The following is a 456,360-nucleotide window of genomic DNA, read 5'->3' as shown; positions in this document are numbered from 1 at the left end:
AACACGGTCTGCACGTCGGTGTATTTGAGGCCGGCGTCTTCCAGCGCACGCACCAGCAGGTAGTGCACGTTGGAGCCTTTATTGAGCACGACTTTCTTGCCCTTGAGCTCGGCCACGGACTTGATCGGAGAATCCTTGGGCACCAGGATCGCCTCGCTGGTGGGCGCGGGTGGCTCGTAGGCGACGTAGAGCAGGTCGGCACCGGCCGCCTGGGCGAAGACCGGCGGCGTTTCGCCGGTCACGCCAAAGTCGATGGAGCCGACGTTCAGGCCTTCGAGCAATTGCGGGCCGCCAGGAAATTCGGTCCATTGCACGTTCACGCCCTGCGCGGCCAGGCGTTCTTCCAGGGTGCCCTTGGCCTTGAGCAGCACCAGCGTGCCGTACTTCTGATAACCGATACGCAAGGTCTCGGCCGCTTGAGCTTGAACAATGGCGCCAAAGGACACAGCCGCAGCAAACAGTGCGACCAGACCACGACGCAAGATGACAGTGCGCATGGCGCTCTCTCCAAAAATGCGATGAGGGTTTTGGCTGCACCTGCTTGGCCGTTGGCGGCTGAGTAAGGTGAGGGTTTTTCCAGGTTTCGGGGTAAGGCTTAAATGCTCCAGCGAGCAGTCAATAAACGGTCATTCAACACATTCGGGTCCAGCGGTTGCGGGCGGCGGGCCATGGCGCTGTAGAGCGTTTCCAATGCCTCGTGCAAACGCTGCTCGAGCACCGGGACCAGCTGCGCCTGGACGCTGCCTTCGCCATAGGCGATCTGGCTGTCTTCGGCAAAAATACCGTAGAGCAATTCCTGGGCTTTCAGCGCCGACAGAACCGGCTTCAAGGCGTAGTCCACCGCCAGCATGTGGGCGATGCTGCCACCGGTCGCCATCGGCAACACGATCTTGTGGGCCAGGGCGCGTTCGGGCAGCAGGTCGAGCACGGTCTTCAGTGCGCCGGAAAACGAAGCCTTGTACACCGGCGTGGCGATCACCAGGCCGTCGGCGTTCGCCACCTGTTGCAGCAGGTCGACGACCTTGGGGCTGTCGAAGCGCGCGTGCAACAGGTCTTCAGCCGGAAAGTCGCGTATCTGGTAACTCACCACTTCTACGCCTTTGTCTTGCAACCACTGACGGGTTTTTTCCAGCAGCACCCCGGAGCGGGAACGCTGACTGGGACTGCCTCCAAGTGTTACGACCAACATGCAGGAATTCCTTGAGCGGGTGTCGGCGGTTCGCTGTGTGGCGATGGCGCCAAGATGGAACAGACCATATCAGCAGATTTATATATCTATAAATCTTATTTTTTCATTTGGTTATTCTTTAAATGCATATAAGTTCTGTGAATCATCGGGCGAAAAAAAAGGCCGTCAAAACGGCCTGAAAACCCCTGCTTTGTGAGAATTGAAATGCGGTCAAACCTGTGGGAGCGGGCTTGCTCGCGAATGCGTTGGGTCAGTCACAACTGTATCGACTGGCCCACCGCATTCGCGAACAAGCCCGCTCCCACAGGGGTTCTGTGTTAACGGTTGGGTTGTGGGGTGAGGCGCAGGTACGGCTTCACGGCGCGATACCCCTTCGGAAAGCGTCGCTTGATCTCGTCCTCATCCTTGAGCGACGGCACGATCACCACTTCATCGCCGTCCTGCCAGTTGGCGGGGGTGGCGACCTTGTGGTTGTCGGTCAGCTGCAACGAATCGATCACCCGCAGGATCTCGTGGAAGTTGCGGCCCGTGCTGGCCGGATAGGTGATGGTCAGGCGGATCTTCTTGTTCGGGTCGATCACGAACAGGGAGCGTACGGTGAGGGTGTCACTGGCGTTCGGGTGGATCAGGTCGTACAGGTCGGACACCTTGCGGTCGGCATCCGCCAGGATCGGGAAGTTGACCACCGTATGCTGGGTTTCATTGATGTCTTCGATCCACTTGTGGTGCGAGTCCACCGGGTCGACTGACAGCGCGATGGCCTTGACGCCACGCTTGGCGAACTCGTCCTTGAGCTTGGCGGTGAAGCCAAGCTCGGTGGTGCACACCGGGGTGAAGTCTGCCGGGTGGGAAAACAACACACCCCAGCTATCGCCCAGCCATTCGTGGAAACGAATCTTGCCGGCGCTGGAATCCTGTTCGAAGTCGGGGGCGATATCGCCCAGTCTTAGGCTCATGGTGTGGCTCCTGATGAGTGCTTATGGAGCCCACTGTGCATGCAACGGGGATTATTTAAAAAGAATAAATATCGATTTATCTAGACGATAAACGAATATTAAAGATCTGTTCATTGGACGCAGGCAAAGGCGCGGCGCACCATCGGTTTCAAGGTTTGAGAAGGCCTTGAGACGCTGTACACAGAGGGGTTCGGGAAGGGCTTACGGGGGTTTAGCCCGACTTGAAGGCAAGACACCTTGCCCGGTGTTGCACCGGGCAAGGTTTTATACAGTTACAACCGCATCACGCTACTAGAACAGTGGCAGCGAGTAGCTGACGATCAGACGGTTTTCGTCCTGATTGCGCTGGCCAGCAATGTCGTTGCGCCACACTGCGTTTTTCCAAGCAACACCAACGTTCTTCAGTGGACCTTCTGGTACGACGTAGGCAACGGTGATGTCACGCTCCCACTCGTTCGCGCCATTGGAGTTCACAGTCCGTTGTGGTGTGGTAGCACCGACGGCACCGCGGGTATCGACGTTGTCGCCACGCAGGTAAACGACGCCAGCGGTCAGGCCGGGTACGCCAATCTTGGCGAAGTCGTAGGCGTAGCGAGCCTGCCAGGTACGTTCACCAGCACGGGCAAACTTGGAGATCTGCGAGTCAGTGGTCAGGTAAGCCGACGCCCCATCGCCCTGGTTCAAGAACGGGAAGTCACTGTCGCCATTGCTGACCTGGTAACCACCACCGAAAGTGTGACCTGCCACCGAATACAGGAACAGGCCGCTGTACAGGTTGTTGTCGACTTTACCTTTGGTGATGTTGTTACCCGCGGCGTTAGTGCCGTAGTCACCGCTGGTGAAGTAGTTGGCATCGTTACTGTTGTTACCATCAGAGCGGCTGTTGAAGTAACGCAAGTCGGTTTTCAACACGCCAGGACCGATGGCCCAGTTGTGCAGCAGGCCCAGGAAGTGTTGCTTGTAGAACTGATCCAGATTGCCGTAGTAATACTGGGCAGTCAGGTCTTTGGTGATTTTGTAGTCACCGCCAGCATAGTAGAACTTGTTGCTGTCGCGACCAGAGGCAGTACGCCCGTTGGCACCCGCGATGGACAGGTTTTCAACGTTGCTGGAGTTACGACCCTTGGCCTTTTCGATCTGACCGGCAACCAGCGTCAGGTCCTTGATGTCGCCCGAAGTGATCTGGCCACCTTGGAAAGTCTGCGGTAGGAGACGGCCGTCGTTGGTCACGATAACGGGCAACTTAGGTTGCAACGTGCCCAATTTCAGTTCGGTCTGGGAAATCTTGGCTTTGGCGGTCAGGCCCAGGCTGGAGTAGTTATCAACAGCTTCGCCGTTGGATTTGCTCGGGAAAACCGTGCCACCGTAAGAACCGTAGTTGGTAGCAGTCTTGCCGCTAGCGCCGTTGGTGCCGCCGCCCGAATCCAGACGCACGCCCAGCAGGCCGATAGCGTCAATACCGAAGCCCACAGTACCTTGGGTGTAACCCGAGATGAAACGCAGGTCGAAGGCTTGGCCCCATTCTTCTTGCTTGTTCTGCGCGCCGGCCGCTTTGGTAGCGTCGTCACGGTTATCCGTGTTGATGTAGAAGTTACGCAGCCCCAGTGTCGCCTTGCTATCTTCGATAAAACCGGCAGCGCCTGCTTGCTGGGCGATTGCGCCCAAAGCTACAGCCAAAGCCAAGGTGGACTTATTCATGTACCGCTCCTCTCGTTTCTAATTTTTGTATTTCTTTGGTCTCGGGTCTGACGCCCTCGATCCACAGATGCGCGATTAGCACCGGATAGTGACTACCAAGTCAATCGTAACCTTGTGTGTCTACTACCTTCGTCTAACCCCAGTTGATTTGGTCCCTGCAGGGTAATGAGTTTTTCATACACCCAAAAAGAATTGTTTATTTCTTTTTCATACCCTTTAGGAATAAGGATTTTTATGACGCAAGTCCGTCAGCCTAGACGAACCACGCCAAAAGCTAATTCCTAAAAGGTATTTTTTATTTTTTGAGTCGCCCAGTGTGGCGGTGCTGCGTACATCACCCAAGGTCCGGAAGGCGACGCATCATCGCGAAACACATATCCTCCCGTCAATTTGTTACAGTTTTTATGTCACTAATAGTTTCTTTTGGTGTCAAAGCCGCCCAGTTCAACAGCAGCAGGCCGAATCCTCTCCCGCCCTGCCCATCGTATCGGCCTGGATCAATAGTTCTGAAGCATGGGTGGGAAGCCTTGGGCCGAAAATCGCGGAATAAATGCGACTCCCTGTGGGAGCTGGCTTGCCTGCGATGCAGACGCCTCGGTTTTTCAGTTCGACCGAGATGACGCTATCGCCGGCAAGCCAGCTCCCACACAGGCCAGGCCTGGGCCCTTAGAGGGCCTTTTCGAAAATCTTCGAATTACGCTGGTAGTTGTACAGCGACGCCCGCGCCGATGGCAGACGATCCACACTGCTCGGCTCGAACCCACGCTCACGGAACCAGTGGGCGGTGCGGGTGGTGAGCACGAACAAGGTCTTCAAACCCTGCGCCCGGGCACGGGTCTGGATACGTTCGAGCAACACATCACCACGAGCGCCGTGCCGGTACTCCGGGTTCACCGCCAGGCACGCCAGCTCACCCGCGTCCGAATCCGCGATCTGATACAGCGCCGCACACGCGATGATCATGCCTTCGCGCTCCACCACGCTGAATTGCTCGATCTCACGCTCCAACACTTCCCGTGAGCGGCGCACCAGGATGCCCTGCTCTTCCAGCGGGCTGATCAGGTCGAGCAAGCCGCCCACGTCCTCGATCGCCGCTTCGCGCACCAGTTCGAATTGTTCCTGGGCCACCAGCGTGCCGCCGCCGTCACGGGTAAACAGCTCGGTGAGCAAGGCGCCGTCTTCGGCGTAGCTCACGATATGACTGCGCCCTACTCCACCCCGGCAAGCCTGCGCGGCGGCGTCGAGCAATTCGGCCTGATAGTTGCTGCCCAAGCGTTGCAGGTGTGCCGGTACTTGTTGCGGACGCAGTTCGCGCACCAGGCGCCCGTTTTCGTCGATCAGGCCAAGATCAGCGCCGAACAGCAGCAATTTGTCGGCGCCCAGGTCGATGGCGGCGCGCGTGGCGACGTCTTCGCAGGCCAGGTTGAAGATCTCACCCGTGGGCGAGTAGCCCAGCGGTGACAGCAAAACGATGGAACGCTCATCCAGCAGACGGTTGATGCCCTTACGGTCTACCCGGCGCACTTCGCCGGTGTGGTGGTAGTCCACGCCGTCCAATACACCGATGGGCCGTGCGGTCACGAAGTTGCCGCTGGTCACGCGCAGGCGCGAACCCTGCATCGGCGACGAGGCCATGTCCATCGACAGGCGCGCCTCAATGGCGATACGCAGGTGGCCGACCGCGTCGATCACACACTCCAGCGTCGCCGCATCGGTGATGCGCATGCCTTCGTGGTAAGTCGGAGTGAGGCCGCGCGCCTCGAGGCGCACTTCGATTTGCGGGCGCGAACCGTGCACCAGTACAAGCCGCACGCCGAGGCTGTGGAGCAGCACCAGGTCGTGGACGATGTTGCCGAAGTTGGGGTGTTCCACACCGTCGCCAGGCAGCATGACGACAAAGGTGCAGTCGCGATGGGCGTTGATGTAAGGGGACGCGTGACGAAGCCAATTAACGTAGTCGGGCATAGAACCTGGGCCTGTAATAAAAAGCAGCCGAAAAAGGATGAATCGTGAAAGCGCACGGCGGGCTGATGGTTATCGTCGGAACAGGCTTGGCGACACGCTCACTCTCCTTTTATGTACGAACAGGCAGGGGTTAATTTATGCGGGTTTCAGGCAGTAATGTTCGATCAGTTCACGCAATAGACGCACTGTAGGCGTCAAGCGTGACATTTCGAGGTACTCGCCCGGCTGGTGCGCACAGGCGATGTCGCCAGGGCCGAGTACCAGGGTTTCACACCCAAGGCGCTGAAGATAAGGCGCTTCGGTGCCGAACGCTACTGCTTCGGCACGATGGCCGGACAAACGTTCCGCCACCCGCACCAGCTCGGCATCTTCCGCCTGCTCGAACGGCGGCACTTCGGGGAACAACGGCGCGTAATCAATCTTGACCTGATGACGCTCGGCCAAGGGCACGAGCTTCTGCCGGATGGCCGCGCGCAACACCTCGGGGTCCATGCCCGGCAGGGGGCGCAGGTCGAACTCGAGGGAGCACTGGCCACAGATGCGGTTGGGATTGTCACCGCCATGGATGCAGCCGAAATTCAGGGTCGGCTGCGGCACGCTGAATTGCGGGTTGCGGTACTCGCGCTGCCAGGCCAGACGCAGGCCGCGCAGTTCGCCGATGGCGTCGTGCATGGCTTCGAGGGCGCTGTGACCCAGGCGCGGGTCCGACGAATGGCCACTCTGGCCAAGGATGTCGATGCGCTCCATCATCACGCCTTTGTGCAGGCGAATCGGCTTGAGTCCGGTCGGCTCGCCAATCACGGCAGCGCGGCCCAGCGGGCGCCCAGCGTCGGCCAACGCGCGGGCGCCGGCCATGGAGCTTTCTTCATCGCAGGTCGCGAGAATCAGCAGCGGCTGCTTGAATGGCTGGTCCAGCAGCGGCAGCACGGCTTCAATGACCAATGCGAAAAAACCCTTCATGTCACAGCTGCCCAGTCCTACCCAGCGGCCGTCGACTTCCGTCAGCTTGAGCGGGTCGGTTTTCCACAGCGCGGCGTCGTAAGGGACCGTATCGCTATGACCGGCCAGCACCAACCCACCGGGCCCACTGCCGAAACTGGCGAGCAGGTTGAACTTGCCGGGGCTGACCTGCTGGATGTCGATGGCGAACCCCAGGTCCCCCAACCAACCGGCGAGCAAGTCGATGACGGGGCGGTTGCTCTGGTCGAGAGACGCTTGGGTGCAACTGACCGACGGCGCGGCAATCAGTGCGGCGAACTGCTCTTGCATAGACGGTAACGGCATGCGCGGTCTCCCAGGTTCCCGGATGAGGCCCACTATAGAACCATCTGCACACCACAATAAACCGTTGCGGCGCGTTGCAGGGTTCAGTCCTGTACACTGCACGACCTTGGCAGCCACACTTTTCCCCGGCTGCGCTCCCGATCCTGGATTTTCCGGCCATGCATAAAGAAACCGAAATAAAGCTGCGCGTCAGCCGCGAAACACTCGCCGCGCTGCGTGAGCACCCGCTACTGAAAAAACGCAACAAAAGTGGCTGGGAACGCCGTGAGTTGATGAACCAGTATTTCGACACTCCCGAGCGTGACCTGGCCCAGGCCAAAGTCGCCCTGCGCCTGCGCAAGGACGGTGACGATATCATCCAGACCCTCAAGACTCGTGGCCAGAGCGTCGCCGGTTTGTCAGAACGCAACGAATACAACTGGGACCTGCCCAAAGCCAAGCTCGACGTGAAGAAACTCGACGGCGAATGCTGGCCCGAGCAACTGGCCGAGCTGGACAAAAAGACCCTCAAGCCGATCTTCACCACCGACTTCGTGCGTGAACGCGCCGAAATCGCCTGGGGCCGTGGCAAGGCCAAGGTGGTGATCGAAGCCGCCCTGGACCTGGGCCACGTGGTGGTCGGCAAGCAGAAAGAAGAAATCTGCGAGCTGGAACTGGAACTGCGCGAAGGCGAGCCGGCTGCCCTGCTGGAACTGGCCGCCGAACTGGCCGCGACCCTGGCCCTGATGCCTTGCGATATCAGCAAGGCCGAGCGCGGCTATCGCCTGTATGACGCCGACAGCTACTCGCTGAGCCTGCCGGCGCCGCAGATCCATGCCGAGATGCCGCTGGACGATGCCTTCGCTGCGATCATGTGGCACCTGCTGGGCAGCAGCCAGCGCCTGGCCGAGCAATACCGTTTCAATGGCCACTGGCGTCTGCTGCAAGACTGGGTCGACACCCTCGGCGAACTGCGCGCCCTGATCGGCAGCCTCGGCCAGGCGGCACCGCGACAGTCCACCAGCGAACTGCGCAGCGCCCTCGATGCTCTGCTCGAAGACTGGCGCCCACTGGTACAAGCCGGTGACGATGACGAAGACATTCGCAAAGCCGCGCCGGAACAGTTCGTCGAAGAACTGGACGACGTGCGCTGGGGCCTGTTCTCACTGACCGCGTCGCGCTGGCTGCTGGCACGTACCTGGACCGCCGAGCGCACTGTGCGCGGCAACCGACAGGGCGCCGCACAAATCACCAATTGGCTGCCGCGCCTGCTGGCCGACGATGCTGTCGCCCTGCAACTGCCGCGCTACCAGCAACAGCCCGAAGATCTGGCCGAGCAACTGCCGCGCATCGAACGCATCCAGGCATGGCTGCATCATGCGCGTCAGGTGGTCGACATTCCGGAACTGGACCGCCTCTACGGCGAGCTGAACAAGTTGGCGCTCCTGGCCAACCAGCCGATCACCGATGAGGCGCTGGATGCGCGGATGCACCAGGCGATTGCGGTGTATCAGAACCGTGCCTGGAAGACCCTGCTGCGTCTGTAATCCAAAGGGCACTTCGATCAAAGTGTGGGAGCGGGCTTGCTCGCGAAAGTGTCGTGTCAGTCGGGACATCTGTGACGGATAGACCGCTTTCGCGAGCAAGGCCACTCCCACAAGGCCCGCGCAATACTGGCAAACAGTGGTGGCAATCGTTCGGTAAAAACCTGCAATACACGCTGGGAGGAGGATATTCAGGGGTTGGCTAGTCTGGGATTTACGCCCACTGCCACCCAGGAACACCTTAAATGCCCGCTGATCAACGCTTGAAACTGCATCAACTGCTACCGGCCCTGGTCGACGGGAAACTCATCACCCCCGAACTCGCGCAGCGCTTGTCGGCGCTGCCGGCCAGCAATACCCAGCACCCCCTGGAACGCATCGCCGCCCTTGGGCCCGACCTGGAAACCCTGACCGAATGGCTTGCCCGGCATGCCGGGCAACCCTACCTGCGTATCGACCCATTGAAGATCGACGTCGCGACGGTGGTGCCGTTGATGTCCCACGCATTCGCCCAACGCCATGCCATTCTGGCGGTGGCGGTGGATGCGCAGACCGTCACCGTCGCCAGCGCCCAGCCCCACATCACCTGTTGGGAGGCCGGGTTGGCGCAGGTGCTCAAGCGTTCGATCAAGCGCGTGGTCGCCAACCCCCAGGACATAACACGCTGTATCGGCGAGTTTTACCGACTGGCCAAATCCGTCAGCGGTGCCGATCAAAAGGTCGCGACGCCTGGCAATGTCGAGTTGCTCAACCTCGGCGCCAGCGACCAGGAGCCGGATGCCAACGACGCGCATATCGTCAATATCGTCGACTGGCTGTTGCAATACGCCTTCGCCCAGCGCGCCAGTGACATCCACATTGAGCCGTGCCGAGAGCAGGGCCGTGTGCGCTTTCGCATCGATGGACTGCTGCATGACGTCTATCAGTTTCCACCTCAGGTCACGATGGCTGTAGTCAGCCGCCTGAAAAGCCTGGGCCGCATGAATGTCGCGGAGAAACGCAGGCCCCAGGATGGCCGGGTCAAGACCAAAAGCCCGGCAGGGGTGGAAGTCGAGCTGCGCCTTTGCACCCTGCCCACCGCATTTGGCGAAAAACTGGTGATGCGGATTTTCGATCCACAGGTGCTGCTCAAGGGCTTTGACCAACTGGGCCTGTCCGTTGATGACCAACACCGCTGGCACGCCATGACGGGCCAGGCCAACGGCATCATCCTGGTCACCGGCCCGACCGGCTCCGGCAAGACCAGCACGCTCTACACCACGCTCAGGCAACTGGCGACCCGGGAGGTCAACCTGTGCACCGTGGAAGACCCGATCGAGATGGTCGAGCCGGCATTCAACCAGATGCAGGTGCAGCACAATATCGACCTGACCTTTGCCAGCGGCATCCGCGCCCTGCTGCGCCAGGATCCGGACATCATCATGATCGGCGAGATCCGCGACCAGGAGACCGCCGAAATGGCGATCCAGGCCGCATTGACCGGGCACCTGGTGCTGTCGACCCTGCACACCAACGATGCCCCCAGCGCCATCAGCCGCCTGCAGGAGCTGGGCATTGCTCATTATTTGATCAAGGCCACGTTACTGGGCGTCATGGCGCAACGGTTGGTGCGGGTGCTGTGCCCGCACTGCAAGCGCGCACGGGGTGAGGCCCACGAGGCTGTCGGGTGCGTTGAATGTCGAAACAGTGGTTATCGGGGACGAGCCGGCGTTTACGAAATCATGGTATTGAACGAAGCACTCAAAGCGCTGATCACGCCCGGCGCCGACGTGCAGGCCCTGCGCCAGGCCGCGGTGGCCCAAGGCATGTGCAGCCTGCGCATGGCCGGCCTGCAAAAAGTCGAAGCGGGGCTGACCACGGTGGCGGAAGTGCTGCGGGTGACCCCTGGGGATTCAGTAACAAATCCTTTGTTTGTTACACGGTGAAAACGTTCTTATCGGTGGCAACGCCGTTACAATCGGCCGAACGTCGTTTTACTGACATCTCCAGATAGGGAATCGCTATGCAGATCGGAACCGTACTGCTTCTTTTCGTGGGTTTGGCTATCGCCATTCTCTTCATGGGTTTCAAGGTCGTCCCACAGGGTTACCAGTGGACGGTCGAGCGCTTCGGTCGCTACACCAACACCCTCAAGCCTGGCCTGAACATCATCATTCCGGTCATGGACCGCATCGGTCGCAAGATCAACGTGATGGAAAGCGTACTGGATATCCCGCCCCAGGAAGTCATCACCGCGGACAACGCCACCGTGCAGATCGACGCCGTGTGCTTCTTCCAGGTGGTCAATACCGCCCAGGCCGCCTACGAGGTCAACAACCTCGAGCACGCCATCCGCAACTTGCTGCAAACCAATATCCGTACCGTGCTCGGCTCCATGGAACTGGATGCCATGCTCAGCCAACGCGACGGTATCAACGAAAAGCTGCTGAGGACCGTGGACGAAGCCACCGCGCCTTGGGGCATCAAGATCACCCGTATCGAAATCAAGGACATCAGCCCGCCCGCCGACCTGATGGCCGCCATGTCCGGCCAGATGAAAGCCGAGCGGATCAAGCGTGCCCAGATCCTGGAGGCCGAAGGCCTGCGGGCGTCGGCGATCCTGACCGCTGAAGGCAAGAAGCAAGCACAGATTCTCGAGGCCGAAGGTGGGCGCCAAGCGGCGTTCCTGGAGTCTGAAGCCCGCGAGCGCCAGGCTGAAGCCGAGGCTCGAGCAACCCAAGTCGTTTCCGAAGCGATCGCCACCGGTAACGTGCAGGCCATCAACTACTTCGTCGCGCAAAAATACATCGACGCCCTGGGCAAGCTGGCATCGGCCAACAACAGCAAGGTCATCCTGATGCCGCTGGAGGCCAGCCAGGTGATCGGTGCGGTCGGCGGTATCGGCGAGATCGTCAAGGCTACGTTCGACAACAAGAAAGGCTGAGGCCAGCGCCATGTGGGATTTCCTGCAGCATCTGTCGTTTTGGGATTGGCTCGCGCTGGGCACGGTACTGCTGATACTGGAAGTGTTCGGTGCCGGTGGCTACCTGCTGTGGATGGGTATCGCAGCGGCGGCCGTGGGCGTGATCAAGTTTCTGGTACCGCCCCTGGGGCTGGAGTGGCAATTGCTGCTGTTTGCCGTGTTGTCGATTGTCACCGCGGTGTATTGGTGGAAGCGCCAGCGCAGCAGCGCCAAGGCCAGCGACCAGCCGGGGCTGAACGAGCGTGGCTCGGAGCTCATCGGCCGAACCTTCGTGGTGCATCAGGCGATAGTGGACGGTAGGGGCAAGGTAAAGGTCGGCGATGGTGTGTGGATGGTGACCGGCCCGGACAGCCCTGTGGGCACTCAAGTGCGGGTGGTTAGCCAGGAAGGCGTGGTGTTAAAGGTTGAAACTGTTTAGTCAGTGATGGAACTCGCCTAGGCTATCTACAATCATAAAGTACAGATAACCCACCCGGAGTCACCCATCATGCGTCTCAAATATGCTGTCGCAACCCTCGCTGTGCTTTCCCTCCCTGTCGGCTCAGCCATGGCCGACAGTTTCTGGCGCAATGTCATCTCGTCAGGCGCCACCACCGGCTCGACGTACCTGACCTTCAAGGACCACAAGCTGGTGGTCGCCGCACAAGACGACGCCGGCAGCTTTGTCGCCAGCGACGGCGGCATCCGTGGCCCATACCTTGAAGCTGCCATGCAGAAAGTCCGCGCCGACAATCCTGGGCTGCAGGCCACGGACATGGAACTGGCCAACGCCATCCTCGCAAAAAATTCCGTTACCGAGTGAATCCACCGCTCTGAAAAATGCCGCTGCTGAAGCGGCATTTTTTATGCTCGGTTTTTACCCGCAACGTGACAATTCATTTACGCATGACAGGCTATATTCAGCCAAGCCGTGCAACCATGCCGGTACTGATACCTGCCAATTCATCGCTTATCTGAAACGGATGCCTTCATCGTCATGAGCCAACAGCCCTTCCTGCCGTTTTCCAAGCCCACCATTGATGAAACCACCATTTCGGCGGTCGGCGATGTATTGCGTTCGGGCTGGATTACCAGCGGGCCAAAAGTGCAGGCTTTCGAGGCTCAGTTGTCGGAGTATTTTGGCGGCCGGCCGGTGCGTACGTTCAACTCGGGCACCTGCACCATGGAGATTGCCTTGCGCATAGCCGGTATCGGGCCGGGCGATGAAGTGATCACCACCCCGATCTCCTGGGTTGCCACAGCCAATGTGATTCTGGAAGTCGGCGCCACACCGGTGTTTGCCGATATCGACCCTGTGACCCGCAATATCGACCTGGGCCAGGTGGAGGCGGCAATTACCCCGCGCACCAAGGCAATCATCCCGGTGTACCTGGCCGGCCTGCCATTGGATATGCCTATGCTCTACGCACTGGCGAACAAGTACAACCTGCGCATTATCGAGGACGCCGCCCAGGCGCTGGGTTCGAGCTGGGATGGCGAGCGAATTGGCGCCACCGGGGATTTTGTGTCGTTCAGTTTCCAGGCCAACAAGAACATCACCTCTTCCGAAGGCGGTTGCCTGGTATTGAACAACGCCGAAGAAGCACGACTGGCAGAAAAGTACCGTCTGCAGGGCGTTACCCGCAACGGCTTCGACGGCCTGGACGTGGATGTGCTGGGCGGCAAGTTCAACATGACCGATATCGCGGCAGCCATCGGCCTGGGGCAGTTTGCCCATATCGACAAGATCACTGCTCACCGCCAACACCTGGCGCAGCACTACTTCAAGTGCTTTGGCAGTGACTTTGAAGAAAAGTACGGCGCGCAACTCCCACCAGCCGACTTCGAAAACAGCAACTGGCACCTGTTCCAACTGGTGCTGCCGGAGCGTCAGGACGGTCTGCCGGCGCGCGCCACCTTCATGGAGCAGATGCAGGCCCACGGCGTCGGCATTGGCTATCACTATCCGCCGATTCACCTGCTGAGCCTGTATCGGGCGCAGGGGTTCAAGGAGGGTATGTTTCCAATAGCGGAACAGGTTGGACGCTTGATCGTGTCGTTGCCGATGTTTACGGCAATGACAGAGGCGGATGTCGAACGGGCGGTTGCGGCAGTAAAAGCGGTACTGAAAGCGAACTAGGCACTCACAGCTTATACAATCCCATGTGGGAGCGGGCTTGCTCGCTCCCACATGGGGGCATGCGTTTACTCGCCGATGGCGGCTTTGTAGCCGGCGGCATCCAGCAGTTTGTCCAGGTCAGCCGGGTTGCTTGGCTTGAGCTTGAAGATCCATGCGCCGTACGGGTCGGAGTTCAGCAGCTCAGGGCTACCGCTCAGTTCCTCGTTGACGGCAATCACTTCACCTGCAACCGGGGCGTAGATATCCGAAGCCGCTTTCACCGACTCAACCACCCCAGCCTGGCCTTCAGCTTCGAACATGGCGCCGACTTCGGCCAACTCAACAAAAACCACATCACCCAACGCTTCCTGAGCATGGTCGGAAATCCCGACGGTCACGCTGCCGTCAGCTTCCAGGCGAGCCCATTCGTGGCTTTCGGCAAAACGCAGTTCGGCCGGGATATTGCTCATAGTCTGTGTCCTCAAGAAGTAATGCCAGCGGCCTTCGGCCTGCCGGGAATAGGTTAGATCAAGGTTTTTCCATGGCGCACGAAGGTCGGTTTGACCACTCGAACCGGGTACCACTTGCCGCGGATTTCCACTTCGGCCCGATCGGCGGTCGCCGTCGGTACACGCGCCAGGGCAATGGATTTGCTCAGCGTAGGAGAGAAACTACCACTGGTGATCTCCCCTTCGCCAATATTGGCGATACGAACCACTTGGTGAGCGCGTAAAACCCCGCGTTCTTCCAGCACCAGCCCGACCAGTTTGAATTGCACACCCGCCGTTTTTTCCGCTTCCAGCGCAGCGCGCCCAGTGAAATCACGTTCGGCAGGCTCCCAGGCGATGCTCCAGGCCATGTTCGACGCCAAGGGCGAAACCTCCTGGTGGATATCCTGGCCGTACAGGTTCATACCCGCTTCCAGGCGCAAGGTATCGCGGGCGCCGAGGCCGATGGGGGAAATACCGGCGCCCACCAGGTCGTTGAAAAACCCCGGCGCCTGGTCGGCCGGCAAGACAATCTCCAGGCCATCTTCGCCGGTGTAACCCGTGCGCGCGATAAACCAATCGCCATCGGCCTGGCCTTCGAAGGGTTTGAGCTGATGAATCAGCGTGCCTCGGGACTGGGTGACCAGCTCGGCGATCTTCTGCCGGGCATGGGGACCTTGAATGGCCAACATGGCCAACTCGGACCGTTCCTGCAGTTGCACCTGGTAGGTGCCCAATTGCGCATGCATCCAGGCCATGTCCTGGTCGCGGGTGGCGGCATTGACCACCAGGCGATAAGCGGCCTCGGTGCGGTAGACGATCATGTCGTCCACTACGCCGCCCTTCTCATTGAGCATTGCGCTGTACAGCGCACGGCCGCAGTCTTGCAGGCGCTCGACATCATTGGCCAGCAGGCGCTGTAGCCATTCCTTGGCCTGGGGGCCGGTGACATCGATCACGGTCATATGGGATACATCAAATACCCCGCAGTCGCGTCGCACCTGATGGTGCTCTTCAACTTGCGAGCCGTAGTGCAGAGGCATATCCCAACCGCCAAAATCGACCATTTTCGCGCCGAGGGCGAGATGCAGGTCATACAGAGGCGTACGCTGTCCCATGGGTTTCTCCTTCCGGGCGTGGCGAAGGTGCGCAGCATGCCGTTCGTGCCAAACGCCTGAATAACAAGGCCCGCAGCTACGCCCAGCGACTCGATCCGAACGACGGACCGCACCGAATGCCGCGCATTGTAGCCGCAAGCCGTAGGACTGGCACCTAACCGATTGGCCTGGCGGAGCGTCGGATCAGCCCGACCACCGGCAACAGGCCCACCAACACCAGGGTCAACGCCGGCAAAGAAGCCCGTGCCCACTCGCCTTCGCTGGTCATTTCAAAGATCCGCACCGCCAGCGTGTCCCACCCGAACGGGCGCATCAGCAAGGTGGCCGGCATTTCCTTGAGCACATCGACAAACACCAGCAGTGCTGCGCTCAAGGTCCCAGGCAGCAGCAACGGCAGATACACTTTGCAAAACAGTCGCGGACCGCTCACGCCCAGACTGCGCGCAGCTTCCGGCAAGGACGGACGAATGCGCGCCAGGCTGTTTTCCAATGGCCCATAGGCCACCGCCAGGAAACGCACCAGGTACGCCAGCACCAACGCCGACAGGCTGCCCAGCAGCAAGGGCTTGCCGGCACCGCCGAGCCAGCCGGACAGCGGCACGACCAGTTCACGGTCCAGGTAGCTGAAGGCCAGCATGATTGACACGGCGAGCACCGAGCCCGGCAAGGCGTAACCCACGTTAGCCAGGCTGATGCCGGAGCGGATCGCGCGCGTCGGCGCCAGGCGGTTGGCGAAGGCCAGTACCAGCGCGACGCTGACGGTGATCAAGGCTGAGATGCCGCCGAGGTACAGGGTGTGGATGATCAGGCCGCAATAACGCTCATCCAGATCGAAGCGGCCGCGCTGCCAGAACCAGGCAACCAGTTGCAGCACCGGAATGACGAAGGCACAGGCGAATACCAACCCACACCAACTGCTGGCCGCTGCCGCCTTGAACCCGCGCAGGTGGTACAGCGCTGTGCCACGCGGCCGCTCGTTGCTCGGTCGGCTGGCGCCCCGGGCGCGTCGCTCGCCATACAACACCAGCATCACCACCAGCAGCAGCAAGCTGGCCAACTGGGCTGCGCTGGACAGACTGAAGAAGCCGTACCAGGTCTTGTAAATGGCGGTGGTAAAGGTATCGAAGTTGAACACCGAGACCGCACCGAAATCCGCCAAGGTCTCCATCAATGCCAAGGCCACCCCGGCACCAATCGCCGGCCGCGCCATGGGCAGGGCCACGTGCCAGAACGCCCGCCATGGCGATTGTCCCAGTACCCGTGCCGCTTCCATCAAGCCTTTGCCCTGGGCCAGGAACGCCGTGCGCGCCAATAGATAAACGTAGGGATAGAACACCAGCACCAACACGATGATCACGCCGCTGGTGGAACGCACCCGGGGCAGCCTCAAGCCGGTGCCGAACCATTCACGCAACAAGGTCTGTACGGGCCCTGCGAAGTCCAGCAGGCCGACAAACACAAACGCCAGCACGTAGGCTGGAATCGCGAACGGCAACATCAACGCCCAGTCCAGCCAGCGCCGGCCGGGAAATTCGCAGAGGCTGGTCAGCCAGGCCAGGCTGACGCCCAATAAGGTCACACCGGCACCGACGCCCAACATCAGGGTCAGGGTATTGCCCAGCAGGCGCGGCATCTGGGTTTCCCACAGGTGGAACCAGATTTGCGCGTCGATGGTTTGCCAGGACAGCAACAGCACGCTCAGCGGCAGCAGCACCAAGGCAGCGACGGTGAAGACCGGCAGGTACCAGCGGCGTTGGGCGGGGTGGGCCAAGGAAAAGCTCTCAGAAAAATAAGGATTTTGAAGCCGTCGCTACCCAGTGTGGGAGCTGGCCTGCCTGCGATACAGACACCTCGGTGTATCAGTGATACCCAGGTGATGCTATCGCAGGCAAGCCAGCTCCCACATTTGATGTGCTGTGCTGTTGAGACCGAGCTTAGTTCCAGCCCGCACGATCCATCAAGCGAATCGCCTCAGCCTGGCGCTTGCCCGCCACTTCCACCGGCAAGGTGTCCGCCACGAACTTGCCCCAGGTCGCCACTTCGGCCGAGGGCGCTACCGCCGGGTTGGCCGGGAATTCCTGGTTCACATCGGCAAAGATCTTCTGTGCCTCAGGCGTGGTCATCCATTCCACCAGCGCCTTGGCCGCCTCCGGATGCGGCGCATGCTTGGTCAGGCCGATACCCGACAGGTTCACGTGCACGCCACGGTCGCCCTGGTTCGGCCAGAACAGCTTCACCGCCAGGTCCGGCTTCTGCTTGTGCAGGCGCCCGTAGTAGTAGGTGTTGACGATGCCCACGTCGCACTGCCCGGCATTGATGGCTTCAAGCACGGCCACGTCATCGGAGAACACGTCGGTGGACAGGTTGTTGACCCAACCCTTGACGATTTCTTCGGTCCTGGCAGCGCCATGAGTTTCGATCAGGGTGGCGGTCAGCGACTGGTTGTAGACTTTTTTCGCCGTGCGCAGGCACAGGCGGCCTTCCCACTGCTTGTCGGCCAGGGCTTCGTAAGTCGTGAGGTCGCCCGGCTTTACCCGGTCGGTGGAATAGGCGATGGTCCGCGCGCGCAGGCTCAAGCCGGTCCAGGCATGCTTTGAGGAGCGATATTGCAGGGGGATGTTCTTGTCGATGACTGCGGAGGTGAACGGCTGCAGGATGCCCATTTGCTCCGCCTGCCAGAGGTTGCCGGCGTCAACCGTGAGCAGCAGGTCGGCGGTGGCGTTTTCGCCCTCGGCCTTGATGCGCTGCATCAGCGGGGCTTCCTTGTCGGTAATGAACTTCACCTGCACGCCAGTCTTTTGGGTGTAAGCGTCGAATACCGGCTTGATCAGTTCGTCGATGCGTGAGGAGTAGACCACCACTTCGTCGGCGGCCTGCACGGTGGTGCTGCCGATCAGGGTAAGTGCCAGGGCAGTCAGGAGGCGCTTGGGTGCCAACATGGGTGCGGTCTCTCATTTGCAAAGTGAGCGCAAATGATAGGGACTCACATTTGGTAACGCTTGCTGGAGGCGTTACCAGATGTTGCATAGCCGGCATTTACGTTGCGGCTTGTGGCCTCATCGCGGCATAGGTATCTACACAACTTTCAAAGGCCCGCTCGCCACAGAAGCCCCTGTTCACTGGGTTTCAGCGTCGAGCCAAAGTTGTGTAGATACCTATGCTCATCGCGGGCAAGCCCGGCTCCCACAGGGGATCAGGTTTCAAAGTCAGGGCTTGGCGAGTTCCGGGAGGTCGCCGGTAAGGCCCAGCGCCTGACGCACAAACGCCGCCTTGGCTTCGGGCATCTGGTCGACCAGCTTCAGGCCTGCATTGCGCAACCAGCGCAGCGGCAATGGGTCGGCCTGGAACAGCCGCTCGAAACCTTCCATCGCCGCCATCAGCGCCAGGTTGTGCGGCATGCGTCGGCGCTCGTAGCGGCTCAGCACTTTCACATCCGCCAGGCGCTCACCGCGCTCGGTCGCGGCCAGCAGCACTTCGGCCAGCACCGCAGCATCGAGGAACCCCAGATTCACGCCCTGCCCCGCCAAGGGATGGATAACGTGAGCCGCGTCGCCGATCAACGCCAGGCCTTCGGCCACGTAGCGTTTGGCGTGACGCTGGCGCAACGGTACACAGACGCGTGGGTCGGCGCTCAGCACCGTACCGAGCCGCCCTTCGAAGGCGCGCTCCAGTTCACGGCAGAAGTTTTCGTCCTCCAGCGCCATCAGGCGTTCGGACTCGGCGGGGGTGGTCGACCAGACAATCGAGCACCAATCTTCCTGCCCGTCCCGCACCAGCGGCAAAAAGGCCAGCGGGCCGGTGTCGGTAAAACGTTGCCATGCCGTGCGCTGGTGCGGCTGGCTGCTGCGTACGCTGGTGACAATGGCGTTATGCAGGTAATCCCATTCGCGGGTCGCGGTGCCGGTCAGGCGGCGCACGGCGGAGTTGGCGCCATCGGCAGCCACTACCAGCGGTGCACGTAACTTGCGGCCATCGGCCAGGGTCAGCAGCCATTCATCGCCGGAACGGCGCATCTGCTCCAGGCGTGCGTTGGCCAGAAGCCCCAGATCGCAATCGTGCAAGCGCTCAAGCAGGGCGTCCTGAACCACGCGATTCTCGACGATATGCCCCAGCACTTCAGCATGCACGCTGGCCGCCGAAAAGTGGATCTGCCCAGTGCCGCTGCCGTCCCACACCTGCATCTGGCCGTAGGGGCTGGCGCGGCGCGCCACGATGCCGTCCCACACGCCCAGGCGTTCGAGAATGCGCTGGCTGGCGGCCGACAAGGCGCTAACCCGTGGTTCAAAGGCGCCATCGCGGTCGTACGGCGCGACACTCAGCGGGCTGCCGTCGAGCAGCAGCACCTGCAGGCCGCTGCCCTGCAACGCCAGCGCCAAGGCGCTTCCGACCATTCCGGCCCCGACAATCAGCACATCTGCGCGCATGTCCATGCTTTTAAGCCTGTCTCACTGGCGGCTTGCGCCGCACGTAAAGGGTTTTGTCGACCCGCGCCACCAAGGTGCCGGAGCCGTCATGGATCTGGACCTCAAGATGAGGCAAATATTTGTCGCCCCCTTCGGTCTGCCGACGCACCTCATCGAGCAAGGCCTCGTCGATGGAAAATTCGGCGAACACCGGGCCCTTGCCCGGCGAGATGAAGTCGATACTCGCCGCCTTGTCCCACACGATGTAGTCGCGGCCCAGGTTCTCCATCAGCATCAGCATGTAGAACGGGTCGACCATTGAATACAGGCTGCCACCGAACTGCGTGCCGACATAATTGCGGTTGTACCAGCCCAGGCCCATACGCACCTTGACGTGGCGAAAGTCGGCGCTCATGTGCTGCACGCTGACCCCCGCGCCCAGGTACGGCGGGTACAGGGTCATGACCCAACGCAACAACCGCGCCTTGCCCAGGCGCTCGATCAGCCACTTACGCATCGGGACGCGTGCCCAGGCCCATGGCCTGACGAGCGAACCAGCGTTTGGCCGGCGGCAGCAGGTCCAGGCCCAGCAGGCCCATGTTGCGGCCCATCGCGACCAACGGTTGCGCACTGCCGAACAGGCGCGTGACCTGGTCGGAAAACCCCACGGTCAGTTTTTGATCCATGCGCTGGCGCTCCCGATAGGCCTGCAAGGTCGCCAGGTCGCCGGGCACCGTCGGCCCGGCCAACAAGGCTTCGGCCAAGGCATTCGCATCGCGCAGGGACAAATTGAAGCCCTGCCCGGCAATCGGGTGCAGGCTATGGGCCGCGTTGCCCAGGATCGCCAGGTGCGAGCGCACTTGCTCCTCGGCTTCCACCAAGGTCAGCGGATACAAGTGACGGGCGCCGACTTGCTTCAGGGTGCCGAGGCGGTAACCGAACACGTCCTGCAATTCCTTCAAGAAGCTACGTTCATCCAGGTTGGCCAGGCGCTGGGCGTCCATGCCGATGCGCGTCCACACCAGCGCGCAGCGGTTGTCCGGCAGCGGCAGCAGCGCCATCGGGCCCTCTTCGGTGAAACGCTCGAACGCTTCGCCGTTATGGGCTTCGCTCGGGGTGATGTTGGCGATCAACGCGCTCTGGTTATAGGGGCGGGTCTTCACGCCGATGCCCAGTTGTTCGCGCAGGCCGGAGCGGCCGCCGTCGGCCAGCACCGCGAGGTCGCAGTCCAGCACGGTTTCATCGTTGAGCGTGAGGCGGTAGCCATCCGGCAGCGGCTCCATGCGCGTGACTTCCGCCGGGCAGCGCCAACTGACCACATCCCTGTCCAGGCCTTGCCACAGGCATTGGCCCAGCCAGGCGTTTTCCACTACATAACCGAGGGCCGGCACGCCCTCTTCCAGGGCAGACAGACGCGCGGTGGAGAAACGTCCACGGTCGGACACGTGGATTTGCTTGATCGGCTCGGCGCGGCGGGAAATATCCTGCCACAGGCCCAGGCGCTGATAGATCTGCCGGGCACCAAAGGACAGCGCCGAAGAACGCGCATCGTAGCTCGGCTGGTAGCTGTCGCCCGGTGCAAAGGGTTCGATCAGCATGATTTTCCAGCCCCGCGCCTTCGCCCCGGCCTGCAACGCCAGCGCCAGGCTGGCGCCCACCAGGCCGCCACCGATGATCGCCAGGTTGACCCGGCTCATCGGGCAGCCGCCATCAGTGCTTCGATCTCGGCGACGGTCTTGGGCACGCCGCCGGTCAGGATTTCACAGCCTTGCTTGGTCACCACCACGTCGTCCTCGATGCGTACGCCAATGCCACGCCATTTCTTTGCCACGTTCAGGTTGTCCGGCGAGATGTAGATCCCCGGCTCCACGGTCAATGCCATGCCGACTTCCAGCACACGCCATTCACCGCCCACTTTGTAGTCGCCCACATCATGCACGTCCATGCCCAGCCAGTGACCGGCGCGGTGCATATAGAAGGTTTTATAGGCTTCGCTGGCGACCAGCTCATCAACGTCACCTTGCAGCAGACCAAGTCTCACCAACCCGGCGGTGATGACTTGCACGGTCGCTTCATGGGCCTGGTTCCAGTGCTTGCCGGGGCCGATCTGGGCGAAGGCGGCTTCCTGGGAAGCCAGCACGATTTCATAGATCGCCTTCTGTTCGGGCGAAAATTTGCCATTCACCGGCCAGGTGCGAGTGATGTCGCTGGCGTAACAGTCGATTTCGCAACCGGCGTCGATCAGCACCAGGTCACCGTCCTTGAGCAGCGCGTCATTGCGCTGGTAATGCAGGATGCAGCTGTTGCGCCCGGCGGCGACGATGGAGCCATAGGCCGGCATTTTAGCGCCGCCTTTACGGAACTCGTAATCCAGCTCGGCTTCCAGGCTGAATTCGTGCAAACCGGCGCGGCTGGCCTGCATCGCGCGTACATGGGCGGCGCAGGAGATCCGCGCGGCCTCGCGCATCACCTTCAGTTCCGCCGCTGATTTATACAGGCGCATGTCGTGGAGCAGATGATCCAGGGCAACGAATTCGTTGGGCGGCTGCGCGCCCAGGTGCGCTTTGGAGCGGATCACATTGATCCACTCCATCAGGTGCCGGTCGAATTCCGCGTTGCTGCCCATGGCCGAATACACCCGGTCGCGGCCTTCGATCAGGCCGGGCAGGATGTCGTCGATATCGGTGATGGGAAAGGCATCATCCGCGCCAAAGTCACGCACTGCGCCTTCGGTGCCGGCGCGCAGGCCGTCCCACAATTCGCGCTCGGCATTGCGCTCGCGACAGAACAGCACGTACTCGCCGTGCTGGCGACCGGGCATCAGCACGATCACCGCCGAGGGCTCGGGGAAACCGCTCAGGTACTGGAAATCGCTGTCCTGGCGGTACACATGCTCGACATCACGGTTGCGGATCGCCACGGCGGCGGCCGGCAGGATCGCGATGCTGTTGGGTTCCATCTGCGCCATCAGCGCCTTGCGGCGCCGCGTGTATTCCGCTCTGGGGATATGGATCATGGGCAGACGGGCTTCCTTTTTCAGTGCAGCGACGGCTTGGGCGCAGCAGGTTCAGCGGACTTGCGGGTCTCGGTGAACAGCAGCAACGGCGCGACGCGCAGGTATTCCATCACTTCCATGTAGTCGCCTTCGCCGTCTTCGGATTCTTCCAGGGCATCCTGCACCTGAGAGATGGCGGCCAAGTCCTGCAACACTTCCTTGGCGTCGGTGCTCAGTTCCAGGCCGCCGGCGTTGACGCCAAAACCGTGGAGGAAGCCTTGGCACCATTGGCCCAGGGCCGCGGCACGCTCGGTGAGCGGGGCGTCGTCGGTGGGCAGCAGCAGGACCACGGTGACGTCATCACCTGTGAGCTCGCCTTTGACCATTTCCTGCAGGCCGATCAGCGCATTACGCACGTTTTCGGTGGGTTCGGTCTCCAGCAGCTCGGCCACGTCGGCCAGCCAATTGTCGGCATCAAAGCCAACGCCGGTGCAGCTGCGGCCCAGCAACACGCCGTGCAGTTCGGCAGGCGAGCAAGGGTGGCCGCTGGTGCTCAGCAGTTTGGAAAAAGCGTCGTACGGGGAGTTCTGAATAGGCATGGTGAGCTAGGCGCCAGACGGCGCAATGTCTAGAATGGAGCGCTGTATCCTAGCACCGGCAGACGTACCAAGACTATCAAGGGCGTCAGATCGTTTATCCTGCAGTTGCCATTCATCAGACAAATCCAGTGGAACCCAATGGAAGACACCGACCTGCAAGCGCTGATGGCCAGACTCGAATTGCTAATTACCCGGGTCGAGCAACTAAAGAGTCAAAACGGACTCCTATTAGCTCAGGAAAAGACCTGGCGCGAGGAACGCGCTCACCTCATTGAAAAAAACGAAATCGCCCGGCGTAAGGTCGAATCGATGATTTCGCGCCTGAAGGCCCTGGAGCAAGACTCATGAGTTCAAGCAATAGCGTCACCGTGCAGATCCTCGATAAAGAGTATTCGATCATCTGCCCCCAGGAAGAGCGCAGCAACCTGGTGAGCGCCGCCCGCTACCTGGATGGCAAGATGCGTGAAATCCGCAGCAGCGGCAAAGTAATCGGCGCCGACCGCATCGCCGTGATGGCCGCACTGAATATTACCCACGACCTGCTGCATAAGCAGGAACGCCCTGACGTGCAGGCCAGCGGCTCGACACGCGAGCAAGTGCGTGACCTGCTCGAGCGGGTTGATCTGGTGCTTTCCAGCGATTCGGACACACCCAAGGGCTGATTGCCGCGACTGTTTAAGGTATACTCGCCTCACTCCCTGGCGTGCTTGCCAGTCGGCGATGTCCCGGAGCCGATTCGCACTACCCTGGAAGTTGCACGTTGGGCTGGTGTGCATGTCCGCTAGACGGAAAGCCTTAAAGCCTACTGCTTCTTCCACCTTGAACTTTCGGGTTCAAGGGCTAAGTCGACAGCGGTTCTGTCGGGGAGCCTGAATTCCCAAACTCAATGCCAGTCCTCGGACTGGCATTGTTTTATGAGCCAAAACCATGACCGAACCTGCGCCGCTCTCCCGTCCGCAACTTCGACGCATGTTGCGCAACGCCCGCCGCGCCCTCACGCCGAGCGAGCAACGCAAGGCCGCCCAAGGCCTGTATCGGCAACTGGCACAGCACCCGCTGTTTCGCCGGGCCAAACATATTTCCTTGTATCTGCCGACGGACGGTGAAATCGATCCGCGCCTGCTGCTGCGCGCCGCCCAGCGTCGTGGCAAGGCCACCTACCTGCCGGTACTCAGCGCCTGGCCACGGACCAAGATGGTGTTCCAACGCGTAAGGCCTGGGGAAAAGCTGCTGCCCAACCGCTTTCGCATCCTGGAGCCTCGGGTGAATATCAGCCGCCAACGCAAGGTGTGGGCGCTGGATCTGGTGCTGCTGCCGTTGGTGGGGTTCGACGATGCCGGTGGACGGCTGGGCATGGGCGGCGGGTTTTACGATCGCAGCCTGGCTTACCTGGCGCGCCGCCGCAGCTGGCGCAAGCCGACGCTGCTGGGCCTGGCCCATGAATGTCAGAAGGTCGAACGATTGGTACAGGCAAGTTGGGATGTGCCGCTGGCTGGCACCGTCACGGATAAGCAGTGGTATGTCGCAGAAACGCCACTGGAATCAGCGGCGCCTTGAAGCCGTGTCAGCGCTTGAATTGCTGTTGCACGGGTGACAGTTCTACAGGCGCATCGGCCTTGTTGGACCACAAGCTTTGCGCATACCCGGTGGTCACGACGCCCAGACCAAACAAAATAACCAAAATCCATAGTAAATCCGGTTTACGTTGCATCGATTGCCCCCCTTCAGGCACCTCGTACACGATGACAACAACGTTCCAATGTAGTCCGTTGCAGCTGCGTCAAGCTTTAAAAGCGGGCATTCTGCGGTAACGTGAACCAACACGCAAACCTTGGCGCCAACCGACTGTCGGTTTGTCATCATATTGCCCGACAACTTGCCCACTGCCTTTTTCAGGAGCCCGAAAATGGCCTACTGGCTGATGAAATCCGAGCCCGACGAGCTCTCGATCAACGACCTTGAAAAGCTCGGCGAAGCCCGCTGGGACGGAGTGCGCAATTATCAGGCGCGCAACTTTCTACGGGCCATGGCGGTGGGGGACGAATTTTTCTTCTACCATTCCAGCTGCCCCGAGCCAGGTATTGCCGGCATCGGCAAAATCATCGAGGCGGCCTATCCGGATCCCACCGCCCTTGAACCGGACAGCCATTACTTCGACGCCAAGGCCACATCGGAAAAGAACCCGTGGAGTGCGATCAACGTCGCGCACGTGCAGACCTTCCCAAAGGTGCTGGGCCTGGGTTACCTGAAGCAGCAAACTGCACTCGCCGAGATGCCTCTGGTGCAAAAAGGCAGCCGGCTATCGGTTATGCCTATCACCGCCGAACAATGGGCCGCGGTGATGGCGTTGCGCTGAATCGCTATTGAATGATCAGGTTGTTGAACAGCAGGTCTTCCACCACCGGCTTGCCAGTCTCATCATTCATCACTTGCTGGGTCTGCTTCAGGGCTTCCTGACGCAGTTTCTCTTTGCCTTCCACAGTGCTCATCGCGTCGCTGGTCTGTTGGGTGAACAGCGCCACCAGTTGGTTGCGGATCAACGCGTCGTTGGCCTTGACCGCGGCGGCCGCTTCGGTGCCGGTCACACGCAGGGCGATGTCGGCCTTGAACACCTTGAGTTTTGCCGTGCCATCGAGGCCGTAGTTACCCACGAACGGCGGGCTCAGGCTGATATAGCTGACCTTCGGCGCCTCGCCTTCTTTGGCTTCTTCGGCCTGGGCCGCCATCGGCAAGGTCAGGGCCAGCATCAACAGGATCCACGCTTTCACAGTTCATTCCTCACATTCGGTTGCCAGGTAGCATAACGCTAGCAAGGCTGAGTACAAGCTTATGGCGACTTATCAGGCCTGGGCATGCTCGTTGACCCACGAGCGGACCCTCCTACACTTATCGGCCACGACGCCAAAAGGAATAGTCCGATGAAAGCTGTGCTGTGCAAAGCCTTCGGCCCCGCCGAAACCCTGGTGCTGGAAGAGATCGCGAGCCCTACGATCAAGAAGAACGAAATCCTGCTGGACGTGCATGCCGCCGGCGTCAACTTCCCGGACACCTTGATTATCGAGGGCAAGTACCAGTTTAAGCCGCCCTTTCCGTTTTCACCGGGTGGCGAAGCGGCAGGCGTGGTCAGTGAAGTAGGGGAGAAGGTCAGCCACCTGAAAGCCGGTGACCGGGTCATGGCACTGACCGGTTGGGGCAGCTTTGCCGAGCAAGTGGCGGTGCCGGGCTACAACGTGCTGCCGATCCCGCCGAGCATGGACTTCAATACCGCAGCCGCATTCAGCATGACCTACGGCACGTCCATGCACGCGCTGAAACAGCGGGCCAACCTTCAACCCGGCGAAACCCTGCTGGTACTCGGCGCCTCCGGTGGCGTGGGCCTGGCCGCGGTGGAAATCGGCAAAGCCATGGGCGCGCGAGTGATTGCCGCCGCCAGCAGCGCCGACAAACTCGCCGTGGCCAAAGCCGCCGGCGCGGATGAGCTGATCAACTACAGCGAAGCCAGCCTGAAAGACGAGATCAAGCGCCTCACCGACGGCAACGGCGCCGATGTGATCTACGATCCGGTGGGCGGCGACCTGTTTGACCAGGCCGTGCGCGCCATCGCCTGGAACGGCCGCCTGCTGGTGGTGGGGTTTGCCAGCGGGCGCATTCCCGAACTGCCGGTGAACCTGGCGCTGCTCAAGGGCGCGGCGGTGGTTGGGGTGTTCTGGGGATCGTTTGCCCAGCGTCAGCCGCAGGACAATGCGGCGAATTTTCAGCAGTTGTTTGGCTGGTATGCCGACGGCAAGCTCAAGCCGCTGGTGTCGCAGGTGTATCCGCTGGAGCAGGCGGCCCTGGCGATCAATGACCTGGGACAGCGCAAGGCTGTCGGTAAGGTGGTCGTCCAGATCCGCTGACTTGAAATGCAATCACCTGTGGGAGCGGGCTTGCTCGCGAAAGCGGTGGATCAGTTACCTATGTATTGGCTGACACTCCGCATTCGCGAGCAAGCCCGCTCCCACATTTGGATCTCCAGCATCCTGAGAAACTTAATAACGACCAACACCTATCTATCCGCGACATGTTCATTAAAGAACATGCAATTGCGCTCATTTCCTGTGTTTGCAGATAAGAGGCGATGCTATTTTCGGTAACGAAACTGTAACATTCGCATCCGCAGTCAAAACAAGAAATCTGGAGCTCTTGAATGTTTGCTTTCTTTCGTCCTGCCGCCCACCAGGCGCCCCTGCCTGAAGAAAAAATAGACAGCACCTACAGACGCCTGCGCTGGCAGATCTTCGCGGGTATCTTCTTCGGTTACGCCGGATACTACCTGCTGCGCAAGAACTTCTCCCTGGCCATGCCCTACCTGATCGACGAAGGGTACACCCGCGGCGAACTGGGCCTGGCGATGTCGGCCATCGCGATTGCCTACGGCCTGTCCAAGTTCCTCATGGGCCTGGTATCCGACCGCTCCAACCCACGCTACTTCCTGCCCTTCGGCCTGCTGGTGTCCGCCGGGGTGATGTTCATTTTCGGTTTCGCACCTTGGGCGACGTCCAGCGTGACCATGATGTTCATTTTGCTGTTTATCAACGGCTGGGCCCAAGGCATGGGCTGGCCGCCGAGCGGGCGAACCATGGTGCACTGGTGGTCGCAGAAAGAACGCGGCGGCGTGGTGTCGGTGTGGAACGTGGCGCACAACGTCGGCGGCGGCCTGATCGGCCCGCTGTTCCTGCTGGGCATGGCCTGGTTCAACGACTGGCATGCCGCGTTCTACGTGCCGGCCACGGTGGCGCTGGCAGTGGCGGCGTTTGCCTTCATCACAATGCGCGACACCCCGCAATCGGTCGGCCTGCCGCCGATCGAAAAGTACAAGAACGATTACCCGGAAGGCTACGACGCCAGCCACGAAGACGAATTCAGCGCCAAGGAAATCTTCGTCAAATACGTGCTGTGCAACAAAATGCTGTGGTACATCGCTTTCGCCAACGTGTTCGTCTACCTGCTGCGCTACGGCGTGCTGGACTGGGCACCGACCTACTTGAAAGAAGCCAAGCACTTCACGGTCGACAAGTCGTCCTGGGCTTACTTCTTTTATGAATGGGCAGGTATCCCGGGCACGCTGCTATGCGGCTGGATGTCGGACAAGATCTTCCGTGGCAACCGTGGCCTGACCGGCATCGTGTTCATGGCGCTGGTGACCGTGGCGACGCTGGTGTACTGGCTCAACCCGCCGGGCAACCCGATGGTCGACATGATCGCGCTGGTTTCCATCGGCTTCCTGATCTACGGCCCGGTGATGCTGATCGGCCTGCAAGCGCTGGAGCTGGCGCCGAAGAAAGCCGCCGGCACTGCCGCGGGGTTCACCGGCTTGTTTGGTTACCTGGGCGGCTCTGTGGCAGCCAGTGCGGCCATGGGCTACACAGTGGACCATTTCGGCTGGGACGGCGGCTTTGTGCTGCTGATTGGTGCATGCGTACTGGCAATCGCTTTCCTGATCCCAACGCTGTGGCACACCAACAGCGTCAGCTCGGCGCGTTAACCCCTGCGCAACCCTTTGCACAACGCTTGAGCCGCGCCTCCAGGTTTTTATCTGGCATGGCGTGGCTACGCAGGGCGTTGACGGTCTGCTCGACATAATCGCGGGTAGTACCGTAACGCCCGCAAGCACTTTGCAACACATGATTGAGCACTATATCGGGTAAGTTACCGGCGTAGCTGGGCAAGTGCCGCTCTAATACAAACCCCAACGCCTGCACCGTAGTGCCATCTTCCAGACGGCAACTGAGCCAGTGCGGCCGGTAGGACGGATACGGCATCTCGCGCTGCCACAATGCGTAGAGCGACGCTTCCAACTGGTCTTCAGGCAAACGATAGGCAAACCCACTACACGAGCCGCCGCGATCCAGGCCGAAGACCAGACCCGGAATTTCCGGCGTGCCCCGATGCTCATGGGACCACAGGTAAAGCCCCCGGTGATAGCCATGAACCCGCGCCCGCACCCGCTCGGTTGACGAACATTCGGGGCGCCAGATCAGTGAACCATACGCAAATAGCCAGACCGGCCCACCCTTATGCCGAGCCATGGTAGCTTGCATCGAGCTCATCAATTGTTCGTGCGTGAGTTGCGGCCCCAGATCGAGGCGCGGAGGGTAAGCCAATTGCAGAAGATCGGTTTCAATGGCGGTCATGGCGAAAAGCGGTACGCCTCCTGTGTTACCCGTGTAAGCAAACTTTATCGTAGTCAAACCAGCAGCAATAAGCTGGCCATTTCAGATATAGCTTAAGGACATTTGGCTGAGTGGCTAAATACCGTAAGCGAATAAGGGCGGATATAAGCCAGGCGCAGATCCCAATGTGGGAGCGGCGGTGCGACGATTCGACTTGCTCGCGAAAGCGGTGGGTCAGTCAGTATATCTGGTACTGATACACCGCTTTCGCGAGCAAGCCCGCTCCCACAGTTTGATCGGCGTAGACCCGTTATTTATGCGGTCGAGTCAGGGCCTGGGGGCGTAGGCGAACACATCCGCACGCATCTGGTGCGCATCCATGCCGGCGTCGACCAGGGCGTCCAGGGTGCCGTAGATCATTGCCGGCGAACCGCTGGCATAGACATGCACCGACTTGAGGTCGGCGATGTCTTCGCACACCGCTTCATGCAGCAACCCGCAGCGCCCTTCCCAGCCGCACACATCGCTGACGACTTTGTGCAGGAACAGGTTGGGCAATTGCAGCCACTGGTCCCAGTGTTCGATCTGGTAGAAATCATCCGGGCGACGCACGCCCCAGTACAGGTGCACCGGGTGCTTGAAGCCGCTGGCGCGGCAATGCTCGATCAGGCTGTGCATCTGCGCCATGCCCGTACCGGCGGCGATCAACACCAACGGCCCATCCGGCAACTCGGCCAGGTGGGTGTCGCCGAACGGCAGCTCGACACGGGCCATCCGGTTGCGTTGCAGTTGCTCCAGCAAAGTGCGCGCACTGTCTTCACGCACCAGCACGTGTAGCTCCAACTCGCGCCCGGCGTGAGGCGCCGACGCCAGGGAGAATGCCGATTTCTCGCCATTCTCCCGTTCTATCATCAGGTATTGCCCGGCGTGGTACCGCACCGCTTTACCGGCCGGAGCGAGCAGGCGCACGCGCCACACATCACCGCCGACTTCCACGCATTCACTCAATTGGCACGACAACTTGCGCAACGGCAATTCTCCCGGCGCCAGCACGCCATCCCACAACACAATGCAGTCTTCCAGCGGCTCGGCGATACAGGTGTAGAACTCGCCATGATCACGCACTTCGCCGCCTTGCCGCACCCGCCCCTCCACCAGCAGCGCGGCGCATACGTGGCACACGCCATTGCGACAGGCCTGGGGGCATTCGTAGCCCAGGCGACGCGCGCCCTCGAGGATTCGCTCGCCGGGGACCAGCTCCAGCACGGCGCCGGAAGGTTGCAGGGTTACACGCATCAATCTATTCCCAATTCTTTCCAGATCGCATCGACACGGGCGGTGACGGCTTCATCCTTGACGATCACCCGGCCCCATTCACGGGTGGTTTCACCCGGCCATTTGTGGGTGGCGTCCAGGCCCATCTTCGAACCCAGGCCCGACACCGGCGAGGCGAAGTCGAGGTAGTCGATTGGTGTGTTGTCGATCATCACCGTGTCGCGCTTGGGGTCCATGCGCGTGGTGATGGCCCAGATCACGTCGTTCCAGTCGCGGGCATTGATGTCATCGTCGGTGACAATAACGAACTTGGTGTACATGAACTGTCGCAAAAACGACCACACGCCGAGCATTACCCGCTTGGCATGGCCTGGGTACGACTTCTTCATGGTGACGATGGCCATGCGGTACGAGCAGCCTTCCGGCGGCAGGTAGAAGTCGGTGATCTCCGGGAATTGCTTCTGCAGGATCGGCACGAATACTTCGTTGAGCGCCACGCCCAGGATCGCCGGCTCATCTGGCGGACGACCGGTGTAGGTGCTGTGATAAATCGGCTTGATCCGGTGGGTGATGCGCTCGACGGTAAACACCGGGAAGCTGTCGACTTCGTTGTAGTAACCGGTATGGTCGCCGTACGGGCCTTCATCAGCCATTTCGCCGGGATGAATCACCCCTTCCAGGATGATCTCGGCGGTGGCCGGCACCTGCAGATCGTTGCCACGGCACTTCACCAGCTCGGTGCGGTTACCGCGCAGCAGACCGGCGAAGGCGTATTCGGACAAGCTGTCCGGCACTGGCGTGACAGCGCCGAGGATGGTGGCCGGGTCGGCGCCCAGGGCCACGGAAACCGGAAACGGTTTGCCAGGGTGTTTTTCGCACCACTCACGGTAGTCCAAAGCGCCACCACGGTGGCTCAGCCAACGCATGATCACCTTGTTGCGGCCGATCACTTGCTGGCGGTAGATACCGAGGTTCTGGCGGTCCTTGTTCGGACCCTTGGTGACCGTCAGGCCCCAGGTGATCAGAGGGCCGACGTCGCCGGGCCAACAGGTCTGCACCGGCAGCATGGCCAGGTCGACGTCATCGCCTTCGATGACCACTTCCTGGCACACCGCGTCCTTGACCACTTTGGGGGCCATGGCAATGATCTTGCGGAAGATCGGCAGCTTCGACCAGGCATCCTTGAGCCCCTTGGGCGGCTCGGGTTCCTTGAGGAAGGCCAGCAGCTTGCCGATCTCGCGCAGCTCGCTGACCGACTCGGCGCCCATGCCAAAGGCGACCCGATCGGGAGTGCCGAACAGGTTACCGAGCACCGGGATGTCATAGCCGGTCGGGTTTTCGAACAGCAGCGCCGGCCCCTTGTTGCGCAGGGTGCGGTCGCAAATCTCAGTCATTTCCAGCACCGGCGAGATCGGCATCTGGATACGTTTCAACTCTCCGCGCTGCTCAAGTTGCTGCACGAAATCCCGAAGATCCTTGAATTTCATTAACCATGCCACCCGTAAAATAGACGTACATCCTACCTGCTATGACCGCGGCTGGCAGCCTGTCGCGGTGCATTTGGAGACATAGGGCGCTTAAAAAACCGACGCGAAAAAAAATGGCGCCCCTGAGGGCGCCATTCTTTTGGACCTGAAACGTCGTATTACTTACGTTTCATCGACAAGAAGAACTCGTCGTTGGTCTTGGTGGTTTTCAGCTTGTCGATCAGGAACTCGATGGCAGCGACTTCATCCATCGGGTGCAGCAGCTTGCGCAGGATCCACATGCGCTGCAGTTCGTCGTCGGCGGTCAGCAACTCTTCGCGGCGGGTGCCGGAACGGTTGATGTTGATCGCCGGGAAGACGCGTTTTTCCGCGATTCGACGGTCCAGGGGCAGTTCCATGTTGCCGGTACCCTTGAACTCCTCGTAGATCACTTCGTCCATCTTCGAGCCGGTTTCAACCAGCGCGGTGGCGATGATGGTCAGCGAGCCGCCTTCTTCGATGTTACGCGCGGCGCCGAAGAAACGCTTCGGCTTCTCCAGGGCGTGGGCATCGACACCACCGGTCAATACCTTGCCGGAGCTCGGGATCACGGTGTTGTAGGCACGCGCCAGACGGGTGATGGAGTCGAGCAGGATCACCACGTCCTTCTTGTGTTCGACCAGGCGCTTGGCCTTCTCGATCACCATTTCGGCAACCTGCACGTGGCGGGTTGGCGGCTCATCGAACGTCGAGGCAACCACTTCACCGCGCACGGTGCGCTGCATTTCGGTCACTTCTTCCGGACGCTCGTCGATCAGCAGCACGATCAGGTGAACTTCAGGATTGTTACGCGCGATGTTGGCTGCAATGTTCTGCAGCATGATCGTTTTACCGGCTTTCGGCGGTGCGACGATCAGGCCACGCTGGCCCTTGCCGATCGGAGCGCACAGGTCGATCACACGACCGGTCAAGTCTTCGGTGGAACCGTTGCCGGCTTCCATCTTCATGCGCACGGTCGGGAACAGCGGCGTCAGGTTCTCGAAGAGAATCTTGTTTTTCGCGTTCTCGGGACGATCGAAGTTGATCGTGTCGACCTTGAGCAGGGCGAAATAACGCTCGCCTTCCTTCGGTGGACGGATCTTGCCAACGATAGTGTCACCGGTGCGCAAGTTGAAGCGACGGATCTGGCTCGGCGAGACATAGATATCGTCTGGGCCGGCAAGATAGGAGGCGTCTGCGGAGCGGAGAAAGCCGAAGCCGTCCTGGAGAATCTCCAGCACGCCATCACCGGAGATTTCCTCGCCGCTTTTCGCGTGCTTCTTGAGCAGGGAGAAAATCACGTCCTGCTTGCGCGAACGGGCCATATTTTCTATGCCCATTTCTTCGGCCAGCTGGAGCAGGTCGGTAATCGGCTTTTGCTTGAGTTCAGTCAGATTCATATAGGAATGACGTAATCATTTATGGAGGGGGGAAATTAAGCTTTTGGCTTAATGAGGCCGCGCCGCAGAGAAGGCGACAGGATCGCGTACTATCGAAAAGGAATGCGTCGGCGACGGCTTGCAGGGGGCAATGGAGAAACCAGTGCGGGGCCGAATGTACCACCTGAGTTTCGGAGCGTCTAGCCCTGTGTAACGAAAAAGCCCCGCGATTTGCGGGGCCTTTTTCACGACACTTAGATGTTGGCGTCGAGGAAAGCTTGCAACTGAGACTTCGACAGCGCGCCCACTTTAGTGGCTTCGACGTTGCCGTTCTTGAACAGCATCAGTGTAGGAATACCACGCACGCCGTGTTTGGCAGGGGTTTCCTGGTTGTCGTCGATGTTCAGCTTGGCAATGGTCAGCTTGCCTTCGTAGGTGGTTGCAATGTCGTCCAGGACTGGAGCGATCATTTTGCAAGGGCCGCACCATTCAGCCCAGTAGTCAACCAGCACCGGGCCTTGAGCCTTGAGTACTTCGGCCTCAAAGGTCGCGTCGGTGACGTGCTTGATAAGATCGTTGCTCATGGATGTCTCCGGATTGTAAGCAAAAAAAACGTGACCCATCATAGCCGCCCTTCCCCCGTTCAGGAAGCCGCCTCTGATTGAGTCTTGCTATGGTGGTGCATGAGTCAGGGTATGGCCCGACTCAGGGCGACACGGGAGTCACAAACGCGATACCCGTACGCAATGCTGCATTACGTACATGTTCCTGCATGGTTTTCTGCGCCGTCGCACTCGCGCGCCGGGCCAGGGCGCGCAGGATTCTGCGATGCTCCTGCCAGGTTTCCATGGCCCGCTCCGGCCGGATGAACGGTAGTTTCTGGCTCTCCAGGAACACCTCGGCACTCGCGCTCAGGATACTGACCATCGCCTGGTTACCGCTGGCCAGGAGGATGCGCTGGTGGAATTCGAAGTCCAGCCGCGCCGCCGCTTCGAAGTCGCCGGCCTTGAGCATTTTGCGCATGGCCTCGACGTTATCTTCCAGGCGGTCCAGCTCATCGATGCTCAGCGTCACCGCCGCCAACCCCGCCGCAAACCCCTCGAGGGCATAACGCAACTGGAAGATATCCAGCGGCGTGGCCTGCGCCGCGAAGGGCCAGACAAACCCCGGCGATTCCTCGGCGGCCTGCACGAACACGCCCTTGCCCGGCTGCACACTGACCACGCCCAGCGCACTCAGGGACGACAACGCTTCGCGCAACGACGCACGGCTCACGCCTAACTGCACCGCCAGATCGCGCTGGGACGGCAACGCATCGCCCGGCCCGAAACCTTGCTGCTTGATCAGTTTACGGATGGCCTGCAAGGCCGCTTCCGGTACGGCTTGGGCGATGGAATTCATAAAAAACTCAAGATTGCAGTCAACTGAACGGCTAGTTGTAAAGCTATTCTCGGCCGGCGGCAAGCCACGCCCCAAAGGGGCTCGCGCGGTTTTCAGGGTGCTCGAAAAGGGTGCGAAAAGAATCGCTACTGTTCAGACCAGTAAGACCACCACGACCCATTAAATGCCTGGCCTGCAGACGTTCCCAGGAGTGATGGCATGGGCTGTGCAATCACGCATGCACCCATTCAGAAAATTCTTTCGCCCTTTTCGGAGAGTTGCCATGACCAAGCGCTACAGCGCCCTGCTCACAGCCTTGTTTGCCAGCCTGATGCTGAGCCAGGCACCCGCCCAGGCCAACGGTCTGGACGACATCGCCGCGCGTGGCACCCTCAAGGTCGCCGTGCCTCAGGACTTTCCGCCGTTCGGCTCGGTCGGCCCGGACATGAAGCCGCGCGGCCTGGACATCGACACCGCCAAGCTGCTGGCCGACCAGCTCAAGGTCAAGTTGGAACTGACCCCGGTCAACAGCACCAACCGCATCCCATTCCTCACCACCGGCAAGGTCGACCTGGTGATCTCCAGCCTGGGCAAGAACCCCGAGCGGGAAAAGGTCATCGACTTCTCCAAGGCGTATGCGCCGTTCTACCTGGCCGTGTTCGGTCCGCCTGACGTGGCCATCGCCACCCTCGACGACCTCAAGGGCAAGACCATCAGCGTGACCCGTGGCGCGATCGAAGACATCGAACTGACCGCCGTGGCGCCCAAGGAAGCCACGATCAAACGCTTCGAAGACAACAACTCGACCATCGCCGCCTACCTGGCCGGCCAGGTCGACCTGATCGCCAGCGGCAACGTGGTGATGGTGGCGATCAGCGAGCGCAACCCCAAACGCGTGCCGGCGCTGAAAGTGAAGCTCAAGGACTCGCCGGTGTACGTGGGCGTGAACAAGAACGAGCCGGCACTGCTGGAAAAGGTCAACAGCATTCTGGTCGCGGCCAAGGCCGACGGCAGTCTGGAAAAGAACGCTATGCAATGGCTCAAAGAGCCGCTGCCCGCAGACCTCTGAAGCGACGGAGCCTGACTCATGGCGTATCAATTTGACTTTGTGCCGGTGCTGGCCAATACCGACCTGCTGTTGCGCGGCGCGCTGTTCACCCTTGAGCTGACGGCCATCGGCGCCATCCTCGGCGTGGCGCTGGGTACCGTCGGCGCCGTGGTGCGGGCGTGGAAAATCCAGCCGTTCGCCTGGTTCTTCGGGGTGTATGTCGAGTTGATCCGCAACACGCCGTTCCTGGTGCAGTTGTTTTTCATCTTTTTCGGCCTGCCGTCCCTGGGGCTGAAGATCACCGAGTGGCAGGCCGCCGTACTGGCGATGGTGATCAACCTGGGTGCCTACTCCACCGAGATCATCCGCGCCGGCATCCAGGCTATCCCCAAAGGGCAACTGGAAGCCGCCGCCGCGCTGGCGATGACCCGCTTCGAAGCGTTCCGTCACGTGGTGCTGCTGCCGGCACTGGGCAAGGTATGGCCGGCGCTGAGCAGCCAGATCATCATCGTGATGCTCGGTTCGGCGGTGTGTTCGCAGATCGCCACCGAAGAGCTGAGCTTTGCCGCCAACTTCATTCAGTCGCGCAACTTCCGCGCATTCGAGACCTATGCCCTGACCACCCTGGTGTACCTGTGCATGGCGCTGATGATTCGCCAATTGCTCAATTGGATCGGTCGACGGTTTGTGATGAGGAACAGCTGATGAGTGATTTCTCGTTCTGGGACATCGTGCGCAACCTGCTCACGGGCCTGCAATGGACGCTGTTGCTGTCGCTGGTGGCGTTTGTCGGCGGGGGCCTGATCGGTTTGCTGGTGATGGTCCTGCGCATCAGCAGCAAGGCCCTCCCACGCAACGTTGCGCGTACCTATATCGAACTGTTCCAAGGTACGCCGCTGCTGATGCAGCTGTTCCTGGTGTTCTTCGGCGTTGCCCTGCTGGGTGTGGATATCTCGCCGTGGCTGGCAGCGGCGATCGCCCTGACCCTGTTTACCAGCGCCTACCTCGCCGAAATCTGGCGCGGCTGCGTGGACTCCATCGCCCACGGGCAATGGGAAGCCTCCGCCAGCCTGGCGCTGAACCCCCTTGAGCAACTGCGCTACGTGATCCTGCCCCAGGCCCTGCGAATAGCCGTGGCGCCGACCGTGGGGTTCTCGGTGCAGGTGGTCAAAGGCACCGCCGTGACCTCGATCATCGGCTTCACCGAACTGACCAAGACCGGCGGCATGCTCGCCAACGCGACGTTCGAGCCCTTCATGGTCTACGGCCTGGTGGCGCTTGGTTACTTTTTGCTCTGCTACCCCTTGTCCCTCAGTGCGCGCTACTTGGAAAGGAGACTGCATGCCTCTGCTTAGAATTTCCGCCCTGCATAAGTATTACGGCGATCACCACGTACTCAAGGGCATCGACCTGACGGTTGAAGAAGGCCAGGTGGTGGCGATCATCGGCCGCAGCGGCTCGGGCAAATCCACGTTGCTGCGGACCCTCAACGGCCTGGAATCCATCAACGACGGCGTGATCGAAGTTGATGGCGAGTACCTCGACGCCGCCCGCGCCGACCTGCGCAGCCTGCGACAGAAAGTCGGCATGGTGTTCCAGCAATTCAACCTGTTCCCCCATTTGACCGTGGGTGAAAACGTCATGCTCGCGCCGCAGGTAGTACAGAAAGTGCCCAAGGCCAAGGCCGCCCAATTGGCCAGGCAAATGCTGGAACGCGTCGGGCTGGGGGAAAAGTTCGACGCCTTTCCCGATCGCTTGTCCGGCGGCCAGCAGCAACGTGTGGCGATTGCTCGGGCCCTGGCGATGTCACCGAAGGTGCTGCTGTGCGATGAAATCACCTCCGCCCTCGACCCGGAACTGGTCAATGAGGTGCTCAGCGTGGTGCGCCAACTGGCCAAGGACGGCATGACCCTGATCATGGTGACCCACGAAATGCGCTTTGCCCGGGAAGTCGGCGATAAACTGGTGTTCATGCACCAGGGCAAGGTGCATGAAGTGGGCGACCCGAAACGCCTGTTCGCGCACCCGCAAACCGCCGAACTGGCCAATTTCATTGGTTCTACGGAACAGCCGGACTGACCAGCTCAAACCGGCCGCGCCCTTCCAGCAACGTCTCCCGGCGCACCGCAAGGGCGTCGGCCGGCAGTTGAACGTCGATCTCCACCTGGGCTGTCAACCGAAGGCCCGTGACGGGAACACCGGCTACGCTCGCATACAACGCACGACCGGGGAGCAGCCGCCCGCCGGCAGCTTCGTCGGGCTGCCAGGTGACCGGCCGACCATCGACCTGAGCCTGCTTCAGGCTCAAGGTGAAACGCCCTAGCCGCCCAAACTGAAAGTCTTGCGCATCGGCCGCTGCACCGCTGAAGCGCAGCACCATCGCGGCGGGGTTTGCGCAAAGCACACTCAAGTGCAGCGTACGCTGCGTATCGAGTCGCACGGCATCCCTTCCGGCTGACGCTTGCGCGGGGCGAATCACCCCGTAGTCGACCCTCGGCTCGCTCAGGGTCATCCGGCAGTCATCGGCACGCGCCTGGCTTGCCATGAGGGCAACCCACACCAGGCACAGGCCGCAGACAAGCGGGCCGCTCATCCGCTCAGCGAGCATGGCATACCACCGGCGCAGTTTCGTAAAATTGGTCATCGTCAGGCTCTTGTTCAGGGTTGATGTGCAGCAGGCAGGACGCCGAGTCCGGCAAGGAAACCCTCAGGGTTTGCTGCCCATCGATGTTGCTGAGAAAAATCATGCCTTCGCCCACCACGCTCGTCACAAAGTTGTTGTCCTGGCCAAACACCGCGGCCCCTTGAGGCAAGGGACGGCCCTGTTCGTCCTGGGCTTCAAGCAACAGACGACGAACCTTCAGCACATCAAAGTTGAGGATATTGACTGAACCACGGCCAGCCGCGAGCACCTTGGTGCCGTTCTTCAGATCGACGCGTTTGGGCAATGACTGGGTCTGTACCTGCAAATGGTTATTGCCGTAGGCCTGCAGCCCGGGAATGACCGCCTGGCCACTGAAGTCGGTCCATACCGGCCCTTGGGGCGTCGAAACCTTCGCCCCGCTGATATCGCCAACCGAGACGATGCCGAAGGTGTCCTGCACCGCGTACGGCGAGAATGTCACCCCATGCTCATGGGCCACGATGCCGCCTTGCAACTGACCGGAATAGTGGGTGTTCGAGGAATCACGGCTGACGCCCAGGCTGACGCGGGTATACAGCGGCAACAGGTCTACGCGGCCGCGCACGCGCTGCTCCCGCTCGTTCACGTCTCGATCAACGCCGACTTCATAGTCCACATAGTCGTTGACCCGCTCGCTGAGGGCGGTACCCGCGTCCAGGCGATCGCCTCGGCGGCTGACGTAGGCGCTCACGCGGCGATCACCGCCCAGGGGCAGGGTGACCTGCAGCCTGAGGGAGGTGTCCTCGTCCAGCCTTTCGTCGCGGCGCCCTCCCGCTGTCCGGTCCAGGCGTCGAGGCCTGGACCCACCGACCTGTGCGTCCGCGATCAACGCCACGTCAACGCCATTGAACGATTTGTTCCATGACGCAAAGAGGTGATCGGTGGATCGCCCGTCAAATTGCGAGCTACGGGTGAAACTGAGGGAAAAGCCCCCCATGAACGGATCCGCCCAGTTCAGCCCCGCCGTGTACTGGCGCTTGAAACGCGCATCGAGGTCGTGTCCCCGTGAGGCCTGGCCTGCGTCCAGCACTTCCCGATAGCCTTTATTCTGAGTCGAGGCGCTCAGGTTCATGTCGAGGTTGGCAAACAGGGGGCTGCCCAGCGACAGCGTGCTGCGCGCGCCGCCAACCCCGTCGATCCCATCACGGGACAGGTTATGGCGTAAGTCCGCTGTAACCTGATGAAAAAACACGCTGCTCAGGGTACCGCCTGCCGATTGATACTCGTCAGTACCGAGCAGCCCGAAACCCACCGATGAGCGCTGTCCCAGGCCCCAGGTTCCGCTGCCCATGGCGACCACGGGCGAGTCCGGCTCCCGGCTGTCGGTGGACGTCTCGCGCACCTTACCGAAAGAAAAGTAGTAGCCCGGCGTTACGGGAACCCCGCCGCGAAAAGACGCAGCGGGCACAACGAAACTGCGCTTTGCACCTTGCACATCAATCACGCTCACATCCAGGTCGCTGGTGCTGTTGAGCAACGGTAGACCGGTCAGCCTGAATGGCCCTTCGGGTACCAGCGTGGAATGGATCAACGCGCCCGACTGGCGCACTTCGACCCGTGACTGGCTTTGGGCCAGGCCTTCAACCACGACCTCACTGTTGCCCGCTCCCCCGCGTTGCTGGCCATCCGGGAAGAACTGCAAGCCGGTCAGTTGAACACCGCCAAATATCGGGTTGTTGCTGGAAATCTGCCCCGCCTGGAAGGTCGACTGCAACGCCGCAATATCACGCTGGGCGTAGGCATCCACCTGCTCGGTCCGCGCCCTGCCATTGTCGGAAACATAAAACTGACGGCTGCGGACAATCCAGTTACCCAGGTTGAACCCTGCCTCGGTATAAGCCGATACAAAGCGACTCGGCCCATTTCGCGAGTGGGTGTCGTAACCCAACACGGTGTAATTGAAGATAGCCGCCGCGCCGCCCTGGGAAAAATTCCCGGCCTCCCACTCCGGCGCCCGCAGCGACTGGGTTGGCACCACCAGGGTCACCTCATCACTGCTGGGACGCAGGCGCACCATGGTCGCCGGGTATTGCCCAACGAAATCATGGCAGGTCTGGTCGGGGTTGATGCCTTCGCGCAGCACCCTGGACGGCGTCACCAGACCGGCCTTGGCCAGCAATGCCGGGGTGAAGCACAGCTGGCCCTGGTAATCGAAACGTGCATCAACCAACCCCAGCGGGGTGCCATTGACGCGTAGCCCGACCACGTGCACGCCTTCGCGAAAGCGTGCCGCGCTGCGAAAGTACTCGGACACCTGGGGATCAATGCCAAGCGATGTCAACGCGGCCAGGTCAAAGCCTTCTCCCAGGCCCACAGCCGCGCTGGAACCTGGCAAGCCACACAGCGTCGCCAGGCCCAGCAGGACCTTGGAGCGCGCCTGCAAGCCGTTACTGGCCGCGCGTTTGGCGGCGCGACTTGGATGCCTGATCTTTTTCATAGGTCAGTCAATCCGCGCCAGCCACAACAGGGGCGCGGTAGCTTTCCACCGTGAACCCATAGACCGTGGCCGGTTGGAACTCCACCGCAACCACGCCTTCCATTGAGCCCGCCGACGCGACTGTCAGCACTTCACCCGGCAGGATGTAAGTGCGCGGCAACGTTCCCGCCTGTGCCTGCGGATGCAGTTGCACTTCCAGCGACATGCGCACGACGTAGGCGCTGTCGTTGCGAACCCTTAATTGCCCCCCTTCACGCTTCCATGTCAGCAATTGCCAGGGCGCATCGTGCCTGGGTAGCCCCTTTGGATGCAGGATCAATGGCAGGTTCTGCCGCAGGGTGATACCAATGGTCGCACCGCCGGGCGTGCGCGCCTGGGGGATGCCTTCAAATGAGACCCGCTTGAGGCGCTGGGTCTTGAGCGGGGCCTTCACCGTACTGATGAAACGCACAAGTTGGGTGTCGCCCGCTTCGACCCGGGTAATAGGCGGCGTGACGATCAATAAAGGTTCCGGGTCCTCCGGTATGCTTTCTATGACCGAATGAAGCAATGCCGGCCCAGGGTCGGTATTTTTAATATTAAGCGTTGCCTCGCCATCTTCTTCATTCAGAATCACAACTGTTGTTTCAGGCTGCATTCCGTCGGCTACTGCGATACCACATAAGCAAAAACCCAAACTTATCAATCGCAGCAACGACATCACTCTTGTTGATAGACCATTCACCGAGTTTACCCACAGCTATAAAGCCAACAATTAACAAACGCCCACGTAAAACAACCGACACTTAACAGAGACATGGAGCTGCCTTTGCATTAATGTCGGCTGTTGATGACGCATTTAGATGTAAGTCAATTCCAGCGTGGCGCGACCATCCAACGTTACATCGCGGGTCAGGTCCAGGTCCTGAGTGCGGTTGATAACGGCTTTCACTTCAAGCGTGCCATTGAGTTGGGTGATGGACGCGGGTACCAGGCTGGTTCCGTTGCGCCACGAATACTGACTAGGCTTTTGAGCGACCTTGCCGTCACTGGACTGCCAGGAACCGGTGGTTCCCACACGCATGAGCGGGCTGAGGCTCCCGGTGGATGAGCGTAGATCCTTGAGGGTGACCGAGTAGCCGCCAGTACGTTTGCCGCTGACAAGGCCCAGGCCGTAGTTCTGCGCTTCGGTGAATCCGGTACCGAGAATTCCCGGAACCTTGCTGCCCGATTGCAGATCAGTCAGCGCCAGGCCGAACTTCGCTGGCGTTTGGCCGCAACTGACGGCCAGGCTCACGGATTTCGGCGCGAGAGGATTGAACTGCATTGCAGACAAACTACCGGAGGGAATGACCTGGTAATCGACGATGCCGCCACCGGCGAGGCTCAGGTTGCAAGCCAGCGGCTTGATAGTCCCGCGGACTATAAGCTCGGCGGCCGTTGTTGCATGAGCACCGATACTCGCTACCAGACAAAGAGTACCTATTGTCAAACCAAGCATATTTTTCTTCATGTTTAACCTGTCATCTGGAATGGGAGGTGTTTTTACGATGGCCGGGCTTCCATCACCCAGCAATTATTCTTCCTTGTAATAATCGACCATAAATAAATAACACCACGGCAAATTGCCGAGTGACAGTCTGTCGCTTTGGTACCTCATTAAAAAATCAGAGAACACGATAGGAATTGTGGGAGCCGTAAAAATTATTAGTGAGCCAAGCCTACTCATTGGGTAGGCCCAAGTACGAAACTAATAAGTTATTACCCGCGTCCTTGTAGGCAAAGTCACAAGCGGCATAATTACAGTAAGAGGTTAATAGCTCCTACAATTCCAAAACCTCATTCGCAGAAAGTTTGGAACGCCCCCTTACATTTCCCACAAGAATTGCTCACAGACACCCATGGGCAAATTACCCAAGCAGTACGCGTTGGCACCACAGGTCGATCGTGGCACGATGGCTGGGTTATCGACCGAGACCCCCTTACCATGCCGCAATCCCAAGCCAAGAATCTGTCCCTGATCGCCGCCATCGACCTGGGCTCCAACAGCTTTCACATGGTCGTGGCCAAAGCCCAGAACGGCGAAATCCGCATCCTTGAGCGGCTCGGCGAAAAAGTACAACTGGCCGCCGGCATCGACGACGAGCGCAAACTCAACGAAGAGTCCATGCAGCGCGGCCTCGATTGCCTCAAGCGGTTTGCCCAGTTGATCAACGGCATGCCCCTGGGCGCCGTGCGAATCGTCGGCACCAACGCGTTGCGTGAAGCCCGTAACCGTGGCGAATTCATTCGCCGCGCCGAGGAGATCCTTGGGCACCCGGTAGAAGTCATCTCCGGCCGTGAAGAAGCGCGGCTGATCTACCTCGGCGTGTCCCATACCCTGGCCGATACCCCCGGCAAGCGCCTGGTCGCCGACATCGGCGGCGGCAGTACCGAATTCATCATTGGCCAGCGCTTCGAACCGCTGCTGCGCGAAAGCCTGCAGATGGGTTGCGTCAGCTACACCCAACGCTATTTCAAGGATGGCAAGATCACCCCGGCGCGCTACGCCCAGGCCTACACGGCAGCGCGGCTGGAGATCATGAGCATCGAGCACGCCCTGCACCGCCTAACCTGGGATGAAGCCATCGGCTCGTCCGGCACCATCCGTGCCATCGGCCTGGCCCTGAAAGCCGGCGGCCACGGCACCGGCGAGGTGAATGCCGAAGGCTTGGCGTGGCTCAAGCGCAAGCTGTTCAAGCTGGGGGATGCCGAGAAAATCGACTTCGACGGCATCAAACCCGACCGTCGCACCATCTTCCCGGCCGGCCTGGCGATTCTCGAAGCGATTTTCGACGCCCTCGAACTGCAACGCATGGACCACTGTGACGGCGCGCTACGCGAAGGCGTGCTCTACGACCTGCTGGGCCGTCATCATCACGAAGACGTGCGTGAGCGCACGCTGACCTCGCTGATGGAGCGCTATCACGTCGACCAGGAACAAGCCGCTCGCGTGGAGCGCAAAGCCCTGCACGCCTTCGACCAGGTAGCCGAGGACTGGGACCTGCAAGATGGCGTATGGCGCGAACTGCTGGGTTGGGCCGCCAAGGTGCATGAAGTGGGCCTGGATATCGCCCACTATCATTACCATAAGCACGGCGCGTACCTGATCGAGCACTCGGACCTGGCCGGTTTCTCTCGGGAAGACCAGCAAATGCTCGCCCTGCTGGTGCGCGGCCATCGCCGTAATATTCCCAAGGACAAATTCGCGGAATTCGGCGACGACGGCATCAAGCTGATTCGCCTGTGCGTGCTGCTGCGCTTTGCAATCCTGTTCCACCATATCCGTGGCACCCAGGAAATGCCTCAGGTGGCCTTGCGTGCCGCTGGTGACAGCCTGGACGTGGTGTTCCCCAACGGGTGGCTGGATGAGAACCAACTGACCCAGGCGGACTTTGCCCAGGAAGCGGAATGGCTGACGCGGGTGGGGTTCAGCCTGAACCTGCATTAAAGAACACCGCAAAACAAATGTGGGAGCGGGCTTGTGTGGGAGCTGGCTTGCCTGCGATAGCATCACCGAGGTGTGACTGACACACCGAGGTGCCTGCATCGCGGGCAAGCCCGACTCCCACACAAGCCAGCTCCCACATTGGGTTATGCAGGGTTTTAATTGACCGTCAGAATCGGGCTGCCCAATTTCTCCAACAACGTCGCCTGCGCACTGCGCGGGTTCTGGTTGCCGGTCGGCGTGTTGCGAATATAGCGGCCGTCCGATTGCAGGCTCCAGCTGTGGGTGTTGTCGGTGAGGTAGCTTTCCAGCTCCTTCTTGACCCGCATGATCAGCTTCTTGCCTTCTACCGGGAAACACGTCTCGACGCGCTTATCGAGGTTGCGCTCCATCCAGTCGGCACTGGAGAGGAACATCTGCTCCTCGCCGCCGTTGAGGAAGTAGAACACCCGCGTGTGCTCCAGGAAGCGACCGATGATCGAACGCACATGAATGTTGTGCGACACCCCGACAATGCCCGGACGCAGGCAGCACATGCCACGCACTACCAGGTCGATACGCACGCCGGACTGGCTGGCCTTGTACAGTGCGCGGATGATCTTCGGATCGGTCAGCGAGTTGAACTTGGCGATGATGTGCGCCGGTTTGCCTTCAAGGGCAAACTGGGTCTCGCGGGCAATCATGTCGAGCATGCCCTTCTTGAGCGTGAATGGCGCGTGCAGCAGCTTCTTCATGCGCAAGGTCTTGCCCATGCCGATCAACTGGCTGAACAACTTGCCGACGTCTTCGCACAGCGCGTCGTCGGAGGTCAGCAGGCTGTAGTCGGTGTAGAGCTTGGCGTTGCCGGCGTGGTAGTTGCCGGTGCCCAAGTGCGCGTAACGCACGATCTCACCGGCTTCGCGGCGCAGGATCAGCATCATCTTGGCGTGGGTCTTGAAGCCGACCACGCCGTAGATCACCACCGCACCGGCCGCTTGCAGGCGGCTGGCCAGTTGCAGGTTGGACTCTTCGTCGAACCGCGCACGCAATTCGATCACCGCGGTGACTTCCTTGCCGTTACGCGCGGCGTCCACCAATGCATCGACGATTTCCGAGTTGGCGCCGGAACGGTAAAGGGTCTGGCGCACGGCCAATACGTGCGGGTCCTTGGCGGCCTGGCGCAGCAAGTCGACCACCGGGGTGAAGGACTCGAACGGGTGCAGCAGCAGGATGTCCTGCTTGCTCACCACACTGAAAATGTTCTCGCTGTTTTGCAGCAGTTTCGGGATCTGCGGGGTGAACGGCATGTATTGCAGCTCCGGGTGGCTATCCAGGCCGGTGATGCTGAACAGGCGCGTCAGGTTCACCGGACCGTTGACCTGATACAGCTCGGATTCGGCCAGGTTGAACTGCTTGAGCAGGTAGTCCGACAAGTGTTTAGGGCAGGTGTCGGCGACCTCCAGACGCACCGCATCACCGTAGCGCCGTGAGAACAGCTCGCCGCGCAGGGCACGGGCCAAGTCTTCGACGTCTTCGGAATCCAGCGCCAGGTCAGCGTTACGAGTCAGGCGGAACTGGTAGCAGCCTTTTACCTTCATGCCCTGGAACAGGTCATCGGCGTGCGCGTGGATCATCGACGACAGGAATACATAGTTATCGCCAGCGCCCCCTACCTCTTCCGGTACCTTGATGATCCGTGGCAACAGGCGCGGCGCCGGGATGATCGCCAGGCCCGAATCGCGACCAAAGGCGTCGATACCTTCCAGCTCGACGATAAAGTTGAGACTCTTGTTCACCAGTAACGGAAATGGGTGCGTCGGGTCGAGGCCGATCGGGGTGATGATCGGGGAAATCTCGTCACGGAAATAGCGACGCACCCAGGTTTTGATCTTGGTGGTCCAGTGGCGGCGACGGATGAAGCGGACCTGATGTTTCTCAAGTTCCGGCAACAGGATGTCGTTGAGGATCGCGTATTGGCGGTCCACATGGCCGTGCACCAACTCGCTGATGCGCGCCAGGGCCTGGTGCGGCTGCAGGCCGTCGGCGCCGGCTTGTTCGCGGGCGAAGGTGATTTGCTTCTTGAGGCCGGCGACGCGGATCTCGAAGAACTCGTCCAGGTTGCTGGAGAAGATCAGCAGGAATTTCAGCCGCTCCAGCAACGGATAGGACTCATCCAGCGCCTGCTCGAGCACGCGGATGTTGAATTGCAGTTGTGACAGCTCGCGGTGGATGTACAGGCTGCTGTCATCCAGGTTGGTCACGGTGACCACCGGGGCCGGCACGGGCGGCTCGACCACCACGGCAGGCGCGGCGGGCTCATGCTCCGGCGGCGTCTCGGTGGCTTGTTCAACCACCGGGTGAGCGTCTTTTACGGCAACGTCTGTGAGTCCTTCGGTATTCATGGAATATTCCTGTGAGGGCTAGTGTTGCTCTCTAAGCAATTGGGCGGCGCGGGCGGCGAAATAGGTCAGGATGCCATCAGCCCCGGCGCGTTTAAAGGCTGTCAGGGATTCAAGGATCACCCCTTCACTCAGCCATCCGTTCTGTATTGCAGCCATGTGCATCGCGTATTCGCCGCTGACCTGATACACAAAGGTCGGCACCTTGAATTCATCTTTGACCCGATAAAGGATGTCCAGGTACGGCATCCCCGGCTTGACCATGACCATGTCGGCGCCTTCGGCCAGGTCGGCCGCCACTTCGTGCAGGGCTTCATGGCTGTTGGCCGGGTCCATCTGGTACGAAGCCTTGTCGGCCTTGCCCAGGTTGAGGGCCGAGCCCACCGCATCGCGGAACGGGCCGTAATACGCGCTGGCGTACTTGGCCGAATAGGCCATGATCCGCACATTGACGTGGCCGGCCACCTCCAGGGCCTCGCGGATCGCCTGGATGCGGCCGTCCATCATGTCCGAAGGTGCAACCACCTGAGCGCCGGCCTCCGCGTGGGACAGGGCTTGCTTGACCAACGCATCGACGGTGATGTCGTTTTGAACATAGCCGCCCTCGTCCAGAATGCCATCCTGGCCGTGGGTGGTGAAGGGGTCCAACGCCACGTCGGTGATCACCCCAAGCTCGGGGAAACGCTCGCGCAGCGCACGCGTAGCACGCTGGGCGATCCCTTCAGGGTTCCAGGCCTGCGCAGCGTCCAGGGACTTGAGTTCAGGCGGCGTGACCGGAAACAGCGCCAATGCCGGAATCCCCAATTCAACCCAACCGGCTGCTTCTTCAAGCAGCAGATCAATGCTCAAGCGCTCCACACCCGGCATCGAAGCCACCGCTTCCCGACGGTTCTCACCGTCCAGCACAAAGACCGGCAGGATCAGATCGTTCACCGTCAGTACATTTTCACGTACCAGGCGGCGAGAAAAATCATCACGACGGTTGCGACGCAGGCGGGTGGCGGGGAACAGCCGGTTGGCAGGGGTAAAGCTCACGACAGACTCCTGAGCCCGGGCATACGGGCGAGCGTTGCAGTTATAAGCGGCCATTATGACGAAGGTATGACAGTTGTGCTTAAGGATGCGACCTGTAGTCGCATTCGCCTTCTACGTAGGAATTGTTCACTTCGTGACACATCTCGATACTTTCATGAATCTTCGTGAAGGCGTAGGCTGCGCGTTCATTTCGCCAGCACCCAGACCATGCTTCAACAATTTCTGCATGACTTCGGCTACTTTGCCCTCTTCCTGGGCACCTTCTTTGAAGGCGAGACCATACTGGTCCTCGCAGGCTTCCTGGCGTTCCGTGGATACATGGATATCAACCTGGTGGTGGTCGTAGCCTTTTTCGGCAGCTACGCCGGCGATCAGCTTTGGTATTACATGGGCCGCAAGCACGGCCGCAAGCTGTTGGCGCGCAAGCCGCGCTGGCAGTTGATGGGCGACAAGGCGCTGGAGCACATCCGCAAGCATCCGGATATCTGGGTGCTGAGCTTCCGCTTCGTCTATGGGCTGCGCACGGTCATGCCGGTGGCGATTGGTCTTTCCGGTTACCCACCGTTGCGCTACCTGATTCTTAACGGTATTGGTGCCGCAATCTGGGCGGCGGCGTTGGGCGCAGCGGCCTATCACTTTGGCGCGGTGCTGGAGGGCATGCTGGGTAGCGTGAAGAAATATGAGCTATGGGTATTGGGCGCGTTGCTGCTGCTGGGCCTTGGCCTCTGGTTGCGCCGTCGCTTCAAAAACGCTCGTATCGCTCGCCAGGCCTGTGCTGATGAAAAGGCCCGGCTTGCCGCCGAGCCCGCGCGGATCGAAGCACCCAAGACGCCAGTCGAGTAAATCGGCCACTGCAGCAGTAGAGGCCGATCACGCTGAGCAGACTGCAAGCCAGCAAGCCTGGCCAGCCCAGGACCATCGCTGCCGTGGGCAGACCTTCGCCAACATTCATCAAATAACTGCCAAAGCCCACATAGGCCGCGAACAGCAAGGCGATGTAGACCTGTGCCGAAAATCACCGGCTCGCTGTCGTCCCCCTCCTGGTAGGTGCCTGACCACCGGCCCCAAAGAATGAACACCCCGCCGTAGTTGCGATCCATGTAGAGGTTGATGGGATCGCGCTCGCCGCCCCAGCGGTCGGCAAGCGGTTCCACCATGATCAAGGCGATGACCGCGTAAGGTACAAAGTCCAGGGTCTGGTCCGGTCTATTTTTGTTACATCAAGAGTAGGTGCAGTGACGCGAGTTCCCATTGGCAACAGATGACAAATTAGTAGACATTTAACGCCAAGACTCCAGGAGAAATGCCCATGAGCAAAAAGATTGCAGTGATCCTTTCCGGCTGTGGCGTGTACGACGGCGCAGAGATCCACGAAAGCGTGATCACCCTGCTGCGCCTGGACCAGCGCGGCGCTCAGGTTCAATGCTTTGCCCCGGACATCGCGCAACTGCACGTGATCAACCACCTCACCGGCGAAGAAATGCCCGAGTCGCGCAATGTCCTGGTGGAGTCGGCACGGATCGCCCGAGGCGCGGTGCAGGACATCGCTGAGGCCGACGTCACGCAATTCGATGCGCTGATCGTGCCAGGCGGTTTCGGCGCGGCCAAGAACCTGTCGAACTTTGCCGTGGAGGGCGCCGGCTGCAGCGTCAACCCACAGGTTCTGGCGCTGGCCGAGGCCTTTGCCGAAGCGGGCAAGCCCGTGGGGCTGATTTGTATCTCACCGGCCCTGGCGGCGAAGATCTATGGCCCGGGCGTGACCTGCACCATCGGCAACTGTGCAGACACCGCGGCCGCGCTGGACAAGATGGGCGCGACCCATCAGGAATGCACGGTGGAAGATATCGTCGAAGACAAGGCACGCAAACTTGTGAGCACACCGGCCTACATGCTCGGCAAGAACATCAGCGAGGTCGCCTCGGGGATCAACAAGCTGGTGGACCGGGTGTTGGAGCTGACCCACGAGAACGACTGATAGTGATGAACGGGCTTGTTGTGGCGAGCGGGCTTGTCGAATCGTCGCACCGCCCGCGCTGGGTGGCGAAGCCGCCCCCGTTCAGGCCTGGCGTATCAATCGAGTGAGGATGCGGTCCAACGCGTTGGCAAACGCCTGCTTGTCCTTCTCACCATGGGGCGGTGGCCCGCCGCCCATCTGGCCTTGCTCACGCAGGTCAGTAAACAGGTTACGCACCGCCAGCCGTTCACTCATGTTCGCCGGGCTGAACTCCTTGCCGCGCGGGTCAAGCGCCGTGACGCCCTTTTTCACCAATCGGTCGGCCAGCGGCACATCGCTGCAGATCACCAATTCACCGGGCACTGCGTGCTCCACCAGGTAATCATCGGCCGCATCCGGGCCGCTCGGTACCACGATCAGCTTCACACATGAAAAACTCGGCTTGATCTGGCTTTGCCCGGCCACCAGCACCACCTCGAACTGGCGCTTGAGGGCAAACTTCACCACTTGGTCCTTGGCCGCCCGAGGGCAGGCGTCTGCATCGATCCACACGCGCATTTTCAGCTCTCCATAAGCCCGCTCCCACACGCTCAGGCAACAGCGCGGCGCTTCTCGGCCAACCGACTGCGGCCATACAGGATCACAATCGCCAGGATCGCCACCGCTTGCGCACTCAAGGAGTACGCATCGGCGTGGATGCCCAGCCAGTCGAAGTCGAAGAAGGCCACCGGCCGCGTGCCGAAGATGCCCGCTTCCTGCAACGCCTTCACGCCATGCCCGGCAAATACCACTGACAGCGCACACAGCAGTGCCGCGTTGATCCCGAAAAACAGCGCCAACGGCAGCTTCGCCGAACCGCGCAGGATCACCCATGCCAGGCCCACCAGCAGCACCAGCGCCGTGGCGCCACCCGCCAGTACCGCGTTGTGCCCGGCCGGGCCGGCTTGCAGCCACAGGGTTTCGTAGAACAGGATCACCTCGAACAGCTCGCGATAGACCGAGAAGAACGCCAGCATCGCAAAGCCGAAACGCCCGCCGCCGCCCACCAGGCTGCTCTTGATGTAATCCTGCCAGGCGGCTGCGTGGCGTCGGTCGTGCATCCATACGCCAAGCCACAGCACCATCACGCTGGCGAACAGTGCCGTGCAGCCTTCAAGCAACTCACGCTGGGCGCCGCTTACGTCAATCACATACGCGGCCAACGCCCAGGTCGCCAGGCCGGCCAACAGCGCCAGGCCCCACCCCACGTTGACGCTGCGTACCGCCGATTGCTGGCCGGTGTTGCGCAGGAACGCGAGGATCGCGGCCAGCACCAGAATCGCTTCCAGGCCTTCACGCAGCAGGATCAACAACCCGGAGATGTAGCTCAACGACCAGCTCAGGCCGTCGCTGCCCAGCAAGCCGGCGGACTCGCTGAGCTTGCCCTTGGCCACGGCCAGGCGTTGCTGCACCTGGTCGACCGGCAAACCGTCCTGCAACGACTGTCGATAAGCCATCAGCGCCTTCTCGGTGTCCTTGCGCACGTTGGCATCGACGTTATCCAGGGAGCTTTCCACCAGTTCGAAGCCTTCCAGGTACGCAGCCACCGACAGGTCGTAGGCCTGTTCGTGATCACCCTTCTGGAACGCGGCCAGGCTCTTGTCCAGTGTGGTGGCGGTGTAGTCGAGCAACTGCGCCGGGCCACGCTTGACCTGCGGCGGTTGCGCGCGCTGGGCGCGGAACGTCGCCGCGGCAGCCGGGCCATTTGCGGTCAGCACTTCATCAGGCGTCTGGCGGGCCAGCTCGGCCAGATTGAACGGCTGCTCGCTGTGGGCGGCGGCCGGGTCGGCGGTGAAGCTGGCGATGTAGGTGGCCAGGTCCCAGCGTTGGCGGTCGTCGAGCTGGTCGGCGAAGGACGGCATATCGGTGCCTTCGACGCCCAGGCCAAGGGTGTTGTAGATCGCGTAGAGGCTCAGGCGGTCCAGGCGCCCGGCGTCGCGCAGGTTGGCGGGTGCTGGCGTCATGCCAATGCTGGCCGGGCCGTCACCCGCGCCCGATGCGCCGTGGCAAACCGAGCAATGCTGGACGTAGAGCGGTGCGCCGCGCGTTGGATCAGGCGTGATCGCCGGGGCCTGGCTAACCTCATAGGCCACTGCCAGTTGGGCACCCAGTTGACGGGCTTGGCGAGCGACCGCCGCGCCGTCCTGATGCGCAGTTACAGCTGCTGACAGTTCATCGACGCCTTTGGTCAAGGCCGCGCGTTCCGGGCGCTGTGGCAATTCTGCCACCAGCCCCTGCAACACCCCGAGAAACTCCAGCTGTTCGCGGTATTCGGATTCGTCGATAACCTTGCCCGCCTCCACCGTCTGTGGATAGTCAGCGCCAATGTAATCCAGCAGATGCAAGGCTTGTTGGGCGCCCTCGGCAGTCGCGGCGAACAGGTTGAAGCTGCACGACATCAACGCCGGCAGCAGCAGCCCGGCGAGAAAACGGAAAGGGGCGGTCATGAACGAATCTCAAATGGAAATACGAAGTAACACATTGTCAAACCTTAAGGGGTTTGACTCAAGGCGTAAGTGATTTGGGGCGGGCACTTTCAGGAGTGGGAGGGTGGCATCTTTGTCAATTCATGCTGCAAAAAGCCATTGTTTTGCCATTAATGTTGCCCATAATGCCGCGCCCTGTTAGTGCAAAAGGGAATTTGGTTCCTCGTTTTTATGAGGAATTACCGATGTTTGATACGTTCAGGGAAGAAGTCTGCATGGCATTTCGCGCCTTACCTTCGCTTGCGCTTGTGGCGGTTACGTTCTTATCCGGCTGTTCGATGTTTCGCAGCTATGACACCGAACTGCAGGCGACCAACCAGCAATTGGCCACCGGCAATGTCGACGCCGCACTGACGCTACTGGAAAAGAACAACACCGGCGACGACAAGGACTTGCTCTATTTCTTCGAAAAGGGCGAGTTGCTGCGTGCCAAGGGCGATTTGACCGGCAGCCAGACCGCCTGGCGCAGCGCTGACCTGCAAGTCTACAGGTGGGAAGAGTCGGTCAAGTTCGACAGCGCTAAATACCTGGCCCAGTTCGGCAGCTTCCTGACCAATGACAAAGTGCGCCGCTACGAAGGCTATGACTACGAAAAGGTCATGCTGACCACGCAGATGGCCCTCAACCTGCTCGCCCTGAACGACTTCGACGGCGCGCGCACCGAAATCAAGAAGACCCACGAACGCGAGGCCGTGATCGCCGACCTGCGGGACAAGGAATACCTCAAGCGCGAAGATGAAGCCCAGCGCGAAGGCGTGACCACCCAGTTGAAAGACCTGCGCGGCTACCCGGTGCAAGCCCTGGACGCGCCGGAAGTGGTCGGCCTGAAAAACAGCTACCAGAGTGCGTTCAGCCATTACCTGGCCGGTTTCGTCTACGAAGCCCTGGGCGAAAAAGACCTGGCGGCACCCGGCTACCGCAAGGCCGCCGAGTTGCGCCCCAACACCCCGTTGCTGGAACAGGCCCTGCTGAACCTGGACAAATCCAAGGTCGGTGCCGACGAAACCGACGTGCTGATCGTGGTGCAGAGCGGCCTGGCTCCAGCCCGCGACTCGATTCGCCTGCCGCTGCCGATCCCGATCAACGGCAACCTGGTAATTACCCCGTTGTCGTTCCCGGTGATCAAGGCCGATACCTCTACCGCGACCTTTGCCCAGATCGGTGTCGACGGCCAGCAACAGAACCTCACCGCACTCAACAGCACCACGGCCATGTCCCGTCGTGCTCTACGCGATGACATGCCGGGCATCATCCTGCGCACGACCGTGCGTGCGGTGACCCGTGGCGTGGCGCAGAACAACCTGAACAAGACCAACCCCATGGCGGGCCTGGTGCTGGGTATCGCATCGGCCGTCACCGAAGGCGCCGACACCCGCACCTGGCGCACCCTGCCGGACATGACCCAGGTGACCCGCCTGCGCCTCAAGCACGGCGAGCATAAAGTCAGCCTGCCCAACGCCCTGGGCGGCACGCTGGTGACGGTCAAGGCTGACCAGCGTTACCAGGTCATCACCCTGCGTGTGGTCGGCAACCAGGTATTCGCCGGTGGCCTGGCCGCCCATGTGGTGCCGAGCACCGCGACCCAGGCCATCGCCCTCAAACAACCTTAAGGAGCATGCTATGCGTCATTTCATCCTCGGCGCCCTGGCGCTGGTCCTGCTTGCCGGCTGCGCCACTCCGCCGCCACCGGAGCCCGGCAGCGCCGCGAGCAAAATCGTGGTGATGGGCAAGTTCAAGGGCATCGCCGTCGGTGCCATCCGCGTTGCGCGCGAGAACGGTTTTCTGACCGCCAAAGTGCAGTTGAGCAATATCACCAGCAGCAACCAGATGATGTATTACCGCTTTGCGTGGCTGGGTGCCGACGGCTTTCCGGTGGGCGACGAAGAAACCTGGAAAGTGCTGAACCTGTACGCCAACCAGGCGACCTTCCTGCCGGCGATTGCCAATCTGCCGCAGGCAGCCGACTTCCGTCTTGAAGTGAAAACCCCTTGAACCGTCCCCCCTTATTGCTGCTGAGAGAATTCCCCATGTTTGCACGCTTCACGATCCTTGCCGCCGTGGTCGTCCTGGCCAGCGGCTGCGCCAATACCTCCCCGGTCCTGGGTGGCAAGAACATCAGCTACGGCGATACCAAGGCTGTGGAACTGGTTACCAACGAGTTCGGCTCCACCGACCTGCAAATGATCGCCGAAAGCATGACCCGCTCCCTGGCCCAGTCCGGCATCCTGCAAGGCCGCCCGGTGGTGCAGGTGTATGACGTGAAGAACAAGACCAGCGAGTACATCGATACCCGCGAGATCACTACATCGATCAAGACCCAGCTTATGAAAACGGGTACCGCACGCTTCGCCAGTGATAACACCGACATGCAGAGCCAGGTCGACCAACTCAAGTTGCAGAACCAGAGCGGGCTCTACAAGAAGTCCACCGTCAGCAAGACCGGCAACATGGTCGCCGCCAAGTACCGCCTGGAAGGCTCCATCAGTTCCATCGTCAAGCGCAGCTCGGACTACAAGGACGTGTTCTACAAATTCAGCCTGCAGTTGATCGACGTCGAAAGTGGCCTGGCGGAATGGATGGATGAAAAAGAAATCCGCAAGACCACGGAGCGCTGAACAATGCGTGCATGGATCGGCATGATCGGCCTGCTGTGCGCCTTCGGCGCCTCGGCCGCCCCGAAGATAGCGGTGACCGACCTGGCCTACGAGACACGGGTCGAGGAATACATCCACCAGGTTTCGGCCAACAATAACTTCCAGGCAAGCGGCTACCACGCCAGCGGCGCGTCGACCTACAGCGAGTACGAAAGCCGTAACAGCTACATCGAACAGACCGAGCTGCGTAAATTCAGCGGTGATATCAAGGGCGAGATCCTCAAGTCCCGCCAGTTCCAGCTGGTGCAAGGCACGCCCTATACCGCCGATGCCAAAGGTGATGTCTACGACGTCATCAAGCGCATCAAGGCCGGCAACTTCAAGGGGGCGGACTATGTGCTGTTCGGCACGCTGTCAGACATCGACTTTACCCAGGACATCAACGCCCTGGACCACACCAACAGCTACTCGGCGGTGCTGGGCCTGACGTTGGTGGCGGATTTCAGCCTGATCAATACGCGCACCTACGAGATCACTTCGGCGTTTACCGCCATGGGTGAAGGCCAGGACACCAAGCTGGTGAACAGCCGTGACGTGCGCGTGAGCCTGGACCGGCCGCGTGTGGTGAAGGAGGTGTCGAAAGCCCTGGGTGAGGATGTGGCGCGGCAATTGGCGGAGCAGTTGGGCGGCGGGTATCAAGACCCGGGGCAACCGTCGTTGCGCAATAACCTGCCAAGGGATGAAGCGCCGAAAATCTTGCGCTGAACCACTATTGCACAAGCACCACAAACAAGTGTGGGAGCTGGCAAGCCAGCTCCCACACTTTGATGCGGTTTTGTCAGTTATGCCGTTGCACGATGCAAGCTGGCAAGAAACCCCGCCGCCCCCACGAACAAACCGGCAAACGTGCGGTTCATGCGTTTCTGCTGCTTAGGCGTACGCAGCAGGCGCAACACCTTCGACGCCAGCCCCGTATACCCCGCCATCACTACCATATCGACGCTGATCATCGTCGCACCGATGATCAGGTACTGGCTCAGCAACGGCGCCTGCGGGTTCACGAACTGCGGCAACACCGCCAGCATGAACACCAGCGCCTTGGGGTTGCTGGCGTTGACCAAAAATCCCCGGAACATCATGGCGATCGGCTTGCCGATCGGGCGCACGGCAGCGTCGTCGGTCATGTCCATGGGCAAGGCGCGCCACTGCTTGATGGCCAGGTACACCAGGTACGCCACGCCAAACCATTTGATCGCATAGAAGGCGGTGGAGGACGTCGCCAGGATTGCACCCAAGCCGAAAGCAACGACGGCAATCTGCATCGCCAGGCCCAGCTGCAGGCCAATGGCGTTCCAGTAACCGCGCAGGAAACCGTATTGCAGGCCGCTGGACATCGAGGCGATGGCGCCGGCGCCGGGGGAAAGGGAGATGATCCAACTGGCCAGGAAAAAGGCCAGCCACGTGTCGAGTGCCATTACACACCTCAATCGGGAGTTTGCTGTTGTGCCTTAAGCTAACTCCGCCGACCAAAGACTGGCTATAGATTTTTACAAGATGTGAATACTAGCGGTCACCCGGAAACACGTGGGTGCCCGGCCAACGTCGTACCGAGCGCTGAAAGAACAGGCTGTTGGGTACTTGCACCATCGCACTGTCGGTGCCGGCCTCCGCCACTTCGACTAGCGTGGTGTAGAGCAGGTTGATCGCCACAACCCGCCCCTTCACCCCCGGTTTATCGACAGTATCCACCAGCTCGACAATGTCACCGAGGCGAAACGGCCCGACCGTAAAGATCAGGATCGCGCACAACAGATTCGACAGCACCGACCACATGGCGAAAAACGCCACAGCGGCGACCGCCACGAACCCGGACAATGCCGTCCACAACACCGTCGCGGAAACGCCCAGCCGGCCCAAGACGAAGATCAGCGCACTGCCCATGATCAACCAACGCAGACCACCGCGCAGCGGCATCAACAGCTGCGGAGGGAACGGATAGCGCTCACCCAGGCGAGTCAGGCCTTTGCCGACAAAACGCTGGGCGATGTAACCGGCCAGCAGGATCAATAGAATTTGCACGCCGATCCATACGGGTTCGACCCACTGCGCCGGTAACGCCAACTGCAACGCTTCCATCAAGACAGCGCCTCCAGCTCCGCTTGCAAGGATTCGAGCAGTTCGAGGGCTTCCATCCAGGTTTCCTCCAATTGCCCCTCACGCACCTTGAGCTTGGCTTGCTCAGCCAGCAAGTCGCGCAACTCGTCCTTACGGGCGGCTTCGTAGACGGCGCTGTCGCTCAGGCTGGCTTCGATCTTGGCCAGGCGCTCATGCACCTTGCCCAGCTCGGCTTCCAATTTGTCCGCTTCACGCTTGTGCGGCGCCAACTGCTGACGCAGTGCAGCGGCGGCTTGACGCTGGGCTTTCTTGTCGGTTTTGTCCGGGTTGACCGGGGTGTTGCTGACCGGCGCGTTGCGCAGGCGGTAGTCAGTCAGCCAACGCGCGTAGTCATCCAGGTCGCCGTCGAACTCTTCGACTTTGCCGTCCGCCACCAGCAGGAAATTATCGGTGGTGCTCTTGAGCAAGTGACGATCATGAGACACCACCAGCACCGCACCACTGAACTCCTGCAGGGCCATGGTCAGTGCCAGGCGCATTTCCAGGTCCAGGTGGTTGGTCGGTTCATCGAGCAGCAGCAGGTTCGGGCGGTCCCAGGCGATCAACGCCAACGCCAGGCGGGCTTTTTCGCCGCCGGAAAAATTCAGCACCGGCTCGTCGATACGCGCGCCACGGAAGTCGAAACCACCAAGAAAATCGCGCAGGGGCTGTTCGCGCTCGGTCGGTGCCAGGCGCTGCAGGTGCAGCAACGGGCTGGCCTTGGCGTCGAGCGAGTCCAACTGATGCTGGGCGAAGTAGCCCACCACCAGGTTCTCGCCGCGCGTCAGCCGGCCGGCCAACGGTTGCAGCTCACCCGACAGGTTCTTGATCAGCGTCGATTTGCCCGCGCCGTTAGGCCCGAGCAAACCGATGCGCGCGCCCGGCGTGAGCTGCAGCTTCACTTTTTCGAGGATGGTTTTATCGCCATAACCCAGGCGTGCGTCAGAAAGATCCAGCAATGGGCTGGAGATTTTCACCGATTCGCGAAACACAAAGTCGAACGGCGAATCGACGTGGGCCGCCGAGAGCTCTTCCATGCGCTCCAGGGCCTTGATTCGGCTCTGGGCCTGACGGGCCTTGGTGGCCTGGGCCTTGAACCGGGCAATGTAGCTTTCCATGTGCGCACGCTGCGCCTGTTGCTTCTCAAACGCTTGCTGCTGCTGGGCCAGGCGCTCGGCACGGGCACGTTCGAACGCGGTGTAGCCGCCCCGGTAGAGGGTGATTTTCTTCTGTTCGACGTGGGCGATGTTGTCGACCACGGCGTCGAGGAAGTCCCGGTCGTGGGAAATCAGCAGCAAGGTACCCTGGTAGTTCTTGAGGAAGTCCTCCAGCCACAGGATCGCATCGAGGTCCAAGTGGTTGGTTGGTTCGTCGAGCAGCAGCAGGTCCGACGGGCACATCAGCGCCTGGGCCAGGTTCAGGCGCATGCGCCAGCCACCGGAGAAGTCGGCGACCGGGCGATCCATCTGTTCGTTGGTAAAGCCAAGACCGGCCAGCATCTTGCGGGCGCGGGCATCGGCGGTGTAGCCGTCGGCGCTGTCGAGTTCCGAATGCAGGCGCGCCTGTGCGGCGCCGTCCTGGGCTTTCTCGGCTTCGGCCAGGTCGTGTTGCACCTGGCGCAGGCGCAGGTCGCCATCGAGCACATAGTCGATCGCAATGCGGTCCAGGGTGTCGATCTCCTGGCGCATATGGGCGATGCGCCAGTCGGCCGGCAGCAGGCAGTCCCCGGAGTCCGGGGTCAGCTCACCCAGCAACAGGGCGAACAACGTAGATTTGCCGGCGCCATTGGCACCGATCAGGCCGGCTTTGTGACCGGCGTGCAGGGTCAGCTCGGCATCTTCAAGAAGACGTTGCGGGCCACGCTGTAATGTTAGGCTTTGAAGTCGAATCATAATGGCGGCGGAGTCTACCAGCTTCGTTGCTCGCTGGCTTGGGTGTGAATATGTGCGCTGACCTGTGGAGTTTTTCCCTCTCGACTTACGCCCGCCCGGGCGTCGAAGCGGCGTGCCTGCGTTTGCAGGAGCAAGGCGCGGATGTGTGCCTGTTGCTCTGTGGCGCGTGGCTGGAGCAACGCGCTGTTGCTGTGACCGCCGAGCGCCTAAAGGCGCTGAAACAGATCGCCGAACCTTGGCAAGCGCAGGTAATCGAGCCATTACGACAGGTGCGCAGGCAGTGGCGCGAAACGGCGCAGCACGATGAAAATCTGGCGGGGTTACGCGAGCGGGTCAAGGCCCTGGAACTGGATGCCGAACGACAACTGCTGACACGCCTGGAAGCACTGGCGCACTTATGGCCGACGGGTGATGCAATGGCTCAACAACGGTGGCTGGAAGGACTGGCGGCTGAGGATGCCGCCAACCTTGACCACGACGCGCTGCAAGCGCTGCGCGTCGCGGCCACCAGCGCTTAGGAAGCGCTGGTTGGGGTGGCGCTTGGCGCTGCCGGTGCAGGCGTGCTGCTGGCCGGTGTAGTTGGAGCGGTGGACGCTACCGGAGCGACAGCAGGCGTCGGCTTGGCTGCGGCTGGTTTGGCGGTTGGCTTCGCAGCAGCAGGTTTGGCAACTGGCTTGGCGGCCGATTTCGCGGCAGCAGGTTTGGCAGCAGGTTTGGCAACTGGCTTAGCGGCTGGTTTCGCGGCAGGAGTTTTAGCGGCTGGCTTGGCAGCCGGTTTCGCAGCGGCGGTTTTGGCAGCTGGCTTGGCGGCCGGTTTCGCAGCAGCGGTTTTGGCAACTGGCTTGGCGGCCGGTTTCGCGGCAACAGTTTTAGCCGCTGGCTTGGCGGCCGGTTTCGCGGCAGCAGTTTTAGCCGCTGGCTTGATGGCTGGTTTCGCGGCAGCAGTTTTAGCAACTGACTTGGCGGCCGGTTTCGCAGCAGCGGTTTTGGCAACTGGCTTGGCGGCCGGTTTCGCAGCAGCGGTTTTGGCAACTGGCTTGGCGGCCGGTTTCGCAGCAGCGGTTTTAACCGCTGGCTTCGCAGCCAGTTTCGCGGCAGGGGATTTAGCGACTGGCTTGGCAACAGGTTTTGCGGCCGCTTTGGCAGGCGCCTTCGTTGCAACAACCTTGGCAGGTGTACGAGCACCCAGTGCCTTAGCGACGGCTTCCTTCACACGGCCAATGCCCTGGGCCAATTTCAGGCTTTCCTGGGCATCTTTCTTGAGTTGGGAAATGTAGGCGCGGGTTTCGGCCTGGCGATCCTTGAGGGCGTCCAGCAGGTCCTCAAGTTCTTTGACAGCGTCCTTGGCTTTGGCTTGAGCCTTGGCCTTGCCGGCAGTGGCGGCGTCTTGCAGTTTGGTGCGGGATTTGTGCAGCTTTTCTTGCGCTTTACCGCGTTGTTTTTCCAGCTTGGCGAGCAGTTTTTCTGCATCGGCCAAGGCTTGGGAACAAGCGCTTTCCAGATGTTCGAGCAGGCTGCCCGAAAGTTGTTGGAGTAAGTGCAACGGGGTATTAACAGGCTTCTGTTTGGCCGACATGGTTTACCTCCTGGCTGACGTGGGTGCGGCTCATACTAGCCCTCTGCTCTTACCGCCGCTAGGGCATGTTGACAGTATCGTTTGGCTTGCGTTGCAGCCGGCGAAAATTCTTATGGATATAACGAAAATACGCGGCACTTTTTAGCCTTTCACACTGGCATAATCCGTCCCACTTTCGGCGGGAGCAAACCCATGTCGCGTTACGTTTTCCTTGTACTTGGCTTGGCGATTTCGGTAGCCAATGCAAGTGATGGATCGCCTGCAAAAAACGTTGATCAGAACCAGCACGACCTCGCCTACAGCCTGGGTGCCAGCCTCGGTGAACGCCTGCGCCAGGAAGTGCCCGACTTGCAGATCCAGGCCTTGATCGACGGCCTCAAGCAAGCCTATCAGGGCAAACCGCTGGCCTTGGACAATGCACGCATCGAGCAGATTCTTGCCCAGCATGAAGCACGAAACGAAGCCGACACACAGGTCCCCCAAAGCGAAAAAGCGCTGGCGGCCGAACAACTGTTCCTGAGCAAGGAAAAAGCCGCGAAGGGCGTACGCGAACTGGCGGATGGGATTCTGCTCACCGAACTCACTCCCGGCACCGGTGAAAAACCGAAGGCCAGCGACCAGGTTCAAGTGAAATATGTGGGTCGGCTGCCCGATGGGACGGTATTTGACCAGAGCACGCAGCCCCAATGGTTTCGTCTGGACAGCGTGATCAGCGGTTGGAGCAGTGCGCTGCAACAGATGCCGGTCGGTGCAAAATGGCGCCTGGTGATTCCATCGGCCCAGGCTTATGGCACCGACGGTGCCGGCGAGTTGATCCCGCCCTACACACCGTTGATATTCGAGATCGAACTGCTCGGCATCCGCCACTGACCATAAAAAACGGCGCGCCATGCGCACCGTTTTTTTGTAACGCTAGCGAAGATCAAGCCTGGGCCGCGGACTCTTCCTTGTGAGCGTTGTGCAGCACTTCGATCAAGCAGTCTTCCAGTTCGAAACGCTCGTGCAGCAATGCACCCAACTCTTTGAATTTTTCTGCAACACATTTCCCGGCATCACACAGGTCGGTGAATGCCAACAGCTTCTCGGTGATAACGTCGATACGCGGGTAAATCTTCTCAGCCAATTCCAAGCCACGCTGATCGTCGAAGGCTTGTGCCTCTTTGGTCAGTTGCTCGTAGACGCCAAAATGACCGGCGGACACGTAGTCAACCAATACGCCGCAGAAATCCTGTAACGACTCACGATTCTCAGCCAGTGCCTCTGGCTTGGCGCCGAGAGCATCAAAGGCCCGAACCAGTTCGTGACGCGCCTTCAGCCAGCTATCGATCAGCTTGTGCACCCCACCCCAGCGTTCCTGAGCATTCTGACAACTTTCCAGCATGATGATCTCTCTTCCCTATAGGGGCGCTGCCGCCTGGTGCCCGCGCAACACTTCAAGGTAAAGCCGCAGCCGGACAAGGCCGCATCTGACAAATGGTTTCAATAACGCATGCGGGCCAGATTATGCCCGCATGCCTATGGCTTCAAGGTACGCAGGACATAAAGTTCATACAAGCGTTTAATCCTGTCCAGCAAACGGCGTACGGGGTTCACTGCCTCGCCGGGCGCGAAAGCTGGCGCAGAAACAGCGGTGAAAACTGCATCACGCCCACTACCACCATCCCGACGAAGAACAACAGGCTCCACTCGGGAAGGCTCAGGTCAAAAAGCGTCCAGTTGGTTTCCACGCAATCGACAGTGCCTTTGACGGTCAACTGCAGGGCCTGCCAGAACGACAGATTTTCAATCATGTAATTCAGGCTGGGCCAGCAATCGGCGGCCTGGTCCGGCGCGGCATTTTGTAGCAACACCTGGCGCACGGCTGTCAGGGCGCCGAGCAATGCGAAGCCGATGCTCGCCAACCCGTATAAGTGCAAAGCCCAACGCTTGGGATCATGGAGAGCGGCAACCAGATTGATCAAGGTGAAAGCGGCCAGGAACCCCCGCTGCATCTGGCAAAGGAAACACGGCCGCAACGAGACGCCGAACTCGAGGTAAAAGGACGCGCCCAATGTCAGCGCACCCGCCAGGAACGCAAGGAAAAACAAGGAGCGTGAAGGGGCCAAAGACATGCTTTATCCGCATAGCGAAAGATAGGTCGCTACGGTAGAGGAAAGGCCTGACCCCTTTCAATACGTGCCAGAGCAGACAATTCCGCGAGAAGGTACGGACTTTGCGCCAGAGGATGGAAGACCTTGGAAAACTGAGCGTCGGACTTTGCCTACAATCGCTCAACTCCCGGCTTTGAGGGACTAATGCGGGGTCGGCTGCCAGATATATCTGAACCGACCCTCGCCAACTTGCCTACATCAGGCTCGAGCCGGTACAGGCAACGGCGACGCCAGCAGTCGGTTATCCAACAATCCCAGGCCTTCCTGGAACAACTGGTTACTGCGTTCGGTGTCACCCAGCTGGGCCAACAAACGCGCCAGCTCGGCACAGGCCTCGGGATTGCGTTGTACGTGAAGGCTGCTTTCCAGGTAATCGCGCGCCTTGCCCCACAGGCTGTTTTGCAGGCACAGGCGGCCCAGCGTCAGCAGCAGGCTGGCATCACTTGGATGGTCCTTGAGCCAGCCTTCGGCAAACTTCAATTGCCGGGCCGGGTCACTGCCGCGCAACAGGCCGTACAGCCGGATCAGGTGGCTGTCGTAGCCGCGCTTGATGGCGCCACGCAGCGCTTCCTCGGCCTTCGCATCGGCACCCAGTTGGCGCAATTGCTCGGCGTACGCCAGAACCAGTTGCGGCTCCTGGCGCTGGGCGGAAGTCAGTTGTTGCCAGGCCCGCTCAAGGGACTGCAAACCGGCCTCACCCTCCACTTCGCGCCGGGCCGCCAGCCCCAGGTTCTCACCCCAGGCGCGGCGCTCGAGCTCGGCCAATTCACTGGCCGGCAGCACTTTATCCTTGCGCAGTTCGGGCAACAGGCGGATCACCGAAGACCAATCGCCCCGCTGCTGATGCAGGCGCTGCAATTGACGCAAGAGCTGGGCGTTATGGGGGTGACGTTCGTGCATCGCCTGCAGCGTGGTCAACGCGCCGTCCGTGTCGCCACGGTCCAGTTGCAGCTGCGCATGGCTCAAGGCAACCGCGAGCTCCGCCTGAGGCTGACGCTCAAGGGCGCGCTCCAGCAAACTGTCGGACTCTTCGTAACGCCCCTGTTCATTTGCGGCACGGGCCGCGCCGAGGTAGTACAGCAAAGGCTGACGCTCGGCTTCGGCGGCGCGGTGCAGGTGACGTTCAGCGCTGGCCCAACGGCCCTCGGCGAGGTCCATCTGGCCTTGCTCGATGGCGATCTGCACGCGGCGGCTGCGGTTGCGCCGCGACCACGGGTTGACCACGCCACCGGAGGTGGTGACCAGGCTCAACAGCACGCGGAGCAGGTAGATCGCCAAAGCGATGGCGACCACCGCCACCAAGGTCGCCCACAGGCTCGACTCGTAATGCAGCACATGAGGGTAGGTAATCAGCACGTAGCCGGTGTGTTTCGAAATGCCCACCGCCAGCGCCAGCGCGATGGCAATCGCCAGCACCAGGATCACATAGAAACGTTTCATCGGCTCTACTCCTGCTTCGCCGACGGAGCCGCCGGCGTCGCTGCCGCCTTGGCTTCGTCGGCAGACAGATGACGACGCTCAAGGTAGGCCTGCACGGCAGCCAGGCTCGCGGCCAGGTCCGGCGTCACCACCGACACCGCCTTGGGCTCAAGCTCGGCAATACGCGCCAGCATCGCCTTGCTTTGCGGGTTGTCCTGGTTGAAGTTGTCCTGCAACACGCTGCGCGCCTCGCCGAGTGAGCGGCTATACACCGCCGACTCGCCATTGAGCGCCGCCCATTGCGCTTGCTCCAGGGCCAGGCTCAAGGCCAGGCGAACCTGGTTCAGACCCTGGCCGGCCAGCAGAGGGCGAATGTTGTCGTCCGGGTTGAAGTCAATGCGGAAGTATCGGGAAATCTGCTCCCACCACTGACTCCAACGGCTGTCCGTGTCGGTGGTCGAGCGCCCCTGGGAAGCGGGCTCGGTCAGTTGATATTCCGGGGCAATGGCTGCCAGTTGCACAACCTGATCGCGCAAGGCCGCCAACTGCAAGTACAGCCCGGTGCGGTCAGGCTGCTCGGTACTGCGCAGCGCGACGAGGCTCTTGGCCAATTGCTCGCGGGCAGCGTAGGCGCCCGGATCGCTCTGTTCGCGAAGAATCTCGTCGGCCCCCTGGACCAGCGCCTGGGCGCTGTTGATATCTTGCAAGGCCGACAGGCGCAGGCTTGCCAGGCGAATCAGGTGTTCGGCCTCGGCCAGACGCCAGTCCTTGCGGCTGGAACCCAGCACGGTTTCCAGGCGCTGACTCAGGCGCTGCTGGTCACCCTGCAACTGGGCCACCAGGCGGCGACGATCCTCCAGCTCATCCGCAGCGGGCAATTGCGCCAGCCGCGCAGCCAATTGTTGCTGGCTTTGCTTGAGGGACTGGGATTGCTCATCGAGGGTCTGCACCTGACCCAACTGCTGCTGGCTGCTGGCTTGCAGGGCGCGGACCTGCCAGATCCCCCAACCGCCGGCGGCAACGCCGGCAGCGCCCAGCAGCAGCGCGACGATTGCCAGGCCATTGCCACGGCGCGGCGCGGGGGCCGGTGCAACCTGCGCATCAAGTGCGGGTTGAGCTTCATCTTTAGGCAAGGCTGTTTCGCTCACGTATCCGTCCTTTGCGTATCAGAGAGTGGGAACGGTATAGCTCCGTATCGCCACTAACAAAGCCGCGGCACTCGCACCGCGACAATCCACAACTTTTTCTGCGCCGGCGGCCCGCGCCATCTCCTGGACTCGCGGGCTCGGCACGAACAACGGCAGCTGTGCCACCTGTGGCCAATCGGCTCCGGCCAGGGCTCGCAAGTGTAAGAAACCTTGCCCACTGCTGACCACCAGGCCGTTCAAGCGTTCCAACTGGATGCGTCGCATCAGTACCCCGGCGTCGTAGGCCGGCAGGAACCGACGATACAGCTCCAGGTAGTCGACACTAGCACCTCTCTCGCGCAAACGCTCCGCCAGCAGCTCGCGGCCGCCCTCACCGCGCAGGATCAGCACCCGGGGATCGGCGCATGCGATAGCCTCGCGCAGTGCAGGCAATTGAAGCAAGGCCTCGCTGTCGTCGCCAGTAGGAGGATACTTAACATCCAGGCCGTGCTCGCCCAGTACTTGCGCGGTGGCGGCGCCCACGCTGAACCATTGCAGTGACGGCCATGCTCGGTCCAGCTGTTGCACGGCCAGGCGCGCAGCGGGCTTGCTGACGACAATAACCGCACAGTAGCGACCCAGGTCATGAAAGACCGCCTGCTGTTGAGCGGTAACGGGTAGTGGCTCGATATCCAGCAACGGCAAGCTGCTGCTGAAGATGCCGGCTTCAGACAACGACGCTGCCAGGGCCGTCGATTCCTCGGCAGGGCGCGTCAGCAGCACACGCCATTGGGTCACTGCGGGCCGGCCTCGCCGTAGACTTTTTGCAGAATGGCCCCGGCGCCCTTCTCCAGCAGCGCTTCAGCCACCTGCACGCCCAGCGCCGTGGCGTCACGCTGCGGGCCACGCACCTCGGCAGTCAACAGCGTGCCGCCGTCGGGATCGCCCACCAGGCCGCGCAGCCACAGGCTTTCACCTTCGAGCACGGCGTAGCAGGCGATCGGCACCTGACAACCACCATTAAGGTGCTTGTTCAGGGCACGCTCGGCTGTGACGCGCACTTCGGTGTCGTGATGATCCAGCGGTTTGAGCAGGCCATGGATTTCGCTGTCGGCGGTACGGCACTCGATGCCAACGGCGCCCTGGCCACCGGCTGGCAAGCTGTCCTCGACGCTGATGGCCGAGGTGATACGGTCTTCGAAACCCAGGCGGATCAGGCCGGCCGCCGCAAGAATGATCGCGTCATATTCACCGGCGTCCAGCTTTGCCAGGCGGGTGTTAACGTTGCCGCGCAGGAAGCGGATCTGCAGGTCCGGACGGCGGGTCAGCAACTGCGCCTGACGGCGCAGGCTGGACGTGCCGACGATGCTGCCCAGAGGCAACTCATCGAGGGACGCGTACGTGTTGGAAACGAACGCATCACGCGGGTCTTCGCGCTCGCAGATGCAAAACAGGCCCAGGCCTTCGGGGAAGTCCATGGGCACGTCCTTCATCGAATGCACGGCGATGTCGGCGGCGTTTTCCAGCAGCGCGGTTTCCAGTTCCTTGACGAACAAACCCTTGCCGCCGATCTTCGACAGTGGCGAGTCGAGCAGCTTATCGCCGCGACTGACCATGGGTACCAGGGACACCTTGAGGCCAGGATGCGCCAGCTCCAGGCGTGCTTTGACGTATTCGGCCTGCCACAAGGCCAGGGCGCTTTTACGGGTGGCGATGCGGATTTCGCGAGAGGACATGGAACAATCCGTACTGAATAGATACGGCAGATAATAACAGCTCAGGCAAATACGCTTTGATTTGAATCAGCAAGTGCGAGGCCTCCCTGGCCGCGTCGCACCGGGATAAGGAATGCAGGCCTCTGCACAGCCCTCAGGCTAAAGCTGCTGCATCATCTTGCGCACACCGGCGACATGCCGCCGGCTGACGATCAACGCGTCGCCGTTAAGGCCTTTCAGAAACAACTGAAAGTGCCCCAGAGGCGTGCGCTGCAGGCGCTCGATTCGCTCGCGGGCTACCAACGCATTGCGATGGATACGCACAAAGCGATCGCCGAATTCATCCTCAAGCGCCTTGAGCGGCTCATCGAGCAGCACTTCACCGCCTTGGTGGCGCAGGGTCACATATTTATGATCAGCGATAAAATAGACCACCTCGCCCAGAGGGATCAGCTCAATGCCTTTGCGTGTGCGCGCGCTGATATGGCTGCGCGGCCCGTTGCCGCTTTGAGCCGCAGGCTGGGTCAGCGCGGCGAGCTGGACGCGGGTTGGGCGCTCGGCTTTTTTCAAGGCCTTGAGCAAAGCATCACCGGCCACCGGCTTGGTGAGGAAGCTGACACCGCTGGCTTCCAGCGTCGGCGCGGGAAACTCGTCGCTCGCGGCACAAAACACCACGGCCGGAGGCGACTCTCGCTCGCTCAGTCGGGCAGCAACCTGGAGGCCATCAAGGCCAGGCATACGGATATCGAGCAACACCACATCCGGCTTGAGGCTGTCGATCAGCGTCAACGCCTCTTCGCCCGTGGTGGCGCTTGGCTCCAGTACGGTATAACCCTCGATTTCACTGACTGAACGACTCAGTCGCTCGCGGGCTTGGGGTTCGTCATCAACGATCAGGACATTCATATAGCGCTGGATTCCTGCGTGAGTCTCGCACAAGGATAGCGTAGACAGGTGCGGTGACTTGCGTCACAGCGATCCACGCTAAGACTAGCGCGAGCGGCAAAAAGTGCCCTGGGAGTGGCACCCATATTTACCCGGACCTGTTCAATAGCGCCCAAGACCAGGTGCCCGCGGGCATCGTCGTAGGGTTTGTTGATACACAATCCGAATCCCCCCTTTTCAATGGATAGTCTGGGCTCTGACCGCGTCACCCGGCTTTGGTGCATTCACGTACGGTCAGTCCAACTGTAGACGCTCATCGAGACGACATTGCTCAATCGATAAATATGGTTTCAAAAGCACCTGCGCCCAGTCTCGTCCTGGACGCGGTCGGCGGCAAGGCACTTAGCCATCCTTTGCGCAAATAAAATGCCGACAACCCACAGCACCGCCTCAACAGGCAACCCTGTTATTATCGCCGGCACACTTTCCTGTCTCTTATTAAGCAGATCACGAGCGAATCCATGAGCACCGACAAGACCAACCAGTCCTGGGGCGGCCGCTTCAGTGAACCCGTCGACGCCTTCGTCGCCCGCTTCACCGCCTCCGTCACCTTCGACCAGCGCCTGTACCGCCACGACATCATGGGCTCCATCGCCCACGCGACGATGCTGGCCAAGGTCGGCGTGTTGACCGACGCCGAGCGTGACAGCATCATCGACGGCCTGACCACTATCCGTGGCGAGATCGAAGCCGGCACCTTCGACTGGCGCGTCGACCTGGAAGACGTGCACATGAACATCGAAGCCCGCCTCACCGACCGCATCGGTGTGACCGGCAAGAAACTGCACACCGGCCGTAGCCGTAACGACCAGGTGGCCACCGATATCCGCCTGTGGCTGCGTGACGAAATCGACCTGATCCTGGCCGAAATCACTCGCCTGCAAAAAGGCCTGCTGGAACAGGCCGAGCGTGAGTCGGACACCATCATGCCTGGCTTCACTCACCTGCAGACCGCGCAGCCTGTGACGTTCGGCCACCATCTGCTGGCCTGGTTCGAAATGCTCAGCCGCGACTACGAGCGCCTGCTGGACTGCCGCAAGCGCGCCAACCGCATGCCGCTGGGCAGCGCCGCGCTGGCCGGCACCACCTACCCGATCGACCGCGAATACACTGCGCAACTGTTGGGCTTTGACGCCGTCGGGGGCAACTCTCTGGACGGTGTGTCGGACCGTGACTTCGCCATCGAATTCTGCGCCGCCGCCAGTATCGCGATGATGCACCTGTCGCGCTTCTCGGAGGAATTGGTGCTGTGGACCAGCGCGCAGTTCCAGTTCATCGACTTGCCGGACCGTTTCTGCACGGGCAGCTCGATCATGCCGCAAAAGAAAAACCCCGACGTGCCTGAACTGGTACGTGGCAAGAGCGGCCGTGTATTCGGCGCGCTGATGGGTCTGCTGACCTTGATGAAAGGCCAGCCGCTGGCCTACAACAAGGACAACCAGGAAGACAAGGAGCCGCTGTTCGACGCCGCCGACACCCTGCGCGACTCGCTGCGTGCGTTTGCCGACATGATCCCGGCGATCAAACCCAAACACGCGATCATGCGTGAAGCGGCGCTGCGTGGGTTCTCTACCGCGACAGATCTGGCGGACTATCTCGTGCGCCGTGGCCTGCCGTTCCGCGACTGCCACGAAATCGTCGGTCATGCCGTGAAGTATGGCGTGGACACCGGCAAGGACCTGGCGGAGATGAGCCTGGAAGAACTGCGCAGGTTCAGCGACCAGATCGAGCAAGATGTGTTTGCGGTGTTAACGCTGGAAGGTTCGGTGAACGCCCGTAACCATATTGGCGGCACTGCGCCGGCGCAGGTGAAGGCTGCCGTGGTGCGTGGCCAAGCGCTGCTCGCCAGCCGCTAAAAGCTTCGCGAGCAAGCCCGCTCCCACATTTGGAATGCATTTTAAAATGTGGGAGCGGGCTTGCTCGCGAAGGCGTCATCACAGACACCCAAATCCTATTTCCTGGCGGCAATCTTCGCCATAAAACCCGGCATCGCCGCCAGCCTGTCCGCTTCCACCTTCTGCGCATTGGGCATCTCATTCAGACGCTCAAGCAACGCCTTGGCCTTTGGCAACTCATCCAGCAGATCCAGCCCAAACAGCTTCTCGCCCACCCCCAGGGCCAGGTTCAGGCTGTACATGAAATACAGATCGGCAAGGGTGAAGCTGTCCCCCGCCACGTAAGGCGCGAACGTGCCGTGCCTTCCCAGCGAACCGATCCCCAGCAGTAACTCCGCCCTGGATTTCTCCTTGATCGCCTCCGGCACCGTCATGCCAAAAAACGCTTCGGCGAAGCACGCACGCGCAGGCAATTCGATGTACAGCTCGATCTCCCTGCACAACGCCAACACCTGAGCACGCTCGAACGGCTCGGCGGGCAGCAGCGCGGGCCCTTGCTGGGTCTGCTCGATATACTCGAGGATCACACTGGTTTCGTTGATGAATCCCTGCTCGACGCCCAGCACCGGCACCTTGCCACGCGGGCTTACAGCCAGCGCTTCGGGCGTTTGCCCGGCATAAAAAGGCACTTCTTCGAACGGCAGTCCTTTCTCCAGCAGCGCCAGTTTCACCATGTTGTAGTAGTTACTGACCGAAAATCCGTAGAGCTTGAGCATCGCAAAGCCTCCAGGCCGTGTGCGGGGTTGGCTGCAAGCGTTATAGATGCCCTGGCGCGTCCTGACCAGCAGCATCACCTGCCTGAATGGCGGTAGACTGATGCCCTTTTCCTTGAGGAGCCTGTCATGAGCGAGCCTACCGATATCGACAACGACGAAGAAGAATTCACCGAAAGCACGCTGGTCCAGGCCATCGAGAACCAGATCGAAAGCGACAACCCGCCGGCGGCCAAGGCCACGTTCAACAAGCTGACGCTGGTGGGCTACGAGCGCGAAGAGATATTGAACCTGATGGCCCACGTGCTGGCCTTCGAGATCGACGCGATGCTGGAAGACGACCGGGCGTTTGATACCCAATGGTATGAAACCGCGCTGCGAGCACTGCCGGAGCTGCCGCCCGAAAAGGAATAATCCAGCCGCGCTGCAACACGCTGGACAGTTCGGCAAAGTGCGTTCACCTTATGGCCTGCTAGCCTCTAATAAATTTTAGAAAGTCTGGAGTCCTTATGTCGTATACCCCTGAGTTGGTTGCCGAACTGGAAATCCTTGTACTCTTCCCCTTGGACAGCACCAAGGAAGGTCTGAAAGTCCACCAGACCGCCGCGCCCACTGCTATCGCCGCTGCCAAACGCCTCCACGCGAAAGGATTGATCGACCAGCCGGACGGAGGCTACCTGACCAGCCTTGGCCGGGACGCTGCAGAGCAAGCCCAAACCTTGCTGACTATCTTGACCACCGCCTCGACCAAAGAAGCCGCCTGACACCTGATACGCCCATGGAGTCCGCCCTGTGCGGATTCCGAGGGCTTTGCCGTGCAGCAGCGAAAATTCTGACGTCTAAATCCATTTCCCGCTAAAACTCCTACGCTACTGGCTGTAAACTCCTACACGGCCGCCCACGTCGGGCCCTGCGAGCCACCGAGTTCGACATGACCCGCACCCATGAAATCCGCCCCGACCTGGACGAAGGCATCGACCGCAAGGTGCTGGCCCAATTGCGCGCGCGTTTCATGGCTCTCAACGAAGGGCGCATGGCCCGGGCGATCGAAGGGCTGACGCCGCGCCAGCAAAGCGTGCTGACCCTGCTGCCGCTGTTCTTCCACGTCAACCATCCATTGCTGCCCGGTTATGTGTCGGGCAGTACACCAGCCGGCCTGTCGAATTTCGAACCCGACACCCAGGCCCTGGCCGAAGCCCAGCGCCTGACCCGCTCGTTCTCCTACAAGCCACGCCGCGGCAATCCGCCAACGCCCATCCACGGCCTGTTCTTGATGGGCAGCCTTGGCACATTGGCCCAGGCCGACCAGAGCGATATGGACGTCTGGGTCTGCCACGCCGCCGACCTGAGCGAGAATGAACTGGCCGAGCTGCGCAAGAAATGCCAGTTGCTGGAAGCCTGGGCGCTGAGCATGGGCGCCGAGGCGCACTTCTTCCTCATCGAACCGACACGCTTCGTGCTCGGCGAGCGCGACACCCAACTCAGTTCGGATGACTGCGGAACCACCCAGCATTACCTGCTGCTGGACGAGTTCTACCGCACCGCCATCTGGCTGGCCGGGCGTACGCCGATCTGGTGGCTGGTGCCCGTGTATGAGGAAACCCGCTATGCCGAGTTCACCCACACGCTGATCAGCAAGCGCTTTATCCGCGCCGATGAAACCCTCGACCTTGGTCATCTGGCGCACATTCCCCCCGGCGAATTCATCGGCGCCGGGCTGTGGCAACTGTTCAAAGGCATCGAGTCGCCCTACAAGTCGGTGCTCAAACTGCTGCTGACCGAGGTCTACGCCAGCGAACACCCGCATGTGCAGTGCCTGAGCCTGCGCTTCAAGCGGGCGGTGTTTGCCAACCAGATGGACCTGGACGAGCTGGACCCGTACATCGTGGTGTACCGCCGCATCGAGGAGTACCTCAAGGCCCGCAACGAGCCCGAACGCCTGGAGCTGGTGCGTCGTGCGCTGTACCTGAAGGTCAACCGCAAGCTCAGCGCCGGCCAGCGCACCACCAGTTGGCAACGGCTGTTACTGGAGCGCCTGGCCCATGAGTGGGGCTGGGACCAGCGTCAGCTAGCGCTGCTGGACAGTCGCAGCCAATGGAAAGTGCGCCAGGTCGCCTCGGAGCGCCGGGCGCTGGTCAATGAGCTCAATTACAGCTACCGCTTCCTGACCCAGTTCGCGCGCACCGAGCAAACCGTCAGCCTGATCAACAAGCGCGACCTCAACGTGCTGGGCCGGCGCCTGTACGCCGCCTTCGAACGCAAGGCCGGCAAAGTCGAGTTCATCAACCCCGGCATCGCCCCGGATTTGGCCGAAGACACCCTGACGCTGGTTCAGTCGCCCAATCGCAAGGAGCCGGGCCAGCACCACTGGGGCCTGTACAACGGCAACCTCACCGCCCTGGAATGGGAACATTTTGCGCCGATCAAGCGCAGCCGCGACCTGCTGGAAATGCTCACCTGGTGCCATCGCAACGGCGTGATCGACAGCAGCACCCGCCTGGCGCTGCATCCGGGCACCAGCGACATGACCGAATTCGAGCTGTTCAACCTGCTGGGCAGCCTGCAACAGACCGTCGCCCTGCCCTTGGCCAGCGTTGATGAGGAGCGCCTGCTGCGTTCGGCGGTGCCCGAAGCGGTATTGCTGCTGATCAATGTCGGCGTCGACCCGCTCAAGCATCACCGCGACCTGAATATCCTGATGACCACCGAGCGCACGGACTCGCTGAGTTATGCCGGCGTGCGCGACAACCTTGTACTCACGTTGGACCAAGTCACGCTCAACAGTTGGAACGAGGTGATGGTCAACCGCTATGACGGCCCCCACGCCTTGCTCGACTGCCTGCGCGATTACCTCAACCAGTTGCCGCCGGATCACTTGCCACGGCTGCGGGTGCGCTGTTTCTGTCACAACCGTGCGCAGTTCATCGCGCAGCGCGTGGAAGAAATCTTCGACACAGCGCAGAACCTGCTACTGGGTCAGTCCAACCATCGCTACCTGTTGCAGGTGCAACAGCACTATCACGTGATGGAATTGATGCCGGGCCAGGCCACCCATGTGTCGCTGCCGACCCAGGATGCACTGATCGCCTACCTCAGCGAAGAACTGGCCAGCTACAGCCCATTGCACCTGGATGCCATGGCCCTGGAAGATCACGATCTGGCGTTGCTGCTGCCGATGGGCTTGGCCGATTGCGTGCAGGTGTTCTATCGGGTCAACGAAGGTTTCGCCGAGTTGTATGTGTTGGATGAATTCAACGCGCTCTGGCAGCAACGTGTGCCATTCCATGATGAACAGAGCCTGTTGGCGCCTCTGCAGCGCTTTCTGCAATCGATCATCTATCGCCGGGAGGCGCTGTCGCCGCTGGACTCGCAGCAACCGCTAGGCGCAGTGCAAACCCTGTTTTACCAGCTATTGCCGTCGGGCAGTGGCCGCGCTCGCAGCATCGAACCGCGCCCGGTGCCGATGAACCCGGCGAACAGACCGTTTTATGACGTGCAGGCGATTATCGGCAAGGCAGCGCCTGGCCAGGTGGGCATTACCCTGTATTGCGATCAGCGCGAATTTTCCGAACTGGAATTTGCCGACCAACTGTTTGCAGTGGTCGCCCGGGAAATCGTCGGGCAACGCCGGGAAACCGAACGTTACCGCTGCTACATCACCGACCTGGACCTGTCCGGGCTGATCGGTGATGTACAGAGCCCGAGCAACCTGTACCTGCGTTACAAGGCCGAACTGGAGCTGTCGCTGAACGAGGCGTTGAGCCAGTTATAGAGGGAAAGCGCCGCCATCCTTAGGCTGGCCTTCGACGCTGAGCAGTTCCAGCTTGAGGGTCTTGCCGCCGGGTGCTGGCCAGTCGATGTGCTGGCCCACTTGCAGGCCGAGCAGCGCACTGCCCACCGGCGCCAGAATCGAAATCTTGCCTTCGTCGGCGTTGGCGTCCTTGGGGTAAACCAGGGTCAGGTGGTAATCCTTGCCGCTGCCTTGCTCACGGCAATGCACGCTGGAGTTCATGGTCACGACACTTGCAGGCACTTCATCGTGGCCAACCACTTCTTCGGCGCGGTCGAGTTCGTGTTGCAACGCTTCGACGCCGGGAAACTCGTCGCCCAGGCGGTCGATCAGTTGCTCCAGACGCTGCACGTCAAGACGGGTGAGGATGATGGACGGTGCGGTGGTCATGATTCAGGCAGACTCCTTTTTTCTGCACAAAAAAGCAAAACCCCGCCAGGAAAAGGCGGGGTTCTCACGGGCCTCGATGAGTTGAGGCGTATCCGGACACTACCACAGCGTCACAAATAAACAAGACGACCTCAGGCGTGGGCCCGGCGCTGCTGGGCCTGGGCACAGATCACGCGGCGCCGCTCATCGTCGGCAGAGCGCCATTCGCGGATATCTTCCACATGGCGGAAGCAGCCGAGACAGACTTTCTGCTCATCCAGGCGACACAAACTGATACAAGGTGACGGCACCGCCGGGCTTACGTTACTGAACAGCGGCTTGGGCGGGCGTACGGGTGCAGGCTGGGTCACGGTCAAATCTCGTCGAAGTCCAGCTCTTCGCCGGTATATTCCTGAACCAGGCGCGCAAGCATCTCGCCCAGCAGCTCTTCACTCTTGTCGCACTGCCATTTGCCGCTTTCTTCGTCGTAATCGAAGTGCACGCCACCGGAGCGCGCCGCCAGCCACAGCTGACGCAATGGCTCCTGGCGACTGAAGATCAGTTGCTGGCCACTTTCGAACTTGACGGTCAGCACGCCGGCCGAGCTTTCCAGGTCCACGTCCAGGCCGCTGTCGTCGAAAATATCTTCCAGCGCCTGCTGGGTCGCATCCACCAGGTCGTGAAAACGGGCTTCGGTCAAACTCATTAGTGGCAACCTCAAAAGTGTCTGGTTTTGCTCAAGCGCCGCACGATACGGACGAGCCCCGCCGATTGCAAAGGATACCGATTTCAACACGATTGACGGTGTGAAATATCCTCAAGCAGCGTAGCCCGCTTCTCGGCTATCTCGGCAAACCCCCGCCGGACGGGTATTCCAGCGCATAGGCAAGCTGCCGGGTGGTCGGTATACTCGGGCGCAATTAATGCATATTCAAGGATTTCGCCATGAAGCGCCTGATCTCTTCCCTTGCTGCGCTCGTCGCGGTCGCTTGCCTCGTTAGTGCCTGTGGTCAAAAAGGCCCGTTGTACCTGCCCGATGACAGCAAAGACCCGAATGAGCAGGCGCAATCGTCGCAAAAGCCGTCAAAAGCGCATAAGCACGATACCTACGAATAAGGGAACTCCATGGACGCTTTTAACTACCGGGACGGCGAGCTGTTCGCGGAAGGCGTGGCGTTGTCCGCGATTGCCGAGCGCTTCGGCACCCCGACCTATGTGTATTCCCGTGCACATATCGAAGCCCAATACCGTTCCTTCACCGACCCATTGGAAGGCGTGCCGCACCTGGTGTGCTACGCGGTCAAGGCCAACTCCAACCTGGGTGTACTGAATGTACTGGCGCGCCTGGGCGCCGGTTTCGACATCGTGTCCCGTGGCGAGCTGGAACGTGTACTGGCTGCCGGCGGCAAGGCTGACAAGATCGTTTTCTCCGGCGTCGGCAAGAGCCGCGATGACATGCGCCGCGCCCTTGAAGTGGGCGTGCATTGCTTCAACGTCGAGTCCACCGACGAGCTGGAGCGCTTGCAGGTCGTGGCCGCCGAGATGGGCGTTCGCGCGCCGATCTCGCTGCGCGTCAACCCGGACGTCGATGCTGGCACCCACCCATACATTTCCACAGGCCTTAAAGAAAACAAGTTCGGCATTGCCATTGCCGACGCCGAAGACGTGTACATCCGTGCCGCGCAGTTGCCGAACCTTGAAGTACTGGGCGTCGACTGCCATATCGGCTCGCAACTGACCAGCCTGCCGCCCTTCCTCGATGCGCTCGACCGCCTGCTGGCGCTGACCGACCGCCTCGGCGAGTGTGGCATCTACCTGCAGCACATCGACCTGGGTGGCGGTGTGGGTGTGCAGTATCGCGACGAAGAACCGCCGCTGATCGCCGATTACATCCGGGCCGTGCGCGAGCGTACCGAGGGCCGTGGCCTGGCGCTGATGTTCGAGCCGGGTCGCTATATCGTCGCCAACGCCGGCGTACTGCTGACCCAGGTCGAGTACCTCAAGCACACCGAATACAAGGATTTCGCCATCGTCGATGCGGCGATGAACGACCTGATTCGCCCGGCGCTGTACCAGGCCTGGATGAACGTCACCGCCGTGACGCCTCGCGACAGCGAAGCGCGCGTCTATGACATCGTCGGCCCGATCTGCGAGACCGGCGACTTCCTGGCCAAGGAGCGTCAGTTGGCCCTGGAAGAAGGTGACCTGCTGGCCGTGCATTCGGCCGGTGCCTATGGGTTTGTCATGAGTTCCAACTACAACACCCGCGGACGTGCCGCGGAGGTGCTGGTGGACGGTGATCAAGCGATTGAAGTGCGTCGCCGCGAGACGGTAGCCGAGTTGTATGCTGGCGAAAGCCTGCTGCCGGAGTAAGCCATGCTGCTGCGTTTTACCAAGATGCACGGGCTGGGCAATGATTTCATGGTCCTCGACCTGGTCAGCCAGCACGCGCACATCCTGCCCAAACACGCTAAACAGTGGGGCGACCGTCATACCGGCATCGGTTTCGACCAATTGCTGCTGGTGGAAGCACCGACCAACCCGGAGGTGGATTTCCGTTACCGGATCTTCAACTCCGACGGCTCCGAAGTGGAACAGTGCGGCAACGGTGCGCGCTGCTTCGCACGCTTTGTGCTGGACAAGCGCCTGACCGCCAAACGGCAGATTCGCGTCGAGACCAAGGGCGGCGTGATCGAACTGGACATCCGCAGTGACGGCCAGATCAGCGTCAACATGGGCGCGCCACGCCTGGTGCCGGCGGACATTCCGTTCCAGGCGCCCGAGCAGGCCCTCAGTTATTCGCTGGAAGTGGACGGCAACACCTTGGATATCGCCGCAGTGTCCATGGGCAACCCTCATGCGGTGTTGCGGGTCCATGACATCAACAATGCGCCCGTGCATGAACTGGGGCCGAAGATCGAACACCACCCGCGCTTCCCCGCGCGGGTCAATGTGGGCTTCCTGCAGGTGATCGACCGTTCCCGCGCGCAATTGCGCGTGTGGGAACGCGGCGCCGGCGAAACCCAGGCCTGCGGTACCGGTGCCTGCGCCGCTGCAGTGGCCGCGATCAGCCAGGGATGGATGGATTCGCCGCTGCTGATCGACCTGCCCGGCGGACGCTTGTCCATCGAATGGGCAGGCCCTGGCCACCCGGTAATGATGACCGGGCCGGCCTCGCGCGTATACGAAGGACAGGTCCGTCTATGAGTGAGTCAAGCCAATGACCGATAAGCCTCAAGTACCCGCACACGCCAACCCGAGCGATAGCCTGGAGGCCGCTGCCGTCGCGGCGTACCTTGAGGCTAATCCGGACTTCTTCGTCGAACACGAAGAGTTGCTGGCGGCCCTGCGCATTCCGCACCAGCGCGGCGACACCGTGTCGCTGGTGGAGCGGCAGATGAAGATCCTGCGCGAGCGCAATATCGAGATGCGCCACAAGCTCTCGCACCTGATGGATGTCGCCCGCGACAACGACCGCCTGTTCGACAAGACGCGCCGACTGATCCTGACCCTGATGGACGCCAGCAGCCTGGAAGAGACGGTCATCGCCGTGGAAGACAGCCTGCGTCAGGATTTCCAGGTGCCCTTTGTCAGCCTGATCCTGTTCAGCGACAACCCGATGCCGGTGGGTCGCTGGGTCAGCGGCAGCGACGCGCAGACTGCCATCGGTGGTTTGCTGTCCGAGGGCAAGACCATCAGCGGCACTTTGCGCGAGCATGAACTGGACTTCCTGTTTGGCGCCGAGCAGCGCCAGCAGATCGGCTCAACCGCCGTGGTCGCCCTCAGCCATCAGGGCCTGCATGGCGTGCTGGCCATCGCCAGCCGCGATCCCGCGCACTACAAGAGCTCGGTGGGCACATTGTTCCTGACCTACATCGCCGAAGTACTCGGCCGCGTATTGCCGCGCTTCACCACTGCCCTGCGCGCGGTGCGCTAATGATGGAACGGCAACTGGACGCTTACTGCGCTCACCTGCGCAACGAGCGCCAGGTGTCGCCCCATACCCTGGAAGCCTACCGCCGGGACTTGAACAAGGTCATGGCGTTCTGCGAGAAACATCAGATCAACAGCTGGAAGGCCCTGGATATCCAGAGCCTGCGCAGCCTGGTCGCGCGCCTGCACCAGGCCGGCCAGTCTTCGCGCAGCCTGTCGCGCCTGCTCTCGGCGGTACGTGGGCTCTATCATTACCTGAACCGTGAAGGCTTGTGCGATCACGACCCGGCCAATGGCCTGTCGCCGCCCAAGGGCGAGCGGCGCCTGCCCAAGACCCTGGATACCGACCGCGCTCTGCAATTGCTGGATGGCGCCGTCGAGGATGACTTCCTGGCCCATCGTGACCAGGCGATTCTGGAACTGTTCTATTCTTCGGGCCTGCGCCTGTCGGAGCTGACCGGCCTGAACCTGGACCAACTGGACCTGGCGGACGGCCTGGTGCAAGTGCTCGGCAAAGGCAGCAAGACCCGCGTCCTGCCGGTTGGCCGCAAGGCGCAGGAGGCCTTGCAGCGCTGGCTACCGCTGCGATTGCTGACCAACCCGGCGGATGACGCGGTATTTGTCAGCCAGCAAGGCCGGCGCCTGGGGCCACGGGCGATTCAGATGCGCGTCAAGGCGGCCGGCGAGCGCGAATTGGGGCAAAACCTGCACCCGCACATGCTGCGACATTCGTTTGCCAGCCATTTGCTGGAGTCGTCCCAGGACTTGCGCGCGGTGCAGGAGTTGCTGGGCCACTCCGACATCAAGACCACACAGATCTACACCCACCTGGATTTCCAACACCTGGCAACGGTGTACGACAGTGCCCATCCACGGGCCAAACGCATCAAGGGCGGCGACTCATGAGTATCAAGCTGATCACCTTCGACCTGGACGACACACTCTGGGACAACGTACCCGTCATCATCAGCGCCGAAGCGTCGATGCGCGAATGGCTGGCAGTCCACGCTACCAAGGTGGGCGACCTGCCTCTGGAACATTTCGCCAGCTTGCGTCAGCAGGTGCTGGAGCGTCATCCCGAGCTGAAGCACCGCATCAGCCTGCTGCGTCACCGGGTGTTGATGCATGCGTTTGAAGAGGCCGGTTATCCACAGCCTGAAGCCACGCAAATGGCGGATGTGTGCTACGAAGCGTTCATTCATGCGCGGCATCAACTCACTGTATTTCCTGAAGCCGAGCCGATGTTGAAGGCCCTGCGCCAGCACTTTTTGCTGGGGGTGATCACCAATGGCAATGCCGATGTGCAGCGCGTGGGCCTGGCGGACTATTTCCACTTTGCCCTGCGTGCCGAAGATATCGGCATCGCCAAGCCGGATGCGCGATTGTTTCAGGAGGCATTGCAACGCGGCGGGGTGGACGCCGGTGCCGCGGTGCATGTGGGGGACCATCCCGGGGATGACATTGCCGGGGCGCAGCAGGCCGGGCTGCGGGCGGTGTGGTTCAACCCGACGGGCAAGGCGTGGGGAGGGGATAAAGACCCAGATGCGCAGATTCGTAGCCTCACTGAGTTGCCGCCATTACTGAGTAGCTGGAATCAACGCTGACCCCCTGTGGGGGCTGGCTTGCCTGCGATTACGGATTATCCGCTAGCCCTGTGTTGTCTGGGCCACCGCTATCGCAGGCAAGCCAGCTCCCACAGGAATTGTGGCAGGCGTGGAGTTTTGCACCAGGCATGAAAAAGCCCGCAGCGACGGCGGGCCTTTTCGGCAAGCGGGAGGCAAACCTTAAATAGGTCGGCTGCCGTACTTGTTGTCCGGTTTCTTCGGTGGATCCGCAACCACATTGGGCTCGACTTCGACCACTTTGCCGCCTTTGGCGAGGAATTCTTCCATCGCACGGGCCAGGGCATCGCGCTCTTTGTTCTTGGCCTCAACGCTGGGCAGTTCGTCTACCGAAACAGCAGCCTTGGCCTTGCCTTTGGCTTTGGGAGCCGCATCATCGCCAACACTGTCATCAAGGTCTTCAGCAACGTCATCAGCCGCCACTTCAAGACTTTCTTCAGTATCCTCTTCGTCACCTTCAAGGTCGTCGTTTTCCAGATCATCGTCGCTCATGTTCTACCTCATGACTTGCGAAAAGCAGATTAGTTATAGCCCAGCTTCACCCTCTGTCGAGGCTGCCGGAAAAAAATCAACATCCACAGGATTCCCAGTGGCTTATGCCCCATCACCGTGCAAGGTGGCGAGGACTTTACGGGCACCGCCATGATCGCGGTGCTCGCCCAGATAAACACCTTGCCAGGTCCCCATCGCCAAGCGGCCGGCCTTGACCGGCAAACTCAGCTGGCAGCCCAGGAGACTGGCCTTGAAGTGCGCCGGCAGATCATCCGGACCTTCGTCGTTGTGTTCGAACCCTGCACGCCCTTGCGGCACCAGCGAGTTGAAAAAACGCTCGAAGTCACGGCGAACCGCCGGGTCGGCGTTCTCGTTGATCGTCAACGAGGCCGAGGTGTGCTGCAGCCATAGATGCAACAGACCCACGCGACACGCCTTTAATTCAGGCAGGCCGGCCAGCAACTCATCGGTCACCAGGTGAAAGCCCCGAGGCTTGGCCCGCAGGGTAATCAGGGTCTGTTGCCACATACAGTTCTCCGCCCATCGGCGCGCATTCTAGCGCGCTCTGGGAAAAAACAAAGTGCCGAATACGCCTACATGCCTGTAAGACATTCGCACCCTTGAAAGTGCCGTATGCATCCCATCACAAATGCGGCGCAAAACCGGCACGGATTGTTATGACTGACAAACGCCAGGCAAAAAAATGCCCGGCAAGCCGGGCATTTTTTTTCGCGTACTTACAAGTTGTAGCCGCGTTCGTTGTGTTGCGCCAGGTCGAGGCCGACAGCCTCTTCCTCTTCGGTTACCCGCAGACCCATGACCATGTCCAGCACCTTGAGGATGACGTAGGTCACGATCGCCGTGTAGATCACGGTGAAGCCCACGCCCTTGCACTGGATCCAGACCTGTGCAGCGACATCTGTCACGGTGCCGAAGCCGCCCAATGCAGGCGCTGCGAACACACCAGTGAGAATCGCACCGACGATACCGCCGATACCGTGCACACCGAATGCATCCAGGGAGTCGTCGTAGCCCAGCTTGCGCTTGAGGCTGGTCGCGCAGAAGAAGCAGATCACACCGGCGACCAAACCGATCACCAGGGCGCCCATCGGGCCCACGGTGCCAGCGGCTGGGGTAACGGCAACCAGTCCGGCCACCACGCCCGAGGCGATACCCAGTGCGCTTGGTTTGCCGTGGGTGATCCACTCGGCGAACATCCAGCCCAGCGCTGCGGCAGCGGTGGCAATCTGGGTGACGAGCATCGCCATGCCGGCAGTGCCGTTGGCCGCGGCGGCGGATCCGGCGTTGAAGCCGAACCAGCCGATCCACAACATAGCCGCACCGATCAGGGTGTAACCGAGGTTGTGCGGCGCCATTGGGGTGGTCGGGAAGCCTTTACGCTTGCCAAGCACGATGCACGCCACCAGACCGGCCACACCAGCGTTGATGTGCACCACGGTGCCGCCAGCGAAATCCAGCACGCCCCAGTCCCACAGCAGGCCGCCATTACCGCTCCACACCATGTGCGCAATAGGCGCATAAACCAGGGTGAACCAGATAGCCATGAAGATCAGCATCGCGGAGAACTTCATGCGTTCGGCGAACGCACCGACAATGAGTGCCGGAGTGATGATGGCGAAGGTCATCTGGAAGGTGATGAACACCGCTTCCGGGAACAGCGCCGCAGGCCCGGTGATGCTGGCCGGGGTAACGCCCGCCAGGAACGCCTTGCCCATGCCGCCGAAAAAGGAATTGAAGTTGACCACACCCTGTTCCATACCGGTGGTATCGAACGCGATGCTGTAGCCGTAGACAACCCACAGGATGCTGATCAAGCCAGTGATGGCAAAACATTGCATCATCACCGACAGAATATTCTTGGAGCGAACCATGCCGCCGTAGAACAGCGCCAGGCCGGGGATGGTCATGAACAGCACCAAAGCGGTGGCGGTCAGCATCCACGCGGTGTCGCCGGAATTGAGGACTGGAGCAGCCACTTCGTCTGCCGCCATGGCCAGGCTTGGCATTACGATGGACAACAGGGCTCCGAGCCCTGCGAATTTACGCAGAGTCATATTGTTTTCTCCTGGGGCGTTGGGGTTTGGCGGCTTAGATTGCGTCGGTATCGGTTTCGCCGGTACGGATGCGAATAGCCTGTTCCAGATTGACCACGAAGATCTTGCCGTCACCAATCTTGCCGGTGTTGGCGGCCTTGGTTATCGCCTCGATAACCCGGTCAAGATCCTTGTCGTCAATGGCGACATCAATCTTCACCTTCGGCAGGAAATCGACCACGTATTCCGCGCCGCGGTACAGCTCGGTATGACCCTTCTGCCGACCGAAGCCCTTGACCTCAGTAACGGTAATGCCCTGCACGCCGATCTCGGACAACGACTCGCGTACATCGTCCAACTTGAACGGCTTGATGATGGCAGTGACTAGCTTCATGAAAACTCTCTCCCGAATTGGTGGACTTGCCCCAGGAAAACAAACCCGTCTCAAGTCTAAGCGCAGTGCCTGGCTTTGTAACGCATCGTCGCCTCGGCATTTGCCTTTGCGACGCCAGCGAACCACTGGTGACGAAACCTGTACCCCCTGATCCATCGGCGCACTGCATTCGTCACAGCGACTGCATCAGTGCATGGGTCATGATCGTCTAAGCAGAAACCTTGCCAGCTCCGTAAAAATCACTGAAATCAGTCCTTTGCCCACTTATGCCCACCCTCGGGGCGTTCCGGCGGCGCTAATGCGCACAAAAACAGTGCGACGGCGCCCGGCACCCTGCGCGAAAACCGTGCGCTCGCCACCGTGAAAAGACTATAGACGCTGCGTGATACACTGCTCGCCAACAGTTATTCCGGAATATTTCCCATGCTCGCGCCCAAAGACCTCCTCGACGCCCTGAGCGGCCACGCCTCTCGCTTGTTCAGCGGTGAAACCCAATTGCCTCGCAATGAAATCGAAAGCCAGTTCAAGGCGCTGCTGCAAAGCGGCTTCAGCAAACTCGACCTGGTGAGCCGCGAAGAGTTTGATAGCCAGATGGTGGTGCTTGCGCGCACCCGTGCACGGTTGGAGAGCCTGGAGGCGAAAGTGGCCGAACTGGAAGCCAGGCTCACACCCACTATTACTGAATAATCGCGTTCAATGTGGGAGCTGGCTTGCCTGCTCCCACACGGGCCCTGCGCACCCTCACGGATACGTTCTGTAAAACCTCCCCCGCCGCGCTTTCCCCCACCTCGTCTACCCTTGAAAAACCGCAGGAAGCGGCCTCCCCTTTCAAGGAACGAGCATGTCCCTCGCCATCGTCCACAGCCGCGCCCAGATCGGCGTCGAAGCCCCCGCCGTCACCGTCGAAGTGCACATGGCCAATGGTTTGCCATCCCTGACACTCGTGGGCCTGCCGGAAACGGCGGTCAAGGAAAGCAAGGACCGCGTGCGCAGCGCCATCCTCAACTCGGCCCTGCAATACCCGGCCCGCCGCATCACGCTCAACCTCGCGCCCGCCGACCTGCCCAAGGACGGCGGGCGTTTTGATTTGGCGATTGCCCTCGGGATCCTGGCGGCCAGCGTCCAGGTGCCGGCGTTGATGCTTGATGATGTGGAATGCCTGGGTGAGTTGGCGCTGTCCGGCGAGGTGCGGGCGGTCAAGGGTGTGTTGCCTGCCGCGCTGGCGGCGCGCAAGGCCGGGCGCACCGTGATAGTGCCTCGGGCGAATGCCGAGGAAGCGTGCCTGGCGTCGGGGTTGAAGGTGATTGCCGTGGATCACTTGCTGCAGGTCGTGGCACACCTCAACGGGCATTTACCGATTGAGCCCTACAAGTCCGATGGCTTGCTGTACCTGAATAAACCTTACCCGGATCTGAATGAGGTTCAGGGCCAACTGGCGGCCGAGCGCGCATTACTGATCGCCGCGGCGGGGGCGCATAACCTGTTGTTCAGCGGGCCGCCCGGCACCGGCAAGACCTTGCTCGCCAGCCGGCTGCCCGGCCTGCTGCCACCGTTGAGTGAGCAGGAAGCCCTGGAAGTCGCCGCGATACAGTCAGTGGTCAGTCTTGCGCCGCTGAGCCATTGGCCGCACCGGCCGTTTCGCCAGCCACACCACTCGGCATCAGGGCCGGCGCTGGTGGGCGGTGGATCAAAGCCGCAACCGGGGGAAATTACCCTGGCCCATCACGGCGTACTGTTCCTGGATGAATTGCCGGAGTTTGATCGCAAGGTGTTGGAAGTGCTGCGCGAGCCTTTGGAATCGGGGCATATCGTGATTTCCCGCGCCCGTGATCGCGTGAGCTTTCCGGCACGCTTCCAACTGGTGGCCGCCATGAACCCCTGCCCTTGCGGCTACCTGGGCGAACCCAGCGGGCGTTGTCGCTGCACACCGGAGCAGATTCAGCGCTATCGCAACAAACTGTCCGGACCGTTGATGGATCGTATCGACCTGCATCTGACCGTCGCACGGGAAGCCACTGCGTTGAATCCAGCCCAACAGGCTGGCGATAACACGGCAAAGGCGGCGGCAGAGGTGGCCAAGGCCCGGGAACGCCAGGAACGACGCCAGGGTTGTGCGAATGCCTTCCTTGATCTGCCCGGGCTGCGCAAGCACTGCAAGCTGGCAAAGGTGGATGAAGGCTGGCTCGAGACCGCCTGCGAGCGACTGACGTTGTCGTTGCGCGCGGCTCATCGCCTGCTCAAGGTGGCGCGTACCCTGGCGGATCTGGATCAGGTGGATGCCATCACCCGAGACCATCTCAAGGAGGCTTTGCAATACCGCCCGGCGGCGATCACTTGAGATATAGGCGGAACGATTTGTGTGGGAGCTGGCTTGCCTGCGATAGCATCACCTCGGTGTGTCTGACGAACCGAGGCGCCTGCATCGCGGGCAAGCCCGGCTCCCACATAAATCCACACACAGCTGATCTGCGGTGTCTCCTGGGTCAGGCTTCAGCGGAAGCGGTCTACTTCATGCCGCAATCCCGCCGCCAGCGTTTCAAGCTCCTTGGCCGTAATCGCCAGGTTCGACACCACCTCACGCTGTTCGCTGTTGGCCAGCGCAATGCTCTGCAGATTGCTGCTGAGCAAGGTCGCGGTACTGCTCTGTTCCTGGGTGGCGGTGGTGATCGCAGCGAATTGCTCACCGGCCGAGCGGCTTTGCTCGTCGATGCGCGCCAGCGCCGAAGCGACATCGGCATTGCGCGACAGGCCTTCCTGCATCAGCGCGTTACCCTGCTCCATGGTGCTGATGGCGTTGCCGGTTTCCTGCTGGATACTCTGGATCATCCCGGAAATTTCATCAGTGGCCTGGCGTGTGCGCGAGGCCAGGTTGCGCACTTCGTCAGCGACCACGGCAAAACCACGCCCCTGCTCACCCGCCCGCGCGGCTTCGATGGCCGCATTGAGCGCCAGCAGGTTGGTCTGTTCGGCAATCGACGTGATCACCCCGACGATGCCGCCGATTTCCTGGGAGCGTTGGCCCAGGGTATTGATCACCGCAGCGGTGCTGTTCAGGGCGGCGGCGATGTGTTCCAGGGACGACGAGGCCTCTTGCATCGAGTTACGCCCGATGCGGGTTTGCTGGGCGTTCTCCTGAGCCAGACGCTCGGTGGCGCCCATGTTGTCGGCGATGTTCAGCGAGGTGGCGCTGAACTCTTCCACCGCGCCGGCCATGCTGGTGATTTCGCCGGACTGCTGCTCCATGCCCTCATAGGCGCCGCCGGACAAGCCGGACAACGCCTGGGCGCGGCTGTTGACCTGTTCGGCCGCCGTGCGAATGTGCGAGACCATGGTCGACAACGCTTCACCCATCTGGTTGAAACTGCGCGCCAGTTGGCCGATTTCGTCATGGCTGGACACGTTCAGGCGTGCGCTCAAGTCACCCGCGCCCAAGGCTTCGGCCTGGCGCACCAGATCGCTCAGCGGTGCCAGCTTGCTGCGCAGCAGCCACACCGTGGCGCCGACCGCCAGCAGCATCGCCAGCACGCTGCCGACCACCAGGCGAAGGCCGACATCCCAGGTCACCGAACGAATCTCGGCCTTGGGCATGCTGGCTACCACGGCCCAGGGCCCGCCTTCGAAAGGGACCGAGACGCTATAAAAGTCTTCGCTTTTGTCGGCCCAGAAGCGGCCCACACTCGGGGTCTTGGCCAAGTCCAGCATCACTGGGACCGCCTGGTCAGGCGTTTGCACGCCGGCGGGCGGCACCAGCCAGCGTTTTTGTTCATCCAGCAACGCGAGAGAACCGGTCTGGCCGATCCTGAAACGCTTGAGGTTTTCGAACTGCGTGTTCTGGGCGTCGGTGTAGTCGAAGCCGATGAACAGCACCGCAATCACTTTGCCGCTGGCGTCGCGCACCGGGCTGTATTGAGTCATGTAGGAGCGGTCGAACAACACTGCGCGACCGATGTAGGTCTGCCCGCTGGAAACACGCGGATACGCCGGCCCATTGCGATCGAGCACCGTGCCGATGGCGCGATTGCCATCCTGCTTGGTCAGTGAGGTGCTGACGCGAATGAAGTCGTCGCCGCTGCGCACGAATACCGTGGCCACGCCGCCGGACATCTGCTTGAACTCGTCGACCTTATCGAAGTTGTTATTCAGGACCTCGCTGCCCAAGTACAGGCTCGGCGTCTGTACACCGGCGACCGCGACTTGCTGGTCCGCCCGCACGCTCAAACCGGCGCTGAAGCGCTTCTCAAACAGCCCTGTCAGACGCTCGGTGCTCTCACGCAGCGTACTGTGGAACGTATTGAGCTGGTCAGCGAGCAGCCGCGCCTCGCTGGCCAAGTGTTCCTCACGGGTAGCGAGGTTGGCGGCGTCCAGCGAACGCAGGGCAAAAACGGTGCTGCCACCAATGGCGACAGCCAGGATCACGGCGAGCGCGATACCTAATTGAGAGGCGATCCGAGCGCGAGGTTGAGACATGACAGCTCCTGGCCGAGGCCAGGATCATCCTGATCTCATCGCTACTCGGCAAAATATCTAATGGGGAATCGTTGGTGCACGACTGTTCCAACACACCTTCTTCGGCGGGCAGAGACAATACTTGAGCGCGTCACAGGGATATCTCGCAAACGATTGCATCACGGTATTGCCCGCAGCTGATTGAGGCGTTCCACCTGGGGCAAATCCATGGCGTTGACTTCCGCCTGAAGAAACTCCGCCAGCCGCCGCAAACGCTCGCCACCGGGGCGGGTTTTCGGCCAGACCAGGTAGTAGCTTTCGCCACTGGCCACGGCGGTTGGCCATGGCAGGCTGAGCCGGCCCTGGGCCACGTCTTCGGCCACCATCAGCAAATCACCCATGGACACGCCGTAGCCTCGGGCGGCGGCGATCATGCCGAGCTCAAGGGTATCGAATACCTGGCCACCCTTGAGCGACACCTGAGACGACAGCCCCATGCGCTCCAGCCAATTGCGCCAATCGCGACGGTCGGGCGTGGGGTGCAGCAATTCGGCAGTGGCCAGGCGGGCCGCGTCCCAGGGGCCATCCTCCAACAGGTTCGGCGCGCCCACGGGAATCAGCAATTCCGGGAACAGATAACAAGCCTCCCAGTCCGCCGGAAAATGCCCGAAGCTCAACAGCACCGCACAATCGAAGGGCTCCTGGTTGAAGTCCACTTCGTCAATGCTCATCCAGGCACTGGTCAATTGCACCTCATTGCCCGGCTGCAAGGCCCGGAAGCGACTGAGCCGCGCCAATAGCCAGCGCATGGTCAAGGTCGACGGCGCCTTCATGCGCAGGATGTCATCTCCTGCGTTCAGAGTATGGCAGGCGCGCTCCAGTGCGGCGAAGCCTTCGCGCACGCCCGGCAACAACAGGCGCGCCGCTTCAGTGAGCTGCAAGGTCCGACCACTGCGCTGGAACAGGCGGCAAGCGAAGTGCTCCTCCAGCGTGCGGACATGTCGGCTCACTGCACTTTGCGTAATGGACAGCTCCTCGGCCGCGCGGGTAAAGGAGTTGTGCCGAGAAGCGGCTTCGAAGGCACGCAAGGCATAAAGCGGAGGAAGACGACGCGACATATGGAAACCTCCCACAGGACAATGCCGCACACTAGCATGAGTTTAAGTCATGTGAACGATCGCATTTATCCCTTTGTGCAATGGGCTGAGAGCGCCGAGAATCAACCCTTTCTCCAACTCCACGACTTTAGAGTGTGATGATCATGCAGCATCCGGCACGTACCGAACTCTGGGCAATCCTGCGGCTGTCAGGGCCGTTGATTGCCTCACAGTTGGCGCACATGCTGATGGTGCTGACCGACACTCTGATGATGGCCCGACTGAGCCCCGAAGCCTTGGCCGGTGGCGGCCTGGGCGCGGCGAGCTATTCGTTCGTGTCGATTTTCTGCATTGGTGTGATTGCCGCCGTGGGTACGCTGGTGGCCATTCGTCACGGTGCGGGTGATATCGAAGGCGCCACTCGCCTGACCCAGGCCGGGCTGTGGCTGGCTTGGCTGATGGCCTTGGCGGCGGGCCTGCTGCTGTGGAACCTCGAACCGCTGCTGCTGATGTTTGGCCAGACCGAAACCAACGTCCACTCGGCAGGGCAGTTCCTGACGATATTGCCGTTCGCCCTGCCCGGCTACCTGAGCTTTATGGCCCTGCGCGGCTTCACCAGTGCCATCGGCAAGGCGACCCCCGTGATGGTGATCAGCCTCGGTGGCACGGTGCTCAACTACCTGCTTAACCACGCACTGATCGAAGGCATGTTCGGCCTGCCCAAACTTGGCCTGATGGGCATCGGCCTGGTCACCGCCATTGTCGCCAACGGCATGGCGCTGGCGCTGATGTGGTACATCCGCAGCAACCGCAGCTACGCGGCTTACCCACTGAGCGCCGGTTTGTCGCGCCTCAACACCCTGTACCTGCGCGAGCTGTGGCGCCTGGGCCTGCCGATTGGCGGCACCTACGCGGTGGAAGTCGGCCTGTTTGCCTTTGCGGCGCTGTGCATGGGCACCATGGGCAGTACGCAGTTGGCGGCGCATCAGGTCGCACTGCAGATTGTTTCGGTGGCCTTCATGGTGCCGGCGGGGATGTCCTACGCGGTAACCATGCGCATCGGCCAGCATTACGGTGCAGGGCAACTGCTGCGTGCGCGCATGGCAGGGCGCGTCGGCATCGGCTTTGGTGCAGCGGTGATGTTGGGATTTGCCGCCGTGCTGTGGCTCTATTCCGACCCGTTGATCGGACTGCTCATCGACCACAACAACCCGGCGTTCCATGACGTAATCGTCCTGGCCATCAGCCTGCTCGCCGTTGCCGCCTGGTTCGAACTGTTCGACGGCGTGCAAACCATCGCCATGGGTTGTATTCGCGGGCTCAAGGACGCCAAGACCACCTTCCTGATCGGCGCGGGTTGCTATTGGCTGATCGGCGCGCCGTCGGCCTGGCTGATGGCCTTCACCCTGGGCTGGGGGCCGACCGGCGTGTGGTGGGGGTTAGCCCTGGGCTTGGCGTGCGCGGCGGTCAGCCTGACCTGGGCGTTCGAGGCGAAGATGAAGCGGATGATTCGGCGCGAGCCCGAAACCTACAGCACCTTACAGGCTGCCCAGCCGGATTGAAGGATGCAAGCGGTCAGTGTGGGAGCTGGCTTGCAACTTAGCCCAGCAGCGCCTGCTGGCCCTTCGCGAACGTCAGGTAATCGACCAACTCCGGCAACGGCAGTGGCTTGCTGATCAAATAACCTTGGGCCTGGTCACACCCGAACAACCTCAACAACGCAAGCTGCTCTGGGGTTTCCACACCCTCGGCCACCACTTCCAGATTGAGGTTGTGGGCCAGGTTGATCATGGCGTGCACCAACTTGCGGTTCTCTTCGCGCTCTTCCATGCCGCCGACAAAGCTCTTGTCGATCTTCAACAAGGCAATCGGCAGGCTGTTGAGGTGCACGAACGACGAGAAACCGGTGCCGAAATCATCCAGGGAAAACCGCACACCGAGACGGCCGAGGGCGTCCATGGTCTGCTTGACCAGGTCGCTGCGGCGCATCACGGCGGTTTCGGTGAGCTCGAACTCGAGCCATTGCGCCTCCACGCCACGCTCGGCAATCAGCCGGCTGAGGGTCGAGAGCAACTGACTGTCCTGAAACTGTCGGAACGACAGGTTGACCGCCATGTGCAAAGGCGGCAGGCCACGTTCGCGCAGGTCCTGCATGTCTCGAAGGGCGCGGGAAATGACCCAGTAGCCCAAAGGGACGATCAGGCCGCTTTGCTCGGCCAAGGGCACGAATTCGCTCGGCGGCAACAGGCCACGCTCGCCATGGCGCCAGCGCACCAAGGCTTCCAGGCCGACGATATGCCCGTCGTCCAGGTCCAGCCGTGGCTGGTAATGCAGCTCCAGCTCGTCACGACGCAAGGCACGGCGCAGCTCGCTTTCCAGGTCGGCGAGGCTGCGCGCGTTGCGGTTGATACGTTCGTTGAAGATATGAAAGGTGCAGCCCTGTGTGCTTTTGGCTTGTTGCATGGCGATATGGGCGTGCCACATCAACGGGTCGGCGCCAGCACGGGCGCGGGCATGCGCCACGCCCAGGCTGCAACCGATCAGCAGGCTTTCGCCATCCACCCAATATGCTTCGGCCATGACTTCGGTGATGCGCTCGGCCATCCACTCGGCACGCTGGGGCGCACGACGGGTGTCGATCAACAGGGCGAACTCGTCGCTGCCCAGGCGCGCCAATTGGTCCCCGGCTTCGAGCTGGCTCTTGAGCCGCGAGACCACTTGCAGGATCAACCGGTCGCCAGCCTGGTGGCCAAGGGCGTCGTTGGCATGCCGGAAGTTGTCGAGGTCCAGGTGACCCAGGGCCAGGCCGCGGCCTTCGTTCTCGGCCAGGCGCGCGGTCAGCAGGGTCTGGAAGCCCTGGCGATTGGCGATGCCGGTGAGCGGGTCCTGCTCGGCCAGGCGCTGCAGGGTGTTTTCCAGCAGCCCGCGCTCGCGCACGTGGCGCAGGCAGCGGCGCAGCGTATCGGCGTTCAATCCATCACGGATCAGCCAATCGCTGACGCCAAGGGGGGCTACCAGCGGTTCCTGCTCGAGCAGCAACACGCACGGCAAGCTGCACCGGCCAGGGCCGGGTTGCAGGCTGGGCGTGGTCAATAGCACGGCGCTGTGGTCGTCATCGAACAGACGACTCACGGACGCCCAGTTTGGCGCGCTGATCAGCACAGCCCCATCGCCCATCGGCGCCAGGCACTCGCGCAACAACGCTGCCCACGCTGGCTCATCGGCCAGCAGCAGCAAACGCAAGGGTTCGACAGGCGTAGACAAGCTAGCTCCCTAGACTCTGCAAGATTTCGTTGGCGGCGGGCATTATGACCTGCGCCCCGATAATCACCAATGATAGGGCTTACCAAACACGCGGACTGTAAAGATTAGTCTCACATAACCCCCACATCCTGCGGCAAAGTAGCAAAACCGGCAAATTTAGATCGAGTGGTACGTCACACTGTCGTTCTGACAGGGCAGAATCCTGCCAGCCTGTTAAAATGCCCGCCCTTTTGAATAACGACTCCCTGAACTGCGTATGTCCCGACTCAACCCCCGGCAGCAAGAAGCCGTGAACTACGTCGGCGGCCCTCTATTGGTGCTCGCCGGTGCAGGCTCCGGCAAGACCAGCGTGATCACCCGCAAGATCGCGCACCTGATCCAGAACTGCGGCATCCGCGCCCAGTACATCGTCGCCATGACCTTTACCAACAAGGCGGCGCGCGAGATGAAAGAGCGTGTCGGCACCCTGCTCAAGGGTGGCGAAGGCCGTGGCCTCACCGTGTGCACGTTCCACAACCTGGGCCTGAACATTATCCGCAAGGAGCATGCGCGGCTGGGCTACAAGCCGGGCTTCTCGATCTTCGACGAGACCGACGTCAAGGCCCTGATGACCGACATCATGCAGAAGGAATACGCGGGCGACGACGGCGTCGACGAGATCAAGAACATGATCGGCGCCTGGAAAAACGACCTGATCCTGCCCGCCCAGGCCCTGGAAAATGCACGTAACCCCAAGGAACAAACCGCCGCCATCGTCTACACCCACTACCAGCGCACGCTTAAAGCGTTCAACGCAGTGGATTTCGATGACCTGATCCTGCAGCCGGTCAAGCTGTTCCAGGAACACGCCGACATCCTTGAAAAATGGCAGAACAAGGTGCGCTACCTGCTGGTGGACGAATACCAGGACACCAACGCCAGCCAGTATCTGCTGGTGAAGCTGCTGATCGGCACGCGCAATCAGTTCACCGTGGTGGGCGATGACGACCAGTCGATCTATGCCTGGCGCGGCGCGCGCCCGGAAAACCTGATGCTGCTCAAGGTCGACTACCCGTCCTTGAAAGTAGTGATGCTGGAGCAGAACTACCGCTCCACCAGCCGCATCCTGCGTTGCGCCAACGTGCTCATTTCCAATAACCCCCACGAATTCGAAAAACAACTGTGGAGCGAGATGGGCCACGGCGATGAGATCCGTGTGATCCGCTGCCGCAACGAAGACGCCGAAGCCGAGCGCGTGGCCTTGGAAATCCTCAGCCTGCACCTGCGCACCGACCGGCCCTACAGCGATTTCGCCATCCTGTACCGAGGCAACTACCAGGCCAAGTTGATCGAGTTGAAACTGCAGCACCATCAGATTCCCTATCGCTTGTCAGGCGGCAACAGCTTTTTCGGACGCCAGGAAGTCAAGGACCTGATGGCCTACTTCCGCCTGATCGTGAATCCGGACGACGACAACGCCTTCCTGCGCGTGATCAACGTGCCCCGTCGGGAGATTGGCTCCACGACCTTGGAAAAGCTTGGTAACTACGCCACCGAACGCAAGATCTCGATGTATGCCGCCACCGACGAAATCGGCCTGGGCGAACACCTGGACACGCGTTTCACCGATCGCCTGTCGCGCTTCAAGCGCTTCATGGACAAAGTGCGCGAGCAATGCGCCGGTGAAGACCCGATCAGCGCCCTGCGCAGCATGGTCATGGACATAGACTACGAGAACTGGCTGCGCACCAACAGCTCCAGCGACAAGGCCGCGGACTACCGCATGGGCAACGTCTGGTTCCTGATCGAGGCCTTGAAGAACACCCTGGAAAAAGACGAAGACGGTGAAATGACCGTCGAAGACGCCATCGGCAAGCTGGTGCTGCGCGACATGCTCGAGCGCCAGCAAGAAGAGGAAGACGGCGCCGAGGGCGTGCAGATGATGACCTTGCATGCCTCCAAGGGCCTGGAATTTCCCTACGTGTTCATCATGGGCATGGAAGAGGAAATTCTCCCGCACCGCTCCAGCATCGAGGCCGACACCATTGAAGAAGAACGGCGCCTGGCCTACGTGGGTATTACCCGCGCGCGTCAGACCCTGGCCTTCACCTTTGCCGCCAAGCGCAAGCAATACGGCGAAATCATCGACTGTGCCCCCAGCCGCTTCCTCGATGAGCTGCCGCCGGACGACCTCGCCTGGGAAGGCAATGACGACACGCCCACCGAGGTGAAGGCCGTTCGCGGCAACACCGCCCTGGCGGATATACGCGCCATGTTAAAACGCTAGAATCGACTACTTTTTAATCTACTTTCGGCGCACACCCGCCATTAGAGGAAGCTTTCCGTGGAAGCACTGCATAAGAAAATTCGTGAAGAAGGCATCGTGCTTTCCGATCAGGTTCTCAAGGTCGACGCCTTTCTGAACCACCAGATCGATCCGGCGCTGATGAAGCTGATCGGCGACGAATTCGCCGCGCGGTTCAAGGATTCGGGCATCACCAAGATCGTCACCATCGAGGCCTCGGGCATTGCACCGGCGATTATGACGGGCCTGAACCTTGGCGTGCCGGTGATCTTCGCGCGCAAGCAGCAATCCCTGACCCTGACGGAAAACCTGCTGTCGGCGACGGTGTATTCCTTCACCAAGAAGGTCGAAAGCACCGTGGCGATTTCCCCGCGCCACCTGGCCAGCAGCGACCGCGTGTTGGTAATTGATGACTTTCTGGCCAACGGCAAGGCGTCCCAGGCGTTGATTTCGATCATCAAGCAGGCGGGCGCAACGGTCGCGGGCTTGGGGATCGTGATCGAGAAGTCGTTCCAGGGTGGCCGCGCGGAGCTGGATGCGCAGGGTTATCGGGTCGAGTCACTGGCGCGGGTTAAATCGCTGGCGGGTGGCGTCGTCACCTTTATCGAGTAATCGCGACCTCGCACGTATCTGATGCGAACACGGTTAAAAATGTGGGAGCGGGCTTGCTCGCGAATGCGGTGGATCACTCGATGCATATTTTGACTGCCACACCGCATTCGCGAGCAAGCCCGCTCCCACATTTAGTCTTATGTTTGCTATTAGTGCGCGGTGGCCTGTAAGCCCGCCAGCAATAGGCGCTGATACAGGTCCTCTTTAAGCCCCTGCGGCTTATCCAATTGCATCCGCTTCAAATGCCCAGGAAACGCCTCCGGCTCTGGCGCATCCAACGCCGCCTTGCCCAGCTCCAGAATTTCCGTCAGCTTGAACTTGCTTTTGAGCCAGTTCAGCGCGCGCAACAGGTCCCGCTCCTCATCCGTGAAATCACTGCCCAGCGGATACTCCGTAAACAACCGACGATGGCGCGCTTGAATTGCCTGTAGCCGTTCGGGCGTGTTGTCGGCAAAGCGCGGATCCAGTTGAAAATCCTTGGGCAACTTGCCGGCCTTTTGCGCCTGCTCGATCAAATCATCCTGGAAGCGTGAGTCGGTGATGTTGAGCAACGCCTCGATCACCTTGGCATCCGTCTGCCCACGCAGATCGGCGATGCCGTACTCGGTGATGACAATATCGCGCAGGTGCCGAGGAATCGTGCAGTGACCATAATCCCAAACGATATTGGAACTGACCTCCCCCGCCGACTCGCGCCAGCTGCGCAGGATCAGGATCGACCGCGCGCCTTCCAGCGCATGGCCCTGGGCAACGAAGTTGTACTGCCCGCCCACCCCACTGAGCACTCGACCATCTTCCAGCTGGTCAGCCACGCCCGCGCCGAGCAGCGTCACCATGATCGCGCTGTTGATAAACCGCGCATCCAGGCGTTGCAGGCGCTTGAGCTCTTCCTGGCCGTAGAGCTCGTTGATGTAGCTGATGCGGGTCATGTTGAATTCGAGACGCTTGGCGTGGGTCATTTCCTGCAGGCGCTGGTAAAAACTGCGCGGGCCGAGAAAGAAACCGCCGTGGATCGAAATGCCGTCGGGCTGTGCCGCGTCGTCGAGGGTGCCGGCGTTGGCCTGCGCCTGGGTCGCCACGTCGGGGTAGACTTTGCGGCGGATAATTCCCGCGTCCGCCAGCACCAGCAGGCCGTTGACGAACATCTCGCTGCAACCGTAAAGGCCGCGGGCAAAGGGATCGACCCCACCTTCACGGCTGATCAGCGGCGCCCATTGGTACACGTCGAGGTCGGTGAGCAGCAATCGATAGGCTTCGTTGTCGGCCTGGCGCGCCAATAGCGCGGCGGTCAGCGCATCGCCCATGGAGCCAATGCCGATCTGCAAGGTGCCGCCGTCACGCACCAGGGTGCTGGCATGCAGGCCGATAAAGTGGTCCTGGAAGCCCACCGGCATGTTCGGCGTGGAGAACAGCGTGGTGCTGTCTTTTTCGTCGATCAGGTAGTCGAAGGCATCCATGCCCAATTCGGCATCACCCGGCATATAGGGCAATTCGGTGTGAACCTGGCCCACGATCAGGATGGTTTCCCCGGCATCACGTCGCTTGGCAATCATCGGCAACAGATCCAGCGAAATATCCGGGTTACAGCTGAGGCTCAGACGATCAGGGTGTTCCGGGCTGCTCGCCACCAATTGCGCCACCAGGTTCAGGCCTGCGGCATTGATGTCGCGGGCAGCGTGGCTGTAGTTGCTGCTGACGTAATCCTGCTGGGCCGACTCGCTGTGGAGCAGGCTACCGGGCTGCATGAAGAACTGCTGCACGTGGATGTTTTTCGGGAGACGGTCTTTGTGCAGGTCGGCGAGGAAATCCAGTTCGGGATAATCGCCAAACACCCGCTCGATAAAGGGCTCGAGAAAGCGTTTCTGCAAGCCGTCGCCCAGTGTGGGTCGGCCCAGGCTCAACGCGGTATAGATCGTCAACGACCGCTCCGGCAACTTGGCGACACGGCGGTACAGCGCGTTGGCAAACAGGTTGGGCTTGCCCAGGCCAAGCGGCATGCCCATGTGGATATGCGCCGGCAAGCGCGCCAGTACGTCGTCAACTGCTTGCTCGATTGAACACAACTGCACCATCCGACCCTCCTGAACATTCCATGATTGGGGCTTGGACAGAGCGTGGCGGGTCTTTGCTGCAAAGAACAGCCTGGAAACACAAATTAAGCCCACAAAAAAGCCGCTGATCAGCGGCTTTTTTACGAAGATCGGTTTATTTCAGACCCGACATCTTCTGGATTGCACCCTTGAGTTCTTCATCCGAGCAATCCGCACACGTGCCCTTGGGCGGCATGGCGTTGATACCCGTGATGGCCTTGGCCAGAATGCCGTCGAGGCCGCCCTGGTGGTCGGCGCGCTCTTTCCAGGCCGCGGTATCGCCGATTTTCGGGGCGTTCAGCAGGCCAGTGCCATGGCAGGCGTTGCAGTGCTTGGCGATCACTTCGTCCGGGGTCTTGGCCCCCCCGCCACCGCCCGCCGCAACCGCGACTTCCATCCCCTTGCATTCCTGGCCTTGTACGCAAACCTGGCCCACAGGCTCCAGGCGCTTGGCAATGTCATCATTGGTCGCAGCTTGAGCGCTGACAGCCCATAGGGCCAGTACGGTTGCTGGTGCAGCCAGCATTTTCATAATTAGGTTCACGCGTTCACCCTCATGGTGGCTATTCACGCCTGCGGCCACGGTTTCGCAGGCGGCGAAAGTATAACGGTTAGCCCGCCAGGCCGAAACAACCCTATTAAATAAAGGGAGATTCCGTCTCGCGGATACTGCACGGGGGTCTCTGCAACGCTGGCAGGACGCCTCTTTTGTTAAAAGTTCGCGGGGGTGGCTGCGCTGATTAGTCGCGCCGGCACGTCGAACGGATTGCGAAAACGATGGGGCTTGGTACTTTCAAAGTAGTAGCTATCGCCCGCTTCGAGCACAAAAGTTTCGAGACCGACCACCAACTCCAGACGGCCCTCCACCAGAATCCCGGTTTCCTCGCCTTCATGGGTGAGCATTTCTTCGCCCGTATCGGCGCCCGGCGGGTAGATTTCGTTGAGAAATGCGATCGCCCGGCTAGGGTGCGCCCGGCCGACCAATTTCATCGTCACGGCGCCGTCGGAGATATCGATCAGCTCATTGGCTTTATAGACGATCTGCGTCGGTATTTCCTGGAGGATCTCCTCGGAAAAGAACTCGACCATCGACATGGGGATGCCGCCCAGCACCTTGCGCAAGGAGCTGATCGAGGGGCTGACGCTGTTTTTTTCGATCATCGAAATGGTGCTGTTGGTGACACCCGCGCGCTTGGCGAGCTCGCGCTGGGAAAGACCCTTCAGTTTACGGATGGATTGCAGTCGTTCGCCGACGTCCAATGCAGGTGCCTCCTAGGATTCAGGCTTTGTTGTAATTGAGCGTTATCATGGCGACAGCGTTCAGTATTTACAACACTTGGGCCTAAATCCTGGGCAGCGGCGTTCGTGCCTGGCGCTCAAGCGCCGCAATAGAGCCTTGGCACGCGGCGCAGGTTGCAGAACAACTGGTAGGGAATGGTATCGGCGGCGACCGCGACGTCACTGGCGAGGATATGTTTGCCCCACAGCTCCACCGTGGAACCGAGCCCGGCCTGCGGCACGTCGGTCAGGTCGATGCACAGCATGTCCATGGACACGCGCCCCAGCAACTGACTGCGTTGCCCGGCCACCATCACCGGCGTGCCCGTCGGTGCGTGGCGCGGGTAGCCGTCGGCATAACCCATGGCCACCACGCCGATGCGCATCGGTTTTGGCGTGATGAATTTGGCACCGTAACCCACCGGCTCGCCGGACGGCAGTTCTCGTACGCAGATAACCTTGGATTCCAGGGTCATCACCGGTTGCAGACGCGAAGCCACCGCCTGCTCTTCGCCAAACGGCGTGGCGCCGTAGAGCATGATGCCGGGGCGCACCCAATCACTGGAAACCTTCGGCCAACCCATCACCGACGGCGAATTGCGCAGGCTGACCTCGGCCGACAAGCCCTGGCGCGCCGCCTCAAACACCGCCACCTGTTGATCACTGCGTACGCAGTCGAGCTCATCGGCGCGGGCAAAATGGCTCATCAACACGATCTTGGCCACTTTTCCGCTGGCCAGCAGGCGCTGGTAAGCCTCGTGGTAGTCCTTGGGGTGCAGGCCAACGCGGTGCATGCCCGAGTCGAGCTTGAGCCAGACAGTCAGCGGTTTGCCCAGCCTGGCCTGTTCGATGGCCTCCAGTTGCCACAACGAATGCACCACGCACCACAAGTCATGCTCGATGATCAGCGGCAGCTCGTCAGCTTCGAAAAAACCTTCCAACAGCAACACCGGCGCACGAATGCCAGCGGCGCGCAGCTCCAGGGCTTCCTCGATGCAGGCCACGGCAAACCCATCGGCCTCGGCCTCCAGCGCCTGGGCCACGCGCACGGCACCATGGCCGTAGGCATCGGCCTTGATCACCGCAAGGGCTTTGGCCCCGGTGACTTCGCGAGCCAGTTGGTAGTTGTGGCGCAGGGCCTTAAGGTCGATGAGGGCACGGGCTGGACGCATGGCGGCGGGCTTCTAGGCGGCAGAGTGAAAAGAACCGGCACCGACAAATTGCGTCAGCGCCGGGAGAGGGATCGTTGTTAAGGCATGGCCGCCACGACGGACAGCTCCACCAGGATTTGCGGTTCGCACAGCTTGGCTTCAACGGTGGCGCGAGCCGGAGCGACGCCTTTGGGCAGCCACTCGTCCCACACTCGGTTCATGCCCGCAAAATCGGCATCGATGTCTTTGAGGTAGATCGTCACCGACAGCAGCTTGGTCTTGTCGGTACCGGCCAGGTCCAGCAGACGCTCGATGTTGGCCAGGGTCTCCCGGGTCTGCTGTTCAATCCCGGCATTCATGTCGTCGCCGACCTGCCCGGCCAGGTACACGGTACCGCTGTGGACAACGATCTGGCTCATGCGCTCATTGGTGAGCTGGCGCTGGATTGACATGTTTTGCGGACTCCTGGTGGTTGCCATAACGGGAAATATCGAGGCCTGCGGCGCTGATCTGCGGCGTCTTTTTCGCCATCAGGTCGGCCAGCAAGCGACCGGAACCACAGGCCATGGTCCAGCCGAGGGTGCCATGACCGGTGTTCAGGAACAGGTTCTTGAACGGGGTAGCTCCGACAATTGGCGTGCCGTCGGGTGTGGTCGGGCGCAGGCCGGTCCAGAACGAAGCTTGGGTCAAATCGCCGCCCTGAGGATAAAGGTCGTTGACGATCATCTCCAGGGTTTCGCGTCGGCGCGGGTTGAGCGACAGGTCAAAACCGGCTATTTCAGCCATGCCGCCGACGCGGATGCGGTTGTCGAAACGGGTGATCGCAACCTTGTAGGTCTCGTCCAGGATGGTGGAAGTCGGTGCCATCGCCGGGTTGGTGATCGGCACGGTCAGCGAATAACCCTTGAGCGGGTAGACCGGCGCCTTGATCCCCAGCGGCTTGAGCAATTTCGGCGAATAACTGCCGAGGGCCAGCACGTAGCGGTCGGCGGTTTCCAGCTTGCCGTCGATCCACACGCCGTTGATGCGGTCGCCGGCGTAATCGAGGCGCTGGATATCCTGCTCGAAACGAAATTCCACACCCAATTGCTTGCACATGTCGGCCAGGCGGGTCGTGAACATCTGGCAGTCGCCCGTCTGGTCGTTCGGCAGGCGCAGGGCACCGGCGAGGATGTCCGTGACATTGGCCAGGGCCGGCTCGACGCGGGCGATGCCGGCGCGGTCGAGCAGTTCGAACGGCACGCCGGACTCCTTCAACACCGCAATGTCTTTGGCCGCGCCATCGAGCTGGGCCTGTGTGCGGAACAGTTGGGTAGTCCCAAGGCTGCGGCCTTCGTAGGCAATGCCGGTATCGGCGCGCAGTTCGTCGAGGCAATCGCGACTGTACTCGGACAGACGCACCATGCGCTCCTTGTTCACCGCGTAACGGCTGGCGGTGCAGTTGCGCAGCATCTGCGCCATCCACAGGTATTGATCGATATCGGCGGTGGCCTTGATGGCCAGCGGTGCGTGGCGCTGCAACAGCCATTTGATGGCCTTGAGCGGCACACCCGGAGCGGCCCATGGCGACGCATACCCTGGGGACACCTGGCCGGCGTTGGCGAAACTGGTTTCCATGGCCGCGGCGGGCTGCCGGTCGACCACGACCACGTCAAAGCCGGACCGCGCCAAATAGTAGGCACTGGTCACACCAATGACGCCGCTACCCAAGACCAGAACGCGCATTTTATATCCTCATCGCGGGCAAGGCCGCTGACGTGTGTTATTCGAGCAATGATGAGCGCAGTGTAAAAAACTATAGCCAGTGCAATTCACTATATAAGTGCCTATATTTGGCGACAATTCTCGGCAAAAACCCTTTTCACAGAGGCGTATCCCCTATGCGTACCAACACCCAGACCAAGCGGGAGCTGGACAAGATCGATCGCAATATTCTGCGCATCCTGCAAACCGATGGGCGTATTTCGTTCACGGAGCTGGGAGAAAAGGTTGGGCTGTCGACCACGCCGTGCACCGAGCGGGTGCGCCGACTTGAGCGCGAGGGGATCATCATGGGCTACAACGCACGGCTCAATCCGCAGCATTTAAAGGGCAGTTTGCTGGTATTTGTCGAGATCAGCCTCGATTACAAGTCCGGCGACACCTTTGAGGAATTCCGCCGCGCCGTGTTGAAGCTGCCCCATGTGCTGGAGTGCCACTTGGTGTCGGGGGACTTTGATTACCTGGTAAAAGCGCGAATTTCCGAGATGGCGTCTTATCGCAAACTGCTCGGCGATATCCTGCTCAAACTGCCCCATGTGCGGGAGTCCAAGAGCTATATCGTGATGGAAGAGGTGAAGGAGAGCCTGAACCTGCCGATCCCTGACTGACCCACTGACACAACACGGTCAATGTGGGAGCGGGCTTGCCTGCGATAGCGGTGGATCAGTCAGCACCTGTTTACCTGACATACCGCTATCGCAGGCAAGCCAGCTCCCACATTTTTAACCGCATGCATCCTTCAGACCAGCACTTGCCGCGTGCTCGCCATGTACTCATGAATCTGTTTTTCCACCCGCGGATGAATCAGCTCAACCGGCCCCCGCCCATTGGGACACGGCAAGCTCTTGGTGGTGCCGAACAGCCGGCAGATCAGCGGCCTTTCGTCGTACACCGTGCAGCCATTGGGCCCCAGGTGCACGCAGTTCAGCTCATCCATGGCGGCATCCTGCTCGGCGGCGGTCTTACGGGGCAGGCGTGACATCTCCTCGGGCGAGGTGGTCACCGGCCCGCAGCAATCGTGACAACCGGGGACGCATTCGAACGACGGTATCTGCCGACGCAGCGCACTGATTTTCTGACTGTTGCAACTCATCAAAACCCATACCGAACGGCGAATAAGCGTGGATTCTGCCGCAAAATGAGCTGCGCAGACAGCTTCGTCCGACCGTTGTATCCTGCGTCAAATTTTCCAAACAGGCATGCCCCATGACCGCCAGCGCCCAGCACACCGCGTCTTACTACGCCGCAAGCAGCCTGCCGCAGCCCGACTACCCGGCCCTTAAGGGCGAAGTGACGGCCGACGTTTGCGTGGTCGGTGGGGGGTTTTCCGGGCTCAACACGGCATTGGAGCTGGCCGAACGCGGTTTCAGCGTGGTGTTGCTCGAAGCGCGCAAGATCGCCTGGGGCGCCAGCGGACGGAATGGCGGCCAGTTGATTCGCGGTGTCGGCCATGGCCTGGACCAGTTCGCCAATGCGATCGGCACCGACGGCGTACGCCAGATGAAGCTGATGGGCCTGGAAGCCGTGGAGATTGTGCGTGAGCGCGTCGAGCGCTTTCGCATCCCCTGCGACCTGACCTGGGGTTACTGCGACCTCGCCAACAAACCGCGTGACCTGCAGGGTTTGGCCGAAGACGCTGAAGAACTGCGCAGCCTGGGTTACCGGCATGCAGTACGCCTGCTGCAAGCCAGCGAAATGGGCAGCGTGATCGGTTCCGAGCGTTATGTAGGCGGCATGATCGATATGGGCTCCGGCCACTTGCACCCGCTGAACCTGGCCCTGGGTGAAGCCGCCGCGGCGCAGCAATTGGGCGTGAAGCTGTTCGAACAGTCCCAAGTCACGCGCATCGACTACGGTGCTGAAGTCAACGTGCACACCGCCCGGGGCAACGTGCGCGCCAAGACCCTGGTGCTGGCCTGCAATGCCTACCTCAATGGCCTCAACCCTCACCTGAGCGGCAAAGTGTTGCCAGCCGGCAGCTACATCATCGCCACCGAGCCATTGAGCGAAGCCCAGGCTACCAGCCTGTTGCCGCAGAACATGGCGGTGTGCGACCAGCGTGTCACGGTGGACTACTTCCGGCTGTCCGCCGACCGCCGTCTGCTGTTCGGCGGTGCTTGCCACTATTCCGGCCGTGATCCCCAGGACATCGGCGCCTATATGCGTCCAAAAATGCTGCGCGTGTTCCCGCAATTGGCCGAGGTGAAGATCGATTTCCAATGGGGCGGCATGATCGGCATCGGGGCGAACCGCCTACCGCAGATTGGCCGGTTGGCCGACCAACCCAACGTGTATTACGCCCAGGCCTACGCTGGCCACGGCCTCAACGCCACCCATCTGGCGGGCAAGTTGTTGGCCGAAGCGATCAGCGGCCAGCAACAGGGTCGCTTTGACCTGTTCGCCCAAGTGCCGCACATGACCTTCCCCGGCGGCAAGCACCTGCGCTCGCCGCTGCTGGCCTTGGGAATGCTCTGGCACCGCCTCAAAGAGCTGGTGTAAGTCAGCTGCGCCAGAAGGGCTTCAAACCTTCCTGGCGTGCCTGTTCGGCGCTCAGCCCGACGTCGCGAAGTTGCTCGCGGCTCAGGTGTAGCAACGCCTTGCGCGTGTGACGACGCTGCCAGAACAGACGCCAGCCGCTGTTATGGCGCGGCGCCGTCGCCTGTTCCTGTCCAGCCTCCAGCTCTTGGCTGTGTAACGCCAGCCGCACATCGCTCATTCCGTTCATGTTTCTTGCCCCTCATTTGCTGTGTTGCCATGAGAGACCAGCATGGGCGCGCGGCAAAAACCATTACAGATTCAACCAAACTTTATTAAATCCATACAGACGCTGCCTATGAGCGGCTGAATCGTGTATTTTGCGCTTATCTGTACTGGTGCTCCGGGAGCAACCGCCATGACCCTCTATGTAAACCTCGCCGAATTACTGGGCACGCGTATCGAACAGGGCTTCTACCGCCCCGGTGATCGCCTGCCTTCTGTACGGGCCTTGAGCGTGGAGCACGGGGTCAGCCTGAGCACCGTGCAGCAGGCCTACCGTTTGCTGGAAGACAATGGATTGGCGATGCCCAAGCCGAAATCCGGCTACTTCGTACCGGTCGGTCGCGAGCTGCCCGCGCTGCCCGAGGTTGGCCGCCCGGCTCAAAGGCCGGTGGAGATTTCCCAGTGGGACCAGGTGCTGGAGTTGATCCGCGCGGTCCCGCGCAAAGATGTCATACAGCTGGGTCGCGGCATGCCGGATGTATTGTCGCCCACCCTCAAGCCCCTGCTGCGCAGCCTGGCGCGGGTGAGTCGCCGCCAGGACTTGCCCGGTCTGTATTACGACAACATCCTCGGCTGTATGGAATTGCGCGAGCAAATTGCGCGACTGTCATTGGATTCCGGCTGCCAGCTCACAGCCGAGGACATTGTGATCACCACCGGTTGCCATGAGGCGCTGTCGGCCAGCATTCACGCTATCTGTGAACCTGGCGATATCGTCGCGGTGGACTCACCGAGCTTCCACGGCGCGATGCAGACCCTCAAGGGCCTGGGCATGAAAGCCCTGGAAATTCCCACCGACCCGATCACCGGCATCAGCCTTGAAGCCCTGGAATTGGCCCTGGAGCAGTGGCCGATCAAAATCATCCAGCTGACGCCCAACTGCAACAACCCGCTGGGCTACATCATGCCGGAGGCGCGCAAACGTGCGTTGCTGACCCTGGCCCAGCGCTTTGACGTGGCGATTATCGAAGACGATGTATACGGCGAACTGGCTTACAGCTACCCACGCCCACGCACCATCAAGTCCTTCGACGAAGACGGCCGTGTCTTGCTGTGCAGTTCCTTCTCGAAAACCCTGGCGCCGGGCTTGCGCATCGGGTGGGTCGCGCCCGGCCGATACCTGGAACGGGTGCTGCACATGAAGTACATCAGCACCGGCTGCACCGCCACGCAGCCACAAATCGCGATCGCCGAATTTCTCAAGGGTGGGCATTTTGAGCCCCATTTGCGCCGGATGCGCAGCCAATACCAACGCAACCGCGACCTGATGCTCGATTGGGTCAGCCGTTATTTCCCTGCGGGCACCCGCGCCAGCCGCCCCCAGGGCAGCTTCATGCTGTGGATAGAACTGGCCGAAGGCTTCGACACCCTCAAGCTCAACCGGATGCTGGTGGAGCAAGGCGTACAGATCGCGGTGGGTAGCATCTTTTCTGCATCGGGCAAATACCGCAACTGCCTGCGCATGAACTACGCTGCCAAGCCAACCGCTCAAATCGAAGAAGCCGTGCGCAAGGTCGGTGCAGCCGCGAGCAAATTGATGGCCGAAGCGGTCGACTGACCTTTCCTGGGAAATAGCCGTCATATACCGACAACCGCCCTGATCTGGAAGCAACTCCCTTGATGATTCAACGGCTATTTCCGTTTTTCCTGTTGGGAGCCCTGGCCCTGGGCGGCTGCGCCACAGTGCACGCACCGCGAATCCCCAGCGACGCCCTGCCCGCCGTGCAGTCGTCGTTCGGCCGCTCGATCCAGGCCCAGGCCGCGCCGTACCAGGGCCGTTCGGGCTTCCGCCTGTTGCCCAACAGCAGCGAGGCGTTCATGGCCCGCGCCGAGTTGATCCGCAACGCCCAGACCAGCCTCGATCTGCAGTATTACATCGTGCATGACGGTATCAGCACCCGCATGCTGGTGGACGAACTGCTCAAGGCTGCCGATCGTGGCGTGCGCGTGCGCATCCTGTTGGACGACACCACCAGCGACGGCCTCGACCAGGTCATCGCCACCCTCGCCACCCATCCCAGCATCGAGATCCGCCTGTTCAACCCTTTGCACCTGGGCCGCAGCACCGGCGTGACGCGGGCCATGGGCCGCCTGTTCAACCTGTCGCTGCAACATCGGCGCATGCACAACAAGCTGTGGCTGGCGGACAACAGCGTGGCCATCGTCGGCGGACGCAACCTGGGGGACGAATATTTCGATGCCGAGCCCAACCTGAACTTCACTGATATCGACATGCTCAGCGTGGGGCCAGTGGCCGAGCAACTGGGACACAGTTTCGACCAGTACTGGAACAGTGCGCTGAGCAAGCCGATTGATGACTTCGTCTCCATTACGCCGTCCAGAGGCGACCTGGCCGCTGCGCGCGTGCGCCTGGAAGCCTCCCTGGCCGAGTCGCGCCAGCAGAACCACGCGCTGTACAACCGCTTGCGCACCTACCAGACCCAACCGCGCATGGACACCTGGCGCCGTGAGCTGATCTGGGCCTGGAACCAGGCGCTGTGGGACGCACCGAGCAAAGTGCTGGCCAAGGCCGACCCGGACCCTCGGTTGTTGCTCACCACGCAACTGGCGCCGGAACTGGACGGGGTCACGCATGAGTTGGTGATGATCTCGGCGTATTTCGTGCCGGGGCAACCGGGGCTGGTTTACCTGACCGGGCGCGCCGATGCCGGCGTGTCGGTCAGCCTGCTGACCAACTCCCTGGAAGCCACTGACGTACCGGCCGTGCACGGTGGTTATGCGCCCTGTCGCAAGGCACTGCTGGAACACGGGGTAAAACTCTACGAATTGCGCCGCCAGCCCGGTGACCCCAGCGCAGGTAGCGGGCCGCACCTGTTTCGACGCGGCTCGTTTCGTGGCTCGGATTCCAGCCTGCACAGCAAGGCGATGATCTTCGATCGCACGAAGTCGTTTATCGGGTCGTTCAACTTCGATCCACGTTCAGTGCTGTGGAACACCGAAGTCGGCGTGCTGGTGGACAGTCCCGAGTTGGCGGAACACGTGCGCAACCTGGCGCTGCAAGGCATGGCGCCGGCGTTGAGCTATGAAGCGAAATTGCAGGATGGGCAAGTGGTGTGGGTGACCGAAGATAACGGCCAATTGCATACCCTGACCGATGAGCCAGGCAGTTGGTGGCGCAGGTTTAATGCCTGGTTCGCTACCTCTGTCGGGCTGGAACGCATGCTCTAAAGCCAAAAGAGGTCACTGTGGGAGCCGGGCTTGCCCGCGATAGCGCAGTGTCAGGCAACGATGAGCTGGCTGAGCCACCGCTATCGCAGGCAAGCCAGCTCCCACATTGTGGCCGCATTTCAAGTTGAGACTGGCTGTGTTGCGCCAAATGCCCCCTGACGCAACAACAGCAGCACCAACCCCAACGCACCGGCCGCCATCAGCAGCGCCAGCGCATGCCCGTTGATCCACTGGCTGCCGGCACCGGCCACCAGCGGGCCGATCAGGCACCCGATCCCCCACAACTGCGCAATGTGGGCATTGGCGCGCACCAGCGCATCGTCGCGGTAACGCTCGCCAATCAGGATCAGCGACAGGGTGAACAGCCCGCCGGCGCTGGCGCCGAACACCACCCATACCGGCCAGATCAGCGGTGTATGCATCAACAACGGAACGGCCAGGCTCGACGCCAGCAACAGCAGCGCGCAACTCAGGAACAGCGTGCGCCGTGACAGGTAGTCGGCCAGCGCGCCAATCGGCAGCTGCAACAGCGCATCGCCGACCACCACGGTGCTGACCATCGCCAAGGCGACCTCGGCGGTGAAGCCTTGTTGCAGGCAATACACCGGCAGCAACGTCAGGATCATCGCTTCGAACGCAGCGAACAAAGCCACCGCCCAGGCGATGGCCGGCAGGCTCAGGCAGAAGCGCCACAGGTCGGCGAAGGTTACGCTGAAGGACTCGGCGGTCGGCGCGCCGGAACGGCCCAGCAGCAGCAGGGGCGCCACCATCAACAGGCCGACGCCGACCCAGAACCCGTAGTCATGGTCGGTGCCGATCAGTCCCAGCAGCAAGGGGCCCGACAGTTGGCTCAGGGCATAACTGCAGCCATACAGCGCCACCAGCCGGCCGCGCCACTGCTCCACCACCAACTGGTTGATCCAGCTTTCGCCGAGGATAAACACGATGGTCAGGATCACCCCGATCATCAGCCGCAACACCAGCCACACCGGGTAGTTGGGCAGGATGGCCAGCAAGCCGATGGACACCGCGCCGGCCCACAGGCACAGGCGCATAAGGTTGGCGGTGCCGAGCCATGACGCCATGCGACTGGACACCTTCGCGCCGAGCAGTACACCAAAGGCCGGCATCGCCGCCATCACCCCGATGGCGAAACTGCCGTAGCCCCAGCTTTCAAGGCGCAGCGACACCAGCGGCATGCTGACGCCCAGGGCCAGGCCAACGCTGAGTACCGAGGCCAGCACGGCGAAATAAGTCGCCCAACGCATTCCACGCTCCTGTGGATAATTAACCGGTTCACACTAAACAGTGTGGGAGCTGGCTTGCCTGCGATAGCATCACCCAGGTGTAACTGATACACCGAGGCATCTGCATCGCGGGCAAGCCCAGCTCCCACACAAGCCCGCTCCCACATTTTTGAACTGGCGGTGCTGCTTACAGCTTGATCCAGGTCGCCTTGAGTTCGGTGTACTTGTCGAACGCATGCAGCGACTTGTCGCGACCGTTACCCGACTGCTTGAAGCCACCAAACGGCGCGGTCATGTCGCCACCATCGTACTGGTTGACCCACACACTGCCGGCACGCAGCGCCTTGGCGGTGAGGTGCGCCTTGGAGATATCGGCGGTCCACACCGCTGCGGCCAGGCCGTAGACCGTGTCGTTGGCGATCTTGACCGCCTCCTCGGCACTGTCGAAGGTGATCACCGACAGGACCGGGCCAAAAATCTCTTCCTGGGCGATTTTCATCGCGTTGGTCACACCGTCGAAAATCGTCGGTTCCACATAGGTGCCACCGGTTTCTTCCAGGGTGCGCTTGCCACCGGCAACCAACTTGGCGCCATCGGCATGCCCGGCTTCGATGTACGAGAGCACGGTATTCATCTGCTGGGTGTCCACCAGCGCGCCCACGTTGGTGGCCGGATCCAGCGGGTTGCCGGGTTTCCAGCCCTTGAGGGCCTCGATCACCAGCGGCAGGAAGGTGTCCTTGATGGAGCGTTCCACCAGCAGGCGCGAACCGGCGGTGCAGACTTCGCCCTGGTTGAAGGCGATGGCACCGGCGGCGGATTCGGCGGCGGCTTGCAGGTCCGGCGCATCGGCAAACACGATGTTCGGGCTCTTGCCACCCGCTTCCAGCCACACGCGCTTCATGTTCGACTCGCCGGAGCGGATCAACAGTTGCTTGGCGATCTTGGTGGAACCGGTGAACACCAGGGTATCGACGTCCATGTGCAGCGCCAGCGCATTGCCCACGGTGTGACCGTAGCCCGGCAGCACGTTGAACACGCCTTTGGGAATACCGGCTTCAACCGCCAGGGCCGCGATGCGGATGGCCGTCAGCGGGGATTTCTCGGACGGCTTAAGGATCACCGAGTTACCGGTCGACAACGCAGGCCCCAGTTTCCAGCAGGCCATCATCAGCGGGAAGTTCCACGGCACGATAGCGCCGACAACACCAACCGGCTCGCGCGTCACTAGACCAAGCTGGTCATGCGGGGTCGCGGCGACTTCGTCGTAGATCTTGTCGATGGCCTCGCCGCTCCAGCTCAGGGCATTCGCCGCGCCGGGTACGTCGATGTTCAGGGAGTCACTGATCGGCTTGCCCATGTCCAGGGTTTCGAGCAGCGCCAGCTCTTCGGCATTGGCCTTGAGCAACGCGGCGAAACGGAGCATGGCGGATTTGCGCTTGGCCGGCGCCAGGCGCGACCAGACGCCGGAATTGAAGGTGGCGCGGGCGTTTTCCACGGCGCGCTGGGCGTCGTCGGCGTCACAGCTGGCAACAGTGGCCAGCAGGCGGCCATCGACCGGGCTGATGCATTCGAAAGTGTCACCGGAAACGGCGGCGGTGTACTCGCCATTGATGTAGGCGCGGCCTTCGATCTTCAGGTCCTTGGCGCGTTGTTCCCAGTCGGCACGGGTCAGGGTGGTCATGCGAGTGTCCTCCTCTTATTGAATGCGAGGGCCAGGCGATGTGCCCCGGCAGCCTCAAAGAATGCTTTGCCCCGCCAGCCAGTTGTTGGGCTCAAGGCAGCTGCCACCCTAAACCAGCGGCTGGGGATGTTTCAATATATTTGACACAGCGTCGGCAAACGCCCTTGCGGTGTGCATTTTAATAAACATAGACTTTGAGCTCTCCAACCGCAGGCCAGACGGGACACGCACATGAGCATCCAGGATATCGTCGACTTCAGCCAAGCCAATACCGCCCCCGAACGCTACCGCCCTGATGTCGAAAAAATCCTCAAGGGCGACCCCGAGCAGACCGTCTACAACCACTACAACAGTCCGTGCGGCCAGATGAATGCCGGCGTCTGGGAAGGCGAGGTTGGGCAATGGACGGTCAATTACACCGAGCATGAGTACTGCGAGATTGTGCAAGGCGTGTCCGTGCTGCGCGACGCCGATGGCAATGCCAAGACCTTGCGCGCCGGCGACCGCTTCGTGATCCCCGCCGGCTTCAGCGGCACCTGGGAAGTGCTGGAGCCCTGCCGCAAGATCTACGTAGTGTTCGAACAGAAAGGCTGAGGTTACAGCGGGACGCAGAGCGTCCGGGGCGGGGGTCACCGTGCAGAGCGTGGGAACAATCAGACAAAAAAAAGCCCGGATCGTGAGAACCGGGCTTTTTTTCACAAGGAAGAAAATCAATTACTTGATTTTGCCTTCTTTGTAGATCACGTGCTTGCGAACGCGCGGGTCGAACATTTTCTTTTCGAGCTTGTCCGGGGTAGTACGCTTGTTCTTGTCGGTAGTGTAGAAATGACCAGTACCGGCGCTAGAGATCATTCGAATCAATTCACGCATGATAGAGCTCCTTAGATCTTGCCAGCAGCACGAATTTCGGCCAGCACGACAGTGATGCCACGCTTGTCGATAATACGCATGCCTTTGGCAGATACACGCAGGCGAACAAAACGTTTCTCTTCTTCAACCCAGAAGCGGTGATGCTGCAGGTTCGGCAGGAAACGACGACGGGTTTTGTTATTTGCGTGGGAAATGTTATTCCCAGTCACCGGACCCTTACCGGTAACTTGACAGACTCTCGACATGCCTCAGCCCTCTAAAACCACATGCCCAACCCGGCATGGGTTGGCCGCTTAATCTCTCAGTCATTTGGCGCCAGGCGCCGCGTTTCTTTAGGGTCTTACCGGCTACACCTACAAGCGAAGGAACCGGGCCCCTAGAAAAGAGCGCTGCTTTATACCAGAAAGACCTTGATGCAACAACAGCCGGTGTCTTTTTACCGGCGCAAATTCATGCAAAACAAACCTGAACCGTTGCCAGGAGGGGCCGCTGCCCCAGTCGACCGCTCGTCGCACAGAATGATTTTCAGCGCCTGCCTGCACGATTAAGTGCTCGACGAAACGCGCTGAAGCGCCATCAAAACAGCATTTGAGGCAAAAGCACAGGCAAAAATGGACTAGTCATTTAGCAATCAGACCACTACGGTAGGACTTTTCCAGACTGCACTCGCAGATGGGCCTTCGATCTGCAAAGGAAACCGAATATGCGCCTCGCTGCCCTACCGCTCTTGCTTGCCCCTCTATTTATCGCTCCGGCGGCCTTTGCGGCCACCAACCTGAGCGTTTGCACCGAGGCCAGCCCGGAAGGGTTCGATGTGGTGCAATACAACTCGCTGACCACCACCAACGCCTCCGCCGATGTGCTGATGAACCGCCTGGTGGACTATGACGCAGCCAGCGGCAAGCTGGTGCCAAGCCTGGCCGACAGCTGGGAAGTCTCGCCGGATGGCCTGACCTATACCTTCAAGCTGCACGCGGATGTGAAATTCCACCGCACCGAATACTTCACACCAAGCCGTACCCTGAGCGCCGAAGACGTGCGCTTCAGCTTCGAGCGCATGCTCGACCCCGCCAACCCGTGGCACAAAATCGCCCAGAGCGGTTTCCCTCACGCCCAGTCCCTGCAGCTGCCAACGCTGGTCAAGAAAATCGACGCGCTCGACCCGCTGACGGTGCGCTTCACCCTGGACCACGCCGACTCTACCTTCCTCGCGGCCCTGAGCATGGGCTTTGCCTCGATCTATCCGGCGGAATATGCCGATAAGCTGCTCAAGGCCGGCACGCCGGAGAAGCTCAACAGCCAGCCGATCGGCACCGGGCCGTTCATTTTCAGCCGTTTCCAGAAAGATGCCGTGGTGCGCTACAAGGCCAACCCGGACTATTTCGCCGGCAAACCGGCTGTGGATAACTTGATCTTCGCCATCACCCCGGATGCCAACGTTCGCCTGCAGAAGTTGCACCGCAACGAATGCCAGATCGCCCTGTCGCCCAAGCCGCTGGATGTGAGCGCCGCCGAAAAGGACCCTGCGCTCAAGGTGGAAAAAACCGCCGCGTTCATGACGGCCTTCGTGGCCATCAACAGTCAGCATCCGCCCCTGGACAAACCCGAAGTGCGCCAGGCGATCAACCTGGCCTTCGACAAAGGCAGCTATCTCAAGGCCGTATTCGAAGGAACCGCCGAAGCGGCCAACGGACCGTTCCCGCCCAACACCTGGAGCTACGCCAAAGACCTGCCGGGGTACCCACAGGACCTCGCCAAGGCCAAGGCACTGCTTGACCGTGCCGGGTTCAAGGACGGATTCAAGACCACTATCTGGACCCGTCCCACCGGCAGCCTGCTGAACCCCAACCCGAACCTGGGCGCACAACTGCTGCAGGCTGACCTGGCCAAAGTCGGCATCCAGGCCGAAATCCGCGTGATCGAATGGGGCGAGCTGATCCGCCGCGCCAAGGCCGGCGAACACGACCTGCTGTTCATGGGCTGGGCCGGCGATAACGGCGACCCGGATAACTTCCTCACCCCGCAATTCTCGTGCGCGGCGCTGAAGTCCGGCACCAACTTTGCCCGTTACTGCGACCCGGCCCTGGACAAGCTGATCAGCGCCGGCAAGACCACCAGTGAGCAAGGGGTGCGCAGCAAGCTGTATCAACAGGCCCAGGCACAGATCCAGCAACAGGCGCTGTGGCTGCCGTTGGCGCACCCAACGGCGTTTGCCCTGGCGCGCAAGAGTGTCCAGGGCTATCAGGTGAGCCCGTTCGGGCGCCAGGACTTTTCGAACGTCAGCGTCAAGCCCTGAGCACCAGGCCCGCCCTCGGGGCGGGCCTACATCCAGCCATATTCCGCCATCGACAACGGGTCTCCATCCCCGACAATGATGTGATCCAGCACCCGTACATCCACCACTTCCAGGGCCTTCTGCAGCACCTTGGTCAATTTTCGATCAGCTGCACTGGGCTCGGCGCTGCCGGAAGGATGGTTGTGGCACAGGATCAACGCCGCCGCGTTATACGCCAGGGCACGCTTGACCACCTGCCGAGGGTAGACCACGGCAGCGTCGATGGTGCCTTGGGACAACGCCTCGAAACCCAGCACCCGATGCTTTGAATCAAGAAACAGGCAACCGAAGATCTCGTGGGGCTCATGGCGCAGCAGTGCCTTTAGGTAATCGCGCACGGCCACCGGGCTTTCCAACACCGAATCGGTGCGCAGGCGTTCGGCCATATGGCGTCGGGACATTTCCAGCACCGCCTGCAACTGGGCAAACTTCGCCGGCCCCAGCCCCAATTGCTGGCTGAACAGCGTCTGGCTGGCCTCCAGCAGCGGGCGTAAACCGCCAAATTGCGCCAACAGGTGACGTGCCAGGTCCACCGCGCTCCTGCCAGAAACCCCCTGTGCGCAGGAAAATCGCCAGCAATTCGGCATCCGATAGACTTGCCGCTCCCCACTCCAAAAGTTTCTCTCGCGGCCGCTCTGCCACCGGCCAATCGCGAATACTCATCCTGACTCCCTCTCCCTATGCGCCACGTGCAGCGCTGTTGCCTCACGGACGCTGTGTTATCGTAGGCCCTCTTTTTTGCATGTGATTTCCCCTGGGGAGGGGGCATCGCAGGCGTCACTGAACCGGCATCACTGAACTGGAAAGGCAAACCAATGCAGCGTCTGTATCGGAAACGCATCGTTCTCGGCGTTGGCGGCGGCATTGCCGCCTACAAGAGCGCAGAGCTGGTCCGCAGGCTCCTCGACCACGGCGCCGAGGTGCGCGTGGTCATGACTCGCGGCGGCAGTGAGTTCATCACGCCACTGACCATGCAGGCCTTGTCCGGGCATCCGGTTCACCTGGACCTGCTGGACCCGGCAGCCGAAGCCGCCATGGGCCATATCGAACTGGCCAAATGGGCCGACCTGGTGCTGATCGCCCCGGCCACCGCCGACCTGATCGCGCGCCTGGCCCAAGGCATCGCCGACGACCTGCTGACCACCCTGGTACTCGCCACCGACGCCACCGTCGCCATTGCCCCGGCCATGAACCAGGCCATGTGGCGCGATCCGGCCACCCAGGCCAACACGCAACTGCTGCAAAGTCGCGGCCTGAAGGTGTTCGGCCCGGCATCCGGCAGCCAGGCCTGCGGCGATGTCGGCATGGGCCGCATGCTCGAAGCCACCGACCTGGCGCTGTGCGCCGCCGAATGCTTCCAGCACCTGGCCCTGACCGGCAAGCACGTGTTGATCACGGCGGGCCCGACCCAGGAGAACATCGACCCGGTGCGCTACATCACCAACCATAGCTCAGGGAAAATGGGCTTTGCGCTGGCCGAAGCGGCGGTCGAGGCAGGCGCACGCGTGACCCTGATCACCGGCCCGGTGCATTTGCCGACCCCGGACCGGGTCACGCGAATCGACGTAGTCAGCGCCCGCGACATGCTGGCGGCCTGTGAGGCGGCCATTCCGTGCGACCTGTTTATCGCCTCGGCAGCGGTTGCGGATTACCGACCTGAAGTTGTCGCCCCGCACAAACTCAAGAAAGACCCTACAAGCGGTGACGGCCTGCTCCTGCAAATGGTGCGCAACCCGGACATCCTGGCCACCATCGCCACGCGTCCGGACCGTCCGTTCAGTGTCGGTTTCGCTGCCGAGACCGAGCATTTGCTGGACTACGCGGCACGCAAATTGAAAGACAAAAACCTCGACCTGATCGTTGCCAATGATGTCGCCAACCCAAGCATCGGCTTCAACAGCGAGGAAAACGCCTGCAGCGTGATCGACCGCGAGCTGCACGCCACCCTTTTCGCCCAGACCAGCAAAGGCAAGATTGCTCGCCAACTGATCTCTTTTATCGCCCAACGGCTGAACCAGGTTTAATTTCCATGCACGATTTGCAAGCCAAGATTCTCGACCCCCGCATCGGTACCGAATTCCCGCTGCCCGCCTACGCCACTCCAGGCTCCGCCGGCCTCGACCTGCGCGCCATGCTCAAGGCAGACACTGTCCTTGAACCGGGCCAGACCCTGCTGATTCCGACTGGCCTGTCTATCTACGTGGGCGACCCTGGCCTCGCGGCGCTGATTTTGCCGCGCTCCGGCCTGGGCCATAAGCACGGCATCGTGCTGGGCAACCTGGTGGGCCTGATCGACTCGGACTACCAGGGCGAGCTGATGGTGTCGTGTTGGAACCGTGGCCAGACCGCGTTCAACATCGCCGTGGGTGAACGCATCGCCCAGTTGGTGCTGGTGCCGGTGGTGCAGGCGCGCTTCGAACTGGTGCAGGAATTCGATGAAACCCAACGCGGCACCGGCGGTTTCGGGCATTCCGGCAGCCACTGACTAAGCTGAGTCAGGCCGGACGACGTAGCCCGGCCTTACGCCACCTCCGGGCGTTTCAGGACGAAGAATGCATGGATTTTATCAGTGATATTTCCGTTAAAGATCAAAGCATTACGCAGTCATCAAGAAGGAGCCCGTGCTCCGATGGCATTTTTGCACCACGAACTCTCTGCCGAAAACACCGTCATACCCTTCAGTTTGAGCCTGCCGGTCAGTCATTAAGGCCAGCCTTGCCCCCTTCAGATGGAGTTTCCCCCCGCGATGAGTACCGCAGCCCGAGTAGCCCCGACATTCCCCGACAGCATTTTTCGCGCCTATGACATTCGTGGCGTGGTGCCCAAGTCGCTGACCGCCGAAACCGCCTACTGGATTGGCCGCGCCATTGGCTCCCAGAGCCTGGCCCAGGGCGAGCCCAACGTCTCGGTCGGCCGTGACGGTCGCCTGTCCGGCCCCGAGCTGGTGGAACAACTGATCCAGGGCCTGGCCGACAGCGGCTGCCACGTCAGCGACGTGGGCCTGGTACCGACGCCGGCGCTGTACTACGCCGCCAACGTACTGGCCGGCAAATCCGGGGTGATGCTCACCGGCAGCCATAACCCGTCGGACTACAACGGTTTCAAGATCGTCATCGCGGGCGACACCCTGGCCAATGAACAGATCCAGGCCCTGCACACGCGCCTCAAAACCAACGACCTGACCAGCGGCCAGGGCACCGTCACCAAAGTCGACATCCTGCAGCGCTACTCTGACGAAATCACCCGCGACGTCAAACTCGCGCGCCGCCTCAAAGTGGTGGTGGATTGCGGCAACGGCGCGGCCGGCGTGATCGCCCCGCAGTTGCTTGAGGCCCTGAACTGCGAAGTGATCCCATTGTTCTGCGACGTCGACGGCAATTTCCCCAACCACCACCCGGACCCGGGCAAGCCCGAGAACCTGGTGGACCTGATCGCCAAGGTCAAGGAAACCGGGGCTGACGTCGGCCTGGCTTTCGACGGCGATGGCGACCGCGTAGGCGTAGTGACCGAGACCGGCGAGATCGTGTTCCCGGACCGCCTGCTGATGCTGTTCGCCCGCGACGTGGTAGCGCGCAACCCCAACGCCGAAATCATCTTCGACGTGAAATGCACCCGCCGCCTGACGCCGCTGATCAAGGAGTATGGCGGTCGTCCGCTGATGTGGAAGACCGGTCACTCGTTGATCAAAAAGAAAATGAAGGAAACCGGCGCCCTGTTGGCCGGCGAAATGAGCGGCCACGTGTTCTTCAAGGAGCGCTGGTTCGGCTTTGATGACGGTATTTACAGCGCGGCGCGCCTGCTGGAGATCCTCAGCAAGGAAAAATCGACGTGCGAGGAGCTGTTCCAGACCTTCCCGAACGATATTTCCACGCCAGAGATCAATATCCATGTGACCGAAGAGAGCAAATTCAGCATCATTGACGCACTGCACGATGCGCAATGGGGCGAAGGCGCCGAGCTGACTTCCATTGATGGTGTGCGAGTCGATTACGCCAAAGGCTGGGGCCTGGTTCGCGCGTCCAACACCACGCCGGTGCTGGTCCTGCGTTTCGAGGCGGATACCGAGGCTGAGTTGCAGCGCATCAAGGACGTGTTCCACGCCCAGTTGAAACGTGTTGCCCCTGATCTCCAATTACCGTTCTGATTTTCTACCGGAGCCCTGAATGACCCTCGAACGCGAAGCCGCTGCCAACACCGCCAAGGTCCTGTCCGAAGCGTTGCCTTACATTCGACGCTACGTCGGCAAGACGCTGGTGATCAAGTACGGCGGCAATGCCATGGAAAGCGAGGAGCTGAAAACCGGCTTCGCACGCGACATCGTGATGATGAAAGCCGTGGGCATCAACCCGGTCGTCGTGCATGGCGGCGGCCCGCAAATCGGCGACTTGCTCAAGCGCTTGTCGATCGAGAGTCATTTCATCGATGGCATGCGCGTCACCGACGCGCAGACCATGGACGTGGTGGAGATGGTCCTCGGCGGCCAGGTCAACAAGGACATCGTCAACCTGATCAACCGCCACGGCGGCAGCGCCATAGGCCTGACCGGTAAAGACGCAGAGCTGATCCGCGCGAAAAAAATGACCGTGACCCGCCAGACGCCGGAGATGACACAACCGGAAATCATCGACATCGGCCAAGTAGGTGAAGTTATCGGCATCAACACTGACCTGCTGAACCTGCTGGTCAAGGGCGACTTCATCCCGGTGATCGCGCCGATCGGCGTGGGCGCGAACGGCGAGTCCTACAACATCAACGCCGACCTGGTGGCGGGCAAAGTGGCCGAGGCACTGAAGGCTGAAAAGCTGATGCTGCTGACCAATATCGCCGGCCTGATGGACAAAGAAGGCAAGGTACTGACGGGCTTGACCACCCAACAGGTGGACGATCTGATCGCCGACGGCACCATCTACGGCGGCATGCTGCCAAAGATCCGTTGCGCGCTCGAAGCGGTGCAAGGCGGCGTCGGCAGCTCGCTGATCATCGACGGCCGGGTACCGAACGCGGTACTGCTGGAAATCTTCACGGATACCGGCATGGGCACGCTGATCAGTAACCGCAAGCGTCCTTAACCGCTGCAAAAAAAAAGCCCCGCTCAATCTGATTGAGCGGGGCTTTTTTTGCGTACGCGGTCCAAGTGTGGGAGCTGGCTTGCCGGCGATGGCGGCGGCACATCACACAATATGTCGCCTGCCAAACCGCTATCGCAGGCAAGCCAGCTCCCACAAGGAATCAGCGTCAGACGCCGAATTGCTCGCGGTACGCACGCACCGCCGGGAGATGCTGCTTGAGCTGTGGATCGTCTTCCAGGAACTGCAGCACCTGGTTCAGCGAGACAATGCTCACCACCGGAATGCCGAAATCGCGCTCCACTTCCTGGATGGCCGACAACTCACCGTTGCCGCGCTCCTGGCGGTTCAGGGCGATCAGCACGCCGGCGGCCTTGGCACCGTCCTGGGAGGCGATGATCTGCATCACTTCGCGGATGGCGGTGCCGGCGGTGATCACGTCGTCGATGATCAGTACGTCGCCAGTGAGCGGCGCGCCCACCAGGCTACCGCCTTCGCCATGGGCCTTGGCTTCCTTGCGGTTGAAGCACCACGGCAGGTCCTTGCCGTGATGCTCGGCCAGGGCCACCGCGGTGGCGGCGGCAAGGGGAATGCCCTTGTAGGCCGGGCCGAACAAAACATCGAAGGAAATACCGCTTTCAACAATGGCGGCCGCGTAGAAACGACCCAGCTGAGCCAGGGCCGAACCCGAGTTGAACAAACCCGCATTGAAGAAGTACGGGCTGGTGCGCCCGGACTTGAGGGTGAACTCACCGAAGCGCAAAACCCCGCGATCGATGGCGAAACGAATGAAATCGCGTTGATACGCCTGCATGAAAAAAGCCTCAGATACCACGGATTTAGCTAATTAGGTGGACGGCGTGTATCATACACGCACGCGATTTTTGGGGCCATTTATGCGGATCATCAGTGTGAACGTTAATGGTATTCAGGCTGCAGTCGAGCGTGGTTTGCTCAGTTGGCTGCAAGCCCAGAATGCCGACGTCATCTGCCTGCAGGATACCCGCGCCTCCGCCTTTGAACTGGACGACCCAGCCTTCCAACTGGATGGCTACTTCCTTTATGCCTGCGATGCCGAAGTACCCGCCCAAGGTGGCGTGGCTTTGTATTCGCGGTTGCAACCCAAGGCGGTCATCAGCGGCCTCGGCTTCGAGACAGCCGACCGCTACGGGCGCTACCTGCAAGCCGATTTCGACAAGGTCAGCATCGCGACCTTGCTGCTTCCTTCGGGGCAGAACGGCGATGAAGACTTGAACCAGAAGTTCAAGCTAATGGACGATTTCGCCCGTTACTTGGATAAACAGCGACGCAAACGTCGCGAGTACATTTATTGTGGCTCGCTGTACGTGGCGCAACAGAAGCTGGATATCAAGAACTGGCGCGACAGCCAGCAATCCCCGGGTTTCCTGGCGCCTGAACGGGCCTGGATGGACGAGATTGTCGGCAACATGGGTTATGTGGATGCCCTGCGCGAAGTCAGCCGCGAAGGCGACCAGTACAGCTGGTGGCCGGACAACGAACAGGCGGAGATGCTCAACCTGGGCTGGCGTTTCGACTACCAGTTGCTGACCCCCGGTCTGCGCCGGTTCGTTCGCAGCGCACGCCTGCCGCGCCAGCCGCGCTTCTCGCAGCACGCGCCGCTGATCGTGGACTACGACTGGACACTGACCATCTGAGGTCTTTTTCCAGGCACAAAAAAAAACCGACATCGCTGTCGGTTTTTTTGTGGATGCTCATTACTTGATCACACGCCAGGTCAACGGATAGCGATAGGTGATCCCCTTGTTGGCCTTGATGCTGCCAATGATGGTCAGCACCACCGTGGCGATCGCCAGGGCAAACATCAGGAAAAACCCGACCACCGCAAACGCCAGCACGATGCAAACGATCCAGGCGATGGCCACGGTGATCTGGAAATTCACCGCCTCCTTGCCCTGATCATCAATGAACGCATCCTTTTCCTTCTTCATCTGCCACAGGATCAACGGCCCTACGACGCTGCCGAAGGGAAATACAAAGCCGAGGAACGCCGCGAGATGGCACAACATCGCCCCCTGGCGCACTTCGTAGGAAGGCGTAGGCACCGGCATCTGATTGTCATTCATGGCGTTTCTCCTTGGGTCGGGCTCAGTCAGCCAGAGCGGCGTTCTGCAGTGCGAAAATTTCGGTCATGCCCTTCTGGGCCAGGGCGAGCATGGCGTTCAGCTCGGCCGGCTGGAACGGCGCGCCTTCGGCGGTGCCCTGCACTTCGATGAAGCCACCGGTGCTGGTCATGACCACGTTCAGGTCGGTCTCGGCGGCCGAGTCTTCCAGATAGTCCAGGTCCAGCACGGGCTCGCCCTGGTACATGCCCACCGAGACGGCGGCGATCATTTGCTTGAGCGGGTCACCGCCCTTGAGGCCACCGCGTTTCTTGATCACCTTGAGCGCGTCAACCAGGGCCACCATGGCACCTGTGATGGACGCGGTGCGGGTGCCGCCATCGGCCTGGATCACGTCGCAGTCGACATACAGGGTTACGTCGCCCAGCTTGGACATGTCCAGCGCCGCGCGCAGGGAGCGACCGATCAGCCGCTGGATTTCCAGGGTGCGGCCGCCTTGCTTGCCACGACTGGCTTCACGCTGGTTACGCTCGCCGGTGGCGCGCGGCAGCATGCCGTACTCGGCGGTCAGCCAACCCTGGCCCTGGCCTTTGAGGAAGCGCGGTACGCCGTTTTCGACGCTGACGGTGCAGATCACCTTGGTATCGCCAAACTCGACCAGTACAGACCCCTCGGCGTGTTTGGTGTAGTTGCGGGTGATGCGGATCGAGCGGAGCTGATCGGCAGCGCGACCACTTGGACGTTTCATAGGGAGACACCTGTACTGAGGACGAAAAACTGCCGAGCATTATAGAGCCGCGGACCGATTCGGGGCACTGCTAAAAAATTCGGTTACGAATGCTCGCGTTTGGGCGTGCTCGCCCCACTGCGCTACAATCGCGCGCCTTCTTAACCATCAGCCCGAGATTAACGGGACTGCAACGCGAGGTACCTCCATGGTGCACAGCATGACCGCCTTCGCCCGCGTCGAAAAAGCCGACGTACAAGGCACCCTGAGCTGGGAGTTGCGCTCGGTCAACAGCCGCTACCTGGAGCCGCATCTGCGCCTGCCGGAGTCGTTCCGCGACCTTGAAGGCGCCGTGCGTGAAGCGCTGCGCCAGGGCATCTCCCGGGGCAAACTGGAATGCACCCTGCGCTTTACCGAAGAAACCACCGGCAAGCCGCTGCAAGTTGATCGCGACCGTGCGGCGCAACTGGTCGCCGCCGCCGAGACCATCGCCGGCCTGATCAAACAGCCTGCCGCGCTCAACCCGTTGGAAGTGCTGGCCTGGCCTGGCGTGCTGGTGGCCGACGCCACCGACCCGCAGGCCCTCAACGCGCAAGCCCTCGCCTTGTTCAACCAGGGCTTGAAGGAACTCAAGGCCGGCCGCGAGCGCGAAGGCGCCGAACTGGCGCGCCTGATCAGCGAGCGCCTGACCTCCATTGAAGAAGACGTGGTCACCCTGCGCGAGCTGGTGCCACAGATGCTCGCCACTCAGCGCCAGAAGGTGCTCGACCGCTTCACCGACATGAAAGCCGACCTCGACCCCACGCGCCTGGAACAGGAAATGGTGTTGCTGGCGCAGAAGAGCGACGTGGCCGAAGAGCTCGACCGCCTGAGCACGCACATCCTTGAAGTGCGCCGCGTGCTCAAGTCGGGCGGTGCCGCCGGTCGGCGCCTGGACTTCCTGATGCAGGAACTCAACCGCGAAGCCAATACACTCGGCTCCAAAGCGTTCGATCCGCGCAGCACCACGGCGGCGGTCAACCTCAAAGTGTTGATCGAACAGATGCGCGAACAAGTACAGAATATTGAGTAAGGCAACCTCCATGACCCATAGCACCGGCACCCTTTACATCATTTCCGCCCCTTCGGGCGCGGGCAAGAGCAGCCTGGTCAAGGCCCTCACCGACGCTGACGAGCAGATCCGCATCTCGGTCTCCCACACCACCCGCGCCATGCGCCCGGGTGAGGTGGACGGCGTGCACTACCACTTCGTCGAGCGCACCGAGTTCGTCAAGATGATCGAGCACGGTGACTTCCTCGAACGCGCCGAAGTGTTCGGCAACCTTTATGGGACGTCGCAAAGCCACCTGCAGCAGACCCTGGATGAAGGCCACGACCTGATCCTGGAAATCGACTGGCAGGGCGCCGAGCAAGTGCGCCAATTAATGCCCAAGGCGCGCTCGATCTTCATCCTGCCGCCCTCCCTGGAAGCCTTGCACCAGCGCCTGACCAACCGTGGCCAGGACAGTGACGAGATCATCGAAGGCCGTATGCGCGAAGCCGTCAGCGAAATGAGCCACTACGTCGACTACGACTACCTGATCATCAATGACGACTTTGCCCACGCATTGGATGATTTGAAGGCGATTTTCCGCGCCAACCAGCTTCAGCAGAAGCGCCAGCAGCAGCGTTTCGGCAAATTATTGGCCGAACTGCTCGGCTGATTGGCTCTTCCCAAAACCGCTGCAAGCGCTTTACATTGGCACTTGCAGCGCTTTTGCCAGGGCCCGCGCAAAATCAGCGCTTCCCTTAACGCTGGTGTTTTTTTAAACTGCTCAGTCCGCTCGCCCAACCGGGCAGCGCGCATCTTGCATTCGCTCCGAGGAATACCATGGCCCGCGTAACCGTTGAAGACTGCCTAGAACACGTGGATAACCGCTTTGAGCTGGTCATGCTCTCTACCAAGCGTGCCCGTCAACTGGCCACTGGCGGCAAAGAGCCCCTGGTCCAGTGGGAAAACGACAAGCCTACCGTTGTGGCCCTGCGTGAAATCGCCGAAGGCCTGATGAGCTACGAGTTCATCGCCAACGCTGAAATCGTTGAAGACGAACCGCTGTTTGCAGCGTTCGAGGACGAGTCCAACGAGGCCGTCTAAGCCTATGCCTGGTCGACGTAGCACGGCGCGGGGTCACAGCCAACGGCAGGAGTTCATCCTTTGCCGAGCATAGACGCCCTCGCCGATCGCTTATCGGCCTACCTCGGCCCAGACCAGGTCAACCTGGTCCGCCGAGCGTATTTCTACGCCGAACAAGCCCACGACGGCCAACGCCGCCGCAGTGGCGAGGCGTATGTCACCCATCCTCTTGCGGTGGCAAACATTCTTGCCGACATGCACATGGACCATCAGAGCCTGATGGCCGCGATGTTGCATGACGTGATCGAAGACACCGGCATAGCCAAGGAAGCGCTCAGCGCGCAATTTGGCGAAACCGTGGCCGAGCTGGTCGACGGGGTCAGCAAACTGACCCAGATGAATTTCGAGACCAAGGCCGAGGCCCAGGCGGAAAACTTCCAGAAAATGGCCATGGCCATGGCCCGCGATATTCGCGTGATCCTGGTCAAGCTCGCCGACCGGCTGCACAACATGCGCACGCTGGAAGTGCTCTCCGGCGAAAAGCGCCGGCGCATCGCCAAGGAAACCCTGGAAATCTACGCGCCCATCGCCAACCGGCTGGGCATGCACGCCATTCGCATCGAATTCGAAGACCTCGGTTTCAAGGCCATGCACCCGATGCGTTCGGCGCGCATCTACCAGGCGGTCAAGCGCGCCAGGGGCAATCGCAAGGAAATCGTCAACAAGATCGAAGAGTCGTTGAGCCATTGCCTGGCGATCGACGAGATCGAGGGCGAAGTCAGCGGCCGGCAGAAGCACATCTACGGCATCTACAAGAAGATGCGCGGCAAGCGTCGGGCCTTCAACGAAATCATGGACGTGTACGCCTTCCGGATCATCGTCGACAAGGTCGACACCTGCTACCGCGTGCTCGGCGCTGTACATAATTTGTACAAACCCTTGCCTGGGCGCTTCAAGGATTACATCGCCATTCCCAAGGCCAACGGCTATCAGTCGCTGCATACCACGCTGTTCGGTATGCATGGCGTGCCGATCGAGATCCAGATCCGCACCCAGGAAATGGAAGAGATGGCCAACAATGGCATCGCCGCCCATTGGCTGTACAAATCCAGCGGCGACGAGCAGCCCAAGGGCACCCATGCCCGCGCCCGCCAGTGGGTCAAGGGCGTACTGGAAATGCAGCAACGTGCGGGTAACTCCCTCGAATTCATCGAAAGCGTAAAGATCGACCTGTTCCCGGACGAGGTCTACGTATTCACGCCCAAGGGCCGGATCATGGAGCTGCCCAAGGGCTCCACGGCCGTCGACTTTGCCTACGCGGTGCATACCGACGTGGGCAACAGCTGCATTGCCTGTCGGATCAATCGTCGTCTCGCGCCGCTGTCCGAACCGCTGCAGAGCGGCTCCACGGTCGAGATCGTCAGCGCTCCGGGCGCGCGCCCCAACCCGGCCTGGCTTAACTTCGTGGTCACCGGCAAGGCGCGCACGCACATCCGTCACGCCCTGAAATTGCAGCGCCGTTCCGAGTCCATCAGCCTCGGCGAACGCTTGCTCAATAAAGTGCTCAATGGTTTCGACAGCGCCCTGGACAAGGTTCCCACGGAGCGCGTGCAGGCGATGCTCCACGAGTATCGCCAGGAAACCATCGAAGATCTGCTGGAAGACATCGGCCTGGGCAACCGCATGGCCTACGTGGTCGCCCGCCGCCTGTTGGGCGAAGGCGAACAGTTGCCAAGCCCGGAAGGTCCCCTGGCGATTCGCGGTACCGAGGGCCTGGTACTCAGCTACGCCAAATGTTGCACGCCAATCCCGGGCGACCCGATTGTCGGCCACCTGTCCGCCGGCAAGGGCATGGTCGTGCACCTGGACAACTGCCGCAACATCACCGAAATCCGTCACAACCCGGAAAAATGCATCCAGCTTTCATGGGCCAAGGATGTCACCGGCGAATTCAACGTCGAGCTGCGGGTGGAGCTCGAGCACCAGCGCGGCCTGATCGCCCTGCTCGCCAGCAGCGTCAACGCGGCCGACGGCAATATCGAGAAAATCAGCATGGACGAGCGCGATGGTCGCATCAGCGTGGTCCAACTGGTAGTCAGTGTGCACGACCGCGTGCACCTGGCCCGCGTGATCAAGAAGCTACGCGCCTTGACCGGTGTGATCCGCATCACCCGCATGCGGGCATAGCCCTTCAAATACGTCGTCACCTCTTACAAGGAGTCATAAATGACCAAGACCGTTATCACCAGCGACAAAGCCCCGGCCGCCATCGGCACTTACTCCCAGGCGATCAAGGCGGGCAACACCGTCTACATGTCCGGCCAGATCCCGCTGGACCCAAAGACCATGGAACTGGTTGAAGGCTTTGAAGCACAGACCGTCCAGGTCTTCGAAAACCTCAAGTCGGTTGCCGAGGCCGCCGGCGGTTCGTTCAAAGACATCGTCAAGCTGAACATCTTCCTCACCGACCTGAGCCACTTCGCCAAGGTCAACGAGATCATGGGCAAGTACTTCGAACAGCCGTACCCGGCCCGCGCCGCCATCGGCGTTGCTGCCCTGCCAAAGGGCGCACAGGTTGAAATGGACGCGATTCTGGTCATCGAGTAAAACACCCGGCGCAGCCCCCCATAGGCTGCGCCGAATTCGTTTTAAAAGGATTTCATGATGCGCAAAGCGCTTGTAGCCTCATCCATGCTCGCCCTGTTGCTCGGCGGCTGCGCCAGCAACCCTGCCGACCTGGATGTGAGCGGCACCTGGATCAACCAGGTCGCCATCGATGCGGCAGCCAAGGGCGGCCCTTTGCGCGAAGCCCTGCAGAGCTATGGCCCAAACCTTGAGTGGGAGGTCAATACCAAGGCCTCGCAGGCGCGCTACTACAACGGTTTTGAAGTAGCGGAAGGCAAGTTGCTGGGTGAAAAATCCGGCGCCTGGAGCGTGGATTTCTATGGCAGCTCCGCCACCGAACTCAAGCGCAAAGGCAGACAACTGCTGCAGGTGGCCAACGACAACGAGCCTGAGCAGCTGTTTGCCCGTTCCAAAGACCCGGCCCCGGAAGGCGCGCCATTGGGTGCCAACTTCGAGCGGGCGCTGTATGCGGCTTACATGGGCGGCGACTGGAAGATCACCGACGGCTTTGGTAACGGCGCCATCGTGCAGTTCCAGGCCGACGGCAAAGTAGTCGGCCTGCCCAGGGTTGATCGGTATTCCTTATGCCTGGCGGGCGATTGCGCCTCCATGAGCGGCGGCTATGACAGTATCTGGCTGCAGCTGAATGGCCAGGGCAACCCTTGGATTTTTACACGCAAGGGCAAGCAGCTGGAGATCTTCCAGGCGATCAATACGGCGCAGACGGATGAGGTGCCTCAGTTCACCCCAGGCCCGCGCCAATGGCTGCTTGAAAAGCAATAACCCGCCAAACACAAATCCAAATGTGGGAGCGGGCTTGCTCGCGAATGCGGAGTGTCAGTCACAAGATATATTGACTGATCCACCGCATTCGCGAGCAAGCCCGCTCCCACAGTCTTAACCGCGTTTCAGCCTTTGAGAATAGCGGCATATCCTTCGCGGTAAGTCGGATAGGTCGGTGTCCAGCCCAACGCCTTGATGCGCGCATTGCTGCACTGTTTACTGCCGGCACGCCGCACACTGGCGTCCTCGGACCACTGCGTCACGCCCAGGTACTCACGCAACCACGCCACCACTTCAGCCAGCGGCGCGGGCGCATCGTCGACGCCGATGTAGACCTTGTCCAGCGAACCGCCCTTTTCCACATGCCGCAGCAAAAATGCCAGCAAACCCGCCGCGTCATCCGCATGAATCCGGTTGCCATATAGAGGTGGATCGATCGCTACACGGTAGCCTTGGCGCACTTGAGTCAGCAGCCATTCGCGGCCCGGCCCATAAATACCGGTCAGGCGCACGATGCTGGCCGGGATGCCGCTAGTGAGCGCCACTTGCTCGGCCTCCAGCATCACCTGCCCGGAATAACCCTTCGCCTGAGTCGGCGACGTCTCGTCGACCCATTCGCCATTCTGCTGCCCGTAGACGCTGCTGCTTGACACAAACAACAAGTGTTTCGGCTCCTGGCCATAGTCGCCCAGCCATTCCAGCACATGTTTCAACCCTTGAACGTAAGCCGCGCGATAGCCGGCCTCGTCGTGGTCTGTCGCAGCGGCGCAGTACACCAGGTAATCCACCCCGCCGATGGGCCAGGTGTCGGGGCAATCCTTGCTGAACAGGTCGCCGGCAATCCCGATCACCCCGTCGGGCAGCCGTGAAGTATCACGCCGCAGGCCATGAACCTCCCATCCAGAGATGAGCAATTGGCTGGCCAGCCGACTACCCACATCGCCACAACCGGCAATCACAACAGAAGGCGCTGACATCACAAAACTCCGTTCTCAAAGGCGCAGATTAGCCGCCAAGACGGATCAGCGGCCAGTAAAAAGCGAAATAAAGTAACACTGCCACTTTAGTTAACAAGAATTACTTGCAATAATAACCGCCCATTTGTCCTCGACCCCCAGGGTCTGGAAGGACGATCACTCATTTTTTTACTCAGGTCCGGCCAGCATGACACGTATGACAAACCCCGCTTCGCCAACCAAGCTTCACAGCCCATCCCGCGCCTGGCGCGCGATTGCTGCGCTGCTGTTCAGCGTTTTGCTGGCACCGACCGCCGCCTTCGCGGATGCCACGGCACCCGCCGCTCCGGCTGCCGCCGAGCAGAACGCAACCACACCTGCCGCGCCCGCCGCCGCTCCGGCCACCACCGCACCGGCTGCGCCTGCCGCCGCCGATGACACCGGCGTAGTGCTGGAAGAAGACAACACACTGGGCATGGCCCATGACCTGTCGCCATGGGGCATGTATCAGAACGCTGACGTGGTGGTAAAAGCCGTCATGATCGGCCTGGCTATCGCCTCGATCATTACCTGGACCATCTGGATCGCCAAGGGCTTCGAGCTGCTGGGCGCCAAGCGTCGCCTGCGTAGCGAAATCGTCCACCTGAAAAAAGCCAGCACCCTCAAGGAAGCCAGCGAAAGCGCGACCAAGAAAGGCACCCTGGCCAACACCCTGGTGCACGACGCGCTGGAAGAAATGCGCCTGTCCGCCAACGCCCGCGAAAAAGAAGGCATCAAGGAACGTGTTGCTTTCCGTCTGGAGCGCCTGGTGGCGGCCTGCGGCCGTAATATGAGCAGCGGCACCGGCGTGCTGGCGACCATTGGTTCCACCGCGCCGTTCGTCGGCCTGTTCGGTACCGTATGGGGCATCATGAACAGCTTCATCGGCATCGCCAAAACCCAGACCACCAACCTCGCCGTCGTTGCCCCAGGCATCGCCGAAGCCCTGCTGGCGACAGCCCTGGGCCTGGTTGCCGCGATTCCAGCGGTGGTGATCTACAACGTCTTCGCCCGTTCGATCGCCGGCTACAAGGCCCAGGTATCGGACGCGTCGGCGGAAGTCCTGCTGCTGGTCAGCCGCGACCTCGATCACCTGCCTACCGAGCGCAGCTCGCAACCGCACATGGTGAAAGTGGGGTAATCGGCCATGGGCCTGCATTTGAATCAAGGCGACGACGAACTCGTCGAGAACCACGAAATCAACGTCACGCCGTTTATCGACGTGATGCTGGTGCTGCTGATCATCTTCATGGTGGCGGCGCCGCTGGCAACCGTGGACATCAAGGTCGACCTGCCCGCGTCCAGCGCCAAGCCGGCGCCGCGGCCGGAGAAACCGATCTTCCTCAGCGTCAAGGCGGACCAACGCCTGTTCCTGGGCGAAGAGGAAGTCAAGGCTGAAACCCTGGGCCCGGTGCTGGACGCCAAGACCCAAGGTAAGAAAGACACGACGATCTTCTTCCAGGCCGACAAGGGCGTGGACTACGGCGACCTTATGAGCGTGATGGATGCCCTGCGGGCAGCCGGCTACCTCAAGGTAGGCCTGGTCGGACTTGAGACGGCAGCCAAGAAATGATCACGACGCGCCACAAACTGACGCGTTATGGCACGAGCCTCGCCGTCGTACTGGGCGTGCATGCCGTCGCGATCGCTATCGCGCTTCACTGGTCGGCGCCGCGCACGGTGCAGTTGCCACCGGCTGCCATGGTCATCGACCTGGCACCGATGCCAGCACCACCGCCGCCGGCACCGCCCAAGGTCGTGACGCCGCCGCAACCGCCTGCACCGGTGGAAGAGCTGCCCTTGCCGAAACTGGCCGAGGCGCCCAAGCCGACTATCCAGGTGCCCAAGCCCGTCAAGCCCAAGCCCAAACCGCAGCCGCCCAAGCCTGTGGAGAAAAAGATCGAGCCGCCCAAGGAGAAACCATCCGAGGACCCGCCGAGCGAAACACCACCGACCCAGGCGCCCGCTGAAAAATCGGCCCAGCCCGCTCCTGGCCCGTCACCGCAGCAGATCGCCGCCAAGGCGTCCTGGGAAGGCACGCTGCTGGCGCACTTGCAGAAGTACAAGAAGTACCCGCCAGGTGCCCAGGCCCGTGGCAAGGAAGGGTTGAACCGCCTGAAGTTCGTGGTCGACGCAGACGGCAACGTGCTGTCCTACGAGTTGGTGGGCCGCTCCGGCAACGCCGACCTGGACCGCGCCACACTGGACATGATCCGTCGTGCCCAGCCGCTGCCCAAGCCTCCGGCCGACATGCTCAAAGGCGGCAGCATCGAGATCGTTGCACCGTTCGTGTACAACATCGAGAAGCGTCGCCGCTAACCACTGTGGGAGCTGGCTTGCCTGCGATAGCATCACCTCGAACTGCCTGATACACCGAGGTGTCTGCATCGCAGGCAAGCCAGCTCCCACAACATCGCTTCAGTAAAATCCCCGGAATTCCCCGCTCAATCCCCACCCAACTTCTGATAACGTGCGTCTATCGATTGCAGCCGGTATGCTTGGCCCGCAACCTCATGGACGCCCGCTATGACTCTTACAGAATTACGCTACATCGTTACCCTCGCCCAAGAGCAGCACTTCGGCCACGCGGCCGAGCGTTGCCACGTCAGCCAGCCGACGCTGTCGGTGGGCGTGAAGAAACTTGAAGACGAACTCGGTGTGCTGATTTTCGAGCGCAGCAAGAGCGCCGTGCGCCTGACCCCGGTGGGCGAAGGCATCGTGGCCCAGGCCCAAAAGGTGCTGGAGCAAGCGCAGAGCATTCGCGAACTGGCCCAGGCCGGCAAGAACCAACTGACCGCACCGCTGAAGGTCGGCGCCATCTACACCGTCGGGCCGTATCTGTTCCCGCACTTGATCCCGCAGCTGCACCGCGTCGCGCCGCAGATGCCGCTGTATATCGAAGAAAACTTCACCCACGTGCTGCGCGACAAACTGCGCAACGGCGAGTTGGACGCGATCATCATCGCTCTGCCGTTCAATGAGGCGGACGTACTGACCCTGCCACTCTATGACGAGCCATTCTACGTATTGATGCCCGCTTCCCACCCCTGGACGCAAAAAGCCACCATCGACGCCGGCCTGCTCAACGACAAGAGCCTGCTGCTGCTCGGCGAAGGCCACTGCTTCCGTGACCAGGTTCTGGAAGCCTGCCCGACCCTGACCAAGGGCAACGACGGCGCCAAGCACACCACCGTGGAGTCCAGTTCCCTGGAAACCATTCGTCACATGGTCGCGTCCGGCCTGGGCATTTCGATCCTGCCGTTGTCGGCAGTGGACAGCCATCACTACGCCCCTGGCGTGATCGAAGTACGGCCACTGACGCCACCGGTGCCATTCCGCACCGTGGCAATCGCCTGGCGCGCCAGCTTCCCACGACCCAAAGCGATTGAAATCCTTGCCGACTCGATCCGACTCTGCTCGGTGGCCAAGCCGACTGCTGCGAGCTGAGCCACGGTATGACTGAGCTGTCGCAGGTGTCGGTGACGGCACTCAAGGGTGTCGGTGAAGCCATGGCCGAGAAACTGGCCAAGGTCGGCCTGGAGAACCTCCAGGACGTGTTGTTCCACCTGCCCCTGCGCTACCAGGACCGGACCCGCGTGGTGCCTATCGGCCAGTTGCGCCCAGGGCAGGACGCGGTGGTCGAAGGCACCGTCAGCGGTGCCGATGTGGTGATGGGCAAGCGCCGCAGCCTGGTGGTGCGTCTGCAGGACGGCACCGGCGGCCTGAGCCTGCGCTTCTATCACTTCAGCAACGCGCAAAAGGAAGGCCTCAAGCGTGGCACTCGCGTGCGCTGCTACGGCGAAGCACGGCCCGGCGCATCAGGCCTGGAGATCTATCACCCGGAATACCGCGCCATTACCGGCGACGAGCCGCCACCGGTCGACACCACGCTCACACCCATCTACCCGCTCACCGAAGGCCTGACCCAGCAACGCCTGCGCCAACTGTGCATGCAGACCCTGGCCCTGCTCGGCCCGAAAAGCCTGCCCGACTGGCTGCCCCTGGAGCTGGCCCGTGACTATCAATTGGCGCCGCTGGACGATGCGATTCGTTACCTGCACCACCCACCGGCCGACGCCGATGTCGACGAACTGGCACTTGGTCATCATTGGGCCCAGCACCGCCTGGCCTTTGAAGAACTGCTGACCCACCAACTGTCCCAGCAACGCCTGCGCGAGAGCATGCGCTCCCTGCGTGCGCCGGCGATGCCCAAGGCCACGCGTTTGCCCGCGCAATACCTGGCCAACCTCGGCTTTGCGCCCACCGGCGCCCAGCAGCGCGTCGGCAATGAAATCGCCTACGACCTCAGCCAGAACGAACCGATGCTGCGGCTGATCCAGGGTGACGTCGGCGCAGGCAAGACCGTGGTCGCCGCCCTCGCCGCCCTGCAGGCCCTGGAAGCCGGTTACCAGGTGGCGCTGATGGCGCCCACCGAAATCCTTGCCGAGCAGCACTTCATCACCTTCAAACGTTGGCTCGAACCGCTGGGCCTGGAGGTCGCGTGGCTGGCCGGCAAACTCAAGGGCAAGGTGCGCGCCGCGGCACTGGAACAGATCGCCGGCGGTGCGCCGATGGTGGTGGGCACCCACGCGCTGTTCCAGGATGAAGTGCAGTTCAAGAACCTCGCCCTGGTGATCATCGACGAACAGCACCGCTTCGGCGTGCAACAGCGCCTGGCCCTGCGCCAGAAAGGCGTGGGCGGGCGCATGAACCCGCATCAACTGATCATGACCGCCACACCAATCCCACGCACCCTGGCGATGAGTGCTTACGCCGACCTCGACACCTCGATTCTCGACGAACTACCGCCGGGCCGTACGCCGGTCAATACCGTGCTGGTCACCGACACCCGGCGTGTCGAGGTGATCGAGCGCGTGCGCGGCGCCTGCGCCGAAGGCCGCCAGGCGTACTGGGTGTGCACACTGATCGAGGAGTCCGAAGAACTGACCTGCCAGGCGGCCGAAACCACCTTTGAAGACCTCACCAGCGCCCTCGGTGAGCTCAAGGTCGGGCTGATCCACGGCCGCATGAAACCTGCGGAAAAGGCGGTCGTCATGGCAGAGTTCAAGGCAGGCAACTTGCAATTGCTGGTGGCCACCACCGTGATCGAGGTGGGGGTGGACGTGCCCAACGCCAGCCTGATGATCATCGAGAACCCCGAGCGCCTGGGCCTGGCGCAGTTGCACCAGTTGCGCGGTCGTGTCGGCCGGGGCAGCGCGGCCAGCCATTGCGTGCTGCTCTACCACCCGCCGCTGTCACAGATCGGCCGTCAGCGCCTGGGCATCATGCGTGAAACCAACGACGGTTTTGTCATCGCCGAAAAAGACCTCGAGCTGCGCGGCCCCGGCGAAATGCTCGGCACTCGCCAGACCGGCCTGCTGCAATTCAAGGTGGCCGACCTGATGCGCGACGCTGATTTGCTCCCCGCCGTGCGCGATGCGGCGCAAGCGTTGATGGAGCGCTGGCCGGAACATGTCAGCCCGTTGCTGGATCGCTGGCTCAGGCACGGGCAGCAATACGGTCAAGTGTAAGGTGCGACGCACTTAACCGACCTACAGGTGTGTCAAGCTGGTTATACTTCGACGACTGTACGAAATTGGATCAGGCCATGTCAGAAGTTGCCCTCGCCACAGCCCCACTGACCGCCCCGCCGGTCATTCGGGCTCTGCTCGCAAAACTCGCCGTCCCCTACGCGGAAGTCGCCGATCTACCGGGCCTGAATCCTGCACGAAAGGTCCAGGCCGTTTTGCTGGAAGACGCGGTGGGTGCGCTGATGGTGCTATTTCCGCAGAGCCAGTTGCTCGACCTCAACCGCCTCACCGAGCTCACCGGGCGACGCCTCACGGCCGTGTCGCCGGATCGCGTCAGGCGCATGTTGGACAAGCATGACCTGAGCCTGCTGCCAGGCCTGCCGCCCCTCACCAGTTCGCCGTGCCTGTACGAAGGCAGCCTGCTCGACGAGCCGAGCCTGCTGGTGCACTCGGGCGAAGCCGGGTTACTGCTGGACATCCCCAGCGACGCCTTCAAGACCATGCTCACCAAGGCCAGCGCCGCGCATTTTGGCGAGCCGCTGAGCAACATTCGTCCCAACCTCGACCGTCCGAACGATGACCGCGAGGAAATCACCCAGGCGATGCAGGCGTTCACCGCGCGCCGTATCCAGCAGCGCCTGGAAGCGACGATCGAGATCCCACCGCTGGCGGATACCGCGCAAAAGATCATCAAGCTGCGTGTCGACCCCAACGCCACCATTGATGACATCACCAGCGTGGTGGAAACCGACCCCGCGTTGGCCGCGCAGGTCGTGAGCTGGGCGGCGTCACCGTACTACGCCTCGCCGGGCAAGATCCGCTCCGTGGAAGACGCGATCGTGCGCGTGCTGGGTTTTGACCTGGTGATCAACCTGGCGCTGGGCCTGGCCTTGGGTAAGACCCTGAGCCTGCCCAAGGACCACCCGCACCAGGCCACGCCGTACTGGCACCAATCCATCTACACCGCCGCCGTGATCGAAGGCCTGACCCGCGCCATGCCCCGCGCGCAGCGCCCGGAAGCCGGCCTGACCTACCTGGCCGGCCTGCTGCACAACTTCGGTTATCTGCTGCTGGCCCACGTGTTCCCGCCGCACTTCTCGCTGATCTGCCGGCACCTGGAAGTCAACCCGCACCTGTGCCACAGCTACGTCGAGCAACACTTGCTGGGCATCAGCCGCGAACAGATCGGCGCCTGGCTGATGCGCTACTGGGACATGCCGGACGAACTGTCCACCGCCCTGCGCTTCCAGCACGACCCGACGTACGACGGCCAATATGCCGAGTACCCGAACCTGGTGTGCCTGGCCGTGCGCCTGTTGCGCAGCCGCGGCATCGGCTCGGGGCCGGATGAAGCAATTCCGGATGCGCTGCTGGAGCGGTTGGGGTTGAGCCGTGACAAGGCTGAAGAAGTGGTTGGCAAGGTGTTGGATGCAGAGGTGTTGTTGCGGGAGCTGGCTTCGCAGTTCAGTCAGGGCTGAATCCGTCGCCTGTCAGACCGCTATCGCAGGCAAGCCAGCTCCCACAATTGACCGCATTCCAAAGTGGGAACACCGTCACCTGTGGGAGCTGGCTTGCCTGCGATGAATTCAACTCGGTCTGACTGAAGCCCTACTTCTTTTTCTTCGGCCTCAAATACTTGGTCAACCCCTGGAACCAGATCACCAGCGCCGGGTTGCCCTTGATCTGGATCGATTTGTCCTGAATTCCCGTCATGAACGCCAATTGCTTGTTCTTCGCCTGCATCGTGGCGAAGCCATAGGCGGCATCCTTGAAGGCAATAGCAAACGCCGGCGCAGGGTGGACACCCGAGCGGCTGGTGATGCGCTGGTCTTTGACGATGAAGTGGCGTGCAACCTTGCCGTCGAGGGTCTGCAGCTGGAAGGCCAGGTCTTTGTCACCCAGTTGCTGCTGGAAGGCAGGATTGGTGCGGCTGGCTTTGCCCATCATCAGGCCCAGCACCCACAGCAGAAGACGAAATTTCATGCACACGGCCTCGGTGTAATTATTGAGTGGCCGCAGCAGTTTAATGATTTTCAAAAAGAACGCCACCGATCTTGCGCATTAGCGGAAGATCGGCTGGCGTTTGACGCTTATAGCAGCATGTTACTTAAACGTTAGGGCACGGCACTGGCGCCCAGTCGGCCAGGTTTGGATTGGTGCAGTTGAGTTTGAGCTGCGAATCACCCGCGCTGGCAACCTGTTTGCTTTCAGCTTGCTTGGCCTGCACGGTCTGGAGGCTCTTCTCGGTGGTCACTGCTTCTTGTGGCACCACTGGCAATTCTTTCTTTTTCGCCGGTTTGACGATTTTCTTGCCTTTGGCCGGCGGAGTCACCGGTGTGGTGTCGGCGGTGGCGACGGTGACGACATCGGCACGTTGCACGCCGACTTGCTGCAGGTCTTTCTCATAGGCCTGGGTGTAGTTGTTGAGGTCTTCGGCGGCTTTGCCGTTGACCGCGACGATCAGGTCATTGGACTCTTTCAGGCCCGACACAATTTCCGCCAGGCGCTTGCGGCCTTCGCTGTCGTTGACAGTCTTGGCTTTGCGGTCGGCCACCAGCTTGGTGAACGCACTCTGATAGCACTGCTGCGACGCCTTGGCGTAAGCGGTGCTGCGGTCGATGTCGGAGGCGCTTTTGTTCACGTCAGCGGCATAGGAAGCAATGCGCTGGTTGTCGTCGGCGATCTGCTTCTGACGCTCGGTGTAGTAACCCGCTGCGCCGCCTGCGAGGGCGCCGCCAGCGGCACCGATGGCCGCGTTACGGCCACGCTTTTCTTTGTCGCCGGTCAACGCACCGAGCAGTGCACCGCCCGCCGCGCCGATGGCCGCGCCGGTCACGACCGACTGGGTCATGTTCGAATCGGTCGCACGCAAGTGCTGCACCGGCTCGTAGCAGTTGGGGTAGTACTCGACCTTGGTGCTCGACGCGACCTTGGAGGCCGGCGACGTGGCGCAACCGGTCAGCACAGTGCTGAAACCGGCCGCGATCAGCAGCAAGTGACGCTTGGAAACCGCCTTACGGGAAAAAAGCATAGGTGTGTTCTCGTTTAAGTTTGACTTGCCCAGCACGGCCCACCGCCGTCTGAGTCCCTTCCAAGCTCGCCATACAGCCAGCGATCATCGCTGACCGCTCGCTGCGAGCAATTCCTTCAAGATCGTTGCCGGGTCGGCCCGCTGTTGCTTGCGGTAGTCGCCGACATGGCGAACGAACAGTGTTGCGCGCGTTACCAGGCTCTTGCCGAGCACAGGCTTGCGATCCAACTCTTCCTTGATCCGTTGAAACTGCGCCTGGATCACCGCATCGGTGTAGCGCGTGCCGGTGGCCAGGTTGTCGATATAGATCGCCACCGCGCCGTCGAGGGCGCTGCGGCCATTGGCAAGGGCTATGTCAAACAGCTTCGCGCTGGGCTCATCCTTGGCGTCGATGGCCTGCTGTCGGCTCTTTTGCAGGTTGGCCAGGCGGATGTTGTAGTTGGCGATGGTCTCCGCCACCAGGGCGGCCGACTGAATCAGGTTGCCCGCCGCTTCCTCGCGTTGCTGGGCGATCAGCGAGACGTTGCGCTTGAGCTCTTCGTTGACCAGCCCCAACTCGGCTTGCAGCTTGGGGTCGACGCTGGCGGCGATGATGCTGTCCAGGCGCTTGGTCGGGTCCTGGGCGTCATCGATGGCATCGGTCAGTGACGCCAGACGGCCTTCTTTCTGCCACTGGGCGAACAGTTCCTTGTAACGCGAACGCGGCGCCGACAGCGCGCCAATCGCCACGCGAAAACCGGTGGTCTCGTTGCTTTGCTCGGTGCCATCGGCGGCAAACAACGGGTACTCACGACGCATGCCGGTGAACAACGTGCCCTCGCCTTCCAGGTAATTGCCGCCCTTGACCACAAAGCCGCCATAGGTGCCCTGGCGACGCCCGGCGTGCACCAGTTGGAACGACTCCTGGACCATTTCCGCCGCGTTGCCGATCACATCGAACAGGCCGATCGGGTTGGGCAATTTGGTGCCGATGGGCATCAGGCGCGCGGCCTGGCCGGTGCCGCCGGCGACCTGATTGAACACGGCGTAATCGCCGAGCGGGCCGTCGCTTTCGCTGCCTTCGACGCGGCGCGGGAACAGCCGCCCTTCCAGGTCCTGACGGCTCACGGCCTGGCCACCGCGTGCGGCGAATTCCCATTCCACTTCGGTAGGCAGGCGCACGAAACCCAGGCCGCCGTCTTCGGCCGACGAACCGCGCCCACTCACCGGCAACAGCTCGCGGTGGTATTTCATCAACCAGGCGCTGTACACCGCCGAGAAGCGCTCAGCCTCAAAGCGCGACAGCTTCACCTTGGGCAAGCGCCCAGCCATGCCGGTGGGTGCATCGCACGCCGGCGCCGGTTCGCCACTGGCCAGGGACTGCGCCTGGGACATGACTTGGGCATATTGGCGCGCAGTCACTTCGTACTTGCCGATGAAATACAGCATCGGCTTGAGCGGGGTCTTGGCATCGGTCTTCGGCATCAAGGGCGCGATGACTTTATTCCAGTCCTTGGGCAAGTCCTTGAGGGTGAACTGGCCGTTGATAAAGTCGCGGCGGTAACCGGAAATAAACGACTGCTGGTAGCCCGCCTCACCTTCGGCAAACGGGTAGCCGAGGCTGATCTCGCGGTCGTCCAGCGTGCCCTGGGCCAATACGTAGGCATAGCGGAACACCATATTGCCTTCGCACGGCAGCGGCAGGCTCACGTCATCCGGCAACGGCCTGGGGTTGTCGAGCTTGTCGCTCGCTTCATCGGCCCAGGCCATCGAAGCCAAGGTCAGCGCCACACAGGCGCCCAGTAACTTATACATCTCTGATTCCTTCAGAAGCCTGGATACGCGCCACTCGCCAACCGCCACAGGCCGCCGCCACGGCGCTGACGCCGAGGACTGCAACCAGGGCCAGGCCGTAATGATGCGCCAGCAGGCGGCTGGCGTGTTCGCCCGGCACCTGCACGAATAATTTATTCAAGCTCGCCTCGGCCAGGCCATACAGCCCGGCGCTGAGCACGGCGGCAAAGCCTGCGCTATAGAGCGCCTGCAACACCACAAACAATAACAGCCCACCGGTGGAAACCCCCAACAGGCGCAACACCGACAATTCCCGCCGCTTGCGCGCCACCGCAGCCAGCGCGCCAGCAAAGATAGCCGCGAATGCCCCCGCCAACGCCAGCCCACAGATTACCCAAAACACAATCGACAGATTGCGGCTCAACGACTGCACCTGCGCAATAGTCTGCGCCTGGGTCGACACCAGCAGATTCTGCCCGGCGAAAAACACGCGCAGCGGCTCCACGTCGGTGAGGCTGCGGGCATACAGGCGAAACGCCGGATACACACGCTGCTCGCTCACACCCACCTCATCGCCGGCCCACCCCAATGTCGGCACTGCACGGCCATCGCGGTAATCTTCAACGGCTTCCAGCAGGCGCAAGTCGGCAAACAAACCGTCACGGGCAAAGGCTTCCAACGGCAAGATCGCCAGCACCTGCACGCGCGTGCGCTGGGCCTCCACGCGCCCCGCCACTTGCCGCGCAAAGCTGCTTTGCAGCCAATCCCCAGGCCGCGCCGCCAGCTTCTCGGCGGCGGTGTGGCTCAACACAATCTGATCCAGGCCCTTTGGCACCGGTAGGCCGGCGAGCAATGGGTCGCCGGTCGCAGTCGGCAGCATTTCCAGGGCCAACGTGCCCACCTGCGCCGTCGCCGCAATCTGCCGCGTACGCGGTATGGCGAACGCCACATCGGCGCGCTGGCCGAGTTGCTCGATAAAACCGCTGCTGAATCGACCACCGCCCAGCGGAATAATTTCACGGGTGGCGGGATCGGTCTGCAAACGTTCGGTCAAACTGCTAACCAGTCCAAACTTCAGGCCGAATAACACCAGCAACGGCGCGATAACGGCGACCAGCGCCAATACCGAACAGGCGGACAGCCAGGCATCGTTGCGATAGTCCTGCCAGGCCAGCGACGCCACCAGACCGATGCGCATCAGCACGCCTCCCCGAGGGTGGCGGTGACGCCGCCGTCGGTGTCGCGACGGCAACTGATGCGCCGAACCTGCAAGCCACTGGCGCGGGCTAGCGGCTCGTCATGGGTAGCGATCACACAGGCGGCACGGTGTTCGCGGGCCTGGGCGAGCAAGGCGTGCATCACGCGCTCGGCGTTCAAGGGGTCGAGTGACGCCGTCGGTTCGTCCGCCAGCACCAGTTGCGGCGCATGGGCCAACGCACGGGCACAGCTGACCCGCTGGCGTTGGCCCACGGAAAGCGCAGCCGGTTTCTTGGCCAACTGATCGCTGATCTCCAATTGCTCGGCCAGGCGCGCCACGCTGCCGTCGTCCTTCAAGCCCAGCAGTTGCCGGGACAGCGCGATATTGCCGCGCACATCGAGAAAGCCCAGCAAGCCACCGGTTTGCAGCACATAGCCCAAATGCTCGCTGCGCAGCGCGGCCAAGTTGGATTGCTTATCCGCCCGCCACAACCCGGCGATGTCCTGCCGGTTGAATTCAAATTGCCCGACCTGATCCGGCGCCAATACCAGCGCCAACAAGTCCAGCAAGGTGCTCTTGCCACAGCCGCTCGGCCCGACAATCGCCACTTGCTCACCCGCACGCAGCGCCAGCGCCGGGATCACCAGGCTGTAGCGCTGGCTACCGACGCCCCGGCTCTTGTGCACCGCGCTCAGGTTCAACATCACGGCAGCGTCGACAACGGCACGCGGTACAACGCATCGCCCGGTTCGGCGTCGCCGAAACGGACCCAGTTGGCCAGGTCGTTATGGAAGGTTTCATACAGGCGGATTTTCGAATCCAGCTCGTCGATGAAGTCTTCCTGCTCGGCCACGCTCAACGACAACCACAGGTCCTGGGTCATGTTCAACGACTTGCTGCGGTACGGCAGGCCTTCCAGGTATTCGCCAAGAATGCCGCCGTCGGCCAGGTTACCGCCCTTGCGCAAGGCCTGCGGATCGCGGCTCATGTAGGCCGAAGCGCTGGCGATTTCCTGGAAGAAATCCTTGGGTGACGTCTGGGTCTTGCGCGCGGCATCGACGATCAGCTTCAGCGACTGCTGCAGGTCGTTGAGCTGCAATTTGGTCAGCATCACGCACACCTGGAACGCCGGCAGCGCCGGGTTGGTCAGGTCGCGGTCGGCGGTCCAGGCGCTGACCAGTTGCGGTGCCTGGCTCGCGCTTTTGCGACCGAGGAAATCCATGTGCATGGCATAGCCGACCGCCGCGGATTTATCCGCAAGGCTAGGCGCGCTGTTCAGCAACGGCACCGGTTGCGGCGTATTGCTGCGCACCTGGTGCACGAGGTTGGCGAACACCGTGCCGATCTCATCCACGCGCTCCCCCAACTTGCGCACGTCGCCACCGGGCACCGGCGTGTAGAGGTCGCCGATCTGCGGGTTGGTGTCGGCGGTGAGGATACGGTACTGGCTCTCGGCGCCGGCATGGGTTTTCTTGCCGGCGTCGGTGCGCAGATGCAGGGCGTAGATTTTGATCTGCTTGCCCAGCGCAGCCTGGCGCACTTCGGCTTCGTTCATTTGGGTCGTGGCAAACGGGTCGTTCTTGCGCAGTGCACCGGCATCGGTGACCAGCAGGATGATGCGCCCGCCGTAACCGGACCAATCCATGCCGTTCACCGCTTGCATCACCCCGGCGAACGCATCTTCGTTGAACGAATGGCTCGACACGCTGGACGCCTTGACCTGGCGCGCCATGTCGAGGAAGCGTTGCGGATCGCGGCCCTGGTCGAGGGTGATCAAGGTCTTGGCCACGTACTCCAGGCCTGGGGTCTTCTTGATGCTGTTGCGAAAACCCACCATGCCGAAACTGACGCTGTCCAACTCGCCGCGCTCGCCGATGCGGGTTTGCAGTTCGTGCACCACGTCGCGGATCTGGTCGATGTAGGGCTGCATCGACACGGTGGTATCGACCACCAAAACGACGGCAGTGCGAAACGCGTCGGCGTTCGCATTGATCACTGGCGTGGACGGTTTGGCGGCGCTGCTGCCGGGATCGATGGAGGCCACATTGAGCAACTGCACCGGCTGGCCGTTCTCGTCGAAGCTCTCTTTGGAGTCGAAGATCGGCAGCAGGTAGAACTGGTTCTGCGGCACCGCGCTGGCGGTCGGCTCCAGGGCGAGAATCTGATTATTGTCTTCGCTGTTCTTCTGCGCCTTGGCCAATGCACCTTTGGCCGCCGCAGGATCGGCCAGCAGTTTTTCCACTTCGCTGGATTGGCGCAGGAACATCACCGGCGCCCGGCCCGAGCGTTCGGTGAACGTCAATACCAGGCTCTGCTTCCAGTCGCTGACCTGAGCCGCCGGCAGCCAACCATCGCTGCGCCCGTCGGTGGCAGCACCGACACGCACCCACGGGCTGCCGTTGACGTCTTTGCGCTGGTAAACGTAGAGCACCGAGAACGCCGGCAGGGTTTTGCCGGCGGCGCTGCCCGCTTCACTCGAGAGCTTCGCCCCCGGTTTGCTGAGGACGCGTTGAAACAGGGTCTTCTTGCCCGCCATCAACAACGGGCGCTGACCGCCGTCGACTTCAGCGACCGCAGGCGGTGGTGGCGGTGGTGGCGTCACTTTCGGCAGCACCGCAGCGGGCGGCTTGGCAGGCTCATCGCCGGCGCTCAACCACCAATAACTGGCGCCACCAATGGCCAACGCCACCGCCACTGCAACGGCGGCCAACGCCAACATCGGCCCACGGCGCTGCTCGGACACCGCAGGGTGCTGCGTCGGTGTCACCACCGGCTGGCGCGCCGCCTGGGGTTTGTCGGTGGGGATCTCGATGGACTCCGGGGTAATGCCGGCCAGATCAAACGTCATCGGGGTTGGCAGCGGCCGCACCAGGGTGGCCTCCGGCGACTCCCCCGGCAGGTTATCCAGAGCCCGCAGCAACGCCGCCGCATCCGGGAAACGCTCCGCCGGGTCCTTGGCCAGCAACTTGCGCAGCACCTCCTGGTAGCGGCCGTGGTGCACCGGCAATTCCGGCAACGGCTCAGTCAGGTGCGCGAGCGCCGTCGAAAGCGCATCGGTGCCACGGTAAGGCAGCTCGCCGACCAGAATCTCGTAGAGCACCACGCCCAGCGCATACAGGTCCGCGCGGCCATCGATCTCCTGGCCCCGCGCCTGTTCCGGGCTCATATAGCTCGGCGTGCCCACGGCGAACCCGGCCTGGGTGAATTGGGTGCGGTCATCCAGTGACTTGGCGATGCCGAAGTCCGACAACACCGCCGTGCCATCGGCGCGGAACAGAATGTTCGCCGGTTTCACATCGCGGTGCACCAGGCCTTGGGCATGGGCATAGCCCAGCGCCGAGGCAATCTGGCGGATCAGCGTCACACCCTGTTCCGGCGTCAGGCCGGCGGCAATGCGCTCCTTGAGCGTGCCGTTGGGCAGGTATTCCATGGCCATGTAATACAGCTCACCGACGTTGCCGATGTCATGGATGGTCACGGTGTGCGGGTGCGACAGGCGCGCCAGGGTCTTGCCCTCACGCAGGAAACGCTCGCAAAAGGTCGGGTCGGCCGCCAGCGCCGCCGCCATCACTTTCAACGCCACCTTGCGTTCCAGCGAACGCTGGGTCGCCAAGTAGACGCTGGCCATGGCGCCTTCGCCGATCTCGCCTTCGATGTCATAACCAGGGATGACGATGTTCATGACGATACCTTCACGACGATGGCGGTGATGTTATCCGGCGCGCCCCGGTTGAGCCCCAGGTGCACCAGGCTGCGCACGATTTCATCCGGCGCATCATGGCTGAGGACTTCGCGAATTTCATGGTCTTCGACGGTCTTGTTCAGACCATCGCTGCACAGCAGGTAACTGTCACCGGGGGCGATCAACAGGTCGAGCACCGCTACCTCAAGCTGGGCTTCCACCCCCACGGCGCGGGTGACGATATTGGCGCGCGGATGGCTGCGGGCGTCGGCCTCGCTGAGCAGGCCGCTGTCTTGCAAGTCCTGCACATAACTGTGATCGCGCGAAAGACTCTCCAACACCCCGTCGCGCAGGCGGTACAGGCGACTGTCGCCGGCCCACAGGCACACGCCGCGCAAGCCCCGGGCGGCAAGCAGCACCACGGTGCTGCCCATCATGCTCACGCCACGGTTGGCGGTTTCTTCGCGCACGGCGGCGTTGATGCGGATCAGGTCGTTGCGCAACGCTGCCGAGTATTCCTCCAAAGAACGCCCCAGCGGCACACTGCGCAGGCTGTCGACGATCAGGCTGCTGACGTAATCGCCCGCGGCGTGCCCGCCCATGCCGTCTGCCACCACCCACAGGCGATTCTCCGGCAGGTCCAGGCAAGCATCTTCGTTGACCTGGCGCACCATGCCCACATGGCTTTTGCTCGCGGATTTGTACGTCGCGCCCATCTACACCACACCTTCTTGTCCGAGCAAAAACTGCGCAAAATCGCCAGCGGCAGGCAGGCCCTGACACCGCAATAAACCGGGGGAAATACGCTGCGAACCACGGCCCCACCACAAGCTCGCACCCTCGCAGGCCTGCTCCGCCAGCGCGGCCAGGCGCTGATGCGGCTCGGTAGCGGCCATGCGTTGCAGGCCGGCGAAGCGGCTGTCCACCGCACGCGGTTCAGTGGCTGGCAGGCCCAAGTTATCGAGGCCTTCATTGAACTGTTCGAAGGTCGCGCCTGCATCCAGGGTGCTGAGCAGCAACGCTTCGGCCTGTTCGAACCACGTGTCGGGCCCGCCCACCAAGGATGCCGGGTTGGTGTCGTGATCGAGCAAAGCCACCACCGCCAGCGGAAAATACCGTCCGACGCGGTCGATGCTCGGCATCACCACGCCCGCCGCCGCGTCCGGCCCGCACACGCCCGGCGCCAGCACAAAGCGCCACAACGGGCTGACCAGGTACACGTCGAGCCACTCGCCGCCGAGGCTGTTCTGGCTGGCGAGCAGCCCCGCCGCCAGCCAGCTGTCCCACGGGCCGACAAAACTCCGGGGCAAGGCACGGCTGACGAAATCCCCACGACTGGCCAACTTGCCGTAGAAACCCAGCGCCGTCATAGCCGCTCCGGCAGGCTGAAGCCACTGAGCACGCGGCTCTTGAACGGGTTGAAGGCGCTGTTGGCGCGCAGCTCGTAGGCGATGCTCGCACCGTCGACGCGCAGGCGCAGGTTGAAGCGGTCCGGCGAATTGCCGGCGGTGAGATCAGATTGCTCCAGCAGGCGGAACCAGGCCCACGGCCCGTCCAGGGTCACGCCGGAGCGGCCGCTGGCCGAGGGCGGCATGATCGAAATGCGCACCACGCCAATGCTGCCGGGGTTCGGCCACTGCATCGCCACCGGGCGACTCGGGCCGTGGTCGTAGCTCAACTGCTGGCCGTCCAGGTCCAGCAGGAACTGGGTGATGGTTGGGTCCATCGACACGGGCTTGAGTTCGAAACGCACGATGGGCTGGGTGCCCCCCGACCTGAAGAACGCGTCACGAATCGTCGCGGCACGCTGGAAGGTTTGCAGCACACCCGGTGCAATCCCCAGCTTCTGCGCCGCGCCCGGCTGCCAGCGCCAGGTCTGCGCCGAAGTATCCACGTAGGGTTGCAGGTATTTGCGGAAGTAGTTATCCATCACCCCGCCCACGCCGAAGAACTGACCGAAGTCATCCAGGGTGGCGTCACGCGCACTGCCCGGCGACATCGGGTAACGCCCGGCCAGGGACTGGCGATACACGTTGACCACTTCGCTGACCCAGGCTGCGTTCAGCTGGTTGCGTACCCCGCCCATCATGCTGTTGGTGGTGGAATTGACCACCGACTTGACCATGCCCTGCACCAGCGGCGGCTGGCGTTCGGCATTCAGGCTGACCCGCGTCGCGGCAGCCGCCGCCTGGTTCTTCGCCTCGCCCAGCAAGGCATCGCCGCTGGCACCGACCATGGCGCTGACCTGCACATACAGCGCGTTCATGTCCGTGAGCAGGCCGTCGATGGCTGCCGGTTCGCCTTCGTTTTTGCTGACAATGCTGTTGAGTTCGGCAAAGTGTGCCGTCACCGGGTCATCCATGGCGGCAGGTGCATTGGCGCTCGGTTGTTCCTGGCCGAGCAGGCTGCCGAGGCGCTCCTTGAGCTTGTCGACGCCGCCTTCCACCGGCACGCCTTTGGCGACCAATTGGCGTTCTTCAGCTTGCAGATCGGTTTCCTTTGCCACGGCCACCAGCAGTTTTTTCAGCGGGGACGTGGGGCCGGAAATCACCCGCAGCACATCGGCCGCCTGGGCCACGCTGGTGATCGGCACAAAGTCGATGTCCGCCAGCAAGGCGTCCCACTGGCGCTGGTAATCCTGGAAATACAGGCGGCGCACATCGGCGGCCAGGCTGGCTACGTTCTGCTGGTCGGCCTGCTCCTGGCCGAGCACCCATTGCTCTTCAGCGAGGGTGCCGGTCTGGTTCAAGCTGCTCAACAGGAATGCCTGGCGATAGCCCTTGGCGGTGAAGAACCCACTCAGCGGCTCGCCCAATGGCTTGCCGCTCTTGCGGCTGAACACCAGTGCCGCATCACGGCCGGCGGCTTCGTTGATGCGAAAGTCTGGAATGCCTTCGGGCAGTTTCTGGCGTTTGACCCGGTCGTAGACGCGTTGCGCCACCGGCAGCTGTTGCAGTTGGCGGCGCAGGTCGTCGATCAGGCGCGGGTCGAGGCGCGCACTCGGCGGATGGCGCTCAAACAGGGCCTGCAAGTGCCCGGCCAACGCCTGGCGCTGATCGGCCGGCAGGTCGCGCGGCAGGTTGCGGTCCCAGTCCAGGGCGATCCAGGCCTTGATGAAGTCCGGGTCATAATGCTCGGTGTCGGCGAGCATCAAGTAGGCCTTGAGGCCTTCGTAGAGGAAGTCGGAATTGCCGCCGCCGTGCAGTTGTTCTTCGATGCGCGTCACCAGGCGGGGCGCGAACACGGCAATCAACAGCTTGCGGTAGACACTGGCGGACTCGGCTTCAAGCATGTCGCCCTGATACAGGCCGAGGCCTTCGGACCAGCTTGGCGAGTCGCCCGCCAGGTTCTTCACCGCGTTGAGCAATGGCAGCACCGCAAGCACTTCACGCTGCGCCGGGCTCAGGTTCTGCACGGCCTGGCCCAGCGGCGCGACCTTCTGGTCGACTTGCGCGATATACGCCTGGTTAGCGCGATAACTCACCCACCACAGGCCGCTGACCACCACGACCAATGCCACGGTGGCGGCCAGCACCCCACGCGCAATCCATTTGCGGCGCCGTTCGACCTTGGGGTTCACCCCCACCAAGCCGCGTTCGGCAAACGCCACGGCGGTGAACAGCTTTTCGATGAAGTAGCTGCGCCCGGTGCCGCTCTGGCGCGCCAGGTGCTGGCGGTCCAGGTTCATGCTCTGGGCCATCGCGCCGATCAGACGGTCGATCGGGCTGCCTTCCTGGGTGCCGCTGGTGAAGTACACACCGCGCAGCAACACGCGCTCTTCAAAGGCATTGGGCTTGAACACGCCTTCGAGGAAGCTTTGCAGGCAATCCTTCAATGCCCCGAACTGTTGCGGGAAGCCGTAGATCAGGTCGCGCCGCGCCGGGTCGCGTTCCTGTTGCAGGCGTTCCACCAGGCGTTCGTTGAGGCGCTGCTCCAGGCCGGCGAATTCGCTTTGCAGGTGCGCCAACGGGCTGTCGCTGTTTTTGCCGTCATCCAGGGCAAAGGTCATGCCCCAGACCTGGGCGCGGTCTTCCTTGCTCAGGTTGTCGAAGAACTCCATGAAGCCCGGCACCAGGTCAAGCTTGGTCAGCATCAGGTAGATCGGGAAGCGCACGCCCAGGTGGGTGTACAGCTCCTGGATGCGCAGGCGGATCGCCGCGGCGTGGGCGGCGCGCTCGGCGTCGGTGCCGAGCAGCAAGTCCGAGAGGCTGATGGCAATGAATGCACCGTCGATGGGCCGTCGCGAGCGCTGCTTTTTCAGCAGGTCGAGAAAGCCCAGCCACGCGGCTTTATCCACCGTGGAGTTGCTGTCCTGGGTGGTGTAGCGGCCTGCCGTGTCGAGCAATACGGCTTGGTCGGTGAACCACCAGTCGCAGTTGCGCGTACCGCCAACGCCACGCACGGCACCTGCGCCCAATTGCGCGGCCAGCGGGAAATGCAGCCCCGAATTGACCAGCGCCGTGGTCTTGCCCGAGCCCGGTGGGCCGATGATTACGTACCACGGCAGCTCATAAAGGTTGCGGCGCTCATCGCCACCGAGCTTGGCCTTTTTCAGCAGCGCCAGAGCCTCGTCCATACGCTGGCGCAGCGTGGTGAGTTCTTCGGCCGTGGCGACGCTGTTCGGGTCTGCCGGGGTTTCGGCGGCCAGGCTGCGCATCACTTCGGCGGCCTGACGCTGCGCCTGGACGATGCGGAACACGCGGTAGGCGATCCACAGCGCAAACACCAGGGCGATCAGCGCCCAGCGGCGTCCTTCCGGCACCAGCACATCCAGCAATGGCCCGACAAACCAGATGATCAGGCTCAGGGCAATCAGGCCCAGCACGGGAATCACCCAGCGAATCATGAAACTGAACAACGCCTTCACTCGACGCCCTCCGCCAATACGGTGATTTCAACCCGACGATTGCGGGCACGGCCTTCGGCTGTTGCGTTGGTCGCCAATGGCTCGGTGTCGCTGCGGCCCTCGGCACTGAAGCGATCGGCCTGGCCGGTCTTGGCCGCCAGAATGTCCAGCACCGACTTGGCCCGTGCTTCGGACAAGGCCCAGTTGGACGGAAAGCGCAGCGTGGCAATCGGGCGGTTGTCGCTGTGCCCGGTGACGCGCACCTGGCCCTTGACCTTGCGTATGGCGTCGGCGATGCGCAGCATCAGTGGCTGATAATCGTCGACGATGCTGGCGCTGGCGGAGGCGAACAGTTCATCGCCACGAATGGTCACCACCGAGCGGTCGACCTTATCTTCCACGGCGACGCGGCCGGCCTTGATTTCTTCAGCGAGGAAGCCCGCCAGGCGCGGCCGCTCGATGACTTTGGGCTGCGCCACTGGACGGTCGATGGCCTGCACCGGGATTTCGCCCAGCGCATGGATATTCTTGAATACCGGCTCGGCATCCGCCGCCAGCAACAGGCGCAAGACAAACAGCAACGCCAACAGCAGCGCCAGGCCAATGGCCACAGCGATCCAGGGCGGCATGAACTGCGCCAGGCGATCGCGCGCCACGGTCACGCCGCGCCAGTGCGGCGACAGTTCGCGCTCGTGTTCGCCACGGGCGCTGCGAATGGCCGCGGCGGTGCGTTCGCGCAGGGCCTCCAGCTGGCTGCGACCGTCGTTCATCACGCGATAGCGGCCTTCGAAACCCAGGCACATGCACAGGTACAACAGCTCCAGCAGGTAGAGGCGTTCGCGCGGGCTTTGCAGGCAGTGCTCAAGCAGCTGGAAGACCTTTTCGCCGCCCCAGGCTTCGTTGTGCACGGTGATCAGCAAGCTTTGTTTACCCCAGTCACTGGTGCTGCCCCAGGGCGTGCTCAACACCGCTTCATCCAGCGCGGTGCACAGCGCGTAGCGCGCCAGCAGCACTTCGTTGCGGGCGATGCCGGCGGCTTCGGCGCGCTCTTCGAACTGGCGCAGGTAGGCCAGCAACTGCGCACGCAGGCTGGCCGGCGCCGGATGGGCGATGGTGTTGCGCAGGCGCGTCAGCAAGGCAAGCAGCGGGCCGGCGGCGCTTTCCAGCGGGTTCAGGCCGTGGCTCTTGCCGGTGAGCATCGGCGCGGCCGGCATCGCCAAAGGCGCAGGCTCGGCACGCGCAGGTTCCGGCGCCCGGCCACCCGGACGCGGCATGAACTGGGTGCGGTCATCGTCGTTGGGGTGCATCGCGGATTATCCTCGGATCGCCCAGAAGGCCAGGTTCAAGCCCGGGAACTGCCCGGCGATGTGGAAAGCGAAACCGCCGGAATTGCTCAGCTGTTGCCAGTGCTCGCTACCGCGATCGAGCTCGTAATAGGTCGAGCCCGCGTGGTACGGCAGCTGGCGTGGCGCCACCGGCAACGGCAACAGGCTGATGCCCGGCAGTTGCAGGTTGACCAGGTCGCGGATGTGTTCCACCGAGCCGACTTTGCTCTGCTGGCCGAAACGCGCGCGCAGGGTTTCGCCGGGCACATCGGCACGCACCACCAGAATGAAACTGGCGCTGTCGAGCAAGGTTTTGTCGGCCAGCATGGCCACGTGGACGCCGTAGGCTTTCTCGACAATCGGGATCGGCGTGGCCTTGCTGTCGATCAGCATCGACAGCGCTTCACGCAGCGCGGCCATCACTGGAGCAAAACTCAGGGCCAGGTCGTCATGCTGGTACTGCGGGTATTCCTGGGGGCGGCGGCCCGAGGTCGAAAAGGTCGAGAACTCGCCGGCCAGGCTGACCAGTTCGCTGTAGAAGCGCTCGGGGTGCAACGGGCTCAGTTGGCTCAAATGCTGGACCAGCGGTTGCGCACGGTTGACCAGCTGCAGCAGCATGAAATCGGCAATCTCCGACGCACCACCGGCGCCCGACGCAACCACGCGGCCGGCCAGGGCTTCGCCGCGCTGGTGCAGCAGGCCGAGCAATTCACTGCGAAACGCGGTCAGCGGCTTGCTCGCGGCCACGTCGAGTACGGGCGCAATGTAAGTGTCGTCGAGCACCAGCGCGCGGTCGGCGCGTTTTTCCTTGATGCGCACCAGACCCACGGCGGCGTAGTCGCTGATGCCATCCTGGGCGGTCAGCAAGCGCAGGGCACGTGAACCGACGGCCACCGGCGCGCGGTTTTCGAACGGTGCATTGTCATCACGCACTTCGCGTACCTGGCTCACGTAACGCGCGGCTTCCAGGGCTTCGCCTTCCTCCACGGTATCGCGGGCGCCGGCGCGCTTGAGCGGCAGGGCCAGGTACACCAGGCCGTCGCGCAGGTTGTCGTCGATATTCAGCGGGCTCGGCGCCAGGTCATCCTGGGGAATATTGAACGGCGTGCCGTCGGGTAACAGGCCGCGTGCCGAGACGATTGCCAGCTTGCCCTGGGCCAGCAGGCCCTGGTCGATCAGCAACTCGGAAAACCCCCAGGCGCCTGCGCACAGCGGACGGCTACGGGCGTCGATCAGGTTTTCCAGGTAACGGTCATGCTGCTGGAAGTGCTGCGTTCCGATGAACATGCCTTCCGACCAGACCACGCGATTGTTCCAGGACATGGGAGCTCCGATTGCTTCTTATTGGGCAGGGCTGGATGGGGAGGCCACGATGTCGGCGCGCACGGCACGCACATCGAGGCTGATCTGGTATTCGGTGTATTGGCGCGCGGGCACGTTGATGACCGTGCGCCATTGCGCGCGGTCCAACTCTCGATAACCCACCAACAGCCCGATCTGGCGCGTGGACGGGTCGAGGTCGCGCTGGACGCTCAGTTGCGCGCCGGGCTGCACCACCACTTCGTCCTGGTCCAGCAGGTCCAGGCCCAGGGTCGATTGCGCGCGGTCCGCCAGGGCGAAGTAATCGGAACGGGCGAACGTGGCGGCGTTTTTCAGCTCGAAAATGCGCACCCGCACCGGCGCGGCCTGGCCATCGGCACCGGGGTTGAGCCCGCTGATCGCGTGAAAATGCAGCTCGACGGCGGCCGTGTCTGCTTCTGCTTGCGCAGCCGCTTCGGGTTTGGCGGCGTCTTTGGCACACGCCGTCAGCAGAAGCAGTGTGGCAACTGCGAGTAAAAACCTGGGAATCATCCTGCGTCCTCAATGACGTACTTGGCTATCCGTCAATCCATGGGTTGCGGCGCGTTTACCGACGCTGTCGGGCGCTGTGTTCTTCGTAGGCCCGGCTGAATTCACGGCCGAACAGGTCTTGGAAATCTTCCTGGGCCTCACGGGAAATATTGCTGTAGAGCTCGGTGAACTGCTGCCAGTACTGGGCCTGGCGCGAGCCGTTGAAGAGGCTCGACAGCCCGCCGGGCTTGCCCATGCGCTCTTCCAGTTGCGCCGGCTCGAAGCGGCTGAGCAGGTGCTTGATCGCCGCCTCCACGCCGGCCATCACAGCCAATTGGTGCGCGCGCAGGTCGTTGAAACTGTCGCGCACGGCGAGGTCCGGCGCCATAAACGCCTGGTTGCCGTGACGTAGTAACAGCAGTAACGCTTCGTCGGCATTCGGGGCGAATTTCAACGGATTGTTTTCCGCGGGCTGGATCATCGTCTGCTGCATGCGGAACTCGCCCTTGAGGCTGGCGCGGGCACGCAACACGTCGATCAGGCCTTCGACCATCAAGCGGTAGCTGCGGCCGATGCTCTCCATCTGGGCCTCAGCCTGAGCCTTGTCCAGGCGCAGTTGGTCGAGGCCGGCGCCGCGCAGGAAGGCTTGCAGCAGGTCGGGTTGCTGGCTGTCCGCCACGGGGAGCACGGGCTCGACCACGGGTGGCGGCTGGATGACCGGCGCAGGCGGTGGTGATGGTGCGCTGACCACCGGAGCAGGCGCGTCGCCAAACAGGTCCCAATCCTCGGGAATCACCACGCCTGACGCCACAGGCGCCTGTTCCACCGGCACGCTGAGCGGCGTTGGCGGGCGGAAATCGTGTTGTTCGCTGGGCACGTGGTCCGCCACGGTGGGTGGCGGCACGGTGGTGGGGCTGAGGAAATCAAACAGATCCGGCAGCGTGTCCATCGAGGACGCACCCTGGAACTGCGGCGCTATCACCGGCACAGGCGTGGGCGGGCTCACCACGGCGCCCATCAGCGCTTCAAAGCTATTGGGTGATTCGCCGGCAAACGACTGGCTTGCAACAGCCTGTACGTTGAAATCGATACGCGCCTGGATCTCGTAATCGCCGATACGGATCAGCTCGCCATCCTGCAACGGCTCGCTGTTGCCCCGACGCATACGAACACCGGCTTTTACCAACTCCACACCATTAGTACTGTTATCGGTCAGGTAATAACGGCCGTCTTTGTATTGAATAACGCAATGTTGCGAGGAGACCAGGCGCTCTGGGTCTGGCAGTACCCAATCATTATCCGAGCTGCGGCCGATAGCCATCGAGCCCTGATTGATGGACTTTTCGGAGCACTGCCCAGGGGTAATCTTGTGATAACTAGTGATAGTCAAACACAGCGACATCTTGCCTCCTTGCTGATACTTCGCGCGCGGTCGATTCCCGGGACAGCGCTTCCCGGGATATCCCCATCCGGTCGAGCAGTCGACCGTCCAAACCTGCCAATGTCAGCATGATCGCTGATCTTAACTGGCCTCTATGACAAAAATCCTGCCCCGGTGCGTCGTTCGACCCGCCAGTCGCACAGGTTGTTAAGCACCGCACATCTGTCACACAGGGCGAATAGCTTACCTTGACAAGGCATAAGTACTACACCAAAAATGCACAACTTCTTGCATTCCAATGATGGCACATTAGTGGCGCCTTGTTTATATGACCAAGAAAACATGCAAAGTTCCTCACGCAACTAATGCATGAACCGCCCGCCATTTAACGGGCCGATAGGGAGATCGATTTCAGTGGATGTGCCGTTGCTGCTCACCGCCGTTTCCGCGACTTCGCCCTGTGGCGAAGACATGGAATATGACGCGCAATTTCTGCAATTGGAACGTGATGCCAAGGGCCAGCCCGAGCGCAGCATGGGCGATTCGATCCTGCCCGCCGAACCGCCGGAATGGCGCAGCATCCAGCAGCAAAGCCTGGACTTGCTGGCGCGCAGCAAAGACTTGCGCATCACCCATTTCCTGCTGCAAAGCTCCCTCGCACTCCAAGGCGTGGCCGGCCTGGCCGAAGTCCTCACGCTGATCAACGCGTTGCTGCGCGACTACTGGGCCGACCTGCACCCGCGCCTGGACGCCGACGACGATAACGACCCCACCGTGCGCATCAACGCGCTCACAGGCATGACCTGCGACACCAACGTTCGCCTGCTGCGCGAGAGCATCCTCACGCGCTCGCGCACCTTCGGTCCCGTGAGCCTGCGCGCGGCGCTCAATGCCAGTGGCCTGCTGAGCTTCCCCGATGAGCAACTCGGCGCCCAGCAACTCAACGCCGCATTCCTCGACAGCGACCCCGAGCACCTGCAAGCCACCCGCGACGCCTTGAGTGCAGCGCGTGCGGCGTGCGAAGCCATCGAGCAACAAGTCAATGAGCAGGTCGGTTCCGCCCAGGGCGTGGACCTCACGGCCTTGAAGCAACCGCTCAAGCAGGCGTTGCAGATACTCAATCAAGCGGTGCCGGGCAGCGACAGCAGCAGTGAATCCGAGGCGGTCAGTGACGACCATGCCCCCTCGGTCGATTTCGCCCCCGCCCCCGCCGCACCACGCCCGGCCGGTGATATCGCCAGCCGCGATGACGTGTTGCGCAGCCTCGACAAGATCCTTGCGTACTACACCCGGCACGAGCCCTCGAGCCCGCTGCCGGTGCTGTTGAACCGGGCGAAAAATCTGGTGCACGCCGACTTCGCGGCCATCGTGCGCAATCTGATTCCCGATGGCATGTCCCAATTTGAAAACCTGCGCGGCCCGGACGGCGAGTAAACCGCCCGACTGTGCAGTAACAACACCGTCGCTAAGCGACCAGGAGCAGCAACGTGGCGAAGCAAAGTTCTCAGAAATTCATCGCGCGCAACCGCGCGCCTCGAGTGCAGATCGAGTACGACGTCGAGCTTTACGGCGCCGAGAAAAAGGTCCAGCTGCCCTTCGTGATGGGTGTGATGGCCGACCTCGCCGGCAAGCCTGCCGAGCCGTTGGCGCCGGTGGCCGACCGCAAGTTCCTTGAAGTGGACGTCGACAACTTCGACTCGCGCCTCAAGGCCATGCAGCCGCGCGTGGCGTTCCACGTACCCAACGAGCTGACCGGCGAAGGCAACCTGAGCCTGGACATCACCTTCGAAAGCATGGACGACTTCAGCCCGGCCGCCGTGGCCCGCAAGGTCGACTCGCTGAACCAGTTGCTCGAAGCCCGTACCCAGTTGGCCAACCTGCTGACCTACATGGACGGCAAGACCGGCGCTGAAGAAATCATCATGAAGGCGATCAAGGACCCGGCACTGCTTCAGGCACTTGCCAGCGCGCCCAAGCCTGCAGGGGATCAGTAATCATGACCGACAATACCGTTCGCGAAGGCGCGCTGAACCTGGGCGCTACCGAAGAAACCAGCGAGTTCGCATCCTTGCTGATGCAAGAATTCAAACCCAAGACCGAGCGTGCCCGCGAAGCCGTGGAAACCGCTGTGCGCACCCTGGCCGAACAGGCCCTGGCACAGACCGACCTGGTGTCCAATGACGCGATCAAGTCGATCGAATCGATCATCGCCGCCATTGACGCCAAGCTGACCGCCCAGGTCAACCAGATCATCCATCACCCGGATTTCCAGCAATTGGAAAGCGCCTGGCGTGGCCTGCACTACCTGGTCAACAACACCGAGAGCGATGAGCAACTCAAGATCCGCGTGCTCAACATCGCCAAGCCGGAACTGCACAAGACCCTGAAGAAATTCAAGGGCACCGCGTGGGACCAGAGCCCGATCTTCAAGAAGATGTACGAAGAAGAATACGGCCAGTTCGGCGGCGAACCCTACGGCTGCCTGGTAGGCGACTACTACTTCGATCAGTCGCCACCCGACGTGGAACTGCTGGGGGAGCTGTCGAAAGTCTGCGCCGCCATGCACTCGCCGTTCATCGCCGCGGCCTCGCCGACCGTGATGGGCATGGGCTCGTGGCAGGAACTGTCGAACCCGCGCGACCTGACCAAGATCTTCACCACCCCGGAATACGCCGGCTGGCGCTCGCTGCGTGAATCGGAAGACGCGCGCTACATCGGCCTGACCATGCCGCGCTTCCTGGCGCGCCTGCCGTACGGCGCCAAGACTGACCCGGTGGAAGCCTTCGCCTTCGAAGAAAACACCGACGGCGCCGACAGCTCCAAGTACACCTGGGCCAACGCCGCGTACGCGATGGCGGTGAACATCAACCGCTCGTTCAAGCACTACGGCTGGTGCTCGCGCATCCGTGGCATCGAGTCCGGCGGCGAAGTGGAAAACCTGCCGGCGCACACGTTCCCTACCGATGACGGTGGCGTGGACATGAAGTGCCCGACCGAAATCGCCATCAGCGACCGCCGTGAAGCGGAACTGGCGAAGAACGGTTTCATGCCGCTGCTGCACAAGAAAAACACCGACTTTGCCGCGTTCATTGGCGCGCAGTCGTTGCAGAAGCCGGCCGAATACGACGACCCGGACGCCACCGCCAACGCCAACCTGGCCGCGCGCCTGCCGTACCTGTTCGCCACGTGCCGTTTCGCGCACTACTTGAAGTGCATCGTGCGCGACAAGATCGGTTCCTTCAAAGAGAAGGACGAGATGCAGCGCTGGTTGCAGGACTGGATCCTCAACTACGTCGACGGTGACCCTGCGCACTCCACCGAGACCACCAAGGCCCAGCACCCATTGGCGGCTGCCGAGGTGATCGTGGAAGAAGTGGAAGGCAACCCGGGTTACTACAACTCCAAGTTCTACCTGCGCCCGCACTACCAGCTTGAAGGGCTGACGGTGTCGCTGCGCCTGGTATCGAAGTTGCCTTCGGCGAAAAGCGCATAAATAATTTTTGAACCGGCTCGCTCGTTCCCACGCTCCGCGTGGGAATGCCGCCCGGGACGCTCCGCGTCCCAATGACGCAGAGCGTCACAGGATGCGTTACCACGCAGAGCGTGGGAACGATCACCAAATCAAGTGGCCCGTGCCACACAGGGAGAAATCATGGCTGTTGATATTTTCATCAAGATCGGCGACATCAAGGGCGAGTCCATGGACAAGGCCCACAAGGACGAAATCGACGTACTGAGCTGGAGCTGGGGCATGGCCCAGTCCGGCAACATGCACGTCGGCGGTGGCGGTGGCGCGGGCAAGGTGAATATCCAGGACCTGTCGCTGACCAAGTACGTCGACAAGGCTTCGCCCAACCTGATGATGCACTGCGCCAGCGGCAAGCACATCGACAAGGTCAAGCTCACCGTGCGCAAGGCCGGTGGCGAAAGCCAGGTCGAGTACATGGTGATCAACCTGGAAGAAGTGCTGGTCACGTCCCTGAGCACCGGCGGTTCGGGCGGCGAAGATCGCCTGACCGAGAACGTCACCCTGAACTTTGCCCAAGTGATGGTCGACTACCAGCCGCAAAAGGCCGACGGCACCAAAGACGGCGGCCCGATCAAGTTTGGCTGGAACATCCGTTCCAACACCAAGCGCTGATAACTCTGGTGGCCGTGGCTGCGCGCCACGGCCCCAGGGATTCTGTTCCTCTCGCAACCCGTCCGTGGAGCTGCTTTGGTGGTAACTGAAATCGCTTCCCGCGACCGTCTGCAACCGTCCCTGCTGGACCGGTTGACCGACGACGACCCAACCAATCCCAAGGAAAGCGCCGACAAACGCGTGCTGTCCCTGACCCAATTGAAAGCCTCGGTCCTGCGCGACCTGGCGTGGCTGCTCAACACCACGTCATTGCTCGATGCCGATGCGACGTTGCACACTCCGGCCGGCACCTCGGTGGTCAATTACGGCCTGCCGGCGCTGGCGGGCAACAGCGTTTCCAGCGTGGATATCAAGGCGCTTGAAGCCCTGATCTACCAGGCTATCGCCACCTTCGAACCGCGCATTCTGCGCCATACCCTGCGGGTCAAGGCCCGTGTCGGCCAAGGCGAGATGAACCACAACGCCCTGAGTTTCGAGATTGAAGGCGACCTGTGGGCGCAGCCGGTGCCGTTGCGCCTGTTGCTGCAAACCGACCTGGACCTGGAGTCCGGCCACGTACGCGTGGTGAATGCCGACCAGCGGAGGCGCCCATGAACCCGCGCCTGCTGGAGCTGTACAACCAGGAACTGCACCATGTGCGCGAAAGCGCCGCCGAGTTCGCCAAGGAATACCCGAAGATCGCCAGTCGGCTGACCCTGTCCGGCATGGACTGCGCCGACCCCTACGTCGAACGTTTGCTTGAGGGCTTCGCCTACCTTACGGCCCGCGTGCAGCTCAAGCTCGACGCCGAGTACCCGACCTTTACCCATAACCTGCTGGAAATCGCCTACCCGCACTACCTGGCGCCCACCCCGTCGATGACGGTGGTGCAGTTGCAGACCGATCCGGACGAAGGCTCGCTGAGCAGCGGCTTTCCCCTGCCCCGCGACACGGTATTGCGTGCTGCATTGGGCCGCGAAACCCAGACCTGCTGCGAGTACCGTACCGCGCACCCGGTGACGTTGTGGCCGCTGCAGGTCAGCAATGCCGAGTACTTCGGCAACCCCGCCGCCGTGCTCGGGCGCCTGGCCGCCAGCGAGCCGAAAGCCAAGGCCGGCCTGCGCCTGACCCTGCGCACCGGCGCCGAACTGCCGTTCAACAGCCTCGACCTGGACAACCTGCCGCTGTACCTCAGCGGCGCGGACGAACAACCGTTTCGCCTCTACGAACAATTGCTGGGCAATGCCTGCGCGGTGTTCGCGCGCAAGCCCGGCGGTGATTGGATCGAGCGCCTGTCGCCGGACGCGCTGCGCTCGCGCGGTTTCGACGACGCGGATGCGGCCATGCCGGTAGTCGCGCGGGCGTTCCAGGGCTATCGCCTGTTGCAGGAATACTTCGCCCTGCCCCACCGCTTCCTGTTCGTCGAGTTCGCCGAGCTGAGCCGCGCGGTCAAACGCTGCGACGGCCAGGAGCTGGAGCTGATCGTGCTGTTCGACCGCCACGAGCCAAGCCTGGAAGGCAGTGTTGGCGCGGCGCAGTTCCTGCCGTTCTGCACCCCGGCGATCAACCTGTTCCCCAAGCGCGTGGACCGTATCCATTTGTCCGACCGGGTCAACGAACACCATGTGATCGCCGACCGCACGCGGCCGATGGATTTCGAGATCCACTCCCTGACCGGCCTCACCGGCCACGGCACCGGGCCCGAGCAGCCGTTTTTGCCGTTCTACGCGGTGCGCGATCCGTCGCGCTACGGTCGCGACCGTGCCTATTACACGGTGCGCCGCGAACCGCGTGTGCTGTCCAGCGACCAGCGCCGCAACGGGCCGCGCTCGACGTATGTGGGCAGCGAGACCTTTGTCAGCCTGGTGGACAGCGCGCAAGCGCCGTACCGCCATGACCTGCGCCAGCTCGGCGTGACCGCGCTGTGCACCAACCGCGACTTGCCGTTGTTCATGACCGTGGGCAATGGCAAGACCGACTTCACCCTGGCCGACAGCGCCCCGGTATTGGCCGTGCGCTGTGTGGCAGGCCCAAGCCGCCCGCGCCCCAGCCATGCCCATGATGCAAAGGCTTGGCGCCTGATCAGCCAGCTCTCGCTCAATTACCTGTCCTTGAGCGAACAGGGCCAGGGCGCCGGGGCCTTGCGCGAACTGCTGCGCCTGTACGGCGACAGCAACGACGCCGCCCTGCAACTGCAGATCGAAGGCCTGCGTGAAGTCAGCAGCAAAGCCGTGACCCGGCGCCTGCCGATGCCTGGCCCGATCGTGTTTGGGCGCGGCCTGGAGATCACCCTGGAATTCGATGAAAACGCGTTTCGCGGCACCGGCGTGTTCCTGCTCGGTGCCGTACTGGAACGCTTCCTGGCACGCTACGTGTCGATCAACAGTTTTACCGAGACGGTGATCCGTACCACCGAACGCGGCGAGATCAAGCGATGGAAAGCCAAGCCCGGACGTCGTCCGACCCTGTGAGTACCCTGGATGCGATGCACCAGGCGCCCTGGGAATACGATTTCTTCCAGGCGCTGCGGCGTATCGAATGCGAAGCGCCGCAACTGCCGCGCCTGGGCCATTCCCTGCGCCTGGCGGATGACCCGCTGCGCCTGGGCCAGCAGGCCGATTGCACCTTCGCGCCGGCCACCCTGGCCTCGGTCGCCCCCGGCGGCGACGGCAAGCCGGCGCGGCTGGAACAATTCTTTTTCGGCCTCGGCGGCCCCAACGGCCCGCTGCCGCTGCATATCACCGAGTACGTGCGCGAGCGTCAGCGCAACCATGCCGACAGCACCAGCAAACAGTTTCTGGACGTGTTCCATCATCGCCTGCTCAGCCTGTTCTACCGGGCCTGGGCCGAAGCGCGGCCGACGGTCAGCCATGACCGCCCGGATGATGATTACTGGTCCGCACGCCTCGCCGCCTTGAGTGGCCGCGGGATGCCGAGCCTGCTCAACCAGGGGCTCATCCCGGACACGGCGAAGCTGCATTACAGCGGCCACCTGTCGGCGCAAACCCGCTACCCGGACGGTTTGAAGGCCATTCTCAGCGAATACTTCGGCCTGCCGGTGGAGATCGAAGAGTACGTCGGCCAATGGCTGGAGCTGCCCGAACGCAGCCGCGTCGGCGTGAGCGCCAACCGCCTGGGCATGGACTTTTGCCTGGGCAGCTTCGTGTGGGACCGCCAGCACAAATTCCGCATCCGCCTGGGCCCGCTCACGCTGGATGACTACATGGGCATGCTGCCCGGCCGCCAGCCGTTCAACGAGCTGGTCGCGTGGGTGGCCGAGTACCTGGGCCATGAATTGGACTGGGACCTGAACCTGGTACTGCAACAACCCGAAGTTCCGGCGCTGCAGCTCAACGGCCAGTTCCGCCTGGGCTTCAACACCTGGCTCGGCCAACCTGCGCATGACGCCAACGACCTAATCCTGGCCCGGCACTACGCCGATCAAGCCACTACCTCAAGGAATCCAGAGCATGGGTGAAATCAGTCGCGCCGCACTGTTCGGCAAACTCAACAGCGTGGCCTACAAGGCCATCGAAGCCGCCACCGTGTTCTGCAAACTGCGGGGCAACCCCTATGTGGAACTGGCTCACTGGTTCCACCAGTTGCTGCAACTGCAGGACTCGGACTTGCACCGCCTGATCCGCCAGTTCAACCTGGAGCCGGCGCGCCTGGCCCGCGATTTGACCGAAGCCCTGGACCGCCTGCCACGCGGTTCGACCTCGATCACCGACCTGTCCTCCCACGTAGAAGAGGCGGTGGAGCGCGGCTGGGTGTACGGCAGCCTGATGTTTGGCGAAAGCCAGGTGCGCACCGGTTACCTGGTGCTCGGTATCCTCAAGACGCCGAGCCTGCGCCATGCGCTGCTGGGCTTGTCTTCAGAGTTCGACAAGATCAAGGCCGAGGCCCTGAGCGAGCGGTTTGACGAATATGTCGGCGACTCGCCGGAAAACGCCCTGAGCGCCAGCGATGGCTTCAATGCCGGGGCGGTGCCGGGTGAAGCCAGTGGTGCGATGGCGCCGAGTGCGATGGGCAAGCAGGAGGCGCTCAAGCGTTTTACCGTCGACCTGACCGAGCAAGCCCGCAGCGGCAAGCTCGACCCGATCGTGGGCCGTGACGAAGAGATCCGCCAACTGGTGGATATCCTTATGCGTCGTCGCCAGAACAACCCGATCCTCACCGGTGAAGCCGGCGTGGGCAAGACCGCCGTGGTCGAAGGTTTTGCCTTGCGCATCGTCGCCGGTGACGTGCCGCCCGCGCTCAAAGACGTGGAATTGCGCAGCCTTGACGTAGGCCTGCTGCAAGCCGGCGCCAGCATGAAGGGCGAGTTCGAACAACGCCTGCGCCAGGTGATCGAAGACGTGCAGGCCTCGCCCAAGCCGATCATCCTGTTTATCGACGAAGCCCACACCCTGGTGGGTGCCGGCGGTGCCGCCGGCACAGGCGATGCGGCCAACCTGCTCAAACCCGCCCTCGCCCGTGGCACCTTGCGCACCGTGGCCGCCACCACCTGGGCCGAGTACAAGAAGCATATCGAAAAAGACCCGGCGCTGACGCGTCGCTTCCAGGTGGTGCAGGTTGCCGAGCCATCGGAAGACAAGGCGCTGCTGATGATGCGCGGCGTGGCCTCGACCATGGAAAAACACCACCAGGTGCAGATTCTCGACGAAGCCCTGGAAGCCTCGGTGAAGCTGTCCCACCGCTACATTCCGGCGCGCCAGTTGCCGGACAAATCCGTGAGCCTGCTGGACACCGCCTGCGCCCGCGTCGCCATCAGCCTGCACGCGGTGCCGGCGGAAGTGGACGACAGCCGCCGTCGTATCGAAGCACTGGAAACTGAGCTGCAGATCATCGCCCGCGAACATGCCATCGGCATTGCGATTGGCGCGCGTCAAACCAACAGCGAAGCGTTGCTGACGGCCGAGCGTGAGCGTCTGGCCACGTTGGAAAGCCGTTGGGCCGAAGAAAAAGCCCTGGTGGATGAGCTGCTCGCCACCCGTGCGACCTTGCGTGAAAAAGCCGGCGTGGTGGACAGCGGCAGCGATGCATTGCGCACGCAACTGGTCGACCTGCAACAACGCCTCACCGCGCTCCAGGGCGAAACGCCGCTGATCCTGCCCACCGTGGATTACCAGGCCGTGGCCTCAGTGGTCGCCGACTGGACCGGCATTCCGGTCGGCCGCATGGCGCGCAATGAGCTGGAAACCGTACTCAACCTCGACCAGCACCTGAAAAAACGCATCATCGGCCAGGACCATGCCTTGCAGATGATCGCCAAGCGCATCCAGACCTCCCGCGCCGGCCTCGACAACCCAAGCAAGCCGATTGGCGTGTTCATGCTGGCCGGCACCTCCGGCGTGGGCAAGACCGAAACGGCCCTGGCCCTGGCCGAAGCCATGTATGGCGGCGAGCAGAACGTCATCACCATCAACATGAGCGAGTTCCAGGAAGCCCATACCGTGTCCACCCTCAAGGGCGCGCCACCGGGTTATATCGGCTACGGCGAAGGCGGCGTGCTGACCGAGGCGGTGCGGCGTAAACCCTACAGCGTGGTGCTGCTGGACGAGGTGGAAAAAGCTCACCCGGACGTGCATGAAATCTTCTTCCAGGTATTCGACAAAGGCGTGATGGAAGACGGCGAAGGCCGGGTGATCGACTTCAAGAACACCCTGATCCTGCTCACTACCAACGCCGGTACCGAGCTGATTTCCCAGGTCTGCAAAGACCCGGCGAACATCCCGGAGCCGGAAGAAATCGCCAAGGCCCTGCGCCAGCCGCTGCTGGAGATCTTCCCGCCGGCACTGCTCGGCCGCCTGGTGACCATTCCGTACTACCCGCTGAGCGACGAGATGCTCAAGGCGATCACCCGCCTGCAACTGAACCGCATCAAGAAGCGCGTGGAGAATACCCACAAGGTGGCCTTCGACTACGACGACGCGGTGGTCGAACTGATCGTTTCGCGTTGCACCGAAACCGAAAGCGGCGGGCGCATGATCGACACCATCCTCACCAACAGCCTGCTGCCGGACATGAGCCGTGAATTCCTCACACGCATGCTTGAAGGCAAGGCGCTGGCGGGGGTGCGGATCAGCAGCCGGGATAATGAATTGCACTACCAGTTCAACGATTGACCTGACGCAATGCGGTTCAAATGTAGGAGCGGGCTTGTGTGGGAGCTGGCTTGCCTGCGATAGCATCACCTCGGTGAACCTGACGCCCCGAGGTGCCTGCATCGCGGGCAAGCCCGGCTCCCACACAGTCTTGCTCCTGCATTTGGATTCGGTTCCTCCAGTTATTACGCAATTTACGGGTTAACCGATGCTTTTTAACCAAGCCTCACGCCTGGCCAAAATCACCAGCCCCCTCGGGCCGGATGTGCTGCTGCTCAATGAAATGGGCGGCGGTGAAGAGCTCGGCCGGCTGTTCAGCTACGAGCTGCAACTGACGTCCCTGGACGCCAACATCGACCTCAACCAGTTGCTCGGCAAGCCCATGAGCGTGGACCTGCAACTGGCGGACGGCGGTGAACGGCACTTCCACGGCATCGTCGCGCGCTGCAGCCAGAACATCGACCAGGGCCAGTTCGCCAGTTACCAGGTGACGCTGCGCCCATGGTTGTGGCTGCTGAGCCGCACCTCGGACTGCCGGATTTTCCAGAACCTGAGCATCCCGCAGATCATCAAGCAGGTGTTCCGCGACCTGGGCTTTTCCGACTTCGAAGACGCGCTGAGCCGCCCGTACCGCGAGTGGGAATATTGCGTGCAGTATCGCGAGACCAGCTTCGATTTCGTCAGCCGGCTGATGGAACAGGAAGGCATCTACTACTTCTTCCGCCATGAGCAGGACCGCCATGTGCTGGTACTGGCCGACGCCTACGGCGCCCACGCCACCGTGCCGGGCTACGCGTCGATCCCGTATTACCCCAAGGACGAGCAGCAGCGCGAACGCGACCACATGCACAACTGGCACCTGGCGCAGGAAGTGCAGCCGGGCTCGCTGGAGCTCAACGACTACGACTTCCAGCGCCCCAGCGCCAGCATCGACGTGCGTTCGGCCATGCCGCGCCCGCACACCGCCGGCGACTACCCGCTGTACGACTACCCCGGCACCTACGTGCAAAGCGAGGACGGCGAACACTACGCGCGAACCCGCATTGAAGCCCTGCAAACCCTGCACGAACAGATCGAGTTCGCCGGTAATGCGCGCGGACTGGGATCGGGCCACCTGTTCAGCCTGACCGGCTTCAGTCGCCAGGACCAGAACCGCGAGTACCTGATTGTTGGCTGCCGCTACTACATCATCCAGGAAAGCCTGGAAACCGGCGGCGGCTCGGGTTCGGCGCAGTTCGAAAGCAGCCTCACCTGCATCGACGCTCAGCAAAGCTTCCGCCCGCTGCCCAGCACGCACCGGCCTATCGTCAAAGGCCCGCAGACGGCGCTGGTGGTCGGCCCCAAAGGCGAAGAAATCTGGACCGACCAGTACGGCCGCGTAAAAGTGCACTTCTACTGGGACCGCCACGATCAATCCAACGAGAACAGTTCGTGCTGGATCCGCGTGTCGCAATCCTGGGCCGGCAAGAACTGGGGCTCGATGCAGATCCCACGGATCGGCCAGGAAGTGATTGTAAGCTTTCTTGAGGGTGACCCCGACCGGCCGATCATCACCGGCCGGGTCTACAACGCCGAGCAGACGGTGCCTTACGACCTGCCGGAAAACGCGACCCAGAGCGGCATGAAGAGCCGCTCGAGCAAGGGCGGCACGCCGGCCAACTTCAATGAAATCCGCATGGAGGACAAGAAGGGGTTGGAGCAGTTGTATATCCACGCCGAGCGCAATCAGGACATCGTGGTGGAGGTGGATGAAAGCCACTCTGTCGGGCATGACCGTAACAAAAGCATCGGCCACAACGAGACGGTGACCATTGGCAATAACCGCCTGCGCATCGTCAAGCAGGAAGACATTCTTTCGGTGGGCCAGCGCAAGACCGACAGCATCAGCCAGAGCTACGTGATCGAAGTGGGCGAGAACCTGCGCCTGGTCTGCGGTGAAAGCGTGCTGGAGCTGAACGCCAGCGGTCAGATCAACCTCACCGGCGTGCAGATCAGTTTCTATGCCAGCGGCGACGCCGAGTTCAATACCGGCGGCGTACTGCACCTGAACAACGGTGGCGGCGCTGGCGCCACCCCTGATGGCCAGGGCGTGAAAGCCAGTATCGACGCCAATATCAAAGCTGCGTTCCCCACGCCTAAAAGCTCCTGACGAGACCTGTTTGCCATGACGTATCGAATCAACGAATTCCAGTTTCAATTGCCTGCCAGCGAGCTGCAGGACGCGACGATCAACATCCTCAAGTTCCCCGAACTGGGCACGTCCCTGATCGTCAGCCGCAGCCTGCTCGCCGAGGGTGAAACCCTGCACAGCAATTTCAATGACCAGCTCCAGCGTCTGGAAAAACAGGTGCAGGAGTTGCGTTATCAACCGGGCGTGAATGTGCGTTTGGGCGCGGCGCAGGAAGTCGAAGGCATCGAGTTACGCAGCCAGTTCAACAAGGGCAATGACAAGGTGTTCCAGTACCAGCTGGCGTTGGTAATACCGGGTACGCGCAAGATGCTTGCCCTGAGTTACGTGAAGGCGGACAAGCTGGGGGATGCCGAGGCGGCGCACTGGGCGCTGATCAAGCAGTCTTTGTCGTTCGACGCGCCACAGTGATGAGCACCTGCGATGTCTGACGCGCTCTGGGCGGCACGCCTGGGCGACGGGTTATCTCATACTAGCGTCATGGCCGATATCCTCGGCGGTGTGCTGGAGGTCGCAGCCAATGTGGCGATTACCGCGCTTGCAACCGCGGCGGTCGTGGCTGCCACCGGCATAACGGTCGCCACCGGTGGGCTTGGCGCGTGCGTGCTGGGCGCCGTGGTCGGGGTGATTGTTGGTGTGGCCATGAGCAAGACCGGGGCTGATAAAGGCTTGAGCGCCATGTGCGAGGGTATCGGGAATGCGCTGTTTCCCCCCTCGGTAATGGCGACGATCACCAGCGGGTCCACGAACACCCTGATCAATTCAACGCCGGCCGCGCGAGCGGCCGGTGCCGTGCCGTCGCATGCTGCCCCCTCGGGCACCGAAGCCGAAGAGCCCGAGGCGGAACCCAGCGAAGAGCCCACCTACCTGGATATGGCCAAAGGGTTCTTCTCGCAGATGTGGCGCCCCACCGTTGCCACGCCAGCGCCCGGCGCCGTTCCCAAGCCGCTGGACCTGGTGGTGTGCACGAAGCACCCGCCGATGCCGCCGCAGTTTCTGGCCGAAGGTTCGGAAAAAGTCACGGTCAACGGCCAGCCCGCCGTACGTAGCGGCGACCGTAGCACGTGCGACGCAACCGTCGTGTCCTCGGGGCTGATCTCGCCAAACGTCACCATCGGCGGTGGCTCAGTGGTGGTGCGAGAAATTCGCAGCGGGAAAACACCCGGCGTGGGGCTGGCTGTCACCGCCCTGATGATGCTCAAGGGAGGCAAGGGAAAGTTCCTCAGCAACCTGCCTTGCATGCTGCTGGCGGGTGTCAATTCTTTCGTGGTCAGCCAGGCGATGGGCGCCTTGGCCAACGCGACTATGGGCTCATCCAACCCGGTGCATGCCAGTACCGGCGCCAAGGTTCTCGGTGGCCCTGAAGAATTGGATTTTGCCCTGCCCGGTATCATGCCGATCGACTGGCAGCGCTTCTACAACAGTCGGGACGAGCGACGCGATGGCCTGTTCGGTGCGGGCTGGAGCGTATCCTACGAGGTCAGCGTAGAACTGCTGCCGCACCCCGAGGGCGGTGAGCAGCTGCGCTATATCGACGAGCAGGGACGGCGTATCGACATGGGGTCTGTCCCCTTGGGTGGCGCGGTATTCAGTGCCGGCGAAGGTCTCAGTGTCAGACGCCACCTGAGCGGCCAATTGTTGATCGAAAGTGCCGACGGCCTGTATCGGTTGTTCGAGCCCACGCCACAGGATGCCTCGCTGCTTCGCCTGAGCCAGCTGGGTGACCGCAACGACAACCGTATTTACCTGGACTATGACGACAGCGGCCGGTTGCAACATTTGCGGGACAGCTTTGACTTGGTAAAGGTCGAGCTGACCTATGACGTCACCTGGCAGCGCCGCGTCAGCCGAATTGATCGGCTGTACCCCGACGAGCAGCGCGAAGTGCTGATGCACTACAGCTATGACAGCCAAGGTGACCTGGCGTCCGTGTGCCAATCCGACGGGCAGGTCAAGCGCCGGTTCGCCTGTGACGGCGGGCGGCGCATGGTCGAGCACCAATTACCCACAGGTTTGCGATGCTTTTACCAGTGGGCCCTGGTAGATGATCGGGAATGGCGCGTGGTGCGGCATTGGACCGACGCGGGCGACACCTACCAGTACCACTATGAGCTGGACGCCGGCATTACGCGCATTACCGACGGCCTGGGACGAGTGAGCACTCGCCGCTGGGATCGGCAGCACCAGATCCTCGAAGCCACCGATGTGCTGGGACGTACCTGGGCGTTCGAGTGGAATGATGAAAACCAACTGCTGGCTGCCACAGATCCCAATGGCGGCCAATACCACTTCAGCTATGACGAAGCCGGCAATCTGAGCGAAACGCTTGATCCATTGGGGCGCAGCGAATCGACCCTATGGCTGGAACATTGGGCACTGCCGCTGGCGGAAACCGATGCCGCTGGTAACACCTGGCGATACCGCTATGACTCGCGTGGCAATTGCATCAGCGAAACCAACCCGGCCGGACACATCACGGCCTATCGTCATGATGCACACGGTCAGGTCGTGGCGATTATTGACGCCAGTGGCAAACGCAAGACCCTGCGCTGGACACCGCTGGGCCAGTTGAGCGAACACACCGACTGCTCAGGCCTTAGCACTCGCCTGAGCTACTGCAAGCGCGGCCTGCTGCTGGCCAGCACCGACGCGCTCGGTGAGCGCACCGTTTTCAGCTACGACGATCAGGGCAGGATTATCCGCAAGCAACTGCCCGACGGGCGCAGCGAAGAGTACCAACGCGACGCCAGCGGCCAGGTGATTGGCTACAGCGACCCTACAGGCCACACCACCTGCTTCCAGCACACACTCAGCGGCCACTTGCGCCTGCGCATCGATGCCCACGGCCGCCGCGTGGAGTTGAACCATGATGCCTATGGCCGCCTGCAAAGCCTGATCAACGAGAACGGCGAGCGCTATCGATTCGACTGGGACGCGGCCGACCGGTTAACCCAGGAATACCGCCTGGACGGCAGCCTCAAACGCTACGCTTACGATTCGTTGGACAACGTTACCCAGGTGCAGACGTCCGCAGCGCCCGGCACCGAGGCTACCCTTGTTCATGCCCTGGAGCGGGATGCCGCAGGCCGATTGATCGCCAAGAACACGCTGGATGGACGAACCGAATACCGCTACGACGCACTGGATCAAGTCACGGCCATCACTTTCACCGCGCATGATGGTGAACAGCAAACCCTGGGCTTTGGTTACGATGCCCTTGGCCAGTTGATTTTTGAACAGAGTGCAAGCGGCCGCCTGGAGCATCGCTACGACGAATTGGGCAACCTGCTCCAGACCCGGCTTCCAGACGGGCGTTGGCTGAACCGGCTGCGATACGGCAGCGGCCATCTGCACCAGGTCAATCTGGATGGGCGGGTCGTCAGTGATTTCGAACGTGACCGGTTGCACCGAGAAGTCCTGCGCACCCAGGGACGTGTCAGCACCCGCAGTGAATATGACCGCAGCGGTCGCCTGCGCGCCCGCGAGCGTCGCCAGCAGGACCAATCGATGCTGGTACCGACAACGCAGACGCGTTTCGGCTATGACGCCAGCGACCAGTTGGTCGAGCGCGTTGACAGTCTGCCTGAGGCGGCACAGCGCCAACTGCTGCACTACGATGCCACCGGACGCATCCTTGCCAGCCAGGACAGCGTCCAAGGGCAACGTGAATCCTTCGCCTACGACCCTGCCGCCAATCTGGTGGACGGACCGGGGTACGTGGCGGGCAACCTTGTACGAACCTACCAGGACAAGCGCTACCGCTACGATGGTTTTGGCCGGATGGTCGAAAAACGCAGCACTCGGCGTGGCCTCCAGCAGTTCCACTATGACGCCGAACAGCGACTGGCCGAGGTGCGCAACGACGATGGCTCTGTCATCAGGATGGCCTACGACCCTCTGGGTCGGCGCATCGCCAAAACCACCTACGACTCAAAGGGCCACCAACAGAGCCAGACGCGCTTTACCTGGGATGCAATGCAGTTGTTGCAAGAGCACCAGGGTGAACGAACCAGCCTTTACATCTATTCCGATGAGGGCTACGAGCCTCTGGCTCGAGTGGACGGCATTGGCGATCAGCAAAAGATCCGCTACTACCACAACGACCTTAATGGCTTGCCCGAGCAACTGTCGGAAAGCGATGGCCATACGGTATGGAACGCGCGTTACGAGGTCTGGGGCAATACCGTCGAGGAGGTTCGCGAGCCCTACTACATTGAAGAGCAGAACCTGCGTTTTCAAGGGCAGTATCTGGACCGGGAGACCGGGCTGCACTACAACACCCTGCGCTTCTACGACCCGGACATCGGTCGCTTCACCACGCCCGACCCTATAGGCTTGGCCGGTGGCTTGAACCTCTATCAGTACGCGCCCAACCCGCTGAGCTGGATTGACCCGCTGGGCCTGATGAAATGCTCGAGCCCGCCCAAGGGCCGCAAAGTCAACCGCACGGTGTACCGGTTCGAGGAACCGGGCCGTATCGGCACGACCTGGCAGGCGCACAAGTGGAATGTGGACTCCCGGCACCGCTACACAGCCAAGGGACTGGGCGGCGTGTATGGCGCCAACTCGCGAAAGACCGCACTGGGCGAAGTCAGCCATTGGGGTGTCGACTTGTCCACGCGAGTGCTGGTCAGTAAAAAGGTGCAGTTAAACAATGTGCTGGACTTGACCCGCGCCGACGTGCGCAAACAATTAGGCGTCTCACTCAAAAGCATTACCGGAAACAAATACACCGAAACTCATCAGATCGGCAAATGGGCAAAAACCAATGGTTATGATGGGATTCTTGCCCCCTCCGCGCGAAACCCGACCGGCAGCAACTTAATATCATTTGCAGGATTCTGAGCATGCCACTTGAAGATGAATACCCCGGTGATGCCGATTGGCAAAGTACAGTAAAGCTATATAAAGAAGACTACCTTGACGAAGACGCCCGTACCCTGGCGCAGGCATTGGGTGGTGATCTGGACTTGGCCGTCGTGCTGCGTGGCAAGCGCGGCCTCAAGGAAGGGCTTTGGTGGATTGAACGCAAAGTGCCTGCACTCGACAACGTGCGTCCTATCGACTGTCTTGAGGACCCACGTTTGATCAGGCGCCTGAGAACCGCTTTGATGAGCATGCCGTAAATACACCAGTATGGCTGACTGCCTGATAATCGAACGTCTCAAGGGAATGCTATGACGTTGAGCAGAACGCGTGTCTGACGCACTTTGGGCTGCCCGCATGGGCGATGCGCTCTCCCACACGTCGATGATGGCCGACATCCTCGGCGGTGTGCTGGAGGTGGCGGCCAATATCGCGATCACGGCGGTGGCGACCGCTGCCGTGGTCGCGGCCACCGGCATTACCGTTGCCACCGGCGGGCTCGGCTGCTTCCTGCTGGGCGCGGTGGTGGGCACGATTGTCGGCCTGGCCATGAGCAAGACCGGGGCCGACAAAGGCCTGACGAAGTTATGCGATGCCTTTAGCAATGCTCTTTTTCCGCCCACGGTACAGGCCAATATCCTCACCGGTTCCACCGACACCCTGACCAACAACCTCCCCGCCGCCCGCGCCGCCGGGGCGATCAGCTCCCATATCGCGCCGGCCGGTACCGAGCTGGAAGAGCCTGCACCGGCGCCCGAAGCCAGCTATTTGGACATGGCCGAGAGTTTCTTCTCGCAGATGTGGCGTCCGACCATTGCGACACCGGCGCCCGGTGCCGTGCCCAAGCCGCTGGACCTGGTGGTGTGCATGAAACACCCGCCGATGCCGCCGCAGTTTCTGGCCGAAGGCTCGGACAAGGTCACGATCAACGGCCAGCCGGCGGTGCGCAGCGGTGATCGCAGCACCTGTGATGCAACCGTGGTGGCGTCCGGGTTGATTTCATCCAACGTGACCATCGGCGGCGGCTCTGTGGTGGTGCGTGAGATTCGCAGCGGCAAGACGCCGGGCGTCGGACTGGCAGTGACGGCGCTGTTGATGCTCAAGGGCGGCAAGGGCAAGTTCTTCAGCAAGTTGCCGTGCATGCTGATCGGCGGCGCCACTTCGATGGCCGTCAGCAGTGCGATGGGGGCGATGGCCAACGCGGCAATGGGCTCGTCGAACCCTGTGCATGCAGCGACGGGCGCAAAGGTACTGGGCGATGTCGATGAGCTGGACTTCGTGTTGCCCGGCATCTTGCCGATTGACTGGCAACGTTTCTATAACAGCCGTGACGATCGCACCGGCAGTCTGTTTGGCGCGGGCTGGAGCGTGCCGTATGAGGTCTGCGTCGAAGTCCGACCTCATCCCGACGGTGGCGAGACGCTGGTATACACCGACGAGCAGGGGCGCCCTATCGACATGGGCTCGATTCCCTTGGGCGGCGCGGTGTTCAGCGCCGGTGAAGGGCTCGCCGTGCGGCGGCACCTCAATGGGCAGTTGCTGATTGAGAGCGATGACGGGCTGTACCGTTTGTTCGAACCCTCGCCGAGCGATGCATCGTTGTTACGCCTGGTGCAACTCGGTGACCGCAACGACAACCGCATCTTTATTGACTATGACGAGGCCGGACGCCTGGTACGGCTGAGAGATACCTTCGACCTGGTGCAGGTTGAGCTGATTCGCGACCGCGAACAGGTGGTCCAGATCGAGCGCCTGTATCCCGATCAGCGCCGCGAAGTACTCGTCAGTTATGGCTACGACGCCGCCGGCAGCCTGGCGCAGGTACGCGATGCCACAGGCCAGGTGCAGCGGCGCTTCAGCTACGACAGCGGTCGGCGCATGGTGGAACATCAGTTGCCGACCGGGTTGCGATGTTTCTATGAGTGGGCCTTGGTTGAAGGCCTGGAATGGAGGGTTGTCCGGCACTGGACCGATGAGGGGGACACTTACCAGTTCGACTACGACTTGAGCGCAAGCCTCACCCGCATTACCGACGGTTTGCAACGCGTCAGCACGCGGCACTGGAACACGCAGCACCAGATCATTCGCTACAGCGACAACCTCGGCCAGACCTGGCTGTTCGAATGGAACGATGAGCGCCAATTGCTCAGCGCCACCGACCCGCAGGGTGGGCGTTACGAATACAGCTACGACGAATCCGGCAACCTGATCGGCGAAACCGACCCACTGGGCCGCAGCGATTCGACCTTGTGGCTGGAGCATTGGGCGTTGCCACTGGTGGAAACCGATGCCGCCGATAACAGTTGGCAATATCGCTACGACCCACGTGGCAACTGCATCGCCGAAACCGATCCACTGGGCTATGTCACTCGCTACCGTTATGACGCCCACGGCCAGGTCGTGGAAATCATCGATGCCACCGGTAAAAGCAAAAAGCTGCGCTGGAACCCATTCGGGCAACTGGTCGAGCATATCGACTGCTCGGGTTACCCGACGCGCTTCAGCTACGACGAACGCGGCTATCTGCAAGTCATCACCGATGCGCTGGGTGAGCGCACGCAATTCAGCTACGACGCCCAGGGGCGCTTGCTAAGCACTCAATTGCCGGATGGCCGTATCGAGCAGTACCAGCGCGACATCAGCGGTCAACTGCTGGGGTATACCGACCCGGCCGGGCACACCACGCTCTACCAGCACAACCGTCGCGGCCAGGTCAGCCAGCGCACCGACGCCCATGGCCGGCAGGTGCAGTTCGGCTACGACAGCTACGGGCGCCTGCAAGCACTGATCAACGAGAACGGTGAGCGCTATCGGTTTGCCTGGGATGCCGCCGACCGCCTGGCCGAGCAGCAGGACCTGGACGGCAGCGCCAAGCGTTACGACTACGACCTGTTGGACAACATCACTACGGTGACCGCCATTGCGGCGCCTTTCGGCAATGGCCTGGCGGTAGTCCCCGAGGCACCGCCCGCCCCCATCGTTCATCGGCTGGAGCGCGATGCCGTCGGCCGGCTGGTTGCGAAAATCACCGACGATGGCCGCACCGAGTACAGCTACGATGCCGTGGACCAGCTCACGGCGGTGACTTTCACCGATCTGCAAGGCAATACCCAGGCCCTGGGCTTCGCCTACGACGCTCTCGGCCAGTTGCTTGGCGAGCAGAGTGCGGCTGGCACGCTGCAACACCACTACGACGAACTCGGCAACCTGATCCAGACCCAACTGCCCGACGGCCGCTGGCTCAACCGCCTGTACTACGGCAGCGGCCACCTGCACCAGATCAACCTCGACGGCCAGGTCATCAGCGACTTCGAACGCGACCGCCTGCACCGCGAAGTGCTGCGCACCCAAGGCCAGCTCAGCACCCGCAGCGAATACGACCGCAGCGGCCGCCTGCGCTCGCGCCAACGCCGCCTTGCCAGTCAACCATCGTTGATGCCCGCAGCAGCGCAAAAACAGTTCGAATACGACCCCGCCGACAACCTGATCGGCAAACTCGACCAGCAACCCGCCGCGCAGCACCGCCAATTGCTGCACTACGATGCCACCGGCCGCATCATCGCCAGCCAGGACAGCCTGCACGGCCAGCGCGAAACCTTCGCCTACGACGCCGCCGCCAATTTGCTCGACAGCCCACAGGCGGGTGCCGGGTTGGTGGTGCATAACAAGCTGCTGACATATGAGGACAAGCGTTATCGCTATGACGCGTTTGGACGGATGATTGAAAAGCGCAGCGCCAAGCGGGGTGTGCAGCGGTTTGCGTATGACGCTGAAAGCCGGTTGGTTGAAGTGCGCAATGACAACGGCAGCGTGGTCAGAATGGCGTATGACCCGCTGGGGCGCCGGATTGAAAAAACCGAGCATGGCAGCAATGGGTATCCGCTGGGGGAAACGCGATTTACCTGGGATGGTTTGCGGTTGGTGCAGGAGCATAAACATAGCCAGACCAGTCTTTATGTTTACGAAGATGAAGGCTACGAACCTCTGGCGCGGGTCGATGGCACTGGGCCGCTGCAAAAAATTCGCTATTACCACAATGACCTGAACGGCCTGCCGGAACAGCTCACCGAGGACGACGGCTACAGCGTCTGGCAGGCGACCTACCGGGTGTGGGGCAATACGCTGGAGGAAGTGCGCGAGCCTTATTACATTGAAGAGCAGAACCTGCGGTTCCAGGGGCAGTATCTGGATCGGGAGACGGGGCTGCATTTCAACACGTTCAGGTTTTATGATCCGGATGTGGGGCGGTTTATAACGCCAGATCCAATTGGTCTTGCAGGCGGCTTCAATATCTATCAATACGCTGCAAATCCCGTCTCATGGATTGACCCATGGGGCCTGGCGCCTGAACTGTATTATCTATTGGCGACTAAGGACGGTTTCTATGACGAAATGGAATGGGGCAAGCGTAATCCAGTTGGCAAAGTCTATCTGAAGGAAGGGGAGGTCTGGAAAGTCGGCGAGACGATTCATCCTAAAAGGCGATACACCCTCAAATGGCTTAAATCGAAGAACCTTGAGTACAAGAAGGTTATGGCCGCGCCTACCAAGACTAATATGCAGCTTTGGGAAAAGCTGAAGATAGGTAAATACTTTAAACGCCGAGGTAAGTTGCCCCCAGGTAACAAGTGCAGACACTAGGAGAACAGAACATGTTGATCGGTATCACGTCAGACTCGCCAGGCTGGAGCAAGGTCAGTGAAATCAGCAAGGAGCTACGGGACCTTGGTACTTTGGTAGAAGAGAAATATCCTTCTCTTGATTGGGAGTTGGTGGTTTGCCTGCGATGCTTGCCGAAGGATCTGCAAAGAAAAACATTTTGCCGTTACTACGCCAAAGACAAAATGTTCGGTCTGGATATTGCCATGGACGAGGAAGATTTCGTCCCACATAAAAAAGACAAGGCCGCTCAGCGCAAATTAATCGGTGCGGCGTTTATTACCTTTTTTGTTGAAAGCATTAAGAAGTACGAGAAAAAGCTGCCTAATCTTCAGCCGGTTTCAGCAGAATTGATCGCGGATGTACAGCAGTGGTGTGCCGAAAACGGGTGGACCGCCTGAAGGCAAACGATTGTGCCAGGATCACCTGAATATTAAATTCACAAAAATGGGCACCCAACCCAGTCGGCGTGCCCATTTCTTCACCACCCCGCCCCCTACGAGACGGTACGCCATCACGCGTTAACAGTATCTTTCAGCGATTTACCCGGCTTGAACGCAACGGTATTACTGGCCTTGATTTTCACCGGCTCACCGGTCTGGGGGTTTTTGCCGGTGCGGGCGCCGCGGTGGCGCTGCAGGAAGGTGCCGAAGCCTACGAGGGTGACGCTGTCCTTGCGGTGCAGGGCGCCGGTGATTTCTTCGAGAACGGCGTTGAGTACGCGGTTGGCCTGCTCTTTGGTGAGATCCGCTTTTTCAGCGATGGCGGCTGCGAGTTCTGGTTTACGCATAAGTGAAGCCTCTTTGACGGTTTTTTGTTGTTATGTCCGTGCCGCTCTCTGACGGAGCGGCGCCCAAAGCGCCGCAGGCTCTACTCTGCGGCAGACGGGAGTGAGGATGGCATGCCGCCGAACGCCGCGCCAGCCTCGCGGCGGCCTTTCTAGGGGGAAAAATGTGCTTATTGCGACAGAACGGCCAGTATTTACGCCAACAACGGCGGAAGTTCCTTATTAAGCGCCAGTTTTTCCATCACAGCGCTGCCGGTCAATGCATAACCCAGCAAGCGGCCGCTGCTGTCGCGGCACAGGGCTTTAATGTCGGCGCCCTCGCCCTCAACGCTCCAAACCCCTTCGGTGCCGCGTGGCGGGGGTGAAACCACTAGCGGGCACACCGGCGTCTTGACGGTCACCGGCATGGGGCCGTAGCTGACGGCGGTGGCGTTGCCGGCCAGGGTCTGGGCCAGGGCGCGGGCGCAGGTCATCAGGGGCATGACGTACAGCAGGTTCAAGCCGTCGACCTCGGCACAGTCGCCCAAGGCGTAGATGTTGGCGTGGGAGGTCTTGAGGTGGCGGTCCACCATGATCCCGCGATTGGTCTGCAGGCCGGCGGCGGCGGCCAGGTCGACACGCGGGCGCAGGCCGATGGCAGAGACCACCAGGTCGCAAGGGATCACTTCACCATCCGACAGATGGGCTTCCAGGCCCTGCGCCGTGCGCTGCAGGCGATTGAGCACCGGGCCCAGGTGGAAGCGCACGCCGAGGCCTTCCAATCCGGCCTGCACCGCTGCGGCCGCCGCTGGGTGCAGCAGGGTTGGCATGACTTGCTCGCACGGCGCCACCAGGTCGATCTCGTAGCCGCCAAGGATCAGGTCGTTGGCAAATTCACAGCCGATCAACCCGGCACCGAGCACCAGCACACGGCGCTTGCCGGCGGCAGCTGCACGAAAGCGCGCGTAGTCTTCAAGGTCGTTGATCGGAAAAATCAGTTCAGCCGCATCGCCTTCAACCGGTACACGCACGGTTTCCGCGCCCCAGGCCAGGATCAGGTCGCGGTAGGCCACGGCTTCTTCGCCGATCCACAGGCGTTTGTGGCCGGGGTCGATGCCGCTGACACGGGTGTGGGTACGCACTTGGGCCTTGAGTTGCTCGGCCATGGCGCCAGGTTCGGCCATGCTCAGGCCATCGGCTTCCTTGTTCTTGCCGAAACCGGTGGAGAGCATGGGCTTGGAGTAGGAGCGCCCGTCATCCGCGGTGATCAGCAGCAATGGGGTCTCGCTGTCGAGCTTGCGAAACTCCCGGGCCACGTTGTAGCCGGCCAGTCCTGTGCCGATGATCACGACAGGTGCGTTCATTCCTTTCTCCTTGTAGTACGTCGTCTGAAAACCGAAAATCAGCCGATTTCGATCATTTCGAAATCCATTTTGCCCACGCCGCAGTCAGGGCACAGCCAGTCTTCCGGGACATCTTGCCACAGGGTGCCCGGTGCGATTCCATCATCCGGCCAGCCGTCTTTTTCGTCATAGATCAGGCCGCAGACTACACATTGCCACTTCTTCATTACTTGCTTCCTCAGGTTTCCAGGCGTCTTGGCCGACGGTCGATAGACCCGCGTTGCCGTACGGCTCAGGGCGTTTTGTACTGATCAGGGCCGGCAGATGCAAGCACGATCAACGCAAACAGCCGGTTCGGCCCGGCAAAAAACCGGAACGCCATGGTAAGCTCGACGCCTCTTTTGCTGCCAATACTGACCCGCCGTGCCGCACTCAATCGTCCTTCCCGATGCTTGCCAATGGCTGCCCCAGAGCCTTTTGACCCCTGCACCTGCGCCCTTGACCCTCAACTGGCTGTTCAACGAAGACTCGCTGACGCGACGGCTGACGTGGCTGTCCAGCGATGGCTTCAGCGTAACGCCTTTGTTCGAGGGTTGGCAGCCGTTGCGCGATGATGAATGCGCCGCCCTGGCCTTGGCGCCGGCCAGTATCGGTTGGGTGCGCGAGGTGTACTTGCGTGGGCACGGCCAGCCCTGGGTGTTCGCCCGCAGTGTGGCGGCGCGCAGTGCCTTGCAGGGCGACGGCTTGCACATGGATGAATTGGGCAGCCGCTCGCTGGGCGAGTTGCTGTTCTGCGACCAGGCGTTCACCCGCCAAGCCATCGAGGTGTGCCATTACCCGCGGCAATGGTTGCCCCCGGCCGATCAGGTCGACGACCTGTGGGCCCGCCGCTCACGTTTCGATCGCGGCCCCCTGAGCGTGCTGGTTGCGGAGATCTTTTTGCCAAGCTTTTGGCATGCGCTGCACGCCCACCCGGAGAACTGCTGATGTACCAGCGTCTGCTCAAATCCCTGAACCGCCTGAACCCCAGGGCCTGGGATTTCATTCAATTGACCCGCATGGACAAGCCCATCGGCATCTACCTGCTGCTGTGGCCGACGTTGTGGGCGCTGTGGATCGCGGGCAAAGGTTCGCCATCCTTGATCAATATCGCGGTGTTCGTGCTGGGCGTGGTGCTGACCCGCGCCGGTGGGTGCGTGATCAATGACTGGGCCGATCGCAAGGTCGACGGCCATGTGAAGCGTACCGAACAGCGTCCGTTGGTGAGCGGCAAGATCAGTTCGAAAGAGGCGCTGGTGTTTTTTGCGGTGCTGATGGGGATCAGTTTCCTGCTGGTGCTGCTGACCAACGCCACCACCATCCTCCTCTCCCTCGGCGGCCTGGCGCTGGCGGCGAGCTATCCGTTCATGAAGCGCTACACCTATTACCCGCAGGTGGTGCTGGGGGCGGCGTTTTCGTGGGGCATGCCGATGGCATTCACCGCCGAGACCGGCAGCCTGCCCGCAGCCGCATGGCTGTTGTATATCGCCAACCTGCTGTGGACGGTGGGCTACGACACGTATTACGCGATGACTGACCGTGACGATGATTTGAAGATTGGGGTGAAATCCACCGCCATTCTGTTTGGCGATGCCGATCGGGTGATCATTCTCACCCTGCAAGGCCTGGCGCTGGTGTGCCTGTTAATGGCTGGTGCGCGGTTCGAGCTGGGGGGTTGGTTCCACTTGGGGTTACTGGCGGCGGCTGGCTGCTTTGCCTGGGAGTTCTGGTACACCCGGGACAGGGACCGCATGAAGTGCTTCAAGGCGTTTTTACACAACCATTGGGCCGGGTTGGCGATTTTTGTGGGGATTGTGGTGGATTACGCGGTGCGCTAGGCACCTTTTTTTGTAGCGGTTGGGCCGACGTATTCGCGAGCAAGCCCGCTCCCACACTCGAACGCATTCCAAAGCTGGAACTTGGTCGAATGTGGGAGCGGGCTTGCTCGCGAAGGTCTCAACGCCGCCGCTGAATCAAGGCTTGATCACATGCCACGCGCCACCCTTGCCATCACCGCTCTTGTCACCGGCCTTTTTGTCATCCTTGTAGGTGTAGACCGGCTTACCGTCATAGGCCCATTGGCTGGTCTGGTCATCGCGGGTGATGACCGTCCACTTGCCCGTCGACGTGTCGGTGGACTCAGCCTTCAGTGGCGGCCAGTTGGTCGCGCACTGGTCCTTGCACACTGACTTGCCATCGGCGTCCTTGTCGAAGGTGTAGAGGGTCATGCCCTTGTGGTCCACCAGCATCCCGTCTTTAGTCATCGCCGGCTCCGCCGCGAACGCCAGGCCTGGCAGCGTCAACGCCGCCATTACCAGCAGGGCTTTCCAGGAAATCGTGCTGTAAGTCATCGGAACCTTCCTATTGTGGTTGTCAGGATTCGGACCCCTAGCGTAGTCCAGAGAGGCGCAGAATGCTCTAGCGACTAAATTACTGTCACACGACTGCAATAATTCCGTTATCTAATGCGGCGCAAGACAGTTAAATGACAAGAGGATTCAGGCAATGGTTGGCAGGAGCATTCTGATTGTTGACGACGAAGCGCCCATCCGCGAGATGATCGCCGTTGCGTTGGAAATGGCCGGCTATGACTGCCTGGAGGCGGAGAACTCCCAGCAGGCCCATGCCATCATTGTCGACCGCAAGCCGGACCTGATCCTGCTGGACTGGATGCTGCCCGGCACCTCCGGCATCGAGCTGGCCCGCCGCCTCAAGCGTGACGAGCTGACCGGAGATATTCCGATCATCATGCTCACCGCCAAGGGCGAAGAGGACAACAAGATCCAGGGCCTGGAAGTCGGCGCCGACGACTACATCACCAAACCCTTTTCCCCAAGGGAACTGGTCGCTCGTCTGAAGGCTGTACTGCGCCGCGCCGGTCCGACCGATGGCGAAGCACCCATCGAAGTCGGCGGCCTGCTGCTGGACCCGATCAGCCACCGCGTGACCATCGACGGCACACCCGCCGAGATGGGCCCTACCGAATATCGCTTGCTGCAATTTTTCATGACCCACCAGGAACGCGCCTACACCCGTGGCCAGCTGCTCGACCAAGTGTGGGGCGGCAACGTGTACGTGGAAGAACGTACCGTGGACGTGCATATCCGCCGCCTGCGCAAAGCCTTGGGCGAGGCCTATGAGAATCTGGTACAAACCGTGCGCGGCACCGGTTATCGGTTTTCCACCAAAGGCTGAGCCAGCCGATTTGTGCACGTAAGCGCCTGACTTAACAGCTGACAAGGACGCATGTTCAAGTGAATCAAAACTGGCACGGCACCCTGATCCGCCACATGCTTTTGCTGATCACCGGCTGCCTGTTGGTGGGCCTGGTCAGCGGTTATTACGGCTGGAGCCTGGCGGTCGGCATTGGCTTGTACCTGGGTTGGACCCTCAAGCAATTGCTGCGGCTGCATGAATGGCTGCGCCAGCACAAACCCGACGAAGCGCCGCCCGATGGCTATGGCCTGTGGGGCGAAGTGTTCGACAGCATCTACCACCTGCAACGCCGCGACCAACGGGTGCGCGGGCGCCTGCAAGCGGTGATCGACCGGGTGCAGGAATCCACCGCCGCGCTCAAGGACGCGGTGATCATGCTCGACAGCGACGGCAACCTGGAATGGTGGAACCGCGCCGCCGAGACCCTGCTGGGCCTCAAGACGCCCCAGGACAGCGGCCAGCCGGTGACCAACCTGGTGCGCCACCCGCGCTTCAAGGAGTACTTCGAGCAGGATAACTACGAAGAAGCCTTGGAAATCCCCTCGCCCACCAATGACCGCGTACGCATCCAGTTGTACCTGACGCGCTACGGCAACAACGAACACTTAATGCTGGTGCGCGACGTCACCCGCATCCACCAGCTGGAACAGATGCGTAAAGACTTCGTCGCCAATGTCTCCCATGAACTGCGCACACCACTGACGGTGATCTGCGGTTACCTGGAAACGCTGCTGGATAACGTCGACGAGATCAACCCGCGCTGGAGCCGTGCCCTGCAGCAGATGCAGCAACAAGGTTCACGCATGCAAACGCTGCTTAACGACCTGCTGCTGTTGGCCAAGCTGGAAGCGACCGATTACCCGTCGGACAACCATCCCGTGGCCGTGCAGAGCCTGCTGCAGACCATCAAGAACGATGCCCTGGCCTTGTCCGGCCAGCGCGAGCAGCAGATCAGCCTGGAAGCCGACCCGGCCGTACTGCTCAAAGGCAGCGAAGGTGAGTTGCGCAGTGCGTTTTCCAACCTGGTGTTCAACGCCGTGAAATACACCCAGGACAAAGGCAATATCCGCATCCGCTGGTGGGCCGACGAACAGGGCGCACACTTGAGCGTGCAGGATTCCGGCATCGGCATCGATGCCAAGCACCTGCCACGCCTGACCGAACGGTTCTACCGCGTAGATTCCAGCCGCAACTCCAACACCGGCGGCACCGGGCTGGGCCTTGCGATCGTCAAGCATGTGCTGTTGCGCCACCGTGCACGCCTGGAAATCAGCAGCGTGCTGGGGCATGGCAGTACGTTTACCTGCCATTTTCCGCCAGCCCAGATGACGCGTTTTCGGGTAACCGAGAGCGATAAATAACCCGAGCACAACACGAATCCAATGTGGGAGCGGGCTTGCTCGCGAAGGCGGTGGATCAGCCAACACATGCATAGCTGACCCACCGCATTCGCGAGCAAGCCCGCTCCCACATTAGCTCTACTGCATTTCGAAGACCGTATTCCACGCCCCGCCCGGCAGCAGACACTAGGCAAGCGCCCCGTCAGCCGCTACATTGGCCGACTTGCGCCTGCCTTCCAGGCCCACCCGTCCCCTTTATTGAACACACGGAACCTGCAAAACCCCATCATGGACCCTTCCCCTGGTATCACCCTCGCTACGCTCTTCGCCGACTTTGGCATGATCCTTTTTGCATTGGTCCTGGTACTGCTCAACGGTTTCTTCGTTGCGGCGGAATTTGCCATGGTCAAACTGCGCTCGACTCGGGTCGAGGCCATCGCCCACACCAATGGCTGGCGCGGGCAGATCCTGCGGACCGTACACAGCCAGCTCGACGCCTACCTGTCGGCCTGCCAGCTGGGTATCACCCTGGCCTCCCTGGGCCTGGGCTGGGTCGGTGAACCGGCGTTTGCGCATATCCTCGAGCCGCTGCTGGGCGCGATGGGCGTTGAATCGCCCGAAGTGATCAAGGGCGTGTCGTTCTTTGCCGCCTTCTTCGTGATTTCCTACCTGCACATCGTGGTCGGTGAGCTGGCGCCCAAATCCTGGGCCATTCGCAAGCCCGAGCTGCTGTCGCTGTGGACGGCGGTGCCGCTGTACCTGTTCTACTGGGCCATGTACCCGGCGATCTACCTGCTCAATGCCAGCGCCAACGCTATCCTGCGCATCGCCGGCCAAGGCGAGCCTGGCCCGCATCACGAGCACCATTACAGCCGCGAAGAGCTCAAGCTGATCCTGCACTCCAGCCGTGGCCAGGACCCCAGCGACCAAGGCATGCGCGTACTGGCCTCCGCCGTGGAAATGGGCGAGCTGGAAGTGGTGGACTGGGCCAATTCGCGGGAAGATCTGGTCACCCTGGACTTCAATGCTCCGCTCAAGGAAATCCTCGCACTGTTCCGCCGCCACAAATTCAGCCGTTACCCGGTGTACGACGCGGTGCGCAATGAATTCGTGGGCCTGTTGCACATCAAGGACCTGCTGCTGGAGCTGGCGGCCCTGGACCACATTCCCGAGTCGTTCAACCTGGCCGAATTGACCCGCCCGCTGGAACGCGTGTCGCGGCATATGCCGTTGTCGCAGTTGCTGGAACAGTTCCGCAAAGGCGGCGCGCACTTCGCCCTGGTGGAAGAAGCCGACGGCAAGATCATCGGCTACCTCACCATGGAAGACGTGCTGGAAGTGCTGGTCGGTGATATCCAGGACGAACACCGCAAGGCCGAGCGCGGCATCCTGGCCTATCAGCCGGGCAAGCTGCTGGTGCGCGGCGATACGCCGCTGTTCAAGGTTGAACGCCTGTTGGGTGTCGACCTGGACCACATCGAAGCCGAAACCCTGGCCGGGCTGATCTACGACACCCTCAAGCGGGTGCCGGAAGAGGAAGAAGTGCTGGAAGTGGAAGGCTTGCGCATCATCATCAAGAAGATGAAAGGGCCGAAGATCGTGCTGGCCAAGGTCCTGCTGCTGGACTGACCGTTAATTGCCCAATGCAAAATTGGGCAATGTGCCGACCGGCTGGTTGAACTCGTAAGGGATCGACACCAGCCCGGCCTCGGTGCTCTGCTGCACCACAAAGTGCAGGTGCGGCCCGCTGCTGTTGCCGGTATTGCCCGACAACGCCAGTGGGCTTCCCATCGCCACGCGCTGCCCTGCCCGGACGCTCACCGAGCCTTGCTTGAGGTGCAGGTACACGCCCTCGGTGCCGTCATTGTGACGCACCCTGACGAAATTCCCCGACGCATCACTGCCCCGCCCGGCCTGTGCGTTTTCGGTCCTGACCACCACACCGCTGCGTGCCGCAATGATCGGCGTGCCTTCGGGCATGGCAATGTCCATGGCGTAGCGGCTCTTGGCGTCGGTATGGCTGAAGCTGCCGTTGGGGCCTTGGGTCAGGCGGAACGGGCCGCCACGCCAAGGCAAGGGATAACGGTAGGCTTGCTGTGGATAACGGCGTTCAGGCACCAGGCGCACCGCAGGCTTCACCCGCTCGGCACGGCGCTCCGGGATCACAAACGCCTGGGCACCGGGGGTTTGCCGGTCGCTGAAAAACACCACGCCATTGGCATCGGTGGATTTGTAGAGGGTCATGGCCTGGGTCGACGTGGCGACCGTGGCCAGCCCGCAGCACAGCAAAAAGCGCATGAGCATGGCGTGAACCTGCCGGGACGACTGAGCGGCAGGTTAGCAAGGGATCATGACAACTTTGTATAGAGCGCTGATATCAACTGTGGGAGCTGGCTTGCCTGCGATGACAGGGTGTTACGCACAGATCATGTATCTGGTACACCGCTATCGCGGCATAGGTATCTACACAACTTTGTAGTGAGCGGGCTTGTCCCGCGCTGGGTGGCGAAGCCGCCCCAATAAAGACGCCGTCGAGTCCCAGATAAATCCAAGTCGCCTGGTCTGGGGCCGCTTCGCAGCCCAGCGCGGGACAAGCCCGCTCACTACAGATGCTCGCACGCCCTCAAAAAAGATGTGTAGATACCTATGGCTATGGCGGGCAAGCCCGCAGGGGTTAGTGGTTACTCCAGAATCAAGCACCCGGCACAAAATGCTTCTGCGCGGTGCCGCGTGCGATCAGGCGGGAGATGTAGTCGAGCTTCTGTGCGTCCTGGTCGATAAACCGGAAGGTCAGTTGCAGCCAGTCGCTGTCGGGCTTGGGTTCGAAGGCGACGATGGCGTGCAGGTAGCCGTTGAGACGGGCCACTTCGGCGTTGTCGCCTTGCTCCAGGTCGAGTACGGCGCTTTCCAGCACCTGGGGCAGGATCTCGCCACGACGCACCACCAGCAGCGCTTCCTTGATGCTCAGCGCTTTGATCACGCATTGCTGGGTGCCGCTGGACAGGCGCAGTTGGCCTTGGCCCCGACCGCCGGCCGGGGACGCAGCGGCAGGCGCCTGAAGCGAAGGGCTATTGAGCAGGCCTCGACTCGGCGCGGGAGCCGCCGCCACAGGCGCCGACTTGACCGCTTCGGGCTTGCCGCCGGTCAGAGCGCTCAGGGAATCGTTGCCGAAAGCCGAGTTCATTTTGGTCGGTGCGCTGGCAACCAGCGCGTCGAGGCGGCCGATCTTGTGCAGGGCCTGCTTGACCTTGCTCAACAACTGTTCGTTGGTGAACGGCTTGCTGACGTAACCGGAAACGCCGGCCTGGATGGCCTGGACCACGTTTTCCTTGTCGCCACGGCTGGTCACCATCACGAAAGGCATGGCTTTGAGGTGCGGCTGCTCGCGGCACCAGGTCAGCAGTTCAAGGCCCGACATCTCCGGCATTTCCCAGTCGCACAACACCAGGTCGAAGGTCTCGCGCATCAGGATGGCCTGGGCCTTTTTGCCGTTTACCGCATCTTCAAGCTTGATCCCCGGGAAGTAGTTGCGCAGGCACTTCTTCACCAGATCGCGGATAAACGAGGCGTCATCCACCACCAATACACTGACTTTACTCATCAACCCTTCATCCTATTAACACTTCGGCACGCAACACGCCTGACTGATGGCATTTTGCCAAAACTCGGTAGTCACAGCAGAACTTATTGTCCCTGCCGTGCAAAAAAATTCATCGCCGCAAACGAAAACGCCCGACCAAAGGCCGGGCGTTAATTTCTCGGGCAACCTTACTTATCGTCAGTTTCGCCCGGAACATTAGGTATTTGATCGACTGAACCCTCAACTTCGGCCTTCATGCGCTTGAGGCCCATGTGCCGTACGTCGGTTCCGCGTACCAGGTAGATTACCAGCTCCGAGATATTGCGCGCATGGTCGCCGATACGCTCCAACGAGCGCAGCACCCAGATAATGCTCAAGACCCGCGAGATAGAGCGCGGGTCTTCCATCATGTAGGTAGCCAGCTCACGCAGGGCAGTCTTGTATTCGCGGTCGATGACTTTGTCGTACTGGGCCACCGACAGCGCGAGTTCAGCGTCAAAGCGCGCAAATGCGTCGAGGGCGTCGCGCACCATGTTGCGCACCTGGTCGCCGATATGCCGCACTTCCACGTAGCCGCGCGGCGCTTCGCCCTCTTCGCACAGCTGGATGGCGCGGCGAGCGATCTTGGTCGCTTCGTCGCCGATGCGCTCCAGATCGATCACCGACTTGGAGATGCTGATGATCAAACGCAGGTCGGACGCCGCCGGTTGGCGACGGGCAAGAATGCGCAGGCATTCTTCGTCGATGTTGCGTTCCATCTGGTTGATCTGGTCGTCGATCTCGCGCACCTGCTGGGCCAGCCCCGAGTCGGCCTCGATCAGCGCAGTCACCGCGTCATTGACTTGCTTTTCCACCAGACCGCCCATTGCCAGGAGGTGGCTGCGCACTTCCTCAAGCTCGGCGTTGAACTGCGCGGAGATGTGGTGGGTAAGGCCTTCTTTGCTAATCATGTTGGCGTCCTTGGAGCGTCCGGTAGGGTGCGGAGAACCGCAGCGTCAATGCAATCAGAACCACGGCGTCCTAGCCGTAGCGACCGGTGATGTAGTCTTCGGTCTGCTTCTTCGCCGGATTGGTGAACAGGGTATCGGTGTCGCCGAACTCCACCAGCTTGCCCATGTACATGAACGCGGTGTAGTCGGAAACCCGCGCCGCCTGCTGCATGTTGTGGGTCACGATGACGATGGTGAACTTGGACTTGAGTTCGTAGATCAGCTCTTCGACTTTCAGCGTCGAAATCGGGTCGAGTGCCGAGCAGGGTTCATCGAGCAGCAACACTTCCGGTTCCACCGCGATGGTGCGCGCGATGACCAGGCGCTGCTGCTGGCCGCCGGACAGGCCGAGCGCCGATTCGTGCAGGCGGTCCTTGACCTCGTCCCACAGCGCCGCGCCTTTCAAGGCCCACTCGACGGCTTCATCCAGGATGCGCTTTTTGTTGATGCCCTGAATGCGCAGGCCGTAGACCACGTTTTCGTAGATGGTCTTGGGAAACGGGTTGGGTTTCTGGAACACCATGCCCACGCGGCGACGCAGCTCGGCCACGTCCTCGCCCTTGCGGTAGATGTTGGTGCCGTAGAGGTTGATGGCACCGTCCACGCGGCAACCGTCAACCAGGTCGTTCATGCGGTTGAAGGTGCGCAGCAGCGTGGACTTGCCGCAGCCGGACGGGCCGATGAAGGCCGTCACGCGCTGCTTGGGGATGTTCATGCTGACGTCGAACAGCGCCTGCTTGTCGCCGTAATAGAGGCTCAGGCCCGGCACTTCGATGGCCACGGTTTCCTGGGCCAGGCTCAGGCTCTGCTTGTCGCGACCCAGGGCAGACATGTTGATGCCGTGGGGTTGGTTTTCGTGTTGCATGGGATGCTCCCTGTGCTACCAATTCGTTGTGTGGGAGCGGGCTTGCTCGCGAAGGCGTCGTTTCAGTCGCCAGGTGTGTTGAATGACACACCGCATTCGCGAGCAAGCCCGCTCCCACATTGAGTCCGCGCTCACTTCAATTAACTGTCCAGCGCCTTGTACTTCTCGCGCAGGTGGTTACGTATCCACACCGCCGACAGGTTGAGCGTGGCAATCACCATCACCAGCAGCAGCGCAGTGGCGTACACCAGTGGCCGTGCGGCTTCGACGTTGGGGCTCTGGAAACCCACGTCATAAATATGGAAGCCCAGGTGCATGATCTTCTGGTCCAGGTGCAGGTACGGGTAGTTGCCGTCCAGCGGCAGCGACGGCGCCAACTTCACCACGCCTACCAGCATCAGCGGCGCCACTTCGCCGGCGGCGCGGGCCACGGCGAGGATCATGCCGGTCATCATCGCCGGGCTGGCCATCGGCAACACGATCTTCCACAGCGTTTCCGCCTTGGTCGCGCCCAGAGCCAGGGAGCCTTCGCGCACGGTACGCGGAATCCGCGCCAGGCCTTCTTCGGTGGCCACGATCACCACCGGCACCGCCAGCAGCGCCAGGGTCAGCGAGGCCCACAGCAGGCCCGGCGTACCAAAGGTCGGGGCCGGCAGGGCTTCGGCGAAGAACAGGCGGTCGACCGAGCCACCCAATACATACACGAAGAAACCCAGGCCGAACACGCCGTAGACGATGGCCGGTACGCCGGCCAGGTTGTTCACGGCGATGCGGATGATGCGGGTCAGGGTGTTCTGCTTGGCGTACTCACGCAGGTACACGGCCGCCAGCACGCCGAACGGGGTTACGATCATCGCCATGATCAGGGTCATCATCACGGTGCCGAAGATGGCCGGGAAAATCCCGCCTTCGGTGTTGGCTTCCCGTGGGTCATCGCTGAGGAATTCCCAGACCTTGCTGAAGTAGAAGCCGATCTTGGTCATCGTGCCCATGGCGTTCGGCTGGTAGGCGTGCACCACTTTGCCAATGCCGATTTCCACTTCCTTGCCGTTGCCGTCGCGGGCGGTCAGCGCGTCGCGGTTGAACTGGGCGTGCAGGTCGGCCAGGCGCGCTTCGATATCCTGGTAGCGGGCGTTCAATTCGGCGCGGTCAGCGTCCATGTCGGCCTGGGCGGTGGCGTCAAGCTTGCCCTCCAGCTCCAGTTTGCGACCGTGCAGGCGGATGCGTTCGAGCCCGGCGTTGATCGCGCCGATATCGGACTTTTCAAGGGTCTTGAGCTGGGCGGCCAGCGCGTTCACACGCTCGACACGGGCTTGCAGCTCGGGCCATGCGGCTTCGCCTTCGGCGATGACCTTGCCATCCTGCTTGACGTTGACCAGCGTGCCGTAGAAGTTGCCCCACTCACGCCGCTCGATGGTCATCAGGCTTTTCGGCGTGGCCTGGTCCTTCAACCACTCGCCGACGATCCAGGTGAAGTCGTTGCCGTTCAGGTCACGGTTGCCGACCTTGATCAGCTCACGGGTCATGAATTCCGGGCCCGCGTCGGGTACCGGCAAACCGGCGCTTTTCAGGCGCTCGCGCGGCACTTCTTCCTTCTGCACCACTTCGCCGATGACGATATGGTTGGCCTGGCCCGGTACGTTGTAGTTGGCCTGGATCAGGTCGGCCGGCCAGAAGTGGCCCAGACCGCGCACCGCAATCACCGCCAGCAAACCAATGGTCATGATGACCGCGATGGACACCGCGCCACCGCTGATCCAGACGCCGGGGGCGCCGCTCTTGAACCATCCATTCAGGGAGTTCTGTTTCACAGACTTCTACCTTTCTTAAAGCGACGAGTATTTCTTGCGCAGACGCTGACGGATCAGCTCGGCGAGGGTGTTCATGATGAAGGTGAACAACAGCAGCACCAGCGCCGAGAGGAACAGCACGCGGTAATGACTGCCGCCGACTTCCGACTCGGGCATTTCCACCGCAACGTTGGCCGCGAGTGTGCGCAGGCCTTCGAAGAGGTTCATCTCCATTACCGGGGTGTTGCCGGTGGCCATCAGCACGATCATGGTCTCGCCGACAGCGCGGCCCATGCCGATCATCAGCGCCGAGAAGATGCCCGGGCTGGCGGTCAGGATCACCACGCGAGTCATGGTCTGCCAGGGCGTGGCACCCAGGGCCAGGGAGCCCAGGGTCAGGCCGCGCGGCACGCTGAATACGGCGTCTTCGGCAATGGAGTAAATGTTCGGGATCACCGCAAACCCCATGGCCAGACCGACCACCAGGGCGTTGCGCTGGTCGTAGGTAATGCCAAGGTCGTGGGAAATCCACATGCGCATGTCGCCGCCGAAGAACCAGGTCTCCAGGTAGGGGCTCATGTACAGCGAGAGCCAACCGACAAACAGGATCACCGGGATCAGGATCGCGCTTTCCCAGCCATCGGGAACCCGCAGGCGGATTGACTCAGGCAGGCGGCTGAAGACAAAACCGGCCACCAGAATGCCAATCGGCAACAACATCAACAGGCTGAAAATCCCCGGTAAATGCCCTTCCACATACGGCGCCAGGAACAGGCCGGCGAAGAAGCCGAGGATCACGGTCGGCATGGCTTCCATCAGTTCGATCACCGGCTTGACCTTGCGGCGCAGGCTGGGGGCCATGAAGTAGGCGGTATAGATTGCAGCGGCAACCGCCAATGGCGCGGCCAGCAGCATGGCGTAGAACGCGGCCTTCAAGGTACCGAAGGTCAGCGGGGCCAGGCTCATCTTGGGTTCGAAATCGGTGTTGGCCGCGGTCGACTGCCAGACGTATTTAGGCTCGTCGTAGTTTTCGTACCAGACCTTGCTCCACAACGCGCTCCAGGAGACCTCCGGGTGCGGGTTGTCCAGCAGCAACGGTTGCAGTTTGCCACCGGCCTCCACGATGACGCGGTTCGCGCGCGGCGACAGGCCGAACACGCCTTGGCCGTCGACGACCGGGTCGACCAGCAGGGTGCGGTGCGCGGTGCTGTGGAACACACCGAACTGGCCGGAAGCGTCGAGGGCGGTAAAGCCCTTGCGGCGCTCTTCGGCGGCAATTTCGATGATCGGCGTGGTGCCCATCTGGAACGTGCGGATCTGCTTGAAACGCTGCTCCCCATCCGGGTCGCGGGCCATGAACCATTGGGCCAGGCCGCCTTTGGAGTTGCCGATGATCAGCGAAATACCGCCCACCAGCTGGGTGCTGGCAGTGATTTCAGCGTTGGCATCGTCCAGCAGTTTGTAGCGACCGTTGAGGCTTTTGTCGCGCAGGCTGAAGACGTCGGCAAGGGCGCGGCCGTTGATCACGTACAGCCATTGCTGGCGTGGGTCGATGAAGATCGCCTTCACCGGTTCGGTCATTTGCGGCAGCTCGATACGCTTCTGCTCGCTGGTGACTTCGCCGGTCATCATGTTTTCTTCGCGGCTCAGGGACAGCACGTTCAAATACGAACCCGCCGAACCTGCGATCACCAGCGTGGTATCCGTGGCGTTGAGCGCTACATGTTCCAGCGGGCGACCCGCGTCATCCAGGACGATCGGGGTTTCGCCGTAAGGGTATTCGATCGCCGGGCTGATGGTCTTCTTGCCGTCGGGGTAAGACACCTTATAGGTGTGGCGGAACACCATGGACTGGCCATTGGACAATCCAAGGATCACCAGCGGGCTGCCGGGCTGGTCTTCACCGATGGACGCGACGCTGGTCCCGGCCGGAAGCGGCAGGTCGACGCGTTTGAGCTCGGCGCCAGTCTCCAGATTAAAGAACAGCGCCTGGCCCTTGTCGGAAACCCGCATGGCGACCTGGTTCTGTTCTTCGAGGGAAATCATCAGCGGCTTGCCGGCGTTCTGGATCCAGGCGGGGGTCAGTGCGTCTTCCTTGGTCAATGAAGCACCCTGGAACAAGGGCGCGACGACATAGGCCAGAAAAAAGAAAATCAAGGTAATGGCGCCGAGAACGGCGAGACCGCCGACCAGCACGTACCAACGGGTCAGGCGATCCTTGAGCGCGCGAATGCGGCGCTTGCGTTGCAGCTCAGGCGTATTGAAATCAATGCGCTTGGGGGGAGAAGTCGTCGTCATGGTGGAGTTGGCCAGATCATTCATGCGCACACCCTAGCGGTCCTGTATGACAGAAAGATGACAATGCGGTGACGCACCAAATCCGCCGCGAAGCAAGGCTGGCAGCGGACAAAAAAGATGGGATTAAGCCGGGCCTTTGTGGGGCCCGGTCTTACATCGGGTATTACAGGCTTAGTTGCCTTCTTTCAGACCCAAGTCAGCCAGGGCCTTGGCGGCGACTTTGGCGGGCAGCGGGATGTAGCCGTCTTTGACTACAACTTCCTGGCCCTGTTTGGACAGCACCAGCTTCACGAACTCGGCTTCCAGCGGGGCCAGAGGCTTGTTCGGCGCTTTGTTGACGTAAACGTAGAGGAAGCGCGACAGCGGGTATTTGCCGTTCAGGGCGTTTTCTTCACTGTCTTCAATGTAGTCAGTGCTGCCTTTCTTGGCCAGGGCCACGGTTTTCACGCTGGCGGTCTTGTAACCGATGCCCGAGTAACCGATGCCGTTCAGCGACGAGCTGATCGACTGCACGACCGAAGCCGAGCCGGGTTGTTCGTTCACGTTTGGCTTGTAGTCACCTTTGCACAGGGCCTCTTCCTTGAAGTAGCCGTAGGTGCCGGACACCGAGTTACGACCAAACAACTGCACCGGCTTGTTGGCCAGGTCGCCGGTCACACCCAGGTCGCCCCAGGTTTTCACGTCGGTCTTGGCGCCGCACAGACGCGTCGACGAGAAGATTGCGTCGACCTGCTCCATGGTCAGGTGCTGGATGGGGTTGTCCTTGTGTACAAATACAGCCAGGGCATCCACGGCAACCGGGATGGCGGTTGGCTTGTAGCCGTACTTCTGCTCGAAGGCCGCCAGTTCGGTGTCCTTCATCTTGCGGCTCATCGGGCCCAGGTTGGAGGTGCCTTCGGTCAGCGCAGGAGGCGCGGTCGCCGAGCCGGCCGCTTGGATCTGAATGTTGACGTTCGGGTATTCCTTCTTGTAACCCTCGGCCCACAGGGTCATCAGGTTTGCCAGGGTATCGGAACCGACGCTGGACAAGTTGCCCGACACACCAGTGGTCTTGACGTAAGCCGGGATCGCCGGGTCAACGCCAGCAGCCACCGCGTTGGCGGTCGCGACGCCAGCAGCGACAAACGTCATTGCCGCCATCAAACGTTTCAGTTTCATGCCTTGCTCCTAGCAGATAGGGATAATTGGATCGGGCCAAGTATCGGCAGGCCGTGTGACTACTCTATGTATGGAATGTGACAGTTGGATGAAAGGCCAGCATTGGAAGGGATCTTACCTTGGCATCGAAATAGTCTGAGTGGGCTACCCGCAACGTCGCCTGGAATTTTCCGACAAGTCTTTAGGGTTGTGGCTCGGAAGCGGGAACACTAACTTACTCCGGCGTCCAGGCACGCAACGCATGCGGCTCATCTTAGGTTGACAAATAAAACACTATGGACAAACTTGTCAACCTAAGGAGAACTCCCATGATCAATGACCGAATTCGCCGCGCAAGATTATTGCGCGGCATGTCCCTAGAAGCGCTGGCACAGCGTCTGGGCGACATAAGCAAGCAGGGCCTTAGCAAATATGAAAAAGGATCGAGCGTCCCGAACTCCCAGCGCCTCCTGCAATTGGCCAGGGCCTTGGAAGTAAACCCAGAATATTTTTTTCGCCCTGAAGCCTTGCCCCTCGCCCCGCTGGAGTTTCGCAAACTGGCCAAAATGCCTCATTACCGTCAAGTACAGGTCGAGGAACAGGTCCGAGAGCATTTGGAACGCTACATTGCCCTTGAGGAATGCTTCGAGCCGTTGGATATTCAGACTGCTAGAACTCCAATGCACTTATTGCCGGCTTCCTGCGCTGCAGATGCCGAGCGAGCCGCAGAGCAACTGCGGGAGTATTGGGGCATGGGAGGCAACCCAATCGCACACCTGACCGAACAACTGGAGGAACATGGCATCAAGGTAGTGATGCTTGATGGCCCGGATGATTTCGACGGTGCTTGCGTAGCTACCCGTGACGGCGAACATGTACTGATCGCCTTGAATGCCCAGCGTCCAGGTGAACGCATTCGTTTCACTGCCGCTCACGAGTTGGGACATTGGGTGATGCAACTTCCCGAAGACATGTCTGAGCGTGACAAGGAAAACTGCTGTCACCGTTTCGCTGGAGCGTTTCTTTATCCAGCCAAGGCCGTTATCCGCGACTTCGGCAGCCGACCGCGCTCTAGAATTCATACCCAGGAACTGCTCATTGCCAAACGTCAGTACGGGCTATCAATGCACGCTGCGCTACGCCGCCTCAAAGATCTTAGCCTGGTAGGCGACACCGGCTACAAATTACTCACCATTCAATTCAGCACTAATGGCTGGCGTAAGGCTGAGCCCGAACCCCTACCCTGCAAACCGCCAGCACGTTTCGAGTCTTTAGTGTTCTGGGCGTTGGCGGAGGAATTGATCACTAGATCCCGGGCCGCGGAATTACTGCGAAGACCCTTGAAGGCACTGGAGAGTGAATGAGCCTGATCTATATCAGCGACACGAATATCTGGATCGACTTCAGAAATGCCGGACTGCTGGAACAGATGTTCAGATTGCCTTTCACCCTTTGCTGTACAGATTTTGTTCTCTATGAACTGGCCGACTTCCCCCACGACGAATTACTATCCCAAGGATTGTTGGTCGAGTCGTTTGATGACGCGGGAGTACAAAAACTACTCAAACTGAAAAGGGAGCATGGCAACAGTTCAATGGCCGACGTGTCCTGCTATTTATTGGCCCATACAACCGGCAGGCCATTGCTTACGGGAGATGGAAAATTACGCCGACAAGCACAGAAGGACGGCCTCCAAGTAAGAGGGGCCCTCTGGCTGCTGGACCTTATGGTTGAACACCACACGATCACATCATCGGTCGCCGCGCAGGCCCTGGAGAATATGCTTTGGCATGGTGCCCGATTACCAGGCCCCGAATGCTCAACAAGGCTCTCGCAATGGCGAGAGCCTAATTGAACCTCAACGCCCTCGCTTCCACAGATACCCACCCACCACCATTCCCATCACACACAGGGCGGCGACGTAGTAGGACGGGCCCATCGGGCTTTCCTTCATCAGCAGCGATACCGCCAGCGGCGTCAGCCCGCCGAACACGGCGTAGGCCACGTTGTAGGAGAACGACAAGCCACTGAAACGCACCACGGGCGGGAACGCTTTGACCATCACGTAGGGCACTACCCCGATGACGCCTACAAACAAGCCGGTCAGGGCGTATAGCGGGAACAGCCAGTCCGGGTGGGCCATCAGGCTGTGATACAGCGTCCAGGAAGTTGCCAGCAACAGCGCACAACCGCAGATGAGCACACGGCCGGCACCGAAGCGGTCAGCCAAAGCGCCGGAGGCGATGCAGCCCAGGCTCAAGGTGACGATGGCCAGGCTGTTGGCCTGCAGCGCAACGGTCGGGCTGAAGTGGTAAATGGTCTGCAGTACGGTCGGGGTCATCAGGATGACCACCACCACGCCGGCCGACAGCAGCCAGGTCAGCAGCATCGACAAGACGATGGCGCCACGGTGGTCGCGCAGTACGGCGCGCAAGGGCAACTCGGCGGCCAGGGCCTTGCGCTGCTGCATCTCGGCGAAGATCGGCGTTTCGTGCAGCCAGCGGCGCAGGTACACCGACAGCAGGCCGAACACGCCGCCGAGCAGGAACGGGATGCGCCAGGCGTAATCCGACACCTGCTCCGGGCTATACAGCGTGTTGATCGCGGTGGCCACCAGCGAACCCAGCAGGATGCCGGCGGTGAGACCGCTGGTCAGTGTGCCGCAGGCGTAGCCGATATGGCGTGGTGGCACGTGTTCAGAGACAAATACCCAGGCACCCGGCACCTCACCGCCAATCGCCGCGCCCTGGATGATGCGCATCAGCAGCAGCAGGACCGGCGCCCACAGGCCGATTTGTGCGTAGGTTGGCAGCAGGCCCATGATCAGGGTCGGCACGGCCATCATGAAGATGCTCAGGGTGAACATTTTCTTGCGGCCCAGCAGGTCACCGAAGTGCGCCATGATGATGCCGCCCAGGGGGCGCGCCAGGTAGCCTGCGGCGAAGATGCCGAAGGTCTGCATCATGCGCAGCCACTCGGGCATGTCGACCGGGAAAAAGAGTTTCCCGACCACGGTGGCAAAAAACACGAAAATGATGAAATCATAAAACTCCAGCGCCCCGCCCAAGGCAGACAGCGACAGGGTTTTGTAGTCGTTGCGGGTCAGCGGGCGCGAAGGTTGCGCACTGCTTGCGGGCACGGAGGACATGGCAAGGCTTCTCTTATTAGTCAGGACGGCAAGCCCGAGGTGTTGGCCGGGCCGGATCGGGTTCGGCAAGATAGCAAATCGCCCGGAAAAGCACATCAGAAGCACAGTTGCGGCAAAAAGCCCCCGTACAGCGGCTAATTGCCGACCAAATGAGCGCCTAGAGGTCGTCGTGGCGACAGGGTCTCGATATACTCGGCCCTTGCAAGCGCAAGACCCGCTGTCTTGAGGGGCTGCTGTGCCAAAACGTCGTTGGGCGCCATCCAGCCGATTTGGCAGAGTTTCCCCTTAGTACGCCTTACGAGAAACGCATCACGCGGTGTATGTTGGTGCTGAAACGTTTTTTTCGAAGACGGCTATCCACTTGAAATACCCATGAAGCGTTACGGGTCAGAGGCCCTCGGCATGATCGAACTCGAACAAGAAGATCCTATCCCGCAAGGCGATCTCGCCTTGCAAATCACCGCGCTGCCGCGTGAAACCAACGGTTTTGGCGATATTTTCGGCGGCTGGCTGGTCGCGCAAATGGACCTGGCCGGTACCGCCATGGCCAGCAAGGTTGCAGGTGGGCGCGTGGCCACCGTGGCTATTGATCGCATGGCATTCCTGGTGCCGGTCGCCGTGGGCGCGCAGCTCTCCTTTTATACCCAGGCCCTGGAAATCGGCCGCAGCTCGATCCAGATGATGGTCGAAGTGTGGAGCGACGACCCGCTGTCCAGCGAATGGCGCAAGGTCACCGAGGCGGTGTTCGTGTTCGTCGCCATCGACGGCAGCGGGCGCACCCGCTCGGTTCCGTCGCGCGCGCGTTAAACATCGCCGGGTTTTGATGGTCAATTGCCCCATTGCCCGCCATTGAAGAGTGTCGCTATGCCTACGCCTTACGTTGAAAGCCTGAAAATCGACGAGCTGGACTGCTGGCGCATCCGCCACAACGGCGCCGAACTGAGGGTGGCCCAGCAGGGCGCGCACATCTTCAGTTACCAGCGCGACAGCGAGCAGCCGCTGATCTGGCCGAACCCGGCAGCGGTATTCAAGAAAGGCAAAGGCATTCGTACCGGCGTGCCACTGTGCTGGCCTTGGTTTGGCGTTTTTGACCGCAACCCGCAAAGCGTCAAGTCGATGCGCCAGAGCGATCAGCCGGCCGGCGCTCATGGCTTTGCGCGCACGGCACTTTGGGAGTTGGCAGCAACCGAATTTGAAGGCGAAGCATTGCGCGTCGATCTGGTGTTGCCGGTGCCTGCAGGCGGTTTTCCGGGCTGGCCCCATCTGGTGAGCCTGAAACTTAGTCTGTTGCTGGACGACCAGCTGCATATCCGGCTGACCAGCCATAACCATGGCACTGACACTGTCACCTTCAGTCAGGCGCTGCACACCTACTTCGCCGTGAGCGATGTGCGCAACGTGCAGGTCGAAGGCCTGGACGGGGCGACGTATATCGATACGGCTGATGGCTGGACGCAGAAGCAGCAGTCCGGCCTGCTGCACTTCACCGCCGAGACTGACCGCATTTACCTCGACACCCCAGCCCAGCTGACTATTGTCGATAAAGATTGGCGACGCCGAATTCAGCTCACCGCCGAGGGTTCGAAGTCGACCGTGATCTGGAATCCCTGGACTGAACGTGCCAAGGCGCTTGACGACATGGCCGATGAGGGCTGGCGGGGCATGCTGTGCATCGAGACGGCGAATGTGCTGGATGATGCGGTAAGCCTGGCGCCCGGCGAAAGCCACACCCTGGGCGTGAGCATCAGCGCTATTGCCCTGTAGACGCCGATCAAAATGTGGGAGCTGGCTTGTCGGACCGCGGCACCGCTGCGATACAGGCGACTCGGTGCGTCAGTTGCACCGAGGTGATGCTATCGCAGGCAAGCCAGCTCCCACATTGGCCGGTGTTGCAGCTTAGAGATCAGATTCCTTTACGACCCTCACCTTCCCCGCATCCAACGCATAGGCTGCATCGGCCAAATCGTTATTCACCTTCTCGACCTTGAGCGTGCCAGTGACCCACAACGGCGTGTAGATATCATCGAGCTTCAACCCCTTGGGATAACGCACCAGCACCAACTGGTTCGGCGGCGGGGGCGGCACGTGGATACATGCACCCGGATAGGGCACTAGGAAGAACAGCGTGCTGCGTCCCTTGGCGTCGGTTTCCAACGGCACCGGATAGCCGCCGATGCGGATGTCCTTGCCGTTCATGGCCGCCACGGTCTTGGTGGAATACATCACCGCCGGCAAGCCCTTGCTCTGCTTCAAGCCACCTTTATCGGTAAAGGTGCCCTGGGCTTCGGGGGAATTGTGGTCGATCTCGGGCATGGCTTCGAGGGCTTTTTGATCCGACAGCGGCATCAGGTCGAGCCAGTCGGTTTCCGGCAATTCGCCGGCGTGCGCCAGGCCAGGGCCCAGCAAGAGGAGAGTCAACAGAAGACGGCGCATGAAGAAACTCGGCAAGTACGGGTGCCGAACATTCTAGTCCTCTGCGCCTGCGCAGCGCAGAGGACTTTGTCGGTTGATTATTTTCTTTTGATCAGGCCGTAGATCACCAGCAGCACGATCGCGCCCACCAAGGCACCGAGGAAGCCCGCGCCTTGGCCCGCCTGGTAGATACCCAGCGCCTGACCACCGTAGGTCGCGGCCAGGGAGCCGGCGATACCCAGCAGGATGGTCATGATCCAGCCCATGCTGTCGTCGCCTGGCTTGAGGAAACGCGCGAGCAGACCGACGATCAAGCCGATGAAGATGGTTCCGATGATACCCATGGCATTTCCCTCTGATTGAAGTGAACTATGCCAAAGCCTAGTCAGGCTTTGGCATCCTGCAATCAGAGGATAACAGGCGCCGAATGGTTCCCGCCGTTTCCGGGCTTATTGCTCGGCGAGCAAAGCCTCGACCTTGAGGATCTGTGCCTGCAGGGTCGCACGGTCCTTGCATCGCAGGTTGGCGTGGCCAACCTTGCGCCCGGCCTTGAAGGCCTTGCCGTAGTGATGCAGATGGCAGTCCTCGATCGCGACTACCCGCTCAACCGGCGGCACCGAGCCGATGAAGTTGAGCATGGCGCTCTCGCCGATCTTGGCCGTGGAACCCAGCGGCAGGCCGGCGACGGCGCGCAGGTGATTCTCGAACTGGCTGCATTCGGCGCCTTCGGTGGTCCAGTGCCCGGAGTTGTGCACGCGCGGGGCGATTTCATTGGCCTTGAGGCCGCCGTCGACTTCGAAGAACTCGAATGCCATCACACCGACATAATCCAGCTGCTTGAGCACGCGGCTGGAATAGTCTTGCGCCAGCGCCTGCAGCGGATGATCGCTGCTGGCCACGGACAGCTTGAGAATGCCGTTGACGTGGGTGTTGTGCACCAACGGGTAAAAACGGATCTCGCCATCACGGGCGCGCACGGCGATCAATGACACCTCGCCGGTGAACGTCACGAAGCCTTCCAGCAGGCAGGGCACGCTGCCCAGCTCGGCAAAGGTGCCGGCCACATCCGCTTCGCTGCGCAGGACTTTCTGGCCCTTGCCGTCATAACCCAGGGTGCGGGTCTTGAGCACGGCCGGCAGGCCGATGCTGGCGACGGCGGCGTCCAGGTCCGCCTGGGACTGGATGTCGGCGAAGGCCGGGGTCGGAATGCCCAGGTCCTTGAACATGCTTTTTTCGAACCAGCGGTCGCGGGCGATGCGCAGGGCTTCGGCGCTCGGGTACACCGGCACGAACTGCGATAGGAAGGCCACGGTTTCGGCCGGGACGCTTTCGAACTCGAAGGTCACCAGGTCGACTTCGTCGGCCAGCTGGCGTAGGTGGTCCAGGTCGCTGTAGTCGGCACGCAAGTGTTCACCCAGGGCTGCCGCACAGGCGTCCGGCGCCGGGTCGAGGAAAGCGAAGTTCATCCCCAGCGGGGTACCCGCCAGAGCCAGCATGCGGCCCAATTGGCCGCCACCGATCACACCGATTTTCATCAATCAATAACCTCAGGCGATACGTGGGTCTGGATTGTCCAGCACGCTGTCTGTCTGCTCGGCACGGAATTTCTTCAGCACCGCGTGGAACTGCGGATGCTTGGCGCCCAGGATGCTGGCGGACAGCAGGGCTGCGTTGATCGCGCCGGCCTTGCCGATCGCGAGCGTCGCCACCGGAATACCGGCCGGCATCTGCACGATGGACAACAGCGAGTCAACGCCCGAGAGCATGGCCGACTGCACCGGCACGCCGAGCACCGGCAGGTGAGTCTTGGCCGCACACATGCCCGGCAGGTGCGCTGCACCGCCGGCACCGGCGATGATCACCTCGATGCCACGGGATTCTGCTTCATCGGCATACTGGAACAGCAAATCCGGGGTGCGGTGGGCGGAAACCACCTTCACTTCATACGGAATGCCGAGTTTTTCCAGCATATCGGCGGTGTGGCTAAGGGTGGACCAATCGGACTTGGAGCCCATGATCACGCCAACCAATGCACTCATCGTCGTGCCTCTTCTCTCTGGGCGCCCGCAGGCGCGTCAAAAAACAACAAGCCACGCGGGAAATCCAGCGTGGCTTGTTGTACGAATTTTGGCCGATTGGACCGGCCGAAGGCCACGCAGTATACCGTAATAATCCAGATAAACAGCACCTGGGATGACCATCTGTCTTGCCGGCCAAAGCGGCGGTTTTATTGACTTAAAAGTCAGTTCCAGACACTGAAAATCCTGTGGAAGCGGGCTTGCTCGCGAATGCGGTGTAACAATCACAAATGAGTTGACTGACACACCGCTTTCGCGAGCAAGCCCGCTCCCACATTTTGATCTTCATCGTTTTCAAGTGCCTTGCGCCGCGCCACCTTCCAGCTTGCGCCACAACAGCCGCACATTCGCCTTGCGCACCAACGCACAGCGATACAGGCGGATCTCCAACGGCACATGCCATTGCGGCCCACCGCACACCACCAGCTCGCCACGGGCCAATTCGGCCCGCACGCTCAACTGCGGCACCCAGGCGATGCCCAGCCCTTCCAAAGCCATGCTCTTGAGGCTGTCGGCCATGGCGGTTTCATACACGGTGGTAAAGCGCAGTGCACGTTGGCGCAGCAACAGGTTCACCGAGCGGCCCAGGAACGCACCCGCGCTATAAGCCAGCAGCGGCACACTGCCCTCGCCTTCCAGGTCGAACAGCGGCTTGCCATCGGCATCGGCCGCGCACACCGGGAGCATTTCGGTGTTACCCAAGTGCAGCGACGGGAAGATCTCGGCGTCCATTTGCATGGCCGCATCCGGGTCGTAGAACGCCAGCATCAGGTCGCAGCCGCCTTCACGCAAGGCGTGCACGGCGTCACCCACGTTAGTGGCGACCAGCCGCGTGGCGATGTTCAAACCTTCGTTGCGCAGTTGCGCGATCCAACGGGGGAAGAAGCCCAGCGCCAGGGAGTGGGCGGCCGCCACTTGCATGACCTCGCCCTGCCCGCCTTCCAGATGATGCAAATGGCGCAGCACTTCACCGAGCTGTTCGACCACGGTGCGTGCAGTGACCAGGAACAATTGCCCCGCTGCGGTCAACTCCACCGGTGTACGCGAGCGGTTGACCAACGTCAGGCCCAACGCGGCTTCGAGGCTGCGGATGCGTCGGCTGAACGCCGGCTGGGTGACAAAACGCCGCTCCGCCGCCTGGGAAAAGCTGCGCGTGGCCGCCAGGGCGCTGAAGTCTTCCAGCCATTTGCTCTCAAGGTTCATCACATCCTCCCAAGGGTACGCACCATTTTGGCACGCACGCCCGCCATCATAGCTGGGTCACACCTGCATTATGCCGTTTGTGCATAGGCCAGTGTTTAACAGCATTGGCCCAAAAACTCCCATACGCCTAGCATTCGCAGCGTTCCGGCCAGTTCCGGGTCCTTATCGAGATGATTTCCGTCATGTCCTCCGCTGCATCTTTCCGCACAGAAAAAGACCTGCTTGGCGTACTCGAAGTACCTGCCCAAGCGTATTACGGCATCCAGACCCTGCGAGCGGTGAATAACTTTCGCCTCTCGGGCGTTCCGATTTCGCATTACCCGAAATTGGTGGTCGGCCTGGCCATGGTCAAGCAAGCGGCGGCTGACGCCAACCGCGAGTTGGGCCAGCTCAGCGAAGCCAAGCACGCTGCCATCAGCGAAGCCTGTGCCCGCCTGATCCGCGGCGATTTCCACGAAGAGTTCGTGGTGGACATGATTCAAGGCGGCGCCGGCACTTCAACCAACATGAATGCCAACGAAGTCATCGCCAACATCGCGCTGGAGGCCATGGGCCACCAGAAGGGCGAATACCAGTACCTGCACCCCAACAACGACGTGAACATGGCGCAGTCGACCAACGACGCCTATCCGACCGCGATCCGCCTGGGTCTGCTGCTGGGCCATGACGCGCTGCTGGCCAGCCTCGACAGCCTGATCCAGGCCTTCGCCGCCAAGGGCGTCGAGTTCGGCCATGTGCTGAAAATGGGCCGCACCCAATTGCAGGATGCCGTGCCGATGACCCTCGGCCAGGAATTCCGCGCCTTCGCCACCACCCTGAGCGAAGACCTGGCACGCCTCAAAACCCTGGCGCCGGAGCTGCTCACCGAAGTAAACCTGGGCGGCACCGCCATCGGCACCGGCATCAACGCCGACCCGCGTTACCAGGCCCTGGCCGTACAACGCCTGGCCACCATCAGCGGCCAGCCGCTGGTACCGGCGGCCGACCTGATCGAAGCCACCTCCGACATGGGCGCCTTCGTGCTGTTCTCCGGCATGCTCAAGCGTACCGCGGTGAAACTGTCGAAGATCTGCAACGACCTGCGCCTGCTGTCCAGCGGCCCACGCACCGGAATCAACGAGATCAACCTGCCGGCGCGTCAGCCAGGCAGCTCGATCATGCCCGGCAAGGTCAACCCGGTGATTCCGGAAGCCGTCAACCAGGTAGCGTTCCAGGTCATCGGTAACGACCTGGCCCTGACCATGGCAGCCGAAGGCGGCCAACTGCAGTTGAACGTGATGGAGCCGCTGATCGCCTTCAAGATCTTCGACTCGATCCGCCTGCTGCAACGCGCCATGGACATGCTGCGCGAACACTGCATCGTAGGCATCACCGCCAACGAAGCGCGCTGCCGTGAGCTGGTGGAACACTCCATCGGCCTGGTGACCGCCCTGAACCCGTACATCGGCTATGAAAACGCCACCCGCATCGCGCGGATCGCCCTTGAAAGCGGCCGCGGCGTGCTGGAACTGGTGCGCGAAGAAGGCTTGCTCGACGACGCCATGCTCGACGACATCCTGCGCCCCGAAAATATGATTGCCCCACGTTTGGTCCCGTTGAAGGCCTAAGCGTTTGTTGCACCGCTCACCAGGCTGAGGGACTAGACACCTCTCAACCTTTTGAGGGCCTGAAGGCTCGTTCTTCAGGCCCTTTTTTTTAACTTGGAAACACGCTCGACCGAACATCGCAGAAACCCTGTGGGAGCCGGGCTTGCCCGCGATGGCGGTGGGTCAGCGACAGCATTGTTGCCTGTCACACCGCCATCGCGGGCAAGCCCGGCTCCCACAGTCAACGGGTGTAGCCATAGGATTTTGGTGAAACCTTTAATCAGCCCGGGCAGACGGATGACGTTCGCCTAGGTATAGTGCCGCCCCTCTTCGCGTGCGCGGCCGTCGGTAACGAGGCCCGGGATACAACGCGAAACCGCATGAATAACAACCCGCAAAAGGATTGGGGTCGAACTGTCGTGCACTGCCTGGTGCGATGCGACGGAGCCGAACCCGCCTGCGTTTGCCATTAGAAAAATCAGCGAGGAACACTCCATGCTCGAAGTCATCAACGACTTCCTCTCAGGGAAAGTACTGATCGTGCTCATTGTCGGGCTCGGCGGTTATTTCACGATTCGCTCGCGTTTCGTTCAATTGCGTCACTTTTTCCACATGTTTTCGGTGTTCCGCGACAGCCTCAAAAGCAGCGCCGGCCAGCTCAGTTCATTCCAGGCGCTGATGCTCAGCCTGGCCGGCCGCGTCGGTGCCGGCAACATTGCCGGTGTCGGCATCGCCGTGACCCTGGGTGGCCCGGGCGCCGTGTTCTGGATGTGGGTCACCGCATTGGTGGGCATGTCGTCGAGCTTTATCGAATGTTCCCTCGGCCAGCTCTACAAACGCACCGACGTGGAAGGCACCTACCGTGGCGGCCCGGCCTATTACATCCAGCACGGTTTGCACAAGCGCTGGCTGGGTATGGTCATGGCATTCCTGCTGCTGGTGACCTTCGGCTTTGCCTTCAACGGCCTGCAAGCCCACGCCGTGACCCACTCGCTGAACAACGCCTTTGGCCTGGACACCACCTACACGGGCCTTGCGCTGGCGGTGCTGCTGGGCCTGGTGTTTATCGGCGGGATCAAGCGCATCGCCTCGATCGCCGACCTGCTGGTGCCGGTCAAGACCCTGGTCTATATCGCCGTGACCCTGTACGTGATCGTGCTGCAATTCGACCACGTACCGGCCATGCTCGCGACCATCGTCAAGAGCGCGTTCGGCCTCGATCAGGCCTTCGGTGGCCTGGTAGGCAGCGCGATCATCATGGGTGTGAAGCGCGGCGTGTTCGCCAACGAAGCCGGACTGGGCAGCGCGCCGAACGTGGCGGCCGTGGCGTCGGTGGAACACCCGATCGCCCAAGGCGTGGTGCAGGCGTTCAGCGTGTTCCTCGACACCTTCGTGATCTGCACCTGCACCGCGTTGCTGATTCTGCTTTCCGGTTTCTACACGCCGGGTTTTGAAGGCGACGGCATTGCCCTGACCCAGAACTCGCTGGCCGCCGTGGTCGGTGACTGGGGCCGCATGTTCATCTCGGTGGCCCTGGCGTTGTTCGTGTTCACCTCGATCATGTACAACTACTACTTGGGCGAGAGCAACCTGCGCTTTTTGGTCGGCAACAACCGCAAGGTGCTGATGGGCTACCGCGCATTGGTGCTGGTGCTGATATTTTGGGGTTCGATCGAGAACCTGAGCACTGTGTTCGCCTTCGCCGACATCACCATGACCCTGTTGGCGTTCGTCAACCTGTTCGCCCTGGCGTTCCTGTTCAAGATCGCCATGCGCATCCTGAATGACTACGACAACCAGCGTGCGGCGGGCATCAAGACCCCGGTGTTCGACTCCAGCCAGTTCCCTGACCTGGACCTGGACCGCACGGCCTGGCCGGCCAATCCGGTGAAACCGGACGCCGCTGCAACCGCTGAGCTGAGCCCTCAAGTGCAACGCTAAGCGTAGTGAGATGACACGCCGCACGACCTTGGGCATGCTCGGGGCCGTGCGGCGTTTTTCGTTCAGGAGATTCTTCGATGCAATCAGCCAACAACGTCATGGTGCTCTACACCGGCGGCACCATCGGCATGCAGGCCAGCGCCAACGGCCTGGCCCCCGCGTCCGGCTTCGAGGCGCGCATGCGCGAACAGCTGGCCGACCAGCCAGTGCCAGCGTGGCGCTTCCAGGAGATGGCCCCGCTGATCGACAGCGCCAACATGACTCCGGCCTATTGGCAGCGCCTGCACGCGGCGGTGATCGATGCGGTGGACCAAGGCTGCGACGGCGTGCTGATTCTGCACGGCACCGACACCCTGGCCTACAGCGCGGCGGCCATGAGTTTCCAACTGCTGGGCCTGCCGGCGCCGGTGGTGTTCACAGGTTCCATGTTGCCGGCCGGCGTACCCGACAGCGATGCCTGGGAAAACGTCAGCGGTGCGCTGACCGCGCTGGGTGAAGGCCTGGTATCGGGCGTGCAGCTGTACTTCCACGGCGCGCTGATGGCGCCGACCCGCTGCGCGAAGATCCGCAGTTTCGGTCGCCACCCGTTTGCGGCGTTGCAGCGCAATGGCGGCGTGAACCAGGCCGACCTGATCCCGGCGGCCCTGCACTACCGTCAACCCAAGGGCCTGGCGAATGTCGGCGTGCTACCCCTGGTACCCGGCTTCGATGCCGGGCTGCTGAACGCATTGCTCGACAATGGCCTCCAGGCGCTGATCCTCGAATGTTTTGGCAGCGGCACCGGGCCGAGCGACAACCCCGCGTTTCTCGCCAGCTTGCAAAGGGCGCAGGCGCTGGGCGTGGTGGTGGTCGCCATTACTCAATGCCATGAAGGCGGCGTTGAGCTGGACATCTACGAAGCCGGCAGCCGCTTGCGTGGCGTCGGCGTGTTGTCCGGCGGCGGCATGACCCGTGAAGCTGCGTTCGGCAAACTCCACGCACTGCTCGGCGCCGGGCTCGACGCCGATGAAGTTCGCCGCCTGGTCGAACTGGACCTGTGCGGCGAGCTGCGCTGACGCCTAAATAAGCACCGCCCAGGGGGCGACGCGCTTTCTAGGATGGCAACACCCGGACGCTCCGGGTCGTTGCCATTTTTTATGCCCGTCAGGATTGCTCATGCCCTCGCCTCACACCCCTCATCGCGCCACCCTTACTTCGGCCCTCATCACTCAACTGTCCACCGGACCGGCTTTTCGCGAAGTCGCGGCGGTGTTGCTGCGCGAACAGTTGCAGGAGCGCTACCCGCTGCTGGATATCGACCCCAATATCGCCATGGTCGGCACGCCCACCTGGGAAATCGTCGATGACCAGGTGGTGGCCCGCCCGCCGAGCTATCAGGCGCTCACCGATATTTTGGCAGTGCAGGCCGTACTGGCGGTGCCCGCGCTGTACATCGAGGGCGAGCACTTCCTCACGCAACTGCCCATCGCAGAACCGCCAGTGCACCTGCAGGTGAGCATTCTCGACATCGCCGGGATGCTCAACACCCTGGCCCCGGTGATGCTGCGCGGTTACCAGCAAACCCAACTCAATTACTGGAACCAGCTCGACGGCGACAGCGGCCCACGTTGGCAGGCGCTGTCCAGCGTGCTGCGCGACTACTGGAACGTGCAGAGCGTCGACGGCTGGACCGCCGAAGACTGCCGCATGGCCCGCCAGTTATACCAGGCGCCCGACGTGTTCGACCGCCAGGCCGCCGACCCCTACGCCACGCGCGCCTACTTGGTCGACATCGACCGTATCGACGCCGCCGAGCACGCGCATCACCTCAACGAGCATTTGATAAGCGTGCTGATCGGCAACCAGGCCGGGCACCCGGTGATCCTGATTCACTCGTTGCTGTTGGGCTACAAGAAGTACGCTAGACTCGAAGCACTGGGCAACGACTTGCCGTTGCTGGTAGACACGGCCATCCCGCACCGGAAGGTGCAATGGCGGCTGGTGGAGCCCGAGGGGGATTTCTTCGATCAGTTGGCCTGCACCATGATAAGCCTGCAGATTGACGCCATCGGCTCCATGGACTTTTCCGACCTGCGCGGCGGCAATAACCACGCCGCCCTGGCGATGCCACCGAACGGCCAGGCCAAGGGCGACGGTCCCGACCTTCAATGGCTTCGCCAGGCCCTGCCGAAATGGCTGAGCTCGGCCAGCGACTCGGACCTGAGCGCCTACTCAAGGCATCTTAAGGACCTGGCGGCACTGCACAGCCAGAACCAGAACATCAGCTACGACGATGGCATCGAGCCAATCGAGCAATTTGCCATAACCCGCCTCAACGCCGAAATGCTCAAGGATCACCCCCAAGCCTCGCCGCGCGTCTTTGATGGCCTTGAGATCCAGATCCAGAGCCCAGTGGTATGGGGCGCCTTCGCGGTGCCGGGGCAGATCGACACCCAAGTCTTCAGCCTGCCGGCGCTGGCCCTGCAAAACCTGATTGCGTTGCCCGTAGGCATCGAATCCCTACGCCAGAGAACCGCCCAGGCGCTGCCGGACTGGCTCACCATTGATTATCTGAAAAGCCTGATTACCCGTGCCGACATCGGTGCGGCGTACCCGGCGCTGATCCGAGAAAAACTATTGGATAACCCGCAGGAATCCGCACGCCGCCAGCAGCTGTATTGCCAGCATTTGCGCATCCAATTGCCGCTGATGGCCTTGCAATACAAGCTCCGCGGCCAGGCCGGGGTAGATGAGCGCGGCTACCGCTATGTGATCGCCGCCTTGCAGGAAGAACCCTCCGACCGCCAGGTAGACGGCCAGGCCGTTGTCATTCGCCCACTGGCCTTTGTGCCCACGCGCCGCCCGGACGCCACGCCGGATGAGGTCGAGAACATGTTCATCATTGGCCCACAGGCCATGAACGCCGGACCGTGCCTGCTCTACCGGCCGTTGCTGGACCAGCCGCTGACCCAATACCCGTCCCCCGCCAATGCGCTCTATGCCATCGCACAATCGAACAGCCTGCGCGATTCGGTGCTGGCCTGGCTGCCCGACAGCGCCCGCAGCGACTACGAACGCTACGTGTTCCCTGGCCCATTACCGTCGCCCTGGATCGCAGTGGATTTCCTGGTGGACCCGGCCAAGCTGATCGTCTTGAGCGGGCCGCTTAAACTGGGCGGCACGGTGTTGGAGGACGTGCCCGCCGATCTGTACAAGGCCAACGCCAACGCGTTGGTGACCCTGGCCGATCGCCAATCGGTATCGAATGCCGAGGCGCGCTGGGCCACGTTCAAGCGGGCCGGCTGGCTGATTTTCAACGCGGCGCTGCCGTTCCTTGGGCGCACGGTGGGCATTGCGGCGTGGATCTGGCAAATCATGGACGACCTGCAACAAATCGCCGATGCCGAGCAACACCCCGACCAACAGTCGCCCCAGGCGGCACTCGCCGACCTGCTCTTGAACTTGGGAATGGCCATCGCGCTGCACAGTGTGGCCCGCAACGCGCCGCGCCGTCAGCTGAGCGAAGAGCCTGCGCAAAAACCCGCGCCGCGCCCACCTGCGCCGGCCAAGCCGGTGGTCAGCAAAGTCGCCGACATCACCAGCGCGGCACTGTCCTCAGACCATGGCCAGCCGCTGCACACTCTTGGTGCCGTCAGCCGCACACCGGTACGCCTGTCGGTAGTGCTGAACCGTTTCAAAGTCGACAAACCCGCTGCACTCAGCGAGGCCATTGCCAGCGAAGGCCCCCATCAATATCTCTACCGCAGCGGCGAGCGTTATTACGCCCCGGTGGACGAGCGCTGGTTTCAGGTACAGGTGGATGACAACGATGCGGTGATGATCGTAGACGCCACCACGCCGGAACGCACAGGGCCGCTGCTGATTCACAACCGTGAGGGCCAGTGGTTCATCGACACGCGCTTGCGCCTGCGCGGCGGCGGCCCCAAGTTCCTGGCAAAAAAGGCTCGCGACCTCGCGCAGCAGCGCGCCGAGCAATTGCGCAAAGAACTCAGCGAGTTCGAACGTGCGAAGAAAACCGCCCAACAGCAATTGCTGCAGGCGCAGCACGCCGCCGCTGGCCCATCCACCTCGGCCCAGGCCACCTATTTGCAGACACTGCGCGAGCAATGCGCGGACTATGAAGGCGCCCTGGAAAAGCTCAAGGAACTGAGCGTGCATGCACCCACCCCGGACTACCCGCAAAAGGCCCTCGCCTACCTCAAGGCCCAGACCGAACTGACCAAAGCCGGCATCCAGCAAACCCTGGTCGAATTCACGCCGCTGCTGCGCGCAGGTCTGGAGCAGATCGAGCGCCAGGAGCAGTCGCCGCGCCAGCGTGACATCGAGAATTCGCGCAAATTGAATACGCTGAACAAGGAAATGATCCAGCACCTGACCTACATGCAAACGCGCTTCGATGAATTGCGCAAACTGGCCAACGACGGCGCGCGTCTGATCCGCACCACCCAGGGCGCGTTGCCCGCCTACAGCAGCGAGGACCTAAAGGCCTTGCAGGTCGCCGTGGCACGCAATCTGTGCCTGCCGCAAAGCACACTCGCCACCCAGCCCGGCGCGTGGACCGCTATCGACCAAATCGTGACCACAGGAGAAATCGCCATCCAGTGTCTGCGTGACACCTTGCGCGATCAGAACGAGTCGCGCCTGGACGAACGCATCGACACCTTGAGCAGCCTGGTGGAACAGTTTCAGCTGCTGGATGAACGCTTGCAGGACTTCCCTGCGGAGTTTTCCGAACAGGCCATCGACAGTCAGCTCCAGGAACTGCGCGACCATCTCAAGACCTTCCGCCATCGTGCCGCCGCCCAGTTGGGCCTGCTCAGCGCCGAGCGCGACATTTTAAAAAGACGCCCCACGCCGCCGCCCACACCGCCGAGTCCGGCACGCAAATTCATCAAGACCCGCTACAACGGGCAATTGGTCGGTGAGCCGCGTCTGGAGGATCTGTCAACGCAAACCTGGCTGGTGGAGATTCGTTCGCCGCTCACCCACCAGGTGCTCGCCACCTTCCACGAAAAGCCCAAAGGAATTTGGGTGGAGCGCGTCAGGATCCCGACGCCGAGCACCACGCCGATCGACCTGCAAGCGCGCATCGCCGACGGCCAGGCCTTGCTCGACGAGTTGCCGGCCTTTCTGGAACGCGCCTCGACCCGCGCCGAGCGGCCGGAGCGCACGCCCTTCGGGATTGAGCTGCTCTACCATCAGCATGCCAGCCGACTGGAAAGGGCCGTCGCCGCCATCGAGAGCGCGCTGACCAAGAGCAACGTCTCCGACACGCCCGCGGCGAGCGAGGTTCGCACGGCGTTGAGCCAGGCCGTTACCGACCTCTACCAGCGCGCCAACCAGTACGTGTCGACCGCGCTCAAACAGCATCCGCCGACCGTAGCTGGCGTGGAGTGGCTGAAAAACCACGACGCAATCACGATCGAGAAAACGATCAACCGGCGCCGCCTGAAAAGCGCTACTCCCGATTATCTGGACGAGTACACCCTCAGCGACCACCAGACCCAGGAAGTACTCTGGTACGCGCATTTCCACTACAGCACGGATTGGACGCCGGCCAAGGCGTACCTCTCGGCACGCTTGAAAACCCCGGCAGAACGCAGCTTGGGTGCAGCGGCCGATGCGCCCAAAGGGTTGACCACCGCGCAGCAAGTCGCGTTTTACCGCAGTGAGATCAGCCTCAGACAAGCCCAGGCGTTGTTTTTCGAAAAATCCAAGACTCGATCAGGGACCTGATCAGGGACCTGATCAGCATTGCCAAGCCTGGCGCAACCGCGCCAGCGCTGCGCCAATATCAACTTCAGGCACGGCGGCGAAACCCAGCACCAGCCCGGCGCGCTGATCCATCGGTGTGGTTGAATGCGTCAGCCAGTAACTACTCAAGCCGTTGATCTCTACATCCGCCGCGTAGGCCTGTGCAAGCAACTGCCGTTCGCGGGCCAGGCTGTTCACACGTACGGTCAAATGCAGCCCGGCCGTGACATTGGGCAATTCGCCCACCTCTTCCAGCCCGCGTGGCCAACCGGCCAGCAGCGCATTGCGCCGACTCAAGGCGGCACGGCGCATGCGGCGGATGTGCCGCTGGAAATGTCCGCTGGCCATGAACTCGGCCATCACCGCCTGGGTACTTACCTCGGAGTGACGCATGTCGACCGCGCGACGCCGGGCGAAGGCGCCCACCAGACCCGGAGGCAGCACCAGGTAGCCCAGGCGCAATGCTGGAAACGCCACCTTGCCGAAGGTGCCGACGTAGAGCACTCGCCCGTTGCGATCCAGCGCAGCCAGCGGCGACAGAGGCGCGCCACTGTAGCGGTACTCTCCGTCGTAATCGTCCTCGATGACCCAACCCTGCGTGCGCTCGGCCCAGGCCAGCAATTCCAGGCGCCGCGCCAGGCTCATCACTACGCCCAACGGGTATTGATGCGAAGGCGTAACGTAGGCCACACGGCAATCCTGCAGGCTATTGAGCACGTGGCAATCAAGGCCCCCGGCGTCCACCGGCACACCGTGCAATCGCCCGCCCGCCAGCGCGAACGCATGGCCTGCGGCGCGGTAGCCGGGATTTTCCACAGCCACGCCCTGGCCGGGCTCTACGAGCAGCTGTGCACAAAGGCTGATGGCCTGCTGCGCGCCGCTGGTGATCACAATTTGCTCAGCCGAACACTGCATGCCGCGCGAGCTGCGCAGGTAGGCGGCGATCATGCCGCGCAAGCGATCATCTCCCGCCGGGTCGCCGTAACAGAGTTTCGCCAAGTCAGGTTTACGCCAGAAAGCCCCACTGAGCTTGGCCCATACCTCAAACGGGAAGAGATCGAACGCCGGTACACCGACTCGAAACGCCCGTGGTGGCCCGTTCGGCGGTGCAGGCAGATGGTTAGTTTCCAGGCGGCCCAAGGCCGGGCTGTGGATAACTTCGTCTGGCGATTTGACCGGTAAATCCGACCAATTTGTGGATAAGGCTGGGGATAAGCCTGTTGAAAACCCTGTGGATACTTTTGTGGATAGTTTTTTTGCGTCGGGTAGCTTGGCTACGTAAGTGCCATCGCCCACCCGGCTTTCGATAAACCCTTCGGCGTACAGCTGATCGTAGGCGCGCACGACGCTGTTGCGCGAGATCGACAGGGTCACCGCCAAATCGCGGCTGGCGGGCAAGCGCGTGCCGCTCACCAGCCGCCCATCCAGCACGCGCTGGCGTAGGGCGTGATACAGCTGGCGCGTCAGGCCCTGACGGCGATCCAGCTCAATACCGGCGGGGTTGAAGGAGAGTGGCGGCGACACGGGCGGCATATTGGACCTATCAAATGGGTGCCAGATGGCTCTTACAACAGGCCATTAGCCTGCCTAGGATGCAGGTATTCGCCAAGGACTATTTCCATGTACACACCCCGCGCTTTCGCCCTCGATGATTTGCCCCAATTGCAGCAACTGATCCAGCACACTCGCCTGGCGCAATTGGTCACCCTCGGCGAGCAAGGCTTGCAAGCGAGCCATTTACCGTTGCTGCTCAATCCCGATGAAGGCCCTAACGGCACCCTTTACGGGCATTTGGCCAAGGCCAATCCGCAATGGAGGGACCTGCAAAACGGCAGCGAGGCCTTGGTGATCTTTGCCGGGGCCGACGCTTACATCAGCCCGGCGTTCTACCCGGCCAAGGCCGAGCACGGCAAGGTAGTGCCGACGTGGAATTACATCGCCGTGCACGCCTACGGCAAAGCCGAGGTGTTCAGCGACGCGCAGCGGTTGCTCGGCGTGGTCACCGCGCTCACCGACCGCCATGAAGGCAGCCGCGCGCAGCCCTGGAAAGTCAGCGACGCCCCGGCGGACTACATTGAAGGCATGCTCAAGGCCATCGTCGGCTTCGCCCTGCCGATCGAGCGCCTGCTCGGCAAACGCAAACTCAGCCAGAACCGCAGCCCGGCCGATATCGCCGGCGTGCGCGAAGGCCTGGCCGCCAGCACCGATGCGCGCGACCAGGCCGTCGCGCGTCTTATTCCTCCAGGAGCGTCAGCATGAGCCAGATCGAGATCCGCCCAGTCACCGCCACCGACCATGCCGCCTGGTTGCCGCTGTGGCAGGCGTACCTGAAGTTCTACAACACCGAGCTGCCGGACGCCGTGAGCCAAAGCACCTGGCAGCGCCTGATCGATGCCAGTGAGCCAACCCATTCGGCGCTGGCCTGGCAGGACGGCAAGGCGGTGGGCATGGTCAATTTCATCTACCACCGCTCCAATTGGAGCATCGAGAACTCCTGTTACCTGCAGGATCTGTTGGTGGATGCGGCCCAGCGCGGCACGGGCGTTGGGCGAAAATTGATCGAATTCGTCTACACCACCGCCAAGGCCGATGGGTGCTGCAAAGTGCACTGGCTGACCCACGAAACCAACGCCACCGCGATTCAACTCTACGAGCGCATCGCCGAACGCCCAGGTCTCATCCAATTTCGCAAAGGTCTTTAAGGAGCGCAGCATGCCCACTTCCCCCGCCAACTGGAAAGGCGCGCCGGCGCCAACCGTTGAACTGCTTGAAGGGCGTTTTATCCGCCTGGAAAAACTCGACCCCGCGCGCCACGCCGATGGCTTGTGGCAAGCCCTCGAAGGCCCCGGCGCCGATCCCAAGCTGTGGGACTACTTGCCTTACGGACCCTTTACCGAGCGCGCCGCGTTCGACGCGTGGCTGAACAACCACGCCACCCATAGCGACCCGTACTTCTTCAGCGTGATCGACCGCGCCAGCGGCGACGTGCAAGGCATCCTCAGCCTGATGTCCATCGTCCCGGCCCAGGGCCGTATCGAGATCGGCCACGTTACCTTCGGCGCGCCCATGCAGCGCTCGCCCAAAAGCACCGAGGCGGTCTACCTGCTGGCCAGGTATGCGTTCGACCAGGGCTATCGTCGGCTGGAGTGGAAGTGCAACAACGGCAACGCCCGTTCCCGGTATGCGGCCGAGCGGCTGGGGTTTAGTTTTGAGGGGGTTTTCCGCCAGCACATGGTGGTGAAGGGGCAGAACCGGGATACGGCGTGGTATTCGATCATCGACGGCGAATGGCAAGCGATTGAAGCGGGATTCAAACAGTGGCTGTCGGAGTCGAACCAGACAGCGTCGGGCCAGTTGAAGACCTTGGCAGAGTGCCGGGCCTGACCCTCTAAAACACCACAAATCTTCTGTGGGAGCTGGCTTGCCTGCTCCCACATTTAGATAGGTGTGGTTCAACTACCTCAGTTTCTGGGCCAACACCGCAATATGCTCCGGCCCGATCCCACAGCATCCACCCAGGTGGCTGGCGCCGCGAGCCTGCCAGTCCGCTGCCCAATGCAAGTAACCCGGCGGGTCCAGATCTTCACGCAAGGGGTCCAGGCCATCGTTAGCCGTGGCTTCCTCAGGCTGCGGCGGAAAGGCGTTGGCGTAGGCGCCCACGTCAATCTGTACGCCCAAGCGCTCGAACGTCTGGCGCGCGGCATCAATGGCATCACCGATCACTTCCGGCTGGCTGCAGTTAAACAGCAGTACTTGTACACCCAACTGGGCCGCCGCTTCGGCCGCATCCGCAACCGGTTCGCCGGAGCGCAGGCGAGGCACCTCGTCGGTGTCTTCGTCCTTGAGGGTAAACGACAGCCAGAACGGCTTGCCGTCCTGTGGTAAACCGGCGTGAATCGCACGCGCTTCGGCAATCGAACTCTGAGTTTCGGCCAGCCACAGGTCGACAAACGGCGCGAGACCTTGCACCAAGGGGGTCAACAATTCGCTGACGCGCTGTGGCTCGAACAGATCGGGGCGATACGAACCGAACAGCGGCGGCAGTGAGCCCGCCACACGCACCGCCTTGCCGGATGCGTCCACCGCCCGTCGCGCCAGCTCGCCGGCCAGCGCCGCCAATGCCTGGCCTTCTGCAGCGAAGCGTTCTTCGCCGATATGGAAAGGCACCACCGCGTAGCTATTGCTGGTGATGACATTGGCACCGCTGTCGATATACGCCGCATGCACCGCTTCCACCGCTTGCGGCGCTTCGCTCAAGGCCAACGCCGACCATTCCGGCTGCCGAAACGGCGCACCACGGCGTTGCAGTTCACGGCCCATGCCGCCGTCGAGAATCACTGTTGCTGTGGCCATATGCTTTTTACTCATAAGCTTATGAAAATAACTCACTATGAGAGTCGTTCTTATAACTATTTAATACGTTGAATTCTGTTTATAACAACTCTTTTTTCAAAGGTGTCTCCTCGTGAAACTTAAACCGCTGCTGGCCCTGGGCCTGACGATCCTGGCTGCTTCGACACAAGCCTTCGGCGGTGCCACGCTGGACCGGGTCGAGAAAAACAAAGAACTGATCGGCGTGCTGATGGAAAGCTACCCGCCGTTCTCGTTTCTCAACGACCAGAACCAGCTCGACGGTTTCGATGTGGATGTGGCCAAGGCCGTGGCGCAGAAACTGGGTGTGAAGCTGCGCCTGGAAACCCCTTCCTGGGACGTGATCGCGGCCGGCCGCTGGAGCGGCCGCTATGACATCTGCATCTGCTCCATGACCCCGAGCAAGGCCCGCGCCGAAGTGTTCGATTTCCCGGTGGAGTACTACGCCTCGCCGGCGGTGATCGTGGTCAACGCCAAGGATGACAGCATCCACGGCGCCAAGGACCTGAGCGGCAAGAAAGTCGGCCTCACCAGCGCCTCCAGCTATGAGAGCTACCTGAACAAGAACCTGGTGATCGAAGGCGCAGAAGACACGCAGTTGCAGTACCCCTTCGAGCAAGTGCAGATCGCCCCCTACGACACCGACAACGTGGCCTTCCAGGATCTCGGCCTGGGCGCCGGGGTGCGCCTGGATGCAATCCTCACCAACCTGGTCACCGCCCAACCGCGCCTCACGCAGGACAAGCGCTTCAAGCTGGCTGGCGAGCCGCTGTATTCGGAACCCAATTCGGTGGCCATCGAAAAAGGCGACCCGCAGTGGGACAGCAAGGTGCGTGCAGTCTTCGCCGAGTTGAAACAGGACGGCACCCTGAGCAAGCTGTCGCAAAAATGGATCGGCGCCGACATCAGCCAATGACTGCGTTCCCCACACCGCCCAAACCGCCGGTCAGTGAGTCGCGATGGCAGCGGCTCTTCGGTTTCCGGACCCGGCTCTACCTGACCTGGGCCGCACTGTTCTGCCTGTTCGCCAGCTTCTTCCTGAGCTTTGACCTGAAGTTCTCGATCATTCTGGACAAGCTGCCCAACCTGATGGGCCTGCACCTGGCACCCAACGGTTTCCTGCAAGGTGCGGCGCTGACGCTGTTTTTGTGCCTGTGTTCGATCGGGATTTCTTCGGTGCTGGGGTTTGTCACGGCACTGGGACGCCTGTCGAAAAGCGCGGTAGCGTTCGGGATCGCGAGTTTCTACGCGTCATTCTTTCGCGGCACGCCGCTGCTGATCCAGATCCTGCTGATCTACCTCGGCCTGCCCCAACTGGGCCTGGTGCCTGGCGCCATCGTCGCCGGGATCATCGCGCTCTCGCTGAACTACGGCGCCTACTTGAGCGAAATCTTCCGCGCCGGCATCCTCGGCGTCGCCCACGGTCAGCGCGAAGCCGCACTTGCCTTGGGCATGCGCGACAGCGCGATCTTCTGGCACGTGACCCTGCCCCAGGCAATGCGCACCATTATCCCGCCGGCCACCAACCAGTTCATCTCGATGCTCAAGGATTCGTCGCTGATCTCGGTGATGGGTGTCTGGGAAGTGATGTTCCTGGCCCAGTCCTATGGCCGTTCCAGCTACCGCTATATCGAAATGCTGACCACGGCGGCGATTATCTACTGGGTGTTGTCGCTGGGCCTGGAGCTGATCCAGGCTCGGATGGAGCGCCATTATGGCAAGGGGTACGTGCGTCGCGGCTGAAGCTCAGCGCCACTGCCGACGCAGCTTGACCACGCCCATTTGCATGCCGAACGGTTTGAACACGGCATTCAACGACTTGAGGGTCTGATTGCCTTCACCGTGTTCGATATGCACCAGGGTTCGCACGGAGATTTTGCACATCCTGGCAAACTGGCTTTGATGCAGACCGGTGACTTCGGTGCGCAGGCGACGCACGGCTTCGCCGATTTCCAGCGTACCGTCAGCCAATGCAGCCTGGATGCTGTCGATCAGCTGGGTGCGCTCTTCAATGGTCAGGCTCATGTCAGTCCCCATTCTTGCAGGCGCTGCGGCAAGTTCTTCAAGGCTATACCGGGATGGTTCATTGTCACGGCCGGCAGGCCATTGGCGCTCAGGATGTCGGGCAAGGCGCACAGTTGCTGCGCGGCGTCCCTGAGGTCATCAAACAGCTTATGAGGGTCGGCCAGGTCAGCCAGCAGGTGACACACACCCAGCCAGTCCACCTCCCCCGCCCGCTCCAGCTCTCTCGGCCATTTGGTGGTGCGCGTGACCCCTTCGTCGTCCATCACCATGGGCGCCAGGTCATAGATAGGGGCGAGCCGCAAGGTATCAGCCTGGCGAATGATCGAGGTGTTGCGACCGTGGTTGTCCGAGTTGCCCAGAATCTTGTTCAACAGGTCACGCTTGAGGTACTCCGCCACCAGGGCCGGCACGTCATGGGATTGTCCGGCGACCTTCCATAAATCAACCAGCAGCTCGACAACCTCACGATGCGCCATGGCGCTTCCAGGCACAGTCACGCCAGCCACTGAGTAGATGGATTCCACTGCATGGCGCTCAACGCCCTGGTTGCCAACGTGCCTATCGAAACGCTGCATCCACAGACTGGGCTTGCTGGCCTCTTCCAAGGCCAGTCCCTGCGTCGCTACCGTGTCGATACCCAGGGCCTGCAAGGCTTTGTAGTAGTGGTATTCGCTACGCAGAATATCCTGGTCAAGTTGCGTGCCTTTGTTTCGCGCAAACTTTACGAACCAGTGCTGCCGGGCTTGCGCGTCTTCCAGCACGGCATCCGGGAACAGTAGGCCGTCCTGATTTTCTGTCAGCAACAACTTCGGCGCTTCCCCGCCGGCCCCAGTGGCGCCACCAATGGCCGCGCCCTGTTCGTAGGCATACTCCAGGAACCGATGGTCCCGCTGGATAACTTCCTGCCGCGCAAAGCCCATGGGTGACCGACTGTCCAATGCGGCAACCGACTCTTTGATCCGCATATGACCGACAGGCGCAGGCGTGCTGCGCATCAGTAGAAACAGCTCTGCACTGATGTCGTCCGGTTTGGCCTGGCCTATATGTGCCATGAGAAAACGCCTGGCGGCCCCCGCTGGCGCAATGTCATGGAGAAAAGCCGGGGCACCTTGTGTCCGGCCGCCTTCCCATTGCAAAGGAAGCCGTGCACTCACAGCCTTTGCGAAGGGCGTGGCGAAATCGTCGAGATGCTCCACCAGATAGCGTTGGTCGTAGCCAAAACTGCAGCGACTCTCGAAGCCCTGCTGTGGAGCGTCGAACGTCAGCAGCATCGCGTCCTGCCATTCCCCTTCGGTATAGATCTGCACAGTCAGTTTGAGCACGTGTCACACCTGCAATTTAATGCGCATATATCGTCAAAACTACGCGTAGAACTGCAATATAGTGCAATCAGATAGGTTTAGCACGGCGTATATCTGCATTAAAATGCATATACAAGGCTTTCGTCGATAATTATACGCAATAGAATGCATATGCCGCTTATCGCCTCCTGATAGGAGACAACTCCTGCAAATCGGAAGTCTACGGCCTGACAGTTATCCCCGCCCCGCCTCGCTAAATTCCCGCCCTCATCCACAAGAGGTCGGGAATTCATGCCCATTACCCCCCGTAGAATCGTATTTGCCATCGGCCTTTTAGCCGCCGCCAACCTTCAACATGCTCAAGCGCGTGGCGATATCGAGTACATGCCGTACTGGTATCAACCCTACGACGCACCGGCTTTTGAGTGGTTCGATAGCCCCGAATTCGATAGCGCCGACGCTGAAGAGGCGCCCATCAACGGCTATGTCGCCAGGCAAGCCACCACCCACAACGGCCGGCAGGTGGCGAAAGTGCTGGAGCCCGCGCTGACTCGCCTGTTGCAGTCGGGCAAGTTGAGCGCGGAACAGATCAAGGCCCTGGAAAAATTCAACGCCGAACTCGCGCAAAAACCGGGCGCGTTCGGTGCGGCCCTTGAGCAACTGTCCGGCAGCCAGAACGCGAGCCTGGCGGCGGCTACCCAGAGCACCACCCAGCAGCTGAGCAGCCGAGTGCTCTCGACCCTGCGTGAACTGCCCACCGACACCGACGGCCACTTCTGGGTAAAAAACCTCGGCAGCGAAGGCGGCCTCGACAGACAGCGCGGTACTGCCGGCCTGGATACGGCCAACCAGGGCATGCTATTGGGTGCCGACTGGGCAGTTGATCACGCCTGGCGAGTCGGTGTGCTGGGTGCAAAATCCAGCAGCCGCCTGGATGCGCAACGCTTCAGCGCCGACCTGGACAGCTGGCACCTGGGCGGCTACGCCGTGCGTCAGGACGGCCCGCTGGCCTTGCGCCTGGGGGCGATCTACAGCAGCCATGCCGGCCAGAATCAACGCAAGGTCGACATCCTCGGTTACAAGGATGCGCTCAAGGGCCGCTACGACGCCAACAGCCAGACTGTGTTCGGCGAGGCGGGTTACCAACTGGGCGATGCCGACATCAGCATCGAACCCTTTGCCGGGCTTGGCTACCAACGCTACAGCCGTGACAGCTTCAGGGAACAAGGCGGGCCTGCCGCGCTGAACGTCGATGCGCAAACCCAGCAAAACCTGAGCAGCACCGTTGGCCTGCGCCTGGCCAAACCGTTTCGGTTCGACAACCAGATGACCCTCACGCCGCACCTGAGCACAAGCTGGAAACACCTGTACGGCAACGTCGACAGCCAGGTGCGCCAGTCCTTTCGCCAGGGCGGTATCGAGGGGTTCACCATCCAGGGCGCGTCCCTCGATCGCAACAGCCTCAACCTGCAGGCCGGGCTGGATCTGGCGCTCTCGGCAAACCACACCCTCGGCCTGGCCTACAGCGCTGAAAAAGGCACCCACAGCAGCAACCAAGGCCTGATAGCCCAGTGGCGGATGGGTTTCTGACCCAATTGCAGGCGAAAAAAAAGGGGAGCACCTGCTCCCCCGAGGATTAAACGGTAGTGTCGAAGGCTGTATCAGCCTTCGATTTCAATCAGGATTTCGCCAGGGTTCACACGGTCGCCCTTGGCCACATGAACAGCGGTCACCTTGCCGGCAATGGCTGCCTGTACTTCGGTTTCCATCTTCATGGCTTCGGTAATCAGTACGGCCTGGCCGGCCTTGACCACGTCACCTTCCTTGACCAGCACGTCGACGATATTGCCCGGCATTGCCGTGCTGACGTGACCCGGCTCGGTGGCCTGCTTGCGCTTGCTGCTGCCGCCGCTGACAAACTCGTTGAGCGGCTCGAAAACCACTTCTTCCGGCATGCCATCGATGGACAGGTAGAAGTGGCGCTTGCCTTCGGCTTTCACGCCGACGCCGGTGATGTCCACGCGGTAGCTTTCGCCGTGCACATCAATGACGAACTCGGTCGGCACGCCTTCGCCACCGGCGCGCGCAACGCCGCCGGCTTCTGGAATCGGCAGCAGCACTTCCGGCGCGAGGGTGCCGGCGTCGCGTTCTTCGAGGAACTTGCGGCCGATGTCCGGGAACATGGCGTAGGTCAACACGTCTTCTTCGGACTTGGCCAACGCGCCGATTTCACCGCGCAGCTTGGTCATTTCCGGCTTGAGCAGGTCGGCCGGGCGCACGTCGATAACCTCTTCGCTGCCGATGGCCTGGCGACGCAACTTCTCGTTCACGGTGCCCGGCGCCTTGCCGTAGCCGCCTTGCAGGTAGAGTTTCACTTCGTTGGTGATGGTTTTGTAGCGCTCACCGGCCAGGACGTTGAAGAACGCCTGGGTACCGACGATCTGCGACGTCGGCGTCACCAGCGGCGGGAAGCCAAGGTCTTCGCGCACACGCGGGATCTCGGCCAGCACTTCGCTCATGCGGTTGAGCGCGCCCTGCTCTTTCAACTGGTTGGCCAGGTTGGAAATCATCCCGCCCGGCACCTGGTTGACCTGCACGCGGGTGTCGACGGCGGTGAATTCGCTCTCGAACTGGTGATACTTCTTACGCACCGCGTAGAAGTACAGACCGATCTCCTGCAGCAGTTCAAGGCTGAGACCTGTGTCGAACTCGCTGCCTTTAAGAGCGGCAACCATCGACTCGGTACCCGGGTGGCTGGTGCCCCAGGCGAAGCTGGAGATGGCGGTGTCGATGTGATCGGCACCGTTTTCGATGGCCTTGAGTTGGCACATCGCGGCCAGGCCAGCGGTGTCGTGGGAGTGGATAAAAATCGGCAGGTTCTGCTCGGCTTTCAGTGCCTTGACCAGTTCGCCGGTGGCGTAGGGGGTCAACAGGCCGGCCATGTCCTTGATTGCGATCGAGTCGCAGCCCATGGACTCCAGCTGCTTGGCCTGGGCCACAAACGCTTCGACGGTGTGCACCGGGCTGGTGGTGTAGGCAATGGTGCCCTGGGCATGTTTGCCCGCAGCTTTCACCGCTTCGATGGCCACACGCAAGTTACGCACATCGTTCATGGCGTCGAAGATGCGGAACACGTCGATGCCATTCACGGCGGCCTTGGCCACGAAGGCTTTTACGACATCATCGCTGTAATGGCGGTAGCCCAGCAGGTTCTGGCCGCGCAGCAACATTTGCAGGCGCGTGTTGGGCAACGCGGCGCGCAGTTGGCGCAGGCGCTCCCATGGGTCTTCTTTCAAAAAACGTACGCAGGCGTCGAAGGTCGCGCCGCCCCAGACTTCCAGGGACCAGTAGCCGACTTTGTCGAGCTTGTCGCAGATCGGCAGCATGTCGTCGGTGCGCATGCGGGTCGCCAGCAGCGATTGGTGAGCGTCGCGCAGGATGGTGTCGGTTACGAAAATCTTCTTGGACATTGGTGTATTCCTCACAGGCCTGCGTGGGCGGCGATGGCGGCGGCGATAGCCAGGGCCAGCTCTTCGGGTTTGCGCTTGATCGAGTAGTTGGTCAGCTCAGGATGGCTTTCCACAAAGCTGGTATTGAACTGGCCGCTGCGGAATTCCGGGTTGCGCAGGATTTCCTGGTAATAGGCGGCAGTGGTCTTCACGCCTTGCAGGCGCATGTCGTCCAGGGCACGCAGGCCGCGGTCCATGGCTTCTTCCCAGGTCAACGCCCACACCACCAGTTTCAGGCACATGGAGTCGTAGAACGGCGGGATGGTGTAGCCGGTATAGATCGCCGTGTCGGTACGCACGCCGGGGCCGCCGGGCGCGTAGTAACGGGTGATCTTGCCGAAACTGGGCAGGAAGTTGTTCTTCGGGTCTTCGGCGTTGATACGGAACTGCAACGCGAAACCACGGTGCTGGATGTCTTCCTGCTTCACCGACAGCGGCAGGCCCGAAGCGATGCGGATCTGCTCGCGGACAATGTCAATCCCGGTGATTTCTTCAGTGATGGTGTGTTCCACCTGCACGCGGGTGTTCATCTCCATGAAGTACACCTCGCCCTCGGCGAGCAGGAACTCCACGGTGCCGGCGTTCTCGTAGCCCACGGCCTTGGCGGCGCGTACCGACAGGTCGCCGATGTAGGCGCGCTGTTCAGGGGTCAGCTGCGGGCTGGGGGCGATTTCGATGAGCTTCTGGTTGCGGCGCTGGATCGAGCAATCGCGCTCGAACAGGTGCACCACGTTGCCAAAGCTGTCACCGAGGATCTGCGCCTCGATGTGCTTGGGATTGACGATGCATTTTTCCAGGAACACCTCCGCCGAACCGAAGGCCTTGGTGGCTTCGGAAATCACCCGAGGGAAGGCTTGTTCAAGTTCTTCACGGCTGTTGCAACGGCGGATACCGCGACCGCCACCGCCGGAAGTGGCCTTGAGCATCACCGGGTAACCTATGCGGTCGCCTTCGGTCAGGGCTTCGGCGATGTCGGCGACGTTGCCTTCGGTGCCTGGCGTGACCGGTACACCGGCCTTGATCATGCTGCGGCGCGCTTCGGTCTTGTCGCCCATGCGGCGGATCACTTCAGCGGACGGGCCGATGAACTTGATCCCGCGTTCGGCGCAGATGTCCGCCAGTTCCGCGTTTTCCGACAGGAAGCCGTAGCCGGGGTGCAGCGCATCACAACCGGTTTCCACGGCCAGGTTCACCAGCTTGCGCGGGTTCAGGTAGCCGGCCAGCGGCTCGGCACCAATGCTGTGGGCTTCGTCGGCACGCTTGACGTGCAACGCGTGGCGGTCGGCGTCGGAATAGACCGCGACCGAGCGAATGCCCATCTCGGCGCAGGCACGCACGATTCGTACGGCAATTTCACCACGGTTGGCGATCAGGATCTTTTTTATCACTTGGAAATTCCCTTGAGCCGATTGCTGCGTTCTTCGACCCGCTGGAGCCGGGTCGGCGCGTGACCAAATGTTTCATGACAGTCCCGAGACACACACTAAGCCCGCAGGAGGATTAACAAAAATCAATAATTATTGGGTTGCGCATAAGTAAAGACTTATAGTTGGCCGAGCGGCCCGCAGCGAAAGGATAAGATTATGCGTAAGTCATTGATGCGACTGACATTGCGTCAGCTGCAGATTTTCCATGAGGTGTGCGATCTACGCTCTTACAGCCGCGCCGCCGAGGAAATGTCCCTCACGCAACCGGCCGTCAGCCTGCAAATCCGTCAGCTTGAAGAGCTGATCGGCCAGCCGCTGTTCGATTATGTCGGTAAAAAGCTCTACATGACCGAGGCCGCCGAGGCCCTGCAGCGGGCCAGTCGGGATATTTTCGGGCGCCTGGAAAACCTCGACATGCAGCTTTCGGACATGCAGGGCTCGCTGCAAGGCCAATTGAAACTGGCGATTGAATCCAGCGCCAAGTACTTCGTGCCGCACCTGTTTGCCGCCTTCAAGCGCCAGCATCCTGAAGTGCAGTTGCACCTCACCGTGGTGAACCGCGCCCAGGTGATACGCCGCCTTTCGGACAACCGGGACGACCTGGTGATCATGTCCATGGTGCCCCAGGACATGGGGCTGGAATTCCTGCCGTTCCTCAACAACCCGATTGTCGCTGTCGCGCCACCCGACCACCCCTTGAGCCTGCTGGGCCCACTGCGCCTGCAGGATCTGGAGCCTTACACGCTGCTCGCGCGCGAACCGGGTTCCGGTACGCGGCTGGCGTGCGAGGAGTATTTCAAGGAGAAACGCGTGCACTTCACCCAGACGGTGGAAGTGGCCTCGGCCGAGGCGCAGCGTGAATGCGTCTGCGCAGGGCTGGGTGTGGCCCTGTTGACGCGGCATGCGGTGAACATGGAATTGGCCACCGGCGGGCTCAAGGAGCTGCCGGTGGAAGAGCTGCCGCTGTACCGCAGTTGGTGCCTGGTGCAGGCCAAGGCAAAGCGCCTGTCACCAGTGGCCCATGCGTTCCTGGGCTTTATTCGCAGCGAACGGGTGCAGATCAGCGCCCTGGCTGAGCGCTTCGCTGGGCAGCCGCGGGTGCCTGCCAGTGCAGTTCCGGGTAGTCACTGATGCTCTGGAGCAGTTGGCGCTCCTCGCAACGGTCTTCGATTGCGCGACGGAACGCCATGCGGCGTTGGTCTTCCTGCTGACGACGGGTCTTTACGGTGCTGTTGCTGTCTTCGTAGGGCCGGGCCATTTGGAGTCTCCCAATGCGAGTGCGGGGAGTTCAGGATGGTCCTGGGGGATGACGGTTTGGCGGCGTGGGGGTTACAGGATGATGAATCTTGAGAAATTGACACACATCCATGTGGGAGCTGGCTTGCCTGCTCCCACAACTTGACCGGGTGTGGCGTTGAATCAATCGTCCAGGGCTTTGACGGACTTGGGCGACAACCGCAGGCTGCGCAAGCTGCGTTTGACGCTCTTGAGGTGGTTGACCAGGCTCGGCCCGCGCGCCATGGCCACGCCCATCGCCAGCACGTCGATGACCACCAGGTGCGCAATACGCGAGGTCAGCGGCGTGTAGATCTCGGTGTCTTCGTGTACGTCGATCGCCAGGTTGACGGTGGACAGTTCCGCTAACGGCGTCTGGCTCGGGCACAGGGTGATCAACGAAGCGCCGCTCTCACGCACCAGGTTGGCGGTGATCAGCAGGTCTTTGGAGCGTCCCGACTGCGAAATACAAATGGCGACGTCGGTGGGCTTCAAGGTCACCGCCGACATGGCCTGCATGTGCGGGTCGCTGTAGGCCGCCGCGGTGAGCAGCAGGCGGAAAAACTTGTGCTGGGCATCGGCGGCAACGGCACCGGAGGCACCAAAGCCGTAGAACTCGACTCGCTGGGCCTGGGACATGGCCGTCACGGCCTTTTGCAATTCCACCGGGTCGAGCTTCTCGCGCACTTCCATCAGGGTGTGCAGGGTGGTGTCGAAGATTTTCAGGCTGTAGTCGGCGACGGAGTCGTCTTCGTGAATCGCGAATTGCCCGAAGCTGGCACCGGCGGCCAGGCTTTGGGCCAGCTTGAGCTTCAAGTCCTGGAACCCGGAGCAACCGATGGCGCGGCAAAAGCGCACGATGGTCGGCTCGCTGATGCCCACGCTATGGGCCAGGTCGGCCATGGAACTGTGCATCACAGCCGCAGGGTCAAGCAGCACATGGTCGGCAACCTTGAGTTCCGATTTGCGTAACAGGTGGCGCGACTGGGCGATATGTTGCAACAGGTTCAAAGGGCAGGACTCTTTGTTATGGGCAGGGCCGAGGATGTAGCAAGCTTGTAGTTATACTACAAGAATTGCCGTTTTGCCCGTCCGGCGCGTCACTAATCGCCCTTTTCCCCCTTTGTCTCTGCGGGCGGCGCACATGTAGCCACAGGGGCGGTGTCGCCATCACTAAGGAAAATCTGCATTTTCCCGTAACAAATCTGCCAGCGCCTGGGCCTCTATCGGCCGGCTGATCAAATAGCCCTGCACTTCGTCGCAGCGCTCTGCACGCAGGAAGTCCAATTGCTGCTGGTCCTCCACCCCTTCAGCCACCACCTTGAGCGCCAAGCCGTGGGCCATGGCGATGATGGCCCGGGTGATGGCGGCATCTTCACGGCCTTGGCCAAGCCCGCGAATGAAGGTTTGGTCGATCTTCACATAGTCCACGGGAATGCGCTTGAGGTAGCTGAGGGACGAATAACCGGTGCCAAAATCGTCGATGGCCAGCTTAACGCCCAAGTCGCGAAGTTGCTGGAAGGTGGCGATGAGGTGCTCGACACTATCGAGCAACTGGCTTTCGGTCAGCTCCAGCTCCAGGTATTGCGGGTCCAGACCCGTTTCTTCGAGCACCTGACGCACCAGGCTGACCAACTTGCCCTGGCGCAACTGATGCACCGAGAGGTTCACCGACACCCGGATCGGCGCCAACCCCTGGCGCTGCCATTCACAGGCTTGCCGGCAGGCCTCGCGCAGCACGAATTCGCCCAGCGGCACGATCAGGCCGGTCTCTTCGGCCAGGCCGATAAAGTCCCCCGGCGGCACCATGCCCCACTGTGGATGCTCCCAGCGGATCAAGGCTTCAGCAGCGTTCAGCCTGCCGGTGGCCAGGCACAGTTTGGGTTGGTAGAACACCGTGAGCTGGCGCTCATCAATGGCCTTGCGCAGGTGGTTCTCCAGCTGCAAGCGCTCCAGCGTGCTGGCTTGCAGACTGTCGGTGTAGAACTGGAAATTGTTGCCGCCCAGGTGTTTGGCGTGCTGCATGGCCATGTTCGATTGGCTGACCAGCGCAGAAATTTCCCGCGCATTATCCGGCAACAGGCTGACGCCCATCGATGCACTGACCACCAGCTCATGTCCTTCAACCGTGACAGGCACCCGCAGTTTGGCCAACAACCGCGTCGCCACCCGCGCCAGGCTCGACAGGTTGCCGTAGGCGTCGAACAGCACGGCGAATTCGTCGCCGGACAGGCGCGCAATGGTGTCGGCCTCGGGCAGGGCATTGATCAAGCGCCGCGCCATTTTCTGCAGCAACTGGTCGGCAACCTCGTGGCCCAGGCTGTCATTGAGCAGCTTGAAGCGGTCCAGGTTGATATGCAGCAACGCCAGGCTGCGCCCGCCCTGACGTACACGCTGGTGGGCCTCGCGCAGCCGTTCGCGGAACAACGAGCGGTTGGCCAGGCCGGTCAGCTCATCATAGTGGGTGAGGTAGCGCATGCGCTCTTCGGATTCGCGCCGCGCCGAGAGATCGGCGAAGAAGCCAACGATATGGCTGACTTTCCCGCGGATATCGCGCACCACATTCAGTTGCAGCCACTGCGGGTAGAGCTCGCCGTTCTTGCGCGTCTCCACCAGCTCGCCCTGCCAGGTGCCGTGGCTGAGCAATGCCTGGCGGATCACCGGAAAGTGGCGGCGGGCATCACGGCTGCTGGGCAGCTCCACCACGTTGCGACCGAGCATGTCGTCGATTTCAAAGCCGGTGACGCGGCTGAAAGCCTGGTTGACCGCGATCAATTTGTAGCCCGGATCCAGGATTACAATGCCTTCGCTGGCCGCTTCAAATACGGTCGACGCCAGACGCTGTTGTTCCTCCAGGGCCTTGCCGGCACTGATGTCTCGACGAGTGCCGAGCATACGCGTGACCCGGCCGCTGGGCCCGCGCTCCACGGCGCGGCCCCGGTCTTCGATCCACACCCAGTGCCCATCGCCATGGCGCACGCGGTATTCGACCTGATAGTCCTCGCTACGACCCTTCAAGTGTTCCACCAAGGCGCGCTTGAGCAATGGCAGGTCGTCGGGGTGCAGGCGCGGCTTGAGGTGGCCGAGCATCGCCGTGACGTACTCCGGTTCAAGGCCAAACAACTCCTTGAGCTGGGTGTGATGGACTTCGTCAGTTTGCAGGTTCCAGTCCCACAGCCCCAACTCACTGGCCTGCAGCGCCATGGCCAGGCGCGCTTCGCTTTTATTCAGCGCCAGGCTGGCGGCGTCCAGCTCCTGGCTGCGCTGCGCCACGCGATCCTGCAGGCCGATCTGGGCTTCGCGCAGTTCCTGTTCGACCTGGCGGCGCTGCTCGACTTCGCGCACCAGTTCCTGGTTGAGCTGCTCGCTGCGCTGCTGTGCCTGCTGGAGATGCTCGATCAATGCCTGGTTCTGGAAGCGGCGCAACAGGCCACGCTGGATCAGGCGATTGACCTGCCACGCTACCAGGCTCAAAGACGCGAGCAGGATCAGGCCTAATACGCCCCAGCCGCGCTGCTGCGGGTCGCCGCTCCAGAACAGGTAAATGATGGCCGGCACCAGACAGGGCACGGCGAACGACAGGAACGCCGGCAGGCTCACGGCATAGGCCACGCTGGCCGACAGCGTCGCCGCGCCAATCAGGCCGAACACCCAGGCCTGTTGCATGAAGCTGTCCACCGGCACCAGGGCAATGGCAGCGGCGGCCAGGGTCAAGCCGCTGACCGCCGAGCCGAGCATGAACATGCGTCGCCACACCGGCTGGGCCTGGCGGCTGGGCATGGCCGAATCAAACGCCGCCACCTGGATCACGCGCATCGCCACCAGGGCCAGCAGCCAGACCAGCCAGATGCTGTCCAGCAGGTATTGCTTGGGGTCCCAGAGCAGCCAGGCGCACACCAGGCCATTGACCAGCATCAATAGGGTCGGCAGCAGCGAGCCCTGATACAACAGGCGCGTACGCTCGACCGCCATCTCGGTGGCGTAGTGTTTGCGAAGAACCTGCGCGGGCGCCGTCGAGTGGCCGAGCAGATCGGTGCTGAGGGTCATAGGCAGTATTCTTATAATGGTGAGCCCGAAACGTCGACGGAGCATACACAAGCAAACGCTTGGGCCAAACTGCTCCACGTCATAAAAACTGCGCGGGCATGGCCCGCAAACTCCGGGGCCAGACGGCTTGAGCGAGACACGGCGGGGGCCGCGACCCTTGACCGACCAGTCATCACCCCGGATGTTTTGTGGCGACCACCCGGCATTGGTATTTGCCCCACTCCCCCGGGGGCCATAGAATGCGTCGATGCGCGATGATCTCTCCCTTTTGCTGAACTCCCTCAACGATGCCCAACGCCAGGCCGTAGCGGCCCCCGTTGGCCGTCAGTTGGTCCTGGCCGGTGCTGGCTCCGGTAAAACCCGAGTGCTGGTGCACCGTATCGCCTGGTTGATCCAGGTCGAAAACGCCTCCCCGCATTCCATCCTGTCGGTGACCTTCACCAACAAGGCCGCCGCCGAGATGCGCCACCGCATCGAGCAGTTGATGGGCATCAGCCCGGCCGGCATGTGGGTAGGCACCTTTCACGGCCTGGCGCACCGCCTGTTGCGCGCGCACTGGCAAGAAGCGGGCCTGGCCCAGACCTTCCAGATCCTCGACAGCGATGACCAGCAACGCCTGGTCAAGCGGGTGATCCGCGAGCTGGGCCTGGACGAGCAACGTTGGCCGGCGCGCCAGGCGCAATGGTTTATCAACGGTCAGAAAGACGAAGGCCTGCGCCCTCAGCATATCCAGGCCAGCGGCGACCTGTTCCTGGCCACCATGCGCAGCATTTATGAAGCCTACGAGGCCGCCTGCGCGCGCGCCGGGGTCATCGACTTCTCCGAACTGCTGCTGCGCGCCCTGGACCTGTGGCGCGACAACCCGGGCTTGCTGGCCCATTACCAGAAGCGCTTCCGGCACATCCTGGTGGACGAGTTCCAGGACACCAACGCCGTGCAGTACGCCTGGTTGCGCCTGCTGGCCAAGGGCGGCGACAGCCTGATGGTGGTGGGCGACGACGACCAGTCTATCTACGGCTGGCGTGGCGCGAAAATCGAGAACATCTACCAGTATTCCGAAGACTTCCCGGACGCGGTCACCATCCGTCTCGAGCAGAACTACCGCTCCACCGCCGGAATCCTCAAGGCCGCCAACGCCCTGATCGCCAACAACACCGGGCGCCTGGGTAAAGAATTGTGGACCGACGGCGGCGAAGGCGAAGCGATCAACCTGTACGCGGCGTTCAACGAGCACGATGAAGCGCGCTACGTGGTGGAAACCATCGAAAGCGCGCTGAAGACCGGTTTGGCGCGCAGCGACATTGCGATTCTGTACCGTTCCAACGCCCAGTCGCGGGTATTGGAAGAAGCCTTGTTGCGCGAGCGCATCCCCTACCGCATCTATGGCGGCCAGCGCTTCTTCGAGCGCGCGGAAATCAAGAACGCCATGGCCTACCTGCGCTTGCTGGAAGGCCGCGGCAACGATGCGGCGCTGGAGCGAGTGATCAACATCCCGGCCCGTGGCATCGGCGAAAAAACCGTCGAAGCTATCCGCGACCACGCGCGCCACGCCCATGTGTCGATGTGGGAAGCCATGCGCTTGCTGATCGCCAATAAAGGCCTGACCGGCCGGGCGGCGGGTGCGCTGGGTGTGTTTGTCGAGCTGATCGAAAACCTGTCGGCCAAGTGCGCCGAAATGCCCCTGCACCTGATGACCCAGACCGTGATCGAACAGTCCGGGCTGATCGCCTACCACGAAGCGGAAAAAGGCGAGAAAGGCCAGGCCCGGGTAGAAAACCTTGAGGAATTGGTGAGCGCCGCCCGTGCGTTCGAAAACGCCGAGAACGAAGAGGACCTCACACCACTCGCCGCCTTCCTTGGCCATGCTTCGCTGGAGGCCGGGGACGCCCAGGCTGACGAACATGAAGACAGCGTCCAACTGATGACCTTGCACAGCGCCAAGGGCCTGGAATTCCCGTACGTGTTCCTGGTGGGCATGGAAGAGGGCTTGTTCCCCCACAAGATGAGCCTGGAAGAGCCCGGCCGTCTTGAGGAAGAGCGCCGCCTGGCCTACGTGGGCATCACACGGGCGATGCAGAACCTGGTGATGACCTACGCTGAAACCCGACGCCTGTACGGCAGCGAGACCTACAACAAGGTGTCGCGCTTCGTACGGGAGGTGCCGAAGGGCCTGATCCAGGAAGTGCGCCTGTCCAACAGCGTCAGCCGCCCATTCGGCGGTGGCCAGCAGCAGAACTCCAGCAATATGTTCGCCGGCTCTGAAATTCCAGAAACCCAATTCAGCCTTGGCCAACAGGTCAGGCATTCGGTGTTCGGCGAAGGCGTGATCCTCAACTTCGAAGGCGCCGGCGCCCAGGCGCGGGTGCAGGTGAATTTCTCAGAAGGCAGCAAGTGGCTGATGATGGGTTACGCGAAGCTCGAAGCGATCTGAGCTGATTGCTTGTGGCGAGGAAACCTCGCGTTACATGAAGGTTGTTGGCCCGCCCTTGTTTTTAACGAGTGCGGGCCAATATGTGTAATAAGTCCTACAGACCACTCTGAATCGGTCCTACGCAAAAGCCCGAAACATTATGTCGCTAGCCACTGTCTCTACACCTGTGCAACATGGCGCGCGTGCAATCCACAAATGGGAATTCCCTTTATGAAACGTTTTCTTAGCATCGCCATGGCGTTGTGCATCGGCCTGACGATGAGCATCGACGCCAACGCCAAACGCTTCGGTGGCGGCAAAAGTTCAGGTGCGGCACCGACTCACCAGACCAGCCAAATGGCTCCATCCGCCGGTGCCGGCGGCGCTGCCGCTACCGCAGGCGCAGCCGGTGCTGCCGGCGCCGCTGCCAAGGCCGGCGGTGCTTCGCGCTGGCTGGGCCCTCTGGCCGGTATCGCAGCCGGCGGCCTGCTCGCGTCCATGTTCATGGGCGGCGGCTTCCAGGGCATGCAGATCTTCGACATCCTGATCCTGGCGGTCATCGCCTTCGTCATCTTCCGCTTTATCGCCGCCCGTCGCCGCAAGCAGCAGGAGCACCTGGCTCCGGCCGGCGCGCCGATGCAGCGTGAAGTGTACGAGCAGAAACCAGCCATGGGCTCGATCTTCGGTGGTTCGGCGGCACCAGCTGCCGCCCGTCCGGTGATCAACGCGCCGGCCTGGTTCAACGAAGAGCGTTTCGTCGAAGCGGCCCGCAGCCACTTCCAGTCCCTGCAGCAGCACTGGGACGCCAACGAAATGGACAAGATCGCCGAGTTCGTGACCCCGCAACTGCTGGAGTTCCTCAAGCGCGAACGCGCCGATCTGGGCGACGCTTTCCAGTCGACCTACATCGACGACCTGCGCGTACAACTGGAAGGTGTGGATGATCGCGCCGACAAGACCATCGCCACCCTGACCTTCAGCGGTGTGTCGAAAACCTCGCGTTTCGACCAGGGCGAAGTGTTCAGCGAAAGCTGGAACATGGAACGTCCACAAGGCGAGAACCAGCCTTGGCTGGTCGCTGGTATTCGCCAGAACGGCTGATTCCTGCGCGCCTGAGCAAGCAGTTACAAAAAACCCCGGACCTGTCCGGGGTTTTCTATTTCACGGTTGCACTTATAGCGAGCTACTGTATAAAACGCCCCTATAAACCGCGCCATCAGCAAGAGGATCCCGGCCGTGGAAGAAATCATCGAACAACTGCGTGAAGCCAACGAACCGGTCCCGGTTCCGCTGGAGCTGCCTGACGAAGACCAACTGGTGGAAATCGAGGAACAACTGTTCATCGACATTCCGTTTGTCTTCCGTGAATTCCTGCTGACCGTCAGCGACGTGGTGTACGGCAGCCTGGAGCCGGTGACCGTCACCGACCCGCAATCCCACACCTACCTGCCCGACGTGGCCGCCAACGCCTGGGATGCCGGTGTTGATCGCAGCATGATCCCGATCTGCCAGGACGGCGACGACTACTATTGCGTCGAGGAAGACGGCACCGTGGTGCTGTGGTCCGGCGAAGAAGAGCTCGTCACCGAAGAAACCTGGGAATCGGTGTGGCACTGGGCGCGGGACGTCTGGCTCGAAAGCTGATCGCGCAGGCTGTAGTGAGCGAGCTTGCTCGCGCTGGGCTGCAACGCAGCCCCGCCCGTCAGTGCTCCGGCGTATCCTTGTGGTTATCCAGTGTCTCCAGCAAGGCGACCTGCATCCGCGTATGCACGCGGATGAACCACCGCCAGAGCACGGCCGCCACCGCCGCCGCGACCACTGCGACCAGCACCAGCAACTTGTTGGTCGGCAGAATGCTGGCCGACAAGGCTGCCAATAGCACGAAGATCAACAGCAGCGAGAGAATCGGGATCAGCTCGGAAATGACTCGACGCACACGCTGGGTGTGCCGCCCGGCCATTTCCGGTTTCACGCTCATCTCCGCCAGCAGCATCGACAGCGCCTTGAGCTTGCGGTACGCCGCGATCAAAAACGGCAGCGAAACCAACAGCGCCCCGCCCCAGATCAACGCCTTCTGCCAGCTCGGGTCGCTGATCCAGCCTTCCAGATACCCGCCAATGCGTGCCGCAAAATAACTACCGGCAAAGAAGATCGCCACCACCAGCGCCAGGTTCACCCCCACTTGCAGGATGATTTTGCGGATCATCGACGCCAGCATCGCGCCTTCGCCCTGGGGCTGAATGCTGCGCAGCCACTCGCCATACATGCCGAACACCCGGCTCATGCGCTTGGGCATGACCGCCGCGATCTTCAATGACAGCGGGTCCGCGCCACGAATCAGGTAGGGCGTGAGTAAGGTGGTAATCGCCGAGACCGCCACCGCGACGGGATAAAGAAAATCGCTGGTCACCTGCAACGTCATCCCCAACGCCGCGATGATGAAGGAAAACTCACCAATCTGTGACAGCCCCATGCCCACGCGCAGTGAGGTACGGCCATCATTGCCGGCGATGAAAGCGCCAAGGCCGCAGGACAGCATTTTGCCCAGCACCACGGCCACGGTGATCACTGCAATCGGCCAGGCATATTGCAGCAGGATCTGCGGGTCGATCATCAAGCCAATCGCCACAAAGAAGATGGCGCTGAACATGTCGCGCACCGGCTCGATCAAGCGCTCGATCTTAATCAACTGACGGGATTCGGCCATGATCGCGCCGATCAGGAACGCGCCCAGCACCATGCTGTATTCCAGCTTGACCACCAGCAGGCAGAAGCCGAAACACAGGCCCAGTACGGTGATCAGCAGCATTTCGTTACTTTCGAACTTGGCCACGTAGGCCAGTAGACGCGGCACCAGCAAAATGCCGATGACCAACGCAACGATCATGAACAGCGAAAGCTTGCCGACCGTGGAAAACACCTCGCCGGAACTGACCGTGCCGCTCACCGCAATGCTCGACAGCAAGGCAATGATGCCGATACCGAGGATGTCTTCCACGATCAGCACGCCAAAAATAAGCTGGGCGAAGCGCTGGTTTTTCATCTTCAGGTCATTGAGCGCCTTGACGATGATGGTGGTGGAGGAAATCGCCAGGATCGCGCCGAGAAACAGCGAGTCCATGGTGTTCCAGTCGAACCACTGGCCGATCTCGTAACCGATCCAGATCATCAGGATGATTTCCAGGAAGGCCGCGATAAACGCCGTGGCGCCCACCTTGAACAGCTTGCGCAGGCTGAACTCCAGGCCCAGGCAGAACATCAGGAAGATCACCCCCAGCTCAGCGAGGGTCTTGATGGTGTCTTCGTCGTGGATCAGGCCGAACGGCGGGGTGTGGGGGCCGATGATAAAGCCGGCGACGATATAGCCCAGCACGACCGGCTGCTTCAACCGGTGAAACAGGACAGTGACAACCCCTGCCACCAGCATGATCACGGCCAAGTCCTGGATAAAGCTGATGGCGTGCATGGCTAGGGGCTCCTTGAGGGTACCGGCGCTTTTCCCACTTCCGCCCGCGCCGTTGAAATATCGCTAAGTGCGGAAGGAAAAGTCTGCCTAAATCGTAAGAAATGGTCTGAGATGGGCTTTTGAAGGTTAACACCGCGACTTCCGACAGAAAGCCGGTGCAATATATGGAAACAGATCGGTAGAAGCGTGACGGCAAGCTGCCCGGCGGCGTCCCGTTAGGGATGGCGCTGCAAAGATTCCAGCACCCACAGAGGTGCCTCCCCAACCAATGCCTACAACCCGTGAGTGTGCTATGGAACCCGGAAACGCCCAGCTGTCGATGACGGTATTGATGACCCCAGATATGGCCAACTTCTCAGGCAACGTACATGGCGGCACGCTGCTCAAGTACCTCGACGAAGTGGCCTACGCCTGCGCGAGCCGTTATGCCGGCCGCTATGTCGTCACGCTGTCGGTGGACCAGGTGATTTTCCGCGAGCCGATCCATGTCGGCGAACTGGTGACGTTCCTCGCGTCGGTCAACTACACCGGCAACACCTCGATGGAGGTGGGCATCAAGGTGGTGACCGAGAACATCCGCGAGCGCTCGGTGCGCCATACCAACAGCTGCTTCTTCACCATGGTGGCGGTGGACGACCAGCGCAAACCGGCCCCCGTTCCGCCGCTGCAACCGCACAACAGCGAAGACAAGCGCCGCTTCGTGCAGGCCCAGCAGCGCCGGCAGATCCGCCAGGAGCTGGAAAAGCGCTATCAGGAGATCAAGGCAGACGCGCTGTAAATTCCAGGCTGTAAACCCAATCAAAATGTGGGAGCGGGCTTGTGTGGGAGCCGGGCTTGCCCGCGATGCAGGCACCTCGGTACGTCAGTTACACCGAAGTGATGCTATCGCAGGCAAGCCAGCTCCCACACAAGCCCGCTCCCACATTTTTGATCTGTGTCGTTACAAACCGATCGGCGTGGCTTCAAACCGCACACGAGGATGGGCGATACGGTCCTGGGCGCGCACCAGTTCCAGCTCGTAACTGGCGCAGGCCTGGGTTTCCAGCAGCACTTCATGCACCGCCGCGGCGGTGAACTCAAAGGCCGCCAGCAGGCTATCACCCAAGAGTACGCGTGCCAGGAACAGGCCTGACGTCAGGTCGCCCACGCCCACCGGCTGACGCGCAAATGCCAGCAGCGGGCGGCGCAGGTGCCAGCTGCCTTCGGCTGTCACCAGCAGCATCTCGAAACCGTCCGGCAGCTTGCCGGGGTAATCCAGATGTTTAACCAGCACGGCCTTAGGCCCACGCGCCAGCAACGCCTTGGCCATGGCCAGGCAGTCGAACAGCGATTGCGGCTTGCGCCCGGCAAAACTGTCCAGTTCCAATTGGTTAGGGCACAGGAAATCAGCCATGGCCGCGGCTTCATCCAGCAGGAAATCGCTGACGTCCTGAGGCACGATGCAGCCTTTTTCCGGATGGCCCATCACCGGGTCGCACAGGTAAAGCGCCCTGGGGTTGATGGCCTTGATGCGCGCCACTCCGGTCAAAATGGCCCGGCCCTGGGCCGCACTGCCCAGGTAGCCGGAGAGCACGGCGTCGCAGTTACCCAGCTCGCCGATTGCGGCAATGCCTTCCACCAGCGCCGGAATTTGCTGTGGCGCCAACACTTCGCCTGCCCATTGACCATACTGGGTGTGGTTGGAGAACTGCACCGTGTTCAACGGCCAGACGTTCACCCCGACCCGCTGCATGGGGAACACGGCGGCGCTGTTTCCGGCGTGGCCAAAAACCACATGAGACTGGATCGCAAGCAGATGAGGTGTGCGTTTCATGCAGGAGATTTCCGTAAAGCCGTTGAAATTCTGGCCGCGCAGTATGCGACTAAACGCAGCCTGTACGACAGACCGGCGACACAGTTAAGCTGCTCTCACTTTGTTGGAGTCTTTTCGCATGCTGACCCTGGGAAACATGTTCGTGTTGATGCTGCTGGCGACCGGCGCCGCGTGGGTATGGCACAACCACGGCCTGCGCGAGCGGGCGCTGGAGCGGGTCAAGCAGCACTGCGCCAAGCTCGACATCGAACTGCTGGACGGCGCGGTGGCGCTCAAGCGCATCGGCTTTGTGAAGGACGCCAATGGTCGGCGGCGCCTGGCGCGCATCTACAACTTCGAATTCACCGTGACCGGCGAAACCCGACATCCGGGGACCATTACCCAGTTCGGCGCCCACAGTGCGCAGATCGAACTGGCGCCCTACCCGTTCGAGATCAAGACGCCGCTGCCCAGCGCCGACGTGATCGAGCTGAGCCAGTGGCGCCAGGACCACGGCTCCAAGAAACGTCAGTAACGGCAGGCCGCCAGCGCGGCCTGCAAGGCGCCCACGTCCTGTGGGGTGCTGAAGATCAATTCGATGCGTGAATCGCGGCGCCAGTCGCTGGGCTGCCAGGTGGGCACGTCGTTATCCACAGCGTTGGCGCTGATCCAGCCTTCGACGCTGTGGATAATCAGTTTGGCGCGGCGCCACTCGAGGCTTGCCAGCCAGTGACGCAGGCGTCGAGTATCGAACTGCTGGCTCGGGTGCCAGCGCCAGCCGATACTCCAGCCGTCTTCCTGAGCCTGGCTCAAGCAAATAGGCCGCGACGGATCGCTCCAGATCGCCGGCATTTGCGCGAGCCCGTTGGGCACAACGAAGTTATCCACAGCCGTGCATGCCTGTGCGTTCAAGCCAGGCAACTGCTGCAGCGGCAACTGCGCCCGGCGAGTCCAGTAAAGCGGACAATCGGGTAATTGCCGCTCGATGGCCTGGCGCTGTGCCGCATCCAGCGCTTCATCCTTGTTCAATACCAATAGACCCGCACTTGCCAGCGCTTGCTGTTGGGCTTGCGGTAAAGGTTTGCCGGCTGCCAGGGCTTGCGCATCCAGCACCATCACGCAAGGTTGCACGGCCAGCACTGTCTGCCACGGTGCTTCCCGCAACTGCCTGAGCAGCTGTGCCGGATGGCCCAGCCCCGACGGTTCGATAAACAACCGGTCGGGCTTGGCCTTACGCAACAGCCGCCCAAGTCCCACCTGGAACGGTGCGCCATTCACACAGCACAGGCAGCCGCCAGCGACTTCACCCAGGGCAATGCCGTCGTCATCTTGCGTGAGCAAGGCGGCGTCCAGGCCGATCAGCCCGAACTCGTTGATCAGCACGGCCCAGCGCTCGTTTGCCGGACGCTGGGCGAGCAGGTGCTTGATGAGGCTGGTCTTGCCGGCGCCCAAGGGGCCGGCGATCACGTGGGTGGGAATGTTCTGCAGCATGGGGAGCATCATTCAGGCCGTGTAGAGCGTTTGATCCTACGCGGTTATGCGAGCCAATCCAGTGTCAGGATCAAGCGGCGTTCAGCCGCCTTGAGGGCTGGCGAGCGGTGAATCAGACCGTGGCCTTCGTTGCCATGCCATTTGGTGCCCTTGAGCAGGGCGACTTCGCCGCACTGGATCTGCTCGATACGGTCGGTGGGCTCGGCGTCCGGCTGACCGAGCGTGCGACGGTCCATGACGCCTTCGCGCAACCATTGGCTGCCAATTCCGGCATAGGTGGTGATCAACCGCACCGGCACGTGGTCGACGTGAAAACGCGGGCACATGGCCTTATCCAGCAGCCGCAGGCGCACGCCAATACGCTTGGCGCCCAGCAAGCAGGCAAACGCGCTGATCAGCCACGACACATCGGCGATAAACCCCTCGTATCCTTCAAGATCGCGACAATGACGCGCCAAACCTTGCAAGTCGGGCACTGCGTCTTCGCGGTCAAGTTCGATGACCATTGAATCGGCCAACGGCTCATTGAGCGCCACCAGCAAGGCGCCAAACTCCGCGATATGCAGTGGTAATTGGCGCTGCCACAACGCCAGGTTGACGCCGTCTTCGAGGATATCGGACAGCGCCAGCGGAGTTTCCCCACGCGTCTGGCGAATCACGGGGCGCAGGGCAATCACCGGGGCCAGCATCAGGCTGCCTCTTCAAACCAAGGACCAAAGGGATCGGCCAGCAGGCGCCAGCCTTCGACGCCCAGGGCCATTTCTTCATCGTTGAGCAGGCAGGCGTCCAGCTCGGCACGCATCTGCGTGAAGTCGATGTTTTGCCCGATAAACACCAGTTCCTGGCGGCAGTCGCCGGTGCTCAATTGCCAGTTGCCCATGATCGCTGCGACGCTTTCCTCGTCCTGGGGCCACTGGCTTTTCGGTACAAAGCGCCACCAGCGCCCGGCAAACCCATGGCGCATCAAGCCACCGGCCTGGGACCAACTGCCCGCGTCCTGGTGCTTGCTGGCCAGCCAGAAAAAGCCCTTGGAGCGCAGCAGTTTGCCGTTGACCCAAGGCCGGTCGATAAAATCGAAAAAACGCTGGGGATGAAAGGGACGCCGAGCACGGTAAGCGGTGGAAGCAATGCCGTATTCCTCGGTTTCCGGCACATGTTCGCCGCGCAATTCCTGCAACCAGCCTGGGGCCTGGGCGGCGCGTTCGAAGTCGAAGCGCCCGGTGTTGAGGATCTTGTCCAGCGGCACTTCGCCCATGACCATCGGGATGATCTGTGCCTGGGCATTCAGGCGCTCAAGGATCGCGGTCAGCTCTTCGCGTTCGCGGCTGCTGATCAGGTCGATCTTGCTGATGAGGATCACATCGGCGAATTCGATCTGCTCGATCAGCAGGTCGGTGATGGAGCGTTCGTCTTCTTCGCCGAGGGTTTCGCCGCGTGAGGCCAGGCTCTCCGCAGCCTGGTAGTCGAGCAGGAAGTTCATGCCGTCGACCACGGTGACCATAGTGTCCAGGCGCGCGATATCGGCCAGGCTTTGGTCGTTTTCATCACGAAAGGTGAACGTTTCGGCCACGGGCAAGGGTTCGGAAATGCCGGTGGACTCGATCAGCAGGTAATCGAACCGGCCTTCCTTGGCGAGCTTTGCGACTTCTTCCAGCAAGTCTTCGCGCAAGGTGCAGCAGATGCAGCCGTTGCTCATCTCCACCAGCTTTTCTTCGGCGCGGTTGAGGGTGACGTCGCGCTGGACTTCGCCGCCGTCGATGTTGATTTCGCTCATGTCGTTGACGATCACCGCCACCCGCAGGTTTTCGCGGTTGCGCAGGATGTAGTTGAGCAGCGTGCTTTTACCGGCGCCGAGAAAGCCGGATAACACAGTAACGGGGAGACGGTTGGGCATCAGGTCATTCTCATCAGGTCGCCGGTCGGGCCAGGCTGTGCATTTATGCTATAGTATAACAATACAAATTAGCCAACCCTCTTGTTCGTCATGACAAAGGGCGCAATGCTTGCGAACCCTCCCGGCGTTGAGTAACCCCATGAAATACCTGGTGTGCGCCCTACTTCTATTGGCAACCGCAGGCACTGCCTGCGCCCAGGCACCCAGCCTGCTGGCCAAGTGCACACGCAGCGCCAACCTGCTGGCCTGCGTTGATCCGTTGGGTAATGCCTACAGCGTGGCGACGGTTGGCAGCACCACGTACTTGCGCGGATACGAGGTGATCGGCAAACGCTACTGGGCTCAAACCAACAGCCGCTACGGACAACTGACGTTCTTTACCGGGCTGGCGTCGGATGGTGAGGCGTGGGTCGGCTACACACGGCGCGTGGGCTGGACCACCCTCAACCGGTTTTCCAGTTCGGGTGGCGCCAGCGCCAAATTCACTTGCAGCCGCGTGACCGGCTGTTAGACCTGAGCGTTCTTCTGTTCCTGCACCCACGCCAGGTAGCTGTTCATCGGTGGGTTCTTCTGGAAATACTTTTTCAGGCCTTCGAACAGGCCGTCGGCAACCGCCTGTTGATGACGCGCGGTAACCAGGCGTGCGCTGTCTCGTGCATTGGAGATAAACCCGGTTTCCACCAGGATCGATGGCACATCGGGTGACTTGAGCACCGCAAAACCTGCCTGTTCCACGCGTTTCTGATGCAGGCTGGTGATGCCTTCGAGGCTGCCGAGGATCGAGCTGCCCAGCTGCAGGCTGGAGGCGATGGTGGCGTTCATCGACATGTCCAGAATGACGCCCGCCAGCATCGGGTCCTTGTCCTTCAGATTGAGCAGGCTGGTAGCGCCAAGCAAATCCGCGCCGTTTTCCCGCTGCGCCATGAACCGCGCGGTGGCGGACGTTGCACCGCCTTCGGACAAGGCATACACCGAAGCGCCAGAGGCGGTGATGCGCGGTGCGGCATCCGCATGCACCGAGATAAACATATCGGCGTTGTGCTTGTGCGCAATTTCTACCCGCTTGCGCAGGGGGACGAAGAAGTCATCGTTGCGCACCAATTTCACGTCAAAGCCCTTCTCGCGCTTCAAGCGTTTGGCCAACAGTTGTGCAATGGACAGCACCACGTCTTTTTCGCGCTGGCCCTTGGAGCCGACGGCACCTGGGTCCTTGCCGCCGTGACCAGGATCGACCACCACAATAATGTCGCGCTTGGGGTGCGCCTTATCCACCCACGGCGCAGGTTGGGCGGCAATCTGACGAGGCGCCTGGGTGGCGCTGGTCAGGTCGAGCACCAGGCGGTGGCCCTGGTCATCCTGGGGTGGCAATAGAAAGCTGTTGAGCTGCATCGGCGCGGCCAGGTCCAGCACGATGCGCGTATCGCCTTTGCCGAAATGCCCCGAACGGATCGAAGTGATGCCACTGTTCGTCAACGTCAGCTGCGAGAAATCACCACTGAGCCCGGCGCCACTCAGGTCGATGATCAGGCGCTCCGGCGCGCTCAGGGTAAAGGTCTTGTATTGCACCGGCCCGCTGAGGTCGAACACCAATCGCAGCTTGTCGTCCGAGCGCCACAGGCGAGCGTTGCGAATCTGCGTGGCCGACGCCGCGAAAGGCAAGGTGAATAGAGGGCTGGCCAGGAGCAGGTTAAGAAGCTGACGTCTGTGCATGACAAATACCGCAAGTGAAGGAGCTTCCCTACTCGACATGACTGAAAAAAGGCTGGAGCAGAATATTCATCGTCGACCGTATTGTTATACTATAACATGTCTAATTATTGCCAACGATGGACCTGCCTATGAATGCGCTGACTCTGCCGGATATCGCCGCGCAGGCTTCACGCCAAGCCTTGCCACTGGATTGGGTTGGCATGTGCGGCATCGCCCTGCCGATACTGATTGACGGCCAGCGCCTGGCTGCCACCGCCGATGCCGGCGTGAGCCTGGACGATGGCACCGCCCGTGGCATTCATATGTCACGCCTGTACCTGGCGCTGGAGATGCTCGACCAACAGCCGCTTACGCCTGCACTTCTGCGTAATGTACTGCAGCGTTTTCTCGACAGTCATGAAGGTTTATCTAATAACGCGTACCTGCGGATTCACACCGACCTGCTGCTCAAACGTGCGGCGCTGGTAAGCCCGTTGGCCGGCTGGAAAAGCTACCCGGTGAGCGTCGAAGCGCGCCTGGAAAACCAGATGTTCCACGTGGAACTAAAAATTGACGTTGCCTACTCTTCAACCTGCCCCTGCTCCGCTGCCCTCGCCAGGCAATTGATTCAACAGCAATTTATCGATGATTTCGCCAACACGCCGTTGCAGCATGAAGAGGTGTTGACCTGGCTCGGCAGCGCTGGCGGCATCGTCGCCACGCCCCACAGCCAGCGCAGCAGCGCGCAGCTGCATATCCAATTGCAAGGCGAGCTCCTGCCGCTTACAGAATTGATCGATAACGTCGAAGCCGCCCTTGGCACCGCCGTTCAAACCGCCGTAAAACGCGCGGACGAACAAGCCTTCGCCCTGGCCAACGGTCAGAACCTGATGTTCTGCGAAGACGCCGCCCGCCGTCTCAACCTCGCCTTGAAACGCTCGGATGCCATCAAAGCCTTCCACCTGAAAGTGATCCACGCCGAAAGCCTGCACGCGCACGATGCCGTGGCTGAAAGCCGCTGGACGAGAAACCCCGCATGATCACCTGCACCGCTTTGCGCTGGGGCGCCCCCGGCCAACCGCTGACACCCCCGATTGATCTCAAGCTGGAAAAAGGCAGCCTCACCGGCGTTATCGGCGCCAACGGCACGGGCAAAAGTAGCCTGCTCAAGGTCATCGCCGGCCTGCAAAAACCCCTGGCCGGCCATGTCAGCGTTGATGTTCCACGGCGGGGCGGCCTGTCGTTCCTGCCGCAGCAGCAACATTTGGACCGCCAATTCCCCATCAGCCTGCAAGAGCTGGTTGCCGCCGGTTTCTGGGGCATTCAACTCAGCCCGCAGCAACGCACCCAGCGACTTGAAGCAGTGCTGGAAGACTGGTGCCTCGTCGGTCTGGAACAGCGCCCATTGATGGCGTTGTCCGGTGGCCAATTGCAACGCGCCCTGCTCGCCCGCATGAGCCTGGCCGAAACGCCGGTGCTGCTGCTCGACGAGCCTCACGCCGCCCTCGACGAAGAAGGCCAGGCGCTGTGTTGGCAACACATTCACGCCTGGCATGCGCAGGGCCGTACAGTGGTCGTTGTCTGCCATGACCTCGCATCCGTGCGCCACCACACGCAGCACGTGGTACAGATCAAAAGCACCGGTTGCATATTCGGCCCGAGCAAAGCGCTGATCCGCCCGCAACCTCAGATGCAGGTAGCTTGATGCACTTCGCCGCCCAACTGTGGATGCCCTTCCTCGACTTCGTCTTCATGCGCCGCGCGTTGATCGGCGGCCTGGTACTCGCCTGCAGCACCGCGCCGCTGGGGGTGTTTCTGATCCTGCGGCGCATGAGCCTGATCGGTGACGCCGTGGCCCACGGCATCCTGCCCGGCGCCGCCCTCGGGTTCTGGTTCGCCGGCCTGAGCCTGCCCGCCCTGACCCTAGGAGGCCTCGGCGCCGGTTTGAGCATGGCCGGCCTGTCGGCCTGGATCACCCGCCGCACCGGGCTGCGCGAAGACGCCAGCCTGGCGGCCATTTACCCCATCTCCCTCGCCGCCGGCGTGCTGATCCTCGGCATCGCCGGCAAACGCCTGGACCTGCTGCATCTATTGTTCGGCTCTGCCCTGGCCGTGGACGAAGCCACCCTCACCGGCATGCTCTGGGTGTGTGGGTTCAGCCTGATCGTCATGGCCGCGATCTACAAACCGCTGCTGCTGGACACACTCGACCCCCTGTTCCTGCGAACCGTCAGCCGACTCGGCCCGTTGGCCCATGGGCTGTTCCTGACGCTGGTGGTGCTGAACCTGGTGATCGGCTTCCAAGCGATCGGCGCCTTGATGGTGGTGGGGTTGATGATGCTGCCGGCCATCGCTTCACGTTTCTGGAGCCGGCGCCTGCCGGTGTTGATCGCGGTATCGGCGGTGCTGGGATGCCTGTCGGTGTGGCTGGGTTTGTTGCTGTCGTTCTATTACTCGTTGCCCAGCGGCCCGGCCATCGTGCTGGTGGCTGGCGCCGGGTATCTGCTGTCCGTGGTCTTCGGTCCGGTGCATGGCTTGCTGCGCCGCCCGCCCTTGCTTACATCCCAATGAGGTGTTTCCCGATGCGCGCTCTACTCGTACTGTTCAGTCTCGTCCTGTCGTTATCGACGGCTCAGGCCGCAGACAAGCTCCAGGTGGTCACCAGCTTCAGTATTCTTGATGACATCACTCACCAGATCGGCGGCGATCACATCCAGATCAGCAACATGGTCGGGCCCGATGCCGACGCCCACACCTACGAGCCAACGCCGGACGACGCCAAAGCCCTGCTCAAAGCCAACGTCATCATCAAGAACGGCCTGGGTTTCGAGCCTTGGCTGGACCGCCTGGTGGCCAGCACCGAAACCAAAGCCACCGTGGTCACCGCCAGCAAAGGCGTGATCTCCCACACAATGGATGAAGACGGCGAGACCATTCCCGACCCGCACGCCTGGCATAACCTGGCCAACGCGCAAATCTATGTGAACAACATCACCAAGGCGTTGATCGCGGCCGACCCGGCCAACACCGCCGACTACCAGCACAACAGCCAGACCTACCTGAAACAGATCTACCGCCTGCTCGCCGAAGCCAAGGCCAAGTTCGCTGCATTGCCACCCGGCAATCGCCGCATCGTCACCTCCCATGACGCTTTTGGTTACTTGGGCCAGGCCTATGGCATCGAGTTTCTTGCCCCCCAAGGCCTGTCCACCGAACGTGAGCCGTCCGCCGCCGAAGTGGCCGAGCTGATCACGCAGATCCGCAAAGACAAAGTCAAAGCCGTATTCATGGAAAACATCAAGGACTCGCGCCTGCTCAAGCAGATCGCTGACGAAAGCGGCGCACAGATCGGCGGCACGCTCTATTCGGACGCCCTCGCCGCAGAAGGCCCGGCCAGCACTTTCACCGGCTTGTTCGAATACAACCTCAATACCTTGTGCGCAGCGTTGGCCAAGCCATGATCCGCAAGAACCCCTCCGGCGATCTGCCGGTGATTGCCGAATCGGCCTACGTCGACAAGACTGCGATCATCTGCGGCAAAGTGATCATCGGCGAGAACGTGTTTGTCGGCCCCTATGCGGTGATCCGCGCCGACGAAGTCAATGCCAGCGGCGCCATGGACCCGATCACCATCGGCGCCAACTCCAACATCCAGGACGGCGTGGTCATCCACTCCAAGTCCGGCGCGGCGGTGACGATCGGAGAGTTCACCTCCATCGCCCATCGTTCCATTGTCCACGGGCCGTGCAGCGTCGGCGACCGCGTGTTCATTGGCTTCAACAGCGTGCTGTTCAACTGCGTAGTGGGCGACGGCTGTGTAGTGCGCCATAACTCGGTGGTCGACGGGCGCGACTTGCCCGCCGCGTTCTATGTGCCCTCCACCACCCGCATCGGGCCCAACACCGACCTGTCGCAATTCCCGCCCGTGAGCGTCAGCGCCTCGGAGTTTTCTGAAGACGTGGCACGCACCAACGTCGATCTGGTACGCGGCTACAAAGCCCTGCAAAACGAGTTCTGAACCATGAGCCGCCTGCTGGTCCGCAACGCCCGCCTGGTAAATGAAGGCCAGGAATTCGACGCCGATGTACTGATCGCCAACGGTCGCATCGAGAAGATCTCCGGCAGCATCGAAGGCTGCGCTGCGCCCGTCGCCATCGACGCCCAGGGCCAATGGCTGCTGCCGGGCATGATCGACGACCAGGTGCACTTTCGCGACCCTGGCGCGCCGGACAAAGGCAGTTTCTACAGCGAGTCGCGCGCGGCGGTGGCCGGTGGCATCACCAGTTTCATGGACATGCCCAACACCCAGCCGGCCACCCTGACCCTGGAAGCCCTGGCCGATAAAAAACGCCGCGCCGCCCTGCATTCGGTGGCCAACTATGGTTTTCACTTCGGCGTGAGCAACGACAACCTCGACACCGTCGCCGCGCTCGACCCGCGAGAGGTGGCCGGGGTCAAAGTGTTCATGGGCGCCTCGACCGGCAACATGCTGGTGGACGACCCACGTATCCTGGAGCGTCTGTTCGCGCAAGTCCCAACCATTCTGCTGGCCCACTGCGAACACACGCCTAGCATCCAGGCCAACGAACTGCGCCTGCGCGAGCGCTTCGGCGAGCACATTCCCGCCGTGGCACACCCACTGATCCGCGATGCCGAGGCGTGCTATCGCTCGTCGTCCCTCGCGGTGGAATTGGCCAAGCGCCATGGCACACGTCTGCACGTGCTGCACCTCACCAGCGCGCGAGAATTGAGCCTGTTCGAGGACAAGCCACTGGCGCAAAAACGCATCAGCGCGGAAGTCTGCGTGCATCACTTGCTGTTCGATGACCGCGACTACCACCGTCTCGGCCACCAGATCAAATGCAACCCGGCGATCAAGACCCGCGCCGACCGCGACGCGCTGCGCCTGGCCTTGCTGGGTGATCGCCTGGATGTGATTGGCACGGACCATGCGCCGCATACCTGGGCGCAAAAACAGAAGGGGTATCGTGAGGCGCCCTCGGGCTTGCCCCTGGTGCAACACGCCCTGCCGGCGCTGCTGGAATTAGTCGCCGACGGGCTGCTGCCGTTGACCACCCTGGTGGCGAAAACCAGTCACCGTGTGGCCGACCTGTTCGCCATCCCGGATCGGGGTTATCTACGCGAAGGTTATTGGGCCGACCTGGTGTTGGTCAAAGCAGAGCCCGCAGGCAAACCGGTCAGCAGCCAACCGATCCTCGCCCGCTGCGGCTGGACGCCTTTCGCTGAGCGCAGCTTTCGCCATAGCGTCAGCACCACGCTGGTCTCCGGCCACCTGGCTTGGCACAACGGCCAGGTGGTCGACAGTTGCCAGGGCCTGCCCCTGCATTTCCTGCGTTAAGCGCGCGGCTTGACCGTACCGCAATCGTTGCCCAGCCATTGGGCGTGGGTGTCCAGGCTGCCCTTCTGCTGGATGCCGGTGGCATTGAAGGTGCCGTTGACGGTGGTGGTGAATTCCTTTTGGCTCTGGAAGGTAGCGACGCCGGTGCCCTGGGCTTTCGGGCAACTGAAGCGGAATTTCCACTGGTTGCCGGTCTTGTCGGTCACTTCCTGTTTGCAGCCCGATTGCGGGTCGGTCAGGGGGATCGAGTCCGAGGCGACCTGCGCCGGGGTGAGGCACACCTGCACGCCTTTACCGGCCATGGTGATGCCTTGTTTTTCCAGCATGGCGCGCTGTTCGGGGGTCATCTGTTGCTTGAGCTGACCGAGGATCAGCGACAGGTCCGGCAGGTCCTGGTTATCGACTTTCATATTGCTGGTGGTCAATTCCCACAAACCCGGCGCCAGCATCTGCGCCTGCGCCGCCACCGGCAGCGACAAACCAATAACCATGGCTAAAGACAGCAGACGAGCATTCATCGGGTAACTCCTGGGTAATTGTTGGGCGTTAGACGCTGCAAAGGCGCCAGTGTTGCACGGCAAATAAAATAGCGACATTCCTCACCAGACATGGTCTGTTAGGCACTGGATTGCCCGGAGTACCGTCGTCCATGGATTTCTTTGGTCCGCACCTGCTCGCCTACTTTATCGCCACGCTGCACTTTCTGGGGACCCTTGCCGCGATACACGCAGTGCTGACCGTCAGGACCGCCCAAGGCTCGATCGCCTGGGCCTTGTCACTGATGTTCATGCCTTACCTCACCCTGATCCCCTACCTGATCTTCGGCCGCAGCACGTTCGACGCCTACATCCAGGCGCGTCGCCAGGCCAATCAGGAGATGCACAAGGCGATCACCGCATTGAACTGGCGCCCGTGGGTCGAGGAAGCGCTCGCCGCGCGAAACTCCAACGCCTACGCCTCCCTGCGTGCCATGCCCAAACTGGGCCGCATGCCGTGCCTGGCGAATAATCAAGTGCGCCTGTTGATCAACGGCGAGGCCACCTTCAGCGCGATCTTCGGCGCCATTCGCAGCGCCAGGACCGCCGTACTCTTCCAGTTTTTTATCATTCATGACGACGAGCTCGGCCGGCAACTGCACGCCCTGCTGAAGGAAAAAGCTGCGCAAGGCGTCGCCATCTACGTGCTGTACGACCGCATTGGCAGCCACACCCTGCCCCATCGCTACGTGCAGTCGCTCCGTGAAGCCGGCGTGCATATCAAGGCATTTGCCACCCGCAGCGGCTGGCTCAATCGCTTCCAGGTCAACTTCCGCAACCACCGCAAGATCGTGGTGGTGGACGGCATCACCGGGTTTGTCGGCGGGCATAACGTCGGCGATGAATACCTGGGCAAAAAGCCGCCACTGGCGCCGTGGCGCGATACCCACGTGCAGGTCGTAGGTCCTGTGGTGGCGTGCTTGCAGGAGTCATTTGCCGAAGACTGGTTCTGGGCCGCGCGCGAGTTGCCGCCGCTGATCCTGCCGGACGCCTACCCCGAAGACGGCGTGCTCTGCCAGTTGCTTGCCAGCGGCCCGGCCGACCCGTATGAAACGTGCTCGCTGTTTTTCGTCGAAGCCATCCATGCGGCGACTGAACGCGTATGGATCACCAGCCCGTATTTCATCCCTGACGAAGCCGTATTCGCCGCCCTGCGCCTGGCGGTCCTGCGCGGTGTCGACGTGCGCCTGCTGCTGCCGTCGCGCCCGGATCACCGCGTCGTCTACGCCGCCTCCAGCCTGTACGCCATCGAAGCGGTGCGGGCTGGCGTGCGGGTGTTCCGCTATACGCCGGGCTTTCTGCATCAGAAGGTGGTGCTGGTGGACAGCGAAATCAGCGCCATCGGCAGCGCGAACATGGACAACCGTTCGTTCCGGCTGAATTTCGAAGTGATGTTGTTGACGGTCGATGTCGCCTTCGCCAAAGAGGTGGAGCAGATGCTGCTGGACGACTTCGCGCACGCCCATGAAGTCAGCCATAAAGAAAGCCGCGAAACCCGCCGCCTTCAGCAACTGGGCATGCGTGTGGCGCGGCTTATTTCACCCATTTTATAAAGCCTGTGGCCAGGCCGAAATGCTGTATCAAATGACCAGTCGGCGTGACACTGGCCGCTGCCGGTCTAGAATCAATCTGTAACCAAGCAAACAGGGCTGACCATGCAGAACCCACCTTTGACGATCCCGGTAGAATTGGGCGCGCCCACCTACAAGATCGACCTGCTCTATGCCGTCCTTTACGACGCCAAACCTTTCGAGGACGCCGTTTTACTTTTATACGATAACGGCGTTTACAAAATCCTCTCCCCCGGTGAAAACCACTACGGTGTCTATGTCATCAAGGGCTCAATCGAGGGCAGCCGATGGGAAATGACCTTCATCTCAATCCCGCACGAAGACTGGTACGACAATGTCGCGCTGCACACTCTCAGCTTTGAAAAAGCCGCGCTGACGTTCGGGCAGCAAGCCTATTTACCGTCTGACCCGAACATACCCAAACAGCACGGCACCTTCCAGATACATGCCAATACCATTGTCGACCCACGTGAAACCACTTGGGACGACCTTCCTCACCCGCGATAAATATCGTCACGGGTCCACGGCAGTTCATGGCTGCCATCGGCATGGGGTTTCACCGCCAGAATCTGGTGCAGGTTGATCCAGCCACGCGCAAACGCATAGGCGCACCCGGCCAGGTACAGCCGCCATATCCGCAACGCTTGCTCAGGCACCATCTTCGCGGCCGTTTCCAGATTGTCTTCCAGGCGCTCGCTCCAATGGTCCAGGGTGCGTGCGTAGTGCAGGCGCAGGCTTTCAACGTCGACCACTTCCAGCCCGACTTCGCTGATTTCGGCCGTCATCATCGCCAGGTGCGGCAGTTCGCCATTGGGGAACACATAACGCTCGATGAATTCACCGGCGCCACGACCTACAGGGCGGCCGTCGGTGTGCTTGGCGGTAATGCCATGGTTCATCACCAGGCCGCCTTCGCGCACCGCGCCGAACAGGGTCTGGCAGTACTGCGCCAGGTTGGCGTGGCCGACGTGCTCGAACATGCCCACGCTGACCACTTTGTCGAAACGACCATCTTGCGGCAGGTCGCGGTAGTCGAGTAACTGCAGGTCCACTTGGTCATCCAGGCCTTCGGCCTTGACCCGTTCCCGGGCCAATGCCAATTGTTCCTTGCTCAAGGTGATGCCGAACACCTTCACCCCGAATTCCCGCGCGGCAAAACGCGCCAACCCACCCCAGCCACAGCCGACGTCGAGCAAATACTCGCCCGGCTGCAACCGCAACTTGCGGCACAAATGGCGAAATTTGTCTTGTTGGGCCTGGTCGATGGATTCGCTGCCGGTTTCGAAATAACCGCAGGAGTACGCCATGTCCTGGTCCAGCCACAGCTGGTAGAACTCGTTGGACAGGTCGTAGTGATAGGAAATGGCCGCTGCGTCGGTGGCCTTGTCGTGGAGCGAGCGTACCGGGCGGCTGCCCTCGTCGTCTTCGACCAAGGCGTGACTCAATTCATCACATACGCGGATCACTTCGGAGATAGAGCCTTCCAGCTCCAGCTTGCCCTCGACGAAGGCTTCGCCCAGTGAGTCGAGCGTTGGATGGGTCAGCCTGGTCACGACCGTGGGGTCCTTCACCACGATGGTCACACTGGGCTCGGGGCCCAGGTTGAATTCATGGCCGTCCCAGAGTCGAAGACGCAGTGGTAGCTGAAGATTCTGTAAGGCCGGTGGAAGTTGCGCGAGCATGAGTAGTCCCCCCCTTGTTTCAGACGTCTGAATGAGGGTAGACCATCCGCAGACAAAGTAGGAGGCTATCGATTTGATAGCCCTCTTCTATGCAGCTCGGCGCTCGAGCAGGCCTTCCTGAATCCACTGTTTCAGCCACGTAACCGCTTGCAATGGCGCACCCTCTGGGTAAGTGACTGCCAACTCGGCGCACAGTTCGGCAAAGTTCCAGCCGGTGGTCGCCATCCCCGCCAGAGCGCTGGCCTCGGCGGGTTCCAGGCTGCGGTAATGGCATACACGCTGATAGCGCCATACCAGGCAAGTCTGCGCCGAGTCCAAGGCCTGGCTCCCAGGAAATTCAAACTCGTCCTTGCTGGCACGCCAGAGCGCAACGCTATTGAAATCGCAGCGCACCCGTTGCACCGACGGCGCCAGGCTCACCTGCAACACCGGCCAAGCTTGGGGAGGCAACGAGGTCATGTCGTTGAGCGTCAGTAGTTCGCCCGGCAGCGCATCAAACGCCAGGGTAAATGCCCACTCCAACCGCGCCAGTTCCGCCAGCGGCGCACTTTGCTCCGCCACCAGGTGCTCGAGAATAAATGTGGGAAAACGCTCGCCCAGCCAGCGCAGGCTGTAATGGGCCGATGGGTAACGGCGTACATAGGCCGCGGTCAGCGCCGCGAATTCATCGTCGCCCAGCCAGTAAAGAACCGCACTGAAGTCATGCCGCAAAACTTCCTGCAGCCGCGAGAGATAAGCGTTGTGGTAAATCGCCAGGCCCGTGTCCACATCCAGCGTCGGGCCGCCCAGCAGGGTGGCGGCGAAGCCACTGTTGGCGGTCGACGTTTCGGCTAACAGCTGTTGTTCAAAGGCCAACTGCCAATCGGTCAGGCGCATAGCTGTCCCCTGGCCAGGGCCGTCGCGCCCAACTGGCGGGCTTTGCCCAACTCGGCAAGCAGGTCCTCGAAAGGCGGGAAATGGTCGTCCCGCTCCAGCAGCGTCGACACAGGCCCCAGGTGCTCAAGCGTCTGTTGATAGAGCGCCCACACCGGATCACAGACAGGATGGTCATGGGTATCGACCACGTAGTCGCCATAGTCCATATGCCCCGCCAGATGCAGCTGGCGGATGCTCCCAGGCGGCAGGTTGCGGATAAAGGTCCAGGCGTCGAAGCCATGGTTGCGCGAGCTCACATACACATTGTTGACGTCCAGCAACAACTGGCACCCCGACAAATGAGCCAAGGCATTGAGGAATTCCCACTCGGTAAATTCGTCCGCCCTGGAGCGCACATAACTGGAGACGTTTTCCAACACCAGTGGGCGTTGCAACACGTCCTGCACTTGGCGCACGCGGGCGGCCACGTGGTACAGGCTTTCTTCGGTGTACGGCAGTGGCAGCAAGTCATGCAACTGGTGGGCACTGCCGCGGCTCCAGCACAGGTGATCCGAAATCCACGCGGGCTGGATACGCTCGGCAAGCTGCTTGATGTGCTTGAGGTACTCGGTATCGAGGGCGTGGGGGCCGCCGATGGACAGGGACACGCCATGCATCACCAGGGGATAACGTTCGGCAATCGCATCCAGGTAGTACAAGGCTTTGCCGCCCTGGACCAGATAATTCTCGGAGATCACTTCGAACCAATCCACCGGCGGTGATTGCTCAAGAATCTGCTCGTAATATTCGTTGCGTAAACCCAGGCCGTAACCCAGGAAGGGAAGAGACGTGGCCATCAAGGACTCCTGGAAAAGTGTCCGCAGCGGCTTGGAGACCCGCTGCGGTGCACCCGGTTTTGCGATTACTCGCCGACTTTGCCGCCGGCAGCGTCGCAGGCCGCCTTGGTCATGGCCTTGAAACCATGGCCCTTGCAGACTGCCTGGCCCTTGCAGGCGTTTTCAGCGGTCTTGCAGTCGTTCATGCCTTTGCAGGAAGTCACACCGTAGCAATGAACGGTAGCGTCGGCGGCCTGTGCCTGGGTGGCGACACCGGCAAACATCGTGGCGGCAGCGATAGCCAGGGCAGCACCGGAAACAGCATTCTTGATGTTCATTGTGTAGTCCTCATCAATCAGTAGGTAGGTCGGCCCGAACGGATTGCTCAGTCTCGACACACCACTAGAGTGAGGTGCACTGCGGGCGTTACAGCCCTCTCCAAAAAATTGGAAAATCAGTCTTCAAGCTTCAACAGCGGCTCCTGGAAGCGCAGCAAACGCCCGGCATTAGCCAGTACCAGCAAGGTACTGAGGTTATGCAACACCGCCGCAATCATCGCGCCTGCCGCCCCGAGCCAGCCAAACGCGGCAAACACGACGATGGCCAAGGTCCAACCCAGGCCGATGATCACGTTGACCTGCAACGTCTGCCGGCACTGGCGGCTCAAGCGCACGCACGTGCCCAGGCGCCGCAGGTCGCTGCCGATCAGCACCACATCCGCCGAAGCCAGGGCAATATCCGCCCCACCCGCGCCCATGGCCACCCCGACCACGCCGGCCTTGAGCGCCAGGGAATCGTTGATGCCGTCGCCCACCACCATCGGGCGGAAGCCGTTGCCGATCTCACCCAGGACGCGGTTGAGCTTGTCCTCCGGCAATGCCTGGGCTTGGACGTCGCTGATGCCCACTTCCAGCGCGAGGCTGTCGGCCACACTTTGACGGTCGCCGGTCAGCAGCAGTTGGCGACCCAGGCCCAGGTCGCGCAGCTCTTGCAAGGCTTGGCGGGCTTCCGGCTTGACGCTATCGGCCAGCAGCAGCCAGGCCAGGAATTGCCCGTTCAGCGCCAGCCCGGCGATGGGGCCATCGTGAATCGGTACGGTTGTCGTGACGATACCCAGTTGCTCGAATAGCTCCGGCCGGCCCAACGCCGCTTCGCCCTGATCGGTTTGCGCCACCACCCCAAGGCCCTGGCGCTCGCGGATATCGGTCAGCGCCAGCCTGTGTTCCTGCGTCGCCAGCACCGCCAGTGCCCGGCTAACCGGATGGCTGCTGGCCGAGCCCAGGCTGGCCGCGAGGTTCAAGACGCTTTGCCGATCCGGCACAGTGGTGTCGATGGATTGCAGACGCAAGGTGCCAAAGGTCAGGGTGCCGGTCTTGTCGACCACCAAGGAGGTCAGGTCAGCCAGCTCCTCCAGAAACGCCGAGCTGCGAATCAAAATGCCGTGCCGCGCCGCCACCGCGATACCGGCAATCGCCGTGGCCGGCGCCGACAACACCAACGCGCACGGACACGCCGCCACCAGCACGGCAAGCATCGCCTGGGCGTCATTGGTCACAAACCAAGTGACCGCCGCCAGCAACAACACCAGCACCATATAACTGCCGGCATAGCGTTCCAGCAGCCGTGTGATCGGCGGTTTGGAGCGCTCGGCGTTCTGCATCAGCGCAATGACTTTGCCCAGGGTGGATTCATTGCCGGTGCGGGTCACCTCAAGACGCAACACGCCGTCGAGGTTGATCGCGCCGCCAAACACTTGCACGCCGACGCTGGCTTCCAACGGCACCGACTCACCGGTGATCGGCGCCGTATCCAGGCTCGCCTGGCCCGACAGCACCACGCCATCGGCCGGCACTCGGTCACCCGCGCGCACTTCCACCACATCGCCCGTATTCAGCGTGGCGTTATCCACTTCCACGATGCCGCCGTCCGCCTGCACCAACCGCGCATGGCTGCGGGTCAGCTTGCCCAGGGCATGGATCGCCTCCTGGGAGCCGATCACGCTGCGCTCTTCCAGCACGTGGCCGAAGATCATGATGATCGGCAACAACGCCGCCGTCAGCAGATCGCCGGTGGCCCAGGCGCCGAGCATGGCCAGGGCGATGAGTTGGTCGGTGATGCCATGCAAGCTGGGGAACCGCAGGCTGTACCAGGCCGAACGCATCACCGGCACGGCCACCAGCAGGGACGCCACGCCTAGCAGCAATTGGCTGACACCGCTCTGGTCCGGCGCCTGCCAGCGCCACACCAGGCCCAGTACCAGCAAGCCCAAGGCCAGCATGGCCAAGGTCAATTGCCGCGCGGCGCTGCGCTGCTCGGCAGAGGTCAGCATGGGTGCGCTCATTGTTCGGCTCCCTGGATGATCAAGCGGGCGTCGTCTTTCGGATCGACCGTGGTCACGTAACCGGCCTGGCCGAGAATCTTCGGCAGGCGCTCGCGGTACAGGCGCAGCAGCAGACCTGGGTCTTTCACCTGGGCCAGGCTGGCGACGGTCGCGGTTTGTGCCTGGGCATTGGCCAGGCGTTCGCTGGCCTGGGCGTGCGCCACTTGCACCAGGCGATCGGCCTGTTGGGCCGCATTCTGGGTGAGCTTTTCAGCGTCGGTACGCGCGTTGGCCACCGCCTTATCGGCTTGCTGGCTGGCGGTGAGGACCGCGTTGAAGGCATTCACCGCCGGGCCCGGCAGGCTCGATTGCACGTCGACGCGGGTGACGGCGATGCCCAACCCCAGGCCCATGGACGCCAGTTCCGCGAGGCGTTTATTGATGCCTTGCACCAAGTCACCGCGCAGCCGCTCACGGCGTTCGGCGGCGCCGTTGTCGGTGCCGATCAGTTCGGGGCGCGCCACCAGGATCGTGTCCAAGTCGCGCGCCGCCGTCAGCGCCACGGCGCTGCGCGTCACCAAGCGGTCCAGGGCCGGCAGTACATGCGCGCCCTGCAACACAAAGGCGTAAGGCTCGGTGACTTTGTAGAACACCCGCACATCCAGCTGCACCACGCCGGCATCGCCGGTCAGCAGGTAACCGGAACCGGCCAGCGCATCACTCAACGGCGTGGCGAAGCTGGCCACGCGGTCGGCCTGGATCGCCGCGTCGGAGCGCAGCAGGGTCTCCACCCGACGCTCAATCACCCGGTCGGCAGCCGGCAATAGCACCACCTGTTCGAACGGCTGCGGCCAGGCCAGCAACAACCCGGCATTCTGGATACGGTCGAGGGCGCCGAAGTGCAACACCACGGCGCGGTTCTGCGGGTCGATCTGGCGCACATTGGAAAACGCCCAGGCCAACGCCGCCAGCACCGTCACCGCGTACAGCGTCATGAATGTCAGGCGCCCGGCCTGGATCCACGGGCTGTCCGGGCTGTCACGCTCGGTCATGGCTGGACATCCTTCGGCCCATCCACCAATGCACGGAACGGTGCGGCGTCGGTGCGCAGAATGATTTTTGTACCGGGTGTAACCACTGTGCCCAGGGTGTCCAGGGACCGCAGCAGGTTATACAGCTGCGGATTACCGGCGTAGGCCCGGCCATAAATCTGCGCCGCTTCAACCCGCGATTGCGCTTCTATATCGGCGGCTTTTACCGTGGCATCGGCTTGTACGATGCGCGCATCACGCTCGGCGGCGGAACGGATCTGCGCCGCCTCGCGCTTGCCCACGGCGGTGCGTTCGGTGGCGATGGTTTCCCGTTCGGCGCGCATGCGGTCGACCGTGGCGGTGAGCGTCACCGACGGCAGGGTCAGCCGTTCGATCCCCACCTGGGCCACGCGCACGCCATAGGTAGTGAGCAATTGTTGATCAATCTGCTGGCGCAGTTGCGCTTCAAAATCGGCAATGCGCACCTGGCTGGCGTCGGTATTGATCAGGCTCGACAGGTCGAAGCTGGCCGCCGTGGTTTCCAGCGCCGAACCGACAAAGGTGCGAATCTGCCGCGCCGCTTCATCCGGCTGGTTCTGCACCGCGCGCATGAAGCGCTGCACATTGTCGGCATCGCCCTGCACCTGCCACGCCACATAGGCCTGCACGATAATCCGCAGGCCATCGCGGGTGCCCACATCCTGCAAGCCGCTGGACGTGGTGCGCAGGCGCAGGTCCACCGGAATCGCCGCTTCGAACGGCGCCGGCCAGCGCCAGCCCAGGCCCGGCTCCAGCAGCACGCGCGACGGGTTGCCGAAGCGGGTAATCACGGTGGCCTCGCCGGAGCGCACCTGCACCAGGCTGGCGGCGGCTACCGCGAACAGCACCAGCAACAACGCCCAGGCCATGCGCCGCCAGGGAAACGGGCCCGCCGCCTGCTCATCGCCGTGATGATGGTGGTGGTGGTGGCCGTGATGATGATCGTGGGAATGAGCGCTCAACAGACAGACTCCTTATTGAACGGCTTTACGCGGCACCGAAGGGTCGGCCGGTAAGGTAAAAGAACGCAGATCGATCGTCGGCGCGCCATCGGCGCCCAGGCGGTGATCCAGAATAAGCAGCTTGGCGTGGGCCAGGCCCTGGCTGAGTTGGCCGAGGTAGTGTTCGAGCACGAACGCCTGGCCGGCCGTGGCGTAGGCCTTTTGTTCGGCGGCAAAACGCAGGCCGGCAGCTTGGGCGCCCGCGTTCACTTCACGCGCGGTGGCCTGGGCCTGGTCGCGGGCGGTGCTGGCCAGCAGCAAGGCCTGGTTGGTTTGCTCGCTGGCGGCGCCGCGCTCGCGGGAGATCAGGGCCTGGGCGCCAATTTGCGCGGCCTGTACACCGTGATACGCATTGGCGGCGCCGGCCGGAGGGTGGATCGCCTCAACTACCGTGGCGAGGATTTCCACGCCGCTGTCGAGTTTTTGCAGGTCCGCCTGCACAGCGCGGCCGATTTCGTCGGCCAGAAGGGTGCGTTGCTCGCCGAGCAATTCGTCGAGGGTACGCGAGGCAAAGTCATGCACCAGGATGCGGCTGGCGGTGCTGCGAATCAGCTTCGGCACATCCGCGCTGTTATAGGTGGCAGCGAGCGCGGCCTGGTCGGTAAGGCCGATGCGGTAGACAAAACGCACATCCATATTCACGATCTGGAAGCTCTGCTTGTCACCGCTGCTGCTGGCGATCACTTGGGATTTGTCATTGACATGGCTGGCGTCCCATAACCGATTGGCAATCAGCGGGGCCGGCCCTTCGGCGGGCGCCAGTTCTGGCGTGGCGGCTTCGCTGACGCTGGTGGCCAGCTCGTGCACCACACCGTTTTCAACGCTGATCACGCGACCCAACGGCCAGGGCAACCCGGCATGCAAGCCAGGGCCGAAGACTTGCACCGGTTTACCGAAGCGCTCGTAAATCCCACGGCCTTGCAGGTGCACTTCGTGCACGCCAGTGAGTGCCCAGCCTACCGCCAGGACTACAAGCAGCACCGGGAAAAACGCCCTGCGCATGTAGGTAAACGCCCAGATCTGGCGCAGGTCAATGCCGAAGCGGTTGTGCAGCTCATGCTGCAACGCGAGCAGGGGTTGCGGCGGCCAGCGCAGCAAACCGGCGATGAAACTGTGCGCCATCAAGCGCGGTTCGAGACGGGGCTGACGTGGGCTGAACAGTGACAGTACCGCCCTTAACAGAAACTCCAGCGCGACCAGCGCCGGCAGCAGGCCGATCAACACCGCCAACCGCACCGGCCAGACGGACTCAGCCCCGGCAAACAGCAGGCAAACAGCACTGATCAGCAGGCAGATAATCGCTACCCGGCTCAGTTGCGCCAGCTGCGAGGCTTCAGGCCACTGCGCGACGGTTTCCTGGGCCAGCCGACGTTCAAACACCAACAGGCCAAACGCCAAGGCCAACGCCAGCGCCGCACCGATGCTTGCTGATTGCCCGACCGGGGCTGCGGGCAGCGCCAGGTTCCAGAATTCAATAACGCTGACCAGCGCCAGCAGCGACCAGCCGGCGAGCCAGAACACCGGCGCACCGATCTGCCTGCCAAGACGCTGCACAATGCGCGCGTACCGGGCCGTTTCTTCAAGGGGCACCTCAACCGTCGGCGGCTCCAACGCCTGGGCACGCCAATCGGCCACCCACCACGCCGATTGCAACCCGGCCACCAGCAGCAGCAACGCCGAGACACAGTTGATCAACACCACCGGCCAGATCGACAGCGGCGCAAACAGCGCGACAAACAGTGCCAGTACCCAACCGGCGACGGCCAAACCCGTCAGGCCTATACCGGCCTGACGCAGACGACGGGCATGGAACACACCCTGTTGAAAACGCGGGAGGCCTTCCACCGAAGCGCCGTCAGCTTCCAGATCAACTTGCATCCACTCAACGTCCGCTCGTACATAATTCGTTACGATATAACACGGGGCGTGAAATTTTTGTTCGTTAATACCGCTTTCGAAATACAACCCTAATCCCCTGTGGGAGCGGGCTTGCTCGCGAAAGCGGTGGGTCAGTCACCTCTGTGCCCACTGACAGACCGCATTCGCGAGCAAGCCCGCTCCCACAGGAGTACATCATTGAACTTCAGACCGTGACTAAACCCCCATAAACACACGCCATCACTGGTACAGACCACGATTAATCGGCACACTCCAGACACTTTTTTTTGCGGGTCCACGGACAAGGATGCGTTACCCCTCATGATTTCGATCTACCAGCTCAAGCCGCGCTTTCAAAACCTGCTGCGCCCGCTCGTGCAGCGCCTCTACGACAACGGCATCACCGCCAACCAGATCACCGTGCTGGCCGGCGTGGTTTCGCTGCTGGTCGGCCTGCTGATTGCCAGCTTTGCCCAACATCTGTGGCTGTTTGCGCTGATCCCGCTGTGGATGATCCTGCGCATGGCCCTCAACGCCATCGACGGCATGCTTGCCCGGGAATTTGGCCAGCAGTCGCGCCTGGGCGCCTACCTCAACGAGCTGTGCGACGTGATCGCCGACAGCGCGCTGATCCTGCCCTTTGCGCTGATCCCCGGCATGAGCCTGGCGCCGGTGCTGCTGGTGGCGCTGCTGGCGGTGTTCAGCGAATACGCTGGCGTGCTGGGGCCGATGGTGGGCGCGTCGCGCCGCTATGACGGGCCGATGGGCAAGAGTGATCGGGCGTTTGTATTGGGCGTTTTGGCCACCGGCGTGGCGTTGGGCTGGCTCGGCGCGGGGTGGGTCAACGCGGTGATGTGGCTGGTTGCCGCCCTGCTCGCCTACACCCTGGTCAATCGCGTACGCCAAGGCCTCAAAGAACAACCCGAAACTTCCCCTTCTGCATAAGGATTTTGCGATGCGCGCACAGCAAGAGCACACCTTCAGTACCCATGATGGCGTTGAGCTTTTCTACCGGCACTGGCCGGCCACCGCGCCCGCGGATGGCCAGGTGCGCAAGGCAATTGTGTTGTTCCATCGCGGCCATGAGCATTCGGGGCGTATCGCCCATCTGGTGGATGAACTGAACCTGCCGCAATTCGACTTCTTCGCCTGGGATGCACGCGGCCATGGCCAGTCCCCAGGCGAGCGCGGTGACAGCCCGAGCTTCGCCACCAGCGCCCGCGATGTACAGACCTTCTGTAATCACATCGGCGCCACGTATGGCATCGAGGAAGAGAACCTCGCCGTCATAGCCCAAAGCGTCGGCGCAGTGATTGCCGCGACCTGGGTGCATGATTACGCGCCCAGGATCCGCGCGCTGGTGCTCGCTTCCCCGGCGTTCAAGGTGAAGCTCTACGTACCCTTCGCCCGGCCGGGGCTGGCGTTGATGCGCAAGTTGCGCGGCAATTTTTTCGTCAACAGTTACGTCAAGGCCAAGTTCCTCAGCCACGACCCGGAACGCGTGGCGTCCTACGACACTGACCCGCTGATCACCAAGGCTATTTCGGTGAATGTGCTGCTCGGTCTGTACGAAGCCGCCGACCGAGTGGTCGCCGACGCCCAGGCGATCCAGGTGCCGACTCAACTGCTGGTCTCCGGCTCCGACTTCGTGGTGCACCGCAAACCCCAGCAGCAGTTTTTCGACCGCCTGGGCAGCCTGAAAAAAGAGCTGCATGTCCTCCCCGGTTTTTTCCATGACACCCTGGGCGAACGCGACCGCGCCACCGCCGTGAACAGCGCCAGGCGTTTTATCCTGCAGAACTTCGAATACCCGCTGGACCGCGCCTCGCTGCTCGATGCCGACAAATTGGGCGCCACCTGCGCCGAATCCGAAGCCCTCGCCGCGCCGCTGCCGCGCAACTCCCTGCGTGACCTGTACTGGCGCATGACCCGCGCCAGCATGGGCCTGGGCAAGAACCTGTCGGAAGGCGTAAAGCTGGGCTTCGACACCGGCTTCGACTCCGGCAGCACCCTGGACTACGTGTACCGCAACCAACCCACCGGCAAGGGCGGGCTGGGCCGGATGATCGATACCAACTACCTCAACTCCATCGGCTGGCGCGGCATTCGCCAGCGCAAGCTGAACGTCGAGGAACTGCTGCGCCTGGCCATGGCCAAGTTGCGCGACGATGATCGCCCCGTGCGCATTGTGGATATCGCTGCCGGCCATGGCCGCTACATCCTCGAAGCCCTGCAGGGAGTGTCGCCCCTGCCGGAATCGATCCTGCTGCGCGACTACAGCGACATCAACGTGCGCGACGGTGGCGCGTTGATCCGCGAGAAGGGCCTGGAGGACATCGCGCAGTTCGTCAAAGGTGATGCGTTCGACCGCCTGGATCTGGCGGCGCTGGAGCCCAAGCCGACCCTGGCGGTGGTGTCCGGGTTGTATGAATTGTTTGCCGATAACGCCATGGTCGGCGGCTCGCTGGCCGGCCTGGCCGAAGCGGTGGAACCCGGCGGTTACCTGGTCTACACCGGCCAACCGTGGCACCCGCAACTGGAACTGATCGCCCGCGCGTTGACCAGCCACCGCCAGGGCCAGGCTTGGGTGATGCGCCGGCGCAGCCAGGCGGAAATGGACCAACTGGTCGAGGCCGCGGGCTTTCGCAAGATCACGCAGCGTGTGGATGAGTGGGGCATCTTTACGGTATCCCTGGCGCAGAAGATCTGAGCATGCGCGAACCCGGTTTATTCAAACCCGCGTTGCTGTGGCTGCTGCTGTTGGCGCCGCTGTTTTTCAGCACCTACGGCTTTGCGACCTGGGTCACCAGCCAGCGCAGTGACGTCGGTACGCTGGTGTTCGGCTGGGAAACCCATATGCCGTTCTGGGCCTGGACCATCGTGCCCTACTGGACCATCGACCTGCTCTACGGGTTCTCCCTGCTGCTGCCCACTACTCGGCATGAGTTGAAACAACACGCGTTGCGCCTGCTGAGTGCGCAGCTGATTGCGGTGAGCTGCTTCCTGATCTGGCCGCTGCGCTTTACCTTCGAGCGCCCGGAGCTCGACGGCGTGTTCGGCTGGCTGTTCGCGGTGCTGGCCGGGTTCGACAAGCCGTTCAACCAGGCGCCCTCGCTGCATATCGCACTGCTGGTGATCCTGTGGGTCATGTATCAGCGGCATGCCCAGGGTGTATGGCGTTGGCTGGTGCATGGCTGGTTCGCATTGATCGGTATTTCGGTGCTGACCACTTATCAACATCACTTTATCGACTTACCCACAGGTGCGCTCGCGGGTTGGCTGTGCGTGTGGCTGTGGCCGGTGGAGCATCCGAGCCCGCTGTTGAAGGCCCGATTTACACGGGATCCCAAGCGTTGGCGGTTGGGCCTGCGCTACGGCCTGGGCGCGTTGGTGTTGGCGATCCTTGCCTTTGCCGTAGGCGGTAGTGGGTTATGGCTACTGTGGCCAGCGGTTTCCCTGGGCTTGGTCATGGCGAATTATCTGCTGCTGGGGGCCGCGGGTTTTCAGAAGCGTGCCGATGGTCGGCTGACACCTGCTGCGCGCTGGCTGTATGCGCCCTATCTGGCGGCCGCGTGGGTTAATTCTCGCCTGTGGACACGCAAGCATCCACAGCCCGACCTGACTGTGGATAACGTCTGGCTTGGGCGCATTCCTACGCCAAGCGAGCAGCAACCCTTCAAGGCCGTCCTCGATTTGTGCGCCGAATTGCCGATTAATCCACAGGGCTGCGCCTATCAATCCATCCCGGTGCTGGACTTGATCGCCCCTACGCCCGCCGAATGCCTGCAAGCCGCACAAGCCATCGAGCGCCTGCGCTGTAATGGCCCGCTGTTGGTGTGCTGTGCCCTCGGCTACTCGCGTAGCGCCACCGCCGTCGCCGCCTGGCTGCTGCATACCGCACGCGCCGCGACGATAGAGGATGCGCTGGCTATCATTCGTACAGCGCGGGCCAATGTGGTCCTGCACCCCGCACACCGTGAAGCATTGGAGGGTTTGCCCCATGCCCGCTGATATGGAACTTCAGGTCGTGGCCAGCCTGCTGCGCCGTGGTCGTTCGCTGGATCAGTTATCCACAGGCCTGACGCTGGTGGGTGTTTTGTTCGGCCTGGCCCAACTGCTGATGGCCAGCATTGCGCCGATCTGCCTGCTACTCAGCCTGTGGATGATTATCCTCGGGCTGTTGCAAAAGTACTGGGCGCTACGCGTGGCTTTCGATGCCGACCTGTTCGCCTTGCTGGCCCGCGATATCGACCGCACGGCGGACCTTGACCAGGCCTTGCAAACCCTTGGCCTGCAATCGCCCAAGCGTGCCGGCCGGCCTTGGACGGAGCGCCGTCGCGGTGCCCTTAAATTGCTGCGCAAACAAGCCTGGCTGCTGGGCGCGCAAGCGCTGCTGACCCTGGGTGTCATTCTCGCCAGCCCTTGGCTGCCTTTCGCCGGATAAGGAACCCCCATGTTCGAACCCGTGGTCGCCACGCTGATTACCTCCATGGCCCGCACCGTCACTGGCGCGCGCAGCCTGTGGCTGGGTTGCGCGCCAGTGCCGGTGCAACGCATCTACTTCGCCAACCACAGCAGCCACGGCGACTTTGTCCTGTTGTGGGCCTCCTTGCCGCAGAACCTGCGCAAATTCACGCGCCCGGTAGCCGGCAGCGACTACTGGAACAAAAGCGCTTTGCGTCGCTACATCATCAACCGGGTGTTTAACGGCGTATTGATTGACCGTGAACGCAAGGACCCTGTGGATAACCCGTTGCAGCCCATGCTCAACGCGCTGGAAGGCGGCGACTCGCTGATCATCTTCCCCGAAGGTACGCGCAACCTGGAGGACGGCCTGCTGCCGTTCAAAAGCGGCCTGTACCACTTGGCGAAAAGTTACCCACAGGCCGAACTGGTCCCGGTGTGGATCGCCAACCTCAACCGGGTCATGCCAAAAGGCCGCGTGCTGCCGCTGCCACTGTTGTGCACCACCAGCTTCGGCGCGCCGTTGCAATTGGAAGAAGGCGAAGACAAGGCTGCCTTTCTCGCCCGTACCCGCGACGCCCTGCTCGCCCTCGCCCCGGAGCATTCCTGACATGGATAGCCAAACCTTGATGCTGTTCGGCGGTATCGGCGCGATCCTGGTGCTCGCCTCGCTGATTGGCCTGATTCTCAAGTTGCGCACACGCGGCACCCAAAACGCGGTGATCGACAACCTCAACGCGCGCATCAATGCCTGGTGGGTGATGGTGGTGGTGATCGGCATCGCCTTCTGGCTGGGCACCGGCGCGGTGATCCTGTTGTTCTACGCGGTGTCGTTCTACGCCCTGCGCGAATTCCTCACCCTCACGCCCACCCGCCGCAGCGACTACCCGGCGCTGGTCGCCGCGTTCTACCTGGCGCTGCCGCTGCAATACCTGCTGATTTACTCGGACTGGTACGGGTTGTTCTCGATCTTCATCCCGGTGTACGTGTTCCTGCTGCTGCCGATCCTTGCCTCCCTGGGCGGCGACAGCACGCACTTCCTGGAACGCGCCTCGAAGGTCCAATGGGGCCTGATGATCGCCGTGTTCTGCGTGTCCTTCGTCCCGGCGTTGCTGACGTTGGACATTCCCGGCTACGAAGGTCGCAACCTGCTGCTGATTGCCTACCTGGTGATCGTGGTGCAACTGTCCGACGTGCTGCAGTACGTGTGCGGCAAGCTGTTCGGCAAGCATAAGATCGCGCCCAACCTGTCGCCGTCCAAGACGGTGGAAGGGTTTGTCGGCGGGATTCTGCTCTCTTCCCTGATCGGCGCCGCGCTGTGGTGGACCACGCCGTTCAACCCGTGGCAGTCATTCTTGATTGCGCTGCTGATCAACCTGCTCGGGTTTGCCGGCGGGATTGTGATGTCGGCGATCAAGCGCGACCGGGGTGTAAAGGATTGGGGGCATATGATCGAAGGTCACGGCGGCATGCTGGACCGGTTGGATTCGGTGTGTTTTGCAGCGCCGATTTTCTTTCATCTGGTGCGGTACTGGTGGACCTGAATTTTTAAAGCTAACAAATTGAATTGATTTATAAGCCTATCGGCTAACGAGAACGTATATTCTGTTAGCTTATAGGCTTATTTATTATATTTTTTGTATGCCTATAGGCTAATATCAATTTCAATATTGATAGCCTATAAGCTTACAAAGGTCTTTTATCATGGGTACTTCCAATCTCTACAAGCTGCGCCTTTCTCAAATAGAACGCGCTATCGAACCTTTCAATGCCGTTAAAGGTGCCCCCGTTCCGCCAGGCGGTTGGCTGCGGTCTATCAGAGAATCGCTAGGTCGCTCATTAAGAGCTCAGGCCGAAATTGCAGGCGTTTCTTCAGTGACCTTGACCAAATCCGAACGCTCCGAGGCCGAAGATCGGATATCGCTAGCACAGCTGAGAAAGCTGGCGGCAGCACTGGACTGTGAACTCGTCTACGGCCTGGTCCCCAAAAAGCCTCTGCATGAAGTCATACAAGACCGCGCCGAACTCATGGCCAAGCAAGAAATCCTAGGCGTCGCACATTCCATGAGCCTCGAAGATCAACGGCCTTCTGACGCATTCATTGAGCTTCAGATTGATGAGCGCCGCAAAGAATTGCTCGACGGTTCGTGGAAACGCCTATGGCAATAGAACTGGAACTTAAACCCGGCCAAACCCCTCTCGACCCTGACGAAGTCGCTGGCCTGAAACCGAGACACATCGCCACCCAAGGCGAATTGGATGAGTGGGAGGCGCAAAACATCCTCAAAGCCTCACGCTGGATAGCCCGGCAGAGAAAGCTGGATGTGCTGAACGATCATTTCTGCCGTGAGCTGCACACGAAAATGTTCGACGACACATGGAAATGGGCCGGCACGTTTCGCAAATCAGATAAGAATATCGGCTGTGACTGGACGCAGATTGCCGTCAACTTGCGTCAGTTACTCGACAACATGGCTTATTGGCTGGAGCACAACATCTTCCCGCCAGAAGAGGTTGCGGTGCGCTTTCATCATCGACTTGTTTGGCTACACGCCTTCCCAAATGGCAACGGCAGACATGCTCGCCTCATGACTGATTGCCTGCTGAGGCAATGTGGTCTTGCGTCCTTCTCCTGGGGGCGCGGTAACCTGGTGACCGCGACCGAAGTTCGCCAACGCTACATCCAGGCGCTTCGCGCTGCTGATGCCAATGATTACGCTCTGCTGTTGGCATTCGTGCGTAGTTGAATCGCCGCTTGGGGATGACGGGCAAATTCCGAAACTACGTCTCCTACGCCCCGCGTCCCTTTCCTTCGCAGGACATTTCCGAGAGAATCCCAGCCGCTTGTGCCCCGCCCGTTCGATGGCTAGTCTGCGTTCGTCACTGCCAATTCAGTGACCGGGTTTAGCAGCTCGAACGTTCAACATTGGGCGCACAAGCGCCATCTCAAGCATGGCGTTTTTTTATGCCAAGGCTTTATGGTGGCTGTGCGCAGGGCACTTTCGGGTGCGCCGGGTTCCCAATGTTCCGGCCTGCTAACCTGCGTACAGCTGCCACCCATTGTTTAGCAGCGATGGTTGTCGGCTCCAATTACCTACATTGGAGTTACCGCAATGAGCAAAGTAAAACCCAACCCGCCCCACCACTTTTTCACCACCCATCCCGATCTCAGCCTCGAAGATGCCCTCGCCTACGCCTCGGACCTGCTCCACTGTGCCGAAGGGTTAAGCGATTCGCCCAAAGCCGCCGGCTACCTGATGGAAATGGCCAAAGTCATGGTGGATCGTTCACTGGAGTGCATGAGTCCAACGTAACCTTGTAGTGAGCGGGCTTGTCCCGCGCTGGGTGGCGAAGCCGCCCCAAACCAGTCGACCCGGTCGTACCTGGCGCACCGCAGCGGTCCGATTGGGGCGGCTTCGCCACCCAGCGCGGGACAAGCCCGCTCACTACAAGCGTTCTATCCGGGCAAATGCCCCAGCGGCAAAGACCCTGGAGGTTTAACCGTCTGGATCGCGAAGTTGCTGCGGATGTCCCTCACCCCCGGCAGCTTCAACAAGCTGCCGGTGACAAACCGCTCATACCCGCGCAAATCCGGCACCACCACTTGCAGTAGAAAGTCCGATTCCCCCGACACTAAAAACGCCGAGATCACCTCCGGCAGCGCCGTGACCGCCTCACGAAAGGCGTTAGCCTCGGTGTCGTTATGCCGTTCCACCTTCACGCCGACAAACACCATCATCCCCAGGCCCACTTCATCGCGGTCGAGGGTGGCCTGGTAGCCGCGAATCACGCCGGCCTCTTCCAGCAGACGCACGCGTCGCAGGCAGGGCGAAGCGGACAGCCCGATCTCGTCGGCCAGTTGCACATTGCTCAAGCGCCCATCGCGTTGCAGGGCTTCGAGAATCTTGCGGTCAAACGCATCAAGTTTGAAATTTGGCATAAGTGAATGGCCGTTAACCTGATCAGTAGCAGATAGTGCCAAGACTAGACGCTTTTTTGGCTGACTATGCAAGCACCTGCCCCGCCCTTCGACCCTAGAATTGGCCGACATACAAGGGGGTGAAACATGGCACAACTCTGGTTATTTCTGGCGGCTCTTGCAGTGGCGTTTCTATTGCCCGGGCCGGACATGATTCTGTTACTGCAAACCGGCGCCCGCCAGGGCAAGGCCTTGGCACTGACCACGGCGATTGGCCTGGGGATCGCTCGGGCGTGCCATGTGGCGCTGGCGGGCATGGGGCTGGCGACCTTGTTCAAGGTGGCGCCCTGGACCTTTGACGCAGTGCGTCTGGGCGGCGCGGCCTATCTGTTGTGGCTGGGAGTGCAATGTTTGCGAAGCACTATGTTGCCAGCTCTCGATACGGCAAACGCCACGGTGACAACCCATGCGTGGCGTGCCGCACTGCAACGCGGTCTGCTGACAAACCTGCTCAACCCCAAGGCCCTGTTGTTCTGCTCGGTCCTGCTGCCACAGTTCGTCAACCCGCAGGCTGGGCCAGTGGCGGCGCAATTCGCATTGCTGGGCGCGCTCCTGGTTGCGGTCGGTTTCGTCTTCGACTGTTGCTACGCCCTGGCCGGCGCGCGCATCGGCCAATGGCTGGCACGCAATCGCTCGGCACAGCGTGTACAGCAGTGGTTATTCGGCAGTCTTCTGATCGGTTTTGCGGTGCGCCTCACTTTTGTACAAAACACCTAGCGGTACGGCGTATTGCCGTCATCTTTTGGAGCAAAGACGCGTGTAAGATACGCCGCACTTAGCCAGGGATGCCCACCATGTTCGATTCTTTCAAAGCCCTCAGCCGCCGTATTGCCGGCGCGTTATCCAGTGTGGTGGGTGCCGTCCTTGGCCAATGGCATCCGCCGTTCTGGCTACGTGCGATCGGCCGTGGGCTGGGCAACCTTGGCGACAAGGCTCGCGCTTACCCGCGTCAGACCGGTGCGGGGGTGTTGGGCCTGATCTTGCTCGCCGCCGCCGGGTTCTACGGCTGGCACTGGTATTCCAACCTGCCGCAGCCGCATACCGCGAGCTACTCGCTGCACAAACCGAACCTCACCGATTACACCCAGCAAACCCCGGTTGTGGATAACTTGCAGGTGCGGTTCGGCGAATCCGTGGCTCCGCTGACGGCCATCGGCAAGCCGGTTACCGAGGGCATTACGCTCAAACCGAGCGTCGCCGGCACCTGGCGCTGGTCCGACGACCGTACCTTGCAGTTCACACCTGAAAAAGACTGGCCCATCGACGCTCATTTCACTCTCGACCTCGCCAAGCGCGACCTGCTGGCGGACGGCGTGCTGCTGGACCAATACAGCACGCAGTTTTCCACCCAACCATTCCGCGCCACCCTGGCGCAAAACGAGCTGTACCAAGACCCGTCCAACCCGACGCTGAAACAGCTGGTGGCAACCTTCCGTTTTACCCACCCAGTGGATGAAGACAATCTGCGCAAACGGGTAGCGGTCACCTTGGGCAAAGGCCTGGCCTACCGCGACGCCCAATTGCCCAACCGCCCGGAAATCACCTTCGACGAGAAAAAACTCAACGCCTACGTGCGCTCCGCCGCCCTGGCTACGCCACTGGAAAGCACGCCTGTGAGCGCCAAGCTCGACGAAGGCATCAAGGCGCGCGACGGCGGCAACGCCACTAACGCGCCGCTGGTGGCGGAAGTGACCGTACCTGGCCGCTATCGCCTGACCTTTACCGCGGCCGAAGTGAGCTTTGTGGACAACGAGCGCGGCGAGCCGGAGCCGGTGCTGATGTTCAGCAGCTCCAGCGCCGTGGCCGATGACACCATCGCCGGTAAGGTTCAGGCCTGGCTGTTGCCGGAAAAAGCCCAGGACGACACGCGCCCCTACAGCAGCAACGACATCGACGACGCCCTGCTCGCCCGCAGCACCAAGCTCAACCTGGCCCATGTGCCCAGCGTCGAACCGCTGAACACCCTGCACGCTTTCAAATTCAAGGCTCCGGCCGGCCGCGCCGTGTATGTGCGTGTGCCCGCCAACCTGGAAGCCATCGGCGGTTATCTGGCGAAGAATCCTACAGCGTCGCTGATCAGCATGCCTGCGTACCCGCGCACGTTGCAGTTCCTGTCCGACGGCGCCTTGCTCAGCCTCACCGGGGAAAAACGCCTGGGCTTCATGGCCCGAGGCGTACCCGGCGCCCACGTGGAAATCGCGCGCCTGTTGCCTAACCAGTTGCAACATCTGGTGGACCAGAGCAGCGGCAGCTTTGCCCGGCCGAACTTCGGCAACGAATACTTCGATCGCATGGTCGAGCGCCAGTCGTTGGACATTGCGCTGTCCTCCAATGACCCGGCGAAAACCGTCTATGACAATGTCGACCTCAGCCACTACCTGACCGCCAACGGCGGCCGTCGCGGCATCTTCGTGCTCAAGCTCAGCCCGCAGGATGAACCCGCCGAGCGCACGTTCGAATACGAGCGCACCAGTACCAGCGACCTGCGTTTTATCGTGGTGACCGACCTTGGCATCATCGCCAAACGCTCCAGTGATGGCAGCCATGACGTGTATGTGCAGTCCATCGGCAATGGATCGCCGGTGTCCGATGCGCAAGTCGACATCATCGGCCGCAACGGTTTGCCCGTCGCCAGTGGCCACACCGATGGCGAAGGCCACGCGCATTTCGCCAAGCTGGATGAATTGCGCCGTGAGAAAACGCCGCTGATGTATGTAGTCACTCGCGGCAATGACCAGTCCTTCCTGCCCATCGCCCGTCAGTCGCAGCAGCTGGATTTGTCGCGTTTCGACGTCGGTGGCCTGGAGGAGGACGGTGCGATTGATCGCCTCAGCGCTTACCTGTTTACCGACCGCGGGCTGTACCGGCCCGGCGAAACCGCGCACCTGGGCATGATCGTGCGTAGCGGCAACTGGAAAGGCGCGCTGCAAGGCCTGCCGGTGGAACTGCAAATCACCGACCCGCGGGGCCTGGAAGTGATTCGCCAGCCGTTGAAACTGTCCGCCAGCGGGTTTGAAACCTTTGACTTCCCCAGCAGCGAAGTCGCCCCCGCCGGGGACTACACCGCGACCTTGCAGTTGATTGGCCAGAAGCAGACCCGCACCGACTTGGGCAGCGTGAGCTTCAAGGTCCGCGACTTCGAACCGGACCGCATGAAAGTCAGCCTGAGCCTGCACGACACGCCCGTGCAAGGCTGGATACCACCGGACCAGGTCGTGGCCAAAGTCACCGCCATGCACCTGTTCGGCGCTCCGGCGTCGGGCCGCCGCGTGACCGCTAAAATGTCCCTGAGCCCAACGCTCGCGGCGTTTGACCGTTATCCCGATTACCGCTTCCGCCTTAACGATTCCCTGGAAGACGCCAGCACCGAAGACCTTGCCGAAACCAACGTGGACGACAATGGTCAGGCCGTGCTCGACCTCAACCTGCAACGCTTCGCCAACAGCACGTATCGCCTGCAGGTGATGACCCAAGTTTTCGAGGCCGAAGGCGGGCGCAATGTGGCAGCGCAAAGTGCGTTGCTGGTGTCGTCCGCGCCTTACCTGGTCGGTGTGAAAAGTCAGGATTCGCTGTCGTACGTCGCCAAGGACGCGCCACGCCAGGTGCAATGGCTGGCCGTCGCGCCAGACCTTACGCCGCTCGCGGTGGACGGCCTGACCAGCGAAGTGGTGGAACACCGCTACGTGTCGGTATTGGTCAAGCAATCCAATGGCACCTACAAGTACGAGTCGCGCATCAAGAACATCAGCCAGCCGGCGTCACCGTTGGTGATGACCAAGGAAGGCGCCAAGCAGACCCTGAACACTGGCACGCCGGGGGATTTCACCCTGCAACTGAAGGACGCCAACGGTAACCTGCTCAACCAGATCGACTACAGCGTGGCCGGCCGAGGTAACACGTCGCGCTCCCTGGAACGCAACGCCGAGCTCCAACTGCGCCTGGATAAACGCAGCTACGCCACCGGTGATGAGATCGCTATCAGCATCCGCGCCCCCTATACCGGTGCTGGCTTGATCACCATCGAGCGCGACAAGGTGTATACCCAGCAGTGGTTCAAGGCCGACAGCACCAACAGCGTGCAACACATCCGTGTTCCTGCCGGGCTTGAAGGCAATGCCTACGTCAACGTGCAGTTTGTGCGCGATATGGGCTCGTCCGAGGTGTACATGAGCCCGCTGTCCTACGGCGTGGTGCCGTTCAGCATCAACCTGGATGCGCGGCGCATGGCGCTGAAGGTCGAGGGGCCGGCGAAAATCGAGCCTGGGCAAATGCTCGACATCAAGGTCATCGCCGACCGCCCGGGCCGCGCCGTGGTGTATGCGGTAGATGAAGGCATCCTGCAGGTGGCGCGCTACCAGACGCCAGACCCGCTGGGCTTTTTCTTCCAGAAGCGTGCGCTGGAGGTCGGCACCAGCCAGATCCTTGACTTGATCCTGCCGGAGTTCAGCCGCCTGCTCAGTGGCGCAGCACCCGGTGGCGATACGGACGGCCCCCTGGCCAATCACCTGAATCCGTTCAAACGTAAGCATCAACCTCCGGTGGCCTGGTGGTCCGGGCTGGTGGATTTGCCGGCTGGCGAAACCGTGCTGCATTACCAGGTTCCGGACAGCTTCAACGGCAAGCTGCATCTGTTTGCAGTAGCGGTGGACAGCGACAGCGTCGGAGTCAGCGAAGCCGATACCGAGGTGCGCGGGCCGATCGTGATCACGCCTAACGTACCGGCCTTTGTGGCGCCTGGGGACGTGTTCAATGTCAGCGCCGGGGTGTTCAGCAACCTCGACGCAGCGGCAGACGTGAAGTTTGAATTGCAGACCAGCGATGGCCTCAAGGTGCAGGGCGACAAGGGCAGTACCCTGTCGCTGCAACCGCGCAAAGAGGGCACCGCCGAGTTCAAGATCAAGGTCGGCGAAACCCTCGGTTCGGCGGACCTGCGGTTTGTCGCGGTGCTGCCCAACGGCAAACGTATCCAGGTGGCGGAAACCACCTCGATCCGCCCTCTGAGCGAACACCGCGTGGCCTTGAGCCTGGGCCGCTTCGACAGCGCCAGCAAAGAGCTCAAGCCCACCCGCGAGCTGTTCAGCCAGCTGCGCGACGTTCAACTGGGCGTAGCGGCCTCGCCGCTGGTGTGGGCCAACGGCCTCAAGCATTACCTGGATGACTACGGCTACGCCTGCACCGAGCAGTTGGTGTCCAAAGCCATGCCGGCCTTGATCTGGGGCGGCAACGCACCTGAAGCCGAACAGGCCTTCGGCAGCGCCGTGCGCATGCTGCGCCAACGCCAGAACCAGGCCGGCGGCTTTGGATTGTGGGCGGCCAACCCGGACGTGGCGCCGTACGCCAGCCTGTACGCGACCGACTTCCTGATCGAGGCCAAGGAGCGTGGGCTGCCGGTGCCGGAAGACCTGCTGGTGCGCTCCAATGCCTATCTGACAGACCTGGCCAACGGTCCTAGCGAAGGCCTGTCGGAATTGCGCAACCGTGCCTACGCCAGTTACCTGCTGAGCCGTCAGGGGATTCTGGTGAGCGGCGCGTTGAGCGATATCCGCGAGCGCTACGAGCGCTACTTCAAGGACACCTGGCAGAACGACCTGGGCGCTGCCTACCTCGCGGCCAGCTACAAATTGCTCAAACAAGATCGCCAGGCCGATACGCTGTTCCGCAAAATCCCATGGCGCGCCCTTTTGGATAAGTGGGACAGCGACGGGCTGTACTACGACCCGCTGGTCCATGATGCCGAACACCTGCATCTGCTGGCGCGCCACTTCCCCGAACTGCTGGACGACGTGCCCGCCGCGCTGCTGGATAAACTCGGCAAGCGCCTCAACGAGCAGCGTTACAACTCGTTGTCAGCCGCCCTGCTGCTGCGCGCTCTGGACAGTTATGGCCAGCGTGCGCAAAGCGACATGACCCTCAAGGCGACCGCCTGGCTGGGTGACAAGCAGCAGCAATTACTGGAGATGGCCGGTCAGCCGCCGCGCGCTGCCGTACCAGGCACCACGCAAAAGCTGGTGATGGAAAAATCCGACGGCCCGGCCGCGTTCTACATGCTCAGCGAAGCCGGTTTCGACAAGGGCGCCAAGCTCAAACCGATCAACAATGGCCTGGAAATCATCCACGAATACCTCGACCTCAAAGGCGAGCCGGTAAAAAAAGTGGCTGTGGGTGACGAGTTCCTGGTGCGCCTGCGACTGCGTGCCACCGACCGCGACCAGGTGCAGCAAGTGGCCGTGGTCGACCTGCTGCCGGGCGGCGTCGAGCCTGTGTATAACTTGCCGCCGGAGCCGGAAGCCGCCAGCAGCGAGGAAAGCGAGGGCGAAGAGTCGGAGTATGTGGAAGAAGACAGCCAGGAAGAACAGGCCTGGCAAGCGCCGATCGGCGAAACCGAGCTGAGCGACTGGCAGCCGGACTACGTGGACGTACGTGATGATCGGGTGGTGTTATACGGCACCGCGCTGCGTGATGCAGGCACGTTCGTCTACCGCGTACGGGCTACCAATGCGGGGACCTTCAATACGCCACCGGCCTACGCCGAAGGCATGTACGAAACCACCCTGCAAGGGCGCGGCAAAGTAGGCCAGCTTGAAATTACCAAGCCTTAAACGCCTCACGCCGCTGTTCGCAGCGGCAGCGATACTGGTGGGGCTGAGGCTTTGGCCTCATGCCCCGCTGGAACAGGCGGTGACCTCGTCGCGTGTAGTGTTGGCCGACGACGGCTCGCTGCTACGCATGACATTGGCGGCTGACGGCCAATATCGCCTCTGGTTGCCACTTGAGCGTATGTCGCCATCACTGGTCGAAGCCTTGCTGCTCAAGGAAGATCGCAATTTCTACTGGCACCCGGGCATCAATCCTCCGGCGTTGCTGCGCGCGGCGATGGCCACCTACAGCGGTGGCTTGCGCCAGGGCGGCTCGACCTTGAGCATGCAATTGGCGCGGCGCTTGTGGGATTTGAACACCCGCCAGGTGCCGGGCAAGTTGCAGCAGATGGCCTTGGCGCTGTGGCTGGAGGCGCGCTACAGCAAACACGACATCCTTGAGGCGTACCTGAACCTGGCGCCCATGGGCGGCAATATCGAAGGTGCCGAGGCAGCCAGCCGCATTTATTTCGGCAAATCGGCGGCGCAGGTGTCGTTGTCCGAGTCACTGGCGTTGGCGGTGATTCCGCAACAGCCGGGACGGCGTGCGCGCTTCGGGCCGTCGCTGCAAAATGCGCGGCTGCGATTGATGGCTGACTGGCGCGAAACTTATCCACAGGACCCGCGTAATGACAGTTTGCTGGATTTGCCCCTGGAAGCGCGAAACCGCCAGCAGATCCCATTCCTGGCGCCGCACCTGAGCGAGCAGTTGCTGGCCTCTCAACCTGGCAACGAGTTAAACAGCACACTTAACCTGCCGCTGCAGCAATTGCTTGAACGCTTGATCACCGGTTTCATCGCCGAGCGGCGCAGCACGGGCGTGGAAAACGCCACGGCGATCCTGGTGGACAGCCGAGACCAGAGCGTCAAAGCGCTGGTGGGTTCGGCGGACTACTTATCCACAAGCATTCACGGTCAGGTCAATGGCGTGCTGTCGAGGCGCTCGCCAGGATCAACGCTCAAGCCCTTCCTGTACGGGCTCGCGCTGGACCAAGGGGTGATCCACCCCATGAGTATCCTCAAGGATTTGCCGAGTAACTTCGGCTACTTCCAGCCGGAAAATTTCGACGGCAGTTTTGTCGGGCCGCTGACCGCGCGTGATGCGTTGATCCGTAGCCGCAACATCCCGGCGGTATGGCTGGCCAGCCAACTCAAATCGCCTTCCTTGTATGGGCTGCTGCAACGCGCCGGCATCAAAGGCCTGCGCGATGAAAGCCACTATGGCCTGGCCTTGGCCCTCGGTGGCGGCGAGATGACTCCGGAAGAACTGGCGCGGCTGTATGTGATGCTCGCCGGCGACGGGCATCTGCGACCCTTGCGCTATTTGCAGGAACAGCCCCAGGCCACCGGTGCGCAACTGTTGACGCCCCAGGCCGCCTTCATGGTGCGCGACATGCTGCGCCGCAACCCACGACCGGATGGCCTGCCTGGCCGTCACTGGCGCACCGCCTGGAAAACTGGCACCTCCTGGGGTTTCCACGATGCCTGGAGCGCCGGCCTGGTCGGACCGTACGTGCTGGTGGTGTGGGTGGGCAATTTCGATGGTCGGCCAAACCCGGCATTTATCGGCGCCAAGACCGCCGCGCCGCTGTTCTTCCGCATCGCCGACGCCCTGCCCCTGGCCTTGCCCAATGTGGTGATCAAGCCGGATAAACCACCCGCCGGTCTGGTGCGCATCGACGTCTGCGCCGCCTCCGGCGAGTTGCCCAACCGCTGGTGCCCGCAAACCCGCAAGACCTGGTACATCCCAGGCGTTTCGCCGATTCGCGTGTCCAACCTGCACCGCCCGGTGCTGATCGACACCCGCACCGGCAAGGCCGCGTGCCCGCCGTTCGATCCACAGTACACCCGCGAAGAAGTCTTCGAGTTCTGGCCCAGCGACGTGCAACGCCTGTACCGCGCCGCCGGCCTGCCACGACGCACGCCGCCCAACGTGACGAAAAATTGCCAGCCCAACCGCATCAGCGACCAAAGCGAAGCGCCGCAGATCCGCTCGCCGCTGACCCAGGTGAGCTACCAACTGCGTCTGTCCCAGCCACAGGAAAGCATCCCGCTGAATGCCAACGCCGCCAGCGATGCGACGACACTGTACTGGTTTGCCGATCAAACCTTGATCGGCCAGGGATCACCGCAAAGCACGCTGAACTGGCGGCCGGGGAAGTCGGGGGAGTACCGGTTGCGGGTCAGTGATGATCAGGGGCGTAGTGCGAGTCGGGGGTTGAAGGTGGAGTTTGTGCCGTGAATATCAGGCGGCAATCTCAACATAGCTGGATTCCCCACCTCCGGATGCACCCAACGTCCAACCCCATACAAAGCTGAGCGTGATTCGTCCGGCTTGATCAAGGCCTACCACGCCTCGCGACCAGCCTGCGAGCAGCTCACCGCCTTGCGTCAGGCATTGAAAAAGCAGCTCGATATTATCGGGACCCGTCACACGACCGACTTGCGTACCCAGGCGAATCCGACCGCCTTGGTAGGTACTGGTGATGGCATCGCCATCGACCTGGTAATGAAACACCGTGTCCACACCGGAGAGGCCTTGAGTATTGTTTGCGACCGCAAACCGACGGTCGTTCAATCTTTCGCTGATCTGGAAGGAGGGAGATTGCATTGGGGCGCTTCCTTGCGTTGAACCGTTCCTGGAGACCCGGCGTGATCCCACGGAATAAAGTCTGTCGGATCGAGCCCAGCAATTACGGGAGTTAGCCGATGGGTTTATCACAAATAAAGTCTGTCGCAACACCATTTTTATGAGGTGTTGTCGTTCGACCTACTAAATAAAGTCTGTCGGAAGCATGCAAGCTATTGATTTAAGATAGTTTTTATATCTAAAACAGCAAATTCGCCGAGCGCAAGCACAATGGAGCTCCGACGATCGAGAATCCCTCGTGGCGTCGGGTGTCCGATGGAGCACTCCTTCCGAAAGCAACGCACCTTTTATAGCGCACCGCCAACACGGTCCGGGTGAACACATTTCAGGTCATATGAGAGGTACGCCAAGGCTGGGTTAGGAACGTTCCAGTTACTTCCGCTGATGGGACAGATGCGATCATCTACTGGAGAGGAATCACATCGAATGTTGATCACCCTCAATTCCGTAATCGAACAGCAGTCATCTTAGCCCTTTGCTGCTCCCTGACCACAGCCTGCTGATCTATTCGAGTCTGGATTTGGGTGTAGAGCTGAGCCCGCTCGTTGTCGCGGTCGGCTACCGTAACCACCAGCGAATACTGTTCCTTTTCTACGGCAGTGGGATTCCAGTCACGATCCTGCCTGACTACGACCACAAACCACTTTTCACCAGGTTTTCCTTGTTTAAACGTCCAGCGAGAAGACTGAACAGTACCGTGGTTTCTCATCACCGCGACTGCTTCACTGGTTCGAGCTACCGCTTCCGACAGTGTTCCAAGTGCCTTTTTGGTTTCAACATCCGCAACATCTGCTGCTGTCCTGCGAATGTCCTCCATGACTTGCCCAGCATGCTCCGAAATCATCCCCGGATACTTGCTAAACAGCGTGCCATAGGACTGCAACGTCACCAGTATGAGCCAGAGCGAATCGTTGTCTCGAATGTTGAGCGCGTTTTTAACACGATACATCGCCTCGATTTCCTTCTCTGACGGTTGCCGACCTAGCAACTTGGCGAACCACTCAAGCGATTCATTTTCGTGCGTAACTGATTCAGTGAGCTCTGCGCTTTGCAAAAATCGTCGAACGCACCCAACGCGTTCCTCCCACTTTCTTTATCTTCAATGCACATCCACAGGGCTTTGAGCTTGCGTTTGGCGAATTGGCTCATGACGCTTCACCTGCGGAGATGCGCGCCTTTATGGCGGGCCACACGGGTGAGGCTTGCAGTTCGCGGATCTGCCGCAGGTGATCAGGCTCGGGCACCAGGTGCTGCCAGCGCTGCTGTTCCAGCGCCATTTGATCTTCGCCGCGCAGCTCGTCCTCGATGACGGCGCCGTGTCCGGTACCAGAACCCATCGGATGAGGTGTACTGATACAGCGGCAGCAGCGGCACTTGGTGCGTGCACCACAAGTGCACAGCACGGCCAGGCCAATGCCCTGCCGTTGCTGTGCAGGATCGATTTCGAGCATGTTGATGTACAGGCGATAGTCTAAAGGATTGATACCGTAATCGACGTGGCCCACGCGCTGGCCACCGACCTCGATGTCATCCAGGTAGTCGGTACCGGGAAACACAAAGCTGCCCCGGCCCTGCACTGGTGCAATAAAATCAAGAAATTTAGGTAGTCAAACTTGAAAGTAGAAAAAAAAAGGCTACGATGATTTATGAATTAATAAAGATTTAATTTCAGGGATTGAAGGAAAATAATATATGAAAAACTTAGAACCAAGTAAAGCTATAAGCCTTAACTCATCATCCATGAAAGTATACGTAGTAAACTGTGGATATTCAGCCAGATTATTCTTGGACAGTCATGTAGACGATTATAACGACAGAATTGCTGAAGCAGATGAAGGTGCGTCAGATGATGAACGATATGCTTGGACGATTACAGAAATAGAAACTGACTCAAATGGACGGAAAATCTATTCTTTGCAAAACAGCTCTTATTCGAAGGGCTTCCTATTCAAAGGGTCACCCAAAGATGGCGACGATTACAAAGTGTATGGTCATAACACAGACTCAATAGACTCTTCAAAAGGTAATAGATACAAATTTTATATGGACGAAGTTGGTCAAAACCCTGTCAGATACTCCATTAAATCTATTGACGGGTATACATTGTTTGCGGGAGTTCATAAAGATGGATACAGTGATCATCAAGTATATGCGCGCTCAGGTCATCAGTCTGATGATCGTTTCAAATGGTATATATTTCCAGTTTGAAAGATTTTTCTGCAAACAAAATAAGCAGGTGCAGGATTAATTAGGTTTTCAATATGCCCTCATGTGTCGATATATAAAGGTTACGAAGGGTGGCAAAATGAATAAGCCAATAGATAGCAATAGCAAAACAATTACAGACGAAAAAAGTGACATAGCTTTCATGGATCCGATAGTCGTTAAACTATTCAACTTGACTACGTGTACTTTATTTTTTGCTAGCGAAGATCTCACTAATGATACTGGGCGTTTTAAGCCTTTTCCTCCTGGACGAATAGAAATAAATACCGTTAATGGCCCGGGTGTGAGTTGGGCGTTAATGCAAGATGATGGAATGGATTATGGTGCCGACGCTGTCATTCGCTACGTTGTTGAGGATGGAAACTGGGGGGGCACGAATGTCAAGGACGACACAGTGAGTTCTATTTGTATCACTATGCGACAGTGGTCAACCCTTGGAGATGTAATTGTTATTAAAATAAACAATAATACGGATGGCGTTATGTATGCTGCACAGCTTACCAAAAAATCTGATCTCGAATATCACATTGATATAACCGAAAATGATGAGCAAGATGACGATGACGACTGAGTAACTTTTTGTTTATATAATGGTTTAGGGATTGAGTATATGTCAACCGACCCTCAGCTTTCAGAGCTACAAGATTCGTACACGGAAATCGCTGCAAGCGTTCTCCCATTATTTATTAACCTCACCACCTTAGGTTATATAACTACAAATGTCAGTGATTGGCTGATCCCTAACAAATGGCCTGAAAACAGAATCTATTTCAGGAAATATAAAGAATGCATGGTCGAATTGAAAAAAATATCAGAATCGAACTATAAGACATTTTTCGATAATTTATCCAGTTTTGATAGAAGCTTTATGTCCAAATGGACTAATTTTTCAAATGCAATGAAAGACGTTAAAAAATGCATGACCGATCTTAACCCGGTTCCGCCTGTAGTGGCTAAGGTCTCGAGATATGTGGCCGTTATGAAAGCGCTTGATCTAGCACGGGAGCGCCTTAGAGAATTGTTCAATTATCTATTTAAAAGTACACATGAATATAAATCATTAGCCAATAAACTATCTACTGATATAGATAGGCTGATAGTTAAGATAGATGAAACAAAAAAAACACTTGAAGAGTCGGCAGACAGGCCCTTCAGGGAATACAAAGAAACCCTTGACAAGTTGCACTCGGCCGCTGCAGGTTCGGAAAAGAATGTTGCAAGAGCTCAGTTTAAACTAGTAGTATCTTCAGGCAAAACGATCGCCATGGCTGTGACTGGGGTAATTTCCACAAGCCTATTTCCGCCATCGTATGCGCCCTTTACAGTCGGCACAATTAATGCGATTGGCGATGTAGTTGTTGATAGTTATGATTACAACGCCGCTCTTAAGGAAAACACCGATAATTTGGGCGCTTTAAGGAGGTTTCGTAATAGCAAGAATATAGCATCATATGTAATATATGACTCTTTCAGCTCACTTAGGATAAGTCTGGCCGTGCCGAATGTTTCTTTGAAAAATAGCATAGACAGTTTTGATAATTTTCTCACGGTGTTCAATAACGCTATTAATGCTGTTGATAAAGATATAGTAAAAATTAAAGCGTTGCTCTCAACGTCTGAATTCACAAATAATAAATACACTGATTTTCTTGTGCTCTACGGCTATATATCTCAGTTTGCCATTGTGAACTCCCTTTACGACTTTCTTAAAAGAAGTGGTGATGATAAACATACCCTAGGTAACTTTACTGTATTGGAGCCAAAGGAAATTTCGAGTTGATTATCTAGTAATGCTTGTTATTTCCTAATTTTCATGGAAGCCAGTGCTCCAAAATGTACTCGGCTGCGCCTTGGCCAGCGACTTGCCAAACACCATTGGTCGAGTTGCGCGACCTGCTGGCAGACCTGCCGGCGCTGCCGGCAGGAGCGCGCCGTTTTCATTGAGCGGCGTGAGCTTGCCGGACATGATCCGCACCCAGCTGGACAATCTAGAGGTAACTTCAGCTCTGCCAAATGCGCGCTAAAGACTCAGATTGTGGAGAGTGAACGAAAGATTGAGCTATGGAACGCGGAATGGATGATCGTTGCCGGGCGATCGGTTTGCACCAGCTGCATGAAAGCCAAGTGCTGGAAGACTGCGAAAGCACCTTTCTCCACGCCGATACCTGTCCAGCAGATCCTACGGAATAAGTCTGTCGGATCGAGCCCAGCAATTCCGGGGGCTAGTCAGTGGGCTAATCAGAAATAAAGTCTGTCGCAACGACATTTTTTGAGGTTTTGGAGCCAGACCAACTAAATAAAGTCTGTCGGGAGCATGCAAGCTATTGATTAATAACCATTACTCTAAAAAACCAGAAAATGTGCCGAGCGCAAGCACAATGGCGGTACGACGGCCGAGAATGCCTCACGCCGTTGAGTGGCTTGACCGATTCAATCTGAGCGCGCGCGAGGGTTTTCAGAGAAAAACTTATCACGGTCAGCCAGATACCGATTTTCAAACTCATAGATTTTTCCCGTGAGTTCGAAACTCGTTGATAAACCTTGTGACCTTGCTCACTCCGCCACACTGGGGGAGTGGGTTGCCCGGTTTTCCATTGTGTCTGTGACTGTCGGCAGCCGACTCAGTGAATCGGCTCTCGACAGGTCCGCTAATCGGGCCTGCGACAACTATTCTTTGATCAACGCACCGTGATCAATACCGGCCGTCCCGGTGCCTCTTCTTATTCAGCCAAACGTTCGACGGCTGGGCTGGGTGCAGCTGAGTGACTTTTTCTAGGACTCAGGGGTGTTCTTTCAACCTAATAAAGGCGTCCAAATTTGGCATGACATTCGCGTCGAGGTGATCCTGCATTCGCTGGCTCAGATGGTGCTCATTGGGAATATCAATGCCCTGTTGGCTCGCCCATCCCCGCAAAATGCCCAGGAATACCATGCTGACGATGTGACCATCCTCCATGTACTGGAGCAGGAAGGCCTTTAGCCTCCCTCGTCCTTCCTCGGAATGCAGGTCAAAACCGCCCGGCACATCATGTAGCCGATGCGCAATGATGTTGCGATGCTGGAGGAAGCGCTCCAACTTGTCGTCGAAGGTGGGATGCAGATCAGCCCGCTCCCTCAGCGCTTTGAGCAGTCGTCCCAAAGTGGCTTTTGAGTGTCGCTCAAACAGGAACTGAAGCTGTTCCACAGTTTGAAGTGGCTCGCCGTGTAAAGGAAAAGTAACGCAACTGCTCAACAGGTGCTCAACACCCTGCCCGGCGATCATCGCAAGACCCAGTGTCTTCAACACATCGTCCTGTATAGGCTTGTAGCCTGATTGCGCTTCATCTTTCATAATCCGAGATACCCTTAGGGATCCGCAATGGTTTAATGACCTGCGCTGTTCAAGCCGGCCCCACGTTTGAGGGCGGGGCTTTGGTGCACTTGATGCGATTTTGCCTAGCTGCGTGAAAGCTTTTTTGTAATGAAGTAACCAGTCGTTTTTTCCGACGTCTTGTGCTGGCAGCATGGACACTCGATGTCTGCGTTATCTGGCTTACAGGGCTGCCCACCGCCTATCTCGACAACCTCAAACTTCTCGCTACATTTTTCACATTTATCGGTTCGCATACCTTTCCTACTCTCCACCAAGCCAAGTCCAGTATGACAATCCAAGCTCCATCGTGGCCCTCTCCCCACCTGGCACGCCTCGCGCTTTAAGCCTGGATACCTCTTCTTCGATCCAGCGCATAAGTGCCGCACGGCCTTGCGGGCATTCGCCGTAGCCTTCTTCCAAAGCAGCAGCAATTCCTTGAAGCTGATCGCTATTCATCGCTCTTTCCTTAAACAGTTTGCTGGTCGCCAAGAACAGCGTTCAGTGTGCCCGCCAGGGCTTCACCAGCCTCTCAGTGAGGGTGCAGGACCGGCAAACCGGTCGCCGCACTCACATCCGTAGTTACGCTCGGTTCCTTCGAGTGGCTTAGCCAAGGCTCCGCACTTGTAGTCAACGAACAAGCCAACGGCCCTCCAAACATCTCGCTGCCAACTAGTTATGCGCGAACGGCCCATATCAAGAAAATACTCAAGCAATAACGGACTAGTCGTTGAAAGGGTTTCATTTGGTGGCAAACCCAAGCGACCTCGCTAAAAGGCCCCGCCTGACGTCAGGGCCGTTAATCGGTTAAACACCGCGCTCAGATTTGCCGTTCGCATTTGTCCACTGAAGATCAAAAGCGAGCCGGCGCCATTTAGGGTGTAGCTGAGTCGCGCGGCTTCGGCGTCAGAACTATCGCGCCGCCGATCACTTCAATGGTCAGTACGTCGCCGATGCTCAATCCTAAACTGGCGAGTAGGTCCGGCGGCATGTCAATGATGACGTCGCCACTTTCATCCGCAGGATCTTGGCATTTCACTGTCCAGCGTTGGGCTTCGGTCATGACGTTACTCGCACCTTGGTCTGGCTGGCATGACTCATTATGCTCCCGTAGCAAGGCATTGATCTAATCCCGCATAGCCTGAATATGGTCAACATCTTCACGCCAGGGAGCCTCTTCTTCTGCATTGAGATCTCTAAGCATGTTAGGAACCTCAACAAGTGCAGTGCTAGTCAATAACTCCCTTGGATGGCAAAAGTCAGCATCCGGCACTAGGTTTGCACCGGCCCGATGATAAGCCTGCGCGACCAATCGCGAGCAGAACTGCCTCCGACCGGCCACAAAACCAGCCAACACGCTGTTGGCGGCGCCGATCTTGGTGTATCGAGTACCAACCGCAGCCCTGGCGGAAGTGATAACAGAGTGCAGTCGGTCAGTAGTCAGGAGCACAGCCGGCCGAAGAACGTGCCCAGCACAGCCTGGCTCAAGTATCAGCAGCTCGAGATTGCGTGCATGAACACCGTCACCAGTAGAATCGATCACACTCGACCTCCCCACACAAATCATAGCGTGAGAGATGTCCGCGCCAATGGCCTTACGGATCGTTTTGCTCATGGGCTCGGGCGTGGCTGTCAGTACAATATCGCCGAGCTGGATGAGGTCGGAGACGAACACCCGAGGCCTCAGTTCCAATTCATGCATCTCGCCTTCCATATTGAATATTGCTCCTGTGCAGCTACTGAACGATGGATATTGGCGACCGATCCGAAATGTTCAAACTGAATAGGCATTCAAGCAGGTAGATACCGGGCTGTCCCGATGATGGTGAGAGATTTCGCTCCTCGGGTCATCGCGACGTACAAATCCTTCGCATCAAGCGAGTCGGCATCAAGAATGACGGCGTGATCATACTCAAGGCCCTTGACCAGCAATGTGGTTCCAATCAGCTTACGATGGCTGATCGGCCGCCCCGAGTGCCTCATCTCGCGCTGGTAAAGAATACCAGCCTCCACGAGCGTCGTAGCTTGGCCATCAACATGAATCTTGAGCACGTTCAAGAAACGATAGAGTAAGTCACGGCGATAGGCTGATGTTTCAGGGTTGCTCTTCAAGGTTTGGAAGAATGCCTTGAGATAGCTGCTCGACGGGTCAGACAAATAGTCATTCGCGGCTTGGAGCACCAGTGGGTACCTCGTTGTCTTGCGAAGGTTGGTAACCTCACCCCGCTTGGTGCCTGCCGTTAGCGTGCGAGTTACACCTGTGAAGCACTTCGTTGCGAACTTCAGGGCGAGGAGAAAGCCCGCCTGAGCGGTCTTTGCAGCCGCAAGCTTTTTGATGAACGAATGCAGATCCTTCCCTTCGATTTCCTCGATTGAGGAAAAGCGGCCCGCCAAGCGGTTGGCCAAACGGTGAGTTTTGTTCTTGGACTGTTGATCACCGCCATGGAGTGCAATGACGCTCTCATCATGATTTAACAGGCCACAAAGCGCCGTGAACTGTTTAGCGGCGAGATAGTCAGGCTGGGTGTAGGCGCGAATTACGCTCGGTGGAAGATGGGCTGACAGATCAATCTTTTGGCCTAGCTCGATCTTTCGCCTCGCACCTTTGAGCCATTCGCCCAGTTCCGGACTCTTCGCGTTGACCCACCGCCAGGGGATCTCCAGCTGTCCCAAGCAATCAAATTTGGGATAGACGCTGGCTTCCCAATCAACGAGCTTGCCATCGTCAAAATCAAATATGGCTTGGAGGGGGTCTCCCAAGAGTCGGCTTGGGAGAAACTCTGCCAGGTTGCAGACCAGATCATGCTGCACGTCTGAGCAGTCCTGGTACTCGTCGATGTAGAGACCTATATAGCTGGAAGACACGGCCTCACGAATGAATCTCTTCCCGAGCAAACGGGAGCAGCACTCATACAACTTATTCCACTGCTTGCTGGTCGGGTTTTCAATTTTCCACCCAGATGCCTTCGGGTACGCCAGACAGAGTCGAAGTGCCCAGCTAGCGATCGTATCGACCTGGAACTGGGAAGCGCGAACGCCCAAGTCCACCATTTTGGTTTTTATGGAATTCACGCCGGCAAAAGTGTGCGTCAGGATAAGCTGTCGGCCACCGGAAGCTCGCACCGCCATTGCGATGAGATGAGTCTTTCCAAACCCCGCTGGCGCGATTACATAGCCCTTGGAGGTACAGTCGTTGAGCTTGATTGCGAGGTCTTCAGACACGCTTGGCCCACTCCCAAAGCCTTCCCAACTCTACGGCGAGATTTGTTTTACCGAACACGGCATCGTTGAAAGCGGCGCTCACTGCCTTGAACCACAGGTCGCCTCTAGTGGTGTCCTTGAACCACCCCGCGCTCTTTGCTGCAGCACCGATTGCAGTACGCAGCTTGGGACTATCCCGCCACTCGCTGATGTCAGGGTCCAACACGTCCTGATGCTGCGATCGCACTTGATCGCATACCGAGTAGAAGAGCTCGACTTGGGCAAGCGTCAAACTGGCAAGTACGGAAGCCCAGGGAAGATCTGCAAAAGCCCGTTCCTCAAGCGAAAGTTTATCGCTCCAGACGTAGGTGGGAATTCCTAACGCCACAAGCCCAGCAGCATCAGCGGCTGAGAACTGCTTCTCGGCATCGCCATCAGCTAGCACCGACACGTCATAGCCAAGCTTTTTGAAGGCAATGGCCATGCCCTTCACTTTGCTGGCTCCCTTGGCGTCCAGCAACGCCACACCGTGATACGACAATGGGTCTTGCCCATTCTCGAGTTGGTGATCGTCAAAGCCCCTTATGAAACCTACCTCGGTAGCGCCTTCACACACGACGACCTTTTTGGCCAAGAATGCTTCAGCGCTGGAGCGAATCTTCCCCTGAACCTCATGCTCTTCGAGGCCCTTCTCAGCAGCAGAGACGATCGTCACAACCCCGCCCTTGCTGTGGACGATATGAAGGTCCTGCACCGTGAGTTCGCGAAGCACCATCGGCGAATGAGTGGTTAGGAAATACTGCCCACGCTTGTCCTCCCTGATGTGCTTGATGAGACGCGTAATGCGATGGGGCTCGAGGCCGAACTCCAACTCATCGAACAACGTGATATGGCCTTCCTCCAGACCCGCTTTCTGGATTCCACACTGAAGCATTCGGCGAGATCCCAGACCTAACTGGCGTAACGGGATTTCGCCGTCATGCAGGGAAAGACCGCCAACTTTCAGGTTGATGGACGCCAAGTCGAGGTGGGCCTTATAGGCATCAAGTACAGGGACACCCAAGAGCTTCGCAATCTCTTGTGATTTGGTTGCTGCATTGTCGAAGTTTGTCAGGGTGACAGCCCGGTCGACATCGAGCGAACTCCTCGCAGTCCTCGATGCATTGGCCAATAGCTCGCTCAAGCTCTGCGCCGCGGTCAGCTTGGCAAGAGCAGTTCCGTTTGCCCAGGAAAGCTCTCGTTCACTAAATACTCCGATGAGGCCCACGCCGACCTTGTTTCTGTCTGCCTGCTTGAACGGCACTCCGTCAGGATTGCGATCGCACACGACTGTCCACTTCGGCTCCAGGTCCTTTTCGACGGTAAGCCGGGCGGTCAATACGCTTTCAAAGTGATCATCTGGCTCGTCATGAAGCTTCTGAGCTGCAGCATCCCAGCCCCGTAGGTGAAGCCCGTACTTATTGAGTGCACAGAAGTCAGCTGCCAAATGCCCGATTGTGATCTCAATGACAATGGGATCAGCGATTTTACATTGGTAAAAATCTGAGTCGCTGAGAGCAAGATTCCACTGGGGATGGAACGTGTACCGGATGGCTTCTAGGATTGTGGATTTTGAGGAGTCGCCCTTGCCTATAAGGCAAAGAATGTCGGCTGTTGGTACGTTCCAATCAAGCGCTTTCACCCCTCGAAAGTTCTTGATCACGATCTTTCTGATTTTCACCGACCGGTATCCTCTGAACGTCATCTATGAGTGAGGCGAAATCCATTTGTAGCGCCTCGCCTGGCTCTCAAGGAAAGCTGGAGGAGTGGCCATTCGCCTTACCCATCATAGATGACATCCAGCGAGCCGGGGAACTCGCCGTACGCATGCGTCGAAGATCGCATTACCCCGAAGGCTTAGGGATACCTACTGGAGAGGAATCACAGCGAATGTCGATCACTCTCAATTCTGCAATCGAACAGCAGTCATCTTGGCCTTTTGCTGCTCCCTGACCACAGCCTGCTCATTTATCCGGGTCTGGATTTGGGTGTAGAGCTGAGCCCGCTCGTTGTCGCGGTCGGCCACCGTAACCACCAGAGAATACTGTTCCTTTTCTGCGGCCGAGGGATTCCAGTCACGATCCTGCCTGACCACGACCACAAACCACTTCTCTCCGGGTTTCCCTTGTTTGAACGTCCAGCGAGAAGACTGAACCGTGCCATGGTTTCTCATTTGGGCGGGAATGTCGCGATTTGTGTCCCTGGCTTCTTTGAGTACCTCCGTCTTCTTTTTCATCTCCTGGCTAAAGTGTTTCTGTACCTCCTCCAGCGAGGTGCCCGTGACCAAGCGGTAATAAATTTGGGTAGCCAGATACTCAATCCGGGTAGTCCGGACTACTGGCGAGTAAGCCAGTGTTATTGAAAGCTCTCGGGTCCCTCGAGCGGAGCGCAAATAGTCCTCCGGCAACGGCAGTTCGAAGAACTGGCATCCGTCGTTCTCAATGGTTTCCTCTGACATCAACACCACGACGTTATCGGAAGACCTAAAAAGATCAGCCTCACTCACCACACCATAGCCGGCCACATCCCTTTCTACGTCGCGGTTCCAGGTGGCTTTCGCCTTCTTGTAGCTCTTTCGAAACTCCTCCGAAAACGTCGAGGTGACCGCATCCGGCAGATAAGCCTGATTCACCAGCATTGCTCGAAGCATATTCGCAGACGCCGTCGGGTAAGCGTTCAGCAGGCGCCCGGCTAGGTGAGTGATGTACGGCGCCGCCAAGCTGGTCCCGCTTATTTCCTTGAAAACCGTATTCCCCGTCCACTGGTGGTTGAGCGTTAACACGCCCAAACCTCGCATGTGCGGCGCCCATTGTGCGTTTGCTTGCCTCATAGGGCTGGCGAGATTGCCGCCGGCCGCAACGAGCTCGGGCTTGATCGCCCCTTTTACCGACGGGCCGTGCCGAGTGAAGGGAGATGGTTGGTTTTCCGATGCAGGTGAAAGATGGTAAATCTCCGGATACTTCTGGCTGTCAATCGTAGAGTTGTGTCGGGAGATGCTCCCCACCGTCAACACCATCATTGCAGGTGCGGGGTCGATGATGGCGCTCTGGGCAGCGATTAGGTACTCCGGGTACTCGCCGCGCCAACTGTTGGTTGGGACTGGTGGGCTTTCGGAGCCACAGAAATTGCCCGTAGAGACTACGAACAAGATGTTGTACCGCCGGGAAAGGACATCCAGGATATAGGCTAGCCCTCTGACATGAGCACCATCGTAGGGAGCATTATTGTTGCCCAGCGAGAGGTTGAAGATCCGGCATCCGAGTTCGACGAAATGCTCTACAGCCTTCGTCAGCGATACCTCGAGAGTGAGTTCGTCGTAGACCGCATTACCTGTATGCGGACATTTCTTCATGACTTTTCCATTGAAGAGCCAGAACTCCGGCTTCCAGAAATTCGAGTTGTTACAACCCTCAACGTCGCCATACAGGGCAACGCCGGCCACAGCGGTGCCGTGACCTGCTTCATCTGCATCCCCCTCCTCATCGACAAACGAGGCGCTCTCAGCCATTGCAGGCTTCAGGAGGGGATGATTCCCGTTAATGCCGCTGTCTAGAATGCAAACGCGGGCTGCGTCATTAGGGGGTGGCGGGATGTTGAGAGGCAACTCATTGATGTCTCGGTTCAGCTGTTGAATGCTAATGCCAGTAGCTGGGATGAGATCCACCAGACGAACATCGCGCTGGTTGAGCAGCAACTGAGCTTGCTCGGGGGTGACCTCGACCCGGTACATGAGCAAGCTGTCCAGATTGATTCTGTCGAGCTTCTTGATGTGCTCGGCGGCTAGCCAGGTCTCGAAAGAGGTTGTGAGCTGAACACGACTTGGGTGATGCGCGACCTGAATAGGCCACAATTCGACATCGAGCTTGAAGGTGAGGGTGTCTGGCAAGCCTATATTCTTAAGAGCCCAACTCTTCCGATCTTCTGCGGACCAGGCATCTACACCTGCAATAGCCTCGAGAATCTGGCGATGGGTCAAGTTGGCATCCATGACACCCAGCTTTTGCAGATGGGCGGTAAATTTTGCCAAACCCTCTTCGCTCGCGAACACTACGCAGAGTTGCTTGCCTTCTTGGCTGATAAACTCCAACCCATGCGTATTCAGGTTGGCGAAGGTCAATGCGCCCTCGTATTCCAGCTTTAAAACATAAGGGGATTTGTCTGAAGAGCCAATTTGCTTCTTGGCCAGCCCCTCCGCTGTGGCGAAGTAACCGTTGAGCTTTTGACCGTGACCAAGCCGATCTTCGCGGGTGACGAAGTGAGGGGGGCTTTTGGTCCGACGCGAGTTATCCAGAACTTCACGTGTAATACTCAGATGCTTGTAGGTTGCCACAGCTTCTTCCTTGAAAATTTATGTTTTAGGACTTTCTGAGGTCCTCCCGCACAAGAGCGCTTTTAAGCTCCTTGATGGTCAGAAACTCTTGCTCTCGCAGGATCATCCGTTTGGCGGCGCGGCGAATAACCCGCTCGATATCCGCGCCGCTCTTACCTTTAAACTCCTTCAATACTTCTTTGTCGTCAATCTCGAATTGACGACGGATCCCTCGCAGTTTCAGCAACAAGATCTCCTTCAACTGCTTTTCATCCGGAAGCGGAAACTCGATCGACTCATCGAATCGCCGCCAAATGGCAGAGTCTAAGATCTTCTCATGGTTGGTAGCCGCCAGGATCAAACTAAGACCTTCGTATGAGTCCATCATCTGAAGGACCGCGTTCACAACACGTCTTAGTTCGCCATGGTCGCCACTATCACCACGTTCTTTACCGATGGCATCGAACTCATCGAAGAGAACAACAAACGGATGTTGGGCAATAAAATCGAAGACCTTACGAAGGTTGGCTGCCGTTTCGCCCAAGAACGAGGACATCAATGCATCCAAGCGGACGATAGCTAAAGGTCGATCAAGCTCGAAGGCCACGACCTCTGCAGCAAGCGTCTTTCCGCAGCCGGGTGGGCCGAAGAAAATCACCTTGCCAGCGGGCTTCATGCCGTAGCTGCGCAGCACATCAGCACGCCGGTTCTCCTCAAGGATCTCCTCCAATGCAGCGGAACTGCTGGGGGGAAGTATCACTTCATCAAGAGACCGCTTTGGAGTTCTTATATCGAGCAGTGGTAAACCACGCTCCTTGTCTACGGGAACGTCGTAGTGAGCTCGTGGCGTATTACTGGATGCCTTGAGATTCAAATCGCTGCCGTAGAGGATCTGCTCCAGATCGTTAGCCAGAAGATGATGCTGCTTCTGCCGCTCCTCCTCGATAACCGCTTTAGAGGCAAGACGAAACGCATCGGCATCGCCAGCGGTACCTGCTCGGAACAGCTGACGGAGAATTTTTCCATTTGCCATAATTACCACCTTCTAAGTTATTGATTAATAAACTTATATAGACTTCGACAACCCTGTCACGACTACATAATTTCCAATAACTTGTCTCGCATTTTGATTTTCATAATCAGGCACTCCATTCCCAATTCAACATCTGTACACACACGTGCTAACACTTTGGAGCCGGGCAGCTGGCATGGCGGCGTAGCCTAGTTCATGTTGGAGTGGTCTTAAATGGCCCCTCCCGAAATTCCGCCGAGCTGCAACCTGTCACCCCACCTCTCGACCGATTGCAAGAGCCATCCAAGATGGCAGGAGCGACCGCACCGAGCTCAACGCCTGCCAGTCGATGGGAGTCAGCTGTTTACGCAGCCTTTCCATCACCTCACCTATACGCCGCTCTCCCAACCAAGCCAAGGCTCGAATTACAGCACCGGCAGTCGTGGAGCCAAGCGCTAGCATCCAGCGAGGGGCGTGTCTTATCTCCGCCGTTGCATCGCCCACTTTAAGCGCCCGAGTACGCCCATTGCTGAGAAAAACGTTCCCATCTAGGGCTTGCGCCGACAGACCCAGCATCTTTGCAGAGCGCGCCCCATCAAGGACGATCTCTTCCTGATTCTTCGAAGCCAGGGCGCTAACAACCTTATCCATCGAAGGCGTTGCTTGTTTACCCAGGTCTGTAATGGCGGCTAGGTAAAGCCCACGAGCCGCGCGAATGAGCTGCCCAGCCTTCGCCAATCTTGAAAGCGCCTGATCTACAGCAGCCCGGCTCCCCAAGTGTAGAAACTCTTTGGGACTCAGTAAGCCACCCTCAGGCAGACGCTTGCTGTGGTCTAGGATCGATTCAGGAAGGGTCTTCATAGGCTTAGGCTGCTCTTACCACTTTAATGTCAGAAGTATGAGTCTATATCTGACATCGGTCAAATAATGATCATGCTTAGCCGCGAGTAGTCTCCAGGCCATTGGGACCCACTTGCGTCTGTGTATTGGCGCTTACCCTGTTTAACCCAAAAGCTGACGTAACTTTTGTAAAGATTGCGGTCTCAGGCCGTGCGCCAATTTGCACGCGAGGCAGCCCATTGCCGGCAAGTAGGGCAATTTGGCAATAGGCCTCAACAACATGCCGGGAGATGCAAGCCTGCCTCTTTAGTGAATCTGCTGCTCGGCTGAGCAAGGTGATTATCCAAATCAACCCGTAACAGATAGCACTTGCCGTCGCTTTGTCGCTATTATGCCTACGAATAGTCATAATGCCCTCAAATTGACAGCGAGTATCTTGCATGGCCAGATTAAGCGTTCGCGACTTTCCTGATAACTTGCACCAACTGCTGCTACAGGCAGCTGCCAGGCATGAACGTTCACTAGAAGGGGAAACCCGGTTTGGACTGGCGCGTTATCTTGAATCCCTCGAAGCGCCTCAGCCTGAGACAGCGTCGTTGTGTGAATCTTGGCAGCGCTCTACCGGCCAGCGTTTGCAAAAGCTATTTACGCGCTTGCGCGAAGACGACGTTTTTTCCTGGGGCGAGCGCAGCGACTTGCCTCACCTAGCCTTGGCTTTAGGGGAAACGTCGCCGGCAACTCTGATGAACTGCATCGACGGTCGTGAAGCGCTGCCCTTTGATCTGGCCAAGCGTATTGCTGACCGCTACAGTTGCAGTCTGGAGTGGCTAATCAACGGCTCAAGCTCCATGTTTCCATATCCGGAAGTTGGCGGGGACTATCACGAGTTTTTCGAGCCAGCAGTCAGCGGCAGTGGTGTCAGTATCAAGCTGGTCCGGCTCTGCACCGTTGAGGATTCCGACGGCAATCCAGGCCCACATGACGGTACCTTGCTGATGTTCAGATGCAAGGACGACAAACCAAACATTGCCTCGGGGTATAGCGGTCGCTTTTATTTAAATGATCGTATGGGTGGTGGCGGCCATGGCAGCCTGGCAAATTTTGCCAATTTTCTAAACGAGAATAGAAGCTTGCAATTCAGCGAATACAACTGCACGGCGCCGATTGATAATTCGATGATGTGGGACCACCACCCCAACTACTATCTTGGTTTCAAGCATTGCAGTAAGGCCTCCTGGCTCTACCCTCTGCTTGCTGGCAGGTCACCTTCCAGCATTGATTGGTCGCAGCAGCACGGCTACATGAGCCCAAAGCCGAAGATTAGCTACTTTCATGATCTGTAGTGACTAAATCTGCGTATTGATCCCACTGAATGGCTCGGGCGATTTTGGCGGATGCGTGACATCCAGCGCAGTGCGGCAATAACCAACGTCCTGCCACGCACCATGCTTGAATCCCACCTCTGGATGCGTGCCGATGTGAGAGAGGCCAAGTGCTTTGTGCAGTCCCACGCTGCCTTTGTTCGACAACACGATCCGGCATGAGCTGTGTGAAAACCTTGCGTCCTCATATCGCCAGCACCACGTCATACCACGCCCGCCCGACTTCGCTACGATGCGCTTCTGCGTGTGCAGAGCCAGCGACCTGGTCGTCTCGCACTGCAACCAAGTACGGGTAATTCGGCAGCGTCGCCTCTATCCGCTTGACCATCTCTTCGACTGAAGGCGGCTCAAGCTCAAACGAAATCACAGTATTCCCATCCAGCGGTGCATGGACTGCCGGATGGCTACTGCATCCAAACCTTGCGCAATCCTTACGATGATGTTGCTCATCGCCCATAGCCGTGGCCGAAGAAGTGCAGGAGCACCTAAAGCGGCAAAAAGTGCAGATCGGCATGTCAGCTCAACAGAGCTAAACTGAAGATTGCCGAGAATGAGTACCCAACTACTCCTGCGCAATGACTTTGAGGGCCTCACTATGACCATGCCGAATGAACGCACACGGACAGTCATCCAGACGGGGAAATTTCTGCTTGAGCTATCCCAAGATTCATCTTTGCCCGAACCGATACGCCGTGACGCCAAATTTCTCCTGCGTCACTATCCAAATCCGTTTCAGATGCTGCTGGCGGGTCGGATCGAAGAAGCGTCAGATCCTGACGTGTCTCCAATGGGTCCGGTTTTCAGCTCTTCCACCGAAATCAGCTATCACTCCCCGATCACTTACGATACAGACGCGAAAGTCCCCAGATGAACGATTGGGATAGAGCTATCGGAGCCCTGGCTGCTGCTCGAAAAGTCGTGTTTTTCACCGGCGCCGGCGTCTCTGCTGCAAGTGGGATTCCAACATTTCGCGACAAGCTCACAGGCTTTTGGGAGAAGCATGCCCCTGAAAAGTTGGAAACAGCACGGGCTTTTCGAGAGAACCCTCAACTGGTCTGGGGATGGTACCTCTGGCGGCGTTCCCAAGCTGGCCAAGCCCAACCAAACGCCGCTCATCTTTCGATTAGCCGACTGGCGAGCACCGGCATACAGGTTTCAGTTATCACTCAGAATATTGATGACCTGCACGAGCGCGCGGGATCTCAAAACGTTGTGCATTTGCACGGCAGCTTGATCAATCCGATCTGCTTTGCCTGCAAGCGTCCGGCTGAACTCACAACTGAACAACTCCAGGTTTCTGCAGAAGGACAATGGGTAGAGCCTCCACGGTGTACCCGGTGCAATGGGAAACTCCGACCCGGAGTTGTATGGTTTGGAGAGGATCTGCCTTCAGGATGTTGGAAAGCAGCATTGGCTGACGTCAAAAGTTGCAACGTTCTGATCTCCGTCGGGACCTCAGGAATCGTCAGGCCTGCGGCGGATATACCTGAAATCGCGTCGACATCTGGTGCGACGGTCATCCACGTAAACATTGCAGACGTTTGCCTAGGGGCTCCAAACGAGCTGATGCTCATGGGTTCGGCCGAGCAAGTGTTGCCTGCGCTGTTGCTGGCCACACCCTCTTCATAGGACTGACAATGTCTTGGGAGGACAACGCGACCGCTTTCGTAGCGCTTACTTTCCAGGCCCTCTGGGTTTAGGTGAACCTTTGGACTCTGATAGCAGTCGGCTGTACGCATCCTCTAAGCCTTCCCGAGTTTGCGCGGGCAACGCTGGTTTCTTCTCTCGCTTGGGCTTCGAAGGGAGATTGCACGGTGAACCCGGTGGATGGAGCAGCTCGAAAGTCTTGCGCTCCTCGGCTGTAAGGGATGAAACAAAAATCTTCTCGCTCACACGTAAAGCACGATCGTCCTTGGCAAAGCTCAAGACGTTTGATGGCATCGGCACCGGGAACGGGCAACGGAGGTCAGGCCTGCCCCCGGTTTTGCTCTTATGTACGCTGAGGCGAATTAGCTCCTCGACGTCGTCCCTACTGCTGGAGTAAGCGGCTGAAAGGTATGCCTTGTTGACGTCCTCCAAAGTAATCGTATGGCGACGGGCTGCACGGGCTTCAAGATACGCCACCTTGATCAGTTGAACCGCCAGACGCTTTATACCGAACGTCCAGCGATACAGCTCATGTACCAGGGCACTTGGATCTGCAGATACGCGCCCCCCGCTCACACGTATGCATTCTAGAACATATTCCTTCCAGGCCTTCGAGTCAGGATGGTCCGGTAGCATGATACGGGGTTCAGAGAGAAGCCGTTGCTTGTCCTCACTATTCCTTGTCAGCAATTTGTGACCCAGGCTGTAGTTGGCCACATAGATCATTGGAACCCCAAGCCCGGCCATGGTGAGGAGAATATCCGTAACGCGGGCCACCCCTTGACCAGTGCTCTGATGCTGCATCTCTTCGAGCATCATTAGTGATACACCATCACGATTCACCCTACGCCGGCACTCCGTCAGTAGCTTTGATGTATTCGCTCTAACTCCTGTCGCGTCGCCACCGAGGAAGTCTTCCAACAGCTGCCTGCCGCCAGCCTTACCCCTGGCGCTGGCGTACCAATACGAGATCAATATATGAGGTTCGTGGTAATGAGCGGATGCATAAGGTGCAGGTCCAGGCATCACCTTCATCAGCGCACTGATAGTTTGGCTCTTCCCAACCCCTGCAAGGCCGGTGAGGCAGATAGGAAACGCCTCGTTCTCCGGGGGGTGATACAGCCGCCGCTGATATTGCTGGTCCGTGGAAAAACTCTCAGCCGAAAAGCTGCGCGCACGATCAACGCTGTCTTTGATGAAGTCCAAAGAAAACTGGTTGGGAAGGAAAATCGTCTTCAGTACCTCTGACAAACGCTCAGCGGCCAATGCAGGGCTTAACTCCTCAAGCCCGGTTACCGGATCAGGTTGCACTGTAATCAAACTCCGGATATCAGCCAGCGTGTCCAGCCCGTCAAAGCGCGCAGAAAAGATGTTAGTCATTGCCTTTCCCCATCAACCGCTTCTGGTCGGCGGCATCACGCTCAGCCGCTCCGCCCTTCGCAGGGCGCCCAGGCTTGCGGATACCAATGTCCCAGGCCTTGCCAGTGGCGTGAAGAAATTTGGCATTGCGATCCTGAAGGATTGCGGGCTGCTCCTCACGAAGCTGCGCATTGCCGCGCAGCCGATTCTCATTGAGCGCCTGAAGATCCGACAGCGAAATGTCGACGCTGCTGGGATGGACGCTCGCTGGCTTTACAAAGTCCAGCTCGTACAAAACACCTTCTAATTCGACCCAGATATGTCTGACACACATGGTCATGACATAAGCGGTTACCGGTATTTGGCCATTGAACGCAATCCGGTCAAAAACTTCGGTTCCAATCAACTTCGATGAATTGTATTTACGACCGTAAAAATAAACGCCACTCCTTTTGATGTGCGCCGGACGAGGAGTCAGAAATTCTCTCACTGCGTAGTCAAAACTCACCTCCGTGCCGGAATCGTAACCAAGATCACTATAGAATTTGTAAATGTTATGTGGCGTGGGACTGAAGCCCACCTCCAACATCTCAGGCGTCATCTTCCCTTCAGTACCTGAAGCATGGTTATCGTAAATAGCTTGCAGAATATGCCGCTTGCATATCTCTACAAAGTTGAGAGAGCTATGAAAGTGTGTTGGCTGATCATTGTCAGATTTGGTCCTAGGATGCGACGATTCAACCGTTGCTTTCGACTGACCCGAGTGAGTAGGAGTCAGTTCAAGTCTGGATAACCAACTCATCATTTCGCCACGGGCCACTGCTTCTGAACGAATCGGTACGCCCATGGTAGAGCCTGGTCCACGGTCAAAGACGATGTTTTGCGGCAGTCCGTAAGTGGGCCAGTCTTCTTTTCTGATCGTCAGGCCAAACAACGATGCAAATTTGACCTTGCAAATGGCCATTGAGAACAGGGCCATGCGGTAGGCTTCCATGGTTTCTTTGTTTTCGGAGAAACCCAAGGCGACTACAGCACCAGACTGGCCACACACCCCTCGAACTATACAGGCCGAATCCATAGCGGATCCTTCGAGCAAGCCAGATATCTTGCCTTTGGGGTTATAGCCGTCAAATTCAACAAGTTGGTTTACATTGACCAAGTCATGGGAAAAGCTTCCAACAAACCCGGACTTAGCTCGAGCCCCACTGGTACCTCTACGTGCCTTCCTATATGCCTTGGTGCTTATCGCCTGACCAAGGTAGTAATCGTACTGTCCTTTTGTGGGGAAAGGCTTACCTTCGGGGTGATAGAACTTCTTATTTCCTGCCGATGTTGTAAAAGGAATACAACCGAATTCACCCACCAGCACGGCACCAAAGATTTCAGCGTCAGATTTAGTTTTATCGTTGTATTTGATGAACCCGTCCAGGATAGAAGTCTGCATTTCGGCCGTAGCAGGAGATCTGGATTTACGTCCTGACTTTGGCGGCCTTCCCAACATTTGCCCGTCTGCCGTCTGTTCCCTTTTGCCTCTACCGCAGCGGTCGAACTTGGGCATAAGCGCCCACTTCGAGCGGCCGAACACCAGATAGCTAAAAAACCAAAACCTCAACCGGGCTGCATTCTGAGAAGGTGACTGATTGGCAGCATGAGCGTTGATGATCGATTCGGGATTGTCGTTCGAGAGGATCTCTTCAGCATGATCTACCAACTCCGCTATGGCGAGGTAACGCTTGTTAACCATTTCATCGTAGCTTTTCGTTGCCCTTACCCGATCTTTTTCCAATTGATCCACTGAAATGCCCCGGATGGCCATTAACCAAGGAGGTGTGGCGTCACTACCGCATTCCACAAGATCACCATTGGTCAGGGCCAGATCAAATTCAGGCCGGGAAAGCGTTAGCAACCTCGCAGTGGTGCCCTCTTCATCAAAAAATACAAGGCGTGCCCTGTTTGCCCTGCCTTCACCTGCAAGGAAATAGTATTCGACATCCTTCGTCAGCCCTTTGAATCCTTCAGGTGCTCTCAGCTTAGAACCAGTGATCATTCGGAAAGCCCGGCAAAAAGTGAGCTATAGACCTGCAGAACATCCGGCGCATCCGTCACCAATGGATGATTGATAAGGATCGGGTCAAACAAACTGACCGGTAGTTTGCGCTCCCATATGTCTTTGTAGATCTTCGTCAGAAACAGATCACGCCGCCCCCACCGCTGTCCGTACCTCAAGGCAACGGACGCTACTGGTCTCCCTTGAGTGACACAGTCTTCGATGTCGTGTGAGAAATCCTCGAGAAGATTTGATTCGAGACTGATCTCGCGATCATGGTAGCCATACAGAAGATCCAAGTTGGCCACTAGGACTGGATCCAGCAGATCCCTGGAAACCCTCACAGTCCTGATGCCTGCACTGTGATAGTAAATCTCTTCCAAGGCGTGCCGTAAGCGAGCTTTCTCGCGGTTTTCTTTCTGTTTCGCCAAGCTCTTCAAACTTCCCCGAGCGACCTCATCAAAATCCATCGCATTCAACTTTACCGTCCAGTTCACGGCATAGGGGTCCGAGCCTTGCGGCTGGATATAGAGAAGTAAATCGCCCAAATAGGGGTGGGGAACCCTCTGGCGCTCACCATCATCGTAGGTCACGACAGCTGTAGCGTGTTTGAGACCGATTTCCTCTGCAACCAATGATGTTCCCTTCACTGGCAGAAGTTTCAGCCCAGCAGCTAAGGGGTTTCCTTGAAGTGGATGAACTTGTGGAATGGGGCTGAGCATTTTCTGCTCATGCAACTCGAACACGTCGGGGTTATAAAGAGCCAGTTGTGCGAAAATTCTTTCAGGGGTAGAAAGAAGATGCAGTGCTCGTCCAAGCTTCCTGCTATTAAGGCGGCATATACGAGAGCCCTTGGGCGCTTCACCAGGGACCGCATAAATTCCGGATAAGTAAATATCTCCCCATTTGAAGCGGCCTTGTCGACCTATTATGCGGAGTAACGATTTCTTTAGATCCACTTATGTTATCTACCATCCATTCAATCCTTAGCAGGTGACGAATAACAGTCCACCTACATCGGTTGAATAAGCCATCCAATAGCGCGGGCACGGCGATAGCTACACCACGCGCAGTATACTTTTCTGGAGACGAGCGGAACCGTGCAGGGCTTGACGCCCTACGCGAGGGGATAGACAATGGATTCGTCAGGAGTCGAAAGCTGACTTATCCTCAAAGGCCCAAGGTCACACTTGGGCCTTTGTCTATCTGGCTCCTGGGTTTCTATCCAGATTCCATGTTGTTTTTCCTCAGGCTTCAGTAATAGGCACTTAAACTATCTCGTTTGAGATAGCTGCGCTTTGGCAGTAACCTCGACGTTAATTAGGTAGAATTTGCATCAGTTGTTTGTAATGCATCTTCAGTTTCAGTACTGCCTTTAGTAAACGTCACTTAATGATGCATGGTACCGCCGAAAAATGTCGGTTGACAACTGGAATAAAACATCTAAGTTGCGCCTCCGCCGGCGCTTTTTTACTGACTTCCCAGTGTTTTCGGTGCTTGGAGCGCCAAAAACCGGCATGCATAGATGACCCGGTAATTAAAAAAATTTGGTAAATCCCCCCAGTTATGGGACCTACGATTCGTGAATAATCGTCTACCTGTTTAGGCGAAATTGATCCGTAGCACGAGTAGCCGGCCGCTAAACTCATTTCCTCTGTTTCCGCTCGGAGGCCACATGAGCGTCACTTCAGGTCACGAATGGGTGAGAGGGCAATTCCCTCGGCTGGACTGGCTACCCGACGAAACACTATTCAGCCTATGCAGTCGACAGCATCTGGTAATGGGTAACCTAGACCCTGCGACTACATCGACTGCGATGTTGGGTCTATCTGAGAAATTTATAAAGCATGATATTCCTTGCGGCATAGCAGCTTTAGAACAGAATGGATTTCATTATTGGGGAAACGCTGATTCGATTCTCTTACATCACACAATATTCTCAGTATTTGTACCGTTCCAAAATAAAATCAAAATTGAAGATGCAATAATAACTATAAAAGGCGATCGAATTGATTCACTTAAATATCGACTTGGTTTGGTATCAAGTGGTTTTGGCGCTGAACACCCGTTGAAAGCATGTACGTATTGTATGCGCGAGGATGTGTACGCCCATGGTATAGCTTACTGGCACCTCACACACCAATATCCAGGTGTGTTGATCTGTCCACGCCACCAAGCTTGGCTCATGGTATCCACCAAAAGTAGGCGGTGGTCAGGTAGGTTTGAATGGTCGCTACCTACCAAGGACTGCTTGATCCATCAGGCCTGCTCACAGAAACTGTGGTTACGCCCGGTTTTCCTGAGCTTGGCAAACAATGTCATCGATCTTGCGGTCATCGGCAGAGTAATGTCCCTCGAGTCCTGCGCCGTCGCTGCGACCTATCGAACAGCTGTGCTCCAAGGGGGTAGATCTGCATCGCTGCTTGATCGCATAGAGCCGCTTCGCCGCTTTCATCTGTTTGAATCATTGCCGCAAGATGAGAAAAGCACTGAGTCATTTATGAACCAGCTTATTCGTACCCCCCGCAGAAGCATTCATCCTTTGAAGCATCTGGTGCTGATTGATTGGCTATTTGATGACCTGCACTCGTTCCTACAGTCCTACAAAGCTGAAGTGGCCAGATCAGCCCAGCAAGTGGCAAGCGCTCCATCGCGGGCACCTGATAAGCGAGTCTCGCTATCAAGCTCTCCAGCCAAAAAAGCTCTCAGGCCCAAACGACTAAAGGGCCAGCTCAAGGAGGATCTGCTGTCAAAACTGGCTGAGGGCGTGTCGAAACAGGTGCTGTGTGACGAGTTTCAAATCTCTGTCTCCACGATCAATAAGCTATTACTTGCCCATCCAGCGACCTACGCCATGGCACTAAAAGCGAGGCACTGCCGCGAGATTGATGAGCACAGGAGTCAGTGGCAACACTTGCACAGTTTGTATCCTGAATTGGGAGTTCAGGCTTTGAGGGACACAATGCCTCCTCTCTACGCCTGGCTTTACCGAAACGACAAAGCCTGGCTGATAGCCGAAGTGCAAACCTTCGCCAAACCAGCGCACGTGAACAAACGACATGTTGACTGGGAGGCCCGGGATTATCGGCTACTGAGCATGTTACAAACGGCGTGCGAATCGATCTCTTTACCGCAGCGCGGTCCGGCCACAATGGCCCAGCTGTGCGCCATGATCCCCATGCTATCGACTTGCCTGGAAAATCGGGGCCAATACCCCGAGTCCAGAGTATACCTGTCTACGGTGCTGGGTCGCTCCAAGCCGCAAGACCTCCCCGTCCAGGGATAGGGCATTAATGCACCCGAGCGTACCTAGCTAAGGTCGAACAAGCTTGACGACTACGACCTCTGAAGTCCCCAATTACTCGACGTTTTCCAAGAATCGACACAACTGTTTTCGGGACAGTGATCTGTTTCGCTGGCTGTTTAATGAGGTACTGCGTCGCTGCATGAACGCAGGCCTGCTCAAGGGGGATGGCTTAGCTGTGGACGCCAGCATCGTCACAGCGGATGCGAGTCGGCAGCGTGGCACACCGGGCGAAGAACCGGTTGTTACCGCAAGCACCTGAATGATCCATTTACCGAAACTTTACTGATTCTGGCTCCTAGTTTGCAAACCATCACCAGAGTTAGTTTTTTTGCCGATCGGGTTGGATCAGCGTGGCATCGGCCCCTGGTTCAATGCGGCATCAGCCTGCGGAGCAAGCATTAAGGAGTCCTTTTGACATTTGGCATGAACACTCTCAACATCAATCTGAATGACATCGGCGGTCGCTCTAACACGACTGCTAACGCATAAAGAAATAGATGGCCAATCTCCAAGAGGGCATTGCGCACATGGACCTCGCACGACTCGAGCAACTCGTAAGCGGACAGGGAGAGTGCGTCAATGGCTGCGACCTGTCAGCTGAGGACGCTGCCATCTTTGTGCAGGACAAATTTTCGCATTATTCGTTTTGCCTGGTCCAAAACTGGACGCTGCTCGAGCTGGAAGCCTGCAACGAAGAGTGCGATGCTCTTCGTTCCCGTGGCTTGGAGCCAATGGTCGTCTATGCGCGCAGCGTCGTACTCGATAGTCGTGAGCGGTTTAATCCTGGAGACTGGGTACGTAGCTCCTTCCAAATGAGCTACGACGACACAGGACTCTTTTTTACCAAAAACACGTTGTATGTTCTGCTCGGTAACGGCTCCCGGCAGAAAATCACACTTAGGGATCTTTTGAGCTTGAAATGAGCTTCCCGGCAGCGCGAATCCAATGCACAACTCTTGGACACGAAAGGATTGAACGATAGGTTCAGCACGTGGCAGCGCCCTGTCACCCACCCACCACCCAGACACCGCCGTTGATCTATTCGCTTGAAGATCCATCATCTACAACATGTGGATCAGGAGCGAGTCGAGCTTGTGCCCGTGTTGATTCTGGGTATGCCTGGCAAGGGCACCACCTGCTCGGGCTTCATCCGCCTAGCTCTGCCATTGATCGGGGCAGAATTGCAGCATGGATATACCAGCGGCCGTAGAGTGTGAAAGCCCGCTTGGGTGAAGGCGGACGCAGAATGAGGACTCGGATGAGGACAGGACCAGTGCCCAATCCCACTAAGGTAGTCCTCCTCCACAAAATGTGGATATAACCGTTCTTCCGCCTGATAGGTATTCCAAAGCGAATCTACAGTTCGCATTTGGCGATCATACGAGGCCGCATTAACCAGGAAATCATCACAGGACTCGTAGACTAGGATAATCGCCTCCAAGATTCCCCAAATCTCCCGTGAGTCTATGTAAGGTGAGCGAACAGTTGGCGAACCCTCCGGTGGCTGGAGTATGCGGCCCATCTTCTTCCGGAGCTCCAGAACCTGAAGTGCAACGTCGCCGGTCATAGTCGGTAAAACGGTTTCCGCCTTGTCATGCAGAGCGCGAGCAGCGGCCAGATACGAAATGACCTTCTGCGTCGAACATAGCCGATGGAATGTCACTGCACGTCGAAGCGCCAGCGCATCCAAATTTGGAGTTGAAGGCGCTTCACAGAGTTGCCTGCCTTTACACCCTCTCCACATCACATCCAGGCTGTGCCCCTTATAGGAAAAGGGCCTTTCGCAGAAGTGGCAACGCTCTAAAAGGACCGTGTTGTGTTTGTGGCACACCGTCACCTTAGGATAGGTGTAGCGCCTCCAGTAGGAAAACCCCTGGCTTTCCAAATCCTCCCTGACACAGTCCGGGCAGTAGGCAGAGCTGAGCATGTCTAGGCGGGAGGCCTTCGAAGCGTACAGAGGTCCAGAATAGGAGATGTCCTGGTCGACCTTGATAACATGCTTCGCTGCCAACAGTGTGTGGTTGTGAACCAACCGGTTAAACCCGTAGCAGCCTCGCCAGCCTGTAAGTCCAGCAATTTTTCGCAACTGCTTGGTGTCGAAGGAGCTGCGAGGAGACAGATCATCTAGTAGCGAGCGCTCTGGCGAGTACTGATTGATATGAATTGTTCGTATCACAAACGAGATGAGGGATTCATCGGGCTGGATCTGCAAAAGCATCAGAAGGTCCTGAGGTTGGCTGCGGCCGAGTGTAGGCACCAAACGAAAAACGCTATTGCATGAGGGATGCCGTGAAACGGCTCCCTGAAAGCTGCGACAGTTTTTTATCTTCTAAACCACCGGAGAAAGCGTCACTGGCTAGTCAACCGGAGGATCGGAGGCGCCAGCGACAGACTTTATTTAGTTCCGACAGACTTTATTTCGTAGCTTCAGGCGGGCCTCCAGGATGCGGCGCGTTTACTCCACCGTCACCGACTTCGCCAAGTTGCGCGGCTGGTCGACGTCAGTGCCTTTGAGCACCGCCACGTAATACGACAGCAACTGCAGCGGAATGGTGTAGAGGATCGGCGACAGGGTGTCGTGGATGTGCGGCATGTTGATGACGTGGGTGCCTTCACCGTTGGTCATGCCGGCTTTTTCGTCAGCGAACACTACCAGTTGGCCGCCACGGGCGCGGACTTCCTGCAGGTTGGATTTGAGTTTCTCCAATAGCTCGTTGTTCGGCGCCACGGTAACGACCGGCATGTCGTCATCCACCAGGGCCAATGGGCCATGCTTGAGCTCGCCGGCCGGGTAGGCTTCGGCGTGGATGTAGGAGATTTCCTTGAGCTTCAGCGCGCCTTCCATCGCGACCGGGTATTGCGCGCCGCGGCCTAGGAACAGGGTGTGGTTTTTGTCGGCGAACAGTTCGGCGACTTTTTCTACGACGCTGTCCATGGCCAAGGCTTCACCCAGGCGGGCTGGCAGACGGCGCAGTTCTTCGACCAGGGTGGCTTCGACGCCTTCGGCGAGCGTGCCGCGAACCTGGCCCAGGGACAGGGTGAGCAACAACAAGCCAACCAGCTGGGTGGTGAAGGCCTTGGTGGACGCCACGCCGATTTCGCGACCGGCCTGGGTCAGCAGGGTCAGGTCGGATTCACGCACCAGCGAGCTGATGCTGACGTTGCAGATCGCCAGGCTGGCCAGGAAGCCCAGCTCTTTCGCGTTGCGCAGAGCGGCCAGGGTGTCGGCAGTTTCGCCGGACTGCGAGATGGTCACGAACAGGGTGTCGGGTTGCACCACCACTTTGCGGTAGCGGAACTCGCTGGCCACTTCGACCTGGCACGGGATGCCGGCCAGTTCTTCCAGCCAGTAACGGGCAACCATGCCGGCGTGGTAGCTGGTGCCGCAGGCCACGATTTGCACGTTACGCACTTTGGCAAACAGTTCGGCCGCTTGTGGGCCGAAGGCGTTGACCAGCACTTGGTGCTGGCTCAGGCGGCCTTCCAGAGTGCGTTGCACCACGGACGGTTGCTCGTGGATTTCCTTGAGCATGAAGTGGCGGAACTCGCCCTTGTCGGCGGCTTCGGCACCGTCGCGGTATTGCACGGCTTCACGCTCGACGGAGTTGCCGTTCACGTCCCAGATCGCCACGCTTTCACGGCGGATGTCGGCAATATCGCCTTCTTCCAGGTACATGAAGCGGTCGGTGACCTGGCGCAGGGCCAGTTGGTCGGAGGCGAGGAAGTTTTCACCCAGGCCCAGGCCAATCACCAATGGGCTGCCACTGCGGGCGGCAACCACACGGTCGGGCTGGCTGGCGCTTACCACGGCCAGGCCATAGGCGCCATGCAGTTCCTTGACCGTGGCCTTGAGCGCGGTGGTCAGGTCGTTGTGGTCCTTGAGCTTGTGGTTGAGCAGGTGCGCAATGACTTCGGTGTCGGTGTCCGACGTGAAGACGTAGCCCAGGCCCTTGAGTTGTTCACGCAATACTTCGTGGTTTTCGATGATGCCGTTGTGCACCACGGCCAGGTCACCGGAGAAATGCGGGTGGGCGTTGCGTTCGCACGGCGCACCGTGGGTGGCCCAGCGGGTGTGGGCGATACCGAGACGACCTACCAGTGGCTCACCGGCCAGGGCTTGTTCCAACTCGCTGACTTTGCCCGGACGGCGCATGCGCTCGAGCTTGCCGGCATTGCTGAAGACAGCCACACCGGCGCTGTCGTAACCACGATATTCCAGGCGCTTGAGGCCTTCGAGCAGGATGGGGGTGATGTTGCGTTCAGCGACTGCGCCTACGATGCCACACATGGTGTTTCTCCTAGATGATTGCCGCGCATATCAGCGTAATGCCGCGGGCTTGGATCTGGTCGCGGGCCTCAAGCGGCAGGCGATCATCGGTGATAAGGGTATGGACGCTGCTCCAAGGCAGTTCCAGGTTGGGAATCTTGCGGCCGATCTTGTCGGATTCGACCATCACCACGACTTCACGGGCGACCTCGGCCATGACTCGGCTGAGCCCCAGCAGTTCGTTGAAGGTGGTGGTACCGCGCTGCAGATCGATGCCGTCGGCGCCGATGAACAGTTGATCAAAGTCGTAGGAGCGCAGTACTTGCTCGGCGACCTGACCCTGGAACGAGTCTGAATGCGGGTCCCAGGTACCGCCGGTCATCAACAGCACCGGCTCGTGTTCCAGCTCGCTCAATGCGCGGGCGACGTTCAGGGAGTTGGTCATCACCACCAGGCCAGGTTGGTGGCCCAGCTCGGGGATCATGGCGGCGGTGGTGCTGCCGCTGTCGATGATGATGCGGGCATGCTCGCGAAGGCGGGTCACGGCGGCACGGGCGATCGCACGCTTGTAGGCGGAGATGGGTTGGGCGGCATCGCCCACCAGTTCCTGAGGCATGGTGATCGCGCCACCGTAGCGACGCAGCAGCAGGCCGTTGCTTTCCAAGGCGGCCAGGTCCTTGCGGATAGTGACTTCCGACGTTTCGAAACGCTTGGCCAATTCATCCACGCTGACTTCGCCCTGTTCATTGAGCAAGGTCAGGATGTTGTGGCGCCGTTGGGGTGTATTTCGTTTCGACATGGTGATGATAAGTTTCGTTTCGAAAGATAACGAAGGCAATCAAAACCTATTGGCGAAAGATCGTCAAGCGGGGCGTGTTAAATTTTAAGCTCACCACAAACCAAATGTGGGAGCGAGCAAGCCCGTTCCCACATTGGTTATTGTTGCCAAGCAAACTGTGGATAACTCAGGTCTTGTTGATTTTGACCGGGCGCTTCCAACCATCGATGTTGCGCTGGCGCGCGCGGGCCACAGCCAGTTGTGACTTATCCACATGCTGGTTGATGGTCGAACCTGCCGCGGTGCTGGCGCCATCGTCGAGGGTAACCGGAGCCACCAGCGAATTATTGGAGCCGATGAACACGTCTGCACCAATGGTGGTGTGGTGCTTATTCGCGCCATCGTAGTTGCACGTGATGGTGCCGGCGCCAATGTTGGTGCGCTCACCCACAGTGGCATCGCCAAGGTAGGTCAGGTGGCCGACCTTGGCCTCGTCACCCAACCTGGCGTTTTTCATTTCAACAAAATTGCCCACGTGCGCCTTGGCCCCTAGCACACTCCCCGGACGCAACCGCGCGAACGGGCCGGCATCACTGCCCTCGCCCATCACGGCGCCATCGATGTGGCTGTTGGCTTTAACCACCACACCTTTGCGCAACGTGCTGTCCTTGATCACGCAGTTAGGACCGATCACCACGTCGTCTTCGATGATCACGCGGCCTTCTAGGATCACGTTGATGTCGATCAGCACGTCGCGGCCGACGGTGACCTCACCGCGCACATCGAATCGTGCCGGGTCACGCAGGGTCACACCCTGGGCCATCAGGCGGCGACCTTCGCGCAGTTGGTAATGGCGTTCAAGTTCCGCGAGCTGCTTGCGGTCATTGGCGCCCTGCACTTCCATCGGGTCGTGAGGTTGCTCGGTGGCGACCAACAGGCCATCGCTGACAGCCATCTCAATGACATCAGTGAGGTAGTACTCGCCCTGAGCATTGTTGTTGGACAGGCGGCTCATCCAATCGGCGAGCTTATTAGCCGGCACCGCCAGAATCCCGGTGTTGCCTTCGGTGATGGCGCGCTGGGCTTCGCTTGCGTCCTTGTGCTCAACGATGGCTGCGACCTTGCCGTCGGCGTTACGCACGATACGTCCGTAGCCGGTGGGGTCATCCAGTTCAACGGTGAGCAGGCCCATCTGGCCAGGCACCACGTGCTTGAGCAGGCGTTGCAGGGTTTCTACTTCGATCAGCGGTACGTCGCCGTAGAGGATCAGCACGGTGTCGGCGGTAATGAACGGCACGGCCTGCGCGGTGGCATGGCCGGTACCAAGTTGTTTGTCCTGCAGAACGAAATTCAGGTCGTCAGCGGCCAGGCGCTCACGAACCACATCGGCACCATGGCCGATCACCACGTGGATGCGTTGTGGATCGAGCTGCCGTGCGCTGTGGATAACGTGACCCAGCATGGAATTGCCGGCAACCGGGTGCAGCACCTTGGGCAGGGCCGAACGCATGCGGGTGCCCTGGCCTGCGGCGAGAATAACGATTTCAAGAGACATGAATGGCTACCAATCCTGGGCGGTCCGGCTTCAGACCAGAGAAGTGTTTTGCAAAAAAAGAAAAAGGGTAGCCGAGGCTACCCTTTTTAATCAATCGCGCATTAAGCATGACGGCATCGCCGTTTACTTCTTGCGGATCTGCTGGAGCGTGCGCAGCTGAGCTGCAGCCTCGGCCAGACGTACAGCAGCAGCGCTGTAGTCGAAGTCCGCACCCTTTTCGTTCAGGGCCTTCTCGGCAGCCTTGACGGCTTCCTGAGCGGAGGCTTCATCCAGGTCGCCAGCACGTTGCACGGTGTCGGCAAGTACCTTGACCATGTTCGGCTGAACCTCGAGGAAACCACCGGAGATGTAAAACACCTCACGTTCCCCGCCTTGCTTGGTCAGAGTGATCGGACCTGGTTTCAAGCTGGTAATCAGCGGGGCGTGACCCATGGCGATACCAAGATCACCCAGGTCGCCGTGCGCTGTTACAAACTCGACCAGACCGGAGAAGATTTCCCCTTCCGCGCTGACGATATCGCAATGGACTGTCATAGCCATCTGATTGCCTCAACCTGATGAGCGCCCGTTTCCGGGCGCCAGGATTACAGTTTCTTGGCTTTCTCGATCGCTTCTTCGATGCCGCCGACCATGTAGAACGCTTGTTCTGGCAGGTGGTCGTAGTCACCGTTGAGGATGCCTTTGAAGCCTGCAATGGTGTCTTTCAGGGAAACGTATTTACCCGAGGCACCGGTGAAGACTTCAGCCACGAAGAACGGCTGCGACAAGAAACGCTGGATCTTACGAGCACGGTTTACCAACTGCTTGTCGGCTTCCGACAGCTCGTCCATACCCAGGATCGCAATGATGTCCTTCAGTTCTTTGTAACGCTGCAGCACGTACTGAACGCCGCGAGCGGTGTCGTAGTGCTCCTGGCCGATCACGTTCGGGTCCAGCTGGCGCGAAGTCGAGTCGAGTGGATCGACCGCTGGGTAGATACCCAGGGATGCGATGTCACGGGACAGTACGACGGTGGCGTCCAAGTGGGCGAAGGTGGTGGCTGGCGATGGGTCGGTCAAGTCATCCGCAGGTACGTATACCGCTTGGATCGACGTGATCGAACCTTCCTTGGTCGAAGTGATACGTTCTTGCAGAACGCCCATCTCTTCAGCCAGGGTCGGCTGGTAACCTACTGCCGAAGGCATACGGCCCAGCAGTGCGGACACTTCAGTACCGGCCAGGGTGTAACGATAGATGTTGTCGACGAACAGCAGAACGTCGTTACCTTCGTCACGGAACTTCTCGGCCATGGTCAGGCCGGTCAGTGCCACGCGCAGACGGTTGCCCGGCGGCTCGTTCATCTGACCGTAAACCAGTGCCACTTTGTCCAGAACGTTGGAGTCCTTCATCTCGTGGTAGAAGTCGTTACCCTCACGGGTACGCTCACCCACACCGGCGAACACGGAATAACCGCTGTGCTCGATGGCGATGTTACGGATCAGTTCCATCATGTTTACGGTCTTGCCTACACCGGCACCACCGAACAGACCGACTTTACCGCCTTTGGCGAACGGGCAGACCAGGTCGATAACCTTGATGCCGGTTTCCAGCAGGTCGTTGCCGCCCGCTTGTTCGGCGAACGAAGGTGCTGGACGGTGAATGCCCCAACGCTCTTCGGTGTCGATCGGACCGGCTTCGTCAATCGGGTTGCCCAGTACGTCCATGATCCGGCCCAGGGTCGCTTTACCGACCGGTACGGAGATGGCTGCGCCAGAGTCGATAACGTCCAGACCGCGCTTCAAGCCTTCGGTCGAACCCATCGCAATGGTACGAACTACGCCGTCGCCCAGCTGCTGCTGAACTTCCAGAGTAGTGTCCGCGCCTTGTACTTTCAGCGCGTTGTAGATGCTCGGTACGCTGTCGCGTGGGAATTCCACGTCGATAACGGCGCCGATGATTTGAACGATACGTCCGCTACTCATAGCTGGATCCTCTGAATATTTGAACCGTTAAACCGCGGCAGCGCCGCCGACGATTTCCGAGATCTCTTGGGTGATCGCAGCCTGACGCGCCTTGTTGTAGATCAGCTGCAAATCGCTGATCAGATCACCGGCGTTATCGGTAGCGTTTTTCATCGCGATCATCCGCGCCGCTTGTTCAGCTGCGTTGTTCTCGACCACCGCCTGGTACACCTGCGACTCAACGTAGCGCACCATCAAGCCGTCAAGCAGCTCTTTGGCGTCTGGTTCGTAGAGGTAGTCCCAGTGGTGCTTGAGTTCCTGATCCGGAGTCGCCACCAGTGGGATCAATTGCTCCACGGTTGGCTGCTGGGTCATGGTGTTGATGAACTTGTTGGATACCACGGACAGGCGGTCAATCCGGCCTTCCAGGTACGCATCCAGCATCACCTTCACACTGCCGATCAAATCATTGATCGACGGCTCTTCACCCAGGTGGCTGATAGCTGCAACGACGTTACCGCCGAAGTTACGGAAAAAGGCCGCACCCTTGCTACCCACAACACACAGATCGATCTCGACGCCGTTTTCGCGGTTTACCGCCATGTCCTTGACCAGGGCCTTGAACAGGTTGGTATTCAGGCCACCGCACAAACCACGGTCACTGCTCACTACCACATAACCCACGCGTTTGACGGCGCGCTCGATCATGAACGGGTGGCGGTATTCCGGGTTGGCGTTGGCCAGATGCCCAATTACCTGGCGGATACGCTCCGCATAAGGACGGCTAGCAGCCATGCGCATTTGTGCCTTGCGCATTTTGCTGACCGCCACTTTTTCCATGGCGCTGGTAATCTTTTGCGTGCTTTTGATGCTCGCAATCTTACTGCGAATCTCTTTTGCGCCTGCCATGTAACACCTATCAGGTTAGCAAGCGGGAGCCTTGCGGCTCCCGCTGCGGCTTACCAGGTTTGGGTGGCCTTGAACTTCTCGATACCGGCTTTCATGCCAGCGTCGATATCGTCATTGAAGTCACCCTTCACGTTGATCTTCGCCATCAATTCGGCGTGATCGCGGTTGAAGTAAGCAATCAGCGCTTGTTCAAAGCTGCCGACCTTGGCGATTTCAACGTCGGTCAGGAACCCACGCTCAGCGGCATACAGCGACAACGCCATGTCAGCGATCGACATCGGGGCGTATTGCTTCTGCTTCATCAGCTCGGTAACGCGCTGACCATGCTCAAGTTGCTTACGGGTCGCTTCGTCCAGGTCAGAAGCGAACTGGGCGAATGCCGCCAGTTCACGGTACTGAGCCAGAGCGGTACGGATACCACCGGAGAGCTTCTTGATGATCTTGGTCTGAGCGGCACCACCCACACGGGATACCGAAACACCGGCGTTCACTGCAGGGCGGATGCCTGAGTTGAACATGGCCGATTCCAGGAAGATCTGACCGTCGGTGATGGAAATCACGTTGGTCGGAACGAAAGCGGAAACGTCGCCAGCCTGGGTTTCGATGATCGGCAGTGCGGTCAGAGAACCGGTTTTGCCGGTCACTGCGCCGTTGGTGAACTTCTCTACGTACTCTTCCGAAACGCGGGATGCGCGCTCCAGCAGACGGGAGTGGAGATAGAACACGTCGCCTGGGTAAGCTTCACGGCCTGGTGGACGGCGCAGCAGCAGGGAAATCTGGCGGTAAGCCACTGCTTGCTTGGACAGATCGTCATAAACGATCAGCGCGTCTTCACCGCGGTCGCGGAAGAATTCACCCATGGTGCAACCGGAGTACGGTGCCAGGAATTGCAGCGCAGGAGATTCCGAAGCGCTGGCAGCCACGATGATCGTGTTGGCCAGGGCGCCGTTTTCTTCCAGCTTGCGAACCACGTTGGCGATGGTCGATTGCTTCTGACCAATGGCTACGTAGACGCAGAAAATGCCGCTGTTCTTCTGGTTGATGATCGCGTCAATCGCCAGGGCGGTTTTACCGATCTGACGGTCACCGATGATCAGCTCACGCTGGCCACGGCCGACCGGGATCATGGCATCAACAGCCTTGTAGCCAGTCTGTACAGGCTGGTCTACCGACTTACGCCAGATCACGCCTGGAGCAACTTTCTCGACCGCGTCGGTCTCGGTGTTGCCCAGTGGACCTTTGCCGTCAACAGGGTTACCCAGTGCATCGACAACGCGACCCAGCAGTTCCTTACCAACCGGAACCTCCAGGATGCGGCCGGTGCACTTGGCGCTCATGCCTTCAGCCAGACTGGTGTACGCGCCCAATACAACGGCACCTACGGAGTCTTGCTCCAGGTTGAGGGCCATACCGTAGACGCCGCCCGGAAACTCGATCATCTCGCCGTACATGACGTCGGCCAGACCGTGAATCCGCACGATGCCGTCAGATACGCTGACGACAGTGCCTTCGTTACGGGCTTGGGAGGTCACATCGAGCTTGTCGATGCGGCCCTTGATAATTTCACTTATTTCGGAAGGATTGAGTTGCTGCATTGCTCTGCTGCCCCTTCAAACTCAAGATTTCAATGCTTCGGCAAGTTTCGCGATTTTGCCGCGAATCGAGCCATCGATAACCAGGTCGCCGGCGCGGATAACGACACCACCAATCAGGGATGCGTCCTCCGTAGCTTGCAGGCGCACTTCCCGATTGAGTCGTGCACTGAGAACCTTGGCGAGTTTGTCTTGCTGTTCTTGGTTCAATGCAAAAGCACTGGTCACTTCAACGTCTACCGACTTCTCTGCTTCGGCCTTGTACAGGTCGAACAGAGCGGCAATCTCCGGCAACAGCGGGAGACGGTCGTTTTCGGCAACGACATTGATGAAGTTCTGCACTTTCACATCAAACTTGTCGCCGCACACTTCAATAAAAGTGGCGGCCTTGTCTGCGCTCGTCAGGCGCGGGGCCTTGAGCACGCGCTGCATGGTGTCGTCTTGCGACACTGCTGCAGCCAGGCCGAGCATGGCTGACCAAGAGGCCAGCTGCTGGTGGGCCTGGGCGTGCTCGAAGGCTGCCTTAGCGTAAGGTCGGGCCAACGTGGTCAGTTCTGCCATGATCGCCCTCGCTTAAATTTCAGCAGCCAGTTTGTTAACCAGCTCCGCGTGCGCGTTTTGATCGATTGTGGCACCGAGGATCTTCTCGGCACCGCCGACCGCCAGAGCACCCAGTTGGGCACGCAGCGCGTCTTTGACGCCGTTCAGTTCCTGTTCGATCTCGGCATGAGCCGAAGCCTTCACACGGTCAGCTTCGACGCGGGCTTTTTCAACAGCCTCTTCGACGATCTGGTTGCCGCGCTTCTTGGCTTGCTCAATGATTTCAGCTGCCTGTGCTTTAGCATCGCGCAGTTGATGACCCACTTTCTCTTGGGCCAACTCCAGGTCGCGAGCTGCACGGCTGGCAGCGTCCAAACCATCCGCGATCTTCTTCTGACGTTCGTGCAAAGCCGCGATGACCGGAGGCCACACGAACTTCATGCAAAACACTACAAAAATGAAGAACGCAACGGATTGGCCAATCAGGGTTGCATTAATGTTCACGCCAACACCTCGCTCATTCGTTGTCCATCACCCCAATCAACTCGAAAATTCGAGTGATCAGCCAGCGAGTTGACCAACGAAGGGGTTCGCGAAGGTGAAGAACAGAGCGATACCAACGCCGATCATGGTCACGGCGTCGAGCAGGCCGGCGACGATGAACATTTTAACTTGCAGCATTGGGACCATTTCTGGCTGACGCGCTGCGCCTTCCAGGAACTTGCCGCCCAGCAGGCCGAAACCAATGGCAGTACCCAGGGCGCCCAGGCCGATCAACAGTGCAACAGCGATAGCGGTTAGACCAACTACAGTTTCCATCTTTCCTCCCGACTTTTACGTCGTATGGTTTAGGTTTTTTAGATTTTAAAGCGGTAAAACAAATCGTTTCATAGCCCGGTAGGGCCCACCTTCCCGTTTCACCGGGAAGGACATCAGACTAGTCGAGACTGGTCTTAATGGTTCTCTTCGTGCGCCATCGACAGGTAGACGATGGTCAGCATCATGAAGATAAAGGCCTGCAGGGTGATGATCAGGATGTGGAACACAGCCCACGCCCACTGCAGAACAATGCCCAGGCCGCTAAGCCAGAGCAGGCCGCTGCCGAACATCACAGCGATCAGAATGAACACCAGCTCGCCGGCATACATGTTGCCGAACAGTCGCAGGGCCAGGGAAATAGGCTTGGCGACCAGGGTCACGAATTCCAGCAGGAAGTTGACCGGGATCAGCAGGGCTTGAACGAAGATGTTCTTGCTGCCGAACGGGTGCAGGGTCAGTTCGCCGATGAAGCCGCCGATGCCCTTGACCTTGATGCTGTAGAAAATGATCAGCGCGAACACCGACAGGGCCATGCCCAGGGTAGCGTTCGGGTCAGTGGTCGATACGGCACGGAATGGAATGTGCGCGTCGCCGGAGATCAGGATGGCCAGCTGAGGAATCCAGTCGACCGGGATCAGGTCGACGGCGTTCATCAGGAACACCCAGACGAAGATGGTCAGCGCCAGCGGTGCGATCACCGGGCTACGGCCATGGAAGCTGTCTTTCACGCTGCCATCGACGAATTCGACCAGTACTTCAACGAAGTTCTGCAACGCACCTGGCTGACCGGAAGTCGCCTTCTTCGCCGCCATGCGGAAAATCAGGACGAAGATCAGACCCAATGCGACCGACCAACCCAGAGTATCCAGGTGGAAAGCCCAGAAACCCATTTCCTTGGCTTCTGCTGCGGTGTGGGCAAAGCCCCAGCCGCCGTTGGGAAGCTGACCGAAGGTCAGGTTCTGCAAGTGGTGCTGGATATAGCCCGAAGCGGTTGTTTCTGCCATGGTTGCCTCAAACGCCCTAAGGTTTCGAAAGTCTTGTTTTCATCAGCAGGGGAGCGAACCAGCTGACCAGTTGGGTCAACACGAAGACGCCGAATACAGCCAGCGGCGCCAATGGCTTCACACCTGCAAAGGTCAGTGCAAACAGCACTGCCGTCAAAATCAATTTCCCCGCCTCGCCGGCATAAAAAGACCGGACGATGGCCTGGGCTGCTCGGGCGCCGGAAAACCGAAAGGCCCTGTGAGCAAAATACATATTGGGCAGCAAGGCTATCAGGCCTCCGCAAAGTCCTGAATACCCGGCTACGACTCCATGCCCGTACCAAAGCGCCAAAGCGGCGATCAGCAAGATGACAAACTGAGCCAGCAATACCGGGAAAACGGCCAAGCGATGGAACGGCAACGTGTTTGGCGTGCGGGTTTCCATCACTCTTGCTCCTCAATGGTCGGCTGCCGGAAATCAATAACTTGGCATAATTTGTGCCGACAAAATGCGCGCAGAGTATAGGGGCGGTTCAGCCCCTATTCAACTGCCGGGTAGTGATTTCCGATCACGCGCTACATAAGCAAATGTTTCAGCGGATGTGGGCAAGGACGCCCTGAAGCTCATCGAGGGAGTTATACCCGATGACCAATTGCCCTTTGCCTTTCTTGCCATGGCGAATTTGCACCGCAGAGCCCAGGCGCTCGGCCAGGCGCTGCTCGAGGCGGGCGATATCCGGATCAGGTTTGGCGGCTTCGACCGGAGCCGGTTTACCGCTCAGCCACTGGCGAACCAAAGCCTCTGTCTGACGAACGGTCAGACCGCGTGCGACAACGTGTCGCGCCCCTTCAACCTGTTGATTTTCCGGCAAACCGAGCAAGGCTCGAGCGTGGCCCATCTCCAGGTCGCCATGGGACAACATGGTCTTGATGACTTCCGGCAGTGCGATCAGGCGCAGCAGGTTCGATACCGTCACGCGGGACTTACCCACAGCATCGGCCACTTGTTGCTGCGTCAGTTGGAATTCCTGCTGCAAACGCTGCAAGGCGATCGCTTCTTCGACAGGGTTGAGGTCTTCGCGCTGGATGTTCTCGATCAGTGCCATGGCGATGGCGGTTTCATCCGGCACATCGCGCACCATGGCCGGGATGGTTTCCTTGCCGGCCTGCTGGCTCGCGCGCCAGCGGCGTTCGCCGGCGATGATTTCAAAGCGGCCGTCCCCGATGGGGCGCACCACGATCGGCTGCATCACGCCCTGGGCCTTGATTGAATTGGCCAGTTCTTCCAGCGCCTGGGGGTCCATGTCCCGGCGCGGCTGGTATTTGCCGCGTTGGATCAGGTCCAACGGCAGGTGTTGCAGCTCGCGCTCGTCGGCCTGCACCGCTTGTTCTTCAAGCGATGTGACGGTCGGACCACTCAACAGTGCATCCAGTCCACGTCCGAGACCTCGTTTCTTGACGGCCATGAGGATTCCTTAAGTTGGCTGGGCGGCTGGGGTGCGGGAATTGCGGCGTTGACGACGGACCATCTCGCCAGCCAGCGCCAAGTAGGCGATGGCACCGCGCGAAGTCTTGTCGTACGCCAGCGCGGGCATGCCGTAGCTCGGCGCTTCGGCCAAACGGATGTTACGTGGAATCACCGTGTCGTAGAGCTGATCGCCAAAGTGCTCCTTGAGCTGCGCCGACACATCATTCATCAGGCTCAGGCGCGGATCGTACATGGTCCGCAGCAGGCCCTCGATCTGCAGGTTCGGGTTGAGCAGCTCGGCGATACGCTTGATGTTATCCACAAGGTCGCTCAAGCCTTCCAGGGCAAAATACTCGCACTGCATGGGGATGATCACCCCATCGGCTGCCACCAGGGCGTTGAGCGTAAGCATCGACAGCGACGGCGGGCAGTCGATCAAAATGTAATCGTAGTTGTCGCGGATCGGCGCCAAGGCGCTGCGCAGACGACTCTCTTTCATCTGCATTTCCAGCAGCACCACTTCCGCCGCGGTCAGATCGCGGTTGGCCGGCAGCAGTTGATAACCGCCGTGCTCGGAAAAATGCATGGCCTGTCCCAGGTCGCACTCACCAATCAGCAAGTCGTAGACCGAATTTTCCAGGCCGTGTTTATCCACACCGCTACCCATGGTGGCGTTGCCCTGTGGATCGAGATCGATCAGCAGCACCCGACGCTTGGTCGCGACCAGGGATGCTGCGAGGTTGATGCAGGTGGTGGTTTTGCCCACGCCACCCTTCTGGTTCGCTATCGCGAATACCTTAGCCATTCTTGCTTGTGTTCCCAATCATGCCGTGCGGCGCAGTATCAGCAGATGGCGTTGGCCTTGGCAACCGGGTACGGCCAAGGCGTGTTCGCTATCGAGGTGGAAGTCCGGCGGCAATGCTAACAGCTCATCGCTTGGATGGACGCCCTTCATTGCCAGCCAGCGGGTGTCGAGGTCGCCCAGGTGGCGAGTCCAATTGCTGAAGTTCTCCATGCTGCTGAACGCCCGGGAAACAATTCCGTTGAAAGGCTGTTCAGGCATGAAGGTTTCAACGCGGCTGTGGATAACCTGAAGGTTGTCCAGCTTGAGTTCGAGTTTGACCTGGGTCAGGAAGCGGGTTTTCTTGCCATTGCTGTCCAGGCAAGTCACTTGCGACTCGGGAAACAGGATGGCCAAGGGAATACCGGGCATACCGCCGCCGCTGCCGACGTCCAACCAGCGGCCGTTCTCGATGAACGGCATGACGCTCAGGCTGTCGAGCAAGTGGCGGGAAACCATTTCGTCCGGATCACGCACCGCCGTCAGGTTGTAGGCTTTGTTCCATTTGATCAACAGGGCCAAATAACCCAACAACAATTGCTGCTGGGCGTCGGTCAGTTCAACGCCCAGTTGGCGCGCCCCTGTGGATAACTCTTCGGCGTGTTGCGAGGTGACCTTTGAACTCAAGCGCTTTGCTCCAACTGACGGCCCGCGCCGCGTTTTTTCAAATGAATCATCAGCAGCGAAATGGCTGCCGGGGTGACGCCAGGGATACGTGAAGCCTGGCCCAGGGTTTCCGGCCGTGTTACCCCCAGCTTGCTTTGAATTTCCTTCGACAGCCCGGAAATCCCGGTGTAGTCGATATCCACAGGCAACTTGGTGTCTTCACTGGCGCGCAGACGGGCGATTTCATCCTGCTGACGGTCAATGTATCCGGCGTATTTGGTCTTGATCTCGACCTGCTCGGCGACCTGTGGGTCTTCAGCGCCGTGGCCCGTCACTTCGACCAGGCCGGCGTAATCGATTTCCGGACGCGACAGCAGGTTCAGCAAGTTGTATTCGTGGGTCAGCGGCGTGCCGAATTTTTCGGCAATCGCATCGCCTTGCTCGGTGCCTGGGCGAACCCACGTGCTTTTCAGACGCTGTTCTTCCAACGCAATGCTTTCGCGTTTTTTGCAGAAGGCTTCCCAACGCGCGTCATCGACCAGGCCCAACTCGCGGCCTTTTTCGGTCAGGCGCAAGTCGGCGTTGTCTTCACGCAGGATCAGGCGATATTCCGCCCGGGACGTGAACATCCGGTAGGGTTCCTGGGTGCCCAGGGTAATCAGATCGTCGACCAATACGCCGATATACGCCTCGTCGCGACGCGGGCACCAGCTGTCTTTGCCCTGCGCGCGCAGTGCGGCGTTGGTTCCGGCGAGCAAACCTTGGGCGCCGGCTTCTTCGTAACCGGTGGTGCCGTTGATTTGCCCGGCGAAGAACAGACCGCCAATCACTTTGGTTTCCAGGCTGTATTTCAAGTCACGTGGATCGAAGTAGTCATACTCGATGGCGTAACCCGGACGCACGATGTGCGCGTTTTCCATGCCGCGAATCGATTGCACGATCTGGATCTGCACGTCGAAAGGCAGGGAAGTGGAAATTCCGTTCGGGTACAGCTCGTGCGTGGTCAGGCCTTCGGGCTCGATGAAGACCTGGTGGCTTGCCTTGTCGGCAAAGCGGTGGATCTTGTCTTCGATCGAAGGGCAATAACGCGGGCCGATGCCTTCGATCACCCCGGAATACATCGGTGAACGGTCGAGGTTGGCTGCGATGATTTCGTGAGTGCGCGCATTGGTATGGGTGATCCAGCAACTGACCTGTTTCGGATGCTGTGCTTTGGACCCCATGAACGACATGACGGGAATTGGCGTATCGCCGGCCTGTTCGGTCATCACCGAGAAATCCACGGAACGCCCGTCGATACGCGGCGGAGTCCCGGTTTTCAAGCGGCCAACGCGCAGCGGCAATTCACGCAGGCGTTTTGCCAGGGCAATTGATGGCGGATCACCAGCGCGGCCACCGGAATAGTTCTGCATACCGATGTGGATAAGTCCGCCGAGGAATGTACCGGTGGTCAACACCACGGACTCTGCGTGGAACCGCAGGCCCATTTGCGTGACAACACCGCGTACCTGGTCCTGCTCGACGATCAGATCATCCGCAGCTTGTTGAAATATCCACAGGTTCGGCTGGTTTTCCAGGGTTTCGCGTACCGCGGCCTTGTACAGGATGCGGTCGGCCTGTGCCCGCGTAGCACGTACCGCCGGGCCTTTACGGCTGTTGAGCACGCGAAATTGAATACCACCTTTGTCGGTAGCCATGGCCATCACACCGCCCAGGGCGTCAATTTCCTTGACCAGATGACTTTTGCCGATCCCACCGATGGCGGGGTTGCAACTCATGGCACCGAGGGTTTCCACGTTATGCGTCAGCAATAGGGTTTTTACGCCCATGCGTGCTGACGCCAGTGCTGCCTCGGTACCGGCATGACCGCCGCCGATGACGATCACTTCAAAACGGGAAGGGAAATCCACCACGCACCTCGTGCCTGCTCATGTAGGTAATCAGGAATTGTCTGTTGAAAGAGTTTTGGAGCTATGGCGGCAAGTATAGGGACTTAGCCCTTCCTAAAGAACCCTTTGCACAAAATTTAACCAGCTGTGGATGAATCACAGACAATAGAAATTAAAAGAGAGAAATTTATTAAATCTTTGTTTTTATGTTTATTTCTACTGAGCACCTTTTCTGTGGATAAATCTCTACAAGCCTCTATTTACAATGTGTACAGCGATTCAAAAGTCTGTGGTCATGTGACAATGAGGTCATTGGATAAGTGCTTTAAGCCTGTGGATTAAACAGGTGGTTATCCACAGGCGGGTTTTTACTCAGGTTTCAGGCCCTGTTATCAACTGGGCACAGGGGCGGTTATTCACAGGGCTTACTCCACAGAAATCACCGAAAATGAGCAAATTTTGCCCATCGCACGGCCGACCGAGGCCAAAAACTCTTCGGTGTCTGCGCAAAAAGAGATCTATTGTGAGAAAAGGCCGGCGCAGTTAATAATAGCAATTATCATTAACCCGCCTTGTCAGCCCTTATGTCCCCTCCTTCACACACAGCTGCGGTCCAGTACATCTACGAGCAACACCATTCCTGGTTGCATGGGTGGCTCAAAGGAAAGCTGCATAACGCCTGCGATGCGGCCGATGTGGCGCACGATACGTTCGTGCGTATTCTGGGTGGGCGGCATGCGGCGCAGATCATCGAGCCAAGGGATTATCTGGCGACTATTGCCAGGGGGCTGGTGATTGACCGTTACCGTCGACATGCCATTGAGCGGGCATATGCGCAAACCTTGGCCGAACGCCCTGAAGCCACCGCCATCAGTGAAGAAGACAAAGCCATTATTATCGAGACGTTGGTGGCTGTGGATAAAGCCTTGTGCAGGATTGGTGAGCGAGCCCGGCGGATCTTCATGCTGTCGCAGCTGGAGGGCATGACTTATCAACAGATCGCTGATCGCCTGCAGGTTTCGCTGACTACGGTGAAGAAGCACATGATTCGTGCATTGACTGAGTGCGCACTGATCATGGCCAGCCTGTAATGACTATTCCCGATCGCAAGACCTTCGAGGCCGCCGCCAGTTGGTATGTGCAGTTTCAATCCCAGGCACCCTCAGCGGCCGAACGTCAGGCTTGGCAGCAATGGCTCAATGGTGACCCCTCGCATCAGGCGGCATGGAACCAGATGGAATTGCTGCAGCGTAATCTCGGTGCGCTGCCACAGGATTTGTCCCGCCGCGCATTATCGACCACGCAGCAACGGCGGCAGGTACTGAAGTGGATGCTGGTGCTGGGCGGTACCGGGTATCTGGGTTGGAATGTTCAACAACATACGTCACTGGGCAATATCTGGGCCGACTATAAGACGTCGGTAGGCGAACGTCGGCGTATCGAATTGGCCGACGGTACGCAGATTGACCTCAATACCAACACAGCGATTGACGTGGTATTCGACGGGCGCCAACGCTTGATACGTCTACGTGAAGGTGAAGTACTTATCCACACCGGCAAGTCAGGTGGTCAATTGCCCTTTTATGTCGAGACAGCACAAGGTCGAGTCCAGGCATTGGGCACCCGGTTTACCGTGCGCCAACTGCGGGATGCCACTCGGGTTGGCGTTCTGGAGGACCGGGTGAGTGTGGCGCCGGGTGACCGACCCGACCACGGCCGGCTGCTCGGTGCCGGTGAGAGCACCGATTTTAATCGCCAAGATGTAGGACCGAACCAGGCATATCGCACATCCCAGGCTGCCTGGATCGATGGCCAGATGATCGTACTGGACGCTCGGCTCGGGGATGTGATCAGTGAGCTTTCGCGCTATCGCCCAGGCGTACTGCAATGCGACTCCGCTTCGGCAGGCCTGCGTGTTTCCGGAACATTGCGCCTGGACTCTTCCGATGCCGTGCTCGCCAACCTGCAGGCCACCTTGCCGATTCAGGTGAGGTACTTCACTCGCTATTGGGTTTCGGTGAAGCGAATCGGCTGATTCGTAAAAAATATCCACAAAGGGGGTTATCTTTTTTTTGCCTGGCACGGCCCTTCAGGTAATTACGACGCAACCTTCAGGGCTAACCCACCTATGCGCCTTCCCACCCCGTTTCGCCAACAACTTTCCTGCCACGGCATCACCTGCAGCCTGCTGCTCGGCACCGCTGCCATGACCAGCATCGTCTTCACAAACGATGCCATGGCGGCGAGCGCCGTGCAGCACTACGCCATCGCCGCCGGGCCGTTGGATAGTGCACTGAGCCAATTCGCCGCCAAGGCAAACGTGATTCTGTCTTTCTCTCCCCAACAAACCGTGAGTTTGAACACGCCAGGGCTGGAAGGTGATTATTCGGTGGACCAGGGTTTTGCATTGCTGCTGCAAAATTCCGGATTGCAGGCTGTGGTCCAGGCGCCCGGCAGCTACGTGCTGCAGGCCGTTCCTGCAGGCGAGCTCACACTCGCGCCTACCACCGTAAGCACTTATCAACAGGTTGGTTTCAATCAGGAGATTGCCGGGGACATCGGCTACAAGGCGCAGAACAGCCGGATTGGGACCAAGACCAGCACGCCTTTGTCGGAAACACCCCGCTCGGTCTCAGTGGTCACGGGCCAGCGCATCAAAGACCAGAAGTCTCAAACGCTGACTGAAGTATTGGGTTATGTGCCAGGTATCTTCGCGCCGCCTTTTGCCGCCGGCGACGGTCTTGCGGGAGATCTGTTCTTTATTCGCGGTTTCAATGCCACGGATTACGGCTACGGCCTGTTGCGTGATGGCCTACGTGTACAAGGCAATCGGTATGACACCACCAGCGAGCCCTATGGCCTGGAACGGGTCGAGATTTTCCGTGGGCCCTCCTCCCTGCTTTACGGGGAGAACGCACCGGGCGGGCTGGTCAACCTGGTGAGCAAGCACCCTACCGCCACGCCGCAGGGCGAGGTTCAACTCGGTTATGGTTCGAACAACCGGCGACAGGTGGGTGTGGATATCTCGGGTCCACTCAACGACAGCGATAACATCCTGGGGCGGTTAGTGATGCTCGGCCGCAAGTCGGACACGCAAACCGACCATGTTCCGGACGATCGTCTGTACATCGCACCTTCCCTGACCCTGAATTTCGATGACTACAACACCCTCACCCTGCTGGCCAACTACCAGAAGGACCACACCAACCTGGAGCTTGGTTTGCCGGCGGCGGGCACCTTGCTTGGGAATCCGAACGGCAAGCTGTCCAAGCACACCATGCTGGGTAACCCGGATTGGAACACCTTTGAACGGGAATCCTGGAGCACCGGCTACGAATTCAGCCACAGCTTTAATGACGATTGGCAGTTCCGCCAGAACTCGCGCTACATGCAGTCGCGCATCAACCGCCATGAGACCTGGCCTGGGGCCCTGAATAATCGCGGCTTCGGTACTCAATTGAACATGACCGCCTACGACCGCTATAACAAATCGATGGTCTACTCTCTGGATAACCAGCTGGAAGGAAAATTCCAGGTCGGCGGGCTGGAAAACACCCTGTTGTTCGGCGCCAGTTATGACCGGACCTCTTTCAGCCAGGATTGGAACGCAGGCTCTGGCGGCACCATCAACGTATATAACCCTGTTTATCTGCGTGATCCGCTTACGCCAGTCGCCGTGCAAAACACACTGCTCGAGCAGCAGATGAAAGGCGTCTATGCACAGATCCAGAGCAAGTATGACCACTGGCTGTTTTTGCTCGGCGGTCGTCAGGACTGGGTCGACAGTGATTTTCGCGACAAGGTGAACAAGGCCGGCAACACCGGCTCTGAAGACCGGAAATTCACTTATCAGGGCGGGGTGATGTACCAGTTCGACAACGGCCTCACGCCGTATGTCAGCTATTCCACGGCGTTTGTCCCGGTGCAGCAGATCTCCAACGCTGGTGCACCGTTGAAGCCAATCACCAGCAGCCAGTACGAAGTGGGCGTGAAGTACGAGCCGATCGGCTGGGACACGGCGATGACCGTGTCGGTGTATGACCTGCGCAAGAGAGACGACACCTATCTTGATGCCACCACCAATAGCTATCGCCAAGTGGGAGAAAGCCGCGCCAAGGGGGTGGAAGTCGAGGTGAACAGCAACATCACGCCAAACTTGAACCTGACCGCGGCCTACACCTACACCGACGCACGGATCACCAAGGACTCGGCTACATCGCTGGTCGAGGGCCATCAGATGACGGGCGTGCCGCGTAACCAGGCTTCGGTGTGGGGCAAGTACCGTTTTCTCGACGGCCAACTCAAAGGTTTGTCCGTGGGCGGCGGCGTGCGTTACTTCGACAGTACTTTTTCTTACACCGCGCCGACGCTCTACGGGAAGTTGGACGCAGGAAGCGTCACTCTGGTGGATGCGGCCGTCGGCTATCAGATTGACAAACATTGGTCAGTCGACGTGAATGCCAAGAACCTGTTCGACAAGGAATACGTATCGGGTTGCAACGACGCAGGTCGATGCTATTGGGGAGACAGCCGTACCCTGCTCGGTACGGTGTCCTATAACTGGTGAAGCGCTGTGGATAACTCGGCTATTTGCCGATGCAGAAGCTGGAGAAGATGCGCCCCAACAAATCATCGGAGCTGAATGCACCGGTGATCTCGCCCAACAGCTGCTGCGCCTGACGTAAGTCCTCAGCCAGCAGCTCCCCTGCCCCCGCCAGAGTCAATTGCGCCCGACCGTGCTCCAACGCTGCGCTCGCATGGCGTAACGCCTCCAAGTGCCTGCGGCGTGCACTGAAGCTGCTTTCCGAGGTCTGCTCGTAACCCATGCAAGCTTTGAGGTGCTCGCGCAGCAATTCAAGGCCATTTCCCGCCGACTTGGCGCTCAAGCTAAGGGTGACGTGGCCATCCGCGCTGGTTTGCATGGCAATGGCTTCGCCTGTCAGGTCGGCCTTATTGCGAATCAAGGTGACTTTGGCCGGGTCCGGCCGTTGTTCCAGGAATTCCGGCCACAGGGCAAAAGGATCCACAGCTTCGGGCGCCGTGGCATCCACCACCAGCAGCACACGATCTGCCTCGCCAATGGCTTTGAGCGCACGCTCCACACCGATTTTCTCCACCTGGTCCTCCGTGTTGCGCAAACCGGCGGTGTCGACCACGTGCAGGGGCATGCCGTCTATGTGGATATGTTCGCGCAATATATCCCGGGTGGTGCCGGCAATCTCGGTGACGATGGCGGCTTCACGCCCGGCCAGCGCATTGAGCAAGCTGGATTTGCCTGCATTGGGCCGTCCTGCAATCACTACCGTCATACCGTCACGCAGCAAGGCACCTTGGCCAGCTTCCCGAAGCACTGTGGATAACTCGTCGCGCACTTTATCCAGCATCGCCAACACATGGCCGTCGGCCAGGAAGTCGATTTCTTCCTCGGGGAAATCTATCGCCGCCTCGACGTAAATGCGCAGGCTGATCAATTGCTCTGTCAAGTTATGCACACGCAGTGAGAACGCCCCCTGCAGCGAACGCAGCGCATTGCGTGCTGCCTGTGCGGAACTGGCTTCAATCAAGTCGGCAATGGCCTCGGCCTGGGCCAGGTCCAGCTTGTCATTCAAAAACGCCCGCTCGCTGAATTCCCCTGGCCGCGCCAGGCGGCAGCCCAATTGCAGACAGCGCTGCAGCAGCATATCCAACACAACGGGGCCGCCGTGCCCCTGCAATTCCAAGACATCCTCGCCCGTAAACGAGTTCGGCCCCGGGAAATAAATAGCCAGGCCTTCGTCCAGCACACTTTGGTCAGCATCCAGGAACTGCCCGTAATGGGCGTAGCGCGGCTTCAACTCACGGCCACTGATGGCCTTGGCTGCCATGCCCGCGAGCGGCCCGGAAATTCGAACGATACCGACACCGCCGCGACCTTGAGCGGTAGCGACAGCAGCGATGGTTTCACGAGGAGCGCTCATCAGCAGGGTCCAGAATAAAAGTGACGGAAAGCAAAACGCCCCACTAGGGGGCGTCTTGAGTGGTTACCCACAGATTAAATTACGCCGCGGCTTTTGCGGTAGCCGCTTCGATTTTACGTGTGATGTACCACTGTTGAGAGATCGACAACACGTTGTTGACCACCCAGTACAGCACCAGGCCCGCTGGGAACCACAGGAAGAAGAAGGTGAAGATGATTGGCATCATTTTCATTACCTTGGCCTGCATCGGGTCCGGCGGAGTCGGGTTCAGACGCTGCTGGATGAACATGGTCGCGCCCATGATGATCGGCAGGATAAAGAACGGGTCCTTGATCGACAGGTCGGTTATCCACAGCATGAACGGTGCCTGGCGCATTTCCACGCTTTCCAGGAGTACCCAGTACAGCGACAGGAACACCGGCATCTGTACAAGAATCGGCAAGCAACCACCCAGCGGGTTGATCCTCTCTTTCTTGTACAGCTCCATCATGGCCTGGGACATTTTCTGCCGGTCATCGCCATGTTGCTCTTTCAACGCCGCCAGTTTCGGGGCCACGGCACGCATGCGCGCCATCGACTTGTAGCTGGCCGCCGACAGTGGGAAGAAGATCCCCTTGATCAGCATGGTCAGGAAGATGATCGAGAAGCCCCAGTTACCGACGATGCTGTGGATATGTTGCAGCAGCCAGAAGATCGGCTGGGCAATGAACCACAGGAAGCCGTAATCCACAGTCAGTTCAAGACCTGGGGACAACTCTTTCAACACGGCTTGGCTTTTCGGGCCGGCGTACAGGGTAGCGCTGGTTTCAGCCTTGGCACCGGGTGCGACGGTCAACGCCGGGCCAGTAAAGCCGATGATGTAGTTACCTTGGCTGTCCTTGCGAGTTTGAACCAGGTTGGCTTCACCCTTGTTCGGGATCCAGGCGGTCACGAAATAGTGTTGCAGCCAGGCTACCCAACCACCTTGAACGGTTTCTTTCAGCGAGCCCTTGTCGATATCTTTCATCGACACTTTTTTGTACGGCTCGTTACTTGTCCACAGGGCTGCGCCCAGGTAAGTCGCGGTGCCGGTGGCGGTGCTGGAAGAAGGATCGGAGCTGGCGTCACGCTTGAGCTGAGCAAACAGGTTGCCGCTCCAAGGTTTGTCGCTTTCGTTGTCGATCAGGTAAGTGATCTTCAAGTCGTACAAACCACGGGTGAAGCTGAAACGCTTGATGTAGTTGACGCCATCGAGACTGAATTTCAGGTCGACGTTCAGCTGGTTCTGGCCATCAGCCAGCTGATAACTCTTCTGTTCGGTCGAATAAACCGGACGACCGGCAGCACGTGCATCCGGACCATTGGTACCGGTCAGCCCGCTCTGCGCCAGATAAGTACGTTCACCACCGTTGTCGAACAGCTGGAACGGCACATCCGGATGGTCTTGGCGACGTGGATACAGCGGCAGTTTCAACTGCGCGATATCACCACCTTGAGGGTCGATAGCCAGGTCGAGCACATCCGTTTTGACGTGGATGAGGTCTTTGTTGGTGACCACTGGCGTTTCTAACGGGGCGCGTGTCTCGCCATTCGCGCTGGGAACATCGGCACTCGCGGACGCATTGTTACCCAGCGGGGCGTCCGGAATAGCCGGCGCAGCCTGATTGGTAGCAACATTCTGAGTCGGCAGGGCAGCCTGGCCGTAGTCCTGGTTCCACTGAAGCACCAGAACATAGGCCACGATTGCCAGGGCGACGATCAGGATCGTGCGTTTAATATCCATGATTACTCGGCCATCGAAGAAGAACGGGAGGTAGGGATAGGTGGAACCGGGTCATAACCACCGGGATTCCACGGATGACAGCGACCTAAACGACGAAAGGTCAGCCAGCCACCGCGCAGAACGCCATGATTTTCTATGGCCTCCAACGCGTAGCAGGAACAACTGGGGTAGAAACGACAGTGGCTGGCCATCAGGGGACTGATGGCATAGCGATAAAACTGGATCGGAACGAGTGCCAGTTTACGCATCAGTGCTGTCTACCCCTACAGTTTCGGTGCTGGCCGCTGGAGCTGGTTTGTTGGTACGCGCCAGACGTTTCCAGAGCTTGCCGAAATGCTGAATCAATTCGGGGTTTTCTACATCACCCAAGCCTTTGCGCGCGACGATAACAATATCCCAACCAACCAGAGTTTCCTGGTGGAGGCGAAACGATTCGCGCATCAGACGCTTGAGGCGATTGCGCTCAACGGAGAGCTTTACGCTCTTCTTGCCGATCACCAACCCGAGACGGGGGTGATCAAGATCGTTGTTACGCGCAAGGAGCAGGAGATTTTTCCCCGGAACCTTGCCGGTGGGGGAGTCAAAGACTGCCTTGAAATGCCGGGGGGTTAGCAGACGCTTTTCCCGACTGAAGTCCTGACTCACCACCAGTACCGGATTATCAAACTGCCAGACGCGCACGACCTTTGGCGCGGCGACGCGACAGGACAGCACGGCCGTTCTTGGTAGCCATGCGAGCACGGAAGCCGTGAGTACGGGCGCGTTTGATGGTGCTTGGTTGGAAAGTACGTTTCATGGCGTTGTTACCTGGTTCGTCCACAACGGGCCGGAATGGCCCCCGTTTTAAGAGACCGGCGATTCTAGAGAAAGCAAGCCTCTAGGTCAATTTCCAACCAGCTTTTCCTTCAATTACTTCTCCACGAGCCATTTGACCTTTTTTGTGCGCCAAGCTTTTCACAGACTTGGGCATAGATATAAAAATAAAGAAGGAAGTTATTTAAAGCTTTTCTGTAAAGCTTATAAAAGCTAGGCAGGCGATCATCTGTGGATAACCGCTTTGAGCCCTTGTTTTACGTGCTGTACAGAGAATGACAACACGGGGGAGAAACGGTGCTCTGCCTGTGCTGCGCTGTCGGATAAGCTGTGTGTGGAATGGCATGTTATCCACAGGCTGGTTATCAACAGACTTTCGCCCCCACTTTTACAACGACCTCAGGGGCGCTTATCCACAGAGCTTATGCACAGACCACTGGTCGCCTTTATAACTGTTAAGACGTTGATTTTGGCTGCCCTGTGATCAAGCTACATGTGGATAAGTGGACGGCGCGCCGCTACAATGGCGGCTGTTTTTGCCTCACCGGCTTTCAACTTAGGGGATATCCGTGTCAGTGGAACTTTGGCAGCAGTGCGTGGAGCTTTTGCGCGATGAGCTGCCTGCCCAGCAATTCAACACCTGGATCCGTCCACTACAGGTCGAAGCCGAAGGCGACGAGTTGCGTGTCTACGCACCCAATCGTTTTGTTCTCGACTGGGTCAACGAGAAGTACCTGAGCCGCGTTCTCGAATTGCTCGATGAGCACGGCAACGGTCTCGCGCCCGTGCTCTCCTTATTAATAGGCAGCAAACGTAGCTCCGCGCCTCGCGCTGCGCCTAACGCGCCGTTGGCCGCCGCGGCCTCGCAGGCCCAGGCCGCCGCGGCACCGGTGGCGACTGCAACCGCCGCCGCGCCCGCGCCTTCGAAATCCTCGGCGCAAAAAAACGCGCCACAACATGAAGAGCCGTCTCGCGACAGCTTCGACCCCATGGCAGGCGCCGCCTCCCAGCAAGCGCCGGTTCGCGCTGAACAGCGCACCGTGCAGGTCGAAGGCGCTCTCAAGCACACCAGCTACCTGAACCGCACGTTTACGTTCGAGAACTTCGTCGAAGGTAAATCCAACCAGTTGGCTCGCGCAGCCGCCTGGCAGGTCGCCGATAACCCCAAGCACGGGTACAACCCGCTCTTCCTTTATGGTGGCGTTGGCTTGGGTAAGACCCACTTGATGCACGCGGTGGGCAACCATCTATTAAAGAAAAACCCGAACGCCAAGGTGGTGTACCTGCACTCGGAGCGTTTCGTGGCTGACATGGTCAAGGCCCTGCAGCTCAATGCCATCAACGAGTTCAAGCGGTTCTATCGCTCGGTTGACGCATTGCTCATCGATGACATCCAGTTCTTCGCCCGTAAGGAACGTTCGCAGGAAGAGTTTTTCCACACCTTCAACGCCCTGCTCGAAGGTGGCCAACAGGTCATCTTGACCAGTGACCGCTACCCCAAGGAAATCGAAGGCCTGGAAGAACGCCTGAAGTCACGCTTTGGCTGGGGCCTGACCGTTGCGGTAGAGCCGCCGGAGCTGGAAACACGCGTTGCGATCCTGATGAAAAAGGCCGACCAGGCCAAAGTCGACCTGCCCCACGATGCTGCTTTCTTCATCGCTCAGCGTATTCGCTCCAACGTGCGTGAGCTGGAAGGGGCACTCAAGCGGGTCATTGCGCACTCGCATTTCATGGGCCGCGACATCACCATCGAGTTGATTCGCGAGTCCCTGAAAGACTTGCTGGCGCTGCAAGACAAACTTGTGAGTGTGGACAACATCCAGCGCACCGTGGCCGAGTACTACAAGATCAAGATTTCCGACCTGCTGTCCAAGCGCCGTTCGCGCTCGGTGGCACGTCCCCGTCAGGTGGCCATGGCGCTCTCCAAGGAGTTGACCAACCACAGCCTGCCGGAAATCGGCGATGTGTTCGGCGGTCGCGATCACACCACGGTTTTGCACGCCTGCCGCAAGATCAATGAACTTAAGGAATCCGACGCGGATATTCGCGAGGACTACAAGAACCTGCTGCGTACACTGACAACGTGATGACACCAGCGCAGCTTATTAAGGCAAGGGACTAGACCATGCATTTCACCATTCAACGCGAAGCCCTGTTGAAACCCCTGCAACTGGTCGCAGGCGTCGTCGAGCGCCGACAGACCTTGCCGGTGCTTTCCAACGTATTGCTGGTGGTCGAGGGCCAGCAATTGTCCCTGACCGGCACCGACCTGGAAGTCGAGCTGGTTGGCCGCGTGCAGCTGGAAGAGCCCGCCGAACCTGGCGAGATCACCGTGCCGGCACGCAAGCTGATGGACATCTGCAAAAGCCTGCCCAACGACGCGCTCATCGACATCAAGGTCGATGAAGCGAAGCTGGTGGTCAAGGCAGGCCGCAGCCGCTTCACCCTATCCACCTTGCCGGCCAATGATTTCCCTACGGTGGAAGAAGGTCCGGGTTCGCTGACCTGCAGCCTGGAGCAGAGCAAGCTGCGTCGTTTGATCGAACGCACCAGCTTCGCCATGGCCCAGCAGGACGTGCGCTACTACCTCAACGGCATGCTGCTGGAAGTCTCTGAAGGCATTATCCGCGCCGTGGCCACCGACGGTCACCGTCTGGCCATGTGCTCGATGCGCGCCGATATCGGCCAGCCGGACCGTCACCAGGTGATCGTGCCGCGCAAGGGTATCCTTGAGCTGGCTCGCTTGCTCACTGAGCCCGAAGGCAACGTCAGCATTGTGCTGGGTCAGCATCACATTCGTGCGACCACCGGCGAATTCACCTTCACCTCCAAGCTGGTAGACGGTAAGTTCCCGGATTACGAGCGTGTACTGCCTAAGGGTGGGGACAAGCTGGTGATCGGTGATCGTCAGGCGCTACGTGAAGCGTTCAGCCGTACTGCGATTTTGTCCAACGAAAAGTACCGTGGTATCCGCCTTCAACTCGCCAACGGGCAGCTGAAAATCCAGGCCAATAACCCGGAGCAGGAGGAAGCGGAAGAAGAAGTGGGCGTTGACTACAACGGCGGTTCCCTGGAAATCGGCTTCAACGTGAGCTACTTGCTGGATGTGCTGGGTGTGATGACCACCGAACAGGTTCGCCTGATTCTGTCGGACTCCAACAGCAGCGCCCTGGTGCAGGAATCCGACAACGACGACTCGGCTTACGTTGTTATGCCGATGCGCCTGTAATCATGCTCAGCAGAAGCTAGATGTCCCTTAGTCGCGTCTCGGTCACCGCGGTGCGCAATCTGCACCCGGTGACCTTCTCTCCCTCCCCTCGCATCAATATCCTCTACGGCGCCAACGGCAGTGGCAAAACCAGCGTGCTGGAAGCCATCAACCTGCTGGGGCTTGCCCGTTCCTTTCGTAGTGCTCGCTTGTTACCGGTTATTCAGTATGAGCAATTGGCGTGTACGGTGTTCGGCCAAGTCGAACTCGCGGAGGGTGGGCACAGTAGTCTCGGGATCTCGCGCGATCGCGGCGGAGAGTTCCAAATTCGCATTGACGGGCAAAATGCTCGCAGTGCGGCGCAGTTGGCGGAAATTTTGCCACTGCAGTTGATCAATCCCGACAGCTTTCGTCTGTTGGAAGGCGCGCCAAAAATCCGCAGGCAATTCCTCGATTGGGGCGTGTTCCACGTGGAACCACGGTTCATGGCCACTTGGCAGCGCCTGCAGAAGGCCCTGCGGCAGCGGAACTCATGGCTGCGGCATGGTACACTTGACGCCGCTTCGCAAGCGGCCTGGGACCGTGAACTGTGCCTGGCCAGCGATGAAATAGATGAGTACCGTCGCGCCTATATCAAAGCCTTGAAACCAGTCTTTGAGCAGACCTTGAGTGAGTTGCTGGATCTCGAGGGGCTGACGCTGAGTTATTACCGTGGCTGGGACAAAGAACGTGAGCTTAGTGCAGTGCTTGCGACGTCCTTGCAGCGGGATCAGCAAATCGGCCATACCCAGGCCGGTCCCCAACGGGCTGATTTGCGCCTTAGGTTAGGCGCTCATAATGCTGCGGATATCTTGTCCCGTGGCCAGCAGAAGTTGGTGGTGTGTGCACTGCGGATCGCCCAGGGTCACTTGGTTAGCCAAGCCCGGCGTGGACAGTGTATTTACCTGGTGGATGACTTGCCGTCCGAACTCGACGAGCAACATCGCCGCGCGCTATGCCGCTTGTTGGAAGAATTACGCTGCCAGGTGTTCATCACCTGTGTAGACCACGAATTATTGAGGGAAGGCTGGCAGACGGAAACGCCAGTCGCTTTGTTCCACGTGGAACAAGGCCGTATCACCCAGACCCACGACCATCGGGAGTGAAGGCATGAGCGAAGAAAACACGTACGACTCGACCAGCATTAAAGTGCTGAAAGGTTTGGATGCCGTACGCAAACGTCCCGGTATGTACATTGGCGACACTGATGACGGTAGCGGTCTGCACCACATGGTGTTCGAGGTGGTCGACAACTCCATCGACGAAGCCCTGGCCGGTCACTGCGACGACATCAGCATCATCATCCATCCGGATGAGTCGATTACCGTACGCGACAACGGTCGCGGTATTCCGGTAGACGTACACAAAGAAGAAGGTGTGTCGGCGGCAGAGGTCATCATGACCGTGCTTCACGCTGGCGGTAAGTTCGACGACAACTCCTACAAAGTCTCCGGCGGTTTGCACGGCGTGGGTGTTTCGGTAGTGAACGCACTGTCCGAAGAGCTGATCCTGACGGTCCGCCGTAGCGGTAAAATCTGGGAGCAGACCTACGTTCACGGCGTTCCACAAGAACCGATGAAGATCGTCGGGGACAGTGAATCCACCGGTACGCAGATCCACTTCAAGCCATCGGCGGACACCTTCAAGAATATCCACTTCAGCTGGGACATCCTGGCCAAGCGTATTCGTGAACTGTCCTTCCTCAACTCCGGTGTCGGTATCGTCCTCAAGGATGAGCGCAGCGGCAAGGAAGAACTGTTCAAGTACGAAGGTGGCCTGCGTGCATTCGTTGAATACCTGAACACCAACAAGACTGCGGTCAACCAGGTGTTCCACTTCAACATCCAGCGTGAAGATGGCATTGGCGTGGAAATCGCCCTGCAGTGGAACGACAGCTTCAACGAGAACCTGTTGTGCTTTACCAACAACATTCCACAGCGCGACGGCGGCACTCACCTGGTGGGTTTCCGTTCCGCACTGACGCGTAACCTGAATACCTACATCGAAGCCGAAGGCTTGGCCAAGAAGCATAAGGTCGCCACTACCGGTGACGACGCGCGCGAAGGCCTGACGGCGATCATCTCGGTAAAAGTGCCGGATCCGAAGTTCAGCTCCCAGACTAAAGACAAGCTCGTATCTTCCGAAGTGAAGACCGCAGTGGAACAGGAGATGGGCAAGTACTTCTCTGACTTCCTGCTGGAAAACCCGAACGAAGCCAAGCTGGTCGTCGGCAAGATGATCGACGCCGCACGAGCCCGTGAAGCGGCGCGTAAAGCCCGTGAGATGACCCGCCGTAAAGGCGCACTGGATATCGCCGGCCTGCCCGGCAAACTGGCTGACTGCCAGGAGAAGGACCCTGCCCTCTCCGAACTGTATCTGGTGGAAGGTGACTCTGCTGGCGGTTCCGCCAAGCAGGGTCGTAACCGTCGCACCCAGGCCATCCTGCCGTTGAAGGGCAAGATCCTCAACGTCGAGAAGGCGCGCTTCGACAAGATGATTTCCTCCCAGGAGGTCGGCACCTTGATCACGGCGCTGGGCTGCGGTATCGGCCGCGACGAGTACAACATCGACAAACTGCGCTACCACAACATCATCATCATGACCGATGCTGACGTCGACGGTTCGCACATCCGTACCCTGCTGCTGACCTTCTTCTTCCGCCAGTTGCCGGAGTTGATCGAGCGTGGCTACATCTACATCGCCCAGCCGCCGTTGTACAAAGTGAAAAAGGGCAAGCAAGAGCAATACATCAAAGACGACGACGCCATGGAAGAGTACATGACGCAGTCGGCCCTGGAAGACGCCAGCCTGCACCTGAACGACGAAGCCCCGGGTATTTCCGGTGAAGCGTTGGAGCGCTTGGTCAACGACTTCCGCATGGTCATGAAAACGCTGAAGCGTCTGTCGCGCCTGTACCCTCAGGAGCTGACCGAGCACTTCATCTACCTGCCGTCTGTCAGCCTTGAACAGCTGGGCGATCATGCGCACATGCAAAACTGGCTGGCACAATACGAAGTTCGCCTGCGCACTTCGGAAAAATCCGGCCTGGTCTACAAAGCCAGCTTGCGTGAAGACCGTGAACGTAACGTGTGGCTGCCCGAGGTGGAACTGATCTCCCACGGTCTGTCGAACTACGTTACCTTCAACCGCGACTTCTTTGGCAGCAATGACTACAAGACCGTGGTTACCTTGGGCGCTCAACTGAGCACCTTGCTTGACGACGGCGCTTATATTCAGCGTGGCGAACGCAAGAAGCAGGTCAAGGAGTTCAAGGAAGCCCTTGACTGGTTGATGGCTGAAAGCACCAAGCGTCATACCATCCAGCGATACAAAGGTCTGGGTGAAATGAACCCGGATCAGCTGTGGGAAACCACCATGGACCCAGCCCAGCGTCGCATGCTGCGGGTGACCATTGAAGACGCCATTGGCGCAGACCAGATCTTCAACACCCTGATGGGCGATGCGGTCGAGCCTCGTCGTGACTTCATCGAGAGCAACGCTTTGGCGGTTTCTAACCTGGACTTCTGATCCAGATAGAACGCAGGAACAAAAAAAGGCCAACGCTTAGCGTTGGCCTTTTTCATTGGGTAAATCAGCCGGTTTTTCAAAAATGCTCCACGTGGAACATCAATGTTTTCAGCCTTGAGAAACGGTCGCCACGCTTTCCAATCGATACCCATACCCATAGATCGTCAGCAACTGCCAACCTCGATCCGCCGTCAGCCCCAGCTTGTTTCGCAGCCGGTAGATATGCGTATCCAGCGGCCGTGACGAGACCATTTCTTCGTGGGTCCAGAACCGTTCGTAAAGATATTCGCGAGACAGCGGCCGAGCCAGGTTAGCAAACAGGCAGCTGGCCAGGCGGTACTCACGCTCGGTGAGATTGATCGGTTTGCCTGCACGGGTCACGGTCAATTCAGCATCGTCAAAGGTCAGGTCATTGAAGCTCTGCACTTCATGGGTGGCTGACTTTTGCAGGCCATGCCGACGCAAGATCGCCGTGACCCGCGCTTTCAATTCGTTAGGACGAAAGGGTTTGCTGACGTAATCGTCGGCGCCGCTGTTCAGTGCAGTGACAATATCGCTCTCGGCGTCACGGCTCGTGAGCATGATGACGGCGGGCGGGGACTCCATATGTTCGCGGGTCCAGCGCAGCAGGGCAATGCCGGTGATATCGGGTAGTTGCCAGTCGAGTATCAACAGGTCGAAGGTTTCCCGGCGCAGTTGGCGCAGCAGGTCTTCGCCTCGCTCGAAGCAATGCAGGGTCCAGGGCTGTTCGGCGGTGCTGGGGATTTGTCGCAGTGTCTGTTCCACCCGACGCAGTTCCGCGGGTTCGTCATCCAGTATTGCGACACGCATGGGTGGGTCCTTTCTTTTTTGAAGAGTATGACAGCCGTCGCCCGTTTCTTTTACGGGCACGCGCTGCGCAGATACCAGTCGTTGAATCTGAAGAATTGTGCTCAGATCCGTCGACCCCTTGGATCTCTCGTTACGCTGGGAACAATGAGTGGTTATCCCACTGGAAATGCTCGATAGCGATGTGGGAAAGATACCGGCTCCCGACCCTAAGGAAAAGGATCAACCTGTCGTAAACTCTCATGCGCTGATGCCAGATGCCCTCTCCTCAACCTCGATGAGCACCATGGTCCTTTTCCGCAACTGCTTGACATCTTTTATCACTCACCCATTACCCAGGCGTGCTGACCGATGATGCCCTGGAGCAAAGACGAGAAACGTCAACCTACCCATGCCCAACGTCTGTTCAATGGCCTGGTGAGGGAGTGGCTGTGGATCGGCTTGCTATTGCTGCCCATTACGGCGTACCTGTCGTTGAGCCCAGGCCTGGCCTTGAACAATCCGTTGTATGACAGCCTGCGCCGTCTCACCCCTTTGCCTGTGGACCCACGTATTCTGTTGGTAACCATCGATGATGCGAGCCTGAAAAAACTTGGCCAATGGCCCTGGCCACGCAGCGTGCACGCTGACCTGATAGACCGCCTGAGCGCTGGGCAACCGACAAGTATTCTGTTCGATGTCATCTTCAGTGAGCCTGGCAACGCCGCCAATGACAAACGCTTGGCAGAAGCGGTCTGCAACGCCGGCGATGTTCTGATGCCATTGGTGCGAGAAGGCGCTGCGGGCTACAGCCAACCCGGCGCGCAGATGATGCCTTTGCTCAAATGCGCTAAAGGTGTGGGCCATATCAACGTGGAAGCGGACAATGACGGCGTGGTTCGTAGCCTGTATCTGCGCGAAGGCCCACCGGATGCTACGGCTGCGCAACTGGCTTGGCTGGCCTATGAGATGAGCGGCGAGCTATCCCAAATGCCAGGCGAGCCGCTGCAATCCACTGCCCAGCACTGGCATCGAGAGCACGCTATTCGTATCCCCTTTATCGCGCCGCATACCCATTTCCCGAGTGTGTCCTACGTCAGCGTTTTGCGCGGCGAAGTCCCCCCCGAGCAGCTACGCGGCCGCCTGATTTTAGTCGGGTCGACGGCTTCCGGGATGGGCGATCGGTTTGTCACGCCGCTCTCCTCCAAAGCCGGCACTACTGCAGGTGTGGAGATCCAGGCCAACGTGCTCAATGGCTTGCTGCAAGGGCGCAGCATTGTTGATCTGCCGGGCTGGCTTGCGGCGCTGATGGCGACTTCACTGGTCGCGTTGCTGCTGGGCCTGCTGCTCTATCGCCCTCGTTATGCGCTGTGGATGACGCTGGGCTGCATGGCTGCCGCGTTGCTCGGTTCGTTGGCGCTGTTACGCCTGGGCCATTGGTGGTCGCCTGCGGCCTGTCTGATTGGCCTGCTGCTCAGTTACCTGATCTGGAACTGGCGTCGCCTCAGCGTGATCCTCGCCTATTTCGGCTGGGAGCTGGCGCGCCTGGATAACGAACCCAAGGTCCTGCCCGAGCGCCGCCGCGCGCCTGCCAGCAAAGGCGATGTGTTGCAGGCGCGTATCTTCGCCTTGGAGCAAGCGGTCAGTCGCACGCGCGATACCCGCCGCTTCATGGCCGACGGCCTCGAGTGCCTGCCGGTCGCGACGCTGATCACCGACCCCAGGGGCAATATCCTGCTGGCCAATCGCATTGCGCGGGAAGTGTTCGGCAACATCCTGGTCAACGAAAACCTGCTGGAGCAACTGGCAGATTTGGGTTACCCGCCCCTGCACAATGGCGTGCGCCCTGCCCTCTCGGTGCTGGAGTTGGTCGAGTTCCGGGATATCCACAAGCGTAGTCTGCGCATGGAGTTGGCGCCCTTGTTACCAGCCGAAGGCGACATCGCGCTCGGCTGGCTGCTGAGCCTGACGGATTTGAGTAAGGAGCGTGAAGCCCAGCAACACCGCGAGACGATGTTGCGGTTTCTCTCCCATGACCTGCGGGCGCCGCACTCGGCAATCCTGGCCCTGCTGGACGTCCATAACGGCGAATCGCCGGTGTTCGCCCAGATCGAGCAGCAAGTGCGGCGCGCCTTGGGCCTCACCGAATCGTTCGTACAGTTGGCGAAGGCTGAGGCCGACGGTTATCAGTTCCAGCCAACCTTGTTCGCCATGTTGGTGATGGACGCCTTCGACCAAGTGGCAGTGCTCGCCCAACTCAAGGGGATTCATCTGGTTCATGATCTGGATGAAGCCGACGAGGGCATGGTGTCGGCCGATCAGTCACTGCTCACCCGGGCACTGTTCAATGTGCTGGAGAACGCAATCAAGTATTCGCCTTCTGGGACGACCGTCAGGTTGAGGCACAGCACTGCACAGGGTTGGCTGGAATGTCGTATCAGTGATCAGGGGCCGGGGATTTCCGCGACGGACCTGCCGGAACTGTTCAGCCAATACCGACGCTTCGATTCGGCTCAAGGCAGTGAAGGTTTGGGATTGGGGCTGAGCATGGTCAAGGCCGTGATAGAGCGCCACGGTGGTCGCATCAGCTGCGCGAGCGTGTTGGGTAAAGGCACCACCTTCAGCCTGCAACTGCCCGTACTGGAAGAGTGAAAAACCTGCGTTTGTGCTGTGCATAAAAAACCGGTCGCCAGGACCGGTTTTGTTATGCGGTAAAAAACTTATGCACCTTTTCCATGATTTTATGACCTCTGGAAATATGTATCTAAATCAGCTTCTTACGTAGCAAAAAAGGCGATTCGCCAACATACCGTGCACAGGTTATCCACAGATCCTCAAATCACCGGTGTGTCGACCACGACCGGCTCCGGCGGCAACGAACCCATGGCCCGCTGCTGCGCTTGATTCCATGCCTGGGCACGGTCATTCAACGCTGCAATTGCGCGGGGTCCTTCCCCTTCGGCGTACATGGGTTCGCCAATCACTACCGTGATGGTGCCCGCGCGTTTCGCCCAGCCGGTCTTTGGCCAGAACTTGCCGGCGTTGTGGGCAATCGGTAGCACCGGCAAGTTGGCGTTGACCGCCAAGGCGGTACCGCCGCGTGAGAACTTGCCTACGGTGCCGTAAGGAACACGCGTGCCTTCGGGGAAGATCAGCACCCAGACGCCATCCTTGAGCAGCTCGTCGCCTTTCTTGGCTACGTGCTTGAGCGCGGCCTTGGGGTTATCGCGGTCGATGGCGATCGGACGCAACATCGCCATAGCCCAGCCAAAGAACGGCACGTACAGCAACTCACGCTTGAGCACTTGGCTCAACGGCGAAAAGTACGCTGACAAAAAGAACGTCTCCCAGGTGCTCTGGTGGTTCGACAGAATCACGCAGGGTTGCTCCGGGACGTTTTCCGCACCCTTGATCTCGAAGCGAATGCCCAGGAATACCTTGGACAGCCACAACGCGCAACGGCACCAATAGACATTGATAAAGCGATAGCGCGCCTTGAACGGCAGGAACGGCGCAATAAAAAAGCTCAGGGTGCACCACAGAAAGGAACTGGTGCCCAGCAGCAGGTAAAAGAAAAAGGTTCTGATGGCCTGCAAAATCGACATGGCGGCATTTACCGTTGCGGGACAAGGCCCGCCTGTTAAAAGCGCACTCCCGAACACTCCTTGGCCAGGAAGTCGAGGGCGGCTAGTTGTTGATAAGTTCTGCGGCAACAGCCGCCAGATCGTCAAAAATCAAGGTGCCTACCGGAAGGTTTTTCACCTGGGTCTTTTCGCCTTTCCCGGTCTTAACCAAAACTGGCTGAGAGTCGACGGCTTTGGCCGCCTCCAGGTCACCGAGGCTGTCCCCGACGAACCATATCCCAGCCAAGGACACCTTGTAATGTTCTGCAATGATTTTCAGCATGCCTGGCTTGGGTTTGCGGCAATCGCAGCCGTCATCCGGCCCATGCGGGCAATACACCACCAGCCCGACTTCACCGCCCTGCTCAGCCACCAACGTGCGCAAGCGCGCATGCATGGCGTCCAGGGTGGCGATGTCGTAGTAGCCACGGGCGATGCCGGATTGGTTGGTGGCGATGGCCACCGTCCAGCCCGCCTTGCTCAACTGCGCGATGGCCTCGATCGAACCCGGCAGTGGAATCCACTCCGCCACCGACTTGATGTAAGCGTCGGAGTCGTAGTTGATCACTCCGTCCCGATCGAGAATCAGCAGTTTCAACATGCTCAGCTCAGGGTCGATATGTCAGCAATATTGACGAACAAGCCGCGCAGACGCGCGAGCATGGCGTAGCGGTTTTTGCGCACGCCGGCATCGTCGGCATTGATCATCACCGCTTCGAAGAACGCATCGACCGGCTCACGCAAGGTGGCCAGGCGCGCCAATGCTTCGGCATAGTTGCGTTCGGCGATCAGCGGCTTCACCGCGTTTTCAGCCTTGGCGATGGCCGAGTTCAGCGAGAACTCCTTGGCATCGGCAAACAGGCCTGGATCGACGTCAACGTTGCCCAGGCCTTCGGCCTTGCTCAGCAGGTTCGATACACGCTTGTTCACGGCGGCCAGTGCGTCGGCTTCCGGCAATTTGCGGAAGGCCTGCACGGCTTGTACGCGCTGGTCGAAGTCCAACGCCGAACCCGGCTGCAGGGCACGTACCGACAGGTACACCGAAACGTCCACCCCTTCGTCTTCGTAACGCGCACGCAGGCGGTCGAACACAAACTCCAGCACTTGCTCGGCCAGGCCTGCTTGCTTGACCTTGGCACCGAACTGGCCGACCGCGAACACCACGGCCTGGGTCAGGTCGAGGTCCAGCTTTTTGTCGATCAGGATGCGCAGCACACCCAGGGCCGCACGGCGCAGGGCGTACGGGTCTTTGCTGCCGGTTGGCAACATGCCGATGCCGAAGATACCGACCAGGGTATCCAGCTTGTCGGCGATGGCTACGGCAGCACCGGTCAACGTGGTTGGCAGTTCGGCACCGGCACCGCGTGGCATGTACTGCTCGTTCAGGGCCAGGGCTACGTCCTCCGGTTCGCCGTCATTGAGGGCGTAGTAGTAGCCGGCAACACCTTGCATCTCCGGGAACTCGCCGACCATCTCGGTGGCCAGATCGCACTTGGACAGCAGGCCTGCGCGCGCAGCCAGGGCGGCATCACCGCCAATGCGAGGCGCAATGTAGGCGGCCAGCTTGGAAACACGCACGGCCTTGTCGTAGACGCTGCCGAGTTTTTCCTGGAATACCACGTTCTGCAGGCGCAGGTTGAAGTCTTCGAGCTTCTGCTTCTTGTCTTGCTTGAAGAAGAACTCCGCATCGGTCAGGCGCGGGCGCACGACTTTCTCGTTACCGGCGATGATCTGCTGCGGGTCCTTGCTGTCGATGTTGGCCACGGTGATGAAACGCGGCAGCAACTTGCCGTCCACGTCCAGCAGGCAGAAGTACTTCTGGTTGTCCTGCATGGTGGTGATCAGCGCTTCTTGCGGCACGTCGAGGAAACGCTCTTCGAACGAGCACACCAGCGGCACCGGCCATTCAACCAGCGCGGTCACTTCATCGAGCAGGCTTGGCGGCACGATGGCGGTGCCTTCCTGCAGGCGGGCCAGCTCTTCGGTGCGCTTGCTGATCAGCTCGCGACGCTCATTGGCGTCAGCCAGCACGTAAGCGGCGCGCAGGTCGGCGGCATAGTTGGCCGGGGAAGTGATGCGCACGGCGTGCGGGTGATGGAAGCGGTGACCACGGGAGTCACGGCCAGCCTTCTGGGCCAGGATGGTGCAGTCGATAACCTGGTCACCGAGCAGCATCACCAGCCATTGGGTTGGGCGTACGAACTCTTCCTTGCGTGCGCCCCAGCGCATGCGCTTGGGAATCGGCAGGTCGTTCAGGGAGTCTTCGAGGATGGTTGGCAACAGGCTGGCGGTCGGCTTGCCGGTGATGACCTGGCTGAAACGCAGTTTCGGGCCGCTCTGGTCGATCTCGCTCAGTTCCACGCCACATTTTTTGGCAAAGCCGAGGGCAGCCTGGGTCGGGTTGCCTTCGGCGTCGAATGCGGCTTGGCGCGGCGGGCCGTCGAGGTTGATGCTGCGGTCCGGCTGCTGGGTTTCCAGCGCGGTCAGCAGCACGGCCAGGCGGCGCGGCGCGGCGTAGACTTTCTTCGCTTCGAACTTCAGGCCGGCGCTGTGCAGGCCCTTTTCGATACCGGCCAGGAACGCATCGGCCAGGGTGTTGAGCGCCTTGGGTGGCAACTCTTCGGTGCCCAGTTCAACCAGAAAATCTTGAGCACTCATTGTGCAGCCTCCAGCTTAGCCAATACTTCATCACGCAGATCCGGGGTTGCCATCGGGAAGCCCAGCTTGGCGCGGGCCAGCAGGTAGGCTTGGGCGACGGAACGCGCCAGGGTGCGTACACGCAGAATGTATTGCTGACGCGCGGTGACCGAGATGGCACGGCGCGCATCCAGCAGGTTGAAGGTATGGGACGCCTTCAACACCATTTCATAGCTCGGCAACGGCAGCGGCTGGTCGAGTTCAATCAAGCGCTTGGCTTCGCTCTCATAGAAATCGAACAGTTCGAACAGCTTGTCGACGTTGGCGTGTTCGAAGTTGTAGGTGGACTGTTCCACTTCGTTCTGGTGGAACACGTCGCCGTAGGTGACTTTGCCGAACGGACCGTCAGCCCACACCAGGTCGTAGACCGAGTCCACGCCCTGCAGGTACATGGCCAGACGCTCGAGGCCGTAGGTGATTTCGCCGGTGACCGGGTAGCACTCGATGCCGCCCGCTTGCTGGAAGTACGTGAATTGCGTGACCTCCATGCCATTGAGCCAGACTTCCCAGCCCAGGCCCCAGGCGCCCAGGGTTGGCGATTCCCAGTTGTCTTCGACGAAACGGATGTCGTGCACCAGCGGGTCCAGGCCAACATGCTTGAGCGAGCCCAGGTACAGTTCCTGGAAGTTGTCCGGGTTGGGCTTCAATACCACCTGAAACTGGTAGTAGTGCTGGAGACGGTTCGGGTTTTCGCCGTAGCGGCCGTCAGTCGGGCGACGACTGGGCTGCACATAAGCGGCGTTCCAGGTTTCCGGGCCGATGGCCCGCAGGAAGGTAGCGGTGTGGAAAGTGCCGGCGCCTACTTCCATATCGTAGGGCTGAAGTACCACACAACCTTGCTCGGCCCAGTATTGCTGGAGGGCGAGGATCAAGTCTTGGAAGGTACGCACGGCTGGCGTAGGCTGGCTCACGAAATTCACCTGTTACTTGGGCTGCGATTTAAAGAGCGGGAGTATACCCGATTCGGCCGCGCCACCATCCCCTGGAGCCTTATGCCACGCTGCTTTTGGTGTTCTGAAGATCCACTGTACATGGCTTATCACGATCAGGAGTGGGGAACGCCGCTGCGCGATGCGCAGGGTTTGTTCGAGTTGCTTTTGCTCGAAGGGTTCCAGGCGGGCCTTTCCTGGATCACCGTTTTACGCAAGCGTGAGCATTATCGAAAGGTCCTGTTCGGCTTTGATGCGCAACGCCTGGCGCGGTTGAGCGATGACGAGATCGACGCGTTGATGCTGGACCCAGGTATCGTGCGCAATCGCCTGAAGCTCAACGCGACCCGGCGCAACGCCGCCGCCTGGCTGGCGCTGGAGGACCCGGTGGGTCTGCTCTGGTCGTTCGTCGGCGGCGTGCCCAAGGTCAATCATTTCAGGGACCGCAGTGAAGTGCCGGCCATCACGCCCGAAGCCGAAGCCATGAGCCGCGCGCTGAAAAAAGCCGGTTTCACATTCGTTGGGCCGACCATTTGTTATGCCTTCATGCAGGCCTCGGGCATGGTCATGGACCACACCCGGGACTGCGACCGTTACGCGGATCTGGCCAACGCCGGTTAGAATGCCCGCTTTGCGCACCACACACGATCAGGAGTGACCTGTGGAAAAGTTTAAAGGCGCCTTGCTGGTAGGCGCTCTCCGGTTATTTGCCCTGCTGCCCTGGCGGGCTGTGCAGGCGGTCGGCACGGCCATTGGCTGGATCATGTGGAAAACCCCCAACCGGTCCCGCGAAACGGTGCGGATCAACCTCTCCAAGTGTTTCCCCGCCATGGACCCCGCCGAGCGCGAAGCATTGGTCGGCCGCAGTCTGATGGACATCGGCAAATCATTGACCGAAAGCGCCTGCGCCTGGATCTGGCCGGCCCAGCGCTCCATCGATCTGGTGCGCGAAGTCGAAGGCCTTGAAGTGTTGCACCAGGCCCTCGCCTCGGGCAAAGGCGTGGTCGGCATCACCAGTCACCTGGGCAACTGGGAGGTGTTGAACCACTTCTATTGCAGCCAGTGCAAACCGATCATTTTCTACCGCCCGCCCAAGCTCAAGGCGGTGGATGAATTACTGCGCAAGCAACGTGTGCAACTGGGTAACCGTGTGGCGGCGTCGACCAAGGAAGGCATCCTCAGTGTGATCAAGGAAGTGCGCAAAGGCGGCCAGGTGGGTATTCCGGCCGACCCGGAGCCGGCCGAATCCGCCGGTATCTTCGTGCCGTTCTTCGCCACCCAGGCGCTGACCAGCAAGTTCGTACCGAACATGCTCGCGGGCCACAAGGCCGTTGGCGTGTTCCTGCATGCCCTGCGACTGCCGGATGGTTCGGGGTACAAAGTGATCCTGGAAGCGGCGCCGGAAGACATGTATAGCACCGACACCGCCACGTCCTGTGCGGCGATGAGCAAGGTGGTGGAGCGTTATGTCGGCGCCTACCCGAGCCAGTACATGTGGAGCATGAAGCGCTTCAAGAAACGCCCGCCGGGTGAAGAGCGGTGGTACTGACTCACGACAGACTCAAAGTCGATGCAAAACCAATGTGGGAGCGGGCTTGCTCGCGAATGCAGAGTGTCAGTCACTGAATGTGTAACTGATACACCGCTTTCGCGAGCAAGCCCGCTCCCACATTTTTGATTTCCATTCAGGCTTGGCGGTCGAGTTTTTTCAGGAACACAGTCATCTCTTTTTCAGCCTGTTTGTCGCCATGGGCCTGGGCGGCTTCGATACCCTTCTCCCACGCCTGGCGCGCTGCGGCCTGATCACCCAGTCCAAGTTGCGCCTTGCCCAACAACTTCCACGCCGCCGAATACTTCGGGTCGAACTCGACACACTTGTGCAAATGCTCCGCCGCCTTGGCGTTGTCCTTCAAGTCCAGATAACCCTTGCCCAAACCAAAGCGCAGCAGTGCGTTATCCACACCCTTGGCGAGCATTTTTTCCAGGGATTCGAGCATTCCGGTCACTCCGTTCGATCAAAAAAAGCTCAAGCCCACGTGGAACAGTTTCTCCACATCGCGGATATGTTTTTTATCCACCAGGAACAGGATCACATGGTCGCCGGTGGCGATCACCGTATCGTCGTGAGCAATGATCACCTCTTCATCACGAATGATCGCGCCAATGGTGGTGCCCGGCGGTAGGCCGATGTCGCGGATGGCCTTGCCGATCACCTTGCTCGACTTCGAGTCACCGTGGGCGATCGCCTCGATGGCTTCCGCCGCGCCCCGGCGCAGGGAGTGCACGCTGACGATATCGCCACGGCGCACGTGGGCCAGCAAGGTGCCAATGGTGGCCAGCTGAGGGCTGATGGCGATGTCGATGTCGCCGCCCTGGATCAGGTCGACATAGGCTGGGTTGTTGATGATAGTCATCACCTTCTTCGCCCCCAGCCGCTTGGCCAGCAAGGAGGACATGATGTTGGCTTCGTCATCGTTGGTCAGGGCCAGGAAGATATCGGCGTCGGCGATGTTTTCTTCCATCAGCAGGTCGCGGTCCGAGGCGCTGCCTTGCAGTACGACGGTGCTGTCCAGGGTGTCGGACAAATGCCGGCAGCGTGTGGGGCTCATCTCGATGATCTTCACTTGGTAGCGGCTTTCGATGGCCTCGGCCAAACGCTCGCCGATCTGCCCGCCGCCCGCGATGACGATGCGCTTGTAGGTTTCATCGAGGCGGCGCATTTCGCTCATGACCGCCCGAATATTCGCTTTAGCGGCGATGAAAAACACTTCGTCGTCGGCTTCGATCACGGTATCGCCCTGAGGCAGGATCGGGCGGTCGCGCCGGAAAATCGCCGCGACGCGGGTTTCCACATTTGGCATGTGCTCGCGCAGCTGGCGCAGTTGCTGGCCGACCAGCGGGCCGCCGTAGTAGGCCTTCACCGCGACCAGCTGCGCCTTGCCGCCGGCAAAGTCGATGACCTGCAAGGCGCCCGGGATCTCGATCAGGCGCTTGATGTAGTGGGTGACCACTTGTTCCGGGCTGATCAGTACGTCAACCGGGATCGCGTCGTTGTCGAACAGCCCGGCGCGGGTCAGGTAGGCCGCTTCGCGCACCCGCGCGATTTTGGTCGGGGTGTGGAACAGGGTGTGGGCGACTTGGCAGGCGACCATGTTGGTTTCGTCGCTGTTGGTCACGGCCACCAGCATATCGGCGTCGTCGGCACCGGCCTGGCGCAGTACCGTCGGGAACGAGGCGCGGCCTTGTACGGTGCGGATGTCGAGACGGTCGCCGAGGTTGCGCAGGCGTTCGGCATCGGTGTCGACCACGGTGATGTCGTTGGCTTCGCTGGCCAAATGTTCGGCCAACGTGCCACCGACCTGCCCTGCTCCAAGGATGATGATTTTCATCCGGTCACTCCCTTAAACCCGTTCAGCCGCGTGCGGCGGCGATCTTGATCAGTTTGGCGTAGTAGAAGCCATCGTGTCCGCCTTCTTGCGCCAGCAACTGGCGGCCGTGGGGCTGCTTGATGCCGGCGGTTGTGGCGAGGTCCAGTTCCCGGGCGCCGCTGGTGCGGGCAAGGAAGGCTTGGATCACCTCGGTGTTTTCCGTCGGCAAGGTGGAACACGTGGCGTAGAGCAGGATGCCGCCGACTTCCAGGGTCGGCCACAGCGCATCGAGCAGTTCGCCTTGCAGTGCGGCCAGGGCGATGATGTCATCGGGTTGGCGGGTAAGCTTGATGTCCGGGTGGCGACGGATCACGCCAGTGGCCGAGCATGGCGCGTCGAGCAGGATGCGCTGGAACGGTTTGCCGTCCCACCAGGCGGCGGTGTCGCGGCCGTCGGCGGCGATCAGCTCGGCACTCAGGCCTAGGCGTGCGAGGTTTTCCCGCACACGCACCAGGCGTTTGGCTTCCAGATCGACAGCGACTACACCGGCCAGGTCTTTTTCGACTTCCAGGATGTGGCAGGTCTTACCGCCAGGCGCACAGCAGGCGTCGAGCACGCGTTGGCCGGGCGCTAAGTCAAGCAGGTCGGCCGCCAGTTGCGCGGCTTCGTCCTGCACGCTGATCCAACCCTCGGCAAAGCCCGGCAGGCTGCGCACATCGGTGGCCGCTTCGAGCACGATGCCGTCAGTGCTGTACACGCAAGGCGTGGCATTGATGCCGGCGTCGGCGAGTAATTGCAAGTAGGCGTCACGAGGGTGGTGGCGGCGGTTGACCCGCAGGATCATCGGCGGGTGCGCATTGTTGGCCGCGCAAATGGCTTCCCATTGCTGGGGCCAGAACGCCTTCAAGGATTTTTGCAGCCAGCGCGGGTGAGCGGTGCGCACTACCGGGTCATGTTCCAGCTCCGCCAGCAGTGTTTCGCTTTCGCGTTGGGCGCGGCGCAGTACGGCGTTGAGCAGCGCTTTGGCCCAAGGCTTTTTAAGCTTGTCCGCGCAACCGACGGTCTCGCCGATAGCGGCGTGGGCGGGCACGCGGGTATAGAGCAACTGATAAAGACCCACCAGCAGCAACGCCTCGACATCGGCATCGGCCGCCTTGAACGGCTTCTGCAGCAACTTCGCCGCCAGCGCCGACAACCGTGGCTGCCAGCGGGCGGTGCCAAAGGCCAGGTCCTGGGTGAACCCGCGATCGCGGTCCTCGACCTTATCCAGTTGCGGGGGCAGTGAACTGTTCAGCGAAGCCTTGCCATTGAGCACGGCGGCGAGAGCCTTGGCGGCGGCCAGACGCGGGTTCATTGGGCCACCACGCCAAGGACCGTGCCCAGGGCAAATTTCTCACGACGGCTGTTGAACAAATCGCTGAAGTTAAGCGCCTTGCCACCGGGCAATTGCAGGCGTGTCAGGCACAGCGCCTGTTCGCCGCAAGCAACCAACAACCCGTCCTTGCTGGCGCCAACGATTTCACCCGGAGCGCCTTTGCCCTCGGCCAGGGTCGCGGCCAGCACTTTCAAGGCTTCACCGTTGAGGGTGCTGTGGCAGATCGGCCATGGGTTGAAGGCACGCACCAGGCGTTCCAGCTCCACGGCCGGGCGGCGCCAGTCGATGCGCGCTTCGTCTTTGTTCAGCTTGTGGGCGTAGGTGGCCAGGCTGTCGTCCTGGACTTCGCCTTCCAGGGTGCCGGCGGCGAGCCCGGCGATGGCCTGGAGCACGGCGGGAGGGCCCAGCTCGGCAAGGCGGTCGTGCAGGCTGCCACCGGTGTCTGCGGCGGTAATCGGGGTGGTGACTTTGAGCAGCATCGGGCCGGTGTCCAAGCCCGCCTCCATGCGCATCACCGTCACCCCGCTTTCGCTGTCGCCCGCCTCCACGGCGCGCTGGATCGGCGCCGCACCACGCCAACGTGGCAACAGCGAAGCATGGCTGTTGATGCAACCCAGGCGCGGGATATCCAGCACCACTTGCGGCAGGATTAGGCCGTAGGCCACCACCACCAGCAGGTCCGGTTTCAGCGAGGCGAGTTCAGCCTGGGCGTCGGCGTTGCGCAAGGTCGGCGGCTGCAGCACGGGGATGTCGTGTTCCAGCGCCAGTTGCTTGACCGGGCTTGGCATCAGTTTTTGCCCGCGACCGGCCGGGCGATCCGGCTGGGTGTACACCGCGACAAGGTCATAAGGGCTGGCAAGCAAGGCCTTCAGATGTTCGGCTGCGAATTCGGGAGTGCCGGCAAAAACAATGCGCAGTGGCTCGGTCATGGGAGGTCTCGGTTAAAAACAGTCACAAAAGAAAAAGGCTTGCCGCAGCAAGCCTTTGGAAGAAGGGCATCAAGCTTGCTGGCGATGCTTTTTTTCCAGCTTCTTCTTGATCCGGTCGCGCTTGAGCGTGGACAGGTAATCGACAAACAGCTTGCCGTTGAGGTGGTCGCATTCGTGCTGGATACACACCGCCAGCAGGCCTTCGGCAACCTGCTCGAACGGCTTGCCGTCGCGGTCCAGAGCCTTGATCTTCACGCGTAGCGGGCGTTCGACGTTCTCGTAGAACTCCGGCACGGAGAGGCAGCCTTCCTGGTATTCGCCCATCTCGTCGGTCAGGGGTTCGAACTCAGGATTGATGAATACCCGCGGTTCGCTGCGATCTTCCGACAGGTCCATGACCACGACGCGCTGATGCACGTTGACCTGGGTCGCGGCGAGGCCGATGCCCGGGGCTTCATACATTGTTTCAAACATGTCATCGACCAACTGACGAACCTTGTCGTCCACTACGGCCACCGGTTTGGCGATCGTGCGCAGGCGCGAGTCGGGAAATTCGAGGATGTTCAAAATAGCCATAAGCGTAATTGCTGCACATGTGAGGTAAAGGCAAATCGGCGTTGGGATGGACCCACACGACCGGTGTGAAACCCTTGAAGGCCGCCAAGGCCGAGGCATTTCACGCGAACGCACATAATAAAGGAGATTGACCCCATGAGGAAATCGCTACTCGTCTTGCTGTTGTGGGCCCCGTTTGCCATGGCCCTGCTGCCCCAACCCGCCCAGCGTCTGGATCAACCGACGCAACAGGCTATCCAGCGTTTTTTATTGCATAACCGCATTCTCGACTCACCCCAGGACTTGGACAACGCACCGTACATCGTCGCCGCCGATGCCGGGCGAGTACTCGGCGCCCATGGCGAGCGGGTGTATGCCAGGGGCGACCTCGACCCTTCCCAGCCCAATTACGGAATATTCCGACGAGGCAAGGCCTACACCGATCCTCAGACCCAGGAACTATTGGGCATCAATGCCGACGACATCGGCACTGCGCGCTTTGTCACCGCCGGTGACCTCACGACCCTGGCCGTACAGCGGGTGACCCAGGAGGTGCGTCCCGGTGACCGTCTTTTACGAGCGCAGTCTCCCGGCGATCCGGCAAGCCTCGGGGCCCCGCCAACGGCGCCGTACGTCGAAGGGCACATTATCGATGTCCCGAGAGGCGTGACCCAGATCGGCGTGCTTGATGCCGTGACCCTGAACAAAGGCCGCCGCGACGGTTTGGTGGAAGGTCAACTGCTCAGCGTTATCAAGACTGGCGCCACGGTGCGCGATGGCCTCACCGGCGCAGCCACGAAACTGCCCGACGAACGCGCGGGCACCCTGCTGGTGTTTCGCACCTACGAAAAGCTCAGTTACGGCCTGGTCCTCAAAGCCTCGCGCGCCCTGGCCGTGGCCGATCGTTTCGAGGCGGCCCGTCACCCGGAATAAATAGCCTGCTAAATAAGTTACCAACAGAGTTATCCACAGCTTGTCACGGTCAAGGAAGATCAAATGTCTCAGATGAACAGTCAGGAAATATCCCCGTGCGAACTGGAAGCCCGGCTGCGCTTGCACCGGCTGCCGGAGCTGGGGCCGAAGCGTTTTCACTTATTGATTGAAGCATTCGGTTCTGCGTCCAAAGCCATCAGCGCGCCAGCCAGCGCGTGGCGTTCGCTTGGGTTGCCAGCCACCAGCGCCGATGCCCGGCGCAGCCATGAAGTGCGCGACGGTGCCAGTGCGGCATTGGCCTGGCTGGCGCGCCCGGCCCAGCAATTGCTGATGTGGGACCAGCCGGATTACCCCGCACTGCTTGCTCAGATTGATAATGCGCCACCGTTGTTATTCGTCGCTGGCGACCCTTCTATCCTGGAAAAGCCGCAGTTGGCGATGGTCGGCAGCCGCCGTGCATCGCGTCCCGGCATGGACACGGCGGCAGCCTTTTCCCGCAGTTTGGCGAGCGCCGGTTTTGTGATTACCAGTGGCCTGGCGTTAGGCATCGATGGCGCAGCCCATCAAGCGGCATTGGACGTGGGTGGCCAGACAATCGGCGTGCTCGGCACCGGGCTCGAAAATTTTTATCCACAACGCCACAGACGGCTGGCGGAGGCGATGATCGACCAGGGCAGCGCCGTGGTTTCCGAGTTTCCGCTGGACGCGCCGCCCCAGGCCGGCAACTTTCCCCGGCGCAACCGGATCATCAGTGGTTTGTCCCTTGGCGTACTGGTGGTGGAAGCCAGCATGGCCAGCGGTTCGCTGATCACCGCGAAACTGGCGGCGGAGCAAGGGCGTGAGGTGTATGCCATCCCCGGCTCCATCCATCATCCCGGCGCCAAGGGCTGCCACCAGTTGATCCGCGATGGCGCGGTATTGGTGGAGACCATCGAACATATCCTGGAAGGCTTGCGCGGCTGGCAGGCGCTGTCTCGTCCGGCGCCGATGCCTGTTACCCACCCGTTGGTGGCGCTGCTGCACGCAGCGCCTCATACCAGTGAAGCCCTGGCGATTGCCAGCGGGCGGCCATTGTCCCAGGTACTCGCGATGCTCACCGAACTTGAACTGGAGGGCCAGGTCATCTGCGAAAGTGGGCGCTGGCTTGCGCGCTGCTAGGTTTTGTAAAGAAGATCGGTAAACTGCCCGCAGCTTTAGTCTGGAGAATCAACCATGGTCAACCGGTGGCGTGTGCTGGAAACCGCACGAGAAATTCGCGCAGGCGCAGTGATTGCCTATCCAACCGAGGCGGTTTGGGGCTTGGGCTGCGACCCATGGAACGAAGCAGCGGTGGACCGTTTGCTCGCGATCAAGAACCGTTCGGTCGATAAGGGCTTGATCCTGGTGGCGGACAACATCCGCCAGTTCGACTTTCTGTTCGAAGACTTCCCGCAGGATTGGATCGACCGCATGGCCAGCACTTGGCCGGGGCCTAATACGTGGCTGGTGCCCCATCAGGATTTATTGCCGGAATGGGTGACAGGCGTGCATGACACCGTGGCGCTGCGAGTGACGGACCATCCACTGGTGCGCGACTTGTGCTCGTTGGTGGGGCCGTTGATCTCGACGTCGGCCAACCCACAGGGGCGCCCGGCCGCGCGCACGCGGATTCGCGTGGAGCAATATTTCCGTGGTCAGTTGGATCTTGTATTAGGCGGTGCCCTGGGGGGGCGAAAGAACCCCAGCCTGATCCGAGATTTGGTGACAGGCGAGGTGGTGCGGCCTTCCTGAGACCGCGTCGCGGCCATCGCGGGCAAGCCCGGCTCCCACATTTGATCGATGTCCGTCATGACAACTCGGTCAAGTGTGGGAGCGGGCTTGCCCGCGATGAGCATAGGTATCTATACATCTTGGGTTTGACGCTGAACCCCAGTGAATGAGCTGTTGTGGCGAGCGGGCTTGTCCCGCGTTGGGCTGCGCAGCAGCCCCAGAACCAGGCGCAGGGGAATGTCTGATACACCGCATTCTGCTGACTGGGGCTGCTTCGCAGTCCAACGCGGGGCAAGCCCGCTCGCCACAGGGGGACTCGCCAGTCTGTGAAAGATGTGTAGATACCTATGCCTCGATGAGGCCCTCAAGGCAACAGAATGGTCGAACCTGTAGTACGCCGCCCCGACAACTCCATCTGTGCCTTCGCCGCCTCCGCCAACGGATACCGCTGGTTGATATCAATGCGCACCTTGCCGCTCTTGATCATCGAGAACAGGTCATCAGCCATCGTCTGCAAGTTCTGCGCGTTGTTGGCATAGGTCGCCAGAGTCGGGCGGGTGACATACAGCGAGCCCTTGGCCGCCAGGATCCCCAGGTTCACCCCATCCACCGCGCCTGATGCATTGCCGAAACTCACCACTAGCCCTCGCGGCGCCACACTGTCCAGTGACGACAGCCAGGTGTCCTTGCCGACGCCGTCGTATACCACCGGCACTTTTTTGCCGTCGGTCAATTCCAGAACACGCTGTGCGACGTTTTCCTTGCTGTAATCGATGGTTTCCCAAGCGCCGAGGGACTTGGCCAGGGCGGCCTTTTCCGGCGAACTCACGGTACCGATCAGCTTGACGCCCAATGCTTTGGCCCATTGGCAGGCCAGGGAGCCCACGCCACCGGCCGCGGCGTGGAACAGAATGGTTTCGCCGCCTTTGAGTTCATAGGTCTGACGCAGCAGATACTGCACGGTCAGGCCCTTGAGCATGGCGCCGGCGGCTTGTTCGAAGCTGATCTCGTCCGGCAGGTGCACCAGGTTGGCGGCGGGCAGCACATGCAACTGGCTGTAGGCACCCAGCGGGCCGCTGCCGTAGGCCACGCGGTCGCCGACCTTGAATTGGCTGACTTCGCTGCCGACCGCGTCGACCACACCGGCGCCTTCGGCACCCAGCCCCGATGGCAGGGACGGCGGTGCATACAAGCCACTGCGCAAGTAGGTGTCGATAAAGTTCAGGCCGATCGCTTCGTTACGCACGCGAACCTGCTGCGGGCCGGGCTCCGCCGGCGTGTAGTCCACATATTCAAGCACTTCGGGGCCGCCATGGGCGCTGAACTGGATACGTTTGGCCATCTGCACTTCTCCTGGGTTGGAACTCGCGTAGCCGCCTATCCAACGCCTTAGCTTGATCTTCGTCAACTGCGGCGCAGTCGAATGGGGTGGTATCCTGTGCGCCCATTTGCCGCCGACGCCCAATGGCCTCGCGTAGCTTTGCCCGATTCAAGGTGATGCCATGACTACCCGCACCGAGGCCGTAAAGGCCTACCTGCTCGACCTGCAAGACCGTATTTGCAGCGCCCTGGAAACCTTCGAGACGGACACTCGCTTCAGCGAAGACGCCTGGAACCGGCCGGCCGGCGGTGGCGGTCGTACCCGTGTGATCGAAAACGGTTCGGTGATCGAAAAAGGCGGCGTTAACTTTTCCCACGTATTTGGCAGCGGTCTCCCACCGTCCGCCAGTGCGCACCGACCTGAACTGGCCGGCCGTGGCTTTGAAGCCCTGGGTGTCTCGCTGGTAATCCATCCGCACAATCCTCATGTACCGACTTCCCACGCCAACGTGCGGTTTTTCATCGCTGAAAAAGAGGGCGAAGAGCCGGTGTGGTGGTTTGGCGGAGGCTTCGACCTCACGCCTTACTACGGCAACGAGGAAGACTGCATTCACTGGCACCGCGTGGCCGAGCAGGCGTGTGCGCCTTTCGGTCCGGATGTGTATGCGCGCTACAAAGCCTGGTGCGACACCTACTTCCACATCAAGCATCGCAACGAGCCCCGTGGTATCGGTGGCCTGTTCTTCGATGACTTGAATGAGTGGGGCTTCGACACCTGCTTCGAGTTCATCCGCGCCATCGGCGATGCCTATATCGACGCCTACCTGCCAATTGTTCAGCGCCGCAAAGCCATCGCCTACACCGAGCAGCAGCGCCAATTCCAGGAATTCCGTCGGGGCCGCTACGTTGAATTCAACCTGGTCTACGACCGTGGCACGCTGTTCGGCCTGCAATCGGGCGGGCGTACCGAGTCGATCCTGATGTCGCTGCCGCCGCAAGTGCGCTGGAGCTACGACTGGAAGGCCGAGGCCGGCAGCGAAGAAGCCCGCCTCACTGACTACTTTCTTCAAGACCGCGACTGGCTGGGACTTGCCGCGCCCAAGGCGGCCGTCTGATGGATCGTTATGTTGTCTTCGGCAATCCCATCGGCCACAGCAAATCGCCGCTGATCCACCGCCTGTTTGCCGAGCAGACCGGCGAGCAGTTGGACTACAGCACCTTGCTCGCGCCGCTGGAGGATTTTAACGGCTGTGCCCGTGAGTTTTTTCAGCAGGGTCGTGGCGCCAATGTCACCGTGCCGTTCAAGGAAGACGCCTTCCGCTTGGCCGATACCTTGACCCAACGCGCCCATCGCGCCGGCGCGGTAAACACCTTAAGTAAACTTGCCGACGGCACATTGCTTGGCGACAACACCGATGGCGCCGGCCTGGTGCGCGACCTCAGGGTCAACGCCGGTTTGAGCCTGCAAGGCAAACGTATCCTGGTGCTGGGCGCCGGGGGTGCGGTACGCGGCGCGCTGGAGCCTTTGTTGGCCGAGCAGCCGGCGTCGTTGGTCATCGCCAACCGCACCGTGGAAAAAGCGGAGTTGCTCGCCGAGTTGTTTGATGACCTGGGCCCCGTGGCGGCCAGCGGTTTCGATTGGTTGCGTGAGCCGGTCGATGTGATCATCAACGCTACGTCGGCGAGCCTGTCAGGCGATGTACCGCCGATCGCCGGCAGCCTGATCGAGCCGGGCAGGACGTTTTGCTACGACATGATGTACGCCAAGGAACCGACTGCGTTCTGCCGCTGGGCGACCGAACAAGGCGCAGCCGTGGCGATGGATGGCCTGGGCATGCTGGTGGAGCAGGCGGCGGAAGCCTTCTTGCTATGGCGCGGCGTGCGCCCGGATTCGGCGCCGGTGTTGGCTGAACTGCGGCGGCAGTTGGCTTAACCCAATCCAACGGGGGCACCGTCCATGTAGGAGCGAGCTTGCTCGCGAAGAACTCACAGGCGCCGCGTGCATCCAGGAAGCACGCGTTATCGTTGACGTTTTTCGCGAGCAAGCTCGCTCCTACAATAGAACCCTGTACGCTTAACTGAACGAGCAAGCCAGCTCCCACAGTTTTAATCGCGTTCAGTCTTCGAAATGGATGGGGCAGTTTTCCGGGCCTTCCAGTTTTTTCAGCTCCTCAACGACTTGCGGCCGCGCCCGGCGCAACGTCAGGCTGCGCCCCAACCCACGCAATCTGCGCGCCTCCTGGTGCAGCATCTCCACCCCGGAATAATCGATAAAGTTGATCTGCTGCGCCTCGATCACTACACGCTCGCCCTGCAAGCTTTGCAGGCGTACCTGTAAATAATGGCTGGCACCAAAAAAGATCGACCCGCCGACGCGCAACACATCCTCCTCCCCGTCCCGCCACTGCTGCACCCGTGGTTGCGACGTGCGTTTCAGATAGAAAAACAGCGACGCCAGCACCCCGGCATAAATTGCCGTTTGCAGCTCCAACAGCAAGGTTGCGAGGCAGGTGAGGCTCATCACCACAAACTCGGCGCGGCTCACGCGAAACAACGCGCGAATGCCGCGATGGTCCACCAGGCCCCAGCAAATCAGCAGGATGCTCGCGGCCATGCTCGGGATCGGGATATGGGCGATCAGCACCGCCCCGAACAACGCGAACACTGCCACCCAGAGCGCAGAAAAAACGCCGGCCAACGGCGAACAAGCACCGGCTTCATAGCTGAGGCCTGATCGCGTAAAGGAACCGGCTGACAGATACCCGGAGAAAAATCCGCCAACCATGTTGGATAAGCCCTGCGCGCGGACTTCCTGGTTGGCGTCGAGCAATTGCTGCGAACGGGCCGACAGCGAGCGAGCAATCGACAGGCTGGTGACCAGCCCCAGCATTCCCACCGCTACAGCGCTGGGCAGCAGGCGCAGGATTGTGTCCAGGTCCATTGGCAACGGGCTGAACGGCGGTAACTTGCCGACAAACGAACTGACCAACGCCACGTGCCCGAACATCGCCGGCCACAGCCAAGCCGTCAGGCTACCCAGCGTGAGAGCAATCAACAGCGTCGGCCAGCGTGGTAGCCAATATTTGAGCAGCGCGCCTGACAGCAATGTGCCTAGCCCGAGAGCGAGGGAGGCGCGGTCCCATTCGCCACGGTGCTCCACAAGCGCCAGCAGGCTGTTGATCGCCGTGGCCTGGCTGGGCAAATCCAGCCCCAGCAGGTTGGGCAACTGCCCCAGGGCAATGACCACGGCGGCACCCAAGGTGAAGCCGAGCACTACCGAATGGGAGACGAAATTCACCAGCGCGCCAAAGCGCAACATGCCCAGCAGCCATTGGAAAACGCCGGCAAGGAAGGTGAGCAGCAGGATCAGGGTGATGTAGTCCTGTGAGCCCGGCACAGCCAGCGGACTGACACTGGCGTAAAGCACAATGGAAATCGCCGCCGTTGGGCCGCAGATCAGGTGCCAGGACGAACCCCAGAGACACGCGATCAGCACCGGGATGATCGCGGCGTACAGGCCGTATTCGGGTGGGAGACCGGCGATCAGCGCATAAGCAATCGACTGCGGCAGGGCAAGCACGGCGCCGCTGAGGCCGACTATCGCGTCCCGGCCGACGCTGGCGCGGGTTTGGCGCGGGAGCCAGGCGAGGAAGGGGAACAGTGATTGGCGGTTGGGCCGGGGCATGAAAAACTCGGCTGGAAAAGTTGGCTCAGATTATCAGTACACACGGGTCCCTGTGGGAGCTGGCTTGCCTGCGATGGCATCACCGCAGTGTACCTGCAATACCTAGGTGCCTGAATCGCAGGCAAGCCAGCTCCCACACAAGCCTGCTCCCACATTGGAAAAGTGTTGGGCCTTAGAGTTTGGCTTTGACCGCCGCCAGCGCATCCTGGCCATCCACGGTCTTCACGCCATCAAGCCACTTATCCAACACCGCCGGATTCGCCTTGATCCACGCCTTCGCCGCTTGCGCATTGCTGACCTTGTTGTTGACCACCTGCGCCATGATGCTGTTCTCCATCTCCTGGGTAAAACTCAGGTTGGTCAGCAGTTTTCCCACGTTCGGGCAGGCCTGTGCGTAACCTTTTCGGGTCAGCGTATAGACGCTGCCGGTGTCGCCAAAATACTTCTCGCCGCCCTTGAGGTAGTGCATTTTCAACTGCACGTTCATCGGGTGCGGGGTCCAGCCGAGGAAGGTCACGAATTTCTGCTTCTTAACCGCCCGTGACACTTCGGCAAGCATCGCCTGTTCGCTGGACTCGATCAGCTTCCACTGGCCGAGGTCGAAGTCGTTCTTCTTGATGATCTCCTGCAACGAGATATTCGCCGGCGCGCCGGAGCCAATGCCGTAGATCTTCTTGTCGAACTTGTCGGCAAACTTATTCAAGTCGGCAAAATCGTGCACCCCGGCGTCCCACACGTAATCCGGCACGGCGAGGGTGAACTCGGTGCCGTCGAGGTTTTTCGCCAATTGCACCACATCGCCATTGGCCACGAACTTGTCGTAGAAGCCTTGCTGCGCCGGCATCCAGTTGCCCATGAACACATCCACCTGGCCGTCCTTGAGCCCACCAAAGGTAATCGGCACCGCGAGGGTGTCGACCTTGGCCTTGTAGCCCATGCCCGTCAGCAGAAACCCGGTGATGGCATTGGTGGCCGCGATATCGCTCCAGCCCGGATCGGCCATCTTCACGGTTTCGCAGCTGGTGTCCGCGTACACATGGGCGCTCCCAAACGCCAACATACCCAGCATCACAGTCAACTTTTGCATGGCCTTCCCTCAATCTGTTTATTGGTTTTGGCAGGGTTGTGGATAACGTGCCTTGCGCTCCAGGTCATCGAGGTCGATATGGTTGCGCATGTATTGCTGACTGGCGTCCACCAGTGGCTGGTGATCCCAGCTCTTGAGCTTGCCCTGGGTCAGTGCTTCAAACACCAGGCGACGGCGGCGTTGGCTGGCGAGCACCTGTTGGTGAATCGCCGGGATGTCCCATTTGGCCCGCGCCTCGTCCAGGAAGTCGGCGAACAGCGCCTGATGTAGCGGCGACTGGCTGAGTTCTTCCTGCTCCCGTGGATCGTTATGTACATCGAACAGTAGACAAGGGTCGTCTTCGCTGTAGATGAATTTGTAGGCGCCACGGCGAATCATCATCAGCGGACTGATGGTGCCTTCAGCCATGTATTCGCCAAAAACCTCGTCATGCCCGCCCTGCCCTTGCAGGTGCGGGACCAGCGAGCGGCCGTCCAGCGGCAGGTGTGGGTCCAGCTCGCCGCCGGCCAGTTCCACCAGGGTGGGCAGCAGGTCGGCGGTGGACACAGCCTGGGACACGCGGCCCGCCGCGAACTGCCCTGGCGCACTGACCAGCAGCGGCACGCGGGCGGCCATTTCAAACCAGTGCATTTTGTACCAGAGGCCGCGCTCGCCGAGCATGTCGCCGTGGTCGCCGGAGAAGACGATGATGGTGTCGTCGGCCAGGCCGGTGTCTTCCAGGGTCTGCAGCAGTTTGCCGACGTTGCTGTCGATGTAGCTGCACGCGCCAAAGTAGGCGCGGCGCGCATCGCGGATCTTATTCACAGGCAGCGGCTTGTCCCACAGGTCATAGACCTTGAGCAGGCGTTGGGAGTGAGGGTCCAGGTCACTTTGTGCCGGCGTTGCAGGCAAAAGGATGTCGGCGTCGTCGTACAGATCCCAGAACGGCTTGGGAATGGTGTACGGGTCGTGCGGATGGGTCATCGACACGGTCAGGCAGAACGGCCGGTCGCCGTCCTCACGGATATGGTCGAACAAGTACTGCTGGGCCTTGAACACCACTTCTTCGTCGAAATCCAGCTGGTTGGTGCGCACGCAAGGACCGGCTTGCAGCACCGAGGACATGTTGTGATACCAGGTGGGGCGCACGTCCGGCTCGTCCCAATTTACCGCCCAGCCGTAGTCGGCGGGATAGATGTCGCTGGTCAGGCGTTCTTCGTAACCGTGCAATTGGTCGGGGCCGCAGAAGTGCATCTTGCCTGACAGCGCGGTGCGATAGCCGAGGCGGCGCAGGTAATGGGCGTAGGTCGGCACATCGGCGGGAAAATCCGCTGCGTTGTCGTAGGCGCCGATCTTGCTCGGCAACTGCCCGCTCACCAGCGTGAAGCGCGACGGTGCGCACAAGGGGCTGTTGCAATAGGCCGCGTCGAAGACCACACCTTGGGCGGCGAGGCGGCTCAGATTCGGTAGCTTGATGGGGGAAGATCCGTAGAACGGCAGCATCGGCGCGGCCATTTGATCGGCCATGATGAAAAGAATGTTCTTGCGCTTCATGGGTTCTCGGCATTCCATAGGCGGTGTTTATGCGATTGAGCATGCAGCCCTTGGAAAACGGGGTAAAGCCCATGAAAGGCAATGTCTAGGATAAGCCCAGCTAATGTATGAAGCCCTCGGTGACCTGTCCCTCGATTTGTTGCGCGCCTTCGAAGCCGCAGCGCGCCATCGCAGCTTCACGGCCGCCGCGATGGAGCTGGGCACCACCCAGCCGGCGGTCAGCCAGCAGATCAAGCGACTGGAAGAACAACTGGAGATCCGCCTGTTTGATCGCATCTACCGCGGCATCGAACTGACTGACGCCGGGGCCCTGCTGTTTGAGCATGTGCAAGGCGGTTTGCAGGCGATCAACTCAGGCCTGAGTGTGATCAGCCAGCAGGACCAGCATGAAGTGTTGCAAGTGGCCACTGACTTCGCCTTTGCTGCGTACTGGCTGATGCCGCGCTTGCACCGCTTTCACCAGGCCAATCCCCAGGTGGATGTGAGCCTGGTGACCAGCGAACGCAACCACGCCAGCCTGCGCAGCGATATCGACGTGGCGGTGCTGTTTGGCGATGGTCGCTTCAAGCAGGGCGATAGTCTCTGGCTGTTCAACGAGGAGGTGTTCCCGGTGTGCAGCCCGCAATGGCTGAAGAACCAGGCCGCGCCGCTGACCGTGCAAAATTTGCACGATTGCCCTCTGCTGCACCTGCGCCAGGAAAACAACAGCCATTGGTTCGACTGGAGCGGAGTGTTTCGCGAACTGGGCATCACCACCGCACCCACGCCCGGCCAACTGCGCTTCGACAATTACACCCTGCTGATCCAGGCCACGATTGCCGGCCAGGGCGTGGCTATCGGTTGGCGCCATCTGGTGGACAACCTGCTGGAACAGAATTGGCTGTGTCGGCCGATCCGCGACACCGTGATCTCGCGCTTTGGCTATTACGTGGTGCAGCCCCAGCGCAAACGTCGCGGGCAGTTGGTCGAGCGGTTTGTCGATTGGCTGGTGGCCGAGCAGGCCAGCAGCGCGCAGTCGCTGACCGGGCTGGCCCTGCCGTCCATTGCGGTCTAGGATTTGGCGCCAAAGGGATCCGGAGTCCGTCATGCAGCGTATCAAGGGCTATCACGCTCACATCTACTTTGACGCCAGCACCCTCGGACAGGCGCGCACCCTGTGCGAAGACGCTGCCAAGCTTTTTCCGCTGCGCATGGGGCGTGTGCACGAACGGCCCGTGGGCCCGCATCCGGACTGGAGCTGCCAGTTGGCGTTTGAGCCCGAATACATCGGCGTGGTGCTGCCGTGGCTGGCGCTGCACCGCAATGGCCTGGTGGTGTTCCTGCATCCCGATACCGGGGATGACCTCAAGGACCATACCGACTATGCGATCTGGATGGGCGCCATGCGCGAACTGGACCTGTCGAATTTTTAAGCCTCTGTATCAGATAGCGCCTGAGCTCCTGCCCAGTTAAAGCCGGGGACATCGTAGGATTTATCTCAATTTCTCCCATTATATGGGATCGTTATTTATATATTGAGATGTAACTGGCCATAGGTTTATATTCGCCCATCTGCTTTTTTCAGCACCCACTCATTTCAGGTGAAGCGATGCAGGCGCAATTGATCGCGCTCGATTGGGGAACCAGTTCCCTTCGTGCTTATAAACTCGGCCCCGCAGGCGTAGTGCTGGAACAGCGCTCGCTGGCCTGGGGCATCATGCATTTGCCCAGCGAGCCCCGGAATATCGCCGGCGTGCATTGCAGCGATGGCTTTGAATTGGCGTTCGATGCGGCGTGCGGCGACTGGCTTGACGCCGAGCCCAACCTTGCAGTGATCGCCTGTGGCATGGTCGGCAGCGCCCAGGGTTGGAGCGAGGCGGCTTACCGCAACACGCCGGTCGATGTCGCCAGCCTCAGCCAGGCCTTGCACCGCGTGCGCAGCTTGCGCGGGATCGACGTGCATATCGTGCCGGGCGTGATCGAAAAGACGGGCTTGCCCAACGTGATGCGCGGCGAAGAAACCCAGGTACTGGGCGTGCTGCAGGGGCTCGGCACCGACGTACTGATCGGCCTGCCCGGCAGCCATTCCAAATGGGTCGAAGTGGTCAAAGGCTGCATCACCCACTTCGACACCTTCATGACCGGCGAGGTGTTCGCGGTGCTGAGCAAGCACAGCATCCTGGGGCGCACCCAGCAAACCAGCGAACAATTCCAGGCCGAAGCCTTTGACCGAGGCGTGCAAGTGGCGCTCTCCCAAGACGGCCAGCGCGGCGTGCTGTCGACGCTGTTCAGTGCGCGCACCCTTGGCCTCACTGCCGAACTCGCCCCCGACCAGCAGCCCGACTACCTTTCGGGCTTGCTCATCGGCCATGAACTCAGCGGCTTGCCGGACAATGCAAAACGTAAGCAGATCATCCTGGTCGGCGCCGCTGCCCTCTGCACCCGCTATCAACGCGCCCTCGCACTCTGCGGCTTTGCCCATGTCAGCCTGGCGCAGGAAGCCAGCGAGCGCGGCCTGTGGCAACTGGCCGAGGCGGCCGGGCTCATTCAACCTGTAACGGAGGCCTGACATGCTCAAGCAAGCACTCGCGCAAAACGGTTTGATCGCGATCCTGCGCGGTATCCGCCCGGACGAAGCCCAGGCCGTCGGCCAGGTGCTCTACCAGGCTGGGTTTCGTGTAATCGAAGTCCCGCTCAATTCGCCCGATCCCTACACCAGCATCCGTACCCTGCGCGACAGCCTGCCCGCCGATTGCCTGATCGGTGCTGGTACGGTGCTGCTGCCTGAGCAGGTTGAGCAGGTGAAGGCGGCCGGCGGCCAGGTGATCGTGATGCCACACAGCGACGCCAAGGTGTTGCGCGCCGCAAAAGCCGCGGGCCTGTACTTGTCGCCGGGCGTGGCCACGCCCACCGAAGCCTTCGCCGCACTGGCCGAAGGCGCCGACGTGTTGAAACTGTTCCCCGCCGAGCAAATGGGCCCATCGGTGATCAAGGCATGGTTGGCGGTATTGCCGGCAGACACCTTGTTGCTGCCGGTGGGCGGCATTACCCCGGACAACATGCAAGTGTTTATCGACGCCGGTGCCAAAGGCTTCGGGCTGGGTTCCGGGTTGTTCAAGCCGGGTATGACAGTGGATCAGGTAGCGAGCCGCGCCCAGGCTTATGTCGCCGCCTGGAAAGCCCTGAACTGACTGATAAGTTCCGCGCCCACAGGCGCCGCATCTATAAGAGAGATAACAGATGAAAATCACCAAACTGACGACCTTTATCGTCCCGCCGCGCTGGTGCTTCCTGAAAGTCGAAACCGACCAGGGCGTGACCGGCTGGGGTGAACCCGTGGTCGAGGGTCGCGCCCACACGGTGGCGGCTGCTGTCGAAGAATTGTCCGACTACCTGATCGGCAAAGACCCACGCAATATCGAAGACATCTGGACCGTGCTCTATCGCGGCGGCTTCTACCGTGGCGGCGCCGTGCACATGAGCGCCCTCGCCGGTATCGACCAGGCGTTGTGGGACATCAAGGGCAAGGCGCTTGGCGTGTCGGTCAGCGATCTGCTCGGCGGCCAGGTGCGTGACAAGATCCGCGTGTACTCGTGGATTGGTGGCGACCGTCCAGCTGATACCGCCCGCGCCGCCAAGGAAGCCGTGGCCCGGGGTTTCACAGCGGTGAAAATGAACGGCACCGAAGAGCTGCAGTTCGTCGACAGCTTCGAAAAGGTCGACCTGGCCCTGGCCAACGTCGCCGCCGTGCGTGATGCGGTCGGCCCGAACGTCGGCATCGGCGTCGACTTCCATGGCCGCGTGCACAAGCCCATGGCCAAGGTGCTGATGAAAGAGCTGGACCCGTACAAACTGATGTTTATCGAAGAGCCGGTGCTGAGCGAGAACTACGAAGCGCTCAAGGAACTGGCGCCGCTGACCAGTACGCCGATTGCCTTGGGCGAGCGTCTGTTCTCGCGCTGGGACTTCAAGCGCGTGCTCAGCGAAGGCTACGTCGACATCATCCAGCCGGATGCTTCCCACGCCGGCGGCATCACCGAAACCCGCAAGATCGCCAACATGGCCGAAGCCTACGACGTGGCGCTGGCCCTGCACTGCCCGCTGGGCCCGATTGCCCTGGCTGCCTGCCTGCAGTTGGATGCGGTGTGCTACAACGCGTTTATCCAGGAGCAAAGCCTGGGCATTCACTACAACGAGAGCAATGACCTGCTCGATTACGTGCGCGATCCGGGCGTGTTCGACTATGACCAGGGCTTTGTGAAGATCCCCAACGGGCCGGGCCTGGGTATCGAGATCAACGAGGAATACGTGATCGAGCGCGCGGCCATCGGCCATCGCTGGCGCAACCCGATCTGGCGCCACGCCGACGGCAGCTTTGCCGAGTGGTGATTGCTGACTGAAGGAACGCGTTCAAAAATGTGGGAGCGGGCTTGCTCGCGAATGCGGTGAATCAGCCGCCAAATATGTCGACTGACACTCAGCTTTCGCGAGCAAGCCCGCTCCCACATTTTTTTGATCCGGTTTCTTCAGTCAGCTCAATTTCTGTCCTCAACAACCATAAAAAGAGGCACCTCCCCATGCACCCTGAACCCCTCACCGGACAGGCTTCTTTAGTCACGCCTACCCGAAAGCGTTTTTTCATCATGGTGCTGCTGTTCATCACCGTGGTGATCAACTACCTCGACCGCAGTAACCTGTCGATCGCCGCCCCGGCCTTGACCAGCGACCTGGGCATCGACCCGGTGCACGTCGGGCTGATCTTCTCGGCCTTCGGCTGGACCTACGCCGCCATGCAAATCCCCGGTGGCTGGCTGGTGGACCGCGTGCCGCCGCGCATTCTGTACACCGCTGCGCTGTTGCTGTGGTCCATCGCCACCGTAATGCTCGGCTTCGCCGCCAGCTTTATCGCGCTGTTCGTGCTGCGCATGGCGGTGGGTGCGTTGGAAGCCCCGGCGTATCCGATCAACAGCCGTGTGGTCACCACCTGGTTCCCCGAGCGTGAGCGCGCCACGGCGATTGGCGTCTACACCTCGGGGCAGTTTGTCGGGCTGGCGTTTCTCACCCCGGTCCTGGCCTGGCTGCAACACGCGTTTGGCTGGCACATGGTGTTTGTCGCCACCGGTGGCGTGGGCATTGTGTGGGCGGTGATCTGGTATGCGGTGTATCGCGAACCCAAAGATTTCAAAGGCGCCAACGCCGCTGAAATCGAACTGATCCGCGAAGGCGGTGGCCTGGTGGACATGCAGGAAAAAACCACCAAGGCGCCGTTCAGCTGGGTCGACCTGGGCATCGTGTTGAGCAAACGCAAGCTCTGGGGCATCTACCTGGGGCAGTTCTGCCTGAACTCCACGCTGTGGTTCTTCCTGACATGGTTCCCGACCTACTTGGTGAAATATCGCGGCATGGACTTCATCAAGTCCGGCCTGCTGGCGTCGCTGCCGTTCCTGGCAGCGTTTGTCGGCGTGCTGTGCTCGGGGATCTTTTCCGATTGGCTGATTCGTCGCGGCGCGTCGGTGGGGTTTGCGCGCAAGTTGCCGATCATTGGCGGCTTGCTGATTTCCACGGCGATCATCGGTGCCAACTATGTGGACTCGACGGCCTGGGTGATCGCGTTCCTGGCGCTGGCGTTCTTTGGTAACGGCTTGGCGTCGATCACCTGGTCACTGGTGTCGACCCTGGCACCAGCGCGTCTGTTGGGCCTGACTGGTGGGGTGTTCAACTTCATCGGCAATCTGTCGGCGATTGCCACGCCGATCGTGATTGGCTTCTTGGCCAGTGGTGATTCGTTTGCGCCGGCGATTACCTATATCGCGGTGCTGGCGTTGCTTGGGGCACTGTCCTACATCCTGCTGGTGGGCAAGGTCGAGCGGATCGAGCTGTAGGAAAAGCGGGCGACCTGGCGGTCGCCCGTTACCTTCGGTTTACGGCACAGACATTTCATTGCGGAACACATTCAGCGGGTCCCAGCGTTGTTTGGTCTGCCGCAGGCGGCTTTCGACAGTGGAGTCGGGGAAGAAGATCGCGTACCACTGCGGGTTGCGTGGCTGGCTTGGGTCGCCGCCATTGAACACCATGTCGAGGTCGGGGTAGTTGATGTAGCAGCCCTCGAACTGGGCATTGAGCGGAACGCCACCGTCATTGGCGAAGGCCGCGAAGTACAGCCCTTGAATCCAGTCCGCGTGTGCCTTATCCAAAACGGCGCTTGCATCCCGCCAATAGCATTGCGGTTGCCACTTCAGGTAAGAGGAACGTTGCGCAACCGATGATTCCCGGCGCACCGCGGCGCTGGCCTCATTGATCTGCCCGCCGAATGACTGGATCTGGATCAGGCTTTGAGTCAGGTACTTATTGGGGTCATTCCATGTCAGCGTATTCCAGATCGCCTGCAGGACCGGTGGGGTAAAAAACCCCTTCTGGTACGCCGACTTGTAGCGGCCCCGCTGGTTTGGCCCTGAACCGTTGAGTGTCTGCTGGCAATGCAACCAATCCATCCGACGCGTGGCCGCCAGGGCGGATGACAGTGAATTGATCGTACGCCCCGCCGGGCTGCTGCGTGGCAAGTGGGTCGTGGGTAATTGGCTGAGGCATTCAGTGGCGGGAAGGCCGATGGCATTGAGCATGGCCGACACAAAATCATCGAAGGCGGCCCGATCCTGCAGCCCGCCATCCTTGTCCACATAATGAACATCCAGAGTGATGTTGCCGGTGTTCTGGTGGCGCATTTCCAGCTTGGTGGCCAGGCCCCAGGTGGCCTGGTTGGCCTGGTTGCGCGCAAACCAGTCCTGATAGGCCGTCAGCAGGCTGTCCAGCGCAGGCTTGGTCAGCAGCGACCAGTCCCACTCCATCACCAGCCACAACACTTCGGCGGGGGCGTCCGGCAAACTGTCGAAGTAATAGCGGGTGATAATCCCGAACTGCCCGCCGCCGGCACCGCAGCACGCGGCAAACAGGTCCAGTTCGTCCTTATCACTGCTGTTGCGGGCCACATGCACAGGGATCAGGCCGTTGCCCTGGGCGTTGGGTACCAGCATATCGACACCGCTCAACCAGTCACACATCAGGCCGTCCTTGCGCGACAGCAACCCGTAGCCGCCTCCGCAAATATGGCCACCCAGTCCGACCGAGTAACACGAGCCACCGGGCAGGCTCTTGTTGGCCAACTTGTACAGCGTCACGTAGGCATCCCAGTTCTGGCCGCCAGCCCCCAGGCCAAAGCGGTAGCGATGCGCTGAGGTAGGGATCAGTTCGGAGACGAGTTGCCCGTTGACGTCGTACACCACTTGGTTGAGCGGGCTGATGTCCAGGATCGACAGCACCTCATTGGGGGTGTCGGGCATCTTGTTGGCGACAAAACCTTCGTAGCAATGACCCCCGCTGCGCACGGTTATCCGGCCATTGGGTGTCGCCAGTGCCTGGGCGGCGGCGTCGATGATGCCCTGTGTGTCATGGCAGATGTAGATGAGGTTGGCGCCATTGGGCGAAGACTGGCCCTGCACGTTGCCCAATGGCCAGCGCAGGTTGAAGCCTTTCTGCAGGGTTGAGTGACGAGGGTCCGACGCGGTGACGAGATCAAATGCCATGTTGTACTCCTGGGAGCCAAGGATGACTTCTGATGCAGCTAACTTAACGACCGGGAGGCAAGAACTGCGCAGGCTTGCAGAGGCGGTTAGACGGCAATAGGCATGAAGTGCTTGTGGGGTGACGGCGTGTCACCCCACAAGCCTAGCGCAAGAATCCAGACAGGCACACTTACCGACGAGCGTTGCGCACGCCTTCTGACAGTGCCGCGCAATGGCTCAATACGCCATCGATCGCTTGCTGGTCGCTGCTGGCATTGGCGATGTGATCGATCAGCGCAGAACCTACCACCACGCCATCAGCCAAACGCGCGATCGCGGCGGCTTGCTCCGGTGTGCGGATACCGAAGCCAATGCTGATCGGCAGGTCGGTATGGCGACGCAGGCGGGTCACGGCCTCTTCGACGTGTTCCAGGGTGGCCGCGCCGGCGCCGGTCACGCCCGCTACCGATACGTAATACACAAAGCCGGAACTGCCATTGAGCACGGTCGGCAGGCGTACGTCATCGGTCGTCGGCGTGGTCAGACGGATAAAGTCGATGCCGGCGGCCTGGGCCGGGTCGCACAATTCGCCGTTATGCTCGGGCGGCATGTCGACCACGATCAGGCCGTCGACGCCGGCTTCCTTGGCGTCGGCGATGAACTGCGGCACGCCGTATTTGTGGATCGGGTTGAAGTAGCCCATCAACACCAGCGGCGTATCGTTGTTGTCCTTGCGGAACTCGTGAACCATCTGCAGGGTTTTCGCCAGGTTCTGCTTGGCTTCCAGTGCGCGGATGTTGGCCAATTGGATGGCCGGGCCATCGGCCATCGGGTCGGTGAAGGGCATGCCCAGCTCGATCACGTCGGCACCGGCGGCCGGCAATCCCTTGAGGATCGTCAGGGAGGTGTCATAACCGGGGTCGCCGGCGGTGACGAAGGTCACCAGGGCGGCGCGGTTCTGTTCTTTAAGCTGCGCGAAGCGGGTTTGCAGGCGGCTCATCAGTGTTTCTCCTGCTTAGACTGTTCCATGTGATGCATGACCGTCTGCATGTCTTTGTCGCCTCGGCCGGACAGGTTGAGCACCATCAGGTGGTCCTTGGGCAGGCTCGGTGCGCGCTTGAACACTTCGGCCAGGGCGTGGGCGCTTTCCAGTGCAGGAATGATCCCTTCCAGGCGGCAGCATTTGTGGAAGGCATCAAGGGCTTCGTCGTCGGTGACCGAGGTGTACTGGACGCGGCCGATGTCATGCAACCAGGCGTGTTCCGGGCCGATGCCGGGGTAGTCGAGGCCGGCGGAAATCGAGTGGGCATCGATGATCTGGCCGTCATCGTCCTGCAACAGGAAGGTGCGGTTGCCGTGCAGTACGCCGGGTACGCCGCCGTTGAGGCTGGCGGCGTGCTTGCCGGTTTCGATGCCGTGGCCGGCCGCTTCAACGCCGATGATTTCTACGCTGGTGTCATCGAGGAACGGGTGGAACAGGCCCATGGCGTTGGAGCCGCCGCCGATGCACGCAACCAGGCTGTCGGGCAGGCGGCCCTCCTGGGCTTGCATCTGGTCGCGGGTTTCCTTGCCGATCACGGCCTGGAAGTCGCGCACCATAGCCGGGTAAGGATGTGGGCCGGCCACGGTACCGATCAGGTAGAAGGTGTCATCGACGTTGGTTACCCAGTCACGCAGGGCTTCGTTCATCGCGTCCTTGAGGGTGCCGGTGCCGGCCACCACCGGGATCACTTCGGCGCCCAGCAGCTTCATGCGGAACACGTTGGCCTGCTGGCGCTCGATGTCGGTGGTGCCCATGTAGATCACACATTGCAGGCCAAAACGCGCCGCCACGGTGGCGGTGGCCACACCATGCATGCCGGCGCCGGTCTCGGCGATGATGCGTTTCTTGCCCATGCGCCGTGCCAGCAGGATCTGGCCGATGCAGTTGTTGATCTTGTGGGCGCCGGTGTGGTTCAGCTCTTCGCGTTTGAGGTAGATCTTGGCGCCGCCGCAGAACTCGGTCAGGCGCTCGGCGAAGTACAGCGGGCTTGGACGGCCGACGTAATCGCGCTGGAAGTAGGCCAATTCCTTATTGAACGCCGGATCGATCTTGGCCGCTTCGTACTCGCGGGCCAGGTCGAGGATCAACGGCATCAGGGTTTCCGCGACGTAGCGGCCGCCGAACGCACCGAACAGGCCGTTGGCGTCTGGGCCGTTGCGTAGATCGGTCTGGGACTGGGTCATGGGACGCTCCAGGAAAATGGGGTGTAAGAAACAATGAGGGCCACTCTACCCCTGACGCTCTACGCTGAAAACCGATAAGATCGCCGTAACCTGTCAGGAAAACTCACAGATGAGCCTAGACCTTCCACCCCTTAATGCGCTGCGCGCGTTTGAAGCCACCGCGCGGCTCAACAGCGTCAGCCAGGCAGCCGAGCAATTACACGTCACTCACGGCGCCGTCAGCCGCCAGTTGAAGGTGTTGGAAGAACACTTGGGTGTCAGCCTTTTTATTAAGGATGGGCGCGGCCTTAAACTCACAGATGCCGGTGTCCGCTTACGCGATGTCAGCGCCGAGGCGTTTGAGCGGTTAAGGGATGTGTGTGCAGAACTGACCCAGGCCAGCGCCGACGCGCCCTTCGTACTCGGCTGCTCGGGCAGTTTGCTGGCGCGCTGGTTGATTCCGCGCCTGGGCCGCTTGAATGCGGACCTGCCGGACCTGCGCCTGCACCTTTCGGCGGGTGACGGTGATCTTGACCCCCGGCGGCCGGGTCTCGATGCCCTGTTGCTGTTCGCCGAGCCGCCATGGCCGGCGGACATGCAGGTGTTTGAGCTGGCCAGCGAACGTATAGGCCCGGTGATGAGCCCGCGCTTTGCCGGCTATGAGCGTTTGCGTCACGCGCCCGCCGCCGCGTTGTGCAGTGAAGCGTTACTGCACACCACGTCGCGCCCGCAGGCATGGCCCAGCTGGGCGCAGCAACACGGGATAGCGCCGAACACGTTGAAACACGGCCAGGGGTTTGAGCATTTGTATTATTTGCTGGAGGCGGCGGTGGCCGGCTTGGGCGTGGCAATTGCGCCGCAGCCGCTGGTCGCGGAGGACGTTCGGGCGGGTCGCCTGGTGGCGCCGTGGGGGTTCAGCGAAACCCCGGCACACCTGGCGTTGTGGCTGCCCAAGCGCGCCGCGGATGGGCGCGCCGGGCAACTGGCGCAATGGCTCAAGACTGAGCTGTTGCGCCAGCCCCTGTAGCCGGTAAAAAATCAGTCACCGCGTTTGCACAGCAGATAGGCCGCCAACAGCCCCAGGGCGCCTACAGCGACACCGGCTGTAGTCCATGGGTGTTCCTGGGCGTAATCTCGGGTAGCAACACCGGTTTCGCGGATTTTGACTTTGCTTTCTTCGTAGGCGTCGCTGATCAGATGGCGCGAGTGCTTGAGGGCGTTCTCGGCATTGCTTTTCAGGGCCTTCAGCGTTTTGCGCGACTCGTCGGACGCATCGTCCTTGAGGCTCTCAAGGGACTTGAGCAGGCTCGAAATCTCGGCTTCCATGCTTTCCAGTGACGCTTTGCGTAAAGAAGTGTTGGCCATGTGGACTCTCCTGACGTGATTGAGTGGCGTGTGTAGATACCGACTGCGCCCGTCTCAGAAAGTGCAGTAAATCTGAACTTTCCAGGCGCAACGGCCGCCTGAAGCAGTACGAAGATTGACTGCTAGGCTCCATAAACGTCCCTTAAGGAGAAAAACCATGACCGATCATCACACCTACAAGAAAGTCGAACTGGTGGGCTCGTCCACCACCACCATCGAAGATGCGATCCAGAATGCCCTGGCTGAAGCCAGCAAGAGCCTCAAGCACCTGGAATGGTTTGAAGTGACTGAAACCCGTGGGCATATCGAAGACGGCAAGGTTGCCCACTACCAAGTCACGCTCAAGGTGGGATTCCGAATTGCCAGCAGTTGATCCGCAGAGTTGAACTTTGCTAACTGGCCGATTGCCATAACCTGCGCTACACCGTTGGGGTGGCGATGCGACAGCGTCGGCACGTTCTATTCGATCAGCGCAAGGAAGTAACGGATGAAGAAGTTTTTGTTGGCAGTAGGTTTGTTGAGCCTTGCAGGCACAGCCCTGGCGGCGGGCAAGCCTTGTGAAGAGCTCAAAAGTGAAATCGCAGCGAAAATCGACGCCAAGGGAGCCTCGGGTTATTCGCTGGAAGTGGTGGACAAAGGCGCAGCGGCGGACGGCGATGTAGTCGGCAGCTGCGAAGGCGGCACCAAGGAAATCGTCTACAAGCGCGGTTAACCCGTGTTGCAGATATAAAAAACCGACGCGTGTGCGTCGGTTTTTTTTAGCCTCGGGTTCAGCCCTTCATCACTTGCGCCAGTAGCTCGTAGGAATGAATCCGGTCAGCGTGTTCATACAGGTCGCTGGTGAAAATCAGCTCGTCTGCGCCGGTCTGCTCGATCAGTACTTCCAGTTTGGCGCGGATCTTCGCCGGGCCGCCAACCATCGCCAGGCCGAGGAAACTGCCGACCGCGTCTTTTTCATGGGGCAGCCACAGGCCATCCATGCTGTCCACCGGTGGGCGCTGCACTAGGCTCTGGCCGCGCATCAGCGCGAGGATGCGTTGGTACACCGAAGTGGCCAAGTAGTCGGCCTGCTCGTCGGTGTCCGCCGCCGCCAATGGAATGCCGAGCATGACGTAGGGCTTGTCCAGCACGGCAGAAGGCTTGAAGTGGTTGCGGTAGACGCGAATCGCCTCATGCATCAAGCGTGGTGCGAAATGCGAAGCGAAGGCGTAGGGCAAGCCGCGTTCGCCTGCCAGTTGTGCACTGAACAAGCTGGAGCCCAGCAGCCAGACGGGCACGTTGGTGCCGGTGCCGGGAACCGCAATGACCCGTTGATCAGGCGTGCGTGGGCCCAGGTAGGCCATCAGCTCGGCAACATCTTCCGGGAAGTCGTCGGCACTGCCTGAGCGCTCGCGGCGCAGGGCGCGGGCGGTCATCTGGTCGGAACCGGGCGCACGGCCCAGGCCCAAGTCGATGCGGCCGGGGTAGAGGCTTTCCAGGGTGCCGAATTGTTCGGCGATCACCAGCGGCGCGTGGTTGGGCAGCATCACACCGCCGGAACCGACGCGAATCGTCGAGGTGCCACCGGCCAGGTAACCCAGCAATACCGAGGTGGCCGAACTGGCGATGCCGTCCATGTTGTGGTGTTCAGCCACCCAGAAACGGGTGTAGCCGAACTTTTCCACATGCTGGGCCAGGTCCAGGGAATTGCGCAGTGACTGCGCCGGGCTGCCGTTGGCGCGCACGGGCACCAGGTCCAGGGTCGAGAATTTTACGTCGGACAGCGATTTCATAAGCCTGCTTCTCCAATGGGGGCGCAGGCTTTTTAAACGAACCAAAACCTGCCGCTTCATGTGCATGTTCTATGCAATGAGGGCATATACCCGAGATTCAATAGCAACCTATGAAATTTCCTACTGGTTTACTAGGTTTCTCTGACGAGGTGAACTTTGCCAGAGCTTCTATCCTCAGAACTCTACTAACGCAAAACCACCGTTCGAGGAGACCGCTATGAGTATCGTTAAAAAAGCATCCGCGCATTGGGAAGGTGACCTGAAGACAGGTCTGGGCTCCATTTCTACGGAAACTGGCGTATTGCGTGAAGCGCCCTACGGCTTCAAGGCTCGTTTCGAAGGTGGTAAGGGCACCAACCCGGAAGAACTGATCGGTGCGGCTCACGCCGGCTGTTTCTCCATGGCGTTTTCCATGATTCTCGGCGATGCCGGGCTCAAGGCTGACAGCATCGACACTCAGGCCGAGGTGACCCTGGACCAAGTGGAAGGCGGCTTTGCCATCACTGCCGTGAAGCTGATCCTCAAGGCCAAGATCCCAGGCGCCAGCCAGGCGCAGTTCGATGAGCTGAGCAAAAAGGCCAAGGAAGGATGCCCGGTGTCCAAAGTGCTGAATGCAACCATCATCCTGGATGCCACTCTTGTAAGCTGACACGATCTGCCTGACACGGCAGGTCTAATGTGGGAGCGGGCTTGCTCGCGAATGCGGTGGATCAGTCGATGCATATGTTGACTGCCACACCGCATTCGCGAGCAAGCCCGCTCCCACAGAGGAGTTTGCTTTAAATCAGAACCCTCGTTTAGGAACTGTGGTCCTATAGCTCATGCAGCCTTAGACGCACACCCGTGCGCAATGCATTCAGGGAGCTACACACATGAAACGTTTTGCTTTGGCGGTCATCTGCGGTGTCTTGGCCACGTCGGCGGTGGCCGCTCCAAAAGACTGCGAAGAGCTTCGCAAGGAAATTGAAGTCAACATCCAGGCCAAGGCTATTCCCTCCTACACCCTGGAAATCATCACCGCCGAAGAAGCCAAGAACCACGACAGCGCAATGATCGTCGGCTCGTGCGAAAACGGCACCAAGCGCATCATCTACCAGAAAAACAACGACTGATCAGATGCAGTTGACGCTACGTTCCTGCGCCAGCAACTGACGCGCCGAGTCATACAGCCGGATATTGGGTGTGAAGGCCAGCGAGCGGCCTTCCAGCACATAGCGCTGGCCGGCCTTGAAGTGGTCGTACGCCAGGGTCATGAAGCAGGTGCGGTACATCGTCTGGCTGAGCCCGCCCAAACCGCCGCCGGCAGGCACCTCGAAGTCGAAGCGCACCATCAATTCATGAGGGCCGGGCGGCATCTGGAAATAACGCCCGTCGTCGAGGTTTTTTCCATCCAGACGCTGCGCCATCACCATCTTCGCCCCCGGCGTCGGGGTGGTGAAATCGACCCAGGCCTGTTGCGGATCCCTTGGCGGTACGGGGGTTGTGGTGCAGGCACTGAGGAACAGGGCAACGACGGGAAGCATTAGCTGGCGCATGGCAGGCACTCAACGTTGGGCGAAAGAGACGAGCCTGACGCCAACCGCAGCAGACTCCCTACTCAGTATAAACACCGCGAGCCATGGAAAAATTCCGTCCAGGCGCGATAGTCTGGCGAGCAAATTACCCAGGAGCGGTCGGGCATGGTCAGGCGTTTTTTTCCAGGGTTGATGGTTGTATTGCTCAGCGGCTGTTCCAGCGTCGGTTATTACGGCCAATTGGCCAGCGGTCAGTTGCAATTGCTGCGCGCCCGCGAGCCGGTGGCGCAGGTCATTGCCGACCCTTCCCGCCCACCGCTGTTGCGCGAGCACCTGGTGCAGTCGCAAAAAGCGCGCACGTTCGCCAGTGAGCATCTGCATCTTCCTGACAACCAGAGTTACAGGTTGTACGCCGATATTGGTCGGCCTTATGTGGTCTGGAATGTGTTCGCCACGCAGGAGTTTTCCCTGTCACCGCAAACCCACTGCTTTCCAATCGCAGGCTGTGTGGCCTATCGCGGTTATTACAACCAAGGCGCGGCGCGCGGCGAAGCTGCGTGGTTGAAGCAGCAAGGCATGGACGTATCGATAGGCGGCGTCGAGGCGTATTCCACCTTGGGGTGGTTCAACGACCCGATCATGAATTCGATGATGCACTGGGGTGATGAGCGTCTGGCCACGCTGATCTTCCATGAACTGGCGCACCAGCGTTTCTACGTGAAGGACGACACCGAGTTCAACGAGTCGTTTGCCAGCTTCGTCGAGCAGGAAGGCACCCGTCAGTGGCGTGCCGCGCGAGGCCTGGCGCCGCAGAGTCTGTCGGCGTCAAAGCAGCGTGACCAGTTTATCCAGTTGGTCCTGGATACCCGTGAACGCTTGGAAAAGCTTTACGCCCAGCCTCTGGCAACCGATGCGATGCGTCAGGCCAAGGCGGCGCAATTCGAGCGTTTGCGCAGCGAGTACCGGCAACTGCGCGACAGTCAGTGGGGCGGTGACAAACGCTATGACGCCTGGATCAACCAGCCAATGAACAACGCGCGGTTGTTGCCGTTTGGGTTGTATGACCGGTGGGTGCCGGCGTTTGCGGCGCTGTTTCGGCAGGAGGATGGGGATTGGGTGAGGTTCTATGCGGCGGTGGAGAAGATGGGGCGGTTGTCGGTGGAGGAGCGTAAGGCTGCGTTGAGACAGTTGGAAGGTGGTGGCCGTTAGGGCCTCTTCGCAGGCAAGCCAGCTCCCACATTGGTCTTGTGTACACCGGTTAAAATGTGGGGGCTGGCTTGCCTGCGATGGCGGTCTCAAGACTCGTGCAAAAACGCCTGATGCATCTGCGCCAACGTCTCGAAGTGCCAGGTCGGTGCCTCTGCATTCAGCTCCTCGAAGCTGCCAAAGCCATACCCCACGGCCACCGAATCCAGCCCATTGCTGCGCGCGCCGATCAGGTCATGCTTGCGGTCGCCGATCATCAGGGTCGCCGCCGGGTCCAGGCCTTCCTCCTGCATCAAGTGGGCGATCAGCTCGACCTTGTTGGTGCGCGTGCCGTCCAGCTCACTGCCGTAGATCACCTTGAAGTGCCTGGCAAAATCGAAGTGGCGGGCAATTTCACGGGCGAACACCCAAGGCTTCGAGGTGGCAACGTAGAGTTGGCGGCCTTGGCTGCTCAAGTCTTCGAGCAGCGGCATTACGCCGTCGAACACGCGGTTTTCATACAGCCCGGTGACCTTGAAACGCTCGCGATAGAAATTCACCGCCTCCCACGCCTTGGCTTCATCGAAGCCATAGAACTGCATGAAGGCCTGCAGCAAGGGCGGGCCGATGAAGTGTTCGAGTTTGCTCAGGTCCGGCTCGTCGATGCCCAATTTGGCGAGGGCGTACTGGATCGAGCGGGTGATGCCTTCGCGTGGGTCGGTGAGGGTACCGTCCAGGTCGAACAGGATTGTTGGGTGGCGCAGGGTCATCGGTCGAATCCTTCAGCCAGGTGCAGGTCCTTGAGCTTCACGTAGTTCGCGGCGCTATAGGTGAAAAAAGCGCGTTCCTTGTCCGTCAACGCGCGGACCTGTTTGACCGGGCTGCCAACATACAAGAAGCCGCTTTGCAGTGTCTTGCCCGGCGGCACCAGGCTGCCGGCGCCGATGATCACGTCGTCCTCCACCACCGCGCCGTCCATGACGATGCTGCTCATGCCGATCAGGATGCGGTTGCCCACTGTGCAGCCGTGCAGCATGACTTTGTGGGCGATGGTCACGTCATCGCCGATCAGCAGCGGGAAACCACCCGGATTGAAAGGCCCGGCGTGGGTGATGTGCAATACGCAGCCATCCTGAACGCTGGTGCGCGCACCGATGCGGATGTGGTGCATGTCGCCGCGAATCACGGTCAGCGGCCAGACCGAGCTGTCGGTGCCGATTTCGACATCGCCGATCACCACCGCCGAAATATCGACAAAAGCCCCGGCGCCCAGGGTTGGCGTGTGGTTCTGATAGGTGCGAAGGGTCACGATAGCCTCTCTCTCTTCTGCTGATAGCTGCGGTGGGTGTTGATTGTAATTAAGATGGCCCCATCTTTGTCTTATCAGTTTCTTCAGCCAAGGTGCCAACCGTGAGCGCGAACAACCCGCTTCTGCAGTCCTACGACCTGCCGCCGTTCTCGGCGATCCGTGCCGAGCACGTCCAGCCGGCCATCGAACAGATCCTCGCCGACAACCGTGTCGCCATCGAAGGCATCCTGCAAAGCCAGGGTAAAAATCCGACATGGGCCGGGCTGGTGCTGGCGATGGACGAACTCAATGATCGCCTGGGCGCCGCCTGGAGCCCGGTCAGCCACCTCAACGCCGTGTGCAACAGCGCCGAACTGCGCGAGGCCTATGAGGCGTGTTTGCCGGCGTTGAGCGCCTATTCCACCGAAATGGGCCAGAACCGCGCCCTGTTCCAGGCGTTCGAAGCCTTGGCCAACAGCCCGGAAGCCGCCGGTTTCGACGTGGCGCAAAAAACCATCTTGGAACACGCCCTGCGTGACTTCCGTTTGTCGGGTATCGATCTGCCGCCCGAGCAGCAAAAGCGCTACGCCGAAGTGCAGAGCAAACTGTCCGAATTGGGCAGCAAGTTCTCCAACCAGTTGCTGGATGCTACCCAAGCCTGGACCAAACATGTCACCGATGAGGCTACCCTCGCCGGCCTGACCGACTCGGCCAAGGCGCAAATGGCCGCCGCCGCCCAAGCCAAGGGCCTTGAAGGCTGGTTGATCACCCTGGAGTTCCCCAGCTACTACGCGGTAATGACCTACGCTCAGGATCGTGCCCTGCGCGAAGAAACCTACGCGGCCTACTGCACCCGTGCGTCGGACCAAGGCCCGAATGCCGGTCAGAACGATAACGGTCCGGTGATGGAACAGATCCTCGACCTGCGTCAGGAGCTGGCTCAACTGCTGGGTTATGCGTCCTTCTCCGAGCTGAGCCTGGCGACCAAGATGGCCGAGTCCAGCGATCAGGTGCTCAGTTTCCTGCGTGACCTGGCCAAGCGCAGCAAGCCGTTTGCCGCCCAGGACCTGCAACAGCTCAAGGCTTACGCCGCCGAGCAAGGTTGCGCCGACCTGCAAAGCTGGGACAGCGGTTTCTACGGCGAAAAACTGCGTGAGCAGCGCTACAGCGTGTCCCAGGAAGCCCTGCGCGCCTACTTCCCGATCGATAAAGTGCTGGGCGGCCTGTTCGCCATCGTGCAGCGCCTGTACGGCATCGAGATCGCGGAGCAGAAAGGCTTCGACACCTGGCATCCGGACGTTCGCCTGTTTGAAATCAAGGAAAACGGCCAGCACGTCGGCCGCTTCTTCTTCGACCTGTACGCCCGCGCCAACAAGCGTGGCGGTGCCTGGATGGACGGCGCCCGCGACCGTCGTCGCACCGTCGACGGCGTGCTGCAGAGCCCGGTGGCCAATCTGGTGTGCAACTTCACCCCGGCCGACAGCGGCAAGCCTGCCCTGCTGACCCACGATGAAGTGACGACGCTGTTCCACGAGTTCGGCCACGGCTTGCATCACCTGCTGACCCGTGTCGAACACGCGGGCGTGTCCGGCATCAACGGCGTGGCCTGGGATGCGGTGGAGTTGCCGAGCCAGTTCATGGAGAACTGGTGCTGGGAGCCTGAAGGCCTGGCGCTGATCTCCGGCCACTATGAAACCGGTGAGCCGCTGCCCCAGGACCTGCTGGAAAAAATGCTCGCGGCGAAGAACTTCCAATCCGGCCTGATGATGGTGCGCCAGCTGGAATTCTCGCTGTTCGACTTTGAACTGCACGCCACCCACGGCGACGGCCGCAGCGTGGCGCAAGTGCTCGAAGGCGTGCGCGACGAAGTCTCGGTGATGCGTCCGCCGGCCTACAACCGCTTCCCCAACAGCTTTGCGCATATCTTCGCCGGTGGTTATGCGGCCGGTTACTACAGCTACAAATGGGCCGAAGTGCTGTCGGCGGATGCCTTTTCCAAGTTTGAAGAAGACGGCGTACTCAACGCCGAGACCGGCCGTGCTTTCCGCGAAGCCATCCTGGCGCGTGGCGGTTCCCAGGCGCCGATGGTGCTGTTCGTCGACTTCCGCGGACGTGCGCCGTCGATTGACGCACTCTTGCGCCACAGCGGCCTGAGTGAGGACGCGGCAGCATGAGTGAAGGGCCTGTGATCACCAAAAAGCAATTTATCGCCGGGGCTGTGTGCCCCGCGTGCAGCGAGCCGGACAAGCTCAAGATGTGGACCGAAGACAACGTGCCGCACCGTGAATGCGTGGCCTGCGGTTATACCGACACGCTCAATGACCAAGGCCTGTCGGTGCCCAAGGAATTGGGTACGCGGGTCAACACCTCGGCGCTCAAAGCGCCGGCGGACCCAAAAATCCAGGCCGTGCAGTTTTTCCCGAACCCCAAGCTGAAAAAAGACTAAAGCCTTCCCCTCATCAGTACCTGATGATCGTTCCCACGCCCTGCGTGGGAACGATCAGCCAGCTCCCACTTTTTTTCCCGGCTTTATTCGACTTAGGTCGCTGAATCGCTCCCCCTCATCGTTAGCCTGCTATCATTTGTATCCATTGATTGCAAAAACCCAAGCCGCTCACTAGAAGCCGCTGATAAATCCGTGACCACATGATGAGGTGCCACCATGTCTGATCAAGATCAAGACAACCCCCGGCGTGACTTTCTGCGCAAATCCTTGACCTTGATCCCGGTGGTCACGGTTGCCAGCACGGGCCTGGCTGGCTCGATGCTGATGGCGACGCCTGAGCCGGCCCAGGCCGCGCCAGCCAAGCCTGACGTGAGCGACAAAGCTTACGAGCCGACTTACTTCACGGCTGAGGAATGGGCTTTCATCAACGCCGCCGTCGAGCGCTTGATCCCCGCTGACGCCCAAGGCCCAGGCGCCCTGGAAGCGGGTGCGCCGGAATACATCGACCGCCAGATGCACACCCCTTACGCCAGCGGCGCCCTGTGGTTCATGCAAGGCCCCTTCAATGCCGATGCACCGCCGGAAATGGGCTGGCAGAGCAAATTGGTGCCCAAGGACATTTATCGCCTGGGCATTGCCGCGACGGATGCATGGTCGAAGGCGTTCAACGGTAAAGCTTTTGCCGCGCAAGACAGCGCTACCCGAGACGACATGCTGCGTCGCCTGGAGGCTGGCGGTGGTGAGCTGGGCGCACATTTCGATGCCGTGCCGCCAAAGATGTTCTTCAACCTGCTGCTGCAAAACACCAAGGAAGGCTTCTTCTGCGACCCAATCCACGGTGGCAACAAAGGCATGGTCGGCTGGACCATGATCGGCTTCCCCGGCGCCCGCGCCGACTTCATGGACTGGGTGGAACGTAACGAGCCTTACCCCTTCCCGGCTGTTTCCATGCGCGGCGAGAGGGCATAAACGTGGCGACCATCATGAAGAAAGTAGACGCGGTGATCGTAGGTTTCGGCTGGACCGGCGCGATCATGGCCAAAGAGCTGACGGAAGCGGGCCTTAACGTGCTGGCGCTGGAACGTGGCCCGATGCAGGACACGTACCCGGACGGCAGCTATCCCCAGGTCATCGACGAATTGACCTACAGCGTGCGCAAAAAACTTTTCCAGGACATTTCCAAGGAAACGGTGACCATTCGCCACAGCGTGAATGATGTTGCACTGCCGAACCGTCAGTTGGGCGCGTTTTTGCCAGGCAATGGCGTCGGCGGCGCGGGGCTGCACTGGTCCGGCGTGCATTTTCGTGTCGATCCGATTGAGTTGCGCATGCGCAGCCACTACGAAGAGCGCTACGGCAAACACTTCATTCCCAAAGACATGACCATCCAGGACTTCGGTGTCAGTTATGAAGAGCTGGAGCCGTTTTTCGACTACGCCGAAAAAGTCTTCGGCACCTCCGGCCAAGCCTGGACCGTGAAAGGCCAATTAGTCGGCGAAGGCCGTGGCGGCAACCCCTATGCGCCGGATCGTTCCAACCCGTTTCCGCTGGCCTCGCAGAAAAACACCGTCTCCGCACAGCTGTTCCAGAAAGCGGCGGCCGAGGTCGGTTACAAACCCTACAACTTGCCCTCAGCCAATACCTCGGGGCCCTACACCAACCCCTACGGTGCGCAGATGGGCCCGTGTAACTTCTGCGGTTTCTGCAGTGGCTACGTGTGCTACATGTATTCCAAGGCCTCGCCGAATGTGAACATCTTGCCAGCGTTGCGCCAGGTGCCGAACTTCGAGCTGCGAGCCAATTCCCACGTGCTCAAGGTCAACCTCGACAGCAGCGGGAGCAAGGCCACCGGCGTGACCTATATCGACGCCCAGGGGCGCGAATGCGAACAGCCGGCGGACCTGGTCATCCTGGGTGCCTTCCAGTTCCATAATGTGCGGCTGATGCTGTTGTCCGGGATCGGCAAGCCCTACGACCCGATTACCAATGAGGGGGTGGTGGGCAGGAACTTCGCCTACCAGAACATGGCCACCATCAAGGCCTTCTTCGACAAAGACACCCACACCAACAACTTCATCGGTGCGGGCGGCAATGGTGTGGCCATCGATGACTTCAACGCCGACAACTTCGACCACGGGCCCCATGGCTTTGTGGGCGGCTCGCCGATGTGGGTCAACCAGGCCGGCAGCCGGCCGATTGCCGGTACGTCCAACCCTCCGGGCACGCCAGCCTGGGGCAGCGCCTGGAAGCGCGCCACCGCCGATTACTACACCCACCAAGTGTCGATGGATGCCCACGGCGCGCATCAGTCCTACCGAGGCAACTACCTGGATCTGGACCCGGTTTATCGCGATGCCTACGGCCTGCCGTTGCTGCGGATGACGTTCGACTGGCAGGAAAACGACATCAAGATGAACCGCTTCATGGTCGAGAAAATGAGCAAGGTCGCCGAAGCGATGAACCCCAAGGCCATTGCCTTGCTCGGCAAGAAGGTCGGTGAGCATTTCAACACCGCGTCGTACCAGACCACCCACCTCAACGGCGGCGCGATCATGGGTATCGACCCGAAAACCAGTGCCTTGAACCGCTACCTGCAATGCTGGGATGTGCACAACGTGTTCGTCCCAGGTGCATCCGCTTTCCCACAAGGCTTGGGCTACAACCCGACCGGCCTGGTGGCGGCGCTGACCTATTGGTCGGCCCGGGCGATTCGTGAGCAGTACCTGAAAAACCCCGGCCCACTGGTTCAGGCATAAGGAGCGATGACCATGAAAGCACTTGTTATCGCGACCTTCGCCGCCTCCCTGGCGTTGCTCAGCAGTTGCTCGGTGAGCGCCGCCGAAACCGACCTGGTCAAGCAGGGCGAATACCTGGCCCGCGCCGGTGACTGCGTGGCCTGCCACACGGCCAAGGGCGGCAAGCCCTTCGCCGGCGGCCTGCCGATGGAAACCCCGATCGGCGTGATCTACTCCACCAACATCACTCCGGACAAGACTGGCCTGGGCGACTACAGCTTCGAAGACTTCGACAAGGCCGTGCGCCATGGCGTCGCCAAGAGCGGCAGTACGCTTTACCCGGCGATGCCCTACCCGTCTTACGCGCGTGTCAGCGAAAGCGACATGCAAGCGCTGTATGCGTACTTCATGAAGGGCGTTGAGCCGGTCGCCCAGGAAAACAAGGACAGCGATATTCCGTGGCCCCTGAGCATGCGTTGGCCCTTGGCGGCGTGGCGCTGGATGTTCGCGCCCGAGGTTGCGGATTACCTGGCACCGGCCAATGCCGACCCGGTGCTCAGCCGTGGCGCTTACCTGGTCGAAGGCCTCGGCCACTGCGGCGCGTGCCATACGCCACGGGCCCTGACCATGCAGGAAAAAGCCCTGAGCGCCACGGACGGCAACGCGTTCCTGTCTGGCAGCGCGCCGCTGGAAGGCTGGATTGCCAAGAGCCTGCGCGGCGACCACAAGGACGGCCTCGGCGGTTGGAGCGAGGAACAATTGGTGCAATTTCTCAAGACCGGGCGCAGTGATCGCAGCGCCGTGTTTGGCGGCATGAGCGATGTTGTCGTCCACAGCATGCAGTACATGTCGGAAAACGATCTGACAGCTATCGCCCGTTACCTCAAGAGCCTGCCGGCGGTAGATCCAAAGGACCAGCCGCACCAGTACGACAAGCAAGTCGCAGACGCCTTGTGGAAAGGCGATGACCGCCAGCGCGGAGCCTCGGTGTATATCGATAACTGCGCGGCTTGCCATCGTACCGACGGCCATGGCTACACGCGGGTATTCCCGGCGCTGGCGGGCAACCCGGTGCTGCAGACGGCGGACGCCACGTCGCTGATCAACATCGTGTTGAACGGCGGCACCCTGCCGGCTACCCACGCGGCGCCGTCGCCCTTCACCATGCCGGCATTTGCCTGGCGTCTGTCGGACCAAGAAGTGGCGGATGTCGTCAGTTTCATCCGGGGCAGTTGGGGCAACCGGGGCGCGCCCGTGACCGCCGGCGATGTGAAGGCCCTGCGCGACAACGATATGCACACCACCTCCGGCGATGACCTGGGCCAAGTCACGCAAAAGCATTGACGCGTGCCTGACCGCCAAACGGCACTGGTCAGAAACCTTGTGCCTCGGTACTGTATATAAAAACAGTATCGAGGCGTTTTCATGTCTACTCCGCTGCCGCCCCGTGGCCGGGGCACGGCCACCAACCTGCACAACCGCTTTGCGCCTACGGTCAGCGTGGCCGAGGATGACGGCTGGCATCAGGAAGTGCCGCCGACCCAGGGCACCGAGGTACGTATCGAAACGGCCAAGACCATCATCACCCGTAACAACTCGCCGGACCTGCCGTTCGATCGCTCGATCAACCCCTACCGGGGCTGCGAACATGGCTGCATCTACTGCTATGCGCGGCCCAGCCATGCCTATTGGGACATGTCGCCGGGGCTCGATTTCGAAACCAGGTTGATCGCCAAGAGTAACGCCGCCGATGTGCTGGAACAGCAGTTATCCAAACCCGGCTATGTGTGCGCCCCGATCAACCTGGGCTCCAACACCGACCCCTATCAGCCGATCGAGCGCGAGTACCGGATCACCCGGCAAACCCTTGAAGTGCTGCTGCGCTACCGGCATCCGGTGACCATCATTACCAAGGGCTCGCTGATCCTGCGTGATCTTGATCTGCTGACTGAACTGGCGCGCCAGCGTCTGGTGGCCGTGATGATCAGCCTCACCAGCCTGGACGATGAGCTCAAGCGCATCCTGGAACCCCGCGCGGCGGCGCCCAAGGCGCGGTTGCGGGCTATCCGGGTGATGCGCGAAGCGGGTATCCCTGTGGGTGTGCTGTGCTCGCCGATGATCCCGATGATCAACGACAGTGAGCTGGAGAGCCTGCTGACCGAAGCCCATGCCGCCGGCGCGCAAAGCGCAGCGTACATGATGCTGCGCCTGCCGCTGGAGGTGGCGCCGCTGTTCGAGGAGTGGCTGACAGCGCATTACCCGCAACGGGCGGCCCATGTGATGAGCCTGGTACGCCAGGTGCGCGGTGGTGAGGTCTACGACAGCCGCTTCGGCGTGCGCATGCGTGGCGAAGGGCCGTTTGCCGATCTGCTGGCCCAGCGGTTCAGCAAGGCGATCAAGCGCCTGGGGCTGAATCGGCGGGAAGGCTTCAATCTGGATTGCACGGCGTTTTGCCCACCGGGCAGGCAGATGGCTTTGTTGTAGACTGAAAAGGCGAAACGCGAAGTCCTTGTAGGAATAGTCGCGTTTTGACATCACTGAAACCCCCGATCTAGAGCGGTTCATTCAGTTTGAGTTAAGTTTCGGTGGTTACCTTGTTCAGCGAGTGACTGATGAGTCGGCGCCCCGGTTTTTGGCATTTACAACTATTGCACTGACCGGGCGTCGAATTGCCCTGAACACTCCCCCTGCATTAATCAAGAGGATGAATTATGAGTGACCAGGATAAACAGCCGTTGGCTGCGTCGGCTTCGACCCCTCAGGTGGCGGAAACCGCCGATGCAGCGCTTAAGCACATCGTTGACGGTTTTTTGCATTTCCATCATGACGTCTTCCCCCAGCAGGAAGAACTCTTCAAGAAACTCGCCACGGCCCAAAGCCCACGGGCGATGTTCATTACCTGCGCCGACTCGCGCATCGTGCCCGAGCTGATCACCCAAAGCTCCCCGGGCGACCTGTTCGTGACGCGTAACGTCGGTAACGTGGTACCGCCCTACGGCCAGATGAACGGTGGTGTTTCCACTGCCATCGAGTATGCGGTGCTCGCCTTGGGCGTACAGCACATCATTGTCTGCGGCCACTCCGATTGCGGCGCGATGCGCGCCGTACTCAACCCCGACAGCCTGGAGAAAATGCCGACGGTCAAGGCCTGGCTGCGGCATGCCGAGGTCGCCAAGACCATGGTGCACGACAACTGCGACTGCGCAAGCGAAGGCGAGAGCATGAAGGTGCTGACCGAAGAAAACGTCATCGCCCAGTTGCAACATTTGCGCACCCACCCTTCCGTGGCGTCACGCATGGCCAATGGTCAGTTGTTCATCCATGGTTGGATCTACAACATCGAGACCAGCGAAATCAGAGCCTTTGACGCGGACCAGTCGGCGTTCCGACCGCTGGGCGGCGACGGGCCGATCCCTTGCGCGACGCCTAAAGCGCGCTTCTAAAACACTTCCCTGCCGGGTAAAGCGGTGGCTGCCATGGACGCAGCCAGGCTTTACCGCGCCCGGCAAATGCCTCGGGAGAGCCATTATGCGTGCTGCTCAATTGAAAGCTGTATTGCCACGGGAGCTGCTGGCTTCCGTGGTTGTTTTTCTGGTCGCCCTGCCCCTGTGCATGGGTATCGCGATCGCTTCGGGCATGCCGCCGGCCAAGGGGCTGATCACCGGCATCATCGGTGGCCTGGTGGTAGGTTGGCTGGCGGGTTCGCCGCTGCAGGTCAGCGGCCCGGCTGCGGGTCTGGCGGTGCTGGTGTTTGAGCTGGTGCGCCAGCACGGCATGCTGATGCTTGGGCCGATTCTGTTGCTGGCGGGTTTCCTGCAACTGGTTGCCGGGCGTTTGCGCTTGGGCTGCTGGTTCCGTGTCACGGCCCCAGCCGTGGTGTATGGCATGCTGGCGGGGATCGGCGTGTTGATTGTGCTGTCGCAGATCCACGTGATGCTCGACGGCGCACCCAAGCCTTCCGGGCTGGATAACCTGGTAGGTTTCCCGGCGGCTTTGGCTGACGCGATTCCGGCCCTGGGCGGTGGCCTGGGCTGGCAGGCGGGACTGCTCGGTTTGTCGACGATGCTGGTGATGTACGTATGGGATAAGTTTCGTCCGCAAGGTCTGCGCTTTGTACCGGGTGCCTTGTTGGGTGTGGGCCTGACCACCGTAGTCAGCCTGGTGCTGGCGTTGCAGGTCAAGCGCGTGGAAGTCCCGGAAAACCTCGCCGATGCCATTGATTGGCTGCGCCCCAGCGACTTGCTGAACCTCGCCGATCCGCAACTGTTGATCGCCGCGTTCGCCGTGGCGTTTATCGCCAGTGCCGAAACCCTGCTGTCCGCCGCGGCGGTCGATCGCATGCACAGCGGTCAGCGTTCTGATTTCGACAAGGAATTATCCGCTCAAGGTGTAGGCAACATGCTTTGCGGGCTGGTTGGCGCTTTGCCGATGACGGGTGTGATCGTGCGCAGCTCGGCCAACGTGCAGGCCGGTGCCACCACGCGTTTGTCGGCAATGTTCCACGGGTTGTGGTTGCTGGCGTTCGTGCTGCTGCTGTCGAGTGTGCTGCAAAGCATTCCGGTGGCGAGCCTGGCGGGCGTGTTGGTGTACACCGGGATCAAGCTGGTGGACATCAAGGCGTTCAAGGCACTGGGCCGCTACGGGCGGATGCCGATGTTTACCTACGCTGCCACGGCGTTGGCGATCATCTTCACCGACCTACTGACCGGCGTGCTGGTGGGCTTCGGGTTGACGTTGGTCAAGCTGGCGTTTAAGGCATCGAGGCTGAAAGTCAGCCTGATCGACCTGCCGCAGGAGGCTGAAATGGAGTTGCGCCTGACGGGGGCGGCTACCTTCCTGAAAGTGCCCGCGCTGACCCAGGTGCTGGCGACGGTGCCGGCAGGAACGACCTTGCACGTGCCCCTGAGCAACCTGAGCTATATCGACCATTCTTGCCTGGAACTGCTGGAAGAATGGGGGCGCGCCAACGCGGCCAAAGGCTCCAAGCTGGTCATCGAAGCGCGTGGGTTGAAGCGGCGATTGGAAGGGCGGATTCGCATGACGACGGGGATAGGTTCGGCAGCCTCGGCTGGCTGACGAAACCGGATCGAAATGTGGGAGCGGGCTTGCTCGCGAATGCGGTTTGTCAGTCACAGATGTATCAACTGAACCGCCGCATTCGCGAGCAAGCCCGCTCCCACATTTGATCTCTATCGGTACGGAAAATCAGGCAGGCTGATCCAACGCCAATTCAACCCCCAACTGCCGCGACAGGCACGGCCAGCGCTTCCAGGCGGCTTCCGTTTGCGGACTCTTGAGCTTTTCGCGATAGACCTCGACCGACTCCAGCGCAAAGCTCTCATCGTTGAGCATTTCATCCACCGCGTGGTGCACCGCTTCATCCAGCTGGTTGGCGAAGGCTTCGCCGATCAGTCGATGGGCAATGACATTGGCCACCGTGGTGTCCGCCGGAATCAACGGCTGGCCGAAGTGCTTGATGTACAGATCGTTGACCTCTTCCACCAAGCGGTGGGCCAGATAGGCCTCGTCCAGCAGGCCGTCGAGCCCTTCATGGCCGGCCAGGATGGCGGGTGGCTGCAGGAAGAAATGCTCGGCGATCTTCAGCACCGGCTTGATCTGGCTTTCGATACCGGCTTCGCGGGCCACGTCGTTGGCGGCGTCCAGCAAATCCGGGACGAGATCGATGTAGGCGGTAACAAAGCGCGTCATGACCATGTTGCGATCACCGTCAGCCAGGGAAATGGCCGAATGCAGGTGCGGCAATTGTTTTTCCAGTTGCTGGGCAAGCTGGCCCGTGCTGGTTTCGTGTTGATGGGCACGGGAAATCTGCTCGCGCAATGCGGCGGTGTTCATGAAGGCTCCAATGATTGCAGGTGTAGGAAAAGGGAGAAGTTAAGGTAGCTCGTTTATACGAGGGCCTCAGACGCATTTGTCATAATTATTTCATGGTTATGCATCGCCGTTATATCGAATTGCCATCGTTTGCCGAATAAACGATTCCGCTCCCGGTTTTGTTGGCTCGGGCCGATCATTTCCGCTTCATTTGCCCCTACACATTGCGGGGTTGCAGAGCCTGTCTATACTCGGATTTGTAGGCGATTAGCTGATGACGCCAGACTGCATAAGCAGGCAAGGCTAAGCGGTTGTAGGCACTATGGAAGCCGCTCCCTTCGACGCAGGTGCAAACCGGCGGGATAACAAGAACGATAAGGGGAACCCGCAATGATGCGACATCCACACGTTTGGATGGGCCTCCTGTTGTCGTCGGTATTCGGCCAGGCCCATGCCGCCTGGACAACGAATATGGCGCCAGGGGCCACCGAGGTCAGTCACGCAGTGTTCGACCTGCACATGACCATTTTCTGGATCTGTGTGGTGATCGGCGTCATCGTGTTTGGCGCGATGTTCTGGTCGATGATCCTTCACCGCCGCTCCACCGGCCAGGTCGCGGCCAAGTTCCACGAGAGCACCACCGTGGAAATCCTCTGGACCGTGGTGCCGTTGTTGATTCTGGTTGCGATGGCCATCCCCGCGACCAAGACCCTGATCAATATCTACGACAGCAGTGAATCGGATATCGATATCCAGGTCACCGGTTACCAGTGGAAATGGCATTACAAATACCTGGGTCAGGACGTGGAATTCTTCAGCAACCTGGCCACGCCCGCCGAACAGATTCGTAACCAGGCGACCAAGGGCGAACATTACCTGCTGGAAGTTGACCAGCCGTTGGTGCTGCCGGTGGGAGCCAAGGTGCGCTTTCTGGTGACGGCCGCCGACGTAATCCATTCGTGGTGGGTGCCGGCGTTTGCGGTCAAGCGCGACGCCATTCCCGGCTTCGTCAACGAGGCCTGGACCCGTGTCGAGAAGCCCGGCATCTACCGCGGCCAGTGCGCCGAACTGTGCGGCAAGGACCACGGTTTCATGCCCATCGTGGTCGAGGTCAAGTCCAGGGCCGACTACGACACCTGGCTCGGCGAGCGCAAGCAAGAGGCCGCCAAGCTCAAGGAGCTGACCTCCAAGGAGTGGACGCTTGAAGAGCTGGTAGCGCGTGGCGACAAGGTCTACCACACCACCTGTGTGGCCTGCCACCAGGCTGAAGGCCAGGGCCTGCCGCCGATGTTCCCGGCGCTCAAGGGCTCGAAAATCGCCACCGGGCCCGCGGCCGATCACCTGAACATCGTCTACAACGGCAAGCCTGGCACCGCGATGGCGGCCTTCGGCAAGCAGCTCTCGGAAGTGGACATCGCCGCCGTGGTGACCTACGAGCGCAACGCCTGGGGCAATAACAAAGGCGACATGGTCACGCCCAAAGACGTGCTGGCCATCAAGCAGGCGCAAAGCCAATGAACGACTTCATGGCATTTACCTCGACCCGCCCCGCCCACTCGCTTGCAGGAGAACGGCCATGAGCGCTGTGATCGATGACCATGGTCACGCCGACCATGCCCATGGCCCCGCCAAGGGGTTGATGCGCTGGGTGCTGACCACCAACCACAAAGACATTGGCACCATGTACTTGTGGTTCGCCTTCGCCATGTTCCTGCTCGGCGGTTCGTTCGCCATGGTGATCCGTGCCGAACTGTTCCAGCCGGGCCTGCAGATCGTGGAGCCGGCGTTCTTCAACCAGATGACCACCATGCACGGCCTGATCATGGTGTTCGGCGCGGTGATGCCGGCGTTTGTCGGCCTGGCCAACTGGATGATCCCGCTGATGATCGGCGCGCCGGACATGGCCCTGCCGCGCATGAACAACTTCAGCTTCTGGCTGCTGCCGGCTGCCTTCCTGCTGCTGGTCTCGACGCTGTTCAGCCCCGGTGGCGGGCCGAATTTCGGCTGGACGTTCTACGCGCCGCTGTCCACCACCTACGCGCCGGAAAGCGTAACGTTCTTTATCTTCGCCATTCACTTGATGGGCATCAGTTCGATCATGGGCGCGATCAACGTGGTCGCCACCATCCTCAACCTGCGCGCGCCGGGTATGACGTTGATGAAAATGCCGCTGTTCGTCTGGACCTGGCTGATCACCGCGTTCCTGCTGATCGCGGTGATGCCGGTACTGGCCGGTTGCGTGACCATGATGCTGATGGATATCCACTTCGGCACCAGCTTTTTCAGTGCGTCCGGCGGCGGTGACCCGGTGCTGTTCCAGCATGTGTTCTGGTTCTTCGGCCACCCCGAGGTGTACATCATGATCCTGCCGGCCTTCGGCGCCGTCAGTTCGATCATCCCGACTTTTTCGCGCAAGCCGCTGTTTGGCTACACCTCGATGGTCTACGCCACGGCGAGCATCGCGTTCCTGTCGTTCATCGTGTGGGCGCACCACATGTTCGTGGTGGGTATTCCATTGGTGGGCGAGCTGTTCTTCATGTACGCCACGCTGCTGATCGCCGTGCCGACCGGGGTAAAGGTGTTCAACTGGGTCAGCACCATGTGGCAAGGCTCGCTGACGTTCGAAACGCCGATGCTGTTTGCCGTGGCGTTCGTGATCCTGTTCACCATCGGCGGCTTCTCCGGGCTGATGCTTGCGATTGCCCCGGCGGACTTCCAGTACCACGACACCTACTTTGTGGTGGCGCACTTCCATTACGTACTGGTGCCCGGCGCGATCTTCGGCATCTTCGCCTCGGCCTACTACTGGTTGCCGAAGTGGACCGGCCACATGTACGACGAAACCCTGGGCAAGTTGCACTTCTGGCTGTCTTTCGTGGGCATGAACATGGCGTTTTTCCCGATGCACTTTGTCGGGCTGGCGGGCATGCCGCGCCGGGTGCCGGACTACAACCTGCAGTTCGCCGACTTCAACATGGTGTCCTCGATTGGTGCCTTCATGTTTGGCGCTACGCAGATATTCTTCCTGTTTATCGTGATCAAGTGCATCCGCGGCGGTACGCCGGCACCGGCCAAACCCTGGGATGGCGCCGAAGGCCTGGAGTGGAGCGTGCCCTCGCCGGCGCCGTACCACACCTTCACTACGCCGCCGGAGGTTAAATGAACCTGACGCCGCAAGCCCCCTGTGGGAGCTGGCTTGCCTGCGATAGCGGTGTATCAGGCGCCGACTCTATCGGCTGCCAGGGCCTCATCGCAGGCAAGCCAGCTCCCACAGAAAGTCAAAAGCGAGCGCTACGCCATGGCTGACTCCGTGCCCCTCAAGCGCTTGGTCACTCGCCTGCTGATCCTGGTGCTGGCGATGTTCGCCTTTGGCTTCGCCCTGGTGCCGATCTACGACGTGATGTGCAAGGCGTTCGGCATCAACGGCAAGACGGCCGGGCAGTACGAGGGCTCCCAGGTGGTGGACCCGTCGCGCCAGGTGCGCGTGCAGTTCCTGTCCACCAACGCCATCGACATGGTCTGGGAATTTCACGCCAAGGCCGATGAAGTGGTAGTCAATCCCGGCGCGGTCACCGAGATGCTGTTCGTGGCCTTCAACCCCACCGACAAGGCCATGACCGCCCAGGCGGTACCGAGCATTTCCCCGGCCGAAGCGGCGATGTATTTCCACAAGACCGAGTGCTTTTGCTTTACCCAGCAAGTGCTGCAGCCAGGCGAGCGCATCGAAATGCCGGTGCGCTTCATCGTCGACCGCGACGTGCCCAAGGATGTGAAGCATCTGACCCTGGCGTACACGCTGTTTGACATCACTGCGCGCCAACCGCCCGCGGCGGTCCGCACCGGGGGCTAGCTACTGTTTGCCCGCTCAATCAGGAGAGCGAATACATGTCGACTCATGATACGTACTACGTACCAGCGCAAAGCAAATGGCCGATAATTGCCACGTTTGGCCTGTTGATCAGCGTGTATGGCCTGGGCCTGTGGTTCAACGACTTGAAGGCTTTGCGCCCGGAATCCCACGGCCCCTGGATCTTTTTCGCCGGTGGCTTGCTGCTGGCGTACATGATGTTTGGCTGGTTTGGTGCGGTGATCAAGGAAAGCCGCGCCGGTTTGTACAGTTCGCAGATGGACCGCTCGTTCCGCTGGGGCATGAGCTGGTTCATCTTTTCCGAAGTGATGTTCTTTATTGCGTTCTTTGGTGCGCTGTTCTACGTACGCCACCTGTCCGCGCCAGCGTTGGCCGGTGAAGGACCCAAGGGCATCGCGCACATGCTGTGGCCGAACTTCGAATTTGCCTGGCCGTTGTTGAATAACCCTGATCCCAAACTGTATCCGGCACCCAAGGGCACCATCAGCCCGTGGGGCCTGCCGCTGGTGAACACCATTTTGCTGGTGAGCTCCAGTGTAACCATCACCCTTGCCCACCATGCCTTGCGCAAAGGCCATCGCGGTGCGCTGAAACTCTGGCTGGCAATCACTGTGCTGCTGGGCGTGGCGTTCCTCGGGTTCCAGGCCGAGGAATATATCCATGCCTACAAGGAGCTCGGGCTCACCCTCGGCTCGGGTGTCTACGGCGCCACCTTCTTCATGCTCACTGGCTTTCACGGCGCTCACGTCACCATCGGCACGATCATTTTGTTCGTGATGCTGATGCGCATCCTCAAGGGTCACTTCGATGCCGAGCACCAGTTCGGTTTCGAGGCGGCCAGTTGGTATTGGCACTTTGTGGATGTGGTGTGGATCGGGCTGTTTTTCTTCGTCTATGTGCTGTGAGGTGCCTCACCACGGCGCATGAGAAACCAGTTGGCCGCTGAAAAAACCCCAGGTGATCAACGCCAGGGTCATCACGGCCAGCACGACACGCACGGTCAAGGCCGTGACGAGGCGGTTGGAGTGGCCCTCGTCCTTGACCAGGAAAAACAAGCCACTGAACAGGCTCACGACAGTCGCGATCAGCATCAGGGCAATGGCTGCTTTGAGCATGGTCAGGCTCCCGGCTTGATGGGCACTTAGGGGAAATGGGCGGGCAATGAAAACAAGTATAGCCAGCGCCATGAAATGCTTTCGTCCCGGGGTCGCACCCACGCTGGTCGTGCTGGTGTTGCTGCCGCTGATGGTCGGCCTGGGGTTCTGGCAACTGTCCCGTGGTCATGAAAAACGGCGGCTGGTGGACAGTTATACCGAGCGGCGTGCGGCTGATCCGGTCAACAGTGCGCAACTCAATGACATCACTGACCCGGCCTTTCGCCGCGTGCAGTTGCGCGGCCAATTCGACGCCGAGCACAGCGTACTGCTCGACAATCGGATGCGCGACGGCAGGGCGGGCGTTGAATTGCTGCAACCTTTCCACGACCAGGCCAGCGGCCTGTGGCTGTTGCTCAATCGCGGCTGGCTGCCCTGGCCGGATCGGCGCACGCCGCCGGTCTTCAGCACCCCTGAACAGCCGTTGAATCTGCAGGCCTGGGTGTACGTCGCCCCCGGCGAAACCTTTCAGTTGCATGCCGACCCGGCGGGTGCGCAATGGCCGCGATTGCTGACCGCACTGCACCCCGCCGCGTTATGGGCTGAGCTGGGCCGTAGCGGTTTCGCCTATGAACTGCGGGCCGAAGCCGGCCCCGGCACCTACGAAACCACTTGGCCCATTGTGGCCATGGGGCCGGAAAAACACCTGGCGTATGCCGTGCAGTGGTTCGCCATGTCGCTGGCCCTGCTGGCGCTTTATCTCTATCTCGGATGGCACAACAAAAAGGAGAAGCCCCATGGGAGCGGCCATGAGTCCACCCAACACATCTGAACTGCCTGACCGGCGCAAAGGCCGTTGGCAGCTGATTCTGATCCTGCTGATGGTCATCGGCCCGATGGCGCTGGCGACCTTCATGTACAAGCTGCAATTCTGGGTCCCGGACGGCCGCAGCTACCATGGCGAACTGATCGGCAATGGCCAGACTCGCGGCGACATTGGTGTGCAGGCCGACGAACAGCGTTGGCAGTTGCTGGTGACCGCGCCCGCCGCCTGCGCCGCCGATTGCCGGCAACTGGTGTACCTCGCGCGCCAGTTGCAGATCGGCCTGGGCCGCGATGCTTCGCGCGCCAGCCATGCCTTGGCCAGCGCGCAGCCCGTCAGCAGCGATTACGCCGCCAAGCTCAAGGCCGAATACCCGCAACTGCAGCGCTATCCGCTGGACCTGTCGACGTTCACTAAAAATGCCAGTGCGCCGGGCGATGCGCAGCTGTGGATCGTTGATCCCCACGGCAACCTGGTGTTGCGCTACGACGCCACGGTCAAGGGCAAGGACTTGCTCAACGACCTGCGCCATTTGCTGAAACTGTCGAACATCGGATAGGGGCATTGTCATGGCCAAACCCGGATTTCGCCTCGCATTGTTTGCCACCTTGCTGGCGCTGGTCGTCGTGCTGCTCGGCGCCTACACCCGCTTGACCCACGCCGGCCTGGGTTGCCCGGATTGGCCCGGCTGCTACGGTTTTATCAGCGTGCCGCAAAGTGAAGCCCAACTGGCCCATGCCGAGTTGCATTTTCCTGATACACCGGTGGAAGCGGCCAAGGGCTGGAGCGAGATGATTCATCGCTACTTTGCCGGCACGCTGGGTGTACTGATCGCGCTGCTGGCGGCGCGTTCCTGGAGCCATCGGCGTGATCCGGGCCAACCGGTGAAACTGCCGTTGTTCGTGCTGGCGGTGGTGGTTGCCCAGGCGGCGTTTGGCATGTGGACGGTGACGTTGAAGCTGTGGCCGCAGGTGGTGACAGGTCATCTTTTGGGCGGCTTTGCCACCTTGAGCCTGCTGTTTTTGCTGACGTTGCGCCTGTCCGGGGTGTTGCCCGCATTGATCGTGCCCAAGCGTCTGCAATATTGGGCCACCGCCGGGCTGGTGCTGGTGATCGCGCAGATTGCGCTCGGCGGTTGGGTCAGCTCCAATTATGCGGCGGTGGCCTGTGTTGATTTGCCGACGTGTCATGGTGATTGGTGGCCGGCTGCGGATTTCGCCAATGGCTTTCACCTCACCCAGCACATCGGCCCCAACTACCTTGGCGGGCAATTGGACAGCGAAGCGCGCACCGCCATCCACCTGACCCACCGCGCTGGCGCCGTGATCGTCAGCCTGGTGCTGCTCGGCCTGGCATGGCAACTGCGCGCGGTCGGCATGACGCGATTGGCGGGTTTGCTGCTGATGGCCCTGGCCGCGCAAGTCTGCCTGGGTGTGAGCAATGTGTATTTCGGCCTGCCGCTGCCGGTGGCGGTCGGGCATAACGCCGGGGGCGCGGCGCTGTTGCTGAGCCTGGTGCTGGTCAATTATCACGCGCGCACCAGCCTGGTCCGGGTGCGCAAGCCGCTGCCATTCGCTTGGCGATTTATCCCGCGCAAACCGGTGTCGGGCCTGATGACCCTTAAAGGAGAGATGCCATGGCGACCCTGATCGGCGCGCGCCACGGCCAGGCGATCTGGCGTGACTACCTGGAGCTGACCAAGCCGAAGGTGGTGGTGCTGATGCTCATCACTTCCTTGGTGGGGATGTTCCTGGCGACCCGTGCCGGCGTGCCATGGACGGTGCTGGTGTTCGGCAACCTGGGGATTGCCCTGTGTGCGGGCGGCGCGGCGGCGGTCAACCACGTGGTGGACCGACGGATTGACACGATGATGGCGCGCACCCATAAGCGGCCATTGGCAGAGGGGCGCGTCTCACCACTGGCGGCGTTGGCGTTTGCATTGTTTCTGGCTGTTGCAGGGCTGGCGCTGTTGCTGGCGTTCACCAATGCGCTGGCGGCATGGCTCACCCTGGCTTCGTTGCTGGGCTACGCGCTGATCTACACCGGCTTTTTAAAGCGCGCGACGCCGCAGAATATTGTCATCGGCGGGCTGGCCGGCGCGGCGCCGCCGTTGTTGGGGTGGGTTGCCGTTACCGGCCACGTCAGCGCCGAACCCTTGCTGCTGGTGCTGATCATCTTTGCCTGGACCCCGCCGCACTTCTGGGCGCTGGCCATTCACCGCAAGGAGGAATACGCCAAGGCGGATATTCCGATGCTGCCGGTCACCCATGGCGAGCACTACACCAAGGTGCACATCCTGCTTTACACCTTTGTTCTATTGGCGGTGAGTCTTATGCCCTATGTGATCCATATGAGCGGCTTGCTCTACCTTGCGTGCGCGCTGGTATTGGGCGGGCGCTTTCTGCAATGGGCCTGGGTGTTGTACCGTGGTGCTCGGCCGCACGCGGCGATCAACACCTTCAAGTACTCTATCTGGTACCTGTTCCTGCTGTTTATCGCCCTGCTCGTAGATCACTACCTACTGTTGAACCTATGACTCGAACTCAAAAGACTGTCTTCATCCTGGTGGCCCTGGTGGCATTGATCATGGGCCTGACCGTTAACAAAGTGCTCTCGGGCAAGGGCCAGGGCGACCCCACCGCGCTGATCGACGCCGGCATCATCCTGCTGCCACAAAGCCGTCAATTGCCGCCGGTGACCATGACAGACCAGAACGGCCAGCCGGTGCTCGTCAACGAATTGAAAGGCAAGTGGAGCCTGCTGTTCTTCGGCTACACTTTCTGCCCGGATATCTGCCCCACCACCCTTGCCCAACTGCGCCAGATCAAGAGCGAGCTGCCCAAGGACGTTGTGGATAAGTTGCAGGTGGTCCTGGTGAGCGTCGACCCGAACCGCGATACGCCGACCCAGCTCAAGCAGTACCTGGGCTACTTCGATCCGCAGTTCCAGGGCCTCACCGGCGCGAATGTGGAGGATGTACAAAAAGTCTCGAATGCCGTGAGCATACCGTTCATTCCCGCCGACACTAGCAAGCCCAACTACACCGTCGACCACAGCGGCAACCTCGCGCTGATCGGGCCGGATGGGACGCAGCGCGGGTTTATTCGTGCGCCGCTGAACAGCCAGAAGCTGGTGGCGCAATTGCCGGGGTTGGTAAAGCGTCAGTAACAGGCAACACAAAGCAAATGTGGGAGCGGGCTTGCTCGCGAAAGCGGAGTGTCAGTCGCCAAACATATCGACTGATCCACCGCATTCGCGAGCAAGCCCGCTCCCACATTTTTGATCTTCAGTGTTTGATCGTTCCCACGCTCCGCGTGGGAATGCCGCCCTGGACGCTCTGCGTCCGCTTCGATCAGAACGCCGGCAGGATCGCGCCTTTGTACTTCTCGAGGATGAAGGCTTTCACTTCAGGCGTGTGCAGCGCTGCAACCAGCTTCTTCAATGCATCCGAATCCTTGTTGTCTTCGCGAGTCACCAGGATGTTGACGTAAGGCGAGTCGTTGCCTTCGATGACCAATGCATCCTTGGACGGGTCCAGCTTGGCTTCCAGCGCGTAGTTGGTGTTGATCAGCGCCAGGTCGACCTGGGTCAGCACGCGCGGCAAGGTGGCGGCTTCCAGTTCGCGGAATTTCAGGTTTTTGCTGTTACCGGTGATGTCCTTGATGGTCGACAGGATGTCAGTCGGGTCCTTCAGGGTGATCAGGCCGTTCTTGGCCAGCAGCAACAGCGCGCGGCCGCCATTGGTGGCGTCGTTCGGGATTACCACGTTGGCGCCGCTTGGCAGCTCGTCCAGCTTTTTGTACTTGCTGGAGTAGGCGCCCAGGGGCTCCAGGTGTACAGCGCCGACGCTCACCAGGTGAGTGCCCTTGGCCTTGTTGAACTCATCCAGGTACGGCTGGTGCTGGAAGAAGTTGGCGTCCAGGCGTTTTTCGGCCACTTGCACGTTTGGCTGCACGTAGTCGGTGAAGACTTTGACTTGCAGGTCCACGCCCTCTTTGGCCAGCGCAGGTTTCACGAATTCGAGGATTTCCGCGTGCGGCACCGGCGAGGCGGCGACCGTGATGGTCTCGGCGTGGGCGGAGAACGCGGCAACGGCGGCGAAAGCAACCAGTAGTTTTTTCATCCAACAAGCTCCTTGTTCGGGCATGTGCCGGCGCTTGGCCGGCCATGGCCGTTATTTTCGAGAAAAGTGCACCACCAGCTTGTCGCCGACGGTTTGCAGAATTTGCACCAGGATCAACAGCATCACCACGGTGACCACCATCACATCGGTCTGGAACCGCTGGTAACCGAAACGTATCGCCAGGTCACCCAGGCCGCCGGCACCGACCACACCGGCCATCGCCGTGTAGGACACCAGTGTAATCGCCGTCACGGTAATCGCCGCGAAAATGCCGGGGCGGGCTTCGGGCAACAAGGCGTTGGTGATGATCTGGCGGGTGGTGGCGCCCATGGATTGGGTCGCCTCGATGATGCCGCGGTCCACTTCACGCAGGGCGGTTTCCACCAGGCGTGCGAAGAACGGCGTGGCACCGACGACCAGCGGTGGAATCGCACCCGCGACACCCAGCGATGTGCCAGTGATCAGGACGGTGAACGGGATCATCACGATCAACAGGATGATGAACGGCAGCGAGCGCAGGATATTCACAATCAGCGACAGCAGTGCGTACAGGCCCTTCTGTTCGAACAACTGGCGCGGGCTGGTCAGGAACAGCAGCACGCCCAGCGGCAGGCCCAGCACCACGGTGAAGAACAGCGAGCCGAACAGCATCGTCATGGTGTCGCCAGTGGCGAGCCAGATTTCGGACCAGTCGATATTGGCGAAGAAACTCAACAGGACTTCCATTAGCGCAGGACCTCCATGTGGACGTCAGCGGCGGTGAAGCGCGCGAAGGCTGCTTCCATGTCGCCACCCGTGACGGCGAGGGTCAGTTGCCCGTAGGGGATGTCTTTGATGCGGTCGATACGACCGGCGAGGATGCTGTAGTCCACCCCCGTTTCGCGGGCGACGGTACCCAGCAACGGCGCGTAGGTCGCTTCGCCCTGGAACGTCAGGCGCACGATACGGCCTGGTACGTGGGCGAAGTCATCGCGTTGCTCGCCCTCATCGACCTGCTCGGCTTCTTGTACGAAGCGTTTGGTGGTCGGGTGCTTGGGGTGCAGGAACACCCCGGCCACTGAGCCCTGCTCGACTATCACACCGGCGTCCATCACCGCGACCTGGTCGCAGACGCGGCGGATCACGTCCATTTCATGGGTGATCAGCACGATGGTCAGCTTGAGTTCGCGGTTGATCTCGGCCAGCAGTTGCAGCACCGAGGCGGTGGTCTGCGGGTCGAGGGCGCTGGTGGCTTCGTCGCACAGCAGGATTTTGGGCTTGGTCGCCAGGGCACGGGCAATGCCGACGCGCTGCTTCTGGCCACCGGACAACTGCGCCGGGTACTTCCTCGCGTGGTCCGACAGGCCGACGCGGGCGAGCAGCTCGGCGACGCGCAGGTCGATGTCCTTGCGCGACAGTTCGCCGGCCAGGGTCAGGGGTAGCGCGACGTTGTCGGCGACGGTCTTGGAGGCCAGCAGGTTGAAGTGCTGGAAGATCATCCCGACCTGCTGGCGAAAACGGCGCAGACCGTTGGCGTCCAGGGCGGTGACTTCTTCGCCGTCCACCGTGATCTGGCCGCCGCTCGGTTCTTCGAGGCGGTTGATCAGGCGCAGCAGGGTGCTTTTGCCCGCACCCGAGTGGCCAATCAGGCCAAACACCTGGCCGTTCTCGACGCGCAGGCTGGTGGAATGCAGGGCGGGAATATCCTTACCGGCGACGCGGTAGGTTTTATGGACGTTTTGAAACTCGATCACGTAGCGAACCTTGTGGGGCGCATTGAAAAGGGATCAGCGGTTAGCCGGGCGCGCATTTTAGCCTGTCCGACTAGCGTTTCTTAGCATTTATTTCGCATTCACCCAGCGATTTGGCAATAACGCGATCAAAGGTCATAAAAAAGGAACGGCCCAAAACCTCATCAGTCACTACTTAAGCAACTCGTTTTCCAGGTGCCGTGCCTGGGAGTTTGCTCAAACGAGCCGGGGACCGCTCTGGCCATTTAAAACCAAGGAGTTTTACCTGATGAGTACCGAGAAGCCAGGAACCCCGCCGAAGAGTGAACTCGCGGGCACCGAAACCCTGGACCGTGGCAACACCAACGCCAAGCTGCAGGCCTTGGACGAATTCCGTTCCGACGCGACCGGACAGGCCCTGCGCACCAACCAGGGCGTCAAGATTTCCGATAACCAGAACACCCTGAAAGTCGGCTCCCGCGGCCCGTCGCTGCTGGAAGACTTCATCATGCGGGAAAAGATCACGCATTTTGACCATGAACGCATCCCGGAGCGCATCGTGCATGCCCGCGGTACGGGCGCCCATGGTTACTTCCAGAGCTATGAAGATCATTCGGCGCTGACCAAGGCCGGGTTCCTGCGTACGCCGGAGCATAAAACCCCGGTGTTTGTGCGCTTCTCCACCGTGCAGGGCCCACGCGGTTCGGGCGATACGGTGCGTGACGTGCGTGGCTTTGCCGTGAAGTTCTTCACCGAAGAAGGCAACTTCGACCTGGTGGGCAACAACATGCCGGTGTTCTTCATTCAGGACGCGATCAAATTTCCTGACTTCGTGCACGCCGTCAAGCCTGAACCGCACAACGAGATTCCAACCGGCGGATCGGCGCACGATACGTTCTGGGACTTTGTCTCGCTGGTGCCGGAGTCGGCGCACATGGTGGTCTGGGCGATGTCCGACCGTGCCATTCCGAAAAGCCTGCGCGCCATGCAGGGCTTTGGCGTGCACACCTTCCGTTTGATCAACACCGAGGGCAAATCGAGCTTTGTGAAGTTCCACTGGCGGCCTAAAGTCGGCACGTGCTCGCTGGTGTGGGACGAAGCGCAAAAGCTGGCCGGTAAAGATACCGACTACCACCGTCGCGACCTGTGGGAGTCGATTGAAAGCGGCGATTACCCGGAATGGGAATTGGGCGTGCAAATCGTCGCGGAAGAGGACGAGCACAAGTTCGACTTCGACCTGCTCGACCCGACCAAGATCATCCCCGAAGAGCTGGTGCCGATCACCCCGCTGGGCAAGATGGTGCTGAACCGCAACCCGGACAACTTCTTTGCCGAGGTTGAGCAGGTTGCCTTCTGCCCAGGCCATATCGTACCGGGTATCGACTTCACCAATGACCCGCTGCTGCAGGGCCGTCTGTTTTCGTACACGGACACTCAGATCAGTCGTCTCGGTGGTCCGAACTTCCATGAGATTCCGATCAATCGTCCGGTCGCGCCGAACCACAACAATCAGCGCGATGCCCAGCATCGGACCGTGATCGACAAGGGTCGCGCCGCTTACGAGCCGAACTCCATTGACGGCGGCTGGCCGAAGGAAACGCCTGCGGGCCCGACCGACGGTGGTTTTGAGACCTACTATGAGCGTATCGATGCGAATAAGGTGCGCGAGCGCAGTGAATCGTTCGGTGACCATTTCTCCCAGGCCACGCTGTTTTTCAACAGCATGAGCCATCACGAGAAAGAGCACATCATCGCCGCCTACAGCTTTGAGTTGGGCAAGGTCGAGCGCGAGCATATCCGTGCGCGCCAGGTGAATGAGATCCTGGCCAACATCGATCTGGAACTGGCCAAGCGCGTTGCGCAGAACCTGGGCTTGCCCGCGCCGACCAAAGGCACGGTGCCTGTGCGCGAAACCTCGGTGAAAAAATCGCCGGCCTTGAGCCAGGTGAATTTGCTTTCGGGCGACATCAAGACGCGCAAAGTGGCGATCCTGGCCGCCAATGGCGTGGATGGCGCGGCGATTGATGCGCTGAAAAAAGCACTGGAGGCAGAGGGCGCGCATGCCAAGTTGCTGGGGCCGACCTCGGCGCCTGTGACCACGGCGGACGGAAAGGCGCTGCCAGTGGATGCGTCGATGGAAGGCATGCCATCGATTGCCTTCGACGCGGTGTTTATCCCAGGCGGCAAAGCCTCGGTGGACGCGCTGAGCGGTGACGGCGTGGCGTTGCATTACGTGCTGGAGGCGTACAAGCACCTGAAGGCGATTGCGGTGGCCAGTGACGTGAAGCCATTGCTGGATCTGCTGAAGCTGGAGGCGGATGCGGGGTTGATCGTGGGGGCCGATGCCAAGGCGTTCAAGGCGTTCTTCGCGGCGATTGCCCAGCATCGGGTCTGGGAGCGTGAGCCGAAGGCCAAGGTGATTCCGGCTTAAGTCTTGCGCTGTGGCTTAAACCGCCTTCGCGAGCAAGCCCGCTCCCACATTTTGACCGCATTCTCATGTTGGAAATCGGTCAAGTGTGGGAGCGGGCTTGCTCGCGAATGGCGTCAGTTTGCCTTACGCGGAATCAGCACAACCTGCGCTGGAATATGCTTGAGGATCTGCCGGTGGATCTTCAGCTCATACTCCGAATCAATCTTCTTCACCCGTTTGGTCAACAACGTGGCCAACCACGGGTAATCCTCGGTGCGCGGCGCCTGGATGCTCACGTCGCACTGGTAATTCACCACATCGGTGGCGATTGCATCCAGTTGGTGGCGCAACGCCTGGATATCGGTGAGGTTCAACGCCACGGTGGTGCTGGGCGCTGCCGGGTCGATGACCTTGGCGGCGGGCTTGGCTTCGGCGGCCTTCAAGGCTTGCTCGGCGTTATCCAGTTCGACTTTGCGGGCATGGGTAATGGCGCTGTTGACGCCGCCGGTCAGCGCCGGCGCCTTGGGCATCAAGGCGCGGGCGCGGCTCAGGGCCGTTGCGGCGGCGTTGACATCCCCTTTTTGCAGCACGATCTGGCTGCGCTGCAGATAGGCTTCCGCTAACTGGCGCTGGTAGTTTTCCAGCGTCGGGTCGTTGGGCGACTGGGCCTGCAACGCGGCGAGTTGGTCTTCGGCGGTGGCCAGCTCACTGCTGGCCAGGTTTTGCTCCAGCTGCGCGATGGCCGCGGCACGCGGGTCCGCAGCCCCGGGCGCGGCGGGCGGTGTGCTTTGACAGGCGCCCAGCAGCAGGGAAAATGCGGCAAGGAGCAGATAACGGGAGGTGAACAGCTTCATTCCTGCGACTCTCTATTTGCGCAAAAAGCGAGCAAGTCTACACCCCTCGGCGGGGCAGGACAAAACTCAGCAGAAACAGGGCGGCGGCTGTGACCACGATCGATGGGCCTGCCGGCGTATCTTTGAACCAGGACAGCGCCAGGCCCCCGCACACTGCAAGCATCCCCAGCAGGCTGGCGCCGATCGCCATTTGCTCCGGCGAACGGGCGTGGCGTTGGGCGGCGGCGGCCGGGATGATCAACAGCGACGTGATCAACAATACGCCGACAATCTTCATCGCGACAGCAATCACCACGGCGATCAGCAACATCAGGGCCATGCGCAGGCCTGGTACGGGCAAGCCTTCCACTCTCGCCAGTTCTTCATGCACGGTGATTGCCAGCAGCGGACGCCAGAGGGCGACCAGCAACACCAGCACGATCACGGCGCCGCCGAGGATCCAGGCCAGATCGATCGGGCTGATCGCCAGCAGATCGCCGAACAGGTAGGCCATCAGGTCGATGCGCACTTCGTGCATGAAGCTCAGCACCACCAGGCCCAGGGACAGGGTGCTCGGCGCCAGGATGCCCAGCAAGGTGTCGGAGGCCAAGGGCTGGCGCTGTTGCAGGGTCACGAGCAACACCGCCAGGAGCAGGCAGCCCACAGTCACGGCGATGGTCGGGCTCACGTCCAGCAGGAAGCCCATGGCCACGCCCAGCAGCGCGGCGTGGGACAAGGTGTCGCCAAAATAGGCCATGCGCCGCCAGACCACGAACGAGCCCAGCGGGCCCGCCACCAGCGCCAAAGCCAAGCCTGCCAGCAGGGCGTAGAGCAGAAAATCAGCCATGCTTGCAGCTATCTCCATGAACGTGGGGGGTAGACGCGTCATCCACGACGGCGCCATGCAGATCGTGGGCGTGGTCGTGATGGTGGTGATAAATCGCCAGGCTTTGCGCGTTCTTGCCGAACAGCTCGACGAACGCCGGGTCGCCGCTGACTTGTTCCGGATGTCCCGAGCAGCAGACGTGACGGTTGAGGCACACCACCTGGTCGGTGGTGCTCATCACCAGGTGCAGGTCGTGGGACACCATCAGCACGCCGCAGCCATGGCGGTCGCGCAGGCGGGTGATCAGGCTGTACAACTCGGCCTGGCCGGCCACGTCGACGCCTTGTACGGGTTCATCAAGCACCAGCAACTCCGGCTCGCGCAGCAGGGCGCGGGCCAGCAGCACGCGCTGCATTTCGCCACCGGAGATGCTTTGCACCGGGCTGTCGATCACCTGTTCGGCGCCGACTTCCTTGAGCGCAGCCTGGGCGCGGGCGCGGTCCACGCCCGGCACCAGGCGCAGGAAACGCAATACCGACAGTGGCAGCGTCGGGTCGACATGCAGCTTCTGCGGCATATACCCTACGCGCAGCTTGGGTTTGCGCCACACACTGCCGGTGTCTGGCTTGAGCAGCCCGAGCACGGCACGCACCAGGGTGGTCTTGCCGGCGCCATTGGGGCCGATCAGGGTGACGATCTGCCCAGGCTCCACGCTCAGCGCGATGTTATCCAGCACGTTTTGCCCGGCAAACGTGACCCCGACCTGTTCCAGGCGGATTAAAGCGTTGCTCATCAAGCCCCCTGGCAGCCCGAGCACAGGCCGACCACTTCGACCGTTTGCCCTTCGACCGTGAAGCCGACATCGGCAGCGCTCTGGATGATGGCGTCGCTGATGATTTTCTGTTCAAGCTCGATGGCGGCGTGGCACGCGCGGCAGATCAGGAACTGGCCTTGGTGCGCGTGTTCCGGGTGGTTGCAGCCAACGAAGGCATTGAGCGAGGCGATGCGGTGCACCAGGCCGTTTTCCAGCAGGAAGTCCAGCGCGCGGTACACGGTCGGCGGCGCGGCGCGGCGGCCGTCCTGCTCGCTGAGTACGCCCAGAATGTCGTAGGCGCCCAGCGGCTTGTGGCTTTGCCACACCAGTTCCAGCACACGGCGACGCAAGGCAGTCAGGCGCAAGCCCTTCTGCGCGCAGAGGGTGTCGGCTTCCGACAGCGCGGTATGCACGCAGTGAGAATGGTCATGGGGACGGCTGGCAAGCGGTGTTTTAGGCATGAGCGGCGACAGACATTTGATAGAGACGTTATTATGTTACCCGTTCCTACGCCATTGAGTGGTCATCGTGTCCCGACTTTTTCCCGTTTTTGTCGTATTTGTCACCAGTTTGTTCGTAACTGGCGTTGCTCAGGCCGAGGTCAAGGTGCTGACCAGCATCAAGCCCTTACAGCTGATTGCCGCTGCTGTGCAGGACGGTGTAGCGGTGCCTGAGGTGCTGCTGCCTCCCGGTGCATCGCCGCATAATTACGCGCTGCGTCCATCCGACGTACGGCACGTGCAGTCGGTGGACCTGCTGTATTGGATCGGTCCGGATATGGAAACCTTCCTGCCGCGCGTGCTCAAAGGTCGTACGGCGGCGACAATAGCGGTGCAAGACCTGCCGGGCATGAAGTTGCGGCGTTTCGCTGAAGATAACCACTCCCACGCTGATGATGCGGACGAACATGACCACGATCATCGTCCTGGCAGCGTTGACGCGCACTTGTGGCTGTCGACGGTGAATGCTCGCGTGATCGCCGCGCGGATCGCGGCTGACCTGGCTGCGGCCGACCCGACCAATGCCGCACGTTACCAGAGCAACGCGAAGGCCTTCGATGAACGCCTGGATGCCTTGGACGCTCGCCTGAAGAAGCGCCTGGCGGTGGTCGAGGACAAACCTTACTTCGTGTTTCACGAAGCCTTCGATTACTTCGAAGACGCTTACGGTTTGAAGCATGCCGGCGTGTTCAGCGTTGCCGCTGAAGTACAGCCCGGCGCCCAGCATGTGGCGGCGATGCGCACGCGATTGCAGGAAGTGGGCAAGACCTGCGTGTTCAGCGAACCGCCGTTGCGGCCGCGTTTGGCTGAAACGCTGGTGGCTGGCCTGCCGGTGAAGCTGGCGGAGCTGGATGCGTTGGGTGGGTATACGCCGGCTACGGCTCAGGGTTACGAGCAACTGCTGGAGAAGTTGGGTAACGACTTGGCCGGATGCCTGGAGTCCCTCTGACAATCAACGCATAACCACTGTGCTTCTGTAGGTTGACCGAGTTGAGTTCTAGAGGGCGAACGGCAGTTGAACTGTAACCTGCTGACGCTGCATCAGCCGATGCTCGAACTCCGCCGGGTCATGGATCAATACATCCTGCCCGGCAAATGACTCGGCGGCGATCAGGCGTGACAACCAGAACCGCACGCACGCCACGCGCAACATCGTCGGCCACAGCTCGGCCTCCCTGGCGGTGAACGGCCGCAAGCCCGCATAAGCGCCCAGCAACGCGCGGGCGCGCGGCCCGTCAATCACGCCCTGCGCATCCGAACACCAGTCATTCAAGGCGATCGCCACGTCGTACAGCATCGGGCCGGAGCAGGCGTTGTAGAAATCGATCAAGCCGGTGAGATGCGTGCCTTCGAACATCGCGTTGTCGCGGAACAGGTCGGCGTGAACGTTGGCGCGCGGCAGAGCGAGGATGTCGGCTTTGTGTGCCTGGATCTCCGTCAATGCCGCCTGCAGCAGGCGCTGCTGTGCATCGTTCAAGTGCGAAATCAGTTGTGCACCTTCGCTGAGCATCCAGTCCAGCCCGCGATCGGTCTTGCGTTCCAGCACCTTATCGCCTTGTGTCGCCAGGTGCAGATGGCCAAGCAGGTTGCCCACTTGGGCGCAGTGCTGGGCATTGGCGTCCTGGATGTGCTTGCCGGCCAGGCGCGGTTGCAGCAATGCCGGTTTTCCTGCAAGCGTGCGCAGGGCCGTACCATCGGTGGTGCGCAGGGCATAAGGCACCGGCAGGTCGGCGTCGTGGAGCACGTCGAGCAGTTCGATGAAGAACGGCATTTGCGCGACCGGGCCACGCTCAACCAGGGTCAGGACGAACTCGCCCTGCTCCAGGCTGATAAAGAAATTGGTGTTTTCGCTACCGGCGGCAATCCCCTGGAAGTCGAGCAGGCGGCCGAGCCCATAAGGGGCAAGAAAGGTTTCCAGCTCGGGCCGAGCCAGGGGGGTGAACACAGACATAGTTAAAACTGCCAGTACGGGCGCCGCTGTGTGCGGCGCCAATTTAAGTTAAGAAATCATTTCCATTCGAAGATCTTCCATGATGGGATCAGCATATCCGGCTGGTCAGAGCGGATGAAGTTCGCGTCGGTTCCGTCCGCGCGTACCAGGAAATAAGGTGGCGCACCCTTCGGGGTGACCTTGATCGCGTACAGGAAACCGTTCTGGCGGTACTCCTGGATGGTCTTGTCGCCTTCCGTGCGAATGGTAACTTCCGGGTCACCGCCAGGTGCATCGTCTGCCGCCATGGCAGCCATCGGAGCGAGTGCGATCAAGCCGGTCAACAGCAGGCGATTGAATGTACGCATGATAACCTTGTCCCTTTGTCGTCATTGGTCCGGCTATTCTAGCGCCTGACCCGCCGAAAAGGTTGATTCTGCTCATGAGCCACGCACCCCTCGTCCTGGTGGACGGTTCTTCTTATCTGTACCGCGCCTTTCACGCATTGCCACCGCTGACCACCTCCAAAGGCCTGCCCACCGGCGCGGTCAAGGGCGTGTTGAACATGCTCAAGAGCCTGCGCAAGCAGTACCCGGACAGCCCGTTCGCGGTGGTGTTCGACGCCAAGGGTGGGACCTTTCGCGATGACATGTACGCCGAATACAAGGCCAACCGCCCAAGCATGCCCGATGACATGCGCCTGCAGATCGAGCCCTTGCACCAGAGCGTAATCGCCCTGGGCTTCCCACTGCTGTGTGTCGAAGGCGTCGAGGCCGATGACGTGATCGGCACCCTGGCCCGCAGCAGCGCGGCCGCCGACCGTCCCGTGGTGATTTCCACCGGTGACAAAGACATGGCGCAGCTGGTGGACGGGCACATTACCTTGGTCAACACCATGACCGGTAGCGCGATGGACGTGGAGGGCGTAAAGGAGAAATTCGGCGTCGCTCCGGAGCAGATCATTGACTATCTGGCGTTGATGGGCGATTCGTCCGATAACATTCCGGGCGTTCCTGGCATTGGCCCGAAAACCGCGTCCGGCTTGTTGGTTGGCGTCAATGGCGGCCTCAAGGAGCTCTACGAGCAGCTCGATATTGTGCCGACCCTGCCTATCCGCGGCGCCAAGACGTTGCCGGCCAAGCTTGAAGAGCACAAGGAGATGGCGTTCCTTTCCTATCAGTTGGCAACGATCAAGATCGATGTGCCGCTGGACGTTGGCCTGGACGACTTGCACCTGATCGAGCCGGACCGCGAGAAACTCCTGGAGCTTTACACCCTGCTGGAGTTCAAGAGCTGGATCGATGAGATCCAGCGCGATGCCAAGCGTATCGAGCTCAAGACGCCGACCGTTGCGCCTGCGGCAGAAGCGGTCGTTGAGGCTGTCGCGGCGGTTGCTGTGGAAACTGTCTACACCACCATCCTCGACCAACCCACTTTTGACCTTTGGCTGAAGAAGCTCAACGACGCAACATTATTTGCCTTCGACACCGAAACCACCGGGATCGACGCCCAGAAGGCGCAGCTGGTCGGGGTTTCCTTCGCCGTGCAGCCCCATGAAGCGGCCTACGTTCCGCTGGCCCATGCCTACGTCGGTGCACCGGAGCAGTTGGACCGCGACACGGTGTTGCTGGCCCTTAAGCCACTGCTGGAAGACCCGACCAAGCTCAAGGTCGGCCAGCACGCCAAGTTCGACATGAACATCCTGGCCAACTGCGCCATCGGCGGCGACCCGGCTCAGGGCATTACCCTGCGTGGCGTCGCCTTCGACACCATGCTTGAGTCCTATGTGCTGAACGCCACCGCAACCCGGCATGACATGGACAGCCTGGCCAAGAAATACCTCGACTATGACACCGTCACTTTCCAGGACATCGCCGGCAAGGGCGCCAAGCAGCTGACCTTCGACCAGATCGCACTGGAGCAGGCTGGGCCTTATGCGGCGGAGGATGCCGATGTGACCTTGCGCCTGCATCAGGCATTGCACGCGCAACTGGCGGCCATTCCGAGCCTGGCCAGTGTGCTGACGGACATCGAGATCCCGCTGGTTCCGGTGCTGGCGCGCATCGAACGCCAGGGTGCGCTGGTTGACAAGGAACTGTTGGGTATCCAGAGCATCGAGCTGGGCAACAAGATGGTCGAACTCGAGCGCCAGGCGTTCGAGATCGCCGGCGAGGCGTTCAACCTGGGTTCGCCCAAGCAGCTCGGCGCGATTCTGTACGAAAAGCTTGGCATGCCCGTGTTGAAGAAAACCGGCAAGGGCCAGGCGTCGACCGCCGAAGAAGTGCTGGCCAAGCTGGCCGAAGATGACTATCCGCTGCCCAAGGTGCTGATGCAGTACCGCAGCATGAGCAAGCTCAAAAGCACCTACACCGACCGCCTGCCGGAGCAGATCAACCCGCGCACCGGGCGGGTTCATACCTCCTACCACCAGGCCGTGGCGGCAACCGGGCGTTTGTCGTCCAGTGACCCGAACCTGCAGAATATCCCCGTGCGCACCGCCGAAGGGCGGCGGATCCGCCAGGCGTTTATCGCGCCCAAGGGTTACAAGCTGTTGGCGGCGGACTATTCGCAGATCGAGCTGCGGATCATGGCGCACCTGTCCAAGGACGAAGGTCTGATGAACGCGTTCCGCCACAACCTCGATGTGCACACGGCTACGGCCGCCGAGGTATTCAAGGTCGAGTTGGGCGAAGTCACCTCTGACCAGCGCCGCAGCGCCAAGGCGATCAACTTTGGGTTGATCTACGGGATGGGCGCGCAGAAGCTGGGCAAGGACATCGGCGTCGACACCAAGACGGCCAAGGCTTACATCGATGTGTACTTCGCCCGCTATCCCGGGGTTCGCGAGTACATGGAGCGCACCCGTGCCCAGGCTTCCGATCAGGGCTATGTCGAAACCTTCTTCGGGCGCAGGCTGTACCTGCCCGATATCCACTCCAACAAGCCGCAGGAGCGCGCGGCCGCAGAACGTACCGCGATCAACGCGCCGATGCAGGGCACGGCGGCGGACATCATCAAGAAAGCCATGGTGCGGGTGGACGACTGGCTCACCGAGTCGGGCCTGGATGCCAGGGTTATCCTGCAGGTGCACGATGAACTGGTGCTGGAGGTGCGTGAAGACTTGGTGGCCGACGTCAGCGAGAAGATTCGTGAGCACATGAGCGCCGCAGCCCAGTTGGACGTACCGCTGCTGGTGGAAGTGGGCGTGGGTAATAACTGGGACGAAGCACACTGATCACCGGTGCTCTGCCACCTCATCGCGGGGTGGCAGGGTGCTTTAGCCAAGGATCAGTCCGTCAGTTATTTCCAATAGTTTTTGAACCTGCCGGAACTTAACCTGTGAACCGCTACTCAGAGTTACTGAATGGGTGGTGAAGCCCTTCAATGCTCCTATGTTGTGTTAAGTGTTGGCAGATATCCAGACCCCGCCCTAGCGGTCTGGAACTTGAACCCCGAACTTCCCCTCCCCATACGAAGTCCGGGGTTTTTTTTGCCTGCGCAAAAGTTATTCCGCGAGTTCCGCGCCTTTGTCGGCCAATTCCATCCAGCCGGCCAGCACGGTGTAAGCGTCTTCCAGCCCCATGCGCTTTGGCGCCGAGAACAGCTGGATAGTGATCGCGTCACCCCAGCCTTTACGAATTTCGGACTGTACTTTGAGCAGTGTGTTCTTCGCGGCGCCGTAGGTCAGCTTGTCGGCCTTGGTCAGCAGGATATGCATCGGCATGCCGCTGGCGACGGCCCAATCGAGCATCAACAGGTCGAAGTCGGTCATCGGATGGCGGATGTCCATCATCAGGATCAGACCCTTCAAACTCTCCCGGCCACCCAGGTAAGCCTCCAGGTGACGCTGCCAGTGCAGCTTGAGCGGGATAGGTACTTTTGCATAACCGTAGCCCGGCAGGTCGACCAGACGCCGATCATCGTCTAGCTTGAAGAAGTTGAGGAGCTGTGTGCGGCCCGGGGTTTTTGAGGTGCGTGCCAGGCTGGCGTGAGTCAGGGTGTTCAGCGCGCTGGATTTACCGGCGTTGGAACGACCGGCAAAGGCGACTTCAAAGCCTTCGTCATCGGGGCATTGGTCAACTTTGGCGGCGCTGAGCATGAACGTGGACTGTTGGCACAGGCCGAGGATGGGATTCTTGAGTTGCATGAGTTTTCCGATGTGGGCGGTGCCGAGAAAGGGTGCGGCAAGCGGTGTCGTTTCCGTTTCAGTAGCGCCAGTATATAATGCCGCAGATTTTGTGTGTGCTTTGTCCCAGCGAAGGATGAGGTTCACGGGAGCGAAAGACCTTTATTGCGCATTAGAACGCAAAACGCTCTCAAACCCTGAATTGATCGACACATGATCAAGTGGTTGCCCCAGGGTTTCAAGGCAATGCCGCCGCGTGGTTTTGTGCAAGGACTGCAGTACTGAGGATTACCAGGCCATCGTTGAGTGGGTGGTGAGTAAACCCGGTAGATAACTCTTAAACCCCTTAGCCGTAGTTGGATTAGCTGATGAACAAACTGATCGTGAGTCTGCTGTTGACCTTGGGCATCACAGGCGCTGGCGTCGCTGCAGAGGGCCCCCTTAAAGGTGATGCCGCTGCCGGTCAAGCGAAAGCCGCCGTCTGTGGTGCTTGCCATGGGCCGGATGGTAACAGCCCGGCGCCGAACTTCCCCAAACTGGCCGGCCAGGGCGAGCGTTACCTGACCAAGCAGATGCAGGATATCAAGAGCGGCAAGCGTACGGTCCTGGAAATGACGGGCTTGCTGACCAATACCAGCGATCAGGACATGGCGGATATCGCGGCGTACTTCGCCAGCCAGAAAGGCAGTGTGGGAGCTGCCGATCCGAAACTGGTGGCTCGCGGCGAGAAACTGTTCCGCGGCGGCGACCTGGAAAAAGGCCTGCCTGCCTGCACCGGTTGCCATTCGCCAAACGGCGCCGGTATCGCAGCTGCTGGCTTCCCTCACCTGAGTGGCCAGCACGCCACTTACATCGCCAAACAGTTGACCGATTTCCGCAAGGAAGAGGCCGGGCGAGCCAACGATGGCGATGCGATGATCATGCGCACCATCGCCCGCAAGCTCAGTGATGAAGACATCGCGGCGGTCTCCAGCTACATCCAGGGCCTGCACTGAGGTGTACGCAACGTTAACACTCGATTAATCCGGTGATGCAAGCATAAAAAGGGTGGCCCAGGCCGCCCTTTTTTGTGGCCGGTGCCGTTACACTAACGAACTCATGTCCGCGTAGACCTGTCACAACAAAGGTCGCGTGAGGCGATTTTATTTGTCCAGGAGTAAAGCATGCGTAATCTGATCCTCAGCGCCGCTCTCGTCACTGCCAGCCTCTTCGGCATGACCGCACAAGCTGCCGACGTGCCGCTTGAAGCCGGTAAAACCTATGTCGAATTGGCCAACCCGGTTCCGGTTTCGGTGCCTGGCAAGATCGAAGTGGTGGAGCTGTTCTGGTACGGCTGCCCGCATTGCTACGCCTTTGAGCCGACGATCAACCCATGGGTTGAGAAACTGCCCAAGGATGTGAACTTCAAACGTATCCCGGCCATGTTCGGTGGCCCGTGGGATGCCCACGGCCAATTGTTCCTGACCCTGGAAGCCATGGGTGTGGAGCACAAGGTGCACAACGCCGTGTTCAACGCTATCCAGAAGGAAGGCAAGCGCCTGACCAAGCCGGACGAAATGGCTGACTTCGTCGCCACCCAGGGCGTGGACAAGGACAAATTCCTGGCCACCTTCAACTCCTTCGCAATCCAGGGCCAGATCAAGCAGGCCAAGGAACTGGCGCAGAAGTACGGCGTGCAAGGCGTACCGACCATGATCGTCAACGGCAAATACCGTTTCGACCTGGGTACTACCGGTGGTCCTGAGGCAACCCTCAACGTTGCTGACCAACTGATCGCCAAAGAGCGCGCAGCCAAGTAAGGGGCCCGTCATGCGCCGCTGGGGTACCGAACGTGTGGTTGGCCTGCATGATCCGCAGGTCAACGAACATCACCTGGAAACCACAGGCCTGCCGCCGGACAGCCGCCTGCGCCTGCTGAGCTTCAATATCCAAGTAGGCATCAGTACCGAGAAGTATCGGCACTACCTTACCCGTGGCTGGCAGCATTTGCTGCCTCACAATGGGCGTGCCGGCAACCTGCAAAAGATCGGCAACCTGTTGCATGACTTTGACCTGGTCGCGCTGCAGGAAGCCGACGGCGGCAGCATGCGCTCCGGTTACATCAACCAGGTGGAACACCTGGCTCAGCTCGGCGCCTTCCCGTATTGGTACCAGCAACTCAATCGCAACCTCGGGCGCCTGGCCCAGCACAGCAATGGCGTGCTCAGCCGCTTGAAACCCTCCGCGATCGAAGACCATCCGCTGCCTGGCCCCAAGGGTCGAGGTGCGATCCTTGTGCGGTTTGGCGAAGGCCCGGAGGCCCTGGTCGTGGTGATGATGCATCTGGCGTTGGGTGCACGCACCCGCACGATGCAGTTGGCCTACATCCGCGAGCTGATCGGCAATTACAAACACCAGGTGCTGATGGGCGACATGAACACCCACGCCAGCGACCTGCTGCTCAATTCTCCGTTGCGCGACCTCGGGCTATTGGCGCCGCAAGCCGAGGCCACGTTCCCGAGCTGGCGCCCGCAGCGCTGTCTTGACCATATCCTGCTCAGTCCTACCCTCACCCTTGAGAGTGTGCAGGTGCTGGCGCAGCCCATCTCCGACCACCTGCCGGTGGCGGTAGAGATTCGTCTGCCGGGTTCGCTTACGGCTGATGCGTTGCCTGCGTTAAGCCCAGGCACCGGCGGGCCCCTTGCATGAGCGACGACGCCCAGCGCTGGAAAGAGAAATACCTTAAAAGCATCGAGCAGCAAGAAAAGCTCGAACGCCGCTGGGCCGCCCGCCTTGACCTGCTGCGGCGCGGGCTGGTGCGCAGCACGTTGGCCGCTGAAGGCACCGACCTGGCGGTAGACCAGTGCATGAAGGAAATGCGTGACGTCGTGCGTACGGATGATATGGACGCCGCCCTCGCCGCGTTGCTGCCGCGCCTGGAAAAGGCCGTGCTGGATTCGGAGCAGCGCCGCGAAACCCGGATCGACCAGATGAGTACTGCGCTGACGTCCCTAGTTGCGCAGCTGCAAAAGCTGCCATTACCCCGCGAGGTCGCCCGGCCGCTGAAAACGTTCGCCAAACAGTTGGACGGGCGTGTCGGCCAGGCGCGCGAGATGCCCTTGTTGCTCAGCGAACTGAGCGGCCTGCAAGGCCAGGCGCTGAACAACCTGGAGCCGGACGGCGAAACCACGCGCCCAGGGCCGGGGCTTTTGCAGCGTCTGTTTGGTACCAAAGATGTGTCGAGCGAGGCGGTGACAATCGAGCCCTCGCCCGGCCCGGTACCGCAAGCGGCTGTAGCCAGGCCTGCCGCTGAACCTGCGGCCGAGTCCGCACCGCCCGAGCAATCGCAAGAGCTGACGCAAGCCTTGCGCGCCTTCGCACCGCAGCATGAAGCGGTAGCCCCGGCAGCCGAGCCGGCTTCACCCGTAAAGGCTGCCCAAGGCGCCAGTGAAACTTTTGCCTATGAGGCCCCAGTGCAGGCGGCCCCTGTCGGCGCGTCTGTAGCACCTGTCGAACCTGAACCTGCGGTAGAAGAACCGGCGCCGCAAAGCGCTCTCGCGGCCTTTATCGAAACGCCTGAAGTGCCAGTCGAAGTACTGGATGAGACGGTCATCGGCAGCCTGTCGCTCCCGCCTGTGCTGGAAGCCGAGGAGTCCGACCCCGACGAATTGCACTCGGACGGCCCCTATTCCTTGCCCGACTCGCCGGAGCCGTCCTACAGCTCCGTGGCCAAGCACATCGAAGACACCCTGCTCGGCTTGCTCGACGAGCTGGCATTGCCTGAGCGCCATCGACCCCAGGCCGAAGCCATGCGTGAGCGCCTGGCCCACGGGCTGAACTGGTACGAGCTGCTGCCCATTCTCGACGACTTGGCCATCTTGATGCTGGCGATCACCGACAGCGGCCAGCATGAGTTCGAGGCTTACCTCAAGCAGCTTAACGAGCGCCTCGAAGCGTTCCAGGGGCATCTACAGGTTGCCAGTGACGGTCACGCCGATAGCCGTTCCGCCGCCCGGGAGCTGGACACGCAAATCCGCGAACAGGTCGACGGCCTGCAAAGCAGCGTGCAGGAAGCCGCCGACCTGGACAGCCTCAAGCACGTACTGGAAAGCCATTTGGAAGGCCTGCTGGGCACCATGGACGAGCATCAGCAGCAGCGCGACCAGCGTGAGCAGGAAACGGCGGCGCGCCTGAAGGGCCTGGCCGAGCGCGTTGCCAATATGGAACAGGAAGCCCAAGGCTACCGCGAGCACCTGGAGGTGCAACGCCAGAAGGCCCTGATCGATCCGCTTACCGGTCTGCCGAACCGCGCAGCCTGGAGCGAGCGCCTCGATCAGGAGGTCAATGCCTGGCACCAGCGTGGTAACAGCCTGTCGCTGGCGATGCTGGACCTGGATCACTTCAAGCGCATCAACGATGGCTACGGTCACCTGGCGGGTGACAAAGTGCTGAAAATCATCGCCAACGTGCTGCACAAGCGCCTGCGCCCCGGCGACTTCATTGCGCGCTTTGGCGGTGAAGAGTTTGTACTGCTGATGCCTGACTCGTCCTTGACGCAGGCGCTGGCGGCGGGTGAGGCGTTGCGCGCAGCCATTGAAGCGTGCCCGTTTCACTTCAAGGGCGAGCCGGTGACGATCACCGTGTCGATGGGCGTGGCGCAGTTCCAGCCGGGCGAGCGCAGTGACGTGGCGCTCAAGCGCGCAGATACGGCGTTGTACCGGGCCAAGGCGGCGGGGCGTAATCAGGTTCAAGCCGCCTGAAAGTGTTCCATTTTGTAATTTGACCGCGTGTTCACGGGCGGTACGTTACACTGTTGCATTATCGTCTTCAGTGTAATGCCTTCCGCCATGAAATCCTTGTACGTCGCCTTTGTGGTTCTTTTGCTTGCCGGTTGCGCCAGCGGCCCGCGCCTGGACACCAATCATCCTTCGGTCAATTACGATAACCGCGTGCAGTTCGTGATTGTCCATTACACCTCTACCAACCTGGAGCGCTCCCTGGCCTTGCTCACCCACGGACAGGTCAGCAGCCATTACCTGATCGGCGATGACGCCGACGCCACTATCTATAAGTTGGTGGACGAGAGCCAGCGCGCCTGGCACGCCGGCGAAAGCGAGTGGATGGGCCGCACCTGGCTCAACTCCAGCTCCATCGGTATCGAGATCGTGAACCCCGGCTACAAGGACACGCCGACTGGCCGCCTGTGGTATCCGTATTCTGAAGCGCAGGTGAAATCCCTGGTGGTGTTGCTCAAGGACATCAGCAAGCGCAACGGCATCGACCCGAAGAACATCATTGGCCACAGTGATATCGCGCCGCTGCGCAAGCTGGACCCAGGTCCCTTGTTCCCGTGGAAGCGCCTTGCCGCTGAAGGGCTGGGTGCTTGGCCAGATGCCCAAGCGGTTGCACGTTTCCAGGTGCAATATGCCACCGCGCTGCCGAGCATCAGTTGGTTCCAGGAAGAATTGGCGCGCTTGGGCTACCAGACGCCCCAGACCGGCGAGCTGGATGTGGCCACGCGTCATGTGATTGCGGCGTTCCAGATGCATTTCCGGCCGTCGCTGTTTGACGGTACGCCCGATGCGGAAAGTGCCGCGATCCTGCGTGCCTTGAACCGGCGCTAGAGCGGCAACGCCATATAGAACTGAGTGCCCTGCCCCGGCCGTGAATACACGCCCATGCGGCCGCCGTGCAATTGCACGATCTCCTTGCACAGCGCCAGGCCCAGGCCGGCGCCGCCTTTCTTGCGGCCCACCTGCACGAACGGTTCGAAGATCCGCCCCTGCTGCCCATAGGCGATGCCTTCGCCGTTATCTTCGACGCTGACGATCACGCGCTCGCCATGGCGGCGCGCTTGCAGGCGAATCTGCCCGCCCGCAGCTGTGTGGCGCAGGGCGTTACCCAACAGGTTGTCGAGCACCCGCTCCAGTTGTGCCTGGTCTGCGTATAGGCGGGGCAAGTCGGGTTGAGCTTCTACCAGCAATTCGATGTTTTGCGCGTTTGCCGGTTCAACGAAGCGCGCACGGGCATGCTCCAACAGGTCGGTCACGTCGCACGGGCCCAGCGTGAGTTTCTGCAGGCCGTTCTGGTAGCGCGAGAAGTTGAGCAGGTCGTTGATCAACTGCATCAGGCGCTGCATCTCTTCATTGACCGTATCCAGCAGGTCCGCTTCACGGGACTCGGCAGGGAACTTGGCGCGTTCGCGGAACAGCCCGAACGCCATGTGCATGCCGGTGACTGGGGTGCGCAGCTCATGGGAGGCGCGTAATACGAACTCGCTGCGCACCCGCTCGAAGGCGCGTTGTTCGGTGACATCATGCAGCACCATCACCGCACCGAGAATATGCCCCTGGGTATGGCTCACGGGTGTCAGGCTGTAGGTCAGCAGGCGCAGTTCGCCTTCGACTTCCACCTCGAGGTCGTCCGGTGCCCGTTCCAGATTGCCACCACGCAGGACCAGTTGCAGTTGGTCGTCCAGTTCCGGACGCGCCAGCGCCTCGCCAAGGCCTTGGCCGAGACGCTCCTCGTCCCAGCCCAACTGGCGCTGGGCCACCGGGTTGAGGTGCTCGAGACGGCCTTGGCGGTCAATCATCAACAAGCCATCGTCAATGCTGTCGAGCACGGCCTGCAGGCGCTGTTGGCCGGCTAGCAGCTCATCGACGTTGGTCGCCTGATGCTGGCGCAACGCCTCGGCCATGATGCCGAAGCGGCGTGTCAGTTGGTTCATCTCCGCTGCCGACGAAATCGGCAGCGTCACTTCGAAATCACCTTGGCCGATCTTGTCCGCCGCCTTGGCCAGCGCTTCGATCGGCGCGCCGAAACGGCGAGCGATGCCATGGGCGGTGACAAAACCAATGATCAATACCGCGATCCCCACCAAGCCCAGCAGCCCGGCGATCAGCAAAGCGCGGGCTCGGGATTTGTGCTCGCTCGTGTTGATGGTTTCCAGGGCGCGCTTATGCTCGGTGATCAAGCCGTTGCGTAACACGTTGAACGTTTCGGTGAGGCGATCGTTATTGCCGCTGACCAACGAGGCAGGCTTGGATTCTTCGAATGCTTTGAGAAAATTCAGATAATCGGCGCGCGCGCGGCTGAATCCGCTGATCCTGCCGTCCTCCCGCTCGTGGACGATGCCTTGGTCCAGCAAGTCGAAGTATTGTCGCTTGGAGGCCTCCAGTGCTTTTGGATCGGGGTGTTCTTCAAGCATCAGAATCAGTTGGTCGCCGAGGCTCTGGCGCAGTTTCAGCCCGAGCTCCAGCGTGACGAAATTACTGCGGATCAGGGACTCCTGAGTCTTGGCCATTTGCATGACGCTGACCAAGCCCAGGATCAGACCCAACAGGGCGACGGTGATCAGCGCTGAGATACTCAGGAACAACCGAGTGCGCAGTTTCATCGCTAACTTCATAGGGTACAGCTCACAGGTTGTACTGTTTGCGTTTGCGGTACAGGGTCGACGCATCGATACCCAGCGTGCGGGCCGCCTGGTCCAGGGTGTCACTGGTGGCCAGCACCGCGCCGATATGGGCTTTCTCCAACTCGTCCAGACTCAGCGCCGCGCCGATACGCGGCGCATTGTTGGTCGGTTGCTCGGCCATCCCGAGGTGACTGATTTCTACCTTCTCTTGGGGGCAAATGATGCTGGCGCGCTCCACCACGTTGCGCAGCTCGCGGATATTGCCGGGCCAACGGTAGTTGAGCAGCGCTTCGCGTGCTTCATCACTGAAGCCGCGCGCCGGTCTGGCGTATTCCTTGACGAAGCGCGCCAGGAAGCGGTCAGCCAAGGTGAGGATGTCTTCACTGCGCTCGCGCAGCGGTGGCAGGTGCAAGGTGATCACGTTCAGGCGATACAGCAAATCCTCGCGAAAACGACCATCGCGCACCATGTCTTCCAGGTTAAGGTTGGTGGCGGCCAGGATGCGGACATCGGCCCGGCGAGTGACCGGGTCACCCACGCGTTCGTATTCCTTGTCCTGGATAAAACGCAATAACTTGGGTTGCAACGTGAGCGGAAAGTCGCCGATCTCGTCGAGAAACAGCGTACCGCCGTCCGCTTGGTTGACGCGGCCCAAGGTGCTTTCACTGGCGCCGGTAAACGCACCACGGCTGTGGCCGAACAGCTCGCTTTCCATCAGCTCCGCGGTCAGCGACGGGCAGTTAATAGTCACGCAGGATTTCTTCGAGCGCTTGCTCCAGCCGTGAATGGCCCGGGCCAATTCACCTTTACCGGTACCGGACTCGCCGAGGATCAGGATGTTGGCGTCCGTTCCGGCGACCTGGCGCGCGGTTTCCAGCACCACCATCATCGACGGGCTGTGGGAATCGAGGCCGTCCTTGGGTTGGCGTACCGCGCCCTCAAGGGCTTCGAGGCGCGCGGAGAGTTGGCGCACTTCCAACTGCTTGGCAGTCGCGAGGCGCAGTTGGTCCGGGCTGCACGGTTTTACCAGATAGTCGGCGGCACCTGCTTGAATCGCATCAACGGCAGTGTCGACCGCTGAATGCGCGGTGACAATCACCACGCGCATCCACGGCGCTTGGATCCGCATTTGAGCCAGCACATCCAGCCCGTTGTCCTCGCCCAGGCGAAGGTCGAGGAAGCACAGGTCGAACACTTGGCGTTGCATCAGGGTATCGGCCTGGGCTGCGCTGTTCGCGGTCGCGACGGTGTAGCCCTCATCTTCCAGGCAATAACGGAAGGTGCGAAGGATCGCGGATTCGTCATCCACTAAAAGAATACGGCCTTGAAGTTCCTTGGCTGATTCCATGTGTCCCGCGCTCCTTAACTATAAATGATGGTGTTTAGTCCCGGAATAATCGGGCAAGTTGCATGGTTCATTCTGATCGATAAAAAGCAGTGTCGTACAGGTATCTGCATCGCCTCATACAAAGGCCTTACCTCATGGCATTTTCATGTCGTCCCGCGCCGTCACCAGCGTGACCTGTGGTTTCCACTCGATAATCCATCGTGCATTTCGCACGGCTTCCAGGCGGGCATCGTGCAGGATGCTGGGTGTGTGGTCGATTGGAAATACTTAACTAATTGATTTTATTGATTTTTATTTGTATAAAAACCTGGCATGCGCTCTGCAATATCTCCCTCAACGATAAACAAGATGCGGGAGAACAGCAGCATGACTCGCCAAAGCCTGAACCAACTGCGTGTATCGCCACTGCGCTTGCAGCAAGGTCTGTTTGCCAGCCTGGCCCTGATGGTCACGTTGATTGGCGGCCAGCAGTTTCAGCATTGGCAGCAGAGTCAGCAGCAGGTTCCGCAGTTCGAACGTCCGGCCGTGACCCAGACCCATTTCCGTTCCGTTGGCAGTGTTGCTGCCGATGCAACAGCCCCGCAACTGCGGATGGTTGACCAGGAGTCTTCCCTGAGTGAACTGCCATCCCAGGAACGCTGGGTGTTCTAGGCACCACAGGCCGCTCGGGTTGAGCGGCTGCACGACACTACCGCTGTTACCTCTATTAAAAGTTTAAGGAGAATCACCATGTTGAGTTGGGCAATCACATTTCTGATCATCGCCATTGTGGCTGCAGTCCTGGGCTTCGGTGGCATCGCCGGCACCGCCACGGGTATCGCAAAAATTCTGTTCGTGGTCTTCCTGGTGATGTTCATCGCTTCGTTCTTCTTTGGTCGTCGCGGCCGAGGCTGAAAATGACCACTTTGTCCTTCAAGGCCATTACTGCCGCCCTGCTTCTGGGCGGCAGCGGCTTGGCGATGGCCGCCAACGACGGCCAATCGCGCGCCAACGAATTGCTCAGCGCGGACCCGCAATACCGCGAGACCTGGCAAGGCGTGGTGAAGAAAGAAGAGCGCCTGCCGGAATGGGTGATGAACCTGTCGGGCACGGCCGAGCAGATGAACGCAGTGCAAGAGGATGGCGACGAGTACTTGGTCGGGCCGCTCTGCGAAACCGCGGACACCTGCCTGAACAAGCGCCTGATCGTAGCTTTCAGCCTCGACAAGGAAGATGCCTACGCCATGTTGGTGGAAGTTCCTGCCGGTTTGCCGGCGGACAAGTCACCCACGCGGCATGCGGCTTACCGATTTATCGGCAAGCCGGATGAAGGCATGCAAAAGCTGCTGATGGAGCAGTTGAAGAAAGATCCGAATTGGTACTAGGTTCCGTCCGGCGCATCTGTCGCCCACGGAGCCAGCGTCCATAGAAAGAAGCCCCTCGCTTCTTTCTGTTTGCACCACCCGCCAAGGGCGGTGCATGACCAGGGGGCCGGGTTGCTCTGATCAAACGGGATCGGCGTGACCTACGGGTACAGGGAGTGCCTGCGCAAGGGCCGGGTCAGGCGAAAAGCTGCGACGCAGGTTCACAAGTTCTTGCTTGTCGAACCTGCGGAGGGCTTATGCCGCTGTTTCAAATCTGCTTTCTTTATGCCTGCCTTAGTTGGAATTCCATTTCTGCTCGTGGCCAACCATTTCTTGGTGTTTCGGGTCGACCATCTATCGATAAAATTTGTCGGCGGCCATCGGACGTTTCTGACCCTAAGCGACTCAATCTTCTGGTTTTTTCACCAACCGTACCTGGACGTCCTGATTCTCTGAGCGAGCCGGGTTTGGCAGGTTCACGGCATGTTTGTCGGACAAAATGTCACATTTGAACTGACCGTTCGGACAGTTATTATGAGAAAAGACCATGCCGATTCGGCATAGGGTAGGCGTTTACGGCATTAGACGGCGCTCCCTTGCATGGCAATAGTTGCGGCTTTTTTCGCCTGCCAGTAAGCCATTTCGGCCACGCTGCGGTGACCTTCCATGGAGGCACATGCACTCACTTTTTCGCCCCCGGGCGTTGCAGCTGGTGCATCTGCCTTAAGTTCACTTGAAGTAAGGGTAATGACATGAAGAAGGCAAAGCTAAGCCTCGCCTGGCAGATCCTCATCGGTTTGGTGCTGGGGATCGCAATCGGTGCCGTGCTCAACCATTTCAGCGCTGAAAAGGCCTGGTGGATCAGCAATGTGTTGCAGCCGGCGGGCGATATCTTTATCCGCCTGATCAAAATGATCGTGATCCCGATAGTCATTTCCTCGCTGATCGTCGGCATTGCCGGTGTCGGTGACGCGAAGAAACTCGGGCGCATCGGCGTCAAAACCATCCTTTACTTCGAAATAGTCACCACTATCGCCATCGTCGTCGGCCTGCTGCTGGCCAATCTGTTCCACCCCGGCGCCGGCATCGACATGAGTACCCTGGGTACCGTCGACATCTCCAAGTACCAGGCGACCGCCGCAGAAGTGCAGCACGAGCATGCGTTCATCGAAACCATCCTCAACCTGATCCCTTCGAATATCTTCGCCGCCGTTGCCCGTGGCGAAATGCTGCCGATCATCTTTTTCTCCGTGTTGTTCGGCCTTGGTTTATCGAGCCTCAAGCCTGAGTTGCGCGAGCCGCTGGTGACGATGTTCCAGGGCGTGTCCGAGAGCATGTTCAAAGTTACTCACATGATCATGAAGTACGCTCCGATCGGCGTATTTGCACTGATCGCCGTGACCGTTGCCAACTTCGGCTTTGCATCGTTGCTGCCGCTGGCCAAGCTGGTGATTCTGGTTTACGTCGCCATCCTGTTCTTCGCCTTCGTGGTCCTTGGCCTGATCGCCCGCCTGTTCGGCTTCTCGGTGATCCGGCTGATGCGCATCTTCAAGGATGAGCTCGTACTGGCTTACTCCACCGCCAGCTCCGAAACCGTGCTGCCGCGCGTTATCGAGAAGATGGAAGCCTACGGCGCACCGAAAGCGATCTGCAGCTTTGTGGTACCGACCGGTTACTCATTCAACCTCGACGGTTCGACCCTGTACCAGAGCATCGCGGCAATCTTCATCGCCCAGCTGTATGGCATCGACCTGTCGATCGGCCAGCAACTGATGCTGGTACTGACCCTGATGGTCACCTCCAAAGGCATCGCCGGCGTACCGGGCGTGTCCTTCGTGGTGCTGCTGGCGACCTTGGGCAGCGTGGGCATTCCGCTGGAAGGCCTGGCATTTATCGCTGGTGTCGACCGCATCATGGACATGGCGCGTACGGCGCTCAACGTGATCGGCAACGCCCTGGCCGTATTGGTCATCTCCCGCTGGGAAGGCATGTACGACGACGTCAAGGGCGAGCGCTACTGGAATTCCCTGCCGCACTGGCGCAGCAAGGAAGCCTTACCGACCGCCCAAGCCACCCGCAGCTGACAGTGCAATCGCGCTGAAACAAACCCCGGACAATTCCAGGGTTTGTCGTTTCTGCCAGCCCCGCTATCATTCGCCCCATTCTTCGGGGGATTCAACTGATGCTCAATGGCCTGTGGCTTGGCTTCTTTGTCGTGGCAATGGTGTCGGCACTGGCGCAATGGCTGGTCGGCGGTAACGCCGGCATATTCGCGGCGATGGTGGAAAGCATCTTCGCCATGGCCAAGTTGTCGGTGGAAGTCATGGTGCTGCTGTTCGGCACCCTCACCTTATGGCTGGGCTTTTTGCGCATCGCCGAAAAAGCCGGGATCGTCGATTGGTTGGCCAAGGCTCTCGGGCCGCTGTTCCGCCGCCTGATGCCCGAGGTGCCCGCCGGCCACCCGGCCATCGGCCTGATCACCCTCAACTTCGCCGCCAACGGCCTGGGCCTGGATAACGCCGCGACGCCCATCGGGCTCAAAGCCATGAAGGCGCTGCAGGAACTCAACCCCATCCCCAATACCGCCACCAATGCGCAGATCCTGTTCCTGGTGCTCAACGCGTCGTCGCTGACGCTGCTGCCGGTGACGATTTTCATGTATCGCGCGCAGCAAGGCGCTCCCGATCCAACCCTGGTATTCCTGCCGATCCTGTTGGCGACCAGCGCCTCGACCCTGGTGGGCCTGCTCTCGGTGGCGCTGATGCAGCGCCTGCGGCTGTGGGATCCCGTGGTGCTGGCGTACCTGGTGCCCGGTGCGCTGATACTCGGCGGCTTCATGGCATTGCTGGCGACGCTGTCCGTCACGGCGCTGGCGGGTTTGTCATCGATCCTGGGCAACCTCACGCTGTTCGGCTTGATCATGCTGTTCCTGGTGATCGGTGCGTTGCGCAAGGTCAAGGTGTACGAGGCGTTTGTCGAAGGCGCCAAGGAAGGCTTCGATGTTGCCAAGAACCTGCTGCCGTATCTGGTGGCGATGCTGTGCGCCGTGGGCGTGTTGCGCGCTTCCGGGGCGCTGGAGTTCGGCCTCGAAGGCATTCGCCACTTGGTGGCCTGGACCGGCATGGATACGCGCTTTGTCGATGCCTTGCCGACCGCGATGGTCAAGCCGTTCTCAGGCAGCGCGGCGCGGGCGATGCTGATCGAGACCATGCAGACCCAAGGCGTGGACAGTTTCCCTGCATTGGTCGCGGCAACCATCCAGGGCAGTACCGAAACCACCTTTTATGTATTGGCGGTGTACTTTGGTTCGGTGGGCATCCAACGGGCCAGGCATGCGGTGGGCTGTGCGTTGCTGGCGGAGTTTGCCGGTGTCGTGGCGGCGATTGCGGTGTGCTACTGGTTCTTTGGCTGAGGCTCAAATCGCTATCGCAGGCAAGCCAGCTCCCACATTCGATTGTATTCACAGATCAAAAAAATGTGGGAGCGGGCTTGCCCGCGAAGAGGCCCTCAGCGTTTCGCTGCACTGTTGCCCTGCGCCACCACCCAATCCACCACCTGCCTGTTTAACTGATCCCCCGCCAACCCAAACCCGGCGACAACGGCCGGCACCTTGGTATCCTCCGCCGGTTGTCTAACCTCAAACCGCCGGCTGGCAACGATTCGCTGGTCACTGCCGCGCACCAATCGCGCGTCCAGGCGAATCACCACCTCCACCGTACTGCCGTGGTACTCACTCTGGAACGCCTGCAGTTGCCCGCCAAGTTCATAATCGGACTGCAGGTTGGTGTCATCGGTACTCAACAGCGTCACCCGCCCGTCGCGCTGAAAGCCATCCAGCAGGCGATTGCGCAACAGCACCGGCGACGGATCGCTCCAGCGTGCGTTGGCATAGCTGCTGATCAGATTACCGTTGGGCACCACGGCAATGCGTGGGCTGTCGAGGAACTCGCTGGCCTGCGGCTTGGTCACGCGCAACGACCAGGCCACGGCTGTGCCTTGGGTCGCGGTCGGAGACGCGGCCAAACGGTATACATCCGAAGGATCGGCCTTGGGCAGGATCGAGCACGCACTGACCAGCGCCAGGGCCGCGAGGGCAATCATTGGGTAAGCACGCTTCATGGCGTGAACTCCTTGTTCTTGTCGCTGCCCAGCAGGTAACCGCTGGGGTTGGCTTCCAGGCGGCGGGAGATGGCGCGCAGCGAACCGAGGGTTTCGCGCAGTTCGCGCACGGCCGGCGCCAGTTCGTTGAGGCCTTGCAGGCCACTGTTTACCGAGCTTTTGTTGTCGGTCAGCAACGTATTGATAGTGGCTGTGCTGTGTTCAAGGGATTTCATGGCTTGCTCGGCGCTGCCGAAGGCCTGTTTACCTTGTTCGTTGAGCAAGCCATTGGCGTTGCGCATCAGGACCGTGGTCTGTTCCAGGGCTGCGCTGGCCTGCTTGCTCACCTGCATCAGCTGTTGCATCACCACCTTGATATCGCCGCGTTGGTCGGCAATCGCCCCCGTGGTTTGCTCAAGATGGTCCAGGGTGTTGCTGATGCGCTCCACATTCTGTGCCGAGAACATATCGTTGGCGTTGTGCAGCAGCAGGTTGACGCTGGTCATCAGGTCGTTGCTATTGTTCAGCAGGCGCGCGATGGGCGAAGGCGAGGCAATGATCTGCGGCAAGTTGCCGTCCTTGCCCTTGAGCTCGGCGCTTTGCGGTGTGCCGCCGCTGAGCTGGATGATCGAGGTGCCGGTGATGCCCGTCAGGGCCAGTTTGGCCTGGGTGTCCTCCTTGATCGGCGTCTGGCCGGCCAGGCGGATGCGTGCCAGCACGCGGCGCGGGTCCTTGGGGTCCAGGCGCAGGCTGGTGACGTCGCCCACCTTGATTCCGCTGTACTGCACGGCGCTGCCCTGGGACAGGCCACTGACCGCCTCGTTGAAGATCACTTCGTAGTCCTGGAAGGCGCTGTCGACGCTGGACTTGGCCAGCCACAGGCCGAACAGCAGCGCGCCGACCACTACGATCACGCTGAACAGACCGATCATCACATGATGGGCTCGGGTTTCCATGTCATACCTCGTTGAGCGATTGAGCGGCATCCAATGCCGCGCGGCCACGGGGGCCGTGGAAGTATTCGTGAACCCACGCGTCGTCCGTTTGCGAGACGAGGTCGATGGCGCCGGCCACCAGCACTTTCTTCTGCGCCAGCACCGCCACGCGGTCGGTGATGGTGTATAGCGTGTCCAGGTCGTGAGTGACCAGGAACACACTCAGGCCCAGCGCATCGCGCAGGGTCAGGATCAACTGGTCGAACTGCGCCGCGCCAATCGGATCGAGGCCGGCGGTGGGTTCGTCGAGGAACAGGATGTCCGGGTCCAGGGCCAGGGCGCGGGCCAGGGCGGCGCGCTTGATCATGCCGCCGGACAGCGAGGCCGGGTATTTGTCCGCCGCCGACAGCGGCAACCCGGCCAGGGCCAGTTTGACCGCGGCCAAGTGCTCGGCGTCGCGGCGGCTTAAGCCGGCGTGTTCGATCAACGGCAGCGCGACGTTCTCGGTCACGGTCAGCGAGGAAAACAGCGCGCCCTTCTGGAACAGCACGCCGAAGCGTCGTTCAATCAGCGAGCGTTGCTGTTCCGAAAGGTTTGGCAGGTTCTTGCCGAACACCCGCACTTGGCCTTCACTGGGCCGGCGCAGGCCGACAATGCTGCGCAGCAGTACCGACTTGCCGCTGCCGGACCCGCCGACCACGGCCAGGATCTCGCCCTTGTATAAATCCAGGTCCAGCTGTTCGTGCACGCTTTGGCTACCAAAGCGATTGCACAGGCCGCGCACTTCAATCACCGCCTCGGCGGGCGCTCGGTGCAGGCGACTCACCAGCCCATCTCCATGAAGAACAACGCGGCCACCGCATCCAGCACGATCACCACAAAAATCGATTGCACCACGCTGGAGGTGGTGTGAGCGCCGACCGACTCGGCGCTGCCGCTGACCTTGAAGCCTTCCAGGCAGCCGATGGCCGCGATCAGGAAGGCGAAGATCGGCGCCTTGATCATGCCCACCACGAAGTGCTGCACGCCGATGTCCGAGTGCAGCAGCGACAGAAACATCGCCGGCGAAATATCCAGGGCTACGGCGCACACCACGCCGCCGCCGATGATCCCCGAGAGCATCGCCAGGAAGGTCAGCATCGGCAGCGCTACGAGCAGCGCCAGCACGCGGGGCAGTACCAGCAACTCTATGGGGTCCAGGCCCAGGGTGCGGATGGCGTCGATTTCTTCGTTGGCCTTCATCGAGCCGATCTGCGCGGTAAAGGCACTGGCAGTGCGGCCGGCCATCAGGATAGCGGTGAGCAGTACGCCGAATTCGCGCAAAAACGAGAACGCCACCAGGTCCACGGTGAAGATGGTGGCGCCAAAGCTCTCGAGCACCGTCGCGCCGAGAAATGCCACCACCGCGCCCACCAAAAAAGTGAGCAAGGCCACGATGGGCGCGGCGTCGAGGCCGGTCTGTTCGATATGCGCAACCATTGGCGTGATACGCCAGCGCTTGGGCCGCAACAGTCCGCGGGCCAACGTTTCGATGATGAGGCCGATAAAACCCAGCAGTTGCTTGCTGTCTTGCCACACGGTGTCCACCGCCCGGCCGATGCGCGCCAGCACCTGAATGCCGGTGGCTTCTTCCGGCGCTTTATCCGGCACGCAAAAGTCATTCAGGGAGCGGTAGACGGTCTTGAGCAACGCGCGGTCAGCCGCAGACAGGCTGCAGTCGGTCTGTTCGGCCGATTGCTCGATGCGGGTCGGCCCCAGCAACTCCACCAGCAGCGAGGCGCCGGCGGTATCCAGGGTGCCGAGGCCGTTGAGGTCGATGCGCGCGCCGGCGTCATATTGGCCGTCGAGCTTGTCTGACAGCTTCTTCAGGCTGGCATAGTGGGCAAGCGTCCAGTCCCCCGTAATCCGCAGCTGTGGCGGGGTGGTGGACGTATCGAGGTGGGCGGCGCCGGCCGTCGTGCTGGTGGTCATAAGCTCCGAGCTTGTTTGGCTATCCACAATGGCTACGTAATAGCACGATCCTGGCTACTTTGGATTGTCCGTTTGTGCTGTGTCCGTCACTTTGAAGCGCAGCACGCCGATCACCTGGCCGTCTTCGGTCAACACGCGTACTTGCCAGCGTCCCACCGAGTCGGCCGGGAAATTCTGCTTGTGGGTCCAGGCGCGGTAGCCCTCCTTGCGCCCGCCGTGGATATCCAGGGCGATGCGGTCGACCTCTTTGCCATTGAATTTCCACACGTGGTAGATCCGCTCATCCAGGCCGCGCGGGGCGTTGATCGCGGTGTAGGCGTACAGCCCGCCACTGCGCAGTTGGGCGGCGGTGACTTCCTTAAGGTCATCGCCGGGCGTGCGGTCTTGCAGTTGAGTGCTGATCGCCACTTCGGTCATCCACAAGGTGGCCGGCGGCACCCAACTGCGCAGTAACCAGCCGGCGCAGCCGATGGCAGCCGTGACCCCCAGCAGCATTGCCCAGCCTTTGACGCTGCGCAGCGGCAGGCTCACGGCCAGGCTCGGAATCGACAACGCCATGGCCACGCCGAGCGCCAGTTTATAACTCTCGGCGGTGGTCAGGTGCAGGATGATCGGCAGCGCAGTGAGCAGCGCGGCGAACAAGGTAAAGGTGTGCAGCGCGAGGAACAGCGAGCGTTTGGGTGCCAGCCACTTGTAGTAAAGCGGGTCGACGATCGACACCAGTGCAGCCGCCCCGAGCAGGCCGGTGAAAACCGACTGGCCGCTGTTCCATGCGGTGGTGATGAAAAAGAACGGCAGCACGAAAAACAGGCTTTCCTGGTGGATCATCTGGGTCGCGTAGCGCAACAGCGGTTCAGGGATTTCGCGCTTGAAGAGCTTGGTGAACAGCTGGGTAAAGCTGTTTTCCAGCATCAACCACAGCCAGCTCACCAGCATGATCACCGCGATCCAACTGGCCATGCCTTGTTGGCGGTCCACCAGGATGAAACTGCCCACGCCGGAAATGAAACCGCCGAGCGCGATCACCCCGGGGTAGCGCTTCATCAATTCAAGAATGCGGGTGATCAAGCGGGTCAGGGTTTGCATTCGGCGGTTCGCAGTATTTGGTAGGAGAAATCCCAGACAGAATATCGTCTTGGCTCGGTGTCCGGTGCGTCATTACGCTATCCGTTTGCGATAACCCCGCACGCCGATCAACGCAATGATGATCAGCCCAAGCACGCCGGCGCCGATCCAGCTGAGCGCATCGTAGCTCAGTAATGGTTTCTCGATGCGCCAGTAGCCGGGTTGCTGGAATAGCTGGCGCATGGCGCGGTTGGTCTGGTCCAGGCTCACGGCCTTGATGCGTTTGACCGGATCGCTGAAGTGACCGTTGTTGTAGTCACCCAAAGCGCTCCAGTAGTAGTCGGCCAAGGCGCTGTTGCCCTGCACGGCCCAGGCCTGTCGCGCGATGGCGGCTTGTTGCAGGCGCGCGAATACCGCCGGGTCGAGGCCATCCTTGAGCAAGTGCGCCTTGAGGTCTTGGAGCACTTGTTCGGCGTCGGCGAGGTTTTCGCGCTCAAGGTCGGCATTCAGGCTGAGGAAGCCGACGCCACCGAGCACTTCACGCTCGCTCCAAGGGCCGTAGGACAAACCGCGCTTGAGGCGCAGTTGTCGGTACAGCGCCCAGTCGAGGTAGTCCTTGAGCAGGTCGTAGGTTTCATCATGCCCGCCATCCAGTACCGGCTCGGGAAACAGCCAGTGCAATTTGGCGCTGTTGCCGACCCCGCCATGGATCAGTTCACGGTGGCCGGCAGCGGCGTGCTGGATCTGCGGCAGCGTGGGATGCTCGCTCGGCTCGACCGGATCGAGTTGGCCATAGGTGCGTTCCAGGTAGGCGGGCAGCAGTTTGTCGAGATCGCCGACGACGATCAGCGTCATGTTATTGGGGGCATACCAGTTCTTGCGCAGGGCCTCCAACTGGTCGCGCGTCAGATGATCGACCCCGGCGCGTTCGGCGCATTTGAGCCCGAGCTCGACGGCCAGTTGATTGCTGGCGGTGTGGCCCAGGTCCTGGCGGTCCAGCAGGCGCTGCAGGCGGGAGTAATGGCCGCCATCTTCGCGTTCGACGACGCGCTTGGCGTCATTGATGTTGGCGTCGGTCAGTTCGGTACGGGTGATGATCGCCAGGAGCAGGTCGAGCACCTTGCGCTGGTTCTGCGCGGGCGCCTCGATCACAAAGGTGGTGTCGGCATTGCTGGTGTAGGCGTTCCATTCGCCGCCCAAGGCTTGCATACGGTCCTCGAGCTCGCCTTCGCCGCCGCCGTCGATGCCGCTGAACAGCAAGTGCTCCAGCAGGTGCGGCAGCTCTTTATCTTCACAGGCGAAGTCATCCAGGCCTACGCCCACCACCAGGCGGATCGCTACGTGCCCGCGCTCGGTGCCCGGTTTGAGCAGCAATTGCAGGCCGTTGGGCAAGGAGTAGCCCTCGACTTGCAGGCGGTCAAAGGCAAAGGCGTGGGCGGCGCCCATGAGCAGGCACGCAACTAACAGGCGACGCATAACAAGCTTCCTGGCGAGTGAGGTCAGCTTTAACTGACTTCACGGGCCACTGTACGTTCAGGGCGAATGCGTGATGTCGACAATATCGTCGGCGGACAGCGCGCCCGTGTCGGACGTTTCCAGCACCACATAGGCGCTGCTGCAAAACAACGAGTTCAGGCGTTTCATGTCGGCAATCAGCTCCAGGTGCAGGGAACTGGTCTCCAGGCTCTGTACGATCTTGCGCTGCAGCCGGCTGACGTGGGCATGGGCCAGGCGGCGTTCCTGGGCGCGGAAGCGGCGTTTTTCACGCAGCAATTGGCGAGCGCTGTGCGGGTCGGCACTGAGGAACACCGACAGGCCCAGGCGCAGGTTGGCGATCAACTGGCTGTGCAGGCCGCTGAGTTCTTCCAGGCCGACTTCGGAAAACTGGCGGCGCTGTGAGGTTTTTTGCTGCTGGACTTTGCGCAGCATGCGTTCGATCAGGTCGCCGGCCAGCTTCAGGTTTATCGACAGCTCGATGATTTCGGCCCAGCGGCGACTGTCCTGTTCACTGAGGTCTTCACGGGGCATTTGCGCCAGGTAAAGCTTGATCGCGCTGTACAGTGCTTCGACATCGTCGCTGAGGCTGCGCATTTGCTGGGTGATGGTGGTTTGTTGGCCGCGCAGTACTTCCTGCATGGCGGTGAGCATGTTGTCGATCAGATCGCCCAGGCGCAGGGTCTCGCGAGCAGCGTTGGCCAGCGCCAGGCTGGGTGTGGTGAGCGCGGTTGGGTCCAGGTGACGTGGCTTGGCTTTGCCGTTGAGTTCTTCACGCTCGGGCAGCAGCCAGGCGCACAGGCGTGACATCGGGCCAATGGTGGGCAGCAGGATCAGGCAGCGGCTGACGTTGTAGAGCAAGTGGAAGGTAATGACCATGCCCTGCGCGCTGTAGTCCAGATCGTCCATCCACAGCACCAGCGGGTCGAGCACCGGAATGATCAGCAACAGGCCGATCAATTTGTACAACAGGCTACCCAGGGCCACCTGGCGCCCGGCGGCGTTTTGCATGCTGGTGCTGAGAAAAGCCAGTACGCCGCTGCCGATGTTGGCGCCGATCACCAGGCCAATGGCCACGTGCAGGCCGATGACGCCGGCGCCGGCAAGGGTGGCCGTCAATAGGACGGCGGCCAGGCTGGAGTAGGAAATCATCGCGAACAAGGCGCCGACCAAGGCGTCGAGCAGGATGTCGCCGGTCAATGAGCCAAACAGCACTTTCACGCCTTGGGCATGGGTGATGGGCCCGGCGGCCTCGACGATCAATTGCAGTGCGAGGATGATCAGCCCGAGGCCGATCGCCACCCGACCCAACTGCCCTGCCCGTGTCTGTTTGCGCGACAGGAAGAAAATCACCCCGAGAAAAATCAGCAGCGGCGACAGCCAGGACAGGTCAAACGTCAGCACCCGCGCCATCAGTGCCGTACCGACGTCGGCGCCGAGCATGGTTGCCAGGGCGGGCATCAGCCCCATCAGGCCCTGGCCGACAAACGAGGTCACCAGCATCGCCGTGGCGTTGCTGCTCTGCACCATGGCGGTCACCAGGATACCGGCGATAAACGCCAGCCAGCGCTTGGACATGTTCTGCCCGATGACTTGGCGCAAGTTGGAGCCGTAGACCCGCAGGATGCCGGTACGGACGATGTGCGTGCCCCAGATCAGCAGGGTCACGGCGGAAAGCAGATTGAGCAAGGTCAGCATGCTCGGCCCCCCGTGTGGGTGCGCTCCAACAGGAGCAGTAAAAAGTGCCGCGTGCCGCTCTACGTCTTGTACTTAAGCTGTAGTTGGCGAAAAGGCTCTGCGCCAGCATCGCATAGCTAAAGTGGGGATTGAAACAAAACTGTCATGAAGCGGTTTTCTGCGGATATGAAAAAAGGGGCGCGAACGCCCCTTTTCAGCAGCGGATCAGCTTATTGACCCGGAACGTCCTTGCGCAGTTTCACTGGATCCTGCTGTTTCCTTTTTTTCGCAATGGCGGTGCGCATCTTGATGTTCACCGCCTCTACCGCCAGCGAGAACGCCATGGCGAAGTAAACGTAGCCTTTTGGCACGTGCACATCGAAGGATTCGGCGATCAGCACGGTACCCACGACCAGCAGGAACGACAGCGCGAGCATCTTCAGCGACGGGTGCTTGTCGATGAATTCGCTGATCTTGCCAGCGGCCAGCATCATCACCAGTACGGCCACGATGATTGCAGCGACCATGACCGGCACATGAGAGACCATGCCGACCGCGGTGATCACCGAGTCCAGGGAGAACACGATGTCGATGATCGCGATCTGGATGATGGTGTAGATGAACTTGCCACCGGCGCCCTTCGGCTCGTCGTGGGTTTCGTCTTCACCTTCCAGGGCGTGGTACATCTCCTGGGAGCTTTTCCACAGCAGGAACAGGCCGCCGAAGAACAGGATCAGGTCTCGACCCGAAATGCCCTGGCCGAAGACCACGAACAGATCGGCGGTCAGTTGCATGACCCACGTGATCGACAGCAGCAACAGGATACGGGTGACCATGGCCAGCGCCAGGCCGAAGATCCGGGTACGCGCCTGCATGTGCTTGGGCATGCGGCTGACCAGGATCGAAATCATGATGATGTTATCGATACCCAGGACGATCTCGAGCGCCGTCAGGGTGAAGAAGGCAATCCAGATTTCCGGATTGGTCAGCCATTCCATGTGTATTCCTTTGAGCAAGTGTTAACCGCGCAAGCTGCAGCGCCGCGCGGTGGGTGAGTGGGTAAGATTATAGAGTGCTGAACAGCGGAAAAATCCCCATCAGCAATGCGGCGACCATTATGCACAGGCAAACCAGCACTGCCCACTTCAGGGTGAAGCGCTGGTGATCGCCAAACTCGATGCCGGCCAGGGCCACCAACAGGTAGGTCGAAGGTACCAGCGGGCTGAGCAAGTGCACAGGCTGGCCAACGATGGAGGCACGGGCCATTTCCACGGCGGTGATGCCGTAGTGGCTCGCTGCTTCGGCGAGTACCGGCAGCACGCCATAATAGAACGCGTCGTTGGACATGAAGAAGGTAAACGGCATGCTCACCAGTGCTGTGATCACCGCAAGGTACGGGCCCATTGCTTCTGGAATCACCGCCAGCAGGCTCTTGGACATGGCATCGACCATGCCGGTGCCCGACAGGATACCGGTGAAAATACCGGCGGCGAAGATCAATCCCACTACCGCCAGGACGCTGCCGGCGTGGGCGGCGACGCGGTCTTTCTGCTGTTGCAGGCAGGGGTAGTTGACGATCATCGCGATGCTGAACGCCACCATAAACAGCACTGGCAGCGGCAACAGGCCGGCGATCAGTGTGCACATCAGGGCCAGCGTCAGCGCGCCGTTGAACCAGATCAGCTTTGGACGACGGGCGTCGGGGAATTGCGACACGCTGATTTCGCTGTGGTCGACTTCATCGCCGATCAGGTGAAGTTCACCCAGGCGCGCCCGTTCGCGTTTGCCGTACATGTAGGCGATCGCCAGGATCGCCACGACGCCGGCGGCCATGGCTGGGATCATCGGCACGAAAATGTCCGATGGGTCCACGTGCAATGCACTGGCCGCCCGGGCCGTCGGGCCGCCCCAGGGCGTCATGTTCATCACGCCGCCGGCAAGGATGATCAAGCCGGCCATGATCCGTGGGCTCATGCCGATGCGCTGGTACAGCGGCAGCATGGCGGCTACGCAGATCATGTAGGTGGTGGCACCGTCACCATCAAGGGACACCACCAGGGCCAGCACCGCAGTACCGACTGAAACCTTGAGCGGGTCGCCCTTGACCATCTTGAGGATCTTGCGCACGGCCGGGTCGAACAGGCCGGAGTCGATCATCAGAGCAAAATAGAGGATGGCGAACATCAGCATTACGCCGGTGGGCGCGAGCTTGGTGATGCCTTCGAGCATCATCGGGCCGATCTTCGGGGCGAAACCACCGAACAAGGCGAACAGGATCGGCACGATGATCAGGGCGATCAGCGCGGACAGGCGCTTGGTCATGATCAGGAACATGAACGTGATGACCATGGCAAAGCCAAGGAAAGTCAGCATAGGAATACTCCAGGCGTAGCGCGGCTAGGGAATGGCGAACCGGGTGGGTCAGCGCAGAACGAAAGGCACGAGGCGTACGGGGGGAGTCGGGGCAAACAGGCGGGTACGGACGGACATCGGGAATCACCATTGTTGTTGTGTACAGCCGGTCTGTTGCCGGCAGTTGGAGGTGATCCTAGTCGCGAAAGCTTTCAGCCAGCTTTCGCTGGTGGAAACAGACGATGGAGGGCAGACACACGGTCTTCAGGTGACATTGAACACTGTGGGAGCTGGCTTGCCTGCTCCCACATGGGATGGTGCCTACTTTTTGGTTTTCAGGGCAGTTCGAGGCCACCGGCGGCTTTGTGCAGTGTGCGCAGGTGTTCACCGATCTGCTTGAGGTTGGCTTCGCACGCGGCAATTTCGGCGGCGCGGGAAGGATCCAGTAGCGCCCTCACCTCTTTATCCAGCTCGCCGGTCAGCGATTGCAACTGCTTCTGGCGCTCGGCGCTTTCCGATTCCAGGCGTTTTGCTTCCGACGGTTGCGGCAGGCCGTAGCCACCGCTGCCCAGCAGTTCGGCCGGGCGGCTGAGGAAGCCGCTGTTGGCGAGGATCTGCTGCAGCGTGGCGTTGGCTTTTTCCATGCCGCCGTTTTTAAGCTCGCGGGCGCCGAGGTAGCGTTGCTTGACCTCGTCCTGGGCCAGCATCAACTGTTTGCGAAAACTAGCCTGTTCGAGCAACAACAGCGCGGCGCTGGTACGCAGGTCCGCCTGGGCAAACCACTGGCGACGCTCCTGCGCACTAAGAGACAGCCAGTCTTCGACCTGGGTTTGCTTGATCGGCAGGTATTTGCGCAGTACATCGAACATGGCCTGGTAGCGTTCGCGAAAGGAGTCGAAGTGATAACCCAGGCGCAATGCCCTGCGTTTGTCGTCCAGTACGCTGGTGTCGGCCAGGCCGCGGGCGCTTAGAACCTCAAGCAAACCGTTGGGGGTGATGTTATCCAGGCCGGTCAGTTGCGGATTGGCGCTGCCGCTGCGTAACAGTTTCAGGCTCTCCACCGCGCAGTTGTTGGAGATAAAGAAGTAGTTGCCGTCGTAGCTCCAGTGCATTTCGGCGGCATGCTCGACGGTGTCGTTGATTTCCTGGCGGGTCAGCTTCAACGGGACTGAGGCCAGGCCGCGCAGCTCAGTCTTGGTGTACTCGTCGATCACTTGTGCCAGCGGCAGTACAAATAATCGCGACGGGTATTTGCCGACCAGGCCATCCCAGCTCGACAGCTGTACGTCACCGACGAAAGCGCGGTAGGACAACACCAGGTGCTGGTCCAGATCCAGCCGGCAATCCGGCCCGCGTGGCCGGCCCGGCGCGCAGATCACCAGGCGCAACATGCTGTGGCCCCAGCGGCTGACCAGGTTCTGGTTGGCTTCGGCCAGCAAATAGTCGATTTCGTAGACGCGCTCCGGGTCAACCTGGCCCAGCGGGGTCTTGGCGAAATCGTTGCCCGCGTTCAAGAACGCGTAGGTGCTGGCGCAAGTGTCTTGTTCAGGCGGGGCCCAGCCGAAGTGTTCCTTGTAATAACGAAATAGCGCTGGGCGGCGGCAGGCGTAGCTCGGGTCAAGGAGAAAGTACTCCATGTTGACCGCCACGAACTCAAGCGGGCTGGTGGTTTCGTAAATGTCCGGGCTACGGGCGACCTGATGGTTGGTCTGTTCCCTTTCGCCGCGGCGACCGACGTATTGCGGCCAGCCGGCAAGGTCCAGCAGGCGCGGGTCATCGCTGAGGGTAAAGCGTCGGCCGTTCTGGCCACGGCATTGATCAGGCAGACCGATCAGGCCGGTGAGGTTGTTCTGGCGGCTGCAGCGATTGATCAGCGTGCGGTCTTCTTTGGACCACAGGCGCGCACGGTCATAGATATGCGTCAGTTCATGCAGCACGGTGGCGAGCATTTCCCGGCGCACGGTGCCGTGGGGGCGATTGGTTTTCTGGGTGGCGGCGCTGCCATCGGTCAGGCTGGCAAGCAGGTTGCGGTTGAGGTCCAGCTCGGACACCAGTGAAGCTTGCCCATAGGCGTTTCCGGGCATTTTGTCGGTCCAGCCGACATCGATGCGCCTGTCCAACTGCTCGATAAAGCGCGGCGGCAACGAGCGTAGCGCCTCGTCGAGCAACGCCTGGCTGGCCTGCTGTTCAGCCGGGCTCAAGCCTTCGGTCTTGAGCTGCAGCTGCAGGCTGGCCTGGGCCGCGCCGGCACATAGCAGAACAGCCCCGGCCAGGAGCCAGGCGGCGATTCGCCTCACAGTGCGAGGATTGCTTCTGCGAGGGTCTGGTCACTGGCATCGCGGGCTTCCGGCAGGCGTGTGCGCAGGGTGTCGAAGGCAGCTTCCAACCGAGCGCCACGGATATCACCGTTGGTGGCAACGAAACTGGCGGCGTCATCGTGGGCTTCGCGCACGACTTTGGAGTCACGGATGGAGGTGGTGGTGTCGGAGGTGAAATCAATGGTGCGGCCAGAGGCGCGAACAATGATGTTACTGGTGGCCACCAGGGTTTGCGCCTGGGCAACGTCGGCCAACAGCAGCAGGCCAAGGGTGGCGGCGATCAGCGGGCTACGCATGGAATAACTCCAAATACAGAAGATGAAATCAAAGATGATTATTGGACGAGAATTGCTTGCGCCAGTTCAAGGTCGCTGACGTTAAGTCTTGGCTGGCTGCGGCGCAGATAATCCAGCGCTGACTCCAGCCGTGCGCCCCGCCATTGGCCGTCAGTGGCAACAAACGCGGCAGCGTCGTCCTGGGCGGCCACTATCACTTTTCTGTCGAAGGGCGCGGAAGTCACCTTGCTGGTGGCGTACGCGCTCGCGACGGTGCCCTGGGTGGTCAGGTCAAAGGCCGAAACCAGCGGTGACCAGACGGTGCAAAGCAACACAGGCACGATTAAAAGGCGGTATGAAAAAGCCATGGGACTCGACAACTGAAAGCGAGCGTCAAGGCTAGCGTAATGCCCGGGCGAGAGCCAGTGCCCAGGCATCGATCCGGCCGTCAGATGGCCAGGATGGCCTGGGCCAGTTGTGCGTCAGACGCGGTAGTAAGTTGCGGTGCTTGCTGACGGATCTGGGCCAGCGCGCTTTCCAGTTTCACGCCACGAATGGCCCCTTCGCTGGCGACAAAGCTGGCGGCATCGTCACGGGCGGCGCGCACGACCTTGCTGTCGCGCAGAGACGAAGTGGCGTCCGAGCTGGCGTCGGAAGTGGCCTTCAGCGCGCCGACGATGGAATCGGTGGTCACGATGAAGCTGGTCGCGTTGGCGCTGGCGGCCAGGGTCAACAGGGCGGCAGCACTTAGCAGGCGAAGACGGGACATGGGATGACTCCTTTGGATGGTAGGTAGAAGGCGGCGCAGAGCGGCCACTGTAGAGAGCATGACTTCTATTAAAGGTCAGACGCGGGCTCGACGCCGTTCGCCACGTGACGGTCGGATATTAAGCCGCCGCTTATCTGTTCTGGTAGCGTTTATGGCTGTGCAAAACTGTACCTGCAAATTTCTGTTAATCAAAAACTGTACTTGTGTTGTGCCTGGCTCTCTTGAAAAGGCTTGGCTCGAAAACAACAAAGCCCGCCCTCGGTGTCCCGGGGCGGGCTTTGTTTTGACAAATCTGGGTGCTGGCAGTGGACCCGACAGGTCAGGGCCAGCGAGCGCTAAGTTAGCGCCAGAACGGCTTGCTCAGCTCTTCGTAGCGTTGAGCTTCGCTGATACCAGCGTCAGCCAGCAGGCGCGAATCCAGGCGAGCCAGTTGGTGGCGGCTGGAAATGCGGCGCTGCCACAACATCAGGTTGGCGAGAACGCGCAGAGGGATGGCGGACTGGTTGCTTACAGCTTTTTCAGAGAACAGATCGGAACTGAGTGTACGTTCCATGATGACATCCTTCCGCTTGTGGCGGGATTAGGTAGTGGTTTAACTGATGCCAATGATCCCCTCCCCGCGCAAGACTCTCCAGATACAGTTCACCTGTATTGTGAGAGGGCAGTTAACTGTTTAAGGGTGCTGTACTGTTCGGAAATGGGGCAACTGTACCTGTCCGCACTGAAACAGTGCGAAATAGGTAATTTCGGTGTGCTATGTAAGAAATTTCGGTAGGAAAGCACCGGTACAGCAGTACAGTTTTTTCAGGAAGTGCAGATGAAGAAGCCGAGCTGATGAAACTGTATGCCCATCAGCTCGCGTCTGTGTCACTCACGTCTTGAGCATATGCCCGGTTTCTTCCAAGTTGATGTGCCAGCTCAGTGCTTCCCGCAAGATGTGCGGCGTGTGGCCGCCAATAGCGCAAGCGGCATTGAAGTAACTGTTCAGCGCATCGCGGTAAGCCGGATGCACGCAGTTGTCGATGATCACCCGGGCCCGTTCCCGTGGTGCCAGGCCCCGCAGATCGGCCAGACCCACTTCAGTCACGAGGATGTCGACGTCGTGCTCGGTGTGGTCCACATGGCTGACCATGGGCACCACACTGGAAATCGCCCCGCCCTTGGCAATCGACTTGGTGACGAAGATCGCCAGGTGCGCGTTGCGCCCGAAATCCCCGGAGCCGCCAATGCCGTTCATCATGCGCGTGCCGCAGATGTGGGTGGAGTTGACGTTGCCGTAGATATCGAACTCCAGCGCAGTGTTGATGGCGATGATGCCCAGGCGCCGCACCACTTCCGGGTGGTTGGAGATCTCCTGCGGGCGCAGCACCAGCTTGTCTTTATAGTGTTGCAGATTGCCGAAGACGTCGGCGTTACGGCGTTCCGACAAGGTGATCGAGCTGCCCGACGCGAAGGTCAGCTTGCCTGCATCGATCAGATCAAAGGTCGAGTCCTGCAACACTTCCGAATACATGGTCAGGTCTTCGAATGGCGATTCGATCAACCCGCACATGACCGCGTTGGCAATGTTGCCGATGCCAGCCTGCAACGGGCCGAGCTTGTTGGTCATGCGCCCGGCGTCGACTTCCTGCTTGAGGAAGTTGATCAGGTGATTGGCGATGCCTTGGGTGTCGCTGTCTGGCGGCGTCACGGTGGAAGCGGAGTCGGCTTGGTTGGTGATAACGATGGCAACGATCTTTTCCGCAGGGATCGGGATTGCGGTGCTGCCGATACGGTCGTCGACCTTCACCAGCGGGATCGGCGTGCGCGTCGGCCGGTAGGTCGGGATATAGATGTCGTGCAACCCTTCCAGGTTCGGGTTGTGCGCCAAGTTGATCTCGACGATCACCTGCTTGGCGAAAATCGCGAAGCTGGCGGAGTTGCCGACGGAAGTGGTGGGAACGATGTGGCCAAGCTCGGTGATCGCGACCGCTTCAATCACGGCGATATCCGGCAGCTTGAGCTGATTGTTGCGCAGTTGCTCGACGGTTTCCGATAGGTGCTGGTCGATAAACATCACTTCGCCGGCATTGATGGCCTTGCGCAGAGTGCTGTCGACTTGAAACGGCATGCGTCGCGACAGTACGCCTGCTTCGGTGAGTTGCTTGTCCAGGTCATTGCCCAGGCTGGCGCCGGTCATCAGGGTGATTTTCAGCGGGGAAGTCTTGGCGCGTTCGGCCAGGGCGTGGGGGACGGCCTTGGCTTCACCGGCACGGGTGAAGCCGCTCATGCCGACGGTCATTCCGTCCTCGATCAGTGCGGCGGCGTCTGCCGCGCTCATGACCTTGTTCAACAACGAAGGCAAGCGGATACGATCACGGTACATGGATTGTTATCTCGGGCTACGGAAGCAAGGTGCGCAGTTTAGTGATTTCAAAAGATTTCGGCCCGCTACCATGGTCGAATGCCAGGCGGCGATTTAGAGCCTTTGGTCGGGTTTCATGTAAGTGCAAAGCGGGACGCAGAGCATCCCAGGATGCATTACTACGCAGAGCGCGGGAACGATAAAAAACCCCAGCCTATGGCAGGCCGGGGTTTCGAGTATTGCGCTGAAGCAGTATTACTCGACGGCTTTAACCATATCTTCGATGACCTTCTTGGCGTCACCGAAGACCATCATGGTCTTGTCCAGGTAGAACAGCTCGTTATCCAGGCCGGCATAACCGCTGGCCATCGAGCGCTTGTTGACGATGATGGTCTTGGCCTTGAACGCTTCGAGGATCGGCATGCCGGCAATCGGCGAGTTCGGATCGTTCTTGGCGGCCGGGTTGACCACGTCGTTGGCGCCCAGCACCAGCACGACGTCGGCCTGACCGAACTCGGAGTTGATGTCTTCCATCTCGAACACCTGGTCGTAAGGCACTTCGGCCTCGGCAAGCAGTACGTTCATGTGCCCAGGCATACGGCCCGCCACCGGATGGATCGCGTACTTCACGGTGACGCCGCGGTGAGTCAGCTTTTCGGTCAGCTCCTTGAGCGCATGTTGCGCCCGAGCGACCGCCAGGCCATAGCCTGGGACGATGATCACGGTGTCGGCGTTGGTCAGCAGGAAGGTGGCGTCGTCGGCCGAGCCGGATTTCACCGGGCGTGCTTCTTTTGATCCTGCGGCGGCGCTGGCATCCGGCGTGTTGCCGAAACCGCCGAGCAGCACATTAAAGAAGGAACGGTTCATCGCCTTGCACATGATGTACGACAGGATCGCGCCGCTTGAACCCACCAGGGAACCGGCGATGATCAGCATCGAGTTGTTCAGCGAAAAGCCGATACCCGCCGCCGCCCAGCCGGAGTAACTGTTGAGCATCGACACCACCACCGGCATATCGGCGCCGCCGATCGGGATGATGATCAGCACGCCCAACACAAAGGCCAGTGCCAGCATCAGCGCGAAGGCGGTAAGGTTGCCGGTGAACATGAACGCCAGGCCCAGGGCCAACGTGGCGAGGCCAAGTGCCAGGTTCAGCTTGTGCTGGCCGCCGAACTGTACCGGTGCGCCCTGGAACAGGCGGAACTTGTATTTGCCCGACAGTTTGCCGAACGCGATCACCGAACCGGAGAAGGTGATTGCGCCGATGGCTGCACCAAGGAACAGCTCCAGGCGGTTGCCCGCAGGAATCGCGTCGCCCAAGAGTTTGACAATGCCCAGGGATTGGGGCTCGACCACCGCGGCAATTGCGATGAACACCGCGGCCAGGCCGATCATGCTGTGCATGAAGGCTACCAGCTCCGGCATCTTGGTCATTTCTACGCGCTTGGCCATGATCGAGCCGGCAGTGCCGCCGACCAGCAGGCCAACGATCACGTAGCCGATACCGGCCGTTGCAAGCTCGGCGCCGAGCTTATAGATCAGACCCACGGTGGTGAGCACCGCCAGCGCCATGCCAAGCATGCCGAACAGGTTGCCGCGCCGTGAAGTGGTCGGGTGTGAGAGACCCTTGAGGGCTTGGATGAAGCAGATCGACGCAATCAGATACAGCGTCGTGACCAGATTCATACTCATTATTTCTGCACCTCTTCTTTAACTTTGGGCGCTTTCTTCTTGAACATCTCAAGCATCCTGCGGGTGACCAGGAAGCCGCCAAACACGTTGACTGCCGCCAGTGCCACGGCCAGGGTGCCCATGGTTTTGCCCAGCGGAGTCACGGTGAGGGCCGCGGCCAACATGGCGCCAACGATGACGATCGCCGAGATGGCGTTGGTCACCGCCATCAACGGCGTGTGCAGCGCTGGGGTGACGTTCCAGACCACGTGGTAACCGACATAAATCGCCAGCACAAAGATGATCAGGTTGTAGATACCGGGGGAGATAAGCTCTTCCATCGTCTGAATCCCTGCTTAGGCGTTTTTGCGGATGACTTGGCCGTCGCGGCACATCAGGCACGCGGCGACGATGTCGTCTTCGAGGTTGATTTCAAACTGCCCATCCTTGTTGAAGACCAGCTTCAGGAAGTCCAGCAGGTTGCGTGCGTATAAAGCAGAAGCATCGGCGGCTACGGCCCCGGCCAGGTTGGTCGGGCCGCAAATGATCACGCCGTTCTCTACCACCACTTGATCGGCGACGGTCAGCGGGCAGTTGCCGCCTTGGGCGGCGGCAAGGTCGATGACCACCGAGCCCGGCTTCATGTGTGCAACGGTCTCGGCGCTCAGCAGGGTGGGCGCCTTGCGGCCAGGAATCAGCGCGGTGGTGATGACGATGTCGGCTTGCTTGGCGCGCTCGTGCACGGCCAGGGCCTGGCGCTGCATCCAGCTGGTCGGCATCGGGCGCGCGTAACCGCCGACACCGACCGCGCATTCACGCTCTTCGTCGGTTTCGTAGGGCACGTCGACAAACTTGGCGCCCAGGGACTCGATCTGCTCCTTGACCGCCGGGCGAACGTCAGACGCTTCGATCACGGCACCCAGGCGTTTCGCCGTGGCGATGGCCTGCAGGCCTGCAACACCGGCGCCGAGGATCAGCACGCGCGCCGCTTTGACGGTGCCTGCTGCGGTCATCAGCATCGGCATGAAGCGCGGATAGTGATGGGCGGCGAGCAGCACAGCCTTGTAGCCCGCAATGTTGGCCTGGGATGACAGCACGTCGAGGCTCTGGGCCCGCGATGTGCGCGGTGCAGCCTCGAGGGCGAAGGCGGTAATGCCGCGCTCAGCGAGCTTGGCAATGGTTTCGTTGCTGAACGGGTTGAGCATGCCCACCAACACGGTGCCGCTTTTGATCAGCGCAAGTTCGCTGTCGCTGGGGGCAACCACCTTGAGAATAAGCTCGGCGCCAAACGCATCGTTGGCGCTGCCAATGGTCGCGCCTACCGTTTCATAGGCACTGTCGACGACGCTGGCCTGGATGCCGGCTCCGCTTTGTACAGTGACCTTATGGCCCTGGCCGATCAGCTTCTTGATGGTTTCCGGGGTGGCAGCCACCCGCGTTTCACCGGTCTGGGTTTCGAGAGGAACACCAATGTGCACGTCAAATCTCCTGCATGATCTTTTTGCTTTTGATCTTTTTGTAAAAAGGCCAGTGCACCGCGAGTGGCGCAGCTGGGGCGGCCGATCAGCACGATCCCGCTGAAATGACAGCGGGGCGCGGCATTTTGCAGGCGAACTTTACGGCCTTCAAGGGATTATGACGGGTGACGAAAAATTAACTACAAGTCACCCTGTGACTGATTGTCGCAATTAGCTGGAATAATTGATTTAAATACAGTCGCTTACAGGGTTTAATGGGTTTTTTCAGCATTTTCCCATGGTTGCCATGAATGGTCGTTCATTGGCTCGTAATAGTCGCTCAAAGCCATGTAGCGCATGGCTTTGAGCTTTGTTAGTAAGCGACAGATACAGTCTGTTCAAATGCGACATATACGTACATCTGTAGTATTTTAAATTAACTGACTACAAAGTTAGGAGCTTGGGTGGAGCCCGAGACTATTGGTGTTGTAGCGCTGTGACTGATCGATCAGCCAATCCCTGAATGCCTGCAGCGAGGCTGATTCGACTTTTTTGTCCGGAATCATCAAGTAGTAAGCCTTGGAGCTGGCCAGCGCCTCGGTGCAGGCGATCACCAATTGACGCTCCTCCAGTTCCCGTTGGATGAGGAACGGGGGAATCAGCGCGATCCCCATGTCATGCATGGCTGCCTGGGACAACATCGAGAATAGCTCGTAACGCGGGCCTGTCATGTCGCGAGGTACGCTCAGCTGTTGGGCATTGAACCATTGGCGCCAAGCGTAGGGTCGAGTGGTCTGCTGCAGCAGGGGCAGTTCCGCAATTTGCTGAGGGCTGAACGGGTGTGCGCTGCCCAGTAGTCGGGGGCTGCACACCGGCACAGGGTTCTCTCCCATCAGTCGGTGGGATTCCGTGCCGGACCAATCGGAATCGCCGAAGTAGATCGCTGCGTCGAACTCAGTGTCGGCAAACAGAAACGGGCGTGTGCGGTTGGTCAGGTTGACGGTGACTTGCGGATGTTGACGCTGGAAATCCTTGAGGCGAGGTATCAACCACTGAGTACCGAACGTGGGGACCACGGCCAGTTCTATGGTGTTGGCGCCTTGCTGTCCCATGACAGACAGCGTATCGCGCTCAACCGCGTCCAATTGCGCGGCGACGCGCCGACTGTAAGACAGCCCCGCTTCCGTCAGCTTTACCCCGCGCCTTGAGCGGCGAAACAGCTCGACACTTAAAAACTCTTCAAGGCTGGCGATCTGTCGACAGATGGCGCCTTGAGTAATCGAAAGCTCGTGCGCGGCCTTGGTAAAGCTCTCGTGGCGGGCTGCGGCTTCAAAACTGACGAGGGCGGTGGTGCTGGGGATTTTTCTGCGCATATACCGTGTCCTCACTTATAAAGCGCCTTTGCGCCCATCCTGGCTATTACGAAATGAGAAATTAGCACAACCCTATGCGGAAACGTCGTTTGCCCTCTGTGCTGGAGGGGCCTAGGCTGCTTCCCACGACTTCTGATTTCTCCCACGAGGACTTATTCATGGCAGGCAAGGCAAGCTTCAACTGGATTGATCCGTTGCTACTGGACCAACAGCTCACCGAAGAAGAGCGCATGGTGCGCGACAGCGCTGAGCAATTTGCCCGGGACAAGCTGGCGCCGCGTGTGCTTGAAGCCTTTCGCCATGAAAAGACTGACCCCGCCATTTTTCGTGAGATGGGCGAGACCGGTTTACTCGGTGCAATGATTCCCGAGCAGTACGGTGGCAGCGGCTTGAATTACGTCAGCTATGGGCTGATTGCGCGCGAAGTGGAGCGTGTCGATTCCGGCTATCGCTCGATGATGAGCGTGCAATCGTCGCTGGTCATGGTGCCGATCAACGAGTTTGGCACCGAGGCGCAGAAACAGAAGTACCTGCCGAAGCTGGCATCTGGCGAATGGATCGGCTGTTTCGGCCTGACCGAGCCCAATCATGGTTCCGACCCAGGCGCGATGATTACCCGTGCTCGCAAAGTGGAGGGTGGCTACAGCCTGACGGGCGCGAAGATGTGGATCACCAATAGCCCGATCGCCGATGTGTTTGTGGTGTGGGGCAAGGACGATGCTGGCGATATCCGTGGCTTTGTCTTGGAGAAAGGCTGGAAAGGTCTGAGCGCACCGGCGATTCACGGCAAGGTTGGGCTGCGCGCCTCCATTACCGGCGAGATTGTCATGGATAACGTGTTCGTGCCGGACGAGAACATCTTCCCGGACGTGCGTGGGCTGAAGGGGCCTTTTACCTGCCTTGACTCCGCGCGTTATGGCATCTCCTGGGGGGCGTTGGGTGCGGCTGAGTTCTGCTGGCACACCGCTCGCCAATACACGCTTGATCGCCAGCAGTTTGGCCGTCCACTGGCGGCGACTCAGTTGATCCAGAAGAAGCTGGCTGACATGCAGACCGAGGTCACCCTGGCCCTGCAAGGCTGCCTGCGTCTGGGGCGTATGAAAGACGAAGGGATTGCGGCGGTCGAGATCACCTCGATCATGAAGCGCAACTCGTGTGGCAAGTCTTTGGATATCGCACGCATGGCGCGCGACATGCTGGGTGGCAACGGCATTTCCGACGAGTTCGGTGTGGCGCGCCATCTGGTCAACCTGGAGGTGGTGAACACCTACGAAGGTACGCACGACGTGCATGCCCTGATCCTTGGGCGCGCGCAAACCGGTCTTCAGGCGTTCTATTAATAGGAGCACGGCATGGGCGCGCTTTCGCATCTGCGGGTACTGGATTTATCGCGAGTACTGGCGGGCCCTTGGTCCGGGCAGATTCTTGCGGACCTCGGGGCTGAGGTGATCAAGGTTGAACGTCCGGGGAGCGGTGACGACACGCGCGCATGGGGGCCGCCCTTCCTTAAGGACGCCTATGGCGAGAACACCAGTGAGGCGGCGTATTACCTGTCGGCCAATCGCAACAAGCAGTCGGTGACTATCGACTTCACGCGGCCGGAGGGGCAGGCACTGGTGCGCGACCTGGCGGCCAAGTCGGACATTCTGATCGAGAACTTCAAGGTCGGTGGCCTTGCAGCGTATGGGCTGGACTATGAGTCGCTCAAGGAGATCAATCCGGAGCTGATTTACTGCTCGATCACCGGCTTCGGTCAGACAGGGCCGTATGCGACACGCGCGGGTTATGACTTCATGATTCAAGGGCTGGGCGGGCTTATGAGCCTGACCGGCCGGCCCGAGGGTGACGACGGCGCTGGGCCGGTAAAGGTTGGCGTTGCGCTGACCGACATTCTTACGGGGCTTTACTCGACTGTGGCAATACTCGCGGCACTGGCGCATCGTGATCATGACGGTGGCGGGCAGCATATCGATATGGCGTTGCTGGATGTGCAGGTGGCTTGCCTGGCGAACCAGGCGATGAATTACCTGACGACGGGTGATTCGCCAAGGCGCCTGGGGAATGCTCATCCGAATATCGTGCCTTATCAGGATTTCCCTACCGCTGATGGTGACTTCATCCTGACGGTGGGGAATGACAGTCAGTTCCGCAAGTTTGCTGAAGTGGCTGGGCAGCCGCAGTGGGCGGATGATCCGCGCTTCTCTACTAATAAGATGCGGGTGGCGAATCGGGCGGAGCTGATTCCCTTGATTCGTCAGGCTACTGTATTCAAGACGACGACTGAGTGGGTGTCGCAGTTGGAGCGGGTTGGTGTGCCTTGTGGGCCGATCAATGACCTGGCGCAGGTGTTTTCCGATCCTCAGGTCAAGGCGCGCGGTTTGGCCATGGCGCTGCCGCATGCGTTGGCAGGGATGGTGCCTCAGGTGGCAAGTCCGATACGGTTATCCAAAACGCCAGTGGAGTACCGGAATGCGCCTCCTCTTTTGGGAGAGCATACGGCCAAGGTGCTGCAGGAGGTGTTGGGGTTGGGCGAGCGTAATGTGGCTGCTCTGAAGGTCGCGGGTGTTATCTGAATCTCTTCTTCTATATAGAAGGTGTTGTTGATCAGTTTTTGACGGTTTTTTAATCAATTCCAACTAACTGATAGAAAAAGCAAAATTAAGGGTTGACGGCAGATTCTGGAAGTCTATAATTCGCCCCACTTCCGGCGCAGTCGAAGCGGAAAACTCCTTGGTAAACAAAGGGTTGTGCGAGATTCGACAGCGACTTGCTTCAGTTCATCGAAGCCCAGAAGGAGTTGGTAGAGCGGTGTTGTGTTGCTCTATTAACGTTTCGATCTTCTCGGTCGAAGGCGGATAAAAAGAGGTGTTGACAGCAGCGTGTAACGCTGTAGAATTCGCCTCCCGCTAACGAGAGATCGGAAGCGCAAGTGGTTGAAGTTATTGAAGAATTCTTCGAAAACTTCTGAAAATAATCACTTGACAGCAAATGAGGCTGCTGTAGAATGCGCGCCTCGGTTGAGAGGAAAGATCTTAACCAACCGCTCTTTAACAACTGAATCAAGCAATTCGTGTGGGTGCTTGTGGAGTCAGACTGATAGTCAACAAGATTATCAGCATCACAAGTTACTCCGCGAGAAATCAAAGATGTAACCAACGATTGCTGAGCCAAGTTTAGGGTTTCTTAAAAACCCAAAGATGTTTGAACTGAAGAGTTTGATCATGGCTCAGATTGAACGCTGGCGGCAGGCCTAACACATGCAAGTCGAGCGGTAGAGAGAAGCTTGCTTCTCTTGAGAGCGGCGGACGGGTGAGTAATGCCTAGGAATCTGCCTGGTAGTGGGGGATAACGTTCGGAAACGGACGCTAATACCGCATACGTCCTACGGGAGAAAGCAGGGGACCTTCGGGCCTTGCGCTATCAGATGAGCCTAGGTCGGATTAGCTAGTTGGTGAGGTAATGGCTCACCAAGGCGACGATCCGTAACTGGTCTGAGAGGATGATCAGTCACACTGGAACTGAGACACGGTCCAGACTCCTACGGGAGGCAGCAGTGGGGAATATTGGACAATGGGCGAAAGCCTGATCCAGCCATGCCGCGTGTGTGAAGAAGGTCTTCGGATTGTAAAGCACTTTAAGTTGGGAGGAAGGGTTGTAGATTAATACTCTGCAATTTTGACGTTACCGACAGAATAAGCACCGGCTAACTCTGTGCCAGCAGCCGCGGTAATACAGAGGGTGCAAGCGTTAATCGGAATTACTGGGCGTAAAGCGCGCGTAGGTGGTTTGTTAAGTTGGATGTGAAATCCCCGGGCTCAACCTGGGAACTGCATTCAAAACTGACTGACTAGAGTGTGGTAGAGGGTGGTGGAATTTCCTGTGTAGCGGTGAAATGCGTAGATATAGGAAGGAACACCAGTGGCGAAGGCGACCACCTGGACCAACACTGACACTGAGGTGCGAAAGCGTGGGGAGCAAACAGGATTAGATACCCTGGTAGTCCACGCCGTAAACGATGTCAACTAGCCGTTGGGAGCCTTGAGCTCTTAGTGGCGCAGCTAACGCATTAAGTTGACCGCCTGGGGAGTACGGCCGCAAGGTTAAAACTCAAATGAATTGACGGGGGCCCGCACAAGCGGTGGAGCATGTGGTTTAATTCGAAGCAACGCGAAGAACCTTACCAGGCCTTGACATCCAATGAACTTTCCAGAGATGGATTGGTGCCTTCGGGAACATTGAGACAGGTGCTGCATGGCTGTCGTCAGCTCGTGTCGTGAGATGTTGGGTTAAGTCCCGTAACGAGCGCAACCCTTGTCCTTAGTTACCAGCACGTTATGGTGGGCACTCTAAGGAGACTGCCGGTGACAAACCGGAGGAAGGTGGGGATGACGTCAAGTCATCATGGCCCTTACGGCCTGGGCTACACACGTGCTACAATGGTCGGTACAGAGGGTTGCCAAGCCGCGAGGTGGAGCTAATCCCACAAAACCGATCGTAGTCCGGATCGCAGTCTGCAACTCGACTGCGTGAAGTCGGAATCGCTAGTAATCGCGAATCAGAATGTCGCGGTGAATACGTTCCCGGGCCTTGTACACACCGCCCGTCACACCATGGGAGTGGGTTGCACCAGAAGTAGCTAGTCTAACCTTCGGGAGGACGGTTACCACGGTGTGATTCATGACTGGGGTGAAGTCGTAACAAGGTAGCCGTAGGGGAACCTGCGGCTGGATCACCTCCTTAATCGACGACATCAGCTGCTCCATAAGTTCCCACACGAATTGCTTGATTCATTGAAGAAGACGATAAAGAAGCAGCCCGAAATTGGGTCTGTAGCTCAGTTGGTTAGAGCGCACCCCTGATAAGGGTGAGGTCGGCAGTTCGAATCTGCCCAGACCCACCAATTTTGTGTGGGAAACGCCTGTAGAAATACGGGGCCATAGCTCAGCTGGGAGAGCGCCTGCCTTGCACGCAGGAGGTCAACGGTTCGATCCCGTTTGGCTCCACCACTACTGCTTCTGACGTTATGAAAGCTTAGAAATGAGCATTCCATCGTGATGATGGTGAATGTTGATTTCTAGTCTTTGATTAGATCGTTCTTTAAAAATTTGGGTATGTGATAGAAAGATAGACTGGACGTTACTTTCACTGGTAACGGCTCAGGCTAAGGTAAAATTTGTGAGTTCTCTTAAACGAGAAATTCGAATTTTCGGCGAATGTTGTCTTCACAGTATAACCAGATTGCTTGGGGTTATATGGTCAAGTGAAGAAGCGCATACGGTGGATGCCTTGGCAGTCAGAGGCGATGAAAGACGTGGTAGCCTGCGAAAAGCTTCGGGGAGTCGGCAAACAGACTTTGATCCGGAGATGTCTGAATGGGGGAACCCAGCCATCATAAGATGGTTACCTTACACTGAATACATAGGTGTATGGAGCGAACCAGGGGAACTGAAACATCTAAGTACCCTGAGGAAAAGAAATCAACCGAGATTCCCTTAGTAGTGGCGAGCGAACGGGGACTAGCCCTTAAGTGGCTTTGAGATTAGCGGAACGCTCTGGAAAGTGCGGCCATAGTGGGTGATAGCCCTGTACGCGAAAATCTCTTAGTCATGAAATCGAGTAGGACGGAGCACGAGAAACTTTGTCTGAATATGGGGGGACCATCCTCCAAGGCTAAATACTACTGACTGACCGATAGTGAACTAGTACCGTGAGGGAAAGGCGAAAAGAACCCCGGAGAGGGGAGTGAAATAGATCCTGAAACCGTATGCGTACAAGCAGTGGGAGCCCACTTTGTTGGGTGACTGCGTACCTTTTGTATAATGGGTCAGCGACTTATTTTCAGTGGCGAGCTTAACCGAATAGGGGAGGCGTAGCGAAAGCGAGTCTTAATAGGGCGTCTAGTCGCTGGGAATAGACCCGAAACCGGGCGATCTATCCATGGGCAGGTTGAAGGTTGGGTAACACTAACTGGAGGACCGAACCGACTACCGTTGAAAAGTTAGCGGATGACCTGTGGATCGGAGTGAAAGGCTAATCAAGCTCGGAGATAGCTGGTTCTCCTCGAAAGCTATTTAGGTAGCGCCTCATGTATCACTGTAGGGGGTAGAGCACTGTTTCGGCTAGGGGGTCATCCCGACTTACCAAACCGATGCAAACTCCGAATACCTACAAGTGCCGAGCATGGGAGACACACGGCGGGTGCTAACGTCCGTCGTGAAAAGGGAAACAACCCAGACCGTCAGCTAAGGTCCCAAAGTTATGGTTAAGTGGGAAACGATGTGGGAAGGCTTAGACAGCTAGGAGGTTGGCTTAGAAGCAGCCACCCTTTAAAGAAAGCGTAATAGCTCACTAGTCGAGTCGGCCTGCGCGGAAGATGTAACGGGGCTCAAACCATACACCGAAGCTACGGGTATCACGTAAGTGATGCGGTAGAGGAGCGTTCTGTAAGCCTGTGAAGGTGAGTTGAGAAGCTTGCTGGAGGTATCAGAAGTGCGAATGCTGACATGAGTAACGACAATGGGTGTGAAAAACACCCACGCCGAAAGACCAAGGTTTCCTGCGCAACGTTAATCGACGCAGGGTTAGTCGGTCCCTAAGGCGAGGCTGAAAAGCGTAGTCGATGGAAAACAGGTTAATATTCCTGTACTTCTGGTTATTGCGATGGAGGGACGGAGAAGGCTAGGCCAGCTTGGCGTTGGTTGTCCAAGTTTAAGGTGGTAGGCTGAGATCTTAGGTAAATCCGGGATCTTAAGGCCGAGAGCTGATGACGAGTCGTCTTTTAGACGACGAAGTGGTTGATGCCATGCTTCCAAGAAAAGCTTCTAAGCTTCAGGTAACCAGGAACCGTACCCCAAACCGACACAGGTGGTTGGGTAGAGAATACCAAGGCGCTTGAGAGAACTCGGGTGAAGGAACTAGGCAAAATGGCACCGTAACTTCGGGAGAAGGTGCGCCGGTGAGGGTGAAGGACTTGCTCCGTAAGCTCATGCCGGTCGAAGATACCAGGCCGCTGCGACTGTTTATTAAAAACACAGCACTCTGCAAACACGAAAGTGGACGTATAGGGTGTGACGCCTGCCCGGTGCCGGAAGGTTAATTGATGGGGTTAGCTAACGCGAAGCTCTTGATCGAAGCCCCGGTAAACGGCGGCCGTAACTATAACGGTCCTAAGGTAGCGAAATTCCTTGTCGGGTAAGTTCCGACCTGCACGAATGGCGTAACGATGGCGGCGCTGTCTCCACCCGAGACTCAGTGAAATTGAAATCGCTGTGAAGATGCAGTGTATCCGCGGCTAGACGGAAAGACCCCGTGAACCTTTACTATAGCTTTGCACTGGACTTTGAATTTGCTTGTGTAGGATAGGTGGGAGGCTTTGAAGCGTGGACGCCAGTCTGCGTGGAGCCAACCTTGAAATACCACCCTGGCAACTTTGAGGTTCTAACTCAGGTCCGTTATCCGGATCGAGGACAGTGTATGGTGGGTAGTTTGACTGGGGCGGTCTCCTCCTAAAGAGTAACGGAGGAGTACGAAGGTGCGCTCAGACCGGTCGGAAATCGGTCGTAGAGTATAAAGGCAAAAGCGCGCTTGACTGCGAGACAGACACGTCGAGCAGGTACGAAAGTAGGTCTTAGTGATCCGGTGGTTCTGTATGGAAGGGCCATCGCTCAACGGATAAAAGGTACTCCGGGGATAACAGGCTGATACCGCCCAAGAGTTCATATCGACGGCGGTGTTTGGCACCTCGATGTCGGCTCATCACATCCTGGGGCTGAAGCCGGTCCCAAGGGTATGGCTGTTCGCCATTTAAAGTGGTACGCGAGCTGGGTTTAGAACGTCGTGAGACAGTTCGGTCCCTATCTGCCGTGGACGTTTGAGATTTGAGAGGGGCTGCTCCTAGTACGAGAGGACCGGAGTGGACGAACCTCTGGTGTTCCGGTTGTCACGCCAGTGGCATTGCCGGGTAGCTATGTTCGGAATAGATAACCGCTGAAAGCATCTAAGCGGGAAACTAGCCTCAAGATGAGATCTCACTGGAACCTTGAGTTCCCTGAAGGGCCGTCGAAGACTACGACGTTGATAGGTTGGGTGTGTAAGCGCTGTGAGGCGTTGAGCTAACCAATACTAATTGCCCGTGAGGCTTGACCATATAACACCCAAGCAATTTGACTACTCTAACGAGCATCAGATTGCGGTGTGTGAAGACGAGATGAACCGAAAGTTCGACGCTCACAAAACACCGACAGCTGTCACATACCCAATTTGCTGAAGCGAGGCCATCTGGTCACGACTCAGTACCCGAATTTCTTGACGACCATAGAGCATTGGAACCACCTGATCCCATCCCGAACTCAGTAGTGAAACGATGCATCGCCGATGGTAGTGTGGGGTTTCCCCATGTGAGAGTAGGTCATCGTCAAGATTAAATTCCAGAACCCCTGTTTGCTAATGCAAACAGGGGTTCTGTTTTTGTAGAAGTCCATGAATTTTCACCGGCACGTTGTTCACACGACGGTCTGGTATACAGAATTTCTTGACGACCATAGAGCATTGGAACCACCTGATCCCATCCCGAACTCAGCAGTGAAACGATGCATCGCCGATGGTAGTGTGGGGTTTCCCCATGTGAGAGTAGGTCATCGTCAAGATTAAATTCCAGAACCCCTGTCTGCTAACGCAGCCAGGGGTTTTGTCGTTTGGATTGGCAAAACTTCAGTAACACGTCCCTGCCCTTGGGTGCGACCTTGCCGTGAACCGTCGCAGCGAAATGGGCCACACAAGGTATTTGCCCCGCCCGACTCTTGTACGACAACCACCGGTCGGTTTCCTAAGTAAAAACATCTTATGTCCCACAATTTCCTAAGTTTTGCCAAAGGTTGGCCGAAAGCCTGAAGAGCCATGCGTGCACCGAAATAGAGCGGCCAAAGAAGCTGCCTATAAACCTTACATGGAATGTTCCTCTCGGCACGCTCACCCCTTTGGCAAAAAGAAGTCGATGATATGAATCTAAAGTTCAGCCATAAAATCCTGTTGGCCGCGTCCGGCGTCGTGGTGCTGGCCTTCGCGTTATTTACCCTTTACAACGACTACCTGCAGCGCAACACCATCAAACAGAACCTGGCGTCGTCCATACAGCAATCCGGTGAACTCACCGCCAGCAGTGTCCAGAACTGGCTCAGTGGTCGAATACTAGTGCTCGAAAGCCTCACCCAAAACATTGCCCACCAAGGCAGTGATGCTGATCTCCCTGGGCTGGTTGACCAATCCGCGTTCACCTCGAACTTTCAGTTCACCTATGTGGGCCAGACCAGCGGTGTGTTCACTCAAAGGCCGGACGCAAAGATGCCCGACGGCTATGACCCCCGTCAGCGCCCCTGGTACAAGCAAGCGGTAGCTGCAGACAAGCCCATGCTCACGCCACCTTACATGGCCGCAGTGGGTGGGCAGATCGTGACCATCGCGATGCCGGTGAAAAAGAACGGTGAACTGCTCGGCGTAGTTGGCGGTGACCTGAGCCTGCAGACCTTGGTGAAGATCATCAACTCGGTGGACTTCGGCGGCATCGGCCATGCGTTCCTGGTCAGCGGCGACGGCCAGGTCATCGTCAGCCCTGATGAAGACCAAGTGATGAAAAACCTCAAGGAAATTTACCCTGGCACTCAGTTAAGAATCGAGAGGCTCAATCAAGACGTCGTTCTCAATGGCCAGGACCGTATCCTGTCATTCACCCCTATCAGCGGCTTGCCTGGCGCAGATTGGTATATCGGTCTGTCAATCGATAAAGACAAAGCCTACGCGCCGTTGGGCAAGTTCCGTACTTCCGCACTGATCGCCATGTTGATCGCTGTAGTTGCAATTGCTGTACTCCTGAGCTTGCTGATTCAAGTCTTGCTGCGGCCCCTGACCACTATGGGCGTGGCCATGCAGGATATCGCCCAGGGCGAGGGTGACCTGACGCGCCGTCTGGCTGTCACCAGCAAGGACGAGTTCGGTGAAGTGGGCAGCGCGTTCAACCAATTCGTGGAGCGCATCCACGCTTCGATTTCCGAGGTGTCCTCGGCTACACGCCAAGTGCATGATTTGTCTCAACGTGTGATGGCGTCGTCCAATGCTTCTATCATTGGTTCGGATGAGCAGAGCGCGCGCACCAACAGCGTGGCTGCGGCGATCAATGAGCTGGGCGCCGCCACCCAAGAGATCGCTCGTAACGCTGCCGATGCTTCACAGCACGCCAGTGGTGCCAGCGAGCAGGCCGACGATGGACGAAAAGTGGTGGAGCAAACCATTCTCGCAATGTCGGCGCTGTCGCAGAAAATCAGCCTGTCCTGCACCCAGATCGAGACCCTGAACGCCAGTACCGACAATATTGGTCACATCCTTGATGTGATCAAAGGCATTTCCCAGCAAACCAACCTGCTAGCGCTCAACGCGGCCATCGAAGCAGCACGCGCCGGTGAGGCTGGTCGCGGTTTTGCTGTGGTCGCCGACGAGGTGCGCAACCTGGCTCACCGTACTCAGGAATCGGCCGAAGAGATCCACAAAATGATCACTTCGCTGCAAGTGGGCTCGCGCGAAGCGGTTACCACCATGAACGCCAGCCAGGCCTCCAGCGAAGAAAGCGTAGAGGTCGCAAACCAGGCCGGTGAGCGCCTGGTGAGCGTGACGCAGCGGATCGTGGAGATCGATGGCATGAACCAGTCCGTCGCAGCAGCGACTGAAGAGCAGACTGCTGTGGTGGAAACCCTCAACGTGGATATCAACCAGATAAACCTGCTGAACCAGCAGGGCGTGGCTAATCTCAACGAAACCTTGAAAGATTGCGACGCGCTGTCTCAACAGGCCAATCGATTGAAGCAACTGGTCGATAGTTTCAAGATTTGACCCTCTGATTGATCCGGCAGGAGCGAGTCACCTTGCTCCTGCCGCTCAGCCAAGCATCCGGCGGACGTTGTTCAGGGCGCTATCGGCGAAGCCTTGCACAAACTGTCTAAACCCTGTGTTTGCCTCATCCGTGGGTTCCGCAATAATCGTCCATGTCACCTTGGAACACTCCTCTCCAATCGATTGCACTTGGATCGCCGCCCATAACTGGGCTACGCCCAGCGTGTTATAGATCGTGGTCCAGGTCATGTGCATGGCGTGCTCGTCCCGGCTATTGAGCTGCTCCACCACGCAGTTGCCGTCGCGGAAAAACTTTGTACGCAGAGCGCCTACGCCTGTTCCCTTCATTTCGATGTGAGTCAGGTCAGGAATGAACACATCGAAGCCTGCAAATTCCCCCACTATGTTCCACAGCCGCGTGGCATGGCATTCGACCACCACAGACGCCACTATCGGCAGACCGTTAGGGTTGCGAATTAACGTATCGGGTTGCAGCGGTTTCATTAGGGTGTCCTGAGGCATTCAAAAAAAGCCAATGGTCTTGAGGTAGTCACAGCCTTTGCTCAACAGCGCCGAATCTTTTTCAGGATAATGTGCGCCCATCTGCTGGACGCCCTGCCGCGCGTTTTCGTGACGAATCTTCGAGGTGTCGCCGATATCTTCATCCAGGCGGCCGAGATAAAAGCCCAGCACGCCAAACAGGGCGTTGTCCGGGCCGACCGTTCGTAGCGCCTGTTGCCACCGCGCGATACTTACCCGCTTGAAGCGGTGGCCGGCTCGGCTGAAAGCATCCAGGTAGCGGGCCCAGCTCAAAGGTTGTGGGTTGTGCAGGTTGAATACGCTGTTGTCGGCTTGAAAGCGGGCGCAGTGGAACGCAATGAAACGAGCCAGAAAGTCCACCGGCATCAGGTCGAAGTTTAGTGCCAGTCGCGGTAGCAGACCCAGTTGCAATGATCCCTTGAGCATCAGCATCAAGCGATTTTTTTGCGGTTGGCACACACCCGTAACGCTGTTGAAGCTGACATTGCCCGGGCGGAGGATGTTCACCCAGGCCCCGCGCTCCACCGCACGGCCCAGTTGCCGTTCGGCGACCCACTTGGACAGGTTGTAGCCATTCTTGATGTACAGCGGCAGCGTGGTTGCGGCGGGTGTTTCGAGGACATAGCCCTGTGTGTCGATACTGCTTGCGGCAGAAAGCGTCGAGATAAAGTTTAAGACCTTCTTGCAGTGAGTCTCGCACAGGCGCAGGCACTCGAGCATGGGATCGACGTTGTCCCTGGCCAGTGACGCGTAGTCCATCACGTGATTGACCTGAGCGGCGTTGTGTATCAGCACGCCGAAGTCTTTGGCGAGCGTGTCATAAGCGTCGCCGGCCAAACCCAATCGAGGCAGGCTGATATCGGCGCTGAATACCTGCACCCGGCTCAGGTCCAGATGCTCCAGGCGATACTCGCGCAGCGCCTGGGTAAAGCGTGCCAGCGCCGAGTGCCCTGGTTCCGCACGTACCAGGCATGCCACCTGGGTTGCGCCACCGGCGAGCAACGCCTCGACGATATGAACACCGACAAAGCTGTTGGCCCCCGTCACGATCACCCTGTGCGGATCGCCTGCGCATCCATGCGCCAGCGTCTTGTACACCCACTCTCGTTGCGCATCGCGAGCGGCCTGGCTGAAGCGCGTATCGGGCCGTTCGCCGTCTTGTATCAAGGTTGCCAGGGTGCGAATCGTCGGCACCTCAATGAAGTGACTTAGCGCGAAACTACGGCCAAATTGCTCGCGAACACGCAGCAAAAGGGTCGACAGCAGAATGGAATGGCCGCCGAGGTCGAAGTAGCTTTCGTCGATGGATATGTTCGCTGCCGGCAACGCCAGCAGTTCGCTCCACAAGCGGGTCAGTCGCAAGTGAAGCGGGGTTTGTGCCGCGCAGCAGCCAGCCTGCGCAGTAGGCGAGAGCGGCAGTGCCAGCAACGCCCCGCGATCGACTTTGCCGTGATCGGAGTACGGCATGCAGGGCAACACATCCCAGAATCCGGGCCTCATATAGTCCGGCAGCCACTGCCGCGCGTGTTGCTGCAGGGCCGCCACAGTGGCCCCCGGTTCAGGTTGGGCGACATAACCTCGGATCCTGCATTCGCGGTCGATTACCACCGCCACCTGGCGATACAGCCGACTGTTACGCAAGCACTGTTCAATCTCTTGCGGTTCAACCCGAAACCCTCGGATCTTCACCTGGTCATCTCGCCGCCCCCCAAGTACGATCCCGTCGGCGGTCCACTTTGCCAGGTCGCCGCTGCGGTAAGCCCTCAAGCCCCGGCCGCCTGGCACGGCCAACTCCACGAACGCAAGGGCGGACTGTTGCGCAGCGTTCATATACCCCAGGCTCACCCCCGGTCCGACGATATAAACCTCACCCATCACCTCTTCGTCCACCGGCTGCAGGTTGTCATCGAGAATCAGCACTTGGCTATTGGCGATGGGGTAGCCGAGGTTGCGGTTGC

At 60.3% G+C, this 456,360-nt stretch carries 409 protein-coding genes, 2 tRNA genes, 4 rRNA genes, 1 other RNA gene and 5 pseudogenes (2 of these 421 only partly in view); 200 read left to right on the top strand and 221 right to left on the bottom strand.

What is annotated here, in order from left to right; genetic code table 11:
* From ACLH0H_RS10420 to argE, 6 genes are all read right to left on the bottom strand, one after another.
* Window positions 1–497, bottom strand: the 5' portion of a protein-coding gene (locus ACLH0H_RS10420; protein ID WP_411381935.1) for a sulfonate ABC transporter substrate-binding protein. It extends 475 nt beyond the left edge of the window; only the first 497 of its 972 coding nucleotides appear in the window; it begins with the start codon at window positions 495–497; its stop codon lies off the left edge, out of view.
* A 98-nt stretch (window positions 498–595) separates the two neighbouring features.
* Window positions 596–1,189: an NADPH-dependent FMN reductase gene (gene ssuE / locus ACLH0H_RS10415; protein WP_411381934.1), complete on the bottom strand. Its 594-nt coding sequence runs from the start codon at window positions 1,187–1,189 to the stop codon at window positions 596–598.
* 317 nt (window positions 1,190–1,506) lie between these two features.
* Window positions 1,507–2,145 (bottom strand): peroxiredoxin, encoded by a 639-nt coding sequence (locus tag ACLH0H_RS10410; protein WP_411381933.1) that lies wholly within the window; start codon window positions 2,143–2,145, stop codon window positions 1,507–1,509.
* A 291-nt stretch (window positions 2,146–2,436) separates the two neighbouring features.
* Window positions 2,437–3,843, bottom strand: a complete 1,407-nt coding sequence (locus ACLH0H_RS10405; protein ID WP_411381932.1) for an OprD family porin — start codon at window positions 3,841–3,843, stop codon at window positions 2,437–2,439.
* Window positions 3,844–4,509: 666 nt separating this feature from the next.
* Window positions 4,510–5,808, bottom strand: coding sequence for an amino-acid N-acetyltransferase (argA, locus tag ACLH0H_RS10400; RefSeq protein WP_186686571.1), 1,299 nt, complete (start codon window positions 5,806–5,808; stop codon window positions 4,510–4,512).
* Between the two features lie 135 nt (window positions 5,809–5,943).
* Window positions 5,944–7,092 carry an acetylornithine deacetylase gene (argE, locus tag ACLH0H_RS10395; protein WP_411381931.1) on the bottom strand — a complete coding sequence of 383 codons (1,149 nt, stop codon included), beginning with the start codon at window positions 7,090–7,092 and terminating at the stop codon, window positions 5,944–5,946.
* Window positions 7,093–7,250: 158 nt separating this feature from the next.
* Here argE and ACLH0H_RS10390 point away from each other — a divergent pair, with 158 nt between their 5' ends.
* The 6 genes from ACLH0H_RS10390 to ACLH0H_RS10365 all read left to right on the top strand — a co-directional run bounded on the left by ACLH0H_RS10390 (window position 7,251) and on the right by ACLH0H_RS10365 (window position 13,696).
* Window positions 7,251–8,618, top strand: coding sequence for an inorganic triphosphatase (locus ACLH0H_RS10390; RefSeq protein ID WP_411381930.1), 1,368 nt, complete (start codon window positions 7,251–7,253; stop codon window positions 8,616–8,618).
* Window positions 8,619–8,860: 242 nt separating this feature from the next.
* Entirely contained in the window at window positions 8,861–10,540 is a 1,680-nt protein-coding gene (locus ACLH0H_RS10385) for a GspE/PulE family protein (RefSeq protein ID WP_411381929.1), read from the top strand.
* Window positions 10,541–10,617: 77 nt separating this feature from the next.
* Entirely contained in the window at window positions 10,618–11,538 is a 921-nt protein-coding gene (locus ACLH0H_RS10380; protein WP_046381704.1) for an SPFH domain-containing protein, read from the top strand.
* A 10-nt stretch (window positions 11,539–11,548) separates the two neighbouring features.
* A complete protein-coding gene (locus ACLH0H_RS10375; protein ID WP_411381928.1) occupies window positions 11,549–11,995 on the top strand; it encodes an NfeD family protein in 447 nt (148 codons plus the stop codon).
* Window positions 11,996–12,064: 69 nt separating this feature from the next.
* Window positions 12,065–12,379, top strand: a complete 315-nt coding sequence (locus tag ACLH0H_RS10370) for a DUF2388 domain-containing protein (RefSeq protein ID WP_411381927.1) — start codon at window positions 12,065–12,067, stop codon at window positions 12,377–12,379.
* Between the two features lie 174 nt (window positions 12,380–12,553).
* Entirely contained in the window at window positions 12,554–13,696 is a 1,143-nt protein-coding gene (locus tag ACLH0H_RS10365; RefSeq protein ID WP_411381926.1) for a DegT/DnrJ/EryC1/StrS family aminotransferase, read from the top strand.
* Between the two features lie 65 nt (window positions 13,697–13,761).
* On the opposite strand, the gene gcvH is transcribed toward ACLH0H_RS10365, so the two are convergent.
* The 9 genes from gcvH to ACLH0H_RS10320 all read right to left on the bottom strand — a co-directional run bounded on the left by gcvH (window position 13,762) and on the right by ACLH0H_RS10320 (window position 23,278).
* Window positions 13,762–14,145, bottom strand: coding sequence for a glycine cleavage system protein GcvH (gene gcvH, locus ACLH0H_RS10360; RefSeq protein WP_411381925.1), 384 nt, complete (start codon window positions 14,143–14,145; stop codon window positions 13,762–13,764).
* Window positions 14,146–14,198: 53 nt separating this feature from the next.
* Window positions 14,199–15,281, bottom strand: a complete 1,083-nt coding sequence (gene gcvT, locus ACLH0H_RS10355) for a glycine cleavage system aminomethyltransferase GcvT (RefSeq protein WP_411381924.1) — start codon at window positions 15,279–15,281, stop codon at window positions 14,199–14,201.
* A 154-nt stretch (window positions 15,282–15,435) separates the two neighbouring features.
* Window positions 15,436–17,052: an ABC transporter permease gene (locus ACLH0H_RS10350; RefSeq protein WP_411381923.1), complete on the bottom strand. Its 1,617-nt coding sequence runs from the start codon at window positions 17,050–17,052 to the stop codon at window positions 15,436–15,438.
* A 163-nt stretch (window positions 17,053–17,215) separates the two neighbouring features.
* Window positions 17,216–18,220: an extracellular solute-binding protein gene (locus tag ACLH0H_RS10345; protein WP_411381922.1), complete on the bottom strand. Its 1,005-nt coding sequence runs from the start codon at window positions 18,218–18,220 to the stop codon at window positions 17,216–17,218.
* A gap of 267 nt (window positions 18,221–18,487) precedes the next feature.
* Window positions 18,488–19,705, bottom strand: a complete 1,218-nt coding sequence (locus ACLH0H_RS10340; protein WP_411382396.1) for a 2-octaprenyl-3-methyl-6-methoxy-1,4-benzoquinol hydroxylase — start codon at window positions 19,703–19,705, stop codon at window positions 18,488–18,490.
* Window positions 19,706–19,715: 10 nt separating this feature from the next.
* The gene (locus tag ACLH0H_RS10335; RefSeq protein ID WP_411381921.1) at window positions 19,716–20,201 is read right to left on the bottom strand and encodes a DUF4442 domain-containing protein; all 486 of its coding nucleotides are present in this window, start codon (window positions 20,199–20,201) and stop codon (window positions 19,716–19,718) included.
* The gene (gene ubiH / locus ACLH0H_RS10330; RefSeq protein ID WP_411381920.1) at window positions 20,194–21,381 is read right to left on the bottom strand and encodes a 2-octaprenyl-6-methoxyphenyl hydroxylase; all 1,188 of its coding nucleotides are present in this window, start codon (window positions 21,379–21,381) and stop codon (window positions 20,194–20,196) included. Before ubiH ends, ACLH0H_RS10335 begins: the two co-directional genes overlap by 8 nt.
* Complete coding sequence (gene pepP / locus ACLH0H_RS10325) at window positions 21,378–22,700, bottom strand: Xaa-Pro aminopeptidase (RefSeq protein ID WP_411381919.1); 1,323 nt, start codon at window positions 22,698–22,700, stop codon at window positions 21,378–21,380. Before pepP ends, ubiH begins: the two co-directional genes overlap by 4 nt.
* Window positions 22,701–22,720: 20 nt before the next feature.
* Window positions 22,721–23,278, bottom strand: a complete 558-nt coding sequence (locus tag ACLH0H_RS10320) for a YecA family protein (protein WP_076951965.1) — start codon at window positions 23,276–23,278, stop codon at window positions 22,721–22,723.
* Between the two features lie 138 nt (window positions 23,279–23,416).
* Between ACLH0H_RS10320 and ACLH0H_RS10315 the strand changes: the two genes are divergently transcribed.
* From ACLH0H_RS10315 to ACLH0H_RS10300, 4 genes are all read left to right on the top strand, one after another.
* The gene (locus ACLH0H_RS10315; protein WP_007982902.1) at window positions 23,417–23,626 is read left to right on the top strand and encodes a TIGR02449 family protein; all 210 of its coding nucleotides are present in this window, start codon (window positions 23,417–23,419) and stop codon (window positions 23,624–23,626) included.
* Window positions 23,623–23,940, top strand: a complete 318-nt coding sequence (locus ACLH0H_RS10310; RefSeq protein WP_411381918.1) for a cell division protein ZapA — start codon at window positions 23,623–23,625, stop codon at window positions 23,938–23,940. Before ACLH0H_RS10315 ends, ACLH0H_RS10310 begins: the two co-directional genes overlap by 4 nt.
* A gap of 30 nt (window positions 23,941–23,970) precedes the next feature.
* A non-coding RNA gene (gene ssrS / locus ACLH0H_RS10305) (6S RNA) lies at window positions 23,971–24,149 on the top strand.
* Window positions 24,150–24,205: 56 nt separating this feature from the next.
* Complete coding sequence (locus ACLH0H_RS10300) at window positions 24,206–24,835, top strand: 5-formyltetrahydrofolate cyclo-ligase (RefSeq protein WP_411381917.1); 630 nt, start codon at window positions 24,206–24,208, stop codon at window positions 24,833–24,835.
* Between the two features lie 7 nt (window positions 24,836–24,842).
* Here the strand turns inward: ACLH0H_RS10300 and ACLH0H_RS10295 are convergent, their stop codons facing one another.
* The gene (locus tag ACLH0H_RS10295) at window positions 24,843–24,989 is read right to left on the bottom strand and encodes a hypothetical protein (protein WP_005792392.1); all 147 of its coding nucleotides are present in this window, start codon (window positions 24,987–24,989) and stop codon (window positions 24,843–24,845) included.
* A gap of 195 nt (window positions 24,990–25,184) precedes the next feature.
* On the opposite strand from ACLH0H_RS10295, the gene ACLH0H_RS10290 reads away from it, so the two are divergent.
* Window positions 25,185–25,634, top strand: coding sequence for an EVE domain-containing protein (locus ACLH0H_RS10290; RefSeq protein ID WP_411381916.1), 450 nt, complete (start codon window positions 25,185–25,187; stop codon window positions 25,632–25,634).
* Window positions 25,635–25,638: 4 nt separating this feature from the next.
* Here ACLH0H_RS10290 and ACLH0H_RS10285 read toward each other — a convergent pair whose 3' ends face one another.
* A complete protein-coding gene (locus ACLH0H_RS10285) occupies window positions 25,639–26,046 on the bottom strand; it encodes a flagellar basal body-associated protein FliL (RefSeq protein WP_411381915.1) in 408 nt (135 codons plus the stop codon).
* Window positions 26,047–26,196: 150 nt separating this feature from the next.
* Between ACLH0H_RS10285 and ACLH0H_RS10280 the strand changes: the two genes are divergently transcribed.
* Window positions 26,197–27,174, top strand: a complete 978-nt coding sequence (locus ACLH0H_RS10280) for an NADPH:quinone oxidoreductase family protein (protein ID WP_411381914.1) — start codon at window positions 26,197–26,199, stop codon at window positions 27,172–27,174.
* A 290-nt stretch (window positions 27,175–27,464) separates the two neighbouring features.
* Entirely contained in the window at window positions 27,465–28,802 is a 1,338-nt protein-coding gene (gene glpT / locus ACLH0H_RS10275) for a glycerol-3-phosphate transporter (protein WP_411381913.1), read from the top strand.
* On the opposite strand, the gene ACLH0H_RS10270 is transcribed toward glpT, so the two are convergent.
* The 6 genes from ACLH0H_RS10270 to ACLH0H_RS10245 all read right to left on the bottom strand — a co-directional run bounded on the left by ACLH0H_RS10270 (window position 28,786) and on the right by ACLH0H_RS10245 (window position 34,990).
* A complete protein-coding gene (locus ACLH0H_RS10270) occupies window positions 28,786–29,451 on the bottom strand; it encodes a gamma-glutamylcyclotransferase (protein ID WP_411381912.1) in 666 nt (221 codons plus the stop codon). The genes glpT and ACLH0H_RS10270 overlap by 17 nt on opposite strands.
* Window positions 29,452–29,757: 306 nt before the next feature.
* On the bottom strand, window positions 29,758–30,726 hold the full coding sequence (locus ACLH0H_RS10265) for a CDP-6-deoxy-delta-3,4-glucoseen reductase (protein WP_307388308.1): 969 nt from the start codon (window positions 30,724–30,726) through the stop codon (window positions 29,758–29,760).
* Window positions 30,726–32,192 (bottom strand): 4-hydroxy-3-polyprenylbenzoate decarboxylase, encoded by a 1,467-nt coding sequence (gene ubiD / locus ACLH0H_RS10260; RefSeq protein ID WP_017530862.1) that lies wholly within the window; start codon window positions 32,190–32,192, stop codon window positions 30,726–30,728. Before ubiD ends, ACLH0H_RS10265 begins: the two co-directional genes overlap by 1 nt.
* A gap of 158 nt (window positions 32,193–32,350) precedes the next feature.
* Window positions 32,351–33,610: a transcription termination factor Rho gene (rho, locus tag ACLH0H_RS10255; RefSeq protein WP_003176825.1), complete on the bottom strand. Its 1,260-nt coding sequence runs from the start codon at window positions 33,608–33,610 to the stop codon at window positions 32,351–32,353.
* A 233-nt stretch (window positions 33,611–33,843) separates the two neighbouring features.
* Window positions 33,844–34,173, bottom strand: coding sequence for a thioredoxin TrxA (gene trxA, locus ACLH0H_RS10250; RefSeq protein WP_003213989.1), 330 nt, complete (start codon window positions 34,171–34,173; stop codon window positions 33,844–33,846).
* Window positions 34,174–34,294: 121 nt separating this feature from the next.
* Window positions 34,295–34,990, bottom strand: a complete 696-nt coding sequence (locus ACLH0H_RS10245; protein WP_076951974.1) for a FadR/GntR family transcriptional regulator — start codon at window positions 34,988–34,990, stop codon at window positions 34,295–34,297.
* Window positions 34,991–35,252: 262 nt separating this feature from the next.
* On the opposite strand from ACLH0H_RS10245, the gene ACLH0H_RS10240 reads away from it, so the two are divergent.
* The 4 genes from ACLH0H_RS10240 to ACLH0H_RS10225 are packed head-to-tail and all read left to right on the top strand — an operon-like array spanning window position 35,253 to window position 38,096.
* Entirely contained in the window at window positions 35,253–36,038 is a 786-nt protein-coding gene (locus ACLH0H_RS10240; RefSeq protein WP_411381911.1) for a transporter substrate-binding domain-containing protein, read from the top strand.
* Window positions 36,039–36,056: 18 nt separating this feature from the next.
* Complete coding sequence (locus tag ACLH0H_RS10235; RefSeq protein WP_076951976.1) at window positions 36,057–36,722, top strand: amino acid ABC transporter permease; 666 nt, start codon at window positions 36,057–36,059, stop codon at window positions 36,720–36,722.
* Window positions 36,722–37,372 (top strand): amino acid ABC transporter permease, encoded by a 651-nt coding sequence (locus tag ACLH0H_RS10230; RefSeq protein WP_411381910.1) that lies wholly within the window; start codon window positions 36,722–36,724, stop codon window positions 37,370–37,372. The genes ACLH0H_RS10235 and ACLH0H_RS10230 overlap by 1 nt, the downstream gene beginning before the upstream one ends.
* Window positions 37,359–38,096, top strand: coding sequence for an amino acid ABC transporter ATP-binding protein (locus ACLH0H_RS10225; protein WP_307388303.1), 738 nt, complete (start codon window positions 37,359–37,361; stop codon window positions 38,094–38,096). Before ACLH0H_RS10230 ends, ACLH0H_RS10225 begins: the two co-directional genes overlap by 14 nt.
* Here ACLH0H_RS10225 and ACLH0H_RS10220 read toward each other — a convergent pair.
* From ACLH0H_RS10220 to ACLH0H_RS10205, 4 genes are all read right to left on the bottom strand, one after another.
* A complete protein-coding gene (locus tag ACLH0H_RS10220; RefSeq protein WP_411382395.1) occupies window positions 38,077–38,610 on the bottom strand; it encodes a hypothetical protein in 534 nt (177 codons plus the stop codon). The genes ACLH0H_RS10225 and ACLH0H_RS10220 overlap by 20 nt on opposite strands.
* Window positions 38,611–38,614: 4 nt before the next feature.
* Window positions 38,615–41,137 (bottom strand): fimbria/pilus outer membrane usher protein, encoded by a 2,523-nt coding sequence (locus ACLH0H_RS10215; RefSeq protein ID WP_411381909.1) that lies wholly within the window; start codon window positions 41,135–41,137, stop codon window positions 38,615–38,617.
* 7 nt (window positions 41,138–41,144) lie between these two features.
* Window positions 41,145–41,837, bottom strand: a complete 693-nt coding sequence (locus ACLH0H_RS10210) for a fimbria/pilus chaperone family protein (RefSeq protein ID WP_411382394.1) — start codon at window positions 41,835–41,837, stop codon at window positions 41,145–41,147.
* 138 nt (window positions 41,838–41,975) lie between these two features.
* Window positions 41,976–42,629, bottom strand: a complete 654-nt coding sequence (locus ACLH0H_RS10205) for a DUF1120 domain-containing protein (RefSeq protein ID WP_411381908.1) — start codon at window positions 42,627–42,629, stop codon at window positions 41,976–41,978.
* A gap of 474 nt (window positions 42,630–43,103) precedes the next feature.
* On the opposite strand from ACLH0H_RS10205, the gene ppx reads away from it, so the two are divergent.
* Window positions 43,104–44,606, top strand: coding sequence for an exopolyphosphatase (gene ppx / locus ACLH0H_RS10200; RefSeq protein WP_411381907.1), 1,503 nt, complete (start codon window positions 43,104–43,106; stop codon window positions 44,604–44,606).
* A 155-nt stretch (window positions 44,607–44,761) separates the two neighbouring features.
* Here ppx and ppk1 read toward each other — a convergent pair whose 3' ends face one another.
* Window positions 44,762–46,984, bottom strand: a complete 2,223-nt coding sequence (gene ppk1, locus ACLH0H_RS10195) for a polyphosphate kinase 1 (RefSeq protein ID WP_411381906.1) — start codon at window positions 46,982–46,984, stop codon at window positions 44,762–44,764.
* Window positions 46,985–47,002: 18 nt separating this feature from the next.
* The gene (gene hemB, locus ACLH0H_RS10190; RefSeq protein ID WP_411381905.1) at window positions 47,003–48,016 is read right to left on the bottom strand and encodes a porphobilinogen synthase; all 1,014 of its coding nucleotides are present in this window, start codon (window positions 48,014–48,016) and stop codon (window positions 47,003–47,005) included.
* A gap of 207 nt (window positions 48,017–48,223) precedes the next feature.
* Between hemB and ACLH0H_RS10185 the strand changes: the two genes are divergently transcribed.
* Window positions 48,224–48,859: a DedA family protein gene (locus tag ACLH0H_RS10185; RefSeq protein ID WP_076951983.1), complete on the top strand. Its 636-nt coding sequence runs from the start codon at window positions 48,224–48,226 to the stop codon at window positions 48,857–48,859.
* Here the strand turns inward: ACLH0H_RS10185 and ACLH0H_RS10180 are convergent.
* Window positions 48,843–49,122 (bottom strand): annotated as a pseudogene (locus ACLH0H_RS10180) (hypothetical protein); the annotation flags it as partial. The gene ACLH0H_RS10185 and the pseudogene ACLH0H_RS10180 sit on opposite strands and share 17 nt — an antisense overlap.
* A 203-nt stretch (window positions 49,123–49,325) precedes the next feature.
* Here ACLH0H_RS10180 and elbB point away from each other — a divergent pair.
* Window positions 49,326–49,991 (top strand): isoprenoid biosynthesis glyoxalase ElbB, encoded by a 666-nt coding sequence (gene elbB / locus ACLH0H_RS10175; protein WP_076951984.1) that lies wholly within the window; start codon window positions 49,326–49,328, stop codon window positions 49,989–49,991.
* An 81-nt stretch (window positions 49,992–50,072) separates the two neighbouring features.
* Here the strand turns inward: elbB and ACLH0H_RS10170 are convergent, their stop codons facing one another.
* A complete protein-coding gene (locus tag ACLH0H_RS10170; protein WP_307388294.1) occupies window positions 50,073–50,528 on the bottom strand; it encodes a YaiI/YqxD family protein in 456 nt (151 codons plus the stop codon).
* Window positions 50,529–50,560: 32 nt separating this feature from the next.
* Window positions 50,561–52,456 carry an FTR1 family protein gene (locus tag ACLH0H_RS10165; RefSeq protein WP_411381904.1) on the bottom strand — a complete coding sequence of 632 codons (1,896 nt, stop codon included), beginning with the start codon at window positions 52,454–52,456 and terminating at the stop codon, window positions 50,561–50,563.
* Between the two features lie 254 nt (window positions 52,457–52,710).
* On the opposite strand from ACLH0H_RS10165, the gene ACLH0H_RS10160 reads away from it, so the two are divergent.
* Genes ACLH0H_RS10160 through ACLH0H_RS10145 form a run of 4 tightly spaced genes read left to right on the top strand, consistent with a single transcriptional unit; the run spans window position 52,711 to window position 55,854 of the window.
* A complete protein-coding gene (locus ACLH0H_RS10160; RefSeq protein ID WP_411382393.1) occupies window positions 52,711–54,105 on the top strand; it encodes a COG3014 family protein in 1,395 nt (464 codons plus the stop codon).
* 10 nt (window positions 54,106–54,115) lie between these two features.
* Complete coding sequence (locus tag ACLH0H_RS10155; RefSeq protein ID WP_008439304.1) at window positions 54,116–54,487, top strand: YcfL family protein; 372 nt, start codon at window positions 54,116–54,118, stop codon at window positions 54,485–54,487.
* A gap of 35 nt (window positions 54,488–54,522) precedes the next feature.
* Complete coding sequence (lpoB, locus tag ACLH0H_RS10150; RefSeq protein ID WP_076951987.1) at window positions 54,523–55,110, top strand: penicillin-binding protein activator LpoB; 588 nt, start codon at window positions 54,523–54,525, stop codon at window positions 55,108–55,110.
* A gap of 3 nt (window positions 55,111–55,113) precedes the next feature.
* On the top strand, window positions 55,114–55,854 hold the full coding sequence (locus ACLH0H_RS10145; RefSeq protein ID WP_411381903.1) for a penicillin-binding protein activator LpoB: 741 nt from the start codon (window positions 55,114–55,116) through the stop codon (window positions 55,852–55,854).
* Between the two features lie 77 nt (window positions 55,855–55,931).
* Here the strand turns inward: ACLH0H_RS10145 and ACLH0H_RS10140 are convergent, their stop codons facing one another.
* The 3 genes from ACLH0H_RS10140 to ACLH0H_RS10130 form a co-directional block, all read right to left on the bottom strand.
* On the bottom strand, window positions 55,932–56,564 hold the full coding sequence (locus ACLH0H_RS10140; protein WP_076951989.1) for a LysE family transporter: 633 nt from the start codon (window positions 56,562–56,564) through the stop codon (window positions 55,932–55,934).
* Window positions 56,565–56,652: 88 nt separating this feature from the next.
* A complete protein-coding gene (locus ACLH0H_RS10135) occupies window positions 56,653–57,225 on the bottom strand; it encodes a mechanosensitive ion channel domain-containing protein (RefSeq protein ID WP_411381902.1) in 573 nt (190 codons plus the stop codon).
* Complete coding sequence (locus ACLH0H_RS10130; protein ID WP_411381901.1) at window positions 57,225–59,135, bottom strand: ATP-binding cassette domain-containing protein; 1,911 nt, start codon at window positions 59,133–59,135, stop codon at window positions 57,225–57,227. The genes ACLH0H_RS10135 and ACLH0H_RS10130 overlap by 1 nt, the downstream gene beginning before the upstream one ends.
* Window positions 59,136–59,185: 50 nt before the next feature.
* Here ACLH0H_RS10130 and ACLH0H_RS10125 point away from each other — a divergent pair, with 50 nt between their 5' ends.
* Window positions 59,186–59,653, top strand: a complete 468-nt coding sequence (locus tag ACLH0H_RS10125) for a TIGR02444 family protein (protein WP_411381900.1) — start codon at window positions 59,186–59,188, stop codon at window positions 59,651–59,653.
* Here the strand turns inward: ACLH0H_RS10125 and ACLH0H_RS10120 are convergent.
* Window positions 59,650–60,711, bottom strand: a complete 1,062-nt coding sequence (locus ACLH0H_RS10120) for an AlgP family protein (protein ID WP_411381899.1) — start codon at window positions 60,709–60,711, stop codon at window positions 59,650–59,652. The two genes, ACLH0H_RS10125 and ACLH0H_RS10120, sit on opposite strands and share 4 nt — an antisense overlap.
* Window positions 60,712–60,903: 192 nt before the next feature.
* On the opposite strand from ACLH0H_RS10120, the gene ACLH0H_RS10115 reads away from it, so the two are divergent.
* Window positions 60,904–61,581, top strand: coding sequence for an FKBP-type peptidyl-prolyl cis-trans isomerase (locus ACLH0H_RS10115; RefSeq protein WP_411381898.1), 678 nt, complete (start codon window positions 60,904–60,906; stop codon window positions 61,579–61,581).
* 52 nt (window positions 61,582–61,633) lie between these two features.
* Here ACLH0H_RS10115 and rsd read toward each other — a convergent pair whose 3' ends face one another.
* The 7 genes from rsd to ACLH0H_RS10080 form a co-directional block, all read right to left on the bottom strand.
* Window positions 61,634–62,092: a sigma D regulator gene (rsd, locus tag ACLH0H_RS10110; protein WP_411381897.1), complete on the bottom strand. Its 459-nt coding sequence runs from the start codon at window positions 62,090–62,092 to the stop codon at window positions 61,634–61,636.
* 208 nt (window positions 62,093–62,300) lie between these two features.
* On the bottom strand, window positions 62,301–62,822 hold the full coding sequence (locus ACLH0H_RS10105) for a disulfide bond formation protein B (RefSeq protein WP_411381896.1): 522 nt from the start codon (window positions 62,820–62,822) through the stop codon (window positions 62,301–62,303).
* A gap of 237 nt (window positions 62,823–63,059) precedes the next feature.
* Window positions 63,060–64,301: a heme biosynthesis protein HemY gene (locus ACLH0H_RS10100; RefSeq protein ID WP_411381895.1), complete on the bottom strand. Its 1,242-nt coding sequence runs from the start codon at window positions 64,299–64,301 to the stop codon at window positions 63,060–63,062.
* A gap of 5 nt (window positions 64,302–64,306) precedes the next feature.
* Window positions 64,307–65,428, bottom strand: coding sequence for a uroporphyrinogen-III C-methyltransferase (locus ACLH0H_RS10095; protein WP_411381894.1), 1,122 nt, complete (start codon window positions 65,426–65,428; stop codon window positions 64,307–64,309).
* Between the two features lie 18 nt (window positions 65,429–65,446).
* The gene (locus ACLH0H_RS10090; RefSeq protein WP_411381893.1) at window positions 65,447–66,205 is read right to left on the bottom strand and encodes a uroporphyrinogen-III synthase; all 759 of its coding nucleotides are present in this window, start codon (window positions 66,203–66,205) and stop codon (window positions 65,447–65,449) included.
* Entirely contained in the window at window positions 66,202–67,143 is a 942-nt protein-coding gene (gene hemC / locus ACLH0H_RS10085) for a hydroxymethylbilane synthase (protein WP_411381892.1), read from the bottom strand. Before hemC ends, ACLH0H_RS10090 begins: the two co-directional genes overlap by 4 nt.
* Window positions 67,144–67,281: 138 nt before the next feature.
* Entirely contained in the window at window positions 67,282–68,028 is a 747-nt protein-coding gene (locus tag ACLH0H_RS10080) for a LytR/AlgR family response regulator transcription factor (protein WP_076952001.1), read from the bottom strand.
* Between the two features lie 500 nt (window positions 68,029–68,528).
* Between ACLH0H_RS10080 and argH the strand changes: the two genes are divergently transcribed.
* On the top strand, window positions 68,529–69,923 hold the full coding sequence (gene argH / locus ACLH0H_RS10075) for an argininosuccinate lyase (protein ID WP_411381891.1): 1,395 nt from the start codon (window positions 68,529–68,531) through the stop codon (window positions 69,921–69,923).
* Between the two features lie 95 nt (window positions 69,924–70,018).
* Here the strand turns inward: argH and ACLH0H_RS10070 are convergent, their stop codons facing one another.
* Complete coding sequence (locus ACLH0H_RS10070; RefSeq protein WP_411381890.1) at window positions 70,019–70,678, bottom strand: glutathione S-transferase family protein; 660 nt, start codon at window positions 70,676–70,678, stop codon at window positions 70,019–70,021.
* 126 nt (window positions 70,679–70,804) lie between these two features.
* On the opposite strand from ACLH0H_RS10070, the gene ACLH0H_RS10065 reads away from it, so the two are divergent.
* The 3 genes from ACLH0H_RS10065 (at window position 70,805) to ACLH0H_RS10055 (ending at window position 74,447) form a co-directional block, all read left to right on the top strand.
* Entirely contained in the window at window positions 70,805–71,089 is a 285-nt protein-coding gene (locus ACLH0H_RS10065; protein ID WP_411381889.1) for a hypothetical protein, read from the top strand.
* Between the two features lie 95 nt (window positions 71,090–71,184).
* Complete coding sequence (locus tag ACLH0H_RS10060) at window positions 71,185–71,439, top strand: TIGR02647 family protein (protein ID WP_003195403.1); 255 nt, start codon at window positions 71,185–71,187, stop codon at window positions 71,437–71,439.
* Between the two features lie 167 nt (window positions 71,440–71,606).
* The gene (locus ACLH0H_RS10055; protein ID WP_411381888.1) at window positions 71,607–74,447 is read left to right on the top strand and encodes a class I adenylate cyclase; all 2,841 of its coding nucleotides are present in this window, start codon (window positions 71,607–71,609) and stop codon (window positions 74,445–74,447) included.
* Here ACLH0H_RS10055 and rnk read toward each other — a convergent pair.
* The 3 genes from rnk to cyaY form a co-directional block, all read right to left on the bottom strand.
* Window positions 74,442–74,855 carry a nucleoside diphosphate kinase regulator gene (rnk, locus tag ACLH0H_RS10050; RefSeq protein ID WP_076952006.1) on the bottom strand — a complete coding sequence of 138 codons (414 nt, stop codon included), beginning with the start codon at window positions 74,853–74,855 and terminating at the stop codon, window positions 74,442–74,444. The two genes, ACLH0H_RS10055 and rnk, sit on opposite strands and share 6 nt — an antisense overlap.
* 131 nt (window positions 74,856–74,986) lie before the next feature.
* Complete coding sequence (locus ACLH0H_RS10045) at window positions 74,987–75,205, bottom strand: DUF1289 domain-containing protein (RefSeq protein ID WP_076952267.1); 219 nt, start codon at window positions 75,203–75,205, stop codon at window positions 74,987–74,989.
* 2 nt (window positions 75,206–75,207) lie between these two features.
* Entirely contained in the window at window positions 75,208–75,540 is a 333-nt protein-coding gene (gene cyaY, locus ACLH0H_RS10040; RefSeq protein ID WP_411381887.1) for an iron donor protein CyaY, read from the bottom strand.
* A 239-nt stretch (window positions 75,541–75,779) separates the two neighbouring features.
* Here cyaY and lptM point away from each other — a divergent pair, with 239 nt between their 5' ends.
* The 6 genes from lptM to ACLH0H_RS10010 are packed head-to-tail and all read left to right on the top strand — an operon-like array spanning window position 75,780 to window position 80,371.
* Window positions 75,780–75,950: an LPS translocon maturation chaperone LptM gene (lptM, locus tag ACLH0H_RS10035; RefSeq protein ID WP_010207449.1), complete on the top strand. Its 171-nt coding sequence runs from the start codon at window positions 75,780–75,782 to the stop codon at window positions 75,948–75,950.
* A 9-nt stretch (window positions 75,951–75,959) separates the two neighbouring features.
* Window positions 75,960–77,207, top strand: a complete 1,248-nt coding sequence (gene lysA / locus ACLH0H_RS10030) for a diaminopimelate decarboxylase (RefSeq protein ID WP_411381886.1) — start codon at window positions 75,960–75,962, stop codon at window positions 77,205–77,207.
* A 3-nt stretch (window positions 77,208–77,210) separates the two neighbouring features.
* On the top strand, window positions 77,211–78,041 hold the full coding sequence (dapF, locus tag ACLH0H_RS10025; RefSeq protein ID WP_411381885.1) for a diaminopimelate epimerase: 831 nt from the start codon (window positions 77,211–77,213) through the stop codon (window positions 78,039–78,041).
* Window positions 78,042–78,054: 13 nt separating this feature from the next.
* Window positions 78,055–78,771: a DUF484 family protein gene (locus ACLH0H_RS10020; protein WP_186686414.1), complete on the top strand. Its 717-nt coding sequence runs from the start codon at window positions 78,055–78,057 to the stop codon at window positions 78,769–78,771.
* Between the two features lie 2 nt (window positions 78,772–78,773).
* Complete coding sequence (gene xerC, locus ACLH0H_RS10015; RefSeq protein WP_411381884.1) at window positions 78,774–79,673, top strand: tyrosine recombinase XerC; 900 nt, start codon at window positions 78,774–78,776, stop codon at window positions 79,671–79,673.
* The gene (locus tag ACLH0H_RS10010; protein ID WP_411381883.1) at window positions 79,670–80,371 is read left to right on the top strand and encodes an HAD family hydrolase; all 702 of its coding nucleotides are present in this window, start codon (window positions 79,670–79,672) and stop codon (window positions 80,369–80,371) included. The genes xerC and ACLH0H_RS10010 overlap by 4 nt, the downstream gene beginning before the upstream one ends.
* 180 nt (window positions 80,372–80,551) lie before the next feature.
* On the opposite strand, the gene sutA is transcribed toward ACLH0H_RS10010, so the two are convergent.
* The 4 genes from sutA to glnK form a co-directional block, all read right to left on the bottom strand.
* Entirely contained in the window at window positions 80,552–80,881 is a 330-nt protein-coding gene (gene sutA, locus ACLH0H_RS10005) for a transcriptional regulator SutA (RefSeq protein ID WP_411381882.1), read from the bottom strand.
* A 102-nt stretch (window positions 80,882–80,983) separates the two neighbouring features.
* The gene (locus ACLH0H_RS10000; protein ID WP_017845176.1) at window positions 80,984–81,409 is read right to left on the bottom strand and encodes a secondary thiamine-phosphate synthase enzyme YjbQ; all 426 of its coding nucleotides are present in this window, start codon (window positions 81,407–81,409) and stop codon (window positions 80,984–80,986) included.
* Between the two features lie 209 nt (window positions 81,410–81,618).
* Window positions 81,619–82,956, bottom strand: a complete 1,338-nt coding sequence (locus ACLH0H_RS09995; RefSeq protein ID WP_411381881.1) for an ammonium transporter — start codon at window positions 82,954–82,956, stop codon at window positions 81,619–81,621.
* A gap of 34 nt (window positions 82,957–82,990) precedes the next feature.
* A complete protein-coding gene (gene glnK / locus ACLH0H_RS09990) occupies window positions 82,991–83,329 on the bottom strand; it encodes a P-II family nitrogen regulator (RefSeq protein ID WP_002555808.1) in 339 nt (112 codons plus the stop codon).
* 423 nt (window positions 83,330–83,752) lie between these two features.
* On the opposite strand from glnK, the gene ACLH0H_RS09985 reads away from it, so the two are divergent.
* Both ACLH0H_RS09985 and ACLH0H_RS09980 read left to right on the top strand, forming a co-directional pair.
* A complete protein-coding gene (locus ACLH0H_RS09985) occupies window positions 83,753–84,016 on the top strand; it encodes an accessory factor UbiK family protein (RefSeq protein WP_186686408.1) in 264 nt (87 codons plus the stop codon).
* A 154-nt stretch (window positions 84,017–84,170) separates the two neighbouring features.
* Complete coding sequence (locus tag ACLH0H_RS09980) at window positions 84,171–85,667, top strand: YifB family Mg chelatase-like AAA ATPase (RefSeq protein ID WP_411381880.1); 1,497 nt, start codon at window positions 84,171–84,173, stop codon at window positions 85,665–85,667.
* 152 nt (window positions 85,668–85,819) lie between these two features.
* Here ACLH0H_RS09980 and ACLH0H_RS09975 read toward each other — a convergent pair whose 3' ends face one another.
* Together ACLH0H_RS09975 and ACLH0H_RS09970 are read right to left on the bottom strand one after the other, a co-directional pair.
* Window positions 85,820–87,796, bottom strand: coding sequence for a methyl-accepting chemotaxis protein (locus ACLH0H_RS09975; protein WP_411381879.1), 1,977 nt, complete (start codon window positions 87,794–87,796; stop codon window positions 85,820–85,822).
* Window positions 87,797–87,954: 158 nt separating this feature from the next.
* Window positions 87,955–88,893, bottom strand: a complete 939-nt coding sequence (locus tag ACLH0H_RS09970) for a LysR substrate-binding domain-containing protein (RefSeq protein WP_411381878.1) — start codon at window positions 88,891–88,893, stop codon at window positions 87,955–87,957.
* A gap of 137 nt (window positions 88,894–89,030) precedes the next feature.
* On the opposite strand from ACLH0H_RS09970, the gene ACLH0H_RS09965 reads away from it, so the two are divergent.
* A complete protein-coding gene (locus ACLH0H_RS09965; RefSeq protein WP_411381877.1) occupies window positions 89,031–90,434 on the top strand; it encodes a NorM family multidrug efflux MATE transporter in 1,404 nt (467 codons plus the stop codon).
* A 37-nt stretch (window positions 90,435–90,471) separates the two neighbouring features.
* On the opposite strand, the gene ACLH0H_RS09960 is transcribed toward ACLH0H_RS09965, so the two are convergent.
* Entirely contained in the window at window positions 90,472–92,136 is a 1,665-nt protein-coding gene (locus tag ACLH0H_RS09960; protein ID WP_411381876.1) for a putative bifunctional diguanylate cyclase/phosphodiesterase, read from the bottom strand.
* A 256-nt stretch (window positions 92,137–92,392) separates the two neighbouring features.
* Between ACLH0H_RS09960 and rep the strand changes: the two genes are divergently transcribed.
* Window positions 92,393–94,402, top strand: coding sequence for a DNA helicase Rep (rep, locus tag ACLH0H_RS09955; protein ID WP_411381875.1), 2,010 nt, complete (start codon window positions 92,393–92,395; stop codon window positions 94,400–94,402).
* 57 nt (window positions 94,403–94,459) lie between these two features.
* Entirely contained in the window at window positions 94,460–95,032 is a 573-nt protein-coding gene (locus ACLH0H_RS09950) for a xanthine phosphoribosyltransferase (protein WP_411381874.1), read from the top strand.
* Between the two features lie 149 nt (window positions 95,033–95,181).
* On the opposite strand, the gene ACLH0H_RS09945 is transcribed toward ACLH0H_RS09950, so the two are convergent.
* The 6 genes from ACLH0H_RS09945 to dadA form a co-directional block, all read right to left on the bottom strand.
* Entirely contained in the window at window positions 95,182–97,104 is a 1,923-nt protein-coding gene (locus ACLH0H_RS09945; RefSeq protein WP_411381873.1) for an acetyl-CoA hydrolase/transferase C-terminal domain-containing protein, read from the bottom strand.
* 133 nt (window positions 97,105–97,237) lie between these two features.
* Window positions 97,238–97,654, bottom strand: a complete 417-nt coding sequence (locus tag ACLH0H_RS09940) for a c-type cytochrome (RefSeq protein ID WP_186686981.1) — start codon at window positions 97,652–97,654, stop codon at window positions 97,238–97,240.
* Between the two features lie 179 nt (window positions 97,655–97,833).
* A complete protein-coding gene (locus tag ACLH0H_RS09935; RefSeq protein WP_003176893.1) occupies window positions 97,834–98,382 on the bottom strand; it encodes a cupin domain-containing protein in 549 nt (182 codons plus the stop codon).
* A gap of 116 nt (window positions 98,383–98,498) precedes the next feature.
* A complete protein-coding gene (alr, locus tag ACLH0H_RS09930) occupies window positions 98,499–99,572 on the bottom strand; it encodes an alanine racemase (RefSeq protein ID WP_411381872.1) in 1,074 nt (357 codons plus the stop codon).
* 77 nt (window positions 99,573–99,649) lie between these two features.
* Window positions 99,650–100,003, bottom strand: coding sequence for a RidA family protein (locus ACLH0H_RS09925; protein ID WP_411381871.1), 354 nt, complete (start codon window positions 100,001–100,003; stop codon window positions 99,650–99,652).
* Window positions 99,975–101,276: a D-amino acid dehydrogenase gene (gene dadA, locus ACLH0H_RS09920; protein ID WP_411381870.1), complete on the bottom strand. Its 1,302-nt coding sequence runs from the start codon at window positions 101,274–101,276 to the stop codon at window positions 99,975–99,977. Before dadA ends, ACLH0H_RS09925 begins: the two co-directional genes overlap by 29 nt.
* Window positions 101,277–101,431: 155 nt before the next feature.
* Here dadA and ACLH0H_RS09915 point away from each other — a divergent pair, with 155 nt between their 5' ends.
* On the top strand, window positions 101,432–101,920 hold the full coding sequence (locus ACLH0H_RS09915; RefSeq protein ID WP_003176896.1) for an Lrp/AsnC ligand binding domain-containing protein: 489 nt from the start codon (window positions 101,432–101,434) through the stop codon (window positions 101,918–101,920).
* 131 nt (window positions 101,921–102,051) lie between these two features.
* On the opposite strand, the gene ACLH0H_RS09910 is transcribed toward ACLH0H_RS09915, so the two are convergent.
* Window positions 102,052–102,405 carry a YkgJ family cysteine cluster protein gene (locus ACLH0H_RS09910; protein ID WP_076952027.1) on the bottom strand — a complete coding sequence of 118 codons (354 nt, stop codon included), beginning with the start codon at window positions 102,403–102,405 and terminating at the stop codon, window positions 102,052–102,054.
* Between the two features lie 113 nt (window positions 102,406–102,518).
* Between ACLH0H_RS09910 and ACLH0H_RS09905 the strand changes: the two genes are divergently transcribed.
* Window positions 102,519–103,811, top strand: a complete 1,293-nt coding sequence (locus tag ACLH0H_RS09905; RefSeq protein ID WP_411381869.1) for an NAD(P)/FAD-dependent oxidoreductase — start codon at window positions 102,519–102,521, stop codon at window positions 103,809–103,811.
* 1 nt (window position 103,812) lies between these two features.
* Here the strand turns inward: ACLH0H_RS09905 and ACLH0H_RS09900 are convergent, their stop codons facing one another.
* Window positions 103,813–104,037, bottom strand: coding sequence for a DUF1127 domain-containing protein (locus ACLH0H_RS09900; protein ID WP_411381868.1), 225 nt, complete (start codon window positions 104,035–104,037; stop codon window positions 103,813–103,815).
* A 168-nt stretch (window positions 104,038–104,205) separates the two neighbouring features.
* Here ACLH0H_RS09900 and ACLH0H_RS09895 point away from each other — a divergent pair, with 168 nt between their 5' ends.
* Both ACLH0H_RS09895 and ACLH0H_RS09890 read left to right on the top strand, forming a co-directional pair.
* Window positions 104,206–105,630, top strand: coding sequence for a PLP-dependent aminotransferase family protein (locus tag ACLH0H_RS09895; protein ID WP_411381867.1), 1,425 nt, complete (start codon window positions 104,206–104,208; stop codon window positions 105,628–105,630).
* A gap of 62 nt (window positions 105,631–105,692) precedes the next feature.
* Window positions 105,693–107,261, top strand: a complete 1,569-nt coding sequence (locus ACLH0H_RS09890) for a phospholipase D family protein (RefSeq protein WP_411381866.1) — start codon at window positions 105,693–105,695, stop codon at window positions 107,259–107,261.
* A 119-nt stretch (window positions 107,262–107,380) separates the two neighbouring features.
* On the opposite strand, the gene ACLH0H_RS09885 is transcribed toward ACLH0H_RS09890, so the two are convergent.
* Together ACLH0H_RS09885 and ACLH0H_RS09880 are read right to left on the bottom strand one after the other, a co-directional pair.
* Window positions 107,381–108,529 carry an MFS transporter gene (locus ACLH0H_RS09885; RefSeq protein WP_411381865.1) on the bottom strand — a complete coding sequence of 383 codons (1,149 nt, stop codon included), beginning with the start codon at window positions 108,527–108,529 and terminating at the stop codon, window positions 107,381–107,383.
* Between the two features lie 166 nt (window positions 108,530–108,695).
* Window positions 108,696–110,189: an aldehyde dehydrogenase gene (locus tag ACLH0H_RS09880; protein ID WP_186686358.1), complete on the bottom strand. Its 1,494-nt coding sequence runs from the start codon at window positions 110,187–110,189 to the stop codon at window positions 108,696–108,698.
* A 231-nt stretch (window positions 110,190–110,420) separates the two neighbouring features.
* Here ACLH0H_RS09880 and ACLH0H_RS09875 point away from each other — a divergent pair, with 231 nt between their 5' ends.
* Window positions 110,421–110,783 (top strand): cupin domain-containing protein, encoded by a 363-nt coding sequence (locus ACLH0H_RS09875; RefSeq protein ID WP_411381864.1) that lies wholly within the window; start codon window positions 110,421–110,423, stop codon window positions 110,781–110,783.
* 120 nt (window positions 110,784–110,903) lie between these two features.
* Here the strand turns inward: ACLH0H_RS09875 and rpmG are convergent, their stop codons facing one another.
* A complete protein-coding gene (rpmG, locus tag ACLH0H_RS09870) occupies window positions 110,904–111,059 on the bottom strand; it encodes a 50S ribosomal protein L33 (RefSeq protein WP_003176906.1) in 156 nt (51 codons plus the stop codon).
* Between the two features lie 11 nt (window positions 111,060–111,070).
* Window positions 111,071–111,304 carry a 50S ribosomal protein L28 gene (gene rpmB / locus ACLH0H_RS09865; protein WP_003176907.1) on the bottom strand — a complete coding sequence of 78 codons (234 nt, stop codon included), beginning with the start codon at window positions 111,302–111,304 and terminating at the stop codon, window positions 111,071–111,073.
* Between the two features lie 458 nt (window positions 111,305–111,762).
* Here rpmB and ACLH0H_RS09860 point away from each other — a divergent pair, with 458 nt between their 5' ends.
* Window positions 111,763–113,355 (top strand): ABC transporter substrate-binding protein, encoded by a 1,593-nt coding sequence (locus ACLH0H_RS09860; RefSeq protein WP_411381863.1) that lies wholly within the window; start codon window positions 111,763–111,765, stop codon window positions 113,353–113,355.
* Between the two features lie 26 nt (window positions 113,356–113,381).
* On the opposite strand, the pseudogene radC reads toward ACLH0H_RS09860, so the two are convergent.
* Window positions 113,382–114,057: pseudogene (radC, locus tag ACLH0H_RS09855) on the bottom strand (RadC family protein).
* Window positions 114,058–114,209: 152 nt separating this feature from the next.
* On the opposite strand from radC, the gene coaBC reads away from it, so the two are divergent.
* The 4 genes and pseudogenes from coaBC to argB all read left to right on the top strand — a co-directional run bounded on the left by coaBC (window position 114,210) and on the right by argB (window position 118,463).
* The gene (gene coaBC, locus ACLH0H_RS09850) at window positions 114,210–115,418 is read left to right on the top strand and encodes a bifunctional phosphopantothenoylcysteine decarboxylase/phosphopantothenate--cysteine ligase CoaBC (RefSeq protein WP_076952037.1); all 1,209 of its coding nucleotides are present in this window, start codon (window positions 114,210–114,212) and stop codon (window positions 115,416–115,418) included.
* A 5-nt stretch (window positions 115,419–115,423) separates the two neighbouring features.
* On the top strand, window positions 115,424–115,879 hold the full coding sequence (dut, locus tag ACLH0H_RS09845) for a dUTP diphosphatase (protein WP_411381862.1): 456 nt from the start codon (window positions 115,424–115,426) through the stop codon (window positions 115,877–115,879).
* A 237-nt stretch (window positions 115,880–116,116) separates the two neighbouring features.
* Window positions 116,117–117,538 (top strand): annotated as a pseudogene (locus ACLH0H_RS09840) (phosphomannomutase/phosphoglucomutase); the annotation flags it as partial.
* A 19-nt stretch (window positions 117,539–117,557) separates the two neighbouring features.
* The gene (argB, locus tag ACLH0H_RS09835) at window positions 117,558–118,463 is read left to right on the top strand and encodes an acetylglutamate kinase (RefSeq protein WP_076952040.1); all 906 of its coding nucleotides are present in this window, start codon (window positions 117,558–117,560) and stop codon (window positions 118,461–118,463) included.
* 166 nt (window positions 118,464–118,629) lie between these two features.
* On the opposite strand, the gene pyrE is transcribed toward argB, so the two are convergent.
* Window positions 118,630–119,274: an orotate phosphoribosyltransferase gene (gene pyrE, locus ACLH0H_RS09830; RefSeq protein ID WP_071485192.1), complete on the bottom strand. Its 645-nt coding sequence runs from the start codon at window positions 119,272–119,274 to the stop codon at window positions 118,630–118,632.
* Window positions 119,275–119,356: 82 nt separating this feature from the next.
* On the opposite strand from pyrE, the gene ACLH0H_RS09825 reads away from it, so the two are divergent.
* Window positions 119,357–120,136, top strand: a complete 780-nt coding sequence (locus tag ACLH0H_RS09825; RefSeq protein WP_003176915.1) for an exodeoxyribonuclease III — start codon at window positions 119,357–119,359, stop codon at window positions 120,134–120,136.
* A 60-nt stretch (window positions 120,137–120,196) separates the two neighbouring features.
* Here ACLH0H_RS09825 and ACLH0H_RS09820 read toward each other — a convergent pair whose 3' ends face one another.
* Both ACLH0H_RS09820 and rph read right to left on the bottom strand, forming a co-directional pair.
* Window positions 120,197–120,565, bottom strand: coding sequence for a DUF4870 domain-containing protein (locus tag ACLH0H_RS09820; protein WP_411381861.1), 369 nt, complete (start codon window positions 120,563–120,565; stop codon window positions 120,197–120,199).
* 22 nt (window positions 120,566–120,587) lie between these two features.
* Window positions 120,588–121,310 (bottom strand): ribonuclease PH, encoded by a 723-nt coding sequence (rph, locus tag ACLH0H_RS09815; protein ID WP_003176917.1) that lies wholly within the window; start codon window positions 121,308–121,310, stop codon window positions 120,588–120,590.
* A 187-nt stretch (window positions 121,311–121,497) separates the two neighbouring features.
* Here rph and ACLH0H_RS09810 point away from each other — a divergent pair, with 187 nt between their 5' ends.
* The 6 genes from ACLH0H_RS09810 to ACLH0H_RS09785 all read left to right on the top strand — a co-directional run bounded on the left by ACLH0H_RS09810 (window position 121,498) and on the right by ACLH0H_RS09785 (window position 126,810).
* On the top strand, window positions 121,498–122,361 hold the full coding sequence (locus ACLH0H_RS09810; RefSeq protein WP_411381860.1) for a YicC/YloC family endoribonuclease: 864 nt from the start codon (window positions 121,498–121,500) through the stop codon (window positions 122,359–122,361).
* Window positions 122,362–122,371: 10 nt separating this feature from the next.
* On the top strand, window positions 122,372–122,992 hold the full coding sequence (gene gmk, locus ACLH0H_RS09805) for a guanylate kinase (protein WP_103734154.1): 621 nt from the start codon (window positions 122,372–122,374) through the stop codon (window positions 122,990–122,992).
* A gap of 167 nt (window positions 122,993–123,159) precedes the next feature.
* A complete protein-coding gene (rpoZ, locus tag ACLH0H_RS09800; RefSeq protein ID WP_003176920.1) occupies window positions 123,160–123,423 on the top strand; it encodes a DNA-directed RNA polymerase subunit omega in 264 nt (87 codons plus the stop codon).
* A gap of 60 nt (window positions 123,424–123,483) precedes the next feature.
* On the top strand, window positions 123,484–125,589 hold the full coding sequence (gene spoT, locus ACLH0H_RS09795) for a bifunctional GTP diphosphokinase/guanosine-3',5'-bis pyrophosphate 3'-pyrophosphohydrolase (RefSeq protein ID WP_076952044.1): 2,106 nt from the start codon (window positions 123,484–123,486) through the stop codon (window positions 125,587–125,589).
* Window positions 125,590–125,628: 39 nt separating this feature from the next.
* The gene (locus ACLH0H_RS09790) at window positions 125,629–126,009 is read left to right on the top strand and encodes a RidA family protein (RefSeq protein WP_003176922.1); all 381 of its coding nucleotides are present in this window, start codon (window positions 125,629–125,631) and stop codon (window positions 126,007–126,009) included.
* Between the two features lie 57 nt (window positions 126,010–126,066).
* Entirely contained in the window at window positions 126,067–126,810 is a 744-nt protein-coding gene (locus ACLH0H_RS09785) for a hypothetical protein (protein ID WP_411381859.1), read from the top strand.
* 125 nt (window positions 126,811–126,935) lie between these two features.
* Here the strand turns inward: ACLH0H_RS09785 and ACLH0H_RS09780 are convergent, their stop codons facing one another.
* A complete protein-coding gene (locus tag ACLH0H_RS09780) occupies window positions 126,936–127,787 on the bottom strand; it encodes an SDR family oxidoreductase (RefSeq protein WP_411381858.1) in 852 nt (283 codons plus the stop codon).
* Window positions 127,788–127,974: 187 nt separating this feature from the next.
* Between ACLH0H_RS09780 and exbB the strand changes: the two genes are divergently transcribed.
* The 6 genes from exbB (at window position 127,975) to ACLH0H_RS09750 (ending at window position 134,814) form a co-directional block, all read left to right on the top strand.
* On the top strand, window positions 127,975–128,946 hold the full coding sequence (exbB, locus tag ACLH0H_RS09775; RefSeq protein ID WP_411381857.1) for a tonB-system energizer ExbB: 972 nt from the start codon (window positions 127,975–127,977) through the stop codon (window positions 128,944–128,946).
* A 6-nt stretch (window positions 128,947–128,952) separates the two neighbouring features.
* Window positions 128,953–129,378 carry a TonB system transport protein ExbD gene (exbD, locus tag ACLH0H_RS09770; protein WP_003195519.1) on the top strand — a complete coding sequence of 142 codons (426 nt, stop codon included), beginning with the start codon at window positions 128,953–128,955 and terminating at the stop codon, window positions 129,376–129,378.
* Complete coding sequence (locus ACLH0H_RS09765) at window positions 129,375–130,124, top strand: TonB family protein (RefSeq protein ID WP_411381856.1); 750 nt, start codon at window positions 129,375–129,377, stop codon at window positions 130,122–130,124. Before exbD ends, ACLH0H_RS09765 begins: the two co-directional genes overlap by 4 nt.
* Before the next feature lie 207 nt (window positions 130,125–130,331).
* Window positions 130,332–131,252, top strand: a complete 921-nt coding sequence (locus ACLH0H_RS09760) for a hydrogen peroxide-inducible genes activator (RefSeq protein ID WP_076952049.1) — start codon at window positions 130,332–130,334, stop codon at window positions 131,250–131,252.
* An 8-nt stretch (window positions 131,253–131,260) separates the two neighbouring features.
* Window positions 131,261–133,336, top strand: a complete 2,076-nt coding sequence (gene recG / locus ACLH0H_RS09755) for an ATP-dependent DNA helicase RecG (protein ID WP_411381855.1) — start codon at window positions 131,261–131,263, stop codon at window positions 133,334–133,336.
* 77 nt (window positions 133,337–133,413) lie between these two features.
* Window positions 133,414–134,814 carry an aminoacyl-tRNA deacylase and HDOD domain-containing protein gene (locus ACLH0H_RS09750; protein WP_076952051.1) on the top strand — a complete coding sequence of 467 codons (1,401 nt, stop codon included), beginning with the start codon at window positions 133,414–133,416 and terminating at the stop codon, window positions 134,812–134,814.
* Between the two features lie 130 nt (window positions 134,815–134,944).
* On the opposite strand, the gene ACLH0H_RS09745 is transcribed toward ACLH0H_RS09750, so the two are convergent.
* From ACLH0H_RS09745 to tagH, 13 genes are all read right to left on the bottom strand, one after another.
* Window positions 134,945–135,319 (bottom strand): hypothetical protein, encoded by a 375-nt coding sequence (locus ACLH0H_RS09745; protein ID WP_057006710.1) that lies wholly within the window; start codon window positions 135,317–135,319, stop codon window positions 134,945–134,947.
* Between the two features lie 124 nt (window positions 135,320–135,443).
* On the bottom strand, window positions 135,444–136,367 hold the full coding sequence (tagQ, locus tag ACLH0H_RS09740; protein WP_411381854.1) for a type VI secretion system-associated lipoprotein TagQ: 924 nt from the start codon (window positions 136,365–136,367) through the stop codon (window positions 135,444–135,446).
* An 84-nt stretch (window positions 136,368–136,451) separates the two neighbouring features.
* A complete protein-coding gene (locus ACLH0H_RS09735) occupies window positions 136,452–138,161 on the bottom strand; it encodes a formylglycine-generating enzyme family protein (RefSeq protein ID WP_411381853.1) in 1,710 nt (569 codons plus the stop codon).
* A complete protein-coding gene (locus tag ACLH0H_RS09730) occupies window positions 138,154–139,338 on the bottom strand; it encodes an ABC transporter permease (RefSeq protein WP_411381852.1) in 1,185 nt (394 codons plus the stop codon). The genes ACLH0H_RS09735 and ACLH0H_RS09730 overlap by 8 nt, the downstream gene beginning before the upstream one ends.
* Window positions 139,338–140,042 (bottom strand): ABC transporter ATP-binding protein, encoded by a 705-nt coding sequence (locus tag ACLH0H_RS09725; protein ID WP_411381851.1) that lies wholly within the window; start codon window positions 140,040–140,042, stop codon window positions 139,338–139,340. The genes ACLH0H_RS09730 and ACLH0H_RS09725 overlap by 1 nt, the downstream gene beginning before the upstream one ends.
* Complete coding sequence (locus tag ACLH0H_RS09720) at window positions 140,042–143,020, bottom strand: serine/threonine-protein kinase (protein ID WP_411381850.1); 2,979 nt, start codon at window positions 143,018–143,020, stop codon at window positions 140,042–140,044. Before ACLH0H_RS09720 ends, ACLH0H_RS09725 begins: the two co-directional genes overlap by 1 nt.
* Window positions 143,017–143,736 (bottom strand): PP2C family protein-serine/threonine phosphatase, encoded by a 720-nt coding sequence (locus ACLH0H_RS09715; RefSeq protein ID WP_411381849.1) that lies wholly within the window; start codon window positions 143,734–143,736, stop codon window positions 143,017–143,019. Before ACLH0H_RS09715 ends, ACLH0H_RS09720 begins: the two co-directional genes overlap by 4 nt.
* A complete protein-coding gene (gene tagF / locus ACLH0H_RS09710) occupies window positions 143,737–144,390 on the bottom strand; it encodes a type VI secretion system-associated protein TagF (RefSeq protein WP_411381848.1) in 654 nt (217 codons plus the stop codon).
* The gene (tssM, locus tag ACLH0H_RS09705) at window positions 144,387–147,887 is read right to left on the bottom strand and encodes a type VI secretion system membrane subunit TssM (RefSeq protein WP_411381847.1); all 3,501 of its coding nucleotides are present in this window, start codon (window positions 147,885–147,887) and stop codon (window positions 144,387–144,389) included. The genes tagF and tssM overlap by 4 nt, the downstream gene beginning before the upstream one ends.
* Window positions 147,884–149,173, bottom strand: a complete 1,290-nt coding sequence (locus ACLH0H_RS09700) for a DotU family type VI secretion system protein (protein WP_186686280.1) — start codon at window positions 149,171–149,173, stop codon at window positions 147,884–147,886. Before ACLH0H_RS09700 ends, tssM begins: the two co-directional genes overlap by 4 nt.
* A gap of 6 nt (window positions 149,174–149,179) precedes the next feature.
* On the bottom strand, window positions 149,180–150,514 hold the full coding sequence (gene tssK, locus ACLH0H_RS09695; protein WP_411381846.1) for a type VI secretion system baseplate subunit TssK: 1,335 nt from the start codon (window positions 150,512–150,514) through the stop codon (window positions 149,180–149,182).
* Between the two features lie 18 nt (window positions 150,515–150,532).
* Window positions 150,533–151,042 carry a type VI secretion system lipoprotein TssJ gene (gene tssJ, locus ACLH0H_RS09690; RefSeq protein WP_411381845.1) on the bottom strand — a complete coding sequence of 170 codons (510 nt, stop codon included), beginning with the start codon at window positions 151,040–151,042 and terminating at the stop codon, window positions 150,533–150,535.
* Between the two features lie 55 nt (window positions 151,043–151,097).
* Window positions 151,098–152,423 (bottom strand): type VI secretion system-associated FHA domain protein TagH, encoded by a 1,326-nt coding sequence (gene tagH / locus ACLH0H_RS09685; RefSeq protein ID WP_411381844.1) that lies wholly within the window; start codon window positions 152,421–152,423, stop codon window positions 151,098–151,100.
* Between the two features lie 393 nt (window positions 152,424–152,816).
* Here tagH and tssA point away from each other — a divergent pair, with 393 nt between their 5' ends.
* The 14 genes from tssA to ACLH0H_RS09615 all read left to right on the top strand — a co-directional run bounded on the left by tssA (window position 152,817) and on the right by ACLH0H_RS09615 (window position 174,743).
* Window positions 152,817–153,836, top strand: a complete 1,020-nt coding sequence (gene tssA, locus ACLH0H_RS09680) for a type VI secretion system protein TssA (RefSeq protein ID WP_411381843.1) — start codon at window positions 152,817–152,819, stop codon at window positions 153,834–153,836.
* A gap of 53 nt (window positions 153,837–153,889) precedes the next feature.
* Window positions 153,890–154,396 (top strand): type VI secretion system contractile sheath small subunit, encoded by a 507-nt coding sequence (tssB, locus tag ACLH0H_RS09675; RefSeq protein ID WP_010207547.1) that lies wholly within the window; start codon window positions 153,890–153,892, stop codon window positions 154,394–154,396.
* A gap of 2 nt (window positions 154,397–154,398) precedes the next feature.
* On the top strand, window positions 154,399–155,895 hold the full coding sequence (gene tssC / locus ACLH0H_RS09670) for a type VI secretion system contractile sheath large subunit (protein WP_411381842.1): 1,497 nt from the start codon (window positions 154,399–154,401) through the stop codon (window positions 155,893–155,895).
* Window positions 155,896–156,054: 159 nt separating this feature from the next.
* Entirely contained in the window at window positions 156,055–156,543 is a 489-nt protein-coding gene (locus ACLH0H_RS09665) for an Hcp family type VI secretion system effector (protein WP_076952066.1), read from the top strand.
* Between the two features lie 78 nt (window positions 156,544–156,621).
* Window positions 156,622–157,137 carry a type VI secretion system baseplate subunit TssE gene (gene tssE / locus ACLH0H_RS09660; protein WP_042945974.1) on the top strand — a complete coding sequence of 172 codons (516 nt, stop codon included), beginning with the start codon at window positions 156,622–156,624 and terminating at the stop codon, window positions 157,135–157,137.
* Window positions 157,134–158,993 carry a type VI secretion system baseplate subunit TssF gene (gene tssF, locus ACLH0H_RS09655; RefSeq protein WP_411381841.1) on the top strand — a complete coding sequence of 620 codons (1,860 nt, stop codon included), beginning with the start codon at window positions 157,134–157,136 and terminating at the stop codon, window positions 158,991–158,993. The genes tssE and tssF overlap by 4 nt, the downstream gene beginning before the upstream one ends.
* Window positions 158,957–160,000 (top strand): type VI secretion system baseplate subunit TssG, encoded by a 1,044-nt coding sequence (tssG, locus tag ACLH0H_RS09650; protein ID WP_411381840.1) that lies wholly within the window; start codon window positions 158,957–158,959, stop codon window positions 159,998–160,000. The genes tssF and tssG overlap by 37 nt, the downstream gene beginning before the upstream one ends.
* A complete protein-coding gene (gene tssH, locus ACLH0H_RS09645; protein ID WP_411381839.1) occupies window positions 159,993–162,650 on the top strand; it encodes a type VI secretion system ATPase TssH in 2,658 nt (885 codons plus the stop codon). The genes tssG and tssH overlap by 8 nt, the downstream gene beginning before the upstream one ends.
* Window positions 162,651–162,837: 187 nt before the next feature.
* Window positions 162,838–164,778, top strand: coding sequence for a type VI secretion system Vgr family protein (locus tag ACLH0H_RS09640; protein ID WP_411381838.1), 1,941 nt, complete (start codon window positions 162,838–162,840; stop codon window positions 164,776–164,778).
* 15 nt (window positions 164,779–164,793) lie between these two features.
* The gene (locus ACLH0H_RS09635; protein WP_411381837.1) at window positions 164,794–165,228 is read left to right on the top strand and encodes a DcrB-related protein; all 435 of its coding nucleotides are present in this window, start codon (window positions 164,794–164,796) and stop codon (window positions 165,226–165,228) included.
* A 12-nt stretch (window positions 165,229–165,240) separates the two neighbouring features.
* Window positions 165,241–169,662 (top strand): RHS repeat-associated core domain-containing protein, encoded by a 4,422-nt coding sequence (locus tag ACLH0H_RS09630; RefSeq protein ID WP_411381836.1) that lies wholly within the window; start codon window positions 165,241–165,243, stop codon window positions 169,660–169,662.
* 2 nt (window positions 169,663–169,664) lie between these two features.
* Complete coding sequence (locus ACLH0H_RS09625) at window positions 169,665–169,943, top strand: hypothetical protein (protein ID WP_186686191.1); 279 nt, start codon at window positions 169,665–169,667, stop codon at window positions 169,941–169,943.
* Between the two features lie 70 nt (window positions 169,944–170,013).
* Window positions 170,014–174,324 (top strand): RHS repeat-associated core domain-containing protein, encoded by a 4,311-nt coding sequence (locus ACLH0H_RS09620; protein ID WP_411381835.1) that lies wholly within the window; start codon window positions 170,014–170,016, stop codon window positions 174,322–174,324.
* Window positions 174,325–174,335: 11 nt separating this feature from the next.
* The gene (locus ACLH0H_RS09615) at window positions 174,336–174,743 is read left to right on the top strand and encodes a hypothetical protein (protein WP_307388161.1); all 408 of its coding nucleotides are present in this window, start codon (window positions 174,336–174,338) and stop codon (window positions 174,741–174,743) included.
* Window positions 174,744–174,856: 113 nt separating this feature from the next.
* Here ACLH0H_RS09615 and ACLH0H_RS09610 read toward each other — a convergent pair whose 3' ends face one another.
* The 3 genes from ACLH0H_RS09610 to ACLH0H_RS09600 all read right to left on the bottom strand — a co-directional run bounded on the left by ACLH0H_RS09610 (window position 174,857) and on the right by ACLH0H_RS09600 (window position 176,678).
* Entirely contained in the window at window positions 174,857–175,132 is a 276-nt protein-coding gene (locus ACLH0H_RS09610; protein WP_003176958.1) for an HU family DNA-binding protein, read from the bottom strand.
* Window positions 175,133–175,323: 191 nt separating this feature from the next.
* Complete coding sequence (locus ACLH0H_RS09605; RefSeq protein ID WP_411381834.1) at window positions 175,324–176,472, bottom strand: NAD(P)/FAD-dependent oxidoreductase; 1,149 nt, start codon at window positions 176,470–176,472, stop codon at window positions 175,324–175,326.
* Window positions 176,473–176,510: 38 nt separating this feature from the next.
* On the bottom strand, window positions 176,511–176,678 hold the full coding sequence (locus tag ACLH0H_RS09600; protein ID WP_003213373.1) for a rubredoxin: 168 nt from the start codon (window positions 176,676–176,678) through the stop codon (window positions 176,511–176,513).
* A gap of 196 nt (window positions 176,679–176,874) precedes the next feature.
* Between ACLH0H_RS09600 and ACLH0H_RS09595 the strand changes: the two genes are divergently transcribed.
* Window positions 176,875–177,438 carry a chorismate--pyruvate lyase family protein gene (locus tag ACLH0H_RS09595; protein WP_411381833.1) on the top strand — a complete coding sequence of 188 codons (564 nt, stop codon included), beginning with the start codon at window positions 176,875–176,877 and terminating at the stop codon, window positions 177,436–177,438.
* Entirely contained in the window at window positions 177,438–178,328 is an 891-nt protein-coding gene (gene ubiA, locus ACLH0H_RS09590; protein WP_411381832.1) for a 4-hydroxybenzoate octaprenyltransferase, read from the top strand. The genes ACLH0H_RS09595 and ubiA overlap by 1 nt, the downstream gene beginning before the upstream one ends.
* A gap of 135 nt (window positions 178,329–178,463) precedes the next feature.
* Here the strand turns inward: ubiA and ACLH0H_RS09585 are convergent, their stop codons facing one another.
* Window positions 178,464–178,841 (bottom strand): hypothetical protein, encoded by a 378-nt coding sequence (locus ACLH0H_RS09585; protein ID WP_411381831.1) that lies wholly within the window; start codon window positions 178,839–178,841, stop codon window positions 178,464–178,466.
* Between the two features lie 154 nt (window positions 178,842–178,995).
* Here ACLH0H_RS09585 and phoB point away from each other — a divergent pair, with 154 nt between their 5' ends.
* The 3 genes from phoB (at window position 178,996) to ACLH0H_RS09570 (ending at window position 182,675) form a co-directional block, all read left to right on the top strand.
* The gene (phoB, locus tag ACLH0H_RS09580; protein WP_010207570.1) at window positions 178,996–179,685 is read left to right on the top strand and encodes a phosphate regulon transcriptional regulator PhoB; all 690 of its coding nucleotides are present in this window, start codon (window positions 178,996–178,998) and stop codon (window positions 179,683–179,685) included.
* A 95-nt stretch (window positions 179,686–179,780) separates the two neighbouring features.
* Entirely contained in the window at window positions 179,781–181,067 is a 1,287-nt protein-coding gene (gene phoR, locus ACLH0H_RS09575; RefSeq protein WP_411382392.1) for a phosphate regulon sensor histidine kinase PhoR, read from the top strand.
* A 267-nt stretch (window positions 181,068–181,334) separates the two neighbouring features.
* Window positions 181,335–182,675 carry a hemolysin family protein gene (locus ACLH0H_RS09570; protein WP_076952078.1) on the top strand — a complete coding sequence of 447 codons (1,341 nt, stop codon included), beginning with the start codon at window positions 181,335–181,337 and terminating at the stop codon, window positions 182,673–182,675.
* 3 nt (window positions 182,676–182,678) lie between these two features.
* Here ACLH0H_RS09570 and ACLH0H_RS09565 read toward each other — a convergent pair whose 3' ends face one another.
* The 7 genes from ACLH0H_RS09565 to ACLH0H_RS09535 all read right to left on the bottom strand — a co-directional run bounded on the left by ACLH0H_RS09565 (window position 182,679) and on the right by ACLH0H_RS09535 (window position 191,726).
* The gene (locus ACLH0H_RS09565; RefSeq protein WP_411381830.1) at window positions 182,679–183,350 is read right to left on the bottom strand and encodes a peptidoglycan DD-metalloendopeptidase family protein; all 672 of its coding nucleotides are present in this window, start codon (window positions 183,348–183,350) and stop codon (window positions 182,679–182,681) included.
* A 388-nt stretch (window positions 183,351–183,738) separates the two neighbouring features.
* The gene (locus tag ACLH0H_RS09560; protein ID WP_411381829.1) at window positions 183,739–184,647 is read right to left on the bottom strand and encodes a response regulator; all 909 of its coding nucleotides are present in this window, start codon (window positions 184,645–184,647) and stop codon (window positions 183,739–183,741) included.
* 167 nt (window positions 184,648–184,814) lie between these two features.
* A complete protein-coding gene (gene phoU / locus ACLH0H_RS09555) occupies window positions 184,815–185,576 on the bottom strand; it encodes a phosphate signaling complex protein PhoU (protein ID WP_076952081.1) in 762 nt (253 codons plus the stop codon).
* Window positions 185,577–185,646: 70 nt separating this feature from the next.
* A complete protein-coding gene (gene pstB, locus ACLH0H_RS09550) occupies window positions 185,647–186,480 on the bottom strand; it encodes a phosphate ABC transporter ATP-binding protein PstB (protein ID WP_076952082.1) in 834 nt (277 codons plus the stop codon).
* Window positions 186,481–186,620: 140 nt separating this feature from the next.
* Complete coding sequence (gene pstA / locus ACLH0H_RS09545) at window positions 186,621–188,291, bottom strand: phosphate ABC transporter permease PstA (RefSeq protein ID WP_411381828.1); 1,671 nt, start codon at window positions 188,289–188,291, stop codon at window positions 186,621–186,623.
* A 15-nt stretch (window positions 188,292–188,306) separates the two neighbouring features.
* The gene (locus ACLH0H_RS09540; protein ID WP_411382391.1) at window positions 188,307–190,340 is read right to left on the bottom strand and encodes an ABC transporter permease subunit; all 2,034 of its coding nucleotides are present in this window, start codon (window positions 190,338–190,340) and stop codon (window positions 188,307–188,309) included.
* A 399-nt stretch (window positions 190,341–190,739) separates the two neighbouring features.
* Window positions 190,740–191,726, bottom strand: coding sequence for a phosphate ABC transporter substrate-binding protein PstS (locus ACLH0H_RS09535; protein ID WP_076952085.1), 987 nt, complete (start codon window positions 191,724–191,726; stop codon window positions 190,740–190,742).
* 308 nt (window positions 191,727–192,034) lie between these two features.
* Here ACLH0H_RS09535 and ACLH0H_RS09530 point away from each other — a divergent pair, with 308 nt between their 5' ends.
* Together ACLH0H_RS09530 and ACLH0H_RS09525 are read left to right on the top strand one after the other, a co-directional pair.
* On the top strand, window positions 192,035–193,069 hold the full coding sequence (locus tag ACLH0H_RS09530; RefSeq protein ID WP_411381827.1) for a helix-turn-helix domain-containing protein: 1,035 nt from the start codon (window positions 192,035–192,037) through the stop codon (window positions 193,067–193,069).
* A complete protein-coding gene (locus tag ACLH0H_RS09525; RefSeq protein WP_411381826.1) occupies window positions 193,066–193,560 on the top strand; it encodes a type II toxin-antitoxin system VapC family toxin in 495 nt (164 codons plus the stop codon). The genes ACLH0H_RS09530 and ACLH0H_RS09525 overlap by 4 nt, the downstream gene beginning before the upstream one ends.
* Before the next feature lie 3 nt (window positions 193,561–193,563).
* Here ACLH0H_RS09525 and ACLH0H_RS09520 read toward each other — a convergent pair whose 3' ends face one another.
* Window positions 193,564–194,853, bottom strand: coding sequence for an MFS transporter (locus tag ACLH0H_RS09520; protein ID WP_076952087.1), 1,290 nt, complete (start codon window positions 194,851–194,853; stop codon window positions 193,564–193,566).
* Window positions 194,854–195,255: 402 nt separating this feature from the next.
* On the opposite strand from ACLH0H_RS09520, the gene ACLH0H_RS09515 reads away from it, so the two are divergent.
* Both ACLH0H_RS09515 and ACLH0H_RS09510 read left to right on the top strand, forming a co-directional pair.
* A complete protein-coding gene (locus tag ACLH0H_RS09515) occupies window positions 195,256–195,660 on the top strand; it encodes an acyl-CoA thioesterase (protein WP_003176975.1) in 405 nt (134 codons plus the stop codon).
* Between the two features lie 57 nt (window positions 195,661–195,717).
* A complete protein-coding gene (locus ACLH0H_RS09510; protein WP_411381825.1) occupies window positions 195,718–196,617 on the top strand; it encodes a D-hexose-6-phosphate mutarotase in 900 nt (299 codons plus the stop codon).
* Window positions 196,618–196,749: 132 nt separating this feature from the next.
* On the opposite strand, the gene ACLH0H_RS09505 is transcribed toward ACLH0H_RS09510, so the two are convergent.
* From ACLH0H_RS09505 to ACLH0H_RS09485, 5 genes are all read right to left on the bottom strand, one after another.
* On the bottom strand, window positions 196,750–197,286 hold the full coding sequence (locus ACLH0H_RS09505; protein WP_076952089.1) for a DUF3299 domain-containing protein: 537 nt from the start codon (window positions 197,284–197,286) through the stop codon (window positions 196,750–196,752).
* A 77-nt stretch (window positions 197,287–197,363) separates the two neighbouring features.
* Window positions 197,364–197,609: a GlsB/YeaQ/YmgE family stress response membrane protein gene (locus ACLH0H_RS09500; RefSeq protein WP_003231726.1), complete on the bottom strand. Its 246-nt coding sequence runs from the start codon at window positions 197,607–197,609 to the stop codon at window positions 197,364–197,366.
* Window positions 197,610–197,714: 105 nt separating this feature from the next.
* The gene (locus ACLH0H_RS09495) at window positions 197,715–198,800 is read right to left on the bottom strand and encodes a 5-(carboxyamino)imidazole ribonucleotide synthase (protein ID WP_411381824.1); all 1,086 of its coding nucleotides are present in this window, start codon (window positions 198,798–198,800) and stop codon (window positions 197,715–197,717) included.
* A gap of 12 nt (window positions 198,801–198,812) precedes the next feature.
* Entirely contained in the window at window positions 198,813–199,304 is a 492-nt protein-coding gene (purE, locus tag ACLH0H_RS09490) for a 5-(carboxyamino)imidazole ribonucleotide mutase (protein WP_003176980.1), read from the bottom strand.
* A 333-nt stretch (window positions 199,305–199,637) separates the two neighbouring features.
* Window positions 199,638–200,546 carry a LysR substrate-binding domain-containing protein gene (locus tag ACLH0H_RS09485; RefSeq protein ID WP_076952091.1) on the bottom strand — a complete coding sequence of 303 codons (909 nt, stop codon included), beginning with the start codon at window positions 200,544–200,546 and terminating at the stop codon, window positions 199,638–199,640.
* 182 nt (window positions 200,547–200,728) lie between these two features.
* On the opposite strand from ACLH0H_RS09485, the gene aspA reads away from it, so the two are divergent.
* The 4 genes from aspA (at window position 200,729) to ACLH0H_RS09465 (ending at window position 209,809) form a co-directional block, all read left to right on the top strand.
* Entirely contained in the window at window positions 200,729–202,153 is a 1,425-nt protein-coding gene (aspA, locus tag ACLH0H_RS09480) for an aspartate ammonia-lyase (RefSeq protein ID WP_032884466.1), read from the top strand.
* Between the two features lie 474 nt (window positions 202,154–202,627).
* Window positions 202,628–204,073 (top strand): alanine/glycine:cation symporter family protein, encoded by a 1,446-nt coding sequence (locus ACLH0H_RS09475; RefSeq protein ID WP_411381823.1) that lies wholly within the window; start codon window positions 202,628–202,630, stop codon window positions 204,071–204,073.
* A 77-nt stretch (window positions 204,074–204,150) separates the two neighbouring features.
* On the top strand, window positions 204,151–205,128 hold the full coding sequence (locus tag ACLH0H_RS09470) for an asparaginase (RefSeq protein WP_411381822.1): 978 nt from the start codon (window positions 204,151–204,153) through the stop codon (window positions 205,126–205,128).
* A 100-nt stretch (window positions 205,129–205,228) separates the two neighbouring features.
* Window positions 205,229–209,809: a hypothetical protein gene (locus tag ACLH0H_RS09465; RefSeq protein WP_411381821.1), complete on the top strand. Its 4,581-nt coding sequence runs from the start codon at window positions 205,229–205,231 to the stop codon at window positions 209,807–209,809.
* A gap of 12 nt (window positions 209,810–209,821) precedes the next feature.
* On the opposite strand, the gene ACLH0H_RS09460 is transcribed toward ACLH0H_RS09465, so the two are convergent.
* Window positions 209,822–211,360, bottom strand: coding sequence for a PLP-dependent aminotransferase family protein (locus ACLH0H_RS09460; protein ID WP_411381820.1), 1,539 nt, complete (start codon window positions 211,358–211,360; stop codon window positions 209,822–209,824).
* A gap of 87 nt (window positions 211,361–211,447) precedes the next feature.
* On the opposite strand from ACLH0H_RS09460, the gene ACLH0H_RS09455 reads away from it, so the two are divergent.
* The 3 genes from ACLH0H_RS09455 to ACLH0H_RS09445 are packed head-to-tail and all read left to right on the top strand — an operon-like array spanning window position 211,448 to window position 213,211.
* On the top strand, window positions 211,448–212,086 hold the full coding sequence (locus tag ACLH0H_RS09455; RefSeq protein WP_411381819.1) for an FMN-binding negative transcriptional regulator: 639 nt from the start codon (window positions 211,448–211,450) through the stop codon (window positions 212,084–212,086).
* A complete protein-coding gene (locus tag ACLH0H_RS09450; protein WP_411381818.1) occupies window positions 212,083–212,529 on the top strand; it encodes an N-acetyltransferase family protein in 447 nt (148 codons plus the stop codon). The genes ACLH0H_RS09455 and ACLH0H_RS09450 overlap by 4 nt, the downstream gene beginning before the upstream one ends.
* Before the next feature lie 10 nt (window positions 212,530–212,539).
* Entirely contained in the window at window positions 212,540–213,211 is a 672-nt protein-coding gene (locus ACLH0H_RS09445; protein ID WP_411381817.1) for a GNAT family N-acetyltransferase, read from the top strand.
* 72 nt (window positions 213,212–213,283) lie between these two features.
* On the opposite strand, the gene ACLH0H_RS09440 is transcribed toward ACLH0H_RS09445, so the two are convergent.
* Window positions 213,284–214,180 carry a homocysteine S-methyltransferase family protein gene (locus tag ACLH0H_RS09440; RefSeq protein WP_411381816.1) on the bottom strand — a complete coding sequence of 299 codons (897 nt, stop codon included), beginning with the start codon at window positions 214,178–214,180 and terminating at the stop codon, window positions 213,284–213,286.
* A gap of 112 nt (window positions 214,181–214,292) precedes the next feature.
* Between ACLH0H_RS09440 and ACLH0H_RS09435 the strand changes: the two genes are divergently transcribed.
* Window positions 214,293–215,114, top strand: a complete 822-nt coding sequence (locus ACLH0H_RS09435; RefSeq protein ID WP_411381815.1) for an ABC transporter substrate-binding protein — start codon at window positions 214,293–214,295, stop codon at window positions 215,112–215,114.
* Window positions 215,111–215,941: an amino acid ABC transporter permease gene (locus ACLH0H_RS09430; protein WP_411381814.1), complete on the top strand. Its 831-nt coding sequence runs from the start codon at window positions 215,111–215,113 to the stop codon at window positions 215,939–215,941. Before ACLH0H_RS09435 ends, ACLH0H_RS09430 begins: the two co-directional genes overlap by 4 nt.
* A 3-nt stretch (window positions 215,942–215,944) precedes the next feature.
* Here the strand turns inward: ACLH0H_RS09430 and ACLH0H_RS09425 are convergent, their stop codons facing one another.
* A complete protein-coding gene (locus ACLH0H_RS09425; protein ID WP_411381813.1) occupies window positions 215,945–216,223 on the bottom strand; it encodes a helix-turn-helix domain-containing protein in 279 nt (92 codons plus the stop codon).
* Entirely contained in the window at window positions 216,220–217,545 is a 1,326-nt protein-coding gene (locus ACLH0H_RS09420) for a type II toxin-antitoxin system HipA family toxin (protein ID WP_411381812.1), read from the bottom strand. The genes ACLH0H_RS09425 and ACLH0H_RS09420 overlap by 4 nt, the downstream gene beginning before the upstream one ends.
* A 270-nt stretch (window positions 217,546–217,815) precedes the next feature.
* Here ACLH0H_RS09420 and ACLH0H_RS09415 point away from each other — a divergent pair, with 270 nt between their 5' ends.
* Window positions 217,816–219,114, top strand: a complete 1,299-nt coding sequence (locus ACLH0H_RS09415) for an autotransporter domain-containing protein (protein ID WP_411381811.1) — start codon at window positions 217,816–217,818, stop codon at window positions 219,112–219,114.
* A 71-nt stretch (window positions 219,115–219,185) separates the two neighbouring features.
* Here ACLH0H_RS09415 and oadA read toward each other — a convergent pair whose 3' ends face one another.
* Window positions 219,186–220,994 carry a sodium-extruding oxaloacetate decarboxylase subunit alpha gene (gene oadA / locus ACLH0H_RS09410; RefSeq protein WP_411381810.1) on the bottom strand — a complete coding sequence of 603 codons (1,809 nt, stop codon included), beginning with the start codon at window positions 220,992–220,994 and terminating at the stop codon, window positions 219,186–219,188.
* Window positions 220,995–221,005: 11 nt separating this feature from the next.
* Window positions 221,006–222,421: an acetyl-CoA carboxylase biotin carboxylase subunit gene (locus ACLH0H_RS09405; protein ID WP_003213442.1), complete on the bottom strand. Its 1,416-nt coding sequence runs from the start codon at window positions 222,419–222,421 to the stop codon at window positions 221,006–221,008.
* Window positions 222,422–222,616: 195 nt separating this feature from the next.
* On the opposite strand from ACLH0H_RS09405, the gene ACLH0H_RS09400 reads away from it, so the two are divergent.
* Window positions 222,617–223,591: a LysR family transcriptional regulator gene (locus ACLH0H_RS09400; RefSeq protein ID WP_411381809.1), complete on the top strand. Its 975-nt coding sequence runs from the start codon at window positions 222,617–222,619 to the stop codon at window positions 223,589–223,591.
* Here ACLH0H_RS09400 and ACLH0H_RS09395 read toward each other — a convergent pair.
* The 3 genes from ACLH0H_RS09395 to ACLH0H_RS09385 all read right to left on the bottom strand — a co-directional run bounded on the left by ACLH0H_RS09395 (window position 223,521) and on the right by ACLH0H_RS09385 (window position 227,782).
* A complete protein-coding gene (locus ACLH0H_RS09395; RefSeq protein ID WP_076952108.1) occupies window positions 223,521–223,718 on the bottom strand; it encodes a PA3496 family putative envelope integrity protein in 198 nt (65 codons plus the stop codon). The two genes, ACLH0H_RS09400 and ACLH0H_RS09395, sit on opposite strands and share 71 nt — an antisense overlap.
* 161 nt (window positions 223,719–223,879) lie before the next feature.
* Entirely contained in the window at window positions 223,880–224,746 is an 867-nt protein-coding gene (gene hexR / locus ACLH0H_RS09390) for a transcriptional regulator HexR (protein ID WP_003177007.1), read from the bottom strand.
* Window positions 224,747–224,908: 162 nt separating this feature from the next.
* A complete protein-coding gene (locus ACLH0H_RS09385; RefSeq protein ID WP_411381808.1) occupies window positions 224,909–227,782 on the bottom strand; it encodes an EAL domain-containing protein in 2,874 nt (957 codons plus the stop codon).
* A 247-nt stretch (window positions 227,783–228,029) separates the two neighbouring features.
* On the opposite strand from ACLH0H_RS09385, the gene uvrD reads away from it, so the two are divergent.
* The 3 genes from uvrD (at window position 228,030) to ACLH0H_RS09370 (ending at window position 231,836) form a co-directional block, all read left to right on the top strand.
* A complete protein-coding gene (gene uvrD / locus ACLH0H_RS09380) occupies window positions 228,030–230,213 on the top strand; it encodes a DNA helicase II (RefSeq protein ID WP_186686117.1) in 2,184 nt (727 codons plus the stop codon).
* A 210-nt stretch (window positions 230,214–230,423) separates the two neighbouring features.
* Window positions 230,424–231,293: a Tim44 domain-containing protein gene (locus ACLH0H_RS09375; protein WP_411381807.1), complete on the top strand. Its 870-nt coding sequence runs from the start codon at window positions 230,424–230,426 to the stop codon at window positions 231,291–231,293.
* 135 nt (window positions 231,294–231,428) lie between these two features.
* Window positions 231,429–231,836, top strand: coding sequence for an SMI1/KNR4 family protein (locus tag ACLH0H_RS09370; protein WP_017739032.1), 408 nt, complete (start codon window positions 231,429–231,431; stop codon window positions 231,834–231,836).
* Window positions 231,837–231,894: 58 nt separating this feature from the next.
* Here the strand turns inward: ACLH0H_RS09370 and ACLH0H_RS09365 are convergent, their stop codons facing one another.
* On the bottom strand, window positions 231,895–233,658 hold the full coding sequence (locus tag ACLH0H_RS09365) for a cation:proton antiporter (protein ID WP_076952115.1): 1,764 nt from the start codon (window positions 233,656–233,658) through the stop codon (window positions 231,895–231,897).
* 292 nt (window positions 233,659–233,950) lie between these two features.
* Between ACLH0H_RS09365 and ACLH0H_RS09360 the strand changes: the two genes are divergently transcribed.
* Window positions 233,951–234,436, top strand: coding sequence for an acyl-CoA thioesterase (locus tag ACLH0H_RS09360; RefSeq protein ID WP_076952116.1), 486 nt, complete (start codon window positions 233,951–233,953; stop codon window positions 234,434–234,436).
* Window positions 234,437–234,598: 162 nt separating this feature from the next.
* Here ACLH0H_RS09360 and pdxY read toward each other — a convergent pair whose 3' ends face one another.
* The gene (gene pdxY, locus ACLH0H_RS09355; protein WP_076952118.1) at window positions 234,599–235,471 is read right to left on the bottom strand and encodes a pyridoxal kinase PdxY; all 873 of its coding nucleotides are present in this window, start codon (window positions 235,469–235,471) and stop codon (window positions 234,599–234,601) included.
* A gap of 118 nt (window positions 235,472–235,589) precedes the next feature.
* On the opposite strand from pdxY, the gene ACLH0H_RS09350 reads away from it, so the two are divergent.
* Window positions 235,590–235,985, top strand: coding sequence for a DUF3301 domain-containing protein (locus ACLH0H_RS09350; protein WP_411381806.1), 396 nt, complete (start codon window positions 235,590–235,592; stop codon window positions 235,983–235,985).
* Here ACLH0H_RS09350 and ACLH0H_RS09345 read toward each other — a convergent pair.
* From ACLH0H_RS09345 to zigA, 3 genes are read right to left on the bottom strand one after another with little or no spacing between them, the layout of a single operon-like run.
* Window positions 235,979–236,941 (bottom strand): CobW family GTP-binding protein, encoded by a 963-nt coding sequence (locus ACLH0H_RS09345; protein ID WP_411381805.1) that lies wholly within the window; start codon window positions 236,939–236,941, stop codon window positions 235,979–235,981. The two genes, ACLH0H_RS09350 and ACLH0H_RS09345, sit on opposite strands and share 7 nt — an antisense overlap.
* Before the next feature lie 44 nt (window positions 236,942–236,985).
* On the bottom strand, window positions 236,986–237,630 hold the full coding sequence (locus ACLH0H_RS09340; RefSeq protein WP_411381804.1) for a DUF1826 domain-containing protein: 645 nt from the start codon (window positions 237,628–237,630) through the stop codon (window positions 236,986–236,988).
* Entirely contained in the window at window positions 237,630–238,835 is a 1,206-nt protein-coding gene (zigA, locus tag ACLH0H_RS09335) for a zinc metallochaperone GTPase ZigA (RefSeq protein ID WP_411381803.1), read from the bottom strand. Before zigA ends, ACLH0H_RS09340 begins: the two co-directional genes overlap by 1 nt.
* A gap of 139 nt (window positions 238,836–238,974) precedes the next feature.
* On the opposite strand from zigA, the gene ACLH0H_RS09330 reads away from it, so the two are divergent.
* Window positions 238,975–239,346 carry a glutamine synthetase gene (locus ACLH0H_RS09330; RefSeq protein WP_186686973.1) on the top strand — a complete coding sequence of 124 codons (372 nt, stop codon included), beginning with the start codon at window positions 238,975–238,977 and terminating at the stop codon, window positions 239,344–239,346.
* Here ACLH0H_RS09330 and ACLH0H_RS09325 read toward each other — a convergent pair.
* Window positions 239,343–240,545, bottom strand: coding sequence for an N-acetylmuramoyl-L-alanine amidase (locus ACLH0H_RS09325; RefSeq protein WP_411381802.1), 1,203 nt, complete (start codon window positions 240,543–240,545; stop codon window positions 239,343–239,345). The genes ACLH0H_RS09330 and ACLH0H_RS09325 overlap by 4 nt on opposite strands.
* 128 nt (window positions 240,546–240,673) lie before the next feature.
* Between ACLH0H_RS09325 and folE2 the strand changes: the two genes are divergently transcribed.
* Genes folE2 through ACLH0H_RS09295 form a run of 6 tightly spaced genes read left to right on the top strand, consistent with a single transcriptional unit; the run spans window position 240,674 to window position 245,883 of the window.
* Window positions 240,674–241,564 carry a GTP cyclohydrolase FolE2 gene (folE2, locus tag ACLH0H_RS09320; RefSeq protein WP_411381801.1) on the top strand — a complete coding sequence of 297 codons (891 nt, stop codon included), beginning with the start codon at window positions 240,674–240,676 and terminating at the stop codon, window positions 241,562–241,564.
* Window positions 241,561–242,229 (top strand): metal ABC transporter ATP-binding protein, encoded by a 669-nt coding sequence (locus ACLH0H_RS09315; protein ID WP_411381800.1) that lies wholly within the window; start codon window positions 241,561–241,563, stop codon window positions 242,227–242,229. Before folE2 ends, ACLH0H_RS09315 begins: the two co-directional genes overlap by 4 nt.
* Window positions 242,229–243,095: a metal ABC transporter permease gene (locus ACLH0H_RS09310; RefSeq protein WP_076952127.1), complete on the top strand. Its 867-nt coding sequence runs from the start codon at window positions 242,229–242,231 to the stop codon at window positions 243,093–243,095. Before ACLH0H_RS09315 ends, ACLH0H_RS09310 begins: the two co-directional genes overlap by 1 nt.
* An 11-nt stretch (window positions 243,096–243,106) precedes the next feature.
* Window positions 243,107–243,985: a metal ABC transporter substrate-binding protein gene (locus ACLH0H_RS09305; protein ID WP_411381799.1), complete on the top strand. Its 879-nt coding sequence runs from the start codon at window positions 243,107–243,109 to the stop codon at window positions 243,983–243,985.
* Window positions 243,982–244,542: a DapH/DapD/GlmU-related protein gene (locus ACLH0H_RS09300; RefSeq protein WP_411381798.1), complete on the top strand. Its 561-nt coding sequence runs from the start codon at window positions 243,982–243,984 to the stop codon at window positions 244,540–244,542. Before ACLH0H_RS09305 ends, ACLH0H_RS09300 begins: the two co-directional genes overlap by 4 nt.
* Window positions 244,543–244,545: 3 nt before the next feature.
* Window positions 244,546–245,883 (top strand): dihydroorotase, encoded by a 1,338-nt coding sequence (locus tag ACLH0H_RS09295; RefSeq protein WP_411381797.1) that lies wholly within the window; start codon window positions 244,546–244,548, stop codon window positions 245,881–245,883.
* On the opposite strand, the gene ACLH0H_RS09290 is transcribed toward ACLH0H_RS09295, so the two are convergent.
* Window positions 245,880–246,401 carry a DUF3617 domain-containing protein gene (locus ACLH0H_RS09290; RefSeq protein ID WP_076952131.1) on the bottom strand — a complete coding sequence of 174 codons (522 nt, stop codon included), beginning with the start codon at window positions 246,399–246,401 and terminating at the stop codon, window positions 245,880–245,882. The genes ACLH0H_RS09295 and ACLH0H_RS09290 overlap by 4 nt on opposite strands.
* Window positions 246,402–246,532: 131 nt before the next feature.
* Here ACLH0H_RS09290 and cls point away from each other — a divergent pair, with 131 nt between their 5' ends.
* Both cls and ACLH0H_RS09280 read left to right on the top strand, forming a co-directional pair.
* Window positions 246,533–247,972, top strand: coding sequence for a cardiolipin synthase (gene cls / locus ACLH0H_RS09285; protein ID WP_411381796.1), 1,440 nt, complete (start codon window positions 246,533–246,535; stop codon window positions 247,970–247,972).
* 102 nt (window positions 247,973–248,074) lie between these two features.
* Window positions 248,075–248,497: a hypothetical protein gene (locus tag ACLH0H_RS09280; protein ID WP_411381795.1), complete on the top strand. Its 423-nt coding sequence runs from the start codon at window positions 248,075–248,077 to the stop codon at window positions 248,495–248,497.
* Here the strand turns inward: ACLH0H_RS09280 and cfaB are convergent.
* From cfaB to hflK (ACLH0H_RS09240), 8 genes are all read right to left on the bottom strand, one after another.
* Complete coding sequence (gene cfaB / locus ACLH0H_RS09275) at window positions 248,485–249,672, bottom strand: C17 cyclopropane fatty acid synthase CfaB (protein WP_411381794.1); 1,188 nt, start codon at window positions 249,670–249,672, stop codon at window positions 248,485–248,487. The genes ACLH0H_RS09280 and cfaB overlap by 13 nt on opposite strands.
* 87 nt (window positions 249,673–249,759) lie before the next feature.
* A complete protein-coding gene (locus ACLH0H_RS09270) occupies window positions 249,760–250,548 on the bottom strand; it encodes a putative DNA-binding domain-containing protein (protein WP_411381793.1) in 789 nt (262 codons plus the stop codon).
* The gene (locus ACLH0H_RS09265; protein ID WP_411381792.1) at window positions 250,539–251,384 is read right to left on the bottom strand and encodes a DUF692 domain-containing protein; all 846 of its coding nucleotides are present in this window, start codon (window positions 251,382–251,384) and stop codon (window positions 250,539–250,541) included. Before ACLH0H_RS09265 ends, ACLH0H_RS09270 begins: the two co-directional genes overlap by 10 nt.
* Before the next feature lie 65 nt (window positions 251,385–251,449).
* Window positions 251,450–251,701 (bottom strand): hypothetical protein, encoded by a 252-nt coding sequence (locus tag ACLH0H_RS09260; protein WP_071490868.1) that lies wholly within the window; start codon window positions 251,699–251,701, stop codon window positions 251,450–251,452.
* A gap of 116 nt (window positions 251,702–251,817) precedes the next feature.
* Window positions 251,818–253,704, bottom strand: coding sequence for a cation-translocating P-type ATPase (locus ACLH0H_RS09255; RefSeq protein WP_411381791.1), 1,887 nt, complete (start codon window positions 253,702–253,704; stop codon window positions 251,818–251,820).
* Complete coding sequence (gene hflK, locus ACLH0H_RS09250) at window positions 253,701–254,735, bottom strand: protease modulator HflK (RefSeq protein ID WP_411381790.1); 1,035 nt, start codon at window positions 254,733–254,735, stop codon at window positions 253,701–253,703. Before hflK (ACLH0H_RS09250) ends, ACLH0H_RS09255 begins: the two co-directional genes overlap by 4 nt.
* On the bottom strand, window positions 254,732–255,718 hold the full coding sequence (gene hflC, locus ACLH0H_RS09245; RefSeq protein ID WP_411382390.1) for a protease modulator HflC: 987 nt from the start codon (window positions 255,716–255,718) through the stop codon (window positions 254,732–254,734). Before hflC ends, hflK (ACLH0H_RS09250) begins: the two co-directional genes overlap by 4 nt.
* 9 nt (window positions 255,719–255,727) lie before the next feature.
* A complete protein-coding gene (gene hflK / locus ACLH0H_RS09240) occupies window positions 255,728–257,632 on the bottom strand; it encodes a protease modulator HflK (protein ID WP_411381789.1) in 1,905 nt (634 codons plus the stop codon).
* A gap of 321 nt (window positions 257,633–257,953) precedes the next feature.
* On the opposite strand from hflK (ACLH0H_RS09240), the gene ACLH0H_RS09235 reads away from it, so the two are divergent.
* The 9 genes from ACLH0H_RS09235 (at window position 257,954) to ACLH0H_RS09195 (ending at window position 265,410) form a co-directional block, all read left to right on the top strand.
* On the top strand, window positions 257,954–258,577 hold the full coding sequence (locus ACLH0H_RS09235; protein WP_411381788.1) for a CDP-alcohol phosphatidyltransferase family protein: 624 nt from the start codon (window positions 257,954–257,956) through the stop codon (window positions 258,575–258,577).
* A 10-nt stretch (window positions 258,578–258,587) separates the two neighbouring features.
* The gene (locus ACLH0H_RS09230; RefSeq protein ID WP_411381787.1) at window positions 258,588–260,342 is read left to right on the top strand and encodes a bifunctional alpha/beta hydrolase/class I SAM-dependent methyltransferase; all 1,755 of its coding nucleotides are present in this window, start codon (window positions 258,588–258,590) and stop codon (window positions 260,340–260,342) included.
* A 2-nt stretch (window positions 260,343–260,344) separates the two neighbouring features.
* On the top strand, window positions 260,345–261,643 hold the full coding sequence (locus ACLH0H_RS09225) for a phosphatase PAP2/dual specificity phosphatase family protein (RefSeq protein ID WP_411381786.1): 1,299 nt from the start codon (window positions 260,345–260,347) through the stop codon (window positions 261,641–261,643).
* Window positions 261,633–262,076 (top strand): hypothetical protein, encoded by a 444-nt coding sequence (locus ACLH0H_RS09220; RefSeq protein ID WP_411381785.1) that lies wholly within the window; start codon window positions 261,633–261,635, stop codon window positions 262,074–262,076. Before ACLH0H_RS09225 ends, ACLH0H_RS09220 begins: the two co-directional genes overlap by 11 nt.
* A 9-nt stretch (window positions 262,077–262,085) precedes the next feature.
* Entirely contained in the window at window positions 262,086–262,706 is a 621-nt protein-coding gene (locus tag ACLH0H_RS09215) for a lysophospholipid acyltransferase family protein (protein ID WP_049710832.1), read from the top strand.
* A gap of 1 nt (window position 262,707) precedes the next feature.
* A complete protein-coding gene (locus ACLH0H_RS09210; RefSeq protein ID WP_076952145.1) occupies window positions 262,708–263,640 on the top strand; it encodes a phosphatidate cytidylyltransferase in 933 nt (310 codons plus the stop codon).
* Window positions 263,641–263,800: 160 nt separating this feature from the next.
* The gene (locus tag ACLH0H_RS09205) at window positions 263,801–264,265 is read left to right on the top strand and encodes a helix-turn-helix domain-containing protein (RefSeq protein ID WP_411381784.1); all 465 of its coding nucleotides are present in this window, start codon (window positions 263,801–263,803) and stop codon (window positions 264,263–264,265) included.
* A complete protein-coding gene (locus ACLH0H_RS09200) occupies window positions 264,256–264,843 on the top strand; it encodes a mobile mystery protein B (RefSeq protein WP_411381783.1) in 588 nt (195 codons plus the stop codon). The genes ACLH0H_RS09205 and ACLH0H_RS09200 overlap by 10 nt, the downstream gene beginning before the upstream one ends.
* 366 nt (window positions 264,844–265,209) lie before the next feature.
* Window positions 265,210–265,410: a DUF3077 domain-containing protein gene (locus tag ACLH0H_RS09195; protein ID WP_411381782.1), complete on the top strand. Its 201-nt coding sequence runs from the start codon at window positions 265,210–265,212 to the stop codon at window positions 265,408–265,410.
* 143 nt (window positions 265,411–265,553) lie between these two features.
* Here ACLH0H_RS09195 and ACLH0H_RS09190 read toward each other — a convergent pair whose 3' ends face one another.
* Window positions 265,554–266,036 carry an Lrp/AsnC family transcriptional regulator gene (locus tag ACLH0H_RS09190; RefSeq protein ID WP_411381781.1) on the bottom strand — a complete coding sequence of 161 codons (483 nt, stop codon included), beginning with the start codon at window positions 266,034–266,036 and terminating at the stop codon, window positions 265,554–265,556.
* Window positions 266,037–266,162: 126 nt separating this feature from the next.
* Here ACLH0H_RS09190 and ACLH0H_RS09185 point away from each other — a divergent pair, with 126 nt between their 5' ends.
* The 3 genes from ACLH0H_RS09185 to pbpC all read left to right on the top strand — a co-directional run bounded on the left by ACLH0H_RS09185 (window position 266,163) and on the right by pbpC (window position 274,952).
* Window positions 266,163–266,792, top strand: a complete 630-nt coding sequence (locus ACLH0H_RS09185) for a LysE family translocator (RefSeq protein WP_411381780.1) — start codon at window positions 266,163–266,165, stop codon at window positions 266,790–266,792.
* 77 nt (window positions 266,793–266,869) lie between these two features.
* On the top strand, window positions 266,870–272,674 hold the full coding sequence (locus ACLH0H_RS09180) for an alpha-2-macroglobulin (RefSeq protein ID WP_411381779.1): 5,805 nt from the start codon (window positions 266,870–266,872) through the stop codon (window positions 272,672–272,674).
* Window positions 272,655–274,952, top strand: coding sequence for a penicillin-binding protein 1C (pbpC, locus tag ACLH0H_RS09175; RefSeq protein ID WP_411381778.1), 2,298 nt, complete (start codon window positions 272,655–272,657; stop codon window positions 274,950–274,952). The genes ACLH0H_RS09180 and pbpC overlap by 20 nt, the downstream gene beginning before the upstream one ends.
* Window positions 274,953–274,955: 3 nt before the next feature.
* On the opposite strand, the gene ACLH0H_RS09170 is transcribed toward pbpC, so the two are convergent.
* The 3 genes from ACLH0H_RS09170 to ACLH0H_RS09160 form a co-directional block, all read right to left on the bottom strand.
* Window positions 274,956–275,321, bottom strand: coding sequence for a hypothetical protein (locus ACLH0H_RS09170; protein WP_411381777.1), 366 nt, complete (start codon window positions 275,319–275,321; stop codon window positions 274,956–274,958).
* A gap of 478 nt (window positions 275,322–275,799) precedes the next feature.
* Window positions 275,800–276,309 (bottom strand): hypothetical protein, encoded by a 510-nt coding sequence (locus ACLH0H_RS09165; protein WP_411381776.1) that lies wholly within the window; start codon window positions 276,307–276,309, stop codon window positions 275,800–275,802.
* A gap of 196 nt (window positions 276,310–276,505) precedes the next feature.
* Window positions 276,506–276,916, bottom strand: coding sequence for a GNAT family N-acetyltransferase (locus ACLH0H_RS09160; protein ID WP_411381775.1), 411 nt, complete (start codon window positions 276,914–276,916; stop codon window positions 276,506–276,508).
* A gap of 136 nt (window positions 276,917–277,052) precedes the next feature.
* On the opposite strand from ACLH0H_RS09160, the gene ACLH0H_RS09155 reads away from it, so the two are divergent.
* The 3 genes from ACLH0H_RS09155 to ACLH0H_RS09145 all read left to right on the top strand — a co-directional run bounded on the left by ACLH0H_RS09155 (window position 277,053) and on the right by ACLH0H_RS09145 (window position 279,366).
* A complete protein-coding gene (locus ACLH0H_RS09155) occupies window positions 277,053–277,568 on the top strand; it encodes a hypothetical protein (RefSeq protein ID WP_411381774.1) in 516 nt (171 codons plus the stop codon).
* Between the two features lie 97 nt (window positions 277,569–277,665).
* The gene (locus ACLH0H_RS09150; RefSeq protein WP_411381773.1) at window positions 277,666–278,157 is read left to right on the top strand and encodes a hypothetical protein; all 492 of its coding nucleotides are present in this window, start codon (window positions 277,666–277,668) and stop codon (window positions 278,155–278,157) included.
* Between the two features lie 39 nt (window positions 278,158–278,196).
* Window positions 278,197–279,366, top strand: a complete 1,170-nt coding sequence (locus ACLH0H_RS09145) for a hypothetical protein (RefSeq protein ID WP_411381772.1) — start codon at window positions 278,197–278,199, stop codon at window positions 279,364–279,366.
* A 24-nt stretch (window positions 279,367–279,390) separates the two neighbouring features.
* On the opposite strand, the gene ACLH0H_RS09140 is transcribed toward ACLH0H_RS09145, so the two are convergent.
* The 10 genes from ACLH0H_RS09140 to ACLH0H_RS09095 all read right to left on the bottom strand — a co-directional run bounded on the left by ACLH0H_RS09140 (window position 279,391) and on the right by ACLH0H_RS09095 (window position 290,357).
* Window positions 279,391–279,552, bottom strand: a complete 162-nt coding sequence (locus ACLH0H_RS09140) for a hypothetical protein (RefSeq protein ID WP_411381771.1) — start codon at window positions 279,550–279,552, stop codon at window positions 279,391–279,393.
* 813 nt (window positions 279,553–280,365) lie between these two features.
* Window positions 280,366–280,917, bottom strand: a complete 552-nt coding sequence (locus ACLH0H_RS09135) for a hypothetical protein (RefSeq protein WP_411381770.1) — start codon at window positions 280,915–280,917, stop codon at window positions 280,366–280,368.
* Between the two features lie 282 nt (window positions 280,918–281,199).
* The gene (locus ACLH0H_RS09130; RefSeq protein WP_411381769.1) at window positions 281,200–281,394 is read right to left on the bottom strand and encodes a hypothetical protein; all 195 of its coding nucleotides are present in this window, start codon (window positions 281,392–281,394) and stop codon (window positions 281,200–281,202) included.
* Between the two features lie 415 nt (window positions 281,395–281,809).
* Complete coding sequence (locus tag ACLH0H_RS09125) at window positions 281,810–281,998, bottom strand: AbrB/MazE/SpoVT family DNA-binding domain-containing protein (RefSeq protein WP_411381768.1); 189 nt, start codon at window positions 281,996–281,998, stop codon at window positions 281,810–281,812.
* 63 nt (window positions 281,999–282,061) lie between these two features.
* The gene (locus tag ACLH0H_RS09120; RefSeq protein ID WP_411381767.1) at window positions 282,062–282,649 is read right to left on the bottom strand and encodes a YiiX/YebB-like N1pC/P60 family cysteine hydrolase; all 588 of its coding nucleotides are present in this window, start codon (window positions 282,647–282,649) and stop codon (window positions 282,062–282,064) included.
* A gap of 77 nt (window positions 282,650–282,726) precedes the next feature.
* Window positions 282,727–284,157 carry a UvrD-helicase domain-containing protein gene (locus tag ACLH0H_RS09115; RefSeq protein ID WP_411381766.1) on the bottom strand — a complete coding sequence of 477 codons (1,431 nt, stop codon included), beginning with the start codon at window positions 284,155–284,157 and terminating at the stop codon, window positions 282,727–282,729.
* The gene (locus tag ACLH0H_RS09110) at window positions 284,150–285,856 is read right to left on the bottom strand and encodes an ATP-dependent nuclease (protein ID WP_411381765.1); all 1,707 of its coding nucleotides are present in this window, start codon (window positions 285,854–285,856) and stop codon (window positions 284,150–284,152) included. Before ACLH0H_RS09110 ends, ACLH0H_RS09115 begins: the two co-directional genes overlap by 8 nt.
* A gap of 222 nt (window positions 285,857–286,078) precedes the next feature.
* Window positions 286,079–288,505, bottom strand: coding sequence for a S8 family peptidase (locus ACLH0H_RS09105; RefSeq protein ID WP_330208073.1), 2,427 nt, complete (start codon window positions 288,503–288,505; stop codon window positions 286,079–286,081).
* Between the two features lie 25 nt (window positions 288,506–288,530).
* Window positions 288,531–289,517, bottom strand: coding sequence for an AAA family ATPase (locus ACLH0H_RS09100; RefSeq protein ID WP_046070202.1), 987 nt, complete (start codon window positions 289,515–289,517; stop codon window positions 288,531–288,533).
* 249 nt (window positions 289,518–289,766) lie between these two features.
* On the bottom strand, window positions 289,767–290,357 hold the full coding sequence (locus tag ACLH0H_RS09095; protein WP_411381764.1) for a DUF6088 family protein: 591 nt from the start codon (window positions 290,355–290,357) through the stop codon (window positions 289,767–289,769).
* 419 nt (window positions 290,358–290,776) lie between these two features.
* Between ACLH0H_RS09095 and ACLH0H_RS09090 the strand changes: the two genes are divergently transcribed.
* The 3 genes from ACLH0H_RS09090 (at window position 290,777) to ACLH0H_RS09080 (ending at window position 293,347) form a co-directional block, all read left to right on the top strand.
* On the top strand, window positions 290,777–291,679 hold the full coding sequence (locus tag ACLH0H_RS09090; protein ID WP_159961237.1) for a FitA-like ribbon-helix-helix domain-containing protein: 903 nt from the start codon (window positions 290,777–290,779) through the stop codon (window positions 291,677–291,679).
* 589 nt (window positions 291,680–292,268) lie between these two features.
* Entirely contained in the window at window positions 292,269–292,589 is a 321-nt protein-coding gene (locus tag ACLH0H_RS09085; RefSeq protein ID WP_411381763.1) for a BPSL0761 family protein, read from the top strand.
* The gene (locus ACLH0H_RS09080; protein ID WP_411381762.1) at window positions 292,586–293,347 is read left to right on the top strand and encodes an SIR2 family NAD-dependent protein deacylase; all 762 of its coding nucleotides are present in this window, start codon (window positions 292,586–292,588) and stop codon (window positions 293,345–293,347) included. The genes ACLH0H_RS09085 and ACLH0H_RS09080 overlap by 4 nt, the downstream gene beginning before the upstream one ends.
* Before the next feature lie 45 nt (window positions 293,348–293,392).
* Here ACLH0H_RS09080 and ACLH0H_RS09075 read toward each other — a convergent pair whose 3' ends face one another.
* The 3 genes from ACLH0H_RS09075 to ACLH0H_RS09065 are packed head-to-tail and all read right to left on the bottom strand — an operon-like array spanning window position 293,393 to window position 297,493.
* The gene (locus tag ACLH0H_RS09075) at window positions 293,393–294,745 is read right to left on the bottom strand and encodes a transposase (RefSeq protein WP_411381761.1); all 1,353 of its coding nucleotides are present in this window, start codon (window positions 294,743–294,745) and stop codon (window positions 293,393–293,395) included.
* Complete coding sequence (locus ACLH0H_RS09070) at window positions 294,738–296,771, bottom strand: transposase (protein WP_411381760.1); 2,034 nt, start codon at window positions 296,769–296,771, stop codon at window positions 294,738–294,740. The genes ACLH0H_RS09075 and ACLH0H_RS09070 overlap by 8 nt, the downstream gene beginning before the upstream one ends.
* The gene (locus ACLH0H_RS09065; protein WP_406998531.1) at window positions 296,768–297,493 is read right to left on the bottom strand and encodes a transposase; all 726 of its coding nucleotides are present in this window, start codon (window positions 297,491–297,493) and stop codon (window positions 296,768–296,770) included. Before ACLH0H_RS09065 ends, ACLH0H_RS09070 begins: the two co-directional genes overlap by 4 nt.
* Window positions 297,494–298,446: 953 nt before the next feature.
* Between ACLH0H_RS09065 and ACLH0H_RS09060 the strand changes: the two genes are divergently transcribed.
* The 3 genes and pseudogenes from ACLH0H_RS09060 to ACLH0H_RS09050 all read left to right on the top strand — a co-directional run bounded on the left by ACLH0H_RS09060 (window position 298,447) and on the right by ACLH0H_RS09050 (window position 301,001).
* Window positions 298,447–300,057 carry a TnsD family Tn7-like transposition protein gene (locus ACLH0H_RS09060; protein ID WP_411381759.1) on the top strand — a complete coding sequence of 537 codons (1,611 nt, stop codon included), beginning with the start codon at window positions 298,447–298,449 and terminating at the stop codon, window positions 300,055–300,057.
* Window positions 300,058–300,118: 61 nt separating this feature from the next.
* Window positions 300,119–300,313: pseudogene (locus ACLH0H_RS09055) on the top strand (IS5/IS1182 family transposase); the annotation flags it as partial.
* A 262-nt stretch (window positions 300,314–300,575) separates the two neighbouring features.
* Window positions 300,576–301,001: a DUF6957 family protein gene (locus ACLH0H_RS09050; protein WP_406998533.1), complete on the top strand. Its 426-nt coding sequence runs from the start codon at window positions 300,576–300,578 to the stop codon at window positions 300,999–301,001.
* Between the two features lie 152 nt (window positions 301,002–301,153).
* Here ACLH0H_RS09050 and ACLH0H_RS09045 read toward each other — a convergent pair whose 3' ends face one another.
* The 17 genes from ACLH0H_RS09045 to mnmG all read right to left on the bottom strand — a co-directional run bounded on the left by ACLH0H_RS09045 (window position 301,154) and on the right by mnmG (window position 318,286).
* Complete coding sequence (locus tag ACLH0H_RS09045; RefSeq protein WP_411381758.1) at window positions 301,154–302,296, bottom strand: TniQ family protein; 1,143 nt, start codon at window positions 302,294–302,296, stop codon at window positions 301,154–301,156.
* A 237-nt stretch (window positions 302,297–302,533) separates the two neighbouring features.
* A complete protein-coding gene (gene glmS, locus ACLH0H_RS09040; RefSeq protein ID WP_411381757.1) occupies window positions 302,534–304,366 on the bottom strand; it encodes a glutamine--fructose-6-phosphate transaminase (isomerizing) in 1,833 nt (610 codons plus the stop codon).
* 10 nt (window positions 304,367–304,376) lie between these two features.
* Entirely contained in the window at window positions 304,377–305,144 is a 768-nt protein-coding gene (locus ACLH0H_RS09035) for a DeoR/GlpR family DNA-binding transcription regulator (protein ID WP_076952153.1), read from the bottom strand.
* A gap of 166 nt (window positions 305,145–305,310) precedes the next feature.
* Entirely contained in the window at window positions 305,311–306,678 is a 1,368-nt protein-coding gene (glmU, locus tag ACLH0H_RS09030) for a bifunctional UDP-N-acetylglucosamine diphosphorylase/glucosamine-1-phosphate N-acetyltransferase GlmU (protein ID WP_307388030.1), read from the bottom strand.
* 123 nt (window positions 306,679–306,801) lie between these two features.
* Entirely contained in the window at window positions 306,802–307,218 is a 417-nt protein-coding gene (locus tag ACLH0H_RS09025) for a F0F1 ATP synthase subunit epsilon (protein WP_003195825.1), read from the bottom strand.
* Between the two features lie 44 nt (window positions 307,219–307,262).
* Complete coding sequence (atpD, locus tag ACLH0H_RS09020; protein WP_057725772.1) at window positions 307,263–308,639, bottom strand: F0F1 ATP synthase subunit beta; 1,377 nt, start codon at window positions 308,637–308,639, stop codon at window positions 307,263–307,265.
* Window positions 308,640–308,666: 27 nt separating this feature from the next.
* A complete protein-coding gene (atpG, locus tag ACLH0H_RS09015; RefSeq protein ID WP_003195829.1) occupies window positions 308,667–309,527 on the bottom strand; it encodes a F0F1 ATP synthase subunit gamma in 861 nt (286 codons plus the stop codon).
* 50 nt (window positions 309,528–309,577) lie between these two features.
* Window positions 309,578–311,122 carry a F0F1 ATP synthase subunit alpha gene (atpA, locus tag ACLH0H_RS09010; protein WP_003177064.1) on the bottom strand — a complete coding sequence of 515 codons (1,545 nt, stop codon included), beginning with the start codon at window positions 311,120–311,122 and terminating at the stop codon, window positions 309,578–309,580.
* A 21-nt stretch (window positions 311,123–311,143) separates the two neighbouring features.
* The gene (locus ACLH0H_RS09005; protein WP_186685975.1) at window positions 311,144–311,680 is read right to left on the bottom strand and encodes a F0F1 ATP synthase subunit delta; all 537 of its coding nucleotides are present in this window, start codon (window positions 311,678–311,680) and stop codon (window positions 311,144–311,146) included.
* Between the two features lie 12 nt (window positions 311,681–311,692).
* Window positions 311,693–312,163, bottom strand: a complete 471-nt coding sequence (locus ACLH0H_RS09000; protein WP_015886647.1) for a F0F1 ATP synthase subunit B — start codon at window positions 312,161–312,163, stop codon at window positions 311,693–311,695.
* Window positions 312,164–312,220: 57 nt separating this feature from the next.
* Window positions 312,221–312,478 carry a F0F1 ATP synthase subunit C gene (atpE, locus tag ACLH0H_RS08995; protein ID WP_002555987.1) on the bottom strand — a complete coding sequence of 86 codons (258 nt, stop codon included), beginning with the start codon at window positions 312,476–312,478 and terminating at the stop codon, window positions 312,221–312,223.
* Window positions 312,479–312,612: 134 nt separating this feature from the next.
* A complete protein-coding gene (gene atpB / locus ACLH0H_RS08990; protein WP_057725770.1) occupies window positions 312,613–313,482 on the bottom strand; it encodes a F0F1 ATP synthase subunit A in 870 nt (289 codons plus the stop codon).
* A gap of 16 nt (window positions 313,483–313,498) precedes the next feature.
* Window positions 313,499–313,906 (bottom strand): F0F1 ATP synthase subunit I, encoded by a 408-nt coding sequence (locus ACLH0H_RS08985; RefSeq protein WP_003177069.1) that lies wholly within the window; start codon window positions 313,904–313,906, stop codon window positions 313,499–313,501.
* A gap of 148 nt (window positions 313,907–314,054) precedes the next feature.
* Window positions 314,055–314,927: a ParB/RepB/Spo0J family partition protein gene (locus tag ACLH0H_RS08980; RefSeq protein WP_076952155.1), complete on the bottom strand. Its 873-nt coding sequence runs from the start codon at window positions 314,925–314,927 to the stop codon at window positions 314,055–314,057.
* A 9-nt stretch (window positions 314,928–314,936) separates the two neighbouring features.
* The gene (locus ACLH0H_RS08975) at window positions 314,937–315,734 is read right to left on the bottom strand and encodes a ParA family protein (RefSeq protein WP_169375274.1); all 798 of its coding nucleotides are present in this window, start codon (window positions 315,732–315,734) and stop codon (window positions 314,937–314,939) included.
* A gap of 18 nt (window positions 315,735–315,752) precedes the next feature.
* Window positions 315,753–316,397: a 16S rRNA (guanine(527)-N(7))-methyltransferase RsmG gene (gene rsmG / locus ACLH0H_RS08970; protein WP_411381756.1), complete on the bottom strand. Its 645-nt coding sequence runs from the start codon at window positions 316,395–316,397 to the stop codon at window positions 315,753–315,755.
* Window positions 316,394–318,286, bottom strand: coding sequence for a tRNA uridine-5-carboxymethylaminomethyl(34) synthesis enzyme MnmG (mnmG, locus tag ACLH0H_RS08965; protein ID WP_411381755.1), 1,893 nt, complete (start codon window positions 318,284–318,286; stop codon window positions 316,394–316,396). Before mnmG ends, rsmG begins: the two co-directional genes overlap by 4 nt.
* A gap of 563 nt (window positions 318,287–318,849) precedes the next feature.
* On the opposite strand from mnmG, the gene ACLH0H_RS08960 reads away from it, so the two are divergent.
* The 3 genes from ACLH0H_RS08960 (at window position 318,850) to ACLH0H_RS08950 (ending at window position 322,832) form a co-directional block, all read left to right on the top strand.
* Window positions 318,850–319,356: a sigma-70 family RNA polymerase sigma factor gene (locus tag ACLH0H_RS08960; RefSeq protein ID WP_411381754.1), complete on the top strand. Its 507-nt coding sequence runs from the start codon at window positions 318,850–318,852 to the stop codon at window positions 319,354–319,356.
* Complete coding sequence (locus tag ACLH0H_RS08955) at window positions 319,356–320,300, top strand: FecR domain-containing protein (RefSeq protein ID WP_411381753.1); 945 nt, start codon at window positions 319,356–319,358, stop codon at window positions 320,298–320,300. Before ACLH0H_RS08960 ends, ACLH0H_RS08955 begins: the two co-directional genes overlap by 1 nt.
* A gap of 93 nt (window positions 320,301–320,393) precedes the next feature.
* Complete coding sequence (locus ACLH0H_RS08950; protein ID WP_411381752.1) at window positions 320,394–322,832, top strand: TonB-dependent siderophore receptor; 2,439 nt, start codon at window positions 320,394–320,396, stop codon at window positions 322,830–322,832.
* 19 nt (window positions 322,833–322,851) lie between these two features.
* On the opposite strand, the gene mnmE is transcribed toward ACLH0H_RS08950, so the two are convergent.
* The 5 genes from mnmE to rpmH all read right to left on the bottom strand — a co-directional run bounded on the left by mnmE (window position 322,852) and on the right by rpmH (window position 326,780).
* Window positions 322,852–324,222, bottom strand: a complete 1,371-nt coding sequence (gene mnmE, locus ACLH0H_RS08945) for a tRNA uridine-5-carboxymethylaminomethyl(34) synthesis GTPase MnmE (protein WP_411381751.1) — start codon at window positions 324,220–324,222, stop codon at window positions 322,852–322,854.
* 79 nt (window positions 324,223–324,301) lie between these two features.
* Window positions 324,302–325,984: a membrane protein insertase YidC gene (yidC, locus tag ACLH0H_RS08940; protein ID WP_411381750.1), complete on the bottom strand. Its 1,683-nt coding sequence runs from the start codon at window positions 325,982–325,984 to the stop codon at window positions 324,302–324,304.
* A gap of 2 nt (window positions 325,985–325,986) precedes the next feature.
* On the bottom strand, window positions 325,987–326,232 hold the full coding sequence (yidD, locus tag ACLH0H_RS08935; protein ID WP_048402126.1) for a membrane protein insertion efficiency factor YidD: 246 nt from the start codon (window positions 326,230–326,232) through the stop codon (window positions 325,987–325,989).
* Complete coding sequence (rnpA, locus tag ACLH0H_RS08930; RefSeq protein ID WP_411382389.1) at window positions 326,225–326,629, bottom strand: ribonuclease P protein component; 405 nt, start codon at window positions 326,627–326,629, stop codon at window positions 326,225–326,227. Before rnpA ends, yidD begins: the two co-directional genes overlap by 8 nt.
* Before the next feature lie 16 nt (window positions 326,630–326,645).
* Entirely contained in the window at window positions 326,646–326,780 is a 135-nt protein-coding gene (gene rpmH, locus ACLH0H_RS08925) for a 50S ribosomal protein L34 (RefSeq protein ID WP_003213577.1), read from the bottom strand.
* Between the two features lie 586 nt (window positions 326,781–327,366).
* On the opposite strand from rpmH, the gene dnaA reads away from it, so the two are divergent.
* Genes dnaA through gyrB form a run of 4 tightly spaced genes read left to right on the top strand, consistent with a single transcriptional unit; the run spans window position 327,367 to window position 333,572 of the window.
* The gene (gene dnaA, locus ACLH0H_RS08920; protein ID WP_076952164.1) at window positions 327,367–328,884 is read left to right on the top strand and encodes a chromosomal replication initiator protein DnaA; all 1,518 of its coding nucleotides are present in this window, start codon (window positions 327,367–327,369) and stop codon (window positions 328,882–328,884) included.
* A gap of 38 nt (window positions 328,885–328,922) precedes the next feature.
* A complete protein-coding gene (gene dnaN / locus ACLH0H_RS08915) occupies window positions 328,923–330,026 on the top strand; it encodes a DNA polymerase III subunit beta (protein ID WP_065875580.1) in 1,104 nt (367 codons plus the stop codon).
* A 20-nt stretch (window positions 330,027–330,046) separates the two neighbouring features.
* Window positions 330,047–331,150, top strand: coding sequence for a DNA replication/repair protein RecF (gene recF / locus ACLH0H_RS08910; protein ID WP_076952165.1), 1,104 nt, complete (start codon window positions 330,047–330,049; stop codon window positions 331,148–331,150).
* 4 nt (window positions 331,151–331,154) lie between these two features.
* Window positions 331,155–333,572 (top strand): DNA topoisomerase (ATP-hydrolyzing) subunit B, encoded by a 2,418-nt coding sequence (gene gyrB / locus ACLH0H_RS08905; protein WP_076952166.1) that lies wholly within the window; start codon window positions 331,155–331,157, stop codon window positions 333,570–333,572.
* A 108-nt stretch (window positions 333,573–333,680) separates the two neighbouring features.
* On the opposite strand, the gene ACLH0H_RS08900 is transcribed toward gyrB, so the two are convergent.
* On the bottom strand, window positions 333,681–334,403 hold the full coding sequence (locus ACLH0H_RS08900; protein ID WP_411381749.1) for a response regulator transcription factor: 723 nt from the start codon (window positions 334,401–334,403) through the stop codon (window positions 333,681–333,683).
* Between the two features lie 348 nt (window positions 334,404–334,751).
* On the opposite strand from ACLH0H_RS08900, the gene ACLH0H_RS08895 reads away from it, so the two are divergent.
* A complete protein-coding gene (locus ACLH0H_RS08895; RefSeq protein ID WP_411381748.1) occupies window positions 334,752–337,031 on the top strand; it encodes a CHASE2 domain-containing protein in 2,280 nt (759 codons plus the stop codon).
* 182 nt (window positions 337,032–337,213) lie between these two features.
* On the opposite strand, the gene ACLH0H_RS08890 is transcribed toward ACLH0H_RS08895, so the two are convergent.
* From ACLH0H_RS08890 to glyQ, 4 genes are all read right to left on the bottom strand, one after another.
* Window positions 337,214–337,984 (bottom strand): lysophospholipid acyltransferase family protein, encoded by a 771-nt coding sequence (locus tag ACLH0H_RS08890; RefSeq protein ID WP_186685927.1) that lies wholly within the window; start codon window positions 337,982–337,984, stop codon window positions 337,214–337,216.
* 82 nt (window positions 337,985–338,066) lie between these two features.
* Window positions 338,067–338,603, bottom strand: a complete 537-nt coding sequence (gmhB, locus tag ACLH0H_RS08885; protein ID WP_411381747.1) for a D-glycero-beta-D-manno-heptose 1,7-bisphosphate 7-phosphatase — start codon at window positions 338,601–338,603, stop codon at window positions 338,067–338,069.
* Window positions 338,604–338,605: 2 nt separating this feature from the next.
* On the bottom strand, window positions 338,606–340,660 hold the full coding sequence (gene glyS, locus ACLH0H_RS08880; protein ID WP_411381746.1) for a glycine--tRNA ligase subunit beta: 2,055 nt from the start codon (window positions 340,658–340,660) through the stop codon (window positions 338,606–338,608).
* The gene (glyQ, locus tag ACLH0H_RS08875; RefSeq protein ID WP_003187265.1) at window positions 340,657–341,610 is read right to left on the bottom strand and encodes a glycine--tRNA ligase subunit alpha; all 954 of its coding nucleotides are present in this window, start codon (window positions 341,608–341,610) and stop codon (window positions 340,657–340,659) included. The genes glyS and glyQ overlap by 4 nt, the downstream gene beginning before the upstream one ends.
* A gap of 81 nt (window positions 341,611–341,691) precedes the next feature.
* On the opposite strand from glyQ, the gene ACLH0H_RS08870 reads away from it, so the two are divergent.
* Both ACLH0H_RS08870 and ACLH0H_RS08865 read left to right on the top strand, forming a co-directional pair.
* Window positions 341,692–342,249 carry a DNA-3-methyladenine glycosylase I gene (locus ACLH0H_RS08870; protein WP_411381745.1) on the top strand — a complete coding sequence of 186 codons (558 nt, stop codon included), beginning with the start codon at window positions 341,692–341,694 and terminating at the stop codon, window positions 342,247–342,249.
* Window positions 342,250–342,289: 40 nt separating this feature from the next.
* Entirely contained in the window at window positions 342,290–343,177 is an 888-nt protein-coding gene (locus tag ACLH0H_RS08865) for a lysophospholipid acyltransferase (RefSeq protein WP_411381744.1), read from the top strand.
* Window positions 343,178–343,313: 136 nt separating this feature from the next.
* Here the strand turns inward: ACLH0H_RS08865 and ACLH0H_RS08860 are convergent, their stop codons facing one another.
* The 5 genes from ACLH0H_RS08860 to def all read right to left on the bottom strand — a co-directional run bounded on the left by ACLH0H_RS08860 (window position 343,314) and on the right by def (window position 347,876).
* Entirely contained in the window at window positions 343,314–343,625 is a 312-nt protein-coding gene (locus ACLH0H_RS08860) for a hypothetical protein (RefSeq protein WP_411381743.1), read from the bottom strand.
* An 18-nt stretch (window positions 343,626–343,643) separates the two neighbouring features.
* A complete protein-coding gene (gene trkA / locus ACLH0H_RS08855) occupies window positions 343,644–345,017 on the bottom strand; it encodes a Trk system potassium transporter TrkA (RefSeq protein WP_169375253.1) in 1,374 nt (457 codons plus the stop codon).
* 22 nt (window positions 345,018–345,039) lie between these two features.
* Entirely contained in the window at window positions 345,040–346,350 is a 1,311-nt protein-coding gene (gene rsmB, locus ACLH0H_RS08850; protein ID WP_411381742.1) for a 16S rRNA (cytosine(967)-C(5))-methyltransferase RsmB, read from the bottom strand.
* The gene (fmt, locus tag ACLH0H_RS08845; RefSeq protein ID WP_411381741.1) at window positions 346,347–347,300 is read right to left on the bottom strand and encodes a methionyl-tRNA formyltransferase; all 954 of its coding nucleotides are present in this window, start codon (window positions 347,298–347,300) and stop codon (window positions 346,347–346,349) included. Before fmt ends, rsmB begins: the two co-directional genes overlap by 4 nt.
* 69 nt (window positions 347,301–347,369) lie before the next feature.
* Window positions 347,370–347,876: a peptide deformylase gene (def, locus tag ACLH0H_RS08840; protein WP_411381740.1), complete on the bottom strand. Its 507-nt coding sequence runs from the start codon at window positions 347,874–347,876 to the stop codon at window positions 347,370–347,372.
* 135 nt (window positions 347,877–348,011) lie between these two features.
* On the opposite strand from def, the gene ACLH0H_RS08835 reads away from it, so the two are divergent.
* The 3 genes from ACLH0H_RS08835 (at window position 348,012) to ACLH0H_RS08825 (ending at window position 350,558) form a co-directional block, all read left to right on the top strand.
* Window positions 348,012–348,788: a peptidoglycan-binding protein gene (locus tag ACLH0H_RS08835; RefSeq protein ID WP_411381739.1), complete on the top strand. Its 777-nt coding sequence runs from the start codon at window positions 348,012–348,014 to the stop codon at window positions 348,786–348,788.
* 63 nt (window positions 348,789–348,851) lie between these two features.
* Entirely contained in the window at window positions 348,852–349,946 is a 1,095-nt protein-coding gene (gene dprA, locus ACLH0H_RS08830; RefSeq protein ID WP_411381738.1) for a DNA-processing protein DprA, read from the top strand.
* 54 nt (window positions 349,947–350,000) lie between these two features.
* Complete coding sequence (locus ACLH0H_RS08825; RefSeq protein ID WP_411381737.1) at window positions 350,001–350,558, top strand: L-threonylcarbamoyladenylate synthase; 558 nt, start codon at window positions 350,001–350,003, stop codon at window positions 350,556–350,558.
* A 343-nt stretch (window positions 350,559–350,901) separates the two neighbouring features.
* On the opposite strand, the gene ACLH0H_RS08820 is transcribed toward ACLH0H_RS08825, so the two are convergent.
* Window positions 350,902–351,879: an NADPH:quinone reductase gene (locus ACLH0H_RS08820; RefSeq protein ID WP_411381736.1), complete on the bottom strand. Its 978-nt coding sequence runs from the start codon at window positions 351,877–351,879 to the stop codon at window positions 350,902–350,904.
* 160 nt (window positions 351,880–352,039) lie between these two features.
* Between ACLH0H_RS08820 and hemF the strand changes: the two genes are divergently transcribed.
* A complete protein-coding gene (gene hemF / locus ACLH0H_RS08815) occupies window positions 352,040–352,972 on the top strand; it encodes an oxygen-dependent coproporphyrinogen oxidase (protein ID WP_411381735.1) in 933 nt (310 codons plus the stop codon).
* The gene (aroE, locus tag ACLH0H_RS08810) at window positions 352,972–353,790 is read left to right on the top strand and encodes a shikimate dehydrogenase (RefSeq protein ID WP_411381734.1); all 819 of its coding nucleotides are present in this window, start codon (window positions 352,972–352,974) and stop codon (window positions 353,788–353,790) included. The genes hemF and aroE overlap by 1 nt, the downstream gene beginning before the upstream one ends.
* A 183-nt stretch (window positions 353,791–353,973) precedes the next feature.
* On the opposite strand, the gene ACLH0H_RS08805 is transcribed toward aroE, so the two are convergent.
* The 3 genes from ACLH0H_RS08805 to betC all read right to left on the bottom strand — a co-directional run bounded on the left by ACLH0H_RS08805 (window position 353,974) and on the right by betC (window position 358,162).
* Window positions 353,974–355,542 (bottom strand): SulP family inorganic anion transporter, encoded by a 1,569-nt coding sequence (locus tag ACLH0H_RS08805; RefSeq protein ID WP_411381733.1) that lies wholly within the window; start codon window positions 355,540–355,542, stop codon window positions 353,974–353,976.
* A 172-nt stretch (window positions 355,543–355,714) separates the two neighbouring features.
* Complete coding sequence (gene choX, locus ACLH0H_RS08800; protein WP_411381732.1) at window positions 355,715–356,629, bottom strand: choline ABC transporter substrate-binding protein; 915 nt, start codon at window positions 356,627–356,629, stop codon at window positions 355,715–355,717.
* 18 nt (window positions 356,630–356,647) lie between these two features.
* Window positions 356,648–358,162: a choline-sulfatase gene (betC, locus tag ACLH0H_RS08795; protein WP_411381731.1), complete on the bottom strand. Its 1,515-nt coding sequence runs from the start codon at window positions 358,160–358,162 to the stop codon at window positions 356,648–356,650.
* 103 nt (window positions 358,163–358,265) lie between these two features.
* Between betC and ACLH0H_RS08790 the strand changes: the two genes are divergently transcribed.
* The 6 genes from ACLH0H_RS08790 (at window position 358,266) to ACLH0H_RS08765 (ending at window position 364,023) form a co-directional block, all read left to right on the top strand.
* Window positions 358,266–359,216, top strand: coding sequence for a choline sulfate utilization transcriptional regulator (locus ACLH0H_RS08790; RefSeq protein ID WP_411381730.1), 951 nt, complete (start codon window positions 358,266–358,268; stop codon window positions 359,214–359,216).
* A 31-nt stretch (window positions 359,217–359,247) separates the two neighbouring features.
* On the top strand, window positions 359,248–359,574 hold the full coding sequence (locus ACLH0H_RS08785) for a DOPA 4,5-dioxygenase family protein (RefSeq protein ID WP_411381729.1): 327 nt from the start codon (window positions 359,248–359,250) through the stop codon (window positions 359,572–359,574).
* Between the two features lie 176 nt (window positions 359,575–359,750).
* The gene (locus ACLH0H_RS08780) at window positions 359,751–360,710 is read left to right on the top strand and encodes a 2-dehydro-3-deoxygalactonokinase (protein WP_411381728.1); all 960 of its coding nucleotides are present in this window, start codon (window positions 359,751–359,753) and stop codon (window positions 360,708–360,710) included.
* A gap of 1 nt (window position 360,711) precedes the next feature.
* The gene (locus ACLH0H_RS08775) at window positions 360,712–361,332 is read left to right on the top strand and encodes a 2-dehydro-3-deoxy-6-phosphogalactonate aldolase (RefSeq protein WP_411381727.1); all 621 of its coding nucleotides are present in this window, start codon (window positions 360,712–360,714) and stop codon (window positions 361,330–361,332) included.
* A gap of 49 nt (window positions 361,333–361,381) precedes the next feature.
* Entirely contained in the window at window positions 361,382–362,530 is a 1,149-nt protein-coding gene (gene dgoD, locus ACLH0H_RS08770; RefSeq protein ID WP_003170741.1) for a galactonate dehydratase, read from the top strand.
* 188 nt (window positions 362,531–362,718) lie between these two features.
* Window positions 362,719–364,023 carry an MFS transporter gene (locus ACLH0H_RS08765; protein ID WP_411381726.1) on the top strand — a complete coding sequence of 435 codons (1,305 nt, stop codon included), beginning with the start codon at window positions 362,719–362,721 and terminating at the stop codon, window positions 364,021–364,023.
* A 39-nt stretch (window positions 364,024–364,062) separates the two neighbouring features.
* On the opposite strand, the gene ACLH0H_RS08760 is transcribed toward ACLH0H_RS08765, so the two are convergent.
* From ACLH0H_RS08760 to trpB, 3 genes are all read right to left on the bottom strand, one after another.
* On the bottom strand, window positions 364,063–365,721 hold the full coding sequence (locus ACLH0H_RS08760) for a BBE domain-containing protein (protein WP_411381725.1): 1,659 nt from the start codon (window positions 365,719–365,721) through the stop codon (window positions 364,063–364,065).
* Between the two features lie 169 nt (window positions 365,722–365,890).
* The gene (trpA, locus tag ACLH0H_RS08755) at window positions 365,891–366,700 is read right to left on the bottom strand and encodes a tryptophan synthase subunit alpha (RefSeq protein WP_411381724.1); all 810 of its coding nucleotides are present in this window, start codon (window positions 366,698–366,700) and stop codon (window positions 365,891–365,893) included.
* Complete coding sequence (trpB, locus tag ACLH0H_RS08750; protein WP_411381723.1) at window positions 366,700–367,926, bottom strand: tryptophan synthase subunit beta; 1,227 nt, start codon at window positions 367,924–367,926, stop codon at window positions 366,700–366,702. The genes trpA and trpB overlap by 1 nt, the downstream gene beginning before the upstream one ends.
* Before the next feature lie 109 nt (window positions 367,927–368,035).
* Here trpB and ACLH0H_RS08745 point away from each other — a divergent pair, with 109 nt between their 5' ends.
* Complete coding sequence (locus ACLH0H_RS08745) at window positions 368,036–368,932, top strand: LysR family transcriptional regulator (protein WP_411381722.1); 897 nt, start codon at window positions 368,036–368,038, stop codon at window positions 368,930–368,932.
* 11 nt (window positions 368,933–368,943) lie between these two features.
* On the opposite strand, the gene ACLH0H_RS08740 is transcribed toward ACLH0H_RS08745, so the two are convergent.
* Window positions 368,944–369,270, bottom strand: a complete 327-nt coding sequence (locus tag ACLH0H_RS08740) for a YqjD family protein (RefSeq protein WP_003170746.1) — start codon at window positions 369,268–369,270, stop codon at window positions 368,944–368,946.
* Between the two features lie 157 nt (window positions 369,271–369,427).
* Between ACLH0H_RS08740 and ACLH0H_RS08735 the strand changes: the two genes are divergently transcribed.
* Together ACLH0H_RS08735 and ACLH0H_RS08730 are read left to right on the top strand one after the other, a co-directional pair.
* The gene (locus tag ACLH0H_RS08735) at window positions 369,428–369,643 is read left to right on the top strand and encodes a dodecin (protein WP_076952195.1); all 216 of its coding nucleotides are present in this window, start codon (window positions 369,428–369,430) and stop codon (window positions 369,641–369,643) included.
* A gap of 114 nt (window positions 369,644–369,757) precedes the next feature.
* Window positions 369,758–369,982: a DUF1161 domain-containing protein gene (locus ACLH0H_RS08730; RefSeq protein WP_411381721.1), complete on the top strand. Its 225-nt coding sequence runs from the start codon at window positions 369,758–369,760 to the stop codon at window positions 369,980–369,982.
* A gap of 58 nt (window positions 369,983–370,040) precedes the next feature.
* Here ACLH0H_RS08730 and ACLH0H_RS08725 read toward each other — a convergent pair whose 3' ends face one another.
* Window positions 370,041–371,042 carry an LLM class flavin-dependent oxidoreductase gene (locus ACLH0H_RS08725; RefSeq protein WP_411381720.1) on the bottom strand — a complete coding sequence of 334 codons (1,002 nt, stop codon included), beginning with the start codon at window positions 371,040–371,042 and terminating at the stop codon, window positions 370,041–370,043.
* Between the two features lie 217 nt (window positions 371,043–371,259).
* On the opposite strand from ACLH0H_RS08725, the gene ACLH0H_RS08720 reads away from it, so the two are divergent.
* Window positions 371,260–371,691, top strand: coding sequence for an OsmC family protein (locus ACLH0H_RS08720; protein WP_411381719.1), 432 nt, complete (start codon window positions 371,260–371,262; stop codon window positions 371,689–371,691).
* A 223-nt stretch (window positions 371,692–371,914) separates the two neighbouring features.
* Window positions 371,915–372,154, top strand: a complete 240-nt coding sequence (locus tag ACLH0H_RS08715; protein ID WP_057725723.1) for a DUF1161 domain-containing protein — start codon at window positions 371,915–371,917, stop codon at window positions 372,152–372,154.
* On the opposite strand, the gene ACLH0H_RS08710 is transcribed toward ACLH0H_RS08715, so the two are convergent.
* A complete protein-coding gene (locus ACLH0H_RS08710; protein WP_411381718.1) occupies window positions 372,155–372,577 on the bottom strand; it encodes a hypothetical protein in 423 nt (140 codons plus the stop codon).
* Window positions 372,578–372,721: 144 nt separating this feature from the next.
* Here ACLH0H_RS08710 and ACLH0H_RS08705 point away from each other — a divergent pair, with 144 nt between their 5' ends.
* Complete coding sequence (locus ACLH0H_RS08705) at window positions 372,722–373,765, top strand: aminopeptidase (protein WP_411381717.1); 1,044 nt, start codon at window positions 372,722–372,724, stop codon at window positions 373,763–373,765.
* An 86-nt stretch (window positions 373,766–373,851) separates the two neighbouring features.
* Here ACLH0H_RS08705 and ACLH0H_RS08700 read toward each other — a convergent pair whose 3' ends face one another.
* A complete protein-coding gene (locus tag ACLH0H_RS08700) occupies window positions 373,852–374,511 on the bottom strand; it encodes an HAD family hydrolase (protein WP_411381716.1) in 660 nt (219 codons plus the stop codon).
* Window positions 374,508–375,050 (bottom strand): gamma carbonic anhydrase family protein, encoded by a 543-nt coding sequence (locus ACLH0H_RS08695; RefSeq protein WP_411381715.1) that lies wholly within the window; start codon window positions 375,048–375,050, stop codon window positions 374,508–374,510. Before ACLH0H_RS08695 ends, ACLH0H_RS08700 begins: the two co-directional genes overlap by 4 nt.
* 101 nt (window positions 375,051–375,151) lie before the next feature.
* Between ACLH0H_RS08695 and prlC the strand changes: the two genes are divergently transcribed.
* The 8 genes from prlC (at window position 375,152) to ACLH0H_RS08655 (ending at window position 385,286) form a co-directional block, all read left to right on the top strand.
* On the top strand, window positions 375,152–377,203 hold the full coding sequence (gene prlC / locus ACLH0H_RS08690; protein WP_411381714.1) for an oligopeptidase A: 2,052 nt from the start codon (window positions 375,152–375,154) through the stop codon (window positions 377,201–377,203).
* Complete coding sequence (locus ACLH0H_RS08685) at window positions 377,200–377,475, top strand: YheV family putative zinc ribbon protein (protein WP_065880359.1); 276 nt, start codon at window positions 377,200–377,202, stop codon at window positions 377,473–377,475. Before prlC ends, ACLH0H_RS08685 begins: the two co-directional genes overlap by 4 nt.
* Window positions 377,476–377,691: 216 nt before the next feature.
* Window positions 377,692–378,444: a gluconate 2-dehydrogenase subunit 3 family protein gene (locus tag ACLH0H_RS08680; RefSeq protein WP_411381713.1), complete on the top strand. Its 753-nt coding sequence runs from the start codon at window positions 377,692–377,694 to the stop codon at window positions 378,442–378,444.
* Window positions 378,445–378,446: 2 nt separating this feature from the next.
* Window positions 378,447–380,231: a GMC family oxidoreductase gene (locus ACLH0H_RS08675; protein WP_411381712.1), complete on the top strand. Its 1,785-nt coding sequence runs from the start codon at window positions 378,447–378,449 to the stop codon at window positions 380,229–380,231.
* Window positions 380,232–380,243: 12 nt separating this feature from the next.
* Complete coding sequence (locus tag ACLH0H_RS08670) at window positions 380,244–381,554, top strand: c-type cytochrome (RefSeq protein ID WP_411381711.1); 1,311 nt, start codon at window positions 380,244–380,246, stop codon at window positions 381,552–381,554.
* Window positions 381,555–381,635: 81 nt separating this feature from the next.
* Window positions 381,636–382,694 (top strand): PA0069 family radical SAM protein, encoded by a 1,059-nt coding sequence (locus tag ACLH0H_RS08665; RefSeq protein WP_411381710.1) that lies wholly within the window; start codon window positions 381,636–381,638, stop codon window positions 382,692–382,694.
* Window positions 382,695–382,921: 227 nt separating this feature from the next.
* Complete coding sequence (locus ACLH0H_RS08660) at window positions 382,922–383,653, top strand: carbonic anhydrase (protein ID WP_076952208.1); 732 nt, start codon at window positions 382,922–382,924, stop codon at window positions 383,651–383,653.
* A gap of 85 nt (window positions 383,654–383,738) precedes the next feature.
* Window positions 383,739–385,286 (top strand): SulP family inorganic anion transporter, encoded by a 1,548-nt coding sequence (locus tag ACLH0H_RS08655; RefSeq protein ID WP_411381709.1) that lies wholly within the window; start codon window positions 383,739–383,741, stop codon window positions 385,284–385,286.
* 129 nt (window positions 385,287–385,415) lie between these two features.
* Here ACLH0H_RS08655 and ACLH0H_RS08650 read toward each other — a convergent pair whose 3' ends face one another.
* Window positions 385,416–386,063: a hypothetical protein gene (locus ACLH0H_RS08650; RefSeq protein ID WP_411381708.1), complete on the bottom strand. Its 648-nt coding sequence runs from the start codon at window positions 386,061–386,063 to the stop codon at window positions 385,416–385,418.
* A gap of 369 nt (window positions 386,064–386,432) precedes the next feature.
* On the opposite strand from ACLH0H_RS08650, the gene coxB reads away from it, so the two are divergent.
* The 4 genes from coxB (at window position 386,433) to ACLH0H_RS08630 (ending at window position 390,815) form a co-directional block, all read left to right on the top strand.
* Window positions 386,433–387,560, top strand: a complete 1,128-nt coding sequence (coxB, locus tag ACLH0H_RS08645; protein ID WP_307387901.1) for a cytochrome c oxidase subunit II — start codon at window positions 386,433–386,435, stop codon at window positions 387,558–387,560.
* A gap of 58 nt (window positions 387,561–387,618) precedes the next feature.
* Window positions 387,619–389,205 (top strand): cytochrome c oxidase subunit I, encoded by a 1,587-nt coding sequence (gene ctaD, locus ACLH0H_RS08640; RefSeq protein WP_076952212.1) that lies wholly within the window; start codon window positions 387,619–387,621, stop codon window positions 389,203–389,205.
* 135 nt (window positions 389,206–389,340) lie between these two features.
* The gene (locus ACLH0H_RS08635; protein ID WP_411381707.1) at window positions 389,341–389,892 is read left to right on the top strand and encodes a cytochrome c oxidase assembly protein; all 552 of its coding nucleotides are present in this window, start codon (window positions 389,341–389,343) and stop codon (window positions 389,890–389,892) included.
* 35 nt (window positions 389,893–389,927) lie between these two features.
* The gene (locus ACLH0H_RS08630) at window positions 389,928–390,815 is read left to right on the top strand and encodes a cytochrome c oxidase subunit 3 (protein ID WP_411381706.1); all 888 of its coding nucleotides are present in this window, start codon (window positions 389,928–389,930) and stop codon (window positions 390,813–390,815) included.
* Between the two features lie 6 nt (window positions 390,816–390,821).
* On the opposite strand, the gene ACLH0H_RS08625 is transcribed toward ACLH0H_RS08630, so the two are convergent.
* Complete coding sequence (locus tag ACLH0H_RS08625; protein ID WP_029290319.1) at window positions 390,822–391,025, bottom strand: twin transmembrane helix small protein; 204 nt, start codon at window positions 391,023–391,025, stop codon at window positions 390,822–390,824.
* A gap of 46 nt (window positions 391,026–391,071) precedes the next feature.
* Between ACLH0H_RS08625 and ACLH0H_RS08620 the strand changes: the two genes are divergently transcribed.
* The 5 genes from ACLH0H_RS08620 to ACLH0H_RS08600 are packed head-to-tail and all read left to right on the top strand — an operon-like array spanning window position 391,072 to window position 394,995.
* Window positions 391,072–391,836: an SURF1 family protein gene (locus tag ACLH0H_RS08620; protein ID WP_411381705.1), complete on the top strand. Its 765-nt coding sequence runs from the start codon at window positions 391,072–391,074 to the stop codon at window positions 391,834–391,836.
* Window positions 391,802–392,386 (top strand): hypothetical protein, encoded by a 585-nt coding sequence (locus ACLH0H_RS08615; RefSeq protein WP_076952275.1) that lies wholly within the window; start codon window positions 391,802–391,804, stop codon window positions 392,384–392,386. Before ACLH0H_RS08620 ends, ACLH0H_RS08615 begins: the two co-directional genes overlap by 35 nt.
* A 10-nt stretch (window positions 392,387–392,396) precedes the next feature.
* Window positions 392,397–393,476 carry a COX15/CtaA family protein gene (locus ACLH0H_RS08610; RefSeq protein WP_411381704.1) on the top strand — a complete coding sequence of 360 codons (1,080 nt, stop codon included), beginning with the start codon at window positions 392,397–392,399 and terminating at the stop codon, window positions 393,474–393,476.
* Window positions 393,464–394,363 carry a heme o synthase gene (cyoE, locus tag ACLH0H_RS08605; protein WP_411381703.1) on the top strand — a complete coding sequence of 300 codons (900 nt, stop codon included), beginning with the start codon at window positions 393,464–393,466 and terminating at the stop codon, window positions 394,361–394,363. The genes ACLH0H_RS08610 and cyoE overlap by 13 nt, the downstream gene beginning before the upstream one ends.
* Window positions 394,360–394,995 (top strand): SCO family protein, encoded by a 636-nt coding sequence (locus ACLH0H_RS08600; RefSeq protein WP_411381702.1) that lies wholly within the window; start codon window positions 394,360–394,362, stop codon window positions 394,993–394,995. Before cyoE ends, ACLH0H_RS08600 begins: the two co-directional genes overlap by 4 nt.
* 184 nt (window positions 394,996–395,179) lie before the next feature.
* Here ACLH0H_RS08600 and ACLH0H_RS08595 read toward each other — a convergent pair whose 3' ends face one another.
* From ACLH0H_RS08595 to ACLH0H_RS08585, 3 genes are read right to left on the bottom strand one after another with little or no spacing between them, the layout of a single operon-like run.
* On the bottom strand, window positions 395,180–395,950 hold the full coding sequence (locus ACLH0H_RS08595) for a MetQ/NlpA family ABC transporter substrate-binding protein (RefSeq protein WP_411381701.1): 771 nt from the start codon (window positions 395,948–395,950) through the stop codon (window positions 395,180–395,182).
* Window positions 395,951–396,001: 51 nt separating this feature from the next.
* Window positions 396,002–396,676, bottom strand: a complete 675-nt coding sequence (locus tag ACLH0H_RS08590) for a methionine ABC transporter permease (RefSeq protein ID WP_169377734.1) — start codon at window positions 396,674–396,676, stop codon at window positions 396,002–396,004.
* Window positions 396,676–397,683 carry a methionine ABC transporter ATP-binding protein gene (locus tag ACLH0H_RS08585; RefSeq protein ID WP_411381700.1) on the bottom strand — a complete coding sequence of 336 codons (1,008 nt, stop codon included), beginning with the start codon at window positions 397,681–397,683 and terminating at the stop codon, window positions 396,676–396,678. Before ACLH0H_RS08585 ends, ACLH0H_RS08590 begins: the two co-directional genes overlap by 1 nt.
* Window positions 397,684–397,948: 265 nt before the next feature.
* Between ACLH0H_RS08585 and katE the strand changes: the two genes are divergently transcribed.
* A complete protein-coding gene (gene katE / locus ACLH0H_RS08580; protein ID WP_411381699.1) occupies window positions 397,949–400,090 on the top strand; it encodes a catalase HPII in 2,142 nt (713 codons plus the stop codon).
* A 113-nt stretch (window positions 400,091–400,203) separates the two neighbouring features.
* Here katE and ACLH0H_RS08575 read toward each other — a convergent pair whose 3' ends face one another.
* Genes ACLH0H_RS08575 through zur form a run of 4 tightly spaced genes read right to left on the bottom strand, consistent with a single transcriptional unit; the run spans window position 400,204 to window position 403,003 of the window.
* Entirely contained in the window at window positions 400,204–400,923 is a 720-nt protein-coding gene (locus ACLH0H_RS08575) for a PA5502 family lipoprotein (RefSeq protein ID WP_411381698.1), read from the bottom strand.
* A gap of 37 nt (window positions 400,924–400,960) precedes the next feature.
* Window positions 400,961–401,749, bottom strand: a complete 789-nt coding sequence (znuB, locus tag ACLH0H_RS08570; protein ID WP_411381697.1) for a zinc ABC transporter permease subunit ZnuB — start codon at window positions 401,747–401,749, stop codon at window positions 400,961–400,963.
* On the bottom strand, window positions 401,742–402,521 hold the full coding sequence (znuC, locus tag ACLH0H_RS08565; RefSeq protein WP_076952227.1) for a zinc ABC transporter ATP-binding protein ZnuC: 780 nt from the start codon (window positions 402,519–402,521) through the stop codon (window positions 401,742–401,744). Before znuC ends, znuB begins: the two co-directional genes overlap by 8 nt.
* Complete coding sequence (gene zur, locus ACLH0H_RS08560) at window positions 402,521–403,003, bottom strand: zinc uptake transcriptional repressor Zur (RefSeq protein ID WP_411381696.1); 483 nt, start codon at window positions 403,001–403,003, stop codon at window positions 402,521–402,523. The genes znuC and zur overlap by 1 nt, the downstream gene beginning before the upstream one ends.
* 58 nt (window positions 403,004–403,061) lie before the next feature.
* Between zur and ACLH0H_RS08555 the strand changes: the two genes are divergently transcribed.
* Entirely contained in the window at window positions 403,062–403,991 is a 930-nt protein-coding gene (locus tag ACLH0H_RS08555; protein ID WP_411381695.1) for a zinc ABC transporter substrate-binding protein, read from the top strand.
* A gap of 48 nt (window positions 403,992–404,039) precedes the next feature.
* Here the strand turns inward: ACLH0H_RS08555 and ACLH0H_RS08550 are convergent, their stop codons facing one another.
* Window positions 404,040–404,993: a homoserine kinase gene (locus ACLH0H_RS08550; protein ID WP_411381694.1), complete on the bottom strand. Its 954-nt coding sequence runs from the start codon at window positions 404,991–404,993 to the stop codon at window positions 404,040–404,042.
* 56 nt (window positions 404,994–405,049) lie between these two features.
* Window positions 405,050–405,340: a DUF2782 domain-containing protein gene (locus ACLH0H_RS08545; protein WP_012721523.1), complete on the bottom strand. Its 291-nt coding sequence runs from the start codon at window positions 405,338–405,340 to the stop codon at window positions 405,050–405,052.
* A gap of 74 nt (window positions 405,341–405,414) precedes the next feature.
* Between ACLH0H_RS08545 and polA the strand changes: the two genes are divergently transcribed.
* The gene (polA, locus tag ACLH0H_RS08540) at window positions 405,415–408,207 is read left to right on the top strand and encodes a DNA polymerase I (RefSeq protein WP_411381693.1); all 2,793 of its coding nucleotides are present in this window, start codon (window positions 405,415–405,417) and stop codon (window positions 408,205–408,207) included.
* 270 nt (window positions 408,208–408,477) lie between these two features.
* On the opposite strand, the gene yihA is transcribed toward polA, so the two are convergent.
* On the bottom strand, window positions 408,478–409,119 hold the full coding sequence (gene yihA / locus ACLH0H_RS08535; protein WP_076952232.1) for a ribosome biogenesis GTP-binding protein YihA/YsxC: 642 nt from the start codon (window positions 409,117–409,119) through the stop codon (window positions 408,478–408,480).
* Window positions 409,120–409,326: 207 nt separating this feature from the next.
* Between yihA and ACLH0H_RS08530 the strand changes: the two are divergent.
* The 6 genes and pseudogenes from ACLH0H_RS08530 to ACLH0H_RS08505 form a co-directional block, all read left to right on the top strand.
* A pseudogene (locus ACLH0H_RS08530) lies at window positions 409,327–409,432 on the top strand (cytochrome c5 family protein); the annotation flags it as partial.
* 34 nt (window positions 409,433–409,466) lie between these two features.
* Window positions 409,467–410,093 carry a c-type cytochrome gene (locus tag ACLH0H_RS08525; RefSeq protein WP_307387885.1) on the top strand — a complete coding sequence of 209 codons (627 nt, stop codon included), beginning with the start codon at window positions 409,467–409,469 and terminating at the stop codon, window positions 410,091–410,093.
* A 168-nt stretch (window positions 410,094–410,261) separates the two neighbouring features.
* A complete protein-coding gene (dsbA, locus tag ACLH0H_RS08520) occupies window positions 410,262–410,897 on the top strand; it encodes a thiol:disulfide interchange protein DsbA (protein WP_057006180.1) in 636 nt (211 codons plus the stop codon).
* A gap of 10 nt (window positions 410,898–410,907) precedes the next feature.
* Window positions 410,908–411,786, top strand: a complete 879-nt coding sequence (locus ACLH0H_RS08515) for an endonuclease/exonuclease/phosphatase family protein (protein WP_169377746.1) — start codon at window positions 410,908–410,910, stop codon at window positions 411,784–411,786.
* Window positions 411,783–413,837 carry a GGDEF domain-containing protein gene (locus ACLH0H_RS08510; RefSeq protein WP_411381692.1) on the top strand — a complete coding sequence of 685 codons (2,055 nt, stop codon included), beginning with the start codon at window positions 411,783–411,785 and terminating at the stop codon, window positions 413,835–413,837. The genes ACLH0H_RS08515 and ACLH0H_RS08510 overlap by 4 nt, the downstream gene beginning before the upstream one ends.
* 87 nt (window positions 413,838–413,924) lie before the next feature.
* Window positions 413,925–414,701 (top strand): N-acetylmuramoyl-L-alanine amidase, encoded by a 777-nt coding sequence (locus tag ACLH0H_RS08505; protein ID WP_411381691.1) that lies wholly within the window; start codon window positions 413,925–413,927, stop codon window positions 414,699–414,701.
* Here ACLH0H_RS08505 and ACLH0H_RS08500 read toward each other — a convergent pair.
* Both ACLH0H_RS08500 and algB read right to left on the bottom strand, forming a co-directional pair.
* Complete coding sequence (locus ACLH0H_RS08500; RefSeq protein ID WP_411381690.1) at window positions 414,698–416,485, bottom strand: KinB sensor domain-containing domain; 1,788 nt, start codon at window positions 416,483–416,485, stop codon at window positions 414,698–414,700. The genes ACLH0H_RS08505 and ACLH0H_RS08500 overlap by 4 nt on opposite strands.
* A 10-nt stretch (window positions 416,486–416,495) precedes the next feature.
* Window positions 416,496–417,842 carry a sigma-54-dependent response regulator transcription factor AlgB gene (algB, locus tag ACLH0H_RS08495; RefSeq protein ID WP_064053131.1) on the bottom strand — a complete coding sequence of 449 codons (1,347 nt, stop codon included), beginning with the start codon at window positions 417,840–417,842 and terminating at the stop codon, window positions 416,496–416,498.
* Between the two features lie 366 nt (window positions 417,843–418,208).
* Between algB and ACLH0H_RS08490 the strand changes: the two genes are divergently transcribed.
* The 5 genes from ACLH0H_RS08490 (at window position 418,209) to ACLH0H_RS08470 (ending at window position 422,597) form a co-directional block, all read left to right on the top strand.
* The gene (locus ACLH0H_RS08490; RefSeq protein ID WP_076952276.1) at window positions 418,209–418,493 is read left to right on the top strand and encodes a hypothetical protein; all 285 of its coding nucleotides are present in this window, start codon (window positions 418,209–418,211) and stop codon (window positions 418,491–418,493) included.
* Between the two features lie 78 nt (window positions 418,494–418,571).
* Complete coding sequence (locus tag ACLH0H_RS08485; protein WP_003170804.1) at window positions 418,572–418,736, top strand: DUF1328 domain-containing protein; 165 nt, start codon at window positions 418,572–418,574, stop codon at window positions 418,734–418,736.
* Window positions 418,737–418,738: 2 nt separating this feature from the next.
* Window positions 418,739–419,206 carry an inhibitor of vertebrate lysozyme family protein gene (locus ACLH0H_RS08480; protein WP_411381689.1) on the top strand — a complete coding sequence of 156 codons (468 nt, stop codon included), beginning with the start codon at window positions 418,739–418,741 and terminating at the stop codon, window positions 419,204–419,206.
* A gap of 731 nt (window positions 419,207–419,937) precedes the next feature.
* Entirely contained in the window at window positions 419,938–421,269 is a 1,332-nt protein-coding gene (gene gltP, locus ACLH0H_RS08475; protein WP_411381688.1) for a glutamate/aspartate:proton symporter GltP, read from the top strand.
* Between the two features lie 98 nt (window positions 421,270–421,367).
* The gene (locus ACLH0H_RS08470; RefSeq protein ID WP_411381687.1) at window positions 421,368–422,597 is read left to right on the top strand and encodes a nucleoside recognition domain-containing protein; all 1,230 of its coding nucleotides are present in this window, start codon (window positions 421,368–421,370) and stop codon (window positions 422,595–422,597) included.
* A gap of 95 nt (window positions 422,598–422,692) precedes the next feature.
* On the opposite strand, the gene ACLH0H_RS08465 is transcribed toward ACLH0H_RS08470, so the two are convergent.
* The 19 genes from ACLH0H_RS08465 to ACLH0H_RS08375 all read right to left on the bottom strand — a co-directional run bounded on the left by ACLH0H_RS08465 (window position 422,693) and on the right by ACLH0H_RS08375 (window position 442,984).
* Window positions 422,693–423,304 (bottom strand): ABC-type transport auxiliary lipoprotein family protein, encoded by a 612-nt coding sequence (locus ACLH0H_RS08465; RefSeq protein ID WP_411381686.1) that lies wholly within the window; start codon window positions 423,302–423,304, stop codon window positions 422,693–422,695.
* Complete coding sequence (locus tag ACLH0H_RS08460; RefSeq protein ID WP_186685713.1) at window positions 423,301–424,239, bottom strand: MlaD family protein; 939 nt, start codon at window positions 424,237–424,239, stop codon at window positions 423,301–423,303. Before ACLH0H_RS08460 ends, ACLH0H_RS08465 begins: the two co-directional genes overlap by 4 nt.
* A gap of 1 nt (window position 424,240) precedes the next feature.
* Window positions 424,241–425,044: an ABC transporter ATP-binding protein gene (locus tag ACLH0H_RS08455; protein ID WP_411381685.1), complete on the bottom strand. Its 804-nt coding sequence runs from the start codon at window positions 425,042–425,044 to the stop codon at window positions 424,241–424,243.
* Complete coding sequence (locus tag ACLH0H_RS08450; protein WP_411381684.1) at window positions 425,041–426,189, bottom strand: MlaE family lipid ABC transporter permease subunit; 1,149 nt, start codon at window positions 426,187–426,189, stop codon at window positions 425,041–425,043. The genes ACLH0H_RS08455 and ACLH0H_RS08450 overlap by 4 nt, the downstream gene beginning before the upstream one ends.
* Before the next feature lie 54 nt (window positions 426,190–426,243).
* A complete protein-coding gene (locus ACLH0H_RS08445) occupies window positions 426,244–427,275 on the bottom strand; it encodes a DUF5924 family protein (protein WP_411381683.1) in 1,032 nt (343 codons plus the stop codon).
* A 72-nt stretch (window positions 427,276–427,347) separates the two neighbouring features.
* On the bottom strand, window positions 427,348–428,730 hold the full coding sequence (locus ACLH0H_RS08440) for a M16 family metallopeptidase (RefSeq protein WP_411381682.1): 1,383 nt from the start codon (window positions 428,728–428,730) through the stop codon (window positions 427,348–427,350).
* A 57-nt stretch (window positions 428,731–428,787) separates the two neighbouring features.
* Window positions 428,788–430,446 carry a Na/Pi cotransporter family protein gene (locus ACLH0H_RS08435; protein WP_411381681.1) on the bottom strand — a complete coding sequence of 553 codons (1,659 nt, stop codon included), beginning with the start codon at window positions 430,444–430,446 and terminating at the stop codon, window positions 428,788–428,790.
* A 209-nt stretch (window positions 430,447–430,655) separates the two neighbouring features.
* Window positions 430,656–431,423: a TerC family protein gene (locus ACLH0H_RS08430; protein ID WP_411381680.1), complete on the bottom strand. Its 768-nt coding sequence runs from the start codon at window positions 431,421–431,423 to the stop codon at window positions 430,656–430,658.
* Window positions 431,424–431,490: 67 nt separating this feature from the next.
* Window positions 431,491–432,798 (bottom strand): CitMHS family transporter, encoded by a 1,308-nt coding sequence (locus ACLH0H_RS08425; RefSeq protein WP_076952249.1) that lies wholly within the window; start codon window positions 432,796–432,798, stop codon window positions 431,491–431,493.
* 314 nt (window positions 432,799–433,112) lie between these two features.
* Entirely contained in the window at window positions 433,113–435,074 is a 1,962-nt protein-coding gene (locus tag ACLH0H_RS08420) for a DUF4105 domain-containing protein (RefSeq protein ID WP_411381679.1), read from the bottom strand.
* Window positions 435,071–435,391, bottom strand: coding sequence for a DUF2388 domain-containing protein (locus ACLH0H_RS08415; protein ID WP_076952251.1), 321 nt, complete (start codon window positions 435,389–435,391; stop codon window positions 435,071–435,073). The genes ACLH0H_RS08420 and ACLH0H_RS08415 overlap by 4 nt, the downstream gene beginning before the upstream one ends.
* A gap of 38 nt (window positions 435,392–435,429) precedes the next feature.
* On the bottom strand, window positions 435,430–435,738 hold the full coding sequence (locus ACLH0H_RS08410) for a DUF2388 domain-containing protein (protein ID WP_411381678.1): 309 nt from the start codon (window positions 435,736–435,738) through the stop codon (window positions 435,430–435,432).
* An 80-nt stretch (window positions 435,739–435,818) separates the two neighbouring features.
* Window positions 435,819–436,139 (bottom strand): DUF2388 domain-containing protein, encoded by a 321-nt coding sequence (locus ACLH0H_RS08405; protein WP_411381677.1) that lies wholly within the window; start codon window positions 436,137–436,139, stop codon window positions 435,819–435,821.
* 340 nt (window positions 436,140–436,479) lie between these two features.
* Window positions 436,480–436,692, bottom strand: a complete 213-nt coding sequence (locus ACLH0H_RS08400; RefSeq protein WP_411381676.1) for a DUF1127 domain-containing protein — start codon at window positions 436,690–436,692, stop codon at window positions 436,480–436,482.
* A gap of 318 nt (window positions 436,693–437,010) precedes the next feature.
* Complete coding sequence (locus ACLH0H_RS08395) at window positions 437,011–438,504, bottom strand: acetyl-CoA hydrolase/transferase family protein (protein ID WP_411381675.1); 1,494 nt, start codon at window positions 438,502–438,504, stop codon at window positions 437,011–437,013.
* A gap of 234 nt (window positions 438,505–438,738) precedes the next feature.
* Window positions 438,739–440,175, bottom strand: coding sequence for an NAD(P)(+) transhydrogenase (Re/Si-specific) subunit beta (locus tag ACLH0H_RS08390; protein ID WP_411381674.1), 1,437 nt, complete (start codon window positions 440,173–440,175; stop codon window positions 438,739–438,741).
* Window positions 440,175–440,495: an NAD(P) transhydrogenase subunit alpha gene (locus tag ACLH0H_RS08385; RefSeq protein WP_025854291.1), complete on the bottom strand. Its 321-nt coding sequence runs from the start codon at window positions 440,493–440,495 to the stop codon at window positions 440,175–440,177. The genes ACLH0H_RS08390 and ACLH0H_RS08385 overlap by 1 nt, the downstream gene beginning before the upstream one ends.
* A 15-nt stretch (window positions 440,496–440,510) precedes the next feature.
* Window positions 440,511–441,632 carry a Re/Si-specific NAD(P)(+) transhydrogenase subunit alpha gene (locus tag ACLH0H_RS08380; protein WP_411381673.1) on the bottom strand — a complete coding sequence of 374 codons (1,122 nt, stop codon included), beginning with the start codon at window positions 441,630–441,632 and terminating at the stop codon, window positions 440,511–440,513.
* Window positions 441,633–442,063: 431 nt separating this feature from the next.
* Complete coding sequence (locus ACLH0H_RS08375; RefSeq protein ID WP_411381672.1) at window positions 442,064–442,984, bottom strand: LysR family transcriptional regulator; 921 nt, start codon at window positions 442,982–442,984, stop codon at window positions 442,064–442,066.
* 158 nt (window positions 442,985–443,142) lie between these two features.
* Here ACLH0H_RS08375 and ACLH0H_RS08370 point away from each other — a divergent pair, with 158 nt between their 5' ends.
* From ACLH0H_RS08370 to ACLH0H_RS08330, 9 genes are all read left to right on the top strand, one after another.
* On the top strand, window positions 443,143–444,324 hold the full coding sequence (locus tag ACLH0H_RS08370) for an acyl-CoA dehydrogenase (RefSeq protein ID WP_411381671.1): 1,182 nt from the start codon (window positions 443,143–443,145) through the stop codon (window positions 444,322–444,324).
* A 12-nt stretch (window positions 444,325–444,336) separates the two neighbouring features.
* The gene (locus ACLH0H_RS08365) at window positions 444,337–445,557 is read left to right on the top strand and encodes a CaiB/BaiF CoA transferase family protein (protein WP_411381670.1); all 1,221 of its coding nucleotides are present in this window, start codon (window positions 444,337–444,339) and stop codon (window positions 445,555–445,557) included.
* Window positions 445,558–446,187: 630 nt separating this feature from the next.
* A 16S ribosomal RNA gene (locus ACLH0H_RS08360) occupies window positions 446,188–447,724 on the top strand.
* An 83-nt stretch (window positions 447,725–447,807) separates the two neighbouring features.
* Window positions 447,808–447,884, top strand: a tRNA-Ile gene (locus tag ACLH0H_RS08355).
* A 30-nt stretch (window positions 447,885–447,914) separates the two neighbouring features.
* Window positions 447,915–447,990: transfer RNA gene (locus ACLH0H_RS08350), tRNA-Ala, on the top strand.
* A 248-nt stretch (window positions 447,991–448,238) separates the two neighbouring features.
* Window positions 448,239–451,130: ribosomal RNA gene (locus ACLH0H_RS08345) — 23S ribosomal RNA — on the top strand.
* Between the two features lie 157 nt (window positions 451,131–451,287).
* Window positions 451,288–451,403: ribosomal RNA gene (rrf, locus tag ACLH0H_RS08340) — 5S ribosomal RNA — on the top strand.
* 110 nt (window positions 451,404–451,513) lie between these two features.
* Window positions 451,514–451,629: ribosomal RNA gene (gene rrf, locus ACLH0H_RS08335) — 5S ribosomal RNA — on the top strand.
* The 16S, 23S and 5S rRNA genes sit together here with 2 tRNA genes alongside, the layout of an rRNA operon.
* A 352-nt stretch (window positions 451,630–451,981) precedes the next feature.
* Window positions 451,982–453,862: a methyl-accepting chemotaxis protein gene (locus ACLH0H_RS08330; RefSeq protein WP_411381669.1), complete on the top strand. Its 1,881-nt coding sequence runs from the start codon at window positions 451,982–451,984 to the stop codon at window positions 453,860–453,862.
* A 45-nt stretch (window positions 453,863–453,907) separates the two neighbouring features.
* On the opposite strand, the gene ACLH0H_RS08325 is transcribed toward ACLH0H_RS08330, so the two are convergent.
* The gene (locus tag ACLH0H_RS08325) at window positions 453,908–454,366 is read right to left on the bottom strand and encodes an SRPBCC family protein (protein WP_411381668.1); all 459 of its coding nucleotides are present in this window, start codon (window positions 454,364–454,366) and stop codon (window positions 453,908–453,910) included.
* Between the two features lie 18 nt (window positions 454,367–454,384).
* On the bottom strand, window positions 454,385–456,360 hold the 3' portion of the coding sequence (locus ACLH0H_RS08320; protein WP_411381667.1) for an amino acid adenylation domain-containing protein. Its footprint extends 1,402 nt past the window's final position; the window shows 1,976 of its 3,378 coding nt (coding positions 1,403–3,378); its start codon lies beyond the right edge, outside the window — the gene reads right to left on this strand; it ends in the stop codon at window positions 454,385–454,387.

It is taken from the genome of Pseudomonas sp. MPB26 (assembly GCF_046605355.1).
In the GTDB taxonomy this organism is placed as follows: Bacteria; Pseudomonadota; Gammaproteobacteria; order Pseudomonadales; family Pseudomonadaceae; genus Aquipseudomonas; species Aquipseudomonas cedrina.
Note: the sequence above shows the minus strand (reverse complement) of the source record. Positions and strands in the feature narration are given on the sequence as shown.

Excerpts from the sequence above, each read along its gene's own strand:
- ACLH0H_RS09330 (WP_186686973.1), top strand. The coding sequence starts at position 238,975 with ATGAAATACCTGGTGTGCGCCCTACTTCTATTGGCAACCGCAGGCACT.
- ACLH0H_RS08950 (WP_411381752.1), top strand. The coding sequence starts at position 320,394 with ATGCGCCTTCCCACCCCGTTTCGCCAACAACTTTCCTGCCACGGCATC.
- atpG (WP_003195829.1), bottom strand. The coding sequence starts at position 309,527 with ATGGCAGGCGCAAAAGAGATTCGCAGTAAGATTGCGAGCATCAAAAGC.
- ACLH0H_RS08490 (WP_076952276.1), top strand. The coding sequence starts at position 418,209 with ATGACTCGCCAAAGCCTGAACCAACTGCGTGTATCGCCACTGCGCTTG.
- ACLH0H_RS09780 (WP_411381858.1), bottom strand. The coding sequence starts at position 127,787 with ATGTCAGCGCCTTCTGTTGTGATTGCCGGTTGTGGCGATGTGGGTAGT.
- ACLH0H_RS10010 (WP_411381883.1), top strand. The coding sequence starts at position 79,670 with ATGAGTATCAAGCTGATCACCTTCGACCTGGACGACACACTCTGGGAC.
- ACLH0H_RS10130 (WP_411381901.1), bottom strand. The coding sequence starts at position 59,135 with ATGATTCGACTTCAAAGCCTAACATTACAGCGTGGCCCGCAACGTCTT.
- tagQ (WP_411381854.1), bottom strand. The coding sequence starts at position 136,367 with ATGCTTTTTTCCCGTAAGGCGGTTTCCAAGCGTCACTTGCTGCTGATC.
- ACLH0H_RS08890 (WP_186685927.1), bottom strand. The coding sequence starts at position 337,984 with ATGTCGATTTTGCAGGCCATCAGAACCTTTTTCTTTTACCTGCTGCTG.
- ACLH0H_RS08745 (WP_411381722.1), top strand. The coding sequence starts at position 368,036 with ATGAGCCTAGACCTTCCACCCCTTAATGCGCTGCGCGCGTTTGAAGCC.
- ACLH0H_RS08820 (WP_411381736.1), bottom strand. The coding sequence starts at position 351,879 with ATGGCCAAACGTATCCAGTTCAGCGCCCATGGCGGCCCCGAAGTGCTT.
- ACLH0H_RS09400 (WP_411381809.1), top strand. The coding sequence starts at position 222,617 with ATGCGTAAGTCATTGATGCGACTGACATTGCGTCAGCTGCAGATTTTC.
- ACLH0H_RS09945 (WP_411381873.1), bottom strand. The coding sequence starts at position 97,104 with ATGGTGCAGTTGTGTTCAATCGAGCAAGCAGTTGACGACGTACTGGCG.
- ACLH0H_RS09425 (WP_411381813.1), bottom strand. The coding sequence starts at position 216,223 with ATGAGCCTGACCATTGAAGAGCGCACCCAGCTGATCGACAGCATCCAG.
- ACLH0H_RS09125 (WP_411381768.1), bottom strand. The coding sequence starts at position 281,998 with ATGACCGAAGCCCAACGCTGGACAGTGAAATGCCAAGATCCTGCGGAT.
- cls (WP_411381796.1), top strand. The coding sequence starts at position 246,533 with ATGGATTTCTTTGGTCCGCACCTGCTCGCCTACTTTATCGCCACGCTG.
- ACLH0H_RS09045 (WP_411381758.1), bottom strand. The coding sequence starts at position 302,296 with ATGCTTTTGCAGATCCAGCCCGATGAATCCCTCATCTCGTTTGTGATA.
- ACLH0H_RS10380 (WP_046381704.1), top strand. The coding sequence starts at position 10,618 with ATGCAGATCGGAACCGTACTGCTTCTTTTCGTGGGTTTGGCTATCGCC.
- tagF (WP_411381848.1), bottom strand. The coding sequence starts at position 144,390 with ATGACGGCGCTGGGTTTCTACGGCAAGTTGGCCAGTCGTGGGGATTTC.
- ACLH0H_RS09565 (WP_411381830.1), bottom strand. The coding sequence starts at position 183,350 with ATGCTCATGCGCTTTTTGCTGTGCTGCGGGCTGGCCACGGTCGCCACG.
- ACLH0H_RS08440 (WP_411381682.1), bottom strand. The coding sequence starts at position 428,730 with ATGCGTCGCCTGTTAGTTGCGTGCCTGCTCATGGGCGCCGCCCACGCC.
- ACLH0H_RS08515 (WP_169377746.1), top strand. The coding sequence starts at position 410,908 with ATGCGCCGCTGGGGTACCGAACGTGTGGTTGGCCTGCATGATCCGCAG.
- ACLH0H_RS08760 (WP_411381725.1), bottom strand. The coding sequence starts at position 365,721 with ATGGCATTTGATCTCGTCACCGCGTCGGACCCTCGTCACTCAACCCTG.
- ACLH0H_RS08435 (WP_411381681.1), bottom strand. The coding sequence starts at position 430,446 with ATGCTGACCTTGCTCAATCTGCTTTCCGCCGTGACCCTGCTGATCTGG.
- ACLH0H_RS09890 (WP_411381866.1), top strand. The coding sequence starts at position 105,693 with ATGATTCAACGGCTATTTCCGTTTTTCCTGTTGGGAGCCCTGGCCCTG.
- ACLH0H_RS09610 (WP_003176958.1), bottom strand. The coding sequence starts at position 175,132 with ATGCGTAAACCAGAACTCGCAGCCGCCATCGCTGAAAAAGCGGATCTC.
- ACLH0H_RS08610 (WP_411381704.1), top strand. The coding sequence starts at position 392,397 with ATGGCCAAACCCGGATTTCGCCTCGCATTGTTTGCCACCTTGCTGGCG.
- ACLH0H_RS09060 (WP_411381759.1), top strand. The coding sequence starts at position 298,447 with ATGAGCGTCACTTCAGGTCACGAATGGGTGAGAGGGCAATTCCCTCGG.
- algB (WP_064053131.1), bottom strand. The coding sequence starts at position 417,842 with ATGGAATCAGCCAAGGAACTTCAAGGCCGTATTCTTTTAGTGGATGAC.
- katE (WP_411381699.1), top strand. The coding sequence starts at position 397,949 with ATGAGTACCGAGAAGCCAGGAACCCCGCCGAAGAGTGAACTCGCGGGC.
- ACLH0H_RS10290 (WP_411381916.1), top strand. The coding sequence starts at position 25,185 with ATGGCCTACTGGCTGATGAAATCCGAGCCCGACGAGCTCTCGATCAAC.
- ACLH0H_RS09345 (WP_411381805.1), bottom strand. The coding sequence starts at position 236,941 with ATGCTGCAGAACATTCCCACCCACGTGATCGCCGGCCCCTTGGGCGCC.
- ACLH0H_RS08630 (WP_411381706.1), top strand. The coding sequence starts at position 389,928 with ATGTCGACTCATGATACGTACTACGTACCAGCGCAAAGCAAATGGCCG.
- ACLH0H_RS09750 (WP_076952051.1), top strand. The coding sequence starts at position 133,414 with ATGTCAGAAGTTGCCCTCGCCACAGCCCCACTGACCGCCCCGCCGGTC.
- ACLH0H_RS09005 (WP_186685975.1), bottom strand. The coding sequence starts at position 311,680 with ATGGCAGAACTGACCACGTTGGCCCGACCTTACGCTAAGGCAGCCTTC.
- ACLH0H_RS09570 (WP_076952078.1), top strand. The coding sequence starts at position 181,335 with ATGGACCCTTCCCCTGGTATCACCCTCGCTACGCTCTTCGCCGACTTT.
- ACLH0H_RS08985 (WP_003177069.1), bottom strand. The coding sequence starts at position 313,906 with ATGGAAACCCGCACGCCAAACACGTTGCCGTTCCATCGCTTGGCCGTT.
- ACLH0H_RS09035 (WP_076952153.1), bottom strand. The coding sequence starts at position 305,144 with ATGTCGAAACGAAATACACCCCAACGGCGCCACAACATCCTGACCTTG.
- rep (WP_411381875.1), top strand. The coding sequence starts at position 92,393 with ATGTCCCGACTCAACCCCCGGCAGCAAGAAGCCGTGAACTACGTCGGC.
- ACLH0H_RS08545 (WP_012721523.1), bottom strand. The coding sequence starts at position 405,340 with ATGCGTACATTCAATCGCCTGCTGTTGACCGGCTTGATCGCACTCGCT.
- ACLH0H_RS08960 (WP_411381754.1), top strand. The coding sequence starts at position 318,850 with ATGTCCCCTCCTTCACACACAGCTGCGGTCCAGTACATCTACGAGCAA.
- lpoB (WP_076951987.1), top strand. The coding sequence starts at position 54,523 with ATGTTTGCACGCTTCACGATCCTTGCCGCCGTGGTCGTCCTGGCCAGC.
- ubiH (WP_411381920.1), bottom strand. The coding sequence starts at position 21,381 with ATGAGCCGGGTCAACCTGGCGATCATCGGTGGCGGCCTGGTGGGCGCC.
- ACLH0H_RS09235 (WP_411381788.1), top strand. The coding sequence starts at position 257,954 with ATGATTTCGATCTACCAGCTCAAGCCGCGCTTTCAAAACCTGCTGCGC.
- ACLH0H_RS09205 (WP_411381784.1), top strand. The coding sequence starts at position 263,801 with ATGGGTACTTCCAATCTCTACAAGCTGCGCCTTTCTCAAATAGAACGC.
- ACLH0H_RS08600 (WP_411381702.1), top strand. The coding sequence starts at position 394,360 with ATGACTCGAACTCAAAAGACTGTCTTCATCCTGGTGGCCCTGGTGGCA.
- ACLH0H_RS09515 (WP_003176975.1), top strand. The coding sequence starts at position 195,256 with ATGATCGAACTCGAACAAGAAGATCCTATCCCGCAAGGCGATCTCGCC.
- ACLH0H_RS08790 (WP_411381730.1), top strand. The coding sequence starts at position 358,266 with ATGTATGAAGCCCTCGGTGACCTGTCCCTCGATTTGTTGCGCGCCTTC.
- ACLH0H_RS09720 (WP_411381850.1), bottom strand. The coding sequence starts at position 143,020 with ATGAACATCGTCATCCCTGGTTATGACATCGAAGGCGAGATCGGCGAA.
- ACLH0H_RS10385 (WP_411381929.1), top strand. The coding sequence starts at position 8,861 with ATGCCCGCTGATCAACGCTTGAAACTGCATCAACTGCTACCGGCCCTG.
- znuB (WP_411381697.1), bottom strand. The coding sequence starts at position 401,749 with ATGGCTGATTTTCTGCTCTACGCCCTGCTGGCAGGCTTGGCTTTGGCG.
- ACLH0H_RS10390 (WP_411381930.1), top strand. The coding sequence starts at position 7,251 with ATGCATAAAGAAACCGAAATAAAGCTGCGCGTCAGCCGCGAAACACTC.
- coaBC (WP_076952037.1), top strand. The coding sequence starts at position 114,210 with ATGCAGCGTCTGTATCGGAAACGCATCGTTCTCGGCGTTGGCGGCGGC.
- ACLH0H_RS09165 (WP_411381776.1), bottom strand. The coding sequence starts at position 276,309 with ATGTATCGTGTTAAAAACGCGCTCAACATTCGAGACAACGATTCGCTC.
- ACLH0H_RS08445 (WP_411381683.1), bottom strand. The coding sequence starts at position 427,275 with ATGCAAACCCTGACCCGCTTGATCACCCGCATTCTTGAATTGATGAAG.
- ACLH0H_RS09305 (WP_411381799.1), top strand. The coding sequence starts at position 243,107 with ATGCGCGCTCTACTCGTACTGTTCAGTCTCGTCCTGTCGTTATCGACG.
- ACLH0H_RS09810 (WP_411381860.1), top strand. The coding sequence starts at position 121,498 with ATGGTGCACAGCATGACCGCCTTCGCCCGCGTCGAAAAAGCCGACGTA.
- atpB (WP_057725770.1), bottom strand. The coding sequence starts at position 313,482 with ATGGCAGAAACAACCGCTTCGGGCTATATCCAGCACCACTTGCAGAAC.
- ACLH0H_RS10060 (WP_003195403.1), top strand. The coding sequence starts at position 71,185 with ATGTCGTATACCCCTGAGTTGGTTGCCGAACTGGAAATCCTTGTACTC.
- ACLH0H_RS09635 (WP_411381837.1), top strand. The coding sequence starts at position 164,794 with ATGACGTATCGAATCAACGAATTCCAGTTTCAATTGCCTGCCAGCGAG.
- fmt (WP_411381741.1), bottom strand. The coding sequence starts at position 347,300 with ATGACCGAGCCACTGCGCATTGTTTTTGCCGGCACTCCCGAATTCGCA.
- ACLH0H_RS08470 (WP_411381687.1), top strand. The coding sequence starts at position 421,368 with ATGCTCAATGGCCTGTGGCTTGGCTTCTTTGTCGTGGCAATGGTGTCG.
- ACLH0H_RS09325 (WP_411381802.1), bottom strand. The coding sequence starts at position 240,545 with ATGCACAGACGTCAGCTTCTTAACCTGCTCCTGGCCAGCCCTCTATTC.
- ACLH0H_RS09360 (WP_076952116.1), top strand. The coding sequence starts at position 233,951 with ATGGAACCCGGAAACGCCCAGCTGTCGATGACGGTATTGATGACCCCA.
- yidD (WP_048402126.1), bottom strand. The coding sequence starts at position 326,232 with ATGCGTAAACTGGCACTCGTTCCGATCCAGTTTTATCGCTATGCCATC.
- ACLH0H_RS08835 (WP_411381739.1), top strand. The coding sequence starts at position 348,012 with ATGAGGAAATCGCTACTCGTCTTGCTGTTGTGGGCCCCGTTTGCCATG.
- ACLH0H_RS09310 (WP_076952127.1), top strand. The coding sequence starts at position 242,229 with ATGCACTTCGCCGCCCAACTGTGGATGCCCTTCCTCGACTTCGTCTTC.
- ACLH0H_RS09460 (WP_411381820.1), bottom strand. The coding sequence starts at position 211,360 with ATGCCGCCCGTGTCGCCGCCACTCTCCTTCAACCCCGCCGGTATTGAG.
- ACLH0H_RS08805 (WP_411381733.1), bottom strand. The coding sequence starts at position 355,542 with ATGCCCCGGCCCAACCGCCAATCACTGTTCCCCTTCCTCGCCTGGCTC.
- ACLH0H_RS09475 (WP_411381823.1), top strand. The coding sequence starts at position 202,628 with ATGCTCGAAGTCATCAACGACTTCCTCTCAGGGAAAGTACTGATCGTG.
- rpmB (WP_003176907.1), bottom strand. The coding sequence starts at position 111,304 with ATGTCGAGAGTCTGTCAAGTTACCGGTAAGGGTCCGGTGACTGGGAAT.
- ACLH0H_RS09785 (WP_411381859.1), top strand. The coding sequence starts at position 126,067 with ATGCGCAAAGCGCTTGTAGCCTCATCCATGCTCGCCCTGTTGCTCGGC.
- ACLH0H_RS09765 (WP_411381856.1), top strand. The coding sequence starts at position 129,375 with ATGATCACGACGCGCCACAAACTGACGCGTTATGGCACGAGCCTCGCC.
- ACLH0H_RS09145 (WP_411381772.1), top strand. The coding sequence starts at position 278,197 with ATGTCAACCGACCCTCAGCTTTCAGAGCTACAAGATTCGTACACGGAA.
- tssG (WP_411381840.1), top strand. The coding sequence starts at position 158,957 with ATGGAAAGCCAAGCCCGGACGTCGTCCGACCCTGTGAGTACCCTGGAT.
- ACLH0H_RS08895 (WP_411381748.1), top strand. The coding sequence starts at position 334,752 with ATGATGCCCTGGAGCAAAGACGAGAAACGTCAACCTACCCATGCCCAA.
- ACLH0H_RS09070 (WP_411381760.1), bottom strand. The coding sequence starts at position 296,771 with ATGATCACTGGTTCTAAGCTGAGAGCACCTGAAGGATTCAAAGGGCTG.
- ACLH0H_RS10270 (WP_411381912.1), bottom strand. The coding sequence starts at position 29,451 with ATGACCGCCATTGAAACCGATCTTCTGCAATTGGCTTACCCTCCGCGC.
- mnmE (WP_411381751.1), bottom strand. The coding sequence starts at position 324,222 with ATGAGCGCTCCTCGTGAAACCATCGCTGCTGTCGCTACCGCTCAAGGT.
- ACLH0H_RS09820 (WP_411381861.1), bottom strand. The coding sequence starts at position 120,565 with ATGAATGACAATCAGATGCCGGTGCCTACGCCTTCCTACGAAGTGCGC.
- ACLH0H_RS10145 (WP_411381903.1), top strand. The coding sequence starts at position 55,114 with ATGCGTGCATGGATCGGCATGATCGGCCTGCTGTGCGCCTTCGGCGCC.
- ACLH0H_RS10105 (WP_411381896.1), bottom strand. The coding sequence starts at position 62,822 with ATGTCTTTGGCCCCTTCACGCTCCTTGTTTTTCCTTGCGTTCCTGGCG.
- tagH (WP_411381844.1), bottom strand. The coding sequence starts at position 152,423 with ATGTCGCTGTGTTTGACTATCACTAGTTATCACAAGATTACCCCTGGG.
- ACLH0H_RS09900 (WP_411381868.1), bottom strand. The coding sequence starts at position 104,037 with ATGAACGGAATGAGCGATGTGCGGCTGGCGTTACACAGCCAAGAGCTG.
- ACLH0H_RS09050 (WP_406998533.1), top strand. The coding sequence starts at position 300,576 with ATGGCCAATCTCCAAGAGGGCATTGCGCACATGGACCTCGCACGACTC.
- ACLH0H_RS09970 (WP_411381878.1), bottom strand. The coding sequence starts at position 88,893 with ATGTCGCGTCGTCTTCCTCCGCTTTATGCCTTGCGTGCCTTCGAAGCC.
- ACLH0H_RS08900 (WP_411381749.1), bottom strand. The coding sequence starts at position 334,403 with ATGCGTGTCGCAATACTGGATGACGAACCCGCGGAACTGCGTCGGGTG.
- ACLH0H_RS09155 (WP_411381774.1), top strand. The coding sequence starts at position 277,053 with ATGAAAAACTTAGAACCAAGTAAAGCTATAAGCCTTAACTCATCATCC.
- rho (WP_003176825.1), bottom strand. The coding sequence starts at position 33,610 with ATGAATCTGACTGAACTCAAGCAAAAGCCGATTACCGACCTGCTCCAG.
- ACLH0H_RS09985 (WP_186686408.1), top strand. The coding sequence starts at position 83,753 with ATGCTCGCGCCCAAAGACCTCCTCGACGCCCTGAGCGGCCACGCCTCT.
- ACLH0H_RS09535 (WP_076952085.1), bottom strand. The coding sequence starts at position 191,726 with ATGAAACTGAAACGTTTGATGGCGGCAATGACGTTTGTCGCTGCTGGC.
- ACLH0H_RS09430 (WP_411381814.1), top strand. The coding sequence starts at position 215,111 with ATGACTGCGTTCCCCACACCGCCCAAACCGCCGGTCAGTGAGTCGCGA.
- tssJ (WP_411381845.1), bottom strand. The coding sequence starts at position 151,042 with ATGATTCCCAGGTTTTTACTCGCAGTTGCCACACTGCTTCTGCTGACG.
- ACLH0H_RS09975 (WP_411381879.1), bottom strand. The coding sequence starts at position 87,796 with ATGTCTCAACCTCGCGCTCGGATCGCCTCTCAATTAGGTATCGCGCTC.
- ACLH0H_RS08975 (WP_169375274.1), bottom strand. The coding sequence starts at position 315,734 with ATGGCTAAGGTATTCGCGATAGCGAACCAGAAGGGTGGCGTGGGCAAA.
- ACLH0H_RS10310 (WP_411381918.1), top strand. The coding sequence starts at position 23,623 with ATGAGTTCAAGCAATAGCGTCACCGTGCAGATCCTCGATAAAGAGTAT.
- ACLH0H_RS09605 (WP_411381834.1), bottom strand. The coding sequence starts at position 176,472 with ATGAACGCACCTGTCGTGATCATCGGCACAGGACTGGCCGGCTACAAC.
- ACLH0H_RS09195 (WP_411381782.1), top strand. The coding sequence starts at position 265,210 with ATGAGCAAAGTAAAACCCAACCCGCCCCACCACTTTTTCACCACCCAT.
- argA (WP_186686571.1), bottom strand. The coding sequence starts at position 5,808 with ATGCCCGACTACGTTAATTGGCTTCGTCACGCGTCCCCTTACATCAAC.
- ACLH0H_RS10240 (WP_411381911.1), top strand. The coding sequence starts at position 35,253 with ATGACCAAGCGCTACAGCGCCCTGCTCACAGCCTTGTTTGCCAGCCTG.
- ACLH0H_RS08740 (WP_003170746.1), bottom strand. The coding sequence starts at position 369,270 with ATGGCCAACACTTCTTTACGCAAAGCGTCACTGGAAAGCATGGAAGCC.
- polA (WP_411381693.1), top strand. The coding sequence starts at position 405,415 with ATGAGCCACGCACCCCTCGTCCTGGTGGACGGTTCTTCTTATCTGTAC.
- rsmB (WP_411381742.1), bottom strand. The coding sequence starts at position 346,350 with ATGAACCCGCGTCTGGCCGCCGCCAAGGCTCTCGCCGCCGTGCTCAAT.
- ACLH0H_RS08500 (WP_411381690.1), bottom strand. The coding sequence starts at position 416,485 with ATGAAGTTAGCGATGAAACTGCGCACTCGGTTGTTCCTGAGTATCTCA.
- ACLH0H_RS09270 (WP_411381793.1), bottom strand. The coding sequence starts at position 250,548 with ATGCGCCTGACCGATTGGCAGTTGGCCTTTGAACAACAGCTGTTAGCC.
- ACLH0H_RS09025 (WP_003195825.1), bottom strand. The coding sequence starts at position 307,218 with ATGGCTATGACAGTCCATTGCGATATCGTCAGCGCGGAAGGGGAAATC.
- glnK (WP_002555808.1), bottom strand. The coding sequence starts at position 83,329 with ATGAAGCTAGTCACTGCCATCATCAAGCCGTTCAAGTTGGACGATGTA.
- ACLH0H_RS08825 (WP_411381737.1), top strand. The coding sequence starts at position 350,001 with ATGGTCAACCGGTGGCGTGTGCTGGAAACCGCACGAGAAATTCGCGCA.
- aspA (WP_032884466.1), top strand. The coding sequence starts at position 200,729 with ATGTCCTCCGCTGCATCTTTCCGCACAGAAAAAGACCTGCTTGGCGTA.
- yihA (WP_076952232.1), bottom strand. The coding sequence starts at position 409,119 with ATGCAACTCAAGAATCCCATCCTCGGCCTGTGCCAACAGTCCACGTTC.
- ACLH0H_RS09790 (WP_003176922.1), top strand. The coding sequence starts at position 125,629 with ATGACCAAGACCGTTATCACCAGCGACAAAGCCCCGGCCGCCATCGGC.
- ACLH0H_RS09885 (WP_411381865.1), bottom strand. The coding sequence starts at position 108,529 with ATGCGTTGGGCGACTTATTTCGCCGTGCTGGCCTCGGTACTCAGCGTT.
- trxA (WP_003213989.1), bottom strand. The coding sequence starts at position 34,173 with ATGAGCAACGATCTTATCAAGCACGTCACCGACGCGACCTTTGAGGCC.
- ACLH0H_RS09350 (WP_411381806.1), top strand. The coding sequence starts at position 235,590 with ATGCTGACCCTGGGAAACATGTTCGTGTTGATGCTGCTGGCGACCGGC.
- ACLH0H_RS08400 (WP_411381676.1), bottom strand. The coding sequence starts at position 436,692 with ATGGAACGTACACTCAGTTCCGATCTGTTCTCTGAAAAAGCTGTAAGC.
- elbB (WP_076951984.1), top strand. The coding sequence starts at position 49,326 with ATGAGCAAAAAGATTGCAGTGATCCTTTCCGGCTGTGGCGTGTACGAC.
- atpA (WP_003177064.1), bottom strand. The coding sequence starts at position 311,122 with ATGCAGCAACTCAATCCTTCCGAAATAAGTGAAATTATCAAGGGCCGC.
- ACLH0H_RS09745 (WP_057006710.1), bottom strand. The coding sequence starts at position 135,319 with ATGAAATTTCGTCTTCTGCTGTGGGTGCTGGGCCTGATGATGGGCAAA.
- cfaB (WP_411381794.1), bottom strand. The coding sequence starts at position 249,672 with ATGCTCGCGCAACTTCCACCGGCCTTACAGAATCTTCAGCTACCACTG.
- ACLH0H_RS08655 (WP_411381709.1), top strand. The coding sequence starts at position 383,739 with ATGCGTGCTGCTCAATTGAAAGCTGTATTGCCACGGGAGCTGCTGGCT.
- ppk1 (WP_411381906.1), bottom strand. The coding sequence starts at position 46,984 with ATGAATACCGAAGGACTCACAGACGTTGCCGTAAAAGACGCTCACCCG.
- ACLH0H_RS08725 (WP_411381720.1), bottom strand. The coding sequence starts at position 371,042 with ATGAAATCGCTGTCCGACGTAAAATTCTCGACCCTGGACCTGGTGCCC.
- rpmG (WP_003176906.1), bottom strand. The coding sequence starts at position 111,059 with ATGCGTGAATTGATTCGAATGATCTCTAGCGCCGGTACTGGTCATTTC.
- pepP (WP_411381919.1), bottom strand. The coding sequence starts at position 22,700 with ATGATCCATATCCCCAGAGCGGAATACACGCGGCGCCGCAAGGCGCTG.
- ACLH0H_RS09140 (WP_411381771.1), bottom strand. The coding sequence starts at position 279,552 with ATGTCCGGCAAGCTCACGCCGCTCAATGAAAACGGCGCGCTCCTGCCG.
- ACLH0H_RS09455 (WP_411381819.1), top strand. The coding sequence starts at position 211,448 with ATGTACACACCCCGCGCTTTCGCCCTCGATGATTTGCCCCAATTGCAG.
- ACLH0H_RS09120 (WP_411381767.1), bottom strand. The coding sequence starts at position 282,649 with ATGGAAGGCGAGATGCATGAATTGGAACTGAGGCCTCGGGTGTTCGTC.
- ACLH0H_RS09130 (WP_411381769.1), bottom strand. The coding sequence starts at position 281,394 with ATGAATAGCGATCAGCTTCAAGGAATTGCTGCTGCTTTGGAAGAAGGC.
- coxB (WP_307387901.1), top strand. The coding sequence starts at position 386,433 with ATGATGCGACATCCACACGTTTGGATGGGCCTCCTGTTGTCGTCGGTA.
- ACLH0H_RS08575 (WP_411381698.1), bottom strand. The coding sequence starts at position 400,923 with ATGAAGCTGTTCACCTCCCGTTATCTGCTCCTTGCCGCATTTTCCCTG.
- hflK (WP_411381790.1), bottom strand. The coding sequence starts at position 254,735 with ATGACCGAGCGTGACAGCCCGGACAGCCCGTGGATCCAGGCCGGGCGC.
- dadA (WP_411381870.1), bottom strand. The coding sequence starts at position 101,276 with ATGCGCGTTCTGGTCTTGGGTAGCGGCGTCATTGGTGTGACCAGTGCC.
- ACLH0H_RS09200 (WP_411381783.1), top strand. The coding sequence starts at position 264,256 with ATGGCAATAGAACTGGAACTTAAACCCGGCCAAACCCCTCTCGACCCT.
- ACLH0H_RS09735 (WP_411381853.1), bottom strand. The coding sequence starts at position 138,161 with ATGTATAAGTTACTGGGCGCCTGTGTGGCGCTGACCTTGGCTTCGATG.
- ACLH0H_RS09090 (WP_159961237.1), top strand. The coding sequence starts at position 290,777 with ATGGCCAGATTAAGCGTTCGCGACTTTCCTGATAACTTGCACCAACTG.
- dprA (WP_411381738.1), top strand. The coding sequence starts at position 348,852 with ATGTCTCAGATGAACAGTCAGGAAATATCCCCGTGCGAACTGGAAGCC.
- ACLH0H_RS10000 (WP_017845176.1), bottom strand. The coding sequence starts at position 81,409 with ATGTGGCAACAGACCCTGATTACCCTGCGGGCCAAGCCTCGGGGCTTT.
- zur (WP_411381696.1), bottom strand. The coding sequence starts at position 403,003 with ATGCCTAAAACACCGCTTGCCAGCCGTCCCCATGACCATTCTCACTGC.
- ACLH0H_RS09260 (WP_071490868.1), bottom strand. The coding sequence starts at position 251,701 with ATGAACATCAAGAATGCTGTTTCCGGTGCTGCCCTGGCTATCGCTGCC.
- ACLH0H_RS09225 (WP_411381786.1), top strand. The coding sequence starts at position 260,345 with ATGCGCGAACCCGGTTTATTCAAACCCGCGTTGCTGTGGCTGCTGCTG.
- ACLH0H_RS09265 (WP_411381792.1), bottom strand. The coding sequence starts at position 251,384 with ATGGCCACGTCTCTTCCCTTCCTGGGTTACGGCCTGGGTTTACGCAAC.
- ACLH0H_RS08365 (WP_411381670.1), top strand. The coding sequence starts at position 444,337 with ATGGGCGCGCTTTCGCATCTGCGGGTACTGGATTTATCGCGAGTACTG.
- trpA (WP_411381724.1), bottom strand. The coding sequence starts at position 366,700 with ATGAGCCGCCTGCAAACCCGCTTCGCGCAGCTTAAAGAACAGAACCGC.
- ssuE (WP_411381934.1), bottom strand. The coding sequence starts at position 1,189 with ATGTTGGTCGTAACACTTGGAGGCAGTCCCAGTCAGCGTTCCCGCTCC.
- atpD (WP_057725772.1), bottom strand. The coding sequence starts at position 308,639 with ATGAGTAGCGGACGTATCGTTCAAATCATCGGCGCCGTTATCGACGTG.
- sutA (WP_411381882.1), bottom strand. The coding sequence starts at position 80,881 with ATGAGCGACGATGATCTGGAAAACGACGACCTTGAAGGTGACGAAGAG.
- ACLH0H_RS08650 (WP_411381708.1), bottom strand. The coding sequence starts at position 386,063 with ATGAACACCGCCGCATTGCGCGAGCAGATTTCCCGTGCCCATCAACAC.
- ACLH0H_RS10080 (WP_076952001.1), bottom strand. The coding sequence starts at position 68,028 with ATGAATGTCCTGATCGTTGATGACGAACCCCAAGCCCGCGAGCGACTG.
- ACLH0H_RS10315 (WP_007982902.1), top strand. The coding sequence starts at position 23,417 with ATGGAAGACACCGACCTGCAAGCGCTGATGGCCAGACTCGAATTGCTA.
- ACLH0H_RS08685 (WP_065880359.1), top strand. The coding sequence starts at position 377,200 with ATGAGTGAAGGGCCTGTGATCACCAAAAAGCAATTTATCGCCGGGGCT.
- ACLH0H_RS09560 (WP_411381829.1), bottom strand. The coding sequence starts at position 184,647 with ATGAGTAAAGTCAGTGTATTGGTGGTGGATGACGCCTCGTTTATCCGC.
- ACLH0H_RS08660 (WP_076952208.1), top strand. The coding sequence starts at position 382,922 with ATGAGTGACCAGGATAAACAGCCGTTGGCTGCGTCGGCTTCGACCCCT.
- ACLH0H_RS08460 (WP_186685713.1), bottom strand. The coding sequence starts at position 424,239 with ATGGAAACCCGAGCCCATCATGTGATGATCGGTCTGTTCAGCGTGATC.
- ACLH0H_RS09445 (WP_411381817.1), top strand. The coding sequence starts at position 212,540 with ATGCCCACTTCCCCCGCCAACTGGAAAGGCGCGCCGGCGCCAACCGTT.
- ACLH0H_RS08780 (WP_411381728.1), top strand. The coding sequence starts at position 359,751 with ATGCAGGCGCAATTGATCGCGCTCGATTGGGGAACCAGTTCCCTTCGT.
- ACLH0H_RS09075 (WP_411381761.1), bottom strand. The coding sequence starts at position 294,745 with ATGACTAACATCTTTTCTGCGCGCTTTGACGGGCTGGACACGCTGGCT.
- atpE (WP_002555987.1), bottom strand. The coding sequence starts at position 312,478 with ATGGAAACTGTAGTTGGTCTAACCGCTATCGCTGTTGCACTGTTGATC.
- ACLH0H_RS09300 (WP_411381798.1), top strand. The coding sequence starts at position 243,982 with ATGATCCGCAAGAACCCCTCCGGCGATCTGCCGGTGATTGCCGAATCG.
- zigA (WP_411381803.1), bottom strand. The coding sequence starts at position 238,835 with ATGCCCAACCGTCTCCCCGTTACTGTGTTATCCGGCTTTCTCGGCGCC.
- ACLH0H_RS09760 (WP_076952049.1), top strand. The coding sequence starts at position 130,332 with ATGACTCTTACAGAATTACGCTACATCGTTACCCTCGCCCAAGAGCAG.
- cyaY (WP_411381887.1), bottom strand. The coding sequence starts at position 75,540 with ATGAGTTTGACCGAAGCCCGTTTTCACGACCTGGTGGATGCGACCCAG.
- ACLH0H_RS09965 (WP_411381877.1), top strand. The coding sequence starts at position 89,031 with ATGATCATGCAGCATCCGGCACGTACCGAACTCTGGGCAATCCTGCGG.
- ACLH0H_RS09315 (WP_411381800.1), top strand. The coding sequence starts at position 241,561 with ATGATCACCTGCACCGCTTTGCGCTGGGGCGCCCCCGGCCAACCGCTG.
- ACLH0H_RS09100 (WP_046070202.1), bottom strand. The coding sequence starts at position 289,517 with ATGGCAAATGGAAAAATTCTCCGTCAGCTGTTCCGAGCAGGTACCGCT.
- ACLH0H_RS09875 (WP_411381864.1), top strand. The coding sequence starts at position 110,421 with ATGAGCATCCAGGATATCGTCGACTTCAGCCAAGCCAATACCGCCCCC.
- ACLH0H_RS09530 (WP_411381827.1), top strand. The coding sequence starts at position 192,035 with ATGATCAATGACCGAATTCGCCGCGCAAGATTATTGCGCGGCATGTCC.
- lysA (WP_411381886.1), top strand. The coding sequence starts at position 75,960 with ATGGACGCTTTTAACTACCGGGACGGCGAGCTGTTCGCGGAAGGCGTG.
- ACLH0H_RS08775 (WP_411381727.1), top strand. The coding sequence starts at position 360,712 with ATGCTCAAGCAAGCACTCGCGCAAAACGGTTTGATCGCGATCCTGCGC.
- ACLH0H_RS08395 (WP_411381675.1), bottom strand. The coding sequence starts at position 438,504 with ATGTACCGTGATCGTATCCGCTTGCCTTCGTTGTTGAACAAGGTCATG.
- rsd (WP_411381897.1), bottom strand. The coding sequence starts at position 62,092 with ATGCTGGAAAGTTGTCAGAATGCTCAGGAACGCTGGGGTGGGGTGCAC.
- choX (WP_411381732.1), bottom strand. The coding sequence starts at position 356,629 with ATGCAAAAGTTGACTGTGATGCTGGGTATGTTGGCGTTTGGGAGCGCC.
- exbB (WP_411381857.1), top strand. The coding sequence starts at position 127,975 with ATGACACGTATGACAAACCCCGCTTCGCCAACCAAGCTTCACAGCCCA.
- ACLH0H_RS09510 (WP_411381825.1), top strand. The coding sequence starts at position 195,718 with ATGCCTACGCCTTACGTTGAAAGCCTGAAAATCGACGAGCTGGACTGC.
- pdxY (WP_076952118.1), bottom strand. The coding sequence starts at position 235,471 with ATGAAACGCACACCTCATCTGCTTGCGATCCAGTCTCATGTGGTTTTT.
- ACLH0H_RS09385 (WP_411381808.1), bottom strand. The coding sequence starts at position 227,782 with ATGACCCTCAGCACCGATCTGCTCGGCCACTCGACGGCGCCCGCGCAG.
- dnaN (WP_065875580.1), top strand. The coding sequence starts at position 328,923 with ATGCATTTCACCATTCAACGCGAAGCCCTGTTGAAACCCCTGCAACTG.
- gyrB (WP_076952166.1), top strand. The coding sequence starts at position 331,155 with ATGAGCGAAGAAAACACGTACGACTCGACCAGCATTAAAGTGCTGAAA.
- ACLH0H_RS10125 (WP_411381900.1), top strand. The coding sequence starts at position 59,186 with ATGTGCGCTGACCTGTGGAGTTTTTCCCTCTCGACTTACGCCCGCCCG.
- ACLH0H_RS09080 (WP_411381762.1), top strand. The coding sequence starts at position 292,586 with ATGAACGATTGGGATAGAGCTATCGGAGCCCTGGCTGCTGCTCGAAAA.
- ACLH0H_RS10280 (WP_411381914.1), top strand. The coding sequence starts at position 26,197 with ATGAAAGCTGTGCTGTGCAAAGCCTTCGGCCCCGCCGAAACCCTGGTG.
- phoB (WP_010207570.1), top strand. The coding sequence starts at position 178,996 with ATGGTTGGCAGGAGCATTCTGATTGTTGACGACGAAGCGCCCATCCGC.
- ACLH0H_RS08430 (WP_411381680.1), bottom strand. The coding sequence starts at position 431,423 with ATGGAATGGCTGACCAATCCGGAAATCTGGATTGCCTTCTTCACCCTG.
- ACLH0H_RS10300 (WP_411381917.1), top strand. The coding sequence starts at position 24,206 with ATGACCGAACCTGCGCCGCTCTCCCGTCCGCAACTTCGACGCATGTTG.
- ACLH0H_RS08465 (WP_411381686.1), bottom strand. The coding sequence starts at position 423,304 with ATGAAGCGTGCTTACCCAATGATTGCCCTCGCGGCCCTGGCGCTGGTC.
- ACLH0H_RS10210 (WP_411382394.1), bottom strand. The coding sequence starts at position 41,837 with ATGTCGTTGCTGCGATTGATAAGTTTGGGTTTTTGCTTATGTGGTATC.
- betC (WP_411381731.1), bottom strand. The coding sequence starts at position 358,162 with ATGAAGCGCAAGAACATTCTTTTCATCATGGCCGATCAAATGGCCGCG.
- ACLH0H_RS09085 (WP_411381763.1), top strand. The coding sequence starts at position 292,269 with ATGAGTACCCAACTACTCCTGCGCAATGACTTTGAGGGCCTCACTATG.
- ACLH0H_RS08425 (WP_076952249.1), bottom strand. The coding sequence starts at position 432,798 with ATGCTGACTTTCCTTGGCTTTGCCATGGTCATCACGTTCATGTTCCTG.
- znuC (WP_076952227.1), bottom strand. The coding sequence starts at position 402,521 with ATGAGCAACGCTTTAATCCGCCTGGAACAGGTCGGGGTCACGTTTGCC.
- ACLH0H_RS08615 (WP_076952275.1), top strand. The coding sequence starts at position 391,802 with ATGGGAGCGGCCATGAGTCCACCCAACACATCTGAACTGCCTGACCGG.
- ACLH0H_RS10405 (WP_411381932.1), bottom strand. The coding sequence starts at position 3,843 with ATGAATAAGTCCACCTTGGCTTTGGCTGTAGCTTTGGGCGCAATCGCC.
- ACLH0H_RS09940 (WP_186686981.1), bottom strand. The coding sequence starts at position 97,654 with ATGAAAATGCTGGCTGCACCAGCAACCGTACTGGCCCTATGGGCTGTC.
- exbD (WP_003195519.1), top strand. The coding sequence starts at position 128,953 with ATGGGCCTGCATTTGAATCAAGGCGACGACGAACTCGTCGAGAACCAC.
- rpmH (WP_003213577.1), bottom strand. The coding sequence starts at position 326,780 with ATGAAACGTACTTTCCAACCAAGCACCATCAAACGCGCCCGTACTCAC.
- ACLH0H_RS09185 (WP_411381780.1), top strand. The coding sequence starts at position 266,163 with ATGGCACAACTCTGGTTATTTCTGGCGGCTCTTGCAGTGGCGTTTCTA.
- hemC (WP_411381892.1), bottom strand. The coding sequence starts at position 67,143 with ATGTCCTCTCGCGAAATCCGCATCGCCACCCGTAAAAGCGCCCTGGCC.
- ACLH0H_RS09585 (WP_411381831.1), bottom strand. The coding sequence starts at position 178,841 with ATGACTTACAGCACGATTTCCTGGAAAGCCCTGCTGGTAATGGCGGCG.
- glmS (WP_411381757.1), bottom strand. The coding sequence starts at position 304,366 with ATGTGTGGCATCGTAGGCGCAGTCGCTGAACGCAACATCACCCCCATC.
- pyrE (WP_071485192.1), bottom strand. The coding sequence starts at position 119,274 with ATGCAGGCGTATCAACGCGATTTCATTCGTTTCGCCATCGATCGCGGG.
- ACLH0H_RS10245 (WP_076951974.1), bottom strand. The coding sequence starts at position 34,990 with ATGAATTCCATCGCCCAAGCCGTACCGGAAGCGGCCTTGCAGGCCATC.
- gcvH (WP_411381925.1), bottom strand. The coding sequence starts at position 14,145 with ATGAGCAATATCCCGGCCGAACTGCGTTTTGCCGAAAGCCACGAATGG.
- ACLH0H_RS09095 (WP_411381764.1), bottom strand. The coding sequence starts at position 290,357 with ATGAAGACCCTTCCTGAATCGATCCTAGACCACAGCAAGCGTCTGCCT.
- ACLH0H_RS09450 (WP_411381818.1), top strand. The coding sequence starts at position 212,083 with ATGAGCCAGATCGAGATCCGCCCAGTCACCGCCACCGACCATGCCGCC.
- ACLH0H_RS09065 (WP_406998531.1), bottom strand. The coding sequence starts at position 297,493 with ATGCTCAGCCCCATTCCACAAGTTCATCCACTTCAAGGAAACCCCTTA.
- ctaD (WP_076952212.1), top strand. The coding sequence starts at position 387,619 with ATGAGCGCTGTGATCGATGACCATGGTCACGCCGACCATGCCCATGGC.
- purE (WP_003176980.1), bottom strand. The coding sequence starts at position 199,304 with ATGAGTGCATTGGTTGGCGTGATCATGGGCTCCAAGTCCGATTGGTCC.
- ACLH0H_RS10235 (WP_076951976.1), top strand. The coding sequence starts at position 36,057 with ATGGCGTATCAATTTGACTTTGTGCCGGTGCTGGCCAATACCGACCTG.
- ACLH0H_RS09230 (WP_411381787.1), top strand. The coding sequence starts at position 258,588 with ATGCGCGCACAGCAAGAGCACACCTTCAGTACCCATGATGGCGTTGAG.
- ACLH0H_RS10205 (WP_411381908.1), bottom strand. The coding sequence starts at position 42,629 with ATGAAGAAAAATATGCTTGGTTTGACAATAGGTACTCTTTGTCTGGTA.
- hemF (WP_411381735.1), top strand. The coding sequence starts at position 352,040 with ATGACTACCCGCACCGAGGCCGTAAAGGCCTACCTGCTCGACCTGCAA.
- ACLH0H_RS08450 (WP_411381684.1), bottom strand. The coding sequence starts at position 426,189 with ATGACCACCAGCACGACGGCCGGCGCCGCCCACCTCGATACGTCCACC.
- ACLH0H_RS08410 (WP_411381678.1), bottom strand. The coding sequence starts at position 435,738 with ATGGCTTTTTCATACCGCCTTTTAATCGTGCCTGTGTTGCTTTGCACC.
- ACLH0H_RS09825 (WP_003176915.1), top strand. The coding sequence starts at position 119,357 with ATGCGGATCATCAGTGTGAACGTTAATGGTATTCAGGCTGCAGTCGAG.
- ACLH0H_RS09995 (WP_411381881.1), bottom strand. The coding sequence starts at position 82,956 with ATGACTCTGCGTAAATTCGCAGGGCTCGGAGCCCTGTTGTCCATCGTA.
- glyS (WP_411381746.1), bottom strand. The coding sequence starts at position 340,660 with ATGAGTGCTCAAGATTTTCTGGTTGAACTGGGCACCGAAGAGTTGCCA.
- ACLH0H_RS09630 (WP_411381836.1), top strand. The coding sequence starts at position 165,241 with ATGTCTGACGCGCTCTGGGCGGCACGCCTGGGCGACGGGTTATCTCAT.
- ACLH0H_RS09365 (WP_076952115.1), bottom strand. The coding sequence starts at position 233,658 with ATGCACGCCATCAGCTTTATCCAGGACTTGGCCGTGATCATGCTGGTG.
- ACLH0H_RS10020 (WP_186686414.1), top strand. The coding sequence starts at position 78,055 with ATGACCGATAAGCCTCAAGTACCCGCACACGCCAACCCGAGCGATAGC.
- ACLH0H_RS08710 (WP_411381718.1), bottom strand. The coding sequence starts at position 372,577 with ATGCGCCAGCTAATGCTTCCCGTCGTTGCCCTGTTCCTCAGTGCCTGC.
- ACLH0H_RS10410 (WP_411381933.1), bottom strand. The coding sequence starts at position 2,145 with ATGAGCCTAAGACTGGGCGATATCGCCCCCGACTTCGAACAGGATTCC.
- ACLH0H_RS08870 (WP_411381745.1), top strand. The coding sequence starts at position 341,692 with ATGCCACGCTGCTTTTGGTGTTCTGAAGATCCACTGTACATGGCTTAT.
- ACLH0H_RS08330 (WP_411381669.1), top strand. The coding sequence starts at position 451,982 with ATGAATCTAAAGTTCAGCCATAAAATCCTGTTGGCCGCGTCCGGCGTC.
- ACLH0H_RS09505 (WP_076952089.1), bottom strand. The coding sequence starts at position 197,286 with ATGCGCCGTCTTCTGTTGACTCTCCTCTTGCTGGGCCCTGGCCTGGCG.
- ACLH0H_RS09500 (WP_003231726.1), bottom strand. The coding sequence starts at position 197,609 with ATGGGTATCATCGGAACCATCTTCATCGGCTTGATCGTCGGTCTGCTC.
- ACLH0H_RS08325 (WP_411381668.1), bottom strand. The coding sequence starts at position 454,366 with ATGAAACCGCTGCAACCCGATACGTTAATTCGCAACCCTAACGGTCTG.
- alr (WP_411381872.1), bottom strand. The coding sequence starts at position 99,572 with ATGCGTCCAGCCCGTGCCCTCATCGACCTTAAGGCCCTGCGCCACAAC.
- ACLH0H_RS08730 (WP_411381721.1), top strand. The coding sequence starts at position 369,758 with ATGAAGAAGTTTTTGTTGGCAGTAGGTTTGTTGAGCCTTGCAGGCACA.
- ACLH0H_RS08665 (WP_411381710.1), top strand. The coding sequence starts at position 381,636 with ATGTCTACTCCGCTGCCGCCCCGTGGCCGGGGCACGGCCACCAACCTG.
- ACLH0H_RS08670 (WP_411381711.1), top strand. The coding sequence starts at position 380,244 with ATGAAAGCACTTGTTATCGCGACCTTCGCCGCCTCCCTGGCGTTGCTC.
- xerC (WP_411381884.1), top strand. The coding sequence starts at position 78,774 with ATGGAACGGCAACTGGACGCTTACTGCGCTCACCTGCGCAACGAGCGC.
- ACLH0H_RS08590 (WP_169377734.1), bottom strand. The coding sequence starts at position 396,676 with ATGGAAGTCCTGTTGAGTTTCTTCGCCAATATCGACTGGTCCGAAATC.
- ACLH0H_RS10065 (WP_411381889.1), top strand. The coding sequence starts at position 70,805 with ATGAGCGAGCCTACCGATATCGACAACGACGAAGAAGAATTCACCGAA.
- ACLH0H_RS09495 (WP_411381824.1), bottom strand. The coding sequence starts at position 198,800 with ATGAAAATCGGTGTGATCGGTGGCGGCCAATTGGGCCGCATGCTGGCT.
- trkA (WP_169375253.1), bottom strand. The coding sequence starts at position 345,017 with ATGAAAATCATCATCCTTGGAGCAGGGCAGGTCGGTGGCACGTTGGCC.
- ACLH0H_RS08390 (WP_411381674.1), bottom strand. The coding sequence starts at position 440,175 with ATGAGTATGAATCTGGTCACGACGCTGTATCTGATTGCGTCGATCTGC.
- ACLH0H_RS09925 (WP_411381871.1), bottom strand. The coding sequence starts at position 100,003 with ATGTCAATCCAGCGCCAGCTCACCAATGAGCGCATGAGCCAGATCGTT.
- ACLH0H_RS10345 (WP_411381922.1), bottom strand. The coding sequence starts at position 18,220 with ATGTTGGCACCCAAGCGCCTCCTGACTGCCCTGGCACTTACCCTGATC.
- argE (WP_411381931.1), bottom strand. The coding sequence starts at position 7,092 with ATGCCGTTACCGTCTATGCAAGAGCAGTTCGCCGCACTGATTGCCGCG.
- ACLH0H_RS08765 (WP_411381726.1), top strand. The coding sequence starts at position 362,719 with ATGCACCCTGAACCCCTCACCGGACAGGCTTCTTTAGTCACGCCTACC.
- ACLH0H_RS09340 (WP_411381804.1), bottom strand. The coding sequence starts at position 237,630 with ATGCTGGCCCCGGTGATTGCCCTGCGCCCCGTGATTCGCCAGACGCGT.
- ACLH0H_RS08735 (WP_076952195.1), top strand. The coding sequence starts at position 369,428 with ATGACCGATCATCACACCTACAAGAAAGTCGAACTGGTGGGCTCGTCC.
- ACLH0H_RS08525 (WP_307387885.1), top strand. The coding sequence starts at position 409,467 with ATGAACAAACTGATCGTGAGTCTGCTGTTGACCTTGGGCATCACAGGC.
- ACLH0H_RS10265 (WP_307388308.1), bottom strand. The coding sequence starts at position 30,726 with ATGCGTGTAACCCTGCAACCTTCCGGCGCCGTGCTGGAGCTGGTCCCC.
- tssF (WP_411381841.1), top strand. The coding sequence starts at position 157,134 with ATGAACCCGCGCCTGCTGGAGCTGTACAACCAGGAACTGCACCATGTG.
- ACLH0H_RS10375 (WP_411381928.1), top strand. The coding sequence starts at position 11,549 with ATGTGGGATTTCCTGCAGCATCTGTCGTTTTGGGATTGGCTCGCGCTG.
- ACLH0H_RS10160 (WP_411382393.1), top strand. The coding sequence starts at position 52,711 with ATGGCATTTCGCGCCTTACCTTCGCTTGCGCTTGTGGCGGTTACGTTC.
- ACLH0H_RS08635 (WP_411381707.1), top strand. The coding sequence starts at position 389,341 with ATGGCTGACTCCGTGCCCCTCAAGCGCTTGGTCACTCGCCTGCTGATC.
- tssH (WP_411381839.1), top strand. The coding sequence starts at position 159,993 with ATGGGTGAAATCAGTCGCGCCGCACTGTTCGGCAAACTCAACAGCGTG.
- dgoD (WP_003170741.1), top strand. The coding sequence starts at position 361,382 with ATGAAAATCACCAAACTGACGACCTTTATCGTCCCGCCGCGCTGGTGC.
- ACLH0H_RS08860 (WP_411381743.1), bottom strand. The coding sequence starts at position 343,625 with ATGCTCGAATCCCTGGAAAAAATGCTCGCCAAGGGTGTGGATAACGCA.
- ACLH0H_RS08485 (WP_003170804.1), top strand. The coding sequence starts at position 418,572 with ATGTTGAGTTGGGCAATCACATTTCTGATCATCGCCATTGTGGCTGCA.
- ACLH0H_RS10215 (WP_411381909.1), bottom strand. The coding sequence starts at position 41,137 with ATGAAAAAGATCAGGCATCCAAGTCGCGCCGCCAAACGCGCGGCCAGT.
- ACLH0H_RS09600 (WP_003213373.1), bottom strand. The coding sequence starts at position 176,678 with ATGAAGAAGTGGCAATGTGTAGTCTGCGGCCTGATCTATGACGAAAAA.
- ppx (WP_411381907.1), top strand. The coding sequence starts at position 43,104 with ATGCCGCAATCCCAAGCCAAGAATCTGTCCCTGATCGCCGCCATCGAC.
- trpB (WP_411381723.1), bottom strand. The coding sequence starts at position 367,926 with ATGACCCAGTCCCAGACCGATCTACGCAACGGCCCAGACGCCAACGGC.
- ACLH0H_RS09470 (WP_411381822.1), top strand. The coding sequence starts at position 204,151 with ATGCAATCAGCCAACAACGTCATGGTGCTCTACACCGGCGGCACCATC.
- pstB (WP_076952082.1), bottom strand. The coding sequence starts at position 186,480 with ATGCAACACGAAAACCAACCCCACGGCATCAACATGTCTGCCCTGGGT.
- tssK (WP_411381846.1), bottom strand. The coding sequence starts at position 150,514 with ATGTCCTGGAACAATCGCGTGGTCTGGTCGGAAGGCATGTTCATCGGA.
- ACLH0H_RS10220 (WP_411382395.1), bottom strand. The coding sequence starts at position 38,610 with ATGAGCGGCCCGCTTGTCTGCGGCCTGTGCCTGGTGTGGGTTGCCCTC.
- ACLH0H_RS10340 (WP_411382396.1), bottom strand. The coding sequence starts at position 19,705 with ATGCGCGCAGATGTGCTGATTGTCGGGGCCGGAATGGTCGGAAGCGCC.
- yidC (WP_411381750.1), bottom strand. The coding sequence starts at position 325,984 with ATGGATATTAAACGCACGATCCTGATCGTCGCCCTGGCAATCGTGGCC.
- ACLH0H_RS10170 (WP_307388294.1), bottom strand. The coding sequence starts at position 50,528 with ATGCGCGTGTGGATCGATGCAGACGCCTGCCCTCGGGCGGCCAAGGAC.
- ACLH0H_RS10225 (WP_307388303.1), top strand. The coding sequence starts at position 37,359 with ATGCCTCTGCTTAGAATTTCCGCCCTGCATAAGTATTACGGCGATCAC.
- ACLH0H_RS09700 (WP_186686280.1), bottom strand. The coding sequence starts at position 149,173 with ATGCACCCCAACGACGATGACCGCACCCAGTTCATGCCGCGTCCGGGT.
- ACLH0H_RS09170 (WP_411381777.1), bottom strand. The coding sequence starts at position 275,321 with ATGCAATCTCCCTCCTTCCAGATCAGCGAAAGATTGAACGACCGTCGG.
- ACLH0H_RS09415 (WP_411381811.1), top strand. The coding sequence starts at position 217,816 with ATGCCCATTACCCCCCGTAGAATCGTATTTGCCATCGGCCTTTTAGCC.
- ACLH0H_RS10070 (WP_411381890.1), bottom strand. The coding sequence starts at position 70,678 with ATGCTCAAGCTCTACGGATTTTCGGTCAGTAACTACTACAACATGGTG.
- recG (WP_411381855.1), top strand. The coding sequence starts at position 131,261 with ATGACTGAGCTGTCGCAGGTGTCGGTGACGGCACTCAAGGGTGTCGGT.
- ACLH0H_RS09860 (WP_411381863.1), top strand. The coding sequence starts at position 111,763 with ATGCGCCTCGCTGCCCTACCGCTCTTGCTTGCCCCTCTATTTATCGCT.
- ACLH0H_RS09895 (WP_411381867.1), top strand. The coding sequence starts at position 104,206 with ATGACCCTCTATGTAAACCTCGCCGAATTACTGGGCACGCGTATCGAA.
- ACLH0H_RS09485 (WP_076952091.1), bottom strand. The coding sequence starts at position 200,546 with ATGAACCTTGAGAGCAAATGGCTGGAAGACTTCAGCGCCCTGGCGGCC.
- ACLH0H_RS08715 (WP_057725723.1), top strand. The coding sequence starts at position 371,915 with ATGAAACGTTTTGCTTTGGCGGTCATCTGCGGTGTCTTGGCCACGTCG.
- ACLH0H_RS10055 (WP_411381888.1), top strand. The coding sequence starts at position 71,607 with ATGACCCGCACCCATGAAATCCGCCCCGACCTGGACGAAGGCATCGAC.
- ACLH0H_RS10230 (WP_411381910.1), top strand. The coding sequence starts at position 36,722 with ATGAGTGATTTCTCGTTCTGGGACATCGTGCGCAACCTGCTCACGGGC.
- ACLH0H_RS09910 (WP_076952027.1), bottom strand. The coding sequence starts at position 102,405 with ATGAGTTGCAACAGTCAGAAAATCAGTGCGCTGCGTCGGCAGATACCG.
- ACLH0H_RS10155 (WP_008439304.1), top strand. The coding sequence starts at position 54,116 with ATGCGTCATTTCATCCTCGGCGCCCTGGCGCTGGTCCTGCTTGCCGGC.
- ACLH0H_RS10320 (WP_076951965.1), bottom strand. The coding sequence starts at position 23,278 with ATGCCTATTCAGAACTCCCCGTACGACGCTTTTTCCAAACTGCTGAGC.
- ACLH0H_RS09715 (WP_411381849.1), bottom strand. The coding sequence starts at position 143,736 with ATGGGCGCGACGTACAAATCCGCGAGCAAAAGCCATGTGGGCATGGTG.
- ACLH0H_RS08505 (WP_411381691.1), top strand. The coding sequence starts at position 413,925 with ATGAAATCCTTGTACGTCGCCTTTGTGGTTCTTTTGCTTGCCGGTTGC.
- glpT (WP_411381913.1), top strand. The coding sequence starts at position 27,465 with ATGTTTGCTTTCTTTCGTCCTGCCGCCCACCAGGCGCCCCTGCCTGAA.
- ACLH0H_RS08720 (WP_411381719.1), top strand. The coding sequence starts at position 371,260 with ATGAGTATCGTTAAAAAAGCATCCGCGCATTGGGAAGGTGACCTGAAG.
- gmk (WP_103734154.1), top strand. The coding sequence starts at position 122,372 with ATGACCCATAGCACCGGCACCCTTTACATCATTTCCGCCCCTTCGGGC.
- ACLH0H_RS09215 (WP_049710832.1), top strand. The coding sequence starts at position 262,086 with ATGTTCGAACCCGTGGTCGCCACGCTGATTACCTCCATGGCCCGCACC.
- rpoZ (WP_003176920.1), top strand. The coding sequence starts at position 123,160 with ATGGCCCGCGTAACCGTTGAAGACTGCCTAGAACACGTGGATAACCGC.
- ACLH0H_RS08980 (WP_076952155.1), bottom strand. The coding sequence starts at position 314,927 with ATGGCCGTCAAGAAACGAGGTCTCGGACGTGGACTGGATGCACTGTTG.
- ACLH0H_RS09180 (WP_411381779.1), top strand. The coding sequence starts at position 266,870 with ATGTTCGATTCTTTCAAAGCCCTCAGCCGCCGTATTGCCGGCGCGTTA.
- ACLH0H_RS08705 (WP_411381717.1), top strand. The coding sequence starts at position 372,722 with ATGGTCAGGCGTTTTTTTCCAGGGTTGATGGTTGTATTGCTCAGCGGC.
- ACLH0H_RS09135 (WP_411381770.1), bottom strand. The coding sequence starts at position 280,917 with ATGAAAGATGAAGCGCAATCAGGCTACAAGCCTATACAGGACGATGTG.
- ACLH0H_RS09640 (WP_411381838.1), top strand. The coding sequence starts at position 162,838 with ATGCTTTTTAACCAAGCCTCACGCCTGGCCAAAATCACCAGCCCCCTC.
- ACLH0H_RS08370 (WP_411381671.1), top strand. The coding sequence starts at position 443,143 with ATGGCAGGCAAGGCAAGCTTCAACTGGATTGATCCGTTGCTACTGGAC.
- ACLH0H_RS09210 (WP_076952145.1), top strand. The coding sequence starts at position 262,708 with ATGGATAGCCAAACCTTGATGCTGTTCGGCGGTATCGGCGCGATCCTG.
- ACLH0H_RS09905 (WP_411381869.1), top strand. The coding sequence starts at position 102,519 with ATGACCGCCAGCGCCCAGCACACCGCGTCTTACTACGCCGCAAGCAGC.
- folE2 (WP_411381801.1), top strand. The coding sequence starts at position 240,674 with ATGAATGCGCTGACTCTGCCGGATATCGCCGCGCAGGCTTCACGCCAA.
- ACLH0H_RS08620 (WP_411381705.1), top strand. The coding sequence starts at position 391,072 with ATGAAAACAAGTATAGCCAGCGCCATGAAATGCTTTCGTCCCGGGGTC.
- ACLH0H_RS08405 (WP_411381677.1), bottom strand. The coding sequence starts at position 436,139 with ATGTCCCGTCTTCGCCTGCTAAGTGCTGCCGCCCTGTTGACCCTGGCC.
- ubiD (WP_017530862.1), bottom strand. The coding sequence starts at position 32,192 with ATGAAATTCAAGGATCTTCGGGATTTCGTGCAGCAACTTGAGCAGCGC.
- dsbA (WP_057006180.1), top strand. The coding sequence starts at position 410,262 with ATGCGTAATCTGATCCTCAGCGCCGCTCTCGTCACTGCCAGCCTCTTC.
- ACLH0H_RS10365 (WP_411381926.1), top strand. The coding sequence starts at position 12,554 with ATGAGCCAACAGCCCTTCCTGCCGTTTTCCAAGCCCACCATTGATGAA.
- ACLH0H_RS09915 (WP_003176896.1), top strand. The coding sequence starts at position 101,432 with ATGCGTACCAACACCCAGACCAAGCGGGAGCTGGACAAGATCGATCGC.
- def (WP_411381740.1), bottom strand. The coding sequence starts at position 347,876 with ATGGCTATTTTGAACATCCTCGAATTTCCCGACTCGCGCCTGCGCACG.
- ACLH0H_RS09190 (WP_411381781.1), bottom strand. The coding sequence starts at position 266,036 with ATGCCAAATTTCAAACTTGATGCGTTTGACCGCAAGATTCTCGAAGCC.
- oadA (WP_411381810.1), bottom strand. The coding sequence starts at position 220,994 with ATGTCCAAGAAGATTTTCGTAACCGACACCATCCTGCGCGACGCTCAC.
- ACLH0H_RS08480 (WP_411381689.1), top strand. The coding sequence starts at position 418,739 with ATGACCACTTTGTCCTTCAAGGCCATTACTGCCGCCCTGCTTCTGGGC.
- ACLH0H_RS08595 (WP_411381701.1), bottom strand. The coding sequence starts at position 395,950 with ATGAAAAAACTACTGGTTGCTTTCGCCGCCGTTGCCGCGTTCTCCGCC.
- gmhB (WP_411381747.1), bottom strand. The coding sequence starts at position 338,603 with ATGTTGAAACTGCTGATTCTCGATCGGGACGGAGTGATCAACTACGAC.
- ACLH0H_RS09280 (WP_411381795.1), top strand. The coding sequence starts at position 248,075 with ATGCAGAACCCACCTTTGACGATCCCGGTAGAATTGGGCGCGCCCACC.
- ACLH0H_RS09150 (WP_411381773.1), top strand. The coding sequence starts at position 277,666 with ATGAATAAGCCAATAGATAGCAATAGCAAAACAATTACAGACGAAAAA.
- ACLH0H_RS08785 (WP_411381729.1), top strand. The coding sequence starts at position 359,248 with ATGCAGCGTATCAAGGGCTATCACGCTCACATCTACTTTGACGCCAGC.
- rph (WP_003176917.1), bottom strand. The coding sequence starts at position 121,310 with ATGAAACGTCCAAGTGGTCGCGCTGCCGATCAGCTCCGCTCGATCCGC.
- ACLH0H_RS09665 (WP_076952066.1), top strand. The coding sequence starts at position 156,055 with ATGGCTGTTGATATTTTCATCAAGATCGGCGACATCAAGGGCGAGTCC.
- ACLH0H_RS08415 (WP_076952251.1), bottom strand. The coding sequence starts at position 435,391 with ATGCGTAGCCCGCTGATCGCCGCCACCCTTGGCCTGCTGCTGTTGGCC.
- dapF (WP_411381885.1), top strand. The coding sequence starts at position 77,211 with ATGCTGCTGCGTTTTACCAAGATGCACGGGCTGGGCAATGATTTCATG.
- ACLH0H_RS08955 (WP_411381753.1), top strand. The coding sequence starts at position 319,356 with ATGACTATTCCCGATCGCAAGACCTTCGAGGCCGCCGCCAGTTGGTAT.
- gcvT (WP_411381924.1), bottom strand. The coding sequence starts at position 15,281 with ATGGGACAGCGTACGCCTCTGTATGACCTGCATCTCGCCCTCGGCGCG.
- ACLH0H_RS10135 (WP_411381902.1), bottom strand. The coding sequence starts at position 57,225 with ATGGAAGCGTTGCAGTTGGCGTTACCGGCGCAGTGGGTCGAACCCGTA.
- glmU (WP_307388030.1), bottom strand. The coding sequence starts at position 306,678 with ATGTCTCTTGAAATCGTTATTCTCGCCGCAGGCCAGGGCACCCGCATG.
- argB (WP_076952040.1), top strand. The coding sequence starts at position 117,558 with ATGACCCTCGAACGCGAAGCCGCTGCCAACACCGCCAAGGTCCTGTCC.
- ACLH0H_RS09220 (WP_411381785.1), top strand. The coding sequence starts at position 261,633 with ATGCCCGCTGATATGGAACTTCAGGTCGTGGCCAGCCTGCTGCGCCGT.
- ACLH0H_RS09440 (WP_411381816.1), bottom strand. The coding sequence starts at position 214,180 with ATGGCCACAGCAACAGTGATTCTCGACGGCGGCATGGGCCGTGAACTG.
- argH (WP_411381891.1), top strand. The coding sequence starts at position 68,529 with ATGAGCACCGACAAGACCAACCAGTCCTGGGGCGGCCGCTTCAGTGAA.
- ACLH0H_RS10335 (WP_411381921.1), bottom strand. The coding sequence starts at position 20,201 with ATGCGTAAGTGGCTGATCGAGCGCCTGGGCAAGGCGCGGTTGTTGCGT.
- ACLH0H_RS09880 (WP_186686358.1), bottom strand. The coding sequence starts at position 110,189 with ATGACCACCCTGACCCGTGCCGACTGGGAACAACGCGCCAAGGACCTG.
- ACLH0H_RS10295 (WP_005792392.1), bottom strand. The coding sequence starts at position 24,989 with ATGCAACGTAAACCGGATTTACTATGGATTTTGGTTATTTTGTTTGGT.
- ACLH0H_RS10165 (WP_411381904.1), bottom strand. The coding sequence starts at position 52,456 with ATGACCGCCCCTTTCCGTTTTCTCGCCGGGCTGCTGCTGCCGGCGTTG.
- ACLH0H_RS09615 (WP_307388161.1), top strand. The coding sequence starts at position 174,336 with ATGTTGATCGGTATCACGTCAGACTCGCCAGGCTGGAGCAAGGTCAGT.
- gltP (WP_411381688.1), top strand. The coding sequence starts at position 419,938 with ATGAAGAAGGCAAAGCTAAGCCTCGCCTGGCAGATCCTCATCGGTTTG.
- lptM (WP_010207449.1), top strand. The coding sequence starts at position 75,780 with ATGAAGCGCCTGATCTCTTCCCTTGCTGCGCTCGTCGCGGTCGCTTGC.
- ACLH0H_RS08700 (WP_411381716.1), bottom strand. The coding sequence starts at position 374,511 with ATGACCCTGCGCCACCCAACAATCCTGTTCGACCTGGACGGTACCCTC.
- ACLH0H_RS09375 (WP_411381807.1), top strand. The coding sequence starts at position 230,424 with ATGAAACGTTTTCTTAGCATCGCCATGGCGTTGTGCATCGGCCTGACG.
- hflK (WP_411381789.1), bottom strand. The coding sequence starts at position 257,632 with ATGCAAGTTGATCTGGAAGCTGACGGCGCTTCGGTGGAAGGCCTCCCG.
- ACLH0H_RS09730 (WP_411381852.1), bottom strand. The coding sequence starts at position 139,338 with ATGCGCATCGGTCTGGTGGCGTCGCTGGCCTGGCAGGACTATCGCAAC.
- ACLH0H_RS10140 (WP_076951989.1), bottom strand. The coding sequence starts at position 56,564 with ATGGCACTCGACACGTGGCTGGCCTTTTTCCTGGCCAGTTGGATCATC.
- ACLH0H_RS09525 (WP_411381826.1), top strand. The coding sequence starts at position 193,066 with ATGAGCCTGATCTATATCAGCGACACGAATATCTGGATCGACTTCAGA.
- ACLH0H_RS08375 (WP_411381672.1), bottom strand. The coding sequence starts at position 442,984 with ATGCGCAGAAAAATCCCCAGCACCACCGCCCTCGTCAGTTTTGAAGCC.
- ACLH0H_RS09980 (WP_411381880.1), top strand. The coding sequence starts at position 84,171 with ATGTCCCTCGCCATCGTCCACAGCCGCGCCCAGATCGGCGTCGAAGCC.
- ACLH0H_RS08385 (WP_025854291.1), bottom strand. The coding sequence starts at position 440,495 with ATGGAAGAGCTTATCTCCCCCGGTATCTACAACCTGATCATCTTTGTG.
- phoU (WP_076952081.1), bottom strand. The coding sequence starts at position 185,576 with ATGATTAGCAAAGAAGGCCTTACCCACCACATCTCCGCGCAGTTCAAC.
- ACLH0H_RS10370 (WP_411381927.1), top strand. The coding sequence starts at position 12,065 with ATGCGTCTCAAATATGCTGTCGCAACCCTCGCTGTGCTTTCCCTCCCT.
- ACLH0H_RS08510 (WP_411381692.1), top strand. The coding sequence starts at position 411,783 with ATGAGCGACGACGCCCAGCGCTGGAAAGAGAAATACCTTAAAAGCATC.
- ACLH0H_RS08625 (WP_029290319.1), bottom strand. The coding sequence starts at position 391,025 with ATGCTCAAAGCAGCCATTGCCCTGATGCTGATCGCGACTGTCGTGAGC.
- ACLH0H_RS10100 (WP_411381895.1), bottom strand. The coding sequence starts at position 64,301 with ATGAAACGTTTCTATGTGATCCTGGTGCTGGCGATTGCCATCGCGCTG.
- ACLH0H_RS10115 (WP_411381898.1), top strand. The coding sequence starts at position 60,904 with ATGTCGCGTTACGTTTTCCTTGTACTTGGCTTGGCGATTTCGGTAGCC.
- ACLH0H_RS09725 (WP_411381851.1), bottom strand. The coding sequence starts at position 140,042 with ATGTTGAACCTGAGCGCGGTGCACAAGAGCCGGGGCGTCGGTAGCCAG.
- aroE (WP_411381734.1), top strand. The coding sequence starts at position 352,972 with ATGGATCGTTATGTTGTCTTCGGCAATCCCATCGGCCACAGCAAATCG.
- ACLH0H_RS09625 (WP_186686191.1), top strand. The coding sequence starts at position 169,665 with ATGCCACTTGAAGATGAATACCCCGGTGATGCCGATTGGCAAAGTACA.
- ubiA (WP_411381832.1), top strand. The coding sequence starts at position 177,438 with ATGTACCAGCGTCTGCTCAAATCCCTGAACCGCCTGAACCCCAGGGCC.
- cyoE (WP_411381703.1), top strand. The coding sequence starts at position 393,464 with ATGGCGACCCTGATCGGCGCGCGCCACGGCCAGGCGATCTGGCGTGAC.
- ACLH0H_RS09290 (WP_076952131.1), bottom strand. The coding sequence starts at position 246,401 with ATGAATGCTCGTCTGCTGTCTTTAGCCATGGTTATTGGTTTGTCGCTG.
- ACLH0H_RS10185 (WP_076951983.1), top strand. The coding sequence starts at position 48,224 with ATGCTTCAACAATTTCTGCATGACTTCGGCTACTTTGCCCTCTTCCTG.
- rnk (WP_076952006.1), bottom strand. The coding sequence starts at position 74,855 with ATGACCACCGCACCGTCCATCATCCTCACCCGTCTTGACGTGCAGCGT.
- ACLH0H_RS09255 (WP_411381791.1), bottom strand. The coding sequence starts at position 253,704 with ATGAGCGCACCCATGCTGACCTCTGCCGAGCAGCGCAGCGCCGCGCGG.
- ACLH0H_RS09520 (WP_076952087.1), bottom strand. The coding sequence starts at position 194,853 with ATGTCCTCCGTGCCCGCAAGCAGTGCGCAACCTTCGCGCCCGCTGACC.
- ACLH0H_RS08550 (WP_411381694.1), bottom strand. The coding sequence starts at position 404,993 with ATGTCTGTGTTCACCCCCCTGGCTCGGCCCGAGCTGGAAACCTTTCTT.
- dut (WP_411381862.1), top strand. The coding sequence starts at position 115,424 with ATGCACGATTTGCAAGCCAAGATTCTCGACCCCCGCATCGGTACCGAA.
- recF (WP_076952165.1), top strand. The coding sequence starts at position 330,047 with ATGTCCCTTAGTCGCGTCTCGGTCACCGCGGTGCGCAATCTGCACCCG.
- ACLH0H_RS09395 (WP_076952108.1), bottom strand. The coding sequence starts at position 223,718 with ATGGCCCGGCCCTACGAAGACAGCAACAGCACCGTAAAGACCCGTCGT.
- uvrD (WP_186686117.1), top strand. The coding sequence starts at position 228,030 with ATGCGCGATGATCTCTCCCTTTTGCTGAACTCCCTCAACGATGCCCAA.
- ACLH0H_RS08680 (WP_411381713.1), top strand. The coding sequence starts at position 377,692 with ATGTCTGATCAAGATCAAGACAACCCCCGGCGTGACTTTCTGCGCAAA.
- tssC (WP_411381842.1), top strand. The coding sequence starts at position 154,399 with ATGACCGACAATACCGTTCGCGAAGGCGCGCTGAACCTGGGCGCTACC.
- phoR (WP_411382392.1), top strand. The coding sequence starts at position 179,781 with ATGCTTTTGCTGATCACCGGCTGCCTGTTGGTGGGCCTGGTCAGCGGT.
- ACLH0H_RS10120 (WP_411381899.1), bottom strand. The coding sequence starts at position 60,711 with ATGTCGGCCAAACAGAAGCCTGTTAATACCCCGTTGCACTTACTCCAA.
- ACLH0H_RS09465 (WP_411381821.1), top strand. The coding sequence starts at position 205,229 with ATGCCCTCGCCTCACACCCCTCATCGCGCCACCCTTACTTCGGCCCTC.
- ACLH0H_RS09295 (WP_411381797.1), top strand. The coding sequence starts at position 244,546 with ATGAGCCGCCTGCTGGTCCGCAACGCCCGCCTGGTAAATGAAGGCCAG.